Source organism: Paenibacillus sp. FSL H3-0457, from assembly GCF_037981725.1.
Lineage (GTDB): Bacteria > Bacillota > Bacilli > Paenibacillales > Paenibacillaceae > Paenibacillus > Paenibacillus amylolyticus.
Window position 1 is genome coordinate 3,690,977 of the sequence record NZ_CP150283.1, and the last position, 461,373, is coordinate 4,152,349.

The 461,373-nt window shown below is 44.3% G+C and carries 389 protein-coding genes, 9 pseudogenes, 3 riboswitches and 1 other annotated feature (1 of these 402 running past the window's edge); of the genes and pseudogenes, 146 read left to right on the forward strand and 252 right to left on the reverse strand.

The window, feature by feature from the left end; translation table 11 throughout:
- From MHH25_RS16305 to MHH25_RS16330, 6 genes are all read left to right on the forward strand, one after another.
- A protein-coding gene (locus MHH25_RS16305) for an NADP-dependent oxidoreductase (RefSeq protein ID WP_076327475.1) crosses the window boundary here: on the forward strand, positions 1-174 show its 3' end. It extends 762 nt beyond the left edge of the window; only the last 174 of its 936 coding nucleotides appear in the window; the start codon falls outside the window, past its left edge; its stop codon occupies positions 172-174.
- A 525-nt stretch (positions 175-699) separates the two neighbouring features.
- Positions 700-1,179, forward strand: a complete 480-nt coding sequence (locus MHH25_RS16310) for a HAMP domain-containing sensor histidine kinase (protein WP_340017527.1) — start codon at positions 700-702, stop codon at positions 1,177-1,179.
- 242 nt (positions 1,180-1,421) lie between these two features.
- Positions 1,422-3,872: a collagen-like protein gene (locus MHH25_RS16315; protein WP_340017528.1), complete on the forward strand. Its 2,451-nt coding sequence runs from the start codon at positions 1,422-1,424 to the stop codon at positions 3,870-3,872.
- A gap of 108 nt (positions 3,873-3,980) precedes the next feature.
- A complete protein-coding gene (locus tag MHH25_RS16320; protein ID WP_340017529.1) occupies positions 3,981-5,675 on the forward strand; it encodes a hypothetical protein in 1,695 nt (564 codons plus the stop codon).
- A 57-nt stretch (positions 5,676-5,732) separates the two neighbouring features.
- The gene (locus MHH25_RS16325; RefSeq protein ID WP_076250593.1) at positions 5,733-6,941 is read left to right on the forward strand and encodes a hypothetical protein; all 1,209 of its coding nucleotides are present in this window, start codon (positions 5,733-5,735) and stop codon (positions 6,939-6,941) included.
- A gap of 51 nt (positions 6,942-6,992) precedes the next feature.
- Complete coding sequence (locus MHH25_RS16330; RefSeq protein WP_076250592.1) at positions 6,993-7,346, forward strand: hypothetical protein; 354 nt, start codon at positions 6,993-6,995, stop codon at positions 7,344-7,346.
- 291 nt (positions 7,347-7,637) lie between these two features.
- Here the strand turns inward: MHH25_RS16330 and MHH25_RS16335 are convergent.
- Positions 7,638-7,748: pseudogene (locus MHH25_RS16335) on the reverse strand (GlsB/YeaQ/YmgE family stress response membrane protein); the annotation flags it as partial.
- Between the two features lie 157 nt (positions 7,749-7,905).
- On the opposite strand from MHH25_RS16335, the gene MHH25_RS16340 reads away from it, so the two are divergent.
- The 3 genes from MHH25_RS16340 to MHH25_RS16350 all read left to right on the forward strand — a co-directional run bounded on the left by MHH25_RS16340 (position 7,906) and on the right by MHH25_RS16350 (position 10,855).
- A complete protein-coding gene (locus MHH25_RS16340; RefSeq protein WP_340017530.1) occupies positions 7,906-8,613 on the forward strand; it encodes a response regulator transcription factor in 708 nt (235 codons plus the stop codon).
- 71 nt (positions 8,614-8,684) lie between these two features.
- Positions 8,685-10,049 carry a HAMP domain-containing sensor histidine kinase gene (locus tag MHH25_RS16345; RefSeq protein WP_340017531.1) on the forward strand — a complete coding sequence of 455 codons (1,365 nt, stop codon included), beginning with the start codon at positions 8,685-8,687 and terminating at the stop codon, positions 10,047-10,049.
- Between the two features lie 101 nt (positions 10,050-10,150).
- Positions 10,151-10,855: a hypothetical protein gene (locus MHH25_RS16350; protein WP_340017532.1), complete on the forward strand. Its 705-nt coding sequence runs from the start codon at positions 10,151-10,153 to the stop codon at positions 10,853-10,855.
- A gap of 122 nt (positions 10,856-10,977) precedes the next feature.
- Here MHH25_RS16350 and MHH25_RS16355 read toward each other — a convergent pair whose 3' ends face one another.
- From MHH25_RS16355 to MHH25_RS16365, 3 genes are read right to left on the reverse strand one after another with little or no spacing between them, the layout of a single operon-like run.
- Positions 10,978-12,285, reverse strand: a complete 1,308-nt coding sequence (locus MHH25_RS16355) for a HAMP domain-containing sensor histidine kinase (protein WP_340017533.1) — start codon at positions 12,283-12,285, stop codon at positions 10,978-10,980.
- Positions 12,260-12,958 carry a response regulator transcription factor gene (locus tag MHH25_RS16360; RefSeq protein ID WP_076317761.1) on the reverse strand — a complete coding sequence of 233 codons (699 nt, stop codon included), beginning with the start codon at positions 12,956-12,958 and terminating at the stop codon, positions 12,260-12,262. Before MHH25_RS16360 ends, MHH25_RS16355 begins: the two co-directional genes overlap by 26 nt.
- Positions 12,945-13,907, reverse strand: coding sequence for a phosphatidylinositol-specific phospholipase C/glycerophosphodiester phosphodiesterase family protein (locus MHH25_RS16365; protein WP_340017534.1), 963 nt, complete (start codon positions 13,905-13,907; stop codon positions 12,945-12,947). The genes MHH25_RS16360 and MHH25_RS16365 overlap by 14 nt, the downstream gene beginning before the upstream one ends.
- A gap of 347 nt (positions 13,908-14,254) precedes the next feature.
- On the opposite strand from MHH25_RS16365, the gene MHH25_RS16370 reads away from it, so the two are divergent.
- The gene (locus tag MHH25_RS16370; protein ID WP_340017535.1) at positions 14,255-14,620 is read left to right on the forward strand and encodes a nuclear transport factor 2 family protein; all 366 of its coding nucleotides are present in this window, start codon (positions 14,255-14,257) and stop codon (positions 14,618-14,620) included.
- 302 nt (positions 14,621-14,922) lie between these two features.
- Here MHH25_RS16370 and MHH25_RS16375 read toward each other — a convergent pair whose 3' ends face one another.
- A complete protein-coding gene (locus MHH25_RS16375; protein WP_340017536.1) occupies positions 14,923-15,492 on the reverse strand; it encodes a TetR/AcrR family transcriptional regulator in 570 nt (189 codons plus the stop codon).
- A gap of 166 nt (positions 15,493-15,658) precedes the next feature.
- On the opposite strand from MHH25_RS16375, the gene MHH25_RS16380 reads away from it, so the two are divergent.
- The 3 genes from MHH25_RS16380 (at position 15,659) to MHH25_RS16390 (ending at position 20,318) form a co-directional block, all read left to right on the forward strand.
- Positions 15,659-17,164, forward strand: coding sequence for an FAD-dependent monooxygenase (locus MHH25_RS16380; protein ID WP_340017537.1), 1,506 nt, complete (start codon positions 15,659-15,661; stop codon positions 17,162-17,164).
- Between the two features lie 423 nt (positions 17,165-17,587).
- Positions 17,588-19,012: a 6-phospho-beta-glucosidase gene (gene ascB, locus MHH25_RS16385; protein ID WP_036673607.1), complete on the forward strand. Its 1,425-nt coding sequence runs from the start codon at positions 17,588-17,590 to the stop codon at positions 19,010-19,012.
- Positions 19,013-19,145: 133 nt separating this feature from the next.
- Positions 19,146-20,318, forward strand: a complete 1,173-nt coding sequence (locus MHH25_RS16390) for an MFS transporter (protein WP_340017538.1) — start codon at positions 19,146-19,148, stop codon at positions 20,316-20,318.
- 92 nt (positions 20,319-20,410) lie between these two features.
- Here MHH25_RS16390 and MHH25_RS16395 read toward each other — a convergent pair whose 3' ends face one another.
- Positions 20,411-21,163: a MurR/RpiR family transcriptional regulator gene (locus MHH25_RS16395; RefSeq protein ID WP_076250570.1), complete on the reverse strand. Its 753-nt coding sequence runs from the start codon at positions 21,161-21,163 to the stop codon at positions 20,411-20,413.
- Between the two features lie 415 nt (positions 21,164-21,578).
- Between MHH25_RS16395 and MHH25_RS16400 the strand changes: the two genes are divergently transcribed.
- From MHH25_RS16400 to MHH25_RS16425, 6 genes are all read left to right on the forward strand, one after another.
- Positions 21,579-23,441: a beta-glucoside-specific PTS transporter subunit IIABC gene (locus MHH25_RS16400; RefSeq protein WP_340017539.1), complete on the forward strand. Its 1,863-nt coding sequence runs from the start codon at positions 21,579-21,581 to the stop codon at positions 23,439-23,441.
- 501 nt (positions 23,442-23,942) lie between these two features.
- Entirely contained in the window at positions 23,943-25,106 is a 1,164-nt protein-coding gene (locus tag MHH25_RS16405; RefSeq protein WP_338708964.1) for an MFS transporter, read from the forward strand.
- Between the two features lie 582 nt (positions 25,107-25,688).
- The gene (locus MHH25_RS16410) at positions 25,689-25,934 is read left to right on the forward strand and encodes a hypothetical protein (RefSeq protein ID WP_340017540.1); all 246 of its coding nucleotides are present in this window, start codon (positions 25,689-25,691) and stop codon (positions 25,932-25,934) included.
- A gap of 303 nt (positions 25,935-26,237) precedes the next feature.
- The gene (locus tag MHH25_RS16415) at positions 26,238-26,801 is read left to right on the forward strand and encodes a GNAT family N-acetyltransferase (RefSeq protein ID WP_340017541.1); all 564 of its coding nucleotides are present in this window, start codon (positions 26,238-26,240) and stop codon (positions 26,799-26,801) included.
- Between the two features lie 96 nt (positions 26,802-26,897).
- Complete coding sequence (locus tag MHH25_RS16420) at positions 26,898-27,473, forward strand: TetR/AcrR family transcriptional regulator (RefSeq protein WP_036673614.1); 576 nt, start codon at positions 26,898-26,900, stop codon at positions 27,471-27,473.
- Between the two features lie 204 nt (positions 27,474-27,677).
- Positions 27,678-28,718 carry an NADH:flavin oxidoreductase gene (locus tag MHH25_RS16425; protein ID WP_307412365.1) on the forward strand — a complete coding sequence of 347 codons (1,041 nt, stop codon included), beginning with the start codon at positions 27,678-27,680 and terminating at the stop codon, positions 28,716-28,718.
- A gap of 290 nt (positions 28,719-29,008) precedes the next feature.
- Here the strand turns inward: MHH25_RS16425 and MHH25_RS16430 are convergent, their stop codons facing one another.
- A complete protein-coding gene (locus tag MHH25_RS16430; RefSeq protein WP_340017542.1) occupies positions 29,009-30,028 on the reverse strand; it encodes an alpha/beta fold hydrolase in 1,020 nt (339 codons plus the stop codon).
- 145 nt (positions 30,029-30,173) lie between these two features.
- On the opposite strand from MHH25_RS16430, the gene MHH25_RS16435 reads away from it, so the two are divergent.
- From MHH25_RS16435 to MHH25_RS16475, 9 genes are all read left to right on the forward strand, one after another.
- Positions 30,174-31,082, forward strand: a complete 909-nt coding sequence (locus MHH25_RS16435) for a LysR family transcriptional regulator (protein ID WP_340017543.1) — start codon at positions 30,174-30,176, stop codon at positions 31,080-31,082.
- A gap of 66 nt (positions 31,083-31,148) precedes the next feature.
- A complete protein-coding gene (locus MHH25_RS16440; protein ID WP_340017544.1) occupies positions 31,149-31,865 on the forward strand; it encodes a class I SAM-dependent methyltransferase in 717 nt (238 codons plus the stop codon).
- 261 nt (positions 31,866-32,126) lie between these two features.
- Positions 32,127-34,058 (forward strand): fructose-1,6-bisphosphatase, encoded by a 1,932-nt coding sequence (locus MHH25_RS16445; protein ID WP_340017545.1) that lies wholly within the window; start codon positions 32,127-32,129, stop codon positions 34,056-34,058.
- A 190-nt stretch (positions 34,059-34,248) separates the two neighbouring features.
- The gene (locus MHH25_RS16450) at positions 34,249-35,136 is read left to right on the forward strand and encodes a chromosome condensation regulator (RefSeq protein ID WP_340017546.1); all 888 of its coding nucleotides are present in this window, start codon (positions 34,249-34,251) and stop codon (positions 35,134-35,136) included.
- Between the two features lie 455 nt (positions 35,137-35,591).
- Positions 35,592-36,830, forward strand: coding sequence for a DNA polymerase IV (locus tag MHH25_RS16455; protein WP_340017547.1), 1,239 nt, complete (start codon positions 35,592-35,594; stop codon positions 36,828-36,830).
- A complete protein-coding gene (locus tag MHH25_RS16460) occupies positions 36,827-37,174 on the forward strand; it encodes a YolD-like family protein (RefSeq protein ID WP_036673624.1) in 348 nt (115 codons plus the stop codon). The genes MHH25_RS16455 and MHH25_RS16460 overlap by 4 nt, the downstream gene beginning before the upstream one ends.
- 1 nt (position 37,175) lies before the next feature.
- Positions 37,176-37,544, forward strand: a complete 369-nt coding sequence (locus MHH25_RS16465; RefSeq protein WP_340017548.1) for a hypothetical protein — start codon at positions 37,176-37,178, stop codon at positions 37,542-37,544.
- Positions 37,545-37,654: 110 nt separating this feature from the next.
- Positions 37,655-38,047: a hypothetical protein gene (locus MHH25_RS16470; protein ID WP_340017549.1), complete on the forward strand. Its 393-nt coding sequence runs from the start codon at positions 37,655-37,657 to the stop codon at positions 38,045-38,047.
- Positions 38,048-38,143: 96 nt separating this feature from the next.
- A complete protein-coding gene (locus MHH25_RS16475; protein ID WP_340017550.1) occupies positions 38,144-38,977 on the forward strand; it encodes a radical SAM protein in 834 nt (277 codons plus the stop codon).
- Positions 38,978-39,173: 196 nt separating this feature from the next.
- On the opposite strand, the gene MHH25_RS16480 is transcribed toward MHH25_RS16475, so the two are convergent.
- Positions 39,174-39,530: a helix-turn-helix domain-containing protein gene (locus tag MHH25_RS16480; RefSeq protein ID WP_340017551.1), complete on the reverse strand. Its 357-nt coding sequence runs from the start codon at positions 39,528-39,530 to the stop codon at positions 39,174-39,176.
- 137 nt (positions 39,531-39,667) lie between these two features.
- Between MHH25_RS16480 and MHH25_RS16485 the strand changes: the two genes are divergently transcribed.
- The 6 genes from MHH25_RS16485 to MHH25_RS16510 all read left to right on the forward strand — a co-directional run bounded on the left by MHH25_RS16485 (position 39,668) and on the right by MHH25_RS16510 (position 44,194).
- Positions 39,668-40,324, forward strand: coding sequence for an ABC transporter permease (locus MHH25_RS16485; RefSeq protein ID WP_156946166.1), 657 nt, complete (start codon positions 39,668-39,670; stop codon positions 40,322-40,324).
- An 11-nt stretch (positions 40,325-40,335) separates the two neighbouring features.
- Positions 40,336-41,241, forward strand: coding sequence for a glycine betaine ABC transporter substrate-binding protein (locus MHH25_RS16490; RefSeq protein ID WP_340017552.1), 906 nt, complete (start codon positions 40,336-40,338; stop codon positions 41,239-41,241).
- Between the two features lie 13 nt (positions 41,242-41,254).
- On the forward strand, positions 41,255-42,025 hold the full coding sequence (locus MHH25_RS16495; RefSeq protein ID WP_339193545.1) for an ABC transporter ATP-binding protein: 771 nt from the start codon (positions 41,255-41,257) through the stop codon (positions 42,023-42,025).
- Positions 42,022-42,648 (forward strand): ABC transporter permease, encoded by a 627-nt coding sequence (locus MHH25_RS16500; protein WP_036673634.1) that lies wholly within the window; start codon positions 42,022-42,024, stop codon positions 42,646-42,648. The genes MHH25_RS16495 and MHH25_RS16500 overlap by 4 nt, the downstream gene beginning before the upstream one ends.
- 3 nt (positions 42,649-42,651) lie before the next feature.
- Complete coding sequence (locus MHH25_RS16505) at positions 42,652-43,650, forward strand: zinc-binding alcohol dehydrogenase family protein (RefSeq protein WP_340017553.1); 999 nt, start codon at positions 42,652-42,654, stop codon at positions 43,648-43,650.
- A gap of 124 nt (positions 43,651-43,774) precedes the next feature.
- On the forward strand, positions 43,775-44,194 hold the full coding sequence (locus tag MHH25_RS16510) for an ester cyclase (RefSeq protein ID WP_340017554.1): 420 nt from the start codon (positions 43,775-43,777) through the stop codon (positions 44,192-44,194).
- Positions 44,195-44,326: 132 nt separating this feature from the next.
- Here MHH25_RS16510 and MHH25_RS16515 read toward each other — a convergent pair whose 3' ends face one another.
- Positions 44,327-45,637 (reverse strand): amidohydrolase family protein, encoded by a 1,311-nt coding sequence (locus tag MHH25_RS16515; RefSeq protein ID WP_340020516.1) that lies wholly within the window; start codon positions 45,635-45,637, stop codon positions 44,327-44,329.
- Positions 45,638-45,803: 166 nt separating this feature from the next.
- Here MHH25_RS16515 and MHH25_RS16520 point away from each other — a divergent pair, with 166 nt between their 5' ends.
- The 3 genes from MHH25_RS16520 to MHH25_RS16530 all read left to right on the forward strand — a co-directional run bounded on the left by MHH25_RS16520 (position 45,804) and on the right by MHH25_RS16530 (position 48,054).
- A complete protein-coding gene (locus MHH25_RS16520; protein ID WP_036613915.1) occupies positions 45,804-46,232 on the forward strand; it encodes a MarR family transcriptional regulator in 429 nt (142 codons plus the stop codon).
- 162 nt (positions 46,233-46,394) lie between these two features.
- Complete coding sequence (locus MHH25_RS16525) at positions 46,395-46,841, forward strand: GNAT family N-acetyltransferase (RefSeq protein ID WP_036613913.1); 447 nt, start codon at positions 46,395-46,397, stop codon at positions 46,839-46,841.
- A 421-nt stretch (positions 46,842-47,262) separates the two neighbouring features.
- Positions 47,263-48,054 (forward strand): SDR family oxidoreductase, encoded by a 792-nt coding sequence (locus tag MHH25_RS16530; protein ID WP_036613912.1) that lies wholly within the window; start codon positions 47,263-47,265, stop codon positions 48,052-48,054.
- A gap of 160 nt (positions 48,055-48,214) precedes the next feature.
- Here the strand turns inward: MHH25_RS16530 and MHH25_RS16535 are convergent, their stop codons facing one another.
- The gene (locus MHH25_RS16535) at positions 48,215-48,472 is read right to left on the reverse strand and encodes a GlsB/YeaQ/YmgE family stress response membrane protein (RefSeq protein WP_036613911.1); all 258 of its coding nucleotides are present in this window, start codon (positions 48,470-48,472) and stop codon (positions 48,215-48,217) included.
- 198 nt (positions 48,473-48,670) lie between these two features.
- Between MHH25_RS16535 and MHH25_RS16540 the strand changes: the two genes are divergently transcribed.
- The 9 genes from MHH25_RS16540 to MHH25_RS16580 all read left to right on the forward strand — a co-directional run bounded on the left by MHH25_RS16540 (position 48,671) and on the right by MHH25_RS16580 (position 58,942).
- Complete coding sequence (locus MHH25_RS16540; protein WP_036614016.1) at positions 48,671-50,323, forward strand: extracellular solute-binding protein; 1,653 nt, start codon at positions 48,671-48,673, stop codon at positions 50,321-50,323.
- A 73-nt stretch (positions 50,324-50,396) separates the two neighbouring features.
- The gene (locus tag MHH25_RS16545; protein ID WP_036613909.1) at positions 50,397-52,235 is read left to right on the forward strand and encodes a histidine kinase; all 1,839 of its coding nucleotides are present in this window, start codon (positions 50,397-50,399) and stop codon (positions 52,233-52,235) included.
- A gap of 3 nt (positions 52,236-52,238) precedes the next feature.
- Entirely contained in the window at positions 52,239-53,780 is a 1,542-nt protein-coding gene (locus MHH25_RS16550) for a response regulator (protein ID WP_036613907.1), read from the forward strand.
- Between the two features lie 153 nt (positions 53,781-53,933).
- Entirely contained in the window at positions 53,934-55,982 is a 2,049-nt protein-coding gene (locus MHH25_RS16555; RefSeq protein ID WP_340017555.1) for a glycoside hydrolase family 16 protein, read from the forward strand.
- 202 nt (positions 55,983-56,184) lie between these two features.
- Positions 56,185-56,559 carry a DUF2750 domain-containing protein gene (locus MHH25_RS16560; RefSeq protein ID WP_340017556.1) on the forward strand — a complete coding sequence of 125 codons (375 nt, stop codon included), beginning with the start codon at positions 56,185-56,187 and terminating at the stop codon, positions 56,557-56,559.
- A 32-nt stretch (positions 56,560-56,591) separates the two neighbouring features.
- Positions 56,592-57,029: an Imm26 family immunity protein gene (locus MHH25_RS16565; RefSeq protein WP_340017557.1), complete on the forward strand. Its 438-nt coding sequence runs from the start codon at positions 56,592-56,594 to the stop codon at positions 57,027-57,029.
- Between the two features lie 324 nt (positions 57,030-57,353).
- Positions 57,354-57,560 (forward strand): helix-turn-helix transcriptional regulator, encoded by a 207-nt coding sequence (locus MHH25_RS16570; protein ID WP_340017558.1) that lies wholly within the window; start codon positions 57,354-57,356, stop codon positions 57,558-57,560.
- Positions 57,561-58,001, forward strand: coding sequence for a hypothetical protein (locus MHH25_RS16575; protein WP_340017559.1), 441 nt, complete (start codon positions 57,561-57,563; stop codon positions 57,999-58,001). It abuts the gene before it with no gap.
- 182 nt (positions 58,002-58,183) lie between these two features.
- Positions 58,184-58,942 carry an AAA family ATPase gene (locus tag MHH25_RS16580; protein ID WP_340020517.1) on the forward strand — a complete coding sequence of 253 codons (759 nt, stop codon included), beginning with the start codon at positions 58,184-58,186 and terminating at the stop codon, positions 58,940-58,942.
- A gap of 748 nt (positions 58,943-59,690) precedes the next feature.
- On the opposite strand, the gene MHH25_RS16585 is transcribed toward MHH25_RS16580, so the two are convergent.
- Positions 59,691-59,891, reverse strand: a complete 201-nt coding sequence (locus MHH25_RS16585; protein WP_340017560.1) for a hypothetical protein — start codon at positions 59,889-59,891, stop codon at positions 59,691-59,693.
- 299 nt (positions 59,892-60,190) lie between these two features.
- On the opposite strand from MHH25_RS16585, the gene MHH25_RS16590 reads away from it, so the two are divergent.
- Together MHH25_RS16590 and MHH25_RS16595 are read left to right on the forward strand one after the other, a co-directional pair.
- Entirely contained in the window at positions 60,191-61,381 is a 1,191-nt protein-coding gene (locus MHH25_RS16590) for a glycine C-acetyltransferase (protein ID WP_340017561.1), read from the forward strand.
- Between the two features lie 37 nt (positions 61,382-61,418).
- On the forward strand, positions 61,419-62,378 hold the full coding sequence (locus MHH25_RS16595; protein WP_340017562.1) for an L-threonine 3-dehydrogenase: 960 nt from the start codon (positions 61,419-61,421) through the stop codon (positions 62,376-62,378).
- A gap of 762 nt (positions 62,379-63,140) precedes the next feature.
- Here the strand turns inward: MHH25_RS16595 and MHH25_RS16600 are convergent.
- Complete coding sequence (locus tag MHH25_RS16600) at positions 63,141-63,725, reverse strand: TetR/AcrR family transcriptional regulator (protein WP_051447337.1); 585 nt, start codon at positions 63,723-63,725, stop codon at positions 63,141-63,143.
- A gap of 157 nt (positions 63,726-63,882) precedes the next feature.
- Between MHH25_RS16600 and MHH25_RS16605 the strand changes: the two genes are divergently transcribed.
- The 4 genes and pseudogenes from MHH25_RS16605 (at position 63,883) to MHH25_RS16620 (ending at position 68,154) form a co-directional block, all read left to right on the forward strand.
- On the forward strand, positions 63,883-64,572 hold the full coding sequence (locus MHH25_RS16605; RefSeq protein ID WP_036673652.1) for an SDR family NAD(P)-dependent oxidoreductase: 690 nt from the start codon (positions 63,883-63,885) through the stop codon (positions 64,570-64,572).
- A gap of 424 nt (positions 64,573-64,996) precedes the next feature.
- Positions 64,997-65,992, forward strand: a complete 996-nt coding sequence (locus MHH25_RS16610) for a glycoside hydrolase family 43 protein (RefSeq protein ID WP_340017563.1) — start codon at positions 64,997-64,999, stop codon at positions 65,990-65,992.
- Positions 65,993-66,626: 634 nt separating this feature from the next.
- Positions 66,627-66,728, forward strand: a pseudogene (locus MHH25_RS16615) (paeninodin family lasso peptide); the annotation flags it as partial.
- A 589-nt stretch (positions 66,729-67,317) separates the two neighbouring features.
- Positions 67,318-68,154: a class I SAM-dependent methyltransferase gene (locus tag MHH25_RS16620; protein WP_340017564.1), complete on the forward strand. Its 837-nt coding sequence runs from the start codon at positions 67,318-67,320 to the stop codon at positions 68,152-68,154.
- A 187-nt stretch (positions 68,155-68,341) separates the two neighbouring features.
- On the opposite strand, the gene MHH25_RS16625 is transcribed toward MHH25_RS16620, so the two are convergent.
- On the reverse strand, positions 68,342-69,406 hold the full coding sequence (locus MHH25_RS16625) for a GntR family transcriptional regulator (protein WP_340017565.1): 1,065 nt from the start codon (positions 69,404-69,406) through the stop codon (positions 68,342-68,344).
- A 262-nt stretch (positions 69,407-69,668) separates the two neighbouring features.
- Between MHH25_RS16625 and MHH25_RS16630 the strand changes: the two genes are divergently transcribed.
- From MHH25_RS16630 to ilvD, 20 genes are all read left to right on the forward strand, one after another.
- Positions 69,669-71,006 (forward strand): extracellular solute-binding protein, encoded by a 1,338-nt coding sequence (locus MHH25_RS16630; protein WP_340017566.1) that lies wholly within the window; start codon positions 69,669-69,671, stop codon positions 71,004-71,006.
- An 84-nt stretch (positions 71,007-71,090) separates the two neighbouring features.
- A complete protein-coding gene (locus tag MHH25_RS16635; protein WP_105408707.1) occupies positions 71,091-71,987 on the forward strand; it encodes a sugar ABC transporter permease in 897 nt (298 codons plus the stop codon).
- A 1-nt stretch (position 71,988) separates the two neighbouring features.
- Positions 71,989-72,837, forward strand: coding sequence for a carbohydrate ABC transporter permease (locus tag MHH25_RS16640; protein WP_017688246.1), 849 nt, complete (start codon positions 71,989-71,991; stop codon positions 72,835-72,837).
- 28 nt (positions 72,838-72,865) lie between these two features.
- Positions 72,866-73,849: a family 43 glycosylhydrolase gene (locus MHH25_RS16645; RefSeq protein ID WP_340017567.1), complete on the forward strand. Its 984-nt coding sequence runs from the start codon at positions 72,866-72,868 to the stop codon at positions 73,847-73,849.
- A 1,480-nt stretch (positions 73,850-75,329) separates the two neighbouring features.
- Entirely contained in the window at positions 75,330-77,873 is a 2,544-nt protein-coding gene (locus MHH25_RS16650; RefSeq protein WP_340017568.1) for a Spaf_1101 family AAA-like ATPase, read from the forward strand.
- Between the two features lie 961 nt (positions 77,874-78,834).
- Positions 78,835-79,539, forward strand: coding sequence for a hypothetical protein (locus MHH25_RS16655; RefSeq protein ID WP_211083621.1), 705 nt, complete (start codon positions 78,835-78,837; stop codon positions 79,537-79,539).
- Between the two features lie 9 nt (positions 79,540-79,548).
- The gene (locus tag MHH25_RS16660) at positions 79,549-79,749 is read left to right on the forward strand and encodes a hypothetical protein (protein WP_105408717.1); all 201 of its coding nucleotides are present in this window, start codon (positions 79,549-79,551) and stop codon (positions 79,747-79,749) included.
- A 322-nt stretch (positions 79,750-80,071) separates the two neighbouring features.
- Positions 80,072-80,368, forward strand: coding sequence for an AbrB/MazE/SpoVT family DNA-binding domain-containing protein (locus tag MHH25_RS16665; protein WP_340017569.1), 297 nt, complete (start codon positions 80,072-80,074; stop codon positions 80,366-80,368).
- 276 nt (positions 80,369-80,644) lie between these two features.
- Positions 80,645-81,259 (forward strand): DUF2239 family protein, encoded by a 615-nt coding sequence (locus tag MHH25_RS16670; RefSeq protein ID WP_340017570.1) that lies wholly within the window; start codon positions 80,645-80,647, stop codon positions 81,257-81,259.
- A 141-nt stretch (positions 81,260-81,400) separates the two neighbouring features.
- Positions 81,401-82,294, forward strand: coding sequence for an alpha/beta hydrolase (locus MHH25_RS16675; RefSeq protein ID WP_340017571.1), 894 nt, complete (start codon positions 81,401-81,403; stop codon positions 82,292-82,294).
- Positions 82,295-82,718: 424 nt separating this feature from the next.
- Positions 82,719-84,695, forward strand: coding sequence for a sigma-70 family RNA polymerase sigma factor (locus MHH25_RS16680; protein WP_340017572.1), 1,977 nt, complete (start codon positions 82,719-82,721; stop codon positions 84,693-84,695).
- Positions 84,696-85,216: 521 nt separating this feature from the next.
- Positions 85,217-85,450, forward strand: a complete 234-nt coding sequence (locus tag MHH25_RS16685; protein WP_340017573.1) for a histidine phosphatase family protein — start codon at positions 85,217-85,219, stop codon at positions 85,448-85,450.
- The gene (locus MHH25_RS16690) at positions 85,392-85,631 is read left to right on the forward strand and encodes a histidine phosphatase family protein (protein WP_340017574.1); all 240 of its coding nucleotides are present in this window, start codon (positions 85,392-85,394) and stop codon (positions 85,629-85,631) included. Before MHH25_RS16685 ends, MHH25_RS16690 begins: the two co-directional genes overlap by 59 nt.
- Before the next feature lie 232 nt (positions 85,632-85,863).
- Entirely contained in the window at positions 85,864-86,115 is a 252-nt protein-coding gene (locus MHH25_RS16695; protein WP_340017575.1) for a hypothetical protein, read from the forward strand.
- A gap of 12 nt (positions 86,116-86,127) precedes the next feature.
- Positions 86,128-86,622, forward strand: a complete 495-nt coding sequence (locus MHH25_RS16700; RefSeq protein ID WP_340017576.1) for an SUMF1/EgtB/PvdO family nonheme iron enzyme — start codon at positions 86,128-86,130, stop codon at positions 86,620-86,622.
- A gap of 476 nt (positions 86,623-87,098) precedes the next feature.
- Complete coding sequence (locus MHH25_RS16705; RefSeq protein WP_340017577.1) at positions 87,099-87,713, forward strand: DUF2239 family protein; 615 nt, start codon at positions 87,099-87,101, stop codon at positions 87,711-87,713.
- A gap of 57 nt (positions 87,714-87,770) precedes the next feature.
- Positions 87,771-87,971 carry a hypothetical protein gene (locus MHH25_RS16710; RefSeq protein ID WP_051447336.1) on the forward strand — a complete coding sequence of 67 codons (201 nt, stop codon included), beginning with the start codon at positions 87,771-87,773 and terminating at the stop codon, positions 87,969-87,971.
- Between the two features lie 166 nt (positions 87,972-88,137).
- Complete coding sequence (locus MHH25_RS16715) at positions 88,138-89,031, forward strand: alpha/beta hydrolase (protein ID WP_340017578.1); 894 nt, start codon at positions 88,138-88,140, stop codon at positions 89,029-89,031.
- Positions 89,032-89,432: 401 nt separating this feature from the next.
- Entirely contained in the window at positions 89,433-90,098 is a 666-nt protein-coding gene (locus MHH25_RS16720) for a GntR family transcriptional regulator (RefSeq protein WP_340017579.1), read from the forward strand.
- Positions 90,099-90,113: 15 nt separating this feature from the next.
- Entirely contained in the window at positions 90,114-91,805 is a 1,692-nt protein-coding gene (gene ilvD, locus MHH25_RS16725) for a dihydroxy-acid dehydratase (protein ID WP_340017580.1), read from the forward strand.
- A gap of 1,547 nt (positions 91,806-93,352) precedes the next feature.
- Here the strand turns inward: ilvD and MHH25_RS16730 are convergent.
- On the reverse strand, positions 93,353-94,261 hold the full coding sequence (locus MHH25_RS16730; protein ID WP_036613873.1) for a DMT family transporter: 909 nt from the start codon (positions 94,259-94,261) through the stop codon (positions 93,353-93,355).
- A 668-nt stretch (positions 94,262-94,929) separates the two neighbouring features.
- On the opposite strand from MHH25_RS16730, the gene MHH25_RS16735 reads away from it, so the two are divergent.
- The 4 genes and pseudogenes from MHH25_RS16735 (at position 94,930) to MHH25_RS16750 (ending at position 101,227) form a co-directional block, all read left to right on the forward strand.
- Positions 94,930-96,870 (forward strand): beta-glucoside-specific PTS transporter subunit IIABC, encoded by a 1,941-nt coding sequence (locus tag MHH25_RS16735; protein WP_340017581.1) that lies wholly within the window; start codon positions 94,930-94,932, stop codon positions 96,868-96,870.
- 14 nt (positions 96,871-96,884) lie between these two features.
- Complete coding sequence (locus MHH25_RS16740) at positions 96,885-98,333, forward strand: 6-phospho-beta-glucosidase (protein WP_340017582.1); 1,449 nt, start codon at positions 96,885-96,887, stop codon at positions 98,331-98,333.
- A gap of 877 nt (positions 98,334-99,210) precedes the next feature.
- Positions 99,211-99,787: pseudogene (locus MHH25_RS16745) on the forward strand (helix-turn-helix transcriptional regulator); the annotation flags it as partial.
- Between the two features lie 458 nt (positions 99,788-100,245).
- Positions 100,246-101,227: pseudogene (locus tag MHH25_RS16750) on the forward strand (patatin-like phospholipase family protein).
- 93 nt (positions 101,228-101,320) lie between these two features.
- Here the strand turns inward: MHH25_RS16750 and MHH25_RS16755 are convergent.
- Positions 101,321-101,614, reverse strand: coding sequence for a hypothetical protein (locus tag MHH25_RS16755; RefSeq protein WP_162158985.1), 294 nt, complete (start codon positions 101,612-101,614; stop codon positions 101,321-101,323).
- Positions 101,615-101,708: 94 nt separating this feature from the next.
- Between MHH25_RS16755 and MHH25_RS16760 the strand changes: the two genes are divergently transcribed.
- Positions 101,709-102,917, forward strand: coding sequence for a hypothetical protein (locus MHH25_RS16760; protein ID WP_340017583.1), 1,209 nt, complete (start codon positions 101,709-101,711; stop codon positions 102,915-102,917).
- Positions 102,877-103,155, forward strand: coding sequence for a hypothetical protein (locus MHH25_RS16765; protein WP_036613867.1), 279 nt, complete (start codon positions 102,877-102,879; stop codon positions 103,153-103,155). The genes MHH25_RS16760 and MHH25_RS16765 overlap by 41 nt, the downstream gene beginning before the upstream one ends.
- A gap of 112 nt (positions 103,156-103,267) precedes the next feature.
- Here MHH25_RS16765 and MHH25_RS16770 read toward each other — a convergent pair whose 3' ends face one another.
- The 5 genes from MHH25_RS16770 to MHH25_RS16790 all read right to left on the reverse strand — a co-directional run bounded on the left by MHH25_RS16770 (position 103,268) and on the right by MHH25_RS16790 (position 109,170).
- Positions 103,268-103,666 (reverse strand): RDD family protein, encoded by a 399-nt coding sequence (locus MHH25_RS16770; protein ID WP_081746009.1) that lies wholly within the window; start codon positions 103,664-103,666, stop codon positions 103,268-103,270.
- Positions 103,667-103,963: 297 nt separating this feature from the next.
- Positions 103,964-104,428, reverse strand: coding sequence for a hypothetical protein (locus MHH25_RS16775; RefSeq protein ID WP_340017584.1), 465 nt, complete (start codon positions 104,426-104,428; stop codon positions 103,964-103,966).
- Positions 104,429-104,576: 148 nt separating this feature from the next.
- Entirely contained in the window at positions 104,577-105,539 is a 963-nt protein-coding gene (locus MHH25_RS16780) for an ABC transporter substrate-binding protein (protein WP_340017585.1), read from the reverse strand.
- 86 nt (positions 105,540-105,625) lie between these two features.
- Positions 105,626-107,374 carry an ABC transporter ATP-binding protein gene (locus MHH25_RS16785; protein WP_340017586.1) on the reverse strand — a complete coding sequence of 583 codons (1,749 nt, stop codon included), beginning with the start codon at positions 107,372-107,374 and terminating at the stop codon, positions 105,626-105,628.
- Complete coding sequence (locus MHH25_RS16790; RefSeq protein ID WP_340017587.1) at positions 107,371-109,170, reverse strand: ABC transporter ATP-binding protein; 1,800 nt, start codon at positions 109,168-109,170, stop codon at positions 107,371-107,373. The genes MHH25_RS16785 and MHH25_RS16790 overlap by 4 nt, the downstream gene beginning before the upstream one ends.
- 424 nt (positions 109,171-109,594) lie before the next feature.
- Between MHH25_RS16790 and MHH25_RS16795 the strand changes: the two genes are divergently transcribed.
- Positions 109,595-110,152, forward strand: coding sequence for an XRE family transcriptional regulator (locus tag MHH25_RS16795; RefSeq protein WP_253508903.1), 558 nt, complete (start codon positions 109,595-109,597; stop codon positions 110,150-110,152).
- A 54-nt stretch (positions 110,153-110,206) separates the two neighbouring features.
- Entirely contained in the window at positions 110,207-110,680 is a 474-nt protein-coding gene (locus MHH25_RS16800; protein WP_339282817.1) for a YbaK/EbsC family protein, read from the forward strand.
- A gap of 154 nt (positions 110,681-110,834) precedes the next feature.
- Here MHH25_RS16800 and MHH25_RS16805 read toward each other — a convergent pair whose 3' ends face one another.
- The 10 genes from MHH25_RS16805 to MHH25_RS16850 form a co-directional block, all read right to left on the reverse strand.
- Entirely contained in the window at positions 110,835-113,342 is a 2,508-nt protein-coding gene (locus MHH25_RS16805) for a WG repeat-containing protein (protein ID WP_340017588.1), read from the reverse strand.
- Between the two features lie 174 nt (positions 113,343-113,516).
- Complete coding sequence (locus MHH25_RS16810) at positions 113,517-114,932, reverse strand: hypothetical protein (RefSeq protein ID WP_340017589.1); 1,416 nt, start codon at positions 114,930-114,932, stop codon at positions 113,517-113,519.
- A gap of 13 nt (positions 114,933-114,945) precedes the next feature.
- A complete protein-coding gene (locus MHH25_RS16815) occupies positions 114,946-115,488 on the reverse strand; it encodes a sigma-70 family RNA polymerase sigma factor (RefSeq protein ID WP_340017590.1) in 543 nt (180 codons plus the stop codon).
- Between the two features lie 236 nt (positions 115,489-115,724).
- Positions 115,725-116,003, reverse strand: coding sequence for a hypothetical protein (locus MHH25_RS16820; RefSeq protein WP_340017591.1), 279 nt, complete (start codon positions 116,001-116,003; stop codon positions 115,725-115,727).
- The gene (locus MHH25_RS16825) at positions 115,990-117,822 is read right to left on the reverse strand and encodes a hypothetical protein (RefSeq protein ID WP_340017592.1); all 1,833 of its coding nucleotides are present in this window, start codon (positions 117,820-117,822) and stop codon (positions 115,990-115,992) included. The genes MHH25_RS16820 and MHH25_RS16825 overlap by 14 nt, the downstream gene beginning before the upstream one ends.
- 4 nt (positions 117,823-117,826) lie before the next feature.
- Complete coding sequence (locus MHH25_RS16830; RefSeq protein WP_036673703.1) at positions 117,827-121,384, reverse strand: DUF4132 domain-containing protein; 3,558 nt, start codon at positions 121,382-121,384, stop codon at positions 117,827-117,829.
- 19 nt (positions 121,385-121,403) lie between these two features.
- Complete coding sequence (locus MHH25_RS16835) at positions 121,404-122,627, reverse strand: VWA domain-containing protein (RefSeq protein WP_235193938.1); 1,224 nt, start codon at positions 122,625-122,627, stop codon at positions 121,404-121,406.
- On the reverse strand, positions 122,612-125,080 hold the full coding sequence (locus tag MHH25_RS16840) for a DUF5682 family protein (RefSeq protein ID WP_036673704.1): 2,469 nt from the start codon (positions 125,078-125,080) through the stop codon (positions 122,612-122,614). The genes MHH25_RS16835 and MHH25_RS16840 overlap by 16 nt, the downstream gene beginning before the upstream one ends.
- Positions 125,068-126,168, reverse strand: coding sequence for an AAA family ATPase (locus MHH25_RS16845; RefSeq protein ID WP_017688223.1), 1,101 nt, complete (start codon positions 126,166-126,168; stop codon positions 125,068-125,070). The genes MHH25_RS16840 and MHH25_RS16845 overlap by 13 nt, the downstream gene beginning before the upstream one ends.
- 421 nt (positions 126,169-126,589) lie before the next feature.
- On the reverse strand, positions 126,590-127,567 hold the full coding sequence (locus MHH25_RS16850; protein ID WP_340017593.1) for an aldo/keto reductase: 978 nt from the start codon (positions 127,565-127,567) through the stop codon (positions 126,590-126,592).
- A 189-nt stretch (positions 127,568-127,756) separates the two neighbouring features.
- Between MHH25_RS16850 and MHH25_RS16855 the strand changes: the two genes are divergently transcribed.
- The 4 genes from MHH25_RS16855 (at position 127,757) to MHH25_RS16870 (ending at position 131,210) form a co-directional block, all read left to right on the forward strand.
- Positions 127,757-128,956, forward strand: coding sequence for a cytochrome P450 (locus MHH25_RS16855; protein ID WP_340017594.1), 1,200 nt, complete (start codon positions 127,757-127,759; stop codon positions 128,954-128,956).
- A gap of 40 nt (positions 128,957-128,996) precedes the next feature.
- Positions 128,997-129,338, forward strand: coding sequence for a ribosomal protein L7/L12 (locus MHH25_RS16860; RefSeq protein WP_076328616.1), 342 nt, complete (start codon positions 128,997-128,999; stop codon positions 129,336-129,338).
- Between the two features lie 170 nt (positions 129,339-129,508).
- Positions 129,509-129,793, forward strand: coding sequence for a metalloregulator ArsR/SmtB family transcription factor (locus MHH25_RS16865; protein WP_036613842.1), 285 nt, complete (start codon positions 129,509-129,511; stop codon positions 129,791-129,793).
- 232 nt (positions 129,794-130,025) lie between these two features.
- The gene (locus MHH25_RS16870; protein ID WP_340017595.1) at positions 130,026-131,210 is read left to right on the forward strand and encodes an MFS transporter; all 1,185 of its coding nucleotides are present in this window, start codon (positions 130,026-130,028) and stop codon (positions 131,208-131,210) included.
- A gap of 108 nt (positions 131,211-131,318) precedes the next feature.
- Here MHH25_RS16870 and MHH25_RS16875 read toward each other — a convergent pair whose 3' ends face one another.
- The 9 genes from MHH25_RS16875 to MHH25_RS16915 form a co-directional block, all read right to left on the reverse strand.
- Positions 131,319-132,074: an SDR family NAD(P)-dependent oxidoreductase gene (locus MHH25_RS16875; RefSeq protein ID WP_340017596.1), complete on the reverse strand. Its 756-nt coding sequence runs from the start codon at positions 132,072-132,074 to the stop codon at positions 131,319-131,321.
- 323 nt (positions 132,075-132,397) lie between these two features.
- A complete protein-coding gene (gene poxB / locus MHH25_RS16880; protein WP_340017597.1) occupies positions 132,398-134,125 on the reverse strand; it encodes a ubiquinone-dependent pyruvate dehydrogenase in 1,728 nt (575 codons plus the stop codon).
- 255 nt (positions 134,126-134,380) lie between these two features.
- Complete coding sequence (locus tag MHH25_RS16885) at positions 134,381-135,142, reverse strand: SDR family oxidoreductase (protein ID WP_340017598.1); 762 nt, start codon at positions 135,140-135,142, stop codon at positions 134,381-134,383.
- 151 nt (positions 135,143-135,293) lie between these two features.
- Positions 135,294-135,599: a Dabb family protein gene (locus tag MHH25_RS16890; protein WP_076317704.1), complete on the reverse strand. Its 306-nt coding sequence runs from the start codon at positions 135,597-135,599 to the stop codon at positions 135,294-135,296.
- A gap of 149 nt (positions 135,600-135,748) precedes the next feature.
- Entirely contained in the window at positions 135,749-136,000 is a 252-nt protein-coding gene (locus MHH25_RS16895; protein ID WP_036613829.1) for a type B 50S ribosomal protein L31, read from the reverse strand.
- Between the two features lie 144 nt (positions 136,001-136,144).
- Positions 136,145-136,411, reverse strand: a complete 267-nt coding sequence (locus MHH25_RS16900) for an HPr family phosphocarrier protein (RefSeq protein WP_026081056.1) — start codon at positions 136,409-136,411, stop codon at positions 136,145-136,147.
- A 165-nt stretch (positions 136,412-136,576) separates the two neighbouring features.
- Positions 136,577-137,644 (reverse strand): NAD(P)-dependent alcohol dehydrogenase, encoded by a 1,068-nt coding sequence (locus MHH25_RS16905; protein ID WP_340017599.1) that lies wholly within the window; start codon positions 137,642-137,644, stop codon positions 136,577-136,579.
- A gap of 86 nt (positions 137,645-137,730) precedes the next feature.
- Positions 137,731-139,878: an alpha-glucuronidase family glycosyl hydrolase gene (locus tag MHH25_RS16910; protein ID WP_340017600.1), complete on the reverse strand. Its 2,148-nt coding sequence runs from the start codon at positions 139,876-139,878 to the stop codon at positions 137,731-137,733.
- Entirely contained in the window at positions 139,875-142,064 is a 2,190-nt protein-coding gene (locus MHH25_RS16915) for a glycoside hydrolase family 52 protein (protein WP_340017601.1), read from the reverse strand. The genes MHH25_RS16910 and MHH25_RS16915 overlap by 4 nt, the downstream gene beginning before the upstream one ends.
- A gap of 220 nt (positions 142,065-142,284) precedes the next feature.
- Between MHH25_RS16915 and MHH25_RS16920 the strand changes: the two genes are divergently transcribed.
- Positions 142,285-143,196 carry an AraC family transcriptional regulator gene (locus MHH25_RS16920; protein ID WP_340017602.1) on the forward strand — a complete coding sequence of 304 codons (912 nt, stop codon included), beginning with the start codon at positions 142,285-142,287 and terminating at the stop codon, positions 143,194-143,196.
- A gap of 80 nt (positions 143,197-143,276) precedes the next feature.
- Here the strand turns inward: MHH25_RS16920 and MHH25_RS16925 are convergent, their stop codons facing one another.
- Together MHH25_RS16925 and MHH25_RS16930 are read right to left on the reverse strand one after the other, a co-directional pair.
- Entirely contained in the window at positions 143,277-144,680 is a 1,404-nt protein-coding gene (locus MHH25_RS16925) for an aldehyde dehydrogenase (protein WP_340017603.1), read from the reverse strand.
- Positions 144,681-144,770: 90 nt separating this feature from the next.
- Complete coding sequence (locus tag MHH25_RS16930; RefSeq protein ID WP_017688208.1) at positions 144,771-145,073, reverse strand: metalloregulator ArsR/SmtB family transcription factor; 303 nt, start codon at positions 145,071-145,073, stop codon at positions 144,771-144,773.
- Positions 145,074-145,344: 271 nt separating this feature from the next.
- Between MHH25_RS16930 and MHH25_RS16935 the strand changes: the two genes are divergently transcribed.
- The 5 genes from MHH25_RS16935 to MHH25_RS16955 all read left to right on the forward strand — a co-directional run bounded on the left by MHH25_RS16935 (position 145,345) and on the right by MHH25_RS16955 (position 149,355).
- On the forward strand, positions 145,345-146,022 hold the full coding sequence (locus MHH25_RS16935; protein ID WP_340020518.1) for a GntR family transcriptional regulator: 678 nt from the start codon (positions 145,345-145,347) through the stop codon (positions 146,020-146,022).
- 40 nt (positions 146,023-146,062) lie between these two features.
- A complete protein-coding gene (uxuA, locus tag MHH25_RS16940) occupies positions 146,063-147,130 on the forward strand; it encodes a mannonate dehydratase (protein WP_017688206.1) in 1,068 nt (355 codons plus the stop codon).
- Positions 147,127-147,990 (forward strand): SDR family oxidoreductase, encoded by an 864-nt coding sequence (locus tag MHH25_RS16945; protein WP_340017604.1) that lies wholly within the window; start codon positions 147,127-147,129, stop codon positions 147,988-147,990. Before uxuA ends, MHH25_RS16945 begins: the two co-directional genes overlap by 4 nt.
- Before the next feature lie 238 nt (positions 147,991-148,228).
- Positions 148,229-148,957 carry a DUF421 domain-containing protein gene (locus tag MHH25_RS16950; RefSeq protein ID WP_340017605.1) on the forward strand — a complete coding sequence of 243 codons (729 nt, stop codon included), beginning with the start codon at positions 148,229-148,231 and terminating at the stop codon, positions 148,955-148,957.
- Positions 148,958-148,983: 26 nt separating this feature from the next.
- Positions 148,984-149,355 carry a DUF4363 family protein gene (locus MHH25_RS16955; RefSeq protein WP_282321175.1) on the forward strand — a complete coding sequence of 124 codons (372 nt, stop codon included), beginning with the start codon at positions 148,984-148,986 and terminating at the stop codon, positions 149,353-149,355.
- Between the two features lie 115 nt (positions 149,356-149,470).
- Here the strand turns inward: MHH25_RS16955 and MHH25_RS16960 are convergent, their stop codons facing one another.
- From MHH25_RS16960 to rpmG, 6 genes are all read right to left on the reverse strand, one after another.
- Complete coding sequence (locus tag MHH25_RS16960) at positions 149,471-150,172, reverse strand: M50 family metallopeptidase (RefSeq protein WP_340017606.1); 702 nt, start codon at positions 150,170-150,172, stop codon at positions 149,471-149,473.
- Positions 150,173-150,226: 54 nt separating this feature from the next.
- Positions 150,227-150,709: a hypothetical protein gene (locus MHH25_RS16965; RefSeq protein WP_036673725.1), complete on the reverse strand. Its 483-nt coding sequence runs from the start codon at positions 150,707-150,709 to the stop codon at positions 150,227-150,229.
- A gap of 165 nt (positions 150,710-150,874) precedes the next feature.
- Positions 150,875-151,975 (reverse strand): metal ABC transporter substrate-binding protein, encoded by a 1,101-nt coding sequence (locus tag MHH25_RS16970; RefSeq protein ID WP_340017607.1) that lies wholly within the window; start codon positions 151,973-151,975, stop codon positions 150,875-150,877.
- On the reverse strand, positions 151,962-152,855 hold the full coding sequence (locus MHH25_RS16975) for a metal ABC transporter permease (protein WP_340017608.1): 894 nt from the start codon (positions 152,853-152,855) through the stop codon (positions 151,962-151,964). Before MHH25_RS16975 ends, MHH25_RS16970 begins: the two co-directional genes overlap by 14 nt.
- Positions 152,801-153,508, reverse strand: coding sequence for a metal ABC transporter ATP-binding protein (locus tag MHH25_RS16980; RefSeq protein WP_340017609.1), 708 nt, complete (start codon positions 153,506-153,508; stop codon positions 152,801-152,803). Before MHH25_RS16980 ends, MHH25_RS16975 begins: the two co-directional genes overlap by 55 nt.
- Before the next feature lie 50 nt (positions 153,509-153,558).
- Entirely contained in the window at positions 153,559-153,708 is a 150-nt protein-coding gene (rpmG, locus tag MHH25_RS16985) for a 50S ribosomal protein L33 (RefSeq protein WP_036613813.1), read from the reverse strand.
- Positions 153,709-153,877: 169 nt separating this feature from the next.
- Between rpmG and MHH25_RS16990 the strand changes: the two genes are divergently transcribed.
- Positions 153,878-154,735 (forward strand): hypothetical protein, encoded by an 858-nt coding sequence (locus MHH25_RS16990; protein WP_340017610.1) that lies wholly within the window; start codon positions 153,878-153,880, stop codon positions 154,733-154,735.
- Positions 154,736-154,804: 69 nt separating this feature from the next.
- Here the strand turns inward: MHH25_RS16990 and MHH25_RS16995 are convergent.
- A pseudogene (locus tag MHH25_RS16995) lies at positions 154,805-155,356 on the reverse strand (GTP-binding protein); the annotation flags it as partial.
- A 130-nt stretch (positions 155,357-155,486) separates the two neighbouring features.
- Here MHH25_RS16995 and MHH25_RS17000 point away from each other — a divergent pair.
- Together MHH25_RS17000 and MHH25_RS17005 are read left to right on the forward strand one after the other, a co-directional pair.
- Positions 155,487-156,521: a permease gene (locus tag MHH25_RS17000; RefSeq protein WP_340017611.1), complete on the forward strand. Its 1,035-nt coding sequence runs from the start codon at positions 155,487-155,489 to the stop codon at positions 156,519-156,521.
- An 82-nt stretch (positions 156,522-156,603) separates the two neighbouring features.
- On the forward strand, positions 156,604-157,587 hold the full coding sequence (locus MHH25_RS17005; RefSeq protein ID WP_340017612.1) for a TIGR03943 family protein: 984 nt from the start codon (positions 156,604-156,606) through the stop codon (positions 157,585-157,587).
- 81 nt (positions 157,588-157,668) lie between these two features.
- Here MHH25_RS17005 and MHH25_RS17010 read toward each other — a convergent pair whose 3' ends face one another.
- The 7 genes from MHH25_RS17010 to MHH25_RS17040 all read right to left on the reverse strand — a co-directional run bounded on the left by MHH25_RS17010 (position 157,669) and on the right by MHH25_RS17040 (position 165,917).
- Positions 157,669-158,889: a hypothetical protein gene (locus MHH25_RS17010; protein ID WP_340017613.1), complete on the reverse strand. Its 1,221-nt coding sequence runs from the start codon at positions 158,887-158,889 to the stop codon at positions 157,669-157,671.
- Between the two features lie 313 nt (positions 158,890-159,202).
- Positions 159,203-160,504: a pyrimidine-nucleoside phosphorylase gene (locus tag MHH25_RS17015; RefSeq protein WP_340017614.1), complete on the reverse strand. Its 1,302-nt coding sequence runs from the start codon at positions 160,502-160,504 to the stop codon at positions 159,203-159,205.
- 179 nt (positions 160,505-160,683) lie between these two features.
- Positions 160,684-161,391: a purine-nucleoside phosphorylase gene (deoD, locus tag MHH25_RS17020; RefSeq protein WP_017688193.1), complete on the reverse strand. Its 708-nt coding sequence runs from the start codon at positions 161,389-161,391 to the stop codon at positions 160,684-160,686.
- A gap of 96 nt (positions 161,392-161,487) precedes the next feature.
- Positions 161,488-162,666, reverse strand: coding sequence for a phosphopentomutase (gene deoB / locus MHH25_RS17025; RefSeq protein WP_047843308.1), 1,179 nt, complete (start codon positions 162,664-162,666; stop codon positions 161,488-161,490).
- Between the two features lie 29 nt (positions 162,667-162,695).
- Positions 162,696-163,883, reverse strand: coding sequence for a NupC/NupG family nucleoside CNT transporter (locus MHH25_RS17030; RefSeq protein WP_036613804.1), 1,188 nt, complete (start codon positions 163,881-163,883; stop codon positions 162,696-162,698).
- Between the two features lie 231 nt (positions 163,884-164,114).
- Positions 164,115-164,765, reverse strand: a complete 651-nt coding sequence (deoC, locus tag MHH25_RS17035) for a deoxyribose-phosphate aldolase (RefSeq protein ID WP_076250397.1) — start codon at positions 164,763-164,765, stop codon at positions 164,115-164,117.
- Between the two features lie 213 nt (positions 164,766-164,978).
- Positions 164,979-165,917: a sugar-binding transcriptional regulator gene (locus MHH25_RS17040; protein ID WP_062836066.1), complete on the reverse strand. Its 939-nt coding sequence runs from the start codon at positions 165,915-165,917 to the stop codon at positions 164,979-164,981.
- A 236-nt stretch (positions 165,918-166,153) separates the two neighbouring features.
- Here MHH25_RS17040 and MHH25_RS17045 point away from each other — a divergent pair, with 236 nt between their 5' ends.
- Positions 166,154-166,780, forward strand: a complete 627-nt coding sequence (locus tag MHH25_RS17045) for an FMN-dependent NADH-azoreductase (protein ID WP_036613802.1) — start codon at positions 166,154-166,156, stop codon at positions 166,778-166,780.
- A gap of 112 nt (positions 166,781-166,892) precedes the next feature.
- Here the strand turns inward: MHH25_RS17045 and MHH25_RS17050 are convergent, their stop codons facing one another.
- The 13 genes from MHH25_RS17050 to MHH25_RS17110 all read right to left on the reverse strand — a co-directional run bounded on the left by MHH25_RS17050 (position 166,893) and on the right by MHH25_RS17110 (position 183,183).
- Positions 166,893-167,243 (reverse strand): hypothetical protein, encoded by a 351-nt coding sequence (locus MHH25_RS17050; protein WP_340017615.1) that lies wholly within the window; start codon positions 167,241-167,243, stop codon positions 166,893-166,895.
- A gap of 85 nt (positions 167,244-167,328) precedes the next feature.
- Positions 167,329-168,516, reverse strand: a complete 1,188-nt coding sequence (locus MHH25_RS17055; RefSeq protein ID WP_076317690.1) for an MFS transporter — start codon at positions 168,514-168,516, stop codon at positions 167,329-167,331.
- Between the two features lie 82 nt (positions 168,517-168,598).
- Positions 168,599-169,816 carry a Xaa-Pro peptidase family protein gene (locus MHH25_RS17060; RefSeq protein ID WP_340017616.1) on the reverse strand — a complete coding sequence of 406 codons (1,218 nt, stop codon included), beginning with the start codon at positions 169,814-169,816 and terminating at the stop codon, positions 168,599-168,601.
- Positions 169,809-170,654 (reverse strand): ABC transporter permease, encoded by an 846-nt coding sequence (locus tag MHH25_RS17065; protein ID WP_076317688.1) that lies wholly within the window; start codon positions 170,652-170,654, stop codon positions 169,809-169,811. Before MHH25_RS17065 ends, MHH25_RS17060 begins: the two co-directional genes overlap by 8 nt.
- Positions 170,647-171,564: an ABC transporter permease gene (locus MHH25_RS17070; protein ID WP_340017617.1), complete on the reverse strand. Its 918-nt coding sequence runs from the start codon at positions 171,562-171,564 to the stop codon at positions 170,647-170,649. Before MHH25_RS17070 ends, MHH25_RS17065 begins: the two co-directional genes overlap by 8 nt.
- Positions 171,561-172,691: an ABC transporter ATP-binding protein gene (locus tag MHH25_RS17075; protein WP_340017618.1), complete on the reverse strand. Its 1,131-nt coding sequence runs from the start codon at positions 172,689-172,691 to the stop codon at positions 171,561-171,563. The genes MHH25_RS17070 and MHH25_RS17075 overlap by 4 nt, the downstream gene beginning before the upstream one ends.
- Before the next feature lie 72 nt (positions 172,692-172,763).
- Positions 172,764-173,900 carry an extracellular solute-binding protein gene (locus MHH25_RS17080; protein ID WP_076317685.1) on the reverse strand — a complete coding sequence of 379 codons (1,137 nt, stop codon included), beginning with the start codon at positions 173,898-173,900 and terminating at the stop codon, positions 172,764-172,766.
- Between the two features lie 68 nt (positions 173,901-173,968).
- Positions 173,969-175,942 (reverse strand): hydantoinase B/oxoprolinase family protein, encoded by a 1,974-nt coding sequence (locus MHH25_RS17085; RefSeq protein WP_340017619.1) that lies wholly within the window; start codon positions 175,940-175,942, stop codon positions 173,969-173,971.
- Positions 175,939-177,987 (reverse strand): hydantoinase/oxoprolinase family protein, encoded by a 2,049-nt coding sequence (locus MHH25_RS17090; RefSeq protein ID WP_340017620.1) that lies wholly within the window; start codon positions 177,985-177,987, stop codon positions 175,939-175,941. Before MHH25_RS17090 ends, MHH25_RS17085 begins: the two co-directional genes overlap by 4 nt.
- A gap of 41 nt (positions 177,988-178,028) precedes the next feature.
- Positions 178,029-178,757 (reverse strand): FCD domain-containing protein, encoded by a 729-nt coding sequence (locus MHH25_RS17095; protein WP_245838229.1) that lies wholly within the window; start codon positions 178,755-178,757, stop codon positions 178,029-178,031.
- A gap of 290 nt (positions 178,758-179,047) precedes the next feature.
- Positions 179,048-179,710, reverse strand: coding sequence for a class II aldolase/adducin family protein (locus tag MHH25_RS17100; RefSeq protein WP_339193623.1), 663 nt, complete (start codon positions 179,708-179,710; stop codon positions 179,048-179,050).
- Positions 179,711-179,779: 69 nt separating this feature from the next.
- Positions 179,780-181,270 (reverse strand): rhamnulokinase family protein, encoded by a 1,491-nt coding sequence (locus tag MHH25_RS17105; RefSeq protein WP_340017621.1) that lies wholly within the window; start codon positions 181,268-181,270, stop codon positions 179,780-179,782.
- A 122-nt stretch (positions 181,271-181,392) separates the two neighbouring features.
- Positions 181,393-183,183, reverse strand: coding sequence for an L-fucose isomerase (locus MHH25_RS17110; protein WP_340017622.1), 1,791 nt, complete (start codon positions 183,181-183,183; stop codon positions 181,393-181,395).
- Positions 183,184-183,595: 412 nt separating this feature from the next.
- On the opposite strand from MHH25_RS17110, the gene MHH25_RS17115 reads away from it, so the two are divergent.
- Positions 183,596-184,612, forward strand: coding sequence for a LacI family DNA-binding transcriptional regulator (locus MHH25_RS17115; protein ID WP_340017623.1), 1,017 nt, complete (start codon positions 183,596-183,598; stop codon positions 184,610-184,612).
- A gap of 236 nt (positions 184,613-184,848) precedes the next feature.
- On the opposite strand, the gene MHH25_RS17120 is transcribed toward MHH25_RS17115, so the two are convergent.
- Genes MHH25_RS17120 through MHH25_RS17130 form a run of 3 tightly spaced genes read right to left on the reverse strand, consistent with a single transcriptional unit; the run spans position 184,849 to position 187,536 of the window.
- Entirely contained in the window at positions 184,849-185,742 is an 894-nt protein-coding gene (locus MHH25_RS17120) for an NAD-dependent epimerase/dehydratase family protein (protein ID WP_340017624.1), read from the reverse strand.
- Between the two features lie 21 nt (positions 185,743-185,763).
- Entirely contained in the window at positions 185,764-186,525 is a 762-nt protein-coding gene (locus MHH25_RS17125) for an SAM-dependent methyltransferase (protein WP_081746007.1), read from the reverse strand.
- Between the two features lie 30 nt (positions 186,526-186,555).
- Positions 186,556-187,536, reverse strand: coding sequence for a Gfo/Idh/MocA family oxidoreductase (locus MHH25_RS17130; protein WP_100527457.1), 981 nt, complete (start codon positions 187,534-187,536; stop codon positions 186,556-186,558).
- A gap of 190 nt (positions 187,537-187,726) precedes the next feature.
- Between MHH25_RS17130 and MHH25_RS17135 the strand changes: the two genes are divergently transcribed.
- Both MHH25_RS17135 and MHH25_RS17140 read left to right on the forward strand, forming a co-directional pair.
- Positions 187,727-188,311, forward strand: a complete 585-nt coding sequence (locus tag MHH25_RS17135) for a bifunctional transcriptional activator/DNA repair enzyme AdaA (protein WP_124115169.1) — start codon at positions 187,727-187,729, stop codon at positions 188,309-188,311.
- Positions 188,308-189,126 carry a radical SAM protein gene (locus tag MHH25_RS17140; RefSeq protein ID WP_340017625.1) on the forward strand — a complete coding sequence of 273 codons (819 nt, stop codon included), beginning with the start codon at positions 188,308-188,310 and terminating at the stop codon, positions 189,124-189,126. The genes MHH25_RS17135 and MHH25_RS17140 overlap by 4 nt, the downstream gene beginning before the upstream one ends.
- Before the next feature lie 168 nt (positions 189,127-189,294).
- On the opposite strand, the gene MHH25_RS17145 is transcribed toward MHH25_RS17140, so the two are convergent.
- From MHH25_RS17145 to MHH25_RS17170, 6 genes are all read right to left on the reverse strand, one after another.
- The gene (locus MHH25_RS17145; protein ID WP_340017626.1) at positions 189,295-190,401 is read right to left on the reverse strand and encodes a Gfo/Idh/MocA family oxidoreductase; all 1,107 of its coding nucleotides are present in this window, start codon (positions 190,399-190,401) and stop codon (positions 189,295-189,297) included.
- Between the two features lie 96 nt (positions 190,402-190,497).
- Entirely contained in the window at positions 190,498-191,223 is a 726-nt protein-coding gene (locus MHH25_RS17150) for a ThuA domain-containing protein (protein WP_047843313.1), read from the reverse strand.
- Positions 191,224-191,292: 69 nt separating this feature from the next.
- Positions 191,293-192,465 (reverse strand): Gfo/Idh/MocA family oxidoreductase, encoded by a 1,173-nt coding sequence (locus MHH25_RS17155; RefSeq protein WP_036613779.1) that lies wholly within the window; start codon positions 192,463-192,465, stop codon positions 191,293-191,295.
- A gap of 54 nt (positions 192,466-192,519) precedes the next feature.
- Positions 192,520-193,569 (reverse strand): LacI family DNA-binding transcriptional regulator, encoded by a 1,050-nt coding sequence (locus MHH25_RS17160; RefSeq protein WP_340017627.1) that lies wholly within the window; start codon positions 193,567-193,569, stop codon positions 192,520-192,522.
- A 279-nt stretch (positions 193,570-193,848) separates the two neighbouring features.
- Positions 193,849-194,931 (reverse strand): class II fructose-bisphosphatase, encoded by a 1,083-nt coding sequence (glpX, locus tag MHH25_RS17165; protein WP_340017628.1) that lies wholly within the window; start codon positions 194,929-194,931, stop codon positions 193,849-193,851.
- A 690-nt stretch (positions 194,932-195,621) separates the two neighbouring features.
- Positions 195,622-196,140: a GNAT family N-acetyltransferase gene (locus tag MHH25_RS17170; RefSeq protein WP_340017630.1), complete on the reverse strand. Its 519-nt coding sequence runs from the start codon at positions 196,138-196,140 to the stop codon at positions 195,622-195,624.
- A gap of 123 nt (positions 196,141-196,263) precedes the next feature.
- Here MHH25_RS17170 and MHH25_RS17175 point away from each other — a divergent pair, with 123 nt between their 5' ends.
- Positions 196,264-196,908, forward strand: a complete 645-nt coding sequence (locus MHH25_RS17175; protein ID WP_340020519.1) for a YitT family protein — start codon at positions 196,264-196,266, stop codon at positions 196,906-196,908.
- Positions 196,909-196,990: 82 nt separating this feature from the next.
- Here MHH25_RS17175 and MHH25_RS17180 read toward each other — a convergent pair whose 3' ends face one another.
- The 19 genes from MHH25_RS17180 to MHH25_RS17270 all read right to left on the reverse strand — a co-directional run bounded on the left by MHH25_RS17180 (position 196,991) and on the right by MHH25_RS17270 (position 224,062).
- Positions 196,991-199,570: a X2-like carbohydrate binding domain-containing protein gene (locus MHH25_RS17180; RefSeq protein WP_340017631.1), complete on the reverse strand. Its 2,580-nt coding sequence runs from the start codon at positions 199,568-199,570 to the stop codon at positions 196,991-196,993.
- A 363-nt stretch (positions 199,571-199,933) separates the two neighbouring features.
- A complete protein-coding gene (locus MHH25_RS17185) occupies positions 199,934-200,452 on the reverse strand; it encodes a (2Fe-2S)-binding protein (protein ID WP_340017632.1) in 519 nt (172 codons plus the stop codon).
- On the reverse strand, positions 200,413-202,890 hold the full coding sequence (locus MHH25_RS17190; protein WP_340017633.1) for a molybdopterin cofactor-binding domain-containing protein: 2,478 nt from the start codon (positions 202,888-202,890) through the stop codon (positions 200,413-200,415). The genes MHH25_RS17185 and MHH25_RS17190 overlap by 40 nt, the downstream gene beginning before the upstream one ends.
- Before the next feature lie 33 nt (positions 202,891-202,923).
- Entirely contained in the window at positions 202,924-203,838 is a 915-nt protein-coding gene (locus tag MHH25_RS17195) for an FAD binding domain-containing protein (protein ID WP_340017634.1), read from the reverse strand.
- Between the two features lie 290 nt (positions 203,839-204,128).
- Entirely contained in the window at positions 204,129-204,776 is a 648-nt protein-coding gene (locus MHH25_RS17200; RefSeq protein ID WP_340017635.1) for a nucleotidyltransferase family protein, read from the reverse strand.
- Positions 204,742-206,022 (reverse strand): XdhC family protein, encoded by a 1,281-nt coding sequence (locus MHH25_RS17205; protein ID WP_340017636.1) that lies wholly within the window; start codon positions 206,020-206,022, stop codon positions 204,742-204,744. Before MHH25_RS17205 ends, MHH25_RS17200 begins: the two co-directional genes overlap by 35 nt.
- A 42-nt stretch (positions 206,023-206,064) precedes the next feature.
- On the reverse strand, positions 206,065-207,387 hold the full coding sequence (locus tag MHH25_RS17210) for a 5'-deoxyadenosine deaminase (RefSeq protein ID WP_036613764.1): 1,323 nt from the start codon (positions 207,385-207,387) through the stop codon (positions 206,065-206,067).
- 232 nt (positions 207,388-207,619) lie between these two features.
- A complete protein-coding gene (gene ggt / locus MHH25_RS17215; protein ID WP_340017637.1) occupies positions 207,620-209,215 on the reverse strand; it encodes a gamma-glutamyltransferase in 1,596 nt (531 codons plus the stop codon).
- Entirely contained in the window at positions 209,209-210,450 is a 1,242-nt protein-coding gene (locus MHH25_RS17220; RefSeq protein ID WP_340017638.1) for an alanine--glyoxylate aminotransferase family protein, read from the reverse strand. Before MHH25_RS17220 ends, ggt begins: the two co-directional genes overlap by 7 nt.
- A 6-nt stretch (positions 210,451-210,456) precedes the next feature.
- Positions 210,457-211,764, reverse strand: a complete 1,308-nt coding sequence (locus MHH25_RS17225) for a Zn-dependent hydrolase (protein WP_340017639.1) — start codon at positions 211,762-211,764, stop codon at positions 210,457-210,459.
- On the reverse strand, positions 211,761-213,164 hold the full coding sequence (gene allB, locus MHH25_RS17230) for an allantoinase AllB (RefSeq protein ID WP_340017640.1): 1,404 nt from the start codon (positions 213,162-213,164) through the stop codon (positions 211,761-211,763). The genes MHH25_RS17225 and allB overlap by 4 nt, the downstream gene beginning before the upstream one ends.
- Before the next feature lie 43 nt (positions 213,165-213,207).
- Positions 213,208-213,585 carry a hydroxyisourate hydrolase gene (gene uraH, locus MHH25_RS17235; protein ID WP_340017641.1) on the reverse strand — a complete coding sequence of 126 codons (378 nt, stop codon included), beginning with the start codon at positions 213,583-213,585 and terminating at the stop codon, positions 213,208-213,210.
- Positions 213,585-215,090, reverse strand: a complete 1,506-nt coding sequence (pucL, locus tag MHH25_RS17240) for a factor-independent urate hydroxylase (RefSeq protein ID WP_340017642.1) — start codon at positions 215,088-215,090, stop codon at positions 213,585-213,587. The genes uraH and pucL overlap by 1 nt, the downstream gene beginning before the upstream one ends.
- 239 nt (positions 215,091-215,329) lie before the next feature.
- Positions 215,330-216,952, reverse strand: coding sequence for a PucR family transcriptional regulator (locus tag MHH25_RS17245; RefSeq protein ID WP_127550701.1), 1,623 nt, complete (start codon positions 216,950-216,952; stop codon positions 215,330-215,332).
- A gap of 221 nt (positions 216,953-217,173) precedes the next feature.
- Positions 217,174-219,918 (reverse strand): CHASE3 domain-containing protein, encoded by a 2,745-nt coding sequence (locus MHH25_RS17250; protein ID WP_340017643.1) that lies wholly within the window; start codon positions 219,916-219,918, stop codon positions 217,174-217,176.
- A 176-nt stretch (positions 219,919-220,094) separates the two neighbouring features.
- Positions 220,095-221,483: a class II fumarate hydratase gene (gene fumC, locus MHH25_RS17255; RefSeq protein ID WP_076250332.1), complete on the reverse strand. Its 1,389-nt coding sequence runs from the start codon at positions 221,481-221,483 to the stop codon at positions 220,095-220,097.
- Positions 221,484-221,615: 132 nt separating this feature from the next.
- Positions 221,616-222,626, reverse strand: coding sequence for an aldose 1-epimerase (locus MHH25_RS17260; protein ID WP_340017644.1), 1,011 nt, complete (start codon positions 222,624-222,626; stop codon positions 221,616-221,618).
- A 179-nt stretch (positions 222,627-222,805) separates the two neighbouring features.
- Positions 222,806-223,615: an MBL fold metallo-hydrolase gene (locus tag MHH25_RS17265; protein WP_036673769.1), complete on the reverse strand. Its 810-nt coding sequence runs from the start codon at positions 223,613-223,615 to the stop codon at positions 222,806-222,808.
- A gap of 180 nt (positions 223,616-223,795) precedes the next feature.
- Complete coding sequence (locus MHH25_RS17270; RefSeq protein ID WP_340017645.1) at positions 223,796-224,062, reverse strand: hypothetical protein; 267 nt, start codon at positions 224,060-224,062, stop codon at positions 223,796-223,798.
- A 216-nt stretch (positions 224,063-224,278) separates the two neighbouring features.
- Between MHH25_RS17270 and MHH25_RS17275 the strand changes: the two genes are divergently transcribed.
- From MHH25_RS17275 to MHH25_RS17290, 4 genes are all read left to right on the forward strand, one after another.
- Positions 224,279-225,511 carry an aminopeptidase gene (locus MHH25_RS17275; protein ID WP_036613753.1) on the forward strand — a complete coding sequence of 411 codons (1,233 nt, stop codon included), beginning with the start codon at positions 224,279-224,281 and terminating at the stop codon, positions 225,509-225,511.
- Between the two features lie 90 nt (positions 225,512-225,601).
- On the forward strand, positions 225,602-226,834 hold the full coding sequence (locus tag MHH25_RS17280) for an aminopeptidase (RefSeq protein WP_340017646.1): 1,233 nt from the start codon (positions 225,602-225,604) through the stop codon (positions 226,832-226,834).
- Positions 226,835-227,081: 247 nt separating this feature from the next.
- Positions 227,082-227,672, forward strand: coding sequence for a sigma-70 family RNA polymerase sigma factor (locus tag MHH25_RS17285; protein WP_017688141.1), 591 nt, complete (start codon positions 227,082-227,084; stop codon positions 227,670-227,672).
- Positions 227,650-228,603, forward strand: a complete 954-nt coding sequence (locus MHH25_RS17290) for a hypothetical protein (RefSeq protein ID WP_339193667.1) — start codon at positions 227,650-227,652, stop codon at positions 228,601-228,603. Before MHH25_RS17285 ends, MHH25_RS17290 begins: the two co-directional genes overlap by 23 nt.
- Positions 228,604-228,605: 2 nt before the next feature.
- Here MHH25_RS17290 and MHH25_RS17295 read toward each other — a convergent pair whose 3' ends face one another.
- A complete protein-coding gene (locus tag MHH25_RS17295; RefSeq protein ID WP_339193668.1) occupies positions 228,606-229,118 on the reverse strand; it encodes a hypothetical protein in 513 nt (170 codons plus the stop codon).
- Positions 229,119-229,347: 229 nt separating this feature from the next.
- Between MHH25_RS17295 and MHH25_RS17300 the strand changes: the two genes are divergently transcribed.
- Positions 229,348-229,998 (forward strand): hypothetical protein, encoded by a 651-nt coding sequence (locus tag MHH25_RS17300; RefSeq protein WP_339193669.1) that lies wholly within the window; start codon positions 229,348-229,350, stop codon positions 229,996-229,998.
- A gap of 70 nt (positions 229,999-230,068) precedes the next feature.
- Here the strand turns inward: MHH25_RS17300 and MHH25_RS17305 are convergent, their stop codons facing one another.
- The 22 genes and pseudogenes from MHH25_RS17305 to MHH25_RS17410 all read right to left on the reverse strand — a co-directional run bounded on the left by MHH25_RS17305 (position 230,069) and on the right by MHH25_RS17410 (position 250,456).
- Positions 230,069-231,385 carry a hemolysin family protein gene (locus tag MHH25_RS17305; protein WP_340017647.1) on the reverse strand — a complete coding sequence of 439 codons (1,317 nt, stop codon included), beginning with the start codon at positions 231,383-231,385 and terminating at the stop codon, positions 230,069-230,071.
- A 377-nt stretch (positions 231,386-231,762) separates the two neighbouring features.
- Entirely contained in the window at positions 231,763-233,346 is a 1,584-nt protein-coding gene (locus tag MHH25_RS17310; RefSeq protein ID WP_340017648.1) for a sigma-70 family RNA polymerase sigma factor, read from the reverse strand.
- A 233-nt stretch (positions 233,347-233,579) separates the two neighbouring features.
- Positions 233,580-233,978, reverse strand: a complete 399-nt coding sequence (gerQ, locus tag MHH25_RS17315; RefSeq protein WP_235193948.1) for a spore coat protein GerQ — start codon at positions 233,976-233,978, stop codon at positions 233,580-233,582.
- A gap of 135 nt (positions 233,979-234,113) precedes the next feature.
- On the reverse strand, positions 234,114-234,536 hold the full coding sequence (locus MHH25_RS17320; RefSeq protein WP_076217086.1) for a cell wall hydrolase: 423 nt from the start codon (positions 234,534-234,536) through the stop codon (positions 234,114-234,116).
- A gap of 160 nt (positions 234,537-234,696) precedes the next feature.
- Entirely contained in the window at positions 234,697-236,382 is a 1,686-nt protein-coding gene (locus MHH25_RS17325; RefSeq protein ID WP_340017649.1) for a hypothetical protein, read from the reverse strand.
- Between the two features lie 204 nt (positions 236,383-236,586).
- Positions 236,587-237,336 carry a glucose 1-dehydrogenase gene (locus MHH25_RS17330; protein WP_339193677.1) on the reverse strand — a complete coding sequence of 250 codons (750 nt, stop codon included), beginning with the start codon at positions 237,334-237,336 and terminating at the stop codon, positions 236,587-236,589.
- A gap of 147 nt (positions 237,337-237,483) precedes the next feature.
- Positions 237,484-237,876 (reverse strand): DUF2500 domain-containing protein, encoded by a 393-nt coding sequence (locus MHH25_RS17335; RefSeq protein ID WP_017688132.1) that lies wholly within the window; start codon positions 237,874-237,876, stop codon positions 237,484-237,486.
- A 210-nt stretch (positions 237,877-238,086) separates the two neighbouring features.
- Entirely contained in the window at positions 238,087-238,656 is a 570-nt protein-coding gene (locus tag MHH25_RS17340; protein WP_340017650.1) for a hypothetical protein, read from the reverse strand.
- Positions 238,657-238,908: 252 nt separating this feature from the next.
- Positions 238,909-240,012 carry a collagen-like protein gene (locus MHH25_RS17345; protein ID WP_340017651.1) on the reverse strand — a complete coding sequence of 368 codons (1,104 nt, stop codon included), beginning with the start codon at positions 240,010-240,012 and terminating at the stop codon, positions 238,909-238,911.
- 315 nt (positions 240,013-240,327) lie between these two features.
- Positions 240,328-240,921 (reverse strand): C39 family peptidase, encoded by a 594-nt coding sequence (locus tag MHH25_RS17350; RefSeq protein WP_340017652.1) that lies wholly within the window; start codon positions 240,919-240,921, stop codon positions 240,328-240,330.
- Between the two features lie 42 nt (positions 240,922-240,963).
- On the reverse strand, positions 240,964-241,506 hold the full coding sequence (locus tag MHH25_RS17355; RefSeq protein WP_340017653.1) for a GNAT family protein: 543 nt from the start codon (positions 241,504-241,506) through the stop codon (positions 240,964-240,966).
- 44 nt (positions 241,507-241,550) lie between these two features.
- On the reverse strand, positions 241,551-242,045 hold the full coding sequence (locus MHH25_RS17360) for an AAA family ATPase (RefSeq protein ID WP_340017654.1): 495 nt from the start codon (positions 242,043-242,045) through the stop codon (positions 241,551-241,553).
- 143 nt (positions 242,046-242,188) lie between these two features.
- On the reverse strand, positions 242,189-242,935 hold the full coding sequence (locus tag MHH25_RS17365; protein WP_340017655.1) for a class I SAM-dependent methyltransferase: 747 nt from the start codon (positions 242,933-242,935) through the stop codon (positions 242,189-242,191).
- Positions 242,936-243,176: 241 nt separating this feature from the next.
- The gene (locus MHH25_RS17370; protein WP_340017656.1) at positions 243,177-243,602 is read right to left on the reverse strand and encodes an NUDIX hydrolase; all 426 of its coding nucleotides are present in this window, start codon (positions 243,600-243,602) and stop codon (positions 243,177-243,179) included.
- Entirely contained in the window at positions 243,599-244,243 is a 645-nt protein-coding gene (locus MHH25_RS17375; RefSeq protein ID WP_340017657.1) for an SMI1/KNR4 family protein, read from the reverse strand. The genes MHH25_RS17370 and MHH25_RS17375 overlap by 4 nt, the downstream gene beginning before the upstream one ends.
- Before the next feature lie 207 nt (positions 244,244-244,450).
- Entirely contained in the window at positions 244,451-245,230 is a 780-nt protein-coding gene (locus MHH25_RS17380; protein ID WP_340017658.1) for a phosphotransferase, read from the reverse strand.
- Between the two features lie 61 nt (positions 245,231-245,291).
- Complete coding sequence (locus MHH25_RS17385) at positions 245,292-247,085, reverse strand: serine hydrolase domain-containing protein (protein ID WP_340017659.1); 1,794 nt, start codon at positions 247,083-247,085, stop codon at positions 245,292-245,294.
- Between the two features lie 22 nt (positions 247,086-247,107).
- Positions 247,108-247,569: pseudogene (locus tag MHH25_RS17390) on the reverse strand (class I SAM-dependent methyltransferase).
- Between the two features lie 9 nt (positions 247,570-247,578).
- On the reverse strand, positions 247,579-248,046 hold the full coding sequence (locus MHH25_RS17395) for a hypothetical protein (RefSeq protein WP_245838228.1): 468 nt from the start codon (positions 248,044-248,046) through the stop codon (positions 247,579-247,581).
- A gap of 68 nt (positions 248,047-248,114) precedes the next feature.
- Positions 248,115-248,594 carry a DUF1643 domain-containing protein gene (locus tag MHH25_RS17400; RefSeq protein WP_076328559.1) on the reverse strand — a complete coding sequence of 160 codons (480 nt, stop codon included), beginning with the start codon at positions 248,592-248,594 and terminating at the stop codon, positions 248,115-248,117.
- Between the two features lie 228 nt (positions 248,595-248,822).
- The gene (locus tag MHH25_RS17405; protein WP_076328558.1) at positions 248,823-249,032 is read right to left on the reverse strand and encodes a hypothetical protein; all 210 of its coding nucleotides are present in this window, start codon (positions 249,030-249,032) and stop codon (positions 248,823-248,825) included.
- A 146-nt stretch (positions 249,033-249,178) separates the two neighbouring features.
- Positions 249,179-250,456, reverse strand: a complete 1,278-nt coding sequence (locus MHH25_RS17410) for a YCF48-related protein (RefSeq protein WP_340017660.1) — start codon at positions 250,454-250,456, stop codon at positions 249,179-249,181.
- 337 nt (positions 250,457-250,793) lie between these two features.
- On the opposite strand from MHH25_RS17410, the gene MHH25_RS17415 reads away from it, so the two are divergent.
- Complete coding sequence (locus tag MHH25_RS17415) at positions 250,794-251,723, forward strand: L-lactate dehydrogenase (RefSeq protein ID WP_036613729.1); 930 nt, start codon at positions 250,794-250,796, stop codon at positions 251,721-251,723.
- Positions 251,724-251,995: 272 nt separating this feature from the next.
- Here the strand turns inward: MHH25_RS17415 and MHH25_RS17420 are convergent, their stop codons facing one another.
- The 5 genes from MHH25_RS17420 to MHH25_RS17440 all read right to left on the reverse strand — a co-directional run bounded on the left by MHH25_RS17420 (position 251,996) and on the right by MHH25_RS17440 (position 258,302).
- The gene (locus MHH25_RS17420) at positions 251,996-252,916 is read right to left on the reverse strand and encodes a tyrosine-type recombinase/integrase (protein WP_340017661.1); all 921 of its coding nucleotides are present in this window, start codon (positions 252,914-252,916) and stop codon (positions 251,996-251,998) included.
- Between the two features lie 46 nt (positions 252,917-252,962).
- On the reverse strand, positions 252,963-254,042 hold the full coding sequence (locus tag MHH25_RS17425; protein WP_340017662.1) for a hypothetical protein: 1,080 nt from the start codon (positions 254,040-254,042) through the stop codon (positions 252,963-252,965).
- Between the two features lie 259 nt (positions 254,043-254,301).
- Positions 254,302-255,738 (reverse strand): amino acid permease, encoded by a 1,437-nt coding sequence (locus MHH25_RS17430; protein WP_340017663.1) that lies wholly within the window; start codon positions 255,736-255,738, stop codon positions 254,302-254,304.
- A gap of 521 nt (positions 255,739-256,259) precedes the next feature.
- Positions 256,260-257,639, reverse strand: coding sequence for an amidohydrolase family protein (locus MHH25_RS17435; RefSeq protein ID WP_340017664.1), 1,380 nt, complete (start codon positions 257,637-257,639; stop codon positions 256,260-256,262).
- A 111-nt stretch (positions 257,640-257,750) separates the two neighbouring features.
- Positions 257,751-258,302 (reverse strand): CGNR zinc finger domain-containing protein, encoded by a 552-nt coding sequence (locus tag MHH25_RS17440; protein ID WP_340017665.1) that lies wholly within the window; start codon positions 258,300-258,302, stop codon positions 257,751-257,753.
- Positions 258,303-258,444: 142 nt separating this feature from the next.
- Here MHH25_RS17440 and MHH25_RS17445 point away from each other — a divergent pair, with 142 nt between their 5' ends.
- The 6 genes from MHH25_RS17445 to MHH25_RS17470 all read left to right on the forward strand — a co-directional run bounded on the left by MHH25_RS17445 (position 258,445) and on the right by MHH25_RS17470 (position 264,479).
- Complete coding sequence (locus MHH25_RS17445) at positions 258,445-258,945, forward strand: DinB family protein (RefSeq protein WP_100527414.1); 501 nt, start codon at positions 258,445-258,447, stop codon at positions 258,943-258,945.
- Between the two features lie 84 nt (positions 258,946-259,029).
- A riboswitch (FMN riboswitch) is annotated at positions 259,030-259,183 on the forward strand.
- Between the two features lie 144 nt (positions 259,184-259,327).
- Positions 259,328-260,308: a DMT family transporter gene (locus MHH25_RS17450; RefSeq protein WP_047843351.1), complete on the forward strand. Its 981-nt coding sequence runs from the start codon at positions 259,328-259,330 to the stop codon at positions 260,306-260,308.
- A 320-nt stretch (positions 260,309-260,628) separates the two neighbouring features.
- A complete protein-coding gene (locus tag MHH25_RS17455; protein ID WP_047843352.1) occupies positions 260,629-262,125 on the forward strand; it encodes an amidase in 1,497 nt (498 codons plus the stop codon).
- Between the two features lie 135 nt (positions 262,126-262,260).
- Complete coding sequence (locus tag MHH25_RS17460; RefSeq protein WP_340017666.1) at positions 262,261-262,869, forward strand: urea carboxylase-associated family protein; 609 nt, start codon at positions 262,261-262,263, stop codon at positions 262,867-262,869.
- A gap of 139 nt (positions 262,870-263,008) precedes the next feature.
- Complete coding sequence (locus MHH25_RS17465) at positions 263,009-263,635, forward strand: LysE family translocator (protein WP_017688112.1); 627 nt, start codon at positions 263,009-263,011, stop codon at positions 263,633-263,635.
- An 82-nt stretch (positions 263,636-263,717) separates the two neighbouring features.
- Positions 263,718-264,479, forward strand: coding sequence for a YqcI/YcgG family protein (locus MHH25_RS17470; protein ID WP_047843355.1), 762 nt, complete (start codon positions 263,718-263,720; stop codon positions 264,477-264,479).
- 56 nt (positions 264,480-264,535) lie between these two features.
- On the opposite strand, the gene MHH25_RS17475 is transcribed toward MHH25_RS17470, so the two are convergent.
- From MHH25_RS17475 to MHH25_RS17495, 5 genes are all read right to left on the reverse strand, one after another.
- Positions 264,536-265,882 carry an amino acid permease gene (locus MHH25_RS17475; protein ID WP_340017667.1) on the reverse strand — a complete coding sequence of 449 codons (1,347 nt, stop codon included), beginning with the start codon at positions 265,880-265,882 and terminating at the stop codon, positions 264,536-264,538.
- Between the two features lie 255 nt (positions 265,883-266,137).
- Entirely contained in the window at positions 266,138-266,905 is a 768-nt protein-coding gene (locus MHH25_RS17480) for an S-layer homology domain-containing protein (RefSeq protein ID WP_036613706.1), read from the reverse strand.
- A gap of 552 nt (positions 266,906-267,457) precedes the next feature.
- On the reverse strand, positions 267,458-268,351 hold the full coding sequence (locus MHH25_RS17485; RefSeq protein ID WP_340017668.1) for an aldo/keto reductase: 894 nt from the start codon (positions 268,349-268,351) through the stop codon (positions 267,458-267,460).
- A gap of 128 nt (positions 268,352-268,479) precedes the next feature.
- Positions 268,480-269,253 (reverse strand): glucose 1-dehydrogenase, encoded by a 774-nt coding sequence (locus MHH25_RS17490; RefSeq protein ID WP_076328548.1) that lies wholly within the window; start codon positions 269,251-269,253, stop codon positions 268,480-268,482.
- Between the two features lie 78 nt (positions 269,254-269,331).
- Complete coding sequence (locus tag MHH25_RS17495; RefSeq protein ID WP_076328547.1) at positions 269,332-269,820, reverse strand: GNAT family N-acetyltransferase; 489 nt, start codon at positions 269,818-269,820, stop codon at positions 269,332-269,334.
- Between the two features lie 178 nt (positions 269,821-269,998).
- Here MHH25_RS17495 and xerS point away from each other — a divergent pair, with 178 nt between their 5' ends.
- The gene (gene xerS, locus MHH25_RS17500) at positions 269,999-271,105 is read left to right on the forward strand and encodes a tyrosine recombinase XerS (RefSeq protein ID WP_076250271.1); all 1,107 of its coding nucleotides are present in this window, start codon (positions 269,999-270,001) and stop codon (positions 271,103-271,105) included.
- Positions 271,106-271,330: 225 nt separating this feature from the next.
- On the opposite strand, the gene mobB is transcribed toward xerS, so the two are convergent.
- Positions 271,331-271,876 carry a molybdopterin-guanine dinucleotide biosynthesis protein B gene (mobB, locus tag MHH25_RS17505; protein ID WP_076317636.1) on the reverse strand — a complete coding sequence of 182 codons (546 nt, stop codon included), beginning with the start codon at positions 271,874-271,876 and terminating at the stop codon, positions 271,331-271,333.
- A 15-nt stretch (positions 271,877-271,891) separates the two neighbouring features.
- The gene (glp, locus tag MHH25_RS17510; RefSeq protein WP_076250628.1) at positions 271,892-273,181 is read right to left on the reverse strand and encodes a gephyrin-like molybdotransferase Glp; all 1,290 of its coding nucleotides are present in this window, start codon (positions 273,179-273,181) and stop codon (positions 271,892-271,894) included.
- Between the two features lie 200 nt (positions 273,182-273,381).
- Here glp and MHH25_RS17515 point away from each other — a divergent pair, with 200 nt between their 5' ends.
- Positions 273,382-273,672: an HNH endonuclease gene (locus tag MHH25_RS17515; protein WP_101313674.1), complete on the forward strand. Its 291-nt coding sequence runs from the start codon at positions 273,382-273,384 to the stop codon at positions 273,670-273,672.
- A 114-nt stretch (positions 273,673-273,786) separates the two neighbouring features.
- Here the strand turns inward: MHH25_RS17515 and MHH25_RS17520 are convergent, their stop codons facing one another.
- The 5 genes from MHH25_RS17520 to MHH25_RS17540 form a co-directional block, all read right to left on the reverse strand.
- Positions 273,787-274,527: a DUF4247 domain-containing protein gene (locus MHH25_RS17520; RefSeq protein WP_076317634.1), complete on the reverse strand. Its 741-nt coding sequence runs from the start codon at positions 274,525-274,527 to the stop codon at positions 273,787-273,789.
- 11 nt (positions 274,528-274,538) lie between these two features.
- The gene (locus tag MHH25_RS17525; RefSeq protein WP_076317633.1) at positions 274,539-275,045 is read right to left on the reverse strand and encodes a DUF4178 domain-containing protein; all 507 of its coding nucleotides are present in this window, start codon (positions 275,043-275,045) and stop codon (positions 274,539-274,541) included.
- 23 nt (positions 275,046-275,068) lie between these two features.
- The gene (locus MHH25_RS17530; protein ID WP_036613690.1) at positions 275,069-275,470 is read right to left on the reverse strand and encodes a DUF350 domain-containing protein; all 402 of its coding nucleotides are present in this window, start codon (positions 275,468-275,470) and stop codon (positions 275,069-275,071) included.
- Between the two features lie 95 nt (positions 275,471-275,565).
- Positions 275,566-276,237: a PspA/IM30 family protein gene (locus MHH25_RS17535; protein ID WP_076210133.1), complete on the reverse strand. Its 672-nt coding sequence runs from the start codon at positions 276,235-276,237 to the stop codon at positions 275,566-275,568.
- A 111-nt stretch (positions 276,238-276,348) separates the two neighbouring features.
- Complete coding sequence (locus MHH25_RS17540) at positions 276,349-276,690, reverse strand: hypothetical protein (RefSeq protein ID WP_051447323.1); 342 nt, start codon at positions 276,688-276,690, stop codon at positions 276,349-276,351.
- A 153-nt stretch (positions 276,691-276,843) separates the two neighbouring features.
- On the opposite strand from MHH25_RS17540, the gene MHH25_RS17545 reads away from it, so the two are divergent.
- Positions 276,844-277,635, forward strand: a complete 792-nt coding sequence (locus tag MHH25_RS17545) for a polysaccharide deacetylase family protein (RefSeq protein WP_076317632.1) — start codon at positions 276,844-276,846, stop codon at positions 277,633-277,635.
- Positions 277,636-277,742: 107 nt separating this feature from the next.
- On the opposite strand, the gene MHH25_RS17550 is transcribed toward MHH25_RS17545, so the two are convergent.
- The 3 genes from MHH25_RS17550 to MHH25_RS17560 form a co-directional block, all read right to left on the reverse strand.
- Positions 277,743-278,417, reverse strand: coding sequence for a 3D domain-containing protein (locus tag MHH25_RS17550; RefSeq protein WP_076317631.1), 675 nt, complete (start codon positions 278,415-278,417; stop codon positions 277,743-277,745).
- A gap of 2 nt (positions 278,418-278,419) precedes the next feature.
- Positions 278,420-278,615, reverse strand: a riboswitch (cyclic di-AMP (ydaO/yuaA leader).
- A gap of 218 nt (positions 278,616-278,833) precedes the next feature.
- Positions 278,834-279,556, reverse strand: a complete 723-nt coding sequence (locus tag MHH25_RS17555) for an amino acid ABC transporter ATP-binding protein (protein ID WP_036613682.1) — start codon at positions 279,554-279,556, stop codon at positions 278,834-278,836.
- A complete protein-coding gene (locus MHH25_RS17560; RefSeq protein ID WP_083669604.1) occupies positions 279,543-281,006 on the reverse strand; it encodes an ABC transporter substrate-binding protein/permease in 1,464 nt (487 codons plus the stop codon). The genes MHH25_RS17555 and MHH25_RS17560 overlap by 14 nt, the downstream gene beginning before the upstream one ends.
- 183 nt (positions 281,007-281,189) lie before the next feature.
- Between MHH25_RS17560 and MHH25_RS17565 the strand changes: the two genes are divergently transcribed.
- Both MHH25_RS17565 and MHH25_RS17570 read left to right on the forward strand, forming a co-directional pair.
- The gene (locus tag MHH25_RS17565; RefSeq protein ID WP_076317630.1) at positions 281,190-282,365 is read left to right on the forward strand and encodes a M20 family metallopeptidase; all 1,176 of its coding nucleotides are present in this window, start codon (positions 281,190-281,192) and stop codon (positions 282,363-282,365) included.
- A gap of 310 nt (positions 282,366-282,675) precedes the next feature.
- Positions 282,676-284,442 carry an alpha-glycosidase gene (locus tag MHH25_RS17570; RefSeq protein ID WP_340017669.1) on the forward strand — a complete coding sequence of 589 codons (1,767 nt, stop codon included), beginning with the start codon at positions 282,676-282,678 and terminating at the stop codon, positions 284,440-284,442.
- Between the two features lie 144 nt (positions 284,443-284,586).
- On the opposite strand, the gene glgA is transcribed toward MHH25_RS17570, so the two are convergent.
- Both glgA and glgB read right to left on the reverse strand, forming a co-directional pair.
- The gene (gene glgA / locus MHH25_RS17575; RefSeq protein WP_340017670.1) at positions 284,587-286,029 is read right to left on the reverse strand and encodes a glycogen synthase GlgA; all 1,443 of its coding nucleotides are present in this window, start codon (positions 286,027-286,029) and stop codon (positions 284,587-284,589) included.
- Positions 286,026-288,032: a 1,4-alpha-glucan branching protein GlgB gene (gene glgB / locus MHH25_RS17580; RefSeq protein WP_340017671.1), complete on the reverse strand. Its 2,007-nt coding sequence runs from the start codon at positions 288,030-288,032 to the stop codon at positions 286,026-286,028. Before glgB ends, glgA begins: the two co-directional genes overlap by 4 nt.
- 193 nt (positions 288,033-288,225) lie before the next feature.
- Here glgB and MHH25_RS17585 point away from each other — a divergent pair, with 193 nt between their 5' ends.
- Positions 288,226-289,452, forward strand: coding sequence for a glucose-1-phosphate adenylyltransferase (locus MHH25_RS17585; protein WP_340017672.1), 1,227 nt, complete (start codon positions 288,226-288,228; stop codon positions 289,450-289,452).
- Positions 289,453-289,582: 130 nt separating this feature from the next.
- On the opposite strand, the gene MHH25_RS17590 is transcribed toward MHH25_RS17585, so the two are convergent.
- From MHH25_RS17590 to MHH25_RS17610, 5 genes are all read right to left on the reverse strand, one after another.
- Positions 289,583-291,091: a HAMP domain-containing sensor histidine kinase gene (locus MHH25_RS17590; RefSeq protein ID WP_036673821.1), complete on the reverse strand. Its 1,509-nt coding sequence runs from the start codon at positions 291,089-291,091 to the stop codon at positions 289,583-289,585.
- Positions 291,088-291,786, reverse strand: coding sequence for a response regulator transcription factor (locus MHH25_RS17595; RefSeq protein WP_017688086.1), 699 nt, complete (start codon positions 291,784-291,786; stop codon positions 291,088-291,090). Before MHH25_RS17595 ends, MHH25_RS17590 begins: the two co-directional genes overlap by 4 nt.
- The gene (locus tag MHH25_RS17600) at positions 291,779-293,098 is read right to left on the reverse strand and encodes a hypothetical protein (protein WP_143781232.1); all 1,320 of its coding nucleotides are present in this window, start codon (positions 293,096-293,098) and stop codon (positions 291,779-291,781) included. Before MHH25_RS17600 ends, MHH25_RS17595 begins: the two co-directional genes overlap by 8 nt.
- A gap of 22 nt (positions 293,099-293,120) precedes the next feature.
- A complete protein-coding gene (locus MHH25_RS17605) occupies positions 293,121-293,846 on the reverse strand; it encodes an ATP-binding cassette domain-containing protein (RefSeq protein WP_036613671.1) in 726 nt (241 codons plus the stop codon).
- An 83-nt stretch (positions 293,847-293,929) separates the two neighbouring features.
- Positions 293,930-295,120, reverse strand: coding sequence for an MFS transporter (locus MHH25_RS17610; RefSeq protein ID WP_340017673.1), 1,191 nt, complete (start codon positions 295,118-295,120; stop codon positions 293,930-293,932).
- A 380-nt stretch (positions 295,121-295,500) separates the two neighbouring features.
- On the opposite strand from MHH25_RS17610, the gene MHH25_RS17615 reads away from it, so the two are divergent.
- Together MHH25_RS17615 and MHH25_RS17620 are read left to right on the forward strand one after the other, a co-directional pair.
- Positions 295,501-296,421 carry a helix-turn-helix domain-containing protein gene (locus tag MHH25_RS17615; RefSeq protein ID WP_340017674.1) on the forward strand — a complete coding sequence of 307 codons (921 nt, stop codon included), beginning with the start codon at positions 295,501-295,503 and terminating at the stop codon, positions 296,419-296,421.
- 49 nt (positions 296,422-296,470) lie between these two features.
- A complete protein-coding gene (locus MHH25_RS17620; RefSeq protein ID WP_036613669.1) occupies positions 296,471-297,235 on the forward strand; it encodes an HAD family hydrolase in 765 nt (254 codons plus the stop codon).
- A gap of 35 nt (positions 297,236-297,270) precedes the next feature.
- Here the strand turns inward: MHH25_RS17620 and MHH25_RS17625 are convergent, their stop codons facing one another.
- From MHH25_RS17625 to pdhA, 9 genes are all read right to left on the reverse strand, one after another.
- A complete protein-coding gene (locus tag MHH25_RS17625) occupies positions 297,271-299,610 on the reverse strand; it encodes a DNA topoisomerase 3 (RefSeq protein WP_340017675.1) in 2,340 nt (779 codons plus the stop codon).
- Between the two features lie 125 nt (positions 299,611-299,735).
- Positions 299,736-300,227, reverse strand: a complete 492-nt coding sequence (locus MHH25_RS17630) for a Fur family transcriptional regulator (protein ID WP_036613667.1) — start codon at positions 300,225-300,227, stop codon at positions 299,736-299,738.
- Positions 300,228-300,458: 231 nt separating this feature from the next.
- Positions 300,459-301,946, reverse strand: a complete 1,488-nt coding sequence (locus MHH25_RS17635) for a glutamate synthase subunit beta (RefSeq protein ID WP_036673826.1) — start codon at positions 301,944-301,946, stop codon at positions 300,459-300,461.
- Between the two features lie 616 nt (positions 301,947-302,562).
- Entirely contained in the window at positions 302,563-303,051 is a 489-nt protein-coding gene (locus MHH25_RS17640) for a dihydrofolate reductase (RefSeq protein ID WP_036613663.1), read from the reverse strand.
- Positions 303,052-303,101: 50 nt separating this feature from the next.
- Positions 303,102-303,896, reverse strand: coding sequence for a thymidylate synthase (gene thyA, locus MHH25_RS17645; RefSeq protein WP_036613661.1), 795 nt, complete (start codon positions 303,894-303,896; stop codon positions 303,102-303,104).
- A 276-nt stretch (positions 303,897-304,172) separates the two neighbouring features.
- Complete coding sequence (gene lpdA, locus MHH25_RS17650; protein ID WP_036613658.1) at positions 304,173-305,588, reverse strand: dihydrolipoyl dehydrogenase; 1,416 nt, start codon at positions 305,586-305,588, stop codon at positions 304,173-304,175.
- 3 nt (positions 305,589-305,591) lie between these two features.
- Positions 305,592-306,911: a dihydrolipoamide acetyltransferase family protein gene (locus tag MHH25_RS17655; RefSeq protein WP_036673829.1), complete on the reverse strand. Its 1,320-nt coding sequence runs from the start codon at positions 306,909-306,911 to the stop codon at positions 305,592-305,594.
- A 176-nt stretch (positions 306,912-307,087) separates the two neighbouring features.
- Positions 307,088-308,065, reverse strand: coding sequence for an alpha-ketoacid dehydrogenase subunit beta (locus tag MHH25_RS17660; RefSeq protein WP_036613653.1), 978 nt, complete (start codon positions 308,063-308,065; stop codon positions 307,088-307,090).
- Between the two features lie 101 nt (positions 308,066-308,166).
- Positions 308,167-309,234 carry a pyruvate dehydrogenase (acetyl-transferring) E1 component subunit alpha gene (gene pdhA, locus MHH25_RS17665; protein ID WP_017688072.1) on the reverse strand — a complete coding sequence of 356 codons (1,068 nt, stop codon included), beginning with the start codon at positions 309,232-309,234 and terminating at the stop codon, positions 308,167-308,169.
- Between the two features lie 256 nt (positions 309,235-309,490).
- On the opposite strand from pdhA, the gene MHH25_RS17670 reads away from it, so the two are divergent.
- On the forward strand, positions 309,491-310,225 hold the full coding sequence (locus tag MHH25_RS17670) for an alpha/beta hydrolase-fold protein (RefSeq protein ID WP_307411434.1): 735 nt from the start codon (positions 309,491-309,493) through the stop codon (positions 310,223-310,225).
- A gap of 165 nt (positions 310,226-310,390) precedes the next feature.
- Here the strand turns inward: MHH25_RS17670 and MHH25_RS17675 are convergent, their stop codons facing one another.
- The gene (locus MHH25_RS17675; RefSeq protein WP_340017676.1) at positions 310,391-310,861 is read right to left on the reverse strand and encodes a low molecular weight protein-tyrosine-phosphatase; all 471 of its coding nucleotides are present in this window, start codon (positions 310,859-310,861) and stop codon (positions 310,391-310,393) included.
- A 1-nt stretch (position 310,862) separates the two neighbouring features.
- Positions 310,863-311,564, reverse strand: coding sequence for a trimeric intracellular cation channel family protein (locus MHH25_RS17680; RefSeq protein ID WP_340017677.1), 702 nt, complete (start codon positions 311,562-311,564; stop codon positions 310,863-310,865).
- Positions 311,565-311,746: 182 nt separating this feature from the next.
- Between MHH25_RS17680 and MHH25_RS17685 the strand changes: the two genes are divergently transcribed.
- Together MHH25_RS17685 and MHH25_RS17690 are read left to right on the forward strand one after the other, a co-directional pair.
- Positions 311,747-312,388: a thiamine diphosphokinase gene (locus tag MHH25_RS17685; RefSeq protein ID WP_340017679.1), complete on the forward strand. Its 642-nt coding sequence runs from the start codon at positions 311,747-311,749 to the stop codon at positions 312,386-312,388.
- A 296-nt stretch (positions 312,389-312,684) separates the two neighbouring features.
- Positions 312,685-313,185 (forward strand): C40 family peptidase, encoded by a 501-nt coding sequence (locus MHH25_RS17690; protein ID WP_253509110.1) that lies wholly within the window; start codon positions 312,685-312,687, stop codon positions 313,183-313,185.
- A 109-nt stretch (positions 313,186-313,294) separates the two neighbouring features.
- Here MHH25_RS17690 and MHH25_RS17695 read toward each other — a convergent pair whose 3' ends face one another.
- From MHH25_RS17695 to metH, 26 genes are all read right to left on the reverse strand, one after another.
- Entirely contained in the window at positions 313,295-313,999 is a 705-nt protein-coding gene (locus MHH25_RS17695) for a response regulator transcription factor (protein WP_340017680.1), read from the reverse strand.
- A gap of 119 nt (positions 314,000-314,118) precedes the next feature.
- On the reverse strand, positions 314,119-315,168 hold the full coding sequence (locus MHH25_RS17700; RefSeq protein WP_253509114.1) for a ThiF family adenylyltransferase: 1,050 nt from the start codon (positions 315,166-315,168) through the stop codon (positions 314,119-314,121).
- Positions 315,165-315,932, reverse strand: a complete 768-nt coding sequence (locus MHH25_RS17705) for a thiazole synthase (protein WP_340020520.1) — start codon at positions 315,930-315,932, stop codon at positions 315,165-315,167. Before MHH25_RS17705 ends, MHH25_RS17700 begins: the two co-directional genes overlap by 4 nt.
- A gap of 2 nt (positions 315,933-315,934) precedes the next feature.
- A complete protein-coding gene (gene thiS / locus MHH25_RS17710; protein WP_340017681.1) occupies positions 315,935-316,138 on the reverse strand; it encodes a sulfur carrier protein ThiS in 204 nt (67 codons plus the stop codon).
- Positions 316,135-317,301: a glycine oxidase ThiO gene (thiO, locus tag MHH25_RS17715; protein WP_340017682.1), complete on the reverse strand. Its 1,167-nt coding sequence runs from the start codon at positions 317,299-317,301 to the stop codon at positions 316,135-316,137. Before thiO ends, thiS begins: the two co-directional genes overlap by 4 nt.
- Positions 317,302-317,318: 17 nt before the next feature.
- Positions 317,319-317,981, reverse strand: coding sequence for a thiamine phosphate synthase (locus tag MHH25_RS17720; RefSeq protein WP_340017683.1), 663 nt, complete (start codon positions 317,979-317,981; stop codon positions 317,319-317,321).
- Positions 317,982-318,207: 226 nt separating this feature from the next.
- A riboswitch (TPP riboswitch) is annotated at positions 318,208-318,317 on the reverse strand.
- A 74-nt stretch (positions 318,318-318,391) separates the two neighbouring features.
- Entirely contained in the window at positions 318,392-319,942 is a 1,551-nt protein-coding gene (locus MHH25_RS17725; RefSeq protein ID WP_036613631.1) for an ABC-F family ATP-binding cassette domain-containing protein, read from the reverse strand.
- A gap of 138 nt (positions 319,943-320,080) precedes the next feature.
- A complete protein-coding gene (locus MHH25_RS17730; protein WP_340017684.1) occupies positions 320,081-321,064 on the reverse strand; it encodes a hypothetical protein in 984 nt (327 codons plus the stop codon).
- Entirely contained in the window at positions 321,051-321,602 is a 552-nt protein-coding gene (locus MHH25_RS17735; RefSeq protein ID WP_340017685.1) for a hypothetical protein, read from the reverse strand. Before MHH25_RS17735 ends, MHH25_RS17730 begins: the two co-directional genes overlap by 14 nt.
- Entirely contained in the window at positions 321,599-321,997 is a 399-nt protein-coding gene (locus MHH25_RS17740; RefSeq protein WP_047843388.1) for a hypothetical protein, read from the reverse strand. Before MHH25_RS17740 ends, MHH25_RS17735 begins: the two co-directional genes overlap by 4 nt.
- A 16-nt stretch (positions 321,998-322,013) precedes the next feature.
- Positions 322,014-322,499 carry a hypothetical protein gene (locus MHH25_RS17745; protein WP_036673846.1) on the reverse strand — a complete coding sequence of 162 codons (486 nt, stop codon included), beginning with the start codon at positions 322,497-322,499 and terminating at the stop codon, positions 322,014-322,016.
- Between the two features lie 62 nt (positions 322,500-322,561).
- Positions 322,562-324,628 (reverse strand): hypothetical protein, encoded by a 2,067-nt coding sequence (locus MHH25_RS17750; protein WP_100527383.1) that lies wholly within the window; start codon positions 324,626-324,628, stop codon positions 322,562-322,564.
- Complete coding sequence (locus MHH25_RS17755) at positions 324,618-326,444, reverse strand: ATPase, T2SS/T4P/T4SS family (RefSeq protein WP_340017686.1); 1,827 nt, start codon at positions 326,442-326,444, stop codon at positions 324,618-324,620. The genes MHH25_RS17750 and MHH25_RS17755 overlap by 11 nt, the downstream gene beginning before the upstream one ends.
- 7 nt (positions 326,445-326,451) lie before the next feature.
- A complete protein-coding gene (locus MHH25_RS17760; RefSeq protein WP_340017687.1) occupies positions 326,452-327,282 on the reverse strand; it encodes a hypothetical protein in 831 nt (276 codons plus the stop codon).
- Positions 327,279-327,992: a hypothetical protein gene (locus MHH25_RS17765; protein WP_017688052.1), complete on the reverse strand. Its 714-nt coding sequence runs from the start codon at positions 327,990-327,992 to the stop codon at positions 327,279-327,281. Before MHH25_RS17765 ends, MHH25_RS17760 begins: the two co-directional genes overlap by 4 nt.
- Before the next feature lie 75 nt (positions 327,993-328,067).
- Positions 328,068-329,087, reverse strand: coding sequence for an SAF domain-containing protein (locus MHH25_RS17770; RefSeq protein ID WP_100527380.1), 1,020 nt, complete (start codon positions 329,085-329,087; stop codon positions 328,068-328,070).
- Positions 329,088-329,111: 24 nt separating this feature from the next.
- On the reverse strand, positions 329,112-330,590 hold the full coding sequence (locus MHH25_RS17775) for a serine/threonine protein kinase (RefSeq protein ID WP_100527379.1): 1,479 nt from the start codon (positions 330,588-330,590) through the stop codon (positions 329,112-329,114).
- A gap of 227 nt (positions 330,591-330,817) precedes the next feature.
- Entirely contained in the window at positions 330,818-331,867 is a 1,050-nt protein-coding gene (locus tag MHH25_RS17780) for an SAM-dependent methyltransferase (protein WP_340017688.1), read from the reverse strand.
- A gap of 6 nt (positions 331,868-331,873) precedes the next feature.
- Positions 331,874-332,647, reverse strand: coding sequence for an ATP-binding cassette domain-containing protein (locus tag MHH25_RS17785; protein ID WP_340020521.1), 774 nt, complete (start codon positions 332,645-332,647; stop codon positions 331,874-331,876).
- Between the two features lie 2 nt (positions 332,648-332,649).
- The gene (locus MHH25_RS17790) at positions 332,650-332,967 is read right to left on the reverse strand and encodes a thioredoxin family protein (protein WP_340017689.1); all 318 of its coding nucleotides are present in this window, start codon (positions 332,965-332,967) and stop codon (positions 332,650-332,652) included.
- Positions 332,967-333,305: a cyclic-phosphate processing receiver domain-containing protein gene (locus MHH25_RS17795; RefSeq protein WP_017688046.1), complete on the reverse strand. Its 339-nt coding sequence runs from the start codon at positions 333,303-333,305 to the stop codon at positions 332,967-332,969. The genes MHH25_RS17790 and MHH25_RS17795 overlap by 1 nt, the downstream gene beginning before the upstream one ends.
- Positions 333,306-333,324: 19 nt before the next feature.
- Positions 333,325-334,173, reverse strand: a complete 849-nt coding sequence (locus tag MHH25_RS17800; RefSeq protein WP_340020522.1) for a deoxyribonuclease IV — start codon at positions 334,171-334,173, stop codon at positions 333,325-333,327.
- On the reverse strand, positions 334,163-334,984 hold the full coding sequence (locus MHH25_RS17805; RefSeq protein WP_340017690.1) for a DNA-formamidopyrimidine glycosylase family protein: 822 nt from the start codon (positions 334,982-334,984) through the stop codon (positions 334,163-334,165). The genes MHH25_RS17800 and MHH25_RS17805 overlap by 11 nt, the downstream gene beginning before the upstream one ends.
- Before the next feature lie 6 nt (positions 334,985-334,990).
- Positions 334,991-335,800: a TIGR01457 family HAD-type hydrolase gene (locus MHH25_RS17810; RefSeq protein WP_340017691.1), complete on the reverse strand. Its 810-nt coding sequence runs from the start codon at positions 335,798-335,800 to the stop codon at positions 334,991-334,993.
- Between the two features lie 357 nt (positions 335,801-336,157).
- Positions 336,158-337,096, reverse strand: a complete 939-nt coding sequence (rnz, locus tag MHH25_RS17815; protein WP_100527373.1) for a ribonuclease Z — start codon at positions 337,094-337,096, stop codon at positions 336,158-336,160.
- 77 nt (positions 337,097-337,173) lie between these two features.
- On the reverse strand, positions 337,174-340,614 hold the full coding sequence (gene metH, locus MHH25_RS17820; RefSeq protein WP_253509140.1) for a methionine synthase: 3,441 nt from the start codon (positions 340,612-340,614) through the stop codon (positions 337,174-337,176).
- A gap of 179 nt (positions 340,615-340,793) precedes the next feature.
- Here metH and MHH25_RS17825 point away from each other — a divergent pair, with 179 nt between their 5' ends.
- Positions 340,794-341,339, forward strand: coding sequence for a cupin domain-containing protein (locus MHH25_RS17825; protein WP_047843398.1), 546 nt, complete (start codon positions 340,794-340,796; stop codon positions 341,337-341,339).
- Between the two features lie 96 nt (positions 341,340-341,435).
- Here the strand turns inward: MHH25_RS17825 and MHH25_RS17830 are convergent, their stop codons facing one another.
- The 8 genes from MHH25_RS17830 to MHH25_RS17865 form a co-directional block, all read right to left on the reverse strand.
- Positions 341,436-342,110 carry a GntR family transcriptional regulator gene (locus MHH25_RS17830; protein WP_340017692.1) on the reverse strand — a complete coding sequence of 225 codons (675 nt, stop codon included), beginning with the start codon at positions 342,108-342,110 and terminating at the stop codon, positions 341,436-341,438.
- A 102-nt stretch (positions 342,111-342,212) separates the two neighbouring features.
- Complete coding sequence (locus tag MHH25_RS17835; protein ID WP_340017693.1) at positions 342,213-343,847, reverse strand: extracellular solute-binding protein; 1,635 nt, start codon at positions 343,845-343,847, stop codon at positions 342,213-342,215.
- A 56-nt stretch (positions 343,848-343,903) separates the two neighbouring features.
- Positions 343,904-344,776: a carbohydrate ABC transporter permease gene (locus MHH25_RS17840; RefSeq protein ID WP_036613592.1), complete on the reverse strand. Its 873-nt coding sequence runs from the start codon at positions 344,774-344,776 to the stop codon at positions 343,904-343,906.
- 12 nt (positions 344,777-344,788) lie between these two features.
- Complete coding sequence (locus MHH25_RS17845; protein WP_340017694.1) at positions 344,789-345,751, reverse strand: ABC transporter permease subunit; 963 nt, start codon at positions 345,749-345,751, stop codon at positions 344,789-344,791.
- Between the two features lie 556 nt (positions 345,752-346,307).
- The gene (locus MHH25_RS17850; RefSeq protein ID WP_340017695.1) at positions 346,308-347,099 is read right to left on the reverse strand and encodes an HAD family hydrolase; all 792 of its coding nucleotides are present in this window, start codon (positions 347,097-347,099) and stop codon (positions 346,308-346,310) included.
- A gap of 28 nt (positions 347,100-347,127) precedes the next feature.
- Positions 347,128-347,637, reverse strand: coding sequence for a hypothetical protein (locus tag MHH25_RS17855; RefSeq protein ID WP_017688037.1), 510 nt, complete (start codon positions 347,635-347,637; stop codon positions 347,128-347,130).
- 125 nt (positions 347,638-347,762) lie between these two features.
- Complete coding sequence (locus MHH25_RS17860) at positions 347,763-347,972, reverse strand: DUF896 domain-containing protein (RefSeq protein WP_017688036.1); 210 nt, start codon at positions 347,970-347,972, stop codon at positions 347,763-347,765.
- Between the two features lie 95 nt (positions 347,973-348,067).
- On the reverse strand, positions 348,068-348,445 hold the full coding sequence (locus MHH25_RS17865) for a LysM peptidoglycan-binding domain-containing protein (protein WP_076210088.1): 378 nt from the start codon (positions 348,443-348,445) through the stop codon (positions 348,068-348,070).
- Positions 348,446-348,742: 297 nt separating this feature from the next.
- Here MHH25_RS17865 and lexA point away from each other — a divergent pair, with 297 nt between their 5' ends.
- On the forward strand, positions 348,743-349,369 hold the full coding sequence (gene lexA / locus MHH25_RS17870) for a transcriptional repressor LexA (RefSeq protein WP_017688034.1): 627 nt from the start codon (positions 348,743-348,745) through the stop codon (positions 349,367-349,369).
- 105 nt (positions 349,370-349,474) lie between these two features.
- Here lexA and MHH25_RS17875 read toward each other — a convergent pair whose 3' ends face one another.
- The gene (locus tag MHH25_RS17875) at positions 349,475-350,776 is read right to left on the reverse strand and encodes an aldehyde dehydrogenase (protein WP_340017696.1); all 1,302 of its coding nucleotides are present in this window, start codon (positions 350,774-350,776) and stop codon (positions 349,475-349,477) included.
- A 1,432-nt stretch (positions 350,777-352,208) separates the two neighbouring features.
- On the opposite strand from MHH25_RS17875, the gene MHH25_RS17880 reads away from it, so the two are divergent.
- Together MHH25_RS17880 and MHH25_RS17885 are read left to right on the forward strand one after the other, a co-directional pair.
- Complete coding sequence (locus tag MHH25_RS17880) at positions 352,209-352,847, forward strand: bZIP transcription factor (RefSeq protein ID WP_340017697.1); 639 nt, start codon at positions 352,209-352,211, stop codon at positions 352,845-352,847.
- Positions 352,848-353,176: 329 nt separating this feature from the next.
- On the forward strand, positions 353,177-353,488 hold the full coding sequence (locus MHH25_RS17885) for a hypothetical protein (protein ID WP_036673874.1): 312 nt from the start codon (positions 353,177-353,179) through the stop codon (positions 353,486-353,488).
- Positions 353,489-353,671: 183 nt separating this feature from the next.
- On the opposite strand, the pseudogene MHH25_RS17890 reads toward MHH25_RS17885, so the two are convergent.
- The 3 genes and pseudogenes from MHH25_RS17890 to MHH25_RS17900 form a co-directional block, all read right to left on the reverse strand.
- Positions 353,672-354,027: pseudogene (locus MHH25_RS17890) on the reverse strand (fibronectin type III domain-containing protein); the annotation flags it as partial.
- Positions 354,028-355,148: 1,121 nt separating this feature from the next.
- Positions 355,149-355,398: pseudogene (locus MHH25_RS17895) on the reverse strand (fibronectin type III domain-containing protein); the annotation flags it as partial.
- Positions 355,399-355,463: 65 nt separating this feature from the next.
- Positions 355,464-355,724: a kelch repeat-containing protein gene (locus tag MHH25_RS17900; protein ID WP_340017698.1), complete on the reverse strand. Its 261-nt coding sequence runs from the start codon at positions 355,722-355,724 to the stop codon at positions 355,464-355,466.
- Between the two features lie 153 nt (positions 355,725-355,877).
- On the opposite strand from MHH25_RS17900, the gene MHH25_RS17905 reads away from it, so the two are divergent.
- From MHH25_RS17905 to MHH25_RS17920, 4 genes and pseudogenes are all read left to right on the forward strand, one after another.
- Positions 355,878-356,192: a hypothetical protein gene (locus tag MHH25_RS17905; RefSeq protein ID WP_340017699.1), complete on the forward strand. Its 315-nt coding sequence runs from the start codon at positions 355,878-355,880 to the stop codon at positions 356,190-356,192.
- Between the two features lie 158 nt (positions 356,193-356,350).
- A pseudogene (locus MHH25_RS17910) lies at positions 356,351-356,470 on the forward strand (fibronectin type III domain-containing protein); the annotation flags it as partial.
- Positions 356,471-356,649: 179 nt separating this feature from the next.
- Positions 356,650-356,898, forward strand: a complete 249-nt coding sequence (locus MHH25_RS17915) for a tyrosine-type recombinase/integrase (protein ID WP_256720001.1) — start codon at positions 356,650-356,652, stop codon at positions 356,896-356,898.
- A gap of 595 nt (positions 356,899-357,493) precedes the next feature.
- Positions 357,494-357,835: a hypothetical protein gene (locus tag MHH25_RS17920; RefSeq protein WP_076210085.1), complete on the forward strand. Its 342-nt coding sequence runs from the start codon at positions 357,494-357,496 to the stop codon at positions 357,833-357,835.
- Positions 357,836-357,885: 50 nt separating this feature from the next.
- Here the strand turns inward: MHH25_RS17920 and MHH25_RS17925 are convergent, their stop codons facing one another.
- Positions 357,886-358,158 carry a hypothetical protein gene (locus MHH25_RS17925; RefSeq protein WP_340017700.1) on the reverse strand — a complete coding sequence of 91 codons (273 nt, stop codon included), beginning with the start codon at positions 358,156-358,158 and terminating at the stop codon, positions 357,886-357,888.
- Between the two features lie 97 nt (positions 358,159-358,255).
- Here MHH25_RS17925 and MHH25_RS17930 point away from each other — a divergent pair, with 97 nt between their 5' ends.
- Positions 358,256-358,915: a site-specific integrase gene (locus tag MHH25_RS17930; RefSeq protein ID WP_340017701.1), complete on the forward strand. Its 660-nt coding sequence runs from the start codon at positions 358,256-358,258 to the stop codon at positions 358,913-358,915.
- A 110-nt stretch (positions 358,916-359,025) separates the two neighbouring features.
- Here MHH25_RS17930 and glnA read toward each other — a convergent pair whose 3' ends face one another.
- From glnA to MHH25_RS18030, 20 genes are all read right to left on the reverse strand, one after another.
- Entirely contained in the window at positions 359,026-360,354 is a 1,329-nt protein-coding gene (glnA, locus tag MHH25_RS17935; RefSeq protein WP_036613569.1) for a type I glutamate--ammonia ligase, read from the reverse strand.
- Between the two features lie 129 nt (positions 360,355-360,483).
- A complete protein-coding gene (locus tag MHH25_RS17940) occupies positions 360,484-360,897 on the reverse strand; it encodes a MerR family transcriptional regulator (RefSeq protein WP_017687924.1) in 414 nt (137 codons plus the stop codon).
- A gap of 82 nt (positions 360,898-360,979) precedes the next feature.
- A complete protein-coding gene (locus MHH25_RS17945) occupies positions 360,980-362,233 on the reverse strand; it encodes a methionine gamma-lyase family protein (RefSeq protein ID WP_340017702.1) in 1,254 nt (417 codons plus the stop codon).
- A gap of 83 nt (positions 362,234-362,316) precedes the next feature.
- The gene (gene hflX, locus MHH25_RS17950) at positions 362,317-363,603 is read right to left on the reverse strand and encodes a GTPase HflX (RefSeq protein WP_340017703.1); all 1,287 of its coding nucleotides are present in this window, start codon (positions 363,601-363,603) and stop codon (positions 362,317-362,319) included.
- 124 nt (positions 363,604-363,727) lie between these two features.
- Entirely contained in the window at positions 363,728-364,699 is a 972-nt protein-coding gene (locus MHH25_RS17955) for an AAA family ATPase (protein ID WP_036613563.1), read from the reverse strand.
- Between the two features lie 110 nt (positions 364,700-364,809).
- On the reverse strand, positions 364,810-365,373 hold the full coding sequence (locus MHH25_RS17960; protein ID WP_036672757.1) for a DUF402 domain-containing protein: 564 nt from the start codon (positions 365,371-365,373) through the stop codon (positions 364,810-364,812).
- Positions 365,374-365,661: 288 nt separating this feature from the next.
- A complete protein-coding gene (locus MHH25_RS17965) occupies positions 365,662-368,322 on the reverse strand; it encodes a PBP1A family penicillin-binding protein (protein WP_340017704.1) in 2,661 nt (886 codons plus the stop codon).
- A gap of 170 nt (positions 368,323-368,492) precedes the next feature.
- Positions 368,493-368,735: an RNA chaperone Hfq gene (gene hfq, locus MHH25_RS17970; RefSeq protein WP_017687918.1), complete on the reverse strand. Its 243-nt coding sequence runs from the start codon at positions 368,733-368,735 to the stop codon at positions 368,493-368,495.
- A 373-nt stretch (positions 368,736-369,108) separates the two neighbouring features.
- The gene (gene miaA, locus MHH25_RS17975) at positions 369,109-370,065 is read right to left on the reverse strand and encodes a tRNA (adenosine(37)-N6)-dimethylallyltransferase MiaA (RefSeq protein WP_036613558.1); all 957 of its coding nucleotides are present in this window, start codon (positions 370,063-370,065) and stop codon (positions 369,109-369,111) included.
- On the reverse strand, positions 370,046-370,831 hold the full coding sequence (locus MHH25_RS17980) for a class I SAM-dependent methyltransferase (RefSeq protein ID WP_047843423.1): 786 nt from the start codon (positions 370,829-370,831) through the stop codon (positions 370,046-370,048). The genes miaA and MHH25_RS17980 overlap by 20 nt, the downstream gene beginning before the upstream one ends.
- A gap of 17 nt (positions 370,832-370,848) precedes the next feature.
- On the reverse strand, positions 370,849-373,083 hold the full coding sequence (gene mutL / locus MHH25_RS17985; protein WP_340017705.1) for a DNA mismatch repair endonuclease MutL: 2,235 nt from the start codon (positions 373,081-373,083) through the stop codon (positions 370,849-370,851).
- Positions 373,084-373,104: 21 nt separating this feature from the next.
- Positions 373,105-375,906 carry a DNA mismatch repair protein MutS gene (gene mutS, locus MHH25_RS17990; protein ID WP_340017706.1) on the reverse strand — a complete coding sequence of 934 codons (2,802 nt, stop codon included), beginning with the start codon at positions 375,904-375,906 and terminating at the stop codon, positions 373,105-373,107.
- 207 nt (positions 375,907-376,113) lie between these two features.
- Entirely contained in the window at positions 376,114-377,364 is a 1,251-nt protein-coding gene (locus tag MHH25_RS17995) for a hypothetical protein (RefSeq protein WP_340017707.1), read from the reverse strand.
- A 201-nt stretch (positions 377,365-377,565) separates the two neighbouring features.
- A complete protein-coding gene (locus MHH25_RS18000) occupies positions 377,566-378,126 on the reverse strand; it encodes an outer spore coat protein CotE (RefSeq protein ID WP_017687912.1) in 561 nt (186 codons plus the stop codon).
- A gap of 75 nt (positions 378,127-378,201) precedes the next feature.
- Complete coding sequence (locus MHH25_RS18005) at positions 378,202-379,179, reverse strand: aromatic acid exporter family protein (RefSeq protein WP_036613548.1); 978 nt, start codon at positions 379,177-379,179, stop codon at positions 378,202-378,204.
- 131 nt (positions 379,180-379,310) lie between these two features.
- Positions 379,311-379,460 (reverse strand): hypothetical protein, encoded by a 150-nt coding sequence (locus tag MHH25_RS18010; RefSeq protein WP_167544411.1) that lies wholly within the window; start codon positions 379,458-379,460, stop codon positions 379,311-379,313.
- Between the two features lie 67 nt (positions 379,461-379,527).
- Complete coding sequence (locus MHH25_RS18015) at positions 379,528-380,352, reverse strand: ABC transporter permease (protein ID WP_074096946.1); 825 nt, start codon at positions 380,350-380,352, stop codon at positions 379,528-379,530.
- Between the two features lie 5 nt (positions 380,353-380,357).
- The gene (locus MHH25_RS18020) at positions 380,358-381,152 is read right to left on the reverse strand and encodes an ABC transporter ATP-binding protein (protein ID WP_340017708.1); all 795 of its coding nucleotides are present in this window, start codon (positions 381,150-381,152) and stop codon (positions 380,358-380,360) included.
- 29 nt (positions 381,153-381,181) lie between these two features.
- Positions 381,182-382,186, reverse strand: coding sequence for an ABC transporter substrate-binding protein (locus MHH25_RS18025; RefSeq protein ID WP_340017709.1), 1,005 nt, complete (start codon positions 382,184-382,186; stop codon positions 381,182-381,184).
- 159 nt (positions 382,187-382,345) lie between these two features.
- The gene (locus MHH25_RS18030) at positions 382,346-383,860 is read right to left on the reverse strand and encodes a carboxypeptidase M32 (protein ID WP_340017710.1); all 1,515 of its coding nucleotides are present in this window, start codon (positions 383,858-383,860) and stop codon (positions 382,346-382,348) included.
- 349 nt (positions 383,861-384,209) lie between these two features.
- Between MHH25_RS18030 and MHH25_RS18035 the strand changes: the two genes are divergently transcribed.
- From MHH25_RS18035 to MHH25_RS18050, 4 genes are all read left to right on the forward strand, one after another.
- Positions 384,210-384,785: a carbonic anhydrase gene (locus MHH25_RS18035; protein WP_036613541.1), complete on the forward strand. Its 576-nt coding sequence runs from the start codon at positions 384,210-384,212 to the stop codon at positions 384,783-384,785.
- A gap of 173 nt (positions 384,786-384,958) precedes the next feature.
- Positions 384,959-385,525 carry a PadR family transcriptional regulator gene (locus MHH25_RS18040; RefSeq protein ID WP_036613540.1) on the forward strand — a complete coding sequence of 189 codons (567 nt, stop codon included), beginning with the start codon at positions 384,959-384,961 and terminating at the stop codon, positions 385,523-385,525.
- A 98-nt stretch (positions 385,526-385,623) separates the two neighbouring features.
- Entirely contained in the window at positions 385,624-386,121 is a 498-nt protein-coding gene (locus MHH25_RS18045) for a hypothetical protein (protein ID WP_036613538.1), read from the forward strand.
- Between the two features lie 5 nt (positions 386,122-386,126).
- Entirely contained in the window at positions 386,127-386,405 is a 279-nt protein-coding gene (locus MHH25_RS18050; RefSeq protein ID WP_017687903.1) for a YxcD family protein, read from the forward strand.
- Between the two features lie 156 nt (positions 386,406-386,561).
- On the opposite strand, the gene tyrS is transcribed toward MHH25_RS18050, so the two are convergent.
- The 8 genes from tyrS to MHH25_RS18090 form a co-directional block, all read right to left on the reverse strand.
- The gene (gene tyrS, locus MHH25_RS18055; RefSeq protein ID WP_340017711.1) at positions 386,562-387,824 is read right to left on the reverse strand and encodes a tyrosine--tRNA ligase; all 1,263 of its coding nucleotides are present in this window, start codon (positions 387,822-387,824) and stop codon (positions 386,562-386,564) included.
- A 116-nt stretch (positions 387,825-387,940) separates the two neighbouring features.
- Positions 387,941-388,168: a binding site (T-box leader), on the reverse strand.
- A gap of 98 nt (positions 388,169-388,266) precedes the next feature.
- A complete protein-coding gene (locus tag MHH25_RS18060) occupies positions 388,267-388,716 on the reverse strand; it encodes a DUF4375 domain-containing protein (RefSeq protein WP_339186873.1) in 450 nt (149 codons plus the stop codon).
- A 19-nt stretch (positions 388,717-388,735) separates the two neighbouring features.
- On the reverse strand, positions 388,736-389,179 hold the full coding sequence (locus MHH25_RS18065) for an Imm63 family immunity protein (RefSeq protein WP_340017712.1): 444 nt from the start codon (positions 389,177-389,179) through the stop codon (positions 388,736-388,738).
- A gap of 96 nt (positions 389,180-389,275) precedes the next feature.
- Complete coding sequence (locus MHH25_RS18070; RefSeq protein WP_340017713.1) at positions 389,276-390,745, reverse strand: YdiU family protein; 1,470 nt, start codon at positions 390,743-390,745, stop codon at positions 389,276-389,278.
- Between the two features lie 315 nt (positions 390,746-391,060).
- Complete coding sequence (locus tag MHH25_RS18075) at positions 391,061-392,377, reverse strand: nucleobase:cation symporter-2 family protein (protein WP_340017714.1); 1,317 nt, start codon at positions 392,375-392,377, stop codon at positions 391,061-391,063.
- Between the two features lie 324 nt (positions 392,378-392,701).
- Positions 392,702-393,481, reverse strand: a complete 780-nt coding sequence (locus tag MHH25_RS18080; protein WP_340017715.1) for an NRDE family protein — start codon at positions 393,479-393,481, stop codon at positions 392,702-392,704.
- 46 nt (positions 393,482-393,527) lie between these two features.
- Positions 393,528-393,827: a Dabb family protein gene (locus tag MHH25_RS18085; RefSeq protein ID WP_076328506.1), complete on the reverse strand. Its 300-nt coding sequence runs from the start codon at positions 393,825-393,827 to the stop codon at positions 393,528-393,530.
- A gap of 54 nt (positions 393,828-393,881) precedes the next feature.
- Entirely contained in the window at positions 393,882-394,463 is a 582-nt protein-coding gene (locus tag MHH25_RS18090) for a TetR/AcrR family transcriptional regulator (protein ID WP_076328505.1), read from the reverse strand.
- Between the two features lie 223 nt (positions 394,464-394,686).
- Here MHH25_RS18090 and MHH25_RS18095 point away from each other — a divergent pair, with 223 nt between their 5' ends.
- The 3 genes from MHH25_RS18095 to MHH25_RS18105 all read left to right on the forward strand — a co-directional run bounded on the left by MHH25_RS18095 (position 394,687) and on the right by MHH25_RS18105 (position 397,814).
- A complete protein-coding gene (locus MHH25_RS18095; RefSeq protein ID WP_340017716.1) occupies positions 394,687-395,802 on the forward strand; it encodes an NADH:flavin oxidoreductase in 1,116 nt (371 codons plus the stop codon).
- 225 nt (positions 395,803-396,027) lie between these two features.
- Positions 396,028-396,879, forward strand: coding sequence for an AraC family transcriptional regulator (locus tag MHH25_RS18100; protein WP_340017717.1), 852 nt, complete (start codon positions 396,028-396,030; stop codon positions 396,877-396,879).
- Complete coding sequence (locus MHH25_RS18105; protein WP_340017718.1) at positions 396,876-397,814, forward strand: DMT family transporter; 939 nt, start codon at positions 396,876-396,878, stop codon at positions 397,812-397,814. The genes MHH25_RS18100 and MHH25_RS18105 overlap by 4 nt, the downstream gene beginning before the upstream one ends.
- Before the next feature lie 71 nt (positions 397,815-397,885).
- Here the strand turns inward: MHH25_RS18105 and MHH25_RS18110 are convergent, their stop codons facing one another.
- Positions 397,886-398,587 carry a pseudouridine synthase gene (locus MHH25_RS18110; RefSeq protein ID WP_340017719.1) on the reverse strand — a complete coding sequence of 234 codons (702 nt, stop codon included), beginning with the start codon at positions 398,585-398,587 and terminating at the stop codon, positions 397,886-397,888.
- A gap of 204 nt (positions 398,588-398,791) precedes the next feature.
- On the opposite strand from MHH25_RS18110, the gene MHH25_RS18115 reads away from it, so the two are divergent.
- From MHH25_RS18115 to MHH25_RS18135, 5 genes are all read left to right on the forward strand, one after another.
- Positions 398,792-399,424, forward strand: coding sequence for a DUF1963 domain-containing protein (locus tag MHH25_RS18115; RefSeq protein WP_340017720.1), 633 nt, complete (start codon positions 398,792-398,794; stop codon positions 399,422-399,424).
- Positions 399,425-399,767: 343 nt separating this feature from the next.
- Positions 399,768-400,976 carry an MFS transporter gene (locus MHH25_RS18120; protein ID WP_340017721.1) on the forward strand — a complete coding sequence of 403 codons (1,209 nt, stop codon included), beginning with the start codon at positions 399,768-399,770 and terminating at the stop codon, positions 400,974-400,976.
- Positions 400,977-401,066: 90 nt separating this feature from the next.
- Positions 401,067-402,305 (forward strand): aspartate aminotransferase family protein, encoded by a 1,239-nt coding sequence (locus tag MHH25_RS18125; RefSeq protein WP_100527344.1) that lies wholly within the window; start codon positions 401,067-401,069, stop codon positions 402,303-402,305.
- Between the two features lie 276 nt (positions 402,306-402,581).
- Complete coding sequence (locus MHH25_RS18130; protein ID WP_339177221.1) at positions 402,582-403,631, forward strand: alcohol dehydrogenase catalytic domain-containing protein; 1,050 nt, start codon at positions 402,582-402,584, stop codon at positions 403,629-403,631.
- A gap of 71 nt (positions 403,632-403,702) precedes the next feature.
- Positions 403,703-404,440 (forward strand): HAD family hydrolase, encoded by a 738-nt coding sequence (locus MHH25_RS18135; RefSeq protein ID WP_315371415.1) that lies wholly within the window; start codon positions 403,703-403,705, stop codon positions 404,438-404,440.
- A gap of 131 nt (positions 404,441-404,571) precedes the next feature.
- Here MHH25_RS18135 and MHH25_RS18140 read toward each other — a convergent pair whose 3' ends face one another.
- The 8 genes from MHH25_RS18140 to MHH25_RS18175 form a co-directional block, all read right to left on the reverse strand.
- A complete protein-coding gene (locus MHH25_RS18140) occupies positions 404,572-404,754 on the reverse strand; it encodes a YjfB family protein (protein WP_036613510.1) in 183 nt (60 codons plus the stop codon).
- A 472-nt stretch (positions 404,755-405,226) separates the two neighbouring features.
- Positions 405,227-415,048, reverse strand: coding sequence for an amino acid adenylation domain-containing protein (locus MHH25_RS18145; protein ID WP_340017722.1), 9,822 nt, complete (start codon positions 415,046-415,048; stop codon positions 405,227-405,229).
- Between the two features lie 34 nt (positions 415,049-415,082).
- Positions 415,083-426,974 carry an amino acid adenylation domain-containing protein gene (locus MHH25_RS18150; protein WP_340017723.1) on the reverse strand — a complete coding sequence of 3,964 codons (11,892 nt, stop codon included), beginning with the start codon at positions 426,972-426,974 and terminating at the stop codon, positions 415,083-415,085.
- Between the two features lie 273 nt (positions 426,975-427,247).
- Entirely contained in the window at positions 427,248-428,453 is a 1,206-nt protein-coding gene (gene fabD / locus MHH25_RS18155) for an ACP S-malonyltransferase (RefSeq protein ID WP_340017724.1), read from the reverse strand.
- A 363-nt stretch (positions 428,454-428,816) separates the two neighbouring features.
- Positions 428,817-430,082 (reverse strand): YncE family protein, encoded by a 1,266-nt coding sequence (locus MHH25_RS18160; RefSeq protein ID WP_036672794.1) that lies wholly within the window; start codon positions 430,080-430,082, stop codon positions 428,817-428,819.
- A gap of 176 nt (positions 430,083-430,258) precedes the next feature.
- Positions 430,259-431,116, reverse strand: a complete 858-nt coding sequence (locus MHH25_RS18165; protein ID WP_036613500.1) for a Cof-type HAD-IIB family hydrolase — start codon at positions 431,114-431,116, stop codon at positions 430,259-430,261.
- A 103-nt stretch (positions 431,117-431,219) separates the two neighbouring features.
- Complete coding sequence (locus tag MHH25_RS18170) at positions 431,220-431,651, reverse strand: SMI1/KNR4 family protein (protein WP_340017725.1); 432 nt, start codon at positions 431,649-431,651, stop codon at positions 431,220-431,222.
- A 57-nt stretch (positions 431,652-431,708) separates the two neighbouring features.
- The gene (locus MHH25_RS18175; protein ID WP_036672937.1) at positions 431,709-432,230 is read right to left on the reverse strand and encodes a GNAT family N-acetyltransferase; all 522 of its coding nucleotides are present in this window, start codon (positions 432,228-432,230) and stop codon (positions 431,709-431,711) included.
- A gap of 220 nt (positions 432,231-432,450) precedes the next feature.
- Here MHH25_RS18175 and MHH25_RS18180 point away from each other — a divergent pair, with 220 nt between their 5' ends.
- Positions 432,451-433,608 (forward strand): S8 family peptidase, encoded by a 1,158-nt coding sequence (locus MHH25_RS18180; protein WP_340017726.1) that lies wholly within the window; start codon positions 432,451-432,453, stop codon positions 433,606-433,608.
- 123 nt (positions 433,609-433,731) lie between these two features.
- On the opposite strand, the gene MHH25_RS18185 is transcribed toward MHH25_RS18180, so the two are convergent.
- The 11 genes from MHH25_RS18185 to MHH25_RS18235 form a co-directional block, all read right to left on the reverse strand.
- The gene (locus tag MHH25_RS18185; RefSeq protein ID WP_127547577.1) at positions 433,732-434,130 is read right to left on the reverse strand and encodes a RidA family protein; all 399 of its coding nucleotides are present in this window, start codon (positions 434,128-434,130) and stop codon (positions 433,732-433,734) included.
- 314 nt (positions 434,131-434,444) lie between these two features.
- Positions 434,445-435,887: a 6-phospho-beta-glucosidase gene (locus MHH25_RS18190; protein ID WP_036672799.1), complete on the reverse strand. Its 1,443-nt coding sequence runs from the start codon at positions 435,885-435,887 to the stop codon at positions 434,445-434,447.
- 34 nt (positions 435,888-435,921) lie between these two features.
- Entirely contained in the window at positions 435,922-437,835 is a 1,914-nt protein-coding gene (locus MHH25_RS18195; protein WP_047843452.1) for a beta-glucoside-specific PTS transporter subunit IIABC, read from the reverse strand.
- Positions 437,836-438,279: 444 nt separating this feature from the next.
- Positions 438,280-440,217 carry a beta-glucoside-specific PTS transporter subunit IIABC gene (locus MHH25_RS18200; RefSeq protein ID WP_340017727.1) on the reverse strand — a complete coding sequence of 646 codons (1,938 nt, stop codon included), beginning with the start codon at positions 440,215-440,217 and terminating at the stop codon, positions 438,280-438,282.
- A 167-nt stretch (positions 440,218-440,384) separates the two neighbouring features.
- Positions 440,385-441,224 (reverse strand): PRD domain-containing protein, encoded by an 840-nt coding sequence (locus MHH25_RS18205; RefSeq protein ID WP_036613486.1) that lies wholly within the window; start codon positions 441,222-441,224, stop codon positions 440,385-440,387.
- 224 nt (positions 441,225-441,448) lie between these two features.
- Positions 441,449-441,754, reverse strand: a complete 306-nt coding sequence (locus MHH25_RS18210; RefSeq protein ID WP_340017728.1) for a hypothetical protein — start codon at positions 441,752-441,754, stop codon at positions 441,449-441,451.
- A gap of 57 nt (positions 441,755-441,811) precedes the next feature.
- A complete protein-coding gene (locus MHH25_RS18215; RefSeq protein WP_339304702.1) occupies positions 441,812-442,372 on the reverse strand; it encodes an AAA family ATPase in 561 nt (186 codons plus the stop codon).
- Between the two features lie 165 nt (positions 442,373-442,537).
- Entirely contained in the window at positions 442,538-443,626 is a 1,089-nt protein-coding gene (locus MHH25_RS18220) for an acyltransferase (protein WP_340017729.1), read from the reverse strand.
- A 140-nt stretch (positions 443,627-443,766) separates the two neighbouring features.
- On the reverse strand, positions 443,767-444,306 hold the full coding sequence (locus tag MHH25_RS18225) for a GNAT family N-acetyltransferase (protein ID WP_340017730.1): 540 nt from the start codon (positions 444,304-444,306) through the stop codon (positions 443,767-443,769).
- Positions 444,272-444,754, reverse strand: coding sequence for a putative immunity protein (locus MHH25_RS18230; RefSeq protein WP_340017731.1), 483 nt, complete (start codon positions 444,752-444,754; stop codon positions 444,272-444,274). The genes MHH25_RS18225 and MHH25_RS18230 overlap by 35 nt, the downstream gene beginning before the upstream one ends.
- Positions 444,755-444,868: 114 nt before the next feature.
- Positions 444,869-447,598 carry a family 78 glycoside hydrolase catalytic domain gene (locus tag MHH25_RS18235; RefSeq protein WP_340017732.1) on the reverse strand — a complete coding sequence of 910 codons (2,730 nt, stop codon included), beginning with the start codon at positions 447,596-447,598 and terminating at the stop codon, positions 444,869-444,871.
- 134 nt (positions 447,599-447,732) lie between these two features.
- On the opposite strand from MHH25_RS18235, the gene MHH25_RS18240 reads away from it, so the two are divergent.
- The gene (locus MHH25_RS18240; protein WP_340017733.1) at positions 447,733-448,617 is read left to right on the forward strand and encodes an AraC family transcriptional regulator; all 885 of its coding nucleotides are present in this window, start codon (positions 447,733-447,735) and stop codon (positions 448,615-448,617) included.
- A gap of 9 nt (positions 448,618-448,626) precedes the next feature.
- Here MHH25_RS18240 and MHH25_RS18245 read toward each other — a convergent pair whose 3' ends face one another.
- From MHH25_RS18245 to MHH25_RS18260, 4 genes are all read right to left on the reverse strand, one after another.
- The gene (locus tag MHH25_RS18245) at positions 448,627-449,193 is read right to left on the reverse strand and encodes a 5'-nucleotidase (protein WP_047843459.1); all 567 of its coding nucleotides are present in this window, start codon (positions 449,191-449,193) and stop codon (positions 448,627-448,629) included.
- Between the two features lie 167 nt (positions 449,194-449,360).
- Positions 449,361-450,824: a 6-phospho-beta-glucosidase gene (gene ascB, locus MHH25_RS18250; protein WP_076328481.1), complete on the reverse strand. Its 1,464-nt coding sequence runs from the start codon at positions 450,822-450,824 to the stop codon at positions 449,361-449,363.
- 49 nt (positions 450,825-450,873) lie between these two features.
- On the reverse strand, positions 450,874-452,793 hold the full coding sequence (locus MHH25_RS18255; protein WP_340017734.1) for a beta-glucoside-specific PTS transporter subunit IIABC: 1,920 nt from the start codon (positions 452,791-452,793) through the stop codon (positions 450,874-450,876).
- A 132-nt stretch (positions 452,794-452,925) separates the two neighbouring features.
- Positions 452,926-453,780: a PRD domain-containing protein gene (locus MHH25_RS18260; RefSeq protein ID WP_340017735.1), complete on the reverse strand. Its 855-nt coding sequence runs from the start codon at positions 453,778-453,780 to the stop codon at positions 452,926-452,928.
- A 272-nt stretch (positions 453,781-454,052) separates the two neighbouring features.
- Between MHH25_RS18260 and MHH25_RS18265 the strand changes: the two genes are divergently transcribed.
- Complete coding sequence (locus tag MHH25_RS18265; RefSeq protein ID WP_340017736.1) at positions 454,053-455,075, forward strand: hypothetical protein; 1,023 nt, start codon at positions 454,053-454,055, stop codon at positions 455,073-455,075.
- Positions 455,076-455,292: 217 nt separating this feature from the next.
- Here MHH25_RS18265 and MHH25_RS18270 read toward each other — a convergent pair whose 3' ends face one another.
- The 4 genes from MHH25_RS18270 to zwf all read right to left on the reverse strand — a co-directional run bounded on the left by MHH25_RS18270 (position 455,293) and on the right by zwf (position 460,355).
- Complete coding sequence (locus MHH25_RS18270) at positions 455,293-456,396, reverse strand: metallophosphoesterase (protein WP_340017737.1); 1,104 nt, start codon at positions 456,394-456,396, stop codon at positions 455,293-455,295.
- 246 nt (positions 456,397-456,642) lie between these two features.
- Positions 456,643-458,061, reverse strand: a complete 1,419-nt coding sequence (gene gndA, locus MHH25_RS18275; RefSeq protein ID WP_340017738.1) for an NADP-dependent phosphogluconate dehydrogenase — start codon at positions 458,059-458,061, stop codon at positions 456,643-456,645.
- Between the two features lie 68 nt (positions 458,062-458,129).
- Positions 458,130-458,795 carry a fructose-6-phosphate aldolase gene (gene fsa / locus MHH25_RS18280; RefSeq protein ID WP_036613461.1) on the reverse strand — a complete coding sequence of 222 codons (666 nt, stop codon included), beginning with the start codon at positions 458,793-458,795 and terminating at the stop codon, positions 458,130-458,132.
- Positions 458,796-458,831: 36 nt separating this feature from the next.
- Positions 458,832-460,355, reverse strand: a complete 1,524-nt coding sequence (zwf, locus tag MHH25_RS18285; RefSeq protein ID WP_036613459.1) for a glucose-6-phosphate dehydrogenase — start codon at positions 460,353-460,355, stop codon at positions 458,832-458,834.
- A gap of 112 nt (positions 460,356-460,467) precedes the next feature.
- On the opposite strand from zwf, the gene MHH25_RS18290 reads away from it, so the two are divergent.
- Positions 460,468-461,352 carry a LysR family transcriptional regulator gene (locus MHH25_RS18290; protein WP_036613457.1) on the forward strand — a complete coding sequence of 295 codons (885 nt, stop codon included), beginning with the start codon at positions 460,468-460,470 and terminating at the stop codon, positions 461,350-461,352.
- Positions 461,353-461,373: the final 21 nt, after the last annotated feature.

A 461,373-nucleotide genomic window follows, 5' to 3' on the forward strand; every position in this document is an offset into this window, starting at 1 on the left:
ATTTGGCTACAGCCAGATGGTGATCAATTGCAGAGAATGGCAGATCTGATGGAAGAGAAAAAGATAAAGTCGATTGTAGGGGCAACATTCCCGTTTAGTAGACAGGGGATTTATGATGCACATGCTTTGAGTGAAACTCACCACGCTGTAGGTAAAATCGTCATTACATTTTAAAAAAGGACCGTAAGTGTTCATCTTCCATCGATGAATGCTTTCGGTCCTTTTATGTTTATCCTGTACTAATGAACGACGGGATCGGTTTCCGCCTCTCTATGTTAACGTCTTCGGAAGGCTCCGCAAAACCCGCAATAATGTTCCCGAGTACACCTAAATCCACCAACAATGAGTACCCAGAGCAGATCCATGGATTGTTCTCCTTTCTTCGAGTATTACAAGTTATGTTGGGCTGAGTGGAATATAAGATGAAATCGCAATCAGAGATTTAATTGAGCTTGTACTGAGAAGAGAAAACTAAGTCGTTCAAACGGCTGAGAACGGTAAAATAGCCTTGCAGCTGCTGGATACTTTTGGGCCGGATCTGGTGGTGCTTGATTTGATGCTTTCATAGAGACTGCTCTAATCAGCCCTGCAGAAAAATTACTGAACATGTATTTCCGATTTGATATCATTTTGACTTAAAAATTTCATTAAATCATTACGCAGCTGCACAATCTCATTGTTAGCATTATTCGCATAATCGTGCAGGAATCGGATCGGCTGACACGTTTGATTAATGAACTGTTGTTGCTATCCCGATTCGACAAGGCTGGTTCTAACGAACTGGAAGTCGAGAAGACAGAAATGAACGAACTGATTCAGCAAGTCGCAACGAGTATGGGTGCCAAGGCCAAAGATAAAGGAATCGAGATTATGTTCAGGGAGGATGAAGCGAAATCGGAGGACAAGCTTCTGACGAAAGTCCACGCCAACGTGAATCCAATGCTGATGTCTCATGCGATCGCCAACCTTGTGGACAATGCCATCAAATATTCAGGCAGTCCATCGCTAATCGAATTGAAGTTGGAACATACGACAAGCGAGATAGTTATACGGATACGTGATCAAGGTATCGGTATCGCGGGCGATGATCTGGAGAGAGTGCAGGAACGTTTTTACCGGGCGAAAAATGCAAGCACAGCGAACGGTTCAGGTCGATGTAAAAGAACGAATACCCTTTAAAGTCGCTATTTTAGCGGCTCTTTTTGTTGTAAATAAAAGGTACAAGTGCTTTCCAGAGTCAAGTAGTTCACTTTAATGAAAAAATAAAAGTACACCATGAATGGATACAAATATGTGGCATAGAGAAGGAGGATGACCAAGCCGCTGAAATTGTCGGTCTATAGGAGTTAGAAAAGGATTAGGATATAAGGAATGCAGATTTCTCACCTGTTCCTGAAAACGTAAAGAAAGGGGGGGAATAATTGGCCATTTTATCAACTGGACCGATCGAGAATAATCCCGTTAGCGGTGTAAGACCAACACAACAGTTGACCATTAATATTGATAATAGAAATGCCGTTACGAATGCAATTGTTTTAATTCAGGGTTATTACCTAAACGGGACTAGAACGGAATATATACTCGAATTAATTAGCGTAAATCCAAATCAAGCCATCAAAAAAGATTATTTTGCAAACCTAGACGTATTTGAATTTGTCTTTACAACGAGCGGTTTAGCAGAACAACAAGTAGAAATTTCAGTTTGGGGAAAAAACTCCACGGGACAGCTCGTAACGCCTCACCGTATCGTATCTTCAGAATTGTTAGAAGCCAATGGAGCCACAGGCGTAACCGGTGAGACTGGGGCAACTGGCGTAACTGGAGCCACGGGGAACACAGGCACAACCGGTGAAACAGGTGCAACTGGCGTAACTGGAGCCACAGGGATTACTGGCCCCGCTGGAGGAGCCACGGGCGTAACTGGAGCTACGGGCACCACAGGCACAACGGGTGTAACTGGAGCAACTGGCGTAACTGGAGCTATGGGGACCACAGGTGCAACCGGGGAGACAGGGACAACAGGTCCAACGGGTGCAAGTGGAGCCACAGGCATCACAGGTACAACTGGAGAGACAGGTGCAACTGGCGTAACTGGAGCTACGGGTACCACAGGTACAACCGGTGAAACAGGAGCCACGGGCGTAACTGGAGCTACGGGTACCACAGGCACAACCGGTGAAACAGGTGCAACTGGCGTAACTGGAGCAACTGGGATTACTGGCCCCGCTGGAGGAGCCACGGGTGAAACAGGCACAACGGGCGTAACTGGGGCCACGGGGAACACAGGTGCAACCGGCGTAACCGGAGCTACGGGCATCACTGGCGTAACCGGCGAGACTGGTACAACCGGCGTAACGGGAGCCACAGGCATCACGGGTGCAACCGGCGAGACTGGGGCAACTGGGGCAACCGGAGCCACGGGCATCACTGGCGTAACCGGCGAGACTGGTACAACCGGCGTAACGGGAGCCACAGGCATCACGGGTGCAACCGGCGAGACTGGGGCAACGGGCGTAACCGGAGCCACAGGCATCACGGGCGTAACCGGCGAGACTGGTGCTACCGGCGTAACTGGAGCCACGGGCATCACTGGCGTAACCGGCGAGACTGGTGCTACCGGTGTAACGGGAGCCACGGGCATCACTGGCGTAACCGGCGTAACCGGCGAGACCGGTGCAACCGGCGTAACCGGCGAGACCGGTGCAACCGGCGTAACCGGAGCCACAGGCATCACGGGTGCAACCGGGGAGACTGGTGCAACGGGGGTAACGGGAGCGACAGGCATCACGGGTGCAACGGGCGAGACTGGGGCCACGGGTGTAACCGGAGCCACAGGCATCACGGGTGCAACCGGGGAGACCGGTGCAACGGGGGTAACGGGAGCCACAGGCATCACGGGTGCAACCGGGGAGACTGGTGCAACGGGCGTAACGGGAGCCACAGGCATCACGGGTGCAACCGGGGAGACTGGTACAACGGGGGTAACTGGTGCAACGGGAATCACGGGTGCAACCGGGGAGACTGGTGCAACGGGGGTAACGGGAGCCACGGGCATCACGGGTGCAACCGGGGAGACTGGTGCAACGGGGGTAACTGGAGCCACGGGCATCACGGGTGCAACCGGGGAGACTGGTGCAACGGGCGTAACGGGAGCCACGGGCATCACGGGTGCAACCGGGGAGACAGGCGCAACCGGCGAGACTGGGGCAACCGGTGTAACCGGAGCCACAGGCATCTCAGGCGCAACCGGGGAGACTGGGGCAACGGGCGTAACCGGAGCCACGGGCATCTCAGGCGCAACCGGAGGGACAGGTGCAACGGGGGTAACCGGAGCCACAGGCATCTCAGGCACAACGGGCATAACTGGGGCAACGGGGATCTCAGGTGCGACTGGGCAAACAGGCACAAGTGGGGCAACAGGTGCAACGGGCTCAACTGGAGCCACAGGGAGCACAGGTGCAACCGGGGCAAATGCCACAATACAAAATGGGTTATTTAATGTTAGTGTACCTTCTGTTGTAAATGCGACAGCTATTTCGTATACGACCGTATTTATTAATGGCACTAACATATTGCATCCTACAAGTACAACCTTTGTACTGGCAATAGGCCACATTTATTTGGTTTCGTATACGTTTAGAGCAACGAGTTCTGTAGTTGGGAACGTTACGGTCACACCAAGAACTAACCTCGTATTTCAAAGTCGGTTTTCAGGGAGAGCAGTTACAGGAACTTTAGATGCGAATGTAAGTGTATCGGGTACGTTTTTAGCTGATGCTACTTCAACTGCGCTTACAATCGATTTTCTTTATAATGGATCGGCAACAGCTACACTTACAGATGGTTCTGTTTCGATTATTCAGGTTCAGTAACGGAGTGGAAGATTAGATCCTAAATTTTGTTAGTTTAAAACCAAAGGGGTGGAGGTGGATGAATATTTCTGCCTCTAATCATTTGGAAAAAAAGGAGAATAAAATTTTATGGCTATTTTATCAACCGGACCGATTGAGAATAATCCGGTCAGTGGTGTAAGGCCAACGCAGCAACTGACAATTAAAATGGATAATCGAGATTTAATCAATAGTGCCGATATCTTGATTCAAGGATATTATCTAGACGGAGCCCGAATGTTGTACGTACACGAACTCATTAATGTGAATCCAAATGAAGTGATAACGAAGAATTATGATGGGGACTTTAATGCTTTTGAATTTGTCTTTACAACGAGCGGTTTAGCAGAAGATCAGATGGGAATCTCGGTTTGGGGAAAAAATGTAGAGGGGCAACTTGTAATTCCCCATCGCATTGTATCTTCAGAATTGCTAGGCGCAAATGAAGTAACAGGACCCACAGGAACAACGGGAGCTACAGGAGCCATAGGAGCCACTGGGGCTACAGGGGCTACAGGAGTTACAGGAGTTACAGGAGTTACAGGAGTTACAGGAGCGACGGGAGCCCCAGGTACGATTGAGCCTAATGCGACCATCGTGGGAGTAGGACCAAATGTCAGCTCTCAATTTAACGAATTAAGAACCAGTGAAAAAACGCCGATTATTGAGTTGACTTCTGTATATGGCTTATCCAACCTAAGAGACATTGTTTTAACATTGGGCGATGCTACAGTTGGAAGTAATAATACGGAATTTCAATTAACTACAACTATATCCGGATCTGACATTGCTATTCTTCAAAGCTCGGAGAGAGGAAGGTATGAATCAGGTTTAGCGGGAGAAATAGGAATAGGTGTTCGATTGCCGGCTCCACCGACAGGGGCCCAAGTGGTCAGATGGGGCGCTTTTGACGATCAGAACGGCTTATTCTTTGGGCAGAGCGTAGTGAATGGAATATTTGTAGCGATCAGAAGAGCAGGTGTTGACACTATTATTCCTCAAGCATCTTGGAATGTGGATAAATTAGATGGAACAGGTCCGAGTGGCGCAACGCTTAGTTTATCTACAGGGAATATATTTCAAATCGTATTTACATGGTACGGGTATGGAGTAATCGAATTTAGAGTCGTCATCCCTGATCCTTCAACTTTAGCACAAGAAGTAATTATCGTTCATCGCTTTTCCCCCAATGGGCAAACCAGTCTGGCCGATCCTAATCTTCCGCTACGTGCGGAAATCTTTAATAATGGCACAGAATCAGAACTCAATTTATTCGTTGGAGGAAGACAATACAGTATATTGGGTAAATATAATCCCGTTTTCAGGGTTACTTCCGAAAGGAGAACTGTAACAGCAACAGGGTCACTCACACCAATTTTGTCTTTCCAAAGAAAGACATCCTTCCCGCCAGGTTCAGGTAGGGCAAATTCAGTGAGTGTCAAATTAGAAAGTATTGATCTTATAACTACAGATGATATTTATTATCAGATCATATTAGGCGGAACGATTAATGGAGGCTTCGTAAACTTTCCAACAGCAACGACTAATATTCCAACTTCGGAAACAGCTCTTCTAATTAACAACACACTAACGACAATTGCGGATGGTCAAGTCCTATTACAAGGCTTAGTAGCCGGAGTTGCGGGAAGTGTCAGAATATCAGCTTCAGCTTCATTATTGGATTTCCAATTACCTGACTCTGAAATTGTGACTTTAGCCGTAGCGAATTTAAGCGGGGGGACTAATCCTGTTACGGCCACCTTCAGTCTTACTGAAGAATGGTAAAAAGTAATAGGAGAAGGAGGGAATTCACTTTTCCCTTCCTGCGAAGGAGGAACTAACTTGTCGGATATTATAATCTCAAATGTGGGTCCCAATATAAGTTCGCAATTCGATGAGCTAATTGTATCGGAAAAAACCCCAATTGTGGAGTTAACATCTGCATATGGTCTATCCATTCTAAGAGATTCCGTTACAACCATTGGGGATGGTACGGTTACTAATGATGCAACGGAATTTAATCTAAGCAATACCACTAACGGAATAGATTCAGCCATTCTAGAAAGTGTATTACGAGGTAGATACGAGCCAGGATTCGCAGGAGAAGCCGGAATCGGCGTTCGAATACCTATGCTGCCGATAGGTAATCAGATTGGAAGATGGGGATTCTTTGACGATCAGAACGGGGCTTTTTTTGGAGTGGATAGCACAAATGTATTCGTGGCCATACGGCGAGGAGGCTCCGATACAACTTTTCCTCAAAGTTCATGGAATGTGGACCGATTGGATGGTACTGGATTAAGCGGAGCGACACTAAATCTATCTAAAGGGAATATATTTCAAATCGTATTTACTTGGTATGGGTATGGAGTAATCGAATTTAGAGTGGTCATTCCTAATCCGTCGACTTTAGCGCAAGAGGTAATTACCGTCCACCGATTCTCCCCAACAGGTCAAACGAGTTTTATTGACCCCAATCTTCCCATAAGAGCACAAATTGATAATAACGGAACTGCCGAAACCTATACCCTTTTTGTTGGAGGAAGACAATATAGTATTATCGGAAAATATAATCCCACCTTTAGAGTCACTTCGGAAAGGAGGAGGGTTACCAATCTCACATCAGCACTAACACCCGTACTATCATTTACAAGAAAAGCAATCTTCCCTTCGGGATCAGCTAGAACGAACTCTGTTCAGGTGGATCTAGAAGAAATAAACATTATCTCATCCGTAGATCTTAGTTATCAAGTACTTGTGGGTGGAATTCTCGATGGAGCATTTATTAATTATCCAACAGCTACAACGATCATTCCCGATAGTGAAACAGCTTTGTTGGTAAACAATTCGTCTACAACAATTACCGGAGGAGAAGTAGTGTTTCAAGGTGTTACAGGAGGCGGAACAGGTGTTGCCAGAATATTAGCTTCATCAGAACTATTGGACTTCACGCTTCCTGAAAATCAGGTCGTAACATTAGCTGTATCAAATATTGGTGGGGCAGGCTCAAATATAGTTGATGTGGTATTTAGAGTTGCTGAGAGCTGGTAAAACCTCAGGTCATAATGATGCACAATAGATGTTGGGAAGGGGTAAGAGAGAATGATTTTATCCACCGGACCGATAGAAAATAATCCTGTAGATAATGTAAGACCGACACAACAGTTGACGATCAAAATAGATAATCGCAACTTAGTCGATGGCTCGAATATCCTGATTCAAGGTTATTATTTGAATGGAACAAGAACACTATATGTACTTGAGTTAGTTTCTATAAATCCTAATCAAGTCCTAACCAAAAATTATTATGCAGATTTTAATTCTTTTGAATTTGTCTTTACAACGAGCGGTTTAGCAGAACAACAAGTTCAAATTTCAGTTTGGGGTAAGGATGCCGCCGGACAACTTGTCTCAGCTCATCGCTTAGTATCTTCTGAACAACATGACGAAACATAAGAAGCAAGATAAACGGCGGGCTTGAATTAGATAAAACAAACTAGTCAAAGCACTTTAGAAAAGAAATGAAGAGGATGGTGGATGTGTCTTTTGGCTCAGGGGATGATAACCGCCAAAAACCAATCTTCCGAAAACACGACAATGGATGAAATCAGTACAAAAATAAAAAAAGGACCGTAAGTGTTCATCTTCCATCGATGAATGCTTTAGGTCCTTTTATGTTTATCCCATACTAATGAACGACGGGATCGGTTTCCGCCTCTCTATGTTAACGTCTTCGGAAGGCTCCGCAAAACCCGCAATAATGTTCCCAAGTACACCGCCCGGTACGTCCCGCCCAATCAAGTTGCCGCTTAACCAGCCAATAAGTCCACCAACAATGAGTACCCAAAGCAGATCCATGGATTGTTCTCCTTTCTTCGAGTTTATTACAAGTTATGTTGGGCTGAGTGGAATATACCTCACCTTCCAGTTGGTGGAGGAATCTAAAGTGTCTGTGCTAAGATGGGTTAATAGTTGATTGAAGCTGGTGAAAACAAGGCTAGATAGGGGTGTACAGTTGAAGAAAATCCTAGTCATTGATGATGAAATCGCAATTCGAGATTTATTTGAGCTGGTGCTAAGGCGAGAAAACTACGATGTGCAGACCGCAGAGGACGGCAAAACGGGCTTGCAGCTGCTCGACTCTTTTCAACCCGATATAGTGGTGCTTGATTTAATGCTGCCTGACTGCTCCGGATATGACCTGTGCAAGGAAATCACCGGGAAACGTGCCGTTCCTGTGATCATGCTCTCTGCCAAGAACGAGGTAATCGACAAGGTGTTGGGACTAGAGCTAGGGGCGGAAGATTACATGACCAAACCCTTTGACAACCGTGAATTGCTCGCACGGATCAAGGTCATTCTGAGAAGAAACGAGAGCAAGGAGGAATCAAGTGAAGGAACAGAAGTGAAATCTACACGCATCATTCATGAAGAGCTGACATTTGATCTGGAAAGCCGCAGGGTGCTAAAAAACGATGTACCCGTGTCTTTAACGGCCAAAGAGTTTAAAATTCTGGAAACGTTACTCAGAAGGCCAGACAAAATCTTTACCCGGGATGAACTGCTGCAGATCGGATGGGGATATGATTTTATGGGAGACAGTCGCAGTGTAGATATGACCATCATGCGATTACGGAAGAAGCTGGAGGATAACGCCGACGAACCGAAGTATGTCAGGACGATCTATGGATTTGGCTATCAACTTGGAGGTGGCGAGGCCTGAAGTATGCAACCCGGTTACTGCTGAATTATTTATTTTTCTCCGTGCTGTCCTTTGGCATCATCATTTTTGCGGTGAATAAAGCCATCGATTACTACAGCTTCATTACCATTGAGAAACAGATGATGGAGAAAGCGGATCTGTCCGAGTTGTCCTTCCGTGAGGTGTTATCACAGCATAGGTCATCTTCAGGAGACCCCCAGACCAAGGAAATTGTCAGACTTGCTCTAGAGAAGCTGAAAGCTTCGGGCAAGGAAGTACGTATCTATGACAGCTCCAAGCAGTTGCTGGGCTTGGCTGCGGATGGCATCATCATTAATGATGGCAAACCTCTTATTTTTGAAAAGAATATTGAGAAAGCACTGAGCGGCAGTTATGCCTACACCGTAACGGAAGATCATCTGCTTTATTTTGCGACTCCCATTCAGGATCAATTCTACGAAAACGCTTATGTGTATGAGTTCGTGGAGGACATTTCCTACTTTTATGCGATTATGGATCAAATCCGTTATATTCTGTTTGCGGGTGCAGGCGGATTTATTGTGCTGATTACCTTATCCAGCCTGTGGATTGCCCGCAACACAACCAAGCCGATTAAACTGTTGCTTAGCGCTGCGCAAAGTTTCTCTAGACAGGAGTTTCGGAGAGTTCATCTCAACCGGAAGGATGAACTGGGCATGCTGGCAGATGGACTGGATTCCATGGGGCGGCAGCTTCATGATTACATTCAGTACCAGAAACAATTTGTCTCCAACGTATCTCACGAGTTAAAAACACCCTTGGCAGCCATTCGTGGTTTCTCTCAGTACTTGGTTGAAGGGGAGAACGAGGACAAGGAGTTGCAAAAAATCTATGCTCATCTGCTGCAGGAATCAGATCGGCTGACACGTTTGATTAATGAACTGTTGTTGTTATCCCGATTCGACAAGGCTGGTTCTAACGAACTGGAAGTTGAGAAAACGGAAATGAATGAACTGATTCAGCAAGTCGCAATGAGTATGGGTGCCAAGGCCAAGGATAAAGGAATCGAGATTATGGTTAGTAAAGTGGAGGGAGGATCAACAGATGGAGGTCTGACAAGAGTCTACGCCGATGTCAATCCAATGTTGATGTCCCATGCCATCGCCAATCTTGTGGACAATGCCATCAAATACTCAGGCAATCACTCGCAGATTAAAGTAGAGATGGAACATACGCCAAGTGAGGTGGTTATACGGATACGTGATCAAGGTATTGGTATCGCGGGCGATGAGCTGGAGAGAGTGCAGGAACGTTTTTACCGGGCGAAAAATGCAAGCACAGCGAACGGTTCAGGTCTTGGACTTTCCATTTGCAAAGAGATTGTAGAGCGGTTTAATGGATATATTGACATGGAAAGTCAGATCGGGGAAGGAACAACCGTTACGATTGTTTTGCCTCGTGCGGAAACACGCGGGTAAATAATTAACGTTACAAGATTGGTACATTTCTGTTATGAGACTAACAAATGTTTTATTTATAATCACTTCATAAGAACAAATCACACATTTATGGAGGGATCATGATGAAATTGATAAACAAAGCAACAGGTGTTATCGTACTAGGTGCTCTACTAACGGTGGCATTAGCGGGCTGTCAGTCCAATGATGCTACGCCCCCAGCAACCGGACAGAACACAGCGAATGAACAGAGCAAAGGCGAAGGAGCAACAAATGCTAATGCGCCTGCTTCCGAAAGTTCTGAAGAAAAGGGTACTGAAGCTATTAAGGAAGGTTCCATGGAGAAGGAAGGCAATGTGGTGCTAAAGGAGCTTGCTTTTGTCTATAATGAGCACACCATTGCGATTTCGGATACAGCGAATGAAGATCAGATGGAACAGATGCTGGGCAAACCGGAGAACCTGAAATCTCATACTTATAGTGCTGATGATGGAACAAACATGGATACGTTAATCGGTTTTACAGAAAAGGTCTATACGTATCCTGGTCTGGAGATTAAAACAATCAGTATACCAGAGGGAAAACAAGACTCCATCTTTCATATCGAAATCACAGATCCTAAGTACACGACAGCACGAAACATTAAAGCAGGAGATAGCCTGGATACACTCAAAAACGCCTACCCTGAAGGGAAACTGCTTGGTGATGGAGCTCCAGATGAAGAGGATGACTTCCGTTACGAGCCATCCAATTATGTGGATGTGATGTCGTTCCATATCAAGGATGCCAAGGTGGAGAGCATTCAGATCTACAGCCTTCTGGACTAATATTTAGGAATCGATGTTGGTAAGCCATTCATACGATTCACCTTTAGTACCTGATAAAAATGAAAAGTTAACCCTCATACTCCTGAAAAGGAGCATTGAGGGTTAACGTAGTTTTAGGACTTTTAAATTAAGCGCTGCTTGGGCAAATGCAGAATAACGTTGAATTGATCACCATGAATTTCAATTTTGATCTCCCCGCCGTGCAGCTCAACGATACTTTTCACAATGGACAGCCCTAGGCCGGAGCCTTCTGTCTGGCGGGATTCATCTGCTCTTTTGAAACGTTCGAACAACTCTTCCGCAGCAAAATCAATCTCATAAGCAGCAGTATTTTGAATTTTGAATAGCACCAGATCATCAGACTCGTTCAAATAAATATAGATTCTGGTTCCCGGAAGCGAATATTTCTGCGCGTTGCCAATTAAATTTTCGAATACACGCCAAATTTTATTGCCGTCCAAATGTGCATGGATCGGGAATTTCGCAATCCTCTCCCGAATCACAGGCGACGCTTGTCCTATACTGGTGTTGGACTCGGCAATCGCCTGTGTCAACAATGTCGCGACATCGACGTACTCAATATCCAGCTCTACTGTACCGCTGGCCATCTTTGAGATTTCGAACAGGTCTTCAATCAACAGCTTCATCCGTAGCGCCTTCCGGTCCAGGGTTTCAATATAGGATCGGGTGGTCTCTGTAGACAGATTTTCTTTTTTTAATAAATCAACATAGTTGATAATAGAAGTAAGTGGGGTCTTCAAATCATGCGATACGTTGGTAATCAGCTCTGTTTTTAACCGTTCGCTCTTCATCTGATTCTCCAGCGCGCTTTGATACCCGGCTTTCATATTGTTAATATAACCAGCAAGCTTGGATAGATCATCCTTGCCGGTATCCTGAATTGTGTTCTGAATGTTCCCTTCGGCAATCTCTTTGCTCCCGTTGATAATGGCGATGAATCTTCTAAGCTTGGAAAGTATATATGGAACCAAGAACAGCACGTAGAGCAACAAATAAAGTAGAAGCCACCCCTGTCCGTAATATGTGACTGCCTGCCAAATACAAATGCCGGCCATCGCGGTTAGCAAAAGCATCATGATGAGGCCAAACGTTAGTCTCCAGTTTTGTAAACTGGCTCTAAGACCGGTTCTCCAAATATGAAAGTAATCCATCAGCAGACTGCCATGCCAGAAGGAACGACTATTATGGGGTGCCTTAAAATAAAGAAACAGTCTGCTTGCCAGCAGGCAAAGAATAATAATGGCAAGCAGTGCCTGGATGTAACTTGAAGTTGAATAGCTCAGACTCAACCCCGTGTATGAATACCTGTTTATGAGCACGAGGCTCCATAAAATCGCGGCGACAATGATGACAATAAGGTCAATTGGAACCTTCCGATCGGCTTTATTTTTTCTCGATTTTGTATCCAATTCCCCATACCACCTTTAAATATTTTGGGTCTTTGGGATTGATTTCAATTTTTTCACGAATGTTTCTCACATGTACGGCAACCGTATTCTCTGAAGTGAAGATCAGTTCATTCCACACGCGCTCATAAATCTCTTCGATTGAGAAAACTCTGCCCTTGTTCTCCATCAGCAGCTCCAAAATTTTGTATTCTTTCGGGGTCAATCTGACGTCCTCTCCATCTATCTCAACAGTCTTCGAGCTTTTGTTCAGCACGAGTCCTCTTACTTGAATGAGCTCATCCCCGTTTGACTGGAAGGAACCTAAATTCGTAAACCGGCGCAGCTGAGATCGGACTCTAGCGATCAGCTCTAGAGGATTGAACGGTTTCGTAATATAGTCATCAGCCCCAACGTTGAGTCCCAAAATCTTGTCGCTATCTTCTGACTTGGCGGAAAGCATAATGATCGGTATATTTTTGTTTTCACGAATTTTAAATGTCGTTTTAATTCCATCGAGCTGTGGCATCATGTTGTCCATGATAATAAGATGAATGGTTTTTTGTTCAAGAATTTCCAGCGCCTCCAATCCGTTAGAGGCAGTTAATACATCCACATCTTCGCTTTTCAAATAAATAACGAGCGCTTCTCGAATTTCCGGTTCATCGTCTACAACAAGAATGTTATTTATAGCCATTATTTCTCACCTTCATCACGATATTTCTTATATTTACTAATCCGGAACTCATGTATTCCGAAAATTCAACATGGCCTGGGGGAGCGTCTGCAAGCATCAGCTCCTCTGGTGATTTTTCCTGATCCGTGTAAAATCCATGCACCCCGAACCTGGACAGAATCTGCATAACCGGTCTGCTGTTGACGGTGTGAACATAGCTTTTTACCCCAAACTTATGTAGTGTTGGAACTAAATTGGGGTTTAGATACACACGGTATACAGGCATGGCGACCGCTGTCAGTTGTTTGTCCCTTACGAATTCTACAATACTTTCGGCGGAGGCGCCAGTTTTGTAAAGTGAATATATTTTGTTTGGAAAGGGGTGGATCCCCATAACCGTGTCATACATTTCCGGGCTGAAAATTTCAGGTATAATCCGGTTGAGCAGTGCAGGATCCGTACGTCGAACCTCATTGACTAGATGCGCAAACTGCTGCTGAATTTGCTCTTTGCTGCCTGCTTTCGTATCCACAATTAAGTCAAAATCAGGATATTGCTTCATCATCTGCAGTATGTCCGGCAGGGTAAGAGGGCGGAATCTTCCCATAATAAGCGAGTTTGCAAACTGAAGCTTTGTTACGTTTCGTCCGCGATGAGTGGACAAATCCGGCTGTAGCTTCTGCGACCAATCATGTCTGGCTACAAGTTTCCCGTCCGTCGTCTGCACCAGATCAACCTCGAACAAACGGTACCCTCTATTGTAATTGGTTATAAACGCCTCATAAGAATTGGTGTAGCTAGCCCCGTTAACTCCACCAAATGCATGTGCAATAAGCCTATTCTCCTGCCAGCCGCTGGTGCCAAATGTAGAGTCCGGCTGATTCTGACCTGTCCTAACAAGCCCCCAGTTGAACCAGATCATTCCTGCCGTAATGACTATGAGTAAGGTTAACATCATCGTTTTCTTCATTCGTTGTGCTCCTTCGTTATCCCGATGTAAGACATACTACAGGACGCAAATGAAGAAGGAGTCGTATAAAAACGAAGGAATTTATGAAGTTTTTACATTTCACTACCAAACGAGATTTCTTCACTGAAGAGAAGACATTCACAGTCACAACTTTCCGCCTAGTCACGCCCACCGTATGCACTGTTCAATGACCCCGAATGAAATGAAATTGGTACTTCAGAGTTTAAGAAGAGTTTTGGTAATCAACAAGTATTAACAGATCTGAATTTTCAATTTGAAAAGGATAAATTTATGGCCTTACCGCTGGCAATACTACCAACTCTCTGAACACCGATGCAAACATCACGATGTTAAATAATTATTATCGCTTGTTTGATGCATCTCGCACTGACGATCGGGCTATGAAGGACTTGTTATCCCTGTTCACGCAGAATGCTGAAATTGTTTCAAACGGTAGCAGTCGTACAGGATTCGAGGTGGTTATTAAGACTTTTTATGAATACAATAAAGACATTAAACATATGTCGGATGCATGGGTTCTTCAGCCCGACGGCAGTTATCGAACTAACTGGGCAGTATGCGGGCAAGCAGTAGATGGCACGGTGTATGCGAAGGCGGGTATAGATATTATGCGTGTGAACGAGTCAGGGCAGATCGTGTATCTGAAGAACGTGCAGACGACTGAAGATGCTTACAATGAATATAACTCGTAAGATGAATATAGGTGGTTGTTACTTCATAGGCCTCTGGTAAGCAACCATTGCTAGTTTGCTACATAGTAACCCATTTTTTTGATCAGTAGACATAATTTTATCGACTTATATTTTAGATTCACAGCATCTGTGGCCTTCAACCGAACTATCCTAAAACTAAAGAAACCGATGGGACTTTACATAAGTAAAATGCCCATCGGTTTTTATTTTATCTCAACAATAAGATACCTTCTTATTCTGGTGGTGAAAATAGGTCAGGCTGGATAACTTGGCTAGGTACGTCGCGTAGAGTGAGCTTCATGCTAATCTAACATGATTTTCTCGTTAACCATTTGATAGTAATACTCATCCATCTGTTCTGCCGTAACATCTTCTTCAAGATGATATATCCACCACGTCACAAGTAAACTAATGACCCCTGAATGATATTCGGCTAAGAGTTCTATGGGAGGTGAAAATGGTTTACCTCTTCTTTTTAATTCCAGAAAATCTCTTCTGGATATATTTCCGATATAGTTTTTGAAAAAGTCAGTAAATCCCTTGTCATTCTTCTGGTTTTGAACAATCGGCTCCAGTAAATTCTCCAACATGAATCTAGATAGGCTTTGCAAGGGCTGCCGAAGCCGATCTTCTATACTCATTTGTAAATAATCCTGGAGAACCCACGTGAGGGTAGCGGACAACAGCGCAAATTTATCCTCAAAATGTTTGTAAAACGTTGTACGGTGAACCATCGCTTTGTCACATATCTCATTAATCGTGATATTGCTGAATAGTTTGCCTTGCTCAGATAACAGATCTTTAAAGGCCGTAATTAACAATTTATGAGTCCGGGCAACTCTTAAATCAAGTTTTTTTTCAATGATTTTCATCTACACCACTTCCATATCGTAGTTTAACTATATACCAACGCTATATTGATTCTTACTATAAAAGAAATTTTAATTATATATTGGTATTATAAGTAATATTTTGATTGATCTACAAGTGTAGAATAAAATCTAATTTCTTAGAAAGGATGAATCTTCGGTGTCTGACATGAAAAAAGCTGTGGTGATCGGAGCAGGGATTGCTGGATTAATTACTGCAAGAATGTTAGCCGATTATTATGAGGAAGTATGTGTGATTGAGAGGGATGAATTCCCTTCGGAGCCAAATAACCGGCAGGGGGTACCTCAATCTTTTCATCCACACCGTGTACAACCACGCGGCGCGCTGATTATGGAACATTATTTCCCAGGTTACAATGACGAATTGATAGAATTGGGGGCCATCTCTTCACATGATGAGAAGCTTATAGTTACTAATCGATACGGTACATTAGTTAACAAGGAGGATCCTTCTTCATTCAAAATTGCATCGTGCAGCAGAGCTTTGCTGGAATGGGTGCTGCGCAAGCGAATCCAAAATATCCCTCATATAAGCTTTTTAACAAGTATGGAAGTTACCGGACTCATCGTATCTGAAGACCAGCATGCTGTTACAGGCATTTATACCAGAGAAAGAAGCGGTGAAAAAAGGGAAGACCAACTTCCAGCGGATATGGTTATTGATGCCTCAGGACGTTCTTCCAAATTGATTAGGTGGCTTGATAAAATAAGGTTGAATGTGCCAGAACCAGAAGTGCTAAAGGTATCTCTTGGTTATAGCACTCGTTATTACAAAATAAAATCCTCTATTCCAAATGAATTCGTGATGTCTGATTCAGATCCTGAGCAAGGTATTCGTGCAGGCATATTTACGCGCATTGAAGATGATATCGCTGGACTCATTCTTTTCAATGCTGGAGGGGAGGAGTATCCTTCAACTCAGCCAGAGGAGTTTCAAGAACAACTCAAACATTTGTTTGCTTCAGATAAAATTGTGGAGTTGATGGAGCAGTTAGAGCCATTGCAAGGGCCTAGGGGGTACCGTATTTCCGAGTCTGTTCGCCAGCATTTTGAACTCATGGAAGATTGGCCCTCTGGTTTACTCGTCCTTGGTGATGCATTTTGTAGCTTTGATCCTATTCATGGACAAGGTATCACCGTTGCTGCGATCGAAGCTGAGACTATAGGAAAATGTTTGGAAGCACAGCGCTTGCATCCCGATCCGCAGTTTGAACGGAACGTATTGCTGCGTATGCAGCAGGCCATCGATCCGGCTTGGTGGCTTAGTTCCGTGGCTGACCTGCGTTGGAGAGGGGTAGAACATGGTGGGCCTTATGAACTGAAAGGAGTGGATTTTGCTCAGAAATATATCAACTTATTTACGAAGAAAGCGATGAAAGAAGCGGATCAGGAAAAAGATAACCATCTCTTTTTTATGCAATTCCTGATGAATGCTTTGATCCTTCCTCCAAGTGAATATTTCAAAGCGGATGTCCTGGACATGATTTTGAACGACAATGGTTCAGAAGAAGAAATGGAATTAAGAGCAGCGCTTCGTATCCAGGATCCGGAATTGTACCAGCAAAAATTAGATGAGGTATTTCCATTATTCCAACTGGACTATGATGAAGAGATTAAGAAACTGCTGGAAACTCTTCAGCCTGCGATGAGCTAATAAAACAACTTAAAAGCTGTGTGTAGGGGTGAGTACAACCACCACAACTAATAGTCGAGAAACCCAGGTGATTCATAGACCTTGGGTTTCTTTCATGTTTGAATGAGGACGTACAATTGAATAACGAGGTGACGGTGCTCGCAAGTGAGGAGGCTGCACCCTGTTTGACCGGAGCCATTCCGCTTATTAAAAGTAAAGTTACCCTCGAGCTAGCATGCAGCAACCCTTTGAAACACTGTGTTACTTTTATGTTACAAATGTGAATCTGTGATACCTTGAACTAAATACGAAATAACATATATTTTATGAATTAATCTATGTAACATAAGTTGTGCAAACAAATACATGATAAAAAAACCGATAAAGCGGGATTCGTTTTTATCCAGATCAGCTGAAGGTTTAAAAGAAAGGTGGGCTTACTAAATGAGTCAAACATTTCAATTTCCTAATGGTTTTTTGTGGGGCGGTTCCGTCTCTGCGAACCAAATTGAGGGTGCATATCTAGAGGACGGGAAAGGACTATCCATTTCGGATATCATGCCGCACGGCATTCAGACACCTCCAACAACAGAACCAACAGAGGAGAATATGAAGTTAATCGCAATTGACTTCTATCATCGATACAAGGAGGACATTAAACTCCTTGCCGAAATGGGTTTCAAAGTTTTCCGCACGTCTATCGCCTGGTCCAGAATCTTCCCCAAAGGGGATGAACTTGAGCCAAACGAAAAAGGCCTCCAATTTTACGACAACCTTTTTGACGAGTGCCGGAAATACGGAATTGAACCTCTAGTTACGATCTCTCATTATGAGACTCCTCTACATCTCGTTAGGGAATATGATGGCTGGGCGAATCGAAAAATGATCGGTTTCTATGAACGGTATGTGCGAGCCATTTTCGACAGATATAAAGACAAAGTGAAGTATTGGCTTACATTTAACGAGATTAATTCTATTCTGGAACACCCGTTTGTGGGCGGCGGGATTAACACGCATGCGGATCAACTTAGCAAACAGGATCTGTACCAAGCGGTTCACCACGAGTTTGTTGCAAGTGCTCTGGCGGTTAAAATAGGGCATGAAATTAACCCTGATTTCAAAATTGGTTGTATGGTCATTGCTATGCCGATTTACCCATTGACTCCTGACCCTAATGATATGATCAAAGTGATGGAAGCTGATCATAAGAATACAGGTTTCACGGATGTCCATGTGCGTGGTTACTACCCAGGCTACATGAAACGTTATTTGAAAGATAACGGAATTACCATTCATTTTGAACCTGGCGATGAAGAAATTCTGAAAAATACCGTTGACTTTATTTCCTTTAGCTACTACCAAAGTAGTTGCGAAACGGCTGATCCAGCCAAGCAAATTAAAGGAGAAGGAAACCTGATTGGTGGTGTTCCTAATCCACTCTTGACCGCGAGTGATTGGGGCTGGCAGATCGACCCTCAAGGCTTAAGGTACATCATGAATGCGATGTATGATCGTTATCAGAAGCCATTATTCATCGTTGAAAATGGATTAGGAGCCGTAGATGAACTGATTACGGACGGAAATGGTAATAAAACCGTTATTGATGATTATCGCATTAAATATTTGAAGGAGCACTTGCTTCAAGTTGCTGAAGCCATTCAAGATGGTGTTGAATTGATGGGATATGCATCATGGGGTTGTATTGACTTGGTTAGTGCAACAACTGCAGAGATGAAAAAACGGTACGGATTCATCTATGTGGATCGTCATGATGATGGTTCAGGAACATTGGAACGCTATCGTAAGAAATCCTTCCACTGGTATAAAGATATCATTCAGAGCAACGGGAGCAGCTTGTTTCGTGAATAGCAACAGGTGCTGATGTTGGAATACGTATATTACAGATTAGCGTACAGGCCTACAGAATAAATTAAGAAAGGGCCGCCAGTCAGCGGCTCTTTCTTAATTTAATATTGATATTTGAACGATTAGGGAGCAAAATATGAGAAAAAAAATGTTTTTAATAATTGCATTATTTGTTGCTACATTGAATTTGCGCCCAGCTATTAATTCTATATCTCCGCTGCTAGATACGATTCGGGAAGATCTGGGGATGAGCGCTGCACTAGCCAGTTTGCTAACTTCTATACCTGTACTGTGTATGGGCGTATTTTCACCTTTTGCCGTCAAAGCAAGTGGGAAATGGGGAATAGAACGAATTATTGGATATTCCCTGATTGTGGTGGGAATCGGAATAGGCACTCGGCTATTTACACAGTCTACGTTCGTTTTACTTTTATCTGCATTGATCGTAGGTATCGGGATCGCTTCGATTGGCCCGTTAACTTCAGGTTTTATTAAAAAGTATTTTCCCGATCATGTGCCATCCATGATTGCACTCTATAGTATTGCGATCACTGTAGGGGCTGCAGTTAGTTCAATGGTATCCATTCCCTTAGAGGCATACTTCAATTCTTGGCAGACAGCGGTAGGAGGGTGGGCATTAATTGCCTTTGTGGCAGCGATCGTTTGGTGGATCATGGTGAAGCCGCGGTCTGAATCTGTTCATGTGAGTGAAATAAAAGAACGTCCGCAAATTAAACTTCCTTGGGGAAATAGAAGCGCATGGACGCTTACGCTTTCATTTGGATTAATGGCTATGTTGTTTTATTCTTTTACAGCGTGGCTCCCGTTAATGATTCAGGAAATGGGGTATAGCAAATCCTATGCAACGCTTTGTCTGACCATATTTGTTGTAATCCAAATCCCGATTAGCTTTATACTTCCTGTATTATTGAAGAACTTTCCCTCAAGAAGAGTATGGATGGTTGGTGAATCTCTGTTCATGATTGTTGGTTTGATTTTATTGATGATGAATTTCATACCGATGGTTTCCGTTGTACTCTTTGGGGTTGGAGCAGGGGGCTTGTTCACTTTAAACCTGATGTTACCGATTGATTCTACAACCAATGTGAACGATGCAACTTCCTGGTCAGCGATGCAGCAATCTGCCGGGTATGTTATTGGAGCGATGGGTCCAATATTGCTAGGTTGGATTCATGATGCTTCCAATAGTTTCACACCTGCTATGATTGGAATGATTGTGATCATCATTCTAATGATTATGACGCAAATTGCAGCAACACGAGGAAAAAAAGTAATGGAAAGCGTCTAACGTAGTCATCCCATAGAGAGTCATTAAGACTGAAAAGAGAGCCTAGAGGGCTCTCTTTCTGGTGCGTGTTTATAAAAAGATCGGGTTCTCTCTCATAGCTCTAATTCTGTATTTACCATTTCTTTGAAAACCTCTCGTCCCAGCCATTCTAAAAGGAACGCAACTGGAACCTGAGTGGTGATGTTAGTGGATTCATAATACTCTTCTTTTACATAATAAGGGATATTCACATCTGATATTTTAGCCATGGTGGATTGGCGATTGTTTGTTATCGCCACAATTTTATTTTGCTCCTGCTTGATCCGTTGGAGATAAGGTAGAACATATGGGTTTTCACCTCGCGTAGATAATGCAATCGTAACGCTGTCTTTTTGCATTTTGATATGAACAGGATAATGAGGATCTTTTATGTACACGGAGCATATCCCTAGATTTGAGAAAAATCGGGCTCCATACTCACCCATTATTCCGGAGCTCCCGATACCAATAAAAATGACGCTACTGGCTTTAGCAATTAATTTTGCTGCCGTTTGAATTTTTTCCTCCAATTCAGGAGATTGAGAACGTTCAAAAAACTCATACACAGCATGATGTGGACTTTTTAACTCCTGCTTCGTTAGTTTACCCTTTTGGGAAATGAGCATCTTAAGTTTTACTTTAAATTCCGAAAATCCCTCACATTGATTCTTTCTGCAAAATCGCATAATGGTGGCTGTAGATACATGAGTTTCATCGGCCAGCTCTCTAATCCGCATGTACGCCACTTTTTCCATGTTCTGAGAAATATAGTTATATAAAGATAATTCCAATTCATTATAGGATGAGATTTGTTCACTGGTGAACATGGATATGCACTCCCTTAGACCATAATAAAAATAATAGGTAACCTGCTTAGGCAGTATACATTACCTGTATTCAAAAAACAACACGTTACATTTTTGTTACAAAAATCATTTCGTGTCAAAGGAAACTAAACACTTAAACAATATATATTTTCTTCTCTGTTCTGAGTAACATGACGTTATAACATATGTTTCGCACTTCCATTATAACTGGCTAACGCGTCCATGGTCAGAGAACGAAGGTGGCAACGAATAAACCAACCTACCCTTAACTAGTTCCAGTTTCAAGCTTGTTGAGCTTCCTTAGTCTGCTTAAGAATGTCACAATAGCTGTCATATGAAAACATAATGAGTTTGTTTTGCCATCCTCAAAATTTTAGCTTTACTACCTTAATATACGTCGAAGGAGCCTTACATCATGGATAAACAACAATTGTCCAAAGATATTCTCAAACTGGTTGGTGGGGAAGAGAATATCGATCAAGTTACGCACTGTATGACTCGACTCAGATTCAATCTAAACGATAACAATCTAGCAGACAGAACGACGTTAAAAAACACACCTGGCGTTATGGGTGTAACGGAAAACGGTGGACAGTTTCAGGTGATTATTGGCAATGAAGTTTCCGAAGTGTACAAAGCACTAGTGAACAATATGAGCATGAAGCCTAACGGAGAGAGTGCTCCAAAAGGTGGAAAGAAACAAAGAAATCCGATCAGCTCATTATTTGATTTCATCTCGGGCATGTTCACGCCAATCCTGCCAGCAATTGCTGGCGCAGGTATGATCAAAGGGATCGTGTCCATTCTGGTGGCTCTTGGTTGGATGACGAATACAAGTTCAACCTATATCATTTTGTCTGCGGTTGGCGATGGCGCATTCTACTTCCTGCCCATTATTCTGGCCATTAGTGCTGCGAAGAAAATGGGGAGCAATGTTTATGTAGGTGCTGCACTAGCGGCTGGTCTCATGCATCCAACCATTACAGCGTTGCTTCAAGAGGGTAATACTTCGTTTGCAGGCATTACGGTTATTGCCACATCCTATGCATCATCGGTTATTCCCATCGTCATTGCAATCTGGATCGCTGCTTACGTGGAGAGAGCGATTGACCGCATCACTCATTCTTCACTGAAACTGATTGTTGTACCAACTGTTACGTTACTCATCATGGTACCACTAACCTTGATCGCGATCGGGCCACTGGGTGGCATTATTGGAAACGGTTTATCTGGGGGTATCAGATGGTTATTTGATAACGTATCCATTTTGGCAAGTATCTTGATTGGTGGCACAATGTCTGTGCTGATTATTACAGGCATGCATTATGCACTGTTGCCGCTTGCAGTTGGTTCGATTGCAACACTTGGTTACGATTTTATCGTTCCGTTAATGTTCGCAGCTAATATGGCCCAGGGTGGTGCTGCATTTGGTGTGGGCTTCAAGTCTAAAAACACCCAAACCAAATCACTTTCATATTCTACAGGACTGACCGCTCTTATGGGAATTACGGAGCCTGCCATGTACGGAATTAACATGAAATTAAAAAAACCATTTATTGCAGCGCTCATTGGGGGCGCAGTCGCTGGGGCGTTTCTGGGAACCTTTTCTGTTAAAGCCTATTTCATTAGCACTGTAGGTCTTCCGGGAGCTGCCTCATATGTCGGTCCAGACATTAGCAACCTGCTCTTTGCACTGATTGCTGCTTTAATTGCATTCGTTGTAGCTAGCGTAATTACTTATTTTCTGGGCTTCCAGGAAGAGGCAGCTGCACCATCAGCAATATCCACAACTACACCTGTAGTAACTGAAGACACTACATTACAGGATCAACAAATATTCAGCCCCATGAATGGGGAAGTTAAGCCACTTAGCCTAGTGCCAGATCCTGCTTTTTCAGAAGAAATGATGGGTAAAGGATTTGCCATTCAACCTGCTGAAGGACGTGCAGTATCTCCGGTTAACGGCACAGTAATATCTGTGTCCAAGAGTGGACATGCTATTGGTCTCGTAAGTGATCTTGGCGCAGAGATGCTGATTCACATCGGTATTGATACTGTAAAGCTGAAAGGCCAATATTTCTCACCAAAGGTACAGACAGGAGCTAAAGTATCCGTAGGCGATCTATTGATGGAATTTGACCGTGAAGAGATCGAAAAAGCGGGTTACAATATGATTACCCCGGTCATTATTACGAACATGGTTCAATATACCGATGTCCAATCGGCTGGGCGTACCACAATTAATAAAAAAGAATTGATGTACACAGTCAAAGCCTAATTTGGTGTTATTAATAGCGGCAGTGATTCCAAGTTATTTCTGGAACGCTGCCGTTTTTGTCATGGTGCTGCATAGTAAAACCAAAAAAATTGTTCTTTCTACATAATATTAAAAAACACTGCGTTACTTTTGAGTAACAAATGTGATCTCATGTTAATTCAAACTAAAATGCCAAAATGTATATATTTATTTGAATAATAAAAGTAACATAAGTTTTGCAAAACAAAATTTATTACAGACGGATAGGTAGGATTACTCTGAATATGGAGAAATCTCTTATGGAGTTAACACTGAAAGGTGGAACACACAAATGAGTCTAACCATTCAATTAGCGGCTGTTTTAATGTGGGAAGGTCTTTAGCTACTAATTCAATAGAAGGGGCATATATAGAAAATGGTTTTGTCCCAGATGAGTGAATGTAGAATATTTATTTTAGTGAATAGTTAATTAATCTATTTTTCTAGAAATACAGAAATAAGAAGGTGCAATTGTTGAAAAATATGTGGAAAATATATTTATTAGCTGTAATTAGTTTTCTTAATGGCGCATCAGAATATGTTATTGCCGGGATCCTAGACAAAATTGCTGAATCTAGCAACATTTCAGTTTCTTCTGCTGGACAGCTAATTACAGTGTTCTCTATAGCATTTGGCGTAGGTACTCCTTTTTTAATTGCTTTCACATCTAAATTAGATCGAAAAAAACTCTTAGTTTATGCATTAACTGTATTCTCTGTTATTAACATTTTAATTGCAACGATAACAGGATATGAGATGCTTATCGTAGCTAGAATTATTTCAGCACTTAGTGCCGGTGTTATTCAGGTTACGCTCCTTACTCTTGCTGCGGTTTTGGCTGCTCCAGGAAAGCAAGGCAGTTCAATTGCTACTGTTATTATGGGAAATAGTACGGCATTAGTTATCGGTGTACCCATAGGCAGGGTTGTAGCTTCCCATTATGATTGGAACATCATATTTATTGGTCTTGGAGTAATAGGACTTATTCTCTTATTCCTAGCGCTGCTGATCATACCCAAAGTAGTTGCTGAAGAAGTTGTTCCTTTGCGTGATCAGTTTAAATTCATCATGCAACCGCGTATCGCAGCAGCGTTACTGATTACGTTCGTGTGGTTAGGCTCATATTCCATTTTATTTACGTACATTTCACCGTATCTCCTTGATATATTTAGCATGAGTGATCAAGGTGTAACGGTAGCCCTGTTTATATTTGGTATCGCTAGTGCTATTGGTTCCAAAATAGGAGGACTCAGTACAGATAAATGGGGTACATTCCGTACCCTAGCTGGTGGAATGATACTCCACGCCACTGCATTACTGTTGTTCCCGTTTATAGGCCAATCCATATTTCTTCTATATATATTACTTATTTTCTGGGCAATAGCAGCCTGGTCCTCAGGTACGCCGATCCAATTTCAGCTTATAAGTCTCGCTCCCGCTGCTTCAGGCATTGTACTTAGTTTGCATAGCGCGATTGGACAAGTTGGAATGGCTGCCGGAGCTGGTATCGGGGGTATTGCTGTCAACCACAGTTTGTTGAACTACATCCCATGGATCGGTGCGCTTGCCCTTGTGATTGGCATCGTAACAACGTTGCTTGATAACTCTCTATCTAAAAGAAAACAAACGAAAAAATCTTTGCAATAAATAAACACTTGTATCATCTTCGTTTGTTACATGCCTCTTAACGATGTATAAAACCTTCTATAACAATAAGAAAGCAGCTGACCCAAGTGATCAGCTGCTTTCTTTGTTTTATAATTCATAACTCATTAACCCAATGATAGTAGGTCCAACTGCACCAAAGCTTGATGTGATGGGATTAAGTTCACAGCGAATGAAGTCAAGCTTATCGACGGTTTCCGCATACATTTATGTTCCGATTGAGGCGAGTACTAACCTCCAAGCCTTGTTACACCACAACTAACAATTCTCAAATTTGCATCTTTCATCTGATAATAGGAAAGTATTTATTTCATCGTATAGCAAAGTAAATCAACTGGAAGAGAATTATGTCGAGTTATTAGAAGAATTTTTTATTTGGTCGATATGAACAACAATCCTTAGCGGCAAATTTTCCATCAGTTATTGAAAACTATTTTAGGAAATATCTTAAAGGAGAAAAATTTTTGTTAAACTAAGGAGTAGGTTAGTGTAATTTCCCGTTTTAGATAACGTTATAATATAAACAGAGTTCAAGACATGAATACAATAAATGGAGGGGTAGGATTGAACAAGTATGTGTTACATATAGTTGTAAGTGTAATTTGCATATTGTTACCTGCTGTTGGTCTCTTATATGTTTTGTGGGATAGCCACCAACCCAAAATAGGACCTGTAGGAGACGGAAAACCGAATTATCCTTCAATATCTCAATGGATATCTATTGGCTCTTCTTTTATTCTTGGAGTAGTTAATTTACCTCTTTCCATAATTCGATATAAACAAAAGGCTAAAGAAGATATTAAAAGTTAATGCTTATTACGCTAACGGGCAGGATAGATGAATTTTGTGAATATACGCCAGGTATGCGAACGATAAAAATATAAACTTTTAAGATTAAAGACATGCTACAGTCTTCAGAATCGCAGAATTCGTCAAAGGAAGTACGATCGCAGAAAAAAGAGGTCGAACCCGTCCGAATTTTATGGCTATCAGCCCTTCGATGGTGAAGTGCCTTCATGCACAAGATACGATCATAATCCATTAAACCGGAAGGAATATCTCTTACATGTCTTGAATCACGATAAATCTGAATTAAAGCTGGAGGCGAATGAGATGCTGGAATTAGAGTTTACGACTATAGAGGAGTGGGATGAAGCATTCTGGGCGCGGATGGAGCGAATCTATCATGAGGCTTTTCAAAGCGGCGCTAAGACAAAAGCGATTCTGCGCAGTATGCTGGACCGGAAGATTGGTTATTTACACACAGGCGTGCATCATGGAGAAGTGGTTGCGATGGCTGTTACTGGACTGGAGGGGAAGGTTGCGGACCGCATCTTGATCATCGATTACCTCGCGGTTGAACAGAAGATGCGTGGGTGGGGCATAGGGACCTGGATGCTGGAGCAGCTCAGAGCCTGGGCGTTAAGGGAACACCGGATCAAAGGTATGATTATCGAGGCGGAGTTCGGGACAACGGAGGCTCATCAGAAACGCATTCAGTTCTGGCAACGCAACGGGTTCATCCTAACCTCCTATGTCCATCAATATAGAATGGTACCAGAGCCATATCAGGCAATGATGCTGCCACTGGATACAAGTACGCATGTGCCTGATGATGGTGAAGCACTGTTTCGTTATATTAATGCTTTTCACAAGGTTGCTTACCGGAAGAGTTAGACCGCATTCAATGGACCTGCAGGAAATTACCGTAGAGATTAGGATGTAAAATGATCAATTCTTGACTGCGTGGTCAATAACTGATACATTAATCCCATGAGCAGACCAAGAGAATTTGATGTCGATCGTGTATTACACCAGTCTATGGAAGTGTTCTGGAATCAAGGCTTCAAAGCAACTTCTTATGAGGACCTTACGCGTACTACAGGAGTCAAAAAGCAAAGTTTGTACTGTGTTTTTAAAGACAAGCGATCGTTGTTCCTGAAGGCGCTGGCAATTTACCGTGAACAGGTTATAGCGAAACTGAAAGAGATTGAAGCCCTGGATTCGTCTCCCGTTGATAAACTGGATACCTTACGATATTCCCTTTTAGACGATGAAACTAGCTGCCAAGGGTGTCTAATTGTGAATGCATCACTCGAATTCGGAACAGATGACGAGCAGGTCACACGCGAAGCTGAGCTCATGGCAGAAGAGATTCAACTGGTATTAGAGAAGATCATAAGTAGTGGCCAGAAACAACAGTTAATTTCCAACCGATATACGAGTATAGAGCTTGCTTCTTATCTAAATAACACCATTCTTGGTGTGAGAGTTATGGAGAAATCAGGTTCATCCCGTGAACAGATCGAGACGGTTCTGCGTACTTCATTTGGCATGATCATGTCTTGATCTTTTTTTTGTGAAATTCTTGACTACGAAGTCAAAAATAATTGAAGGCGGATTAATACACCACGAAACCTTGAAGGAGGTGGGGCTTTTCGATAAAATCGTGTATTGATTCATTTGGAAATAACGTCTAGCTGTTAACCAGGCTGGTTGCTGTTTAACATCTCCTAGGTCAATTTATATAAAACGAAATATGTGGAGGTTATTATGAATTATTCTCAATCCGTAGAAGCATTGTTCCAACCTATAGAGTTAGGTCACTTGAAGTTATCCAATCGGATCGTGATGGCGCCGATGACGCGTCAATTTTCTCCGGACGGTATCCCGGGTTCGAATGTTGCGGGCTATTACCGCCGCAGAGCAGAGAACGCAGTGGGGCTTATAGTGACGGAAGGGACAATAATTAATCATCCTGATGCATCCAATCAAGCCAATGTGCCGCACTTTTATGGTGAAGCTGCAATGAATGGTTGGGCACATGTTGTATCTGAAGTACATGAAGCTGGCGGTCGAATTATTCCACAGATCTGGCATATGGGAGCCAAAGGTCATGTTAATGATTATTCGGAAGCTGAGATTGCTACAATCGTTCAGGAATTCGCACAAGCAGCCTCAGAAGCGAAACGCGTTGGGTTCGATGGTGTTGAAATCCATGGAGCACACGGCTATCTGATCGACCAATTCCTGTATGAGAAAACCAACTCTCGTACGGATCGTTACGGTGGAGATATGATGGCTCGCACACGTTTTGCAGTTGAAGTGATTGAGGCTTGCCGTAAAGTAGTGGGATCGGAATTCCCGATTGTACTGCGTTTATCTCAGTGGAAGACAGATGATTATCAGGCTAAATTGGCTGAAACACCTGAATTACTGGAGCAGCTTCTCGCACCGTTGGTTCAAGCTGGAGTCGATATCTTCCACTGTTCCACACGTCGTTTCTGGGAGCCGGAATTCGAAGGGTCTGATCTGAATTTTGCTGGATGGACCAAAAAACTGACTGGTAAACCGACAATCACTGTTGGATCGATTGGTCTTGATGGTGACTTTACAAGTCTGTTCACAGAAGGTAAAGGCGCAAGTAACGCCGGTATCGAGGGATTGGTACAACGACTTCAGAATGATGAGTTTGATCTGGTTGCTGTAGGCCGTGCTCTTCTAGTCGACCCTGAATGGGTTAAGAAAATTCAAGAAGGACGTACTGATGATCTGGTTCCATTCACAAGAGAGGCGATGACTGTACTTACTTAATTGCAGTTATAATCCTTAGGAATATGTATTAATCAAACACACCTTCAAGATCATCTTGGAGGTGTGTTTGTAATGGCAACCAGAGTGAGTTATCCGGTGGAATTAAAGATGAAAGACATAGAAATGAGACTGGCAGAGGATGCAAAGAAACATCGGAATAAGATCCTCAACTTCATTATTGCTGGTTCCTTAATTTCTACATCATCACTCAACAACACCACTGCTTGGGGGAGCTCTCCCTCCGAAAGATCAATGCTTCTCTTCACTGAGTTCCCAACGCAAGTGACGATCTATTCATTAATGCTAAGTGACAACAAGTGTTTTAGATTGTCATCAATAAATTGATTATCGGCACTGTTGATTCCACGACCGGCAAAATGGCCCCAGATCGATTGGATTGGTTTCAAGACAGCATTAGGTATACGCTTAGCTTCGTATTCGTTATCGGCCGCTGTGCAGAAGAGATCCGTGCTTCCCGGCATGATACAGGCATAAGCTTTTATGCTCTGAAGTGCTTTATCAAAGTCTCCGTTATAGGAGGGGTTTGCACTGATATCTGCATGTTGTCCTGTCCATAACATGGCCAGAACATTATGCGGATCCATATTCATAAAGCTATTTTCCCAAACACCAGCTACAAAATCCTCCAATGTGTCAAATCCCATCTCACGGTAAAGCTCTTCTCTATAAAATGCATGTGATAGTCCCCATCCCGCATACACCCGACCAACGGCACGCATGTCTGTAGAACTTAGATGGTTTAATTTACTTGAGTCGAAGCCGACTGCAGATAGCAGTGAAGCTTTCACGCCTTCCAGGACCACAAATGTGTGAGGCCAAGGTTTGGCGATGCCTCCGAAAGGTGCAATTCGTTCAACCATCTCCGGGTAACTTGCCCCCCATTGAAATGCCTGAATGCCGCCCATTGACCACCCGACGACGAGAGCAATCTTTTGAATACCGAATTTTTCGGTCAGCAGTTGGTGCTGGAATCGTACGTTATCATAGATGGTTACCTGTGGAAAGTTAGCCCGATCGAATGGAGGAGGCGTGTTACTGGGAGAGGAAGAGAGTCCATTGCCCATCAAATTCGGAACGATAATAAAATATTTCTCTGGATCCAGTGCCATCCCGCTGCCAATGAGCCATTCATTCTGAATATGCTGATCTCCAAAAGCCGTTGGATAGACAATGACATTGTCTTTCTGTTCATTTAATTTTCCGTAAGTTTGATAAGCGAGATAAGCGTTTGGTAACGTCACTCCTGATTGTAAGAGTACATCACCCAAATTAAAAATTTCATAATCCATCGTATAATTGCTCCCTTCAAAATGAAAAACCACATGTTCACTGTGATCTCTTGTACTCAGTATAGAGCTGTGATACTCTCAATAAAAGTGAATAGAATTCATAATAGTATTCAATAAAATTGAAAGATGAAGGGGGGATCATCGGATGGAATTGCGTCAACTGAATACGTTTTGTACGGTTGCAAAAACATTGAATTTCACGCGGGCAGCAGAAGTGCTGAGCTACGTTCCTTCCAACGTCACGATGCAAATTAAAGCATTGGAAGATGAACTTGGTGTTCGCCTCTTTGATCGGTTGGGCAAGCAACTCGCGCTCACAACTGCGGGTAAACGCTTTTTAACACACGCCCAAGGCGTTCTCGAAAAAATGGACGAAGCTCGTAGTGCTGTCCATGATAATGAAAAACTAAGTGGAACCTTAACGATAAGTGCGAATGAGGTTATTTGCTCCTATCGGCTCCCACCTGTCTTCCAACGGTTTCGTTCGCAGCATCCGGGAGTTCGCTTAATTTTCCGCTCAGTTCCGAATCAAGAGCTCAAGCAAACGCTCTTTGAGGGAACCACGGATATTGTTTATATGTTGGATGAACCCATTCGCTCGAGTGGACTTTCCGTGGAACCTTTGCTGGAAGAACATTTCCGATTGTTAGCTGCTCCAGATCACCCACTCGCCAAACGAACTGTGCTGCAATTGGAAGATTTTCATGATGAAGTGTTCCTGACAAATGAGAAGGGTTGTCCCTATCGAACGATGTTTGATCGGTCATTTGAGAAAGAGGGCATTGATAACATTACATATTTAGAGTTTCAAAGTGCTGAAGCCATTAAACAATGTGCAATTTCAGGAATCGGTATTGCCTTTCTTCCTGAGATCGTCGCGGAATCTGAAGTTGAACGTGGAGAACTTGTTGTCCTCCCCTGGCAAATTCCGGACTTGCAGGTATATACACAGATGTTGTGGCATAAAGACAAGTGGCTTTCACCAATGATGTTATCTTTTATAGAAGCAACCAGGGAAGTTTTTGGTTCACAGAGTAAGAATAAAACCGTATAGCTTATGTACGAGACATCAAACTGTTGAGCACAGTAAAATGCTGTTGAAAGTGAGGAGACATTATTTATGATTCCATTAGTATATGACCAGATTAACCATTGGGGAAAAGACGATGAATTTTTCCTTTCATTGTTAAAGAGATTACAAGTAGAATCTATAGCTGACCTGGGCTGTGGAACAGGAAGATGGACTACTCATCTTGTTCAGTACGGTTATAAAATTACCGCTATAGATCCCAATGAAGAAGCGATTGAAATAGCGAGAAGTAAAGATAATTCTGAAAGTGTGGAATGGATTATAGGTGATAGTGCAGATTTACAAACCAATACCTATGATGCGGTAATTATGACAGCGAATGTTGCACAGGTATTTCTTACAGATGACAGCTGGAAACGAGTAATCTCAGACGTATTCCGATCCCTAAAAATCGGGGGTCACTTTATTTTTGATACAAGAAACCCTTTGGTAAAAATATGGGAAGAATGGGAGAAGGACAAAACTCCTGACTTAGCTAAAGATAGACTAAGCGGAGATCCTTTAGAAATTTATACAGAATATGAAGGGTTTGAGGGAGATATTTACACTTTCTATGAAATTGTAAAAAATACCAAAACAGACAAAGTATTAGTTCATGAAAAAATGCAGCTGAGGTTTCGAAATCAAGAAGAATTCAATGAATCGCTGAAACAAATCGGTTTTTCAAAAATTAAAACATATGGTGATTGGGAATTCAAACAAGCAAATTCTCAGAATAGATCGTTTATTTTTCATTGTGTAAAATAGCATTTAGTAAAAAAATGTCGAGGGACCAGAACATTATCCCATTGAACACAATTCTAATTCCTAAAATAACTACAAACATTGTTTATTCAAATCCATTCAATGAAATTTGTTCATATATGATGAACTGGAGTATGATGGGGAAAGGCGATGCTGATAATTACCATGTAATCAATGCCAAGTATAGAGTGTAATTTGATATAGGTCTAAAGCTTTTGGACCCGGCTATACAACACCATACTTCCTTGAAGGGGGACATCTGTTTTGGATGAGCAGTTTCTAGATTTATTGGCCGAGAAATATGATACGGAAGAAAAAATCATAACAGAGATCATCAACCTTGAAGCGATCTCCAATCTCCCTAAGGGAACCGAGCATTTTGTCAGTGATTTGCATGGGGAGTTTCAGGCTTTTCAGCATGTACTACGAAACGGTTCAGGTACCGTCAAAGAGAAAATCAAAGAATTATTCCGGGAGGTTTGGACGGACCAAGAAATCAATGATTTTGCGGCGTTAGTTTATTACCCGGAAGAAAAAATTCAGCTGGTTATAGGGGAACTGAGCAATAAACAGGCTTTGAACCAGTGGTATAGACTGACAATTGAACACATGCTTAAGCTTATTTCTTATGCCTCTTCCAAGTATACACGCTCAAAATTGCGTAAAGCTCTGCCAGAGCAATATGTATATATTGTAGAAGAGCTTCTATACAAGACGGATTCGACCAACAATAAGGATCCTTATTACGAGGAAATATATCGGCAAATTATATCTTTGGGCCAGGCGGACAATCTCATTATCGGCCTTGCCTATACGACACAGCGCCTGGTGGTTGACCATCTTCATGTGGTTGGAGATATCTATGACCGGGGGCCGTACCCCGATAAAATTATGGATACGCTGATCAACTACCATTCTGTAGACATACAGTGGGGGAACCATGATGTCCTCTGGATCGGAGCCTACGCAGGTTCTCTAGTCTGCCTTGCGAATATTATTCGGATCTGCGCCAGATACGATAATCTGGACATCATTGAAGATGTATACGGAATCAATCTGCGCCCACTGCTAAACCTGGCGGAGAAATATTACGAAGACAATCCGTCCTTCAGACCTAAGTTACAGGCTGGACATAATGTATCGGAGCAGGAAATTCTGCAGATCACCAAAATTCACCAAGCCATTGCCATGATTCAGTTTAAACTTGAAAGCCCGATTATCAAGAGACGCCCATACTTTAATATGTCTGAAAGACTTTTGCTGGAGCAGATTGATTACGACAACAATGAAATCAACATCTGCGGTAAAACGTACCACCTGGAAAACACCTGTTTCGCAACCGTAAATCCGCAGAAGCCCGAACAATTGCTTGAGGAAGAACGCCAGGTGATGGAAAAGCTGTTGTTTTCCGTTCAGCATTCCGAAAAGATGGCCAGACATATGAATTTTCTCATGAAAAAGGGCAGCCTTTATTTAAAATACAACGGGAATTTGTTAATCCACGGCTGTATTCCTTTGGATGAAGAAGGAAATATGGAAGAAATGCAGATTGAAGACAAGACATATGCGGGCCGTCAATTGCTTGATGTTTTTGAAGATTATTTACGTTACGCCTTTGCGCATCCGGAAGAGACAGAAGATCTGGCGACGGATATGGTATGGTACATCTGGACAGGAGAATGTTCCTCGCTCTTTGGAAAGAGAGAAATGACCACTTTTGAACGGTATTTTATCCAAGATAAAGAAGCACATAAAGAGAGAAAGAATCCTTACTACCATTTACGTGAAAATGAAGAGATCTGTCGAATAATCTTGCAGGAGTTTGATTTGAATCCAGATCATGGACATGTCATTAACGGGCACACGCCAGTCAAAGAAATTAGTGGAGAGAGCCCTGTTAAAGCAAACGGAAAAATGATCGTGATTGACGGCGGTTTTTCCAAAGCCTATCAATCCACAACGGGCATTGCCGGATATACCTTGTTGTACAATTCCTTTGGCATGCAGCTCGTCGCCCACAAGAAATTTAATTCAAAAGAAGATGTGTTATGTAACGGAACGGACGTGTTATCTCTAAAAAGATTGGTGGACAAAGAACTGGCGCGGAAGCTGGTGAGGGAAACCAATGTCGGAGAAAAGCTGTTGCAGAAAATTTCAAATTTGAAGGATCTATTAGACTATCGCTACATGAAATGAAACGATTGCTAAAGTACACATTCGGATCAACCGTTTGAGTGCAATATGACATAGACGCTCGTATTGGGCAGGGAACTAATAATACCCTGCCTGTGCGAGCCTTTCTTTTGTAACATGCGATTTAACAACAAACTTTATGACTTACAGTTGAACTATCGGCGGATTTTCAATTGGTGGAGGGGAGAAAGATATGGACTACAATTCACGGAATGAAGCGGTTTTTGAGACGAAACGGTTCCGTAACTGTACCATAGCGGCGGGTCGTCGTCATACCGTTGCTCTTATATCTGACGGAACAGTAACAGCTGTGGGTGATAATAAATATGATCAATGTAAGGTAAGCGATTGGTGCCATATTGTCGCAGTTGCGGCTGGTAATGTTCATATGGCTACGAACACCGGTAATGCCCATACCGTTGGTCTTAAATCTGATGGTACGGTAACTGCTATAGGTTGGAATAAGCATGACCAATGCAATGTAAGTGAATGGCGCGATATAGTAACCGTTTCGGCAGGTTGGTGCCGTACGGTTGGGGTTAAATCAGATGGCACCGTGGTTGCGGTGGGGCGAAATAATGAAGGGGAATGCAACGTGAGCAGCTGGCGCGACATTGTATCGGTCACGACGGGTGACTGGCATACAGTTGGTCTAAAATTAGACGGAACGGTAACAGCAGTTGGTAACAATAAATATAACCAATGTAGCGTAAATGACTGGGACGACATATTGGCTGTTGCGGCAGGGTATCTTCATACGGTGGGGCTCAAATCGGATGGCACGGTAGTGGCTGTGGGAAGAAATAATGATGGTGAATGCGACGTAAGCGGTTGGCGCGATATTGTAGCAGTTGCAGCGGGGAGTTATCATTCCGTTGGTCTTAAGTCCGACGGTACAATGGTTGCTGTGGGTTCGAATAAACATCACCAATGTGATGTACGTGGCTGGTACGAAATTCGAGCTATTTCTGCGGGGTGTGCCTATACAATTGGACTGAAATCGGATGGTACGATGGTTGCTGTAGGTGATAATGATTATGGACAATGTGATGTAAGCGGATGGAGTAACATTCAACCATAAAATACTACGAAAGCAGCAGCTGATGTCGGCTGCTTTTGTTATTTGTCGTGGGACAAGAACATGGTTTTATTGCCCATTTGATGGATGTATATCATAGAGGAGTAGTAGAGTGTGAGCACTGTAATGTGCTGGAAGAGGCATTGTTTGACTTCTGGAATGTGAAACCGGGGGTAGATCCGGGTGAAAGTAAATATACCAATGAGACGATAGCTCAAACAACAAGGAGGCAACCGATCAACGTGATCGGCTGTTTTTGTTTAACTAACTTTGTGAATGAAAACTGTGTTTACAGGTGGGAGTTCAAATGCTGGAGAAGCTGGTGTGACTTAGTATGATTTGAATCCATCACTTCGTCGTGGTCTACTATAAATATTTACCTCTTGCATAAGGAACATGTGTTCTGTTTATAATATATACAAACATACGTTCTTAAAAGTACAGGAGTGATTACAGTGTTGACTAAGCAACGAACCATTATGCTCATTGATATGCAGAGCTTTTATGCTTCAGTCGAAAAGGCAAAATTGCCTCAATACAAAAATAGACCATTAGCTGTCGCGGGAGACCCCGCAAGACGTTCTGGAATTATCCTTGCCGCTTGTCCACTAGCCAAAGCGAAGGGTGTATCTACCGCGGAACCACTCTGGCAGTCTCTTCAGAAGTGCCCTGAACTGATCATTGTGAGACCACACATGCAAGAATACATCGAAGTATCCACTCAAATCATGTCCATTATTGAGGAGTTCACTGATCTGGTCGAACCGTACAGTATAGACGAATTATTCGCTGATTTTACAGGGTCTATGCATCTATTCGGTAATGATCCAATCGATTTGGCCAAGCAAATTCAAGACAAAATCTATAATGAAACAGGCGTTTACGCGAGAGCTGGCATTGGTGAAAACAAAATCATCAGTAAATTATGCTGCGATATGATCGCTAAAAAAGCAGAGGGGGGCATTTTCCACTTAAAAAAAGAGGAGTTACACCTCCATATTGGAGATAAGCCCATCCGCGATATGTGGGGGATAGGCTCCAGAATGGAAAAACATCTGTGGAAGATGGGCATCCGAACCATTAGAGACCTGGCAAATACACCTCTTTCTAAACTAAGAAATAAGTGGGGGGTTAATGGAGAAGTCATCTGGCGAGTCGCAAATGGACTCGACAATTCGCCGGTAACCGTCAACACGCACAGTACACAAAAAGATATTGGAAACGGAATGACCCTGCCTAGAGATTTCACAGAGGCTTGGGAGATCGAAGTGGTTATTCTCGATATCTGCACTGAAGTATGCAGAAGAGCCCGCAAAAAGGGACTGATGAGTAGTGTCGTATCTGTGAGTGTGTCTGGAGCGGATTTTGACCACCCCACTGGTTTTCACAGGCAGGTTAAACTGTCTGATCCTACAAACATAACCGTTGATGTATGCAAGATAGCCAAACGCATATTCCATCAACACTGGGATGGGCAACCTGTGCGCCGTGTAGGCGTATCCCTATCTCAATTATCCAACGCGGATACATATCAACTATCTTTTTTTGATGATCAAGAGCAGAAACGGGCCATTGATCAGGTGATGGACGACATTAAGGATCGATTTGGCGACATTGCCATTTTACGAGCGAGCTCCATTACGGCTGCGGGTCAAGCGATCGATCGAGCATCTAAAATTGGGGGGCATTATAAATGAGCAAAAAACTGGAGGCCAATGGATTATGGGAATCGAGCCGCATGATGCTTCCTCAACATAAAGAACGAATTATACAGCATCGTACTCAAGTTCATTATCTAACGAAACCGCTGATCCATGAAGATGAGTGGGAGATTATTACACAAAATATAGATATGTCGCTCAATTATACATTGCAAGCCACCTTTGCAATATTTACTGAGTCAGGCAATCGGTATATACACGGGATCGTCACTTCAGTCAGTACCTTTGGAAAGAAAATCAAAATTGAAATGGAGAATGGATTTGAATGGGTCGATTTTGATCAATTGGTCGCTGTGAAACTTGAAGAAGGAGGCGTATAAAGTGCGACAGACTTGCGAGGAACTTTCACTCGTGAAGAGGGTGGTAGAGCTCCCTTATCTTTTAGGTGCTCTGGAGGTAGATAAGCATAAAATATACGCTTCAAACTTCAAAATGAAATCTGTGTATGTTGACTACTTGGACGGTACCCAAAAGAAAATTGCTTTAGAAATGTACAAATCAAAACAAAGGCTAAAGGAACATCATATTAAAATCATAGATGAAGTGAGATCTGAGCTGAGTTTAACGGTAGATTATTCGGTGAGAGGTTACATTCATAAAATGACATTATTATGGAGCAAAGTGAAAGTGGATGTAACCTTAATGCTTACCGAACATATGAACGTTGATATTACTGATTTGCTCAAATGAACATAGAAAATAAGAATCTAACTCATGGATGCAACAAGTACGAGCAGATCTTTTGGCAAACCGGGAATCACAAAAAAGATAAATAAAAAGGCAGAGTAAACTATGTTTGGATGTCAAAGATAAAAAAACTCCATTATTATAAATCTGCCCCTGTATTCAGTAAGGACATTCAAAAGAAAAGCCGCGAAGGGGGAGGAATAGCAGAAGGTTTAAGACAGTCTAAAAATCAGCAGGATGCCCAATTTCCGGGTTCGCTTGCGGGACGTAATTATCAAGTCATCATTGTAGGGAAACAATTGCTTCAATGTAAGGATTGGTTTAAAGTACTTGATGTCATGTTCCGCGATCCTCGCAATACGATTACCGACCGCATCATTGCTTTTGACGGTCCTATTGCGGATATTTTCAATTTTCAAGCCAAAGATAAGCCGCCGTTACCTTTATTTATAAAAACGGTTGTTTTGTTGTTAACACCCAATAGTTACATTCTGGTTCCTATCTAATAAAAAGGTGCCTACTTTTCAAGTAGCATGAGAAATTTTAAGATAAAACGCAAGAGGAGAAGTGGGCATAAAAGTAATTGAGGGGATGGTAGCGTCATGCCAATTGAAATCAAAGACATTGTGTCTAAGAAAATATTAAGTGAAGTAAAAGGTTATCTAGATATTGGTTTTACTCATTCACTAAATCCCTATACGGGTTGTGCATTTGCTTGCGAATACTGTTACGTCAGAGAAATGCCTATTCAAAAGTTTAAGGATATTCCTTGGGGATCGTGGGTCGATGTTAAGAAAAATGCAGCAGAAAACTATCTAAGGGAAGTCTCTCTTCTAAGACGTAAAAATAAACCCATAAGTATATTCATGTCATCAGCCACAGATCCTTATCAACCTGTAGAGCAGAAGGCAAACATTACAAGAAGCCTATTGGAAGAAATGGATAAAAACCCACCAGATTCGCTTCAAATTCAAACTAGAAGCCCGCTGGTTGCCAGAGACCTTGATATACTGCTGAAATTAAAGGAAAAATGTAGAATTATGGTTTCAATGACAATCGAGACAGATCGCGAAGACGTGAAACGAATTTTTTCGCCCTATGCTCCTGGAATAGATTTACGAGTTAAAGCCTTGAAAAAGATAAATGATGCAGGGATACATACACAAGTATCTATTTCCCCTGTGCTACCTTTTTCACCTAATTTCGCTAACATGTTACAAGGCATAACTGATCGAATTTGGATTGATACGCTATTGATTGGTGATGGTCAAATGGGGATGAGATCTAAGCGGTTAGGGATGCCACAATTATTTGGGGCGAACGGCTGGGAGAAATGGTACGAGAAAAGAATTCATCTGAAAGTCGAAAAATATTTTAAGGCAAGGTTTCCATCTGAAATTATTCATGTATCCAAAAACAGTGCATATCCATTTTGATTTTAAATAGCCATTCATTTAATGAGGATCTTGCCCGTTTTTTCTTCATGCAATAGAAATATTGCAGAAACTGGTGTTCGAAGATCAACTCTCTCATACGAGTCAATGGAGGACGTATGAGTCCTCCATTGATTTAACTTAAAGATGTAGAGGGATTCATTCTATTTTGAAATGACCGTGGAGTAACAATTTGACATCATTCACTCTGATGAATATCGTTTGGAAGCTCATCATTGAGTTTCTGGTACCCGAGCCCCCATGTTTCCATAGAGAATATAATTGGCTTCAGTGAATTTCCTAAATCACTTAAGCTGTATTCGACTCTCGGAGGGACTTCTGCAAAAACAGTACGAATGACAATTCCATCCTCTTCCATTGAACGTAAATTTTCAGTGAGTACCTTCTGACTGATCTCCGGGATACTTTTACGAAGTTCTCCGAATCGATGAGTTCCCTTCAAAAGATCCCTCATAACCAATAACTTCCACTTGTTACCTATCAATCCAACTGTCGTTGCGACGGGACACAACGGCAAATCTTTTTTTGGAATCACTACATTATCGCCTCCAATAGTTACTATTAGGTTCCTATACAACAAAAAGGTGCCTACTTTCAAAACCACTACATTGCTTATATTATAGTTCTGTCGATAGAAAAAGCAAATGAAAATGAATGAAAGGAGGAGGGGGTTTGCAAGAAAGTTTATGGATGCAACTGAGTGACTATTTTTCGAATCATATGTTAACGTTCTTGAATTCTTGGAGACAGCATTTAGAGATCAGTTTATTGGCATTGATGGGTTCTACACTTATCGGAATTACATTAGGTACCTTATCAACTAAATACGGTCGTTCCGAAAAATGGATCCTTTCGTTATTTCAAACATTACGAATCGTTCCCAGCCTAGCGATCTTACTTCTGTTGCTTCCTATCATGGGTACTGGAATTAAGCCGGCCCTTGTCGCTCTCATTATTTTAGGAATCCCTCCTATCTTAATGAATACAGTATCCGGGTTACAAAGTGTGTCCATGTCTTTACTTGAATCTGCACAAGGTGTAGGGATGTCTGAACGACAAATTAGATGGAAAATCCAATTTCCAGTGGCTGGACCATTGATTTTGACAGGGATTAAAACCGCTGCGATTGAAATTATCGCCAGCGCTACTTTGGCTGCCAAAATTGGAGCTGGCGGATTAGGAGAGATCATTTTTACCGGTTTAGGGCTCAATCGAACGGATTTACTTTTAATTGGTGGTATTTCAGTAGCGATTCTGGCTATTGGTATAGGGTTTATTTTAGATCTGTCTGAACGTGTATTGTTTAGATATAAATTCTTGCAAAGGTAGGGTCCACACAAATGAAAAAGAACATAAAGAAAAAATTAGTTTTAGCCATTTCAATCACGCTTGTTTTGTCCATAATTTTGAGTTCATGTGGTAATAAAACGAATAATAATGGATCGACAATACGAATTGGTTCAAAAGACTTCACTGAGAATTTAATTGTCGGGGAGCTATATGCGTTGGCTTTGGAGAGCGCGGGGTATCAAGTTGAGCGGTTTCCCAATATTGCGGGTTCCATCATTCATTCATCGATTGTTAATAACGATATCGATATGTACCCAGAGTACACAGGTACGGGTTTGTTGGCCGTTTTGAAGATGGATTTGATGACAGATCCGGATGAAGTGTATACAACAGTCAAAGAAGAGTACAAAAAGCAATTTAATATCTCATGGCTCGATTATTCAAAAGCAAATGATGGAGCAGGTCTCGTTATTCGAACGGAAGTATCACAAAAATTAGGGATCAAGACCATTACTGACTTGCAAAAACATGCCGGTGAGATTCGATTTGCTTCCCAAGGAGAGGTTGACCAGCGCGCTGACGGTATTCCAGCATTAGAGAAAGTGTATGGCAAGTTCAATTGGAAATCATCCAAAGTATATGATAACAGTTTGAAATATGAAGTGCTTAGAAACAACGAGGCTGATGTCGCGCCCGCATATACCACTGAAGGTCAGTTGGTGAACAAAGACGAGTTCACTCTATTGGAAGATGACAAACAAGTATGGCCACCTTATAACTTGGCGCCTGTTATCCGTGATAATGTGCTCTCAACGGACCCCGGCATCGCTGAAGTGATCAACAAGGTTAGTTCGGTATTGGATACAGACACCGTAACCGCACTAAACGCAAAAGTGGACGTAGACAAAGAAGAATATGAAGATGTAGCAAAAGAATTTTATGATTCCATTAAATAAGGATGGCGTTAACATGAATCCAACAGCAATCGAATTCCATGATGTGAGCAAAACATATTCAGATTCCAATGAATTTGCAGTTGATCATGTGAACTTGTCGATAAGTGAAGGAGAGTTTATTACAATCCTCGGCTCCTCTGGATCAGGAAAAACAACTTTATTGAAGATGGTGAATCGGCTTAATGATCCTTCCCACGGGATTATTAAAATATTTGGGGAGGATATCGCTGGAGTTGATCCTGTAAAACTTAGAAGGAAAATTGGCTATGTTATTCAGCAAGTAGGCTTGTTCCCCCACATCAATATTGAACAAAATATATCTACTGTTCCTCGTCTTTTGAAATGGGACAAAAAGAAAATCGAAGAACGGGTACAAGAATTGTTAGCTTTGGTTGGGTTAGATTCAGAGAACTTCAAACGACGTTATCCTTCACAATTGTCCGGAGGACAGCAACAGAGAATTGGTCTTGCGCGAGCATTAGCAACCGATCCCAATATTATGCTACTGGATGAACCCTTTGGGGCCTTGGATGCCATTACGCGCTTAAATCTCCAGGATGAACTCTTGAAAATTCATGGTGGAATGAAAAAAACCTTTTTGTTCGTGACTCATGATATTAATGAAGCATTCAAGATGGGAACCAGGGTTATGATTATGAATCAGGGGAAGGTTTGCCAGTTCGATACCCCGAGAGAAATTGTAACTCATCCTGCAGATGATTTTGTGCACTCACTCATTCAATCTTCGAAGGAGCAAGAACGCTTCTGGGGGAACTTAAAATGATCGACTATGCCATTAAACATCCGGATAAGTTGGTACAAGCATTATTGGAGCATGTGGAGATCCTCATTCTGACCATGCTGCTCTCTGTGATCATTGCAATCGTTTTAACCATCTTAGCTCTGGCCTCTGATAAGGTATCTAGATCACTCATTTACATGTTTTCAATCTTGTATTCTATTCCGAGCTTGGCTTTGTTTGCAATAATGATCCCTGTGACCGGATTGGGGAAAACGACAGCCATTACCGTGCTCATTGCCTATAACCAATATATCCTTCTACGTCAGTTCATTGCAGCTTTGAATCATGTTGAACCATCTGTTATTGAAGCTGCTACAGGGGTCGGTATGAGCCGATTTCAGATCTTACTTCAGGTCCAGGTACCCTTGGCAATCAAGCCTCTGTTTACAGGCCTTCGACTTGCTTCGGTAACAACCATTGGCATGGCAACCATCGCTGCCTTCATTAATGCAGGAGGGCTAGGTACGATATTAAATGATGGATTACGGACCATGAATATCGATAAAATTTTGTGGGGGGGCTTATTGTCAGCAGGACTTGCCATTGTGACGAACGCAATATTCATGCTGTTTGAGAAACAAATACATTTGAGATCGGGGAGATAAATAATGAAGGCAGTTATATTGGAAAGGGTCTGTACCCCACAAGAACTACAGATAACAGAAGTACCTATTCCTCCAGTCAAACCTGGGTGGGTACTTGTAAAAATCAGGGCGTTTGGAATAAATCGCTCCGAAATGTTTACTAGACAGGGGCATTCACCATCCGTTCAATTCCCGCGTATTATTGGGATCGAATGCGTAGGGGAGATTGAAGACCCTTCAGATAGCACATTTATAAAGGGAACTACCGTCGCTTCATTAATGGGAGGGTTAGGCCGTGCATTTGACGGAAGTTATGCTGAATATGCACTTATACCTTCGGACCAAGTGTATCCTATTCCTAGCGATATGAAATGGACTGAACTTGCAGCGATACCGGAAATGTATTATACCGCGTATGCATCCTTATTTGAATGTCTTCAATTGACTTCAAGAGAGATGCTGCTTATTCGTGGTGGGACAAGTTCCGTAGGCTTAGCAGCACTTCAGCTAGCTAAGAGTGTAGGAGCAACAGTTATATCAACGACTCGAGACAAAGAGAAATTTGCACTTCTCCAACAAGCTGGAGCAGACTATGCACTGCTCGATAATGAGCATTTGAGAGAACAGGTGTATGCTATTGCTCCAAATGGGGTAAACAAGGTTCTAGAGTTGGTTGGTACAACGACAGTAAAGGAGTCCTTGCAATTCATCTCAGAACGAGGGATATGTTGCATGTCAGGAATATTAGGAAATGAATGGACTCTTGATGCCTTTGAACCTTTAGTGGATATACCCACAGGTGTGTATTTTACAGCGTTCACCAGTGAAGTTATCAAAGAAAGTACACTGATCTCTTTATTTGAGCATATCCAAAAACATGGTATAGTCCCACCTATTGCTCGAGTCTTTACACTCGAGGAGATTGGAAAGGCACATCTTTTAATGGAAAGTAACACCGCAAACGGTAAGATCGTTATATCCAATGATATTGTAGAGACGAATGATAACTTCTCTGCAACCTAGAGATAAAATAATAGTTACAAAAAGGTGCCTATATAACAAAAAGGTGCCTACTTACCAATTATCTAAAGTAGCGATAAAATTTAAGTGAAGGCATATGCTCACGAAAATAGAAAGGGGTTTAAATATGACGATTACAGAAAACAAACAATTAATGCACCGTTTCACGAACTTCATTAATACGGCAAGCAAGGAACTTGCTGAAGAATTGATTTCTCCAGATGCTGTTTTTTATGTACCTATGCAAAAAGAACCAATGAATGGTCCAAGTGGTTATCTCTCCATAATTCATATGATGAGATCTGGTTTTTCCGATATACAATGGACTGTTAAGGAGCTGGTAGCAGAAGAGGATCTAATAGCAGCTCATTTTGTCATGAAGGGCACACAAGACGGAGAGTTTCTCGGGTTTCCACCAACGAGCAAAAAAATCGAAGTAAATGCAATGAATATTTATCGGATCTCTAATGGCCAAATTATTGAAGAGTATGGTCAACCCGATATGCTTGGCTTGCTTCAACAAATAGGGGCAATTCCAAAAGCATAATTACCTCTCATTGATCTGGGCATCGTTCCAAAAAATTAAGATTTGGGAAAATAGATTAAAGTCGAAGAGGGACTGCATTTTGCACTCCCTCTTCTTAGTGATTTTACAATTAGGAAATATAAACTACTAGTTTTAGCCTAGTTTTTGCGAACCATTGGACCACACGGATTTGATTGACAAGGTATCTGAAATATTAGTGATCGGATCACCGTTTATAAGAATAAGATCAGCACGTGCACCTTCGGTAATCCGGCCACGATCATGTAGACCAAAGCAACGGGCCGGTTTGGAAGTAGCCGACTGAAGAGCTTCGATCGGAGTGAACCCAGCCTTCACCAGCAGCTGCATTTCGTGGTGAACACTGGCCCCATGAGCAAGGCCACCAAGGTTCGGAACGGGTACCGGTGCGACATCCGTCCCTACAAGAATATCAACTCCGGCACGGTGAAGATCCATCACATTTTTAAAGCTGTTCTCCATATTGCCTTGTGGGAATGTATTGAAGCTTGAGTTCAAAATATCGATCCAATCCGGACTTAATTTTGAATGAACTCTTGGATCACTAGCCAATTCCGATGCCGGATTACCAATAATCGATGAATTTAACACCAAGCACGGTGTAACAAAAGCTCCAGAATCAGCTATGGATTTGACCAATTCGGACGTGTACTCGGGTCTGTCGATAAACAAGTGGCCCAAACCGTCGACTCCAAAATCGATGGCAGCTTTCGATGAAAGAGCCGTCAAAACGTGGGCAATGACCAACTTATCGAACTTGTGGGCTTCAGTAACGGCTGTTTTTAGAATCTCATCACTTAGAACAGGCAGGCCGGGTGCACCCATAACCGTTCCCTCTTCAATCATGATCTTAATATAGTCGGATCCATTCTCCACTTGGGTATGCACATGTTTGATCGCTTCATCAACCGTCGTCACTTGAGGTATTTCGTCGTGATCGTGAGCGTAGGCGGCTAACATTGCTTCCCGGTCTTCCTCCGATAGCTTCTCTAGTTCCTTTAATACGAATTCAGGTATTTCATCTCCATCAGGCAGCAATTCATCTGGGTGCCCACCAGGAGCGGTAATCGCCGTACCAGCAGATCGGACGTCTGCAATGTCATCCACATTTTTTAGCTGAATTTCGCGCCCTCTTTTAGTAAAATCGCCGTTCATTTCGAGTTCTGTTGTAACACCGAATTTTAAGGCATCTCGTAATCCGCCAATTGAGGTATGGACATGTGCATCAATCAGACCAGGTATTAATGTCGCATTTTCTCCATCGATAATTGTTGCGTCGCTTGGGATGTCTCCGCCCACTGAAATAATGGACACCCCTTTAATGACAATATGTCTGGGAGCAATGATTTGATATCCATCAAAGATTCGTACATTTGTAATCGCCGTAATTTCTTCTAACCCAGCATTTTGATTTAATTTCTCCATCATAAATCCTCCTAATGTGTTTGTTACCGAACACTTCGCAGTATAACTGTTAGATACCTAACAGTCAATAGTCTAACAATTGTTTGACAAGCCTACTGGGATCACTGTATATTTTAGCTACTTACAATTAGATTCCTAACAATTACAGAGGGGACGATGGACGGTCATGCCTTCCCGAGAAGATACGCCTTATATGGAGTTGTTTCAAATTATCGGTCTTAAGTTAAAGAAAAGAGCGGATGAGAGTATAAAAGAGCTAGGATTAAGTTCTCAACAAGGAAAAGTAATCGATTATATTTATGAGAATCAAGATAATCATATTATTCAAAAGGATCTTGCAGATCGGTTTCATCTGCGTGGGGCAAGCGTTACAAGCATGCTTCAAGGTCTAGAGCAAAAAGGTTTCATCGAACGTAAAATCCCGGCCAATAATGAACGGCAAAAAAATATTTATGTATTACCAAAAGCGGTTGACTTGATTGAAGACTTCAATAACTCATTTCAAAAAGTGGAGGATGAAATCGTTCAAGCCCTAAATGACGAGGAGAAGCAAATCTTAAAGAAATTACTGATCAGAATTAATGAACGCATATAATAGACGGGCAGGAGAAGTAAATGGTGGCCATAGAACACTGATGACATTGATTTCTCATCAGGAATTATTACTTACAATAGAACGGAAATCTTGGATCAAGAAGATATTTTTCAAGTCATTACTGCATCGTTTGAAAATCTTTCTATTTAAGGCGGTATATTAATGAACAAACTTGAAATTAAAATATCTAACTATAATCCCAAGTATGCTGAACATACAGTGAAAATGTGGAGAGATAGTAAGGAACGGGCAATTGGTCAGGCTGAAACCCATAGCTTCGAAAACCATCTATATTTTTTAAATCATATACTATCTAAACAGTATCAAATAGATTTAGCGTTAATTGATGAAAAAGTAGTTGGAATGATTGCCTATAGTGAAACTGAGATAAGCCAACTTTATATTCATATTGATTATCAAGGGAATGGAATAGGGCGAACCTTGCTTAATAAAGCAAAAGCACAAGCAAATGGAAAATTAACTTTATATACATTTGAAGTGAATAAAGATGCCCAAAAATTTTATGAGAATAATGGGTTTGAAATTACTGGTAGAGGACAAGAAAATGAAGAGAATTTACCTGATATACGATATGAATTGAAGTTGTAAGAATTGAAGTTGTAAAAATCGAACATAAAGTTACATTCAAAAAAGTGAACAGTCTGCAGGTTAGCAGGATGCTTGACCACCCAACCATTTTCACTGGAAATGTAATCCCATGTATTTGTCTTGACAGTAATTGAGTCTGACTCGTAATATTTGAAGTGGAGATGTAGGAAAGGGGACTCGCCGGACCATGTGGACTTCCTTGTAATGATTATCTAAACTGGATCGCTCGACTTGGTGTTTTGGTTATAACCACACGCCTGGTTTGTGATGCCGATCCGCAATCATTCAAGGGACGCGAGGAACCGTTTGAATCAAACCCGGGCGCGGATACTTGATGTATCCGCTTTTTGTTATACCTAGGATAATTCCATCTCCAATGAAAAATGGTTTTCTCCCTCCCTTATTAAACGGAGGTAATAAAATGACCAAACTATACGGAAAAACCGCTATTGTGACAGGCACAAGCCGCCCCGGAGGTATTGGAACCGCTGTCTGCCGCACGTTGGCACAAGAAGGCGCTAATGTGTTCTATACCCATCTGTACGATTACGATAAAACAGAGAATCCGGGGGATGCCGACAAAAACTGGCCGGATTTCTTTGCCGAAGAACTTCGCTCCTATGGCGTTAAGGTAGCGCATATGGAGGTCGATCTTACCGATCCCAATTCTCCAGCGCAACTGCTTGATGCATGCCGATCGGCTCTCGGGCTGCCGACCATTCTCGTCAACAACGCTACCTACAGTGTAGCAGCTGATTTCCGTCAATTAAATGCATCATTGATCGATGCGCACTGTGCAATGAACATTCGAGGTACATTCATGCTATCGGCCGAATTTGCGCGTATGCTGGAGGTTGAACTGGCCGTCCATCAGGACCTTTGCGGCGGCCGGATCATCAACCTCACGTCCGGTCAAGGTAAGGGGCCGATGCCTGGCAATCTCGCTTATGCCGCAACAAAAGGCGCTGTCTCCACCTTTACCGAATGTCTATCTGCTGAACTGGCTCCGTTTCACATTACTGTGAATGCGGTTGATCCCGGTCCTACCGATACGGGTTGGATGTCGGAAGAAGTGAAAAAATCTTTGCTACCGGGATTTCCGATGGGCAGGATCGGTCTTCCTGAAGATGTATCCCGTCTGATTGCTTTTCTCGCAAGCGACGATTCTCAATGGATCACCGGACAAATCATTCATTCTAGAGGTGGTTTCTAATTTCCATAAAACCAAAGGAGGCCGCCGATCAACAGGATCGGCGGCTTTATTCGACTACCGGGTGGAAACTACGCTTTGTGAAGAAGATGATGCAACGGTGGCGAAAGAAGCTTTACGTCAATACCCAATCAATTGGGTAAAACTTGTCGTCTCCGCCTTTTTAACGTCTTCGAAACGCTCCAGCGCGCGCCAGAGCATAGAAAATCAAGAGAGCAATGATTGACCCGACGATCGCGGGTATGATATGAAATCCACCCACCACAGGCCCCCTCGGTCCCAACAGTTCATACCCTAACCACGATCCAACAAAGCCAGCAATGATATTTCCAAGTACGCCTCCCGGCACGTCCCGTCCAATCAGATTTCCACTTAACCAGCCAATTAGCCCACCGACAATAAGTATCCAGATTAAATACACGAATTGGTCTCCCTTCCATTGATTTATTACAAGTTATGTTTCGTTAGGGGGAATGTTGCGGATCATCTGCGAATCGTCCACTAAACCATTTCCATTTTAATCCAAGGGTAGTAAAATCGGTTGTACCACCACTAGTATGAATGCTGGTGCAGATGGGGATGGAGATGGCCAGTATAGAAAGGAGGCGCTCAGGTGTTTATGTTTCGAAGTCCTTTTATTTTAGCCTTGTTGATGATGAGTCTGATGTCAGGCTTGTCTGCTTGTTCTGAGTCAGAGCAATCGGAAGATAAGGGTGCTTCGACAAAGGCTGACTTCACGGAGCAGATACAGAGCCTTAATCTGAATCTGGAAGAACCGTCATGGAAGCTGGATACCACCCCCGTGAATCTAACGTGGTTCGTTGGAGCCGAATGGTACGGGCATACTTGGGGTGAGAGCCTGACTTCCAAATATGTCACCCAAAAAACAGGGGTCAATATCGAATTTGAAGTATCAACTGGTGAACCAAGCGAGATGTTATCACGAATGTTGACGACCGGTAGTCTGCCGGATCTGATAACCATCGGCTCCTGGGAGAGTGCGGTTAACAAACTTCGGGAGAGTAATCTCGTCTATGCCCTGGATGAGCTAGCCGACCAGTATGATCCTTACTTTTACAAGGTAGCAGGTGATGGTGCTCTACAATGGTATCGGCAGGAAGACGGCCATACCTATATCATTCCCAATGATGCGTACAGTCCCGAACAGATGCGTTCAACCGGCTTGACGGGAGCGAACCAAACCTTTCTCGTACGTAAAGATCTGTATGAGTCGATGGACAAACCGGACCTTACCACACCAAAAGGTTTTTTAAATGCATTGCAACTGCTGAAGAATCAATATTCTGTTTATAAAGGTCAGCTGATCAGTCCGTTTTGGGCACAGGGGAATGCATCCTATGGGTTGACCGAATATTTGCAAAATCTGCTTGCGATCCCCCATGAACAGAACGGTAAAGTATACGACCGAATGACAGATCCCGATTATATGGAGTGGCTGAAAACATTTCGTACCGCTTACGAGCAGGGCCTGATTAATGTTGATTTTCTGGTCGACTCCAGTGCGCAGGTGCAGGAAAAAACCAACCATGCCCAATATTTTATGATGATTCGGGAATGGACAGACATATCGGACCTCAATTCGAAATTGGAAGTCCTTACGAATCAGAGTTCATACTATATCGCTGTAGATGGACCCCGGAGCAGCAGGGGGGAATCCGCCAAACTGTTTCCCGGCAGCATGGATGGCTGGATGGTTACGATGATTAGCAGATCCACGGAAAACCCTGAACGGGCCATTCGATTTTTGACCTATCTGGCCAGCGAAGAAGGCCAAAAGGATTTATTTTTGGGCAAAGAAGGTGAAACCTGGGAGATGAAGAACGGCAAACCGCAGTTGACAGCGGCAATGGTTCAGTTGCATGACACGGATAGGGAGCGGCTGGAAAAGGAATATGGCATTATGGATACCTACTGGATGCTGCGAAACCCTGCTTTCGTTAACAAGTGGAGACCAGAGAATGCCCCATCCATTAAGCAAATGGAGGAGTTCGCCAACCAACAGGCCGACCTGGACAGCGGCATCTATAAGGGACTAGATCCTATAGGGGATTCCGATATCGCGTTAGCCTGGTCACGTATTTCTCAGAATTGGGAAGAAGTACTGCCAGAACTGATTACAGCGAAGGATGAAGCTGCCTTTGACAAAATTTTTGAGAATTTTCTGATACGTCGTGTGAACTACGGCTTTAACCAGGTGATGGAATATCGCCAAGCTGAACTGGAACTGCGGAAAGCCAAGATAGCCAGATAACCATTCCTACTACATTGTTAATTATCAGCTAACTAGTAATATATGGTATAACAAAGGTGGTGAATACATTAGAATGAAATACCTACTAACGAGATTGAGGAAGCTATATCGCAATGCCCGTATATCCCAAAAGCTGTTTCTGGCATTTAGCCTGATGATTGCCATACCTGTTATTTTGATATCCTTTGTGTATATCCGCATGCAAGAAACCCAGCTATATAAGGATGCTATGGCAACGGGCAACAGCCACGTTTCATGGCTGAATGAACAATTGCGCAGAAGAATGGACATGATTGAGAACGCTTCTAATACAGCCCTTACTCAAAAGTCATTTGTGGATTTTATTCATTCCAATATGCTTGTGGATGGACTGCGTCTGGTGAAGTTTAAGCAGAACCAGTTTGAGCAAATGCTTAATATCATTCAAAGCAATGCGATGATCAGTGAGCTTAGCTTTTACGTTGATAACCCAAACTTGTATGAAATCTGGCCTGAAATCTATCATTATAAGAAATTTTGGCCGCAGGATTATTGGATAAAGCTACGGGACGAAGGTGGTGCGGCTTACCGTTTATTTTCTTTTAGGGATGGTGAACACACTTTATCCTACTATCGTCTGGTTCGCCTTCAAGGGCAGGAACAAAAGCGCCCTAGTATTATGGAAGTGCGAGTCCCGCACAGCATGTTTTTCAGCGACCTGCTCCAGGAGAGCAAGGGGGACTTCTTTTCGGTATTGATGAACGCAAGTGATCCTCCCCAGTATGTTTACAATCCCCAGCATGAGTTTTCTGAGAAGTACGGGCAGGGGATGGAGGAGATCCTTGGCAGTATTTATCACCAGCTGGATATAGTGCCGCAGGAAAACCCACTTCTGGTTAAGGTGGGTGGTCAGAGCTTCTATGCATTGTATCGATACATCGCTCCGTTGAACACTTATGTGGTCGAGATTGCTTCCCATCAGGCATTGATGAAGGGGCCGCGCAGTTGGTATGCATTTGTGGTAACGATTACATTATGTGTATTGCTGCTGATTATGCTACTCGTATCCCAAACGACGCGGCGTATTTTCCGGCGGTTGGACAGCGTACTGGTATCCATGCGTCAGGTACGGAAAGGCGAGCTGGATTCAATGATTGATACAGGCCTTGATGAGAACGAAAGAGGGGATGAAATCGATGAGGTGGCGGTGAATTACAATAAAATGTTACATGAGGTCAAACGTCTAATGACACAGGTCGTGGATAAACAGTTAATTGCCAAAAACGCACAGTTGCATTCCCTGCATTCGCAGATTAATTCTCATTTTTTATATAACGCCCTGGAATCGATCCGTATGGTGGCAGAGGTACAGAGGCAGCCTGCTATAGCCAATTCATTGGTGTCGTTGGGCTCCCAGCTACGTTACAGCATGCAGTGGCGCAGCGATACTGTTGCTTTTCGTGAGGAGCTTGCCAATATCCAAAATTATATTGAATTTATCAACTTTATGGAGGGCGGCAGTATCGTTATGACGGCGGATCTTCCTCAGGAGATACTTCGCTACGCCATTCCCAAGATGTGTATGCAGCCTATCGTTGAAAATGTAGTTCATCACGGGGCACCTTCAGGCGGCAGGGTAACTATAGAGATTACCTTTTCTGTGGAGAATGACGGTCTGCTTTTCATTAACATAAGAGATGACGGAAAGGGGTTAGAGCCTGAGATGTTACACCGTCTTCAGGCATTACTGAGGAGCGAATCGGATACACCGATGGTTACAAGCAGGAGCGGACTTGGTTTGGAAAACGTGAATAAGCGATTGCAGCTTCATTATGGCAAGAATTGCGGTCTTTGGATTGATAGTGTGCAAGGTGCATATACCTGCGTAACGATACGCTTGCCTTGGGAAAATGTAAATCTTGGAGGGTGGTAGAGCATGATTAATATCCTGATTGTGGACGATCAAAAACACATTCGTGACGGCCTGCAGGCCATGCTGCATCAATTTCCTCTGGAGCTGAACAACATATACTGTGCCGCGAGTGGGATTGAGGCGCTGTGCCTATTGCGGCAGCATTGCATTCACATCGTTATTACCGATATTAGGATGCCCGATATGGATGGGTTGACGCTCATGGCTCAAACCACAGAGGAATACATGGATGTGGAATACCTCATTATCAGCGGTTATAGTGATTTTACATATGCCCAAAAAGCGATCGGGCTTGGTGCAAAGGGTTACTTGCTCAAACCTTTGAAGCGAGAGGATCTGCAACATTCCCTGGAGCATGTATGGCAAGAGATCCAGACACGGCAGGCACTTACGCATAATATGCAGCGTGTATCCCGCCTCGCCCAAGAGACCGATCGTAAAGAATTAAGAATGTTTATGCAAGGTGCGTTAAGTGATGACGCATGGATCCTTCAGATTGAGGAACAAAATGATGCGTTATGGCGTAATTATCGTCTAGCCCTGCTGCGGGAAGAAGTTTACATTAACCAGCCCGGAGCCAGCAGCGCCCATAGCATGGAAGTCATTGCTTATCGTGTGTTTGGTAGACAAGGTTGTATTTGCCTGCAACATCGCCCCTACCTGATCCTTGCGGTGGATGCGTCCATAGATTCAAGTGTTTTGCCTGCAGCGCTCAAGGAAGGAAAGATCAATGCCATAACGGCCATGACTAACCCGATTCAGGGGTTAAAAGAACTACCCGACAGCTATACCCAAGTGCTTGAGCTCTATCGCCACAGTTATCTGTTTCCTGATCAGTACAGTATCTTCCCAGCACATATTGAGCATATGGAACAGCAGTGGCAACTTCCCTATGAAGACTTATATGAACTGTTCCAGTCGATTGGAACAGATAACAGCGGAACAATTACTCAGGGTATTTCTGCAATATTTCACAAAAAGGTGCTGCAACGCTATCCTATTCGCTATACCCAACAGCTCTGCGCCGCCACCGTTCAGATGATGGAGGAATACGAACGAGTTATCCACCCTTATATGGGGGAAGAAGTGCTGGACCTTGAATCATTGCGTAATCTCTTTGATTATCAAGGGATGCGTGAGTATATACAAGCACTGCAACAGCAGCTGCTTCGGTTGAATCAGTTATATTATGACTATAAGTGCAGCTATCGCCATTCGCAGGATCTAAATGAAGCCATTCGTTTTATACACGAGAGTTACCACAAACCGCTGGACCTCGCGATGGTATCCAATCATGTATCGCTTAATTATGCTTATTTTTCAAATCTGTTTAAGAAGAATATTGGTAAAGGTTTTGCTGAATACCTACGAGATGTGCGTCTGGATAAAGCGCGGCGGCTTCTCGCCGAAACCGATCATAAAATTGTGGAGGTGGCTGCTATGGTTGGCTATGAAAGCTATAAAAGCTTTACACGCGCGTTCCGACTTGTGATGCAGATCCAACCCACAGAGTACCGACAGATGATGCGGCAGAAGGCAGATTGAATCAAAAGCCAAAAAAATGGGATACCACAAAAACAATTGTACCTTTTCAGCGAATTAATCTATTCGATAGAATAAAGATACCCCTTCATGTAAGCGATTTCCTTAATGCGCATGGATTGGGAGAAGCTAATATTTTATTAAAGGAGGACTATCATGAAACCATCTCACTTTGCGGCGAAACGGTTTATGAAAAAGGTACTCGGTATGTTCCTTGTGGTTGTGATGCTGGCTAGTATTGGCATACTGCCACCTTCAAAGGTTCAGGCAGCGGGAACTACCGTAACCTCAATGGAGTACTTCTCACCAGTAGACGGGCCTGTTATTTCAAAATCGGGGGTTGGCAAGGCCAGCTACGGATTTGTTATGCCTAAGTTCAATGGAGGCTCCGCGACATGGAATGATGTTTACAGTGATGTAGGCGTTAATGTAAAAGTGGGCAACAACTGGGTTGATATCGACCAGGCAGGCGGTTATATCTATAACCAAAACTGGGGGCACTGGAGCGATGGCGGCTTCAATGGTTATTGGTTCACCCTCTCCGCAACAACGGAGATCCAACTGTACTCCAAAGCGAATGGTGTTAAGCTGGAGTATCAACTTGTATTCCAAAACATCAACAAAACAACCATCACAGCGATGAATCCGACACAAGGTCCACAAATCACAGCAAGTTTCACAGGCGGTGCAGGCTTTACATATCCAACGTTCAACAATAATCCTGCGGTCACTTATGAAGCTGTTGCGGATGATTTGAAGGTGTATGTCAAACCTGTAAACAGCAGCAGCTGGATTGATATTGACAATAACGCAGCCAGCGGCTGGATCTACGATCAAAATTTTGGCCAATTCACGGATGGCGGCGGTGGGTACTGGTTTAACGTAACGGAGTCGATCAATGTCAAATTAGAATCAAAGACTTCTTCGGCTAATCTTGTTTATACCATTACGTTTAATGAACCTACAAGAAATTCATATGTCATTACGCCATACGAAGGAACAACCTTCACAGCAGATGCGAATGGTTCCATTGGGGTTCCGCTTCCCAAAATTGATGGGGGGGCGCCAATCGCCAAGGAACTGGGCAATTTTGTATACCAAATTAACATGAATGGGCAATGGGTTGATTTGAGTAACTCCAGCCAGAGCAAATTTGTATACTCCGGTAATGGGTATAACAATATGTCCGATGCCAACCAGTGGGGTTACTGGGCCGATTATGTCTATGGTCTTTGGTTCCAGCCAATCCAGGAAAATATGCAGATCCGTATTGGATATCCGCTGAATGGACAGACGGGTGGAAATATTGGCAACAACTTCGTCAACTATACCTTCATCGGCAATCCAAATGCCCCGCGTCCTGATGTATCCGATCAAGAGGATATCTCAATCGGAACGCCAACCGACCCGGCAATCGCGGGCATGAACCTCATTTGGCAGGATGAGTTCAACGGAACTACGCTGGATACAAGTAAATGGAACTATGAAACAGGATATTATCTCAATAACGATCCCGGTACTTGGGGATGGGGAAATGCAGAACTGCAGCACTACACAAACAGCACTCAAAATGTTTATGTACAGGACGGGAAGCTGAATATCAAAGCCATGAACGACAGCAAATCTTTCCCACAAGACCCAAATCGGTATGCACAGTATTCTTCAGGAAAGATTAACACCAAGGATAAACTGTCCTTGAAGTACGGCAGAGTAGATTTTCGTGCCAAGCTTCCTACAGGTGATGGTGTATGGCCAGCACTGTGGATGCTTCCACAAGATTCGGTATATGGCACTTGGGCTGCATCAGGTGAAATTGATGTTATGGAAGCGAGAGGCCGTCTGCCTGGATCAGTAAGCGGTACCATACACTTTGGTGGACAATGGCCCGGGAACCAGTATTCGGGCGGCGATTATCACTTCCCGGCGGGGCAAACTTTTGCCAATGATTATCATGTATACTCGGTAGTCTGGGAAGAGGACAACATTAAATGGTATGTAGACGGCAAGTTTTACTATAAAGTCACTAACGAGCAGTGGTATTCCGCAGCTGCACCGAATAATCCGAATGCACCTTTTGATGAGCCGTTCTACCTCATTATGAATTTGGCAGTCGGCGGAAACTTTGACGGCGGCCGTACTCCAAACGCCTCCGATATCCCGGCGACGATGCAAGTGGATTATGTGCGCGTCTATAAAGAACAGTAATTTGCGATTTCGGATAGAGCGAATGAAGATCAGATGGAACAGATGCTGGGCAAACCGGAGATCCTGAAATCTCATACTCTATAATTGGCTTACGACCGATTCCCAATATTTTTACCTGGGAATCGGTCGTTTAATTTTAGACTTGATACTGTAGTTCATCGGCTGCAACTCTTGTCGAAGGACAACATCATTAGGAGGAAATATGAATCAGAAAGAATTTGAATCAGTCATCAATCTCCCTGCAAATATTCGTTATGAATACTTCATCAAAAAAGTAGTGGATTCAGAAGAAGTGTGGGGGCTTTATGAGAATGGTTGGTCAGTTACTGAAGATGATAGAGGTAATAAATTACTTCCATTTTGGCCTAAAAAAGAATTCGCGGAATACTGTGCAACTGATGGTTGGGAAATTTACTCAAGTAAAAGTATGGATTTGTACGAGTTCATAGACGATTTTCTACCCAATTTAAAAAAAGAGGGTTTTAAACCTTCAATATTCTTAAATAATGCTGATTCTGCTGTATTAGAAGTCGATATACTAATTGAGGATTTAAAGACAGAACTTGAAAAATACTAACTTAAAACCTCAACGAAGGAGTTTGGAAAACCGTGAAAAATACGAGACGTAAACGAATACAATTGGGTGATATCTACGCTATCCCTTTGCCTAACGGTAAGTTTGCCTTTGGGAGAAGGCTTAAAGATGCCAGCATTGCAATCTATAATCTTATAAGTGACTCTATAGAAGAGATACCTCAAGAAGAAGAATACCAATTTATCGTGGGTGTATATGATGATGTATTGAAATCAGGCGATTGGCCGGTCATTAAGAATCGTCCATTCCCAGATGAAGATGAGGCTTGGCCCCCACCTGCCTGTATCATTGATAAGATATCAGGAGAATATTTGATTTATCATATGGGAGAGATTAGACCTTCTAATAGCGAAGAATGCAAAGGATTAGAGATTGCGGCTGTTTGGGAAGCCCATCATATTGTTGATAGAATAATGGGAGATGATAAGTGGCACCGAGACCCGAATAAATAGTGTACGAGTATACCATCTATGGTTCCAGAGCATCAGGTGTAGCGGTTTGAACCGCTTTTTCACTTTCCAATACAAACATTAAGTCACGGCCTACATACGTTTCTATAGGGGTAACACCAAGCGCTTCAACCATTTGCTCTGTTAAAGTACACTCTTCTGGCATCTTATATAAACAAAATCAACCGAGCCAAGCCCTCCTTTTACAAAGAGGGGCTTGGCTTGTTTTGCATTCAGATGTAAGTAATAATGCAAAGTGAACTTGACACATAATGCAAAGTGAACTATGCTAAAAATGCAAAGTAAACATTGCAAGGACGTGATCACTTGAAGACAAGAATTGCAGAACTACGTAAGCAGCATAAGCTGTCACAGGAAGAGCTGGGACGAATTGTTGGTGTTACCCGGCAAACCATCACCTCTCTTGAAAGGGGAAAATATACGGCCTCCCTTATTCTTGCTTACAAAATTGCCAATTTTTTCGGACTCGCCATTGAAGATGTTTTTGATTTCAGCAAAGTGGAGGAAATGTAAATGGACAAATACAAGATTAAAGTAAAAACTCGCAAAAACGTACTGTCACTGGTAGCCGCTGCTACCCTATTGATCTATGTAGGACTTATATTTTACCGAGGTGGACTACCCGATTTACCTAGTTTTATAAAGGGATTTCACACAGGCGCTTTTATCGGGGTTGAAGTGGCCATCGCTTTTTTCCTAGTCAGGTATATAAAAGCCAGTAAAAATGAAGCCGAGCTGAAGAAGCAGTATATTGAGGAGAACGACGAGCGGAGTGTAATGATACTCCAGAGTGCCGGCACACTCAGCACAGCAATCATTCTCATTGGTCTGGGCATTGCCTCCGTGGTCGCCGGTTTCTTTAATTCCTTGATATTCTACACCTTACTAACTTGCTTATTATTTGTTTTAATCGTATTTTTTGCACTGTGGATGTTTTATGCGAGAAAAATTTAAGGGTTAAATCAAAGCAGTGGAGAGAGGTGAATGTTTACCGGATATTGATTTACGGACAGGTTATTTTCGGTATATGGTATTATTTGTTTGATGGAGTAAAATAAAGGGTGAGACTAACATGAGTCAGCGTTTCCCAATAAAGGTAAGCATAACGATCAAAGGCTTAAAAGGGAGTGAACTATATTAAAATACAGCATCCCTATTTACGACAAATTCAGCTTAAGAGGCAACAAGTACCCACCTATAATCGTTACCCCTTTGATTTGGCGGTCATTCGAAACCTAAATACTCTTGATTTCCACCCCAAGGTAACCTATATCGTAGGTGAAAATGGAATGGGCAAATCAACACTGATGGAGTCCATTGCTGTCGCATGGGGATTTAACCCGGAGGGTGGGACGATCAACTTTTCCTTCTCAACCCAGGCTACTCACTCGAGTTTATATGAATATATACAATTGATCAGAGGTCCGCGACGCCCGAGGGATGGCTTCTTCTTCCGGGCAGAGAGTTATTATAATTTAGCCACGACGATCGATGAGTTGGATAGCCAGCCTTCATTCGGTCGCCCTATTCGCCCTATTAAAGATTCCTACGGTGGTAAGTCCTTGCATGAGCAATCGCACGGAGAGTCGTTCTTTTCCACTTTCATTCATCGGTTCGGGGAGAATGGATTATATATACTCGATGAGCCTGAGGCTGCATTGTCTCCCCTTCGCCAAATGGCGATGCTGACACGAATCCATGAACTTGTTTTGCAAAACTCTCAATTTATAATTGCGACCCATTCCCCAATCCTTATGGCATATCCAGATTCGATTATTTACAATCTAAAGCCGGATGGTATCGAAGTCCAAGTATTGGAAGAAACCGACCATTATATGATTATGAAAGAGTTTGTGAATAACAAGGATAGGATGCTCAGAGAGTTATTCGAGTAAGCTAAAGATTAATTCCCTAGCTATCCTATAGAATCTAAAATCTTAAGAGAGATTGTTATAAAGAAAGCGATCTATTGTCGAGATTAACTAACGGGAAACGTTAGCTTAATCAAACTTAATAAGGCATCAAATTGATCATCTGCTGATTTCAACTAGCGGACTGACAACAGGGATCGTTGCAAAAATGCTAACGATCCTTTTTTGTTCATGTTTACGTATGAGTATTCAAATCACGAAAAAGGGCTCCTCCGTAGTCTAGGACGCCCCAAGTGCAGGTCAGCGATCACGTACCTGGATATAAAGGGAAAACAGTGGGTGTTGCCCGGCAAAGTGACGTTTTTATTTTTCACAGTCCGATCGATAATTTTGGTGATGCTGAGTATCTTACATGCTGTAAGCTTAGTAGAAGTGACTTTGTAGAACCATTCAAACGCTCTACACAGAGAAACAACGGATCGAACAGGAAGAACGGTACGGTATACTTCAACTATTTGAAGAACGGTTTATGCCCATTATATAAGCCCGTTGGCAAGAAGATGGGGAGATGTATAACTATATTGGACTGTTATGGAAAAACAAGGTATAGAAAACCGCTGCCTCTATATATTTTAAAACAGAAGATTCTATTTTCTGGCATGGGTGCTTGTAGGGGGGAATACATGTTTCATTATTTTCTGAAGATAAGCAGAAACATTGTTAGGATTGCAACTGCGAAGCATTCGTCCTAAATCGAGGAAGTATAAATATACTATTCTCTATTTTCATCATCTAATCGCCGACGAAATATCAAAGCCGAAACAGCAAATATAATAAAAGATAATGTTGAAGCAACAGTAACCATCTTCAACACACTTCCTATTGGGGGGTTAAACAACAGAGCAATTGAGATGATTAAAACAGCACCTGTTAAACCCATTCCCAAAATCGAGATCGCTAAAATCTTGTTCATCAAATCACCTCACAGGTTGAAATAGAGTTTCTCATTGCATAATAATAGTTTAATACATGATGAATTAGTATAGAATGTAACAAAAAGTATAGCAAAGATTTAGTAGCGATTGCTTCCGAGAATGGGGAAGAAATCGCTATGTTTTTTTGCGGATTTTTTTATTTTTTGTCCGCCACATGTGTACAAAAAAATAAAAAGATGATACATTAAAATCAATATAACCCTTTTTATAACAGGTTTTTCCCGGAGAATTATGTGTCTCCTGTACGAGGACATACGTATATCGAGGAGGGAATGGAATGTCAAGTCAAGCATTGGACCAATTTTTAAGTTCGAACATCGAAGATCTAAAGACTAAAGGTCTATATAACGTCATCGATACGCTGCAGGGTGCAAATGGTCCTGTTATTCGTATCGACGGAAAGTCCTTAATCAATTTGTCTTCCAATAACTATTTGGGACTGGCAACAGATCACCGCCTGATTGATGCTTCAGTTAAGGCGTCGCAGACATACGGTGCAGGCGCAGGGGCTGTGAGAACAATTAATGGTACGATGGATCTTCATATTGAGCTTGAAGAAAAACTGGCCCGTTTCAAAAAAACGGAAGCCGTTATCGTGTATCAATCGGGATTTAACTGCAATATGGCTGCTATATCCGCGGTAATGGACCAGCATGATGCGATTTTATCAGATGAGCTGAACCACGCTTCGATTATTGATGGCTGCCGCCTGTCGAGAGCCAAGGTGATTCGCTTTAAGCATTCGGATATGAATGATTTAAGACAGCAGGCGAAAGATGCCAAGGAATCCGGTCAGTACCATAAAATTATGGTCATCACCGACGGGGTTTTCTCCATGGATGGTGATATAGCAAAGCTGCCTGAAATCGTGAAAATAGCAGAAGAATTCGATCTGATTACTTATGTGGATGATGCCCACGGTTCGGGCGTTCTCGGAGCAGGTGCGGGAACCGTGAAGCATTTTGGATTGTCCGACCGCATTGACTTTCAAATTGGTACTCTTTCCAAGGCGATTGGCGTTGTCGGCGGTTATGTGGCGGGTAAAAAACAACTGATCGAATGGTTGAAGCTGAGAAGCCGTCCGTTTCTGTTCTCGACATCGCTACCTCCGGCTGCAATCGCTTCTTGTAGCGCTTCTGTCGACATTTTGATGAATGACAAAGAGCTGATCGAGAAGCTGTGGGAGAACGGCGATGATTTGAAAAATGGCTTGAGCCGGCTTGGATATGATGTAGGCCAAAGCGAAACGCCGATCACACCGTGTATCATTGGTGATGAAGTAACCACCCAACAGTTCAGCAAACGGCTTTATGAAGAAGGCGTATACGCCAAGGCAATCCTGTTTCCGACGGTTCCGAAAGGAACCGGAAGAATACGCAACATGCCGACAGCTGCCCATACCAAGGAGATGCTCGACCAGGTGATCTCCGTTTATGAGAAAGTTGGCAAGGAAATGAAGCTGATTTAGCTACATTCGCGGGAGTACATTTCGGGAGGAATGTCTTATGAACAAGATTTTGGTGACCGGAGCACTGGGCCAAATCGGTTCTGAGTTAGTTGTTAAATTACGTGAAATTTATGGTACGGATCACGTCATTGCTACGGATCTCAGGTCATCAGCCCACGAAATTACCCGATCCGGGCCATTCGAGCTGCTGGACGTTACGAATGATAAGGCGATGTTCGAAATCGCCAAGCGGTACGAAGTTGATACCTTCATCCATTTGGCTGCACTGCTGTCGGCTACCGCAGAGGAGAAACCGCTGCTTGCCTGGAATTTGAATATGGGTGGATTGATGAATGCACTTGAAATATCCAGGGAGCTCGGCTGCCAATTTTTCACTCCAAGCTCCATTGGATCTTTTGGTCCTTTGACTCCGAAAGACAATACCCCTCAGGATACGATCCAGAGGCCCAATACGATGTACGGCGTGAACAAAGTGTCCGGCGAACTGCTTTGTGATTATTATTTTCACAAATACGGCCTGGATACTAGGGGACTGCGATTCCCGGGTTTGATATCTTATATGACGCCTCCCGGCGGAGGAACGACGGATTACGCAGTGGAAATTTATTACGCAGCCGTGACGGCTGGCCGGTATACATCTTATATCGCCAAGGACTCAAACATGGACATGATGTATATGCCGGATGCCCTGAACGCTATCATCGATTTGATGGAAGCGGATTCTTCCCGGTTGATGCACCGAAATTCATTTAATGTCACCGCAATGAGCGTGGATCCAGAGGCGATCGCTGCAGCGATTCGGGATGAGCTTCCCGGCTTTATCCTCGATTATGACGTTGATCCGAAGAGACAGGCGATTGCCGATAGCTGGCCGCATTCCATTGATGCAACGGCAGCTAAAACAGAATGGGGATTTCATGCACGCTACGACCTGAAGGCCATGACGAAGGATATGCTTTCACATCTAAGCGAGAGACAAATGCTTCGCAAGGCTTAAAGTTATTATGAATTCGATCGAAGAGTGACATCGCTAAAAAAAGCAAGAAAGGGGAACTTATAAAAACAAAAACAGAACGAAATTGTCGAGGGACAAGAACATTGTTCCATTAAAGTCGCTATTACAGCGGCTTTTTTTGTTTTAAGGACAAGAACATTGTGTCATTTCGGATTAGGTATCTATCTAAATAGCATCATGATGAAGATCATGTGGCAAGAAAAAAGCACATGAATTTAAGAATTCGCGTGAATAACGATTTTTTTATTAGAAATAACGTTTTTCCGGTAAAGACCAATCAATCTGCGCCAACCATCGGGACGCGTATATGTGCTTACGAACTCGTCGATGTCGGTTTCGTAGATTGCTCTTGGTATCTCACGCTCATGCTTAGGAACACAAATTGTGGCTTCTTGGCAGAGGTAGTAATTCAAATGTTCGTGTCCAAATATGAAGATGTATGAGGATTTATACTTAACGGGGGATATTCTGCTTTGTAGTGGTGGAAATTACCCATTAAGCAAGTTGATTCAAAGTATATCGGACTCGCATTATAGCCACGTAGCTTTTGTCATGTGGATTCATGACAGGCTCATGGTACTTGGAAGCGTTGAGAACGCCGGAGTTAGGACAGTACCGTTATCTTCGTATCTGACTGCAAACATTATTCTATGCCTGCCTAGTTCTGACAGATCTAAGCAGGGAGTCGAGCCAGATCAGATTCGGCAAGAATAGCCTTTCTGTTCAGATCATACTAGTTTATTATCAAGTATCCTTCAGCAAGTCAACCATGTTAGAATAGTGAATTTCACTCAGTTGCTCGATAAAGTTATCTACCCTGTAGTTCTCCGGTTCAACTATCCAGAGACAAATTACTCCTACCAATCCAGATATCATGTATTCGATGCCAATTTTTATCTTCTCATCGTGGCGATGATCGCCGATTCCCGAAAAAATGATCGTTTTAAAAGCCTCTTTCAAGTAAACGGAGAAGTTTGGATAAATATTTTGAGTGATCATTGTCTTAAAGAATATCATATTGGCTTCAATATCGTCGAAAATCGTTTTTAACATGGTCGCAAACATATCTTTATCCATCTCATGAATTGAACTCACTTCCAGGCTTAAGCAAGCATTTAAACTCTCCACGTTTTCCTGAAATAACTTCTCCATGAATTGAGGTTTATCTACATAGTGCAAATAAAATGTGTTGCGATTTATCATCGCTTCTTTGGCAATGTCCTGCACAGTAATTCGTTCATAGCCTTTGGTTTGTACTAATCTCAGAAACGCTTCTTTAATGGCTTTCCGCGTTTTGAGAATGCGCAGATCCACTTTATCTTTACCCAATTCGTGCTTCCCCTCCATAAATAATAGTCAGATTTATCAAAAGTGATGTTTATTTAACACATTGAATTATATCGACCATTGAGTCTTTTAATTGTACGTTTTACAATTACAACTGTCAATTGAACTCACTAACTCATTCATAAAAGGAGAATCATAAATGAAAACACTGGCGATTGTTGGTGCAGGTAAGGGATTAGGATTATCTATTGCGAAGAGCTTTGGCAAGCGCGGCTTCCAAGTGGCATTAGTTGCAAGAAATGCTGCAAAACTGCAAGATATGGTGGAGGAACTGAAAGCGGATGGTATCGAGGCATCTTATTTCGTAGCAGATATTTTTAACAAGGAACAGATTGAACAGGCTATGACCAACATGAAAGAAAAGTATGGTCAGATTGATGTGTTGGAATTCAGTCCAACAGCAGGCAATTATCCTCCCACTTCTGTATTGGAGTTAACGGCGGAGAACGCCAGGGATGCATTTGAGGCGAATGTGGTTAGTGCCATCCATGTCGTCAATGCTGTTCTCCCTGATATGCTCGCTAGGAAAGAGGGAGCCTTGCTCTTTACCTCAGGATTATCCGCCATGTACCCTGTGTCCATGATGGGGAATATCGGTATTGCTCTTGCAGGGTTACGCAATTATGTTGCTAATCTTCATACTTCATTGTCTGCTCAAGGGATTTTTGTGGGCCACCGCTCATTAGGTTTATTGATCAAGGAGTCAGGTACCGGCGCAATTAATGATCCGGATGTAATTGCAGAGATGTGGTACCAGGCCTATGTAGAGAAAAACGTATGGGAAGAAGAGTATCCTGAGGGGGTTACCCCCGATACCATTCTGTTTTAACATTGGTGATGATTTCAGCAGGTCATAACATACAGTTGTAACCAAGTAGATGAGCTTGAGAACTAGGCATATATTTTGTGCTAAGAAACGCTTGAAAGAGATGAAGAAGCCGCTAATTTAGCGGCTTTTTTGTTTTTCGGTACAATTTCTTGTCCCGAGCCAAAGACAAGAAATTGTACCGATGACAAGACAACGCAAAAAACATCACTTCATTGTAGAATATAAGAATTATGAGATGGGCGGGAATTGTACATTTTTTCGGGGGAAGATCTTTATTATGTGTACTAGGAAAGAATAAGCAGGGCTTATACAATAACATTAGAGGTTGTAAACGCTTGCTTTTAATTCTGAGGGTGCAATCAATGAATTACCGTAATCCCGTACATGAAGTATTTTATTATTCCAATACCAAAGGAGATGCCTTATGAATCAACAACAACTACCTAAGCCCCACCAACCGCTCGTAACCCACATCTTCACTGCTGACCCGTCCGCCCATGTCTACGAGGGCAAAATCTACATCTATCCTTCCCATGACCTCGATCATGACGAGCCGAGCAACGATAACGGCGACCAGTATAAAATGGAAGACTATCATGTCCTCTCGATGAACAACTTCGATTCCCCGGTGGTTGATCACGGCGAAGCGTTGCATCTGAGAGATATTCCGTGGGCCTCCAAGCAGCTCTGGGCACCGGATGCCGCTTATAAGAACAATACCTATTACCTGTTTTTCCCGGCACGGGATCATGACGACATCTTCCGTCTGGGTGTGGCAACATCAGAGTCTCCGGCAGGCCCATTCATGCCGCAACCGAATTATATGGAAGGCAGCTTCAGTATCGATCCGGCCGTACTGGTGGATGACGACAATCAGTCATACATCTATTTCGGCGGACTCTGGGGTGGCCAGTTGGAGAAATGGCAGACCGGCAGCTTCGTGCCAGATGCAGAAGGACCTGCTCCTGACCAGCCGGCGCTTGGACCGCAAGTTGCACTGCTTAGCGACGACATGCTGTCCTTCCAAGGCAAGCCTGCCGAGATATCGATTGTCGATGAAGACGGGAATCCGATTCTGGCTGGGGATGAGGAACGGAGATATTTTGAAGGCCCATGGGTGCATAAATATAACGGCTATTACTACCTGTCCTACTCTACAGGAACCACGCATAAGCTCGTATATGCGATCGGCAAGAACCCGATGGGACCATTCACGTTCAAGGGCGAGATTCTCTCTCCGGTTATCGGCTGGACAACCCATCACTCCATAGTGCAAGTTGAAGACAAGTGGTATCTGTTCTATCACGACAGCTCCCTGTCGGAAGGCGTCAACCACAAGCGCTGCGTTAAATATTCCGAGCTGAAATACAACGAAGACGGAACGATCCAGAAGATCAATCCTTATCCGGGTGCGGAGTAAGTTAGCTGGTTAGCGGAAACAGATAAGATTACAATATAAGGCATAATACATGAGGCAGCTCCTGACGGGGCTGCTTTTTTGATAGGAGGAGGATCAGTTGTTTCACTCAAACTTGGAGAAAATCTCTGCTGAACAAAGAATACTTCAGCAGTATACTGATTGAATTAATAAATTTATCTTAATAAACATAAAGCCTTCTTTCCTTCGGAGAGAAGGCTTTATGTTTAATTAGAATTTTGTTGACACACATATATCCTAATGGCTTTATCCAGTTGAGTGCGTGAAGCGCGTGTCGACGAGTTTTAGTAGGGAACTTCTTTTCCTGTCGAGGGACAAGAAAATAGTCCGATTAACGATTAGATGAGTATCAAAATAAAAAAGCTATCTAGAGGAGAGTGGGCTTTAACTTGGGTCAGTAGCGCTACAGGGAAATACTTAACCCATAGAAAGGGATGAAATAGTTGTTTACTTAGATACATATTGTGTCTTATAATTTTTACAAAGATACATATCGTATCTTAAAAAAGTTTGTATCGCACAAGTAATGTAAGGGTGCTCGCATCTTGGTTCCAGTTTTTGCAGAAAGAGGGGACGACCGATGGAAACGAAAAAAACGCCTTGGTAGGCACCGGAATTAGAGGTGCTGGATGTGCAGCAAACGATGGCCGGCTATGGATTCAGGCAAATTGATTGGATCGAAGAACATGTTGCATACCTATATGATCCATCGTCCTGATGATCATACTTCAAATTGAAAATCGTATTCTTGCTCAAAAGGTCGCCTGTGGGCGGCTTTTTCGATGCTCAGATGAGGGACAAGAACATTGTACCATTCCAAACCAAGACGACTATGATTGATATTGAGCAGCAGCTAAATAAGGCGTAGCATCAGCCTCCTGTTGATGTAACATTTGTTAAAATACGTTGCGAAATTCGTTACGCCGCTCGACAAACATTGTCCAATTGAGGCCTCCACGAAAAAATGATTTCTCCAAAAACGGCTTATACAGACAGTTCATAATATATAACGGAACCTGTTCTTTCAAATCCAGTGGTTGAAACACATGTGATGTATCATCGTAAACGGCTCTTCTTTTGTCAGCTTCAAATGGACGGGGGTGAAGGAGTCAAAAAATACTCTTCTCTAAATACGATTGAATTGTGCATGATCAGATTCCCTTCGCTTCTTAAGTCATTTGGAAGGAAGCATTGCTTACGGATAGTATGTCTGTATTTTTCGGCGCATTCAACCATATATTGGATTCGTTTATCATGTTAAAGAGGTTCTACACCATTTATAGCGTTGTGAGAGGGGAGTGATCATTTTGAATACTTCTAAACAAATGATGTCTCATAATTCCAATGATCGTTTTAGTAAACTTGGAATTTATAGCGTCCAAAGTGTCTTTATTATTCTGTTCTTGCTGTTAACCCCTATCTACTATTTGAACAAATGGGACTTTAAACGTCACAAAAAGCGGAATCCTTTCTACACCAGTAAATTGGTTCGATTGCAAGAGCGTTATCCGCTTTTCTACGAATTGGCCATGTACGTTCAAAATTTTCCTATTCCTCGTAATGTTTATAAAGTTTTACCCCCTTTAAAGGGCGATGTTCTTCAGGTGGGCTGTGGTACAGGTTTATTGAACAAGTATCTTCGCAAGCAGAAGGATGTTCGTTTTCTCAACATGGATCCGAATATAAATGCTCTAAAACTTGGAAAGAAGTGGGGAAGGTTTAATTCTTATATCCATGCTTTCATTGATAAACCGACTTCTTTACCTGATCATAGTTGCGATATGATTTTGTTTGCAAGAAGCTTTCATCACATTCGCTATCACAAAAAAGCCTTCATAGAGAGCTGCAGACTGTTACGTGACGGTGGATCTATCATTATTGCGGACCCGGTTGTTCTCAAGTCTCTTTCAGGTTCTGTAACGGACGGTGGTTATATGGCGAACTCTTCGATTGATGGTGTAATTTGGAGATTTACCAAAGAAACATTAATTACTCACATAGAGCGCTGTCTTCCTCCTGAATTAAAGATAGAATCAGTAACCGAAACGAGACAAGTGCATGTAACGAATTATAATTTATTTGTACCTCAGACAGATATCGTAGTGGTACTGCGAAAAAGGGAGGCTGTATACAATGACAACTAAATTTATTTATGGTGTTTGAAATCTGCAGCATTATTCAATGTTTATCCGTTGCTCAGCCAGAAACATGTCTTGCGGATAATATAGGTAAAGGTATCTCTCCACAGAGGTGCCTTTTTTTGTTTTTAGGAACCAAGTCTTGTCCCAAGCTGAAGACAAGATCATTGTGTAGGCTGCAACGTTTGTCGTGTCAAGGGAAGATGAGTTGCACGGGAATAACGGCGTTCTTAGGAGAATAGATATCATCCATTTGTTCACGTAACAGCTTTACGGCTGTTCGTGCCATTTCCTGTTCATCCTGCTGCACATAAGCTACGCCTGAAAGATGTGGATTATCAAAAGATAGCAAGTCGATATTTGAGTGAACGTTCAGAAGACTGATCGCGGCGGATGTAAGGCGTGCTGTTTCTTCAGTCAAGGAAAAGGCTGCCGAAATTTCACTGTGGTTCTGCAAGAAGTTGCTTACATAGTCCAATGCTTGCTCGCTGCGTAGAATGTCGAGAGGGATGTGACACCACAAGCTCTTGTCAATCGAGATGCCTTGATCTGTGTACGCCTGCTCAAAGCCGAGCGTGCGATCCTCGACGGCTGTATTGGCATTTTCAGGTGAGATGAGCGCAATCTGCTGATGACTCTTGGATAACAAATGGGATACAGCTTTATACGCACCGCCGTAATTGTCGGATGTAATGGTGTACGTCTCAATGTTGCGCAGATAGCGGTCGATGAACACACACGGGAATTTATCGAGCGACAGACGCAGTAATGATTCGTTATACTTCTCATCTTCTGTTGGAAAAACGATCAACCCCTTCACACCGAGCTCCGTTAGTGTACGAATGACGTTTGATTCGATAGAGGAGGACTCGCGCGTGATGCTTAGTACCATGCTGAGGCAGGCTTCTTGTAGGAAGTGTTCCGTGTAGTCAACGAGCTTCTGAATGACACGGGTTCTCATCGTCGGAATGATGAAGCCGATGAGCGGCATGGAGCAAGCGCTGCTTGGGGATGGCGAGAAATTGATGCTAGAAACAACAAGACTAGAAGAGACGAATGAGCCTTTGCCTTGTACGCGTATAATTAATCCTTCGTCAGCTAGTAGGGTTAGGGCGTTCCTGACGGTTATTTTACTTACTCTGAATTCGTCCATTAGTTCTTGTTCAGAAGGAATGCGGTCCGTTGGCCGAAGCTGCCCTGATTTAATTTTCTGTATAATATTTTCTCGAATTTGTTTGTAGAGCGCCAGCTTTTTCAAAGAGTAGCATCTCCCCATAAACTTTATGATTTTATAATCAATTGGTTATATAAAGCTTATTTCATATATATTATAATACGGCTTGTAAAGCGCTTACAATATGGAATCTGAGAAATTGTTGCGAAGGGGTCTTTTCTTTGAAAGGTTAAAATTATGTTAAGGATGGTGGTGCCAAGATGGATTGTAACCGCTTAAATTAACAGAACTAACCAGTCAGCCGACTTTTCAAATGCATAACAAAAAAAGAGAGGATGACGAACAAATGAAAAAACGTAGTGCTTTAATCTCCATCGTTACACTCCTTATTATGTCACTTGTTTTTACTGCATGTGGTAATCCTTCTGGTTCAAAAACGGAAACACAGCAATTAGGCGCTAATGCCGGTGAGAATGCAACAGAATTATCATTTTGGACATTCGCAGATTTGCACGGCAAGCATTTGGATAAAATGCTGGGGTTATGGAACCAACAGAACCCAAACAAGCAGATTAAGTTAAATGTAACGGTTATGCCTTACGATGATATGCACAACAAGCTCTTATTGGCAGTTACAAGCGGAAAAGGTGCTCCTGATATCGCGGATATTGAGCTTGGTCAATTCCCTAAATTCTTGGAAGGTGACAACGTTCCCCTGGAATCTTTGAATGATGTATTTGCACCATACAAAAACGTTGTTGTTCCTTCACGTGTCGAGATTTACTCCAAAGCTGATCAGGTTTATGGCTTTGATTATCACGTAGGTGCTACGCTTGCTTTCTACAACACTGAAATTCTCGAACAAGCAGGTGTTGACTACAAGACAATCAAAACGTGGGAAGATTACAAACAAGCAGGTATCAAGGTTTACGAAAAGACTGGCAAGTACTTAGGTACTGCTGATACATCAGCTTCGTGGCAAGCATCGCTGCTACTAGCTCAGCAAAATGCCGATTTTACAGATGAAAATGGTAATCCAAAAGTGAACTCGCCTGAAATGATTAAAGCGTATGAAATGTTAGTCGATCTGCAGAAGAACAATGTTATTCATACGATCCCTGGCGGACAACCCGACACAGAAGAAGCAAAAGGTGAATATAACAAAGGCAACTACGCAAGTGCATTGATGCCTGAGTGGTACATGTCCCGCTTTGTAAACGAAATGAAAGACCTTAAAGGTAAGTATGCAATAGCTCCATTGCCTGTATTCGAAGAAGGTAATCCTCGTTCCGTTGGCTTAGGCGGTACTGGCACAGTTGTTACTAAGAATGGTAAAGACGTTCAGTTGGCAAAAGAATTTGTAGCCTTTGCTAAGCTTTCGAAAGAAGCTACTACAGAAATCTGGAATACACTTGGATTTGACCCAATCAACATGGAAGTATGGAAAGATGATGCAGTTACGAAAAACCCTGAAAATGAATACGTCCAATACTTTAAAACAAATGCATTTGATACTTTGAATGAAATCAAAGACGAAATTAGAGCGATTAAGTCCGTTAAAGCTTCACCAACCATCGGCAATATATTCAATACGGTTACTTTGAATGCTATCTTTGAAGATGGCCAAGACGTGAAGGAAGCGTTGGATGAAGCACAAGCAGCAATTGAACAAGAATTGAAATAAATATAATAAGTAAATGATTTGATTAAACCTGTCGGCAGGTACAGAGGTCGGCAGGTTTAACCATAGTCAAGGGAGATTGAGAATATGATAAAGAAATTTGTATACTCTCAAAAAGTTGCACCTTATGTTTTTGTATTGCCATTTATACTCATATTTTTGATATTCTGGTTTTTTCCGCTTGTAAATTCATTCGTAATGAGCTTTCAAGATAGGATGCTGGGACAGGATCCTAAATGGATTGGTGAAGCAAATTATTCGAAATTACTTACTGATAAAGTGTTTTTGACATCTATTAAAAATAGCATTGTGTACATGTTAGGAACCTTAGTGCTGTTGATTCCTTTTCCCATGTTATTCGCCGTTATGATCAACAGTAAGTTAATGATGGGAAGAGAGTTTTTTAAATCTTCTTTCTTTCTCCCTGCATTGACATCTGTCGCAGTTGCGGGTACCATTTTCCGCCTTACATTCGGTGAGATGGAAGGTTCATTAATGAACAGTTTTCTAGGTCTATTTGGTGTAGAGCCTATCAAATTTTTGAAAGACGGAAATTGGAGTATGGCAGCACTGTTAATCCTCGCATGTTGGAGATGGACAGGCGTTAATATGCTTTACTATCTATCGGGTTTGAAAAGCATTGACAATGAATATTATGAGGCTGCTTCAATTGACGGTGCATCTGCTTGGCAGAAGTTTAGAACGATCACAATGCCATTATTGAAGCCGACCACGGTATATGTTACCACAATTAGTGTTTATGCAGGTTTAGCAATGTTTACTGAGAGCCTGATGATGTTCAACGGTAACAAATCACCCCAAAATATTGGCTTAACCATTGTTGGATACCTGTATAGACAAGGGATTGAGCAGAATAAGCTGGGTTACGCAGCTGCAGTTGGTATCGTTCTGTTAGTCATTGCTATGGTTATCAATTTAACGCAGTTGAAATTTAGTGGAATGTTCAAAAAGGAGGAGGATTAAAGTGGGCAGAAGTCAGACGAGGAGTGATTTCATCTCTAGAATAGTAATTATTTGTTTATTCATTATACTATTCGTTATAATTATGATCCCATTCTACGCAGTGGCCCTATCTTCCTTTAAACCAGGTGAGTCATTAGTTAGATATGGTCTTAACCTAAGTTTGGATTTTGAAATCATGAGTTTTGATAATTTCATCTTTCTGTTTACTGGAGAACATGATTATTTTGTGTGGTTTTGGAACAGTATGATTTTAACAATCGTTCAAGTGGTTTTAACACTTTTTGTAAGCGCATTTGTTGCATATGGTTTTGCAGCATATCATTTTAAAGGTAAGAACTTCCTCTTTATATGTGTTTTGCTCATTATGATGGTGCCTTTCGAAATACTGCTGGTTCCTTTGTACAGCCTAATTAATGATTTGGGAATGGTGAATAGCTATTCGGCAATCATTCTGCCCGGTATAGCCAATGCCGCGACAATATTTTTCTTCAGGCAATATCTACGAAGCATACCCAAAGAGATTATTCAATCTGGACGGGTTGATGGCGCAAACGAGTATGCGATTTATTTCAGACTAATTATGCCGATTATGAAGCCATCGTTTGCAGCAATGGCCATATTGAATGGTATGAATAGCTGGAATAATCTATTGTGGCCATTCATGGTGTTGGGAGATCAGAGTAAATATACACTTCCAATCGGTTTGAAAACGTTGTTAACTCCTTATGGCAATAACTATGACTTATTGATCGTGGGCTCCTTCTTCTCCATCATTCCAATTTTCATACTATTCATTGCTTTTCAGAAATATTTCATAGACGGTATGACTGCAGGCGCTGTTAAAGGGTAATCTATATTATGATGAAACAGGTGATAAGATGGAAATCCAACAACGAGCGTCACACGACATTCAACCATTAATTGAACAGAGAGCTGATCCTTTTATTTACAGACATTCGGATGGTTATTATTACTTCGTAGCATCCGTACCGGAGTATGATCGGATTGAAATCCGTAGAGCCCAGAACCTTGAGAAGCTTGTTACATCAACTCCTGTAGTGATCTGGAGAAAGCGCGAGACTGGTATCCTTAGTGCTAATATTTGGGCACCAGAACTGCATTTTATTGATAACAAATGGTACGTGTATTTTGCTGCCGCACACACGACGGAAACGAATGAAGGCTTGTTCGACCATCGGATGTACGTGCTAGAGAATGAGAATGCCAATCCGCTCGAAGGCATTTGGACGGAAAGAGGGCAGGTTCGTACCGAGTGGGAAAGCTTCGCCCTCGATGCCACTACCTTTGAGCATAATGGAAGCCGTTATTACGTATGGGCACAAAAGGATCCGAATATTGAAGGTAACTCTAATCTGTATATATCTAAAATGAGCAATCCGTGGACGTTGACTGGGTCGCAAACGATGATTTCGATGCCGGAATATGACTGGGAGATCATTGGTTATAAAGTGAACGAAGGCGCGGCATTTCTTCGCAAGGGTAATCGGGTATTCCTCTCTTACTCGGCTAGCGCCACCGATTTCAATTATTGCATGGGCTTACTTGAAGCCGATGCGGATGCTGATTTGCTCGATGCCACCTCATGGCGCAAGTCTCAAGCAGCGGTTTTCTCTACAGATGAGAGTATCTCAATGTATGGTCCCGGTCATAATTCCTTCACGGTGTCAGAGGACGACGAAGATACGCTATTTGTGTTTCACGCAAGAACGTACAAGAACATTATAGGAGATCCGCTGTACGATCCGAATCGCCATACATTTGTGACGGAGCTTTTGTGGACGGCTGACGGCAAACCCGATTTCCGCGGCTCTGTTGCAGCACTTGCACGTTCTGTACAGTGAACGAGTGTCCCAACAAGGTTGATTGATGGATTTGAGTTCGTTTATCCAACTTGTTAAAGAGAGACAGTTAGAACATCGAAGGCACCCTACTGGGTGCCTTCGATTTCGCTCTACAGATAATACGCCGAACCGTATCATAAGGGCAGGATAGTTTAACAAATAAGTCGAAGAGTTGAGTGGGACTAACCTTGCTTAAAGAGGAAAGAGATAACGTTAAATTATAAAAATGTTGTTCACACTTAAATTAACCATGAATTAACCAAAAGTGAGGAAAAAATACTTGTGATAATTTTGGGTTTTATCGAACAAATAGCTTAAGTAATGATGTTGATGTTCGAAATGTTGTAAGTGTATCAGTTATGGCTCGGTTAGGCGACGATACAACAGTTCTGACTAACGACTTGAAATATCTAGGGGAACAAACAAATGTATTGTCTAAAGAAATTGAGGCGAGTTATGGAAGAAGTTGCAATCTAAAGATTCGGGAAACGATAGCTCAATAAAACCGAGGATAGGGAAGGTTATCATCAAACTGCTTAGCGACTTTTTTTATTGTCGAGGGACAAGAACATATTCCCATTGAAGTCGCTATTTTAGCGGCTTTTTTATTTTATCGGTACAAGTTCTTGTCCCAAGCTAAGGACAAGAACTTGTACCGATTGCCGGAATGACTTGTAGTAGATACACTGGTTAATGAAGCACCCTCTCTTTATGTATATAATAGGAAGAACACAGATTTTAATACTTCGACAATATACTCAGGAAAATAAAATTATATTTCTCTCAGGTTCTAGATCCCTTTAATTAGTAAGTTTATTATATCAAAGGAATTACTTATAGTGCATCGTAACGTAGTAACGTATGATATAGTTATTGTTGGAACAATAAGGTTGTAAAAGGTCGCACATAGTATTAATTTTGTAAACAAACCATTGCTTTTCCGAAGAGATAATTAAGGTGTTGAGGAGACGATGAGAATATGATTACTCAGAAGCAATTTGTTGATTTTTTAAGCGAAATTGAACCAAGTTCCACCAAAGATTATCACTTAGATACATTTCTATCAGGTTCCTATAAACGAAATACTGCAATTCGTCTAAGAAAAGTGAATGGTGTTTTTTAACGTCATGATGCAGATATTATTGTGGTTACTAATCATATGCTAACTTTATTGGGCTTGTTGCAATTTTTTGGGTTACGATGGAGTAAATATCTAGAAAATCTCGTTTAACAAGGTTTAAATTTTACTTATTTCCGTAGGTATCTCAAGAGGGTGCGATCTTTAGCTGAATATATCCTGCCTATTTGATATACAAAAAACGCCATTAGGCTGCTGCAATTAGGATAATATTAAATTCGAACCTTTTACTTGAAAGTTATGTAGTTCTTACTACTGAAAATCTTTGTTTTCTAGAAATACTAGAATATCCTATGCTTATTTCCTGTTAATAAAACTATTTGATCAACTGGGTGGTGTATTATGACAATTGCATTACAAAAAGCTTATCATATGCTGACAGAGTCTCGACAAAATTACGGTGATTTAAAGAAATGTGAATTTCACATTCACACGCCTGCTTCACACGACTACAGGCTAGTAGCTAATAGATCATATAAACATCTAACTGAGAAAGAAATTGTTGAAATTGCATATGAGCATGGTATGTTTTCTCAGGAGCTTAGGGATTTTATGATGACTGAACTAGCGTTAGGTAAATATGAAGGTGCTGAATATCACCACAGTATACGGAAAACTCCATTTAGTAGTTTCAAAGAATATCTTTCGTATCAATTAATTGCTTATACACTTTATGAGAATGATATTGAAGTAGCTGTAATTACAGATCACAATACTATTGAAGGATATAAAAAATTAATCTTTGCTTTAAATGAATATTTCAGAAGAAAAATTAAGTACTCTAATGAAGGAAAAAGCCAAATTAAACTTTTGTTAGGAATAGAAATATCATGCTCAGAGCAAATACATTTAGTTGGAATTTTTGAGGAATGTATGTTTAAAAAGGTAGAGAAATTAATTGAAGAGCACATACCTTCCAAAGAATCAGGAACATACGAGACAAGTCTGTCGATGATTGATAAGATTGAAAAAATCGGAGGCATAAGTTACATAGCGCATATTAACTCTAGTAACTTAAGGAACACAACAAGTTTGTATAAAAAAACTTTGTTTAATAACATTGCTCTAAACGTTATTGGACTAACTTCAAGTGACAAAGAAAATCAATTAAGGATAATAAGCTCATATGGGGTTACAAAACAATTAGATAAATTCTGTTTTATATATGAAGGTGATTCTCATCAGATAAACGAAATTGGTAAAAAAAATACGTGGATCAAAATGAGCATAGCCAGTTTTGGATCATTAAAGAAAGCTTTTATAAATCATAAACTCTCTGTTTTCATAGATAAACCTACGAGTACTAATAAATTTATAAAGGGTTTGTTAATTGATTCAGGTAAACATGGATACTTAAAGAAAAAAAACGGAGATGAACCTTTTGTTATCGATTTTTCTAGCGACCTCAATTGTATTATAGGGGGAAGAGGAACTGGAAAAAGTACGATTCTCAATGTTCTTGAGGTAGTTTTCACACTTGAGGCTAATTCGAAATCGGTTTTGAAATTTATAAGTAGAAATGATCTTATTATCATTCATTTTGTATACTTAGAGAAAGAATATCTCCTGAAGTTTCTACCACAATTAAAAAAGGATCATATTTATAGTGATTATAGACCATTCGAAGAAAAAGCTATTATTGAAGAAGTAAATAGTCAGAGAATTGTTCTAAGCCATCATTGGATTGAGTTATACCAGATAATTAAGATAGGTGAATCAGTCAATTTTAAAATTATTGATGATGTTGACGAAAAAAAAGAAGTTTTAAATGGAGTTTACAGAAAAAGCTATTCAATCAATAACATTATTGAGCAAATTAACAAAGGGAAGATTGGTGAGTTTGTAAAAGAAGTTGTATTCAATGGCCTTCCGTTTAAAGAGAGAGATACCTTTCTAAAAATTTTCGAAAAGTTATCCAGAACAAGAATGAGAACATTTTTAGAAGCAGAGCTGCCTTTGATCGATAAAAGTATGGATGCACGGAAAGGTAATATTGAAGCCAGCTTAAAGGAATTTAACTCCATTCATAAAAACCATTTTAGTATTATTTATTCTCCAAAACTCAATAATTCATTAAAATATATAGACATATTAGTCGGTGATTTCAATAATCGTCAGTTTCTCTCAGGATATAGAATAACATGGGGGGGAATAGAACGCTTCATAGTGGATGTATGTAATAAAATGGACTTCATGAAATTCTTAACATTGCTCTTCCAAAATAAGTTTAAAGAAATTGAAAGACAGGTTTCAGTACTTTCTTACCAAGTTGATAGAAATCTTACTTTTTCTGATGTTGATCAAAATCGAAAACATGTAGAGCTTAAGGATATAACAGATATATATCGAACAATACGTAATAAGTTGTTATCTGACAGAGAAAGACTAATAAAGTGTTTTCAACTCTACTTTGAAGTTATTGATGATTTTTCAATTATGTTCAATACCAGTTCTAAAGAAATCGTAACAACCATTGCCCCGATAATGAAGGATATTAATGAGATATCTTTAGGTCAGAAGGTTGTAGCTATTCTAACTTTCATTTTTGAATATGGAAAACATTTTAACGATAATACACCTTTGATTATTGATCAGCCTGAGGATAATTTAGATAATCAATATATTTATAAAAATTTAGTGAATAGTCTAAAACAAATTAAAAATAATCGCCAAATTATAATTGTGACACATAGTTCTACAATTGTAACTAATGCAGATGCTGAACAAGTTGTCATATTAGACTCTGATAGTAAAAATGGATGGATTGAGAAAAAGGGATACCCTGACAATGATGTTGTCACTAAGCACATTATCAATTATCTAGAAGGGGGAGAAGAGTCCTTTAAACATAAAATTGGAATGTATGAAAAGGTTCTGCAGAAATGATGTCAGTAAAATAGCTCAGTGAGTATTATCTCCTCTTAGTAGACAAGAGAAAAAAGACATCAGTTATGATGGACTTAGTCTTGTTGAGCGGAGGAGTTTTTTTGCATGTACCAAAACACAGGATGATTGTCGAGGGACAAGAATATGGTCCCATTAAAGTCGCTATTTTAGCGGCTTTTTTTGTTTTATCGGTACAAGTTCTTGTCCCGAGCCAAGGACAAGAACTTGTACCGATTACCGAAATGGACAAGAACACCGTCCTATTACCGATTAGGTGTATATCTAAGTAAAAAGTACATTCAGGTAAGGCTTTATTGGCACAAATACACATTATACAATCCGATCAGAATTATACAATCAAATAATCATCTCTCATTTTTCCGAGAGAGCAGGGGTTAATTCAGGAACTCTCAGTAGAATTATGAACGGGGTTATTCAGGTTCCTGTTCGGACCTTAGATCAGATTACTGAAGCTATACCTTTAGAGACGGATTTTCTTACTTAGTATGTGGATTTTGTTTCTGCGGTGTGTCGTCCATATAGGGCGCTTATTCTAACTTTTTTTGGACTATGTTACAAAATAATGAATAAAAAGGAAACTATTTTCCTTTTTGGGTGTCTATATATGTGAGGCAAATCCTCAAAACTGGTTATAAGGAGCGTGAATGTTATTGAAATATAAGAAGACTTGGTTAATTGCGGGTACGTTTGGCCTAAGCTTCAGCTTAATGGGCAACGTGTCAGGAGACCAACTCGGGGCAGGAAAAGCAATCCAAATCCAGGCCTAGCAGCATTCAGTTCTATAATACACTCCCAGGTACGTCGGACAACGAGAAAGAAAAAGCCCTCATTGAACATGCAGATGCTATCGAACTGGTATCTAAGCAATTGCATACAGATGGTATCAATCTTGAAGAGGAAATGTTATGACGAAATAATAAAAAATAGGAGGTTTTTTATTATGTTAAAGGCGAAAAAAATCTTTTTGCCAGTATTAATGATTTTGTCTATTTTCTGTTTAAGTTTATCTCCAAATTTGAGTGTTACAGCACAAGCGGATAACAGCCAAGATTTTGCTGTAGTTATAGGTAATGAAGCCAAGGAATTGATCGATGCAACGCTACATGGAGTAGAAGCAGGTGAAATTGAGAATATCGCCCCTGTCTCTGCTTTTGATTTGGAAAAATCGAGTGTGTACACGGTTGGCGGTGGAGTTACGGTTGTTACAGTTCCTTTGCATGGGGATTACAGCCTTCCTAGTAACGTAACAGTATTCTTCGATGAGGATAATACCGTATTGCAGACAAATGAAATGCTGGTGACCAAGAATGAGGCAGGAAACTTCCGAGTTGAGACGTATTTGAATGGATCAGTTGTTAAATCCGTGGACACTGACAGACCTTATATCACAGATGAAGAAATGCTTGCAGAAGAGCCAGTTAACTCTGGAGTGCAACCAAATAGTGTAGGCGCAGTAGCAACTTGTCTTGGAGCAGTACTTGGAATTGGTGGTACGGCGGCTTATATTATTGCGGTCGCGTGTGGGGGTTCGTGTGCAGTACCGACACCAGTGACTGCTCCGATATGTGCTGCATGTATTGGTGCATATGCACTTCTTGGTGGTGGTGCTATCGCTGGGGCAGTAGCTTGTTTCAATTACCTGTGAGGTGATTTGATGAACAAGATTTTAGCGATCTCGGTTTTGGGGATGGGTTTAACTGGTGCTGTTTTAATCATCTCAGTTGCTCTGTTGTTTAACTCTCCAATAGGCAATGTGTTGAAGATGGTTACCGCTGCTTCAGCAGCATCATTTATTGTATTTGCTGTCTCGGCTTTGGTATTTCGTCGGCGATTAGATGCTGAAAAAAGAGAGTAATATATTTATACTTCCTCACTTTAGGACGAATGATTCCCAGTAGCAATCCTAACAAATGTTTCTACTCAAGAAAAAAAGCATCTCCTCCAGGAGATGTTTTTTTCTGCTTTTTGATCCAAGCGAATTACATAGACATTTAGGATGGGAACTGTAATGTTCGGTTTTTAAGACACTTTAGACTCATGGCCAGCTCCTGCATCTGGCCTTTTTTTCTTCAAAACCCGAATGTTTAAAGTGTGGCCAATTGAAAAAAACGACTCTGAGCTGAATAAAGGGGAATATCCCATATGGGATATTAAGGAAAAAAGAAGAGGGAGTTGTTATGAGGAAAGATAGAAATACCGGAATGTTACGTAACGTGGATGCCTTGGGGCGTATTATATTACCGATGGAATTGTGGCGTACACTTGGGATTGATATTGGCAATCCTTTTGAATACTTTGTAGAAGAAGATGAACGTCTGATATTCAGGAAATATCGAACCCAGGAATGTATGTTTTGCTCTTCCACGGAAGGGCTGTCCTATTTCAAAGAATATTTCATGCTTTTTATTTTATTGTCGCGGGACACAAACATTGTTCCTTTCAAAGTCGCTATTATAGCGGCTTTTTTGTTTTAAGGAACCAAGTTCTTGTCCCATGTTGTGGACAAGAACATTGTGTCATTCCCGATTAGATTATTATCTAAATAGTATCACGAAGGAGATCATGTGACTAGATAAAAGCATACGAATATCAGTTGTGGTAAATAGCGTTGACCGACGCAATACTCACCCCCGCGACGGCCGTGGTCGTTCTTTTTGTCTATCTACGGGAATGAAAACTCCCCGTAATATTGATTTTTTATTTTTACCCGGGTAATATTATTGATAAGGGAACGAAAGAGGAGGAATTACATGCAGGTTTCACCTAATAATTCAATAAGCTGCACTGCCTTTGTAGAAAGAGATTGTTTCGCCAAAGGTACATTACAGCATGTTGTTATCACCGTGAAAGAGAATTTGGAGGACAGTAAATTTGTACAATTGCTTATTTTTAATGATTTGACGGGTAAACCAATAGATATTGATTTCCGTGGAAACACAGCTGAGGTGCTTGAGCGGTTAAACAGCCAAGCTGGACATATACCGGATACGAAAGAACATGAACAACCTGCTCGCAGGGTTGGCCGTCCCAAGCTAGGAGTGGTGTCTGGTGAAGTTACTTTGCTTCCTCGACATTGGGACTGGCTTAAAGCTCAACCCGGAGGAGCCTCCGTAACGCTGCGAAGATTGATAGATGAAGCTCGCCGCTCGGGGGAAAACGAAAGTAAATTTCGCACAGCACAGGAAGCAAGTTATCATTTTATGACTGCAATGGCGGGCGATTTCCCTCAATATGAGGAGGTTTTGAGAGCACTGTATGCCGGGAATAAAGATCACTTTTACGGATTAATAGATGATTGGACAACCGATATCAGAGACTATATTAAGACTTTAGCCAAGTGTGCATTCATACAGGAAGAGAGTTAATAGCCACGTAAACGATGTGCACAACTTCAAATCATGTATCTTACTTGGAAGGGACTGGACATCGAACTGCCGCCGTTGAAGAATCTCGACTATTGCCCATAACAGAGTTACCATAAAATTAAGTTTAAGGAGAACATAACAATGAATCTGTTAAAAGTTAACGGCATAAAACTCGCCTATGACAGTTATGGCAGCGAAACGGATGAAACCATTCTGTTGATCGCGGGGCTCGGTACCCAGATGATCCGTTGGACCGTTCCATTTTGTGAAATACTCGCGGCTCGGGGATATAGAGTTATTCGTTTTGACAATCGGGACACAGGTCTATCCACACACTTTAACCATCACGACACATTGGATTTTGAAGCACTTGCTAAAGCACTCATGTCGGGACAACTCCCGGTTATTCCATACACACTTGATGACATGTCTGATGATACCATTGGATTGCTAGATGCCCTGGGGATAAAAAATGCACATGTCGTTGGACGTTCGATGGGCGGCATGATTGCCCAGCTTGTTGCCAGCCGATATCCGGAGCGTGTTCTCTCTCTTACTTCCATCATGTCAACAACAGGAAATCCCGAACTTCCACCAACATGGCCTGATGTAATGGCGTTAATGACTCGGCCAGCACCGAACCCAATGGAGGATGAAGCAGGATACTTAGCTCATAGTGTAGCTTTTGCCAGACGTATTGCCGGTACAGGTTATCCATTTGAAGAGAACGAATATCATTCAATTATTCGAGAAGAGGTTCAGCGAGCTTATGATCCGGGGAGTATTGGGCGGCAAATTGCAGCTATTGCAGTTTCTGGAGACCGTCGTCCACAACTGGAAAAAGTGAAGGTTCCATCCTTAGTAATCCACGGGGTGGAAGACCCTATGTTTGTGCCAGCATGCGGACAAGATACGGCTCAATCCATCTCTGGTGCAGAATTCATGTTACTTGAAGGCATGGGACATGATCTGCCGGCACAGTTGTTTGAAACTGTTGTTGATGGAATCGTACGGACATCCCGACGCAAAGGATAGCATGGTGAAATGTCCAGGGACAAGAACATATTCCCATTGAAGCCGCTATTTTAGCGGCTTTTTTGTTTTATCGGTACAAGTTCGTGTCCCGAGCCAAGGACAAGAACTTGTACCGATTGCCGATTAGATGCATATCTAAACAATGCACGCATGGACCTAAAACCTTTTTAGCACTATAATACATGAAAATGTTCACATTGTTATGGACAACTAACAAATTAAGAGGGGAGAAATACGCGTGGCTAGATATTCAAATTGGACTGAAACTAGCTGCTGAGGACAAGAACATAGACCGATTGCCGATTAGGTGTATATCTAAATAATCAGCATATGCACTTATTTGGGAACAACTATAAGAATAATGTTACATTAATTGAATCCAAACCCCCGAGTTAACTGTCTATATAACAGGAGGTGAACGACAATGATCGATGCACAGCAACAAATCAACGCCGCACAAAACGGAGATCACGATGCCTTCGTATCTCTTATAAAGGATCGAACGGATAAGCTGCACCGAGTGGCTCGCCATTATGTACGGGAGTCCAAAGATGCGGAGGATATCGTTCAGGATGCCCTGGTTAAGGCTTATGAGTCACTGCAAACGCTGCAGCAAGCCGAAGCGTTTGAGAGCTGGCTTACCAGAATTGTGGTGAACCGGGCGCTCAATCATTTGAAGAAATCCAAGCGTGTTCACCTGAGCGAAGACCCGCAGGCGCAAGAGCCATTGGTCGTTAATGATATCGATCAAACCCTGGATCTGGAGCGTGCATTGGCCAGTCTGAATCCGAAGCTGCGTCAGCTCCTGTTCTTAAAATATAAGAAGGACCTGACCCAGCAGCAAATCGCCCATCTCCTGGATATGCCATTAGGTACTGTAAAAACACAATTACGGAAGGGGCTGGAACATTTGCGCAACGAAATGGCTCAAGATTTTCTCGAACGAGACCTGGATACATTACGCCTGCAGTTAAGACAACAGGCAGAGCACCAGTTTGCCGTTTCACCGGATTATGATCTGATCGTCAATGACTATCAAGAGAACACCAGGAGGGGAACAGGGAAGGGAGAAGCGGGATTCTTATGGGTTAAAACGGGGAGTGATGACGCCGTTTCTGCCACGCTCTCCAGGGGCGGCAACTTGCTAGACTATGCCATTTCCTGGGCCTCATTGGACAACGAGACACGGATATCTGAGGAGGAGCTCAAACAGCAGGCAGAGCAATTCCTGGAAGATCATTATCCCGGCGCACTGCGTGATTTTCCGTATTGTGAGATGGAGTGGATGGAAGGGATGTTTGTGTACACACGACAGCAGAAGGCGATGGGGCTGCCGCTTCCTGAGACGGGATGCCTGATTATGGTTCATCCCAGCGGTCGCGTGGTCGGATTTAGGTACTATGGAACCGTTCCAGGGCCAGCACTCCCAACCATGATCACACCAGAAGAGGAACAGATGGCGTGTATGAAGGCGAATTTTTTGCTACATGTGGAATATTGCGTATTGGACAAAGCCGTGTACACGGATGGTGACGATCAGGTCCATCTTGTTTACGCCCCCCGAAGTAGAGGGCTAATCTATACTGCATCATCACAGGAGGAAGTTCCGACAGCCTATAGGGCAGAAGCTGTCCCCTCTGACCCAAGAACTCTGGACGAGTGGCCAGGTGAGTTCCCGCCCGCACGAAGCCTAGAAGAGTGGATTGGCGTAAACAACGACCAATTTCAGTTAGTACAAGACGACAATATTGGCTCGAACACCAAGTTGATGGTATGGAAGCAACAGAATGAAGAGCGTCCAGCCAAGAATGACCGGTCTTGGAAGGCCTATTGGGCTGATCAGATGGAGGGAGCAGTCAAGGCGCGAGTAGACAGCCAATCCGGACAACTGATTGACTTTGTTTCGCATGGTAAGCCAGATCAACTAGCTCCATTAACCTGGGATCGAGACGCATGTATAGAAGTAGCTATGGACTATGTCCGAGGACTAGCAGCTGAAATGTTGCCGTATCTCAAGCTTCTAACTGAAGAGACCGACGACGAAGATCGTTTGGAAATCATTCGCTTTGGTGTATATGTTCAAGACATATCTGTCAGGGATGAATGCTATCAACTAGCTGTTGACCGCTCTAATGGGAGGGTCAAAAGTTTGATGTCCCCCTCCATAAGGCCAGAACAGTTAAAGAAGCTGGAGACCGTGCCTTCATTTGATTACCAGACAGCCATCCTCCGATGGACGGCACAGGCCAAGCTGCGTCTGCAATGGGAACGGATGCACAATACTAGGGCGGAAGAGGCCCCGTACGAACTAGTGTATCGAATGATTGGTAGCGAGCACGAGCGGACGCCCGAAGTGCTTGATGCGCATACGGGGAAGTTATACGAAAATACTTTTTACTGACAAACAAAAACATCTAGCCCGAAACTAAGGGTTGGAAGGCATTCAAGAGCCTGCGGACGTAGAACAGCATTGGAAGGAGGTTGGTGTCCATTCCAGAATGCCCATCGATGGTTCCTTATGGAAGGACGATCCCATCCTTTCTTCCTATCCACCGTCCCGTGTATACAAGGTCATCGAGCGAGATCATGCAGGAAGAGCGATGGAGTTTTTGAGAAAGCCAGAGAAGCGGTCTTAGCGTTCAACCGTAATATTGCTGTCGAGGGACAAGAACATGGTCTCATTGAAGTCGCTATTTTAGCAGCTTTTTATTTTATCGGTACAAGTTCTTGTCCCGAGCCAAGGACAAGAACTTGTACCGATTGTCGGAAAGGACAAGAATATAGTCCGATTACCGATTAGGCCTGTATCTAATCGTCATCTTGCCCTTCAATTCATTAAACTAACGGGCAGTATAGTTCCAATATGTGGTACTATTTTTTTAGGCAATGATGGGGAAATTGTAGCCATTAAGGGGGGGGGGTATGGCGACCACAATAGGTCTTATTAGACATGGGGTTACTGAATGGAATACTCTTAGCAAGGCTCAAGGAATATCTGATATACCGCTAAACGAAGAAGGAATAGAGCAAGCAACTGCACTGGCAAAAAGACTTTCAAGCGAAGAGTGGGATGTTATATTCTCCAGTAATTCTTGGTATGGAAGATTTCAAAGTGGTCGCAAAGCGAGGTCTAACTTTTCTCGAGAAACTGATTAAAGAATACGTTGATAAAAGAATATTAGTTATAAGTCATGGAGCATGGATTGGGCTGTCATTACAACATCTTTTGCCGCAACATTTCCAAAAAACGTATATAGATAATACTTCTATAACCATTCTTACACACACTAACAACAAGTGGGCATGCCAATTATATAACTGTACCAAACACCTTTAGCTATTGTGGACTAAGCTAACGGGAAACGTTAGCTCAATAAAACAAAAAAAAGCAGCCGATCATTGTGATTGGTTGCTTTATTCAACTAACGGATAGGATACTTTCAAGATTAGACGCGGTGAACCACACTAAAAGTATCGACGAGTTTATCGTCGTTAGCAACTATTAACCAGGATAATACAGTTTCTGGGTCGAATTTGGTTGGCGGTAAGTTAGAATGGGGGGATAAGATATGGAAAAGTACGGAAGTGACAAGGCACGTTTTCTAAAAGAAATAATGGATTTGATGGTACCCATAGAAGGCGGATCAATTGAACTACGCGATTTTCTTAATACAGATAAATGGCTTAGCACTGATTACACTTTATCTAACCCAGGAAGTTGTAAAAAGACTATAACGTGGACTGAAGCTATAGAGCCATTCCATGTAATGAAGTATCCAGTAACACAGCAGTTATATCATTTTGTCATGCATGAAGAATAAATAGAGCCGATTGTGAGTAAGCTGCCAATTACGAAAGTTTCGTGGATGGATGCTATTACTTTCTGTAATGAGTTATCGAGAAAGCTTGGCAGGATGGAATGTTACACAGTTACAAACGAAAGTGAGAACACAATATTTAACAAAATAGCGAATGGATTTCGATTACTGTCAGACGCTGAATGGCAGTATGCGTGTAAAGCAGGATCAACGGGATATCGGTATGCAAGAATTGATCATATTGCATGGTATCAAGGAAATTCCAATGGATCTGTTCATAAAGTAGGACAGTTGCTTCCTAATCCATGGGGACTTTATGACTTGATCGGTAACGTCTGGGAATGGTGCTGGGATCTATATGATGCTGAACGATATGGGAACTATAGAGTTTTCAGGGGAGGCAGTTGGGCTGAAGTGGAGAACAATTGTGGTTCTACGAGTAGAAGGAAAAGCATGCCCAATTTTAAAATAGATGATCTTGGTTTTAGAATAGCACTTACAAATCCTTGAGAAAACGACACATCGAGTATGCTCAAGTCGTTGAGCTGACGGTAGGTGTTCAACTATCCGAAAATATAACTTACTGATGACCAGAAGGCAAGATTATAGAATCACCAAATGTAGCGGGACACAAACATTGTTCCATTCAAAGTCGCTATTATAGCGGCTTTTTTGATTTAAGGAACCAAGTTATTGTCCCATGTTGTGGACAAGAACTTGGTTCCTTTGCCGAAAAGGACAAGAACATTGTGTCATTACCGATTAGATTATTATCTAAATAGTATCACGAAGGAGATCATGTGACTAGATAAAAGCATACGAATATCAGTTGTGGTAAATAGCGTTGACCGACGCAATACTCACCCCCGCGACGACCGTGGTCGTTCTTTTTGTCTATCTACGGGAATGAAAACTCCCCGTAATATTGATTTTTTATTTTTACCCGGGTAATATTATTGATAAGGGAACGAAAGAGGAGGAATTACATGCAGGTTTCACCTAATAATTCAATAAGCTGCACTGCCTTTGTAGAAAGAGATTGTTTCGCCAAAGGTACATTACAGCATGTTGTTATCACCGTGAAAGAGAATTTGGAGGACAGTAAATTTGTACAATTGCTTATTTTTAATGATTTGACGGGTAAACCAATAGATATTGATTTCCGTGGAAACACAGCTGAGGTGCTTGAGCGGTTAAACAGCCAAGCTGGACATATACCGGATACAAAAGAACACGAACAACCTGCTCGCAGGGTTGGCCGTCCCAAGCTAGGAGTGGTGTCTGGTGAAGTTACTTTGCTTCCTCGACATTGGGATTGGCTTAAAGCTCAACCCGGAGGAGCCTCCGTAACGCTGCGAAGATTGATAGATGAAGCTCGCCGCTCGGGGGAAAACGAAAATAAAGTTCGCACAGCACAGGAAGCAAGTTATCATTTTATGACTGCAATGGCGGGCGATTTCCCTCAATATGAGGAGGTTTTGAGAGCACTGTATGCCGGGAATAAAGATCACTTTTACGGATTAATAGATGATTGGACAACCGATATCAGAGACTATATTAAGACTTTAGCCAAGTGTGCATTCATACAGGAAGAGAGTTAATAGCCATGTAAACGATGTGCACAACAGCAGATAAAGAAGGAAAGTGGGGTATGGAACGTGACTGAATCATCTGGTTACATTGAACCGACTCAAAACAGTGGCATGAAACTTGTGTGGCGAAAGATCACCATTAGCGGAGAAGAAGCTTTCCAGCGTTATATTCAACACACGCTCCCGTTCCTACAAGAAAGTGGGGGCGAGATTGTTTTTATGGGCAAAGACGGAGAATACCTGATTGGTCCAGAAGCTGAACATTGAGATTTTGTCATGTTAGTTCGTCAGAGCAGCATAGAGTCGTTCCTGGCCTTTTCGAATCATGTATCTTACTTGGAAGGGACTGGACACCCAACTGCCGCCATTGAAGATTCTCGACTATTGCCCATAACAGAGTTACCATAAAATTAAGTTTAAGGAGAACATAACAATGAATATGTTAAAAGTTAACGGCATAGAACTCATCTATGACAGTTATGGCAGTGAAACGGATGAAACCATTCTGTTGATCGCGGGGCTTGGTACCCAGATGATCCGTTGGACCGTTCCATTTTGTGAAATACTGGCGGCTCGGGGATATAGAGTTATTCGTTTTGACAATCGGGACACAGGTCTATCCACACACTTTAACCATCACAACACATTGGATTTTGAAGCAATTGCTAAAACACTCGTGTCGGGACAACTCCCGGTTATTCCATACACACTTGATGATATGACTGATGATACCATTGGATTGCTAGATGCCCTGGGGATAAAAAATGCACATGTCGTTGGACGTTCGATGGGCGGCATGATTGCCCAGCTTGTTGCCAGCCGATATCCGGAGCGTGTTCTCTCTCTTACTTCCATCATGTCAACAACAGGAAATCCCGAACTTCCACCAACATCGCCTGATGTAATGGCGTTAATGACTCGGCCAGCACCGAACCCAATGGAGGATGAAGCAGGATACTTAGCTCATAGTGTAGCTTTTGCCAGACGTATTGCCGGTACAGGTTATCCATTTGAAGAGAACGAATATCATTCAATTATTCGAGAAGAGGTTCAGCGAGCTTATGATCCGGGGAGTATTGGGCGGCAAATTGCAGCTATTGCAGTTTCTGGAGACCGTCGTCCACAACTGGAAAAAGTGAAGGTTCCATCCTTAGTAATCCACGGGGTGGAAGACCCTATGTTTGTGCCAGCATGCGGAAAAGACACGGCTCATGCCATCTCTGGTGCAGAATTCATGTTACTTGAAGGCATGGGACATGATCTGCCGGCACAGTTGTTTGAAACTGTTGTTGATGGAATCGTACGGACAGCCCGACGCAAAGGATAGCATGGTGAAAAGAAAGCTTTGAGTTACGACAGATACCTCATTGAAAGTAGGGTACTTTTTGGTAGGGAACTTTGTGTCAATGTATTACAGGAGATATGTTGTCGAGGGACAAGAACATCGTCCGATTGCCGATTAGATGTGTACTTAAGTAAAAAGTACATAAGCCCTCATTAGTACCAAATATTTTATATAAGAACATTCACATTAAAATATATTACTTATGTAACATTTCTCAAAGAAAGACTCTTAAATTATAGTTCTCTTTTTTGTCTCAGACTCTCAATAAAAACAGGTAGTTATCTGGATAAAATTAATTGAGCGCGTAAATGAAATAATAATTGCTTCTCGATTATGTATGCGATATATTGCATATAAGAATAATTGCAATGAGGATGAAAACAATGCCAATTCCTAAAGATTTTTCCTTACCAGTCCGTATGTCCGCAAAAGAAAGAGCGTTTTCTCAGATTCAACGATGGATTATTGATGGAACACTGCAACCAGGTGAAAAGCTTATTGATGCGGAAATGGCTGAATCGCTTGGAGTCAGCCGGACACCGATTCGGGAGGCATTTCAGTTACTCGAAGTTCAAGGCCTCGTGTCCATGCATCCAGGAAAAGAAACAAAAGTAACGAATATTGAGAAAAACGATATTTTTAAGATGTATTCAACCATGGCTGCTCTTCAGGCTTTGGCTGCTGAAATTACCGCCAAAATTATTGTTCCAGAACAGATTGAGAAACTAAGATCACTAAATTTGGAATTTGCAAGTTCCATTAAGAATGGCCAAGTTTATCAGGCTATGGAGGTGGATGAGCAATTTCATAATTATATTGTGGAGCTCTCAGATAATCCTTATGTAGCTACATTTAATACATCTCTTCAGATTCACATTAGGCGATTTAAATACGTATTTTTAAAACAACCTATTACGGCTACACTAGCTTCAGTTGAAGAACATGATCAGATTATTAAAGCTTTTGAAGGCAAAAATAGCAACGATGCCCATAATTTAATGAAACAAAATTTTATTAGACCGATGCAGGAACTGAACGAAATACTTTGAAATGAGGGAAGAAACATGGAAAATAAAAAAGATCTTCGCATTCGAAGCAAGGTAATCAGTGAAGGTGCTAACCGGGTACCGAACAGAGCGATGCTGCGTGCAGTTGGATTTCAAGATGAGGATTTTAAAAAGCCAATGATCGGAATAGCAAGTACGTGGAGTGAAGTAACACCGTGTAATATGCACATCAATGATTTAGCGGTGCAAGCTAAGCTGGGCGCACGTAATAACGGCGGTGCTCCACTAATTTTTAATACGATTACCGTTTCTGATGGGATCTCGATGGGGCATGGCGGGATGTTGTTCTCGCTACCAAGTCGGGAAGCTATAGCTGATTCGATTGAAATTGTGACCGGAGCCGAGCGTTTTGACGGCGTTGTTGCAATCGGTGGGTGTGACAAGAATACGCCTGCATGTTTGATGGCTATTGGACGGATGAATATTCCTTCTGTTTATGTATATGGAGGAACCATTCAACCTGGTAATCTCGACGGTAAAAAAGTGGATATCGTTTCAGCTTTTGAAGCCGTTGGGCAATATCAAGATGGAAAAATAACAGACGAACAATTGCATAAGGTCGAATGCAGTGTTTGTCCAGGTCCAGGGGCTTGTGGGGGGATGTATACCGCTAATACGATGGCCGCAGCTGCAGAAGCAATGGGTATGTGTTTGCCTGGTTCTTCTTCGACATCAGCTATCTCAGCGGATAAAGCATTGGAATGCGAAGCAGCCGGTAAGCAGGTCATCTCACTTCTTGAACAGGAAATCTACCCAAGAGACATTATGACGAAGAAAGCATTTGAGAATGCGATCACCGTTGTTATGGCTCTAGGGGGATCAACCAACGCATTTCTCCATCTGCTAGCTATTGCGCACTCCGTAGAAGTGGATTTAACCTTGGATGATTTTGAACGAATTCGCTTGCGTGTTCCTCATTTGGCAGATCTGAAGCCAAGTGGTCAGTATGTCATGCAGGATTTGAATGATATTGGTGGTGTTTCCGGGGTAATGAAGCTATTGCTCGCTGAGGGATTACTTCATGGGGATTGCCTCACCGTAACTGGTAAAACGTTGGCGGAGAATTTAGCAGAAGCTGCTCCACTTCAGAATGATCAAGAGATTATACGTCCACTCAATAATCCGCTTAAACCAAATGGACCACTGGTTGTGCTTCGAGGAAACCTAGCTCCTGAAGGCGCTGTTGCCAAAATGTCAGGCATGAAGATACAACAGTTTTCCGGACCGACAAAGGTGTACGATAGCGAAGATGAAGCGACAGAAGCGATCATGAATGATGAAATTCAAGAAGGGGACGTATTGGTCATACGCTATTGTGGACCGAAGGGTGGACCAGGTATGCCTGAGATGCTTTCCGTTACAGCACTCATTGTAGGGAAAGGTCTCGGTGGGAAAGTTGCTCTCATAACAGATGGTAGGTTCTCGGGTGGCTCGCATGGATTTGTAGTCGGCCATGTATCCCCTGAGGCACAAGTAGGTGGACCGATCTCTTTGCTAAAGAATGGGGACATTATCACCATTGACAGCGATATTCAGGAAATTAAGGTTGAAGTGCCAGAAGAAGAGTTGGCCGCTCGAGCGCAAGCTTGGGTACAACCGCCACTGAAAGTGAAATCCGGTGTACTTGCCAAATATGCTAAATTAGTTTCCTCTGCTTCAAGAGGTGCAGTAACAGATTTGATGGAATAGACAATTAAACATTGATGCTACATATAAAATGGGAGGGGAGAAGCTACTACAACGAATGCATGAAGCGCGCTAAACAAAAACGCCAGCTTTAGAGATCAAGAATGTCGCAAGAAAAAGATGAAGAATTTAGTTTCATCATTTGAGAATGAAGTGCACCCCCTAGAATAGACATTGGAAAAACCCCTGAGTTTAGCCGATGAAATTCTAGGGGGTGTATTTTTGCTTGTACCGTTTCTCGACTTTCATTAATTGGGGGTTCGCTACGAATAGCAGGCAGGTTCCGGCTAGTGCAGGAATGTTTGGAGGATGGTCTAAATCTCGAATGAGTAAATATTGCCAATGCAAGTCGCTAGACCGTTAGGCAATCCAAACTAGCTGCTTTCAATATTAAATTAAACTCTCGAAGAAAGGGAAACAGAAAAATGTCGAGGGACAAGAACATAGTCCGATTGCTGATTAGATGAATATCTAAATAGTATCATGACAGAACTTATGGCGAGACAAAAGCACAATTCGCTTTCTGAAACCAAGAACTCAGTTCCATTGCTGAAAAAAATGACGCTGTCAAAGGTGAGTATAGTTATAAAGTTCTTGTCAAAAGAAACTTGGAGCCATGAAATTTACAAGGGTTACGGGTATACGAGCTCCTAAAACGAAACCCTTTTACTTATGTTCAAAATCTAATCTGAAATAACCCTGTATTCTGGTCCCAAAATGGAACAAGAGTTGTCGAGGGATAAGAATATGGCACGATTAGGAAAATAGCTAATCGGTTTTCCCTAGCTAATTCATGCATCTATCGCTCAGGATAGTGTAGCTATGGCGATACGAAAAACTGGAACCGCAATCAATATATATTCGCAGATAAGGTTTCTTTTAAAACATCTTCAAATATAAAAAGAAAGTTATCTATTCTAAATAAGAATTAGTACTTTTTTGCAAACAATTTAATGACCATTCTTTATAAAGAATGATGCAAACATCAGTGATTGTTGGACAAGATTCAAATTTTTTTCTTCTATTATAGATCTACTCTCATTTGTTCGTTAGTGCAGTTCAACATGTAGTGTTTTGATTCGGTCAGATAACAGGTACAGGAACATCAATTTGTACATTGCGATTGATCTCCTTAATGTACAAATTGTAGATAGGCGCTGGGGCACGTTTAATCTGTCAGCCATTAAACTATTTGAGCAGAAGAACTCGCATATACAAAACAAACATGAGGAGTTGCAACCGGGCAAAGTTCCTTAGAAGTATATAAAATGTTAGTGCGCGCTCCTCTGGTATCCTATACTTAGCAGCTATCATAACAAATTCTCGATGTTGGGTAGGATCACCCCCAGAAACAAGATTAAATTATTCTTCCACATATTACCTTGTTGATCGCTAGAAGGGAACCAAACGGTTCATTTTCGTTTACTAGTACAACTGGGCAAGTTCCAAACAGTCTTGTAATGCTCCAAGTCTTGTTCTGAAATTTTTGGATTATTGCTATATGTGTAACGATAGAATTCACAAATAGCTTTCTCTTTACATCTCTAAGTCTAAAGAGATGTATATTCCTTCATAGAAGATTGTGGTCTTAATCCTCTTTGTCTTATGCTACTAAATGAGATACCGCATAAAATAATAATCACTCCAAGCCATTGAGACCAACCTACAAATTCTCCTAGTACAAGAGAAGACATTATAACGGCCATGGGTAATTCAGATGCGGTCATAATTGTACCCATTCCTGAACCGATATGGGGCATACCTATGGAGTACAGAAGTGGAGGCAATACAACGCCAAAAACTCCGAGAACTAATCCATATGGACTCAATCCTGCCAGCACATCCAGGTTGAATAAGAAGGTTGGAGGGAAAACCACAAAGACAGTAATAACAGCTCCAGTTGAAAGAAGGGCGCTTTTCAATACGGGCGAAGTATCTTTCGCAACAGAACCACTGAGGAAAATAAATAAAGCGAAAGTTGAAGCAGCCAGTAGTCCCCAAATTGTTCCTTGCCACGATAACGAGAGATTTCCTTGAGAAAAGACGTTAGCCGCTAGTACGGAACCGAAAAGCAGTACACCAATCGAGATTAGTTTGCCCCCGGTAGGTTTTTTCTTCTGAAGGACCCATTCGTATAATGTTCCAATCCAAACAAACTGAAATAGTAAGACAATAGCTAGAGAAGCATTTATGCTCTGTAGTGATTGATAATAAAACATACCTGTCAGTCCAAAGGGGATTCCGGATAATAGAAGTTTTGTAATTTGCTTGAGAGTAAGGCTTCTCTTTTTGACAAAGATCACAAATATCCAACTTAAAACTGCACCAAAGAAATATTGTGCGCCAGTGACTTCTGGTGTTGAAAAGCCAGCGTTATAAGCCAGTTTAACAAATGTGGAAAGTATGCCGTAACAACAGCCTCCCAAAAATACAATAAGTGCATAATGCCATAATTTCATAAATATTCCTCCTTTTTTGCATACAAAAAAACCACACAAATGCGCATAGGCATTCGTGTGGCGAAAATAGAGATCACTCTCTAGAAAAATCCACATCCATCGGGTTTTAGTATTTCGTTCATTTCGGTATCAGTATAAAAGCAAAGGTTTGTTCTTGTCAATAACCTGTGACAGAGAATGAGGATAAAAGTCAAAAGGAAACCTACACCTTCAGTAACAGTTGAGTACATAGTAATGTGCTTGTATAGCAAATATTCTAAAATTCATATGGAATATGTGAACTAAATTTTCTTTCATATATGAAATGTAAGTATGGTCATGTGAATACCTTTTTATAAGTCAAGTCCTAGTAAAAAAACACTTGCATTTTTTGAAAAAAGTGTTTTATTATTGTCCGCAAAGAGAGCTTGTACATCAACTGGGTTGTGACTGTTCAATCAGGCAATACCATTTCTGGCCAGAAAAGACGTACTTTTTGCTAACTTTTCACAAAATTTGAAGGCTGTTGACAAATTTGAAATTACTAAAATAACCTTGCAGAATTGAGCGTCGTTGTGCAAAAAAACAGAACGCTGAACTTCAGCATGGAAATGATGTTTAGAGTCTATCCACTGGACAGCCATACAGTTTTTTTGATGCAAAGTCACAGCCAGAGAGGAAGAGCACTCATGAATTATGATCAGTTGGCCAAGGAGATTTTGTCTCGAGTTGGCGGTGTTGAAAACGTTAACAGCGTTGTTCATTGTATAACACGATTGCGATTTCAATTAAGGGACGAAGGAATGGCCCAAACAGAAGAATTAAAGAAACTGTCTGGGGTCATTACGGTCATGCAAAGTGGCGGTCAATACCAAGTTGTGATAGGGAATGAAGTTCCGGATGTATATAAGGCCATCACTAAACTTGGAAATTGGTCTGTAGAGGGTGAAGAGACTTTAAGTTCCGATGAAAATAAAACAGCCAAAGGAAATATATTCAATCGTTTTATTGATATGATTTCAGGTGTTTTTCAGCCATTACTTGGTTTGTTGGCTGCGACAGGAATGATTAAAGGGTTCAACGAACTGTTTTTATCTTTTGGATGGATTACGGAAACATCTGGAACATATCAATTGTTAAAAGCAACTGGAGATTGCCTGTTTTACTTCTTCCCCGTATTTTTAGGGTACACTGCAATGAAAAAATTCGGTGGGTCGTCCTTTATAGGAATGGCTATAGGGGCATCACTCGTATACCCAACGTTATCTAGTTTAAGTGAAGGAGATCCTCAATTCATTTTGTTTGGAGGGACAATTTTTGAATCTCCAATTCATATTACGTTTTTGGGTCTGCCAGTAATTTTAATGACGTATTCCTCCTCAGTCATACCCATCATTTTAGCTTCGTTCTCTGCATCTAAATTAGAAAAAGTTCTAAAAAGAGTTACACCACAAGTGGTACGAACGTTCTTGGTTCCCTTTTTTACGATGCTTATCATCGTCCCAGCTACTTTTTTGGTAATAGGGCCTATATCTACATGGGCAGGAAATTTAATTGGAGCGGGCGCTACTGAAATTTACGGATTTAGCCCTATTTTAACGGGTATAATAATAGGCTCCATGTGGCAGGTTTTGGTTCTTTTTGGACTTCATTGGGGAATCATCCCCATCGCGCTGCTGAATATTGGAACACTTGGATCAGATCCAATTATGGCGCTTTCTTTTGGGGCTTCATTTGCGCAAATCGGTGCGGTTCTAGCAGTTCTGATCAAAACTAAAAATCGAAAAATAAAAGCGTTGAGTGTACCGGCATTCATTTCTGGGATTTTTGGTGTCACGGAGCCTGCTATATATGGTTTAACTTTACCCTTAAGAAGACCATTCATTATGAGTTGTATTGCCGGAGGTATCGGTGGAGGTCTTTTGGGGTATGCTGGGTCAAAATTTTACATTCTTGGAGGCCTCGGTGTGTTCGGCTATCCTAACTTTGTAAATAAGGTAGCCGGTATTGATTTCAGTTTTTATATGTCACTCATTGCAACTGCCGTCGCCTTTATTTTTGGGTTTGTCTTAACCTACTTTATTGGTTTTAAAGATCCAACAGAGACGATATCAACCAATATTGCTGAAAAACAAGAATTCGTTCCTAATACAAGTCTATTAAATGACCAACCCTTTGAAGTCGTTAGTCCGATGACAGGTACTGTAGTTAGACTCCAAGATATTAAGGACGAAACTTTCGCAGGAGAGTATATGGGCAAAGGGATAGCCATCCTCCCTACAACGGGACGTGTTGTATCTCCAGTAAACGGCATTGTACAAACGATTTACCGTACGAAACATGCTATTGGCCTTATCAGTGATGATGGAGTAGAAATACTCATTCATATTGGACAAGATACCGTTCAGTTAAAAGGTCAGCACTTCAATTCATTCGTGAAAGATGGGGATCGGGTTAAGGTTGGGGATGTCATTGTAGAGTTCGACTTGCTGGCGATCCAGGATGCCGGTTATGAAATGGTAACCCCCATTGTTATTACAAATACGTCCATGTATCACGACATTGTAGGAATTGCAAATGACAGGGTAGATGAAAAAGAACCGTTACTCAAAGTATATGCACAAAAATAGGGAGGTAATTTGATATGTTTAATATAAACAATAAATTTCCGGATGGTTTTCTGTGGGGTGGTGCTACGGCTGCCAATCAAATTGAGGGGGCATACCTAGCTAATGGTAAGGGACTAACGACCATTGATCTGATGCCGAAGGGGCCTAAACGTGATCAGGTTTCGATGGGTAACTTAAATTCGTTTGAACCCGAGGAAGGCGAGATTTATCCTTCACACGAAGCTATCGATTTTTATCATCGTTATAAAGAGGATATCGCTCTTTTTGCGGAACTGGGCTTCAAATCGTTTCGAATGTCGATTTCATGGGCTCGCATCTTTCCCAATGGTGACGATGTAACCCCGAATGAAGCAGGATTGCAATTCTATGATGACGTGTTTGATGAACTTCTGAAGTATAATATTGAGCCTGTCGTTACTATATGTCATTTTGATTTACCTGTGAACTTGGCGAAAACGTATGGCGGTTGGAAAAACCGAATTATGATTGAGCTATTTGAAAAATACTCCAAAACATTGTTTGAACGCTATAAAACCAAAGTGAAATACTGGATGACATTTAACGAGATTAATATGTTATTGCATCTGCCTTATACAGGAGCTGGCATTATTTTTGAAGAAGGAGAGAATAAACAACAAGTTCTGTATCAAGCAGCGCATCATGAACTGGTTGCAAGTGCTCTGGCGGTTAAGGCTTGTCATGAAATTATTCCTAACGCCATGATCGGATGTATGTTGGCAGCTGGAAATGTGTATCCATACAGTAGTAATCCAGAAGATTACTGGGAAGTTATGGAAATTGAACGAGAGTCCTACCTCTTGATTGATGTACAATCTAAAGGGGAGTATCCCGGATATGCAAAACGCTTTTTCATCGAGAATGGAATTCAACTTCAGTTTGAGCCTGGAGATTTGGAAATTTTGAAGAAATATACAGTGGATTACATTGGTTTTAGCTATTATTCGAGCCGTTGTACCAGCGCTGATCCTGAAATATTGAAGAATTACACAGATGGGAATGTGTTTGGTTCTGTAATAAACCCTTATTTGGAAACCTCAGAATGGGGATGGACAATTGATCCAAAAGGTATGCGGATTACTTGTAACCAGTTGCATGAGAGGTACAATAAACCATTATTTATCGTAGAGAACGGACTTGGTGCGCAAGATACTCTTCTGGATAATGATACCGTTGAAGATGATTACCGCATTAAGTATTTAGATCTTCACTTTGCAGAGATTGCTGAAGCAATAAAAGACGGAGTTGATATTATAGGGTATACAAGTTGGGGACCGATCGATCTTGTGAGTAACGGTACCGGCGAGATGAAAAAACGGTATGGGTTCATTTATGTCGACAAAAACAACGATGGCTCTGGCACGCTTCGAAGAATCAGAAAGAAAAGTTTTCATTGGTACAAAGACATTATTGCTAATAATGGGGCAGGGTATTTCCTTGATTAATTGATCGGTAGTATTCGCGTGTTAATTTAATGAAGCAGTATGACAAAAACATTTCAAGTATGTGTGCTAAATAAATACTTGAGGGGAAACAAGGCAGGCCACATAAGAGAATCTCTATATGTGGTCTTCTTTTAACTCCAAAAGACTTTGAGATGTATAATTCAATGTCCTCAGATCAATGTCGGAGGACAAAAACATTGTTCCATTCAAAGTCGCTATTATAGCAGCTTTTTTGATTTAAGGAACCCAAGTTCTTGTTCCAAGCTGAGGAAACGAGCATTGTGTCATTTTGGATTAGACAGTCACCTAAATAGTATTATGATGGATCTTCTATTGCGAGATAAAAGCCACATTAATATAAGACCTCGCTTGATTAACTATTTGTATCCGGAACTCATCAAGTTCCATCGAATATCACTATTTAGAAAATGAAGAAGTGTTGGCTGACAAATACGTTTGCCCATATTAACATGAAAGCCCAAACGTAATATTTTATACACCTCAATCTGTTGCGATGCTGATCAGAAGAAGCATCCAGGATGATTAAAAGAAAGTATTACAAAAATCAGTTGAAGCATATGTGAAGAGATTAAATTTACAGAGCCGTTAATCAGTGCAATGATGATTAACGGCTCTTGGTTGTCGCAAAAAGATAAGAAGAGGAAGGCAATGGAACATTGTTCTTGTCCCGAGCCAAGGACAAGAACTTGTACCGATTGCCGTATTGGACAAGAACATGTTCTTAGGAGAAATTAATTAGACAAGATTTGTTGGGATTGGTCTTCAGGGGATGCGAACGATGCTGACAATTTGGTGCAGGAAATGCAAGGAAAGTTTTTTATTTACGATAGTATTTAACTCGAAGGGAGGGAGAACGATGGATTGGTTGGAGAGGATGAAAAGTTCAATCGATAATATCGAAACAAATTTGGAGAACAATATCTCATATGATGAAATAGCGCAGATAGCTTGTTGCTCTACCTATCATTTTCAACGAATGTTCCCTTTCATTAAAGGAATCACGTTATCCGAGCACATCCGACGTCGTCGTTTGACATTAGCGGCTTTTGAACTGCAGGCAAACGATGCGAGGGTAATCGATGTTGCTATGAAATATGGATACCAATCGCCGGAAGCGTTCGCACCGGCGTTTAAGAATCTCCTTGGGACTATGCCGATATCTGCGCGCGATAAAGGCGTTTCCTTAAAAGCCTATCCTCGAATGTCCTTTCATATCTCAATAAGAGGAGATGTCGAGATAAATTACTGGATAGAACAAAGAGGAGCTTTCGAGATGTTCGGCGTTTTGTCTTGTGAGTCAGGATTTACAAATGTCATTTACTGATGTTCCTCAGTTCCGTAAGAAATGTGATGAGGACGGCAGTATGGATCTAATGAACGAGTTACTATGGCGGTTTGGTAATACCGTGCTGCATGCTGCCTTATATGACCATATGTTAAACGTTAACGGTATTGATCTTGCTTATGACAGTTATAGCGATGAAAAGCATGAAACCATGCTCCTGATTGCCGGGCTGGGAACGCAAATGATCCGATGGACTGTTCCATTTTGTGAGATGCTGGCGGCAAAAGGATACAGGGTGATTCGTTTTGATAATCGGGACACAAACTTATCTACCTATTTTAGCCATCACACTGCACTGGATTTTGAAGCCCTCTCCAGAACACTTATGTCAGGACAACGCCCGAAAATTCCTTATACGCTTGAGGATATGTCTGCCATTACAGCTGTTTGAAGCCGTTGGGGAGGAATTGAACGGATCGCTCGGCACAAGGGTTAAACGATTGAAGGGGGAAGCAAGCATAACAAACATATCCTCAACGTGAATAGTTTAATTTACAAAGCTAATAATAACCAGGAAATATTTCATTTTGTAAGGAGGAAATTCAGGTGAAGGCAGATGCAGTCTTTGAAGGCGGGGGGGGTCAAGGGAATTGCTTTTGTGGGAGCCATAGAGGCGATGGAGGCTAAAGGCTATACTTGGAACAAAATTGCAGGGACTTCAGCTGGAGCGATTGTTGCGACATTGTTAGCTTGCGGTTACAACAGTGCTGAAATTCGGAATTTGATGAGCTCGCTAGATTATACGAAGCTGCTCGGACGGACAGGAATAAGCAGATTGCCTCTGTTTAACAAGACCCTTCCATTCATATTTGATTCTGGAATCTATAGCAATCACATTTTAGAGCAAGTGATGACAGATTGGCTGAAACGTAAGAACATTGTAACGTTTGGAGATCTTCCAGAAGGAAAGCTTTCCATTATCGCCTCGAATATAAGCAATGGTAAGATCGTCGTTTTTCCTAATGATTTGCCTCATTACGGACTGAAAGCATCTGAATTTCCAATTGCTGCAGCGGTGCGAATGAGCACAACATTGCCTTTCTTTTTTAAACCTTATCTATGGCATACGCCATTACAGAAGAAACCTTATTATATGCTGGATGGGGGCATGCTCAGTAACTTTCCGATCTGGCTCTTTGATGTGGAGGCGATTCCACAGTGGCCGACCTTTGGCTTCCGGCTGTCAGAAAAGCGTACGTATGCCCAATCTTTGGATATCAACGGTCCGGTTTCTTTACTCAAAGGAATATTTAAAACGATGTTACAGGCCCATGATCAAAGACATGTAGATGAACATACAGAAGAACGAACGATGTTTATCCCTACTGGAAAAGTAACAACGACGAAGTTCAATTTGACGGAAGAAGACCAGCGTTTCTTACTATCATCAGGACATGTTACAGCAACGAAATTTCTGGAAAGTTGGGATTTTGAAACGTACAAGAATAAATTCAGACAAAATCATGCAATCACACCGATGGAACTTTACTTTGCAGAACAGCAGGAGGGACATAAAATTTACCAATAACTATGATTTTCCCATGATGTATAACATAAAGAAACCATCATGACCACTCGGTGAACGGGTGGTCATGATGACTTAACATTGCCTATATCCTGCCTATTTAGAATAACGGATAGGGGGGTCATCCAATATCATAGATCCCTTTTTGCTTAACCAACAGCCTTCTTTATTACCCAGTGTACATTGATCCCCTTTAGTTTGCTTCGCAATAACTGTACTAGCTAGACCCTCTTCAAGTTCCTCTATATTCATCGTCGCGCCTAATGAAATAAACTCATTTCCATCACGGAGAAGAAGTGTCGGGTAGCTGTTTACTCCAAGGCGGTGTACTTGGGCAAACTCTGCGTGTGCCTCGGCAATTGCCGCTGGATCATTCAGTATTTTCATCACTTCATCAGCATCAAGGTTTTGCTACAGCGCAATTTTAAAGTAGTCTGTGGATTGCTAAGGCTTAAGCCATCTTTGAGGAAAGGAAGCATTTTATATGGTTCTTGCTAGCTTTGATCCGCCAGGTAATTTGGATGACTATAACAATATTTTAAATCAGCTTGAGGCATGGAGTGAATACATCAATGAAGTATTCACTTCTGCTGTTCAAGAAAATGAAGATGTACTTAGCCAAGGCAAAAGTCAGTTCTATAATCCTTTGGGGGCAAGTATGTTTGATGCGTCAGAAGATGCGACCATTGCATGGCCAGCTTTCCCCAAAATCCTATCTGAAGATTCAATGTTAACATGGAGGCAGGCAATGGCAACTGCCGACAAACGTCCTGCACCAGGAGAGTCTCGAATTCATGACGAGTATTTGGAATGGTTTGTGGAATACGACGAAGAAAGTAATAAAATTAAAAGAGTGACATTTACGTGCGAGGGTCCAGAATATTGGCAGGCAATGGCGCATGGACACCCATTTTCATCTATGAATTGGAGAATTAACGCTCTTGGTGATAAACAGAAAGTTCTTGAATTATACCGCCAATATGTTTCTCCTAATGTACAGCACGATGATCTGTTCCCAGAAGGCCAATATGATCCTTTGAATAAATGGAATACGAGTCATGGAGCAATGACGCACCCTGCTAATACATTAAGTGCTGAGATTAACTTGGCAGCTGATGCGACCAAACTTCGGAAAAATGGTGAAGGAGCGATAATTGGCGATCAGAATGAACTAATACGTTGTGCTAAATATGGAATTGAGAAGCGGGCAAGTGACCCCCTGATCGGTGGCGAAGTTAATGCACTGGCACGACAGGGTGCACTGATTACTCTGAAGAATCCTGTCGGGCTCTACATGTCTGAGCCGAACACAAGTGGTTGGACTTCACCTGACAACAGCGATCCACTAGATTATTGGAAGGTAGTGCGTGGTGGTCCAGGGTTTGCGGTAAGAGCTGTGTATGAGGTGCCTTTGAACAAAGAGTTCCTTGTAGGTGATATTGAGATTGGAGGCAGACCTATTGAATTCGGTGGGCAAATTGCTGAGCACCTTTTTGTCAGATTGATCGGCTCATATTCCCGCCTGGGTGGAGAAGCCAGTGAGGCCCAAACGTGTACTAATCAGGGTATGACTTCCCAAATGATAGCTGAGTCGGATATGGGAGATGAAACACTAGGAATACTGAGAAACCGTAGGAGGGAGGTTGGTATAAATGGTAGACGGGCTGGAAGAACCATTACTGGATATCAATGAGATACAAGGTAATTCGGTACCTGGTTTTAATAAGGACTACCAGAGATTTCTATTCTTCGATATTTTTGAACCCGTATTGGCAAAGCGGTGGCTTAGTTATTGGACTCCATATGTCTCGACGGCACAAGGAGTAATTCAGTTCAACCGGCTTTATCAATTAATGCGGGAAAGACGTGGCGAAGAGCCTGACGGGATCATGGCAACGTGGTTGAAAAAAAGTAAAACTACTTATATATAAGAAAGGCCTATATACATATGTACAAAATACGAGTTTTGTGAAACAGTACTAATGATTTAAAAGCTGTACAGTGATTTTTACCCCTGTACAGCAATTCTTTATATTTTTCGAGTTAATCCCAAACTACTTCTGTTCCTGCTACAAAGTCATGAATCGCACGTCGATCCTCACGCAGACCGACCATAAACGCACTCACGATAACTCCGATACCCAAAGTTAATACATACACAAGTCCAGCTACAACAACTCGCATCAGCATTGTACCAATTTTTGGCGGTTCGTGTGTATCGTATTGGCGGATTCGAATTCCACATATACGTTTGCCTATGGTTCGACCATACCAGTAAACTGGTAATAAAATTGAGTATAACGCACTAAGCAGTTTGGCAATCGGCTCATCCGTATCAAAGTTACCCGTCAGCACACCTGCAATAATCACTAACGGAATTGAAATAATAAGACTATCCAATACACCTGCTCCTAATCTAATCCAAAAACCTGCTTTATACAAAATGCTTTCCTCCAAACTACAATTTTAAACTAAACGGCTAATTTACTTCATGAACTCCCTTCATTAAAATATCTAACTTTATGTACACAACCCAAATAGTATAACAGAAAATTTTACCTTTTTACGATAATATTTCATTTTAATTGCATCCTTTGTGAAATTTATAACAAACTATCGAATTAACTTAACCGCTGTTCATGTTCACTAACTACTTACTCTTACATAATCCTTTCTAACTGAGCCCCCAATGAAAACACCATAATAATTATGTAAACCAAGAAGGCTACTCAACATTTGTTAAGTAGCCTTCTGTTCGTTCTGCATCTGCCCTCTTCGCCAAATCTTATTCTCCACATTGGCATAAACTAACCCCGCGATGGCAAATATCCATATCGATGTCATTCGGTTCAGATAGTATCCTTTCACGAAATATGGACTGTACATGAGATCAAAAACCCACAGCCCGCCCCATCCAAACCCAATCATATAGATGAAAGTTCTCACCATAGGAAAGCATACATATTTCCGCAGCAGCCATGAGATCGGGCTAATAATAACAACATAAAAAGCGACTAAATATTGACCGAATCCCAGGATGAGCGACAAAATATATATCAAGCTCCCTAGATTACGTAAGCCGTAATACTCTGTCGTTGTAATATGGTACCCTTCAATCCTCTCAAGCACGATGAGTGCTGTAAAGAAGATCCCGATAAATATAAGTCCTAATACCATGTACCGTTGAACCGCGTTCACCAACATCAGATCACCCCAATGTCTAAACGCAGCCAGAACCACTCAAGTTACATGATTTCGAACAAATTACACAATTACACAATTAACATAGGCGTCATTAGGTTCTGTTAAATGTTAAATTTAATCTATCGTTTCAATTCCTCTAATCCAACGTCTACTTCTTACCTTCCAGAATCATCGTACCCAAACGGTCCATAAGCTCCATTCTCCCCATCGCTGTGTACGAATAATTATAATTATCGACATTAGAGATTTTATAGATCTTGCCATTCTTCACTGCGTTCATGTTATTCCACACCTTGCTGTCTACCATCTTATTCTCGCTATTCTCCATCAGCAGCAGACGATCCGGATTAACGGTAGCCAGAGCCTCCAGTGCGATCTGTTTACCTCCCCAGCCCTCTGGATCAGGGATACCCTCTGTGCGCTTCAGGCCCCATTCACCGTATAACATCTCAGCTGCCCCTTTATTGGAATAGATGACCAGGTTGTTTGGATATGTCTCAATTACGGCAAAGGATTCACCATGTACAGCCGCCTCCAGCTTTTGTTTCCACTCTGCAGATTTCGCATCATACTTGGCCAGATATTCATCTTTCTTGCTTTCTTCTCCAAACGTATCTGCCAAGAATGTCAGGCGTTCTCTCCAATCATAGTAAGAGTAAGGCAATGCAATTGTAGGTGCAATTTTGGATAAAGTTTCATATTGATCCGTGTTAAAATCCTTTCCCAAGATGATCAGATCCGGATTGGCACCCGCTATAGCTTCAATACTGAACGGGAAACCATACCAGCCCAGATTAACGGTATCTGCACTCAGCTGATCCTTAATGGTTGGAGTGATTTCCTCCGGGTTACCGTAATCCGCACTCATCGTTGCAACAGGTGTTTTCCCAATAATCAGTAACTCTTCTGTAGAGCCGGATAGATCAACAATGCGCTCTGGATTCAAAGGGATCGTAATCTCTTCTCCATTTGGGTTGGTAATCAATTTGGTCGTTGCTTGTGCAGTCCCCTCTGGGGAGCTGGCCACTTCACTGGTGGTCTGGGTCGTTCCACAGGCCGCCAAGGTGAGCATACAGCATAGTGCAATCCATACAGGAATTCGTTTAAACATCGTTGTCATTCTCCTTTTATGTCAGTTCATTAGCCACATTAGGCTTATTTGCTTCAGTTACTTTATCTATCTCATCGAACTCATTATTATACGTTTACTTTTACCTGCCAGCCTTCTGCATCCTGTTGTAATTGCCACAACCGAGCGTAGATGCCTGAGTGATCTAATAAATGCGCATGAGTTCCTTGCTCTACGAGCTGACCTTGGTCCAATACAAGGATCTGATCGGCATTCTGAATGGTCTTTAGTCGGTGTGCAATCAAAATAACCGTCTTGTCCGCGACTAGCTCATTAATCGCTTGCTGCACGGCGGCTTCGTTCTCCGGATCAAGTGAAGCTGTAGCTTCATCGAGCAATACGATTGATGCATTTTTCAACAAGGCACGTGCAATGGAAATCCGTTGCTTCTCCCCACCAGATAAAGTCGATCCACCCTCGCCAACGAGCGTATCGTACCCTTGAGGCAGACTGGAGATAAACTCATGACAACAAGCTCTGCGTGCTGCTTCCTCAATCTCGAATTGCGAAGCGTCTTTCTTTCCTACACGAATGTTGTTGCCGATCGTATCCTGGAACAGATACACGTCCTGGAAGACCACAGAGATATCCTGCAACAGCTTCTCGGGGTCCATCTGATCAACGGGGCTGCCACCAATGCGAATAGTTCCTTGCTGTACATCCCAGAAGCGCGCAATAAGACGTGTGACTGTACTCTTACCACTACCGGATGGGCCAACCAAGGCAGTAATGGTATGCGGCTCAATCGTAAAGGACAAGTCTTTCAACACAGGCTGCTGGTCATCATATCCAAAGGTCACCCGGTCGAATGAAATCGCCTGATTGGGCTGTACATCTCCCGTTCCTGCCATCGGGGCCTCCTGCTGCACATCCATAATGCGTCTTGCACTATATGCAGAGTACCGCATCTCCCCATAACTCATCAGTACAACCGTTAACGGTTCGAATACCTTTGTACCTACCAGCAAAAATAACAGAAATACCGGTAGGGACAACTCACCACCAGCAAGCAAATAACTGCCCACTAGAATCATCCATGTCATCCCTGATCGTGCAAGCAACATCGCGCCCATGATCATCGGTCCCATAATACCTTCTAACCGAATGGAAGCTGATTTCAATTCGTCAAAAGAACGACGCAGCCGTTCAAAACGTTTGCCCCCCATATTGTGGGCCTTAATCTCACGAATACCGCTCAGATACTCCTGAAGTCGACTGGCGGCTTCGTTTTTGGCTCGAACATGGTTCTCACTCAGTCGTGCCTGAATGGAATCCGTAAGCCATAACAGAGCCACACCTAAGGGAACCGCAACAAACATGGCTACGGCCATTCTCCAATCCACCAACAGAAGTCCGCCAAAAGCAAGTACCGGAAGCACAATCGCGCTGATCAGCTGTGACAGATTGTGAGAGATCGTATGCTCAACCTGACCATAATCACTCAGGATCAGATTTGTCAGATCTCCAGGATCACGTTTTCCGAAAAATCCTAGTGACAGATGGCGAATGTGTTCGGCCAGTTTCAACCGTCCTGAAGCCGCAAGGCTGTATGCTGCCCGATAGGTCTTGTCATAGAGTGAAGCGTACGCTGCATATTCCACCAGAAGCCAGGCAAACAGGATGCAGCATACAATCCACATACGATTAATATCCAGTCCTTTGTCTGGTTCAGCGAAAGATTTATATATCGTATTGAATATGTCTACAAGCAGCGCCGCAGGAACAATCTTTGCAATCCCGTCCAGAATCGCTGCCATCACCGAAGGAAGCAGACTACGCGGGTTACCGCCAGATATATTGTATAAATAATTCTTCATCGTCCTGCACCTCCAAGCTTCCAGGAAGCTGCACTGATATGGGCCTGCCACATGTGCTCATATACTCCGCCTAATGCACGCAATTGATCATGTGTCCCACGCTCAGCAATTGTCCCTTGCCGGATCACAAGAATTTGCTCTGCTGCACGAATCGTTGTTAGACGATGCGCAATAATCAGTACCGTTTTGCCTTGAACCAATTGGGCCAGACCTTGCTGTATCTTGTGCTCATTCTCTGCATCCGCGTAGGCCGTCGCTTCATCCAAGACCAGAATGGGAGCATTTTTGAGCAACGCCCGTGCAATCGCAATTCGCTGTGCTTCGCCGCCGGACAGGTACGTGCCGCCTTCTCCGATTTTGGTGTCATATCCGGCATCCAGTTTCTCAATGAATTCATGACAGCAAGCAGTTTGAGCCGCAGCTATAACGTCCTGTCGTGAAGCTGATGTATTGCCCATCCGAATATTTTCTTCAATCGTATCGTAGAACAGATGTACATCCTGAAATACAAAGGACACGGTATCCATCAGTTTCTCCGTACCCATCTCCTGAATCGGAATTCCACCAATCGTAATCTCACCTTCCTGCACATCCCAGAAACGAAGTAATAGATTGGCAATGGTCGACTTTCCTCCACCAGAAGGTCCGACAAGTGCGGTCATCTCTCCTGCTTTGGCTACAAAATCAATCTGTTCAAGTACGGGTTTATATGCTTCGCTCTCCTTACGTTCATAAGCAAAAGATACCTGCCGAAAAGCAACCTCATATGTATCCGGAACTTTAGGCAACTCAGGTTCTTGTACAACCGGCTCGGCAAACACCGATTCTATCCGTTTCTGTCCTTCCACAATCTCTCGCATCCCACTACCCAGATACATTAACTTCAATAACGGTGCAGATAGACTCGGGGTAATGATCAGAAACAGAATAAACGTGATCGCAAACGACTGATTTCCCGCATTTCCACTCGACAGCAGAATACCCACTGGAACAATGAAGGTAAATAACGAAATCATGATTACAAAAAACAGCCCGTACGATGTTTTACATAAATCTGTTATTTTCAACGAAATATCCCGATACCGTGTTACCGCCTGTTTAAACGTCAGAAATGAATCAGCTGTAATGCCAAATACTTTGACCGCAGGCATACCTCTCACGTATTCAACACCTGTCGAATTCATCTCTTCAATAGCAAGCTGAAAATCACGATAAGCCTGACGGCCGCGTTCGCTGCGGAAGATACGACTTTGCAGCCAGAACCCGATTCCGATCGGAACCAACAGCGCCAGCGCCATCCGATAATCGAGCCAGAACAAGTAACCCAGCAGCATTAACGGAATAACGATCGCACTCACCAGATCCGGCAACTGATGGGCGATAAATTTCTCGATTTTCTCCACACTGACTTCGATGATCTTCTTCAGCTCACCAGTTGCCGTCCGGGTGTGATACCCCATGGGTACTTTGGCAACATGTTCCGCAAGCCTTACTCTGAGCTGGTACAAAATGTTGAACGCAGCGATGTGTGAGCACATCCCCCCGATATAGAGCGCAATAAGCCCTGCAATCAGGGCTACGAATGCGACGATCCCCCAATAGATCAACAGATCTCTGTCCATGGCAGATGGTTGGCCCGCATGAGTTAGCAGTTCCTCGACGATCTTGTACACTCCGATAAAAGGAACAATCTGCAACAGACTCGATAGGGTCGAGAAGATACTTGCTGTAATCAGCAGGCCTTTGCGCTCCTTCGTTACTTGCATTAGTCCGGACACTTCAGATGTGTTGTTCATCTCACCCCTCCTGATATTAATAATCATTCTCAATATAGCGCAGTGTTATATACGCACATTAATATCTCATAGAGCCCTGAATGATCACTACCTCTTCACGGAGCAATAATACCTCATCACGGATTATTGTTGTCTCACAGCATCTTATAAGCCCTATTGGACATATGACCTCGTCGCGTAGAATGACTGGTGAAGTATTTACATTCTTGCCAAACAAAAAAATTGTTGTTGGAGAAAGTTTTTGTTTTTTGCTTGTATAGATAAATGTGACTTCTTTGATCTGTAACCCTCGTAATATTTTCCATTTAGTATGGATAAATATGTGAAGAGTTACTTACATCATTAAACTGTCGCCTATTGAATCCAACTGTTAGTATGTTATATTATATTTTAACATGTTATAACATACAAAAGGAGTGATGCAATGCAATCGCCAGTATTAACTATTGGAGAACGGTTAAAAGAAATACGAGCAACGAGAAATCTTACACTTGAAGATGTTTCTAAACTTACTGATGTAAGTAAGCCTATGCTTGGACAGATTGAAAGAGGACAGTCTTCACCAACGATTACAACTCTTTGGAAAATCGCAGTCGGCTTAAAAGTTCCTTTATCTTTATTATTGGAAGAGCTAGAAGATGAGTGCAATGTGGTTGATACACGGTCCAAAGACGCTATCATTGAAAATGATGGAAAAATGAGAGCATTTCCTGTTTTTCCTTTTGACCCTACCCGTAACGTTGAAATATTTTATATCGAATTTGATCCTGGATGTCACCATCCATCTGAAAGGCACCTTGAAGGTGTGGAAGAATATGTTTTTGTGGTACAAGGTATGTTAGAAATGGTAGTCAACACAAAAAAAATTGTTCTAAAAGAAAATCAAGCACTCCGCTTTCGTGCTAATGTTTTTCATTCCTATAATAATCCCTATCAAGAACCATGTGTCATTTACAACATGATTTTTTACCCAAGAACATAGGCAAGTTTCATCTATAATCTTCTAGAAAATACTTAAAAATGAGGTGTGATGATTATGGCAATTGAAAAAGTAAAAGATTTTTTTAAACAATATGGTATGGATTCTGAAATTATCGAATTTGAAGTATCTAGTGCAACCGTGGATTTGGCTGCAACTGCATTAGGTTGTGAGCCAGAGAGAATCGCAAAAACACTTTCTTTTATGGTGAATGGACAAGCGGTTTTAGTAGTTGCTGCCGGGGATGCAAAAGTGGATAACAAAAAATTCAAAGAGTATTTCAAAACAAAAGCAAAAATGCTTTCTCCTGATGAAGCCATGGATATGGTTGGTCATGCCATTGGAGGTGTTTGCCCATTTGCTATTAAAAATGATGTTTCTGTTTATCTAGACATATCTTTAAAACGTTTTGAGACAATCTATCCAGCTTGCGGGAGTAGCAATAGTGCTATTGAACTTACAATAGAACAATTAGAAAAATACTCTAGTTATTCAGAGTGGATTGATGTATGTAAAGGATGGAATGATTGATTTATAGTAGTTCTATATGGGGTAGCGCCAACATTTTGACTGTTATATAAGCTAAGCATCAGCGGACATTTGCTTAAAGCAGGAAAAATCCGCTGTCTTTGTGCCTTAACGTCCCTAGCGTATATTTTCGTTAAAATGTTGGCTGTACCCTCAATCACTCATGGAAAGCTTTCCAGAACGAACCTTCTGTATTAATGATATCCTTGATCTGGACAAAAGGAATCGTAAACGTTGGAAACCCTGCCGCATAGGGTGCGATATCATACGGGTTGAAGTAGAGATGCAGAGCATCCGCTGTGACAAAAAACGGCTGCTCCCCACTAATCCCCGTATAGGTGTCCGGAAACACATACGAGTATTGAGGATCATTTTTGATCTGATCCCCCACAATCTGGCTCAACACTTTTACATAGTCACTATTTGGTTTAAATAAATCCTTCAACTCATACAACTGACCATTCGTCAGATTAATGATCGCATAGATCATCGTAGGCATACCATGCGCTGCACCCGCCGGGTAGTTATAACCTGTGAGTTGCAGTTGCAGCAATTGTTGCTGATAAAACGTAATATCAAAATCCCCTGTATACGTATAATCCAGCTGCTGATCGGCAGGGATCGGTTTAACTTGGGAGAGTTGCTTCAACTTGGCATTCAGCGCAAGCTGCTCCGCTTGGTTCGTTAATCCCTCCACCTGCGGATAATATACGAGATAGTCCCTGTTCGGCTTATATTTCTCTTCGCGTACACGGTACGGCGGATGAAGTGGAACGATTGTATTTTGCCGCCAGATGATCTGTCCGGCCCGGTTCACATACGATAAACGCTGGTCTACATAGGCCTTAATCAGATCTGGTGCCACGACCTCCAGCGTACCCGAACCTTCTACATGTGGATACCCAGCGGCAGGTCTTCCACTCAGATCCAGCAGATAGGTTTGTCTGCCATCCGATGCGGAAGCAAGGCCATTTTTGTAATTACCCACTTCGCGATATAGGAACTCCGTAAGCCTTCTACCGTTGGTATCTGCAATCGCATACACTGAGCCGATATAAGGTTGCTCCGGGTTAATCGCTTGCCCCAGCGCATAACGATGCTCGCCTAGTTCGCGGATGTCATTATAGGCGGGTTGAATGATAAACGATCCTTGCGTATTAATAACACCGTAGATCGATTTGTAGTCCTCTGCTGTATTAACGATCGCTTGCCCGTTGTTAAAAGGAAATGCCGATGAAAATTTGGGCTGAATACGAATATTACCCCGTTCGTCGATGTACCCATATTTGCCCGAGGTTTCTTTTTGAAAAGCAAGCAGTCCATCCCCTAGTGGTCCCACATAGGCATATGGATACGTTGCGAGCCGATGACCATTGCGATTAATGAGTGCATATTCATTGTCCTTAATCTGCACAACCGCTTTACCATCTTGAAAATCATTCGCAGAAGCGAACTGTGCAGGTATCACCTCATTGCCCGACGCATCCAAATAACCATACCGACTCACCGATCCATCTGCCTGACCAGGATTAGAATCGTAAAATAATGCTCGACCGTCGTTCATATTCGAGATATACGGGTACGCCCGTTTGGTCAGGACTGTACCTTGTTCATTAATCATCTTAAATCCTTGAGAATCAATTGTTATCGCCCGTTCTTCGGAAAAGGAATTGATGGAATCGTATACAGGTTGAACGACATACTGCCCCTGAAGATTAATAACGCCGGCACGACCGTCCTTCACAACCACAGCCAATCCATTCGGCTGAAACGCTTGCGCGTCATCCAGAACCGGCTCAAGCCGAATGTGGCCTTGGGAATCCATATACCCCGAACGCGTCCCACTTGTGGTTCGAACGGAGACTGGATATAACCATGTCGTTACCCGGGCATGGCTTATAGGGACCATCGCCTGCTTAATTTTCTTTTCCAGCTCTTGTAGTACCTCTCTGGAAGGATACGCTTCCGGGAAGCTGAGTGCCTTCTGAACTGAAGCGAGAGCTGCCGGATACTGGCCCGCGTGGTACTGAGCATCCGCAAGGTAATACCAGTAAAAGATATAATCAGGATATTGCTGGGTTAGTTTCTCGTAATATTGCACCACTTTTGGATAATAGGTTGCATATACGTCCGGTGCAGGAACCCATTTCCCATTCTGCCATCGGATAATCTCCACACGATAGGCTTCACCTGTGTCATGTATCCAGAGTGAAATCTCCACTTTCCCATCTCGACCATGCGGACCAGGCATATCTATAATCTCTGCATAGCTATAGTATAGATCGTCAGGCGCCAGATCTTTGAGCCCTGATTCGGTCCACTCATATACGGCAAGCTTAGACCAAATAGAACCAATCCGCCAACCGATAATGAGATTGTTCCTTGCCGTTGAAGTTACAGGGACTGCAGTCATTAAAGTCACCCCATACCCCAATCCCTTAATTAGTGCCATCTTGATCCAATGTCCTTGAACAAATTTCAGAATGAGCAAATACAGCTCACCATTCAACTGATAGACTGCAGCAATCTCCGGCATACCGTCACCGGTAAGATCTGCCGCATAGATCGCTGGATGTTGAACAGGTTTATCAATAGTGACGACCGTTGCGCCAGCCGGAATATGTTGATTCACAATTTGCGTTAACAGCGGTTCGCTCATGGACATCTCAGTTTCCTCCCTTATGACCGCATTCGCCTAATGGTATGCGTCATAAATCGGGATATGACATGTAATTCATTTTATAAAAGTTGAACTAAAGAATATTCTCACTTACCACTCCGATAACAGAACAGCCTTCTGATTGCACTTATTCCCCGATTCTTTGATTCACTTTTTATATTATCTATCTTGCAAAGTTACTTTCTCTCCATTGATTAGCAGGTAGCTCACATCATTCACCGGAATGGTCTTAGGGGAAATCCACTTAATGAGATCCTGATCCAGCTGGAGGAAACCGGATTCGCCAGTCAACTTTGTACCATCCTTCAGGTGCACTTCAATACTCAGACCCCCCATCCGAATCATACTCAGTGCCTCACCTGTAAGTGTGACACCAACCGGGGAAAGAGTAACATTTGCCTGTAAGCCTCCATTTGCATCAAGCTGAATGTTTCCTGTTTTACTCAAAGCATTTTGACTCAAGTTAAAGGTCGTTTTCCAATTTCCCTGCACAACTTCACTTATGCTCGTAAAGCTGCCTTGAATTCTCAGCTTATCTAAATTGTCAACAGCAGACAGATCATACACAAACTCCTCATAATCTCCTCCATACCCGACCCCATCTTTCATATAATGTCCATAGCTAACGGAATATTCAGGTATATCGAGTTTTTGACCTTGCTCATCCGTGAAGTAGAAATATCCATGATTATACTCGCCAATCTCATTATTCGGATTAATCTGAATGTGTAACTTGCCCTCCACAAAACCTATATTGGAAATATGCATCCAATCAATACCGGAAACGGGGATATTCGTTACATCCTGATGCAGTACCGGAATAGGATCAGTTTCCAGTTGAATATCGGTTGTACCTCCCAAGCCACTTATACGATCTCGCTCCAGGATTTGATAACTATTGTTTTGCTTTTCTTGTAACAACTGCTTCCAGTCCACTTGTACGTTGTAACCATCTTGTCGAGATGTACCCGACATCAGCGTATTGATCTGAACGGTAATCCGATTTTTGCTGACTTTTCCTTGAATGAGGAATCTGATAATAGCCGTTTGATTCGCATCATCATAATGAATAATCTGAGCGTTGTTTGCATTACCTCCGGTTACTCTGTAATCATATACATCCAGTGTATCGTCAATGCGATGACCCGTCAGATCCGATAATGAGACATAGATTTCCGTTGTATCTCCGTCCCTGACAGCACCTATAACCTCCATTCGAATCCCTTGATCTTCACTCACCTGATGAACAGGCTGAAGAATGCCAATCCGATCTGCACCTAGAAAATGAAGAACAGTAGACAGATCAATGATGCCCACCGATGCAGCTGCCCCTGTAACAAGACATAACGATAACGCAGCGGTTACAGGAATATAGATGGCTTTGCGATACCTTTTTCTTTTATTCATGGACTTCTTTGTCTGTGCGGATGGAGCGGATGGATATAATATAGGTGGATAAAATGATGAATCTGATCTCGTAACGGTTGGTGGTTCATTCATCGCCAATTTATCATAGAACAACTTTTTAATATTAAAGAGGTTCTGCTCAGTGAATTCTTTCTCGGATTTTCGCATTTGATCGCCTCCTTTATTTCCTGTTCATCCACCATGTCCTCAATCGTTGCCTGGAGCGATAAAGCTTGTTATGGACTTGCCTAACGTGTAGGGACAATGCTTCCGATATCTCATGGGGTCTCTGTCCTTCATAAAACCGACGTTTCATAATCTCCCGTTCCGGTTCTGGAAAAGATTCAATCATTTGATTAAGTTCCGTATATGTCTCTTTACTGATCATCTGAACCAACAAATCATCCGTTTGCACCGAATGAATCTCCTCTTCATATGTAAGCTCAGTTCTTCGATTAAGTTTCCGGTAGCGATCAATCGCTTTATGTTTTGTGATTGTTGCAAGGTAATTTTTCAGGCTACTTCGCCCAGACTGGAATGCAGCCGGATTCTGCCAAAAAGCAAAAAATGTATCTGCTACGCATTCTTCAATCTCTTCTGTCGATGCATGATGTAGGATGGAATGAGCAATCTTCCATAACAAACCTGCGTAGTGGTTCATCACCCATTCCATGGCTTCAGGATCACGATTCGCTACTGCCTTCCGTATCTGTTCTTCTTCCACGATTAGATGTCCCCTCCCTTCCATGCTCATATGATCACGAGTGCTCGTGTTGATCCGTGCTTCCTACCTATATTCGTTTGGCAAATGACTTTTACTTACTCCACGATAAAAAAAGATTTGCAGTGACCTTGTGGTCTTCTACAAATCTTTTTTTATCCTATAATACATCTTGTAATACATCTTGTTTATTACATCATATCGCTCTCATGGGTCTTCGCTTGGAATACTAACCAATATTACGCCTCTTCTTGCACACTCAATTGTACATATTGGGTGAGACGACAATACTGAAATAACAGCAACTCTTCATTACCTTGTCCAAGAGCCACGCTACGCCCTTCCTTGATGAGGTGATTCAACAACTCATACAGGAAACTCATCTGCAACCGCAAGGATTCCGCTGTGAGCTGCTCAAGTACCTCAATATCTCGGATCGTAAACTGAGATAACCCGCGCAGCAGCAACTCTTCTGACCAGCCGTTAATTTTCTGCATAAACTGATTATATTCTTCCAAGTCTGCCCATCCTCCCATTACCGATATCCAGTTTCAGACTGAGCACCGTTTTGCCCTTCAGGAAACTGATTGGGCTAATCCGTTTTGGTTCCACACGCACAAAGGCATAGAACTGTTCAAGCGATTGGGAACCATATCCTGACTCCAGTCTTTGGATCATCGCCTGCCAGTCAGATGAATACGGGAGAGTGAGTGCCAGTCTTTCCCCTTCGGTATTCTCAACCGTCAGGACAAGCTCCTGCGTTTGTTTGACAAAGTTATGGTCCACGATTCGAGCAACTTTGATTACAGCCAATCGTTCTTTGGGAGCAGCAAACAAGTCGAACGACCGCGATTCCTCTTGAAGTACAGTCGTTACATCTTGCATGGTTTTGCCCAGATCCAACGTTTCCACACCCGTTCGTGGCAAAATCGCAAGCTTGGCACCTTCCCCGGAAGAGATCCGGCGTTCTTCATTCACTTTAACTGAATGGAATTGAACTTCTTCACCCACGAACTGGCGAAAGGTCAGATTAGGCAACCATGGTGTGAATGCACCATAATGCTCTGTATACGAGAACTGCTGATCATCATAATATACAGCACGTACATCGCTATAAGTGTAGATTTCCTCATCATCGAAACAATAGAAATAATAGGTGATTCCACGGAAACCGGATCGTGTCTCCCACGCGTCAGCTCCCAGTCCATACAGATGAAGTGAAGGCACCGTATAGTATTTACTTCGAAAACTGCCAATGAGCTGACTCTGCTGAATGGCAGACACCTTTTCTTCTTCAAGAACCTGGAGTGCAAGATACAGCTTGCTTACCCGATCCAACATGGATTGCATGGAGAAACGTATATGTCTGTTGAAAAACAACTGTAGTTCTCCTTGAATCCCTCGTAAACTGCGTTCTATGTCAGGCAGGTTGCCACTATGAGCTGCAATTGCCAATGTCTCCAGTTGTGCCATATAGGACTGAGGAAGGCGGGCCAGTCCCGTCTTCAACAATCCTGCCAGCATAACCCGACATTCCTGCACTGTCTGAAGAGAGAACTTGGCCTCGTACACCCGTCCACTTAATGCATCCCTATCATCCAGACCTTTAAAGTTCCGGTACTGTAACAAAGCTTCAAGCTTGGCCATTTTCCCGGCTGTCTGCTTCACCTTACATAGTGCTTTTGCAAGATTCGGTTCCTCCGTAAAAGACACCTCGATATTCTGGGTGGTCAGATGAACCGTAAGAAGTGAATCTTCAATGATCTTAATTTCCTCTGGGTATCTCAGTCGGAAAACAACTTCCTCAATCATGGAAGAACTATACGATTTAATTAACACGGGAAGTTCAGACTCCGTCATCCAGCGGAAGCGAGACTCGATCTCACGTGACACCGTATGCGGAATTTCGCTTGGATCGTCCACATTTGATAATAAGTTTGATGCTGATTCTGTTACTGATACGTTTTTTGGTACGTCCAACGGATCATTATCCGATATCCCTGAGTCCTTATCCAGCGCATGCTTCTCGTCTGCATTCATTGAATCCTCTGCCGTATATTCCCGTTGATCATACAGAATTGCAATAAGCACATGCTTGCAGATATGATCGGCCGGGCAGGAGCATTCCCAATGATCCAGCGTATTTTCAAGCGTACATTGTGTCCCGTCACTGAGCTGACAACTCACAGATGATGCATTCCATGTGTACGTTACACTTACACCATTGTCCAACTCTTTCAAAGACCTTTTGTACAACCCCTTGTTGGCATACCGAATCAAATAATCCTCCGTACACAGCTTCGAAAAAATCCGGAATTTTTCCTTGAATCCTTTCACGTCATCAACGCCCCGTTGCTCTCAGAATATCGTAGATCGTTTCACTGAACACGCGACCTGGAACGTTGCCTAGAGCAATGGGTTTGTTGTCACCATAGTAATAATATTGCTTGTTATTCGGTTTGAAGAAATGAAGGGATTCCAGGGTAATGTCATCCAATCCCTCGTAATACGTGATGCTCGTACCGCTGAATTGCAATTCTGCAACAAGATCTCCGTACTCTTTATAAAATTCATGATACCAGCCGCCGTCCTGTGCCGGTCCTTTGATCCAACCGTATTTCTCCAGTGCTTTGGGGAAAGCCGTTGGTGAAAAATCAGACTCGGGCAGATGATCGTATTCATTCTTCGTTTTATCCTCATCTTCTGGCTGGTGAATCTCACGATTCAATTGCTCGAATGGCTGCTTGATCTCGTAATCCTCCAACTGCGTTGTCCAACCTTCAAGCGTTGCCTGATCCAGTTCCAACGGGTGTATAAGTCCCACTTGCGCATCCGAAGGCAGATCGACCTCATCTTCATCCACAGAATTGAAGGTGCCGTCCTCCATATAACGGAAGGTGCTGATCAGAGCGCCATCCTCATACGTTCCCCAGATCAGACCAACAGCAAATTTTTGCATGATTACATTTTGTACAAACAATGCTTTCCACTCATCGGCAGACCACAGACGTTGCTTGGACAATGACTCTTCCAGACGCTGCGCCTGAATGTTAACCATGGATTTGAGATCTTTTTTCAGCTGTGTGAAACGTGCCTTGGACTGCGCTGCCAATTCAGGATCATCTTTCTGTGCAGGAGCAGGCAAACTCTTCACGGATTTGCCCGTTTCTTCATTTAAGACAACGACTTGTAAGTCTCCATTGACCTTAACCAGGAAGGAACGCTCTCCGTAACTCAGCTGCATGGTTCCTTTTTCATCAAAACCAAGTGTGGTGACCAGCCGATCCTCCAGTTGTTCCGAGGTGAGTCCCATATTATCGGCTGCAAGTTGCAATGCTTCTTCTGCTGCACCTTTCACCTGACGGTTCTTCACGCCACGTTTGATCTTGTCAATCGCCATAAGAGCGGATGGATCTTTCAGATAAGCGAGCACTTTTACAGCATCTGCTGCAATCGCGCCACGACTGTTTTCTGTCCATTCCTTAATTTGCGGAGCCAGAATATTCACAATGTGAATATCGCCAAAGAGTGCTGATACATACATCACCCATTTCTCTTTTGCAGGAGCACCTTCCTGAATCCAGACCTGGAGCAGTTCACTTGCAAAACGAGCGAGCGATGCCTCACTTACGTAATCTCGTAATTCATTCAACCGTTCATTAGGACCGGATGTATGATCCAATGATTGGACCAAAGCATACTGTTTAATCCGGTCATCTAAAGGCTGATTGTCTTCAATACGTATCAGTGAAGGGAGATCTTTCAAGGACAACCAGCTCAGTCTCGACAACTTTTTGGCATCCGCCTGATCAGCGAGTGCAGCATGGGCATACTCTGGACTTAGATCTGCGGTATCTAGCAGAATTTGGATCAAGCTCTTCCAATCGTCGGACTTCTCTTTCTTCAAAAGTTCACCGTACAGTTCCTTGCTGTTTTCCAGACTGCGGATTGCAGTCAGAGCCATTTCTTTGATCGCCACTTTTTTCTCCGAGAGGTATATGAGCGTATACAAGTCCTGATCAGGAATTCGGTTGAATTCCGCTAACGCCACGCCGTTGGCCTTTTTGGAAGAATCCTGCAATCCGGCACGAATCGCTTCGGCCAATATTTTCTTCGATAACTCATCACGCTGTTCAAAGGTAATCTCCAGAATTAAAATGCGTGTATCTGTTGGCAGTTTCTTGTACTGTGTCAGTGCATAGTCCAGATTCTGCTGAATGATTCGGCGGTATTCGTCATGCGGCATCGATTTGTATCTGTAGTCGGTCATGCCATTAAGTGAGATCAGGCTGGTTAGCAATTTCTCACGTTGCACCTCAGGGTCTTGCCCGTAACGTTGAAGCAGCTGCTCTCCACTAAAAGCGTATGAATTGTACATGTCCGAGATAATATCCAGTGTCCAATCGGGATGAGTAGTCAGGATTGCAAACCTGCGCATCGCCTCCGAATCCAAGGGCAGAAAACTAATACTAATGAGGTTGTGAACACGCTTCTTATCCCGATTCAGTTGATTAAACAACCCGCGACTATTTGGGTCCTCCCAATATTCCTCCAGGGTGTTTTCCCCACTTAAGTATCTTGCAATCGCAAGTCCTTGACGTCCCCCGTCCAAAGGATGCCGAAGAGCGTTAAATACCGCTTGCTCCAGTGACCCCTCCGCATTAGGCAATGTCAATCCTTGATCCTCCATGAATTTCTGAATGCAGAGTTTGAGGAATGGCGGTTTGATAATCTCGTATGCTCGAATCGCTTGTTCAGGACGATTCGCGATCGCGGATTGTAACATGTTCCAAGATACCGTGTACGAATTAAGCTCGTCCCGCAACATTTCAATCAACTGATAAGGTTCATCCAGAGGCACAAGTCCAGCAAGCAGATCATTTGGACTCTTGGCTCTAGGGTCCATACTCAGCAAGTAACGGCGAACTTCAAGTGGATAAATCTCATGTAATTGATGTACTGTGTGAAGCAAAACATGCCCAATCTCACTATTTGTATCAAGGAACCGTTGTTTACCTCCACTAATGTTAATCAGGTACAACAAGGCACCACTCACAAGTACCATAGTTTGATGGAATACTGTGTTTGAACATTGCTCTTTTGAAGAGAAAGACGTATTGGGATACAGTTCAGCTATGAGCTGACTACGCTTCTCCTTGAGGAATTCATCCTTCAATTCTTGGGAAGATCCGTTATGCTTTCCTTGAATATTACTGACCACTACAGGTTCAATCAACGTATGTAACTCGTCCCGCAACTTATCTGCATCATTAGCCATTACATGTTGAAACAACACTGGTAACGATTGAACAGAAGATTGAACCTCTGCAAGATGAGAAGCCGTGTCACTGAGTCTTGAATATAATTGCAGCAGCATTAATGCATTAATTACATCCCGGTAATCCCCTTGACTGTCCGCTTTTTTGGAATCAAAAAGCCACTGGGCACGCTTTAATTTACTCTTTAATTCAGTCAAAATTTCGTTCTCGCCTGCAAACTGTTTGATCTTCTCCAACCGAGACAACAATCCATCCATGCGATCAGCGCTTTTGCTCTTCCCGCTTAATCCATAAGCTTCGGAGTCATTTCCCATACAGACAGTAAAGGCATCCGTTCTCCATGAATTTCTTTTGGAATAATTGGATTCCAGATATATCACAATAGCCCCGGCACGGTAAAAGATATCTCCGTCGTCTTTTTTGGCAAGCTTCATGAGCAGATCAATCGTTTGATACACATAATGACTCGAATTTCCCAACATATCCGGGAACTTGTCTGTCGTTCCCAAGACGTAATCAATAATTTCGGAGCTTCGATCTGTTTTTAATGAATACTCGTTTGAACAAGTTACTGCGAATTTCTCCACCAAAGTTTCAACTGCGCGGTCTGCGGTAAGCATTACACATTCCTCCTTGAATTTAAGTGATGATCTCGCCAATCCAATCCGCGAGTTCGTTAGGCGTAATTGCTGCTACATGTGCCCCCATATTGGTTAATGTCTGTGCTGCGTGTTTGTTATAGACTGAATCCCCGTTAAAATCGAGTGCAGTGAGAACCAGTAGCTTGCATCCTGTATCGATGATATCTTTACAGGCTTTGTACATTTGCGCGATCGGGTACCCTTCCTCCAGATCACTGACCAGAATAAAGATGGTTTTGCCTGGATTATCGATTAACGTCTCGCCATATCGCAACGCTTTCGTAATATGTGTCCCCCCGCCGAGCTGTACATTCATGAGCACGTCTACAGGGTCTTCCAGCCTGTCGCTAAGATCAACAACCTGCGTATCAAATATGAATAATTGGGTGCGCAGCGCATTCAAGCGGTAGAAGATGCTGGCCATCACCGAACTGTAGATGACTGAATCCAGCATACTGCCACTCTCGTCCACACCAATGATGATGTTCCACTTGTTATGGGGCTGGATATTCCCGTCGAAATATAGACGATCAATCACAAACCTGCGCTTGTTTTTATCGTAATTCTTCAAATTCTTGGTGATGGTTCGCTTGAAATTCAGATTGCGCAAGGATCGCACTGAACTGGTGGTATAGCGACTGCGCTTGCCCATGATACTGGCTCGGGTCTGCGATTCCAGCTTGCTGCGGAGCTCTTCAACCACAGTTCGCACGATATCCTTGGCGCTCTTTAATACCTCACCTTTCATCCGTCCTTTGAACTGCATAATGTTCTTGAGCAGATTCATGTTGGGTTCAAGGGATTCAAGCAGCTTTTTGTCCGTTAACAATTCTGTCAGCCCATAACGATCAAGCGCCTGTTTTTCCAATATTTCTACCGTTGGTTTGGGGAATAGATCCCTTACTTTGTGCAGCCATTTTGGTACAGTCAGATTAGATGCACCGCGTCCTCCCTCTTTTCGATAACCTTGTTCTTCACCGTATTCACGGTTATAGAGATACCCCAGAATCTCATCGATTTCCGTATATTGAAATTCAACAGAAGTGTATTGGTCTGTATTACACAACCCTTCTTCCGCCGATTCACCGAGAATCAGACGCCATCGATTTAAGGTTTCAGCAGAATGTTGATCCCCTCGGTTGCTTCCATCCGGATTGGAACTTTCATTGATTTCTCCGGTTCCTTCCGCTGTCCGATTCGCTTCATTCATATTAGCTTCCATGCGGCAAACTCCTTTCGAAGCGCTTCATCCCACGTCTTGGACTGAATCAGCATCTGTTCATCCACCGCAGGCCTCAACATCTCCTCTGGTTCAACCTGATGCAGACTCGCCACCCGCTCCGCAATCAAGCCCGTCTCCATTGGTGTAAAGTAGGTGAATGCCAACCGCAATTCCGGTACCATACTGATGAAGTCGTCGTATGACAGCTGTTCAATCAGATAATTCAACTCAGACAACAGCTGATCTTCATATAAAAAAGCGTCACGTGCTACAGTGAATACTCCCTGTAAAAAAAGTGCCGTTTGACGGGTCTGATCCGGTGTACCATGGATATACCCGCGAGCACGATCAACAATCTCATCCCTGGGCCTGTCACCGAGCCCTGAGGAAATAGCCACACACACACCCTCCAGCTGAGCCGGAAGCTGGTGATCAGACAGAAGCTCATTCAGGTGAATTCGGAATGTCTCATCCTGAAAATTCTCCTCTGATGACTCCGCGAGCATAGCTAACAGCTTCAATCCCTGAATAATGGCTTCATGTTCATCCGGATTGGCTCTGGAGAGCTGTAACAACTTGTCCACGGCGTTTCTATAAGCTTCGGATACCAGATCAGGGAGATGTTGCTCGTCAGATAATCCCAGCAACCTGCGGTGTTGATGAATTCGGTTCAAGATATGCAGACTGTTACATAAGGATAGAAAATTCCCGTCGGTTCTCAGCGCCGAGCGCACCTGTTCATAGAGTTTCATCGCTGTGTCTTGAAGCCCCATGAGCAACGCTTGAAGCATGAGTCGGGCAAGTTCACCGCTATGATGATCCGGTATTTCTTGCATCTGTTCTTCCATTTTGCGTGTGGCTGCTCCAGCAAGTGTTCCGCCATAGAGAGAGTTTTCTATCAATCTGGCTTCAATACGGGATGAGTACATATAAACCCAGGTTTCGCGAACAAGATTCATATCACGCTCTGCGATCCAGTCCGGCCCCGATTGCCGTTTCGCAAATTCCGGAACCAGATAGGTGATGCATTGAATCAATTGGCTTATCTGACGATGCTCCGGTTTCGCATACAGATCCAGCACTTTCTTGTGTTGACCTGTTGTACGAATCTGCAGTTTGTACTCTGTACAACGCGCCTTGAAGTCCTCCACGATGGGAATACTGAATGAATTGGGAGCCACGCTTCCAATGACGTCTCCAGTCAATAACTGCTGCAGCTCTTGCAGCGGTTTATCGGTCGCCAAGGTAAGCTCCCCCTTCACAAAGGAAGAGAGTGCTGCATCCATCAACTCATAGACGCCGCCTTCCCTTTTACCCCGAAGCCCGGCAAGACCTTGAATCATGCTGTACGCCTCAATCGCATCACTCGTTGATACATGTTCGTGACCATCCCGTAATTGGCGCATCAGCCGGGATAACAAGTCCAGAGCCGTTAGATTATACGGTGTACTCTTTTTGCGAAGCAGCTGGTTCCAGATCTGATCGTAATAATTTACATAAGGCATGCCGCTCGCATATCCATTAAGCCGATCCGCTTCAGCAAAGGTATAGACCATTGGGTACATTTGTTGGTGAACCGTATCTGGATTAACCGCACTTTGTTGAGACGTTCCTGGTTTACCTTGTCCATCCAAACGATGGTCTGTATGCCGTTTATCCATTTCTGGCCGTTCCAATTGGGATTCATGTTGCTCTGACATCAACAGTCCATACGTATGAAACCCACCGGTAATGACAAGCACACGGTCATGCTCCTGCACCGCTTGTTGAATATGTTGTTTCATATGTGCTTCTCTTGCCAGATCACCTGAAGACTGTAATCGTTCCGTGGAATAGCACATTCGGGATAAAGTACAATACGTGAATACATCCTGCACGAATGCCTGAGTGGATTTTTCCAGACCACCAATTTCAAACACCTTTTCCCACAATTCATCAAAACTGCGGCAGTTTGTTTTTTGGCATAATCGGTTAATGAAATCAGACCCCGCAAGCAAGGTTTCGTCCTGAATGGAGATCTCCTTTTGTTCTGTCTGGCCGGATTTGGATGCACGAGTGGAGAAGTGTTGATAGTCTAGGTCAATAAACTTCGCCGGAATATCCAGCCGTTTTGCTTCTTTCAAAGCTACATATTCAGGCGAATAACGAAGCATCGGATAATAGCAAGCTTCTCTCTCCAATTCACTCTCATAGGTATAGTACAGACTGACAGGAGGTATCGTTGCCTCATCACTCAGCACCGAAATTAATGGATTACCGCTCTCCGGTCCTTCGATCAGAATAATATCCGGTTTGTAGTCCCCGATTAATCGTAACAAGTGATATGAACATGCAGGGCTATGGTGTCGTATTGGATAATAAACCGTATGATTACTCAGGTCATATACCTGGGACTCGAACAAGGATTGTAACTGATCAACATCAGGGTCCAGTACTGCTCTTAACCGATCCATTTTCTCTCCTCATAATAGTCCTTCCACATTCCCTCTTCTCTGGAACGCTCTTTTACGACCTTGGAGAAATAGGTTTTGAGAATGGACAGATCCTTGTCGTTTTCCTTTGCAATGGTCCCCAGCATGTTCTGCACCAACCGATCCAGCCCAATAGCTTTATCTTCGTAATAATAGGAAGTCATCGCACTCTGGACATAGACAGACACCGCTTCCGCCGTACTCATGGATGCTTGAGGGGTGTCAAGCTTGTACCCTTCCCGTGTCATGCCGGTGCGCAGTTCCATAAATGTTGTAGCCAGTAATTCAACCACGTCCGGGTTAATATCAATATCAATTCCACTATGTAATAACAGGCTTCGTGCCTGGGATTCAATGATTTTGGCTTCCATTTTTACGTTATGAATTGGCTTGATTGTTTCAAAATTGAAGCGACGTTTCAATGCACCACTCATTTCGTTAACACCTTTATCACGAATATTAGCTGTAGCAATGACGTTAAATCCTGGTTGGGCAAACAGTACACCGCCATCCAGTTCAGGAATGCTCATGACCTTGTCACTGAGAATACTGATCAGACTATCCTGCGCTTCAGCCGGACAACGTGTAATCTCTTCAAAACGGGTAAGAATACCTTTCTTCATGCCGTTATATAACGGTGATGGCACAAGTGCAGCTTCCGAAGGGCCTTTATCAAGCAGCATGGCGTAATTCCAGGAATACTTGATCATATCCTCTGTTGTGCCTGCTGTACCTTGAATCGTGTTTAGACTGGTACCGGAGATCGCTGCGGTCAGCAGTTCGCTAAGCATGGTCTTGGCTGTCCCGGGTTCTCCCACGAGCATTAATCCTCGATTGCCTGCCAGAGTAACCACTGCACGTTCAATTAACACGTCATTGCCATAGAATTTGCGGGTAATCGTGATCTCTTCTCCATTTAATAACGCAGGCTTATCCCTGCCAATAATAAAATCGCGCACATAGGCGGGAGATAACAGCCAGTTCGGGGGACGTTTCCCCTGATCTTCCTCTCGCAGCGCACGTAATTCAACCTCGTATAATGTCTCGGCGGGTGGTTTAAGCATCTCCATCGTCAAGGTGTCTCCTCTCACGTAAACAGATCGTATGTTCTTATTCCTATCATTTTATCACAGCACTCCAGCAACTACCCGGTAAAACGATAAAAATGGTTGAAACGTCCTTCTTATCAGCACTTCTTCTAAGTCCATGGACATAGCCTCTAGCGCAAATATGAAGGTGAAATATCCTTACAGCCGTGCCAACACACTGGTTTCGGATCAGAATCAGCATGCTTATTACCCATTTAAAAGCATTGTAGGCCATATGACCTTAGGAATCATTACACTTTCGATCATGTGTTTCAACCAAATGAAGCTGAATATCACAAAGAAAACACAGGCCATTAGCAGCCTGTGTCTTCTTATATGTTCAAATTTCACCCAACATCTATGAATTTTAATCGAAACGAACCAATCTCTCAGAAGTCTCTACTTACATTCTACGCCCACACGAAGACGAATACAGCTCGTACCAATCATAACGGGTAAGTTCAATATTCGTTGCATCACGACAGGCCAGAATACGTTTTGGTCGAATCGAACCAATGACAGGTTGAATCCCTGCTGGATGCTTCATTAACCAAGCCAGTACAATAGACTCCGGTGTCACCCCACGCTCCTTGGCCATTCGATTAACCAGTTGAGCCGTATGCTCAATCTCCCCGCGCTGTCCCTCAACTATCCTGCCAGTAAATCGCCCTTGAGCAAGTGGACCCCAAGCCTGCAGTTGAATATGCTCTGCCTGACAATATTCCATCGTGCCATAGGGAAACACGTTGTCTCTGGCTTGGCGCCGATTAACTGTCACACCGGCTTCTACGAATCCGATTTTGTCCAGACTCATCTCCAGTTGGTTCACAATCAGAGGTACTTTACTATGAAGCTGAAGAAGACGAATCTGTTCAGAACCCATGTTAGACACACCAAAATGGCGCACTTTACCGGAATGATGCAGCTCAGCCAGTGCTTCTCCAATCTCTTGCGGATGGGCAAGTGGATCAGGACGATGTAACAGCAAAATATCCAGATAATCGATTCCGAGCCGTTCCAGGATACCGTCCACACTCGCCAGAATATGTGCACCTGAGGTGTCATAACGCTGCGGTCCTTCATCATCACCCACAAGACGTATACCACATTTCGACTGTATAATGATCTGTTCACGCAAGCCGGGAGTTTCGGATAAAACTCGCCCCAAGACATGCTCTGCCTTACCACGTGTGTAAATATCCGCCAGATCAAAGTGATTAATGCCTATTTCGAGAGCTGCTTCTACCGCTCGATGACCTTCCACAACAAGATCTGAAGTAATGGGAAGACCATCCCATTCACCACCAAACCGCATACAGCCAAGAACAATTCGACTTGCCGGAATCTGGTGATGATGTAAAGGAAGTTGTGCGTAAGACATGTCAGCGTTCACCTCATTTTCATTTTTACCAAGCATAATAACCGATTCTCTCTACCATGTCTTCTTCCATCTTCCTCTATTTTCCTGCTCTATCATCCATATGAAGAAATAACAAGGTTTCAAAAGCTTGTGTATTGAATATATAGATGGTGCAGGTATTATGCAGGAATATGAGAGGAGATTTTGCATTTGAATCCGAATGAACCCAAAGAGTCCTCAAAGCCAGCGTTTTTCACGAAAGAATTCACACACAACCCTTACCCGGTATATGAAATGTTAAGAAAAGAGGAGCCTGTTTTCAGACTCATGTTTCCTCACGGGGAATTCGGCTGGATTATTACGCGATACGAGGATGCGGTCCAGATCCTGAAAGATCCTCGCTTCAGCAAAGATATGGTCCGACGTTACGGAGCTGATAATCAAAGCATCTTCTCCAATAATATGTTGTTCTCCGATCCGCCGGATCATAAACGTCTTCGGGGACTTGTGCAGAAAGCATTCACACCCAAACTGGTCGCAGACATGCGGAGCCATATTCAGGACATTGCTGATGAACTGCTGGACAACCTCCCGTCACAGGAAAAAATGAATCTGATCGATGACTTTGCCTTTACACTGCCCATCATTGTCATTAGTGAAATTCTGGGAGTCCCTCTTGAGGATCGTGACAAATTCCGCATCTGGTCCAATACGATAATTGATGCTTCCATAGCCGAGAGCGCCGAGCTGTTTGAGCAGCATGCCAGGGAGTTTACGGATTACCTGACGGCCTGGTTTGCGAAAGTTCGCCAAGATCCCGGCACTGATCTGATCAGCCAGCTCGTCATTGCGGAAGAATCTGGGCAGCAGTTAACTGAACGAGAACTGCTTGGCGTTGTCTCCTTATTAATTATTGCCGGTCATGAAACAACCGTGAATCTGATCGGAAATGGGATTCTCGCCCTGCTGGAGCATCCGGAGCAACGCGAACTGCTCATCAACCAGCCCGAGCTTATTCACAATGCCATTGAAGAGATGCTTCGCTATAACGGACCGGTGGAGTTCAGCACATCCCGCTGGGCTTTGGAAGATATTGAATTCCGTGGACAACGTATCGCTCAAGGTGATCTTGTCATTGTTGCGCTTGATTCCGCCAACCGGGACGAACAGCAGTTTAAGGATGCTGATATTTTCGATATCACACGCGAGAAGAGTTCGCATCTGGCTTTTGGCAAAGGCATTCATCTCTGCCTGGGAGCACCGCTTGCTCGTCTGGAAGGTGAGATTGCAGTCAGCACACTTCTGAATCGTTTTCCAAATATACAACTTCAGGCAGATGTGAATGAACTGGAATGGAGACCTGGTATGAATGTTCGTGGTGTCAAGGAAATCCCGGTTCAACTAAAATAATGGCTAAATATGAATAAATGAAAGTGAGGCACATTACATCATGGAAATGAACACCTTGGTATGGATCGTTTTGTTGCTTCTGATCTTTGTGTTACTGGTCAGAGTCACCAGCCTGCAACGCCAATTGAATGAATTGAAAAGAGATGTCGAGCGTCTGGAGAATGGTTCAACCACAGGCACGCGCTCCGACTTCAATTACACCTTGTCGCCGAAGGAAGCATCTCCTTCCCACACAAGCCAACCAGCCCAAACGGATCTGGATCAGGAACTGCTTACACTTATACAACAAGGGAAAAAAATTATGGCGATCAAACGACTGCGTGAAGCCCGAGGTCTTTCGTTGAAGGAAGCCAAAGACTATGTTGATTCTCTGGATCGGTAATATACAACTCACATAACTCTCGGGGGAAGTTACTCCAGACTTTCGGCTGTTAACACAGACGCAGTAGAAAGTCTGGAATCTTCACCGAGAGTTTACTTTTCAAACGACATATGCTACTGTTATTTCTATATTACTAGAAATAAGAAATAAAGACGAAAGGACCGATCATTATGCAATCAAACTCGAATGAGATTGAACAAGTTGTCAAAATTCATAAAGCGCTGGGCGAACAAACACGCTACAAAATCATTCAGATTTTATCGGGCGAAAGCAACCTGTGTCCTGCCGATCTGGAGAGCCGCCTTGTTACGGTTGCCCTATCGACTCTGTCTCATCACCTGAAACAGCTGTCCGATTGTGGTCTGCTCACATCGCAGAAGAAAGGTACGTATATCTACTACAGCCTGAACACGGAGACTGCACAAAAGTTTGTTCCCTATCTGCTAAATAAATAAAAAAAATTGAGTTATATTTCTATATAATTAGAAATATTGAAACAATGTACAATATTTATTAGTAAAACTAGGTCACCTAAGTTTACGCTTATACCAATATTCATTATCTAGGTTGTAACATTACCATTCGCGCAGATGGGTTGCATTCCGAGCATTCATGTCTTGTTCTATCGTCTTTATTTCTATATTTCTAAAAATATAATAATTATAATCAGAAAGAGGTTATGTTCCCATGTCTTCTACGCTCAAAATCTATGTTCTTGCCTTGGTCAGTTTCCTTGTAGGAACGTCCGAATATGTCATTGCCGGCATTTTGGATCGAATTGCAGATACGATGAATATCTCTTTAATCGCTGCCGGACAGCTCATTACAATTTTTTCACTTGTATATGCGCTAGGTACACCTGTCATTATTGCATTGACTTCACGCTGGGACCGTCGCAAGCTGTTGCTATACTTCCTCGGTCTATTCGTTGTGGCTAATGTTCTTGCTTACCTGTTGCCGGGTTATGGACTGTTCGTCGTAGCACGAGTGTTGATGGCTTTAGGCGCGGGTGTTGTTGTTGTCACGGCATTAACGGTTGCTTCCCAAATAGCGGCGGAGGGCAAACAAGCTAGTGCAATCGCCACAGTAATCACTGGATTTACGGCTTCTTTGATCGTTGGCGTTCCGCTCGGAAGGCTTGTGGCTGCATCTTGGGATTGGAAGCTTGTTTTCGCCGGCATCGCCGTTCTTGGCATTCTTGCCATGCTGGTAATCGCGGCCGCCATTCCGCCTTCCAAAGCAGAAGCGCCTGTTCCGCTGAAGAAACAACTGTCTTTGCTCAAACAGCCACGAATTGTTTTGGCACTGCTGGTGACATTTTTCTGGTTAGGTGGTTATTCCATTGCCTACACGTACATTTCACCTTACCTTGTATCCGTTTCAGGAATGAGCGAAGCACTACTCAGTTCAGCTTTATTCGCATTTGGCATAGCAAGTCTGATCGGTTCAAAAGTTGGAGGATTCAGTGCTGACCGATTGGGTGTCAAACGAACGCTGATCACAGGCATGACATTGCATATCGTGAGTCTGGTCCTGTTGAATATAACGGCAAGCTCTTATCTCGCTGTCTTCCTTGTTCTGATTTTGTGGTCTTTTGCCGCATGGTCCTCAGGTCCAACTCAGCAATATAATCTTGTCACCATGGCTCCGGAATCCTCTGGCATTATGCTAAGCCTGAACAGTTCGGTGATGCAACTGGCGATGGCTGCCGGCGCAGGTATTGGCGGAATCGCGGTCAGCAGCATTTCATTATCATCCATTACCTGGATTGGCGCTGTCGGGGTTGCTGTTGCCGTCATCATCGTTATAGGCTCGTATCGTTCAGGATCTGCGAAAAGTACACACACCGATACATCTCATAACGCTGCCTGATATGAGTTCGTAGTACAAAAAACAAACCAAAAAGAGAGGCACTGTATGCATACAGTGGCCTCTCTTTAACCATTTTAACGGCTATTCTATTACCGATAAGCAGAACTCTTATTGAGCCGTAACTGCACCATCGATCGGATATACTGCACCATTGATATACGGCGCTTCATCTCCAAGCAGGAAGGAAACCAAGTTTGCGATCTCTTCCGGTCTGCCCAGACGTCCGGATGGAATGCTGTCAACCGTTGCCTTGAACACTTCAGGGTTGTCTTTACCGAACTGAACAACCATCGGTGTCTCAATTGTACCTGGTGCAATCGCATTTACACGAATGTTGTCCTTGCCATATTCAATCGCAGCTGTGCGAGTCAAGCCCACCACGCCATGTTTGGTTGCTGCGTAAGGTGCGACTGCGGGTACACCAACAATACCGGCTGTGGAGGCCGTGTTCACAATGGAACCCCCACCTGTTTTGAGCATTTCAGTAATTACATACTTCAACCCGTAGAATACACTTCTCAGGTTAATATCAATAATCTGGTCAAACTGCTCAATTGTATGTTCGATAAGCTTGATCCCAGGACCTGCAATACCTGCATTATTAAAGAACATGTCGATTCGTCCGAACTCTTCGACTGTTTTTTTCACATAATTCTCAACTTCAGGTGCTTTACTTACATCTGCTTGTACAAAAATAGCTTTACTTCCCAGCTTCTCAATCTGCTTAACCGTTTCAAGACCTGTCTCTTCGATAAGATCCACAACGACAATGGATGCACCCTTCTCAGCCAGCTTCAATGCTGCTGCTTGGCCCAATCCACTTCCTGCTCCAGTAATAATGGCTACTTTTCCTGCGTGACTCATGTTGATCTCCTCCATGTGTGTGTGTCATCTTGTGATTGGATCGATGAATACGATATGAAACGTACTTACATGCAATGATGCAATATGTAGGTCAAAAATGGCATAAAACCTTCCTGACTTTACCTATTCTAATAGACTTTCGACATAAAAACAAATCATATAATATGTATTCATACTATATCACCTGTCACATTTTCAGCATTTCAATTGAAGGAGCACACAACTATTACGTCTTGTTGCATGCTCCTCTTTTACATATACAATACTTTTTAAATCAGTATCTCTACAACTTCAAACGGTGCATATCCGCTTATCAAAACACTTTAACGCAGCAAATTCGTTTTTGCCAATTCAATAATTTCGTCCCCGCGTCCATTCAACACGGCTTTCATCATCCATAAGGTGAATCCTTCCGCCTGTTTGATATCAATCTTCGGTGGTAAGGACAATTCCTGTCGATTCACCACCACATCAATCAGCACAGGACCATCATGCTGAAGCGCACGCTGTACAGCTCCTTCGAGTTCACCCGGATCCTCAACCCGAATACCTTCCATGCCCATGGCCTGAGCAACCATTGCAAAGTTGGGATTTACAAGCTCTGTTCCCGATTCAAGGAACCCTGCAGCCTTCATCTCCAGCTCAACAAAACCGAGTGCTCCATTATTAAACACCACAACTTTGATCGGCAGATTATGCTGTTTCAGTGTCAACAGATCACCCATCAGCATCGTAATACCACCATCACCCGACAACGAGATGACTTGTCTGCCCGGATCAGCGACTTGAGCGCCAATGGCCTGTGGCAAAGCGTTTGCCATCGTACCATGACTGAATGAACCGAGCAACCTGCGATTACGAGACATCTCGATATAACGGGCCGCCCATACTGTCGGAGTACCGACATCACAGGTGAAGATGGCATTTTCAGCTGCGGCATCACTAATGACCTTGGTCAGGTACTGCGGATGGATGGGCTTTTTACCCGGTTTTCCAACGGCCAGCTCGTCCAGATCTTTGCGTACTTTCACATAACGATCCACACTTTTACGAAGATGTTTGTCACTGTGTTCTTCTGTCAGATAAGGAAGCAAAGTCTCAATGGTCGCTTTCACATCACCACATACGCCGTAATCCAACTTCGTACGCCGACCCAGATGGGAAGATTGAATGTCGACCTGAAGGACAGTAGCATCTTCGGGATAGAATTGACGATATGGGAAATCCGTTCCCAGCATCAATAGTACATCACAGTCCATCATCGCATGATAACCGGATGAATACCCAATTAGACCCGTAAGACCCACGGAATAAGGGTTGTCATACTCCAAATATTCCTTCCCTCTTAACGCAATAACCATGGGGGACTTCAAGCGATCACAGAGCTGCATAAGGGGTTCCCGAGCGCCCGCGCAGCCTGCACCGCACAATAACGTAATTTTTTTGCCTTGATTCAGATACTCCGCCAGTTTCACGAGTTCAGGCTCAGAAGGATGTACCACGGGGTTGGTCGCATGATACACATGCTCAGGCACTGGCAGATCTGCTGCTTCCAGTCCTGCTACATCGCCCGGCAATACAACGACGGACACACCTGAACGTGCAACTGCTGTCTGAATGGCCATCGTCAGAGAACGCGGCATCTGTTTTGCTGTTGTAATGACTTCACAATAGTCGCTACATTCCTGGAACAGATACTCCGGATGTGTCGCCTGAAAATATTCACTGCCAATCTCGTCACTTGGGATATGTGCTGCGATAGCGAGTACAGGAACACGATTGCGGTGACAGTCGTACAGACCATTAATCAGATGCATATTACCAGGACCACTGCTACCTGCGCAGACAGCGATACTTCCACTGACCTCAGCGTCCGCCCCAGCAGCAAATGCAGCTACTTCTTCATGTCGTACATGAATCCACTCGATCTTCCCAGAACGACGGATGGAGTCGAGTACCGCATTCAAGGAGTCTCCAACAATGCCATATACGCGTTTGATGCCAGCGTTCAATAAGGATTCAACCAGAACATCCGCGACTGTTTTTTTCATAATAGGTGAGTCTCCTTTAATTGCTCATTTTGATTATGTTTCCACTCGGTTAATATACCTATTCTTATACCCCAATCTTTCGAAAACCGAACCAACTCGATATGTATGTCTGGATATATGAAACAAAACCGGCCCCTTAAACCTTTATTCCAGCTATAGCAAAATGCCAAAAAATCCGCTTGTCGAATGACAAACGGATTACGGTTACACTCAGTTTATTCATTTTTATGTGAATTCCCTAATCCAAATCAGACACTAGATAGCAGGCATCACATTGCCACCACTTACCGGGATATAGGCACCCGTGATAAATGAGGACAGATCCGACGCAAGAAAAGCTACCGCATTGGCGATTTCCTGATCTTCACCCCTGCGCTTCAGCGGCACGGTACGCGTATATGCCTCATCATGTCCAGGCTCACTGGACCGATCACGTTCGCTAATTGTCCATCCAGGTGCAACCTGGTTTACGGTAATCTGATACTCACCAACCTCCTTGGCAAGCACGCGATATACACCATCCATTCCACGCTTACCAGCGGTGTAGGCCGATTGATGAGCGAAATTTTGCATCGCACATTCCGTATTGATACCAATGAACCGACCGGCTCTGATATCTTGCATATGTGGAATGAAAGCTTTGGCAAGATACACACTCTGCATGACACAGGATTCAAACTGGCTCAAGTAATCTTCAGGCGACTGCTCCAACACCGTTGTCCATTCATATTGAATGACTGCATTGGCAACAACGATATCCACTCCGCCGAGGACAGACTGAATCTCATCACGCATCCGAAATGCTGTATCCTGCTTTGTAATATCTCCCTGTACAATAACAGCCTGACGATCGAGTGCTTCAATCTCACCTTGAAGCTCCCGAGCCTTGGTATCATTATTTATGTAATGTAGAGCCAGATTGGCGCCACAGGCTGCCAACGTGCGGGCGATGACTCTCCCCAGCTGTCCGGTTGCGCCTGTAACCAGAGCCGTTTTTCCTGAGAGATCCAATTGCATAACAGCGAAAACCTCCTTAAATTCACTTGCCCGAAAACGATTTCGGAAATATGGTATTTTTGTTCATCAATTACGCGTTATTCAGAGAGATATACAGCATTGTTCAATGCTGTATATGTTAGTTCAACTTTTTTCCTATATGTGGAGACTATTAATTATGATGTTGAATAAGATCAATTTCCTGGAAGCGACTGACTTCCTTTTCCCAACGCTCTTCTACATATTGACGGTGAACCGGGTGATTGTTGTATGCATCATACGCAGCCTGATCCGCAAAGACCATCGAGAAGCTGTAATCGAACTCATTCTTCTCACTTACCTGTTTCAGAACCTGAAATTGCTCTACGCCAGGAATGACAGCCAGTGCATCCGAACTTTCCTTCAAAAAGGCTTCGGCCTCCGGTGTATCTTTACCCGCGTAAAGTGTAAACGTTACCATATGTGTGATGCTACTCATCTCTATTTCCTCCTCCAATATGTTCGTACTCGTTTTCTAGTGTACATCCGAATGTGTTGTAAGCGCAATAATTGGTTGAATTAATTTTTAATGTACACAAAAAAACCTCAGGACAAATCCCGAGGTTTTTTTGTAATGTATGGACAAACTTATTTGGTGATGTTGTATTTACGGTTAAATTTATCAACACGGCCACCGATATCCACGTTTCTTTGTTTACCAGTGAAGAATGGGTGGGATGCGGAACTAGTGTCCACACGGATTACTGGGTAAGAGTTACCGTCTTCCCATTCCATAGTTTCGTTAGAGAACTTCGTGGAAGAACTCAGGAATTTGAAATCAGCACTTGCATCGTAAAAAATTACGAGTTGTGTCTTTGGATGGATGTCAACTTTTGGCATAATCTATTTACACTCCTTTAATATGGGTACTTCTTTAGAATCAAACTACATTTTATTATACTCTTTTTTTGGACAAAGTACCAGCAGGTTTTGAGGAATAGCTAAAAAAAATATGATATCTGTGATTTTGCACCTAATCAGGTGTCAAGCCGTCCCTTTCTCCAGTACATTCAACATGTACTCCAAAGCCTCCAGTTCATCCCTGCCTCTTGTCTGTAATCTGACAACACTACCATATCGAATGGGTAGTAACGCCATTCCAAGCAGGCTTTTGACATCTACACGATGCTCATGCTCAGACTCCATATACGACAAAATAATATCCGAGGAAAAACGCGACGCTTGAGAAGATACCGACATCAGATCATCCCGATGAAAATCAGCGTGTATCATAAATTCATGTACTCTCACAACCTTCAGTTCCTTTCGCTAAGTATTCATTCACCAATATGGTGTGTATCCATTTATATATTAAAATCTTCATGAATTATACCATGTTATGGGAGCTTGACCCATACTTTTTTGCAAAAAAACAAAAAAAAGAGTCCTGAACCCTAGGACTCTTCCAGGTTGTTCTTACATACCATTCGGATAAACCATGACCTTCAGACTGCCGCTTTTATTGTGTAATGCACGCTCCATCGCTTGCTGTGTCTCTTCGAGTGAATAACGATCTGTAATCAGGGACATCACGTCATGCTGGCCGGAGCTCAGAAATTCAATTCCTGCCGGATAAGTATTGGCATAACGGAATATGCCATAGATATCAACTTCATTGTCCGCAATAAATGGAACATTGAGTGCGATCTCGTCCTGTGCAGGCAGGCCCACAATCGCAAGTTTTCCTCCACGTCGAAGTGAATACAGAGCAGATTGTAGCGCCTTCGGATTCCCCGCTGTTTCCCATGCAGTATCAACACCCACACCATTTGTTAACTCGCGAATCACAGCCAGCGCATCTTCATTCCGCACATTAATGGTATGAGTGGCACCCATGCGGCGAGCTGCTTCCAGCCTAACTTCCTCCAGATCCGTTACTATGATCTTCTCTACACCGAAAGATTTGGCAGCAGCCACAGCCATGAGTCCAACGGGACCCATGCCCATAATCGCCAGGGTTGTACCCGGAGCCAGTTTGCTGCGGCGTGCAGCGTGAATACCAACAGAGAATGGCTCGTTCATAGCTGCTTCCTCATAAGACAGATGATCCGGGATCGGGAATACCATATCTTCACGCATCACCATGTATTGTACAAATGCCCCATCCACCGGAGGGGTCGCTAGAAATTGTACATCCGGACACAGGTTATAGCGACCTTCCTTGCATGCCGTGCAGCGTCCGCAAGTCACCCCAGGCTCAATAGCAACTCGATCCCCTGTTTTCAGACGGGATACGTTCGAGCCAACAGCAGCAATGATCCCCGCACACTCATGACCCAGAATGATCGGTTTCTCCACCACAAATCTGCCAATGCGCCCATGTTCAAAATAATGCACATCCGAGCCACATACCCCGACAGCCAATACCTGGATTAACACCTCATCCGCTGCCGGTTGCGGGACGGGTTGTTCCTCAATAATAATGTGTCCTGGCTCTGTCATGATAGCAGCTTTCATGGTCTCGGGCAGTTGATGTTGTCCCATACGGTTCTCCTCCTCATGTATGTCCATGCTGTCTATTGTACATCAAAGAAAACAAGGTATCTTCTTTCTTCCTTCCTAATTACCAATCAATAGATTGTTCGACCTTGTTCATCCGCTATGCCGCTCTTGCGATAGAAGTACGTATTGATCATGTCCCGCCATTCCTTGGCATGTTCGGCCTGGTTGTCCTGTAATGAAGCAACTTTGCTGAAAATAACTGGGTCGATTTTGCCCTCCAGCCCTCTCCATGTCTCGGCTAACGTCTCCGCCTGCACAACACCTTCAAAGTGTGTATCATAAATATGCTGAATGACCGTTTTACCCGAATGCAGAACATGGGTGTATGGCACGTGATGGAAAAATAAGATCAGCTCATCCGGACAGGTGTCTACGGACTCATAACGATCAGCATTCTCAGGGTGATACTGTGATGTGTATCCTGTACCACTGTTCACGGTTCGATCTACACCAATGCCATGACAATCGGCAAAGTGATACGTTCCCCATTTGGAATACTCATACCCATCTACATTCGGCCCATAATGATGCTCCGGATTAACCATCCAGCCTACACCGAGAGGCGCAGTATAATTCTCATAGATATCTAGTGAAGTCAAAAGCATGCCCGTAACCTGCCGCACAACTTCGTCTTCATGTCCAAATGTGAGTCTCACCCACTCATCAGCAATCTCTTCCGCGGACAGTTCCGGGTTCCACGCAAGTCTTCCATATCCATATAGATTCGCCTGCGCGAGTGGATGTCCTGTCCAACAGGCATCTGCACCAATATTGGATACTGCGGCGAAGCCACTGTATGGTCGTTTATACAGAGAACCGTCCGCGATTCGCTTGATCTCTGAACCTTCGCCTTTGGCGTATGTGTCAAAGTCCAATACTTCTTTCCACTGGGGAACCAGATAACAGAGATGACGTTGTTGCCCGGTATACTCCTGTGTAATCTGAAATTCAATCACCTGATTTGTATTTTCCATGGCGCCGAACAGCGGGGATACCGCCTCTCTCACCTGAAAGTCCATCGGCCCGTTTTTGATCTGCAAAATGACATTTTCGGCAAAACGCCCGTCCAGCGGCGTAAAGTGGTCATAGGCTGCACGTGCACGGTCAGTGGAACGATCCCGCCAGTCCTGCTTGCAGTTATAGACAAAGCAACGCCAGATGACCAATCCACCGAATGGCCGAAGGGCTTCAGCCAGCATGTTCGCACCATCGGCATGATCACGGTTATACGTGAACGGTCCCGGACGATTCTCGGAGTCTGCCTTGATCAGGTAACCGCCAAAATCCGGAATCGCTGCGTACACCTTGGCCGTTTGAATGTTCCACCATTCCCGTACCTGCGCATCCAGCGGATCAGCCGTACGTAATCCACCAATCTCAATTGGACTTGCGTAGTTGGCGCTCAGGAACAATCGAATACCATACGCTCTGAATTCAGCGGCAACCTTCGCCACATCACTAAGATAACGTTCCGTCAGAAACAGACTCTCACGGCGGTGTACATTGACGTTATTGATCGATATGGCATTGATTCCCGTGGAAGCGAGCAAACGTGCGTAATCCCGGATGCGTCCCAAGTCCAGCGTGAATTCCCCGTTATCATAGAAAATGGATTCTCCTGCGTAACCACGCTCAATGCTACCGTCCACGTTATCCCACTGATTAATCATTCGTAGCGCATTGGTTGGTTGCTCTGTAATGAAGCTCCACTTATTCACAGCGTCATCCGCCTCATGTGCACTTCCTTGATCCATTGTCAGCTCACGAAGCAGATGGAATGCACCATAGAGCACACCTTGGGGGGTCTCTGATCCAATGACCAGCACACCTTCTGTCTCGTTCTCACGAATGATGTACCCTTCTCCTTGAACAGTTGAACGCTCTGTCTCACTGAACGACCCAGCCACGGAATCGCTCCCTGTCCAAGTGCCGATTTGTATTGCGGGAGCGGAGGCATGCTTGTCCCGTTCACTTTCCTGAGCATCAGACAGATGACTGACCGACGGTTTCACGCCATATAACCTCTCTAGTCCCCGTGAAAGTTCGGTCAGAGCTGTTGTAATTACTCCATGGTTCTCTTCCACCAATATCAGCTTGCTCCACGCAGGAGCCGTCTTTTGGGCAAGTCCATTCGCTTCTGGCAATTCGGAGTGATACCCCAGCCACGCATCGTACTGTGGACCTGACAAGGCAGATTGAATGACGGATTGGCTCATTGTACCGCCTCCTTGCTGGCATAGATCTGCCCAAGGTGATTCCCTTTTCCTTCGAGTAGCCATAGAATCGACGTTACACCACGCGGATAGTACTTGCTGCCAACCGCTACACCAGACAGGATCTGGTCACTCCAGCACCAGTAGGATTCCTCCGGATGCAGCAGCCAGTTGACATGAGCCGCGTCTGCTGCCTTGCCTGTCTCATTCCATTCCACACCCAGCAGCTCTCTAGCGATAAACTGGGACAAATAGATTTTGCTCAGCCACGAGTTATTGCTTGTTGAGGACAGTTTCCAGCCTCCATCTTCGAACAGACATGTTCCCGGTACAAGAACCGTCTTCAGATGAGTTTGGAGTGCTTTCAGATAAGGTCCAAAACGACCATTGACATCCAGTGCTGCTTCACAGCCTGTAAAGTACGGGAACACCAAACCTTCAATCGCCGGAATGATTCGAGAATCATTATTTTCTGCAATAACAGCTGGAATGTAGCCGCCATCAGTCAACTGTGCAGCAATACTGGCAGCGCAGCGATCCGCTTGAAGTCCAGCTTGATGGGACAGATCCGCCAACTTCTCAGTTGCGAACAGCTTCTCCAATGCAACATAGACCGCCCAACATTTACCTGCCAGATAGATATTATTGCGAGACTGTCCAAGTGACACATCCAGGCTGTCATAGGTTGTAATCTCCGCTCCACCTTGGGTACGGCTGCTATCCAGACCCATTAGACCGTTACGCTGCTCAGCGTCGGGATGGTCCCGATTAAGCATACTTTCGAAGCAATCCTGGATAACAGGCAACATATTTTTCACAAAAGCTTGATCCTGTGTCTGTTCAATGTATACTGTCGCGCAGCAGAGCCAGTTCACCAGTTCCTCGTGGCTCATCTGTGAGAAACAGTCGTCAATGCCAACCAGCTCATATGCCGAGTGTCCAGGGCGTGAGAACACATTGGCAACACCAATATCATGTGTAAAGGTAATTCCGCCCGGATATAACTTCTCTTCCCCCGGGAAACGAACCTGATCCGTATAACTGTATCGTTTCACAAACCACTCCAGCTCATTACGCACCGTCCATGGATTCAAGGCAAGCTCGAAGTACAACTGATCAGCCGTCAGATCAAGTGTGTTCATCATCCGATACTCCCCTTCGTTCACCACCCAGAGTGGCTCACCATCGGCATCCAGCAGTTGAGTACTCGCATAATAGCTGTGAATGGAATGAGCAAGCATGAATGATTGATCTTCGGTCAAAGCAGCCGATCCGAGGCGCTGTTCAACCTCTCCACAGGATGCAGTCAACTCACTAAAGCGTTGTAGTGCATACTCTCCTGCTGCCTGAATATCGGAGAAATAGCGCGTATACCAATACGTTGTGTCCATGCCGGTCGTCACAATGCCCCCGCGATAGAAACATACTGCAAATTGATACGTACGTTTCTCTCCAGCCGGCACCTCCATCAGTAGTGCAGCGGTTGAGCCAAGTCCAAATGCCAGATTCTCCCGATGTTTCTCCTGCAACAGTTTCTCCAGCGTAAATCCGCGTGCGGGCCACAGTCCATCATCTGCTGACATAATTGCTGTAAGTCGACCTTGTCCCACACCTGTGATGGAGCCACCTTCCGGTCCTCCAATCAGACGCATCGCAGAGTACGGATCATTGCCCTGATAGCCAAAGTAGGCTTTGCGGGATTGTTGACCTTCCGTATTGTCAATCGTCATCTCAACCAATACGGCAGGTACGAGTGCATCCATTAATTCTTCACGATCCCCATTCGTTGGATCAGGTACTGGACGTACAGGCGAGTAGATACGGAACGTCAGATCTCCAGCAGTCCACGTATCCGTACCTGAGGTAAATTCACGGGTAATATCTTCATCGCGAAAAGCCGTAATAAGAGGTTGTGGAACTTTGGTCGCTGTTGTCGACGCAGTGTCCCCATTCTCCAACTTCTCTACATCATAGCGGCTGCTCTCATCCTCGGAAGCTTCATAAAAAGGAAGCGCCTGATAATTGTCGCCATCGCGAGATTGTAATCCAATATATACATTCTGGTCTGCCGGCTTGCCGAGTTCAAGACCCAGCCCGCCTTTGGCTCCTTTGTATCCCAGTGTAAAACTGGCAAAAGCACCAATCGGTGCATGATGTGCATTATAAAAGATGGATTTGAATGTGCTCATGAATCATAACCCCTCTCAGAATGGTATGCATACGTTTTCATTAGCCCCATCCTAACATGTGGTTCCACCTTCGACCATGATCAAATCAATCGGATATTTACCCAAATCAAGCTGATAGACTATAATAGATTAAAGCGGTTACAAAAAAACATTCCATTTGATATACGTGCGTAATCAAAATCACATTTTTTTGAACAACCTCTATGAAGGGGGATCTTCCATGTCTTCAACGTATTTGCCTCCTACTTTGGGAGAAAGTGTCCATGAAGTTTTTTATCCAGATGTGCAAACAACGGTCAATCTGTTCGCCATTCATTTACGAAGTGTGGGTATGGACTGGGATTATCCGGCGCATGAGCACCCTCAATATGAATTGAATTATGTCACGGAAGGCGAGCAACGCATGATGGTGAACGGTACCTTATATATTCAAAAGGCTGGCGAACTGCTCCTGATTCCTCCGGGAAGCATTCATTCCAGCCAGAGCCATAACGGCAAGGGATTCACTTATTTTTGCATGCATTTTGACATTGATGATCAGTTGTTCCTATCGTTGCTTGCACGTATCAAACAAGTACGATTCAGTGCGGATAGTCCAGTTACACAGCAGATTGAGCCTGTTTTGCGCAAATTGATGTCATCTGCGGATGATGAAACAGCAAATACGATGGTTCAGCGTATGCAGCTGCAATCTGCGGTATTTGAACTATTTGGCCATCTGTGGGAGGCGGTCTCGCAAGAGGCAGCGCAATGGTTTACCGACGGACACGAAAAGATCGAACTCGCCCACCAAATTCGTAATCGATTGCAAGGCCTGATGAGTCAGCAATTCAAACAGGGACACGAGTCCAACGGTCACTATGGCATTGATGATATTGCAGCAGAGCTGGGCATCAGTTCTTCTCACTGTAATCGCGTGTTCAAGGAGGTGTTCGGTCAGTCTCCTCGTGCTGTATTGTCCCAGTTGGTTTTGCATGAAGCGAAGCTTCTTCTGGGCAATCCGAAGCTGTCCGTTCAAAATATTGCTGTCATGCTTGGTTATAAGGATATTGCCCATTTCAGTCGTCAATTCAAGCGCTGGTCCGGCATGTCACCCTCCCGTTACCGACAGGAACAGCCTGCTCTGGAATGAAGTTCAGTAGCAGGCTGTCGGGTTTGATTCAACTTTTTCATAATTCGATTCAAGATGTTCTCTGTATTTAATATGAAGTGTTATTTCAACAAACGCTTAATCAGCTTCAGCTTGTTATCATACGGTGGATACAGAATCGGCAGATTCAATTTGGTGCTTTTTTTCAGTACACTTTTGAGATGAGAGAAGGTTTCGAAGCTGTACTGCCCATGATACGAGCCAACACCGGAATGACCAACACCGCCAAACGGCAGACGTGGATTCGCTACATGTGTGATGGTATCGTTAATGCAGCCGCCTCCAAAAGAAACTTCGCGCAGCACTTTGTCCTGAACCCGGGTGTCGGAAGTAAACAGATATAAGGCGAGCGGTTTCGGCCGCTTTACGATTTCTACAATGGCTTCATCCAGGTTACGATAACTAATGATCGGCAGAATCGGTCCAAAAATCTCATCTTCCATCGTTGCTGCATCCCAGGACTCCGCATCAATCAGTGTAGGTTCAATGAAACGATCTTCCTCATCCGAAGCTCCCCCATATATCACTTTGGCCTGATCCCGCTCAATCAAAGTCGTCAGCCGTTTAAAATGTCCCTTGTTCACGATTCGCCCATAATCCTTATTGTGCTGAATATCCGATCCGAAGAAGGACACGATCGCTGCTTTCATCTCCGTAATTAACGGTTCCTTCACGCGCTCATGCACAAGTAAATAATCGGGTGCGATACAGGTCTGTCCTGTATTGAGCAGTTTGCCCCATATAATGCGCTCAGCTGCTACTTTGATATCCGCCTGTTCATCCACGATGACAGGGCTCTTGCCTCCAAGTTCTAACGTAACGGGAACGAGATTTTTGGCAGCTGCCTCCATCACAATCTTGCCTACCGGTACACTGCCTGTAAAAAAGATATAGTCGAATGGCGCGTTAATCAGCGCTGTTGTTGTGTCTCTAGCACCGTCAAGTACCTGTACGTATGCCGGTTCGAACACGCTCGCAATCATTTCACGTACAACAGCCGACACCGCAGGTGTATTCTCTGACGCTTTGAGCACGGCTGTATTACCTGCTGCAATCGCACCTACCAATGGTTCGATTAAGAGTTGAAAAGGATAATTAAACGGTCCGATAATCAGAACCGCCCCGTAGGGTTCGGGTATGATATAGCTTTTCGAACCCAGGAGCGCCATTTGCGTTTTCACTTTAACGGGTTTCACCCATTTATTCACTTTACGAATGGTGTGTGTGATGCTATCCATCATAAATCCGATCTCGGTTGTGTAGGATTCGAACTCACTTTTGCCCAAATCCTGATAGAGAGCTTCTGTCAGTCTGGATTCGTACTTTTGAATGGCCTGCTTCAGTTGGGTCAGACGGGCAATTCGAGCTTCTGCCGATCGTGTTGCCCCGGAACGAAAGAACTGGCGTTGCTGCTCCAAAATCTGTTCAACTTCCTGACTGGTTACTTCCTGTATAGTCGTTGTCATATATACATACTCCTCTATTCATTATTGATCAAGCGTTTAAACTTACGAACCTATAAGACACATGCAAAAGCATGTTTTATCACTATTAATCTACAGACACTCTTCTTCCAAAGCAGCTACCAGTTCCTTCAGCAGTTCCACCGATGCATTCAATGAAGCCGAATAATAACGCTGCGTCCCCTTCTGTTCCACAGATATAAGCCCCTTCTCTAACAACAGCTTGAGATGATGAGATATGGCTGGCCGGGATAGGCTGGATTGTTCGGTAATTTCATTCACCGTCATTCTGCCCTTCTCGGTAAGTGTCAGCAAAATGGATTGACGATGGTTGTCACTTAAGACCTGAAATAACGGAATACAGGTTTGAAAAACGCTAATTGCTTTTTGTCCCATGGTTTCACCTCTATACTATTTCTTCTTCATTATTTCTACGTATATTTCTCTGTTTGATGTCTGTTGGTTTAAACATTCGAACCTAATGACTGAATTGTACTCTTTAATCACTTGAACTGCAAGTGAACCATCAACTAAATTTAATATAATGCTTATAAAGCGCTTCCACACTACCATACAAGTATGGTAGTATGTCATTAAAGGAGTTGAAGTTGTGGAATATACCCCAAAGTTATCATCCAAAGCCGGTTTGTTGCCTGTTGCGAGCAATATGTCTTCCATGAATAATAAGCAATCTTACTCATCGCGAGATGTCGTTTACTTCACGCTGAAACAACTCATTTTGAGTTTGAAATTGCCTCCGGGAACAGCTATTTCTGAGAAGGAAATTTCGCTGGAGTTCCAGGTAAGCCGGACACCTGTTCGAGAAAGTTTTGTAAGGCTTGCACAGGAAGGTCTGCTGGAAGTGTATCCACAGCGTGGCACATACGTCTCTCTGATTCAGGTCGATCTCGTTGAGGAAGCACGGTTCATGCGTGAACAGCTCGAACGAGCCGTAATCAGGCTCGCCTGCGAGAACTTTCCGAACGAACAGATGGTCGCTCTTGAACAGAACCTTGCTTGGCAACAGGAATGCAGGGTCAAACCGGATGATGAACGAATGTTCCAATTGGATGAGGAATTCCATAGCACTCTTTTTGCAGGCTGCAACAAAAGCAACACCTGGACTGTTATCCAGCAGATGAATGTACATTTGAATCGAAGTCGCATGTTACGCCTGTCCTCGGACCACCAGTGGGATCACCTGATTGAACAGCACCGGTCTATGGTCAAGGCCATTCAGCAGCATGATGCCGACACAGCAGAGCGACTGATGCAGGAACACTTGCATTTAACTGTCACCGATTTGGCTGTCCTGCAGGATACATATCCGTCCTATTTTCAATGACTGAATTTTTCTTCCTACTATTCATGATGAGGTGAACGTGATGAGAATGGTTTTTCGCTGGTTCGGCGAAGGCAATGATACGGTAACGCTGGATCATATCCGGCAGATTCCGGGTGTTGAAGGTATTGTGTGGGCACTGCACGATGTTCCTGCTGGCGAGGAATGGCCAATGGACAAAATACTCGCTGTCAAAACAGCAGCAGACAAGGCCGGGTTACATCTGGATGTCGTTGAGAGTGTGAACATCCATGAGGATATCAAGTTGGGCCTGCCATCAAGGGATAAATACATTGCGAACTATATTAAAACAATGGAGAAACTGGCTCAAGTTGGTGTTAAGGTCATCTGTTACAACTTTATGCCGATCTTCGACTGGCTTCGCACGGATATGCACAAGGAAATGGAGGATGGCTCAACTGCCCTCTTCTATGAGCACAGTAAACTCGCAGATATAGAACCTCTAGAACTCGTTCGACGCATTACGGAAAACTCCGCACTCACCATGCCAGGTTGGGAACCGGAACGATTGCAGTATTTAACAGGTCTGTTCGAAGCCTACAAGGATGTAACCGAGGATCATATGTGGGAGCACGCACGTTATTTCCTGCAAGAGATTATGCCTACAGCCGAACGGCTGGGGATTCGAATGGCCATCCATCCGGATGACCCGCCATGGCCAATCTTTGGATTACCAAAGATTATTACAAGTCAGGAGAATGTTCGGAAATATTTGAATCTTTATGATAGCCCTTACAACAGCGTGACACTATGCAGTGGCTCTTTGGGAGCGAATGCTGATAATGACATTATCGGGATGATACACGAGTTCAAGGATCGGATTCCATTTGCCCACATTCGTAATGTCAAAATCTACGAAAACGGCGACTTTATTGAAACGTCACATCGCAGTCAAGATGGAAGCGTCGATATTGCGGGGGTTGTTGAGGCTTATCACGATATCGGTTATGAAGGTTATGCAAGACCCGACCATGGTCGTCACCTCTGGGGAGAACAGTGCCGACCTGGTTATGGACTCTATGACCGGGCTTTGGGGATCATGTATCTCTGGGGCGTCTGGGATTCCCTGCAAAGGAGGGCAAAAGCATGAGTGAACACCACTATGAACGCTCATCTCGTCTCGAAGGCAGAACGGCTGTAATCACCGGAGGTGCTGGAGTATTATGCCGCTCCATGGCGGAAGAACTCGCTCGGCACGGTGCAAGTGTAGCCATCCTGAACCGCACGGTGTCCAAAGGACAGGAAGTTGTATCTGCGATAGAAGCTGCTGGTGGCAAAGCGATTGCTATTGCCTGTGACGTAACCCAGGCCGATAGTGTACAAGCGGCGGCAGATGCTGTACTGGAACAGCTTGGACCATGCGACATTCTTATTAATGGTGCCGGTGGCAATAACGCCAGTGCCAACACCACGAATGAAATTTTTAGATTGGAAGATCTGGAAAAGAGCGATGTCACTACATTTTTCGATGTAAGTGTAGAGGGATTTCGTCAGGTGATGGATCTGAATTTTGTCGGTTCTCTCATCCCCACTCAGATCTTTGCAAAACATATGATAGAGCGCGATGTTCCCGCTACTGTCATAAACATTTCTTCCATGAGCGCCCCATCTCCCATGACGAAAGTTCCAGCTTACAGCGCTGCGAAGGCAGCCATTAACAACTTCACGCAATGGCTCGCCGTTCATCTGGCCGAATCCGGTATTCGTGTCAACGCTATTGCACCCGGATTTTTCCTGACCGAGCAAAACCGTAATCTATTACTGCAACCAGATGGCTCACCAACGGAACGTTCCAGTAAAATTATTGCGCATACACCCATGCGCCGCTTTGGCAAACCGGAAGACCTGCTTGGCACATTAATGTGGCTTGCGGATGAAAGACAGTCCGGCTTTGTCACTGGCACAGTCATTCCGGTAGATGGCGGATTTATGGCATATTCCGGTGTTTAACGATTTCTTACACAGACACTCCGATGAAAGACCTCCGTTACGTGCAAATGAATCAGTTCAACTAATATAGAGAATTATAGAGACCGAAGCTTGGGATACATACCCAGGTTTCGGTTTTTGCGTTTAAGCATAAGATCCTCCAGCGTAGGAAAAGCTTGTTATAGTACATGTTCAAAAGCAAACGTTTTAAACAACCTCTTAATACAGCTACGGTGAACTAAAGGAAGGTGATACATATATGATGGAAGAAACATGGGTTGTTGCCGTACGGTCTATTATTGCCTTTCTGACCCTGATCATCTATACAAGGGTGCTGGGCAAACAGCAGATGGGTAACTTGACGTATTTTGATTACATTAACGGTATCACAATCGGTTCCATTGCGGGGACTTTTGCAACCGATCTTTCCTCCAAGGCGTGGATTCATTTTGTGGCCTTGACCATTTTCACAATCATTACGATCATCTTTCAGTATATTACGCTGAAAAATCGCACCATCTCCAAACTAATGGACTCTGATCCTACATTGATCATCCAGAACGGTAAAATTCTCGAACAGAACCTGAGTAAAATGCGAGTCAAATTTGACGAATTGACCATGATGCTGCGGCAAAAGGATGTATTTGATATTACAACGCTGGATTATGCGATTCTGGAACCGGATGGTAGCCTCTCGGTTGTTTTGAAACCTGAGAATCAACCGGTAACCGCCAAAGATATAAATATGCACCCGCCCAAGAGCAAGCTGATGACCGAGATTATCATTGATGGCCTGCTGATTAAGCAAAATCTGGAGGAAAGACACAAAGATATTAATTGGCTCAGTGAACAGCTTAAGAAACAAAAGATCACGATACAGGATATTGCTTTTGCCGCCATATTGCCTAATGACAAATTGTATGTTGATCTGTTCAAGGATAAGATCACCGAAAAAATCGATATGGGCGATTATGAGGGGCCTTTCTAAATTCTTTACATGAAGGAGGCGGTTGAATGAAAACGCGTTTCTGGCTGTTATATGTGCTTCCGATCTTCCTCATTCTTGTGTTCGTTGCGATTATGGCTAGCGGAGCCTTTCTCAAAAAGCCCTTTGGTACCGATGATCGCTTGCTTGAATCTGTACAGATGTTGGAGAAACAAGTCGAGGGAAAACAATGGACTGAAGCCAAGTCCCAAATTAATTATGCAATGCAAGCTTGGGATAAAGTCGTCAACCGCATTCAGTTCAGTGTGGAGCGTGAATCAATTTATGATATTCTGGGGACCCTCGCTCGGATGAAGGGCGGCGTTGCAGCAGAGGATGATAAGGCGATTATGGAAGAGATTTATTACTTTTATGTGTTATGGGATAATCTTGGAGATTAGGTTCAATATCTTTAATATCAGACTTAATATCAGATTGTAAGTCTAAAAACAAAAGGCACTATCCTTTTATGAAGAAAGGAAGTGCCTTCTTTGCTTTGATATAACTTTATATCCGTTACGCTCTTCGTAATCCCCGAGGCCTTGACGATCGCGAAGTGCCTTCTTTGCGGAAAAAGAGACCGAGTGCTCCCTTGGCACACCACAGTGCAAACAAAGCGAACAGCGTGCCCCAGAACAGCGCGGGAAGGAATGTCTGTTGAGCGAGATTCGCTGCATCCCCTGCCCGTGAGGGCTGAGTCCAGGACATAAATCCAACGTATACAGCACTAACAACCGACTCTTCCAGCGTAAGAAACGCCAGTAACAGATAATAGTACTTCACGATCTTGGCACCAAAAATCATAATGACAACGTTCAGTACGATGAACCCGGTCAGCCATAACATGCCGAACTCCCCTCTTACATATAACAGGAGCGACACCAGAGCGACAGCCGTCATAATACCAAGTCCCCACATGTGCAAGCCTTTGCGGTATAAGTAAAACAACAGCAAGGCGAACAGTGATGCACTGATATATCCCGCCAGAGAAACCAGGATCGATCTGCCTGGCGTCAGCATGGAAGAGTAAGTTACACCACTATGATCAGCGTACAATTCAATGCGCAACACTTTACCGGACAATACCAGTGTCATTAGTGCATGACCGAATTCATGGATCATCGTATCCAGGTTACGGAACAAGGACGAAAATGGGATGAATCGTGTAAGAAAGACGGAGCCTAGTAGGAACAGTATCGTTTTGACCCACTTATTCAATCGTGTGTACCTCCTTTACCTTCAAGTAAACAATCAAGTAAACAAGCTTATCCTTTATACTACGCTTTTTTCACTCGATTCGTTTCGGCTTCCGAACTGTAAGGCACAGTGCTCCATCCACCAGCAGAAGCTCCGATTGTGTCCAATGAAAAAAGAAGATAGATCATAGCGGCCCTTTTCGGCCTCTAGCGTAACGAGCAGTCGATTCCGCATCCGACGGAGGGCATAGTGCACGAATTGATCTGCTACCTCACTTTGTATCAGGGTAACATAAGCATAAAGGGAATGATCGACAGGTTCATCAAGCGGACTCACCCCTGCACATGAAAATTCCGTCCTCACGCCCGCACTCTGAAGTATGGACAATGCCTTCACGAGTTCGGCATCAACTTCAACACCGTTCCAAATCTCTGTTTTCTTCGCGGATACTGTATGTTTATCACGTTCCGTCCAGTGCATCAGCTCCAGCTTACGCCGTCTCCACAGATGGGCAGGCTGTTCACTTAACAGCACTTCATGTTCCTCATTTAAATTCATGCAATGCGTCCTCCTGTTCTGCTTGATCCGGTCACCTTATTCAACAAAGAGAGAGCACATCACTGTGCTCTCTGCTTTGCAAAAAGGCAAAGGAATGGCGATCCATTCCTCAGCATGTTGTATTATTGTACCTTTTTCGGTGACAGGCATCAAACTGATTTTAAATTATTCGTTTAGTGCCAGTTTCAGAGCCTCCAGATTCTGTCTCATCACGCTAATGTAGTCCATTCCCGCCGCAATTTCTTCCTCGGTGAGTCCCTCAATCGGATTCAATACAGCCGTCTTGGCCCCCACTTCACTTGCGATTGTCTCAGACACTTTGGATGAAACCAGTGTTTCGAAGAAAATCGTTTTCACCTGATGCTCTTTTGCAAAATCAATGACAGATGCCATCTGTGCTGCCGAAGGTTCTTGCTCAGGAGACAAACCTGCGATGGGCACCTGTTGCAATCCATATTCCTTGGCAAGATAACCAAATGCAGCGTGTTGTGTGATGAAATCCTTGCGTTTGCTATCCGTCACAGCCGCCTTGAAGTCCTGATCCAGTGACTCCAGTTGAGCAATGTAGGCATCTGCATTCTGCTGGAACTGTTCAGCATGTTCCGGGGCAGCCTGCGCCAAACCTGCTTCAATATTGCGCACTTCTTTTACAGCCAATGCAGGTGACAGCCATACGTGGGGATCGAGTCCACCGTGATCATGTCCTGCTTCTGCCTCTGCGTCATGATCATGGTCGTGTTGTTCAGTAGTCGCTTCATCCGCTTGATCGTGATCATGTGCTTCCCCAGCGGATTCATTGGCATGGTCATGCGTATCCGTTCCATCGGAATCTTCATGATGGTGATCATGCTCTCCACCTTCAAGCAGGTTAATTCCTTTGCTCGCTTCCACTTGAATGAGTGAAGCATTGCTCAGACTTCCGGTGACCTGATCAATCCAAGATTCCATGCCCGCACCATTGTATACAAGCACATCCGCTTTTTCAATGCTGGCAATATCTTGTGGTGTGGGCTCCCAATCATGAGGCTCCATTCCTGCTGGAACGAGTGTATGCACATTGGCCAGATCACCTGCCACATTTTTGGTGAACTCGTACATCGGGTAGAAGCTGACCTGCACGTTTAATTTTGCGGTTTCCGTCTTGACTGGAACGGAAGTGCCTGTCGAAGCTGTATTTGCATCAGAAGCGGATTTTTGTCCGCAGCCTGCGACGATAAGTGTGAGACTGAACAACAATCCGAGCGTTGCTTTTTTACTGAATTTCATGTGATGTATTCCTCCTAGAATGGTTGACCAGAATGACGTGCTGTGATTTCGTTTCTTTGCGGTGACGCTTGCGGTTATATCGTGCAATCAGCTTTTGCGCTGATATTCCAGTCAATAGAATGACCAACAGGATGAGTGCAATTGTTCCTCCCGGTGGTGTATTTAGATGGTAAGATGTTGTGAGCCCGCTAAAAATACCGATTAATCCTGTAATTACCGCGACAATAATCGCTGCTGTGAAACTGCGAGACACTCTCAGTGCCAAGGCAGCAGGTAATACAATGAGAGCAGACACCAGCAACACACCGACGATCGGCATGGCTGAAGCTACAGTCATTCCTGTCAGAATGGCAAATGCAAACGATAAACCTCTTACCTGAACGCCTCCAATGGAAGCAGTCTCTTCATCAAACGTAAAGTTATACAACGGTCTTCGGAGCAGGATGAAAAAAAGTAAACCTATGACACATACTCCTGCCATCATCCACAACTGCATATCGCTAACCGCGACAATAGATCCGAATAAGTATGAGCTGAAGGTCTTGGACAGATTGGTTTTGAGACTCATCAAAACCACAGCAAGAGCCAGTCCCGAAGTCATGATGATCGCCACAGGTACCTCGCTGTAGGTTCGGTAACTTCGCCGCAGTTGTTCAACCAGTAATGCACCGATAATTGCAATCGCGAACCCGCAGATCACCGGGTTAAGATTCATGACTGAACCGAGCGCCACCCCTGCGAGTGAGACATGGGATAACGTGTCTGCCATAAGGACCTGCCGCCTGAGCATCAGATAAACCCCGAGAATTGGAGCGATGACTCCAATCAGTCCACCTGCCCAGAAGGCACGTTGCATGAATTCGTACTCAAACACTGCCATTCCTCACTTTCTTGCCGCTCCAGAGTAATCGTTCGGTCCAATCGATCTCCCATCTCTTCCAGTCCATGAGTAACCATAATAATCGTTATCCCATGAGCATCAACATAGTGGCGCATCAGATTGTAAAATCCTTCACGGCTGTGGCGGTCCATTCCAGTTGTTGGCTCATCCAGTACCAGAACCTGCGGTTGCCCAGCCATAGCTCTGGCAATACAGATCCGCTGCTTCTGTCCGCCAGACAGCTCACCGACGCGTGTATTCCGATAATCCCACATACCAACTTCCCGCAGACTGCGTTCAACGATGGCATCCTGCTCTGCTGTGAATCTGCGGAATAATCCCAGCTTGGTGTAACACCCGGACCGGACCAGTTCTTTCACCGTACTGGGAAATCCACTATTAAACGATGCCACCTGCTGGGGCACATAACCGATATTGGACTTGTTCCCACGTTTCAACTGCGGATTCATATGTATCGTGCCGCTCCAGGGCTTCAATAGCCCTAGCAGCAGCTTTAACAGGGTCGTTTTGGCAGAACCATTGGGACCTGTGATGCCTATGAACTCTCCCACATGGATATCCAGCGACAGTTGATCAATGACCGGCTCTTTGCCATATCCAAATACAACATCACGCATGGAGGATAGTATCATGCCTCTCCCTCTTTTCGTAAATATTACGATTTAAAAATAACAAAAAAATTTTATCTGGTTTCCCGGTGGATCGTCATTTTCTTCAAACGTGGGGAGTACTTCTTCATCTCAAGTCTCTCTGGATGGTTACGTTTGTTCTTGGTTGTTGTATAGTTGCGGTCCCCGCACTCGGTGCAGGCTAAAGTTACAATGACTCTCATGGTGGTTGCCTCCTATTATTTAATAGTAATAATTACTATTAAATAATATTAGTCTATAGCTTTTCTTTTGTCAACTCCATATCTGTTACAGTAAAATTTTGTATGCACAATATAATTTCATATGATATACTGCTTTGGTATCATTATACTTTACCTACGGAGGAACTAGATGAAGATCAAGAAATCAACTTTCATTGGGTCATTGGTAGCATGCAGTTTGGCTTTCGGTGCCCTGGGTGTAGCAGCTTCAAACGGAATTCAAGATATTGAAGCAGCACTCGACAGCAACATTAGCTTTAAAGTAAACGGTTTGTCTTGGACACCCAAGAATGAAGCTGGAGACAAACTGAATGCACTGGTATATGACGGTGATGTATACTTGCCTGTAAGTACCACAGCAGAAGCACTCGGAGCCAACGTATCTCTGAATGTTAGCAACAAAGTTGTAAGTATCACTAATTCAGGTAGCGGTAAGTCAAGCAGTTCGAGTAGTAATAACAGCAGTACAGGTACCAAAGGTTCTGAAGATTCAAGTAAACCAAGTAGTTCAAGTAACTCAAGCACTTCTGGTTCAATCAAGATGACTGGAACTGACGCTCAGATGATAGTCAAATTGCAGAAAGAATCTTTAACATTGATCAAAATGTATGGTAAAGCACTTAAAACAGGTAGCACTAGTGAATTTGATAAATACATAGATGCTAAAGTTATTGAAAATCCTGAGATCGACATTTTTGATCTGGGTAAGCAATCCCAGAAAGATAAATTTAAGACTACAGTCAAAGGTATCATTGCAGCAAATGATAAAAAAACGCTGACTAAATATGCAGATCAGTTGATTAATGTGAAATCAGCTGATTTTAAAGTGATTGCAATGGATGATAAAACCAAAACAAGACACAGCTACAAAGCCATTTATTATCCACAAGGATGGACGGGTTCCTATGGAGTGTACCTTACCTTTGTGTTTAGTCCGCAAAAAAGTGGCAACGGTGATTTTTATCTTGGCGATTTGTACTTTAGCTAAAGTCATTAATGCAATATAATCATTGATCTTCAGGGGCACTATTGCACTTGAAGATCTTTTCTTTTCACTTCAACTCCACGCTGGAAAAGGATCTTTCAGTTCACGCCAGTTCATCAACATCTCCTCCTCCGTAAGAAGGGTCTCATCCAATGTACGTTCAATCTCCGCCCAGTCCATGTCACTGCCGATGAATACTAATTTGGTTACCCGGTCACCCCACTCATCATCCCAGTCCGGTATGCTTGGCAGCGTGTCGCCAAAATGAAGTTGCCTTTCCTCCTCACTCATCGCACCTACCCATATTCCTGCTGGCGCAAGCTGCTTCGATGTGCCTGCATGACTGAAAGAGATTGCCATATGGTTCCTTGTTGCCAACCACATCAGACCTTTGGATCGCACGATGTTATCTGGCCAATTCGCAATCCAACGCAGTAAGCGTTCCGGGTGGAATGGACGTCTACGATGATAGACAAATGAATGAATTCCATATTCTTCAGTCTCCGGCGTATGTTCCTCTTTCATTAATTCGCGGATCCAACCCGCGGACTGGCTTGCTTTTTCAAAATCAAAACGTCCCGTATTCAATATCTCTCTCGGATCAATCTGACCATGTGTCGTGCGATGTCAACATCTAATATGATGAAAAATCTTGATTAATCGTAAAAATGTTGATTAGAACATAGGAATGATGTATGTTGCCGCACGTACAAGCATATATTTTAGCAAAGTCCTAGTTGTGGAGGTCTGTTTCATGAAAATGGCAGCCAATCTGAAGCTCCTGTCCTTCCTGGTCCCTTGTGCATTTCTTGTTCCCGTGTTGATCACAATGGCTCCAGACTTGAAGGAAGCATGGAACAGTGAAGCTTTGCAAAATATGAAAACCGTATTCATAGGTATTTTCCTTGAAGCCGCACCTTTTCTGCTCATGGGTGTGCTATTGTCCTCGCTCATGCAGTGGTTCGTATCTGAAGAAATGGTCCGTAAACTCACGCCAAAAAATCCGATCGGTGGTGTGCTGGTCGCAGGGCTACTCGGTATTATTTTCCCCATCTGTGAATGTGGCATGATCCCGGTCGTGAGAAGGTTGATGCACAAAGGCATGCCAGCCTATATTGCAGTTACGTTCATCTTGAGTGGTCCCGTAGTCAATCCCATCGTATTTACCGCAACTTTGCTCGCCTTTCCCTCCCATCCTGAGATTACCATTGCCCGCATGGGACTGGCCTTTGCTGTAGCGGCTTCCATAGGCATGCTTGTGTATGTGTTTGTTCGTCGAAATCCCCTTCGGATGCCAAAAGTCGCAGTGACAGAGGTTAAGACACATACTGGTTTTAAAATGGCGCAACTTCACCCGCACGCAAATGCACATGATCATAACCATGTAAAAAACTGGCGCAGCTTCTTCATTCATGCCGGAGACGAATTTGTCGATATGAGCAAATATTTGGTGATCGGTGCCTTGATTACAGCCTGCATCCAGACATTCATTAGCCGCAGTGATCTGATCTCACTTGGTAATGGTCCTGTTGCCTCCTATGTGTTCATGATGGGATTTGCTTATGTATTGTCTCTCTGCTCCACTTCTGATGCTTTTGTGGCTTCTGCGTTCTCACATACGTTTGCACTGGGGCCGCTGGTATCCTTCCTTGTGCTTGGTCCAATGCTGGATTTCAAAAGCACCCTGATGCTGCTCTCCACCTTCCGTACCCGATTTGTTATTGGTCTAAGTCTAGCGATTATTACGCTCGTTTTTGCCGGCTCGTGGTTGATTAATCTACTGGTATAAAGGTTGAGCAACATACTTCATGGCCTGAATGGTTAATCCCATGAACTTTCATCCTGACGATGAATAGAAATGAGGCGATGTTATGAACCACACTATCTACACCATGACCAAACCTCCTGTTCCAAGGTCACACGTCATCCAATGGCATAACTTGATCCGTGCGGTCTGGATCGGCGGGCTTGCGGTATACATTATTCACTTGAATTCAAGTGACTCACTTCATTATTATTTGGCTCCTACCATGCAAAAACTGCTGTTATGCTGTCCTGTTCCCTTATTGTTTATTGCCGTTATCATGGCTTGGCATGGACTTTTCGGTAGAAACGAGGTTCATTGTGACTGTGAGCATCCACCACCCTCGGGGTTCCTTCGTAGTTCAATGGTATATGGTCTGATTGCCATACCCTTGTTGCTGGGATTTCTGTTACCTGATCGGGCTCTCGGCAGTTCCATGGCCAGTCAGAAAGGCATGTCTCTCACCTATGCCCCTCCCGAGATTCGTCGAGAAGAGCCTTTACCTGATCCGGCAACGCAATTGTATGTACAAGATCTCACACAAAAACCAACGACCGTTCAGCCTGCATCAGCCACCAAAGTACAGTTCATTCCCCCAGACGAGTATAGCCGCGAATTAGCTGAACTGGCGGAGAAGTTGTATGCAGAACAGGTCATCCGAGTCTATCCCGAGATCTTCTCTGAAACCCTCGGCACGATTGATATGTTCCAGCGACAATTTGCAGGCAAAGATATCTCCTTAACCGGGTTCGTTTATCGGGACAAAAGCATGGATCATGAATCACATTTTGCGCTGGGACGATTTCTCGTCATGTGTTGCCCCGCGGATGCTGCTCCCTTTGGCGTGATGATTCACATCCCCGAAGCGGATAGCTTTCCTACAGATAGCTGGGTGCAAATCGATGGCAGCATCGGCTCAGCACAGGTGAACGGTAAGGACACAATTGAGATTCGGGCCACAAAGGTGACACCTGTGGCTGAGCCATCCACACCTTATATTTACACCAATGCGGACTCGGTGATGGCGTATGAGAAGCTTAGTAACAATTAAGGAGAACCGATAGACTATAAGAAACCTAAAATAACGTATATAAAAAAACACACTATACATTCATAGTGTGTTTTTAAGTCTTTATTTGGTGAAGCTTCCCAACCACTCATTCCAAACTTGCTTGTTATCCGGCTTGCCGGAATCATTTAATTTCATATACTCTAGTAGCTGATCCAAATTATTCGAATGATTAAGTCGGTATTCTTGTATGAATTGAACCATGGCTTTATATACAATAAGATCAAGCGGTGAATAAGTAGGCGTGTCATTGGAGCTTCCATCTCCATTACCAGTCCCACTTCCACCACCATTAACCGGCTCTTCTGGAGGTACCTGAGTTACGGAATCCGCCTTTGTAAACGTGCCTGTGTCTCCAATATAGGTAGGATAACTAATAGCGATTTCTCCTGTTAAACTGTTTCCGACCCGTCCGATGTTTGGTTTTTCGAGAGTTGTAATTACACCTTGGTTATTAACAATTCCTTTAAGGGCGGGAAGGGTTAGTCTAGTTGGGAATTCTTCAGGGAAGGCTAAAGGTTCATAACGAGTGTAAGGATGCTGATGCAATCCAAAACGAGGCTGTACCGTTTGATATGTAGGCTTGATCCCTAACTCCTTCACCGCTTCGCGATAAGCCACAAGCGCGTTGGGAAACTTCTTTTTTAATAATGGGCTGTCACCCGGAATTGTATAAGGTTCATTAAAATTTATATTTATTGCTCCATGATAATCTATCTGAACTCCTCTAAGGAAAATATCTTTACCAAACGCATTTTTTATGAATCCTAAGTCTCGATAAAACCCTGTATCAGCCATTCTGGCATCAGCAATTGAATTCATAATAACCGAATTAATAGTAGCAACTGTATCTATTTTATTGTTTGAAGCATTAATCAGGGCTCCTGCACCGAAGTATTCATTCCATTTTTTCACCAAATAAATATGCGCATCTGAGGACCATTGTAGACTGTACTTTCTATTGGTACCCCATAAATCGTCGTACCCCTGAATGGAGGACGTAATTTCTAATTTTGTAGATGTATCTGCATCTTGCCATGCCTGTTGTCCAAATTGATGAACTTGCTCCATAATAACGGGATCAATACTTGTTGCATTTCCCGCTGCTGCTAAGAGTGCCGTCCCCCCCCATTGCATGATTGCTCCTGCTTCCAGTTCACCAGAAGCAAAGTCTGAATTAGCTGCCTCTGCTTGAAATTGAACTGTCGCTACAAACAATAAAATGAAAACGCTCAACACAATAAATGTTCTTCTAAATAATGTTTTCTGAAATTTCCCAAACAACTTGAATTCCTCCTAAAGTATGTACTTGCTAAGAAATCTAACTTACCAGCTTGAACGAATTGAATTTTAGCTTTCTTTAGATACCTCGGACCTCAAAAGAGCTATTTCGATCCTTATATTAACCTAATTTCTACCCTCCTCAAAAGGAAAAATATAACTTTAATATTATCTCAAATATTGAAGTAAGAGTAAATATAATCTCACAAAATATAATTTAAATAACAATAAAAAGCCCCAAAGCTATGGATTACATAGCTTCGGGGCTTTCATGTTCAGTCAGGCATGAGATTACATCTCGTCTGCTCTGATTGTATTATTCCGTTACGATATCATGAACCAATACAGGCGCATCGGCATGATCCGCAATCGTAATGTTTTCTTGGATCTTCGCGATGACGTCTGCTACGTCTTCACGATTGGCATGGATCGTTACGAGGGACTCACCAGCTTTGACTGCATCCCCGACTTTTTTGTTCAGCATCAGACCAACCGCGAGATCAATCTCGGACTCTTTTGTTGCACGGCCTGCGCCGAGCAGCATTGCTGCAGTTCCGATTTCGTCAGCGACGATTCCGGCAACATAGCCATCTTTGTCTGCTGGAACTTCAACCAGATACTGTGCTTGAGGTAAGCGCTCTGGATGATCCACAACCGAAGCGTCTCCGCCTTGGTTTGCCAGGAAATCTTTGAATTTCTCCAGGGCTTTACCGTTCTGGATCACTTCTTTTAATTTCTCCTCAGCGTGCTCCAAGGAATCTGCCTTGCCAGCAAGGAATACCATCTGACGTCCAAGTGCCAGACACAGTTCTTCCAGATCTTTTGGACCTTTACCTTGCAGTGTGAGGATGGCTTCTTTCACTTCAAGTGCGTTACCAATCGCCAGACCCAGTGGTTGGGACATATCGGAGATAACAGCCATCGTTTTACGTCCAACATTGTTACCGATGCTTACCATGGCATGCGCCAATTCTTTTGCATCTTCTGTTGTTTTCATGAATGCACCAGCACCCGTTTTAACATCCAACACGATTGCATCAGCACCTGCTGCAATTTTCTTACTCATGATGGAGCTGGCGATCAGTGGAATGGAGTTAACGGTAGCTGTTACGTCACGCAGTGCATAGAGCTTTTTGTCTGCAGGCGTTAGGTTACCACTTTGTCCGATAACTGCAACCTTATGTTCGTTTACGAGACGAATGAACTCTTCTTTTTCAAGCTCTACGTGGAAACCAGCAACGGATTCCAGCTTGTCTGTTGTACCACCCGTGTGACCAAGTCCACGGCCGGACATTTTGGCAACAGGTACATCCAGCGCAGCAACAAGCGGAGCCAGTACCAGTGTTGTTGTATCGCCCACTCCTCCCGTGGAGTGCTTGTCTACTTTGATGCCTTCGATAGCGGACAGGTCGATCGTCTCACCGGAATTCACCATCGACATCGTCAGATCGGCGCGTTCCTTGTCTGTCATATCTTTGAAGAAAACTGCCATCGCCCAAGCGCTGACTTGATAGTCGGGGATTTCTCCTTGTGTGTATCCTTGAACAACAAAATCAATCTCAGCTGTTGTCAGTTCTTTTCCGTCGCGTTTCTTAGCAATAATGTCTACCATTCTCATGATGATCTCTCCTCGGGTAAATGATTTGTATAGAACACTTTGTACTGGGACCGTTCCGGCTCCGGATCGATTCCTCCGAACGCTAACGCTTCTTCAGAATCGGTTCCGGTTCCCTTCACTTCGTGCTAAAACAAAAGTTTCGATCCAAATCAAATGATTATGAATATAAAATGCAACAATTACAGTGTGATTGCTGTGTCCAGGGCAACTACCATCATGTCGTTGAACGTTTTTTGACGCTCCTCGGCAGATGTTTCTTCGCCTGTCAGCAAGTGGTCACTTACCGTCAGGATCGTCAGTGCGTTAACACCAAACTTGGCAGCAATAGTGTACAATGCTGTTGTTTCCATCTCTACGCCGAGTACGCCGTGTTTCATCAACTTCTCGGTTACGGAACGGTCATCGCGGTAGAAAGAATCGGAGCTGAATACGTTACCAACGTGAATCTTCATACCTTTAGCTGTTGCACGGTCATAGGCTTCTTTCAGCAGGGAGAACGTAGCGATTGGTGAGAAGTCATAACCACCAAATACGTGTTTGTTCATGCTGGAATCTGTACATGCTGCTTGTGCAAGGATGACGTCACGTACACGTACATGCTCCTGCATACCGCCACAAGTACCCACACGAATCAGGTTTTTTACGCCATATTCGCTGATCAATTCGTTAGCATAGATTGCAAAGGACGGAATACCCATCCCTGAACCTTGCACCGAAATCCGGTGTCCTTGATATGTACCTGTGTAACCGAGCATTCCACGAACTTCGTTGTAACATACAACATCTTCGAGATACGTATCTGCGATATATTTCGCGCGCAAAGGGTCTCCTGGCAATAGAATCGTTTCTGCGATATCCCCGGGTTTTGCTCCAATATGTGTACTCATGAATGAATCTCCTCCAGTTATACAATTAGTCTATTATGATGGCAGGACCGGAGCAGCCCAAGCTACTCCGACCTCCCCTATCCAGTTTTGAAAAACTTATTTCAAATCTTTCAGGAAGCTGGTGCCGTATTCCGGCATTTTCACTCCAAAGTTCTCGGCTACGGTTGCGCCAAGGTCAGCAAATGTGCTGCGCAGATCAAGCTTTTTGCCCTCGCTGAAGCGCGGAGAGTAGGCAAGCAGTGGTACATATTCACGTGTATGGTCTGTACCGCGGTATGTTGGATCGTTACCATGGTCAGCTGTGATCAGCAGCAGATCATCATTGGTCATTTTGGCAAAAATCTCTGGCAGCCGTGCATCATAGTCTTCAAGTGCCTGAGCATAACCTTGCGGATCACGACGGTGACCGTACAGGGCATCAAAATCAACCAGGTTCAGGAAGCTGAGTCCAGTGAACTCTTCATCCATCGTTTCAGACAACTTGTCCATGCCATCCATGTTAGAGACGGTACGAACAGCCTTGGTTACACCTTCGCCATCATAGATATCTGCGATTTTACCCAAAGCAATCACATCAAATCCGCTATCTTGCAGTTCATTCATAACAGTACGACCAAAAGGTTTAAGCGCATAGTCATGACGATTTGCAGTACGTTTCCAGTTACCCGCTTCACCTACAAATGGACGTGCAATAATGCGGCCGAGCATATACGGATCTTCAAGTGTAATTTCACGGCAGAACTCACAGATCTCATACAGCTCTTTCAGTGGAACAACGTCCTCATGTGCTGCAATTTGCAGAACCGAATCGGCGGATGTATAAACGATGAGCGCGCCAGTTTCAACATGCTCTGCACCCAGCTCATCCAGAATTTCCGTGCCGCTGGCCGGTTTGTTACCGATCACCTTGCGGCCCGTTTTCTCTTCAATGCGTTGAATCAACTCATCAGGAAAACCATTCTCGAACACACGGAAAGGTGTATCAATGTAAAGACCCATCAGCTCCCAGTGACCTGTCATTGTGTCTTTGCCTCTGGATGCTTCCTGCATCTTGGTGTAATACGCTTTAGGTGCATCCGCTACAGGGACACCCTCAATTTCTTTGATGTTGGACAGTCCGAGACTGGCCATGTGAGGCATTTTCAGACCTCCGCGTTCACGTGCAATGTGACCAAAGGTATCTACATCAAAATCATCAAATTCTGCTGCATCCGGCGCTTCGCCGATCCCTACAGAATCCATAACGATCAGATGTACTCTTTTGAATGTTGACATAACCTAAGCACTCCTTCCAATAATCCGGTTTACAAGAACAGTCCAGTAATGATCGCTGACAGCACGCTGACAAGCGAAGCACCGTAAAGCAGTTTCAGACCGAAGCGGGCGACCACATTACCTTGCTTCTCATGGAGTCCCTTCACCGCACCAGCAATGATACCGATGGAGGAGAAGTTGGCGAACGACACGAGGAAGACAGATACGATACCCGTTGTTCTGGCAGACATTGCAGTCTCTTTCAAATTAAGCATAGCTACGAATTCGTTGGATACCATTTTGGTTGCCATAATACTTCCTGCCTGAATCGCTTCTTTCCATGGAACACCCATGATGAAGGCAAATGGTGCAAACACATAACCAAGTAGCTCCTGGAACGAAATGCCAAGCACCGCGCTGAAAATTCCGTTAACAAGTGCGATCAAAGCAACAAAACCGATCAACATCGCAGCTACGATGATAGCAACTTTGAATCCATCCAGGATGTATTCGCCGAGCATTTCGAAGAAGGACTGTTTCTCCTCTTCCTGTACTTCCAATATATCTTCTTCCTCTGTAACCTCATAAGGATTCACAATCGAAGCAATGATAAAACCGCCAAACAGGTTCAGTACAAGAGCTGTAACCACATATTTCGGCTCGATCATGGTCATATAAGCACCAACAATCGACATCGATACCGTGGACATCGCCGAAGCACACAAGGTGTACAGCCGATGTTTTGGCAACAACCCAATTTGTTTTTTCACAGAAATGAACACTTCAGATTGCCCCAATACAGCCGAAGCAACCGCGTTATATGATTCCAGTCTGCCCATTCCGTTGATTTTGCTTAATACCAGACCAATATATTTTATAACAAAAGGCAAGATTCGGATATACTGCAATATACCGATAAGGGCGGAGATGACAACAATCGGCATCAATACGCTGAGGAAGAACGGTGCCCCCCCACTTTCGGCACCTACAGTAGTCAAACCCCCAAATACAAATGCGATACCTTCATTCGCATAGTCGAGTAAACTTTTAAATACGGTCGCGAAACCGCCAATTAAAAAAGTACCCACTCCTGTATTCAACAGAGCATAAGCTAGTATAACTTGCAAAACAATCATGATAGCCAGCGGCCGGTAACGAATCTGCTTTTTGCCGTTGCTTGCGATATAAGCCAGTCCAAAAACAACGAGTAAGCCGATAATGGCAATTAGAAATTTCATTTGATTTCTCCTTTGAAGGTAGTTAAGCCGGATGTGAAAATTCAGCTCAAAGGGCTCTTAAGCATTCTTATCAGTAATCTTTCAGAAAACTTATGAAGCGCTTACAATTAGTTCCGTTATTTAAAATACAAGTGTAAGTTGTATTCCCTGTACCTGAGTCGACTGCCCAAGTACAGAGAATATAACATTACTTTTATTTATTAAGCTTTTTTCTTGATAAGATGCTTTTGCTTAGTAAGACGATGAAGACTGTTCGCCCTGCATAATCTTCACGCCAGAACTAGCACCGATACGAGTTGCACCCGCTTCGATCATTTTTTGCATATCTTCCAGGCTACGTACGCCACCGGAAGCTTTAACGCCAACATCAGGACCTACAGTACGACGCATCAAAGCGATATCTTCTGGCGTTGCTCCACCTGTGGAGAAACCTGTAGAAGTTTTAACAAAATCAGCTCCAGCTCGCACAGCTGCCTGACAAGCACGTACTTTCTCTTCATCCGTCAACAGACAAGTTTCAATAATAACTTTCACCAAAGCTTTACCCGCAGCCGCTTCAACAACAGCACGAATATCTTGTTCAACGAAATCATCTTTGCCATCTTTCAAAGCACTGATGTTGATGACCATATCGACTTCAGTTGCACCTTTAGCAATCGCATCTTTCGTTTCGAAAGCTTTTGTCTCCGATGTAGATGCTCCCAGAGGGAAACCAATAACGGTGCAGATATCTACGCCAGAACCCTGCAACTGCTCAGCAGCATAAGCAACCCAGCCTGGGTTAACACATACGGAAGCAAACTGATATTGCTTTGCTTCTTCGGTTAACTTGGCCATTTCACTTTGCGTTGCGTCCGCACGAAGCAACGTATGGTCGATCATTTTAGCTAATTGTGGTGTAGTCAATTGAATCTCTCCCTTATCTGAACTAGTTATTTTCTATACCCTTACACTAACATGAACATATGTAAAAATCAACTTGAACTTTTGTTCACAGTTACACTTACATTTCTTCTTCGTTATATTTTCTTCCTAAAAAAGCAAAACATCCGCCCTGTTTGCATGGCAGATGTTGTCATCCATATCCATTTGAAATTAAAATCGAAGTAATGCCTGCGCTGTGTACTGATCCGTGACCAGAATATTTGCGTAATGACCTTTGAGCGCGGCGTGTATGGCTTCAATTTTGCGTTGTCCCCCAGCGACAAGGATTGATTTTTCCTTATTTCTCAACTCCGCTAGATCAATTCCAACGGTTCTGCTGTTAATCTCTTCACTGATCAACTGACCTTCCGCGTCGAAAAAGCGTGAACAAATGTCACCTGCACCGGAGTTCATCAGCAATTGTTGCTCTTCTTCATTGAAGTAACCGAGCCTGAACAATAATGCATCTTCCTTCACAGTACCCACGGTAAACAAAGCAATGTTGGCCTGTCTGCCAAGTTCCACGATTCTGCCGATATGTCGATCCGCTTCCACCATGTTTTTTACTTCAATGTTGTCGAAAATCACAGGCAGCGGCAGATACCTTGGTACCGTATGGAATGCCTCAGCGAACAAATGAACAATCTCAGCGGCATAGGTATTGACATGGGAGTGGCTTACGCCCCCCTTCAATTGTACGACTTCGACACCTTTAACCTGCTTGGGACGAAGTTGGCGTGCTACAGCATGCATGGTTGTTCCCCAAGTCACCCCGATAATATCTGCATCCTGAACCGTCTCTTGAAGATAATCCGCTGCTCGTTTACTGATATGCTTCTGTATTTCCTCATCACTCTTCAACGGGGCAAAACACACAAGTGCCGTATCCAGATCATATTTCGACTTAAGTTCTCCGGCAATGATGTCGATATCCTCCAGCGGGTCCATAATTTCAATCCGGACGTATCCACGATCTTTGGCGTACTGAAGTAATCTTGACACCGTTGGACGCGACACGCCCAACCTTGCGGCAATATCCTGCTGGCTATAATCGGACTGATAATACAATTTCGCTGCTTCAATGCTTAATCGTTGCTTCTCCAGGTCCATTCCCATGTGCGCTCATCTCACTCATCCTATTGTCTTTGGAAAATAAATACTCGTCCTATATATTATACATGGATTGAGTATCCGGTCACCATATAGCATCCAATTCAGTATCATGATCGATCCATTCATATCCCTTTCTGACGTATAAAACGGGGGAAACGATGCATACTACTGCGGTCGCTTCATCATTGCCAAGATCGCTTCACCCCATTAATCGCACAGAGAGGAAGAACTACATGTCTACCTTATTGTATATTACTGCCCATCCTCATGATCATGAAACCTCCTTCAGCATGGCTACAGGCAAAGCATTTATTGATGCGTATCGTGAAAGTCACCCTTCTGATGAGGTTGTTCACCTCGATCTGTATCGTTCGGATATTCCGCATATCGATGCGGATGTCTTCAGTGGTTGGGGCAAACTGCAATCGGGTAGTGATCTGACTGCCGAAGAGCAGACCAAAGTAAGCCGTTTGAATGAACTTTCGGATCAATTTGCCTCAGCAGATAAATATGTTTTTGTAACCCCGATGTGGAACTTCTCGTTCCCCCCTATTCTGAAGGCTTATGTGGACTCGATCTGCGTAGCTGGCAAAACATTTCGTTATACCGAACAAGGTCCTGTTGGACTGCTGTCTGATAAAAAAGCACTGCATATTCAGGCGCGCGGTGGCATTTATTCCGAAGGCCCGGCGGCTCAGATGGAATCCGGTCATCGTTACTTAAGCATTATCATGTCATTCCTCGGTGTGCCGAAGCTTGATGGCATTTTTGTTGAGGGGCACAATCAATATAAAGACCGTGCAGATGAGATCAAGCAACAAGCTATAGAGCAAGCACGCACTTTCGCAAAACAATTTTAAATAGGTTGTTCAAAAAGTAGTATAACACTCAAAACATAAACAAAACCCGCGTGCGACCTAGGGGATAATCCCAGGAAACACGCGGGTTTTCAATGTATAATCAACCTAGAGCTTACTGATGTCCAGCACTGGCACGGCTCATGGTTTCAAGTTTACGTGTGATCGCATGACGGTCTACTTTCAATCCCCAGATCATTTCAATAATCTGTTCTTTCTCCTCAGGACTGTCGGCATGCTTCAATTGCATTAACAGATCATGCATTTGTTCATTAATGCCTTCAAATTGAATCCATAAATCCTGTCTTACCTCTTTGGAATCCAGATGATGATTCGCATCGACTTCTTCCTTCAATGCTTGCAGAATAGCATCTTTCCACTCGTTATCACCTAGCTGTTTCGCAATGTTCAGGAGATCCAGATAATCGTCAACAAGAAGTGAGTTCAATTCAGCATGTGTTTTCATCGTTTATTGCATCCCCTTTTCGTCTATTTACCAAGTATTATACTCGGTATTTCAGGATATGCAATAGCTGTCGGAAAAAGTTGATTTATGTAGCCTGTCCCTTCAACCTGTGAACAAGCAAATTACACAAGACAAAACCGATCAAAACGTACACACCGATCATCCCCACAATGCCTATCCATCCAAGATGACTGTAAAGCAGTCCACCTCCTGTTCCACTTACGCTTGAACCAAGATAGTAGAAAAATAAATACAAAGCATTGGCTTGGGATTTGTGCTGATTAGCCACGAGTCCAACCCAACTGCTTGTGATGGAATGACCGCCAAAGAATCCAAAGGCAAACAGGGCGAGTCCGATAATCTTGACCCAAAGCGCTGGATGAACGGTACAGACTGCACCAGCCAGAATAATTCCCAGCGCGATTCCAAGCACATGTGACCTGCCGTACCGATCTGCCAGCCTGCCCATCCAGGTGCTGCTTACCGTGCCCATCAGATATACCACAAAAAGACTTCCAACGATAGACTGGCTAAGATGATAGGGTCCACCCGTTAATTCAAAACCGATATAGTTGAACAGGGTCACGAATCCCCCCATCAAGAGAAAACCGAGTCCATACAGGCATAACAGCCTTGGATTGCGACATTGTGACCACAAAAGAGGTATTGGATTTTTGAATCCGGGTGCAGCTTTGACAAAATGACGGGATGGCGGGATGACAAGCCAAAAAATAACGGCTGCACACAGTCCAAGAATACCAATGAACCCCACAGCAGCGCGCCAACTGAACCAATCTGTCACCACACCGCTGATGAAACGGCCGGCCATGCCTCCTATCGAATTGCCGCTGATATATAGGCCCATAGCATAACCAAGACTTCTAGGTTCAATTTCTTCTGACAAATATGTCATGGCTATCGCTGGCAACCCCGCGAGTGCCACACCCTGGAGAATACGAAGCAGAAGAAGCTCCGTATATCCCGGGCTGAATGCGCTGAGCAAAGCAATAACAGAAGATATCACCAGTGCAGCTGTCATTATAAAGCGTCGGCCCACAGAATCAGACAAGGACCCGATGAACAGCATCGTCAGTGCCATGGCGATCGTTGTAACGGATAACGTAAGACTGGCGTGTGCCGGCGTAATGGAGAATGCGTTGCTAATCTCAGGCATCAGGGGCTGGAGGCTGTAGAGCAAAGCAAAAGTGACAAAACCTCCGGCGAACAGTGCAAGGCTAATGTTACGAAACGTCTTAGTTCCCTGCTGAATCATGGATGTTCCAACTTTCCCAGTAAGAAAGCTTCTTGGATCGACTGTGGTCTGATCGCCGGTCAGTGAAGCCTTCCATCTATCGTTATTTAGTGAACAATTTCCGCTCCATATGGGTTAGAAACTCATAACCATCTGGCGTTACAACAATTGTATCCTCGATTTGGAACCCACCAGCACCTAGCTCGTAATATGGCACCTCAACACATAACACCATACCGGGCTCCAGTATCCGCTGGTCACCCGGGGAGAGGGTTATATCATCGTACAGTTCCAACCCGATGGCATGTCCGACATGCTGACGTCGGTAATGCGGAATCCCCTCACGCTGTACGCGAGACACTGCCGCATGGAATACTTCCGACGCCTTGACGCCAGGGCGCACGGTCTCAAGTGCCGTCTCCCATCCACTTTTGACCGCAGCAAAATGTTTTTTCATACAAGCGGTAGGTTCCCCTGCAACAACCGTGCGGCCCGTATCTCCCCAGTATCCTTCCAGCTGCAGGCAAAGATCGAAACGGATCTGATCTCCGGTCTCAATCGTATGAAAATAATTTTCGATGAGTGGTAATGCGCTGCGTGGCCCTGCCCCTACCGCTGTCATTGCCGGAGTTCCACCTGCTCGCATCACAGCCAGACGATAATGATCCGCAAGTTGCTTCTCATGAACACCTGCGGCAATCAGGTCAATCAGCTCCTGCTCAATCCGTTCGTTTAATTGAGCAGCCTGGCGCAGTTGCTCGATTTCGAAAGGTGTCTTAACCAGGCGGATTTGTCGGAACAGTTTATATGCGGAAACCACCGGCCTTTCAGGAAGCTCCTCCCTGATTCTAGCCAGAATATCGGGAGCGATCCGCATCTCATCGATGCCAATCGGCTGATCTTCGATCTCAAGCTGTTTTAATGCTGCCTTGAGTGCTTCAACAGGACCTGGATGAATAACCGTCGTTTGCAGGAGAGAATAAAAGAGATCAATGTCGTCAGTGGAAGGTTTGCCTTCAATTGAACCTTCCACAAAGAAATCACTGTAGGCAAATATATCTACCCCCGTAATACCGAACTGAGCTACAACGCCTAACCGATTCGTTGGAATGACGATACAAGGCTTTGCAGATCTGTCGGCAGGTAAAACAGCATAAATCTGCATGGTCCAGTTGCTTGCGCGTAGCTGGGACCCGATGACATAGTGAATATTCTCCGGAGTTGTTGCGATCAGGGCGCTTAGCCCTTGAGTTTTCATCACTTCTTCCACCCGGTCCCAGTTCAGACCTGAGCTATGGTATAGATGCTGTGAATTATTCATTTTGATCCAGACCTCCTTTTGTTTTCCTGCGACCAAACAAACTTTCAAGTCCTGGTACAGAGCGCAACACTAGTTTAATCGTCATAAACAGAGCCAGCGCAAACGCGATCAATACAACAGACACCACGGCTATCGTTGGGTCTTGCCATTTCTCCATATACAGGAATAGCTGTATTGGCAACGTGTAGCTGTCCTGACGGAGCAGCAACAGTGCAGCCTCGACCTGATCGAAAGTGAAGACAAAAGCGATTGACCCTGACAGAAGCATGGATAGTCGGAGCTGTGGAAGTGTAATCGTGAAAAAAATACGCATCGGCCCTGCACCAAGGTCCGCGGCAGCTTCCCGATGAGCCGGGTGCAGATTGGCTAACGCACTGCCCACAATAGTGAGCACAAATGGAAGCACAATGACCGCTTCACCCAAAATAAGTGCAAACAGTCCGCCTGCAATATGCATTTTTGAGAATAAAATCAAATATGCGATACCCAGCGTAATTTTCGGCATAACCATCGGAGATACAAAAAATGCCCTTAAGATACCCGAGCCCGGGAAAGGGTATTGCACGATAGCTAGCGCAGCAAGCGTACCTGTAATCAAAGCCAGCAGAACCGCCCCTGTAGAAGCAATAAGGCTGTTCTTGAATGCATCGAGAAACTGGGTCTGCTCACTCAGATTGGCATACCACTTTAAGGTGAGACCTTCCGGGGGAAATTTGCTGGCTGAACCTGAGCCTACAGATGTCAACATAATCATCAGCAGTGGCAGCAGCAAATAAATCGCTACGGCACCCACAAAGATGTAGAGTAACAGCTTGGTGCCCCTGTTCGACTTAACCATACGCCTGACCTCCCTTACGGGAACGACGGAACATCAACGTTTCTGCTCCTTTATTAACAAGTAACGAGACAACAATGGAAGACACAAGTAAAAACAGGCTAGCAACCGCAGCCATCGGCCAGTTCGTGTCCAAGGTTCGCTGATATATAAACACCGGAAGTGTCATGACTCTTCCCCCACCGATCAATTGAGGTGTGGTGAATGCGGTGAGGCATAACGTGAACACAATCTGTACCCCGCTTGCAATACCTCTTGCCGATAAAGGCAGGGTAATGGTCAGGAACGTTCTCCAGCTGCCCGCCCCCAGATCCTGAGCAGCTGCCTTTAAGGAAGCGTCACTTTGGGACAGTACATTCAGGATCGGAAAGACCATAAATGGCAGAAAAATATGGACAAGGGCCACAACAACACCTGTCTCGTTGTATATCATGCTGAACCCTTCCTCGGTAAGCCTCAACCGGATGAACAGCCAGTTCATGAAACCCTGTTTGGACAGTAACAGCTGCCATCCGTAAGAACGCACAACCGCGCTGACCAGTAGCGGAAGAAACGTGAGCAGCAGCAACAATTGCTTCATGCCAGGCTTCTTAAGACCCGCTATGCAATACGCCAGTGGATAGGCAAGCAGAAGACTCCATAGCGTAACCTTGAAGGCAATGCGAAACGTTGTGCCAATCAGCTTCCAATAGTAAGGATCAGACAGAAACGCACGATAGGCCCCCCAATCCCAGCCCCTAATAAGCTTTCCATTCTCATACATATCAAAGCTATATCTGCCAAAGATCAGCAACCCGCCCAGATACACGATGCCCATCAGAGCAAGCGCAGGCAACAGAAGCAGCAACCGGGTTACCCATGTGCGGTTTCCAAAGGAATACAGATTCACGATCCGTTCCGCGATCCGGTTCATATTCTTGCCCCCTGTACACGGTCATCAATGGGTTCGGTTAACAAGAGCGTGTCCTCTGGGTCAAAGCCAATTTGTATTGGCTCACCTGGACTATAACGTGAAGCTCCCCGCTGATGCAGCACACTGGCCTGAACCAGAAAACCTTCAGCAATCTGCACACTGTATCGAATATTTGCTCCGCCATACACCGCTTCAATCACGTGTCCATCTAGCTTGTTCAGGCAATGAGTTGCATCTTCTCCAAGTCGAATATACTCATTGCGGATCGATAAGGAATGTCGTGCTCCCGCTTTCGGTACAGCATTGCCATCACTGACCTTCACCCATAATGGCTTGCCGAAGCATTCCACCCGAATTCCATTCACATCATGTCCCAGTACTTCCGTCTCAAAGATATTGGTATCTCCAATAAACTTGGCCACGAAGCTATCGGCCGGTCTTTCATAGATTTCATCAGGGGTTGCGTATTGCAGCAGCTTTCCGGCGCGCATGACGCCAATTCGGTCAGACATATTCATGGCTTCACTCTGATCATGCGTTACAAAGATAAACGTTCCGCCGAACTCACGCTGTATCCGTTTCAGTTCACGCTGCATATCGAGACGCAGCTGCATGTCCAATGCGGAGAGAGGTTCGTCAAGTAGCAACACTTCAGGTCTGTTAATCAGTGCGCGAGCAATGGCGACGCGTTGGGCCTGCCCCCCAGACAATTCGGATACAGCACGCCTGCCATAGTCTCCGAGCTGGACCAGATCAAGCATTTCACCTACCTGCCGTTGGATATCGACTTTTGGTAACTTCTTCACCTTTAGCCCATAGGCAATGTTGTTGAATACATCCATATGAGGGAACAGCGCAAGCTGCTGAAAAATCATATTGCTATTGCGTCCATAAGCCGGGATGCCAGTAACATCCCGACCTCCCAGCATAATGGTGCCCTGATCCGGCTGCTCAAGTCCGCCAAGCATGCGCAGCAGTGTTGTTTTGCCACAGCCACTCGGACCAAGCAAGGAAACGAATTCACCCTTTTTCACTTGGAGTGTTACTTGATCAACGGCGGCTCGCTTACCATAAGTCTTCGTGACTTCCCTTGTTTCAATGGATATGGTCTCTTGTCCGCTGCTCATCTCTGATTCCCTCCCATCCATTCCGGGTTCATAACAGAACCCGGAATCGTTGTGTGCCTGGCAACAATCCTTTTATTGAAGCTTTGTTTTCACGAGGCGGTCCCATAGTTCCTTCCAGGAAGAACTGTTCTGTGCAAGTACATCCCAGTCTGGATTAATGCCGTTACTTTGCGTTTCCACGGAGAAGGAAGGATCATCCTTGTACTTGTCCGGAACTGCAGCTGTCGTACTGGTTACTGGCGTACCCGTTGCTTCTGCATATTGTGACAGCGCCTCGGCGCTCAACAACTCGTTAATAATTTCATTTGCAACACGTGTCTGCTCAGGTGTTGAGCCCTTCACTACCTGAAGTGTGTACGGGAAGGAGATGGCACCTTCACTCGGATACGCTACGGCAAGTGGAGAACCGCCATCAATCCATGTCTGTGCAACCTGTGCACTGAATGGGGCAATGAGCGCATCACCTGACTCCAGCAGTGCCTTCAGCTGATCATTGGATGAAACCAATGTGCCAATCTGGTCACTGCGATCTGCCCAGAACTGGAAGGCTGGCTCGGGATTTTCATAGGATGCGCCAATCTCTTGACCTTTGGTAGCAATAAGTGGGGAGATATAGGAATAGAACATGTAGTCCCAGAGTGCAGTTTTTCCTTTGAACTCCTCGTTATCCCATAGATCGTTCCAGCTGGTAGGTGGCGTTTTCACCAGATCTTTGTTATATACCAGGGCGAAGCTCGAAACGCCCCAGACCACACCTTTATTGTCTGGCTTGTGGAAGGACTCGGGAATATCCTTAATATTGGTCACGATGCTGGTATCCAGTGACTCCCACATGTCATCATTCAATCCTTTTGCCGTCGCATCTGCATTGAAGTAACCGAAGTTAACAATCGGATTGTTGGCATCAGCCTGCTTGCCTGCGACCATCTTGGGGTACATTACCGAATTGGAGGATTCCTCAAAGGTGACTTCAACGTTGGGATGTTCTTTCACATACTCGGCAACCACTTCTTTCGGAACGACATCCTGATTGGAGCCAGCCCAGATAAACATCGTCAGCTTAACTTTGTCTCCGCTTGCTCCTGATGAGTCGCTCTCTCCGGCAGTATTACTTGAGTTGCCTGCCCCACCGCAGGCGGAAAGCACCAATGTACTGGCCAGTGTTAGAGAGGCGAGGCTGAGAAAACGTTTTTTATTGGATTTGAACATGCAAATTCCCCCATTCATGTAGTTGGTTTTACCGATTTGACAGAACTAGATAGTCTCCATACACTTGATCAATGCAACCCTATTTTCTGGCGTAACACTTCCATAATGTCGGATATGTCCTTTGGATCTACAGATAGGGAATTCTTATACTTCTCCTCTACAACGCCCATGGTCTGACGCTTCAGGTAGTCTCTCAATGCAAGCGGAGCACGCAGCAATGCCTGATTCAGTGATACCTGCATCTCATCGCTCCATATGGTTTCAAATTGCTCCCGTGCCTTGCCATAAGCGAATTCCTCCTGCTGCCGTGGTCGCTTGGCGCGCAGTTGTTCGGTATCTCTCTCGTTCAGCTCCAGGCCGTCAATCACAACACCGTATAACTCAAGGGCTTTCTCCGGGGATACTAGCCCACTTCTTACATCCTCCAGAACTAGACATGGGTCACGTTCAAGTGGATCACCATATCCGCCTCCGCCTTGCGACAAGAACGTAACCGTTTCTCCAGGTTGAAGTAGCAACTCATCAATTCTTCCCAGATGATCCTCACTTGCACGTCCAGCATTGAGAACCGCTTCTCCATGTGAACCTACGCCGCCACCAAGCCTACCCCAGGGCTGAAACTCCATACGCTCCATGTTTCTGGCCGTCATCACCGTATCAGGTGTTAGAATTCTGACGCACAGGTCAATTCCGCTTCCACCACGGAAGTTTCCTGCACCCGCCGAGTCAGTACGAAGACCGTAATGCTCAATCAACACAGGCATCTCGGATTCCACCGTTTCCGCAGGGATATTCCGAAGATGACCGACCGCAAAATCCATGCCATCAATGCCGTCTTTCATCGGCCTAGCTCCCGAACCTCCGCAGATCGGCTGAATTACGCCCACCTTTTTCTTCCCATCGGATGCATCTGTCATCGCCATCATGACAATGCAGGCTTGTCCAGCTCCTGCCGCGGGAACCATACTGCCCTGAGCTTTCCCAAGTGCTCCCGTGATAACGTCCATCAGCCGAATAAAGGTCGCAGCACGTGCCCCAACTGCTGCCATCGGCTCTGGGTTAAGTACGGAAGCAGGCGGCGCGTAATTTCGCACCATGCGAATCATGCCCGAATTCCACGGAATTGTCGGATCGAGCGTACGGAAATAACGAATGAGTGCGGGCACCAGCATGTAATGCCCCTGTTGGTTGTGGGTAGGAATGTTGAATGAAGCCCTGACCTGAGGATCGGTGCCGCTAAAGTCCAGATGAATGTCACTGCCTGCAATCGTCATTTTGCAGCGTAACCGGATAGGATATCCCCCTGGTCCTTTCTCCAGATAGTCCCAGAAGTCATAGGAACCGTCCGGGATATCCTGCACGATAACACGTGCCTTCAGCTCGGCATATTCCAGCAATTGTTCGATGCCCTGTTGAATTTTTTCCACGCCATAACGTTGTATGAGATCCTCGAGCCGCTGCTCTCCCCGATTCAATGCAGCCATAAGCGCTTTGAGATCACCGAGATTTTGCTCCGGAATTCGGCTGTTGTCCAGAAACATGCGCAGGATCTGCTTGTTCAGAACACCAGCTTCATACAGCTTGACTGGTGCAATTCGAATGCCTTCCATATGAATATCGTAGGCGCTGGGAGATACGCTCCCTGGTACCTTGCCGCCTACATCGGATGAATGGACAAAGCACATGCCGTAAGCGATGATTCGCCCTTCGTGAAAATAAGGCTTGATGAGATGAATGTCTGGAAGGTGTGTGACCATGCCTTTAGTGGAATAAGGATCATTACATATGACGAGATCCCCTTCTTTCCAGTCTTCTATGCTGTTAATGGTCGCAGCAGCAGGGATGCCCAGAGAAAGATTGTAACCCGTCTCCAGCGGCGATCCGAACGTTTCCCCGGATGGAGATAAGAGGTAGGTTCCAAAATCGCCTGTTTCTTTGACAAAAGCGGTGAATCCTGTGCGCAGAACAACATTTGCCATTTCTTCCACGGCGGCTTGAATCCGGTTGTTGAAAATCTCAAGAAAGACTTTGTCGCCGATCATGCTTCCACCTCCCCAATCACGTTCCCGTGCACATCCCGGTATACCTTATATCCAGGCGGGATAAAGATCGTTGTATCATATTCCTCCACAATAATGGGCCCGGGGATGGGAGCATCCACCGATGGAATCTGTCCCCTTTTCAGTACCTTGGCTGTCTGCTGTACATGGTCAAAGGTAATGATCCTTTCTTCCGCTGCACTCTCATCGAATGGAAAATCTGCCGGAGCTACCGTGTTATGTGTAGGTAAAACACCAACAATGGTTGCTCTGAGACTTACAAACATAACCTCTGCCTCTGGCTGACTGATGCCAAACACGTTTTGGTAAGACGTATGGAATTTAATCCCTGCCTTCTTGGGATCTTCAATTTCTTCCAATGTCAGCGTGACCTCTATATCAAAGGCCTGTCCCTCATATCGCATATCTGCACTGTATAGGCAATAAATAATGTCCAGCTTGACACCACCACGGGCTTCCTCATCAACCCAGCTACGTCCCTGGTTTTCCAATTCAGTGAAAAGAGAGCTTAATTCGCCAGACTCCAGAGTCTGGGTACTTTTGTGTAACGTATGAACGAAATCATTGCGAAGATTGGCAACCGTGCAGCCCATGGCACACAGTGTTCCCGGAGATGGCGGGATCAGCACTTTGCCGATACCTACCTCGCGTGCCATTAGAAAAGCATGCATCGGGCCGGCTCCACCATATGCGAGCAACGTAAAATCGCGGGGATCAACACCCTTGCGAGCCATGAGGGGAGAAAACTGGGCGTACATATTGGCAGTTGCCACATCAAGAATGGCTTGTGCAGTCTGTTCGGCATTCAGTCCAAGCTTTTCTCCCAGATTGCCCAGAGTACGCTCTGCAAGTTCGGGATACAGACGCATTTGTCCGCCAAGGAAACGGTCAGCATGCAGGATACCGAGCTGTAGATAGGCATCTGTGGTTGTCGGCTCTTCTCCCCCGCGCTGATAACATGCCGGACCGGGGTTGGCTCCCGCGCTGCGTGGCCCCACCTTGAGTACGTCTACGGAATCAAGCCAGGCAATTGAACCACCACCAGCTCCTATAGCCGTTACATCAACAGCAGGAATGATGACAGGAAAATCTCCAACCTTGTTCTCAGAAGAATAGCTCGGTTCTTTGTCAATGAGGGCAACGTCAACACTTGTCCCACCCATGTCAAATGTGATGACCTGATGAATGCCAGCTCGTTCAGCAATATGGGTCGCGGCGATTACACCAGAAGCAGGCCCAGACAAGAGTGTACGTACCGGCTCATTAGCCGCTCTGGCAGCCGTCATAATTCCACCGTTGGACATGGTCGACAGCAAGCTGGCTTTGAGGCCGTATGCCTGGATCCCTTCTTGCAGACGCAGGAAGTAAGACCCCATCCGGTCACCTACATACGCGTTCATGGCCGTTGCGAGTGTTCGTTCGAACTCACGCTGTTGTGGCCAGATGGCGCTGCTTCGGCAGATGAACAGTTGCGGATAACGTTCCCTGATCAGATCTTCCGCAAGCTGCTCATGAGCGGGATTCACATAAGCATGTAAAAAGCTAATCGCCAAAGCGGTAACGCCATCCTCCACCAACTCATCCACCGCTTGCAACAGTTGTTCCTCATTCAGTGGCTGGAGTACGCCCCCACTCGCAATGACCCGTTCATCGACTTCCTTAACGCGATGTCTCGGTACCAGCGCATCGGTCTTGTCACCATACAGATTGGTTGTATCCTCAAGTCGCAACCGGCGGATTTCAAGAATGTCACGGAATCCTTTAGTGACCAGCAGACCTGTAACTGCGCCATTTCGCTCGATCAACGTGTTGACACCAAGTGTTGTTCCATGCACAAACAGATCAATCTCATGAATATTCACGCCACTCGCCTTCAACTGATCAAGTGCATTAAAAATCGCCTGTTCCGGAGCTACTGTAATCGATGGCGTCTTCAGCGCCGCAATCACCCTGCCCTGATGATCCATCACCAGCGCATCCGTGAAAGTACCTCCGATATCTATGCCTAGACGGTAGATTGTGTCCACAAGCTCAACTCCTTTATCACCGGGTCTGTTTCTAAGGAATGTTATTGGTTTTGCATGGCGAAATAACGTTTGACATCATCGATCATTTGGTTGATATGATTCACCATTGCCGCTTCAGCCTGCTCCGGAGAGCCCGCTACTATAGCATCCAGAATCTGCTGATGATCTACAACTAATTCACTTCCTACTCTCCTGCGAATATACGCTGTTTCCAGAAAATCGCGGCTTGTCTCCCATACCAGTTCAACCGCATGCAGAAGAATTTGGTTTTGCGCAGCATAAGCCAGCAATCTGTGAAACTCCCGGTCCTCCTCATATGGTATAATATTCTTGGAAAGCAATTCATGCTGGTTGGCAATCGATGCTTGCAACAGTACTATGTATTCTTTCGAGGCACGTTGTGCTGCCAAGGAAGCGATCTCCCGCTCAAGTGCCCTTCTGGCAACGAGAACATCCAGCAGAGCCTTTTCCCCGGAATGGTTCAGCATCTGAATTAACTGTGAGTTCACGCTTTGTTGCTGCAAATCTTTTTCCAACGTCTTCATTCGATCCAGACCCTGTTCGGTCAAAGTTCTTCCCTTGCGACCTTCCAGAACTGTAAAACCTTCAACATCCATCTCCATAAGTCTTCTTCCGATGGTTGCCTGACTCAGACCATACGTTTTGCCCAAAGTATGAACCAACGTACTGGCCCCGATGGGAGCATTAGCGTCTCGAAGCTGCTTTAACAGTTCGTATTCCAACTCCATTTCGTTTAGCTCAGGACCCACTGATCTCACCCCTCTTAGATACTTAATTGTTTTTTTAATCTTCTTCGTAGTTGTTACTCACTGATGATTAACGTTAGTATACCTTGCAGACATCACAATTTCAATAATTCTCATCAAAATAGTGCGAATTATTCCCTCAGCTATACTGTGCGCCTTTTCAATTCAAATTCAAAATTAAAAAAGAGCAGTTTACATCCTTTATTCCAGCGTTTATCTGGAGAATGCAATCTGCCCTTAACGTAGCAATCTTTTAACATCACGAATGTAATCATTAATACTCAAATCAGGTATCAGGACTTGAGTTGTTGCAATAACTGCACACGGTAGGCTTCACTTTCAAGGGATTGAATTTCCTTATATTCTTCAGCAGTTAACACTTTGGGTTCACCGGCTGCCTTGGCGATCATATATACCTTCGCGCTTTCTTCCACCACCTGAGTGCGGTAATAGGCTTCGCGGAGGTTTTTACCGGTCGTAACCAATCCGTGATTGACGAGAATGAGTGCCGTATGTTCTTCTACCTTGGCTGAGACTGCATCGGCAAGTTGCTTCGTTGTTGGCAGAACATATGGAACGAACCCGATATCGCCCACCAATGCAGACTGATCAGGGAACAAGTGTGGCAATTCATCGAAAACAAGACTGAGTGCGATCGTATATGCCGGATGCGTATGCACAATGGCTTGGATATCAGGATTCACACGATAACTATACAGATGCATTAATACTTCGGAAGATGGACGTGTTGATCCTGCGCTAGTTTCCCCTGTCTCGATATCAATGGCGATCCATTCGTCAGGCTCCAGATCCTCAAGTGCATAACCACTCGGAGACAACAACATCGTTCCCCCAGAGCGAGCGCTCAGATTCCCACCGGGTCCTACCACCAACCCTTGGGCAACTGCTCTGCGAGCATATTTCGTCAACTCTTCCCTTACTTGCTGTTCAGACATGTTTTCTCCACTCCTCATCCTTTTCTTTTTAGCATTTTGCATCCATGCTCATTGCATTGAATCTGTTTATTACCTTTTGATTTGATTCAGACTTTGGTAGTTTTCATAAGCTTCCTGCCACAGCTCTGTATCCTCAGGCTCATAGATCTCGGGGGAAAAGGAAGCAGCCATGACCTCCCGTACCTCGGCCAAGCTACTCACTTCTCCATGCGCAAGGAATTGCAGCATGCAATTCCCGGCTGAAGTCGCCTCTGCCGGGCCTGCCACCACCGGGACACCGGCTGCATTGGCTGTAAACTGGCATAATAGTCGATTGTGTACACCACCACCAACCATATGAATGACACGAGGTCTTGTACCTGTAATCAACTGCAATTCATCCAGCGTTTGTCTGAATTCCAGTGCAAGACTTTCCAGAATGCAGCGCACAATCGCTCCAGTCGTTTCGGGCACTGTCTGTCCGGTGAGACTGCATTGTTGCCGTATTCGTTCAGACATATTTCCTGGTGCCAAATACACGCCATCTCCAGGCGATACATAACTTTGATGCGGCGTTGCCAAGGTAGCCAGTTGAATGAGTTCTTCATGTGTAAAAAGTTGATTCTCCCGCTCCCATTGCCGTTTACATTCCTGTAGCAGCCACAGGCCTGAACGATTTTTCAGGGTACGTACTTTGCCGTTCACGGTCCCTTCATTGGTGAATCCCAATGCACGACTTCTGTTATTCAATACAGGTGTATCACGCTCCACACCCATAAGAGACCAAGTTCCACAGCTGATAAAAGCGAAGTCCGAATCCATCGCTGGAATCGCTGCCAAGGCAGATGCCGTATCATGTGATCCCACAGAGACTACCTGCATCGGTCCAGTCCGTAACTCGGCGCACAACTCATTTGTTAGATCGCCCAGAACGGTACCCGGTTGAACGAGCTTTGGAAATAATGTTTCCGGTATACCGAGACGCCCGATCAGATGTTCATTCCAACGCGCCTCGCCTGCATGCAACAGCCCGCTGGTACTTGCAATCGTATACTCACAAGCCTGCTGACCGGATAGATAATAGTGAAATAAATCCGGCATAAATAACATGCGCACATCCGTACGCAAACCTTCGGCCTGCTCTCGTACACTGCCTAGTAGTTGAAATACTGTATTGATCTGCTGCGGCAAAACGCCGGACATGGCATACAGTTCTTCATCTTTCACCATGTGCAGAACTTCTTCCATCCACTGTGCGTTGCGTGCTTCCCGATAGTGACGTGGGTTCGAGCACAACCTTCCCGCACCATCCACCAGTCCATAGTCCACTCCCCACGTATCCACTGCTATAGAACGGACCGATGGAGAGACGCCTTGCGTCCCTTTCACAATGCCTTGTTTTAATTCATGAAAAAGTCGCAAGAAATCCCAATACAGTCCATCCCCCAGTTGCACGGGTTCGTTGTTGAATCGATGCACTTCTTGTAACGAGAGTCTGTTTCCATCAAAAGAACCCCGGACTACGCGTCCACTACCGGCACCGTAATCGGCAGCAAGCACATGTGTTGCTTGATTGCCCATTCTTTCAAGCCTCCTTAACTCTTCGCGATAAGCCGTATTCGAGTTCTGAGCACAGCTTTCAAGAGAACGCCATGTTACCTCATTTCACAAGGAACATGGCGTTTGACAGGAATGGAACTATTTTAACGATATAACGGGCCAAACACACTGCAAGCACGATAGTCTGCACTCTCCGGCTCACTTGTGCCGAATAATCCCCATGCACGCGGACGGAAAATTTCCGTTTCAGGTACATTATGCATATTTACCGGAATGCGAAGCATGGAAGCGAGCGTAATCAGATCTGCACCGATGTGTCCATACGAGATGGAGCCATGATTGGCGCCCCATTGATTCATGACTTCGTATACGGAAGTAAACGCTCCCGATCCGGTTAGAACAGGTGCAAACCAGGTGGATGGCCAAGTTGGGTCTGTCCGCTGATCCAGCGTATCATGCACATCTTCAGGCAGATCGACCGTGTAACCCTGAGCGATTTGCAGCACTGGTCCCAGTCCTTTAACCAGATTCAGACGTGTCATCGTTACAGGCATGCCACCTTTGGTCAGGAAATCCGCTGAATAGCCGCCCCCGCGGAAATACTCTACGGATGCCGGTCTCCACGATGTTGCTTTCAGGCAGTCCTGAACTTCCTTATCTGTAATTTCCCAGAATGGCTTAAGTACAGGCTTACCATCACTGGACTGTTGCCCAGTGCCGTCCAAGGCTGCCGAACCAGAGTTGATCAGATGCAGGATGCCATCCTTTGCGTTTCCTTCCAACTGGTGTCCCGTCACACGCTGTACTGAATCTGGACTCCAATACGTACGCACATCAGCAAAGATCTGTGCCGTATGTGTCAGCAGCGAACCGAATAACATCGATACCCCGTTCAGGCTGTCATTCTCCGTTGCAACCAGATAAGGCGCACGTTTGCCATTCCAGTCAAAGGAAGAGTTTAATATCGACTCTAGAAAATCTCCGTTAGGTGAATGATCCGTCCACTGCCGTTGTCCTTGGAAGCCGGATACAATCGCGTGGTGACCCATCGATTCCTCTGTAAACCCAAGCTCTGCCAATCTTGGGTTGCCCGCCATCAAGTCACGCACGATTTGGGTCATTTTCACAACGTTTTCCCATTCGTACTCTTTGCGTTTGCGATCCGTTTGCAGATGGGCAGCGTTGTTGTCCGGACCTTCGCTACAATTCTCCTTCACCCAGGCCAGTGCGAGCTTATACTCCTCGGGGTCGTAGATTTCTTCTTCGATACGACGAGTGAGTTCACTCATATCCACGTATTCATTACGCATGCCCAGATACTCTTGGAAAAATGAATCGTTCACAATCGAACCTGCAATCCCCATGGATACTGATCCAATAGACAGATAGGCTTGCCCTTTCAAGGTCGCAGCTGCAAGACCCGCACGGCTGAACCGGAGCAATTTCTCACGCACGTCCTCGGGAATCGTTGTATCTCCGCCGTCCTGCACATCCTCTCCATAGATCCCAAAGGCCGGAATCCCCTTCTGTGCATGGGCAGAGAGAACTGCCGCCAGGTATACAGCACCCGGACGTTCAGTTCCGTTAAAACCCCAGATAGCAGTAGGAATGGATGGTGACATATCCATCGTTTCCGTACCATAACACCAGCACGGTGTCACGGTGATCGTTACACCCACGTTGGAACGGCTGAATAGTTCTGATGCTGCGGCTGCTTCGGCCACTCCGCCAATACAGGTCTCGGCCACAACACATTCCACCGCGGACCCGTCAGGATAACGCAGTTCGGCTGCAAGCAGTTCCGCAACAGATGTCGCCATCCGCATCGTTTGTTCTTCAAGTGACTCCCGAACACCCTTGCGTCTTCCATCAATCGTGGGACGAATACCAATCTTGGGGAAAGCCTGTTTATAACGATAATCCTGATGTGTCATACTGGAATGTCCTCCTTCAATTCGTTTCATAGAATTTGGGTTGAATTGAGAAACCTTCTGTCTGATCCATGTGCAGTGATTGGAATAAGATAATGACGGAGATATAACCGATACCCGAGTTGCACGCAAGAACTACATACACAGATTACCAAGAGCCTTACTTGAGATTGAATGCGTTTACATGTTTTAAAAAATAACAATAAACCACTTCATTAATTAGCTATGTATGTAGTTCCTCTATTCAAGAAAATGGAACGTGCATGAGCGAATTCAACAAAATGGTTTATGTAGTAAAGAAGTTCAGAACCCTTTAGGGTTATCGGTAACCCTAACATAGCATGAGCCTATCTTGCTGTCAATTGGCATTATCCTATAGAATGGTAAGACTATGTTGCGGAAAGGTTAGATTCTAATGATTACCATTTACGATATTGCCAAAAAAGCCAACGTCTCCGCCATGACGGTCTCCAAGGTCATTAATCATACAGGCCGCATAAGTTCCGCGACACGTGAACGTGTGCAACAGGTGATCGAAGAACTGGGCTACATCCCGAACTCTAATGCGCGCAGCCTTGTGCTTCAACGAACTCAAATGCTTTCATTGCTCATTACGGATATTACCAACCCTTTTTATACAACCCTGGCCCGTGGTGCTGAAGATGCAGCCCATCTTCGTGGGTACCGTCTTTTATTTGGCAATAGTGACGAGGATTACAATAAGGAAAAGGATTACGTGGATGCAATTCTGTCTACTCGTGTGGATGGTGTACTCTTTGCCCCAGCGGGAGATCGTTCTCTCCAACATCTGAAACAGCTGCAGGAACGTCACATTCCGTTTGTCTTTCTGGACCGCACCGTACCTGGTATTACGTCAGATATCATTGCTGGAGATAGCCGGGAAGGCGCGATTGCTCTGATCCGCTATCTGGTGCAATTGGGGCACCGGCGCATTGCACTGGTCAATGGTTCTTCGGAGGTTTCTACCGCCAGACTGCGGGAGGAAGGTTATATAGCGGGTTTACGAGAGGCCGGAGCTGATATTGATCCCGAGCTTGTGCTTCGAACCGGGTACCGGGATTTCAGTGATGTAGAGGGACTCGATCGACTACTCTCTCAACCAAATCAACCAACAGCCATTTTTGCAGCCAACAACATGCTGGCGATTGGGGTCATTCGGCTTTTGCGCAAACGGGGACTACGTGTACCAGAAGACATTTCTGTTGTGTGTTTCGACGATCTGGATCTGGCTTCTGCCTTCGATCCTTTCCTGACTGTAGCTGCACAGCCAGCATATGAATTTGGGTTTCAGGGTGTACAGATGCTGATTGACCGAATTGAGGGTAAGTCCCCTTCCGAAGCCCAAACCCTCATTCTACCGTCAGAACTGCGCATACGGGCTTCAGCTACTGCTCCACGTGAGCAAAAATAGAGTTAAGCGCGTGAGTTGACTAAATATTATCGTGTAATGATTAGTCCCACTTATCTGGATTAGGTCCCGTTCAAATTCGAAAAATGTACAACATAAACAGGGTGCACCGGAGATTACCCTCTGGTTGCACCCTGTTTGATGTTCATTCGTTAGAATGACCCGTTTGTCCGGTCCGATTGGTTTGTCAGGTTCATTCAGGTTCGTCGTTTCCTTCAGTTCCATCCATGCCGATATTTCTACCGCTCCGACTGTAATGCAAGAGCGACCTCACGAACGAGTCCCGGGAACCATTCCATCAGAGGTTCGAACGTATATCCCGCTTGCTCAGCTTTTGTCGTCTCCATCGTCCATGATTGCTCAATTCCGAAGGGTGACATGTCCTCTTTCACCGTTTCCGTGAGGATCTGGGACTGCATGCCCGTGACCGTCTCGATCAGATGAATCATGGCTGACAGCGTAATTGAACCCTTGGAAGCTGCATTCACCGGGCCAGTAATGGACGAATGTCCAAGCCAAGCGAGAAATCTTGCCGCTTCGGTGGAATTGATAAATCCAATCTCCGCTTCCGGATTTGGCATGCCGATCGGTTTTCCTTTTTGCACATGTTCAATATGAAAATGGAGTCTTCTCGTATAATCATCAATCCCGAGTACAATTGGGATGCGCATCGCCACTACCGGGAAATCTGCTTCCTGGAAAAATACAGCCTCCGCAAGCCGTTTGCCTTCTCCATACGAAAAATCCTCTGCACTTCCATACTGCAATGGATATGTATACGGGTCAAAATCCGTTTCCTTAAATCCAGGTCTGGGATCACCGTACACCGAGAGTGTGGATGTCAGAACGTATCTTTTGGTGCGCCCTGCAAAAGATTCACATGCCGCTTTCGCCGCATCTGGGGAATAACAGATATTATCGTACACAACATCCCACATGTCTGTCTGCGCAACCTCTGCCAGAGATTCCGGGTCTTCACGATCCATCTTGATTCGGTTTACTTCGGGTCCGAAGTCAACATCCGTTTTACCACGAGTTGCGACTGTGATCTGAGACTTCCCTTCCCACAGCAAGTGATCCACAAGACGTTTGCCAAAAAAACGTGTACCCCCAAGTATAAGTACTTTATTCATCCAAAAAACCTCCTATCATGTTCAATTATGTTTAACAATTTGAAGCATGGTGTGAGCATTCCGTTGAAACTCATATGAAGTTGGTTCTTCGGATACCGTGCACCCACGCTCTTCGAGTATTAATTTTAAAGCATCCATGTGTTTGTAACGTTCACCAGACAGATCCACTGTTGGAAAAATGCGAACCTCTTGTTTGGTCACACGCAGCAACTCCATTATGGTTGCAACATGAAAATCAACATCCAATCGATCCGCATAAGTAAACAGGAAATGGGCGGATAACGTCAGATCGAATTGTTCATCTGCAAAGGGTAGATCCGGGAGCACAGACGCCACATAACTGTCAGGAAACATTCTCATATCTGCGATGCAATCTGTGATGGCACGAGTTCGTTCTTCCTTTAACCCCTGGATTGATCCAAATTGATCCCACACATATATCCCTTGCACGGGTTCCATCTGTTTCATCGTATGCTCAATGTCCTGAAATCCCTTTACTTCAAGCTCGTCGATCTCGTATTCGTAGGCAATATCCACGGCCACGGGATCAGCACCCAACTTGCGCGCCTGGCTACTGAACGAACATGCTCCACCTGGACAATCCAGAATAGACTTGCCATTAATCTCGTCCACCGTCAGGTTGAACATCTTCATATATTCTTCGAAGGTTCTTCCTATGAAAACGATCTGTTTCAGTTCCAAACCTCCAGAATCATTGGACTGCTGATCTTCTCTACTGTTCTTCTGCACTTCTTTACTGTTGCTCTGCTCATCTCTGCTCATCTCGTCTCAGCTTCCTTTCCTGCGCTTGAATCAATCGTTAGGGAACACAAGCCCAATCTGCTTCCGAATCTGATCCATAACCTGCATCGTCACATAAGAGCGTTCATACGTGTTCATGTCAGACTCCTTTTGGCCCTGCTCAACCAGATTCACGAACTCCTCCACTTCATAATACATCGCCGGATGGTTTTGTTCGACTGTGAGCTGCTCCACCGTACCGTCATTGTAACGTATCTCTGCATGTTCCGGTGAGCCAATCTTGTCAATAATGATGCTGCCCAGCTCACCCATGATTTCGCTTGGTAGATGAGAGTTGGAGATTTTGGAGTATGTAACGACCGCATCCATCCCATCATAGTCCAGCAGCACACTGCCTTGTCCATCCACGCCAGATTCCAGCATCATCGCTTGGGATTGAACCCGGTTAGGTTCACCGAACAACGTAATCAATGGATAGAGACAATACACACCGAGATCCATTAACGCCCCATTAGCGAGTTCAGGCTTGAACGCGTTCAGGACAATCCCCTCTTTGTACTTGTCGTAACGCGAAGAATACTGAGAGTATCCTGCTACGTATTTGCGGACAGGACCGATTTTATGCAGGCTCTTCTGCACCATTTTGAACTGGGGAACAAGAGTCGATTTCATCGCTTCCATGAGCAGAACCTCGTGTTCTCGTGCAGTATCGATCATACTCCGAACTTCGGCGCTATTTGCAGCCAGAGGTTTCTCGCACAATACATGTTTACCGTTTCTCAGAAAAAGCTCAGCCTGCTCCGCATGAACCGTATTCGGTGTTGCGATGTAGACTGCATCAATCACATCACTTGCCGCCAACTCTTCCAGATCGGTGAATCGGTGTTCAACATCATATTTATCTGCGAATGCATTAGCCTTATCTTCAGTTCTTGAATACACGGCGGTTAATTTGAATCCTTCAACCTGTGCTGCGGCTTCAAGAAGCCTTTCTGTAATCCAGTTGGTACCCACTACTCCAAAACGAACCATGCTTACCTACCTCTTTCATCTATAAATTTCATTTGAGATATAAACCACTTCCATCCTGTATATTGTAGCTCATATTTCGTTCAGATTGAAGGAAGGAGCCATATCCCCAAATATTGATATCTTGCTTTTTAAGTTAAAACTTCGTCAATCCCTTGGAATCAGGGGTATAATTAGAGATGAGGTGATCACCGTGGAAAGTCCAGATCAAGATCGCATACTGCCCGAATCTATAGATGAAAAATATTGGCATGCCATCATCAACAACGATAATTCTTATGATGGAACGTTCTTTTACGGTGTGCAGACAACGGGTATCTTTTGCCGACCTTCCTGTAAGTCCAGAGCACCCAAAGCTGAAAATGTGCTGATATTTCAACATGTTGAAGAAGCATTGGCACGAAAGTTCAGACCCTGCAAACGTTGTAAACCTACAGGCGAGCGGGTACCTGATCAGGAGTGGATATACGGGATCACGGATTACATCGAACATCATTACGCCGAACCTCTAACCTTGGATGTCCTTGCCACTGTAAGTCATGGCAGTCCTTATCATCTGCATCGTGTGTTCAAGCGGATTACAGGCCGTACACCGGTTCAATATATTCAGGATAAACGAATTACCGAAGCCCGGAAGTTGCTTGAACATACCGGACTTACCGTCACCGATATTGGCCGCCATGTCGGTATACCTAACTCAGCTTATTTCATTACTGTATTTCGCAAACACACAGGTCTCACACCTGCACACTACCGCGAAAGGCATGAGAACTTATGAAGACGAATCTTACTTACAAAGTCCCCAAAACGTTACTCAACAAGGGGACAGGGTTCCTTAATGGCTATACACATACGCTGAATCCTTACACAGGCTGCGCCTTCGGTTGTTCTTATTGTTATGTCAGACAGATGCCTGTCTCCCTATTTCGTAAAGAGGATTGGGGGAGCTGGGTGGATGTAAAACAAGAGGCCTCCCGGGTGTTCGCCAAAGAGTTGCAGCGTGCCCTGACCAAAGGGAAAGTCACTCTGTTCATGTCATCCAGTACCGACCCGTATCAACCCGCCGAATACAAGGAGTGTATCACGCGTTCATTACTTGAAACGATGGTACAGTATCCTCCAGATTTCGTATTAGTCCAGACCCGCAGTCCACTCGTTACCCGAGATATAGATATGCTACAGCAGTTAGGTGACCGGGTTCGGGTCAGCATGACGGTAGAGACGGATCTGGACGATATACGCAAGCATTTCAGTCCTTCCGCTCCCCCGATTGCAGGCCGATTACGTGCACTGGAACAGTTGCGGGATGCCGGAATACCCACGCAGGTTGCGATTGCTCCCGTATTACCCAGCAGTGAACAGTTTGTAGCCATCTTGAGACCTCTGGTTCAGCGTGTATGCATTGACGATTATTTCATGGGTGATGGCAGTGAGGGCAAGCGCACCCGCCGACTCGGTATGGAGTCGCTCTATCAACAAGTGGGGATGGAGCATTGGTATCATCCAGATGCGTATCAGACTGTTGTTCAGCGGATGAAAGACTATTTTGCCGAGGATGAAATCTGGATCAGTCAGGCGGGATTTGAGCCCTAAATGGCTATATAAGTTGGACTAAAGATTAGTTACACTCGACACTCCAATGACAGAACAACCTTCCGATCGCTGTTATTCCCAGATTTTTTTGATTTAATAAAAAACAGCCCCTTTCCTTGTTCGAAGGAAAAGGGGCTGTTTATCATGATATAAGTCATAATGGCTATCTTATTTATCCAATGTATACAATGGCAGATCCACTGGCAATACAGCCGGGCGCTGACACGAGCTTTTCATCTGGTAGAACGTCTGTTCATCTGATGAATCGTGGAATGCCCACATGGCCTCAAGTACGTGGTATGCCAGTTCCCCACTCGCACGGTGTGCACGTCCACTATGTGCTGCATAGGCCATATCTGCCACACCGATGCCGCGTGTATTTTCCTGATATCCTGGGAGAAGCGGAACTTCCGTCCATTCATGTTCACCCAGCAAGCGGTAACGAACCGGACCGCCGAAGGTATTGGGATCAGGTACCTGCAATGTACCGTGCGTGCCATATATCTCAATCGGTGGCAATGCACTTCCGCCAAATACGTCAAAACTTGTAATCAGTGTGCCAATGGCTCCCTGTTCAAACTTTAACAGACCGGTAACGTGAGTTGGAATTTCGACGGGAACCGTCTGACCTCTCTTTTTCTCACTCGTAATCGTCCGTTCTTCCATGGCCTTACCTGTCATGCCTGCAATTGACTTGATCGGTCCCATCAGTTGGACCAATGCCGTGAGGTAGTACGGACCCATGTCAAACATTGGCCCACCGCCTGACGCGTAATAAAACTCCGGATCTGGGTGCCAGTGCTCATGACCACGGCTCATCATAAATGCGGTCGCCGCCACCGGCTTGCCGATTACCCCTTCTTCCACCAATTGAAGTGAAGTCTGGATACCTGAACCAAAGAACGTTTCTGGTGCACAGCCCACAAGCAATCCTTTACGCTTCGCTGTTTCGAGCACGGCCTGCCCTTCTTCACGGGTAACCGCGAGCGGTTTTTCTACATAAACATGTTTGCCAGATTCAAGTGCCCGCAAGCATACATCCGCATGAACGGAAGGAATCGTCAGGTTGATGATCAGCTCAATCTCGGGATCAGCCAAGATTTCGTCGACGCTGTATACGTTAGGCACGTTATAGGCTGCTGCCTGCTCCTCGGCACGTTTCCGGTCGAGATCCGCAACAGCAACAAGTTCCAGCACCTCGAACCGGTGACAGTTTTCCATATAAATACCGCTGATTTTACCGCAGCCAATAATGCCTACTTTCATTGTTTTCATACCTGGGGCTCCCTTCGCCGTGGATCAGAAATGGTTTATCCATTAATGATGGATGGTTAACACTGAAGTTACGTTTGCAATCAAACTATAATCTCATTAGTTCTGGTTGTCCGCCATACCTGTGTACACTTCGGTTGCTGAACTTACTCGACTCTTGGCAAGCTCTTTGCCTGCTGCTGTCCATTTAAAACCACTGCGCATCATTTCAGTCACGGGTTTCATGTCTACAATGTCTGCATGGTGTCCCAGGGAGTTGTAGAATACCCGCCCTGCGCCCCAGCGTTTCGTCCAGACAACAGGCATATCTACAGGACCATTCGCCGCATGCGGACCAGCCACCACTGGGAAACGAGTTGTTGCCAGCACTTCCACTGCCGGGTCTACGTGCAGGTAGTACTGTTCACTTTTTACCTGAAAATCTTCAATATGATCCAATAACGGGCTAGAGCCGCGCTTCATGTTCACCATATACTCCACACCATCGTTACCTGGATGGGCAACCCATTGTCCACCCGTCATAAACTGCCAGTCTACGTTATTTCGGAAGGCATCACACATCCCGCCATGAAGACCAGCCAAGCCCACACCGCTCTGGACAGCCGCTGATACGTTATTGACGAGTTCTTGCTCAATCTGTCCCATTGTCCACAAAGGCACAATCAGATCCAGACCCAGCAGCTTCTCTGCATCCGCATAAGACTCCAACGTATTTGAGACCTCAACCTCAAACTGTTCTTCCTTCAAAATACGCTCAAAAATCGCTGCTACCTGCTCCGGTTCATGTCCATCCCAGCCGCCCCATACAATCAGTGCTTTACTCATCGTTTATTCACTCGCTTTCGCCTAGTTTTATGTGTTCAACCTTATTTCTGACGTCACTGTCTTGCTTGCTCACATCTCTTCAAGCGTCACCCATCGCCGTTCTGTTACCGAACGTTCTACCGCTTCCAGTACAGCCTGACAAGCGACCCCATCGTGGAAACTCGGTGATGGTTGGCGTCCTTCAGAGATCGCTGTCACCAGCTCCAGCATTTCATGGGTGAACGTGTGCTCAAATCCAATCGTATGTCCAGCAGGCCACCAAGCTTCAGCATATTTATGTGCCGGATCGGTTGCCAGTACACGGCGGAATCCCTGTACGTCCTCTTCATCCTTTGTGAAATACACTTCCAGTTCGTTCATCCGCTCAAAATCAAATCGTACACTGCCGAGACTGCCGTTAATCTCAAACGAGTTCGTACTGCGATGCCCCGCTGCAAAACGTGTAGCCTCGAAGCTGCCCAGCGCACCTCCTGCGAATCTTGCCAGGAACAACGTAGCGTCGTCGACGGTCACTTCTCCTTTCGGTGCATCCGCATTCGAACTGCCCTTTGCACTCAGCCCGGTCATCTCTGCTGCAAGTGGTCTTTCTTTGATGAAGGTTTCGCTCATGCCGATGACTTCCTGAAATTCACCAACAAGGAAACGAGCCAGATCGATTAAGTGCGCGCCCAGATCCCCATGGGAACCGGAGCCAGCCACTTCTTTTTGTAAACGCCATACCAGCGGGAACGAAGGATCCATGATCCAGTCCTGCAAGAAAAAAGCACGGAAATGATAGATCTTACCCAGTCGTCCGCTCTCCACCAGATCCTTCGCTAATTGCACCGCTGGTGAGAAACGGTAGTTGAACCCGACCATATGTGCGACTCCAGCATCCTCTGCTGCCTGAAGCATCTCGCGCGAATCTGCAAGCGACAGGGCCAGTGGTTTCTCACAAAACAGATGTTTGCCCTGACGAGCTGCTTCCAACGCAATTTCCTTATGGGCATCACTTGGCGCGTTAATATCAATCAGATCGATATCATCCCGCTTCACTAGTTCACGCCAATCAGTCACACTTTCGGACCAGCCGAACTGATTCGCCGCCTCTTGAACTCCTTGCTCGTTACGTCCACAGATCACAGACATCTCAGGCTGCAACGGAGCAGACGGGAAAAACATCGGCAGACTGCGATAGGCGTTACTGTGGGCCTTCCCCATAAACTTGTATCCAACCATTCCGACACGAAGACGATTTGACATGATCATTTCCTCCTTTGGAATAATAAAAAGTCTTTCAATATGTGTACCAATTAACTATTGACGGATAGAAGAAGCACGGATGATCAGTTCGGTTGGCAACAACGCTCTCGCAGATTCGGTTACCGCTACAACAGAGTTATTCGCTTTATGTGTATCACCCACAGACCCATGCATAAGCTTCGATACTGCAAGTTCACCCATCTCAAAAAATGGAACCCTGACGCTGCTCAGCGGCGGAACCGCCATCTCGGCGGCATCGGAGTCGTCATAACCCACAAATGCCGGGAAATCCGCAGGCCCTATTCCCCGCTCACGCAAACCATGCATGACACCAATGGCCATCCGGTCATTGGCCGCAAATACAGCATCAATCTCATGTAGGCGATCTGCTACAGTCGCTGCCGCCTCAATGCCACTTCTTCTACTATAATTCCCTTTAAGCAATAGACTCGGGTCCAGCTCCATACCTGCTTCTTGCAGGCCAAGACAAACGCCTTCCATTCGCTCCTGGCTGTTGGAATAGCTGTCTGGGCCATTGAGAAAAGCGATTTTGCGATACCCCTGATCCGTAAGATGACGTATGGCAAGTCTGCTTCCTTCCACATGATCCGCATCCACTTCCGTGAACGATTGGCCCTCAAAATGCTGATTCATAACACAGAATGGGTGTCCTTCCTGATGAAGTTGCTGCATGGCCGCCAGTTCTTCATGATCATCTCTGGCACCAAGGATAATGCAGGCGTCCACTTTCTGACGCCGGAACAGATCCGTATAATTCATCACTTCACCGGGTGTCCGGAACATAACCAACAGGTCCATACTATTGTCTCTGGCTTTGCTTCCAATCCCACTCAGCATTTCCGAGAAAAAATACGCCGAGAACAGATGCGCCTTCGGAACATAAGGTAATACCACGCCAAGATTCCCGCTTTTACTTCTGGCAAAACTGCGAGCAAGAGCGCTGGGCACATAGCCTAACTGTTCGGAAGCTTCAAGAACCTTGCGGCGTGTCTCTTCTTTTATAGGACCTACCCCATTAAGCACCCGGGAGACCGTCGCCTCGGAAACACCCGCAAGATCAGCCACTTCTTTACGAGATGCCATGAATTTCACCCCCTTCTAGCTCACCTATTAATGATGTAATAATTAAAAATCGATATTTATGTACGCGCGTACATTTTCTCATGCCATGTAACCGTTGTCAATGCTTTTAACACAAAAAAATAATGAGGGTTTGGGTTAATCCAAGCCCTCATTATTATCTTGCCAGAGATGGTACTTTCATTGAATCCGTGCTCTGTAATTTTAGGGGTTCAAGTTACTTATCAAACTCACTACAACGATTTCAGTTGATCCTGTTTGTTCAATTATGGGGAGTGCAGCTCACAACGTCGTTGTAACGCCAAGATCAACGGAGGATTGACTAAACTCAGCCTGCTCCATTGTTTTCGCATGACTCGGAATGCGATCCGAGGGTTCTGGCGTGGATTGGAGCTGTCTTACTTTGTGCAGCACTTCTTTGTTCGGCAGAAAGTGTTGGGAACGAATAAACCGAATTGTTTTGGTTTTGGCACGCATAACTATCGAATCGGTCTCGGCACGATCATCCGCAAGATATCGTACCCCTCCCAAGATCTCACCTGGCGTCACACCCGTTGCGGCAAAAATGACATCCTCCGTGCCGATCATATCCTGCATCGTTAACACTTTGTAGGGATTATCGATCCCCATCTGCAAGCAGCGCTGGAATTCGTCTGCGTTGGCAGGCATCAGACGACCTTGGATCTCACCCCCAAGGCAAGATAGCGCTGCGGCAGCCAGCACACCTTCTGGCGCTCCTCCAGATCCGACATACAGATCAATGCCTGCCTCCGGGAAGGCCGGTGCCATCGCACCCGCAACATCACCGTCACTGAGAAACTTGATCCGTACGCCAACCTTGCGTAGCGTCTTGATGGTACTGTCGTGTCGCACACGATCCAGAATCATCACAGTGAGGTCCGAGATGTTTTTGTTCAATGCGGCAGCGGCTTTCTCCAGTGTGACTTCAACCGGGTCTTCAATGCTGACCTTGCCTACAAGCGCAGGCCCTACCGCCAGTTTCTCCATATACATGTCCGGTGCGTGGAGCAGGTTACCTTTTCCGGCCACTGCAATAACCGATAGAGCGTTGTTTAGTCCTTTGGCCACGATTTCTGTACCTTCGAGCGGGTCTACAGCTACGTCAACCTCAGGCCCTTCAGCGTTGCCCACTTCCTCGCCGATGTACAACATGGGTGCTTCATCCATTTCTCCTTCACCGATTACCACCGTGCCGCGAATGGACACGGAATCGAACATGGCGCGCATGGCCAAAGTAGCCGCTTCATCTGCACTGTTCTTGTCACCTCGTCCCATCCAGGGTGCTGAAGCTAACGCAGCCAATTCTGTTACTCTGACAATTTCCAACGCCAGTTCGCGTTCCATTTTTCCCACTTCCTTTCCAATTTCCAAAAGCATAACGTGAAAGCGGTACTAAATCCATCGCAAATCCATATGAAATTGATCTATAATCGGCGTAGTAGCGCCTTTTTAACGATTTATACCTTATTTATCCAATTAATATGTTGATCGATTTCGCTCCTTTTTTCGGCTGGTTTTAAGAGTCCAATCCTCCTGATTTGTTACTTGAAATATTAATTTATTTTCCATTTTCCGCTCAAAAAACTAAACAATCAACATGGTGGATTAACACACATGTTTCATGCGCAAAAAGTTCTTTTAACATGAGGTATATACAACTTATATACTGATTATTAAGAACGTAACGCTATCTAACAGACTACAAACGAAAACGATTTTCGGCTGACTCTCCAAACGTAGAAATAAACTAATAAATTGTAATGACTATCCTTGAGATCAGCCTAGTACCTTCAAGATTATTGAGCAAAATTATACTGCCAGTTATATATTAATCAGGCCTTTAACTTTTGCTAAAGCCATAGATGCAGCTTATGAAGGTCATCGAAAATAATAAGTATACATAATATTTATTATGTATTAAACTTCGTCAATTTCTTCATTTTATTATTCAACGGTTCTGGCAAAACATAAAAAAGCTCAAAAGAATTCTGCTCAATAGCATTTTTCTCCCAAGCTTTTCCCTCGATGATCCCGTTACAGTATCGTTTTGGTCATTATAAAATCAATCTGTTCCTCATCTCCCATGTAAAAAGCATGAGCTCCTGTCTGTACAAACCCCATCTTTTCATAAAATGCGATGGCATTTTCATTTTTCTCCCACACGCCTAACCAAATATTCGTTTTGTGTTGTTCTTTTGCCATCTCTATGGCTTTATGGAGCAGCACTTTACCCAGGCCATGTTTTTGGAACTCTTTTTTGATGTATACCCGCTCGATCTCAAAGGATTCCAAGCCCATCTTCTCAGACTGAGCATCATTGATATTCACTTTCATGTACCCTGCCACTTTATGGTTGACATAAATAAAAAGAAATTGTGAATCCGCCACGGACAGTTCCGTTTCTAATTGCTCCCGATTAAACGCCTTTTCCAGATAAGCTTTCATATTTTCGGGTGAATTTTGCCCTTTAAACGTTTCATTAAACGTCTCATAACTAATCTCCTGCAGTTCACATACATGTTCAATGGTACATCTCTCTATACGAATCGTCATCTATATTCACATTCCTTTAACAAGTTAATCGTTTGTTGCAAATGCACTAAAAAAGAGTTACATTGAATTTAGCTCAATTTTGTTGTATTTGCAACATAATATTGAAAAAGAGGTTGAATGAATTTGAAATATGTACTTTTTGTCGCAGGTATTCTCATCTTAACACTTGGCATCTCCCTTACCATCCAATCTGAACTGGGCACCTCACCGTTTGATGCACTTCTGGTAGGGCTGTCACATCATGTAGGGCTTAGTGTAGGAAGCTGGGAGGTCATCATTGCTTTCCTATTAATTGGATGTAATTCGCTTTTGAAGCAGCAAAAACCCGAGTTCCTGGGTCTCGTCACTGCATTCATTACTGGTGTGGGGATTGATATCTGGCTTTATGTATCTGATTCCTTGATCACACCCGAAGTTTGGTACAGCAAATTAATGACTTTTGTCATTGGTTTAGTGATCATAAGTATCGGCACGGCGATTTATTTACAGACCCATTTTGCACCCATTCCGATTGACCGCTTAACATTAATCTTGCATGAAATCACTCAAACGCCCTTATTTGTATCGAGAACATTCATTTACCTTGTATTTTTAATTCTGGCGTTTCTGTTCAGTGGGCCAATCGGGCTTGGAACGTTGATAACCGTATGTTGTGCAGGTGTACTTCTTCAATTCATCATGGGCCATACGAAAAAGATAATAGATCGCATATTAACAGACATGGATACATCGTCACATACTACAAGTGAAAAAGAACATTCCGTTTAATCGGTGTACACCGTCTACACCATAAAAAGGCTGAATCAGAGGTTCAACCCCTGATCCAGCCCATTAAACGTGCTATCTACCTTTACGGCTCAATTCCCCATACCAGCTGACCGTTCACATACCCGGTAACCTTATCATGGTTTGCGAACTGACTACCGGTTGCCTTGAACGAGTAATCGTTAGTCTGAGTGTAATTCGACCAATTGTTTTTGGAAAAGCGTGTTTGAATCTCTGCGCTCTGGCCCGCATTCAGTGATCCCGCCGCACTTGTAAAACCCACTTCAAGATAATGATCCGCTCCGGCAACTGGAGTCGCCAGTTTAACGAAATTGCTCGTTACATTTGCACTGCCCATACTGGCCCAGTCGGACCAGAAACTCTGAGCTTCCTCCCCGTCAATTGTATAGTAATACCGAAGTTTTACATCACTCAACGGAATAGTCGAATTGCCTGAGTTGACCAATTTGAACTTGGGTGAAACGCCGTTGGTGGATGCACTTGTATTGCCGTTAAAAGCTTGAATCGTCAAATCCCCTGCTGGCACATTAACCGTGCTGTCTACCACATTCACCGTTAACACAGCGTTATTTCCTCCATTGAAGTGAAAGGTCAACACGTTCTGGCCCAGGGGAAGCGTCGCAAGATAGGATTTGTTCAGAACAACAGCAGAGCTGGACGCTGTATAATTCTGACCTGATACAAGAGTAGCATTCCCCTTCGTGATGCTTGTAAGCTGACGGCCGTTTAAGGTGAGAGATACGGTAATATCCTGTGCTGAATTCGTCGCTTTATCAAATGTTGCATTCACAGGAGAAATCACAGCATTTGTACCCGGTGTTGAATCCACAATTTTAACTTTTAACACAGGGTCCTGACCTTGATTAAAATCCAGAACAATCGAATGCTCACCAACTGGCAGGGTTGCCAGATAAGCTTTTTTCAACAGCAATGTGCTTCCGTTCAAGGTATAGTCTGTCGTTGCGGTCAACGCATTGTTACCTGCCCGGAGAGCAGTTAGCGTATTGCCGTTTGCATTCACGGTTACGGTTTTATCACTTTGATTGGGTGTGTATTTGTCAAATTCGACGTTTCCAGGTGTGATGGATGCACTGGGATTGGGATTGTTAACCTTTAGATTTGGCAGCTCATCCAGCGTAATGACATAATCACTTTGATAAAGCGTTTTCAATGTTGCCGGGTAATTAAAAGCAGAACTCATCAGATGTTCGCCATACCAAGGACAGAAGTACAGCCATCCTGATTTCTCCTCTGTAAGATTTTTCACACTTGGAATCGTGTCGTTCTCCGTCATGGCTACCATTTTCGTACCGTTCGTCAACTCAACAAGCTTATAGAAAATCGAGGTAATCGCATCCTCATTCGGTACGCCGGACAAACCGTCATAACGGTTGTAGATTGTATTGTATTTATCATATCCGACAAGATCTACCTGATCATCGCCCGGATACCAGGCAGGAGAAGTGCTGTATACGTAGCTGTTGTAGGTCCAGATCAGATTGTGCAAGCCATACGTCTCGGTCAGTTCGGTATATAGCAGATCCCATAGCTCTTTGTACACTTCTGCGCCTGCCGAAGCCCACCAGAACCATGCACCTTCCCCGTTCAGTCCGCCGTTGCCTTCTGCTTCATGATACGGACGGAAAAGCACTGGCACATCGTTATCTTGCAAAATCAGCAATTGTTCTGCCAGATCCTCGATGGTCATCATCACGTATTGATACTCTTTGGTACCGGGAATTACCGCATTGGCTGTATTAAAATTCGTTTCGGTTGGCTTGTAGGTAGCCTCTTTCCAATCCACAAATTCCCCGAGCTCATACGTATTGAAATTACGAGGCACATTGATATGCCAGGAAGCGGTTGCAATACCTTCACGGTTATTCACCCAATCAATCATACGATCGGTTGTACCGTCCTCCCAACCATACAACGGATTATAGTTCATCAGATCAAAGCCACGGATTGCCGGATACTTTCCAGTAAGATCATGAATCCACTCGAATTCAAGCTCTGTATCTCCGTCATTCCCTCCTCCGTAGATCTCTTGCTGACCAGAAATAATGTTGTTTCCGTATACCTCCGTTAAATAATTCATCAAAATTTGAGTTTCCGGTGTAGCTTCAGGATCAGTGAGAACTGGCTGCACATTCAGGGGATCCAGATCAGCATGATCCACTGTAAAAGTATCAAAATACGCGAAGCCCCAGCCAGCCTTCAGTTCAATCGTGTTGGCACCCTGATTCAGCTTGTGAAAGCCAAAATCGAAGTCTGACCATGTTGTCGTGTAAGGCAGCATGTACGCCCCTTTCGTAACACCATTTACGATTAAATTTTGTGACCTGCCATCTGCACTGAGCTCCTGCATATATCGTGTGGAGATCGCGTACATGCCGGTTTCCGGGACAGTTACTGTGAAGGTTAATGTGCCAGAGTTCTGCATCCAGACAAATCCGGCCCCTGAGAATCCGGGCTTGGGTTGCCCATAGATTGAAGTAACCACTTGAAGATCCGGGGTGAGCTGCGCATCTTCGCTTTCGATGGTGAACAATGGTGTGTCTGCATGAACGGGCGCTGTCATTAATCCAAGCAGTAGGACCAATGCCAGCATCATTGCGGTTGCCTTTTTGAGCAAATTTTTCATCAATTCCATCTTCCTTCCCAAGTGAAATATGATAATGAAATGTCAATGAACCCATTCATGATGGCGCTTTCATTTTAAACATAGCATGCGCATCGATTTTTGTAAATATATGGTTTATTTAAATGTTTAAACTTCTTTTGTACCAGTACTTTGAACATTATATCTCCTTTCTCTCTTCCGACTTGATAATTGACGAAAACGGTTCATAATCCAATCAATTTAGCGTATGAAACTTCATCTCACATTAGATGTGTACTTGAAAGAAAAACTGATAAACAACAAAAAAAAGCATTCCTATTCGGATGCTTTTTCACGTATGTTTCTTCAATTGTCCTTGCTTATATCTTCGGCCTAGATCCCGCCTCAACTTACGGTTTCCTCGGCAGACGTTTCTTTTACCACACAGCGTTCCCCTGCCTTGCGTACCGCCCGAATAATGCCACCGTAGCCGGTACAACGACACAGATTTCCACATAATCCTGTTTCAATCTGTTCTTGAGAAGGCTCAGGATGTGCATCCAGTAATGCCTTGGTTGAGATCACCATGCCTGGAGTACAGTAGCCGCACTGAAAACCACCTTCCTCTACAAAAGCCTGTTGAATTGGATGCAGAGTGCCTTTCTCCTCGCCGTGCAGACCTTCAATCGTCATAATGTCACTTCCTTCACATTGATAAGCCATGACAAGACAGGAATTCACGGGTTCTCCATCCATCAGAACCATACATGCGCCGCAGCGACCAACTTCGCAGGATACTTTGGTACCCGTTAGTTGCAAATGAGTCCGAAGCACATCGACAAGTCGGGTCGTTTGCGCGATCTCCAGATGTTTCTGTTCGCCATTCACAACGGCTGTCCAGTGATTCTCAAGTGGTTTAAACATGATGGACTCACTCCTTCCTGCAAAGGTACATTTAAAGGTCTGACCAGTTGTTCCCTCGGTACAGGAAGACGGTTAACCCATACGCCTGTCGCCTGGTGAATTGCAGCTGTTATGGCCGGCGCAAGCGCAACGGAGCCTATCTCACCGATCCCCCTAGGGCCAAATGAATCCCCTTCGGGCAAGTCTTCAATAGCCTCAACCTCCAGATTGGTATGAATATCCTGAATGGTTGGGATCAGATACGTGTCGAGGTTCGTGGTTACATAACGGCTGTCCTGCATGACCGCATCCTCCGTTAACGTGAATCCAAGCGCCATGACACTGCCACCTTCAATCTGTCCGATATAACCCATAGGGTTGATAACTGGACCTGCCGCAACAACATGGCGCGTATCAAGAAGCTTGGTTTCTCCGGTCAAAGTATTTACTTCCACCTCTGCCGCAACCGCCGCATACGTATACAAATAATGCCCGCCTACCACGTTGTCTGGCGTAGTTGGGTAATCAAACTTTGTATCAAAAATCCATTCATCGGCTTCGCCCTGCGTCGCGAGTTCGGCATACGAGATCACTAAGCCTGATGAAACTCCCTCTTTCGCCTGGTATGCAGATGCGCCTAAATAACTTTCAGCAGTTTGATCAATTCCAGTCCCTACCGCAACGATATCAGCCACTTTAGTTCTTTCATCCTTTTCTAGTTTTCCTGCTTCTGAAGTTTCGGCAGGAAGCTGGCCTTTGCGCCATATACCACCAGGTCCTGTTAACAGTTCATCTGCCGGAACGCCTGACATTTCAGACGCGACAGCGAGAACACGGGAACGAAATGGAGTCTGCAAGCGTTGAAGAGCCATCCATGCCATCGTTGTTGAACGTGAAGCTGTACTTGATCCGCTGTGGGGCACACGATCCGTATCGCCGATGATAATACTGAGATCCGATGTACTGCATTGGAACAGATCACATAACATAATTTCCAGCGTTGCAATGAGCCCCTGACCAAATTCCTCGTAGCTGAACGCCACCTCAATCTTGCCTTCGTTGTTCAGGGACAGGCGGCCTCCGGCAGGGTCCGGAATGCCGTAACCCAGCCCTGCACCATGCATGGCGATGGCTGCTCCGACTCCGCGTTTGATCCACGGCGGTAGAGTAGGATCTGCCGGGGGACTCTGATGTTTTTGCCACAGTTCGGAGCGATCCAATGCCTCCCATACTTGGGACAGTCCATCCGTAACCAGAATGCGTTGATTCAGTGGTCCAGGATCATTCTTTTCCCTCATATTACGTCTGCGGAACTCCCAAGGGTCCATGTTCATGATTGCTGCAAGTCGATCCATCTGGCCTTCCATGGCAAAAATCGCCTGATTCCCGCCAAATCCGCGAAACTCACCTGACAGCCCGTTATTCGTATATACAGATACACCTTCCACATCCACATTTGGAATGGCGTAGGGTCCAAGGCAATGCTCGGTACAGAAGTTCAGTACGGGTGCGCCAAGCGTGGCGTACGCTCCGGTATCTGCTGTAATGCGGACACGGTGCGCCTGTATGATGCCTTCTCGACTCATGCCAGTTTGCATTTCAATCTTCATTGGGTGCCGTTTCAGCCCTGCACGTACGGATTCTTTACGAGAATTATGCATTTTCACAGGACGTCCGCATCTCAAGGCCAGCAATGCACCATAGGGCTGTACGTTTAGTTCATCTTTTCCGCCAAACGAACCACCAATCGGTGAAGACACCACCCGGATATCTTCTTCAGAGCAACCAATAATGCGCGCAAGTTGCATCCGGTCTTTATAACCGTGTTGCGTTGCCGCGTATACATTCAGCCTTCCCTCTTCATCCGGGACAAGCAGGCCACCTTCTGTCTCCATGTACGCATGCATCTGACGAGGCGTATAATACGTCTCAGTCACGATATGATCACACGTGGCAAAGGCTTGCTCAGCATCTCCACGTTTAATCTCCGTCCGATGAAGCACATTACCTGGTCCATGCTCATGCAGCTCTGGTGCGCCTGGAGCCAAGGCAGCGTCTGTACTATTCAGAGGTGTGAGTTCCTCATACACTACACGGATCGCATCCAGTGCAAGCGCCGCACGTTCCGGGGAATCCGCAGCAACCGCTGCAATGGCGTCACCGACATAACGTACAATATCCTCGCAGAACACAGGCTGATCCGGGGTCGCTATGCCAAAACGATTCAGACCAGGCACATCTTTGGAGGTCAAAACCGCATAGACACCTTCCAACGCCTCAGCTTCCGAAGTATCTATAGACAGTATACGAGCATAAGGATATTCGCTTCGCAATACTCTGCCATGAATCATGTCAGGTAGCGTCATATCCGTCAGATATTGAAGCTGGCCTGTTACTTTGGGTGCCCCATCTGGCCTCAGGTGCCAACGTTTCCCGCTCTGTTTCCGATTCAGCAGCATGATCCCTCTCCCCCTTCGTTTGATCCCATTCATCTATTCGTGAAGTGCCTCCCATAGCCCGGCACCAAGCATATTGCCTGCGGTCTGTTTGCGATAATGTTCCGTTGCAAATGCATCGCCATAAGTCGTAAATTCGCTAGCCACGGCAGCTGCAAGAGTCGCCGCTTGCATAACAGTAGCTTCGCTACCAAGAAGCTGTCGTTCCGAATCCAGAAGTCGCATCGCCATGCCTGAGCCTCCACCAGCCGCAATCGCAATCTTGGTCCAGCGGTTATCCAAATCAATTTCACCGTATAACGCAACCGTCACCAGCGAAGCACTGAACGTCTCCCGTCGACCCAGCTTGCGGTAAAAGGAAACTTCTCGTGCTGCATGTCTCTGCTCACTGTCCACATCAAGCAGAGATGACGGTCTCATCGGGATATGAATGGAAATCAACACATCACCTGGATTCCGACTTCCATCCCGTCCACCCTGAAGCCAAGAAGACACGCTACGGGTCTCGATTCCGCTATCCGTCAACCAGTGCAGCTTCGCATCATATACAAGCAAAGCAGGCAGCGTATCCCCTACTCCGGACACAATATTCCCGCCAATGGTTGCCACATTTCGAATGGAAGGAGCCGCAATTGCATTCACCGCTTCTTGCAGAATCGGCAGTTGATGCAGCAACGCTTGTGCAGCACATTCCTTTAATCGGGTCATTGCTCCAATGACTATCTCATCTCCACGAATAGATATACCGCTCATTTCAGGAATACGAGCCAGACTAATCATGTGTTCAGGCGCTGGAACCAAGCCCCCCTCCCACTGGGTTCGTAGCAATGTTCCACCTGCCGTGAAACAACATATTCCTTTGAGTCTTCTTCTTAACGTTTGCAGTTCTTGCAGGTTCTCAGGTTGCCATACCGATGGCAATGCTCCAGAACCGTATGCCGGTGTTACCATCGCTGCATCCCCTTTCTCTCTCTTCCTTGGGCAGGAAATTCAACCGTCTAATCCAAATAATTCTTCAAATCATATGAGAGTTCAGCAGCAACGTCAATTACCTTTACATCGTTTTGGATAAATGTATAAAACCTGCGTTTTATTTGTGCCTGATGCATCACGATCTATTGAAAGCTAACACAGACTCTCTTTCATAACATGATAAAAGAAGACAAACAGGCCAACCAGACTGCCTGGCTGACCTAATCATGTCATTAAATTATACATAGTCATTAATCTTCTCCTGTTATTTAGTCTGTCTGCTGTGATTCATATACATGACTCAGAATGCGTTCCAATTCCGGTTCTGTATCCGCATCCCAGAAACTAGTCTCAGACAGTGGCACATGTACACCTGAATAGTTAGCGCTGCGCATAATCTTACGTGCCCCCTCATCTCCATGCAAGGATAACAGAGGGCCGAACATATGGGAGCGAAAAGCAACGGGCGGCTTGCCTCCCTCACCGTCGGTAGCTGCGACATAGTCACTTAGCTTGTGGATAGCCAGTGCTGTGGTCACCTGATTAATATCCTGTGCTTGTAATAAAGGCTGATCACCCAGTAACATGAGAATGCCCTCCGGTTTGTACTCCATGGCCGACAATACGCCAGAATGAAGAGAATTGGCCATGCCGCAGGCATAGTCAGCACAGACCACAATTCGAAGTCTTGCTGTGGGATGATAGGCATACGTGGCAGAATCAAACCATTTTACAGGTAGCCATGCCAACGAATCTTCCGGTTTGACCACACAGATCACTTGCTCCAACTCGGAATTCAGCGCAGCTTCAAGTGACCATGCAGCCAGTGACCTACCGTCTGGCATGACAACCGAGAGTTTATCTCGACCAAGGCGACGACTCTTACCTGCTGCCAGAACTATGCCCGTCATTCGCATGTGCAACGCTTCCCTTCTGCAACTCAGAACTCAAGGAAGAAACCTTATGTTTACATGCGATCAATTCCGCTGCAATGCTGATGGCAATCTGTTCGGGACCGTCTGCTCCGATGCTCAAACCAACGGGAGAATGCACATATTTCAACGATGGTAAGCCATCCAGCAGACGGGCTGTTCGTGTTTTGGAACCCATGATGCCAAGATACGCGTACTCACAGTCCTCTAACATCTCCAACAGTTCACGTTCGCGGGGAAAATTGTGACTCATTAAAATCAGATAGTCTCCGTTGTGCACGTTTAACTGAGGCATGATCTCACATGGGAAACCAAGTACAAGTTCAGTTTCTGGGAACCTTTCCGAGGTGCACAAGGACTCTCGCCAATCGGCTACCACAACACGGAATCCTGCGGATTGGGCGAGTCTTGCCACAGGAATACCATCATTCCCGGCTCCGATGATAATCAGGCGAGGTTTAGGCGTGTACAGCGAAGTAAGTTGCTGCGGAAGCTCCCAGGGATTCGTTGAAATCCCGTCGTTTGTGGGTATTTCAGCATCAGACTCAGAGATATGTTGTGAATCACCGGATAGATGGGATGAGTGAGATTCGTTTGAAGTAGCAATTACCACTTCAGGCACAAGCGTAAGGCGAGGTATGTCGGGAGAATGTTGTTTTGATAACGAATGTTCATGCTTGATATTACCACTGCTGTGCTGTACCTCAATTTGCAATGAAGCTGGATTATGATTCGCCACGCGATCATGAGGAAGGACGAGCGAAGGACGCAAGATTGGCTGGCGCCGAGTACCCGTTGGTTCAATCCGTTTCCAGCCATATTGAACCTTCGTATAATCATCTTGGAACGTTCGGGTTAACGCTGTTGCAGCGCCGGATTGAAAACAATCATACATCTTCTGCAACGTATCTCGGAGTTCACCACACACAGGTTCAAGCAACACAACAACGAGTCCGCCGCAGCCAATCGTCTCACCCCAGGACAGATCATCCTCGGGACGCATGTCGTATTCCGCGAATTCCATCTGCTTCGTATCCAGCACATGGCTCACCCGGGCCTGAAGATCACTCTCCAGACATCCCGGACTGATACTGCCAACCATTTTGCCATCGTCAGTCAGCAGCATAGAGACTCCCTGCTTACGGTAAGCATGACCCTCTACCTTAATCGCTGTTGCGAGCACGCAGCGCGTTTCACGGGCTGCAATTGCACACAGATCATGCATTTCCATATCGGTCTCCATCCTTTCTGGAATTGCATAAACTTCCTTCAGTCAGATACGTTTCATCAATCTCGCAATACTCTTATCCGACTCACGCAGCACAATGCCACGATCAATCGTCTGAATCTTACGATTCTTGAGGACAATGCTGCCATCGATAATCACGGTGTCCACACAGCTACGTGTTGCGGAATACACTACGCGGGAATAGACATCCGTCTCATAGGAAGGGTACGTGTGGAAATCATCCAGATCTAGCAACAGCATATCTGCCTTTTTGCCCACTTCGAGACTGCCGATTTCCTTCGACAAGCCAAGCACCTCTGCACCACCCATGGTAGCCATGCGTAATACCGTCCGTGCATCCATCACCGTTGGGCCATGAGGGATCTTCTGCATCAGGGCCGTGAGACGCATCTCCTGAAACATATCCAGATTGTTGTTGCATGCGGCACCATCTGCCCCAATCCCAACCGCGATCTGACGATTAAGCAGATCTGGAATATCCGCTACCCCGGAGGAAAGTTTCATATTTGATCCAGGACAGTGAGTGACTTTGACACCACGTTTGCGGATGATCTCCTTCTCTTCCTCACTCAGCCATACACAGTGTGCCAGTACCAATCTGGGGGTCGCCAGACCGATATGATCGAGGTATACGATGTTACGCATTCCGCGTTCGTGTTCTACCAGTTCAATCTCTCCGCGATTCTCGGAGGCATGGGTGTGGACTTTGACATGATATTTATTCGACAGGTCGCGCACCTCTACCAGCAATTCTTCGGTACACGATACAACGAAGCGTGGACAGAAAGCATACTGAATGCGACCTCCGCCAAACCCGTTCCATTTCTCTAGCAGATCCACACTCTGTTGCAGCGAAGTTGCTGTATCCTCACGCAGGGGTTCCGGAACTTCGTCCCCATGATCCATCATCACCTTGCCAGAGATGACCCGGATGCCGCTCTGTGCCATCGCCTGAAACGCCGAGTCCGTGTGATGTACCGTCTCCATATCCAAAATGGTCGTGGTTCCGCTGGAGATCAATTCGCCCAAACCGAGCATTGCCGAATAATACACGGACTCCTCATCATGTGCTGCTTCCAGCGGCCAGATTCGTTGACGGAGCCAATCCATCAGTTCCAGATCATCCGCACGTCCACGGAACAAGGTCTGACACAGATGAATATGCGTCTGGATGAAACCTGGCAACAGCACTTTGCCACGAGCATCAATGACCTGGTCAGCCTGAACGTCAATGTGAGCTGCAATCTCCTTGATTTTGTTATCCTCGATCAACAGATCTCCAATGAACACTTCCTCTTCTGCATTCATCGTCACAAGCTGTGCACCTTTCAGCAGGATCGTTCCCATGCCAATCTCCCCTATCTGTGTCTGTCTATATATTACAACTCATACATATTTACACTTGTACTCCGATGACAGATTAACCTTCCGATCGCTGTTATCCCCAGATTTCTTTATCTACTTTAGTAAAGGGGAAAATCCAGGGATAAAGGCGAACACTTCGCTTCTTCAGGTTACTTCTGTCCTCTCCGCTAACGTGTAAATATCTAGTTGAACTTATAAGTTTTCCTGTAGCCGTTTACCATCCAATAGCCATTCCATCGCCCCTAGGGTCTGCCGCGCCGCTAATCATGCCGTCCTCACGAATGACAATGCCTTGCGACTGTCCCATAATGCCGTCCCACGGCGCTCTCGCTTCAACGTTATGTCCCCATTGGGCAAGGGTTGCACATACGTCATCATGATATCGGTTCTCCACACGCATCGTATCGCCTTCTTCGCCCCAGGTACGTCCATACACCCAACGCGGCAGGCTGATTGCTTCCTGGATGTTCAGCCCGTAATCAAGCACTCCGGTAAGCACCGATAATTGTGTCTGCGGCTGGCCTTCTCCTCCCTGCGTACCTACGAGCATATAAGGTTTTCCATCTCGTGTAACGAGGCCCGGCATGAGGGTATGGAATGAGCGTTTGTTCGGTTCCAGTACGTTGGCATCTCTCGGATCTAAGGAGAAAAACGACCCCCGGTTCTGCATGATAACCCCCGTATCCCCCGGAACATACGCTGCACCAAAGTCAAAATACAGGCTTTGGATGAATGAAACGGCATTGCCTTCGCTATCAACAACCGCTGCATACGCCGTGTCCTGACCTATCGTTTTGGACAAAAACGGCTGTGCCACAGGTGCAGCAGACTGAATCTCATTCCACAGTTGGTCTCCATAACCCTTGGATAACAGATGATCCAGCGGAATATCCCTGAAATCCGGGTCAGTCAGATAACGATCACGATCACGAAACGCCTTTTTCACCACTTCCGCCATCAGATGATAGAATTCCGGTGAGGTACGTGCTACAGAGGACAGATCCGTATGCTCCAGCATATTTAACATCATCAGCATCGAGAATCCCTGCGAGTTGGGCGGCATCTGATGAACTTCATAGCCACGATACTCCGTGCTAACGGGTTTCACCCACTCGCCACGATGCCCTGCAAAGTCTGCTGGAGCAAGCATGCCCCCATCCTCACGAATAGCCGAAGTCAGACGATCCGCAAGCTCTCCTGTATAAAAAGCATCTCTTCCACCCGTCTGAATCAGACGAATGGAGGCAGCAAGATCAGGCTGGATCAGCAGCTCACCTTCCTGCAAAAGTGTACCCAAAGGCGCAAATACCGCTCGCAGCGGTGTATGGCCCATAATGAAATCTTCATCCCTTTCCATCCACAGGCGGAGATTCCGGGATACAGGGCATCCTTTTTCCGCATACTGTGCGGCAGGTTCAAGCAACTGCTCCCACGGTAACTTACCGTACCGAGACCAGACTTCCCACCAGGCATCCACCATTCCCGGAACCGTGATGGCACTAAGCACACCGCGTTGAGGGATGGCATTCATGCCCATCGCTTTGAACGTATCGGCATGAATGCCTGCGGCTGAGCGGCCACTTCCGTTATAGGCGGTAATCTCACCGCTGGCTCCGTCATGAATCAGGAAGAAGGCATCCCCTCCAAGTCCGGTCATATGCGGATATACCACACCCAGAGCTGCACTGACCGCAACAGCAGCATCATAAGCATTCCCGCCCTGCTGGAGGATGGAGCTTCCCACTGCACTCGCCAGATAATGAGGAGTAGTAACCATGACCTCCCTGGAGATTGGCATCTGGTTTAACATAAGGCACCCTCCTTCCCTGCATACACATCCAATGCGGCCTGCACCGCTTCACCGGCTGGTAATACGTGACGATGACGGAGAAGAACAGCTTCCAGCGCTCCCAGCACATGAAGTACGTTCTTGCGTTGGCAGCTGAATCCCATTGTACCGATCCGCCAGATCTGCCCTTTCAACGGTCCAAATGAACTGGCAATCTCAATGCTGAAATCGTTCAGCAACATCCTGCGCACCGACTCACCATCAATCCCCTCCGGAATGGTGATACAGGTAACTACCGGAAGTTTGCTTGACATATCCCCATACAACTGTAGTCCCATTCCTTGAATTCCAGCGACCAACGCACGTTCATTCACCAGATGTCTCTGGAACCTTGCCTCCAATCCTTCTTGCAGCAGAATACGTAATCCTTCGTGAAGACCGTAGAGCATAGAGGTAGCTTCTGTATGGTGGTTCAACCGTGCTGAACTCCAGTAATCCTGCAATTGGCTCAGGTCAAAATAATTGCTGGCAATCGTGCGGCCTTCTGCCCTCGCACTGGTTGCATCTCGCAGTCCGCGTTCAACTGTTTTGCGGCTCATCAGTTTCTGCTCCACTCGACTGTTGTATGTGAGAGGTGCCATCCCTGAAGGAACAGACAGGCATTTCTGCGTACCACCCATTACCGCATCCAGATGCCACGCATCCGTCTCCACCGGAGTCCCACCAATGGTAGCCACAGCATCCACAACGAGTAAAATATCAAGATCACGACAGGCTTTGCCAATCTCGGCAAGGGGCTGCATCTGTCCGGTGGAAGTCTCACCGTGAACCATCGCAACCAGACTTGGTTTATGGGTATGGATCGCCTTGATCACCTCTTCCGGATCAAATACCGTTCCCCATTCCGTTTCAAAAAAGACAACCTCTGCACCGCAACGTTCCGAGATTTCAACCAGCAGATGTCCGAATCGCCCGTAGATCGGAACGAGAACTTTGTCACCGGGCTGAATTAGGCTGACCAACACAGCTTCTATCCCTGAACGGGATGTACCATCGACTGGATAACACCACTCGTTATCTGTCATATATAACTCCCGCAGCATCGCCATTGTCTCGTTCATCAAAGATGTGAATTCCGGGTCAAACTGTCCCAGGATCGGAAAGGATAATGCTCTTAGCACACGCGGATCAACCTCAACGGGTCCCGGGGTCATAATGGTCCGCAAGGACGGAGATAACTCTTTATAGTTGGACATCTGCATTCAACTCCCGTAACCGTATTTATAGAGTAGCCGGACCAGAACCTGAAAACCGTGCATCAGGTCTGCTTCAGCTGTATATTCAAGTGGATTATGACTAATACCGTCCTGACTCGGCACAAAGATCATGGCCGTCGGACAAGCCGGCTGAAAAATCTGCGAATCATGTCCCGCGCCGCTTGGCATTAACCAGTAGGACAACTGCTCCTGCTCACAGGTATCCTGAATGTCTGAGATCATCAGTGCGTTCATGGGAATAGGTGTGACGGATAGATGCTCTTCCCAGTCCAGTACAAGCTGCTGCTCGGCTGAGATACGACTAAATGCCTGGAGCATATCCTGCCAGCAGCGATCAATACTCTCCTGCCGGATATGGCGGATATCGAGTGAAAACACCGCCCGTGCTGCAACTACATTCCCAACACCCGGATCGGCCGTGATTCGCCCAACCGTGGCTACAAGCGGTTCTCCTGCATCCAATGCGACACTCCTTACCACAGTAATCATCTCGGCTGCTCCGGCAAGTGCGTCTTTGCGCCAGGACATCGGCGTCGTTCCTGCGTGATTCGCTTCTCCGCTAACGGTAATACTAAACCGTTTCTGACCTACGATATCGGATACAACTCCAATCGAATGTCCAAGACGTTCCAGAACCTGACCTTGCTCAATGTGAAGCTCAATAAAGGCACCGTAATTTTTCGCGGCAGGTCTATATGCACTATCGGGTCCAAAACCCGCATCCCGGATCGCTTGTGCAAAGGTAACGCCATCTTGATCCTTCAAATGCTTTACATCTTCCAGAGTCGTCATTCCTGTTATACTGCGTGAACCCCAATACGCAAAAGGAAAGCGACTTCCCTCTTCTTCGCATAACGATACCACTTGAAGTGTGCGTTTCGGTGCTCCGAAATGCTTCTGCAAATACTCCAAAGCAAGGACACCCGCCACCACACCGTAAGCACCATCATATTTGCCGCCATACACCACCGTATCAATATGTGATCCGGTCACAATCGGTAATTCTTCAGCACCAGTCGCTGATTCCTTACCCTCACTCTTGAGTGTGCCATACAGATTACCGGACTGGTCAAATTCGGGAGACAATCCTTTCTCCTGCATTTTGGATGCAAGGGCACCTTGTGCTTCACACCAAGCCGAGTCATACAACAGTCTTGTAACGCCGCCCTGTGCATCCGCGCCATATGTCGACAGCCAGTCAAGCATGGCTTGCAGCTCCACCTGTTCCACATCCGGCAAAGGAAGAGGTGCATTATTTGTACCGGATGACCGGTATACTCCAGATTCTGTCATGGCGTCTCCTCCATTCCCGCTTCGCCGGGACTAGAAGAGTAAGCCACAATGTGTTGCCCGAGAGGCACAGGAGATAATCCGGATTCCGAGTTATATACCCGTTGCCCACGGCAAAATACGTCTGCAATCTGACAGTTAAATGTACGTCCCACATAAGGGCTCTGTTTATGCGTATAGAGCAGATCCTCTGTGTTCAGGCTTGTGCTTCTCTCCCAATCAATCAGGACCAGATCTGCATCCTTGTCAACTGCAATCTCTCCTTTGCTCTCCAGACCAAGCCTTCTGGCAGGTTGCAGGGAGAGCACTCTTCCGAGTAACGGGAGGTCGATATTGCGCTGAAGATGTCCGTCCTCCAGCATGATCAGCAGTGTGCTTTGCGCTCCAGATATACCGCCCCAGATTTCAAAAAAGTTATCGGATTGTTTCATGGATGGCGGACATGGAGAATGGTCTGAGGCAATAACATCAATTAATCCTGACGTCAGTGCATCCCATAACAGCTCCTGTTCGGAAGAGCTGCGAAGCGGTGGAGCGCATTTCGCTACGGCACCCAATCGGACCACATCCTGATCAATCAGCGTCAGATAATGAGGGCATGTCTCCGAAGTGACATCCTGCCCACGCCGTTTAGCCGCTGCAATCAAGTCCAGTGCTTCCCGGGTGCTAATATGCACAAAATGCAGCGCACACCCAGTCTGTTTACCATATTGCAACGCCCGGGCAACGGCAATGACTTCAGCTTCCACAGGTCGGGACCGGACATAATCCATCGCTTCAGTCCTTCCTTCTGCAATGCTTTTTGCACCGAGTTGGGCAACCATGCTTTCGTCCTCTGCATGAAGTGCCAGCACACGGTTTAATGTTGCAATTTCATGCATCCCATCCAATAGCGTGTGGTCATCGGCTCTGGCAAAGATGTCTTCCCCATCTCCACCTGGCTCGGACATAAATGCCTTGAATCCGGCAGCACCCAACCCTGCCAGTGGAGCAAGTTCCTCACGATTGCCGGGAACCAAACCTCCCCAGAAGGCATAATCAACATAGGATTGGTCGGCAGCTGCTTTCTTTTTCATCTCCCATGCTTCCGGCCTTGTGGTTGGTGGTACACCGTTAAGCGGCATATCGACATAGGTCGTGATTCCCCCTGCGGCAAGAGCTGCCGAACCCGATCGAAATCCCTCCCAACTGGCGAGTCCGGGTTCATTGAAGTGTACATGAATGTCCACGACACCCGGCATCACTGTAAGCCCCTCAGCTTCTATGATGCAAGTTGCTTCACCAGCGGTCAGCCGCGTGGATAGTTCCGTTATTTTTTCACCAGTTATACCAATATCCAGTTGTTCTACCCGATCTCTCAGCACCACCCGGGCCCCCCGGATGATGGTATCAAATGTTGTCATGTGGATGACCCTCCTCCTGAATCAGAACCGGATGTGTGCATGTTCAGCTTCCCCGGTATGTACTGTAACCCCCTGGAGCAATCAATAACGGAATATGATAATGGCTTGAGGCATCAGATACGGCAAAACGAATCGGAACAATCGTCCATAATGCCTGGCCTAGCTCCTCCAACGAACGCTGTGCGTAATAACTCTCGACATGGAATTGAAGCTCATATATGGCTGGCTCCAACTTGCCTCCATCCATCAGCGGTGCATCCAAACGTCCATCCGCATTGGTAACCGATTCAGCCACTTTTGTCTTGCTTTCCTGCTCCCCATCCCTCTTCAGGGTATACAGCTCGATCCGAACACCCGAAGCAGGCACGCCTTTGGATGTATCCAGCACATGAGTTGTAATTCGTCCATCAGACAGCGCCATTAGACGTCACCTGCTTTCCCGGAGTCACGGCCGTCTGTTCCCAGATCATCCCTTGTCATCGAGAAACCCTGGAATCCATATGGCGGTCTCGGCTCGGTAAACACTTTGCCTTCCCCCTCTTTTACTTCCTCCAGCACTGTCTCCCATGTCCGATTGTTAGACTCAAATGAAACCTCACTCAGTTGCTCAAATCGACTTAACAACCTTCGTCCAATCTGGTAGATCAGATGTTGAATGGAAGCGGATCGACACTCATGAAATACCGCAGCAGCCAAATCTCTGACCTGTTCCGCCGCTACATACCGTCCACGCTGATCGTCCATGCCATCTCTCGGATCTTCATAACGCCAATTGATGTTCAGAAAAATAAATAACGGTCGATCCCATGTCTCTGGAAGAGTGGTATATTCATCCTGCATGAATCCGGCAAATTCACTGCCTTTGACCTTGATCAGTCTCAGATCGGCTACACCACTGAAATGGTTGCTGAATTCAATTGAGTCTCCTGATCGTTCTGCTTCCACGGCAGCTGTCGCCCGATCATTCTGCGAATAACGAAATACGAGCGCACTCGGTCGATAACTTCCTTCTAATCCAATGGGTATATCTTCAAACGGAATCTGGTCCGCTGTCATCTGAACCTTGCTCATCTGCGGATACGTCTCCAGGAAACGCCGACTTACCAGCGCAAGAAATCCTTCCACCGTCGCTCCTGTGTAATCCGCTGCATGTTTGAGAATGAAATTTTTCATCGAATCGGTTGCGACCACCAGCGAATTATCCCCTTCTGCAAAAGAAGGCAAGAATTCATCCCCCTGCACAGCCACCTTGATGTTCAATCCAAACAGAATATTGCTGCGTCCCATAAAAGGAGATTCCGGAATGGACTGGATACCCGTCAACGGTTTGGCGTAGGAACGGTACATCCACACATCCCCTTTGCCGTAATACATCGTCCGCTGCTGCACTGTGGCTGGCTTGCTCACGAACTCATGTTCATGACCGATCTGTGCAAGCCACTGCTCCAAACGAATGCCCGCAATTTTGAATACTTCCTTCATTGCAGTCTCGAATTCTTCTTCCCTGCCTCGGCGATGACGTTGCCGCATGGATTCGAGGACGGAACTTGCGGTATGGCCTTTAACGGCCAATATGAATGGAAAGCCAAATTGGCTTGTATATACTTTGTTTAATTGTTGAATTTCGTTGAATTGTTCCTGTGAAAGTGAATCCAGCCCTGCACCAGCCTGCTCCTGAACGGAGTTGCTGCTCATGCTGATTCGCGCTCCAAGATCCGGGTGATTTCGAAGCAACTGCAACTTCACCTGGTCATCCGATGCCTGAACCACGTTTTTCATCACTTTCATCATCTGTTCAAATGAATCAAAAGGTCGTGAAAGCCCGGCATGCTCAGCCACCCATGGTGATTCCTCAAATAAGCCGCCAAACGTATGCACAAACTGTGTAATAGACCAGTTGTTAACAAGTTTAATTAAGTCGCTCATGTTAGAACCTCCGGTCTGTTGTGGATTATTGTTCTTCATTCTAAGTGCCGTTCAATGTCGCGACAACAATATTTACGCAATTTTGTAATATAACATAACATCAGAGTTGTGATTTGTTTGCTGTGCACGGGAAGAGCAGCTTTTGTTACCCTTAAACATGAAAAAACCGCACTCCATCAACGGAATGCGGTTCTTGGGGGTCTAACCCGGTAGCATTGTCATGTTGCACAATGTGCGGTCTAGAGTTGGACATTGTGCGGTCTTGCAACTGCTTTGTCCCGCACGAACTTGCGGAAGGTAAATACCAGCTTTAATTTAAGCAGATCATTCGTTTTCTTAAAGTCCATTTGCAGCAAGCTGCCAACTTTCTCCATACGATAAGTGACCGTGTTGCGATGCACAAACAGTTGCTTGGCAGCTTCATTGATCAGTCCGTCATTCTCGATAAAGGACTCCAATGTATTCATCAGCACCTGATTGGGGTCACCGTCCCTGGCAAGTAACGGTTCAAGTACTTTATTGCAGTAGTTCTCCATGATGTTATCCGGTACGTGTTGGAACACGTAGGCAAATTCGAGCATTTCAAATTGCAACGCACGGTCTTTCATGCCGAATCGACGAGCCAGTTGTCGAGTATCCAGACACTCCTGGTATGCTTCACGGAGCGATTTGGGCTCATGTTTCATTTTGCTGATCCAGAAACGCGGAGCCGGTGCTCCTTTTGCTTCTTGCGCTGCCAGAACATCACCGAAACGGCTCAAGAGAAAACTTGACAGCTCCTCTCCATAATCTCGCCCTGTTGGACAGGTGTAGATGGACAGAATGCCATCCTCAATCTGAAAATGCTGTGAGGCCGTGAATTGCATCAGCGGATTGTATTGCAACTCGCGATGAATCTGTTTAAGCAACTTTCCCTCGGCAAACAGAGTCGGCTCAAGTGTAATCAATACGCACTGATAAGTTCCCTGGAATAGATGTACACCTTTGTTCTCACTCAAGGTGGTCAATTCCTGAACAGTCATTTTGTTATCCAGATACTGTGAAAGCAGTGTACGCATCTCATCTTGCACGGTCGGATTAATATGCTCGCGATAAGTCATATCCATATAAAATGCCAGCACATCGGCAGCCTGTTGAAACAGCTCCTCCTCTGCTCGAAGCGATAGGGCTGAATCCGTAAACACAAGCAACGACCCGTACTCTTCATCATTTTGCTTAATCGGTACGCGATGACAGCTCCCTTGATTCCATTTCACTCGGTGCATGACGGATTTCCAAGGCCAGCCTTGGGTTACAGCATCCCCTGCAATGCCTTCACTACCATACAGCACATGCCCACGTGAACCAATGACGGCAAGCGGATAGTTCAGTACCGTGGCAAGTTCGGCAAACACATTCCGATGTGGCTGCTGTTGCAGCGCAAACTGCATTAATTTTTTCTGCTTTTGCACAACCTCATGCAGCAAACGGTTGCTACGTTCATGTTCAGCCTTGAACAAGGCATTCATCTGGTCGGAGAAGGTGAATTGAAAGGGGAGCTCAAGGAGTGGCAAACGAAGCCGATCAGCTTCCTCAACGATACCTTGGGGAATGGACTGCCAGAAACGTCCCAGCTTGATGCCGAGTCCTGCACAGCCGCGTTCATTCAAACGTCGCATCAAACGTAGTGCATCCGTCTCACTGTCTTTCATAATAAAAGCGGTGGTGAACAACATTTCTCCGGATTTGATCCAATCCGCGATATCAGGAGCGTCCATGACGTTAACGGATTTCATCATCCGTGAAGTCCCTTCTCCACCCGCAACCAGTTTGGCCTCTGACAACGGGTACACCTGTAAAGCCTCTTTAACCGTAAGTTGCATGGACAATACCTCCCATATATATAACACAATGTTATGTCATTCTGGTTAACGAAACTAAATTTCGTATTGTTTTTCTAATTAAATCCATATTTATGCGTTCAACTTTTATTTGTTGTTAAGTATTATAACATCAATTTTCTGAATAAAGCTTACACGGCAAAAAAATAAAACCTATGACCTAATTACAGCGCACTTTCCTGTAATCGGCATAGGTTTTTAGATCAGATTTCCATGGTTTCGTGATTCATCCATAATTTCATACGGGATAATACATCTTTGATATTCAATGGCTTGCTGAGATAGTCCGAAGCACCTGCTGCAATACATTTCTCCCGATCCTCTTTCATGGCCTTGGCTGTCAGCGCAATAATCGGAAGCTGAGTCAGACCAAGTCGTTCACGGATCTGGCGAGTTGTCTCATAACCATCCAGTTCCGGCATCATAATATCCATCATGATGATATCAGGCTTGACTCCTCCACGCTCCAGCAATTCCAGACACTCGTACCCGTTCTGCGCTGAAATGACATTCATACCGTATTGCTCAAGGGCGTTAGCCAGGGCATATACATTACGTATATCATCATCAACGACAAGTACTTGGCGTCCGCTGAGCAACGCTTCTTCCAGAGGTGTCAATAAAACATCCGATTGTCCGGAAGTGATTGAAGGAAGCTTATTGATCTCAGGTGTAGTGGTAGCCACCTCATCCAGGAACAACCGCGATGCATTCATAGTCTCAGGTTCATCTCTTCGCAGTGGCAGGAATAGCGTGAACACGCTGCCCTGCCCCTCACGACTTGTTGCCGAGATTGAACCCCCCAGCAAATTCGCAAGCGATTGAGAGATAGACAGGCCAAGTCCGGTTCCCCCGTATTTACGTGCTGTAGCTCCATCCGCCTGTTTGAAAGCATCGAAGATCTGCACGAGTTTGTTATCCGCAATTCCGATCCCTGTATCACTGACGGAAAAAGCAATCACGTCGGTCTCTTGATCTTTCAATTCAGGATGAGCCAGACTCATTTTGGAGATGGTTAAGGCAACTTCACCCTCACTGGTGAACTTGAATGCGTTTGAGAGCAGGTTTCGGAGAATCTGATGCAATCTCATCTCATCCGTCACGATCGTTTCCGGTAAAGGACTTTGGAGCTGAATTCGGAAATCTATTTTTTTCTGTTCCGCTGTTTTCAGGAAATACTGGTTCATAACTTCAGGAACACTGCCCAGATAGACATCATCGAAATCCACTTCCATCTGTCCGGCTTCCACCTTGGATAGATCCAGAATATCATTGATCAGATTCAGCAGGTCTTTTCCTGATTTGTGAATGACTGAAGCATAGTTCTGCTCTTCACTATTCAAGTGTTGATTTTTATTTTCAGACAATATCTCAGATAAAATCAACATGCTGTTGAGCGGTGTCCGCAGTTCATGGGACATGTTCGCCAAAAATTCGGATTTGTACCCCGAGCTCGTTCGTAACTGATCTGCCACAACCGAAAGTTCATTGGCTGATGTCTCTGCAGCACTCTTCTGTACTTCCAGACGATCGTTAAGCATATGAAGCTCTTCGGTCTGCATCTGCAGTTCCTCCGTCTGAGACAACATCTCTTCGGTCTGAGCCTGAAGTTTCTCCGATTGTGCCTGTAATTCTTCATTTAGAACTTGTGACTCATCATATAATTGCTGTAATTCCATGCGAGTGACGGTAGAGTGTAGGGAAACACTAAAAATATCCGTCAGTTCTTGCATCAGCTTCATATCATTCTCTTGCAACGGCTTCATTGAAGCAAGCTCGATTACCGCAATCGTTCTGCCTTCGAAGAGGACCGGTACTACAGTAAGTGATGTGGCAGATGTATACCCAAGACCCGAAGAGATTCGGATATAGTTCTGGGGCAGATCATTCATGCGTAAAACTCTCTTCTCCACAGCACTTTGACCTACAAGCCCCTCACCCGGAGCAAGCGACACTTTACCGAGCGAACGTTCTTTCTCTCCATCCCCAGCATATGCAGCCAAGCGCAGCAGTCGATTGTCTTTCCAGTAATATAAGACGCTATAGGGAACTTCAAACAACACGGCAAGCTCGTTCAGGAACAAGCGGGACAATCCTTCCAGATTGGTCGGGTTCTGTAAGAGTGTGGCAATGCCTGTAATCTGGTCCTTGACCCGATTCTGTTCCTGTACTTCATCCAGTAATTTGTTGGTTTCGTGGCCCAGGTCTCCCACTTCATCATGTGTGCGCACCTGAATTCGCTGCTTCAGGTTTCCACCTTTGGAGATATCACTGATGGTTTGCATAACATCTCGCAACGTTTTGACGATATTTCCGGATATCACAATCGCAGCTGCAATGGATAATGCTGCAATAATACCCCACAGCGTGTACATAATCGTCAGCAGTGTGGAGCTGCGTCTGGCAAGTTCAGTAACCCTCGCCTCGGTCAGAGCGATCTCTGTATTACGGAAGGTTGTAAGTTGAGAGCGCAGCAGATCAATTTCAGTTTTACCCGGATCAGATTGAAAGAATGCAACAACTTTCGCTTGATCCCCTTGCTTTTTCAAGTCCACCGACGGCTCCCCAGCGATCTCAATCCAGCGTGTAATATGAGCTTTGATGCTTTGCAGACTCTGCTGCTGTGAAGGATTATCGCTAATGAGAGCATTCAACTGATCATAGTTGGAACTCCACTGGGATAGGCCTTGGGAATAAGGCTCCAAGTAACTTTCATTACCTGTAATCATGAATCCACGCTGTCCTGTCTCCATGTTCAAGACATTTTTTTCAATCGCGTTGGTCAGATTATGTACTTCCAGATCATGATGGGAGATAAAATCATTTTCCTTCTGTAACACATTAATTTGGGCCGTAAGCACTAACAGAACAGCTCCAAACAAAAGCACAACCACAAGATAGCCCAATAAAATTTTGGAGCGTATCGTAAATCTTCTCGTTTTTGACAACGCGGAAACCTCCAAATATATACGAATCCCATAATTAAATTAAAACTGGTGCATATGTAGTTTATATGTATACGTATAGTCTGACAAGCTTTAAGTTCATCGGTAATCATAAGAAAAACGACCTGCTTGTGCAGGTCGTCCTCTTCAGTGATCTATATTGCTCATTTTGGCTGATTTTAGGCCTTTGGAGCGATCATTTTGGCTGGATCGACATATTGATCAAATTGCTCTTCGGTAAGCAGGCCCGTTTGTAACGTCGCCTGTTTCAAAGACAAGCCTTCTTTATGTGCAAGTTTCGCGATTTTGGCTGCATTCTCATAACCAATATGCGGGTTAAGCGCTGTAACCAGCATAAGCGAATTGTTCAGATTATGTTCAATCTGATCCAGATTAGGCTCAATGCCCACGGCACACTTGTCATTAAACGCAATAATGGAGTCCGCCAGGAGTTGCACGGATTGCAAGAAGTTATAGATGATAACAGGTTTGAATACATTCAGTTCAAAATTACCCTGACTTGCCGCGAAACCAATCGCTGCATCATTACCCATGACCTGCGTAACCACCATAGTAATGGCCTCGCTCTGAGTTGGATTGACTTTACCCGGCATAATGGAGCTGCCTGGCTCATTCTCAGGAATACGGATTTCGCCCAATCCACTACGAGGGCCACTGGCCAACCAGCGGACATCATTGGCAATTTTCATCAAATCAGCTGCAAGCGCTTTAACCGCACCGTGCGCATACACAACTTCATCATGACTTGTAAGTGCGTGGAATTTGTTTGGTGCAGATACAAAATCTTTCCCCGTATGTTTGCCAATCTCCTTGGCAGTGAAGTCCCCAAAGTCCGGATGTGCATTAATGCCCGTTCCGACAGCTGTACCGCCGATCGCAAGCTCCTTCAGATACTGTACGCTTTCACGGATCATACGCTCACTCTTGCCCAGCATGGCTTCCCAACCACTGATCTCCTGACCAAGCGTAATTGGTGTTGCATCCTGGAGGTGGGTACGTCCAATCTTGATAATATCCTTGAATGCATCCGACTTGTCTGCAAAAGTGGCTTTTAATACCGCGATTGCTGGCAAAAGTTGATCCTCAACAGCCAGAACACCTGCGACATGCAGAGCCGTTGGGAATGTATCGTTGGAGCTCTGGGACATGTTCACGTCATCATTTGGATGCAGACGCTCTTCCTTGCCCTTTTGCTCCAGCAGTTGGTTCCCCAGATTGGCAATCACTTCGTTCACGTTCATATTGGATTGTGTTCCGCTTCCCGTCTGCCATACTACCAGTGGGAAATGGTCATCAATTCGGCCTGCAATAATCTCGTCTGCTGCATAAGCAATAGCATCGGACTTAGCCGCAGATAATTTACCTAATTTATGGTTACTGGCCGCAGCACTTTTTTTCAAAATGGCAAGGGCACGGATAACTTCCATCGGCATATGTTCACTGCCAATCGGGAAGTTCTCCTTGCTGCGCTGCGTCTGAGCTCCCCACAGCCTGTCGGCTGGTACTTTCATTTCGCCTAACGTATCTCTCTCAATGCGGTATTCCACTTGCTTGTCCTCCTCCAAAAAGATGGTTTGGGTCTCTACAAAGCTTGTGTATCTCGTCATATTATACATGATTTGCGAGCAGGTTTTCACCTTTTCGACAAAATTGTAAGCGTAGCGCAAAATGAGCGTGAATTATTTTTGTGACGCAATTGGATACAATCGGCTGCTCTGTTCGAATAGTTCACCTGGTTCCAAACCGATCAATCCGATTTCTTCTGCAGGTACGCCTTCAACATTAGGAGCGTTAACCAGGTTCATCTGTGGTTCAGGACAGAAGAATTCGCCACCCATGTTATTGTTCCAGATCATCCAGTGCTTGTAGGAGGTACCCACATCGTATACCAGTTTGTCTCCAGTACGGTTGTCCGTAAGTTCCATATAGTTACGTCCATTCTGCGGTTCCGCAGTGTAATGATTATCCATGGCAGCAAAGAACGGACTAACCCCGTCTGTCTTCAATTGTTCTTCCTCAGGTGTAAGCGGTTGAAATTGTCCTGTTGGCAGAGAACGCTCATTCAATTCACGACGTTGTCCAATCGTAACTTTAGCCGTGTAATCCGAGGCTTGACTGTCCGGTGCAAAAGGTACAGCAATCGCCGTGTGGAATGCAAACAAATTCGGCATATATTCAGTCCCGTTGTTGCGGACGATCAATTGTTGCTGAAGTCCTTGGCTGCTCAAAGAGTAACGAAGCGTCACCGTAAACGTAAACGGCAGGTACTGATGGAATGTATGTCCTTCTTTCACGTCCTGGCTAAGCAACACATAACTCTCCAGCTGATCAGAACCGTATCCCTCAACCTTCCACTCGGCATCATGCAAAAATCCATGCAAATGGTTACCTGTAGCCGGTTCGTTCACAGGCAACTGATAGACTTTACCATTCCAGGGGAAGCGTCCATCCTCATAACGGTTCGGTGGAGAAAGAATCGGAATTCCATAGACCGCAGGTGCAGCCATAAACTCATCCATCTGGTCCTGATTCGGTTCTCTCAAGTAACGAAAACCCTTTTCTGTATCACGAAAAGCAACGAGGTTGGCACCCACGCTAGGAATAACTGCCGCTTCAAACTGATTAAAACGAAGCCAAACGGCCGGAATCCCTCCAAATTGTTCTTCAAATGCTGCATTTTGCTGTGTCATCGTTATATGTACCTCCTGCATACTAAGGTTATATTATACGGCTCGACTATATCATGCCCGAGCGCAAAATACCAATCTATGATAGAGAACAAATTCATAATAGAAAAACAAAAAAGACAGGAAAAAGACAGCTGCAATACGTTACGGCTGTCTCTGCTGTCTTTCATATGATGGTTCAATTAATCCACATATTTGCCATGATCCGGCACAGTGCTCTCTTCAAAGTCCAGATCAAGCCGCTTCAAGGATTCACTCAGCATATCTCCGCTCAAGGCATGCCCGTGCCCGGTAATCGCAAGTTTCGGCTCCAGATGCCTGATATGCTGGACAGATTGATGAGCAGCCTGCCAATCGGTTGTGAAATAGGAAGGCGGGCCATGCAACTGTTTGTCCTGAAGCAACACACTCCACAGCGACTCCTGCTTCACTGTGATGATTGCATCTCCCGCAATTAACAAACGGTCTGCTTCCCGAAACAGCGACACATGTCCAGGCGTATGACCTGGCGTGTGCACCCACTCCCATCCTGATAGACCTGGAACGGAATGATCTTTGGGTAGACTGAATATCCGATCATCCAGATTGATTGCCTCATTAGGATAAGCGAATGACAACCTGGACATTAGACCTCCACCTACAGAAGGGTCCGCTGGCGGGTAATCTTTTAATCCCGTTAAATACGGAATTTCAAGCGGATGAGCATACACTGGCACACCCCAGAATTGTTCCAGTTCAATAACGGTTCCTACATGGTCGAAGTGACCATGCGTCAATATGATCGCAGACGGCGGACCTTGAAATCGTTCTGTTGCAACCTGAACAATATGATCTGTGAACCTCGCCATTCCGGTGTCCACGAGGACCCAGTTCCTGCTTCCTGGCTCTCCGATGAACACGACATTAACGAATAGTGTACGTAGACTGAGAATATCGGGCGCGACTTCTTCAAGTCCCGTCAATCCTTCTGTAATCAGATTGTCAGATGCCATTCACGGTTACCTCCCATTAGGCGGATTGTCTCTCTGGTTCCATTCATCTCGTAGACTTCCCTTTTCTGGATCATCTATTCAACATTTCCAATAAAATAGACGGTATACACCCTGTTTTGGGCATACACCGTCTAGTATAGTCATCGACACAACACAATAGAACAAGAACATCTCGGCCAGTTATGCCGGAAATGCCTCCAAAGCAGCATCGAGCAATTGATTGTACAGATCGTCATCATTCTCAAGCAACTCGTCCATACGCAGTAACTCTTCTTCATCACCGGATTGCTCCGTGAAATGCAAGCTATAGTCCCAGTCTTTTCCGTTCTTGCTCATGAAGGTAATCTCATATACTGACTTTTCGCCTTCTGTACGGTAAATGGTATTTCCCACGTATCCTTTTTCACCTTCACGGCGCATTTCAGCACTTATAATTTCAATATTCACAATCATTCTCTCCTTTAATCTTTCATCTACAGTCGGTCTCCAACATTTCTGGTAAACCTAGTTTGGTAATTATTATTGGTTAATTGTACAATATATAACGTAGCAACGTATACCTTATTCAATGAAGGAACCATTCTGAGTCCTTACATAGTTGTAATGAGGACTATAATAGCCAACAAGCTACGATATTATTATCACATTGGAGGAAAAAATAGCATGAATACTTTTGAAACGAATCTGCAGCAATATGCTGAACTGGCTGTACAAGTCGGTGTCAATGTCCATCCTGGACAGACACTCGTGGTTAACGCTCCAATCTCGGCAGCACACTTTGTACGACTGATTGTCAAAGCAGCCTACGGTAAAGGTGCGAAATTGGTCAAAGTTAACTGGAGTGATGAAACCGTTACACGTCTTCATTACGATCTTGCACCTGATGAAGCCTTCTCCATTGAACCGAAATGGTTTGCAGCTGAAATGACTGAACTGGTTGAAGAAGGTGCCGCTATTCTGCACGTCATCGCTGAAAATCCAGATTTGCTGAACGGTGTAGCGCAGGAACGCATTATTACCAGCCAAAAAGTGCGCGGCAAAGCGCTCGAAAAATATCGTTCTTATCAGATGGCTGACAAATTCAGCTGGTCTATCGTGGCCGTTCCTTCTCCGGAATGGGCAGCTAAAGTGTTCCCGGATCTGCCAGAAGCGCAACAAGTGGACCGCCTGTGGGATGTCATTTTCAAAACGGTACGGATCGGTGAGCAGGATGCTGTTGCCGAATGGAAAACCCATTTGCAAAACCTGGATTCCCGCGCTGATCTGTTGAACAACAAAAAATACAAGAAGCTTCACTATACAGCTCCAGGCACAGACTTGACCATTGAACTTCCAGAAGGCCATATCTGGGTATCCGGTGGAAGTGTGAATGAGCAAGGACATGTCTTTATTGCCAATATGCCTACGGAAGAAGTATTCACGGCTCCGCTGAAAACGGGTGTTAACGGTACAGTGCGAAGCACGAAACCACTGAGCTACGGCGGCAACCTGATTGACGGTTTCTCACTAACATTCGAGAACGGCCGAATTGTTGACTATACCGCCGATCAAGGTCTCGATGCACTCAAAAACCTGATCGAGATAGATGATGGCGCACACTATCTGGGTGAAGTAGCCCTCGTTCCACATCAGTCCCCAATTTCCGATACCAATATTTTGTTCTACAATACTTTGTTTGATGAAAATGCCTCCAACCATTTGGCGATTGGTAATGCCTATGCCTTCTGTCTGGAAGGTGGTAAAACGATGTCCAAAGAAGAGCTGATTGAACGTGGTATGAACTCCAGCCTCACTCATGTAGACTTCATGATTGGATCCGGAGAAATGAACATCCACGGTGTGACCTCCGAAGGCGCGGAAGAGCCGATCTTCCTGCAAGGAAACTGGGCATTCTAATCCCGTTTGATGTGATTTAGGAGAGAGGAGATTACTCCTCTCTTTTCCTGCGTCAACAGGTCAAAAATTCAACAATTGGAGGGAACTCATATGTTAAGTTTTGAACAAAAACTGGATCGTTACGCTGAACTTGCTGTAAGAGTAGGTGCTAATGTGCAACCAGGGCAAGTATTTGTCATCTCTGCGATGATTGATACCGCTGAATTTGTACGTTTGCTGGTAAGTAAGGGATATGAAGCTGGAGCCAAGCAGGTGATTGTAAAATACGGAGATGAAACCGTCAATCGATTGCGGTTTGAAATGGCCCCTGAGGAATCCTTCCAAGAGCCGCCGAAATGGCATGCAGCGGAGCTTGAAGAACTGGCGGCCAATAATGCAGCCTTCCTGACCGTATTGTCATCCAGCCCAGACCTGATGAAAGGTATTGACCCGGAGCGGATTTCCACCCATCAGCGTACATATGGTCAGGCGATGGCCAAGTACCGTCATTATCAACAGGCGGATAAAATGAGCTGGACGGGTGTGGCATGTCCTTCGCCCGATTGGGCAGCCAAAGTATTCCCGGATCTCCCGGCAGCTGAGCAGGTTAGCCAGTTGTGGGAAGCCATTTTTGCTGCGGTGAGAGCCGATCTGGAGGACCCTGTAGCGGCTTGGGAACAGCATATTGAACGACTGGAGACCAAAGCCGTTGCCCTGAACAACAAGAAGTATCAAGCATTACACTTCCTCTCCCCAGGGACGGATCTTACTGTCGAGCTTCCAGAAGGTCATATCTGGGCGCAGGCAGGTAGCGTGAATGAGCAAGGCACCCCTTTTGTCGCGAATATCCCGACAGAGGAAGTATTCACCGCTCCAGCCAAACATGGCGTTAATGGCAAAGTGTCCAGCACCAAACCACTCAGCTATGGCGGCAGTATCATTGATCATTTTTCGCTCACATTTGAGAACGGACGTATCATTGATTTTCATGCTGAAGAAGGTCAGGATACGCTGGAAAGACTCATTTCCATGGATGAAGGATCTCATTACCTCGGCGAAGTCGCTTTGGTTCCCTTCCATTCACCGATCTCTGAGAGTGGCATCCTGTATTACACTACATTGTATGATGAGAATGCGTCGTGCCATCTTGCGATTGGCAGTTCCTATGCATTTAATATCGAAGGTGGCAAAACGATGTCTCCTGAAGAGCTTGCAGCCCGTGGCATGAACACCAGCATCACCCATGTGGACTTCATGATGGGCTCTCCCGAGACGGACATTTACGGTATCACGGCAAACGGCGAACGCGAAGCCATCTTCCTTAAGGGAGACTGGGCATTCTAACTGATCACGGAGAGTTATCTCCTGTAAGGTATTTTCAATGAACGGTCGAATAGGCTGTCTTGCAACCATGTATTCATGGTTGGTGAGACGGCCTTTTATTAATTTTCAGCAAACTTTCCCGCATGTTATACACACTTCTCTCATCTGGTTTTTCCCGGACCAACCTCCCATTGTACCGTTTCCATATTATGTTGTAAAATGTAATGATACCAATGTTTGTGGACTGTTCACCAGAAAGGAGAACATCATGGCCAATCGGCTCCAGTTATTACTAGCCTCAGATTTCCATAATTTAGGCTCTGCACTTCAAGAAGAAGTGTATTATGAATATTATAATATGGTACATGGTCTTATCGTTTATATCATCAAGGAGCGTGCTGCAGCAGAAGATATTATTCAGGAAGCTTTTATCAAAATCATTAAAAACAAACCCATCTTTGAAGACGAGGTCAAACTGAAAGCCTGGCTCAAGGTTGTCACACGGAACACAGCTATTAATTATCTGAGAAAAAATAAAAATAACCGTAACCAATTGGATACGGATAGTGTTTTTATAGATATGGAGACAATGAATCAGACGGCAGCTTCCGTGGAAAGCATGGTAGAAACGCAGATGATGGAAGAGTCCATTGAATATTATCTCAGACAGCTCAAACCGGAATATCGTGTATTGGTGGAGTTACGGTGGAAAAAAGGTCTCTCCTACCGAGAGATGGCCGAACTGCTGGATACCTCCGAAGACATTGTGAAGCAACGTTTGTTCAGAGCTCGTGGCAGTATCAAGAAGAAATTACATAAGGAATGGGGTGGAAGCATTGAGCAAAGGCAAGTCCGATAAAAACGTGGAGCAATTCGATTCAGAGCTGGAAGACGAATATTTCGACGCTGCGTTTGACCTGGCTTTTGATGAAGCTTTCCATCAGGCCGTCTCTGCCCCTTCCGCCTCCCATACCGAAGCCATGCAGCAATCCTGGCAGAAGGTAAACAGGGAAATTAACAGAATCGGTTTACGTAAAAAAAGAATACGTACCTTGCGACTTTCAGTCGTCGTAGCTGCGTCCGTGACCATCGGAGCCGTTATTTTCAGCCTGCCGTCCGGTACGCAAGCGGTATCCCCTTTTGTGCAATCCATCAAGGATTGGGGCAATGGCATGAAATCCATTATCATTGAGGATCGTACGACCCAACTGGGGGCTGATCCGTCAACAGCCAAAACGCCTCCACCACCAGAAACTAGCTTGGACGACATTCTTAAAGTACAAGAAGAAGAAGCTCTTAATACACCTTCGTATGAGTTATCGAGCCATCTGTTTCGTCCAGTACTTGTTACGGAAGAGATCGCACGCGAAGGGTTCATGGGTGACTTTCTGTTATCCAATGCCATTCCCGAGCGATTCAACAAGGTCAAATTCGAACTTGTGCTTGATACTGAAAACCCTGTGAATCCAGACGATTATTATGAGTCCACACAAATGAGAGTTCAATATACGAGTGAAGGCAAGAGCATAGAGGATGAGATTATCCAGTTTGATTATGTCCATGTCATGCCTGGGGAGAAAATTGAAGGGGCCATGCTTCGTGATATGAGCACCGTAAAGCTGGCGGATGGCTCGGAAGCACTGATGTATATCGGCCCACCCTATAACTCCTTTCAGTGGATGATGGGTTCCAACAATATGAGTCTGTTTGGCACCCTTTCGGAAGAAGAAATGACTGCTATTGCCAACGATTTTCAAGAGCAGAAGTTTCCAGGCAGCACCCGTCGATAAGATCAAAATAACACGGTGCCAGAGACATGTTTGCTTGTATCCGTGGTACTTCCATCATACGCTGTATGAATACTGGTAACGCGATAATAATATCCTGGCATAACGGTCCAATCCGATGCGGCATTCAGTAAGTTTGTATTCGTTGCATTGTTGGAACTGGTTTTAAAAGTTACCCATGCTGTTCCTGTCCAGCGCTCAAGTCGATAATCTACGGAAAGTGTCTTCATTGCTGTATATGTCATGGTCTTGGTATTGACGATAGCCGATAGTCCACCCCCAGGAATGACTGCACCGACCGCTTGATAGATATGTCCAAGTTCTCGAGTGTTAGCAAGCGAATGGATGGATGGTTCCGGCGGCGGTGGGGGTGTAAGGGCACCAGAGGACACGTTGATCATCGGGCTTGCAACGGCTGGTTCGGACGTAGGTATAGCCAGGATTGTTGGCACCATTAACCAGGCAACAAGGGTTATTTTTAGCATAGATGCTGCACTCTTTGTTTTCATTTTCCGCATATTGATCCATCCTCCGCTTCCATACTTGATTTTGTGTAAGGGTATAAACGGACGGATCGGGTGACAGGTTTCAAAAAAAATTAGACGCTCCGATGTTTCTGTCGGCAGCGTCTTTTATTGCATGCATCTCCAGCATGGTTGAAACCTAAATTATTCCAGCTCGTATGTATTGGGTAATGGATACACGAAACCATATGAACCAACAAGATTTGCAAATGAGGTGTAAAACTTGAGTAAATTTCAATTCAAATCCAGAAGGCATCGTCACAGCTCCAATCCGAATCAACTACATATCGAAGTTTCCGGCTCGTTCAAACGTTGGCTTGTTATCTTGGTGAGTGCGCTTACCGCAGGGACCTTAATATATTTCTTGGCTACAGCTCGAGAAAGCTGGATAAGCATGGGGATTGACCGCTATGTATTGCCCTTTATGATCTGGGGACTTGTACTGTCCCCCGTCCTTGCATTTCTTTTACTCAAGCAGAGCGGACGAACCCTTTCCCATGTCAAATTTTTACGTGTTTTCGGGATTGCTTTCTCCCTTCTGCCTCTGGTACTTCTGTTTTATGTGTTACCCGTAACACTTGGCATGGTGAATGATCACCTGACCCAGTATAAGCAAAATCCGGTATTATCCACCACTAAGGTGGGGGACTACAATTCTTACGAGGTTACTTTTGTCGATACGCCTATGTACGCCATCATCACCATTAAGACACCAACAACAACCCAATCCACTCGAAAAAAGCTAAATATCCAGTATGATCTGGCTCCGGGAGAGAATGTTTACGTCACTTATAAGCGAATTTCTATCGAGAACAGCTTGGTCACGGAGAATCATTACGCCGATATTGTCATTCATGCACCCAAAGAATCATGAGCATGCAAAAAAAGCTGTACGATGACCATTACGTCACCATACAGCTTCATTTGTTACAATTTCGATCTGGCTACGCGCCTTCTTCTTCAACCAATAGTTCCAGCTTAATCACATTTACTCGGGAAATCCGCTTATGCTCTGTCTCTTGAATGACAAATACATAACCCCCATACTCAACCGATTGACCAACCTCAGGTGGAATGGCATCTACTCTGGAGTATAACCAGCCCCCGATGGTATCGTAATCGGCACGATCCATCTCCAGTCCGAATCGTTCGCTGACTTCTTCAATCAGCATCAATCCATCAATAGAGTATTCCATCTCATCCACTTGTTCAATGACAGGACGTTCATGGTCGAATTCATCCTGAATCTCGCCTACGATCTCTTCCATGATATCTTCAAGTGTGACAAGCCCGGAGGTTCCCCCGTATTCATCAATCAGAATCGCAATCTGTGTCTTGCTACGCTGCATACGTTTGAGCAGATCACTGATTAGCGTGGTATCTGGCACAGCCAGGATGGGCCGGATTACGGAGATGGTATCCGTAAGTTGGGATCGCATCAGATCCTTAATGTGAATAAAGCCGATAATATGATCCTTGTCTCCGTTATATACCGGATACCTTGTTCGCATACTCTCACTGGCAATCTCCAGATTCTCCAGCATGGACTCATTGGCATTCAGACAGATCATTTCCGTCCGCGGAATCATAATTTCACGGGCGGTTGTATCCGTAAAATCAAATATATTATCAACAAGTGCTAATTCAGTGTTATCAATTAAACCGCTCTTATTGCTTTCTTTCATCAGAATACGTATTTCATCTTCGCTATGTGCCGAGTCAATCTCCGAAGCTGGTGCTATTCGGAACAGTCTCAACAAACCGTTAGCCATACCGTTCAGTGCCCATATGAATGGATACATTAACTTGTAGAAAAACGTTAGCAAAGCCGCAGACCACAACGTGATCGTCTCAGACTTTCGAATCGCCATCGTTTTGGGGGCAAGTTCTCCCAGTACAATGTGCAAGATCGTAATAATCACAAATGCAATGGCAATAGAGATTCCATGAACGTAGACTGGTCCCAGTCCAAGTGCGGTAAACATGGGCTCTAACAGATGTGCAATTGCCGGTTCTCCCAGCCACCCGAGTCCCAGTGAAGCCAAAGTTATACCTAGTTGGCAAGCGGATAGATATGCATCCAGATTACGTACGATATTGGAAGCATAGATGGCATTTTTGTTGCCTGTTTCCACCAAAGCCTCAATCCGGCTTCCACGAACTTTCACCATCGCAAATTCCGCCGACACAAAGAAACCATTCATTAATACAAGTAAACCAATGATTACTAAATTTAAAATACTCGGTAAGGGGTCACTCAAATTTTCATCCTATTTGCCGTCATTCTTCGGCAAATAGGTCCACCTCCTTCGAAAATGTAGGATATTTGCCATTCTGCCGCTCATATGCAATTTCAACTTCCCAATGCTTCCACCTCCACCTTGTTCTGTCGAATAAAAAAGATATGCTTCTTTTATTATATAATTCTAAACTACACAGTCAATCCGTGTCCTATGACAACGAAATGGCACAAACGCCTTTTTTCTTGAACAAAAGTCTCGATTACGCTGTTTTTTTAACATTTCACAAACAATGATCTACCATAACCAAACCAAAAAGAGCATCCTCGCTCATGCTTCGACATGGCTGGATACTCTCTTTTTTGTAATACGTTATTTTCTTAAATTCTATCCGCTGATTACGATGTCGACTCAATCTCCACTACGGTTTCCGAAGCGGGGTTCCAACGCCATCTGGCTAGTTTCCCGCTTTCGTTATGCAATCCACCGATCCAGAATTCATCCTGCTTCAGCAATGCCCAATCGACTTCTCCATTTAACACCTGAATTCCGAGTTCCGTTAGCGACAGGATTCCGTCACGGAATTTTTCATCATGCTGCTTGAAATTAGGGAAAGTGGTTGCACCGCTCATCTGAAGAAGAGCATGAGGTCCTTCTGTCATCCGCTTCAGATGTGCCCAGTATTCAAGATCACCCATCCCAAGAATATGCAGCTTGTCCCCTACCTCACGAAATAATGGATACGGATGCTCCACACCTGCTCTTATGGTCTCCAGTGTTGTCTGCTCAATGAGTCCCAGACCGTTCGATACAGATGGCAGACGGGACAAATGTGCCTTAAAGGCAGCTTTCGCAAAGGGTAGCGCAGAATTGTCTGCCTGCAAGTAATCCAGATGATGCCGGAAATCAGTCGACGTATAGGCTTCCCAGAACTGCGCACCGGCTTGTAACTCGTTTTTCTCAATCACATGCCAACTGCCAGACAGACGTTCAATCTGTGTGGAGGTAAGCTGTCCCAGTCCTCTAAAGTGCTCAATCTCTGGATACGAGTCAATACAGAGCAGATTCAGTTTCGTATTCTGGAGTGCTTGTCCTTTGAAATAATGCAATAGATACGATAACATCGTTTGATCATAGAGATCGTATTCGAACCATAAAACAATTTCTTTGTATTGTTGAAACGAATGCAACTTGCGTTCAAGCTCTTCAATCTTCAAGTATTCCGCCTGTGGAATGCCCAACTGCTGCTCTAACACGGTTGCCCGATTCTGCCGCTCCTTCGTATCTCCCATCTCTTTGGCTACCGGGCCGAACGTGTACAACTCTCTCCATACCAAGATGTCTCCCTGAATTCCACTTTCTCTTAAACGATTGGCAGCGTGATCCCCATTCATAATGTGTAACAATCCTTTTCCCCCTTCATACAAGTCACTGAATACAGAGACCAGATCCCTTACTGGCATAGAGCGCTTGAGTTTGGATCGGGCATCGAACAGTCTTTTCTTTAATGCAGGTACCTTCACCCCGAGGAAATCCGATATTTCCTTGAGCGAGTATCCTTCCAAATAAAACAGTTCAACAGCAATCCGCATCGATGATGGCAGTATTGCAATGGAATCACGCAGCGTACGATACATTTCATTTTGCACCGCTTGTTTTTCCGGATTATGCGACTGATCCTCTTCATGGAATACATGCTCCAGCTCCTGAACTGGGATCATGGTATGTTGCTTGCGTCTTAGCCAGCGATAACACTGCCTCTCCACGATTACTTTAAACCACCCGGGAAAAGCCTCAGGAGCTTCCAGCTTGGACAGATTGCTAAAGGCTTCAGTAAATGCTTCCTGTACGACATCTTCAGCCCAAAATGTATCTCCTAAACGATTGTAGGCAACAGCAAGAGCCATCCCGCGATATTGAGACATCAGTTGTGCGTAAGCTTCGGTTTCGCCCTTCATCGCTCCTTCAATCCATGAATTCAATGCTATGGACTCCCTTCATATAAGCATGTTGCTTGTTCTATTCATGTATAAGTGCCATGTTATCGCCAAAAGGTTACGTATAACTCTAAACCTATAGTAACCTTCGTATATATGTTTATGTAAAAAGCTGTCCTGTCTGCGGATTACCTCCACATTCAGGACAGCGAAGTAAATCAGTATGTGTTAGACATGTGACATGTCAGTTATCAATCAACATGATGAGGTGAAAATGATTATCTGCTTGGAGCTTGCGGGTAATTGCCTACCACGCCCGGATATTGATACAACAACGGCTCATCAAATGTAGCATAGTCGAAGTTGACCATCAACAGCATGATTCTTCTACCTGTCTTCGGGTCACTGATGATAATATGATCACGGCCCGCTGCTTCAATAATACCTTGGAATATGCGAGCGTTCCATTCTTTGTTGCCTTCATATGTCATGTAGAATGTACCGAATTTACCAAGGTTCAGACGTAAAATATTCTCAATGTATGACTGCTCAAACTGTGGAGCCGTTGTTGTAATCACTGCACCTGTTGGTGTCATTGGGCTACCACTGGATACGAGTGGGGGTACACTTGTGGAGCTTGGGGACACCATCCCTGGCGTTGGTGACATGGCAGGCATTCCGTTACCGATTTTGTAAGACGTACCTTGAACCTGAGAATTGGCTTGTTGACCCAACACGGAATTCGCTTGCTGACCCATTGTTTGAGTTGTTGGTTGATAAGGCTGATTAATCATGATGATTCCTCCCAAAATTTAATATACTTCCGGACAGTCTTCGCCTGAAGGACTGAAGAAACAATGCGCTTTGAAACGTCCTGTATTTTGCTGGTCATACCACGTTGCCGGACACTCGGCCACAGGTCGGAAGAACCACAATGAATTGCTGGCAGGCCAGAAGCGCTCTCCATTAATCACCCGTTGTGCGAGACGAATCTCGGACTGTCTTGCCCGTTGGTAAAAGTACCCCTTCTGTGTTGACTCGTAGCCTCCTGGATTCTGGAATACCATACGATTGATATCGCGAATATCCTTGAAATCCAGACAATCCACCAGCACCCGGTTCACACTTACATTGCCTACAAGCAACATACCCTGTTCGCCGTCACCTTCAGCCTCTGCCCTCATGAGCCTAGCCAGCAGCTTGACGTCCTCTGAGTTGGCTTTAATAACAGCCATAGTCTGTTTCCTCCCTTGTTTCAGCTGTTCATCACCGTACATCGTATTGTGCAGGAGCCCATTCGGTGACACGATTCCATCTTTTTTCCATAAAAAAAAGCCCGGAACCTCACCCAAGGTGAAGTCCCGAAGCAACTCGTTTCTTATAATACTCGCCTGTTTAAGGCTTGGCTTCAATCCAATAATCATAGGCATGAACAATGTTGCCTTGGTAAGCCTGATATTCGGCCAGCAGATCCGGAAGCTTGGCAAGCTGAAGTTCCATCTCCTTTGCCCCTTTTTCATAAAAAGAAATATGAGGACCTTCATGGTTCTGCTTCATTTCGACCGAAATCATCAACCGTTTACCGAAACGATCGGCGATCTCCATCTCCTGACTCACAACAGCAGCAATCCCATTGGAACCTTCGGCGTTGTTACGAAAAGCCATCAGCGACACATGATCGAGTGTACGGATCATAAATTCAGTCACAGATGTATCCTTTCCTGGCAACGCGAAGCTATCCAACCATACAGCAAGGTCTGCGCTTGTTTCGAGATCACTATCCTTCTTTGTTTCTTCCTGGAAAAATGTAATGTTGGCAGCCCATTCGGTCAATAAGGTGTCCCGACTATTCTCCCACTCTGGCAATGTGTAAGGCTCAATATCCAGATGGATGCCTTCAAATCGTTCATCCGGCTCGGATTCGGCATTATAGTTTTTCACATAATCAATCAAGCGCTTAATGCGTGGACGATTCTCCTTCTTACCCCAGATCGGATGTCCACCCATCGCATGGATCTCAATGCCCTGCGCTTTTGCCCGTTTCACAAAACTGCGATAGCTGGAATAGGGTTGATCCAGGTCCAACCTGACATACAACCAGTTAATATTCTGCTCTCTAGCAAATGCTAGTATGTGCTCTCCCCCGTCATTCGTCACCTGAGAGGCCTCCCAGATATACGTTCCCCGAATCTCTGGCTGATTGGATGGAGTCTCCGGTGATGGCAGTTCCGACGGCTCCAGTTGTCCCCAGTATACGATGTCATGTACAGCAGAACCTGCGTAGGAACTATGCTCGCCGAATGCGGAGGCAACTTCTTCAATAACACTTTCCAGTTGTGCTGCACCTTTCCCGGCAAATGACGTGAACTCCTCGCCAGGCATGGGCTTGGTGTTCAACCCAACCGTCACGCTCACATTGCTGGCATCTGCCCAGTTCATTTCCTGTTCAATCAAACGTATGATACCATTGTTCCCTTGCGCGTTATCACGGTAAGCGAGTAAAGTGACATGCTCCACTTGTTCAATGAACCAACGTGACAATGGTTCGTTATCTGCATCCTCAGAAACTCTATTTCCTGTAACGGTATAGGAATCCAGCCAAAATGGCAGGTCAATATTCACTGCAACTGCGCCATCCTGTCTCACTTGCTCAAATAACAGATTCATATTGGCTACCCAGGATTGTACCAGTGGCTTAGCATCTTCTTTCCAGGCTGGTAACACATAGGGCTTGATATCCAGATGTATGGCATCAAATTGTTCGTTGGGCTCAGCAGCTTGATTGTAATCACTTACCCAAGACGCTAATCTGAGCATGGGGCCTTCACGGCCACTGAGTGCCCAGGATGGATCGCCTCCCAGCGCTTCAACCGCAATACCTGCACGGCTTGCTTGGGCTATAAACGTCTGGTATACCTCTTTGGACAGCGCCATGTCTACATTCACGTACAGCCTGTTTATCTTATGTTTAGCTGCATTGGCCAACAGCTCATCTCCGTTGCTAACAGACTGTGCCTGCCATACCCAGGCCGCCCGTATATCTGCGCCGTCAGCTTCAGCAGGTGACTCATTCCCTATCATTATCATCCCTCCGATCAGCAGTAACAGCCAAAATACCTTCCGGGATTGTTTCCCGAACATATACTCCCTCCATTCCTCTACTGTTGTAAAATCACATTTATTATAGCAACCGAGTTATTAAAAACAAATAAGCCCAAGTGCTTAACTTGGGCTTATTACTCTTATGTTGGAAAATCTTAGGGCTCGCCCGGCTTAATCCCGGTTCTAGTCCTCATATATCATTTTTCGGGTCATGCCTCCATCAATAACGAGATTGGTCCCTGTGACAAAGGTATTGCTTGGATCAGACAAATATAAACAAGCACGGGAGATATCTGAAGGAACACCCACACGACCGGAGGGATGCTGTTCATGATCCTCCTTTTTCAATTTCTCCACGTCTCCTGTCTCAATCCATCCCGGACTGATACAATTGACCCGAATTTGGTCCTTGCCCAGTGAGACCGCCAGCGCATGCGTCAGAGCTACAATCGCTCCTTTGGATGCTGCATAAGCTTCTGTATCCGGCTCAGACATAAGCGCACGGGTAGAAGCCATGTTGATAATGGCACCCCCGTGTTCATTGCTTTTCATATGTTTGGCTGCTTCCCGACTCGCCAAAAAGCAACTTCTCACATTGGTATTGAGTACATCGTCCCATTCTTCCAGCTTCAGCTCATAGGGTGATTTCCATTTGGCGAGTCCTGCATTATTCACCAGAACATCGATTTGCTTGAATTCTTCCACGGTTGTACGAAAAAGATTCGTAATATCCTGCTCGCTCCGAACATCACATTGGACAAAGATGGCTTCTCCGCCTTCATTACGAATGGAAGCTGCCGCGGCCGCCCCTTCTGCTTCCTTGTAGTCGGCAAGTACAACTTTGGCTCCAGCGACTGCATAAGCCTCAGCCACACTTCGTCCTATTCCCTGAGCGGCCCCGGTTACAACAACGACCTGATCTGTAAATGACATATTGATTGCCTCCTCTATGGTAATGATCTTTTGATCATAATCTCATTAAGCCTCTTCTTATATAAAAACACGTTAGGCCCATTAAGAAACGCTTGTCCAGTAAATAATCAAAAAAAGCTCACGCCATTCTGGCGCAAGCTGCTCAGTTTAACCCCGTAGGCGTTCAGAATATACGCGATTATATCGCTCGAAGCCTACATAACGCGTTCCTTTGAACGAGAGCCGTCCTTCATCCCCCTCAGCACACAAACCATACTCTTCGCCATTGACTTTGAATTCGAGCCGATCTCCACTTTCTACTTCAAAGGTGACATAGTATAACGTTCGTGCTGTACTGCCCGGTTCAGATTGCGACTGACTCATCTTCATCCGTCTGCTGGTGATTCGTGAAGGCACGGTCAATAGCGGCTCCGAGTTGTTGCGTCCCCACCTCCATACCTCCTTTCCCATCGACAGAAGGACTATACCTATAATCAGAACAAATACAACCGGAAAGACGGTTCCAAACAAATCAAACATCCAGGATGATTCAATGCCCATGTCTCTCCCTCCGTTCATACAACTTAGGACAGCCGGAGTCTTGACCCGTCTCCTGTAATGTATATGCACGTAAACAAGGAACTTGTTATCTGGATTGAAATCGAACGGTGTGAAGGGAAAAACCCTCCGGCAGAATACCGAAGGGTTGCTTCATACGAAAAATAAGTACTAATTCATTATCTAATACATTGCTTAACTAACAGCCCTATTTTACTTAAAGGTTGTTGCAAATCGATGATCCGACAATATAATCTGATTAACCTGTCCCTCTTTTGTCAGCATAAACGATGCACGATAGATAGCCAGCTCATCTTTTTCCGCTTGCAGCGACTTCTCATCCAGGAATGTTTCCTTCTGAATATGATAGGCATAATCGATATTACGTTCAGATTCGACCAAAACATGTTCCTTGCCATACAGATCGAGAATCTCTTGATGTGTCATCCCCGCCTCTGCCCCGCGAGCCGTCTTAAAGTACCCTTTCGAGTCCTTATTCAAGATGATACTAACGACTTTGGCATCCCTATAACCAATCGTGATTCCGTTATTGTATTGATAGGATTGACCCACACCGGTTGATGTTCCCTCACCGAGGATTTTCTCCGTCTCTTCCTGACTCATTCCATACGTAATCTTATCCTCACTGTCGGTCTTCGTCACAGCCAGATCCTGTTCTGAAAATTCGTTTGGATTGAATTTGCTATTGCTGCAAGCCGTGATCATGATTAATAATAATGCCGATACAACCCATGTAATTTTTCTCCAGTGTCCATTCTTCATGTACTCACCTCTGATGTTTTTCCAATATTTTATCATATTATCAACTGAAAAAATAATTAGTAGTGACGTTTTCACCATTCCTCGCAAACAAAAAGGGTATCCGATATGTAGTTACTCCTGTACCATTATCCGCTCCAACTGAGATAACAGCCTCAGATAAAGCACCGCTATCTCAGTTCAAGCAAACCCATGTTACCGTTGTGGATGCATATTTAATAAAGTTGAGGAGAGTTTGTTAGCCTGTTAACGGATTCACGCTAATTGTGTGATCACAAGATGTGCGGATACAGGTCTAGTTCCGCCCGCAAGTGGCGTGATTGTTAATGCTGTAGCATTACCAGCCGGGTTCCGCACGGTCAGAATAGAATTAATCACGGTTGTCTGCACCAAAGCCATACCAACAATCTGAGACGTTCCCGTTGCTCGCCCAACTACAGTAGGAGCCAAATCTGCCCCATTGAGAGTTAAAATTAATTGACCGGCTTCATTGATGCTCACCTGGAACAAAATCTGATACGTACCAATGGCTGCTAAATTGAATGCACTAGGCCCTGTGCGGGCGATAGTTGTTCCACTTGTTGGCCCATCCTGAGGAAAGCTTACATCTGTACCGGGAGCAACCGTTGCTGCATTATCAGGTGGCATCAGTGCAAAAAAGTCAGCAAACCCCAGTACGCCTCCAGCTGCTCCTGTTGCACCTGTACCTCCCGTGGCTCCAGCTGGACCAGCTACTCCTGTAGCACCAGTCGGGCCTACTGCTCCTGCTGCACCGGCTGGCCCTGCCGGACCTACTGCTCCTGCTGCACCGGCTGGCCCAGCAGGGCCTACCGCTCCTGCTGCACCGGCTGGGCCTGCCGGGCCTATTGCTCCTGCAGCTCCTGTCGCACCCGTCGGCCCAACAGCTCCAGCAACACCTTGAGGCCCAATTGCCCCGGCAGGTCCAGGATTACCCTGCGGACCTTGTGGCCCTACGGCCCCTGCTTCTCCCGGAATCCCCTGTGCTCCCATAGGTCCAGCAGGCCCGACCGGACCTTGAGAACCTACCGCTCCAGCAGGACCAGGCTGTCCCTGAGGCCCTTGTGGTCCAGGTGGCCCCCCTGCTGGTCCTTGAGCTCCAGTTGGCCCTTCAACCCCTTGTTTACCTGGAATACCTTGTACGCCCTGTACGCCTTGTATACCTTGTGGTCCTGTTGGGCCAACGACAGTAGGGGTAGATATATTCACTTCTGGAGGCGGACATTTTACTTGAACGAACTTTTTGACCACTTTCAATCGGCGTTCTTTTCTTTTAACTTTACACGGATGGAATGTTGCCTTTTTTCTCTTCATACGTTTCTTCACTTCTGAATGACTCACAGTGTGGACACCTCCCTATAGACATGGTTTAACGTACGTATGTAGATGAAAAGATGCGTGGACGAACAACCATTTTAACTAAAAAACTCCGCTAATTATCAGGTAAAACAATAAAATCAGTAGCAACTGCCTATACGTTTGATCTATTTTGTTCAAAACCATTAATTGAGTCGAGCTGGTTTACGTGAGGAGATTTGTTCAAAAAAACTCATGCCATTTGGGCATGAGTTGCTTGGTTTAACTAAGCAGACGTTCCGAATAAAGCAGATTAGTTCGTTTAAAGAAATATATCTTGTCCCTTGAAAGAGAGCCGTCTTAAATCTGCATCGGGTGTACGACGATATAGGAGTTTTGAGAAAAAGGTAACCACGACCTCCATAACATGTTGAGTTCATTTATGCTGATTTTTCGATTGTAATATTCTTCATCACAATTAATCTTGTGGTCTAACGATTCTGCCAAGTAAAAATGCGTTTCATCATAACCAACGACGGGAACAAAATGCAAATAACGTTGTTTGGGATGTACTCTAATAAATAAAATAACAGGTACCCCTTGGCTGATCTGTTTCTTTAACGTATTCACATTTCCTCGTAAGTACATTGCCTGATATCCTAGTTTTTTAAAAAAAACAACGACCGCTTTGGGATATACCGTCCCATCCAGTAATTTGCGAGGATAGGTTTCATAAAGCTTTGTTCCGTTGGACTCCAAACCGAAATGTCTCAATACAAACGCACTGGAAAATGCAGCGCATTCGTAGTTTTTCTGAATATCTAACCGATTTGAAGATTGAATGTAATATGTGCTTGGCACATTGACTGTATACATGCGATCTTTCTTAGGAAAACTGAAATAAAGGGAGATCACCCAGAGAATAATCAACCAAAGTAATACATTGAGAAACAATACGTGACCTCCTTCGTCTCATCAGACGATGTACTCTACCGTTTAAGTATGCCATTCACTAGACAGCAGACTATACGTCACAATATTCTCATAATGATCGTAGACCCATTGTGCTTCTCTGGATGTACCTTCATTTGTAAATCCGATTTTCTCAGGTATAGCCCTGCTTTTAAAGTTGCTTTCTGCACATTGAATGATTACACGATTTAACTTCAACTCGTTAAAAAGGTGTTTAAGCAATTGTTCTATTGATTTGGTAATGATCCCTTTGCCCTGTGCTGACTCAGCTAAAAAATATCCAATGCTCGTTGCTCGATTATTCCAATCAATATAATGCAATCCTAACATCCCGACCAATTGTTCATTCAACCATATTCCGGAATCAAAACCGTTCCTCTCTTCATAATTATGTGTCCATACTTCTATTACAGAATCTAAATCGCTGGGCGATTGTCGTTTATCAACCCAGAGTAACCACGCTCTCAAGTACTTTCTATTCTCATCAATTAATGCATATAACTCATCTCTATCTCGAGATTGGATCAGCTTTAATACAATAGATTCATTCACTTGAAAAGGCAGCATCCTGTTCCTCCCACTCAATCTAACTATTAGGTTATTTTAAATGTTCATTCAACACACAAGTTCTTTAAAACCCATTCTTTAATTTGTTCAGCTACTTCCACTGCTGTAAGTTCTGTCGTATCAACTGTTTGCATTGGCGGGTCAAACGCAGTTTCCGAATTCTGGAGTAACCAATTGGCAAAATTCTTGTGATCTTCAACCAGGTTCTCGTCCCACCCACGGGCTCTTAAACGCGTCTCGCGAGTAACATCGTCACAATGCAAGTTCATATATAAAATTCGATCAAATCGATCTATGTAATCCGACGATGCAATGTTTTCCGGAACCATCGTTCCACATAAAACAGTCCCTCGTCCACTTAGCGATATGTTATACGCAATCCTCAACCAATTCTCTTTGGCAATCTGCCAATCCACGTTATCGATGATATCCATATCAAAGACGTCAAATTCGGGAAGTTTCTTGCGAACAAGCGAAGAGATCGTTGTTTTTCCTGTCCCACTTGCGCCTGTCACTATAAAAAGCGGTAATCTTCTCATAACTCGCTCCTTTAGTTAAAATAAAATTTGATTTATTACGTTCTCCATTGATCTGCTTTCAACCCATAAATAATAGCGATACATAGGTAGCAGTATCCATTTGATATTTAAACATAGCCCACTTTCCGATTCATTTCAGTTAATCACCGTTTTCTTGCTTTAATCACAAAGGATACAGGTAACATCTTTGCTCTTTTAAGGAGACTATCGCTATTATTATGTAATTGCATGATATCCTCATCGGATTCTTCTATCATTTGTTCAATGACAAATCCCGCTTTCGCTAACGCATTGACATAGGTTGATAGTTGACGATCAGCCAAGGTTAATTCACCCTGACAATAATCAGGAGATACCGCATACCAAGATTCATCAGAATATGGCTTATTGAAGACAAATCTATCATTTTCTTCAACAACACATCTGTTTATTGGATGAGACCAGCTGAAAATAAAAATGCCATCTTTCTTTAAATAAGAAGCGATTCGGCTGAAAGTACCTTCAAGATCGGTTGTCCAACCTATGGCATAAATCGAATACACAGCGTCAAAATAATTAATAGGAATCCCACATTCCTCTTCCATGGGTGAACATATCAATGTTGCAGGAATTCCGTATGTTCTCAAGTGTTGTTGTGTCTTTTCTATCTGTTTCTGGGATATATCCATACCCCACAGTTCACCTGCTTTGCGGTCTCCATGATACTGCAAGGATTGACCATTTCCACAGCCCACCTCTAACATCTTTAATCCTGAGACATCACCAAAAAGTTGGTGTTTTTCTTCTGTGATAAATGCTCCATAATGTGGAAGCACGATTGCACTCAAAAAGTCATTCCCTTTTGTATCCCAATAAAAGCTGTTTGTTTCATAAACACTGTACTTGTTCATCTGATAGCCTCCTTTATACACTACATTCAGAACATTACTTGTTACCTTCGTTGAAATTTGTAATCTCATTGCCATTAAGTAAGCTTTTAAAGCCATTCTTGTAGTAAGGCATAAGCTCATCTGCCTGTGTTATATCCAACCATGCAATCTCAGAGATTTCGTCTGGTCTTGATATCTATTCTCTCCCTCCAACGATTTACATCGACTCGTTTCAATGATTGAACTTCCTTCTCAGAAACTTTTAAATATTATTCTTATCGCTGAACTCAATGCAAAAAGGTTGCATCTCAGGGTTTAAGCAATACTCTATTCTTTCTCTGAAGTTTTTCCATTCGACTTTTAAAATGGCTTCTTCGATCGGAAAGAAACCAGACTCTAAACTCTCCGTTGATGTGATTAATTCTCCTCCTATTGGTTTGGCTAGAAATAATGTGTTACATATTGAATTCTCGATATTTTGAAATATTCCACAGAATTTGATAATTTCAATGTCGATTCCGGACTCCTCTTTCGTTTCTCTGATCGCAGCTTGACTTAGAGATTCTCCTTCTTCCACTTGACCACCTGGCATTTCCCATCCTCTTCGTGGTCCTCTAATAAGTAATAATTCATTTTGTTCGTTGATCACGATTGCAGCGGCAGATAAGATATGTTTTGGAGGGCTCATTTATTCGACTCCTTCTTTGACAAAGCGAGCGTATAGTTCTTGCCATCATAGTTATTCACATTTTCAATGTGTCCTTGTAAATGCCTATAATAACGTTCAGAATTTTCATTATTCCAATTCCAGAAATGCACGCCATTACATATAATCAGTCTTTCAAACCATCTCTCAAAATTCATATTCACCTTAATTGCGCTATCAACGAACAACATTTCAGTCCAATACAAATAGCTAGAAAATCTATCAATGCATTCATTCGTATTTATAAAAAGCATATCTCCATTATCCGAACCTATTGGAATCCAACCCTGCGGTATCATGCTAACATAATCATAATCAATGTATACCTGTCGAATCATGTTTAAGCTATACAATTGGATCCCCCCTCCATAAAAGGGATGCACGAATAGATCTGCTCCATTATGATTTAGTAAAAAAGCTTTATAGTCCCAAGGAATAACTAAATTTAACTCTTCAAATAAAGAATCGATCTCCTGATTTGATGAACCCGGATAAAACGTAAATCTTGCAGGCTCACTATAACCAGTTGAACCTTGTATTAATAATGAATTATTACTATCTAATCTTTTCTTCAAACCCTCTAGAGTTAACTCAACTATATTGAAGATTTCCGAAGATTCCATAAGATTTCATCCCTTTGCTTAAAGTTATCGTATGCCGGTCTTGAGTTCACGACTTCCTCCAAATTAAGCCCAATCGCTAGTTGCAATGCGGATAGTCCGTGCGGTTGTGTTCGTGTGAACTTACTTCTCTAATGCATTCAACAGATCAAGAGTCAATGACTGAAACGGAACATTTTTTAATCTGAAAGAACATGACTTTTAGCCAGACTAAAAGAAGTTATATATCCCGTCTTCAAAATAATTATATTCTTCATCCGTTATTCTTAACTTTCCATACCCGTTATAAAAGATTTCTCTATCTCTTTCATTATCAAACGCATTATGTTTCGGTCTAATGGCTAACGCTACATCATATCTTGGATCGCCATAAGCTGCTCCTGCCCAGTCAATAACTCCAACAATATTACAATCATTAACTAGCACATTATCTATAGTGAAATCTCCATGAATGAAAGTGTTCTCTATTGGTTTTGGTCTTGCTTCTTTCAACTGTTGAAGTAGTTCTGCTGATCCGTCTACAGCAAAGTGAGTTAGATTATATTCTGCTTTACTAAGCATTGTATCTAACCAAGGACTATCATTGTTCAATAATTCAACTGGACAAGTGCATTCATGTATTTTCTTTAAACAAAGCCCAAAGTTGAAAATCGCTTTTTCTTTACTTTGGAGGTCAGGCATCTTAGAGAGAAATTCTCTTAAACTTATTCCATCAATATAATCCATCAGAAGCCATCTCGATGTGTCCTCAGTATGAAATGAATACACCTTTGGAACAGGGAGTCCCGTATGGTAAAGGTATTGGAGTACCTTATATTCATCGGATAACCATTCATTATAAAGATCGTTTTCTGTCTTCTTGATGATGTACTTTTGATCAAACGTATCCAGTATAGCCACAGTAGAAGTATGACCTTGCTTAGGAAAAGTGATTTTCTGGACTTCCCCTATATGTTCTTTTATTTCAATTGGGAGATCCTGAATGTTCATAGTTTTATCCTTTCTACTATCTCATGCTCTTTCTGATCATGTTCTCGTCGATAATTCCGCTCTAAAAGTATAAATCCCATCCCATAATAAAAGCAGCAAATAGGAAAGCCGACATGCCAGACATGATGTATACCGCCTTTTGCTTTTTACTATAGCTTCTTTTCAGCAGTTTGTAGAACGACAAGACAAGATACGACACAGCTAGAATCACATAAACCAGGTTCAAAATGAGATGTATGCGCAATGAAGAATAGGGGGAGAAGCCTAAGGCGCGCATGAACAATAGGATCGTATTCAAAATGAATACCATACTGGCAATATTAATAACCATATGATATTTATCAAATCCCCTACCGGGCCTTTCCCAGTTTTTTAATTTGTATTTGGATAACCGAATAAAATAGCCAATTATCGCTCTCAAACTGAGCAGAATCGCTATTGCAAGAGCGATAAAAGATGCTTTGATCAAGGTTATCGTTAAGTTGGATACGGGCAAAAAGTCATTATAAGGGATGGAGACCTTCTCAATAGCACCGTTACTCTCAACAACATTTGCAAAGTTACTAAGGTCAAATGTTGTATACTTCTGCAGACTTAACATTGAATACGCCTTCGTAAAACCGGAAACGACCCGTCGCGCAGGCAGATAATATCCTCCACTCTCAGATTCAACTGAATTCGTGCTGAAACTACTTCCAAACACCTTCTGGACAAGACCAACGTTATAAGCCATTTCATTTGACTGGTTTGTCATGACTACTAACCCAAAATTAGACTCCGGGTCAAAAACAAATTTACTTGAAAATCCCGCCGTACTTCCAGCGTGTTCTAATGCAGGCACCCAGTAATCTACTTCAAAGAAGCCATGTGCAATTCGTGGAGTAGAAGTCCCATCGTAATATAGACTTGTTGACAGCATCTCGTCTAACGTGTCCTTGTTCTCAAATAATAAATTGCTACGATCCACAGGCATCAAGGCTGCGAGAAATTTAGCTGCATCCTCTGCTGTTCCAATGGCGCCCCCCGCAGGGTATAAGCTTATGTATGTTCTGTTCTTAGGAATTAGTTTCAGATTCGTAGTGTATCCTTGAATCTCATTTCTTCGTTTCAAGACGTTTAGATTATCATACTGTGACGGGTGAATCGATGTGTCTTTCATGTTCAGTGGTTTAAATATATGTTCGTTGATATATTTGTAAAAGTGTTGTCCGCTTTGTAATTCAACGATGTAAGCAGCCATAGCCGTACCATAGTTTGAATAAGCAACAACACTCCCAGGTTTATTGATCTGCCTTGGTTCAAATTTTTGTAAAGCTTCACCTAATTCCACAATATCACTCTCGGATGAATACCATAAATCGATCAATCTATCCTCCCATCCTGCGTTATGATGCATAAGGTTCATTAGGGTAATGGGAGCATCGTATTCAAGCTTCTTTAGAAATCCTTCCGGCAAATAGTCCTGAATATCAGTATCCAAATCAAGCTTTCCCTGTTCTACAAGCTGCATAACACTCGTCCAGACCAATAGTTTAGAAGTTGAACCCCATTCAAATACAGTAGAGGTGTCTGCCTTTCTCTGTTGCTCAAGATCTGCGTATCCATAGGCCTTATTCACAATAGTCTCACCGTTCTTGATAGCTACAACCGAAACGGCAGCGGTATTCTTCTGATTCGAGGCCACATATGAATCAATCGTTTCCTCTAACGACGACAACGCAATTCTGGAGGGCGTAGTCTCTACATTCTCTACCTCAGCGTTTACAGGTACCGCACATGTCGTAATGATGAATGCAAGTATCAGAACACAAGCAATTACTTTATTAACATAGTAATATTTTCGATTAATCTTCATTAGCTATCCCCTTATTGTTCTACTATAGTTTTCGTGCCTTTATCACATAGGTTGCAGGGAGCATCTTTGCTTTATTGGCAAAATCATCATTTTGCAGTCGCATCAATTATCAAAGTAACATTTTTTAAAAACAATTCTATCCTTTTCTGCAGCAACACATTTGTGGATAGGATGAGACCAACTGAAGATAAATAGACCGTCCTTCTTGAGGTAGGAAGCAATCTGGAGAAAAGCTGAAAGGCCATAGGATGACAGAAGCTGTTGTTTCTTTTCAATTTGATTTCTGATAAATCTGTCCCCCATAGTACACTCGCTTGACGTTCTTCCAAATACCGTAAGGATTGGCCGCTCCCACAGCCTATTTCTAATATCTTCTTTTCCGAAATATCTCTAAAAGATGGTGCTTTTCTTCGGAGACAAACGCTCCATAGGGCGGAAGTGCTATCGCTCCTAAAACATCATTTCCTTCAGTACCCCAAAACAAGCCATTGGTTTAATGAATACTACGTTTATCCATGTCGGCCGAGGTCGCAGTGACCTGATTACCGCCAATCATATTGGTTCTATCTACAGAATTCTTTTCCATGTTTTGGTCCTTCATAATAACTAGATTCATTTCATTTATTATATTTTGAAGACCTGAAAGATTCCCTTTACGTAATGTTGAATAATAATTCACATGCAATTGAGATGCGTTTAAAGCGTGTATAAAATACTTTTTTCCAAAATCTCTTTTTATACTTTCAAATAAAAATCTATTGGTTTCATTATTAAAGGCCCTCTTGTATACTTCTCCGTTCATCATCGCAAAAAATATCGTTATAAATGCTTGTGCTGATCCTTCATTCATTCCTGTTTTTCTATTAATTTGTATTTTCCCTTCATTTCTTGTAAGTTGTTCTGAATATACCTTTTTTGCTATTTGATAAGCCATTTTACTCATTTCTAAAGTGATTTTCATACATTCTCCCTCTACTAATTTATTCAAAGTTCATATACTTATACACAAAGGCTACATATAATAATCCCTTAAAATAAAATTAAATCTTCTATATCATGTGCAAGCCTTGAAGGATGTCTCGGATGACCAGACTTAGCCATTTTCAAACAGTACAAATTAATGTCTTTGCTTCTTAACATTTCTATCACTTGTTTATCTCTTTGATTAAAAAAGTGTTTTTCACCCCACGCTATAATCACTCTGTTAGCTCTCAGTGATGCTTCAATAATATATTGATCAGTTTTATGTCCTATAGGATCTACTAATGATTGTTTCAGTCCTTTAGGATCAGTTGATATCAGACTATAAAGATTAACTACTTCAAATGAACCATATTGAAATTTGTTTGCAAAATATAGACACTGTCTTGAAGTTTGATCCTCAGAAACTTCATCTGCAGTACTAGGATTCAACATTATGTACAATAGTTTAGGTAGAGTAACATCCCACTCTCTAGTTAGCAGATATCTGTATTTTTTTTCTGGGTCAAATGTAGCACTGAGCTGCATTAATTTCACCTTCCTTTGTTTTTTTGAAATATATTTCGAACTCTTTACAGCAACAATTTCTAGCGCGCTTCTTTAATTCCACATTTTGAGTAATTCACCTTAATTATTTCTATAATAACCCATGCTGCAATATTTGCGAAGTGAATTTGAAGCGTATACATTTCTCTCCAAATCAAAAAGAACCCTCCCGCAGGAGCGTTCTCCGTGATTGATCCGTGTATCATTAGCCTAAGCGTACATTTGATCCATAAACCCGCGAGTTACTTCTCCGCCTTCGGCTGGTTCGGGCTGGTCTGCCTGTGCGTGTTCTGCCATGCAAGCCTTCACTGCTTCCTCTGTCGTACAACGATTCGCATCGTCACATGTGTAGCATAATTGAAGCATATATCTGGTTAATTCATCCGCCTGCGTGAATTGAGTTTGACCGTTGGTTCTCATCTTCATCACTCCTTCTCTTGTTGAGTTAAATATATCACCTTCTAGTGGATTTATTTGTGATTTATTTCACAAACTAAGCAAAAAAAGAAAGGAACCCTTAGGCTCCTCTCCATTCTCCTATCTATTCACATCGATAACACTCTACTTTAGAGTACTTTCCAATGTACACCGCCATCTACCGTTTGCAATAACAACGATCTTTTGGCATCTGTATTTTCAACCAATATCCAGCCAAGCTTGGGGGTAACCATCTGCATCTTCACAATCTCCGGATAATCTTCGAGAATTTTCTCCAGTACACTGCTTGCAGGAAGAGCACTCCACGTTTTGCCCGCATCCTTGGTGTGGTAGGTTATGCCCTTTTGCATCGCCCAACCTTCCAACGCGTTCAAAAATACCGGTGAAAGGTTACGATTCGGACCCGTTTGTTTGTTTAAAGTGAAATTGGACAGCTTCCAGCTCTTACCGCCATCGGTGGTAAAGAATCCATTGAATGTTGTGCTCTCTCCTTGAGAACAGGACATTGACATCCAGGCTGACTGCGCTTCACGTCCAAAAAATTGTGGTGAACTAACACTGAAATTACCACACCCGTTGAATTTGTTTCGATCAAAGAAGGATGGTCCAGTATTCCAGTTTTCTCCGCCGTCTGATGTTACATACAACTTCGGTGTGCCGAACTCCAGCGCTGTTAAGAAACCATGTTTTGGATCCGAGAAAGTCATGCCCGTGGTGTATCCACGTTTGGAAATCTCTTCTGCTTCCTGTTTGCCCTCTTCATCACTGGATGACATCCGATTCCAGGTGATTCCACCGTCCTCGGTGAAGTAAAGTTTCTTGTCCTGTTTACCAATAGCGGTATCGACCGTAGTGAGAATCCAGCCTTTTTCAGGAGATACAAATGAGATCGCAGTCACTTTATCCGTCTTGGAAAGAGAAGACAGACTCCAAGTTACGCCCCCATTATTGGTGCGAAGCACCATAGTATCTGTTCCACCCATACCTTCACGAACAATCCAACCGTGCGCACGATCTACAAAATAAATGCTTTGTCCATATTTAGGGTTAGCCGGAAACTGTACATTTTCCGAAGGTGAAATATTGGTCCAGGTCTTTCCCTGATCCTGAGTGTAGTACAGGCGCAGCGCATTCCGCGTCACACCCCACGCCAATCCTCCGTTGTCATTGAGCAACTGAAAATCGGTCAAACGGGTCTGTATTTGGTACTTGGCCATATCTGCAGATTCTGTACTGTTCACAGGGGGAACGACAGTTAATGTCTGCCCTGTATTCCCGGCGTCCTCCTGCTGCTGCGGAGGTTCTGCTACCGGAGGTTGATCTGAGTCGGTGCATGCAGCCAATACAGCTGCTATACCTATAGACAGCAATGCTGTCTGCGCGATTTTAATCCATTGCAAACGCAAGTGGGTTCCACCTCTCTCATCCAATATACAGGCGCGCATGCCTGTCCTATGGCGTTTTATTTACGATTCATCAGAATCCACTGCTCCTATTCTACCACAAACCTTATGTAAAAGGCTCATTGCCCACTCTTGGTTGGCCCGTTCCCTTTTTCCAACTCATACTCTGGGCTATAGGTCGCACATTTATTACCATTAATTTCATTCTAAACTGTTTTTCGACGGAATACTTGGTAAAAAGACATGAAATGTGAACTATTTTATAGACAACACTCGCTTTATATTCTCTAATCCCTTAATATGGATGGGAGTATAACCCAAAAAGGAGAGGATATTGAACATGACAAATAGTGCAGCTCTGAAACCAAGTCGTGTCGTGATTGTAGGCATGGGTGCGGTGGGAACAACAACGGGATACACGCTAATGTTGAGACAGCGTTCGTCCGAGTTGGTATTTGTGGATGTGAATCATGATAAAGCAACCGGCGAAATGCTGGATATGAACCACGGTCTTCCATTTACGGGAGGCGTGAAAGTATGGGCTGGCGATTATTCCGACTGCAAAGATGCAGATATCATTATTATTACAGCCGGCGCTTCCCAGAAGCCGGGCGAAACCCGGATTGATCTGCTGAAGAAAAATGCAAGCATTTTCAAAGATATTATCGAGCGTATTACTGAAGTGAATTCTCATGGTATTTTGCTGATTGCAACCAATCCTGTAGATATTTTGTCCTATACTTCATGGAAACAAAGCGGATGGCCTGCTTCCCGTGTCATCGGTTCAGGTACATTGCTCGATAGCGCACGTTTCCGTTACCTGATTGGTAAAAATAAAGGGATCGACCCGCGTAGTATTCACGCACACATTATTGGTGAGCATGGAGATTCCGAAGTACCAGTATGGAGCCTGGCTAACGTTGCAGGAACAGATCTGGAATTGGATGAAGAAACACAACAGGATATCTTCGACCGTACCAAAAATGCAGCGTATGAGATTATTAATGCCAAAGGAGCGACTTCCTATGCAATCGCCCTTGCTCTGGACCGCATTGTAGCTGCAATTCTCGGCAACGAAGGCTCCGTTCTGAACGTATCCACTTACCTTGAAGACTACAATGGTGTATCGGATGTTTATCTGGGTGTTCCATGTGTTGTCGATCGTAACGGTGTGCGCGAAATTCTGCCTCTTCCGTTGAATGAAACCGAAAAAGTGGCTTTCCAGGCTTCTGCTAACAAATTAAAAGAACAGATCGCTGGACTCGAGTAATTCAATCGCGCAATCATTCATATCGTGAACGATTCAGCACGTTAAAAGTTGTAAATTAAGATATCTGTCTTAGCCAAAAGGGCCATTTGTTTCTTCTAAAGAGAAGAGGCGAATGGTTCTTTTGTTTAATTTCTATTATAGGCCTATTTAGATTTCAGATATTAGTTTACATAATATTAATTATGTTTAAATATCCGCCATCCAAATCAATAACAAAAAAAGCCTGTCACTTGGACAGACTCCTTTTCGGGTTAAATATTAGCTTTTCACTTCTAATATGACGGAAGTTTAACGTCCAGCAAAGCCATAGCCTCTTCTTTCTCCCTACTGGTGACGTGTGTGTACACGGTTGTTGTTTGAATCGATGCATGACCAAGTAGCTCCTGCACGGTACGCAGATCGGCTCCACGCCGTAACATCATGGTCGCGAACGAGTGACGCAGCTTATGACTGGAGTAGTTTTGACGTTGATTGGCTGGTGATTCCTGCTGGAAGCGTTCAAAGGTTTCCGTAGATATGAGCTGGATGCTGCGAATCGACAGTCGCTTCCCTTTCTGCGAGACAAATAGTGCTTCCTCTTTTGGCCGCCAAGGATCGAGACGCTCAGCCATCGCTTGAGATAATACTTTTGCCACAGTCTCCGGTACAGGGAGTGAGCGCCATTTACGACCTTTACCAAATACATCTAATGTACGCCGCTCCGCATTATAGTCTTTGCAATCCAACGCATGCACTTCTCCAACCCGTAATCCCATATACCCCATCAGTAGAAAAACAGCCAGATTACGTGTACGATACTTGCCTTCTACCGACTCCAGAAAACGTGTCAGCCCACTTTCATCAAGGAAAACGGGCGCACGGTTTTTCTCGGTTTTGGATTTTTTGATCCCAAACGCCGGATTATTCGTTAACAATTCGAGTTCAATGAGGGACTTGTAAAAACAGTTCACCGCCGCATGTTTGCGATTTCTCGTGGCATCACTAACCCCACGCTCCCGCGCGCGGGACAGAAAAGACAACACATGCAGCTTTTTGACCTGCTCCAGTGACTTCCCTTGAATGGAGATCAGAAATTCCACCACGTCACCCGTGTATGATTTTACCGTATGGCCTGTATATCCGGCGTCCTTCATCCATATGTGAAAAGCTTCTAGCTCGTCCGCATATTGCTCCTGAATCTCCTCGGTCATCATCTGTCTACGTCACCTCAATTCGGTTCTTTATAAGTTGAATAGTGCTCTATGCTTCATCCACAATGACAACGTCAATTAGCGGAATGATCGCTTCGGGTTTGCCTTGACTGCGAGTAAGTACAAACGATGGCAATGGATTCTCGTGCAACCCATTCACGGATTCACAGATCTGAGTATACAAATTCATGTGCAACGTCTCGCCTTCACCCGCCACATCAATGACAGGCCAATCGTTCTGAACACAGGCAGGCCAATAAGCCAGCTCATTCGCAGGTACGATACTTAACTGCTGAATGGACGGATCAATACGGTAGATCCCTTGCCGTTCAGGTTCATCGCCCAGCTTGTCCACGGCGAGTATTCGAGCAGACTGCTCATCTGGTGCAGAATAGAGTGAATAACACCACGGAGTCACGCCCCAGGCAATTGCCATCAGCCCCTCTTCCAGCAACGTATCTGACAGATTCCCTTCGGCAAATTGCTCGATCAGATTATGGTTACCCGGTCCCATCAGTGCCTCTACGCGTTCAGCGAGTCGAGGCAGGTCAGCGAGAATAAATCCTCCTCTCCCGTAGGAGTCAAACACATGATGGTTTCTGCTCCACACAGCTTGAGATGGTGAACTCAACGACGCTGCTTCTGCCGGGAAAAGCGATATATATACGGTGATAACTTGCGCATACTTAACCATTGCAAGTTGTTCAGGTTCGAGTGTACCTTCAGCAATACGAGGTGTTTTCATATGCAGGGAGATTCGAAGTTCGTATTCCCCCTCTGTAAATGCTGCCCAACCAAGATTAACAGAATGTTCAACGCCTTCAATAGATACAATGGAGATTGAACTATCCGGTTTCAGGTTAACAGCATACTGCACGTATGCCAGCTCCTGACCATAGATGATATTGGCATCCTGACGATTGACCGGTGAATCCAACTGTTGTGCAATGACAGATACCTTACGTCCATCCTTCAGAAGACGCTGCGGATCAATATCTAACTGTAGGTCACCTGCACCTCCTAATTGTGAAACAATTAATTGCGCCTCTGCAAGTACGGATGAGTCAGCTAATGCAAATCCAAAAGCTGCATTTTGATGATCTGAATTCGTATGTAATGGTGTGTTCATGATACATCCCCTCTCTTATGTCTGATGGCATGTCACATCCCCAAATATATTTCATATTTGGCTTAGCCGCAACCCCGCCCCCGTGATTAAGTTCGTCACGTCCCTTATTACTTACCCATATATGAAGAAAATCCCAACCTTCCCCTGCTGTTATCATCCTTTATCTTTCTATATAAAAAAATCCCCATCCCGCTTCGCCTAAGCGATACGAAATGAGGAAAAATGAAGATATTCTCGGTTAAAGATGTTCTCGACTAATCTATTTATCCTTTGCTCTGAAAGCACTCGAGATCCCGCGTGCCGGATTCAGATGACTGTAATGCCTTCCATACGCAAAGTAGATAATTAATCCGATGATCAACCAAGCAAAAAACGTAATCCATGTCAGCGCTGCAAGGCGTGTCATTAAGTATACACAACCCAATGCACTCAGAATCGGAATCAGTGGCACAAGTGGAACGCGAAATCCGCGTTTGAGATCCGGGTTATTTTTACGCAATACGATAATGCCCAGACTTACAACTGCAAAAGCAAACAACGTTCCGATGTTCGTAAGCTCCGCCAAATGTCCCAACGAGATGAACCCGGAGAACAGAGCCACGATAATGCCTGCAACCCATGTCCCTACCGCAGGTGTCTGACTCTTGCCACTAACTTTGGAAAAGACCGGAGACAGCAATCCGTCACGAGACATGGAATAGAGCAGACGTGTCTGACCATACATCATGACCAGCAATACGGTCGTAATGCCGGCAATCGCTCCAAGAGATACAATCCAGGACAATCCCTTCAATTGAACAAATTCAAATGCAAACGCAACCGGATCACTTACATTCAACATGTTATAAGGCACAATCCCTGTGAGGATCAATGATACAACAATGTAGAGAACGGTACAGATTGCCAGTGACGCAATAATTCCAATCGGCAAATCCCGTTGTGGCTGCTTAACTTCTTCTGCCGCTGTGGAGACCGCATCAAATCCGATGTAAGCAAAAAATACGGTTGCTGCTCCAGCTGTTACACCTGAGATACCAAAAGGCAAAAATGGCTGCCAGTTAGTTGGCTCTACATAGAAAACACCTACACCAATGAAGATCAGCACCACGATAATTTTAATCGCTACCATGATGCCATTCGCACGAGCCGCCTCCTTCACCCCTCGGGTAAGTAGGAAAGTGATAATTAACGTAATGACAGCAGCCGTGAGGTCAAAATAAGTTCCCTTTTCCGGGCTGAACGCACTCGTCAGTGCATGTGGTAACTCCAGCCCGAATCCGGACAACAACGTTTGAAAGTATCCAGACCACCCACTGGCTACCGCCGCACTTGCGAATCCATACTCTAATATCAAATCCCATCCCAGAATCCAGGCAATCACTTCGCCAAAAGCCGTATAGCTATACGTGTACGCACTACCCGAGGCCGGTATGCTTGATGCGAATTCCGAGTAACATAATGCCGCGAATGCACATATGATACCTGCCAGCAAAAATGACAGTACAAGGCCCGGGCCGGCATACGTTGCGGCAGCTACACCAGTCAACACAAAAATCCCTGTGCCGATAATGGCACCCACCCCAAGTGTGGTTAAGTCCAACGGACCGAGCGCCCTTTTCAATGCACTGCTGTTATCGCCGTCCGAGGCAATTGGTTTTTTGCGAAATAATGAAGATCGTTGTTTGTTCTCACGCATAGTCATGTTCCTCTCGTCATGAATCTTGAATGTGCTATGGATGTAGCAGCAATTGGATGGCTTCCCATCTGTTCTATGAAAAAGTCATTTGTTCTATCTTATCGATCACCTATAAAAACCTATCGAATTCTACACGTTATCGCGTTGCTTGGTTAAATTTATTTTTGAAGATCACTTATTTTGTTCTTTTTCCGCGAAATTTATCATGATCTGTTGCACGTGGATGAATATGAAAATGGATTTAAAACAAAACTGCGTATAATTTATATTATGCGCAGTTTTTATGAGCATAATTTTCTGCGAAAAACATCTTTGGTACACTGTTATCTGAAGTTAAGAAAAAGAGAGCTCTTTTCGTCTTTTTTCGCTGTCCCTTCCTCCCTTATCCTGTCTAATTCGACGATATGAAGGGCATGTCAAAGAGCCACATATCATTATGCGGCCCTTTATTTCTTACTATAGGTAGAGGTGTATATAAAAATACGAACTGACTTCATTTCAGGTTTTTATGAAAAAGTAAATTATGAGAAAGCAATTCTCTCTGTATCTGACATCCTGTATTGGGTTAACAAATAATCTTTGCTCTGCATCGCCGCATGACGAATCGCATCCAGATCAACATTCAACAGCTTACCCTCTCGCTTCACGAGTCTACCTGCCACAAAGACCGTATCCACGTTGGATGGATTGGCAAATTGCACAACAGCGCCGATTGGATCATGAACGGGGAACATATTCAGATCGGTGGTGCGAATCATGATCAGATCCGCTTCCTTCCCTGGGGTCAACGTACCCACCTTCTGCTCCAATCCCAACGCTTGGGCACCAGCTGAAGTTGCAAATCTCAGCACTTGGCTGGACTGCAAGTTCAACTCACCAGGCATCTCACCCTGCTGCAAAAGTTGTTCATTGGCTCTGGATCGTTCAGCTTGAAGTGCAAACTTCATCTGCGAGAACATATCTCCGCCTGTAGACGTCACTACATCTACACCAAGTGTAGGTGTTCCCCCATGTTCAAGAAAATAGCCGGTGGCCGGATATCCATGACCCATCATCATTTCAACCTCAGGTGTGACCGACAAGGAAGCGCCGCTATCTGCCAGCATTTTGTATTCATCCATGCCCATGGTGTTACCATGAACGATATTCACCCGTGGACTTAACAGTCCCGCTTCGTACAAGTGACTGATCGAGCGATCCACAGATCCCCAACTGCCAAATCCGGCATGCATGGAACAGATCGCATCCAGTTCTTGTGCTAGCTCGATCTCTTTCACGGTTGTATCCCAATGACTGAACTCCGGACCACGAATGGCAAGCCCATAAGTAAGCAATTGATCCCGTGATGAAAAATAACGTTCTTTGACTCTTCTCACATCATTATTCGAATACGTGAGTTGACTATCCCGATTCCAGTAGTCCGTCTCACCAGGTACTCCTTGAGCAAATACCGCCCGAATGCCAGCATCCTGAAGTCCACGAATCAGTTCATCCGTATGGTCAGGGGAATATGGCATGCTCCAATCCATTACTGTCGTCACTCCTGCGTTAAGCGCTTCCAAGGAACCGAGCAGATTGGCAATATAACTATCTTGTGGGCGGAGCTTGCTTCCCATCGCACCATAATAGAGATTTTGCAAATAAACTGGTAACGACCAGTTGGTTCCCGCTGTTTTGACAAGTGATTCCCACATATGCCGATGTGTGTCCACCAGCCCAGGCATAATAATCATCGATGAAGCATCAATGATCTCCGCATCCGGAATATCCAGGTCGGGCTGAATAGCCATGATCAGTGAATCCTGAATCAGAACGTCCGCCCTCTTATACTGTCCAATTTTAGCATCCATCGACAACACACAGCCATTTTTCAACAGATAACTTGTCCGCACAAGAAACATCTCCCATCTATTTTGGTTTGAAAGACGATCACATCCTGCTTACGAATCTGTACTGCTTCTGACTATTTTTTCGCTAGTATATATACATTATATAGTTATTGTTAGTATTTATCAATTTTGGGATTTGCGTTTCGCCCGAAATCTTCTAACCTTCATCAGATTGCCACACATCTTATCATCACAGTACTTCTGTGTTCTGCTTCGGGTATCATCATAGAACATCCAGCGACAATCCGAATTATCACAGATCCGAATCCTGCCCCCTTCTCCCTCCACCAAAGTCAAAGCAAAATCAGCAGCTACTTCAGCCATAACCTGATTCCAATGAGCTTCTACTGCTACCAGTTGGAGTTTCAGTTCCTGATCAATTGTATTCAATTTTCTTCTCACATGCCCTGCTTCCATAAAGCCATTCAACCATTGTTTTTCTATATCCGTTAATGATGCTCCAGAAGACACGCGGGCTCCAAGAGCCAACAATTCATTTCTGAAATTTCTCATCGACAACTCATCTTCTGGAGATGCAGGGACAGGAGCGTTAAGTTGCCATCGTTCCAGAAAATCTTGCTGCCAGCTCGCCTTCCCGAGCCTGTCCTCCGATCTATCTCCCCCACGCCAGTCATGATAATCGCTGTTTACAAAATCGGTCCATAATCTGTCCATATATACCTCCGTTTATGTAACCATCTAAGTAAATAAAGAAGGTTACAACTCATCTTTGATGTGTTATATTAAGTGTAACCTCATTAATCAGTTTTAGCTAGTTACATCACAAATCACAATTATACGCAAGGAGGAAAAGGCAATGACAAAAACAACAGCACTAGATGTGTTACTTATTCAAAAGGATGATACTTGGGATCAATGTAATTGGATTGTACCTTTGTCGAAATCCTTGGAGGGTCTTACAGCAGAACAAGCAGCCTGGATTCCACCTTCAGGGGGATTAAGCATCTGGCAGTTGGTTAACCATATGTATTATTACAACCATCGCTTATTATGTCGCATGCAGGGTAAGGAGCCTACCCTTCCTGCTGTAGACTCCAATGAATACACGTTTGGGAATCCGGGAGATGCAACGGATGCAGCTGGTTGGAATACACTGATGCAGGGTACAACTCGATTAGCCCAGCAGTTGCGAGATCAATTGGCTGCACTACAAGAGTCAGATCTTGAAGCCGCATATATGGATTCCGAAGAGAAATGGGCACACGAACTAGCTCGCTGGGTACTCCATGATGCGTATCACGCAGGTCAGATCGTGCTTCTTCGCAGACAGCAAGGAAGCTGGAAAATCGTTTTCTAAAAAAAATGCTTGAACTGCTAGCGCTTACAGGAATAAGATGAACTTATTAATGTTACAGCTTGTTCAACACACTATATAATTGAATAGGATCTTCGGGGTAGGGTGCAATTCCCAACCGGCGGTGATGTTCTTCGGAACCAGCCCGCGACTCGCTAATTGTTCTTAACGAAGGACATTCAGCGACTGACTTGGTGTGAATCCAAGGCCGACGGTACAGTCCGGATGAGAGAAGATCAACACATTGACATGCCGTTCACGGGAAGGCCTCTTTCCTGACGCATGTCCTTGGATGAGCCCCCGTTTATTTGGTATATACCAAAACGGGGGCTTTTGTCGATTTTGCCAACTGAAGATTCCGTGTTCTGACGAAGGAGTCCTGAATATGGAAAAGACATCAGCAGCATCACCTGTTTACCGCAAGGAACGAAGTAATACCGGATTCTGGCTTGTAGTTCTCGGCGCCGCCTTATGGGGTGTCGACCCACTCTTCCGCATTATTTTGCTAAACACGATGACATCCACGCAGATTGTACTGGTGGAACATATCATCGTCAGTCTTATTGCCATTCCCGTACTGTGGAAATTTCGGGCTGATCTGAAAAACCTGCGTGCTCGCCACTGGATTGCCGTGATTTTTATCTCATGGGGAGGATCAGCACTTGCAACGGTATTGTTCACCATGGCGCTTACACATAACGATCCGAATACGGTACTTTTATTGCAAAAAATGCAACCACTCTTCGCTATCGTGCTGGCTAAACTGTTACTAAAAGAAACGTTACCACGTCGCTTCGGTGGATTGTTCTTCATTGCATTAGCAGGAACGTACCTGCTTACATTTGGCTTCACATTGCCATTAGGTAACTGGGACAACTGGATTCATGCTGGAAGCTTGTTATCCCTTGGGGCCGCTGCCTTATGGGGAGGTTCAACCGTTATGGGCCGATTAATGCTGGGGCAGGCGCGTTATGAAACGGTCACCTCCCTGCGCTTTGTCGTTGCTCTCCCGCTCCTGATCTTTATGACGTGGAACGAAGGTGCTGCATGGACGTTTCCGTCCGGAACGGGTGAACAGACTGCTGTCATCCTCAACATTCTCGGTCAGGCATTGTTACCTGGTTTGCTCAGTCTTCTGTTGTATTACAAAGGTCTGTCGTCAACCAAAGCATCTGTTGCAACACTCGCGGAACTTAGCTTCCCGATGGCGGGTGTGTTGGTGAACTGGATCGCTTTCCGTACACTGATTACCTGGGAGCAGCTGCTTGGTTTTATCCTGATCTGGGTGGCCCTCTTCGCCATTTCCAGACAGCAGGAAAGATCATCCACTGCGGCTGATGCGGCACCGAAGCTGCGTACAGAGTAAGTGGATATATCTGAGGTTCGCATATAAACAAATAGTCAAATACAAAATAAAACCATTGCACATCAATTAGATGAGCAGTGGTTTTTTATTTCCATGACTCGATATTACTCGTTCATTTTCTCAATTAGCAATATGAGCTATTAACCCTTTGCTTTATCTCTATTTCGCAAATGCAAATCCCCCTCTTTTCCCTCCAACCTCATAACGAGTATGCATATCATCGCACTACGTCTCTTCTATCTTTTGTCTTTTGTCTAATCCGGTGGTACGATGACATATGGAATAAACAGATGAAATATATTCAGAGAGGAACGATCATAATGTCTTCATTCTCATATACCTCCTACGACGCCGTAGGTTTGGCTGAACTGATCCGATCCCGGGAAGTATCCCCGGTTGAAATGCTTGAAGCGGCGTTTGCACGCCTTGAAGAAGTGAATCCGCAACTTAATGCGGTTATTCGTACATATGAATCTCGTGCACGGGAGGAAGCCGGTTTGGTTCGACCTGGAGAACAACCTTTTGCCGGTGTTCCCCTGCTCCTGAAAGATATCTCGCAATCCTTGGAAGGTGAATTTCTGACTTCAGGCTCCCGTTTGTTCAGCGAGCATCGTGCATTACGCAATTCCAATTTTGTCACTCGACTCCGTGATGCAGGCTTTATCTTCATAGGACATACCAATACGCCTGAATTTGGTTTGAAAAATATTACCGAGCCCCGTCTTCATGGTCCCACTCGCAATCCATGGAATATCAACCACTCCCCAGGTGGTTCAAGTGGGGGTGCCGCTGCCGCTGTAGCTTCAGGTATTGTTCCTCTTGCCGGAGCCAGTGACGGAGGAGGTTCGATTCGTATCCCGGCTTCCTTTAGCGGATTGTTTGGATTAAAGCCAACCCGCGGGCGCACACCTGTAGGACCGGGAGTTGGTCGTCAATGGCAAGGCGCATCGATTGATTTTGCCCTCTCTCGCTCGGTTCGGGACAGTGCTGCATTGCTTGATACGTTACAAGTCATTCAGCCCGAAGCTGCGTTCCATGCTCCACTCTTTCCAGGCAGTTACTTGGCTGATATGAGCTATCCACATCAACGCAAACTGAAAATTGCATACACAACGGATTCGCCCGTGGGAACACCTGTCAGCGCAGAAGCCAAAGAGTCTGTATACAAGCTCGTTCGCTGGTTGGAAGATCAAGGTCATCATGTTGAAGAAAAACTGAGTCCAGTCAATGGAGTTCGGTTGATGGAGAACTATTACATGATGAACAGCGGTGAGATGGCTGCGATGATCTCTTCCATGGAACGATCCATGGGCCGGGCTCTGACCTCCGATGATATGGAGATTGAATCCTGGGTTCTGGCTGAAGCAGGCAAAAAGGTGTCCGCTGCGGAATTTGTACATAGCTTAGCTGAATGGGATGTAGCTGCAGCCCAGATGTCCACTTTGTTCGAGCGTTATGACTTCTACGTCACACCTGTTAATGCTTTTCCTGCGCCTAAGATTGGTGAATTAACGCCTCATGACGAACAGATCCGTAATCTGATGCGAATTAGTGAATTGGACAAGACCCAGCAGCAGCAACTCATCTATGAAATGTTTGAGCCAAGTCTTACGTATACACCGTTCACCCAGCTTGCAAATCTGACAGGCCAGCCTGCGATAAGTGTACCTCTGCATATGACACCTGAAGGTTTGCCAATGGGCGTTCAAGTGATGGCAACCAAGGGACGCGAAGATTGGTTGCTGCATCTCGCTGGTCAGCTTGAACAATCAGACCTCTGGATCGGAATGAGAGGTAATCCACTGTTCCCAGCATAAAGGCATATAATGTGGTTTGTGTTTAAATTCACCATTGGATGTTCCTGCCTGAGTAGAGTACGGCGCCATAACAGTGCATGAAAGCTTCATCTGCTCCGCATACTGAAAGCAAAAAGTAGCGGAGGAATGTGACGGATGAATACGAATCAGCGCCATAAACAGTCTTATCGTATCCCAGCCAAAACGGGATATGCCCTGAAAGTAAGCAAGGGTTCTTTACTACGCATAACGGATCTGGAGGGACAGCAAGTCATTGATTTTGTGGCATACGATGCTATGGATGCTAACCATCGCTTGGACCCCGGCGTGACAATGGACGTATTGCGTACTTATCGCATTAAACCAGGACAATTTGTGTATTCCAATCAATATCAACCCTTATTCAAGATTGTCCGTGACACCGTTGGGGTACATGATTTCTTTAACTCCGCTTGTCGACCAGAGATGTATGAGGTGTTATACGACAAAAAGGATCATGCCAGTTGTTATCACAACTTGAACACGGCACTAGAACCCTTCGGAATCTTACCGCCGGATCAACACTATCCATTTAACCTGTTTATGAAGTCCGTTGTAGACAGTGAAGGCAAGATTGATGTTGTAGCTCCCGACTCTCGTGCAGGTGATTATATCGAGATGGAGGCATTAATGGATCTCACGATTGGGCTCTCCGCCTGTCCTTGTGAAGAAAGCTCATGCAACGGGTACAACTGCACCCCAATTCAATTGGATGTGGAACTTTAACAGAATAACAAGGCCTTGACGCAGTATGAGATAAAAGTAGTTTGTTCTAATTCACTCCTTGCGGGAATACGATGACTTGTACCCATTTTCTCTGACAACTGGTACAATTCATCGAACCCGTTAAGGAGTGAACGTGTTTATGTCTGTACTGTTCAGTTATATCATTCTGGGAATATCATTGTCCGCTCCAATCGGTCCGATTAACGCCGCCCAACTCGACCGTGGAGCCCGCCACGGATTCATGCATGCTTGGATTCTAGGACTCGGAGCTATGTTTGCAGATTTGGTGTATATGCTGCTGATTTATTTTGGAGTTGCCCATTTTCTGGACACGCCGTTCATGCGCTCTTTTCTCTGGTCATTTGGCAGTTTTATTCTGATTTACACGGGAGTGGAAACGCTCTCGAAGCTAAAGCAAGGCATTCAAGGTACATCTACTGCGGAAGCAACTGTTCGAAAATCTTTTATTTCCGGATTTTTGATGGCCCTGTCCAATCCACTGAATATATTATTTTGGCTGGGGATCTACGGCTCTATTCTCGCGACAACTGTGAAACATACGGATACTGCTCATTTGCTGCTCTACAGTTCAGGCATATTCATTGGTATCCTGGTATGGGATGTCATTATGGCTGGAATGGCCAGTCGATTCCACAAACATAGCAGTGAGAATGTATTGCGCTGGATCTCTATCATTTCGGGAATCTGCCTGATCGGATTTGGTTTGTATTTTGGGTACGAAGCTGTACGTTCCATTTTTTTCTGACAACAAAATCAGGCTGGACAGTCACCCAACTTCCCCCACATTAATACTGTAACGGTATCATGTGGAATGGAGTTGGGAATCAATGGCGGAGCTGTATAGTGCCGACGAAATAAACACCTTGTTTGAGCGTCTTCCATCTTGGCAGCAGGACGCTTATTCGCAATTTGCAGATATGATCGCCGATGAAAATAATACGTATCCGTGTGTACCTGGACGAATGGGATTTCTGTCAGGGCATTTGAGGTACGGCTTTACGTGTGACCCCCGATCTGAACATGCTGCCGAAGATATGGCCGATCTGCTTAGACAATATGGTCCTGTCTCCAGAGACACTGGTCATTACGCTTCGATGGTCGTGATCTGTGAGACGCCAAGTGATCTGAAAGATCATACAACGGTAGAGCAATATCAGACGTTATTCTGGCAAATGCTTAATCGAGTAAGTTCACACGATACCGAGCCGTGGCCGGAACATATTTCAACCGATCCTCATGATTCATCATGGGAGTTTTGCTTTGGTGGAGAGCCTTACTTTTGTTTCTGTGCAACTCCTGCACATGAACTCCGAGCCAGCCGGCATTTTCCTTATCTCATGTTTGCTTTTCAACCACGGTGGGTATTCGAATCCATTAATGACAACACCCCTCTTGGCCGCAAAATGAAAACCTTAATTCGCAAACGTCTCGCTGCGTATGATGCTGTACCTGCTCACCCTTCGCTGATGTGGTATGGTCAGCAGGATAATCTGGAATGGAAACAGTATTTCCTGCCTGATGATGAGCAGACACCTTCCAAATGTCCATTCATGCGGATGAAGCAAGCCCTAGGCAAGTTGACGAAATAATCTTAAAGCACTCATTAATCCGTTGTGCGACCTCCACGAAAGTTGCTGGGAGTTGCTTATGGTTTGGATGGTGCTGACTGCGGTGGTTTCGAGCCACGTACCTTATGAACAACATACGTGATGATGCCAAGGAACACCAGAAGTCCCACACTTGCCAGCAGACCCGTTCTGCTGGCTTTTTCCATCGCTGTCCCAGCCACAGCAGCTACAATTAATACTATGGCAATCCATACTTTGATGCGATTCCACTTCACGGGCTTCATTTTTTTAATGTACGTGATGCAGATGAGCAGCCATGTATACATTAATACCAGACTACCTGCTGTCGTCACATATTCAAACAAACTCTTGGGCATCCATAATGCCATCAACGTAGACAGGACTAATCCAGCCGCTGTGCAACACAATGCCTGAAGTGGCATGTCCTTTTTCCCCCAGGTCTTTGTGAACAGCTTTGGTGCATCTCCATCTTCCGCGAGTTTCACCAACATAGACGTAATGGCATATAACGAAGCCACCATCGTCGAGAATCCGGCTATAATCAGAATTCCGTTGAGTATGTGGACCACAACGGTTAATCCAATGGTGGACATGGCTTTGACAAGCGGACTTTCATCTGGAGTTAACTGAACTGAAGGCACAAGCAACAGGATCAACGCAATTGAAATCACATAGAGTGTACTCACCGTCAATAGCATTACTCGACCTGATTTCACTGCATCTTTTGGTTCTTTCAGGTTAGCTGCCATCAAACCCATAACCTCGATCCCGGCAAAAGCAAAGAATGCATAGATGAAACCGGTCCATACGCCTTTACCTCCATGCGGGAACCATTCATTCTTCAATTGCTCGGGTGTGACTTTTACAGGTAACCAACCCAGACAAGCCGCTCCTGCTATAGCTATAAATGCAACCGTTGCAGCAAGTTTGATTACAGCAAGAATATTCTCCGTTTTGGTTAATCCCTTCGCTCCCAGTGCAGCAATGAACAGACCTATAGCGGCATAGATCGCAACAAATGCCCATAGCGGAAACTTGGGAAACCAGAATTGAGAGAACAGCCCAAGTGCCGTTAATGAGCTGCCCATGATGAGCATTTCAGAGAACCAGTACATCCATCCACTACCAAAACCAGCCCAAGGTCCGAATGCTTCGCCCGCATACGTTCGAAAAGCGCCTTCCTTTGGATCATCTGCCGTCATCTGTGCCAGCGCACCAAATACAAAGTAAGTACCTGCCGCCGCCAGCACCAACAATATAAGTACGGATATGCCGGCCCAATGAATCGCTAGACTGGTTCCCAGAAAAAATCCCGTTCCCAGTGTGCAACCCGCGCCAAACAAGGATAGGCTGACCCAACTTAGTTTTTCGTCGTCGTTTTTACGGTGTTGCTGACTTTTCATGAAGTTCCTCCTTCTGCCTTATCCCCTTACGATTTACAGGTCATGGAGGTTTTATGTCTGTATTACCAAAAAGAATTATTATTAGTTTACATAATAATTAATATGTTTTTCGGATGTATTGACTTGTAATTATTTGTTGTCTCCGTTATATGGAAAACTTCTTATTATACAAATCAAAAAAAGAAAAACCTTCCACATGTAAATATTGTGAGAGGTTTTTCCATTGGGTATATCTAATCAAACTCGCATCAATAATTAATTTTGTGTTGCTTCGTACAGACGATGTAAAATGGTTGCTGCTTCAGCACGTGTCACAAAATCTTTCGGACGAAGGTATCCGTTATTCGCAGTAATAATGTCCATATTAGTCAGTGTGTAAAACGCTTCTGCCTTAAAATCTTGAGAATCACCATCATAATAGTATTCTCCTTCATCCTGATCAATGTAAATCACCGGATAGTTAACCGAGAAATTATCATAGTAACTTGCAGGACGAACTTTAATATCCTTATAGTTTGAAGCTGCAGAAACTACATCTTCAATTTCTGGGTGAAGGGTCTGATCGGTGAAATTAGTTCTAATAGAAGAGATCATCATAATATCCCAGCGAGTTAAAGGTTTATCAGGTTTAATAGAAAATTTATAGTCTGGGTATTGCCCATCTAAACCTTCAAAAAAACTCCACACGTAATCTCCATTGAATATAGCTGCAAAATCTTTGTTTGCCCAATGTTTACGTGCATCTACAAACTCTGAGGATTTTCCATCTGAATAATTAATTTCTGGGAAAAGCTTATGAAACATATGTACAAACTCTGCTTTGGTTATCGTGTTGCCTGGCTTGAAACTTCCATCCTTATAACCGCTAATAACGCCTTTTTTGACCATCAAATCAATAGATTCAGCAGCCCATTCATATTTTTTGCCCTGCACATCAGAAAATGTATTTGCCGCAAATGAGGATTGGGAAAAAAACAATGATACAACGATCAGTGGCATTATTAGCCACTTCTTTTTTAACATTAATCTTCACTCTCCTGTCTTATGTAGATCAATCTACTCATATTTATATCGGCCTTTCAAGAGCACATCATTAGAACACGACCAGATTATTCCGATAATCCACTGCATCTTTATCCCTAAAAAAAGTGGTTGACTTCAATCGCTTAGAATGGTTTCCCTTTTAAACTTGGGGTGTGTCAATGTGGCTGTATGAGCGATAGTAACTAAGGTGAGAAAATGATCTTTCTATTGTGAATTTTTCATATGTTGAAATATTATAAATTAAGTCTTTATTTCTATTATCTCGAACGCGGACTGCCCATTTTTCGTATTTTCTCAATATCTTCGTCGTTTTTTATAAATTTAGTCGCTTATAAGAAGGGATATTTCCTGGGATTTTTCCTCTTTCATCCTTTGTCACCCGTTTTGAACTAAGCTGACGTATAGACATTATTCCCTAAATTTTTTTGCAGCCCCTGATCCGAAAGTTGTTGTGAATTTTTCATATGTTGAAAATATTTTATGTTGGTCATAAAAAAGCCGCCATATGGCGGCTTCGCTAATATTTCTGATTTAAGTCCGGCCAGTCCAATCTGCTCCGGCGATTTCTTTCCATCGTGCTCTAATTTCATCATACAATTCCTGTGGGAGTTGCCCTTTAGCCACAAGATCAGCATTTTGCTGCCAGCGATTGGGCTTGGCTGTTCCTACAATAGCTGTGTCTACACCTTCGGTACTTAGTGTAAAACGCAGTGCTGTTTCCACCGCTACCTGGGCATCTTCACCCAGAAAACCATAGTTCAGTTCACTTAAGCGCTTCCAGTATATAAATGGATAAGCCTCTTCTGAAAGTGTATCATACGTCCAGGCCGCATTGGCAATTGGTCTTTTGGCGATGACACCCATGTTTCTTTTTCTTGCCTCAGGCAACGTAAGATCAATTGCTTCCTGATCTGCGATATTTAATGAAGTCTCCAGGCTGTCAAATACTCCGGTCTGAATCGCATATAGCGCATCTGTTGTATCCCCACTGTATCCGATAAATCTGGTTTTTCCTGCTTCCTTGGTACGCTGTAGTACTTCGATCACTGCTCCTTGTCGGAGTACTTCTTCGGAGCAGCTATGCAAATGGATAACATCCACATAGTCCGTTTTCAGCCGTTTCAGACTACGGTCAATCGTTTGCTCCAGTACTTTGGCATCCCAATCCGGGCCTTCGATCCCGGCAGCATGTCCACATTTGGTGAACAAATAGTAGTCATCACGCCGATATGACAACACCTCGCCGATTAATTCCTCGCTGTCACCGTAACATTCAGCCGTGTCTATCACGTTTAATCCAGCATCCAGGGCACTATTCAGCAATGTCGCTACATCCGTTTTGGATACATTTTTGCCTATTTCCGCTCCGCCAAATCCAAGTGTACTTACGTTCATGCCAGTATTACCGTACTTGCGCGTTTCCATGGTTATCTTCCTCCAAGTTCAGTGAATTGGGTACAGATAAATAGAAATACTGATTAACTTTCCCTATGTTATTACCCATGAGTGGGTTATGCCACCCACTTTTCCAAAATGTAACCAACTTCATTTATTTAAAATCCATAAATGGACATTCCACCGTCAACCAATAACGTCTGACCCGTTATGTATCCCGCTGCATCTGATGCCAGGAATACAACCGGCCCTACCACTTCTTCCAGTTCTCCCACTCGCTGAAGCGGTGTACGGCTTACAATTTCCTGCAAATACTGCGGATCATCCAGCAGTTTTTCAGTCAGAGGTGTTCGGAAATACCATGGCCCTACTGAATTGACACGGATTCCATACTTGCCCCATTCCAGTGCGAGCACTTTGGTCATATGAATTAAAGCAGCTTTGGTTGCACCATATACAACCCCTGTCCGTAAAGCCGTGTGACCGCCTACCGAAGAGATGTTAATGATCTTCCCAGTCCCACGTTCTTTCATATGCAGACCCGCCAATTGCGAAGCGAAGAAAGCCGATTTTAAGTTTGTCTGCATGATGGTCTCCCACTGTTCGTCCGTTACTTCAAGTGCTGGTGTCCGTATGTTCATACCTGCGTTATTCACCAGAATGTCCAGACTACCCATCTCCGAGATTGCCTCTTGAAACGTCTCTTCCATTTGTTCTTTTGATGTCACATCCGCAGTCAGAGCGAGCGCTTTACGCCCTGTCTGTTCATAGATGTAGGCTGCTGTCTCCTCAATTTCTTTCATCGTTCGGGATACAAGTACAACGTCACTGCCTGACTGGGCAAGTCCAATCGCAATTGCTTTTCCGATCCCTCTCCCTGCACCTGTCACCAGTGCTGTCTGTCCATCGAGATGGAATGTGGGTACGTTCATGTCACTCACTCCTTCATCAGATTCTTTATTTCAGCATTCAAGCAGAATGCTGTATATGTAGGTAAACCCCGATAGGAATCAGGTTACAAAATACTGGCTTGGATTACCCAGTTCCGGATGGAACTTCTCTCGAAAGCGTCCTCCCGTATATTCCCCTATAATTTTTCGCCAGAACGCCTGCGCAATAACATTGTTCCGAACCTGAGTTACTTTCCATCTGCCAGGAAAACGTTTAAACAATTCATAGGCTGCCCGAGTGCCCACCCCACTGCGCCGATATTTTTGCATCACAAAAAACTCAGTCAAATAGTAGTCATTATCCTTACTACCAGGCTCCAATTTCTCCACCAGAGCAAACCCTGCAGGTGCCCCATCACTTGTAATCAAAAAAGGAAACTTGCGGTCCTCTTCTGCCCAGAATGCCTCCAGACCGGGATATTCCGGAAAAATGCCGTTACTGTCCACATCAATATTCAGGTATTTGGTAAAATCATATAGATAAAATTGCATTAAATGCCGAATCACCTGACTGCGGTCCCGGGGAACCAGTTCTATTTTCATATTCATCCGGTTCACCTCCTCTGCTCTACGTATACTAATTACTTTAAAGGTTTACGCGCCGAAGGGCAAGGAAGCATACCCTACTTACTGCCTGCTTTGGTGAACAAGCTGTGAGCATGTAAATTATGGTACACTAGAGCATAGAATACTATTAAATTGAATATTAATCTTATATGTTTTTCACATGGAGGTGTCGAACTTGACCAACGTGCAAAAAGAGATTGATCGACGCAAGCTGGATGACAAACTACCTTCCATGCCTTGGTTCGTTCAGCAATTCATGGACTACAAGCTGCCTGACCTGTCCCCCTCTACCCTGCTCGAATATCTGAGAGATTACGAAGCTTTCTTCGGATGGTTGCGAGCAGAGGGGCTATCCGAGGCAAGCTCTAATAAAGAAGTTACCTTGACTGAACTGGAAGTCCTTCGCATGGATTCGGTTACCGCCTATCGGTTATTTCTTACAACCAAACGGGAAGGAACCAATTCCAGAATTACCGTATCTCGCAAGCTCTCTTCCCTTCGCTCCCTTTTTCATTACCTGAGCCAGATTGCGGAAGATGAAGACTTTTATCCTTTGCTGAAGCGGAACATTATGGCCAAAATCGAGATCAAGCGTACCCATAAACCCAAGGACACCGCTGCCAAACTCAAAGGTAAAATTCTGGAGGAAGAGGAGCTGCTGGAATTCATCGGCTATATTCTTGAAGGTTACGCTGTCGATATGGAGAAGAATAAGCAGGCCCTATACTCCCATGAAATCAACAAAGAACGGGACGCCTGTATTGCCAGCCTGATTCTGAATTCCGGCTTACGGGTGTCGGAGGTCGTGAACCTGAACGTCGATGACCTTGATCTGAACAACAAACTCCTGTATGTCTATCGCAAAGGTAACAATGATGAGACGTACAAAACTCCCGTTTATTTCAGGGAACAGGCCAAGGACGAACTCGCAACTTATATGAACCTGCGGCAATCACGTTACCGCACGCCCAAGCGGGAGAAAGGTCTGTTCATTGCTTTGCGTAACGGAGATTCTGAAGGCAGTCGAATGACCAAAAGAGCGATCCAGGCTATGATCATGAAATACGCCAAACGTTTTGGCAAACCTTATCTAACCGTGCACAAATTACGCCACTCATTCGCAACCGACTATTATTTGCAAAATGATATTTACAAAACGAAGGAGCAGCTTGGACACGCTTCTACGGAAACGACCGAGATCTATGCTCACCTTACCGACAAAACGATGTCCGAAGCCATCGAACGCCGTACTGACGACGGGATGTAACATCCCGAACATAATAAAAGCAGCAAACCACATCAAGGATTTCGATCCGAGAAAGGTCTGCTGCATTTTTTTGTTTTTTTGCATCATTCAAGGAGAAGAGCACAAGCAGAAATAATTTGGTTTACATAATAAAAATTACGTTATATTCAAAGGGGATCAATCACGCTCTCTGTACATTCAATCATATCCAGCGATCATAATATCCCACTTTTGACGTTTCTACCATTAGACTTCACCATTCTGCCTACACTCGCTCTCAACCATCGCTAGCAACGCTTTGGCTATATCCTCCGTTTCATGAACCGAGTACCATGTTATATCTCTGCTTACGGTACTCCGCTCTATAAACTGCTCTGAAGGTAACCATGAGATTATACCCACTACCCCTTTAAGTTGATTAACCAAGGTCAGATCTTTCTCTTCTCGAACCATCACAAATTTGGGATAAGAAGCATCCTTGAATCCTTCAACAACAATCCAATCATAATCCGATAGATAGCTCAGCATATCCTCCAGCTTGGTTGCCTGTCGCTCCATAATCGCAGTACGTTTCTCTGACATGATAACCACCGCCGAAGCCCCAGACTCTCCAAATCGATAAGAATCCGTTCCTTCTTGATCCATCTCAAAATGATCATGACCATCATGCTTAATTGCTGCTACTTTAAGTCCCATAGAAGAAAAGTGCCCGATCAGCGCGGCTGTCAGGGTTGTCTTGCCTGTGTTTTTGTATCCAACAATCTGTATGATATGTGGCTTTGTATCACTCATTGTAGTCATCCACCACTACCTCACATGACCTGAGGGCAGTTTGAGAATACGTACCTGCTCACCCGCAGGAATGCCTTTTTTCTCAGGTGGAACAACAATCAGGCAATCACTGTCCTTAATGGTGATCATCACGCTGGATTCATCTACACGGGCGGCAGCCGGTATTGCGTACACCATGCCGTTGCGGATCTCCGTGCGTCCACGGACGAACCGTGTGAAATTATTAACTTTGGTGTACTCTTCTTCCAAGATCGCAGTCCATTCTTCCATATAAGGATGAGCATCCGCCTGCATGGAACGTATGGTTGGACGAACAAACAAACCAAAACCTACAAAACAGGCCCCCGGGTTACCCGAAAGTGCAAAAAGCAATTTATCTTTATATATAGCAGCTGTGGTCACACTGCCTGGTCGCATCGTCACTTTGTTAAACAACATCTCCACATGTTCTTCCAGCACAAGTTCGCCCATAATATCATAATCCCCGACGGATACACCGCCTGTGGTCACCACGATATCATTATCTTGAATGGCTTCTTCCAGTTTGGCCCTTGCCGTATTCACATCGTCTGCAATAGAACCGTACATCACAGGCTCTCCACCTGCTTCAACAACCAGAGAGCGCAGCATGTAACTGTTGCTGTTCCGAATCCGACCTGGTTGTAATGGCTCATCTACATCAAGCAATTCCGTGCCGGTTGCGAATATCGCCACCTTTGGACGTTGAAATACAGGAACTTCTGCTATGCCAAAAGTAGCTAACACGGACTGCTCTCCTGCCCTGATGATCGTTCCTGCTTCGAGCAGTTGCTGTCCCTCTTGGACTTCCAGTCCGATTGGGGTGATATTAGCACCCGACAATATGTGCCGTTTCAATGCAATCCACTGTTCTCCATTCTCTACCTTGCTCTCGGTCATCTCCATCATAACTACCGCATCCGCACCTTCCGGAACCTGTGCACCCGTCATGATGCGAGCCGTCGTACCTGAAACAATGGTGTGATCCGAGGTGTAGCCGCAAGGAATTTCATCAATGACTCGAAACCAAACTTGATGATCACTCGATGCATCTATGGTATCTGTACTGATAATCGCGAATCCATCCATACCCGATCTCCTGAAGAATGGATACGGATGGGGGGCCTGAATCGTCTCTGCAAGTGTGCGGCCATGAGCAGATTCAAGGTGAACTTTCTCTATGGAGCCTACAGTAACTCTTGCAGCTATTTTGGCCTGGGCATCCGGTACCTGTACAGCTGTACGATTGAATTTGGCAGTTGTCATATCATGTGAATGTGAGTTCATTTTCAAAAGTATTCTTACCTCCTAAAGACTATCATCTTTTAAGAAAGTGTAGCCCGAATACTGTAAGATAACAAGTACATCACTTATTGAATGCTGTGACAAAATCTTATTTCTTACAGGTGTAACATTCCTTGACCTATGTTCAACATGAAAGGCATCTTGTCTGCCCATAATATAAGTGACAAAGGGAGGCGATGATCATGAGTAATCGATGTGAATTATGCGGAAGAGAACCTGTGAATACGACCGTTCATCATCTGACACCGAAAGAAATGGGCGGAACATTTCTGCCAACGGCCAACCTGTGTATCCCCTGTCACAAACAGATTCATTCGCTATACACCAATCGCGACATTGTAACCCTTGGTCTCACTGATCTGCAATCCTTGAGACAGGATGAACGAATGATTCCATTTATCCGCTGGATTCGCAAACAGCCTGCTACAACGATTCCCCGTGTACGTAAATCCAATCATGTTCGCAAATTGTAAACCAAAAAGAACAGCTCCAAGGTAAATGCGCGGATAGAGATAAATCCGTCATACCTTTTCCTGTTCTTTTTGGATTGAACTATATGTTGGGCAGCCAAGCTTATAATTAAATCATTATCTTCGCCTCTTAATTCGGCCGCCGCCCACTCTGGTTTTTGGTTTTTTGTAGGATTTCTTAGGTGAATCAAACAACCCACCACTACTCTTGTTGCGATCAATGGTTCCCTTGCTCTGATCCTTGTTACGGTTGAATAATCCTCCGCCAGATCCCACGCTTGAATCTTTATCGCTTCCGCGCCTTGTAATCGTACCTTTCCGATCAACAGTAATAGGTGGAGCAAGCTTCTTGTCATTACTTGTTGGTGCACGATAAGATCCTGCACTCGGTTTATACGTATCTTTATTGGTATATCCTCGATAGTTGCCATAACCTCGCCCGCCAAAAGAATCGAACAGATTACCAATTAATGTAGCGGTGAGGTAACCTTGTAAAAAAGATGAATCGTAGTTCTGACGAACATATTCCTTGGAGTCCACCTCAACCAAAGTATCCTCCGGTTTGTTCGGGTCTTGTTGCAGGTGATAATACTCGTCCTGATACACGAGAAACATACGCTCTGTGTTCTCTGCCGAGATCTGATCCGGTTGCCTTTGGTCAGACAATTCCTGAGCCACTTCCGGAACGGTACGGTCCGAGGCCCGGTACACATAGGACGTTGAGTTACCACTGCCACTAACCGATTCAAGCGGATATGTGTCCTGAACAGAAGGTGCTGCTCCGCACGCGGACAACAGAGACATGACAAGGCTGAGGACCAGCATTAATTTTAATCCATGTGCCAAGCGTTTTTTCATTGGAACCTCTCCTAGCTCGAACGAATCACTTTGATATCCGCAGGAAGAATGGACTCACCCTCATACAGTGTAAATCTTCTGTCTTGCCACTCCACGCGAAGAAGCATATTATCATCCGACTGATACTGCCATACCAATTGTTCTCCAGCCTGGCCATATGGAGTTCTACCTGCCGTTGATACCATGCCTCCATACTCTTCCTCCAGATGATATGCGCGTCCATCCAGGTCCAGCAATGTAGGCACCTCATCAGGCGCATCAAGCCTGCCATCAATTGGTGTATATAGGGCGTAACGTGTGAGTTCCCGTTCTTCGATATGCAAATATCGAAATGCGGTACCATCCTGCAGCGTGAGCACAACTGCATTTCGAGCGCGATTTTGTACCCGACCAACAACTTCATAAGTGACCAGAGAAACCTCACAGATATCACCAGGTGCAAGCTGAAGCATCGTTTTCTCTGCCTGCGGTGGTTCAGGTTTCGTTAGTATTCCTTTAATTCGTTTCCATACACTCATGAGAATTACTCCTGTTCCTTATCTTATAAACAAGCTGCAATAATCAGTGCGCCCACGATATGTAAAGCGCCAGAGAACAAACCGTATCCTGTCTTCCCTTGCTGAATTCCCGTATCCAGATCCAGATTGGCCCATTTGCGAATCATAAAGTGTACAACACTCTCCAGAATCAACAAAATGATAAAGGATACAACGGAGACCAGCAGTGCTTCTCCCAGGTGACCGGCCGTAGAAATGGACGTAGCGAGTACATACCCTTGTGCAAATAATTTCATAACCATACGTGTAGTAACGGCCATATTGCCAGCCTTAACTTCAGCAAAATCCTTATATTTCGTGAACAGTGAATCAACATACATCAGGACAAACAGCAAAACCGAACCAGATCCGGTCCAGACCAGCATCGCCAAAATGTTCAAATCCATTTACACAGCCCCCACTTATCAACATGAACCGCATTTAAAAGCGAAGGAGAAATACTCTTCTCCTCCGCTGGTTAACCTTGCTGACAACCAAGGTATTAGTTCTTATTATCGTACTGTTTCATCAATGCTGCGAGTTCGTCTTCAACAGCCTGATCTTTACCCAACTTCTCGAACTCTTCATCCAAAGATTTTCCTTTGGAAGACATTTCGTTACTTGCTTCAGCCTGTGCTTCCATCTGCATCATTTTCTCTTCCATACGCTTCATACCAGCACTTGCAGTATCAGAGCCAAACCCATTCAACGCTTTGTTGATTTCCGTTTGGGCTTTTGCTGCATTGTAACGGGCTACCAGTGTTTCACGTTTGTTCTTCATTTGAGTCAACTGCTTACGCATTTCGTCAAGCTTGCCACGCAGGTTATCTGCAGAAGCCTTGTTTTGGTCATAGCTGGTTTTGTACTCAGCCATCTTCTCTTCAGCAGCCTTTTTCTCTTCCAGGGCACGTCGAGCCAGATCCAGATTCTGAGCACGTGCCGCCGTATGCGCCTGCTCTTCACGTTTCTTCACAAGAGCTTCCTGCTCTTCGAATAACTGCTTGAATTTCTTCTCAATGGCGATCTGTTGAGCTACTGCTTTCTCCGCATCTTCCAGATCCTCTTGCATGTCACGGATATATTGGTCCGTCATCTTGATTGGATCTTCCGCCTTGTCAATAATGGCGTTGATGTTAGACATGGTTAGATCACGCAAACGTTTGAAAATGGACATTATGTTATTCCTCCTAGTCGATATTACATCGTATATAAACATACATACGTAACAATCTACAACTCGTTTCAATTTTAGCAAATAAAATCAAAACATTGAATGGTTCTTATGTCAGGAAGATCGTTTATCTTTGTTCAGATGATCCTCCATCAACCTCTCTGCAGTCTGCACGATTTCGTCGATCTGCATCCGCGTGATGGAATCAAAATGGATACCCATGATCACCGTAACGGTTACTTTCAGCTGCAAGGCAGCCTTTCGGGCAAGCCGCTCACACAGCTCTTGTTCTTTATGCCCAGGAATATGTACTGTCGTCCCGCTTACGCGCTCATGATCCACGTAGAACGTGGCTACGGCGCCAATATGCGCCTTTCCTCCGGTAACGAGAAAAACCTTATCTTCTCCTGCTTCAATCACCTGTAAACGTATGGATTTCAAATCATATGTACTCATACCCATCCACCTATCCTTTTCTATATGTTATATATGGAGGAATTATGGCTGTCATGAGCTAAATCGGCAATGAAACTTCTCACACTGCGCATATTTTATGGAGCCCCCGGGCATACCAAGGAGAACGTCATTTTGGAAAAGGAGGCCGTTATTATGCGCGTACGCCTCATTATGCTAATGGTTATCGTTATTTTTCTCGGAGGATATCATGCTCCAGTTTCATCGCGGGATGTTTCAAGCCCGCCAAGTGAATCCGTATCAGGTTTGGATTCTGCGGAAGAAGAACAACTGACATTGGGACAATTACGTCAAAAATATGCCGATACGTTTAAAACCAATGGTCCTTCAACCAAGAAGGTTGCACTGACTTTTGATGATGTACCTGATCCACGGTTTACTCCACAAGTACTGGATGTATTGAAGAAGTACAATGTCAGAGCTACATTCTTCATCGTGGGTAGTCGTGCTGAGAAACATCCGGATCTGGTGAAACGCATTGTTAAGGAAGGGCATATGGTTGGTAATCACAGCTACAATCATCCTGAATTCAGTAAGCTGTCGATGAATGCCTTTCGCAAACAAATTTTACATACCGGGGATATTATTCAACGTTTGGCGGGTTATACGCCCAAGATGATTCGGCCACCTTATGGAGACATTAATGAAGAACAGCTGAGATGGGCTGCCAAACAACACTATAGCATTGTGAACTGGAACGTAGACTCCCTGGACTGGAAAGGCCTTTCAAAGGAACAGGTGAAAGATAACATCCTGTCTGCCGTGAAACCTGGCTCCATCGTTCTGCAACATGCTGGAGGCGGTGTAGGGTCAAACCTGAACGGCACGATTAAGGCTTTGCCTGAAATTATTGAGGAACTACGTAATCGGGGATATGAACTGGTCACCTTGGACGAAATGCTGGGATTGCCAAAGGCCAAAGATTAGGATGACCGTGATAACAAATAATGAGAATATTAAAAGGGTGCTGTTCAATCGCGAATTAGCGACTGGCAGACACCCTGTTTGAATTCATTTTAAATGTTATTTTCTCTCTACTTCAGAATGTACAGCTCGATATCCTGAAATCCAAATGTGCTTACGGACTGTTTGCTACCCGGGATGAAGATATCAATCCGGTGACCCTTGATTGCACCGCCCACATCACGTGCTGTGGCTACAAAAGCTTGTTTTGGCAATCCTGGATGGCTGTGACCAGTTACCAGTACTTTGGTTCCGAGTGGAATTACACTTGGATCAACTGCAATTGTGCCCAGTTCAAGGTCATTTCCGAAATAATCGACTGCACCCCATCCTCCATTTTCAGACGGATCTGCAGAGTATGCCGTTGCTTTTACGTTCACAGCTTTGCTGTAATCGAATGTCTTACCCCAGGCTTGAACCACTTTGTTATCTGCGTTAACGTCCAAACTTGCTGTGGTAACCGTTTTGGCTGGGGTCTTGCTCTCCGTTGCCGCAGCGGCTGCAACATTGTTTGCCTTACCGGGAATCGTAATTTTCAAACCACCATAAATGTTGTAAGCCGAAATGTCGTTGTTTGCTTTAACCAACGTGTTGAGTGCTACTCCATATTGTTTTGATAAGGTGTAGAAGGTATCCCCTTCTTTGGCCACATGAACTGAATCGGCGTGAGCCGGAACGGCTTGAATGAGCATTGCTGTTGTCATTAATGCTACTGCTGTTTTGGCTATACGTTTCTTGTTAATCATGGTCTTCCTCCCTCATTATGCCTGCGAAGTTAGTTGTCGGATTCGGATGAGGAGCCACCCTATAGGTTCTTCGTTACATTTGAAACGTTATGTACCCCTAATTCACCCCAAGCAGTGTGCTGTAGATCTTCCCCCTGCACAATCTGCATCGTTACATCCCCCGCACTCCCTGTCCGGAAGTTTCGGCAGAGTTCAATATATCACAATTTTGTAACCTGAACTTGTAGTAATTCTTACCAAATGGTTTTTAGCATGTAAGCATTTGTAAGAATACTGGTTAATTCAGAAAATTTTGTTGACCCGATTCCTTTATATTTGGTAACAGAATAGTTACTTTTCCGAATGCTTACGCGATTATTATCCATAAAAAATAGCGTTACCGACTCGAAGTCAGTAACGCTATTTAATCACATCGTTTAGAGTACTTTGGCAAGAAAATCACGTGTACGTGAATTTTTTGGAGCTCCAAACACCTCATCAGGTGTTCCCTCTTCCACAATAACCCCGCCATCCATGAACAGGATTCGGTCTCCCACTTCACGTGCAAAACCCATCTCATGGGTTACGATGACCATTGTCATCCCGCCTTCTGCAAGACGTTTCATGACATCCAACACTTCACCGACCATTTCGGGGTCCAGTGCCGACGTAGGCTCGTCAAACAGCATCACATGCGGCTGCATGGCCAATGCTCTAGCAATGGCGATCCGCTGCTTCTGTCCACCAGACAGCTGATTCGGGAATGTATCTTTTTTATCGTACAAGCCCACGGTGTTAAGCAGATCAGCGGCGATTTTCTCCGCTTCCTGAGTGGATTGTTTCTTCACTTTAATTGGAGCAATCGTAATGTTTTGCTCTACCGTTTTGTGTGGGAACAGGTTGAAGTGCTGGAACACCATGCCCATTTTCTCACGAGTTGCGTTAATGTTATGCTTGGGGTCCGTGATTGACACGCCTTCAAAATCAATCTCTCCTGAGGTAGGCTGTTCCAGCAGATTCAGACAACGCAAGAAAGTACTTTTACCTGAACCGGAAGGACCGATGACCACGACAACCTCACCTTTGCCAATCGTCACGTTAATGCCCTTAAGCACATCGTTATTTCCATAAGATTTGTGTAATTGTCTAACGTCTATCACTTGCACTCAACTTCCTTTCCAGTCGTCCCAGCAGCTTGGACAAAATGAACGTCATTACAAAGTAGATGGCTGCTGCAATCAAAAATGGACTCAAGCCTTGGTACGTAATGTTCTTGACTACACTTGCCTGATACATAATATCCACCATACCGATAACTGAGATAATGGAGGATTCTTTGATGATAGTTATGAATTCATTACCGATCGCTGGTAATACAGCTTTGAAGGCTTGTGGCAATATGATATAACGCATCGCGGCGCCTCTTCCCATACCTAATGAACGCGCTGCCTCCAACTGACCACGATCCACACCTTGGATACCTGCACGGAAAATCTCCGCCAGATAGGCACCACTATTGATTGAAAGTGTAATGATACCTGCCTGAAGTGCAGTGAAGTTAATGCCAAAGCTCAGGGAAAAACCATAGTAAATAATCATCAACTGTACCAACATCGGTGTGCCACGGATCACTTCAACGTAAGCCGTACCGATCCAGCGCAAGATTGCAGCGTCATGCAAACGGAACAAACAGATGATCAATCCAATAATTACCCCGAAGATAACCCCAAGTGCAGACAACAGAAGTGTGTATCCTACACCTGTAGCATAGAAACTTTTGTACTCCCAGAATACTTGGAAAATATTTTGTGATTTGTTCGCTTTATCCGCCATCAAGAGGCTGGCGTCCGTCACCATCTGATTGATTTTATCTTCACTTTTCAGTCGCTCCAGTGTTCCATTTACTGCAGCTAGCAGCTCGGTATTACCTTTACGAATCCCGATTGCCGCTTCTGCTTGCTCTTCGTCTGGAACAGCAGCAGCAAGCCCAATGATATCGTCCAGATAACCTGCAGCAACGGTATCTTCAACGATTGCCGCGTCAATGCGTTTTGTTTGCAGTTGAAGCACGATATCCGAGATTTTATCCAGCGCAGTAAGCTTCGCTCCTGGAATACTCTGTCCGATCGTTTCCTGAATGGAGCCTTTCTGCACGCCAATCTTCGCATTTTCAAGTTCTGCCATGTTTGGATATTTGTCTTTATCCACATTGCGAACCATAATCACTTGTTTTGATTTATAATAAGTGTCGGAAAAATCGATACTTTTCTTCCGTTCATCCGTCGGCGTCATACCTGAAACCACCAGATCAACACGCCCGCTCTGCAATGAAGGCAGAAGACCGTCGAAGCCCATATCCTCAATCACAAGCTCAGCGCCAAGATCTTTGGCAATCTCTTTGGCGATCTCAATATCGAAGCCAACGATTTCATCTTTGCCATTAATCACTTTATGGAATTCATATGGTGCAAAATCGGCACTTGTACCGAGCACCAGCTTTTTACTGCTTGAATTATCTGTAGTTCCACTTGCAAGTGCCACAGGAACGGCAGTCGTCAGCAGAATAACAAAGGTCAACAGCATCATGGTGTAACGACTTATTAATTTCAACCTTTTTCTCTCCCCTTACAATACTTTGTATGCTTCTCATGTTGATGACTGAGTCATTATAAAGTACAATGCATGATTATGCAATGCATTTTGACATTACAAATCTTGACTTGTTTCTGAAAAAATGAAGCAAACATGATATAATCAATGAATTATTTTCATTTTTGCATAAGGAGTTTACTAATGACAGCTAACAAATCACAAATTCTGACGGTTATTGATCAATATGCTTCCCGTTTTAAAGCCATTTCATCATATATCGGTGCCAACCCCGAACTGGGAAATGAAGAGTATCTCGCTTCTGCCCGTTTGAAAGAAGAACTGCTCTTCCACGGTTTCACTGTAGAGGCTCCAATCCTAAGTCTGGAGACAGCCTTTATCGGAACCTATTCAGCCGCCAAACCCGGCCCTACCATTGCTTTATTGTGCGAATATGACGCCTTGCCGGAGATCGGTCACGCTTGTGGTCACCATCTGATCTGTATGATGAGTCTTGGGGCCGCTGTTGGGCTAAAATCTATTCTGGATGAAGTAGGTGGAACCATTAAAGTGTTTGGTACCCCCGCTGAAGAGACACGTGGTGCCAAAGTTCCGATGGCTGAAGCAGGTTTGTTCGATGACTGTGACGTCGCTCTCATGGCGCATCCATATTATGCCTACGAAAAGTCAGGCAGCTCGCTGGCTATTGATGCTGTGCAATTTGAATTCCATGGCCGATCTTCACATGCTGCTGCAAGTCCGCACGAAGGCATTAATGCTCTTGATGCCGTCATTCAAACGTTCAACGGAATCAATGCATTCCGGCAACAAGTGAAAAGCACCGTTCGGATTCATGGTGTGATCAACAACGGAGGTCAGGCAGCCAATATCATTCCTGACTATGCTTCTGCGCAATTTTATGTACGGGCAGCAACTCGTAAAGAACTGAATATCCTCACAGAACGTGTGATTCAGATCGCTGAAGGTTCTGCTCTCCAGACAGGATGCAAGCTGGTGACATCCAACTATGAAACGTCCTATGACGAGATGGTTACCAATGAAGCATTCTCAGCTGCGTTTAGTCAAAATCTGATGGAACTTGGGATCCCGCAAGAAGAGATTGTGAGTGGTAATGATCACGGCTCTATGGACATCGGTAACGTTTCCCTGAAATGTCCTGCAATTCATCCCTACATTCGTGTTGTAGACGAGGTGCATACACTGCACTCCATAGCCTTCCGTGACCTTGCACTTCAGGAGCGTGCGCTGGATGGCATGATTCTGGGAGCCAAGGCACTTGCAACAACAGCCTATGACGTACTGAGCCAGCCAGAGCTGCTTCAAACCATCCGCACGGAGTTCGAGCAAGCTATTCGCTAAAATTTACTTTCAACATGTTATATAGGGGTGCCCTGAACAATCTTGAATTCCAAGTTGTTCAGGGCACCCTTTTTTCTAAATTAGCTGTAAGTATATTCAGCACAAAGCTGGAAATGCTGTGAAAGAAACCTTTGAAAACGATGAAAATAATACATTTTATTACAGTAAATGTGATTCGTTTGCTGGCTAACTTGGTTAATTATAACTATAAGTGCGTGTTCAAAAGACCGGTTTTCAGTACCGAGAAGATGGGATGAAGCGGTCTTTTGAACAACCTCTATAACTCATCCTATATTCAGGAGGTGCTGTCATGCTGCTCGAAGCCATGTATCATGTTCCTCGTGACAAATGGGCTTATGCTTATAATTCGTCTACCATACATCTGCGCGTACGAACCAAACGTAATGATGTGCACTACGTGACTGCACTGACCGGAGATAAGTACGATTGGAACGGAACATACAAGGAAATTCAATTGGAGAAGGCTGCTTCTGATAACATGTTTGATTATTGGGAGGCTGCCGTCAAGCCACAATTCAAACGTCTCACTTATATATTTCGGATAACTGCCGGTTCAGAAGATGTTTTTCTTGCGGATAACGGAATTCATTATGAGACCCCCTATCCAACTGGAGGATATTATGAGTTCTCGTATATACATGAAATTGATGTGTTTAAGGTGCCCGAGTGGGCCAAAGAAGCCGTCTTTTATCAGATCATGACGGAACGGTTTGCTAATGGAGATCCTAAGCTGAATCCAAAAGAAACGCATGACTGGGGTGGCAAACCTGAGTTGGACAATTATTTTGGTGGAGATCTGCAAGGTGTGCTGGATCATCTGTATGACTTAACTGAACTTGGCGTGAACGCCATTTACTTTACCCCGTTATTCCAGGCCAATTCCTACCACAAATACGACACGATTGATTATAAAAAAGTCGACCCCCATTTCGGTGATAATGCCTTGCTTAAACAATTGACAGAAGAATGTCATCGCCTGGGTATACGTGTCATGCTTGACGCGGTGTTTAACCATTGCAGCGAAGACTTCCCTCCTTTTCAAGACGTTCTCCAGAATGGAAAAAACTCTAAGTATGCCGATTGGTTCCACATCAATGAATATCCGGTTCAGATCAAGGATGGTATACCAACCTACGATACATTTGGGTTCTATGGCAACATGCCCAAGTTCAATACAGCCAACCCTGAGGTTAAGGCATATCTACTTGATGTAGCTGAGTACTGGATCAAGGAAATTAAGCTGGATGGGTGGCGTCTGGATGTAGCAAATGAGGTGGACAACCACTTCTGGCGTGATTTTCGCAAGGTCGTTAAGGCAGCGAACCCTGAAGCCTATATTGTTGGTGAAGTATGGAGCGACTCCTTGACCTGGCTTATGGGAGATCAATTCGATTCCGTCATGAATTATCCATTTGCCGACAAAGTGCTTCAGTTCTTCTGTGGTTCAATGGATGGTTATAACTTTGCCAACGAGATGGGTTCACTGATTATGCGCTATCCGCAACAAACCAACGAAGTGATCTTTAATATGCTGTGCAGCCACGATACCCCACGACTGCTCACCCGGTTAGGAGAAGACAAACGCCGTTTAAAGTTGTCGGTTGTATTTCTTTTCACCTATATCGGTACACCTTGTATCTTCTACGGCGACGAAGTTGGGATTAGTGGTGATGCTGACCCGGATTGTCGAAAATGTATGGAATGGGACCCGGCCAAGCAAGACAGAGAATTGTATGATTTCTATCGTCTGATGATTGATTTACGCAAAAGCAATGAAGCCCTGCGCAAAGGACGCTTCCGATTCCTCAAGGCTGATCACAATGATCCCTGTATCGTCTACGAGCGTGTGGATGACAACCTTCACTTTACCGTGTGGATGAACAATACACCTCAAGATCGAACGCTCTCTCATCCTATGGAAACAAAAGACTGGAAAGACGCATTAACTGAAGAGCCTGTGTTTCCAACCGATGGAATGATGAATATTAAGCTTGACCCCTATGGGTACCGCATTTTGTATAGACAGCTTGATCCGACAACCATCCAACACTGCTGAGGTTTAAATTCTGAACAGTCATATAAAAGAAAAGAAAAACACTTCCACCGTCTCAGATGATACTTCATTCTGAACTTTGGAAGTGTTTTGTTTATTTGATTAAAAAAGCCACAGCAAAAATGCTGTGACTCATTCAGGATTGCATCAGTTTACAGGGTCAAGTTTGATCCGACGATAAATGTCCATATATTCTTCAGCTGAGACGTTCCAGCTGTATTCTCCGCCCATTGCATTTTTCACAATTTTCTTCCAGTGTTCTGGCTGTTTGTAGATCTCCTCAGCACGCCGAATGGTACTCATCATGTCATGAGCGTTAAAGCTTGTGAATGAGAAACCATTCCCTTCTCCAGTAAACTCATTGTATGCCTGCACAGTGTCGTTCAGACCGCCTGTTTCCCTTACGAGAGGCACACTGCCATATCGCAGAGCCAGTAGCTGACTAATACCACATGGTTCGAACCTTGATGGCATCAGGAAGATATCACTGCCTGCATAGAAACGGCGGGATAACCCATCGTTAAACGTGATCTGGGCAGACATTTTGAGCGGATAACGATTAGCGGCTTCACGGAACCAGTGTTCATACATAGGCTCTCCTGTTCCCAGTACCGCGAATTGAATGTCATCATAGTACAGCAATTCATCCAGGATACGGCACACAAGATCAAGCCCCTTAGAGTCCACGAGCCTTGTCACCATCACCATGAGTGGTACATCAGGACGAACAGGAAGTCCAAGTTCCTTTTGCAGCTCAATTTTGTTCTCCGTTTTCTTGGACAGACTTGTTCTGTATTTCACTGGAATTTTGGTGTCCGTTGCCGGGTTGTAACTCTTGGTATCAATTCCGTTTACAATCCCGCTGAAACGATCTCCAAGTGAACTGAGCAGTCCGTCCAGGCCATATCCATAATAAGACGTTTGCACTTCCTGTGCGTATGTTGGGCTTACGGTTGTCACATGGTCAGCATACACAATTCCTGCTTTCAAGAAGTTGACGTTACCGTAATATTCGGCTCCATCCACGGTGAAATATCGATCGTCCAGCTCGAGAATATCACTGAATAACTCATGCGGGAATACCCCTTGATACAACAAGTTATGTATGGTGAATACCGTACGAATATCACTGTAGAATGGATCGTGTCTGTAGTGTGCTTCAAGCACCAAAGGAATCATTCCTGCATGCCAGTCATGACTGTGCAACACGTCAGGCTTGAACTCAATCTGTGGCAACACTTCGAGCACTGCACGGTTGAAGAAGGCGAAACGTTCGCCATCATCCATATAACCGTACACTCCATCACGCCCAAAATAATACTCATTATCCACAAAATAGACTGGAATCCCATCATGAACCAGCATTTCTATTCCACAATAGGGTCTGCGCCAGCCAAGAGGTACATCCGTTGTAATTACGGGCTGTAACGCGTCTTTATACTCATCGGGAATCCCCTTGTACTTAGGCATAATCACCCGCACATCTGCCCCGCTCTTCTTCAAAGCAAACGGGAGAGCACCGATTACGTCAGCAAGGCCTCCTGTTTTGATAAATGGATGTACTTCAGCAGCAGCAAATAGAATATTCATGCCTTTGTCCTCCTCTTCGGTTTGAGCGTGTTGCTTTCATTGTTATTCTTCGTTTTTGAACTGACGGAAGTTATACTCGCAGGTGATTCATCCGTTTTCCGACGTGTGTTCTTTTTTAGTATCACGATGCTAAGCGGAGGCAATACCAATTCGAGACTATGCGGATGCCCATGAAAAGGAATCTTTTCGGTAGGCAGTTGCATATGATTAGTAATGCCTGAACCGCCGTAAACGGAATGGTCACTGTTAAGTACTTCGGTATACATACCGGGACGCATGACACCAATCCGGTAACGCTCCCGCTTGACCGGCTGAAAGTTAATGAGCACAAGGAGTGTATCCGCAGGTTTTTTTCCTTTGCGTACGTATGAAATGACACTCTGGTCCTGATCATCCGGAGTGATCCATTCATAACCGTCCAAGGAATGATCAAGCTCCCACAAAGCTTTTTCGCTCAAGTACAGGTTAGACAGCTCACGCTCAAACTTATGCAAATTGCGGTGACTGTCATAATCCAGCAAGAACCAATCCAGTTGATCCTCATCTTTCCATTCGATGAACTGGCCAAAGTCTCCACCCATAAACAACAGCTTTTTCCCTGGGAAAGTCATAAAATAGCCCAGAAAAGCACGCATGCCGGCAAATTTCTGCTCATAGGTTCCTGGCATCTTGTCGAGGAGCGACTTTTTGCCATGAACAACTTCGTCATGTGACAGAGGTAGCACATAATTTTCAGCAAAGGAGTATACGACCGGGAAAGTCAGCAAATGATGTTTGGAAGGACGCTCATGAAAATCAGATTCCATGTAATCAAGCGTATCGTTCATCCAGCCCATGTTCCATTTGTAGTTGAAACCCAGACCACCTTCATCTACAGGTAAAGTCACCATTGGCCATGCACTGGATTCTTCAGCCATCATCAATGCATAAGGGAAATACTTGAACACCGTCTCATTCAGCTGCTGCAAAAAGGCTACAGCTTCCTTGTTCTCAAGACCACCTTCATCATTGGTACGATATTGTCCTGGCTGCTTCTCAAAATCAAGCCGTAGCATACTCGTAACCGCATCAACACGGAGTCCGTCAAAATGATACATCTCCATCCAATATAATGCATTGGAGATCAGAAATGAACGAATCTCAGGTTTCGAGTAGTCAAAGCTAAGTGTGCCCCAGCCCGGCTTCTCTGCTAACATCGGATCTGCATACTCATACAAAGGCGTACCATCAAACATACGCAACCCATGAGCGTCTTTGGCAAAATGTGCAGGTACCCAATCCAGCAATACGCCAATCCCGGCCTGATGTAGTGTATCCACTAGATACATCAGATCTTTTGGATGCCCATAACGACTGGTTGGCGCATAAAACCCTGTGTTTTGGTAGCCCCACGAAAGGTCATATGGATGCTCACTGAGGGGCATCATTTCAACATGTGTATATTTCATTTCTAATAAGTAAGGAACAAGCAAATCAGCCATCTCGCGATAACTATAGAGGCTTCCGTCTTCTTTGCGCTTCCAGGTTCCCATGTGCATTTCGTAAATATGTAGAGGTTTGTTATACATGGCACGTTGTTTGCGTCTCCAGGCTCCATCATTCCATTTGTACCCTTCGATTGAACTGGTGACAGAGGCTGTCTGAGGTCGAACCTCTGCTTGAAACGCATATGGGTCCGCTTTGAGCAATTCTGTTCCATCTTCCGTTAATATACGGAACTTGTATAAAGTTCCTTCGCTGATTTCCGGAAAAAAACGACTCCAAAATCCTGATTCGGGTATCTTATATAAAGGTTCCTTTTCGCCTTTCCATTCATTGCGGTCCAGAGCCAGTCCTACTTCTACGGCATTTGGTGCCCATACGGTAAAGCGATACCCCCGAAGGCCATCGCAAGTCTCAGGCTGCGCGCCCAACATTCGATAACTGTGATGAAGGTTACCTTCATGAAATAAATAAATATGCTCCGGCAATATGTCCGGGTGTGCTAACGGTTGAATGGCCAAGAGATCACCTTCTTCTCAAGAAAATAGATATAACAGTAACCATTACCCCAGTCTAGCCAAGTTGAAAAGAAAAATGCGGTGGTTTAGAAAATGTTGTCTTTTTTCTGAATTTTTACAGTAACAATCGTTTCATCTGCTCTACTTTGCGTTAATGATGTACTACAATGCACAATATTTTGGGAGGGAAACGATTATGTTTAATAAAGATTGCATCGCTATGCTGTTGGCGGGAGGAGAAGGGAAGCGATTAGCCCCTTTAACCTCGAGTATCGCAAAACCCGCTGTACCGTTTGGCGGGCACTACCGGATCATCGATTTTCCTCTCAGTAACTGCGTAAACTCAGGGATCGATACTGTAGGAGTATTGACGCAGTACCAAGCGGAATCTTTACACGATCACATCGGTGGAGGAGAACCATGGGGACATGGCAACTCAAGTGAGGCAGGAATATCCTTGCTTCCATCTTATCATACAGGAAATGACGAATACTTGGGAACGGCGGATGCTATTTATAAAAATATCGACTATATTGATCAACAAAACCCCGAAAATGTTCTAATTTTGTCGGGTGACCATATTTATCATATGAATTATCGCGATATGTTGGAGGCTCATCAAGCCAATAATGCCGCAGCAACGATTTCAGTTATGGAAGTTCCATGGGATGAAGCACATCGCTTTGGGATCATGGCTGCCGATGCTGATTTGCGTGTAACCGAGTTTGCCGAGAAACCGGCTGAACCAAAAAGTAATCTGGCTTCAATGGGCATTTACATGTTCAAATGGGATTATCTGAAACGCCATCTGTTGGAAGATGCCGTTAATCCTGAATCCAGCCATGACTTCGGTAAAGATGTGATTCCTCAAATGTTGAACGAAAATAATCCCCTCTTTGTCTATAACTTTAATGGTTATTGGAAAGATGTAGGTACGGTTAAGAGCCTATGGGATGCACATATGGATCTGTTACACAACGAGGAAGACTGGAGTCTGCAAAAAGAAAACTGGCCGATGTTTACTCGCGACTGGCGCTCCAAGCCAAGTGCTTACAAAGCAAGACATACAAAGATCGAACATGTTACTTCCATGATTCACGACTCTTGTGCAATCGAAGGTCGTTCAGAACGTTCCGTTATCTTCTGCGGTGCAGAAGTGGGTAAAGGCTCTGAGGTTAAAGACAGTGTTGTTATGCCTAACGCACGCATAGGCCGTGGGGTTCACATCGAACGCGCCATCATCGGTGAAGGTGCAATAATCAAGGACGGTGCAATCGTTAAAGGTACAGCAGATGAAATTGTGGTCGTTGGACCTAACGAGATCGTCTCTGCCAAACCGGCTGTCCGTACGCAACCTGTTCGTATGTTGAAAGAAGTATATGAGAAAAGTGGACGCCTGCGCACTGGCGAACTTTCTTCATAATGAAGTAAACATAATATGTAAAAGGCGAGCCTCAGATGGCTCGCCTTTTTTTGGTGTTGATGTTGATATGGATATTATAAAGCGTACATGCTCGATCATCAGGTAGAAAAATCGCTTATCTTTTAAAACCTTAAGACTTTTCTAGATCTGATTTTGTATCGCTTGCATCACTAGCTGTTCGCTCATCTGTGACTTCAGCATCACCAGACGCGGTTACAGACTCTTCTGGACCCATCTCCTCAGCCACAGCCGGTAATGTAACCGTAACGGTTGTACCCGATCCGAGTTCACTTTGCATCGTGATCGTTCCCTCATGCAGTTCTACCAATTCTTGCGTAATCGCAAGACCTAGTCCCGTTCCCCCATTTTGATGATTCACTTGGAAGAAACGGTCCCGTACTTTAATTAAATGTTCTTCACTAATTCCGATACCGGTGTCCTGAACAGCTGCAATGATCTGACCATTCTCCTCTTTGACCGACAAGAAGATCCAGGAATTCTCATGTGAAAATTTGATCGCATTATCCACAACATTCAGGAAGACTTGTTTCAGTCTGTTACCGTCTCCATGGACATTATAAGCACGAGTCTCGTCCGTTTCCAACTTGAGATGGACCTGTTTTTGTTCCGCTTTGGCCCAGACATTCAACATCGTTTCCTGTACAATTTCACGAATGTTGACGGTTCCTTTGACCAGCTTCATCTGATTCTGCTGCAATTTGGAGAAATCCAGCATCTCTTCAACAAGTCCAATCAGTCGTTCGGTTTCCTTGGAGATAATACCCATACCGATACGGGTTTCTTCCGGATCATAACCGCCTGAATCCAGTGTCTCGCTCCAGCCTTTGATACTGGTCAAAGGAGTTCTTAATTCATGTGAGATCGAGGAGATAAAATCATCCTTGATCTGATTACTCCGCACAATCTCATGTGCCATGAAGTTAAGTGTTGATGCCAATTCGCCCAGTTCGTGCTTATAATTCCCTTTAACCCTGACATCCAGCCGTCCTCTAGCCATTTGGGCAGATACTGCGGTGATGTTGTTAATTGGACGTACGATGGAATTTGCCATACCAATACTGATGATCAACACTATAGCAAGCACGCCAACCCCGACGGCAGCGGCGAGTAGTCCCATATTCAACAGCTTTGAATTCACATCTTCAAGTGATGTCAGATATCGAATAACATAAGTATTTTCGCCGCCCAGATCAAACTTGTGTGAAACGGCCATGACAGATTCTCCAGTACCTGGTTGTCTTCCAATCCAGCGTCCCATATCCCCATTCAGAGCCTGCATAATATCACTGGTTTGCAGCACAGCACGGTCAGATTCAAAAGCAGTCGAACTCGCCAATACGCGCCCGTTCAGATCCAAAATTTCCAATTCAGTATTGGACAATGCCAAGTTCACAAGGAGTCTAGACAGATTATTGCCATCCTCCGTAGTATTCTCACGAGCGATCGGCTCGAAAAAGTCCTTTGAATTAGAAATGTGGGTACTAATCGTATTGTAGATACTCTCATAATAATACCTTTGAACTGCCAACATAAATACGAATTCGACCAACAGCAGAGCGAGAAAAACTACAAAGAAATAATGTAGTACGATCTGCCGAGTAATGCCTTTTTTAATCATTGCTCCCGGCCCTTCCATTTGTACCCGTGACCCCATACAGTCTGCAGGTATTCGGGCTCGGAAGGATTGTTCTCAATTTTCTGACGCAGACGACGAATGTTGACATCCACAATTTTGGGATCACCCATGTACTCTTTTCCCCATACGTGATCTAACAATACATCGCGGCTGAGCGGTGTATTTTCTTTTTCCAGGAAAAACTGAATCAAGGAAAACTCCGTTGGAGTCAATTCAATCGCTTCATTCTGTTTCTTGAATTGCTTCGAGATCAGGTCCAGTGAAAATGGCCCGGACTGGAACGTAACCTTTGCCGCAGTTTCCCGATGCACGTTCACCCGGCGTAACAATGACTGAATACGTGCAATCAACTCTGTTGGGCTGAAAGGCTTGCTGACGTGATCATCTGCACCAACGGAGAGTGCGTACACTTTATCCTGTTCCTGCACTTTCGCTGTCAGAAAGATGATGCCCAGACGTTCATTGGTTTCACGGATGCGTCGACACACCTCAAATCCATCAATACCTGGTACCATAACATCCAGCAGAGCCAGATCAATATCCGGTACTGTCTGCAGTATGCGAAGCGCTTCATGACCGTCACCCGCTTCAAGCACTTCGAATCCGTTTCTCTTTAAATTAATCACTATAAAACTGCGGATGGATTCTTCATCCTCAAGAATAAGTACTTTACTCATTAAGTTCTCCCTTTCTATTCAGCTGAGAAGTATTGCTCAGTGCATCTTTACCCGCCTCTGATTGTGCTACCCGTGAAGCAATAACCCGATCTTTGGTACGCGTAATTTCCTTCCAGCTTTTACCCTTCTCCTGTTCCCACTTGGAAAGGGTGAAATATTTGATCTCTGCTACGGTTTCGTCCGTATCAATCATTTTAAATCGAATATATTTTTCCTTCTCCGATTTGGTGTCAATAGTGATCTTACCGTACCACTCTGGCTTGAGATTTAGATGGAATAAATCAGCATCATCTCGGAATTGGAATGAGACAAATTTCTTGCTATCTTTGCCATCCCACTGATAATAGGTGTAAAACCACAACCGAGAGTCAAATACGTAATGCTCCCAACCTTTTGGAGTCTCTTTGAGCCCAAACTCAATAATACCATCATTATCAACATCACCGCTTAAAATTTTGTCATCTCTATACGTTTGATCCGGTGATTTGAAAGCATTGACTAACTTGTTATCTTTAACATACATAATTTGCGAGAAGGAACTCCGATCATCCAGCTCGGCATCCAGTACAATGCCCATCTGTCCTTTGGCAATCTCTCCGCCCAGAGCATTATAAACTTCTTTAACGGTATAATCGGTCTGCACCCGATCAACTTCCTTGAAGCTGCCATCTTCGTACTGGTATAACGCAATCGTTGCAAAACCGCTGTTGTTCAGCGAAATGATAACAAAATCACTTTTACCATCTCCGCTCAAATCCAGCGTGTTCCCCTGCGCATCATCAATGATATATTGATTATACGGAACTCCACCCAAGACCTGCTCCAGTGCCCCGCCCTTGTAGGAATATGCAGTCAGGGCTTTCTGCTCCTGCAGGCTTACACCAAGAATAATATCCGGATTTCCGTCATTCGTAATATCCAATACTTTAAAGGATTGCAACTCATTTCCCGGCACATCAAATGTAAGTTTTTTAACCCATGTGCCTCCCTGCTCTTCCAAAATCATGCCATGGATTCGCACATTCTCATTTGGTGTCTCATAAAAAACAATCGCTTCCCGAGTTCCATCCCCATTCAGGTCTTCCACCCGAATCATGCTGGTATTATTCATATCCTTGGGACGAATCAATGTACTCTCTGGCGGCAGTTTAACCTGAACCACGTTGTACAGTTTCTCCTTATCGGTGGACATCATTGGTTTTCTCATCAAACCCTTGGGGTCACTTATGACTGTGCATCCGCTTAGAACAGAACCAAGCATAATCGCCATAGTTCCTGCTGCTACAAAGCGTCCCCACCGTGAATTAAACAATCTCATCACTCTTTTCAATAGTTTAAATCTGGTTTTTTTCTTGCTGTGTCAGTCTTCGTCCACGAATATCAAAAGCAATCTTGCCTTCTGCCAATCCCCAGATCCGTGTGGCATGTTTCTCAGCAAGCTCAATAGGCAGCACTGCAATGACTGTTGCACGTTCTTCTTCACATAATTTGCGCAGCGTTTCCAGCACCGAATCTGCTGTGTGAGGGTCAAGACCAATCACTGGTTCATCGGCCAAAACGACTTTGGCACCATGAGCAAGTGCTCTTGCAATAGCAACACGCTGCTTCTCACCACCACTGAGCTTCTCTGCTATTTGATGTGCTTTATCAAGTAATCCCAATCCTTCGAGATAATCCATAGCACCCATATAATCATCGGAACGTACCATACCGGTTACCATTCTCCATACGGGAGTCTGACCCGATCGTCCGATTAATACATTTTTAAGAGCCGTACGTCTAGGAAATAATTCTGGATTTTGTTCCAAGTATGCCCATTCCCGTTTGATTTTCCGTTTTCCGGACCAGCCTTCTTTCAAAATCTCGGCGCCATCCACCGTAAATCGGCCTGAATCCCATTTCTCCATCATAGCCAGACATTTGAGCAGCATGCTTTTTCCGCTACCGCTTGAACCAACTACAGCTATCATTTCACCCTGTTGCATATCAAATCGAATATCCCGCAGAACGGGAACGCGGTCCACGCCAACGGATTTACTCAAGTTCTCTACTCTGATCATCGCGATGTCTCCTCTTGTCCATGTTTTTCCCTACCACTAGTGTACTCGGAAATGGACATCAATTTCCATGCGAACACCAGCTTCTATTTTAACACAGATTCGAACTCAGGTTTACGACGAAATAATATACCTGCCAAGCCGAAAAGAAGGTACAGGATTCCGAGCAAGGTGAACATGCTTCCGGGTGAAATCCAGTTGATCATCTGACCACCCAGATTCGGTCCAATAATACTTCCAATCGTGAAATGAAAGGATGCCACAACGTTGGCTGCAGGCAGCAAAACCTTAGGCAAAATGTCTGCGGCATAGGCCAGGCCCAGTGAGAAAAAGGAGCCGACCAGGCCGCCTGCGATTGTTAACAATACAAGCGTCCACCAGAAATGCGTACCTGCGACTGGAACCAGCATGAAGATGATTCCCCCGCTGATGCCCGCAAACATCAATATCTTCTTACGCCCATATCGGTCACTCAACATTCCGAGAGGTAATTGAAGGAACAAACCTCCAATCCCGATAAAAGGAAGCAACGACGAAATCTGATTGGTATCGAATCCAATACGTAGCCCATACACGGGGAAGTTACTATTCATACCCGCTTCCATATATCCGTATAAGAGTGCCGGTAAAAGTGCATACCAGGCCCATGTCAGACTACGACGGAAGCGACGTTCCGGCAGTTGGCCATGCTCTGCTTTTTCCGGTTTCGTATCTGGAAGCTTCATTAATACCAGTATAAGCACTGCTGCAATACAGATGAACAAGACCCAGAAAGGGACAGCATCACCGAAGCCAAGCAGCTTAATTCCCAGCGGACCAATACTGAATCCCAGACCGTAGGACATGCCATAGAGTGATATGTAGCGTCCACGTTTTTCAGGTGCAGTAACAAGCAGTACCCATAGTTGAGCCGCATAATGAAGTGCGCTGTCTCCTATTCCAACGATCAGACGCAATATGAACCATATTTTAATATCTGGTAAATACGGAAATAGTATTAAAGGGACCATGACTAATATCAGGCCACCTACAATCAGCTTTTTGAACCCTAATGCTCCCAATAACCGTTCCGCAACGAGAGTCATGGCAAAAGAGCCAATGTACAACGCGGCGGCGTTTAATCCGTTTAAACCTGGTGAAACCCCTTTTTGCTCCAAAAAAATCGAAAGCACAGGCAGCAAAAGCCCCTGACTTATTCCCGCCACCACAATAACCGTAATCAAAATGAGATAGTTGGCTGTCGAGTGTGATAGTTTGGGACGAGTAATCGATGACACGAATTCATTCCTCCTGCGAGCACACAAAGAAAAATCGCCATCGCTGACGACTTTTGTATGGTATACATATGGTTTTAAACTGCTATTCTTGAATCAGGGCTTTGCCCCGGACTTGAACATTATAGTGGACAACGCCCTGCAAAACAAGCCATAATAGAGGTTGTTCAAAAAGTTCACTTTTGATTACGAATCATGCCTAGTGGCATCATCAGCTTCGAAGATGAATTTCAGCCGAAATGTCCGTTGCTCACGTAGTTTTCCTACGCTCCGCTACTCCATTTCCATCTTCTTGGTACTGAAAACCAGACTTTTTGAACACGCACTAATCGTACTTAAGTCGCTGCGTACATTTAGATGTGACGGGAGGATTCTGCAACATTATGGCTTATCATGTGAAAATTGATGTTTCACCGATATATGAAATGCTTAACAGCTTTCTAGTTTATGTCACGAAAAAATGGATTCAGCATCTGGATATTGGTCCTGAATGGATTCTGGAAGTGGAAGGCAAACTAAGTTCCAATGTACGAGCTGCGCTCGCACCTGCTGCCACTTGGCCTTTTGATGATTTTGATGTTTTGTTTGCATGGGCAGCCTATCAAAATGATACATCGGAGAATCGTGATTTCCTGGACATGCTTGCCGGAATGGCAGCGGAAGACCTGTTTGCACGTGTGTCTCCTCTTCTGCCGGCTCTTACAATAGAAGAATCTACGCGCATTCGGAACAGCTATGTCCCATTATTGCGACTATGGGATGAACACTACTGTCAGAATATGAGCGAAGATCAGCGTGTGTGGCTGGAAGAAGATGCCGAAGAAAAACGCATTTTGCTTGATAAAATGGGACCTGAACTTCTTATTGAATATGCTACAGCCGGTGTTCTTGTTGAACCGATGCCTGGACTGAACGAAGTCATCCTCTTCCCAACGGTGCACAATCGTCCTATTAATATGTACTGCTTCTATGAGGGTATGATGATCATGCAGTATCCCGTAGATGCACCTGAAGAGAACGAAGACCAGCCGCCAACATGCCTTTTACGTTTCACCCATGCGCTGGCTGATCCCGAAAGACTTCGCCTGCTTCGTTACGTATCAGATGAACCCAAATCCCTCGCTGAGATGTGTGAAGAATTGGGTAAAGACGAAGACACGGTCAAAGACCAGGTAATGGCGCTACGCATCGCAGGTCTGCTACGGACCCATCTGCTCGGAAGTAACCGTAAAGAGAAATACAGTATTCGGCCGGATGGCGTATCTGAATTGAATATGTTCCTGGAATCCTATATTCGCATTTAATTTAGTTGAATCATTGTGGATTTACTGGCTACAAGGAGTGAGTTAGATCATGAAAATAATGAAACAACATATTTTGTTTGACCTTGATGATACACTCGTATATTGCAACAAGTACTTCAACCTGATTTTGGGAGAATTCTTTGAGAATATGCAAGAGTGGTTTGATGGACATTCTCTGACAACACAAGAGATTCGGGAAAAACAGCTGGAGATCGATGTAACCGGAGTGAACAAGCTTGGTTTTGCGAGTCATCATTTCCCGCAATCCCTGATTGATACCTATCGTTATTTCTCCGGCAAGTTCGCCAGATTAACCTCTCCCAGAGAAGAATCTTATCTGAGCAAGTTGGGTATGAGTGTGTACGATCAGGAGGTTGAACCCTACCCTCATATGGTTGAAACGCTTGAGAACCTCAAAGGTGCTGGACACTCCCTCTACTTATATACCGGCGGCGAAACCGTGATTCAGCAGCGCAAGATTGATCAGATGAAACTCTCGGCTTATTTTGATGATCGGATCTATATCCGACAACACAAAAACGTCGAGGCACTGGAAGGCATTCTGTCTAATGGTCCGTTTGATCGTCGTGCAACCTGGATGATTGGCAACTCACTACGCACAGATATTATGCCTGCTGTAAAAGCCGGAATTCACAGCATATATATCAAACAACCGAATGAATGGCAATACAACATCGTAGAACTTCAGCCTAATCCGGAAACGTCGATGTATACCATCACTGCACTGGAAGAGGTACCAAAAGTCATACACGAAAATATACAACAGCAGCAACAGAAAAGGACCCTTGGATAAGGGTCCTTTTGCTGTATGTTAACTGTTAACTAAGATCAAGCATCCTGCTTCTCGCCAGATAATTTGCCTGTTACTACGTCCTGCAAAATAATACGCGCTTTCACCGTACTCCCGTCTTTTCGTTTGAAAGACAGCACTTGTGTACTGCCCTTCTCAATCAGCGATTTTAACATCGTACTGGTGATTTTTTTGCCTGCATACTCTTTCCAGACCACAAATGAACAGCCTTCCTTGAAACGTGAGCATCCATAACCCTTCTTGCCCTCTATAATCTGACCCGAGCAGCCAGGAGAAGGGCAAGGTGCCAGTAACTCTCTCACTCCAGATGAGCTCGCACTTGAGGACGGCGCCTTGGTGGTCGTGCTTTTCCCACTGCCAACTCTCGATGAAGATGCCGAAGTCTGACGGGACGTTTTTACAGTTGAACCGCCACTAGCCGTCTTGGCTGATGTCCTTGTATTGCCTGCCTGGGTTCTGGCTCCCTTGCCTTTCCCCCTGCCTGCCCGTGAATCTTCTCCAAAAGCATCTGCTGGTGCTGGGGCTTGTACACGCACTTTCTCAATGATGGACAAGGTGAATTTCTTAACGTTCTCCATGAACTTGTCCTGACCCGCCTCACCTTTGGAAATCTGATATAACCTTCTTTCCCATTGCCCGGTCATCTCAGGTGAAGTTAACAGATCTACACCCGCGCGACGAATCAACTCAATAGCTGTTCTGCCTTTGAGCGTTAACTGCATTTTCTTCCCTTGCAGCGTAATGTAACCTACGTTTTTGAGGCGTTCAATTGTAGCCGCACGTGTAGCCGGAGTACCCAGACCACTATCTTTCATCGCATCTCGCAGCTCTTCATTCTCGATCTGCTTGCCTGCACTCTCCATCGCTTTCAGCAATGTTCCCTCGGTATAACTTTTGGGAGGCTGGGTCGCCTTCTCCTTAAACTCACTCTTCGTACATTGAACAGGCAATTCAGGTTGTACAGCAAAAGCCTTGTCCGTCCACTCTTCAGCTTCCTCTTCCTCATTGCCGTTTTTCTTACTCTTCTTCTTGCCTGCACCGCCCTGTTCCTGATCTCCAGAACCGAGAACCACTTTCCATCCGAGGGACAACAGCTCTTTGACAGATGTCTTAAACTGATGTTTCTCCACTTCGGTGAGCACGGTATGTTGCTTATACTCTGCCGGAGGATAAAAATGAGACAAGAAACGTCTGACAATCAAATCATAGATGTTCTGCTCATCCTTGGATAAGGTACCTGGTCGCTTCAAAGTAGGTAGGATCGCATGGTGATCCTCAACCCTGCTCGGATTACATACCCCTTTATTATTCTTATGAACAAGCTCCGGCTTGGCCCCCTGCGCAAGCTCACTATAGGTACCATTTTTAAGCAGGTTTAGTGTTTTGTGCATACCTTCAATATTCTGTTCTGTAACATAGTTGGAGTTTGTCCGCGGATACGAAATCACCTTGTGTTTTTCATACAAGGCCTGTGCGATATCCAGTGTTTTTTTGGCACCATATCCAAACTTGGCATTGGCTTCACGCTGTAAAAGGGTCAGGTCATACAAACGATACGGATACTCCTTCGTCTGCTTCGCTTCGTATTTAGTAATCTGCCCTGTCTTGCCCTTCACACTGGCTGCAATGGCCTCTGCTGCCTCCGCATCGGTCAACTTATCTCCCTGACGCAGTCCCCGGTACTCGACACCTTCCTGCCGAAACCAGGCGGCTACTTCATAAAAGGTCTGTGACTGGAACGCTTCAATCTCGATTTCACGATCGTAGATTAGCGCGAGTACCGGCGTCTGCACACGGCCTACAGACAACAATGCATTATGGCGGGTTGTAAACGCCCGTGAGGCATTCATCCCGATCAGCCAATCGGCTTCACTTCTGGCGCGAGCAGCATGGGTCAGATTTTCAAATTCAGAGGCATCCTTCAGACCATCAAAACCACGTCTAATGCTCTCTGCCGTCAAATCCGATATCCATAAACGCTTTACAGGCTGACGCAGCTTCAATTGCTGTTGTATGAGGGCGAAAATGTACTGACCTTCTCTCCCTGCATCGCAAGCATTAACGATCGCTGAAGCCCGTTTTGCCAGTTCTCCAATCATTTTAAGCTGATCTTTAGTCCTCGGATTGGGTACAATCTTGAACTGATCGGGTATGATCGGGAGGTCCGCTATATTCCAGCGTTTGTACTTTGTATCATAGGCATCCGGTTCAGCCAGTCCAAGCAAATGCCCTATCGCCCAAGTGATGATGTAATGTTCACCCTCCAGATACGTGCGATTGTTCTTGGCCTTTGGTTCTATGACGGCGGCAATGGTTCGACCCATGTCGGGTTTTTCCGCTATAACCAGTGTCTTCATCCGTCCATCTCTCCTCCTTCACCGTCCGCATGACGGCAAAAAGGGGCATTCCGCCGACGGAAGCCCCTTGCTTCTGAAACTCATTATATCAGATTTTGGATTCGGGAGCACCTTCCCGAAATGAATTATCCTGCTGCCTGTTCCTTTAATACATGCTTTTGTCTGCACTCTTTGCATACACCCTGGAAATCCAGACGATGATCCGTAACAGCAAAGCCATACTGACGCTCGATTTGTTGTTCCAAACGAAGCAGACCATCTTCCATAATCTCTTCCACTTTACCACATTCTGTACAGATCAAATGATGGTGGTGATGGGAACCGTCTGTACTTCGCAGATCAAAGCGCGCAGCGCCGTCACCAAAGTTGATCTTTTCAACGACCTGAAGGTCACTCAGCAGTTCGAGAGTGCGGTATACGGTAGCCAATCCAATCTCAGGGAACTGCTCCTTAACCAGCAGAAATACTTCCTCTGCGCTAAAATGATCCTTTTCATGTTCAAGCAATACACGTACAGTAACTTCCCGTTGTTGTGTTAACTTATATCCTTTTTCAACCAATTGATTTTTAATGTGAAAGATCTGTTCTGAAATGGACTTGTCCCGGTTACTTGCCATAGCAGGTCGCACCTCCGATTTATATTCATTGAAATTTACTTTTATCGTACGGATTCATGGTTTCAGTTAATCCTTATTTATAATAATTATAATATAATAATAAATCTTTATCACTTAAAAAGCAATGATATTGCTCACACTTACATGAAATATGTAGTCAATTTGGTTAAAATAACAGCAAACAACCCTCGCTGATCGCGAAGGTTGTCATTGATATCTTGTTCTATACTTTTACACCAGAACCGAAGCACCCATCAAGTATTTGTCCACTTCACGAGCAGCCTCACGGCCTTCATTAATTGCCCATACAACCAAGCTTTGACCACGACGCATGTCACCTGCTGCAAATACTTTATCCACATTGGTGTTGTATTTGCCGTAACGTGCCTTAACGTTTGTGCGACGATCTGTTGCAAGTCCCAGTTGCTCTACCAACGTTTGTTCCGGTCCATCAAAACCAATGGCAATCATGGCCATCTGAGCCGGGAATACACGCTCTGTACCTGGAATCGGCTGATAAATCTTGCGACCAGTCTCATCCACAATACGCTCGATCTGTACTGTATGCAATTCTTTGAGGTTCCCCTCATCGTCTCCGACAAATTTCGTTGTCATGATGGAGAACTCACGCGGATCTTGACCAAACAACGCTTTGGCTTCCTCTTGCGCATAATCAAGTGTGTATACGTTCGGGAATTGTGGCCAAGGATTATTAATGCGATCACGCTCCATAGGCGCTTGTGTATGCGTACCGAATTGAGTGATCGTACGACAACCATGGCGCAGCGATGTAGCCACACAGTCAGATCCTGTATCACCGCCACCAATGACGATAATATCTTTATCTTTAGCGGACAGATATTGACCATCTTCCAGATTGGAGTCCAGATAACTCTTAATACTGCCATTCAGGAAATCCATTGCGTAATGAACGCCTTTCAAGTCGCTGCCTTCAATATTGAATTCACGCGGCTTCGTTGCACCACCGCACAATACAACAGCGTCATATTCATCCACCAGTTGTTGTGCTGCAATATCTTTACCAATCTCGGTGTTCGTAATGAATTGAATGCCTTCTGCTTCGAGCAGATCAACACGACGTTGAACTACGTTTTTATCCAATTTCATCGTTGGGATACCGTACATCAGCAATCCGCCGACACGGTCCGAACGCTCATATACGGTTACCGAGTGTCCTGCTTTATTCAACTGAGCCGCAGTAGCTAATCCCGCTGGACCTGAGCCTACCACAGCTACACGTTTACCCGTACGTTTTTCAGGAGGTTGGGGAACGACCCATCCTTCTTCGAAACCTTTTTCAATAATTGCTTCTTCAATCGTTTTGATGGTTACAGGCTGACCGATTAAGCCAACTGTACATGATCCTTCACAAGGAGCTGGACAGACGCGACCTGTAAACTCTGGGAAATTATTCGTTTTGTGAAGGCGCTCAAGTGCTTCTCTCCACAGTCCGCGATATACAAGATTATTCCATTCTGGAATCAGGTTATGCACGGGGCAACCTGACGTGCCGCCAATCATATCTATACCTGTATGGCAATACGGGGTACCACAATCCATGCATCGTGCACCTTGTGTTCTGAGCTCTTCTTCAGCCATGTGTTTATGAAACTCTTCCCAATCCTTAATCCGCTCCGCTGGCTCACGATCTGTTGGCAGTTGACGTTTGTATTCCATAAATCCAGTAGGTGTAGACATCTTACGTTTTCCCCCATCCGTTCTTGTCTTAATCCCTTCATGTGCATGGTTCTATATGAAATGGATTACTCATTACTTGAGTTTTTGTCTATTGTATCACAAAATCTTCTCGAAGATATTTCAATTATAGTAGCATTTACTGTGCTGAATATTAAATGGATTATCCGCATAATTATTTGTATTTTATACATCATATCTTTCAAGTCTACCCATGGTCAATACCCTTATTTTGGTGTTAAATGTGGTTTTGAACTGCGAAATCTGGTGTGTGTTAAAGAAATAAAAGGTCGAAACGTTAAGTGAATGTCAGATAATTTGTCATCAAATTCAACATATTTTGCTATAAATCGTTCTCAATTTCGACTATTAGACCTGTTTTAGGGCTTCACAACGTTAAAACCTCAAAACTTTTACACTTTTTTACTGTTTAATGCTTGGCCGTATGTATAATATACATAAATACCAATTACTTATGTTATATTAATGTTATGTGTATTCCAGTTTAAACAAGTGACTCATTTTTTTTATAAAGAAAAGACGCTGTTCACGAATATTTCGCAATCAGCGCCTCTCATCATACAAATACGACCGAAGTCAGGAATTTCTTATGCCACATTTACCGTTTACGTTCGTAAAATTCAAATGTATACGCATGAACATTTTTTTCATCCTGTTCGCCTTCAATCTGTTCAATCAGTTCCCATTCGGACCAATCCACTTCAGGGAAAAACGTATCTCCCTCAAAATTCTCATGAATTTTGGTCACCACAAGACGATCTGCAAGTGGCAGGAACTCACGATACACTTGGGAACCCCCAATTACGCACAGTTCCTCACCTTTGGTTACACTCAGCCCCTCTTCAATCGTATGTACGATTTCAGCCTGTTCCACCTTGTAGTTCAGATCTCTTGTCACTACGATATTACGACGCTGAGGAAGCGGCTTACCACCAAAAGATTCCCACGTATTACGTCCCATGATAATTGTTTTGTTCAGCGTACGTTGTTTGAAAAAGGCCATATCCTTGGGTAATCGCCATGGAATCGAATTATTTAATCCAATCACACCGTTCTCCCCCATTGCCCATACCAATTCAATACTCAAGGGTAATACACTCCTTCAATCCAAGTTTCTTGTCGAGATTGAACACATAATTAGACTGCAATTGGAGCTTTAATGCCCGGATGATGCTGATAGTTCTCAAACTCAAAATCTTCAAACTTATAATCAAAAATAGAATCCGGCTTACGCTTGATTACCAGCTTAGGTAAAGCATAAGGTTCACGCTCCAACTGCGTTTTGACCTGGTCAACATGGTTAGAGTAGATATGAACATCCCCTCCAGACCAGATGAAATCACCTACCTCAAGATCACATTGCTGGGCGATCATATGAGTCAAGAGCGCATAACTCGCGATGTTAAACGGCAATCCGAGGAACGTATCTACGGAACGCATCGTAAGCATACAAGATAATTTACCCTCTGCAACGTAAAACTGAAACGCAAAATGACAAGGTGGAAGCTTCATATTATTGATCTCAGCCACATTCCATGCGCTGACAAGGTGACGCCGTGAATCCGGATTATTTTTGATCGAATCAATGACTGCGGCGATCTGATCAATTTTTTCTCCGTTTGGTGCTTCCCATGTACGCCACTGCGAGCCGTATACCGGACCGAGATCCCCATTTTCGTCCGCCCAGTCGTCCCAGATCTTCACACCGTTTTCTTTCAAATAAGATATATTGGTATCGCCACTCAAAAACCATAACAGTTCATGAATAACCGATTTGAGATGAATTCGTTTGGTTGTTACCAGCGGAAATCCTTCGGAGAGATCATAACGGAGTTGTCTGCCAAATACAGATTGTGTTCCTGTTCCTGTACGGTCTCCTTTATGCACGCCGTTGTTCAGAATATCCTGCAATAAATCGAGATAGTTTTTCATGTTGTTATCCCCTCGCACTTCTTATTTGTTACCTATTCAGACTAAGACTGGCATACACCACATCACGTCCGATCATTTTAATATTGTATCATTTGAGCCTCTAGATAAAAAGGGCTTCCTCAAACATTATGCTATGTGTGACATTATAGTATAACATGTAAACCTTCACATGATCTCTCCCATTTTAAAACAAAAAAAGAGACGAATAACGCGTTAACGTCATTCGTCTCTTCTGATATACGTATAATGCCGGACGGATCCGAAGCTTAGTTGATCTTAACGGGAGATGATGTGGATCGGGTGACCCATAACCAATTCCGCAGCTTCCATCACGATTTCGCCCAAAGTTGGGTGAGCGTGAATTGTGAGAGCCAGATCTTCCAAAGTTGCGCCCATCTCAATTGCCAAACCAAGCTCAGCAATCAAGTTGGAAGCTTCCAGACCTACGATTTGGCAACCCAATACAAGGCCGCTTTCTTCGTCAGCTACGATTTTCACGAAGCCTTCAGCGTGGTTCAAAGATACAGCACGGCCGTTACCCGCATAAGGGAACTTGCCAGCTTTTACTTTGTAACCTTTTTCTTTAGCTTCTTTTTCAGTGTAACCTACGCTGGAACACTCTGGATCTGTGAACACAACAGCTGGCATACATTTGTAGTCAACTACAGATGGTTGTCCTGCGATTGCTTCAGCAGCCACTTTACCTTCATAAGAAGCTTTGTGTGCCAGAGCCAAGCCAGATACGATATCACCGATTGCGAAGATGTGAGGAATGCTAGTGCGACCTTGGTGGTCAACTTTGACAAATCCACGCTCGTCAACGTCAACACCAATCATGTCGAGACCAAGTTCTCCATCTGTGTTTGGACGACGTCCAACAGTTACCAGCAGGTAATCTGCAGTTACTTCTTTGGACTCACCATTTACAGAGTACTTAACAGTTACATCTTTATCCGTTTGCTCAGCACTTTCAGCTTTTGCACCCGTTACGATTTCGATGCCTGTTTTCTTCATGTTTTTAGCCACGAGGCTAGTCATGTCTTTATCGAAACCTGGCAGTACTGTATCCAAACCTTCGATGATTGTTACTTTTGCACCGAATTTGGAGTACATTTGACCAAGCTCAGCACCGATATATCCGCCACCGATAACGATCATGCTTTTTGGTACTTCAGGCAAGTTCAGAGCTTCTGTCGAAGACAGAATGCGTCCACCAAATGGGAAAGGTTTCAGTTCGATTGGACGGGAACCTGTTGCAATAATTGCATTTTTAAATTTGTAACGTGGAGACTCGTGGTCATTGAATACACGAGCTTCGTTTTCGTTGATGAACATGCACTCACCGTTGAAAACTTCAACTTTGTTGCCTTTGAGCAAACCAGCTACGCCGCCAGTCATTTTCTTAACAACGCCGTTTTTGAACTCTTGAGTTTTGCTGAAGTCCACTTTTACGTTCTCAGCAGAGATACCAAAAGCTTCACCGTGAAGTGCAGACTCATATTGGTGTGCAGCAGAGATCAGGGCTTTGGATGGAATACATCCACGGTTCAAACAAACACCGCCCAGTTCGGATTTGTCTACGATCAATACGCTTTGGCCCAGTTGAGCAGCGCGGATGGCAGCTACATAGCCGCCAGGACCCGCACCAATTACTAATGTGTCGATATTGAGAGAAGCGTCGCCTACTACCATATCTTACACCTCCATAACAAGCAGCTCAGGGTTAGCGAGCAGCTGTTTAATGTAATTCATAAAGTTTTGTGCTGTTGCGCCATCGATGATACGGTGGTCAAAGCTCAGGGAAAGAGCCATTACAGGTGCTGCAACTACTTCGCCGTTTTTGATCACTGCTTTTTCGCTGATGCGTCCTGTTCCGAGAATAGCAACTTCAGGGAAGTTGATGATTGGAGTGAAGAACATACCGCCAGCAGAACCGATGTTACTGATGGAGATTGTGCTTCCTCTCATTTCATTCGCGCTCAATTTGCCCTCACGACCACGAGCAGCCAGATCACGGATAGAATCAGCAATCATCCAGATGGATTTACGATCAGCATCTTTGATAACAGGAACGATCAAGCCGTTGTCTGTATCTGTAGCGATACCGATGTTGTAGTATTTTTTGTAAACAATTTCGTTAGCTTCTTCATCAATCATAGCGTTCAGAGCCGGGAATTGGCGGGAAGCCGCAACCAGTGCTTTAACGATGAATGGCAGATAAGTAACTTTTGTTCCTTTTTTCTCTGCAATTGGTTTCATGCGAGTACGGAAAGCAACCAATTCAGTTACGTCCACTTCGTCCATGATTGTAACGTGAGGTGCTGTGTAAGCCGATTTAACCATTGCATTAGAGATCGCTTTACGGATACCTTTGAATGGTACGCGCTCTTCTTCAACGTGTTGATCAGCTGCAGCTGCTGGTGCTGCGGATTTTTTCTCTTCTTGAGCCGGAGCTTCGGAAGATACCGCTGCGGAAGAACCGCCACCGTTTTTGAAGGATTCAACATCTTCTTTGGTTACTTTACCGTTGTTGCCAGTGCCGTTAACCTGAGCGATGTCTACACCTTGTTCGCGAGCAAATTTACGCACGCTTGGTGTTGCCAGAACGTCTTTGGCAGGTACTGCCGGAACGCTGTTGTTGCCGCCTTCTTTAGCTGCATCCGAGCTGGAAGCTGCTGCAGAAGAACCGCTTGTGTCAGCTCCGCCTTGAGCTGCGTCTTTCTCTTGCTCACCTTGATCGCCAGCAGGAGCGTCGTCTTGCTCAGGAAGTTCGCCTTCTGCATCGATGATCGCTACAACTTCACCAACGTGGCAGACTTGACCGTCTTTAGCGAATACTTCTGTAACTGTTCCGTTAACCGGACAAGGTACTTCTACAACCGCTTTGTCGTTCTGTACTTCCATGATGATGTCGTCGTCAGTTACTTTGTCACCGACTTTGATGTGCATCTTGATGATTTCGCCTTCGTGCAGGCCTTCGCCCAATTCAGGGAATTTATATTCAAATTTAGCCAACTGAAAAACCTCCTTGATTATGTGCTCAATCCTGAAAACAACCCTTAACTCCAAGAAACAACTGTTACTGCTAATGCAAATAACTGTTACTCAAGGGGCTAATGGCTGTTTACAGTGCAGCTTGCGCTGCGGTGTGAATCACCATACTGCGCCTTGCGGCATGTCAGATGATTAAATTAGAAATTTACGACTTTGTTAACCGCAGCAATGATACGCGCCGGGTTAGGCAGCCATGTATCTTCGATTTGTGCAAATGGATATACAGTGTCCGGACCAGCTACACGCAGAACCGGAGCTTCCAAGTGCAGGATTGCTTTTTCATTGATTTGGGCAATGACTTCAGCTGCAACACCTGCGCTCTTTTGAGCTTCCTGTACAACAATTGCACGGTTTGTTTTCTTAACGGAAGCAACGATAGTATCGATGTCGATCGGGCTAACCGTACGAAGGTCGATAACTTCAACTTTGATTCCTTGTTTTTCGAGTTCATCTGCTGCTTTCACAGAAGTGTGAACCATCATACCGTAAGTAATGATCGTTACATCAGAACCTTCACGAACAACGTTCGCTTTGCCCAATTCAACAACGTAATCTTCTTCAGGCACTTCTGCACGGAAAGCATGGTACAAGTTCAAGTGCTCCATGAAGAATACAGGATCGTTATCGCGAATAGAAGCGATCATCAGACCTTTTGCATCGTAAGGGTTAGAAGGAATTACGACTTTGATACCTGGTGTTTGCGTGAGCAGACCTTCCAGGGAATCTGTATGCAATTCTGCCGCTTTTACGCCGCCACCGAATGGTGTACGGAATACGATTGGAGAATTGTATTTTCCACCGGAGCGGAAACGCATACGAGCAGCTTGCACTACCATTTGGTCAAGGGCTTCGAAGATAAAACCAACGAATTGGATCTCAGCAACCGGGCGGAAGCCTTGTACACCCAGACCTACAGCCAGACCACCAATAGCGGACTCAGCCAGTGGTGTATCAAATACACGCTCTTCGCCAAACTCTTTTTGCAGACCTTCCGTTACACGGAAAACGCCGCCTACATTACCTACGTCTTCACCGAAAAGCAGAACGTTAGGATCACGTTTCAACTCCACGCGAAGCGCATCACGGATTGCTTCTTTCATGTTCATTTGTGCCATTTGCTTCATTTCCTCCTTAAACATTGACAGTTCACATTTGAATTCGTACATGTATACCGGGACATTAAAGTCGCGGATGTTTATGCTTTATCGGAAAAAACTTATTGGAAATCAGCTTTTTGCTCTTCCAAGTGCTTAGGCGTTTGTTCGAACATGCTGTCGATCAAGCCTGAAATCGTCATTTTCTCGGTTTTTTCCGCTTTTTTGATCTCTTCATTTACTTTAGCTTTTGCTTCTTCTTTCACACGTGCTGTATCTTCTTCAGTCCAAAGACCTTTTTTCTCCAGATATTTAGCGAAACGTGCGATAGGATCTTTAGCAGACCATTCTGCCTCTTCTTCTTTTGTACGATACTTGGAAGCATCATCCGAAAGGGAGTGAGGACGGAAACGGTAAGTTACTGCTTCGATCAATGTTGCGCCTTCTCCGTTACGTCCACGCTCAGCAGCTTCCTGAACAGCTTTGATAACAGCGAAGATGTCCATACCGTCAACTTTAACACCTTTGATACCTGCTGCTACCGCTTTGTGAGCGATGGAAAGAGCTGCAGTTTGTTTAGCAAAAGGAGTAGTGATGGCATAACCATTGTTTTGTACAAAGAAGATAACAGGCAGTTTGTATACACCAGCGTAGTTCAGACCTTCATAGAAGTCACCTTCAGAAGAACCGCCATCACCTGTGTACGTGATAACAACTTGTTTTTGTTTCTTCAATTTGTAACCCATAGCGATACCCATTGCATGCAGAATTTGTGCACCAATGATGATTTGTGGCATCAATACATTAACGCCATCTGGAATTTGTCCACCATGTTGGTGTCCACGGGAGTACAAGAATGCTTGATAAAGAGGAAGTCCGTGCCATACGAGTTGCGGAATGTCACGATAGCCAGGACATACAAAGTCTTCTTTTTCAATTGCAAATTCACTACCAACCATTGTCGCTTCTTGACCAGATACTGGAGCATAGAAACCAAGACGACCTTGACGGCCCAAGTTTACTGCACGGTCATCCCAAGTACGGGTAAATACCATGCGGTACATAATTTCTTTTAATTGATCATCGGAAAGTGTAGGCATCATGTCTTTGTTAACAATTTCGCCGTCAGGAGACAGCACGGACAGAGCTTCTACATCCTCTGTATACACTTCATAAGGAACCTTGCTCATTTTTTTCTTCACCTCAACAAAAAATTTGAATATCAAGTTCCGCTGTTATAATATTATTATACACCTGTTTCACTCCATACGTCAAAGAAATCCGTAATTTTTTTATGTTTCCTACCGGATTGTATGTATAACAGGGGCTTAATATTGGTATAACAGCATAATACATGATTGCGTGTTTGACCTAACCCCGCACAAGGGTAATCTTACCGTATTGCGCGGTCGAATGCAAAAAATTAACCGAGAAAGGTGACGTTTTATGACGGATTCCCGCTATTTGAAACGCACGATTGTGAAGGAAGAGATTGAAAGTCGCTATCTCGGAGAGAAGCGAACGCTCCGTATTTACCTTCCTCCGGGCTATAACGAATTGCTTAGCTACCCTGTCGTTTATTGTCAGGATGGCGAAGAATTTTTTAATTTCGGACGAATTGCTACAACAGCAAACCAAATTATTCTGGACGAAGGAGCCGAACCTTTCATTATTGTAGGGGTTCAGGTCGATGTGTCCGTGAGAACGAAGGAATATGCTCCATTTGGAGATCGGTTCAAGGCATATACCGCTTGCTTCGCTGAAGAGATTATTCCCTATATAGAAGAGAAATATCCTGTGCGTCCATCTCCGCAGGAACGCATTCTTGCCGGAGACTCGCTCGGTGGCAGTGTTTCGCTTCATCTTGCTCTGTTATATCCGGATCTGTTCACACGTGTGATCAGCATGTCTGGCGCCTTCTACTCTGCTTCACAGGAAATCTATGCCGCAGCTGAAGATCTGTCTTGGCTCTCGATCTGGATGATCGTTGGTTTGCAGGAGACTGATTTCGAAGCAGACACAGGTACGTATGATTTTGTTCAATTAAACCGGGATACTCGAGAATTGCTGGAAAAACGTGGTGCCCTCGTCTCCTACCAGGAGAAAGACGGAAAACACCAATGGGGTTTTTGGCAGAAGGAATTGCCCGAAGCATTACTTTATTTTCTTCAGGAAAGATAAAAGGACCACTTTAACAGGCGGCTGAAATGCCGCTATTGTTTTTTATTTTAATGATACCGCTTACAATTGTAACCTGAAAAAGAAGCAGGATATCCTGCTTGCTTTAAGTGCTCTACTCCTGCTTCTTTGTCGAATTACAAATTAAGCATGAATTTCGTTTACCTTTTAGGCTAAGGAATGTTCCGCTTCAATCTTTCTCAACAGAACATCGCAGCCTGCGTTAACCAGCTCGTACACCTCTTCAAAATTGCCTGTGTAATATGGGTCAGGTACTTCTCTGAGTTTTTCCTCGGGAAGCATGTCCATGAACTTGATGATGTCCGCCTCAGCTCCGCCTGGAACGTTGCGCACATTATCTGCATTGGAATTATCCATACACACAATGTAATCAAATTGAGTAAAGTCTTCGCTGGCGAACTGTCTTGCTGCCATGTTGGTATAAGAAATCTGGTACGAATCCAGCAATTTTCGAGTCCCTTCATGCGGAGGTTTACCAACATGCCAGTCCCCTGTACCCGCTGAGTCCACACGAATCTGGTGTTCAAGCCGCTTCTCCAGGACTTTGTGACGCAAAACGGCTTCAGCCATTGGTGATCTACATATATTACCCAGACATACAAACAAAACATTAATCATATTAATCCCCCTTGCTTAACGTACGTTGAAGTACCGACGATGTTGGCTGTGTCACAATGTTCTCCGGCTGAGGACTGACGTTTCCGGTCTCAGATCGTACGAGCGAACGACGTGGCAGTTTCCATTTATAATGTACAGAGCACATCCGGAAGAACACAACGGCCGCAAAACAAAATAATAATCCAGCATTCGTTGTTAACCAACCCATACCTATAACAAAACCGGCTGTCATTGCCCATACAGCATAGATTTCGTCACGCAATACAAGCGGTTTACGTCCAGCAAGCACATCACGAATAACGCCTCCGCCAATGCCGGTCATTACTGCTGCAACGATAACTGCGCTAATGGGATGTCCCATGTTCGCCGCGTACAGCGCCCCTTGAATTGCAAATGCTGCGAGTCCGATTGCATCAAACAACGCCTCTGTTCGCTTCCAGTGACTAATCCACTTGAGAGGTAATATAAACGCAATTGCTACAGATACTAAGGCTAACATAATAAGTGATCCCTGACTCCATAGTGTCGTTACAGGTATACCTATAAGTACATTCCGGATAATCCCGCCTCCGAATGCCGTGACAAGTCCAAGCACTAGTACACCCAGAATGTCATACTCCTCTTCCATTGCCACGAAAGCGCCGGACATTGCAAACGCGATAGTGCCTATAATGCTGAATACTTCAAAAATGTGTAAGTCCAACCTGTTCAAACCTCACTTTTCAAGTCATCTCCATGTCGCTCTACCCATTGTATCCGCGAGCACTGAAATTGTGCAACCACATTTTGTGGATTATACTGGTTTGGTGAATATATTTGTACAGGTTCCAACATTATATTTGGACTATGAACTATTTTTCTCTGAATTAGGAAGGATGAAATAAAATGACGGCGAAACGGATTATTATTTTTACAGGCGGAAACTTATCTGTAGAATTACTTCAGGAAATACGAGAAGATGATATGATCATCGCGGCCGATCGCGGTGCATTATTTTTAATTGAACATGGCATTCAGCCACACATTTCAGTTGGTGACTTCGACTCCATTAATGAAGACGAACGTATTATTGTAAGTAACAATAGCATTCGATTCATTACATGTGACCCTGTTCATAAAGATCTTACTGATACAGAAATGGCTTTTGAGACAGCGCTAGATTACGAACCATCTCACATCTTAATGTTAGGTGCTACAGGTACACGTATGGATCACACACTCGCCAATGTACATATCATGGTTCGCGCGATGCAGCATCATATCTCCTGTGCCATTCAGGACAAGCACAACTACATGACACTGACCACATCCAAAGCTGAAGTTGAGCACCGTGACTATAAATATGTTTCTCTGCTCCCCTTGACTCATGAAGTTACAGGAATAACTCTAGATGGTTTTATGTATCCACTAGATCAAGCCACCATACGCATGGGACAATCCTTGGGTGTAAGCAATCAGCTCTTAGGCTCCTCCGGTACAGTCACTATCGATAGCGGCTTATTACTGATTATTCAGAGCAAAGATTGAATCTACTCGTATGCTTTATAGTTATTTATTACGTTTTTGTAACCAGTGATTCAATGAAGTAAATAGGTTCACACATAATAAAGACCCTTGATATTCAAGGGTCTTTGTTGATTCATCTTTATTCTTCATTCGTCAATGATTAATTTTTTGACATTTTTAATCATATTTTAATAAACATACCCAAACCAATGTGGCGCAAGGGATTACACTCCCCTATCCAATTTCTAGGCTGTTACAAAGCTGTTATACTCGCTCTAGCAACTTAACGAAAACGAATTTTGGAGGTACTAACTAACATGAAAACAAACATCTTTGTCCAAAAGGCCGTAACCGTCGGGTTGTGCGCTACACTAGGTTTTGGAGCTGTACTAATGACTAACGCACCTGTTGCACAGGCAGCAACTGCTTCTGTATCCACAGGTCAACAGATTGTTAACTATGGCAAAAAATTCACTGGAACTCCATATAAATTTGGTGCTTCAACTTCAACAACCAAGGTTTTTGACTGCTCTTCTTTTATGAAATATATTTTCAAAAAGTATGGTGTAGATTTGCCGCGCACTTCCGTGAAACAATCCAAAGAAGGTAAAGCTGTGTCTAAAGCTAATCTGCGTGTCGGAGATCTGGTATTCTTCTCCAGTGGTAGCCGTTCTACCGGTTCCAATGTCACTCACGTAGGCGTTTATGCGGGAAATGGTAAGATTCTGCATACGTATGGATCTCCAGGCGTAACCCTCTCTGATCTGGACTCTGGTACTTGGAAGAGAACGTATGTTAAAGCTCGTCGTGTACTTTAGAATCACATCATAGCTAATGAGTAAGGACCGGAGGTTACTATCCGGTCTTTTATTTTTACCCTCTTTTTGCCACACTCTAACTGGTGATTCATGGAACTAACTTCGTAATCTAATTTTTATCATGCAACATATAACCGATCCCACGCACAGTATGAATCAGTTTCACACTTCTTCCCTTATCCACCTTAACCCTCAGATGTTTGATATACACATCCACAACGTTGGTATCCATCGCATATTCATATCCCCATACTTCTCGCAAAATATCACTCCGGGTACATACTTCATTCACATGCAGGGCCAGGAATTCCAGCAATTCGTATTCTTTTGGCGTTAATGTCAGGTATTCACCCGCACGATTTACCCGCCTCGAACGCAAATTAACTTTAAGATCATGGACTACAATTACTTCTTCACCCTCTGGTGTTGCATTCGCAAAAACACGCAATAAATTTCGTATTCTGGCAAGCATCACGGTTAAGTGGATAGGTTCCTCCATCACGTCATTAGCTCCATAATCCAGCCATTCCACGATGAACTGAGGAGATGCATTTGAAGTAATAACCAGTAGAGGTATAACCTGACCTTTATCTAACCATCGTTTTAATTCTAATTTCTGATCCTGGCCACAATGTTTCGTCCCCTCTTCCGGGTCTACCAGGATGATCAGGTTAATATGCAACAACGAAGGCTCGACGGATTGGTTTAGTTCGGACCACTCCATTCGTTGCACCTCATACCCTTCGCTACATAAAACATCCTGAATAAGGCTGACCTGCTCTCCTGCTCCAATCAGCAAAATGGCTGTTTTCACTCTTTTTCACCCGGCCTGTCTCTATCCCCACTGCTCGCAGCAATGGTTGGTACAGATAGCATGCCGTAAAATGAAAAAGTCCATTCCCTCAAGGGAACAGACTTTGCATCTTTCATGCTTTAACCAAAGTAGCGATGGACGAGCGTACGTGCTTCAGCTGTGTCTTTTGTTCCATGTACGAGGACACGTCCATCTTGGAAAATAACCATTCTATGGACTCCTGTTGTAAAAGAAACCAGAAACGGATTGGATTCCACTTTTCCTTCTTGAAGTCTATCCAGACGTTCCGCTGTATGTTGAAGATCCAGATTCATGCGCCGTGCAGGTCGGATCTGAACGGTGTCCCTGCCACACAACACATCGGTTTTCTCCAGATTGGACGCAGAAAGATATGGATACGTTGCCGAAGTACCGCAGGAAGGACAGTCTTTCTTTTTCGCACCATCCACATTGATGGATATGTATTCGTTCCTCCACACGTCAAATGACAATAACTTACGTCTCAATGCATTTGCATTGCCACTAAGTAACTTCATCGCTTCTGCGGTCTGATTCGCCGTTACCATCTGTACCGCTTGAGGTATGATGCCAGACGTATCACAGGTATCTCCACCCAGAGGGACTTCACCCAGCAAACAATTTAAACATGGCGTATCTCCGGGCATAAACGTATAGGTAATACCATAACTACCTACGCATCCACCATAAATCCAGGGAATACGGTGTTTCTGTGCCATATCGTTAATGAGTAGTCGGGTATCAAAGTTATCCGTTGCATCCATGATCAAGTCTGTATGCTGAACGAGTTCTTCCAACTCATCTACTCTGACGTCCAACACTTTCCCTTCCACATGAACCGTGGAATTAATGGCAGATAAACGTTTTTCCGCCGCCATTGCCTTCGGTATCCGCTCAAGCGCGTCCTGTTCTACATATAATTGCTGCCGCTGCAGGTTACTCCACTCCACATAATCACGATCCACAATCGTTAAGTGTCCGACTCCTGAACGAACTAACGTTTCTGCAATTCCTGTTCCGAGTGCACCAGCGCCTACAATTAAAACTCTGCTGCCCTTTAATCTGGCCTGGCCTTCCTTGCCAAGTGGCGCGTACCGTTCCTGTCTGGAATAACGATCGGCCTGCTCGGAAGATGTTATTTGATCTGTCATGTATGAACCATTCCTTCCACCGGACTACTGGCTGCTGCATAACGCTTTACGGGAATCATGCCTGCCTCATATGCCAATCTACCCGCTTCTACCCCCAATCGCATAGCTTTAGCCATGCTCACTGGATCCCCTGATCCGGATACGGCTGTATTTAACAATACGCCATCGGCACCAAGTTCCATCGCATAAGCAGCATCTTTTGGGGAGCGCAATCCTGCATCCACAATTACAGCTACAACGGCCTGCTCAATGATGATCTCAAGGTTATAGGGATTGATGATACCTCTACCAGCTCCGATGGGAGAAGCGCCAGGCATTACAGCATGTACGCCAAGCAATTGTAGCCTTTTGGCCAGAATGACATCATCCGAAATATAAGGCAATACCGTGAAGCCCTTTTCCAGCAAAATTTCGCAAGCCTTGTACGTTTCAATCGGATCTGGGAGTAACGTCATTCCATCTCCGATGACTTCGACTTTTATCATATCACAAAGTCCTGAAGCCCGCGCAAGCTCGGCAATCCGCACCGCCTCTTCCGCAGTGGAAGCCCCTGCCGTATTCGGAAGAAGTGTGTATTTATCCAGATCCAACGTATCCAGGAAATGCTTCTGGTTACGCTCTTCCAGATTCAGACGACGAACAGCAAAGGTTAAAACTTCCGTTTCAGATGCTTCCACAGCCTGACTTTGCACTTCCAGATCCGAAAACTTACCTGTTCCAAGCAACAATCTGGACTCAAACGTATATTTACCAATGTTCAACATCATCAACCGCCTCCTACAAAATGTACAATCTCAATTCGATCGCCTTCTCTTAATGCTGTCGTTTCATGATACTCACGGGTTAAAATATGCTTGTTCAGCTCTACAACTACAGTCTTGACATGCAGGTCAAAAGATTGGAGCAATTTATCCACACGATTCAATCTGTCTTCAATCTCCATCCGTTGACCATTAACGATGATATTCACTGCACCACTCCCTTTCTATTCAATCGCTCAGGGGTCAGCGCCTCAATTCCGAGTTCTTCTGAGCTTTTGCCAGCGAGCAACTCAGCGATAAGCCTGCCTGTTATCGCACTAAGTAAGATACCGTTGCGGTAATGCCCAAAGGCGGCGAACAGCCCGGGTATACTCTTGCATGCACCTATATAAGGCAGTCCATCGGGAGTTGCCGGTCTCACGCCTGCCCACGCTCGTATAAATTGCGCTTCTTTCATCCCAGGCACCCAGTGGGTAGCCGCTGTGATCAGCTTCTGAACACCCTGTACAGAAACGTTCAGATCCGTTCTGCCTGGCAGACTGGTTGCCCCGAGCCAAACTTCGCCATTGGCTTTGGGAACAATATAGATATCCTCTGCATACACCGTTCTGTCAGGTCTGTACCCTGCATGTTCATCTGCGAACTGAACGGCGGCTATTTCACCTTTTACCGACCACACAGGCAAGCTCAGATTCACATGTCTCATCAACTCTTCACTCTGTAATCCAGCCGCTATAATGACATGTTTGCATCTCATCTCGCCGATCGATGTGTTGATCCCCTGCACGCCGTGTTCGTTTGCTTGCACACGTATATCCTGTATGTCCTCCATAACCTGTGCTCCCAATACTTGAGCGGATTCAGCATATGCCTTTGTTAGATGGACTGGAAGAATCTCACTCTCGTAAGGTCTGTAGTAGGCTCCATACGTATCTCTGTTAAGCCATGGTGCCTCCTGTTGCACAACGGAACGATCCCACCACACCTCATCAGCAGACAACGCAGACTTCCGATTATTCTTATAGCTGCTTAATTCACTGTATGAACGAAAAGGAGTTAGGAATCCATGGCGTTGCAGACCAACCTCTACATCACTGAGGGTAGCCATTAGTACCTTTTGCTCATGAAGTAACTGCCTGCTCTGCCTGGCAAGCTTAGCCATCAAAGGATGAGCAAAATCCTCACTGTCTGCCGCCAGCATTCCAGCAGCTGCGCAAGAAGTGCCTCCTGCAATCGCCGAACGATCTACCAGCAGTACATCCTGTCCACGGGAAGCAAGCTCATACGCAATGGCACAACCAACAACGCCTCCGCCTACAATAATCGTTTCTGCATGAATCTTATCCAATTTATCAGTAATGATCTTTTTCATCCTCTCATCTCCTTGATTCAGCGGCTCAAACTTTCTGTAGCAACGATAGCCTGCCTTAATGATTCAGCGGCCCGATCCGGGGAATCGCTCGCCCATACATTCGAAATCACAGCGACTCCCTGTGCGCCTGCAGAGCGAATAGCGTGAATGTTTCCCGGTTCGATGCCCCCAATCGCCATGACAGGAATGGAGACACCAGAGCACACTTCAGCCAGAGCATATAATCCTCTTGGTTCAAGATCAGGCTTACTGTTGGTTGAGTAGACATGCCCGAAGAAAAGGTAATCGGCTCCCCGTTCTTCAGCGATTTTTGCCTCATCGATTGAATGAACAGATACACCCAGACGAATTCGCTGGACATTACTTATAACAGCAGGGTTGTAGTTACGTATAGCCTCTTGCCCCCAATGCACACCGCCATAGATGTCATTCTGTGGTGGCAGTTCTGAACCATTGATAACGATGCGACAAGACGGAACGCCAACACCACGCAGACTTTCAGCCCAACCGATCTTTTGTTGCCACGAGAGTTGTTTCTCTCGTATATGGATGTAGTCCACCCATGGCCAAACGTCCTTTGCAGCTTTTACAAAAGATGCTTGAGTCCCTACACCCGTAGATACAACATGCAGTTCAAATGATCCGTGTACACGTTCATGAGAAATTACCGTACTGTTCATCTCCTTCCATGCGTGAATGCTATGAAAACACAAAAAAGCCACTCCCGTAGGGGAGTGGCTGCGTATTAATTATAGGACCAGATGACTGACTGATACATACAGTTCATTTCGTGCAATAAAGCTATAGACCTTATAGCCATAACGTTATACACGCAACTGCATGTTTCAATTTACTAAGCAAGACGGTTGAATTCTTTCGAATTGCCGTTTGCTCACGTCATTCACTGAAACGCGCTCGCCACTTCCCTACGCTGGTATGATCCAGATCAGGTGCAAAGGGTCCGGAATCGCATTCTTCCATCTCAGCCACATCGTGCGGCCCCCCTAGTGTTCATATGAAGTTGTAGCCTATGTTACCATAGAAGGATTTTTTTGTCACCGTTCATTTCTATTAGCGTTGCTTGAATTGTCTAATTTTTCTCAGACCATTCTTCAACATTCCATGTTTTGGTAACCCAACCCTCGTAGAAATCAGGTTCATGAGATACCAGCAACACCGTTCCCTTGAATTCTTGCAAGGCACGCTGTAACTCAGCTTTAGCTGTGACATCCAAATGGTTCGTCGGCTCATCGAATAGAATCCAGTTGCTTTCACGCATCAAGAGTTTGCATAGACGAACCTTGGCTTGCTCTCCACCACTCAGCATGTTAAGCGGACGGGTAATGTGCTCATTTTTCAACCCGCAGCGAGCGAGATGACCCCGGACCTCATTCTGGGTCAAATGTGAAAACTCATTCCAGACATCCTCAATCGGCGTGATATTTCCAGCACGAACTTCCTGCTCAAAATAGGCCGTTTCGAGATAATCTCCCAAAAAGGTCTTTCCACTGAGTGGAGATATTTTGCCCAAGATGGTTTTCAGCAGCGTCGATTTACCCACACCATTACAACCTACGATGGCAATTTTCTCACCACGTTCAATTGTCATTGTCATCTTAGGCAGCAAAGGATACGTATATCCAATTTCAAAATCAATGCCCTCAAAGACCGTTTTGCTACTCGCACGGGCATCCTTGAATTTGAACGTTGGTTTGGCCGCTTCATCTGGACGATCAATACGTTCAATTCTGTCCAGCTGTTTCTCCCGGCTCTTCGCTCGACCTGAAGTTGAAGCACGTGCCTTGTTACGCTGAATGAAATCTTCCTGCTTCTTGATGTACTCTTGCTGCTTCTCGTACGCATCAATATGCTGGGCTTTATTCATATCAGCCATCTCAAGGAACTTGTTATAGTTCGCTGCATATCTCGTTAATTTGGCAAATTCCAAATGATAAATGACATTTACTACTTCATTCATGAATTCCGTGTCATGGGAGATTAAGAGGAACGCATGAGGGTAGTCCTTCAGGTAACGTGACAACCATTCAATGTGCTCTACATCCAGATAGTTGGTCGGCTCATCCAGCAAAAGGGCTGTAGGTTTCTCAAGCAGAAGCTTGGCAAGAAGCACCTTGGTACGTTGCCCACCACTTAGAGCTGCGACATCCCGATCAAGACCAATTGCGGACAAACCAAGTCCATTGGCCATCTCTTCCACTTTTACGTCAATCAGATAAAAGTCGCCCTGTTCCAGTTGTTCCTGAATATCGCCCATCTCTTCCAGCAACTGCTCCAGCTTATCTGGATCTGCATCTGCCATCTGGTCCGTTATATTCATCATTTCTTTTTCTAATTCAAGCAACGGAAGGAATGCATCTTTAAGAACGTCACGAATGGTTTTGCCTGGGGTAAGCTTCGTGTGCTGATCCAGATATCCATAACGGACCTTAGGTGTCCATTCCACTTTTCCACTATCTTTAAGCAATTTACCGGTAAGGATGTTCATTAATGTGGATTTACCCACACCATTGGCACCAACAAGTCCTACGCGCTCTCCGGCAAGTAAACGAAACGATACATTTTTAAATAACGTGCGATCTCCAAAATTGTGACTTACGTTCTCTACTGACAATAAACTCATAAGATGAGGTTGCTCCTATCTATTAGACATTACTTTTGTTATTGTTCCGAAACCCTATTCTAGCACAGGTCCCGTCTTTTCTGAAAGTAATGTAAACAGTTCAGGAACCTCTTACATGATTTTATCATACAGGCTACCCTAACGATTAGAGCATTTATATTCGAAATAGCCTTGTGCAGCTGCTTGTCTTGCGTCTGTAAACACCTCTTCAGCACGGTAACCATTACCACATGTGGAGGGATAGTAGTACTTGATACCCGTTAAAGGATCTACCCCACCTACGATGGCCGTTTTCTTCACAAGTCTGCCTCCACCGATCGCATAATTGTTGATCTTTTGGTCACCCACACCTATACCTTGGATAAAGGCCATAATCCCTGTATCGTTAATGGAGTTGTACCAATCTTCCTGCGCAATCAGGGGCATCGTAAACGTATAGGAAATACCGTTCTTTCTGGCAAACTCATTATGGCGGTTAATCACATCAGCCAGATCATCCTGCACAGTAGTCACAATCCGGCTTTGTCTAACTTGCTCAAATACGCTGGTATTCTGAAGTAAAGGAATCTGAGAGCTAGCAGCGAGTTCTTTTTGGAATCCCTCAATCCATTTCCCTGCATTTGCGTCGTAGGCATATACGTAGTCGTCCAGTGTAAAGTTAATACTGTTACCATTAGAATCTGAATATGTATAAGGTTTCTTGGGACTCCATACTCGCTTGAAAGAATCTTCAAGGTTACCTGTCAACTCTGTTTCTGTGGACAACATATAAAAGCCGTCATAATCCAGAATAAGTACGGCAGGAATGTAATTAAACATGTTCCGAATAGCTGCGGGATCATCCTGAATCCCCATATTCAAAGCCATCGTCTGCGTAAATGTCAACAAGGCAAGTTCCTTATCGGCTTTAACAAACTTGGTTGAATCATAACCTGCTTCATCATTTTGTTTCTCATTCTGATGCATCACTGCACCTGCATCCATGACTGCAGTTTGAAGTACAGATCTGTATCGTTGGCCAAGATATTGAGCCTCCTCGGCATCTTGGGTATGGAGTGAGATGATCCAGAAGAGCGGGAAAAAGATCAGCACAAATACAATGGATAGCTCAGTAATCTTCATTGAGGACCATACCTCCGTATGTTACAAATACTGCTGAAGCCTGAGCCGTACCACTCAACCATTCACGAATGAGCATGGAAGGTGTACGATTTGTATTTTGGAGTGTCACGGTGAAAAAATCCCCTGTCGTCAACGTATATCTTCGGCCAGGATCATCAACCGGTATCACACCTGAGGATGGGAATAGTCTTTCTCGAATCTGAGCCGAATAATATCCATCCTGCACTACTTCATAGGTCCCGTTAAAACTGTTATTGTCCATCGGGTCTATATAGTGAGGTACATATTTCTTATGTAAATGTTCCATCGACACCTCATACACATTGCCCGTCTGGGCCAGTTGCCCCTCAAACTCAGCCAACATTCGAGGTGAAATATACCCTTTTGTTCGGACAGCATCAACAAAACGTGTTACATTCTGAACAGCCGTCATACGTGTTATATCATCCTGCCGATCGGCTGTTTCAGCAGCTGGGTACACATAGAGCAGAAGGACTGCGAGCAATACGGCAAGCAGCTTGGATGCGGCATTAATCAATTCACACTCGCCTCCTTCCAAAAAACAATCTTGAGCAGTTCTCCAGTTTCATTTCTTATAAACTCTGGTCTGTAGGTGGCATCGAGCTGGACAGGAATCGTCGCTGTTTTGCTGACAAGTGGATCGATCACATACGAAGTTCCATCTACCTCCACAGTAATGCCTGTGCCTGTCATCTGTCTCACGGTATGCAACACTTCCGCACCACTATACTGATACGGATTGGTGGTATGCAGTGTTGTTGTCAGCCGACCTTCCATGCCTGCTGTTGTCTGTACTCTGTCGTTCAAGGCCGCTGATAAAATCTTAACATTCTGTTGCCCGTACAGGCAGGCTGTCACAAACAGGACAACCGCCGTACAAAACAACATGAGATGCTGTGTATTCCGGGACATGTTAAACCAACTCCTGTCAGGATTGCTGGAAGATCAGCCCTCTTACCACGTTCGAACGGTCTTTTACGATAATGGCTTTGAATTTACCACTTGGATTGACATATTGATTTTCTTTTTCACTCATGGTCTGGTTAATAATCCCCACTTTATCGTCGGGTGCAATAACCGAGCCGTAGTCCGCATTATTGAGATCCTGTGAAATGTTTAATTGATTGCCGTACCATTGACCCGCTTTATTTTTACCTGTAATAACTTGAATACCGAACTGATCCTTGTCCGCATATTTACGCAGCGCATTCGTTACCTGTGATCCACTGATGGTTGTTCCGTCATATACCGTAAATGCAGCCTGGGACAACTCGGTTTGGATATCAGCAAAATTGTTCTGGGCCGTCTTGGTTGCCTCCTGAGCCGAAATAAACAACAGAACTACAATTGTGATCAAAGCGATTGTTAAGAATATCCCTGCTGCCACCTTTAAAGCGCTTGATGCATTGTTCATGATAAATCCTCCCAAGTTATAAGTTATTAAACTATTTCAGACTGTCACACAGATGAATTGTGCTACAGTTTCTGAATTTGCTCATAATAAATGCTCATCTGTAAGAAGCTCATACCGACTAATGGAATAACCAGATACAAAAAGATAAGGGCGTACATAGGTGTAAATCCGATGGTTCTGCCCCATGATGCTTTGACATCTATCATTTTGCTGTATTCCTGCTTGCGTTGTTCAAAATAAAATGCCATCATGCTCTCGAGATCATCGAAGGCTTCACGTATTGAGATTTTGCCAAGGGCAAGCTGTAATTTATCAACCAGTCGCTGGAACTCGGGCAAGCCCGCCTCTTCCTTTAATTGTTCAAGTGCAAGCTCTGGTCCATGTTCAAAATGCAACAAACATTTTTGCAGCGGGCGCTTGAAAATGACGGCAAATCGATTTAGCCACTCCAATATCTCCTCGACTGACATCCGGTCCATCTCACGTAAAATGGAAATCACTGTCTGGAATTGATAGATTTCATGTCGCATATCCAACCTTCGCATTTTCCGCTGAAATAACATGAGCCATACGGGCATGTAGTACCCCGCTGCACCCATGAGAATGGCTATAATCATTTCCCACCAGCGTACATATTGTTTGTTATATACCTCAAGTTTCTGCATAATGCGCGTGATGGTCTCATTCTGGGTATCATGGTCTAACTGAACTGGAGATAACTGCTGTAACGCTTTGGAGACTTCTTCGTATGTAGCTCCTCGGTTCATTTCTACACTTTCCAGCACGGATTGATCCAACGCTGTTTTTTCCTCAGCTTTCCTGAGATCCGCTTCAGCCATTGCACCAAACATTCGATCATCGCGGATTGGATCATACAAGATGTGGTTACGTTCAACCTGGTGCAACAGCAAGATGCAACCCATTGTAAGGACCAAACAACCTGCGAATAACAACACTCGTCGAATGGCAAGCCATTCGTATTTCAACTCTGAACTGCTCTCCCTCATGAGCCGTATCGTTTGACTGTACTGTGTACTGCCAGGTTTCGCCGCAAACAACATCGCCAATTTCCGTATGAAGATTTGCTTGTACAGAAACTGATCCAACCATGAATGCTTATGCCCTGACCGATAACGGGTCTCATCGTATTGCTGGAGTCTTTGCAGAAGCAAATAAGCAAGGATGATGATCACATAGATCGATATTTTGGTAACAAAGCCGATTTTGCTGCGATAAAATTCATCCATCGTTGGGAAACTGACTCTAGCCCAGCGTTCGATCGGAGCGGTGAATAATACCGGAGCGAGCGCGATGATATTAAGTCCTTTGAGCAGGTAATCCAATTTATCACGCCGCAAAATCTCCAGATGAATCTCCTGAGTCAGATTACCAAGTCCCTTGAGATAGATAGACCCTTGTGCTCTGTCCTTATCCCCGAACTCCATGACCATATAGGAAACGCCTGCGAATCCTTTGAGAAAACGGTTGGGAGCCACTTCATAATAACGCTCAAGTGCTTCATTTGGATCTGGAGAAGTCAGAGCTTCGTAGATCAGTCTTACTTGTTCTGCTGCTTCTCCTGTACCTGCTTCAGCGGCTTCATAGAGCGCTTCCTCAACCATGCCATGCTGATGATACCGATGCCTTACATCTGCAAAGAGATCCAACATCTGCACCAGCAACCTTTTCTCCATACGACTAAGGCACATATCCAATACCAGGCTGTTTAGTACCACAGCACAGAGCACGGACAGTATTACAAAAGCGATACCCGGCTGCAGAAGAAACAGAATGACACTTATGCCGCCATAACCTCCAAGAATAATTAGAACCACTGTCATCGTCAGCCTGCGAAGTGAGGGCTCATCCCCAACATGGCGGAATGAAATACGTTTCTGCACCTGTAGAATATAAGCTGATAGCAATGGCACTTTCATTCCAAGACGGTAGGACTGCAACAAGATTGATCCCAGTCCTTTGAATCCCTTCCCGCTAGGAACAAAAATCACGCCGGATTGACTTGTTGAACCACCTCCTCTGTGACGTAACATACTTAAAACCAGAAGTGTAATCAGCAAACCCCCTGCACAAATACTTAATACGAGGAGCAAAATCCATTTAATTGTCATGCTGATCACCCCAGTGTTGCTTCATAAACTGTTCGAACTTCTCAGCATCCTGTAATGTCATTTGTTCTCGCATATCCACCATGCTTCCAGAAGAGATTGGAGCTGTTGCAACATACGCTCCATCTCTGTACTCCACAACATTATGAAATGTAAAACCTGCCCTCTCTTCCACGCTATCACCTTGATTCGCACGAGGAAGACACTCCGTAATTCGTTCGATATATCTTCGTCCCTCAGCATCTTTCTTCATATGAACATCGAAATTGATGACACTCACAACCTGCTCCTCAGCAATATGCTCATGCTGGAACATACCTGTCTTGAGCAAGGAATTACGGAGGGAGAAGACCAGATCACGAAACGTTTTGGCATGGTGGGTAAACAGGGTGAACAGACTGGCAACTTGAGACATTTGAATCATCCATGCGGCCACCTCATCACTCGCCACCTCACCGAGAATATTGACGGTACCATCCGTTTTTTTCTGCAAATCAAGCCCTTGTTGACCTGAAATGTGTTCAGTCTCTCGGAAACTCAAAATATTACGCCGACTATAGATCCGTCTTAATTGAAGTTCAAACGCCATCTCCTGCACCCGAAGGGTGTACGATGCATAGATGTGTTTGACCATAGCCATAAGCAACGTTGTTTTACCAGAACCCTGCGCCCCGGTTACAGCTGTGATCCGGCTTCCTTTCATCAGGTATTGAAGCAATGTAATTGGCAGATCTGCGTTGTTACCCGTAATCAATTGTTCAAGTGCAGCATTCGGAATATCGAACTTCCGCACGAAGAACGCCCATGATTCTGCAAAAGGAGGTCTAACAACAACGACACGGGAGCCGTCTTTCATCTCGTTCACCTTGTATCCACTTGCTTCCGACAACTGTCCGGGGTAATTGTATTTGTATATATTCTGGCATACCCTTTTCAGTTCACGAATACTGCCGAAGGACAGAAAGGATAGATGAATGGACTTACCTTTATAGAAAATCCAGACACTTTCCATGCCGCTAAGTGGTTCTTCATGTGCATTATCCTCCAGTCCTTGATCCAGCAAATCATTCCATGATGCCGGTTTTCGAAGTCCCATATTATGAACAGCATCAAGCATACCGCTGACACCACCACTAACACCGTCAATACGTTGGTCCCTTATCTCATCAACAACCGAGAATCCTTTATAATGTTGGTAGATACGTTGAACGATGATATCCGTCTTTTCTCTGAATCCAAGCTCTCGATATTCGCACTCGAACACATACTGAATATCCTCCTCAGAGATATAATAACTTCCTCCATCGTCCGTACCTTCCTCCATTCTCAGTCTGCCAAGATCGTAGGTATCAATCATTCGGGAGAGTGCATCCACACCGAATTGCTGTCGGTACAGATAAAATACAATTTCGAATCGGTCCTGGATCGTCAGCAAATCTGGTTCTGCAAACAAAATAACTTCATCCACATTTGATTTGTTCAGCCCTATGCTTCGGGTCAGGAGATCCCCTATCAGATTTTTGACATACGTTTTGTCGCTGATACTGCCTGAGACACAGCCCTTCAGTGCTTTTCTCATCTCGGCACGCTGATTAATTCTTCGACGATATTCTTCTTCATGGAGACCCGCATCCGCGAGCTGACTATGACTAAGCTCATGAAGTGAGTTCTTCACCTTCTCAATCAACATGTCAATCGTGAATGATTCCTGTTCAGGCACACGAGCATTCTTTTCACGAAGAAACGTTCTATACTTGAACCAGATATAAGTCAGGCACAGAATCAAAATCAAACTTATCCATATGGTATTCCAGAGCATCGGAGGTTCAGGCTCCCCTTTCCAGCCTCTTCAGAACTGTGCGCATACCTGCACCGTCCATAATCAGGCGAGCGAGTTCGCTCATGCTTGCAGCAAAACTCCCTTTACGAATATCCTTATCCTCAGTCAAACTTTCCAACTGCAAGTATCTAGCGACATCTCGCCGATTCATTGCATCCAGGTATCCGGTTGTGTACGGTATCGCAGATATCGTGCCTTTATATCTGAACTGTCGCTTAATATTGGAAAGCGTTGCACGGGAATGCAAATCGTATTTGTTAATGACGACATGTATATTCTTATTGTTCATTCGTTCTGGTAGGATCTCTTCAAAGAACAACTCCAGATTTCGCATATTTTGATCGAGATTAATTACAACATAGTCCGCCTGTTGCAGCTTGAGCTGTGAATCAACACCAGCATGATCTGCATCCAGAAGAACCAGATCATAATACTCGTTAGCTACATTTAGCAGCTTTTTCACTGTCTCACCATGTTCCTGCGGGGAACGTTCCATCTCATCAATTCTTCCGGTTAGGAAATCAAGTCTTTCCTTCAGAAGTGGCTTGGTATAATCCCTGAGATTATGCTTATTCAGACTGCCACTCGAATGCAGCCGTTCAATCGCATCCCAGCCGCCCTCTTCAAAGGAGAACATAAAATCTGCTGAATCCGTATCTTTGGATGGTAGAGCAGCTTCTGTACCAGTTCCTGCAAAGCCTGCATTAACAAGTAACACTCTTGTCCTGTAGTGAAGTGCCATCGCATAAGCACTAATTAATGTGCTTGAAGTGCAACCTGTTCCTGCAAAAGGGCTCCAAAAGGTAATGGTGCTCATGCTCTCATCCTCTCTGCTTCTTTCATCGCACGGCGACTGCGAACACTTTCCCAACCTGTTAACTGCTCGACCACGCGACACAACGATTTTTTGTAATTTCGTGACAGAGGTCCAAGATGAACTCGGCGATGATGCTCATTCTCAAGCTTAACCGCAGCTGTTAACTCATCCCACGGAAGCACTAAGGATTCTCCTGTCCACACAAATGGACTGCCTTCCAGATACGCCCATAGATAACGAGCTTCAAGCTTGCAGTCAACCCCGTTAATTAAGAGCCGCTGAAATGACAGCTCACCAGGTAATGACTGTTCTTCAAGCAACCGCTTCAACCAGCCCTTGCCACGTTCCAGATTGTAACGCTCATAATCACTCACCCAGACTCTTACATCAGCGGTTAGCCAGAGATTACGTGAAGCAAAATGTGAGGTCTCCATGTCATATAACACATAGTCATAACTATCCAATCGCTCTCCATTTACTTCAAGATGATTCTCTACAGCTGCTGAAGTAACAAAATGACAAGCGATATCAAATCCTTCAAATTCCGTAATTCGCAAAGACTGCTGACTGTCACCTACACCGTACCCATACTTCTGCTGTAAGGTTCCATCTACGAGCAAGACCTTGTTGCCTGTAGAAGCCAGTATCTTGCAAAGATACAGCATCAGATCATTCTTCTCACATAAACCCGCAAAGATCCATGTATGCATAGATGTTACAACTCCTTTCTTTTTCTAAAACTCCTTGTTATCTGAATTATTTTAAAGAGAACCTCGGAGTTCGCTCTATTCTCCACCCGTTAGCAAGCTCTGCTGTTCTGTTTGTAAAGCATCAGCAGGATCATTTACGCTTCCAGAATTAGCTCCTGCTCCGTTTCCTGAACCATCATTCCACATCACTCCATCCGACGTTGCCGGATTATTGGCTGATGGACGACTGTTATATGTAACTGAGGATTGTGCCACATCCTGTTCAACCCCTTTTGATGGTGCTGTCATGGAAGCGGCCAGTGAACTTTCAAGCGAACTTCGCACCTGTCTGGATAATTCCTGTTCGGCTCGTCGAACAATATTCGGATCACTCTCCAGCAGTTTTAACACTTCTGAATTGGCAGGATACGTCGCGATTGCAGGTGTCTGAAACTGTGGTTCTACATAGGTTAAGGCATAGATTGAAGCTTTATGTAAATAGGCATCTACAATTGCACTTGAGAGTGACAGAATCTCTTCCTCCGTCATCGTAATCCATAAGGTAGCTGCATTGAGTCGTTCCACTTTCTTCTTCGATAAGAGAACATAGTCTTGTCCCGTAGGGAATTGGATACGAACATCAATAATATCTCCCTTAACAAGTGAGGACGGCAGTAATACAACTTGCAACTCTCGATTTCTTAAATCAGGCGGAGCCGGTACATCCTCATACACCATCTCGGTGGTAATGGCTGTTCCTTTTTTTAACTCTATTTTGGCCACTTGGCCTTCCATCTGCTTGGTACTGGACCAGAGGTTTCGCGGTGCTTGTGCATCCGGAACAGCAATGAGCTTCAGATCCTCCGGTAATATCGGTTCACCTGCTTCAATATCCCGAATCGTAACCCATCCTTGTGCTCCCGAATCCCATTGTTGCTTTAATTCAGCTTCCTTTTCCTCATATGCCGATAAATAACGGGCTTCTACAGCTGACCTGACCTCCCCCATCGTTTTGACATTGTAAATAACATATCCTCCGAACACCAACCCTACAGCTCCTGCTCCGATAAGTCCGGCATAGATCAGTTGACGGCTTTGTTTTCTTAATTTAGACAAAAGAGGCTCTCCTTTCGTAATCTTCTAATCATGTACTTTCCTTCTTGAAAAGAATGAACGTTTCTTGGGCTGCTGTGCCATCATATGCATTAAAATATGTGAAAACACTTTATCCATCTGTGCGTCCTTGTCAAAAGGATCAATATGTAACGGCAGACCATATACACTCGATGTATCCAGAGCTTTACGAATGCGCTGAACAGCTTCACTTGCTGCCAGGGGCAGACAGTAGATCCATTTCTCTCTTGGATACCGATGATGTGATCGAACAAAAGCGCCAATCTCCGCCTGTCTCCATTCGGCACCTGAGCCTATAACAATAGGCAGATCTGCACGCAGGAATTCTTCCAGCCGGTTCTGGTCCTGACCACTACCGAGATCCATCACGATGAACTGATAACTCCCCCCAAGCAAAGACAAAATATCCGCTCGCCCGGATTGTTTCCAATAATGCACACCATCCACTGCAAACTGTCTGCCTGCTGGCACCGGTTTACCCGCTTGAGCGATTTGTTGAATCCTTGCAAAGGATTGAGAGCGAGGTGACATTTCAATCACAGCTACTTTGAAGTTTTGCCTTTCGAGATAATGACTGATAGCTATAGCCGTGTGGGTAACCCCTACACCAGATGAAGCACCAGTCAGGGCAATAACTCTTGTTCCCCCATTCAAGGTCATCGTTGTATCTCCACCGGGCATTGTTCCGCCGGGTATTCGGAGCAGTTCCTTCCTTACCTCATCGGCAGATTGGAATCGCTCTTCGGCATTATACCTTAACAGTCTTCTCGCCACAGGGATGTATGTCCGCGGAACATCACTCCGGATAGAGCTTTCCACACCCTGAATCCATTCCGTATACGCACCACTTGTCATAAGATACAGCAGCAATGCTCCGAGTCCATAAAGATCTGAACGCGCATCGGTCTGACCCAAGCCATATTGTTCTGGAGCGGCGAAACCAGCGGTTCCCAACTTAACGGTATCTTCAGCACTTTGCGGTTTGTAACTTCTGGCGATGCCAAAATCAATTAATCTTACTTCATGTTCCGGCGTGATCATAATGTTTGATGGTTTCAGATCCCTATAGATCACAGGTGGATTCAGATTATGCAAATAACTCAACACATCCAGCAATTGAAGTACAAGCTCCGTCAACTGCTCCATCGGGATCTTCCCACGACACTGCTTGAAATACTCACTGAGCGTTAACCCGTCGATGTATTCCATCACCAAGTATGTGTACCCGTCTTCATCCGGGACAAAAAAATCAACAATTTGCGGCAATCTTGGATGACGAAGTGATGTCAGAAGAGCGGCTTCCGTCTCCATACTGCCTTCATATGGCATAATCGTTACGCTTTCTTTAATTGCCCATATCTTGCCCGGCAACTTCAGATCTTCCGCCTCGTATACATGGCTCATTCCGCCTGCTCCCAGAATGGATACGATACGATATCTACCTCCCAGCAGGCTTCCGCGTTCCAGCCTGGCCGGATGTCTCATACCAATTCCTCCTTCAATACACAACAAAAAAGGGAAAGCTTCACCGAAGAAGAACAGACCGGATATCCGGTTTTGTTCACTTCGGGATGCTTTCCCTCAGGTTTGTTATGGTTAATATTGGTATCATTATAGTACAGGCAGGAATAGATTGTAAAGCACAAAATAAAATGAGCTTAATCGAATCAATTTCATAATGCCTTTAGCTACTTTAATCAAAGCTAGATCTCTTAATATTTGACCATATAAAGTGTAATCTCTTCCCGGTTATGGAACAACTGCTTGGACCGTTGAATCTGCATCCGCGAACGCTCAAACGTATCAATCACATCTTTAATGAGTGCGAGCGGTTTTTTATGCAATAATTTCACGGTAACAATTGCTGTTCCCCCAGGCTGAAGGCTATATAGAAGATCCGATACAAGTCGGCTCATCAGCTTCGGACTCCAACTCATATCACATACGAGCAGATCGAATTCTCCTTCGCGGAAGCGTACATCCCCTGCATTTTTCTTCAAGAAAGTCAGTTTTGGTGATGCCAGCAGCGTTGCATCCATCTTCGCCGGATCTACCGCCGTTACTTCAAGCCCACGTTCAAGCAGGAAGGAGGTCCATCCACCTGGTGCTGCCCCGATATCAAGTGCTTTATGAAATGAAGTAAAGTCAATGCCAAACGTTTGCTCGGCTTCAAGCAATTTGAATTTGGCCCGCGAGATCTGCCCATCTTCTTTTTGAAAACGTACGGCTCCCCCGCTCCAGTCTGACAAGTTCTGTTCAGGTCTGGATATGCCAGCATACAACATATCATTCGTTGCAAATATAGAAATGACATATTCAGCATCACGTACAACCCATTCACAGCCTAACTCATCCAGCTTTTCAGTTAGCAGTTGCTTCAATGAGGCTGCATTTTCTTGCCAAAAGGCCCCTTCTGTCTTCCGTACCTGCAGCACGACAGGAGTACCGGTCAGTTCCTTATGATTCAACACAAATGCAATCAATTTCTCAATAGACTGCTCCGAATCTTCAGTATTCTCCTGAAACTGAACAGGTTGAATATGACGTAAAAACGTTGGATACTCTGCCCACAGCTTATCTGCAACTTCTTCCTCAGCTACAGGCAGACCCGCAAGCAATATTTCTCCTGGTACGAGTACCGTGCTCTTCACCGCACCAAACGTACGGCGCAACTCTTCCTGAGCATAAGGGGCAAAGCCATGATTGGCTGTGCAGATAAAACGGGAGAAGTTGCCTTCTTCCCAAGACGATTGTGTACTCAAATTGTGTTACCCTCCAGAACGTACGCGTATCCACGGACGAGCATTATCCCACTGGATATCGACCGGAACATCGTACGTATGCTTAATTGTATCTTGTGTCAAAACTTCATGTTTGGGGCCAGCTGCCGCAATACGTCCATCGCGGATCAAGGCCACATGTGTAAATAAAGGTACGATCTCTTCAACATGATGTGTTACATACACAACTGTAATGTTACGCTGGCGCAGACGATCAATTTCAGCCAGCATTTTCTCACGTTCATATAAATCTAGGCCGGCACAAGGCTCGTCCATAATCAGCAATTTTGGCTCGGCCATTAATGAACGAGCGAGCATGACTTTTTTGCGCTCCCCTTGGGATAACGTTCCAAGCGGGTTGTTAGCCAGGTTGGCAAAACCCATGTCATCCAGCAAACTCATTGCCTTTGCTTTTACTTCATCCGGAATTGTCTGATAAAAACGCAAAAAAGCATAAGCTCCTGTAGCGACGACCTCCCATACCGGATCTCTGGGTGTGAGTTTCTCAATCAACGTTTGGCTGATATAACCGATTTCCTTACGTACTTCCCTGACGTCACATTGTCCATACAAATTACCGAGTACTTCAATACGTCCCTGGCTTGGAAACATATATCCGTTCATCATTTCCAACAACGTTGTTTTGCCAGAACCATTTCGACCAAGAATAACCCAATGTTCGTCTTGTTCAATGCGCAAATGCACGTTATCCAAGATTTGATTCTCTTCTCGTCTAAGTGAGACATGTTCCATCGAAATTATACTCATTTCAGCACCACCTTCCGGATCTCCGAGAGCAAATGCTCCACAGAGCTCATCCGATAAACCATTTTTGGAACATCTAACTGGCCATCAAACAGCATCACTGCTGGAACGCTTGAAATTTGAAATTGTTGTACAAGTTCAGGAATGTCATGAATGTTCATTTCCAATAAAATACCTTCTGGCAGCATATGCTCTACTACCTCTAACATACGGCGGGCTGCCGCACATGTCCCACATAAAGGGGTATATATAAATACAGCCTGTGGCATGCCTTCCCATACACTGCGCATTAACATTTTGGATGTAATTGGCTTCATTAACTTTCTTCTCCCGCGGCAACACGCAGCATGACCTCACCCGTCATTGGCCCATTATGAATGGTTACCGAATCCGGTTTATTGCTATATAACATCTCGTACATCTGGCGTTTCCCAAACATACTGGACGTATGCAAATAGATCTCACGCGGAAATAAACCTTCTCGTACAATGGATGCCGCGACCTCACCACCATTAGGCGAATCCGGACCAAGCTCATAATCCAGAGACAAAATGTCCACGTCACCTTCTCTTAGCAGCATCAGGCACTCTTCTGCATTCGTTGCCAGAACAAATCCTTTCGGACATGCCCGATAGTCATCCAAAAAAACATGCATACAATCGCTCCTCTCCCCATTATAACCAGGAACGCATGAGCGCTATATCATCACGGTGCGTTCCATCTTCGCCCGTTTCTGTCTCGAGCACAACAACCGCTTTTTGGAACTCAGGCGCATTTAACAATGCTTTCATTGATTCATTTCCGATATATCCCTGTCCGATCCTCGCATGTCTATCCTTACAGGAACCAGACGCATATTTGGAATCATTAAAATGTACAGCAGCAACATTATCCCAATATCCGAGCATCCTGCCCTTATCGAGCATCGCCGCTTCGTTGCCTGACGACCACAAACCTGAAGCAAAAGCATGGCATGTGTCAAAACAAAATGCAATATGCTCCGGATATCGGCTCAATTTGCGAATCTGTATCATCTCTTCCATTGTCGTGCCCATCGGGCCATGATCACCTGCCTGATTCTCAATCAGTACCTTTGAATGTCCATTCCAATTCTCCAAGGCGGTATCCAGACAATGAATGAGGTTCTGATAACCCTCCAGCGGATTGTTTGTTTTGATATGTCCAAAATGGACCACCGTCCCAACAGAACCGCAAGCATTCGAAATTTCAAGATCATTGCGAATAGAAGCTATTGTAGCATGAAACCCCGCCTCTCCACGGGTCATGCCCAACGCCGGATTCGTGGGATAGGGTGAATGTGCAATCGAAGCAAGTCCCTGCTGTTCACACCAATCCCTGCACTGCTCAGCATCCTTGAGATCCAGACTTTTCAGACCAAGACTACGCGGGTTCTTCGGAAAATACTGAAACGCCGTTGCCCCCATCTCATACGCTCTCTTGGCAGCCTGAAGAAATCCGCCTCTGGTGCTGACATGTGCCCCGATTCCGGTTTTAGGCTTCATGCTGGCATTTCGGACAGAAGAATGCCTTCTTGCCCGTAATTTCCACTCGTTCAATTGTTCCCCCGCAGCGCGGACAAGTCTCGCCTTCCCGATCGTATACACGACATTGCTCGTCAAAACTTCCTGTCTTCATATCCCCTTGCATCAGCGGCATTTCCATATAACCGCCCTCAGAAGCTGCTTCGCGCAACACGGACTGCATCGAATGGAACAAACGCTCCGTCAACTCTGGTGAAGTCGCGATGTTCTGCGTTTTGGAGCTTGGTCTCAGACCAGCAGCAAAAGCAATCTCATCCGAATAACAGTTGCCAATCCCTGCAATGATATGCTGGTTTACCAATGTTGTCTTGAGCGTACCCCGCCGACCTTTCAAAAGAGAAGCAAAACGTTCCACATTCATCCGTCGATCCAAGGGTTCAGGTCCAAGATCGGACATCGCCTCTTCGGTTTCTTTCGAAGTAAGCAGATGTAGATAACCCAAGCGCAGTCCAATGAAGAATAAAATGTGATCGCCAAACTGAATTTCCACTTGCGTGGAACGATCAGGACGTTCTTGTTCCGTGCCCCAGAAAATCATACCGCCCAACATGAGGTGCAGCACCAGGCGTTTACCATTAGCCAAGTGGAAAATCAGATGCTTCGCTCGGCGCTCAACAAATATGATGCGATTACCTGTAAGTTCATTGATAAACAGATCAGGCTCCGTATTTATCGTTTTATCGCGGTTAATTACAACACCTGTAATCAGTAGATCAAGTATTTCCTCGGACAGCAAGGTCCGGTAATTTTCCATTTCCGGCAGTTCCGGCATCGTACATTACCCCTTTTTGGAAGCTTGGTCTGCCTCTTGCGACAGCCACTCCATCAATTTATGCAAATCTTCAAACACATGATCAGGTCGAGCCTTCGCTGCTTGAATGTGTCCATCCATATTATCCCGTGTTGTCACACCGGTAAGTACCAACAGCGTCTCACACCCTGCTGCCACTCCAGCTGCAATATCGGTTCGCATATTATCTCCGATCACTGCCACTTCATGAGACGCCAGGTTTAGCCGGCTAATGGCCGACTTCATTATAACACTCGATGGCTTGCCTATGACTGTAGGATGAACTCCGGTTGCTGCTTCAATTGCTGCTCCAATAGTCCCCGCCCCAGGTGTCAGTCCATCATCGGAAGGAAGCTGCAGATCCGGGTTGGTCATGATGAATTTTGATCCCGCATTAATCCACCTTAGCGCCTTGGTCAGTTTATGATAGGAAAATTCACGATCAATCCCCTGTATCACGTAATCTGGTGCATCTTCCGTCAGCTGTAGTCCTGCTTTTTCTATGGCTTCCAGCAGTCCTGCTTCTCCAATACATGCCACTTCTGCACCCGGGGACTCTTCAGCAACATATTCAGCAGCTGCCACAGCAGAAGTACATACTTGAGACGCGTCGGCAGGTATGCCCATCCCGTTCAGATGATCTGCCACACCTTGTGGTGTACGGGAAGAATTATTTGTTACGAATAAATACGGCTTTCCTAGCTCTTGCAGTGTTCGAATAAGCTGATCGGCTCCTTCGATACGATGTCTGCCATGATAGAGCGTACCATCCAAGTCAATCAGATAGGCCTTAATCACACACAGCACTTCCTTTCTTCATTCCATTAACGTTTCATGTCCTTAATCATTCACCTCGAACTTGACCGCGAACCTATGTATTCAGGCAAAAAATAATGGCTTGCTGGCATATGCACGCAACAAGTCGAACCGGATCGAACACCGACGGTTTAACTCGCGCGTCTTCTGTACAAGCTTGTCATTTCCTGCGCTTTCCCGGAAAATAATTTGAATCATTTCCCTCTTCATATTGCCCATCCTACACGCTTTTTGACCAGATTGCAAAAGGGACCGCGGGAGTTCCTCTCCCTCAGTCCCGTGCAATTACCCGGATCTTTATATGACGTGTTTAAGCCGTGCGCTGGTTCGGAATCAGGGTTAAGATTCTTGCTTGCGATGCACGACAGGAATAAGCTGGTGTTCGTTTGCAAGTCTGGTATTAGGGAATACGGACTGCGCCTCTTCCAAAAGTGGCTGAAGTTGATCCTCATCCTTATAGCGTGAACTGAAGTGAGTCATGATTAGTTGCCCTACATTGGCTGCTCTAGCCGCTTCTGCCGCTTGTTTAGAAGTACTATGATAGTACTCATGCGCTGTATGGGCCAGATCATGCATGAATGTAGCTTCATGTACAAGTACATCTGCATTGATGGAAAGTGGCTGTACGTTGTCACATGGACGTGTATCACCCAATATGGTGATCACCATGCCTCGTTTTGGCGCTCCCAATACATCTTCTGGACGAAGCGAATCACCGTTATCCAGCGTAATGGTTTCTCCACGTTTCAGTCGGCCGAACAATGGGCCTGGTTTCAAACCGTATTCCGCCAGTTTGGCTGGGTCCAGGCTTCCTGGACGATCTTTTTCTGTGATCCGGTATCCATAACTGTCAATCCGATGCTCAAGCAATGCAGCTTCCACGATAAAACTGTCATCCTCGAACAGGACGCCGCCCGTATGTTCCACGATATTCAAATCATAGTTAACCCGAGATTGGCTCAGCTCCATTGTTGTACTGATCATTCGTTCCGTACCTGGCGGACCATATACGGTTAATGGTGTGGTGCCACCTTGATAGGCTCTGCTCGAAAGCAGTCCTGGAAGTCCAAATACATGATCACCATGCAGATGTGTAATGAATATTTTCTCCAATTTGCTCAGTTTAAGCGGAGAACTTAAAATCTGGTGCTGCGTCCCTTCCCCGCAGTCAAACAACCACAAAGCTCTGCGCTCATCCAACATGCGTAGCCCAATGGAAGTTACATTCCGTTGAAGCGTAGGTACACCAGCATTAGTTCCCAGGAAATATAGTTCCATTCTGGATCGCACCTCTTTCTGTTGCCAGCAAAAAACCTCCGACAATGCGGAGGGCTTTGCCTGACACTCTACTGAATTTATGCCTTCTCTACATTAAAATACTTAGCTTGCGGGTGGCTGAATACCATCGCTGATACGGAAGCTTCAGGTTCCATCATGAAACCTTCCGTCAATTCCACACCGATATCCTCAGGCTGTAGCAACTTGAATAGCGGTCCTTGGTCTTCCAGATCCGGACAAGCCGGATATCCAAAAGATACCCTGATGCCTTGATAGCGTGCACCATGACGTTGCTTCATGGTCATCTGTGCAGAATCCGGGAATCCCCAGATATCTCTCATCATATGATGCACACGCTCAGCTAATCCCTCTGCTACTTCAAGCGCTACGGATTGCAAAGCATGCGAGCGAAGGTAATCCCCTTGATCTTTCCACGCCGTGGATAGTTCACGCACACCGTGTCCGGCCGTAACTACCATGAAACCAACGTAATCCATCTGACCGGATTCAACAGGTTTCAGGAAGTCGGACAGGCACAGGAACGGCTCGACTTTTTGACGTGGGAACGTAAATGTATGCAAAATATTACTGGTGTCCTTTGGATCATAGATGATGACGCTGTTACCGCTGGACTGAGCCGGGAAGAAACGATACATGGCATGCGCCTGAATAATCCCGTCACGAACAGCCTCTTGCATGATATCATCCACGACTGCTTTCAGGTCGGTAGCCTTCTTATCACCTGAAGCAAGCAGTTGTTCTACTGAACCGCGCAACCCCAGATGATGTCCAAGCAACATCTGCATGTTCACGTATGGCAGGATATGTGATAAAGGATAGTTACGCATCGTATGCCGATCCAGATCAGGCGGGACAAGAACCGGATGATCTACAGCAATATCCGAACGCTCCACTCGCGTAAGCTCTGGAAGAGCCTGAACAGCTACAGCACCTGAAGCATCAGCCTCTTTCTCAGCTTCCATCTCCAGTTGCATCACTTCACGTGAAACAGGATTCATCAATTTGTTCGCCAGATCCAGACCATCCATCGCATCTTTGGCATATACAACCATTCCGTTATATTCAGGACGGATACGATTTTTGGTGAATTTGCGTGTTAGCGCCGCGCCGCCAACCATAATAGGTACATCAATACCTGCTGTTCGCAAATCCTGAGCGGTAAGAATCATCTGTTGCGCTGATTTTACCAGTAGACCCGAGAGGCCGATCGCATCGACTTTTTCTTCTCGGTATGCCTCAATGATACGTTCTGGTGGTACTTTTATACCCAAATTAATGATCCGGTAACCGTTATTGGACAGGATGATCTCAACCAGGTTCTTACCGATGTCATGCACATCGCCCTTGACCGTGGCCAGAATGATCTTGCCTTTAACCGAAGTTTCGTTCTTCTCCATGAATTGCTCCAAATATGCTACAGAAGCCTTCATAACCTCTGCACTCTGCAACACCTCAGCTACAATCAACTCATTGTTGTTAAAGAGACGACCTACTTCCTCCATCCCTCGCATCAGTGGACCGTTAATTACTTGAAGTGCTGTATATTTGGCAAGTGCCTGTTCGAGATCTGGTAGCAATCCTTCTTTACTTCCTTCGACTACATATGAAGCGAGACGCTCTTCTAATGAAAGGTTCGAGATTTTTTCCTTCTTCTCAACCTTCTTGTTACGGAACGCCGCTACGAACGCCGCCAGAGTGTCATCATTCGTGTTATATAAAAGCTCTTCGGAGAGTCTGCGTTCTTCTTCAGGAATGGAGGCATAACGCTCCAGTTTCTCTGTGTTCACGATCGCATAGTCAAGACCTGCTTTGGTACATTCATATAAGAATACTGAGTTCAGCACCTCACGGCCCGCTTCAGGCAGTCCGAATGAAATGTTACTGATCCCGAGGATCGTATGACATTCTGGCATCGCTTCCTTAATCACTCTTATACCTTCAATAGTTTCTTTGGCTGAACCGATGTACTGTTCATCTCCGGTACCAACTGGGAACACCAACGTATCAAAAATCAGGTCTTCTGGTTTGAGGCCATATTTGTTCACCAGCAAATCGTAAGAGCGTTTGGCTACGTCAAGCTTGTCTTCCCGACTAATCGCCTGACCCCGTTCGTCAATCGTTCCGACAACTACTGCACCACCATATTTATGAAGCAACGGTGTGATCAGCTCAAATTTCTCTTCGCCATCCTCAAGGTTAATGGAGTTAATTATCGCTTTACCTTGCGAGTACTGGAGGGCCAGATCAATTACTGAAGCATCTGTCGTATCAATCATGAGAGGAACCTTCACTTTTTTTACAACCAATTCAAGGAACTTCACCATGTCTTCAGACTCTTCGCGGTCCGGATCTTGTACACACACGTCAACAATGTGCGCTCCATTTTTCACTTGAGCACGAGCAATTTCCGAGGCTTCTTCATATTTACCTTCTACAATGAGTCGTTTGAATTTACGTGATCCCAGCACATTCGTACGCTCACCAACCATGTATGGACGATTGTCCTGTTCGATGTAGATCGGTTCTATACCAGATAAAGCCGGTGGATGTGTTCCGTTCATTTCTCTTGGGGGGTACTGGGCAAGTGTGTCGCGCATCGCTCGAATATGTGCAGGGGTTGTCCCGCAACATCCACCAGCAATATTCAACCAGCCCTGTTCGGCAAAAGCACCAATCTTCTGAGCAAGCGAGTCTGGTGACTCATGGTAATTACCATTCTCATCCGGAAGACCCGCGTTCGGGTAACAACTAACGGCAACCGATGCCATTCCGGAAAGCGAGCGAATGTGATCACGCATGAACTCAGGACCTGTAGCACAGTTTAGTCCTACCGAAATTGGGTTAAGGTGTTCTAAGGATATATAAAAGGATTCGATGTTCTGACCTGCAAGGGTCGTTCCCATCGGTTCAATCGTTCCTGATATCATCAGGGGCAGTGTAACACCACTCTGTTCGAAGGCCTGCTGAATTCCAATGCTGCCTGCTTTTACATTGAGGGTATCCTGTGAGGTTTCGAGTAGTAGCGCATCAACGCCTCCCTCTATTAAAGCAAGCGCTTGCTCCAAATAACTGTCGATAAGTTCCTGGAACGTTACTCCCCCAGTTACAGACAGTGTTTTGGTTGTTGGTCCCATCGCACCTACCACATAACGTGGAGATTCAGGTGTAGAGAAACGATCAACCGCAGCTTTCGCAATTCTGGCTGCTTCCAGGTTGATCTCGCGTGCCCGATCCTGAATATCGTACTCAGCAAGCACAACGGATGTGGCACCAAATGTATTGGTTTCAATTAAATCGGCGCCCGCCTCCAGATATTCTTCATGAATGCGCTGGATCAGTTCTGGACGAGTAAGCACTAACATTTCATTACATCCATCCAGATCTTCGCCGCCAAAATCTTCGCCAGTCAGATCAACTTGTTGAATCATGGTCCCCATTGCACCGTCGAGGATTAATATTCGTTGTTTTAATGCATCGTGTAGACTAATCTTATCCAATATCTTCACCCCCGCAAAACGTTAGATCTTAGTTTAACAGAAACTAACTTAATGTGAAAGATCGGGTTTGGTCCCGAAAGATGGCGGGTTTGCACGACTATGAACGGAATTTGAGAATCGACAAAAACAAAGCAATCCGATATAATTCAATTAAACCAAGTGGAAAAGAGGGAAAGAACATGGCTGAAATTGTTATCCGAAATACGAACGAACGCATCACTGGTGACGAAAATGTTCGAAATTTCTTAAACAAATACGAAGTATTATATGAGAAGTGGGACGCTTCCAAACTGAACACTGATCTGCAAAATAACTTTGGATTAACTGATGAACAGAAAACCGAGGTTTTGGAAACTTACGATTATGAAATCAGAGATTTGGCTGCACGTCGCGGATACCAGATCTGGGATGTCATCACGCTGTCCGAACAAACACCAGATATCGAAGAAAAGCTCGCCAAGTTCGAAGAAATTCACACCCACGCTGAAGATGAGATTCGTGCAATTGTTGCTGGTAAAGGAATCTTTGTTATCAAAGCTACAGATGATGTGGGCTACTTTAATGTAGAACTGTCTCCAGGAGACGTTATCTCTGTACCTGAGAATACACCGCACTTCTTCACATTAATGGAGAACAAACAAATTATTGCTGTACGTCTGTTCATCGAAAAAGATGGCTGGATTGCAGATCCATACCCTGATCCTACATTTATCAAACAAGCCTAACACTCTCGTGTTACAACTTGCTTAACCAAAACCCCTGTTCAATTGAACAGGGGTTTTCGCATATGCATATGGAGAGTAGTATACAACATCGGTGCATTATACAAAATAATGCGGGTATTTCTCCCTTATCGATTCCTGTTCAATAACAACGAGTCTAAGATGAGCTTCCATCACCTGAACAGCTTGCTCGGTCTGACGCTCTGTGATAAGACGATAAATCTCTTTGTGCTGGGAGATAATGACCTCCAGGTTGGAGTCCTCCGCTAGACGTAATAAACGCAACCGATTAAACGGAATATTCAGTTGTTGCAACATTTTCCATGTTCTTAGCTTACCCGTGCCCTGGAACAAAATCTGATGAAACTCTTCATCCAGTTCAAAAAGTCGATAGAAATTGTTTTTCCCTATACAGACTTCCTGCATTGCAATGTTGGTTTCAAGTCGAAATCTGAACTCTTCTGGAAAAGAAACACAAGCCAAAGTCACGATTTCCTTCTCCATCTTCTCCCGCATAAACCTGCCTTCTTCCACATGCTCCAAATTAATATGAGAGACGATCGTTCCACTCTGGGGAATAATGTCCAGCAGTTCTTCTTCAGCAAGCTTCATGAATGCTTCTCTCACGGGTGTTCTGCTCACCTGCAGTTCATCTGCAATCTCTTTCTCTGAAATCTTGGTACCCGGCTTAAGTTCCAGGTGAAGAATTCGTTCTTTTAACAGGTTATATGAATATGCCCGGGTCGAGCCTCTAATTTTTTGATTAAGTGACATGCCTAGACCTCTTTCTATCAGCCGTATTCAATCATCTTAGCACAAATTACCGTTCCACTTATATATCGGTGTGAAACGGTAATCTGGCCAACATCAAATATATTATTGCTTGTTTTCTTTGTAGGCTTTGTACGTGTCATTTGCCAGCTTCAGATAATTAGATAATCCTTGACTATCCAGCTCTTTGGCAAACGTATCGAATTCAGACAAGTCCCGCTCACCCAAGATAAATTTAAGTGTATTTTGATCCGAATAATCTTTCAGTGGTGTACTCAGAAGTGTCACCCGTTCACGGTCCTCTGAAGAGTAAGGAATTGGTGGTTCTGCCGGGATCACTTCCTTGGTATCCTTCATGTCTTGCTGGAATTTCAACTCTTCTTCACTAAACATCGATTGCAGCAGATCTGTCGTACCACCGTAGGCAAATACTCCACCAGAGAAACCAAAGTCAATACGTAGATCCTTCGTGCCTTTAGGATTCAAGCCATTGTAGTTCACATCTTCTACCAATTTACGTTTTCCACCCTCTTTGGTAAATGTTTCGCCTTCAACGCCCCATTTGGCAAACTCTTGACCCTCATCACTGTAGTATAACCAATCCACAAATTGCATAATGGATTTGAAGTTTTCGCTTTTTTGAATTTTCCCGGATATCATGACACCGTTTTCAAGTCTTGAGCCAGACATTAATTGCCCTTTTGGCCCACCAGGTACTGTAATCTTTGCAACAGAGTATTTACCTTCTCCCAGCGTTTTGTTCATATCATTTCGGTGCAGCACCACCGTTTGGGAATTACCATTAATCATGAATGATTTGCCGGATACAAATTTCTGTACAGCCTGATCATCATCCTGTGTGAAACTTTCTTTGTCCAGCAATCCTTCGGATACCAACTTGTTAAAGTACGTTAGCATTTCCTTATACTCCGGCGTAGTAGCCGTGTACACAAATTCATCCTGATCTTCCTTATACGTCAATCCGTTACCAAAACCCCATCCAGCCTTGGTACCAAAGCCGGTAGCCGCAATACCTAATGTGCTATTAAATTGGAATCGGTCCGAGAACGGAACGGAATCCGGGTACAGCTCTTTGAGTTTCTTTGCAGCGTCATACAGTTCATCCCATGTGGTTGGGATAGCAATGTTATTTTCTTCAAAAACATCTGTTCTTACGATTAATGTATAATCTGGCCATACTTCTTCATGCAGACCCGGGAGTACATAATACTTGCCATCTTCCTGTCGAAGTCCTTCGATTTCTTCTTCCAATCCCCATTTTTCCACTTTATCCTTGAAGTTGGGCATCAAATCAATATAATCACTAACGGGCAGAATCGCACCGGAAGATACAAAAGCAGATTCTTCACCAGGATAGGTCTTTGGAATAACCAGCGGTGCATCACCAGAACTGATTAGAAGAGATCTCTTCTGAGAATAGTCACTCATAGGAACAATCGTTGGCTCAAGTGTAACACCAGTCATTTCAGTCATCTTTTTGAAAAGCAACCAGTCTTTTTTGTACGGATAGGTAGGTTGATCACTATACAGTATCGATAGATTAAACGGCTCAGTCGCCTTGAATGTATCCCCTACATTGTACGTCTCCATCGCTGCCTTGGTTTGAACTTCTGTGACGTCACCTCCTGCTCCATTACCGCTGCTACATGCTGCCAGAACAACGGTCATCATTGATGCCAACACCATTTTACCAACAAACTTACGTGGCTTTTGATTCATTTAGGTTATCCCCCTGAATTTGGTTTAGGTTGACTTTGCCATAGAACTGCTACGTATTACTGTTTAACAGACCCTAACATGATCCCGGTTACAAAGTATCTTTGGACAAATGGATAGATGGTGAGTATCGGCAAGATGGTTAATACCATCGTTACTGACTTAATATTGGCAGCAATCTGTGTCAGGTTATCAGCTGAGGTTGCACCGGCAGATGCCCCACTTGTCGCTCCTGCAATCATATTGCGCAAATAAATGGTGACCGGGAACAGTTCTTTTTTGTCCAAATACAGAAAGGCTGGGAACCAGGAATTCCAATGACCTACTGCGTAGAACAGCACCATCGTTGCCATAACGGCTTTACTAAGCGGCAATATAATGCGTAACAAGATCCCGTAGGTGTTCAAACCGTCAATGGAGGCAGCTTCCTCCAGTTCTTCAGGCATATTTTCAAAAAATGACTTCATGATCAGCATGTTGTATATGCTAATTGCGCCAGGAACAACAAGTGCCCACATAGTGTTATTGAACCCAAGAGAATTAATCAACACATAGTTTGGAATCAATCCACCACTGAAGAACATCGTGAATACGGCGAACATCGTCAGAAACTTGCGACCCATCAATCTCTTTTTGGACAGTGCATATGCGAAAATAGTCGTCATAAACATGGAGATTAACGTACCTACTACAGTGTAGATAATCGTATTTTTATAATTCGTCCAGAACATGCTGTCACGTGAGATGGTCTTGTATGTCTCCACATTGAATCCTCTTGGGAACAAACTAACCTTACCCGAATTAATATAGGACTCACTACTGAAGGATTGTGCCACGACATTTAAGAATGGATAGAGCGTAATAAATACCACGAACAGCAGAAAGATGACATTGAATACTTTAAATACCTTGTAAGATCTGGATTCCTGCATGGTGCTCCTCCTTTACCATAAGCTTCTTTGTGTCAGTCTGCGTGAAATGGCATTTACGGAGAACACCAGAATCAGACCGATCAGCGATTCGAACAAGCCAATTGCGGTAGCATAACTGAAGTTACTGGATTCCAGTCCCACCCGATACAGGTAAGTGGAGATCACATCAGATGTCTCGTAGATCAGCGGATTGTACAAGAGTAAGATTTTTTCAAATCCAACAGCCAAGAAATTACCCATGTTCAAAATCAATAACGTCACAATCGTTGGCAAGATCCCTGGTAACGTTACATGAATCGTTTGCTTCCACCGATTGGCACCATCGATACGCGCAGCTTCATACAAAGAATCATCAATGGTTGTCAGTGCAGCCAGATACAGAATCGCTCCCCAACCCATACCCTGCCATACCTCGGAAGTGATATAGATTGTTCTGAACCACTCAGCCCGCTGCATAAAAGGAATATTGTCTCCGGTGAAGAAAGCCACCAGTCCATTAATGGAACCATTCACTGCTGTCAGCTGCAGGATCATACCTGCAACGATAACGATGGACAGAAAATGAGGCAGATAAGACGCGGTCTGTACAAACTTTTTGAATCGTTTACTCTTCACTTCGTTAAGCATCAAAGCAAAAATGATTGGAACCGGGAATGTAAAGAGCAATGCAAGTCCGCCCAACATCAGCGTATTACCGAATACTCTCCAGAAGGTAGGGTCTTCAATAAACATTTTGAAGTATCTTAATCCAACCCACGTTTCTCCAAATATACTTCCCCCGGGAACAAAACGTCTGAACGCAATCACATTACCAATCATCGGCCCATATTTGAAAATAAGGAGATAAATGATGGGAAGGATTAATAGTGAATACAGCTGCCAGTCTTTGCGGAACAAAGTTGCTGCCGTTCGTAATCTGCTCTCTTTACGTAAAGATGTCATGGTTAACATTGTTTTAGCGGTTTCCGACTCCATGTGTTTTCACTCCGATCCAGGACTTGATAAGTAAGAGTAATTCATGTACATTTCCCATCGTTTCTCCTCTTGTAGAGGGCAACAATTCCTTCAACTTCACCCCCACTACCAAATAGATAATTGCTAAATGTAAGCGATATCAATTCGGTGTATTATGTTGAATCACACAATCCAAGGTGCTTCACCTCATTCATTAGCACTTACTAAGTGGTGTGATTTCCAAATCGGAAGAAGATACTCTAAAATATTAAGCGCTTACAATCAATCGAAAATAATAAGCAATAACTCCCTGCCTCCATTTAATGAAGTAAGTCAAAAAGATATTGCTTTATGACAATCTAAATACTAGTCATACTAGTATGTTAGTTACATTCTAATCCAGCTTCCCTCTAATTTCAATAACTTTTAGCAAAAAAAATGGAGATCTCTTTTAACAAGGTAATTTACTCAACAAGCTCAAATAAAAAAACATTGGTAACTTCAAGAACGACATCATCGTTCATTGAAGCTTCCAATGTTTCAGGGTGCTGAGGAAAGATGTTATAACTGATTCCGCTTAGAAATTAGCAATAAGCTGATTTAATTCCGATAAATGTGTTATTTCATGGTCTGGCGCATACGCTTCATTGTTGGTCTTATGCTCACGGTTAATCCATACGGATTGGATGCCAGATGATAAAGCACCACGAATATCAGTCGTTAACTTGTCTCCAACCATCATGCTCTCTTCGGGTTTAACACCCAGTTTACTCAAAGCATGTTCAAATATCGACGGATCTGGTTTTCCTTTTCCGAAGTTACCCGAGATAATAATCTCATCAAAGAAAGGAGTCAATTCAGGTACACCATCCAACTTTTCTTGTTGCAAAGCAGGACAACCGTTTGTTAACAACAACAGTTTGTACTTGCCTTGTAACTGACGCAAGGTATCCATCGTTTCTTCGTACACATGAGGTCTGGATCTCCGTTCTACTCCAAACTGCGCAGCAAGTTGTTCAGCAAGATCTTCCCGATCTATACCCAACTTCAACAAGCCACGACGCCAGGATTCTTTACGGTAAACTGGAGCAAGCTGTTCCAACTGACGGAACTCAGGTTGATCCCCACCAGTAAAGTTAGCCCATAGGCCTTCAAACGGATTGATTCCAATCATTTTGGTAAAAGGAAAGGTTTCATATGATTCATACAGTCCACGTGCCTCATTACGAACAGCTTCTTCAAGTTCTTCTGGTTTGACCCCAGTCTCTTGCGCTGCGATTAGACAAGTCTCATGAAAAGCTTCTCGAACACTACGCTCATCCCATAATAAAGTATCATCTAGGTCGAACAAAATCGCTTTTAACGCCATTCCGATCATCTACCCCTTTATGCAATAATTACTTTTCGACGGTTTCCACGGTGATCTGGTGTGCTTTTGCAAACTTCAGCAAACGTTCTGCAATCGCATCTGTATCGTAACGGTTCAATAACTTGGTGAACACCCATCTTTTCCCGCGACTGTTATGTTCGATAACAACTGTACCTGGTTCAATTCTGAATTTGACGATATCGTCAACCCCAATTGAACGTTCACGATTACCCTTCGTCGTTATAATCCGATTACTGCTAATCTTGATGTATGGACGTCGAAGCATGAAGATGACTGCCAAAAATACGTAAAGCAGCATGGTCACCCAGTCCCAAGTTGTCATTGGAGCTTGCACAAGGAACGTGCTCATAAACAGATACAAAAAGGCGAGACCAATCAAAAATATAGGGAACAAAAGACTGCGTCCCTTAAAGACTTCTTCACCTGGTGTACCTGTGATTGGTTGACCACTTTTTTTGCGTTGCTGATTTAACTGCTTGGAATTTTTCTTAACCGTTCTCTCGAACGAACGCGACATGAGAATCCCCCTTATGTGTCTTTGTATCGGCTTACATAATTGCAAACCAACATTTCCCCCTATAAATTGCACACTCAAAATAACAGGAAGAAACCTAAATATCATAATGATATCATTAGGTTTCGTTAGTGTTTGAGTTTGCCTTGGTGGCCTTTGTCATTCTCATCATCAACAATCTCAATGGTATCCAGTTGTTGTCTGAAATTGCTGCGAATATTACTCAAATAAATCTCTCTTAGTTCGGCACGTTCAGCAAGTTCTTCCTCCGACAATCCAGTGGACTTTTGCTTACGAGCCAATTCGTTAATGCGTGCTACCAGACTATCTATATCCAAGCTTGTCCCCTCCAAAAATACAAAGTCATATTAACTTTGCCATTATAAAGGCTGCTTGTCAAGTTGACACGCGCTAACACTCATTGATGTGCATTTTATTCTGCAAATTGCGGTAGAGCTAGTACTTGTCCCACTTGGATGGATGTTGTATGAAGTTGATTCACTTTCTTAATCGCTTCTATATAAATACGTGTATCCATATTCGTCGGTTTATGTTCCAAAGAAATACTCCATAATGTTTCCCCTTGTGAAACAGCTATCTTTCCTCCTGGCAGAACATCATTCTCATTGCCGGCAAATACAGTTAAAACGGTGCTGCATCCAATAAATATAATCATAGAAGTAATGGCTACCTTTAACATCCATGAAGAAATCTTGAAACGCGCTAAAACCTTCTTGTAGTTCCCTATGTTAGACTTCACCAGTTCCGAATTCATTGGTTCATAAATGCTTTGATAAGTAGAATATCTCATTAAATCCCCGCCTCCAAACGTTTGTTCCTATCTGTTGAAATCAATATAACACGAACACTTGTTTTGTTCAATAGATTTTCAGAACAATTGTTCGCTTCTTTTTTAGAAGGAACAATATCTTATTTCAAGTACTTGTGCAAAACATTTGCAGTATTATGCTCTGACTTTTGGACAATTTCTGTTCTATAAGCTAAAAAACACTGATTTAATGCTATTTTATTTAGAACTTATGTTTGTACGAACGGAGGTTCTATGTTATAATTTTCCCAAACGTTACTAAAATGGGGTTGATACGGTATGTCGAAGATATCCAGCAGGCAGCAGGCTATTCTGGAGTTTATACGAAATGAAGTCCGGTTGAAGGGGTATCCTCCTTCCGTACGGGAAATTGGTGAAGCGGTTGGACTGGCTTCCAGCTCAACAGTACATGGACATTTGGATCGTTTGGAGAAAAAAGGTTTGATCCGACGCGACCCTACCAAGCCAAGAGCCATTGAGCTTTTGAGCCAGGAAGAATCTGAGCATTCTCATCAATTTGCTCATAGCGTTGCACGTATTCCTGTCGTTGGTAAGGTTACAGCCGGGGTTCCAATCACTGCAACCGAGAACATTGAAGACTACTTCCCTCTTCCTACACATTATGTAGGCGAACAGAAAGTGTTTATGCTTTCAGTAGTCGGAGATAGTATGGTGGAAGCTGGAATCGTTAATGGAGATTATGTTATTGTCCGTCAACAGCAAACTGCTGATAACGGTGATATCGTCGTTGCAATGACTGAAGACGATGAAGCTACAGTGAAAACGTTCTATAAAGAGAAAGATCATATTCGCCTTCAACCGGAGAATGCGACCTTCGAACCTTTACGTTTGAAACATGTTAGTATTCTGGGTAAAGTCATTGGCCTTTTCCGAGATATTCATTAATATTTAACTTGAGTAACAAAACTAGATGTAATGAAATACGAAAGAGGTTATCCTGATCAACAGGACAACCTCTTTTTTTCATGTTTATGTTATTTTAGCGGCTAATTATTCACTGCGTTTCAGAACACTTTTGTGATGCGAGAACACATCAAAGCTCTGTTGTCCGTGATATGAGCCCATGCCGCTCTCTCCTACACCACCAAACGGAAGGTAGTGTGATGTCATATGAGAAAGTGTGTCATTAATACATCCCCCACCGAAGGATACTTGATTCAGAACCTGATTCTGCAGTTGCTCATCCTGTGTGAAGAGATATAGTGCCAATGGTTTTGGCCGGCGAACAATCTCATCTAGCATAGGATTCAGGTCACTGTACGTAAATACAGGAAGAATCGGACCAAAGATCTCTTCTTGCATGACAGCTGATTCCCAGTTCACATCTCCAAGTACAGTCGGCTCAATGAGCAACTGCTCTCGTACAGAACGTCCACCAATCAGCGTTTTGCCATCTGTTAGGAATTTCGACAACCGATCAAAGTTACGCGAGTTAACAATATGCGGGAAATCAGCGTTCTGTAACACATCGTCCCCAAATTTATCTTTGATCTCTGCGCCAATCAGATTTATCAATTCGTCATGAACTTGTTCATGTACAAGCAAATAATCCGGAGCAACGCAAGTTTGGCCTGCATTCAGGAACTTACCACGAACAATACGCTGGGCCACCAGCTTCAGTTCTGCATCGTTATGGACAATAGCAGGACTCTTGCCCCCTAGCTCCAGGGTTACAGGAGTCAAATGCTCCGCAGCTGCCTTCATAACAATGCGACCAACACCTGTGCTTCCTGTGAAGAAAATATAATCAAACTTCTCTTTCAACAATGCTGTACTGGCTTCAACTTCCCCTTCCATAACGGCGATATACTCCTGAGGGAAGATCTCCTGAATCAGATCATATGTCAGACGAGATACCGCTGGTGTTAATTCAGAAGGCTTGATAACTGCACAGTTACCGGCTGCAATTGCTCCAATCAGTGGACCAAAGGCCAGTTGGAAAGGATAGTTCCAAGGTGCAATAATAAGAGCCACTCCGTATGGTTCAGGGTAAATGGTGCTCACCCCATCCGGCATAGCCGAATTGGTTGGGACTTGTTTTGGTACAGCCCATTCCTGCAGGTGTTCTAATGCAAAATCCAGTTCACCCAGAACAATGCGAATCTCGGAACCGTAAGCTTCCGCCTCTGATTTGTTCAAATCTGCCCGAAGTGCATCTTGAATCCGTTGCTGATACTTTTCAATTCCTTTTCTAAGCTGTTGAAGTGAATTAATCCGATACTCAATATTTTTAGTTTGTCCTGTATAAAAAAATGTACGTTGATCTGTCACCAGTTGTTTTGCCTGATCCATATTAACATCTCCAATTAATTATTTAAAATTAAATTGTTAAAAATTTAATTAAAGTATACCTCTTCTATATGAAACTTTCAACATACAAATGAAACATTTATTTGTATGTATTTGAACGATGGTTGGAATTTTTATAGAGTGAAAGCTAGTACTTGCTACTATGTAGTGGCTATTAGAATTTCTAAGGAAGCTTAATTTAGATTTTTTGCTTCCGACAGTTTGATGCACTGTAAGAAAGAATTCTAATCTCAGTTTCTCTTTAATAAGTTAGTAGATAAATGACAATCGTTTTGCGCTAAAACAAGCATGAAGTGATACAATTCATCAGATGGAGAGGTTTAGTTACCAAATATAAAAAAACTCCCCTTTCATTAATGAAAAGAGAGTTTTGCGGTTTACCATTATCTAAATCGACGAAAGAATGTGTTTTGTTATATAAATGTAAGCCTTGGTTACAAATAAACACAGAAATGTGGGCTGGTGAAGAAGAATTCAGGGGACATTTTTGGGCATTTTGTGGGCGCCTTTTTTTCTTATTATAATGAAGAAACTCATTTCAAATACTCATTTTGATTGCATTACTACTCTGACATTAAAAGCAATAAATTATAGCGCTGGTTAAATTAAAAATCTCCTAAACAAAATATTAAACTTATACAAATATTGTAAATTATAAGCTCGCAATTCATAAGCGATACAATCCCTTTAATTAACCGAGATAATTTCGGCTAAAGAAATCGAGCGGAACTCACCCTCTAACATCAACTTTATTTCACACCGTACAAAGTCTAATCCCACAACTACTCCTGAAATCGGCTCTTCAAAGAAAGAGTTAAATAATTTCAAATAAACCGTCTACTACTATTATAAGAGCCAACTAGTACCTAACTGGTCCGCTGTGTTTCCTGATCGTCCAAATCAGGGTTGCCGCGGCTCTCTGTGTTCAGCCATAATCAACCTGGATGTCTCACAATCCGTTATCTATCAGTCTGCTACGCATGAAAGCCCCATAATATTAGCCCAAAAATCGATGTTCCCAGAAGTTCGTGTGCGGCCTACCTTAGGACGTTCTCCCCACCCAGCCTTCTAAGATCACTTTGTAGGACATTTCAGACCATCTTCCAAATGTATAGTTTTCCGCTCCCACAAGAGCGTCAAGAGCAGCCATGACGTTCGTCTTATGTTTACCCGTTTCGGCTATAATCTCATGTATAGTAGGAAACCTACGCCGTCCACCTTTGTACTTATCTAAGATCCGGAGGACCTTTCTTTAACAATCCTTTAACATATCAATCACCTCACCAATACTATGTGAGAAAATAAGTTCGTTTTTAACATTAAATTCAGAGATATCTGCAATTATATATAGAAACATTTACCTAGGTCTGATAGACTATGTAATAAGAATATTAATAGGAGGATTATTAGTAATATGAAAATAGTACCAGGAATTTTGCTTATTTCCGCATTTTTAACACTTGCAGCTTGCTCACCTCAACCTAATGCCGATTTAAAAAGTGATGGGGTCGTCGCAAATGAAGTGGAGTCCACTGTGTCGCAAACAGAACCAACAGAAGAGTCAAAAGATGAAATAACAACAGATTCTGTCAATGAGGAACAAGAAATTACTGCAACTACAATTAAAAAAAATGATACAGTAACGATAGACGGGTATGCGGAGCTTTCAGTCTCTAAACAAAAGTTTTCTAAAAAGATTGAACCTTCAAAACCAGGTAATTTCTACACGTACTACGAATCAAAGGAAGAAGATTCTACATATTTTGCACTCACTGTAAAAGCTAAAAATTTATATACTACTGGCATTGATGCAGATGAAATAGCAAATGTCACCTTGATATATGATAATCAGTATGACTACCCTACATTCAGCACTGTTGAGGAAAAAGGAGGAGAAGACTTTACTTATAGCAACATCACTAGTGTCAATCCTCTAAAAACTACAACGTTATATTATCTAGCCGAGATACCGAACGAAGTCGCTGATAGTGATAAACCGTTAAAAGCTCTGATTAAGGTAAAAGACAATACTTTTGAATATACCATTAGATAATTAAAGGCCCTCCCACATATTTGATGGCAGGGCCATTTTTTCACATAAATTAGAACGTTCGTTCTTTAATATACAACAAAATTTCCTAGTCATTTGGACCAGTACATTTATAGTAGCATTCATGGTAGAGAGTAGTAACATCATCCCCAGTTTACTATGAAAATATTCTTAATCAGTTGGAGGAATTTTTGGAAGTTACGTTAGTAGATCTGTAGGGTGTGAAATACAAATCACAACGTGATATATGTCATAATTTTACATTGAATTATATGGTATTTTTAGAAAGTAAAGTTTTATAATTCATTCACAAAAATTTAGGAGGTATTTACATGAAAAAGAAACTAGCCACAATTGGAGCGCTCACTGCTATTGTAGCAAGTATTGCTGTTCCAGCATCACTTGCTTCTGCCTCATCTTCTGTTCAAGGTTCTGTAACTGCACAAAGTGTTACGATTCAGGCGACGCAAAAATATGTGAGATATTCAGATGCTAACAATAAGTATGGAGATGCGAAGTATGTTCCAAAGACATATACTTATGCTGATGGAGTTTGGTATGGAGTACTCAATCTAGCATCTACTACCTACTCAAACGGATTATATTACGGAAACTATGAAGGTTACGTAACGAAAATGGAGTAATTTTGTCATCATAATAAAATTCACGTATATTAAATATAACAATAATAAAAGAAGGCTTCTGAATTCAATCAGAAGCCTTCTTTTATTACAGGGACATCTAAATGACCCATCAGAATAACCGTTGGAGAATAACTACCTTTATTATTCACTTACCTCAAACGTCAGAACCCGATCATATAAGATCTAGTCCTTATTGCTCTTGAAAGGCCCTTTCTTATTTTCATGCTTGTCAATTGCATAAGATGTTTTTCTGCTTCCAGCTTGTTTTGCTTCGTACCAATCGATAAAGCTGTTAACTTCTTGCATAATCAGATCGAACTCTTTTTCTAAGCCGGTAGTCATGGTCCCACAAGGATAGCACGGTTCAGGTTCAACTGCAGGCCCTTGAGGAGTGGCAGATGCCTCATTGGAAATTCAGATTCAACACTATTAACAATAGCACTCACTCCAAAATAGTATGTAGTTCCATTAGTTAGTCCCGGAATAACGAAATTCCCAAATTGATCTTTTGTAGCTTTTACTGTTTCTGTAACTTGCCCGATTCGATTCAATAATAAATTATGTATTTTTCAACGTTCTGAGGAGCCATGTATGGCCTCCGTTTTTGTGTCCTGAATTCGTACTATTTCGGAAGTATCTACCGCCCATAATCTTAATGGATAACAGGTTATATCCTTTTAATGGAGCGCCATAATCAATGAGTTGCTCAGGATCCACTTGGATTCCTGCAGATGGATACGCGTACCTGAGTCAAGGCTGCTGTGAGGAAGTCTTGAAACTCGTTTCAAATACTCACTTTGATTATATTACTACTCTGACATTGACCGCAAGATATCTAGTCTATATGACGCTGGTTAACTCGAAAATCTCCTAATTAAAATAACATGCTTATACAGATATTATAAAGGTATAAGATCGCAATTCTAAAGCGATACAATCTCATTAATTAACAGAGAACAATTTCGGCTAAAGAACCCAGCGGAACTCATCCTCTAACATCAGCTTTATTTCACACCGTGCAGAATTTAATCCCACAACTACTCCTGAGATCGGCTCTTAGAAGAATGGGTTAAATAATATCAAATCAACCGTACTACTTCTATTATAAGAGTCAACAAGTACTTCACTGATCCGTTGCATTTCCCAATCGTCAAGTTCCGGCTTACCACGTCTCTTCTGTTGCTCACACTGAGCCAATCATGCCTCTCTGTGTTCAGGCATAATCATTCTAGATGTCTCATACAATCCGTTATCCTTCCGCCTGCTACGCATGACAAGCCCCCTTAATATTGAGTCCAATAGTCAATGTTCCCAGAGGATGGTGTGTGGTCTACCTTAGGACGTTCACCCTCACGTTCCCAACCCTCAAGGATAACAATATTGGCCGTATCCGACCTGTTATCCCAGTGTATGTATCCCGCAACCACTAGAGCGTCCATAGCAACCATGACGTCTGGTTTATGCTTGCCCGTTTTGACTGTAAGTTCATGGATAGTAGGAAATCTACGCCGTCCACCTTTGTAGTTATATAAGATCCTAAGGACCTTTCTTTGATAATCCGTTAACAAGTAAATCACTTCGTGAACACTATATGCGAAGATAAGTTCTTAACGAAACAAGAAAAAAGCCCCATCAGCATAAGTGGACGGAGCATTCCTCATTAGTATTCACTTACCTCACACGTAAGTACACGATCGAATATGATGTTAGTCCTTGCCGCTCTTGAACGGGCATTTGTTATTATCTTGCTTGTCAATCGCGTATGATGCATTTCTGCTTACTGCTTATTTTGTTTCATTCCAATCGATGAAACTATTTACTTCTTGCATGCTCAAGTCAAATTCTTTTTCCAGGCCGGTAGTCATAGTTACAACGAGGATCGCACGATTTCCTGTAGGTTGTCCAGGTTCTGGATCAGAAATCGTTGCTGGATTTGTGGGTTCATTTTTATAAATGTAAATTTTCAGGGCTGTCTTCAAAGTACTACTTCCATTAGTACCACCAATAATAAAATATCTCCATTGACAGTTACTGCTACGCTTTGATTTCTTGGGGTAGTTAAATCTTTGAATGATCTAACTTCGTTGATTTCAGGATTATATACTTCTACTCTTGATTGTGAGTTAGTATTGTTAAGCCCACCTAATACATAAATTTCCCCATTATAAACAGTTGAAGGTGCAGAAATAGTAGCTGTTTTAAAGCTATTTATTTTTGTCCATGTGTCATTAGCCACAATATACTCGTATATTGCCCTAGACATCCCACTAGTGAAACTGGTTCCTCCGCCATAAGTATACATTTTTCAAATGTATAGAAAAATTTGACATTTATAATGTAAATATATACTATTAAATAGAAACATATTCCAATTAGAAGGGTGATACAAATGAAGAAAAAGTTTATGATTGGTCTTTTAACCATCGTTACATGCTTTACTCTTGGCTCTACATCTTTTGCAGCTAGTGATATGACCAAAACTTCAAACAATACCACAACGGAAAATGTGAAAGTAGCCCCTTATGCTTCGATGGATATTTATAGAGGAATAATCTACAAAAAATCAGATTACCCTGATGGTAACGACATACCAAATAAAATTTATTATTCTGAAGGAGCCTTATCTGGTTGGATAACGCTAGTTGAGATCAAAAGCCTTACAGGTGTAACTTGGATTGCCTACTATCAAGGAACCATTAGTTAACCATAATAAATTCCAGAACTCCCTCCTATATTTGTGAAATTTAGGAGGGAGTTCTGATTCTAGTAATTGTGCTTTATCGACTAATGTACGTCGATTATATTATCAACTCTGCCAATGCATTTGAAGGAGAATACATATGAACGCCAGTGGAACCTAATCCCGATCCATTACCGTCAGGTGACCGTGCTATACTTGTAATTACAATGACAACAGGCTTGGAGAAAGAATACGATCTTCCAATGATTGATGTAAATGCATTCCTCAATTGGTATGATGCTCATGATGTAGGAGTTGGTCCGGCCAAAGGATATGTCCATTTACAAATAAATGCGCCATAGGTTTAATATGAACAATCTGGTTTATCGCTTCAAGATTATCTGGATTTTTGGATCAACGATTATAAATAAGGAAGTGTTCGGAAGAATACATTGGGGAAAGATACCACCATGACCTTGATCTGGTTCTATGTAGGGAAGATGGAAACTTCATGCCTAAATCATCATTGTTCAATGCCTTCTCCCGCATCTTACAACGTTGTGATCTCCCATCCCTCCCCATTCACTCTCTCCGACATACCTGCGCTGTTCTTTTACTTGAGTCCGGGGCAGATATGAAATTCGTTCAAGAACAATTAGGTCACGGAAGTATTCAGATCACATCAGATGTATATGCCACATCTCAGGCAAGATCCAGAAAAGCAATATAGATAGATTTGAGAAATTCACTGAGGAAATTTTCGAATAGAAAAATATTTTGTGGGCATTTTGGATTCTCTTTAAATATGTAGGTGCTTGCCCACAAAAAGAAAAATCCCTCAACGATAGAGCGCCAAGGGATTGAGCTATTGTACAACCTGATATATTGATCGCGTTCCCGTTGATGGACTGGTGTGCAGTTTATGTACGATCGCTTCATATTATTGTTTCTTTCAATATTTATGCGCTATTTACGAAATAGAATAGGAACTAAAGTTCGTAGTTGATCATAGCTTTTCACGACATTAGGGACATTTAGGAGACAATTTGGGGGATGTCCCACGAACTTTAAATGAACCTTCAGTACAGCTCCAATGGATTATAATCATATATCAGAAACACCCCTTTATAATAGTACAACAGCGGTTTGGCGATACCGTTTGCCACACTCAAAAGCATCGACCAAAAGGTTAGCGAGTTTTTTTATTTATCAAAACCAAAATAGTAGTGTAAAAACTTAAATTTTTAATTATTGTATATATTTTACATATAAGGTATGATAAATTTACCGATCGGGATAATATAACTAAAGGGAGAGTAGATTAAATGAAAAAGAAATTACTTGCTGGATTATTAGCTGTATCTGCATGTTTTTCAATTGGATCCACGTCCTTCGCTGCTGATGCCACTATTTCAACACCTAATTCTTCACCATCGGAAATGTCCCAGGTGATAGCACCTCATGCTTTTTTTGAGCGCGATATTTACCTAAAAGTAGGCCAACCTGGACAATGGTATAGCGGCTACACTTATGATGTGATCTATAGCGATGGCGCTTGTGATATTGGCCCTGACTTTTTAGTTACTCCTATTCAACCTGGGCTTACAGTTGTAAGTGCAAACCACGGTACTTATACGATACTTTTCAAATTCCATGTTAGCTATTAGTATTAACGAACAATGACAAACTTTTGTGCACCCATGCCAGGTGTACTAAATTAACAGGCGCTGTCAGGAGTCCCTCCGACAGTTCCTGTTTTAAATCGAACTGGTTTTCCTATTCTTTCATTACGATAGTTAATAACTAACAACCTCCAAAAATCATAGCTACCTATATTATCATCTATGCAGTCCTTGTAAAACTCATAACCTTCTTCTGTCCATTTAGGATATTCCATGTTCTCCTTTGCCTTATGAAGTGTAATCCACTTGGCCTGCGATTTAACAATGGCCTTCAGCTCCTCCAACTGTTTCATCACTTCTATCGTCATAGGCTTCTCCCCCTTCACGGATTTAGTCTTCAGTCCCAGGTATGCCACAACACCATGAACATGACCGTCAATAATCGCATCAATCACCGAAGCCTGCTTGAGACGATCCAAAAAGGAAGTCCACTTTATTGATTCCGATGATATACCATTGTTTATGCAAAACTCTCGTCATTATGGTTATGTATACTGGATATTTTTCCGAGTGTTAATTGAAACTGGTATGCGAAAAGGCGAAGCAGCTGCTCTAAAATGGATCGATATTGATTTGGATAATCATTTCATTACAATTGATGAAACTCTAGATTTTACAGCGAAAAACAAAGAAGAATTATTCGGTGACACCAAGACAGAAAAATCAGAAAGAAAAATAAAAATTACTACAAATCTAGTTAATGACATCAAATTTCACAGAGAGTGGCAGGAACATAACAAAGGGATACTTGGGGATAGATACCACCATGACCTTGATCTGGTTCTATGTAGGGAAGATGGAAACTTCATGCCTAAATCATCATTGTTCAATGCCTTCTCCCGCATCTTACAACGTTGTGATCTCCCATCCCTCCCCATTCACTCTCTCCGACATACCTGCGCTGTTCTTTTACTTGAGTCCGGGGCAGATATGAAATTCGTTCAAGAACAACTAGGTCACGGAAGTATTCAGATCACATCAGATGTATATGCCCACATCTCAGGCAAGATCCAGAAAAGCAATATAGATAGATTTGAGAAATTCACTGAAGAAATTTTCGAATAGAAAAATATTTTGTGGGCATTTTGTGGGCACTCTCTTAATATTTGAATTTATAATGTTTTGCCCACAAGCAGAAAAACCCCTCAGCGCTAGAGCGCCAAGGGATTGAGCTATTAGTACAAAGTAATATATTGATCGCGTTCCCATTGGTGGACTTGTGTTCTATACATATCCCACTCAATTTCTTTCAGCTCATAGAAGTGAGCCAAGGCGTGGTCGCCGAGAGCATCACAGATGACTTCGCTACGGATCAATTCATTCAATGCTTCTTTCAGGTCAGCTGGCAAGCTTGGAATGCCTTCTTCCACACGCTCTTCTTCTGACATGATGTAGATGTTACGGTCAATTGGAGTTGGTAAGGAAAGCTCACGTTTGATTCCGTCCAGACCTGCTTTTAACAGAACAGACAAAGCCAGGTAAGGGTTAGCAGCCGGATCCGGGTTACGAACCTCAACACGTGTACTCAGACCACGGGAAGCTGGAATACGAATCATTGGGCTACGGTTACTAGCAGACCATGCTACATAACAAGGTGCTTCATAACCTGGTACAAGACGTTTGTATGAGTTCACGGTTGGGTTAGTAATTGCTGCAAACGCACGTGCGTGCTTCAGAGTTCCAGCCATGAAGTGACGAGCAGTTTTGCTCAGACCCAACTCGTCCGACTCATCAACAAATGCGTTCTCATTGCCTTTGAACAAGGATTGGTTACAGTGCATACCGGATCCGTTCATACCAAACAGTGGTTTCGGCATGAATGTAGCATGTAAACCATGCTGACGTGCAATCGTTTTAACAACGAGTTTGAACGTTTGGATCTGGTCAGCAGCTTTCAGAGCATCAGCATATTTGAAGTCGATCTCATGCTGACCTGGAGCTACCTCATGGTGGGAAGCTTCGATCTCAAAGCCCATTTCTTCAAGTGTGATAACGATGTCACGACGACAGTTTTCACCAAGATCCGTAGGCGCAAGGTCGAAATAACCACCTTGGTCATTCAGTTCGTTAGTCGGGTTTCCTTTTTCGTCTGTTTTGAACAAGAAGAACTCGGGTTCAGGACCAACGTTGAAGGAAGTGAATCCCATATCTTGGGCTTCCTTCAGGTTACGTTTCAAGATACCACGTGGATCTCCTGGGAATGGATTACCATCCGGAAGATATACGTCGCAAATCAGACGTGCAACACGGTTCTCTGCAACCCATGGGAAAATAAGCCAAGAATCTAGATCTGGATAGAGGTACATGTCGGACTCTTCAATACGTACATAACCTTCAATGGAAGATCCATCGAACATCATCTTGTTATCCAGAGCCTTAGTCAACTGACTCACAGGAATCTCAACGTTTTTGATAGCTCCAAGCAAATCAGTAAATTGCAATCGAATGAATCGTACGTTTTCTTCTTTCGAAATGCGGAGAATGTCTTCTTTTGTATAACTCACTATAACCTCTCCCTTTCTTATCTGCGTATTTGGCTTGCCTGTTATATTTGTACATTAGAAAGTTCCACGGGTCAAGGAGTCTCACACCAAAAGTGCATGTTTTCCCCTCACTCGCCAAGTTATGCGAATTTAGTTTTTATTAAAGAATCGGGAAAGCTCTCCCTGAATGAGAGATACTTGTCCTGGTCTCTTACCTGATACAAGCTGCTGCTTCAGCAAGCGGTGCAACTGCGTATCGGACAGCTCTCTGCGTTTAACTTCAGTATCTGGCGTGATAACTGTAGCTTCCTCGGATTCTTTTGAAACAGGATTCATCACTTGTTTGATGCCCGCGATGTTAACTCCTTTTTCAATCAAAGCCTTGATCTCTAGCAATCTCTCTACGTCATTAAAAGAGAATAACCGTTGATTACCTGACGTTCTCGCAGGAACGATCAAGCTGTGCTGCTCATAGTAACGAATCTGACGTGCAGACAGATCCGTAAGTTTCATTACAATACCAATTGGGAATAAGGCCATATTTCTGCGGATTTCATCACCCATGTTCATCAACCTTCCAGTCATCTATTCTTCACCCTATTGTACATTTAGTTATTACCAAGTGTCAATGACGTGTTAGATAAACTCACAATAATTTACGATTTTTCATTGTCTGTAACGCCATCAAAACGCCATATTTGACATGAGAGTACGTTAATCCGCCTTGCATATACCCGATATACGGCTCCCGAATAGGCGCGTCGGCTGATAATTCCAGACTTCCACCCTGAATGAACGTACCTGCCGCCATAATGACAGGGTGCTCATAACCAGGCATATCCCACGGTTCAGGAACCACATGGCTATCCACAGCTGCTGCACGCTGAATCCCCTGCACGAAGGCGATCAGATGCTCGGCAGAGCTAAACTTAACAGCCTGGATCAGATCTGTGCGAACTTCATTCCAGGCGGGTTTGGTTACAAATCCGGATTCAGCAAACATCGCGGCAGCAAACGTACTTCCTTTGATAGCTTGTCCTACAATTGTCGGTGCCATGTAAAGTCCTTGGTAGATGCCACGTGTTGTCCCCAGCATTGCCCCAACCTCTCCCCCAATTCCAGGGGCTGTTAGACGATAAGCTGCCAGCTGTACGTATTGTTCCTTCCCACATATGTATCCACCGGTTTCCGCAATGCCTCCACCAGGATTCTTGATCAGTGATCCGGCCATCAGATCAACTCCGACTTCTGTCGGTTCACGTTCCTCCGTGAATTCACCGTAACAATTGTCTACGAATACGATGACATCTTCCTTAAGCTCTTTAACACGCGTAACCATGTCAGCAATCTCAGCAACACAGAAGGATGAGCGCCAGTCATAACCACGTGAACGTTGAATCCCAATGACTTTTGTAGCCGGTGTAATGCTTTTTTCAACTGCTGCCCAGTCCACTCCACCTTCATCAGTTAAGGCCGTCTCACGGTAACCGATGCCAAAATCGCCTAATGAACCTGTGCCATCACCGGGTTTGCCAATAACTTTATGCAATGTGTCGTAAGGCTTACCCGTGATGTACAATAATTCGTCACCCGGACGCAAAACTCCAAAGAGAGCTGTACTAATCGTATGAGTACCTGAAGCAAAATGAGGGCGCACCAACGCGGCTTCCGCGCCGAATACATCAGCATATACTTCATCAAGTACTTCACGCCCACGATCGTTATAGGCATAACCTGTTGAACCTGCAAAGTGAAAATCACTTACTTTTCGCTGTTGGAAAGCATTAATCACCTTCCATTGATTGTGATCTGTGATCCGATCAATCTGTTGCAGTTGTCCTTCAATCTGACGCTCCACTTGACGTTGAAGTTCAGATATTTCTGAATCAAAGCTTACCATCTTACTTCATTCCCCTTCATAGCACGAATCTGACGTCGAATATCCATTATCGTGTAACTTATCACATCAATATGTCATGAATATTACAATTCAATGAATTCTTCAAGCATATAACCAAATTTCTCATATTCACCTTTTTGCAATTCAACTTCATAAATGACATCATTCTCTTCAAAGCTGGTATCCACTACATCACCAATTTTATAGAGTACTGACGTAAGATCACCACGTTCTGCCGGAATACGGAAGCGCTTTGTATCACCTGTCAGCTCTGTCTGAATGAATTCACGGATTTTAAGCAGATCCTCCGAGTCTAATGCGCTTACTTTAATATGGTCTTTATCCAATGGAAGCATCTCAAGCTGCTCTGGTGTGCACGCATCTTTTTTGTTATACAGGACTAACTGCGGCTTGTCCCCTGAACCAAGTTCTTGCAGAATCGTATTAACCGTCCGCATCTGATCTTCACGCATAGCTGATGAGGCGTCCACAACATGCAGGATCAGGTCTGCCTCATTCACTTCCTCCAACGTTGCCCGGAATGCTGCAATCAGATCATGCGGTAGATTTTGAATAAATCCAACCGTGTCGGTAAGTACGATTTCTTTTCCACTTGGAAGTTCCATCGTACGTGAAGTGGGATCCAATGTAGCGAATAGCTGATCTTGAATATACACATCTGCAGCCGTCAACTGCTTGAGCAAGGTTGATTTGCCAGCATTGGTATAACCAACAAGGGCTACCTGGACAATACCTGTTTTTTTACGGCGTTCACGATGCAATTTGCGATGACGAGTCAATTCATCCAGATGACGCTTCAGATCATCGATACGACCACGAATGTGACGGCGGTCTGTCTCCAGTTTGCTTTCACCCGGGCCTCTTGTTCCGATTCCGCCCCCGAGTCTGGACAGGTTCTTGCCATGACCCGACAACCGTGGCAGCAAATAGCTATGTTGAGCCAATTCCACTTGAATAATACCTTCTCTAGTGTTTGCCCGTTGTGCAAAGATGTCCAAAATCAATTGGGTACGGTCAATAATTTTGAGATCGAGGGTTTCTTCCAGATTACGAACCTGTGCACCTGACAATTCCTGATCAAATATAGCTGTAGTTGCTCCCAGTTCCTCTGCAATCGCACGGAGCTCTTCCACCTTACCTTTACCAATGAACCATTTGGTATCACGTTTTTCCCTGTTCTGAGAAAGTACACTTAGCACTTCCACTCCAGCTGTCTCGGCAAGTTTCACCAGTTCTTCTAAAGAGTACTCAGGGTTGATACCTGTACGTTTTACATCATCCGTAACAAGACTCACCAAGACGGCGCGATCTTTTTTGACCATATCTGTATCATGCGTGCCATTTGTCATATATATGTTCACTCCCTCTAATTACTAAATTAATCCGTTGATATACATTGCCACGAATATGCCATGGCATGCCTTAAGCCGAACCGGTTGGCCCGGCCGGCTGGTGTAAAAACTATATTATCGCTTACTTTCGCTCAAAGTTCAAATCCTCTGTACGGATTGTCATCAACTCCAGTTTTCCTGGACTGCCTTCCGAGTATTGTTCCAACAAACGAACCGCCTGATGCCTGATCGAACGCTCAATGGCATTACGAACGTATCTGGCGTTACTGAACGCATGCAGCGAATCATTTTTTTCCTGAAGCAAATGCTGCTTTAGCTTGAGTATGGTCTGTGGCATTAGAATATAATCGCGCTCTTTGGCCATAATCTCAGAGATTTGAATCAACTGATCAATGCTATAGTCTGGAAACTCCACTTGAATGGGGAAGCGGGAAGGTAATCCAGGGTTCGTCTGGAGAAAAAAATCAATCTCATCCGAATAACCAGCCAATATAAGGATAAATTGGTTTTTATTATCTTCCATTGATTTTACAAGCGTATCAATAGCTTCCTTTCCAAAATCTTTCTCTCCCCCACGGGCCAAACTGTAAGCTTCGTCAATGAACAATATCCCACCGAGAGCCTTCTTAACCAGATCTCTTGTTTTCTGCGCCGTGTGACCGATATATTCTCCAACCAGATCTGCACGCTCTACTTCAATAAGATGCCCTTTACTCAACACACCCATCTTCTGAAAGAGTTTGGCAACAATCCTCGCCACGGTGGTCTTACCGGTTCCCGGATTACCTTTGAAGATCATATGATACACGTGCGCACCACTAAGTAAGCCTGCTTCGGTACGCATCTGAGCAATCTGTAGGAAAGCATAGATCTCAAACACCAAGTCTTTGATATTTTCAAGTCCAACCAGTTGCTCCAACTCACCCTGTATCTCCTGGAAGTGTGCATGTTTGGTTATACTCTTGGCTGCCTGTACTGCCGCTGCTTCATCTTTGACCAACATCTGAGGTTCCTGGTTACGCAACACAATATTAATTTGTCTGGATGGTCTGCCTCCTGGTTGCTCTCCTGCAGCCATGACCCGTCCGTTCATTCGCCATCACCTCTATTTTATCGGGCTGAACTCTCCTGATTATTAATGTATTCTATCAGGTGCTCCAATATTAGAAGGATCATGAAGAATTCTACGGATAATTAGATGACTCAAATCTGAATGTTTTTTCGAAACTCTCCGTTCTCAAACAAACTCGGCCTATGCTTCAGTGATAACTGAAAGTATGGGAATACATGTGCATCAATGGCATGCAGCAGTTCCTTAGCCGTCTTGTTCGCCAGGTCATAATCACCCGTTGTAATATGTTTCCGTGACAGTGCATCTTCAAGCTCATCTTCATCCAGCAAAAATACTTCTCCATCTTTCAGTACAACGACATCCAGATACAGGTCATCAAACCAAGGAACACCCTGATCGGTTATCCCCTGACTACGACATGTATCAATGTACCACTCTACAATCCGTTCCTGATCGTCAAACATCGCCGTAACAACAAAGTGCTCTCCCTTCGGATAGTATTGCAGCCAGGAATAACCTTTATCTGCGATACAGAAGGTACTGCCTCCATATGTTTTCCACAGAGGTTCTTTCAAATCCTGTATGGTGTACAACGTAATATAACCTGTGAAAATTTTGGATTGAACGAACCGGCATGTGAATTGTCGGTTCGTAATCCGGCGCCAGTTCGCGCGATCCCCGAATTTCCGTTTCATACGAACCCCTCTTTGCCGATTACAGGTCCGTGACCTGCTCTGATGTTATTGGTGAACAATGTAATAACGTCCGCCTGATGGATTCCAGCGCTCTGGGTCCGCCCTTGCACAACGTATTACGAATAGTTACAGCTTACCATATTTAAGGTTTACACTCAAAATCAAGCTTTGTCCCACCTATTCATCAAATCAGCTTCCATTACAGTTGGTTCTGTATAACACAAAAAACTGCTTCACCGGTTTCCCGGGGAGCAGTTTTTCAATGTAGCTATTTAGTGATTCATTGGCTTAGCCGCCGGTGCCAGCTTGGGAATCTGCAGGTGCATCTGTCCCTCCAGTATCCCCACTTGTTCCGCTGTCCGGAGTTACAACTTCGCCCGGCGTAGTTACGCCCCCATCATCGGAACCTTCACCATTTCCGCCAGGATCTGTTGTGCCCTGACCAGGTGGGGTCGTATTGCCTTCCCCAGGTTGACCGTTTCCGCCGTTATTACCACCGTTGCCATTGTTTCCGTTATTACCATTACCATTTCCGTTATTGCCATTTTCATTTCCATTACCGTTATTACCGTTCGAGTTGCCATTATCCGGTGTACCATTGTCCGGATTCTCCGTACCTGGCTGCTCAGGATCTATCTCTGTTCCAGGGTCTATACCAGGATCAGGTTCCTCCGGCGGCACTTCCTGCGCTTCAATCATCAGGGAAATGGTATTGGAAGGATCCGTCTCCAGTCCTGATGCCGAGTCGTAAGCTGTCACATAGTACTCATAGGTTAGACCAGGCAACGCACTTAAATCTTGTGCATTGGTCGCTCCTATTGCATCAATGAGATGAGTGAACTGGGCTTCAGATGTTTCTTTCCGATAAATTCGATATTGCGTACTCGCGTCACCCGTTCCAGTCCAACTCAGGGAGACGGTTTGTGCATTTGGATCGTATGATCCACTCAGCCCACTAACGGACAGAGCCGGCTTTTCTGGTTCTTCTACTGGCGGAGGTGCCTGCCCTCCAGCTGGTGCTTTGAATTGCTTCACTGGAATGCCTTTTAAAGCATCTCCCATGACTTTGGCAAAGAAAGCTGCCGACAGCTTACTGCTGTTCTTAAGCATATGATTGGCATCCGGATTGTCATAGCCCATCCAGACTGCGGCAGTCCATTCCGGGGTGTATCCAACAAACCATACATCACGGTTGGCACTGTTGCCAGAGATACCACTTTGAACTGTTCCTGTTTTACCCGCTACCGGACGATCCAGACGTGCTGAACGTCCCGTACCGTCATTAACGACGTTCTGCAGCATCTGTGTAAGCTGATACGCATTTTGCTCACTCATGACACGCGTTGTGTCCGAGTTATCATGTTTATAAGTGGTTTTGCCTGCGCTATCCTTGATTTCTTTAATCGCATAGGCTTGTCGGTATTCTCCGAGGTTGGCAAATGCACTATAGGCTTGCGCCATTTCCAGTGTATTTGTACCTTTACTTAGACCACCGAGGGCAATCGCCAAGTTTTTGTCTTCATCTGTCAGCTGTATGCCTACACTCTTGGCAAAATTAATGCCTGTGTTAACACCTATTTTATCAAGCAGCCAAACCGCAGGGATATTTTCCGACTTCGTAATTGCATCCGTCATACTGATCGTTGAAGAATATCCATGCAAGTTACCAGGACAGTAGTTACCAAAACATTGCTTCGCATTACTCAGCGACGAGTTGGCACTGTAATTTCCTGATTCAAGCGCAGGTGCATAAGACACAATCGGTTTAAAAGCTGAACCTGGTTGTCTTCGACTTTGCGTTACACGGCTATAACCTTTAGTCTGATAATCCCGTCCTCCCAGGAGGGCAACGAGGCTACCATTCTCATGGTTCATGATAACCATGGAGCCTTGAACCTGTTGATCGTCTTTACTTGCCTCGAACAGATTATCATCTGTGAAGGCAGTTTCCATGGCTGTTTGAGCCTGAGCATCCATAGTTGTATAGATTTTGTACCCGCCGATATTCAGATCATCTTCCGTTTTACCTGTTACTCGTTCAGCTTCACGGAGCACATAATCTATAAAACCTTGATACTTCCTGTCTTTCTCTGGTCGCTTGTAGTTATAGTTAATCTCTTTTGCTTCGTCCATCTCCGCCTTGGTAATGTAGCCTTGTTCATACATCAGCTGCAATACCACACCTCGGCGTGCTTTTGAGTCGTTTGGATTGCTCACCGGATTATAGGCAGAAGGCCCTTTCGGCATAGCTGCTAATGTAGCAATTTGCCACAACTTCAACCTCTTGAGATCAGTAACTCCAAAGTAAAATTCAGATGCCGCTTTAATCCCGTAACGCTGATGACCGAAGAAAATACGGTTCAGATACATCGTCAGGATTTCGTCTTTTGTGTACTTGCGCTCTAATGCCATGGCAATCGATACTTCCGTTGCTTTACGGAAGAACGTCTTGTCACGGGACAAGAACATGTTCTTGGCAAGCTGTTGGGTTAGTGTACTACCACCTTCCACCATGGAACGAGCCATGACATCCTTAACCGCTGCACGCCCAATGGACCAGATATCCACGCCCTGATGATCGTAGAATCGCTTATCCTCCGTTGCAACAAAGGCTTGCTTCACAAGCTCAGGAATATCATCTTCTTTGACAGGTTCCAGCTTCTGAATGGATAGTTCCCCCATTAATTGGCCATTGCGATCATATACTTTTGAAGTTTCATTAATTGTGGTTTTGTCCTTATTGGCTTTGAGCAGATTTTCACCACTCACCATAATAAATAAATATCCGCCAAGTGCACAGAATATGGCGATTGCCATTGTGAAAAACAGTGTCCATCCAACGCGTTTACCCGTAATTTTTTTCTTTTTAGAGGTCTTTGGCTTCGCTTTTTTGGGTGACTTGTTATTGTTGTTGCGATTGTTAGACCTCGACAACGGATCGTTTGGCATGTTACCTCCTGACTCCCTTTCGGTTGCATAATTTCTAATCGTCTGTAGGCTCAGGCATATATTAAACATATTTTGCCCGGAATGAAAAGAACAACCCTTTATTCAGGTTGCTCTGTTTCAATACCTATACTTGTAGACGAAATGTTTGGTGAAAAGGTTTCGTAATTTTTTTAAGCTTCGCCGCTGTTATCTTGCTGCATCAGCGATACGCTGCGTTGCGGCGTGAACGTGGAGATGGCATGCTTGTAGACCATTTGCTGGCGTCCGTCGCTGTCAATGACGATCGTAAAATTGTCAAATGCCTTGATCGTCCCGCGGATTTGGAAGCCGTTGGTCAGATAGACCGTAGCAGGAATATTTTCTTTCCGCAGTTGGTTCAAGAACGTATCTTGGATGTTGATGGACTTGTTCATTAGCCGTACCCCCATTGGTTCATTTGAATTCGTGTTCAAGTAATATTCAATATCGCTGAGTAGCTTTCGTGCTATTATATCATGAACAGTTTCATATAATCCACAAAAACCCCTTGTCTGCTATTTTACCCCCATTCTTAGCGAGGTGAACAAATAGAAGACTTATCCATTATACACCGCTTGTCTGTTTTGCAAAAGAGGGACAAATTCTTCATTTTAAAGCACATTTATTCGTTGTTTGCCGAATACTTAATCTCTACCATCTGTTCTAGTGATAAATAAAAACCTCTACCCTTTTGATGACTAAAAGGTAGAGGTTTACATATCTTGATCTAATCGATGCCTGTCAGAAGAATACTAATAATCGCTCAAATCAATCAAATTTTTGTGTAATCAATTCACTTATCTGCTTGTATTTCCCTTCAAAATCTTGGGTATCCGTCATGTCCACCCATTCAATATCCTTCATATGGCGGAACCAGGAAAGCTGCCGTTTGGCAAACCGACGCGTATCCCTCTTCAACCACTCAACCGCAGCTTCCCAACTCACTTCCCCTTGCAGGAACGCTGCAATCTCCTTATACCCCAGCCCTTGCATGGAAATATGACCTCTGGCTACTCCGCGTTCCAACAGGGACTTCACTTCATCCACAAGACCTTGTTCGATCATCAGATCAATCCGCTCTTCTACCCGGGCGTACAACTTCTGCCGATCCATTGTCAAACCAACAATAAGAAGGTCATAAGGTGACTCTTTCTTCTGTACTGCCAGCTGATCAGACCACTTCTCTCCTGTGAGATGATGGATCTCAAGCGCACGTACAATTCGCCGTTGGTCATTCGGATGCAGACGATCCGCACTAACGGGATCAACTTCCCTCAGTCGATCATGAAGGGCCTGAGCTCCATTTAGCTCAGCATAGCTGAATTGTTCCTCTCTGAACGCTTCATCCGAACCGCTATCCGAAAATTGAAAGCCGTAACATACCGATTCCACATACAGACCGGTGCCCCCTACAATAAAAGGCATTTTACCGCGTTCATGGATTTCACTAATCAATCGTGTGCAACTCTCCTGAAACTCGGCCACAGAATACGGATACTCCGGTTCATGGATATCAATGAGATGATGGGGTACACCCTTCATTTCTTCAGAGGTAATCTTGGCAGTTCCGATATCCATTTCTCGATATACCTGCATCGAATCTCCTGAGATAATCTCACAATTGAAAGCTTGGGCAAGCTCGATGCTCATTCTTGTTTTGCCTACTGCTGTTGGTCCAACCAACACAAGCAGTTTAGGTTTTGGTTTAACTTCCACTTTCAACATTAATCACTCCGTACAGGGTTTTTGCATTCGCCCGATCAAGTATTTCAAATCCGAGCCTGTCAAACTCCGCGCTGCCGCGCTTTTCTTTCATGACTACCCGTTTACGGGCAACCCGTTTTGCTTCCATAATGCTCTGTTCATCCAGCGCGTGAGCATTTGCATAATCTCGCAAGGGCTGTATAGCACTTGAATCCATCATTGGCTCACGAAACATGGGGTCAAAATATACGGTGTCACAGCTTTGATCTGGCAACGATCGAAGCAAATCGAGATGATTCGCATGATGCAGCTCAATACGCCGGAAAGCTTCATTTACCGCTGGCTTGATCGTCTCATATTGAGACATCCCCTCCACTAATAGTGTATATAGCGGAAGAGAGCTCTCACATGCAATCACCCGTCCACTTTTACCCACTGCAACCGAGAACACCAGTGCATCCGTGCCCAGTCCGGCTGTACAATCGATGATGGTATCCCCTTCATTCACCGCCCCCGCCTCCAGCAGTGGATCAGGTTCTCCTCGCAATATACGTTTGGCACGAACAAATCCCATGCTGGGGTGGAACTCCAGCAACGGTGAATCCTTCCGAAATAGACGCACTTTACCCTGGAGTACAACCAGAACCTCCTCCGCCTCATAGTGTTCAATCATCATGGGCAGAGACATTTTATTACGGCGCACGTAAGTACCCCCTGTTGTTTCAGCAAGGTTTTGGGCCCGCTCCACAAGTAAAGCCGCTTCCTTTTCACCGGTTGTAATATACATAGATTCCTCCTAAATAGCTACATAACACGTTTGAACAATTTTTCCAGATCATATGTTGAAAATGAAATCACAATCGGCCGCCCATGTGGACAAGTGTAGGGCTGACGACATGAACCCAATCGCTGAATTAGCACTTCTGCTTCCTGATCCGTCAGCTTTTGGTTCGCTTTGATGGACGCCTTGCAGGAGCACATGATCGATGCAGCTTCTCGCATCTTGGCGACATCTATGCTGCGTTCACTCAACACCCACTCGGACATTTCTTCGATAATGTCTTTCTCGTCCCCTTTGGGGAACCAGAACGGATGGGAGCGCACACGGAACGTCTGTCCACCGAAATGCTCCAAATATACACCCGCCTGTTCGAACCAAGCCAGCCTTGTTTTCAGCTTTTCCGTCTCCGAAGGTGTAAACTCCAGCGTAATAGGCAGCAGTAACTCTTGTGAGGCCTGGGCAGGGTTACCAAACTTCTCGTAATAGTACTCATAATTTACGCGTTCATGAGCGGCATGCTGATCAATCAAATATAAACCTTGGTCATTTTGCGCGATCAAATACGTACCATGATGCTGTCCGATCAGACTCAGCTCCGGAAATTCAGGCATGGATGCATCCGATTTAATGGCAGCAGCAAGTTTAGTGGCATCAGGTAGACCTGAAGTTTTCCACGTCCGTTCACTTCTCGGAACTGAAGACGGATTATACGATGAACGTGCTTCCCTAACCGGTGAATATACGGAATCGGAGCGATACGTAGCTGGTTTGCCTTCAGCCAGCGGTTTCTCTGTTGCTCCACGATCCCCACCATCTTGAGAAGAGAGGTCAGATTTGGGAACAGTTTCGGTTGAACTTGTACTTGAACTTAAACTTGTACTTACATCCTTAGTGCCTTCTTGCACGTTAACGGATGTCTGCCCCCCGTCATAACTAGCAATCTTCTGCAAAATATCCCCGTTCCAACTTTCTAACTGAACAGGGGGGTGTGTAATCTCAGGTGGAGCTTCGGGCAACGGCACTGAGTGACCCTGTTCAGATACCGGCTGTGGTGTGGACACATCCGCCGGAGCATCCAGATCCAGATCATCATCTTCCGTAGTTAACTTCAGCGGTGCAGCAGTAGGTTTCCCGAGTGGACCCTGTTGACCATATCCTTCTGCATCAGATGCATCTTTCAGCGGACCACGCGGAAAGAGGAATTGCTCCTGAATAAAGGAGTTATCGTCCCCACGTCGAATCTGCTGTTTTTTGACCTGTGGAATCAGTACCTCCTGCCGGAGTATCCCCCGCAACGTCGTCTCTATGAATTCATACAGTTCTGGTTCCTTGCTAAAGCGAACCTCCAACTTCGCCGGATGCACGTTCACATCCACAAGAGAGGGGTGCATCTCCAACTGCACCACGACAAGCGGGAAGCGATTGATCGGCAGCAAGGTATGGTAGGCTTTGAGAATCGCCTGATTGAGACCGTAATTGCGAACAAATCTCCCATTAACAATCGTTGACATACCATTACGATTCGCTCGTGTCCATTCTGGCAGGCTGATCAGCCCGCTCACCCGGTAATCCAGACTTTCTCCCTGGATGGGAAGCATCGCTTTGGCAGCACTTGTCCCATAGATCGCTGCAACCACTTGTAGCAGATCGCCGTTGCCCAACGTCTGAAGTAGCACATTCTCATTATGGCGCAGTCGGAACGAAATGTTTGGATGAGACATCGCCATCCGGTAAAGGACATCTGATATATGTCCCAGTTCCGTCTGGATCGTTTTCATATATTTGAGTCTGGCAGGTGTATTGTAAAATAGTTCTCTCACTGCAAAATCTGTACCTTGGGGTGAGGTTGCGTCTTCATGAGTGCGAAGGTTCCCGCCTTCAATTACGATGCGGCGCCCCCGCCCATCATTGTCACTTGCCGACAATACCTCTACCTTGGACACGGCGGCAATACTCGCCAAGGCTTCGCCGCGGAATCCAAGACTTGTGATCTGGAACAGATCTCGGCCATGGGCTATTTTGCTGGTCGCATGACGATAAAAGGCGGTTTCCATGTCCTCTGGCTCAATACCTGTACCATTGTCTTTGACACGAATACTGAGGAGTCCGCCCTCTTCCACCGTCACTTCAATCTTGGTGGCGCCTGCATCCACCGAGTTTTCGAGCAACTCTTTGACAACTGAAGCAGGCCGTTCGACCACTTCACCCGCCGCGATCTGGTTGGCAATATGTTCATCAAGCACATGTATTTTCGCCACAGGTTTTCCCCTCCCTTATACTCAGGATAATTGCTGTGCCTTCAATTTGAGTTCATTCAATATCTGCATCGCCTGAAGAGGCGTCATATTCATGACATCGATATCTTTCATCGTACGGATGAATTCTCGCGCTGGTTTATCCACCGCAACTACATCCGGTTTCGTTGCCACACTCGGCTCATCATCCCCAAAGATAGACAGTTGAACCACATCCGAATGGTTTGCGCTGGACTGTCCTTTGCTGTTTGATTTCTTGGCATGTTGCTTCCCAACCGAATTTTCAATGGAAGGTGTGTACTCTGCACTCTCCTCAATCTCGTGTTCCCGGATCAATGGTGCTGAATCCGTGTGCTGGAATTTTCCACCTTTTAATTTCAAGCCTTCTTCCTGCTTCTCGTTTCCGATATATTCACTGCCCACAGCTACTTGCGCGGCCGCATGTTCGAACCCATGCAATAGTCCATTCGCCCGCTCAATAATGCTATCAGGCAGACCTGCAAGGCGTGCACAATAGATACCATAACTGCTGCTGGCTGCCCCGGCAATCAATTTGCGCAGGAAATTAACTTTGTCTCCACTCTCCTGTACCGCCATCGAGTAGTTGGCCAGCTTGTCCAGACTCTCCTCCAGATGAGCAAGTTCATGGAAATGAGTTGATACAAGAGCTTTACAGCCGATGATATCATGTACATATTCAATAACAGACTGTGCGATAGCCATACCTTCGCTGGTTGACGTTCCCCGTCCCAATTCATCGATAATAATCAGACTGCGTGGTGTGGCTTTGTCCGTCATGACCTGAATGTCGGCCATCTCCACCATGAATGTGCTTTGTCCGCCAATGAGATCATCCGCGGCACCAATCCGTGTGAAAATGCGATCCATGATCGGCACCTCTGCCTGACCGGCAGGTACAAAACAACCCACTTGCGCCAAAATGGAGATTAAAGCAACCTGTCGCATATACGTACTCTTACCAGCCATATTTGGTCCGGTAATCAGCAGAATACGTGCCTCTTCCTTGGTCATTGCCGTGTGATTGGCAATAAATGCGCCATCTCGCATGACCGCCTCGACGACCGGATGGCGTCCTTCTTCCAAAACCAGGTCATAACCGTCGGTCAGCGTAGGCCGTACAAAGTTACGCTCAGCGCTAATCACCGCAAAAGATTGATATACATCAATCTCTGCAACCTGTTCGGCCAGCTTCTGCAATCTTGCAATCTCTTTGTTCAGCCGCTCGCGCAGCTCTGCGAACAGCCCATACTCAATATCAACCATTTTGTCCTGAGCTTCGAGAATCAGCGTCTCTTTTTCCTTCAACTCCGGCGTAATGTAACGTTCTGCATTGGCAAGTGTCTGTTTACGTTCATAACGTCCCTCTGGCAACGCGGACAGATTGGACTTGGTGATCTCGATATAATAACCAAACACTTTGTTATATCCAATCTTCAGCGATCGAATGCCTGTCGCCTCACGCTCTCGCGCTTCCAGCTCCGCAATCCACTGCTTCCCGTTAACCGAAGCCTCACGCAATTCATCCAGACGTTCATGATACCCTTCACGAATCAGACCTCCGTCCCTTACCGATACCGGCGGCTCGTCCACAATGGCTTGCCCGATAGCTTCACGCAGATCATTGCAATCATCCATCGTTTCGGCAATATGCTGCAATGTTGCGGAAGAAGATCCTGCGCAATGCTGACGAAGTCCTGGAATTTTCTCCAGCGATGACTTGAGCGCATTCAGGTCACGACCATTGGCATTACCAAACGCAATCCGGCCTACCAAACGCTCCAGATCATAGATGTCTTTGAGTTCTGCCCGCAGGTCCTCACGCAATATAAACTGGTTGTACAACGTATCCACTGCTTCAAGACGCTCATTAATCTTCCCTTTTTGCAACAATGGCTTATCGACCCAGCGACGCAGCATTCTTGCACCCATGGACGTCTCGGTCCGATCAAGCAACCAGAGTAATGAACCTTTTTTGGAGCGTTCACGCACAGTTTCCACCAATTCCAGGTTCCGGCGGGTAAACGGGTCCAAGATCATGTAATGATCGGGCTCATACGTTGAGATTTGAGTTAACTGCCCCAGAGAACGTTTCTGTGTCTCACTCAGATAGGAGAAAAGACGTGCAATGCACGCTTGACGTTCAGGCTCTAATCTTGCCCAGACAGCCTCGCCAAACTGCTGACGGACCAGATCTTCCTTATTTTTTGTCCACGACGTGTAGACCACAGGGCGACCGATTGGAGACGCCTCGGCTTCTACCGTTTCAAGTAGCGCTGCATCCCCCACCAGCTCCGATGGTTCGTAGATGCCGATTTCATCCTTGAGCCATTCCTTGGAATAGGGTACGGATGTCACATACAACTCACCCGTTGACAGATCACAGGCCGCGAGCGCCAGCGTATTTTGATTACCTGTAAGACACACCATGTAGTTGTTGGACTTGTCACCCAGCGTCTTTCCTTCCATCACCGTTCCGGGTGTAACCACACGTACAATTTCGCGTCGTACCATGCCTTTGGTTACACTTGCATCTTCCATCTGCTCACAAATTGCAACTTTATATCCTTTTTCAATCAGACGCTGTATGTAATTGTCAGCCGAATGATAAGGTACACCGCACATCGGAATTTTGTCATCCGTGCCTCCGTTGCGTGCGGTCAGCGTGATCTCAAGTTCACGGGAAGCATTAATCGCATCCTCGAAGAACAATTCATAGAAGTCACCCAGTCTAAAAAATAGAAAAGCATCTTGTGCTTCGGCCTTCACTTGCAAATATTGTTGAATCATTGGCGTATACTGAGCCATGATGAATATCCTCCATCCCGTTCCTATAATGTCAGGAAGAAACGCGTCCTGGAAGGACAATAAGACGGTCAGGCACTGTGTTTGCGCCTCCGCCTTATGTGTTGGCTAATCGCCACTTCCTTCAAAGGTTGCTGCTCCATATCTTCCGTAGTAGCTTATTACTCATAAAAGACTTGTTTATTATTATATCAAAAAAACGTCCGTACTTCATGAACCTGCCCGAATATTCCAGAGTTTGCGAATATCGCGGCTCTCATCCCAAGTTCTTCCCAGTTTTAATTGAAGGATTAACGGAGACGCATATCTTTCATAACGTGCATATCCATCCAACCTCTTCAGATCATCTACGAGTGCTGGGATGTGTTCCTTAATCACTTCGCGCTTTCCCTCATAAAAAGCAGCATGAACCTCAGCTTTCACCAACGGACGCTGCCGTAATTGAGTATACCCGCTCGCGATCAGACCTGCCAAGGCCACAACACCTTTTGCAACAAGGGGCGATACAAGAAAGCTGGGTAACGTACGATACTCAAACCCACCATAGGATTTCAGGCGAAAATCACCAAGTGCTCCATAACGGGGTCGTCTTCCCGATCCTCGTGGGTCTTGCAGAAATGCCAGTGGCAATGCCAGATAATTGTCCAGTGCACGAAGCAGTTCCCCGGTAAGATTCACCCCGCTAAAATGAATATGACCGCCTAGAGGTAACCCACGCTGTGGCATCCCGCCTGCCTGCCAGATGAGTGAGTGATCACTAATGCTGCGGGAAGCGGCTGCGAATGCCCTCATCAGATGAGCCAGCAGTTCTCGTGGTTCGGAGCTGGGAGCCGGTCGCAGTTCGGCAACCGGATATATGCGCCGTCCACCAATTGTGACGGAATCACAGCCTGCCATTCCTGTACGTTCAAGAAATCTGGAGGCGGGTACGATTTTGGATTCCGGCATCTGCACCAGAAGAAACTCCGGGTCCATGCCGAGTATTGGAATGGGTCTGTGACTCAGTTCCTCATCCAGCAGTTCCTGATGCTGCTTCCAGCTTTCCCTATAGGTAGCAGCAAGGTTGGTCATCCCTTTCCAGGGACACGGGTCGATCGAAATCACTGCACAGCCGCCGTTCCCTGAGGATTCCATTCGAACAGCTCCATGATCCAGCCCTAGCGTATACAGCGTTTTGATCGCAAGTCGTTCTATGCGCTTGAATAAGGTTGAACTCGCTTCACGCTCCAACAGAGTTTCCTGTGCCCCTCCCATGCCACTAGTATCCTTGCGCTTGATCCGGATCGCCTGCAGACAACTTACCTCTACGTCATAGCGTACACGTAAGCCTGGTTCACGTTTGCGCCGATCGTGCAGTGACAACACTTCAATGCCTGCCTGTTTCAACCGTTCTGCACGTTCTCCAGATGTCATCCTTTCATATCGGCGCAGCGCTTCCTCCGCTTGTTCCATCACATTCATTACGTCCCCCCTCCCGGATCATGCAACTAAAATAAAAATAACCCCGCAATGCGGAGCCTTCCCGTGAAAGGTATTCCAGGCACATTGCGAGGCTCGTTACCACCCATTTTTTAATATTTAAGAAGAAAGAGGGCTTACGCCCTCTTCACCGCGCCTTCTGGCGCATATGATACCTTAGGTTATCAAATACAGGCGTCAAACTCACAGCTCATCGTCGAGCAGATCGGGATCGAGATCGTCATAATCTCCATCGGCACTGCCAAAGTCATAGTCCTTGTCTTCGTAGTCACCGCAACCATCTGTGCAGACCTTCACACAAACTTTAGTCTCGGCAACGAGTTCCACAGCGAATTCCCGTTCTACCCGGATAATTACACTGCTTCCACCTGCTGATACTGTGGCTTCCACACAGCTAGGTTCCTGCGTTGCATCCGCAGATACCTCCACTGTGGAAGTCCGGTGTTTCGGGTCCAGATAGGACAAAGGCACATGTTCTACATACGAGACCGTTTCTTTGGCTACATCCGTCTGAGAGTTCTTGTCGTAGGAATACCAAATGTTGATATCGTAAGTACCAATAACTTCAATTCCGTCACCCGCTGATACGGCTTCATATTGGTGGTTGATAATCCAAGCCCCCAAAATACTTGTCGGACCATTTGGCGGAGTCACGGTATGTGTTACGGTAGAGAACTTACGACCTTTGCCGCAGATCGCCTTCGTGATAATCTCTCTACATTGATGTTTATGACTCAATGACATCTTTAAACCTCCTCCATACAATCATTCACTACAAGTGTATGCAGGGCATTCGTCTAGGGTGACAACTATTTTCTATTATTCGTTTGTAGATTGGGACCGGTCCGAGATTGGGGACGGTGCTTTGTCCTTCTTCGCGACTTTCAGATACAGCGCGAGTTCGCGGCACAGCTGGAGAATTGCAGAACGAATCTCGAATTCTTCCCTTGTATCCGGCAGCTCCATACGTTTGAATTCTTCTTGCACATCTGCAAGAAGTTTTTCAGTTCGTCCCGTGTAGGATTCAGTGAGTACGTCCTGACTAAGCTGATCGAACAGCTCCGAAACCATCTCCGCATGTGGCATCTTCTGATAGATCTGGGACACGAGATGCATCATGTGCTGGATGGAGTCCAACTGCGTTTTGCGCATATAGAAGTAGACGCTCCATTCCTCATTCGGATGAATCACCTGATTCTCCAGAGAACGTTTGGCAGCATCAATACCGCCAAGTATCGCTTTATCTGCTTCAATCAGCTCTCTCCCTGCCCATGCTTCATTGGGATTACGCAGCGTGGCCGCAAATTCTTTGAAAATCTTCGAGAAGAGTTCATCGATTCGTTTGCGAATGCGCAGCATCTGTGGATCTGCTGCCGGCATATAGGCCAGGTTAACCGCCATTGCGGAACCAAGACCAATTAACAACAAAGCAATTTGTACGAGGACGACATGCACGTCCATCTCCCCGCCGCCGAACACCCGAAACACCACAACAGAACCTGTAACAATGCCTTCTTTAAATCCTACCCGGACAATAGCCGGGAATGCGATCAATATGTATACCGCCAGCACCCAATAATGGAAGCCTAGAAAGTGAAAAAGTACACTTGCAAATAAAAGTCCAACTACGGAAGCAAAGAACCGCGCCGATATGGTGCGAATACTTCGTTTTCTCGTTACATCCACACCAAGAATGGCAAGCAATCCCGCTGATGTTGGTCCCGGCAAGCGACACCAGTCTGCAATCAATACAGCCATTAATGCGGCGATTGCAGTTTTAATTACCCTAAAACCCATTTAACATTCCATCTCCTCTAAGCTGCAAAAAAATTCTTAGCCAGCTCGTCGCCTCATTCATTTATCATGACTAGTATGTCTCATCCAAAAGTAAACTAGACGACATCAACCGACATGCGCATGCATGCCGGTCACAGCAACACGCCCCGAATGAGGGACGCTGGCAAGTTAGATCGTTGCGACAGAACCTCAAGGCCCTCTTCTCCAATCATCGCATTCATTCCGGATCTGCGCGGAATAATCATACTAAATATGGTACTTGATTTTACGGTATCGGGCAACGTGACACCCCTTGTGAAATTGTATACATATCATACCCGGTCACATTACGAGTAAAACACTTCAGAATCACCTGCGGCCAGCCAGCATTTTGCGTTCTGCATAGACAACAAGTTGGTACATGGCTGTTGCAACTGCGGCAATAATTAACAGACTTGATAATACAAGTGTGAAGTTGAATACTTGGAATCCGTAGATAATGAGATAACCGAGCCCTTGTTTGGCGACTAGAAACTCACCCACAATTACACCCACCCAAGCCATGCCAACGTTCACTTTCAAAGTGGAGACAATCGCCGGAAAAGAAGCAGGTAATACAACTTTTGTAAAAATCTCGGAACGGTCTCCACCAAACGTACGAATGACTTTAATATAATTGGGATCCACTTCATTGAAGCTGTTATACACCACCAGTGTCGTGATAATGACCGTGATGGACAATGTGGTCATAACAATCGCTGTAAAACCCGCGCCGAACATCACAATAAAGATCGGGCCAAGTGCTACCTTTGGCATACTGTTGAACACAACCATATAGGGGTCCAACACTTTTGACAAAAAAGGAGACCACCAAATTAAAACCGCAAGCAAGGTTCCCACCAGTGTTCCCAGTAAAAAACCAACTGCCGTTTCCCCCACGGTCACCCCAACATGTGCCCACAACTCGCCACTAGCGATGTCCTTGCCAATCTGGGCAAAAACTTTACTCGGATAACTGAATAACAGTACATCAATCCAACGGAGTCTGCCTGCCACTTCCCATAGCAAAAACATACATACTAACATAGATAACTGTACGGCAAGCACTTGATGTCGCCATCTGGCCACCTGCTGAATATGATTCCGATGCAGCTGCCCCATCCATTCGTCACGCTTTTCCTGCTTCGGATTCATTGGATTCACGCGTCTTCCTCACCTCCCCCGGACTGATCCAGTTCACTCCACAATGCCTGAAACAACGCATTAAATCCTTCTTGCTCCCTGGCATGAAACGGCTGAGATTTACGAATTCCATCGGGAATGATAAATTCACGACGGATGCGGCCCGGATTGCGATCCAGTACAATGACGCGGTCACTGACCGCAATGGCTTCAGACAAATCATGGGTGACGAGAACAGATGTTTTGCCAAACTGTTTTAACGTGTCCGAGACCAGATCCTCCAATTGCAGCTTGGTTTGATAATCAAGTGCTGAGAATGGTTCATCCAACAATAAAATCCCCGGATCGGTTGCCAGCGTGCGCACCAGGGCTACTCGCTGTCTCATGCCTCCTGAAAGCTCTGAAGGGTACTGATTCTCCGTTCCGGCCAACCCCATACTTACCAGCAGTTCCCGTACACGCTCACGGCTCCGTTCATCCAGTCTGCCTGTCAGTTCAAGACCGATTAATGCATTATCCAGAATGGTCCGCCACGGAAACAGATAGTCCTGTTGAAGCATATAACCAATCTGTGCTGAGGGGCCGCCAACGAGTTTGCCTTTAACCTTAACCTCTCCTCGGGTGGGTGTGAGCAGCCCGGCGATGATCGACAACAATGTCGTTTTACCGCATCCACTCGGTCCAACCAGACTGACGAACTCTCCTTTTTGGATCTCCAGACTCAAGTCCTCAAGCACCAAGGAAGCTTCCCGCTCGCTGACGTATACTTGAGAGATCCCCTCCAGTCGGATCACACTATCGGATTCAGGCATTCTGCTCACTTCCTTTCCTGAATACCCCATTACTTTGATTTCGTAGCTTCTTCCGCATGGGCATTATCCACAATGGCATTCAAATCCACACGTTCTTTCAACTCTCCGGAGGCACTCATGACATCAAGCAGATTGTTCCACTCTTCCTCATCAATGATTGGATCCGTTGCATAGCTGCCCTGTTCCTTATAACGATTAACACTGCTGACTAGAATGGCTGGATCAATGTCTTTGAAAAAAGGAGAAATGACTTCGGCAATCTCTTCAGCCGTATGGGAATCTACCCATGCCTGCGCTTTGTGTAGACCATTCGTAAACTTCTGTACGATATCCTTATTGTCGTTAAGATAACTCTGTTTCGTCATGAAGACGGTGTAAGGCAGAAGACCACCTTCTGTGCCAAACGATGCAACAACCTTACCCCGACCTTCTTGTTCAAAGATGGATGCCTGGGGTTCAAACAGTTGAACATAATCTCCCGTACCTGAAGCGAAAGCAGACGCAATGTTGGCAAAGTCCACATTTTGAATGAGCTCCAGATCACTTTGTGGATCAATGCCATGTTTGTTCAGTGAGAACTCCCCTGCCATTTGCGGCATGCCGCCTTTGCGTTGACCGAGAAATGTGGAATCCCTCAGTTGCCCCCAATCGAAGCTACCTTCTGTGTTACGAGCGAACAGAAATGTACCATCCGTTTGGGTGAGCTGGGCAAAGTTAATGACCGGATCTTCCGCTCCCTGCTGATAGACATATATGGACGTCTCCGCCCCTACCAGTGCGATATCCACCGAACCTGCGAGTAATGCCGCCATCGTTTTGTCACCACCAGCAGTCGTTTGAATATCCACCTCAAGTCCCTGCTCTTCAAAAAAACCTTGAGCCACAGCCACATACTCCGGTGCGTAAAATACCGAACGAGTCACTTCGCCAATCGTAATCTTGGCTTCATTCTCTTCCTTATTACAGCTGGTGAGCGCCACAATGATAATCAGCAGAATAACGATGCCCCGGACGAACCATGGCGTGTATTTCATGTTGTTTCCCTCCTTCACTGGTTTCAGCAGTTTCTCTCTATTATGGATATGCCGATGCCCAACAAAAGGTTAAGAACTTAAATGCAAAAAAGAGCCGGGCAATGTTGCCCGGCTCTTCAGCTCTTCGATATGTTATTTAATATGTTATATATGGGATATCTACAGCTTGTAAATCTCGGCATATTTGGCTTCCAGATAATCGGCCAGATAATCCGGGTTCAATTCTTCACCCGTTACGGCAACAATCAATTCGGAAGGTGTGCGACTTCTACCATACTGGTAGATCTTGTCTGTAAGCCATTCCTTAATTGGAATCAGATTTCCTTCGCCAATGAGGGTATCAAATTCCGGCATTTCCTTGCGCAATGTATGTAGAATTTGAGCTGCATACATATTACCCAGAGAATACGAAGCAAAGTAACCAAAGTCACCACCGGACCAGTGAACATCCTGAAGAACACCGTCTCCATCATTCGTTGGCATAATACCGAGGTATTCCTTGTATTTTGCATTCCAGGTCTCCGGCAGGTCCTTCACTTCCAGACCATCGTTGAATAACATTTTCTCGATCTCATATCGGATAATAATATGCAGGTTATAGGTCAGTTCATCCGCTTCAATCCGAATGAGTGAACTCTCTACCCGGTTGATTGCACGATAGAAATCTTCCAGTTCAACCTCGCTCAGTTGCGGGAAATGCTGCTGCAAATCTTTGTAATAGCGTGTCCAGAATGGCAGGCTGCGACCAATCATGTTTTCCCAAAGACGGGACTGGGACTCATGAATCCCCATGGACGTTCCTTCGGCAAGAAGGGTACCCGCCAGACTGTCATCAATATTTTGCTCGTACAGGGCATGTCCACCCTCATGCAGTGAACTGAAGACTGCGCTTGCTACATCATCTTGCAGATAATGTGTTGTGATCCGCACATCACCCGGGTTAAGACCCGTTGCAAAAGGATGAACACTCTCGTCCAATCGTCCAGCTTCAAAGTCATAGCCCATTTGTTCCAGGATGAACAGACTGAATTTTTCCTGTTGTTTGGTGTCAAACAACTGATTCAGGAACTCTGTATTTGGCTTGTTTTCTGAAGCATTAATCTTCTCTTGTAGAGGCACCAAACGTGCTTTGAGGCGGGCGAACACAGCGTCCACTTTCTCAACCGTCAGATCCGGTTCATACATATCAAGCAGCGTATCATAACGTGTATCCTTCACACCCCAATAATCAATAAACTCCTGTTTGAGCTTAACGATATCTGTGAGATAAGGTGAGAATCCAGCAAAATCACTGTTATGCTTGGCATCTTCCCATGCCGTTTCGGACTTGGCCGTGAGCACCGTATATGCTTGTACTTTCTCAGGTGGTACGGATTGACTGCGATCATATTCTTTCTTGCAATCTTCAACCAGACGACGATCTATATCTTCGAGCTGTTCCGATACTGCTGGAGTCGTTAATGCATCCAGGTAAGTCTTCATGTCAGCCGAGGTTTGCAGCTTGAATGCTTCGGTGGACAACATACCCAGCGTCTCCGAACGAGTCGGAACGCCTTTTTTCGGCGCACCTGTGCGCAGATCCCAGTGAAGCAAACCAATGGCTTCATGATAGCTCTTAATTTTACGAGCCAGATTACGGAAGGATTCCAAATGTTCCTGTGTTTGTTTATCCATTGTTATCGTTCACCTCTTCAAAAAAAATGTTATACCCTATTGATGATACTTTTTGCATTGCGTATAATCAACTTTTAACAGATGAAAATTGCATTGTTCTCCTAAAGATACGTGTTCAAAAAGTCTGGTTTTCATTACCGAGAAGATAGAAATGGCGTTCAACTTCGATGCTGATGATGCCCTCAGGCATGATTCGTAATCAAAAGTGGACTTTTTGAACAACCTCTAAAGGGTTGGAGTAATGCCATCTGCTGACCGTGAAATACTATTAAAGCAAAGGCGTGTAGGACAAGCTGCATCATATGCAAGTGGCCGTGCTCGTCGTATTGGATAACAGGAGGCAATGGACATGAACAACATTCAAGAGATTTTGACTTACAACAAATCATTTGTCGAGACTAAAGAATACGAAAAGTATACGGCTGGCAAGTTTCCAACCAAAAAGATGGTTATCATCACTTGTATGGATACACGTCTGGTGGAATTGCTGCCCAAGGCCATGAACCTGAAAAACGGTGATGTGAAAATCATTAAAAACGCAGGCGCAATTATCTCTCAGCCTTTCGGAAGCGTAATGCGTAGTGTACTTGTCGCCATCTATGAACTGGGTGCAGATGAAGTCCTGGTAGTGGGGCATACCGAATGTGGTATGGCTTCCCTTCACGCTGAGACCATGATTGGACATATGGTTGAGCGTGGCGTATCGGAAGAAGTCATGACTACTCTGGAGAACTCTGGCATCCGTTTGCAAAAATGGTTGCGCGGGTTTGACAGCGTCGAAGAAGGGGTAAAACATACTGTGGAAGTGATCAAGAAGCATCCTTTACTTCCTCCCAATGTACCCGTCCACGGCATGGTTATCGATTCTGCCACAGGTGAGCTTGATCTTGTCGCTGAGGGGTATGGACAACAGGCATCTCTCTAAATGGTTTGGAGTGCGGACCTTATGGTTCGCACTTTTTTTGTCTAAATTAAGGCAGTTGTTCTGTCAGGTTGTCAAACCATACAGTTTCAGTGTACACTTTTTATGAAAGCGGTCAAAGAAAGTAAAAACGATTGTTCTCTCTGACCTAGCCCTAATATTAAGGAGACATGTGCATGAACATACTTTCCTACGGATTACTCGGGCTGCTTACCCGCGAGGAGTCATCGGGCTATGATCTGATGCTGAAAATCCAGCCTCATTGGCAGGCGAAACACAGCCAGATCTATCCACTCCTGTCCAAGATGGAAAACGATGAGTTATTGGCCTCCCGCTGGGTACAACAGTCTGACAAACCGGACAAGAAAATGTACGCAGTTACGGAAAAAGGCATTGAAAAGCTCTTGGAATGGATGATTACTCCTGTTACCGCACCGGTTACACGCGATGAATTTAATTTGCGTATTTTGTGTGTTGGCATAGCGGAAGACGGAAGCATGAGACGCATTCTTAACGAGCGTAAAAGCTGGTTTATGGAACGCATACGTTATTTCGAGGATCTGAAGTCACGTATACCTCAGGATAATCTTCGTGTAGGCAACCGAGATTTTGGAAGCTACATCCTGGTACAAAAAGGGTTAATGCACGCACAAACAGGCCTGGAATGGTGTCATTGGGTTACCCAATTGCTTGATGGCCAAGCTGCAATTCAAGACCCAAGTCCTAGCGTTTCAGAAATTTAATAAAATTTGAAACGTTCCTGCAAGTTGACCGTATTACATGAGTAAGGCCCATTTTTGGGCGATTCAAACAAATTAATCGGGGGGTTACGATCTTTACAATGAAGAAAAAATTCGGAGTTAAACATCTAATGATGGTATTTATGGCCTTTACATTATTGTTCGCAACAGTGGGAGTAACGAATCCGGATTCTGCGGATGCAAGACGTGGTGGCGGATTCAAATCCGGTACGAAAAGTTATAGCAATACACCTAAGAAATCCGACAGCAATGTAAGCAAATCGAATACGAATAACAATTCCAGCAATGGAGCAGCTACAACGAACCGTGGCGGATTCTTCGGCGGTGGCGGCGGATTCATGAAAGGCATGATGCTTGGTGGTCTTGCTGGTATGATGTTTGGCGGATTGTTCGGTGGCATGGGCGCTCTGGGTAACATCCTTGGATTGCTCGTGAACGTTGCAGCAATTATGTTGATTGTTATGCTGGCTATGGCACTCTTCAGAGCCATCTCCAATCGTCGCAAACCTGCAGCGGATGGTCGTTATGACCGTCGCAATGATCGTGATGATGACCGTAACAGAAACGGACGGTACTAGTCTCTATGGTTCTGAGCATGGATGAAATTGTGAATGCAATCTGTATTCATATGGCAGAACGTAAGGGTGTACGTCCAACCGATGTGAATGTAGAACTGAGTTGGGAAGAAGATACAGGTTATTCCGCTGAAGTTTGGATTCAAGGCCGTAGTCAATATCTGGTGGAGTCCAATATGATTGAAGCGATTCTTCGTTACCTGCACAGTGAATACAACATCCGGGCGTACCGTGAGAATGTACGACTTGATCTGGATGAAGAAATCACAGCGATCGTTAATCAATAAGATAGGTCACTCACTGGCCTGATATACGAAAGACCGCCTCCCCTCTGTCGCCTGACAGAGATGGAAGGCGGTCTTTTTGTTTCTGTATTTGTAGCTTTATTTGTGTGTCTATTGTAGTCTCTATACGTTTCTGTGTTACGTTCTAATACTCAGACACTACGCTTGGAGTTTAACCAGGCTGTAGTTCTTCTTACCTTTACGGATAATGATGAATTTACCGCCAATGGCATGCTCTGCCGACACTGTGAATTCAAGCTCCGTGATTTTCTCACCGTTCATGGAGATAGCGCCTTTAGTGACATCCTCACGGGCCTGGCGTTTGGATGGCTCCAACCCCAGATCTACGAGCCAGTCGACGATATTTTTCGCTTCGCCGTCCGTTTCGAATGTTGGCATTTCCTTGAAACCCTGCTCGATTTCATCTGCTGTCAGGGAACGGATATCACCACTGAACAGCGCCGCTGTAATACGTTTAGCCTGTTCTAGCATTTCTTCGCCGTGAACGAATTTTGTCATTTCTTCCGCGAGTGCTTTCTGTGCTTCACGTCTGTGCGGCTCTGTCTCTACCTTTTCAGACAAAGCTTCAATTTCTTCTTTGCTCAGGAAGGTAAAGTATTTCAAGTATTTGATCACATCACGGTCATCTGTATTCGCCCAGAACTGGTAGAACTCAAATGGTGTTGTTTTGTTCGGGTCAAGCCAGATTGCGCCGCCAGCTGTTTTACCGAATTTCGTACCGTCGGATTTGAGCATGAGCGGAATGGTCAGACCATACGCCTTCGCTTCAGATCCTTCTTTTTTACGAATCAGATCAAGACCACTCGTGATATTCCCCCATTGATCCGAACCGCCGATTTGAAGCTGTACATCTTCGTTTTGGAACAGGTGCAGGTAGTCGAGTGATTGAAGGATCTGGTATGAAAACTCGGTAAACGAGATTCCGCCTTCCAGTCTGCTCGCAACTACATCCTTAGCCAGCATTGTGTTGAGGTTAAAGTTTTTGCCGTAGTCACGCAAGAATTCAATCACATTGATTTTGTGTGTCCAATCGTAGTTGTTCACCATGCGAACCTGATTATCACCGTCTGTTACAAACAACTTCTTCATCTGCGCTGTCAGTGCATCCACATTCTCCTGCACTTGCTCCATCGTTTGCAAAGAACGTTCTGCCTGCCGGCCACTTGGATCACCAATCGTACCTGTAGCTCCACCTATCAGAATGACTGGACGATGTCCTGCCAGTTGAAAACGTTTCAGCATCATGAATGGAATTAGATGTCCGATATGCATGCTGTCCCCCGTAGGGTCAACGCCGCAGTACAACGAGATCGATTTGGTTTCAGTCAACTCACGCAGTCCCTCTGCATCTGTCTGCTGGTTAATGGCGTCACGCCACTGTAGTTCATCAATAATATTCATGTGTATAACCCCTTTTCTATCCTCAAGATTCAGTCATGATCTACGTTAAATTACGAAATTACACGCTGGAACGGCTTTTTTGGACACAAAAAAATCGCCTCCTTGTCTTCATTAGACACAGGGACGATTATTATAACCGTGGTACCACCCAAATTGCATGGACAACACATGACCTTAACACGTTATCCATACCACTTTTGGCAATATATCGTTTGCCCATCCGCTTGACATTACCCAAGTACTCCAGAGTGTAATTCGCAGCCCTTGTATGTATCAGGTTCCATCAACCCCTGACTTTCTGTAACAGGGACAAAGCCGCTACTGCGCTCTATCAACGTGATTCATGTATTCAATTTATAGCAAGTATAGCCGAACGTTTCAGTCATTGCAAGACCAAGTATTAATCTTCGAACAGAACAACGGTTGCATAGTTGAAACCAGATTATATGATCATCATGTTCAATTTTCCGTGATAATAACCATAGGCTTTCTCCGCGATCTGATCCTCATTGTTCCAAAACTGCTGATCCAGCGCATCTAAATGCTGCTCTTGTTCCTTTGTCAGGAATTTAGGAATATCCCACAGTTCGGTAAGCCTTTCATCCTCTTTCAGATGCTCAATACAGCCGTATGCTGACGTTATAATCTCCACGACTTGAGTCGCACCAATGATATGTAATGCCCGCAACGCGTAACGGTATACCTCTTCCCCCCAGTTGCAGAAAAACTGTATAAAACCGCCATTAAAGACATCCGCCTCTAATAGCCATAAAGCAGCAATGTCCTGCTCGTTCGAAGTCAACGATGCCCAGCCCTGTTCAGATTCATTCTTTTTTTCGACAAATAACACAGCATAGTCATACCATACATCATTAATATCATGCTCGCTCATGTAACACACCTCACTTTTTTTATGTCATGCCCTCTAACTCCTGACGTTTACTCGTCTGATACCAATGTAAATACGGATCACCGATCTGCTGGAAAGCTTCCTGAACACCCCTGTTCAGTTCCTTCATCACTTCATTTGTGTAGTTCAAATGCGTTTCTTTATTATCCACGCCATGTCTTTCCAACAACCCTACATGCGTCGCGGTGAAAATAATATCTTCCAGCAACCAATAGATGACTTCATCAGGCTGTTTCACCCGTTTCTCCAATGAGACGAGGCCACGTTCGTATATTCGAACAGTATAAGTATCTTTTCTACTCTCTACATAGGGCACCCCATCCCATTTAAAGGTCTCAAACAAGCGGTTAACATAGTTCTGCATCTGTTCCCTAGGAAAAGATGTACGCTCTAAAAGCTGTAAAAGGATTTCTGCCAATTGTTGTTTGCTTAACATGTTGGACATGAACGCACCTGCCTCTATAAAGTAACTTCGATGACAGAATGAAAAAATGAAAAAGCTGCCCAAGGCAGCCTCTTCATATTCGTTCCTACTGTTCAATCAGGTTCCACAAAAAGTCTGATACGAAGTATTGCACTGTGCTGGCAGTTCGGCATATTCAGCCTGCTCAGGTGAGTGCGCGAACGGGTCTGAAAGAACTGCCAAAAGCTTCAGCATCACGCTAAGATCTCCGTGGTTCTCCGCTTGCTCAAGGGCTTCCTCGACCCGATGATTTCGGGGAATGACGGCTGGATTGCTTGTTCTCATCAACTGTCGAGAGACTTCCTTCTCCTCTTGCTGTCTGTCCAATCTTGCTTGCCACCGCTCATGCCATTCAGCAAATTCTGTCGTGCCAAACAAAGCTGTCCCTTCCAACTTATCAAAGGTCAAAGCCAGGAACGTATTCGTGTAATCTGCACTATGCTTCTCCATAAGTTCAAGAAGCTCCTTGATCAGCGCTTCATCTTCGGCCTCTTCATCCAACAAGCCCAGTTTGGCACGCATTCCCTTGAGCCAATGATGATGGTACAATTCAGAAAATTGTGCAATAGCATCCTGAGCGAGCTGCACGGCCTGTTCTTCATCTTCATGCAACAACGGCAGAAGCGTCTCGGCAAAGCGAGCCAAATTCCACCCGGCAATATACGGTTGATTGCCATAAGCATAGCGACCTTGCCTGTCAATGGAGCTGAACACGGTTGAAGGATTGTAAGCATCCATAAAGGCGCACGGACCATAATCGATGGTCTCACCACTGATTGCCATGTTATCTGTGTTCATCACGCCATGAATGAAACCAACACGCTGCCACTGGGCAATGAGAGCCGCCTGCCGCTTAATCACTTCCTGAAGGAGCAGAAGATAGCGATTCTCAGCTTGAGCAACCTCAGGAAAATGTCGATGCAACGTATAATCAGCCAATGCCCGAAGATCTTCAATAGACCCCCATCTTGCTGCGTACTGAAAGGTTGCTACCCGGATATGACTGGAAGCCACACGCGTTAAAATGGCACCTGGCCGCTCTGTTTCGCGGATAATGTTTTCTCCTGTAGACACCACAGCCAGACTGCGTGTCGTTGGGATACCCAGTGCATACATCGCTTCACTAATAATATACTCTCGCAACATGGGCCCTACAGCAGCACGTCCATCTCCTCCACGAGAGTACGGTGTTCTCCCTGAACCTTTCAGCTGGATATCCACTCGCTCGCCCTGTGGCGTAATCTGTTCACCCAGCAGCAAAGCACGTCCATCACCAAGCATGTTAAAATTGCCAAATTGATGTCCTGCATAGGCCTGAGCCAAAGGCTCGGCTCCTTCCGGAATCATATTACCTGCAAAAATTTGCGCTCCTTCATCACTGTCAAGAGACTCCACATCCAGACCCAAGGTGGATGCAAGCAGTCTATTAAAAATGATCAGCTTTGGTGATTCAACAGGCACTGCGCCCTGACTTGTAAAAAAGGGTTGCGGTAACTTCGCATAACTATTCTCCAAGTTCCACCCTTTGTTCAACGTTTCTTGTTGCATGGTGATCACAACTCCTTTTCTGCACCAGGGATATCCCTTGGTTATATTGTAGCCTTGTGAACCAATGCTCATTTATGTAGTCGCATGGAAATTCAATTCAAGAGGTTGTTGACTTAAACGAACATATTAAATGTTCTTGATGAAACTTTAGCATATTTGCATGTCTTTTGCATTCCTCATGAATCGTAAGCACAAAAAAATCCAAGAGGTTTCTTTGACAAGTGGGGTCATTCCCTTTCACTCCACTTCCCAGAAAACCATCTTGGATCTATTCCGCTTACTTACTACTAGATGACACGTCTGTTATTACAAGGATTATGTGTGTGCTTCTTGAGCCTGTACAGGCTGTACTGGCAAGCTCTCTTTTTTCAGAGCAAGGTTAAAGAAGACATTAAGCAGGATCGCTGACAGGCTTCCCGTAATGATACCATCGCTAACAATAATCCGAATACTTTGAGGAAGCTGGGCAAACAGATCGGGTACAGCAGTAACACCGAGCCCAAGTGAAACGGAGCAAGCCACGATCAATAGATTGGATTGTTTGCCAAAGTCGACGTTTTGCAGCATTTTGATCCCGGATGAGACAACCATTCCAAACAGGACAACAGTCGCTCCACCGAGGACAGCACTTGGAATAATGGTTGCAAAAGCAGCTACCTTCGGAATGAGTCCCAGAAAGACCAGAATACCTCCAGCTGCAACAACAACATTGGTCGTTTTTACTTTGGAGAGCTGAACCAAACCGACATTCTGTGCAAATGTATTGTATGGAAAAGCATTAAAGATGCCGCCCAGAACAAACGCAAGACCTTCCGCGCGATATCCCCGTGCCAGATCTTTTTCGTTGATCGGTTGATCACAGATTTTGCTCAAAGCCATAAATACACCTGTTGATTCGATGATAACCACCGTACCTACAATAATCATTGTAATAATGGGGCCGATTTCAAAGGTAGGCCATCCAAAGTAAAAGGGTTGAGGTAAATGGAACCAGGAGGCTTCCTGTACAGAGGCAAAATTCACTTTTCCCATGATGGCTGCGATGAGGGTTCCCACGATAATACCAAGGAGAACAGCCAGGGATTTTACAAAACCGCGAGCATATCGATTCAGGATTAGAATGAACAGTAATACACCAAAGGAAAGCGCCAAATTGTCCAAACTTCCGAAATTCTCGCTGTTAGCTCCACCCGCCATGTTTTTAATGCCGGTTGGGATTAGCGCAAGACCGATAATGGTTACCACTGTACCGATCACAACTGGCGGAAACAATTTGACGATTTTGCTGAAAAATACGGCAAAGATGACGATAAATAACCCGGCTGCGATGATCGACCCATATATGGCAGGAATTCCGTATTGCGATCCAATCGCAATCATGGGTGTCACCGCTACAAAAGAGCTTCCGAGCACCGCTGGCAAACCTATACCCAAGTACTTCCCTTTCCGAGCCTGAAGCCATGTTGCAATCCCACACGTTAACAGGTCAATGGATACCAGATATGCCAACTGCTCTGCAGTCAGATTTAGTGCTCTGCCCAGAAGCAAAGGCACCAGAATTGCTCCCGCATACATCGCGAGTACGTGCTGAATCCCCAGTGAAAAAACTCTCATCTTTTTGGTTTCTTTCATCCCACGTTGCCCCCCTGAGTTTTAGAATCAACCGAACCGCTGCAAAATCATGTTATGTTGATTCACATTATATAAACTATTCAGGGAAGTTCCATGATTCATAACATAGAATTGTGATAAGAGATAAAGAGCCCAACTAAAATTGGGCGTGTTATACAAAAGGTCCTTTCAAACCGTTTATTTTGCGTTATATTAGTTGACATAGAAAAACAAAAATACTCTTTACACTCAGAAGCAATGAAACATGAACTTTGGATTTAACTTCAGTGATTCATGTAAATTCATGTTAATGCATAATGTTAGAACATCATTTCTTTCATATTCTCAGCTTGTCGAGTTAAGAGGCTTGATGTTAAAACGTTGCTCCATTACCTCTCCGTTCTGGTGAACCCTCTCCGTAAAAAACACTTCTTCTCTGTTCATCAGAACAACGGATGAAGCTCTGGTTCCATAGTCGAATTTCTCACTTCTAACGAAGATCGGAGAAAGCAAACGTTCCCATTCCAATGGAACACCTGTATGGGGTAAAAGCTCATCCACTGAAGGGTCTGCCATTTGCAACAAACCTAATATTTCTTCTGTCAGGGTAGCTTCGTCCTCCCCTTGGATGATTTTCTCCAGCCCTTCTTTCCCACGTTTCACCTTAGGCCAATCTGTATTAATCAAGTGATTACTAATCCCGTATATTCCCGGTTTCAACTTCAGCACAACATTACCCACATTAGAATAATAATAGAGGTCGTCAGGATCACCCACTAACAAATTGTAGCCAGGATAATCATTTCGGCTTTGCTCCGCATGTTGCATATACTGCTCAGGTGTGTACGTTCCCTTTAAAAAATCAGCAACCAGATCTCCTCTTGAGCCCTTGGCATGTACATCTTCATTCGGATCACGATAATTCGTGATAGCAGCCAGACGCCCCTCTGTGGTTACGCCCATCCAGGTTCCCATTTTCGACAAATCCCGGCCAGCCAATATATGAGGATGATCTTCCCAATAGTGTGCTTGAGCCGTAGGTCTATGATAGAATTCATCCCTATTGGATCCCAATATAAGCGGATACTTTGGATGCATGTTGTAAGCAAATAAAATTAAACACATGGGAATCTTCAACTCCTATATTCGTTAAACCTCTGATTTCGCGCCTTTAAATAGCATAATCAACTACAATTACATCTTCCACCCAACCATCGAGGGAAGCTACAAATGCCTGATGAGCAGGATGTGGACCATAGGCGCGCAATGCCTCCTGATCTTCAAACGTCACTCTCAATCCAATCGTGTAACCTTGAATACGATCCGTTTCTTCCGTTGCATTGATCCCTGCGGTCAGCCCGACAATCCCCGGTATTTGTTCCTGTAACGCGAGCAATTGATTCACCCATTCCTGCTGTTTGGCTAGTGTGGTATTATCGTTAAATTTAAAAACAACCAAATGTTCAAACATCTTGTTATTCCTCCCATATCCATCCGAATATTAATGCAATTTCGTTAAAGAAAGTTAATTCAACAATTCCAATCCACCCATCATATAAGGGACCACTCTGTTGGCTAATTCAGCCGGAGATTCCTGCCCGCCTTCAATATTCCATCGATACGTCATTCCATAGATCGACCAACTTAGCGTGGTTGCCGTAATTTTCAGCGTTTTGGGATCTACATCACCCGCTACTTTGCTCAATAATTCAAGAAGGAATTGCTCCAGTTGAGTCTTGATATTCTCTTCAATAATTGGTGCAACTGTCTCATATTTTTTGATGCAACCATTACTTGAGACGTGATAATCACATAATGAAAATATAAGCTGCTGTATGGTTTCGGCTGATAACCGGGCATCCGGGTCCACTCTTTTCGTCACATATTCCATAAAAGCATCCGCTAAAAAGGCTTCAAGCAGTGCATATTTATCCTGAAAATGGGCGTAGAATGTAGCCCTGTTAATTGTGGCTTGTTCCGTAATGTTTTGAATCGTAATGCTGTTGAAATTTTTAATATTCAATTGGTTTAAAAACGCATCAAGAATTAATTGACGCGTGCGGATTACACGCGGATCATTCGAGTTTGGAGACAATACACCAGACATGTCCCAATCCTCCTTTGTACACAAAATATTTGGTTAGACTCCTTCATTATAGATAAGTGTTAATTGTTCAACAAGTGAAAGCAAGTGCAAAGACACCATACAATAATCTGTGTCTTTCGCTTAAGCAACAAAATGCTTCGATTGTTGGTTGAGCATGCCTATACACCTTGTTAAGATTGCACTTGTACCCGCTTGAAGGTGCATAATAATGGAGGTGCTTAGTTTGAGTAATCAACAACATAACGTTATTTCTACGGAGCTTCTGTTCCAACCATACACTGTTCAAAAGTTAACCCTATCCTCGCGCATCGTCATGTCCCCCATGGCTCGTGCCTTCTCCCCGGATGGTGTGCCAGGTCCCGATGTAGCTGCATATTATCGCCGTCGTGCCGAGCATGGTGTTGGACTCATTATTACAGAGGGTGCAACGATTGAGCATCCGTCCGCATCAAGTGAGCCTAGGCTCCCTCATATGTATGGAGAAGCAGCTCTTCACGGCTGGGCTGAAGTAGTCAAACAAGTCCATGAAGCTGGCGGCAAGATTTTCCCGCAAATTCTGCACTTGGGTATTACCCGCCCTTCTGGATCTCAACCTCACCCAGAAGCTGAATCTCTTAGTCCATCGGGAGTTGATATGGAAGGTACTCAAGTAGGTGCGCCCATGACGGAGGCAGAGATCGCAACTGTGATTCAAGCTTATGCAGATGCAGCAGCCAATGCACAAAGCATTGGTTTTGACGGAATTGAGCTTCACGGTGCACACGGTTTTCTGATCGATCAATTTTTCTGGAAAACAACGAATAGGAGAACAGACCGCTATGGCGGTGACCTACAGAAACGAACTCAATTCGCGGTTGAAGTTGTAATGGCAGTTCGTGCTGCGGTAGGTCCTGATTTCCCTATCGCGATGCGGATTTCCCAATGGAAGATGAATGATTATCAAGCCAGACTGTTCGACACCCAAGAACAACTGGAACAATTCCTTCATTTGCTGGTTGACGCAGGTGTAGATATCTTCCACTGCTCGACACGACGCTTCTGGGAGCCCGAGTTTGAAGGATCTGAGCTTGGATTTGCAGGTTGGGTGCGAAAGCTAAGTGGTCAAACCACCATTACCGTCGGTTCTGTGGGTATGCCAGATGAGCCTGAAGCAGGAGCAGATAAAACAACACATCCAGGTATGAGCGAGCTTATGAAGCGTTTCGATCAACAGGAATTTGATCTGGTGGCTGTGGGACGTGCACTCCTTGGCGATCCGGCATGGGCTGCCAAAATACGTGAAGGACGCGTATCCGAGATTCAAGCTTTTACACCTGAAGTACTCGCTACGTTACACTAAGAACAATACCTTATTGTTCCAGAGATTTTTTCTCCCCTATATATAGGTTTGAACTCATGAATCAACTATACTTAGCAAAGGGCTCGCTTTCCCTCCGGGATTGCGGGTATTTTGTTTTTAGAGATATCTGTCCGATCAAACACTTCGAGCAATAGCAATATTGTTCAAGAAAATTCCTTCTTTGCAACCTATAATGATCTTAACTTACCAGAAAGAAGGTGCATCATGACACGGGAAATCCGGACTGTAGTATTTGATACCGACTTACAGCTAGAAGCTTATCAATTTGAAGGCATTATGCAGAAGTTTCCCAATCATTTTCATGACTATTACGTCATTGGATTCATTGAACAAGGCAAGCGACACCTCGTCTGCAACAACGAAGAATACATGCTGAATAGCGGAGATATGATTGTCTTTAATCCACATGATCCTCATGCCTGCGAACAGGTCGATGGAAGAACCCTCGATTATCGCTGTATCAATGTCCAGCCTGAGGTTATGCGAGAGTATGCGAGTGAGATTACTGGACAAGCTTACTTGCCACGGTTTACATCCCCCGTTCTCTACCAAAGTGAACTTGTGGGTTCCCTGCACGAGCTGCATCAGATGATTCTGGAAGAGCAATCCGATTTTTGCAAAGAAGAATTGTTACTCTTACTACTGGATCAATTGCTGCGAGATTATTCGGATGCTGAACCACCTGTTTCCACACAGGATGTGACCTTGGAGATCAGACGCATATGTGATTACATAGAAGCTCATTACATGGAGAGCATCTCGCTGAACGAGTTAGCCGATTTGACGGAGATGAGCAAGTACCACCTGCTGCGTTTATTCACCCGCCAGAAAGGAATATCACCTTACCGTTATCTGGAGACGATTCGCATTAATCAAGCCAAACGTCTGCTGGAACAAGGTCTGCTTCCGATTGAAGTAGCCGCACAGACAGGATTCAGTGACCAGAGCCATTTCACGAATTTTTTCAAAAAACTGATCGGCCTGACACCTAAGCAATATAGACGTATCTTCAATCATGATTCGGAGTTGAAACGAACCTCCACTAACATCGTATGACAAGTCATCTTGATCATCAAAACACTAGAGCCTCTACCGGACATTTACTCGCTTTGTTTACTATACTGATCTGGGGAACTACCTTTGTCTCGACCAAAGTTCTGCTGATTGACTTTACTCCAGTGGAGATTCTATTTTTCCGTTTCCTGATCGGGTATTTGGTACTGTTATTGATCTATCCACGTTCACTGCGGATCGCCTCATTCAGAGAAGAATGGTTATTTATTGGAGCAGGACTATGTGGGGTGACGTTATATTTTCTTATTGAAAATATTGCTCTGGTGTACACAACAGCTTCCAACGTGGGTGTTATTGTCTCCATTGCCCCGTTCTTCACTGCCGTGCTCGCACACTTCTTCTTAGATGGCGAGAAGTTAACTCGCCGCTTTATCATCGGATTCGGGATTGCCTTGAGCGGCATCCTACTCATCGCACTAAATGGTAGTTTCATTCTGCAACTGAATCCGATAGGTGATCTGCTTGCTTTCATAGCACCTGCGGTATGGGCAATTTATTCTGTGTTAATGCGGAAAATTGGCCAGCTTCGTTATCACACCATTGGCGCGACTCGCAAGGTATTCTTCTATGGCCTGATCTTCATGCTGCCAGCTCTATTCGTGTTTGAATTCCACTTGGAACTCGGACGCTTCACAAACATGACCAATCTCTCCAATATTCTCTACCTCGGTCTGGGTGCCTCCGCGTTGTGTTTCGTGACCTGGAACCGGGCCGTGAATCTTCTCGGAGCTATCCAAACGAGCGTATATATCTATCTGGTGCCTGTCATTACTGTTGTGTCATCTGCACTGATTCTTCAAGAGCAGATAACCTGGGTGATTGTACTCGGTGCGTTCTTAACCCTATTTGGCTCTTACATTTCAGAACAAAAAGGACACAAGCTTAACAACAAAAACACTAATCCACATAGGGGTTAGTGTTTGCTTCATTTTTTACTGATATAACTGGACATCATGGTTGACCACCGTTGACATGCAGCAGAAGTCATTCATTTTATCTCATTCAATTGAGACAGCAGAATCTCCAGTTCCTCTTGCTCCAGATGACGCCATTGCCCCCGCTCCAGTTGATCCAGCGTAATATTCATAATTCGCACGCGCTCCAGCTTCAGGACTCGGTACCCCAAGGCTTTGCACATTCTGCGGATCTGCAGGTTGAGACCCTGTGTCAGAATAATACGAAATACATTGTCACTTTGCCTATACACTTCGCAGGGCTTGGTCACCACGTCCAGAATTTCAACGCCATCAGACATGGACTTTACGAATTCGTCAGTTATGGGTTTGTCTACAGTCACTACATATTCTTTATCATGATTATGCTCCGAACGCATCATCTTGTTCACAATGCCTCCGTCATTCGTAAGCAAAATCAACCCCTCAGATGCCTTATCCAGCCTGCCTATCGCAAATATGCGAGAAGGATAATTCATATATTGAATGATGTTCCCCTCCACATGTTCTGCTGCTGTGCAGACAATACCGATGGGCTTGTTCAGAGCAATGTAGACAGGTTCGCTGTCATTACGAGGAATCTTCTTCCCATCAATAAGTACCACATCGTGAGGTTCAACTTCCGCCCCTTTTTCACATACCCTCCCATTGATCGTTATTCGTCCAGCCGCAATTAAACGGTTCGTTTCCCTGCGGGAGCAGAATCCCGTTTCACTTATGTATTTGTTAATTAACATGTGTCACCACTTCTCATCTATAGTATTGCCACTGGTGCTTAGAGTGCTGGTATGTTCATTCGCATCGTGCAATGAGTTAGTACCTTGTACTGATTTTCATTCCACATCATCTCATTTATACTGAAACGAAGCAATAAATTGTTATATAAAAACACATACAACGCTATATATGAATGCCAAAATACACTCTGAAAGGAGCCTCTCATGTACAAAGTTACTCGATTTACAGTTGACCCCAATGATCCAAACCAAGACTCTGGCATGTGGATTGGTGGAGAAACTGCATACGTTTCCGACTGGCCGCTCAACCCTGAGGGTCAGCCTTTATTACATCTGTTCTCCATCAATTGCAATACACTTTCACAGCAGGTCCATATCCCTTCCTTACCAAAAGATAAATATATCTCGGTCTTCTCGACCTACTCCGCCTCCGAATACTTTCTGGATCTGGTAACCTATACGGGAGATGAGCTGGAATGGAACGAGAATATTCTTGCCGGGTGCACTTATGTCACAGTATCTTCGCATCCACTTACTTCCGTATGTCCCGTTCCACCCATTCCGCTAAGTGGCGTACGTTTGATTGAGATGGAATTAGACGATCAGGAGTTCCCTGCATTTTCATTTTTCTCTCCCACTTTACCAAACGGTGTGAAAGGAATTGACCATTTGCTAGAGGAACATCAACTGGTGTGTCAAATATATTCCGGAGATTTTCCTGAGCCTTATCGGGATATATTGGGTCTTCCCGATGCAAACGGTTATTTATTTTTGCGAAGTGGTCCCGCGTCTGCGCACGCACCATTCGATGGGATTTTCTTTGTGCAAACTGCTTAATGGCGATACGTTGAGGTCAGGTATCATCATATAAAACGGTTAATCAGAACGTTTCCCGTCTACTCAGACAGGGAACGTTTTTTTATATATGCACGTTTTACTATTCTCGATCAATATAGATGCCAAACCTTGTTAAAAGGTCATATGGATTGGCTCATATTTATCCTTTCGACACGAAATCGTTTTAGAAAAAATTTAGTACGAGAAATATTTCTCTTCATCAAAATTTAACATTATTTTACAACAAAAAGCATGTACATTTGGACAATTATGGTATACGTTATATATGAAATAAACATAAATTACATAATATAAAATTTATATCCAACTAGGAGGCGGACTTTTGAAAAGAATATTCGCTCTAAGCTGCGGTTTTTATCTGTTAATCGGCATAACCAGCGTTGTGCTCGGTGCACTTCTTCCTGTTTTATTGTCACATTATGAGCGCAGTTACAGTGATGGCGGATTTTTGTTATTTCTGCAGTTTCTTGGATTTCTTGTCGGTGTAATCGCAGCTCCTGCCCTGACAGCCCGTATCGGAAGAAAAGCGATGCTGACCCTTGCCCTGATCTGTATTGTAGCCGCCTATATATTACTCGGTTTTCTGCCATCCTGGTCTGTAGTTCTTCTTCTCACGATTATCGTAGGTTTCGGTTCAGGTATCATCGAACCCTCTGTAGGTGCATTCACGATCGAATTCACTGAGAATCAAAAGGCGGTCGCCATGTCCAAGCTGGATGTCTTCTTTGCTCTTGGAGCACTTCTCATCCCGGCTGTCGCTGCTTTATTCATCTGGATGGATCTGTGGCATCTTACGTTTTATACGGTGGCCGTGTTGTCACTGATTCTCATGTTGCTGTGGATCACTATGCCGCGGCCAGCCGCACTGTATCTGGAACAGGCTGGCGAGAATACAGTGGCACATGCAGCAGGTAAAGCCCAATATTCGAGAAAACATCTGGGTCTGCTGACGATCTTCGTCATCTTCTTTTTCATCTACATGGGATTGGAATTGGGATTGATGAACTTCCTGCCTTCCATTCTCGTAGAACGATTGCAGCTTCAGGAATCCGTCGCATCGCTGAGTGTCTCCATCCTATGGATTGCGATGATCATCGGTCGTCTTTTCTCCGGGAAAATAGCGGAAGCCGTCAACTATATGCCTTTCCTGATCTGGAGTACAGTCGGTACGTTTTTGTTCACAACCGCTATGGTATTTGTAACTGGACAGTGGGCAACGTATGTACTCATCTTCGGAACCGGTCTATTCATGTCAGGGCTGTTCTGTATCGCACTGGTCTATGCAAATGTTTTGATTCCCGGTATGACCGAGCGGACAACCAGTATCCTGATCGCATCGGGGGGTATTGGGGGTGCCATCTTGCAGTATGTGACTGGATGGAGTATGAGTACAGGGCCTGTCGTTAATACAATCTGGATTTTGGCCGGATTCTGTCTGATTCTGCTGCTCACATTGATGGTCTCTCATCTATGGACTGTAAAAAATAATGCAGTACGTGCTGCTCTCGCACAACATAGCAAGGAAATGTAAACATCGTTTCTTAAGGGAGGTGATGCCTGCATCATCCGGGATTGTTGAGCTTCGTTCGAGCTAGTACACCATTATATTGGAGGAAATCGTATGCAAACTTTAACCAACAACCGCTTCATAGCCGGAAAAGGGATTAAGTTGATTGACGATTCAGGTGTTGAATACCTGGATGGCGTGTCGGGAACATTCAATCTGTCACTGGGCTATAATCACCCACATGTAGTCAGCAAAATTCAGGAACAAGTCGGCAATCTGACGCATATGTCTTCCTCCTTCACCGAACCGTACGTAAATGAAGTACTTGATCACTTAATCGAATATGCTCCAAACGACATTAATGCCGGATGGATGCGGGATATCACTGGTTCAACTGCCAACGAATGTGCAACCAAAATTGCACAGAAGTATACCGAATCAACAGACATCATCAGCCTGTATCTATCCCATCATGGGCAGACCCAATTTGCCACCGGAATTTCGGGAAATGCCTTCCGGCGGAAACGGTTCCCCAATTCGGCTGTGGCTAACGCTGTCCATGTACCTGCCCCATACTGTTATCGCTGCCCCTTCAAATCTTCAAGCGGAGACTGCGCCTATCAATGTGTTGAAGCCATCTCTGATGCCATAGAATATGCCAGTTCCGGCTCAGTCGCCTGCATGATTATTGAACCTATTCTCGGGAATGGCGGCAATATCATTCCTCCTGCCGGATATTTCAAACGACTGCGTAAACTGTGTGATGAGTACAATATTATTCTTATTGCCGACGAAGTACAGACAGGCATCGGTCGTACCGGAACCATGTTCGCCAGCGAACTGTTTGATATCCAGCCTGATATGATTACCCTTGCAAAAGGTCTTGGCGGGATCGGCGTACCTGTTGCTGCGGTGTTAATGCAATCCCGGCTGAATGTGCTCGAAAAGCACGAACATTCCTTCACCTCAGGAAGCAATCTGATCTCCGTAACTGCTGCCAAATCTACCTTGGAAGTGGTATCCGAACCCGGGTTTCTGGATGCCGTGAAACGCAAAGGTGAAATTTTGGGTGAATTGCTACAAGAATTGGCAATGAAGTACCCAAGTATCGGTGAAGCTCGTGGTGTCGGGTTAATGTGGGGGTTGGAGATTGTAGGTGACGGTAATGAACCGGATACGCTCAAAACCAATGCCATTGTTGACCGTGCTTTTACAGATGAGCATCTAATCTTGAGAAGTTCAAGATATGGATTTGGCAACGTTGTTAAGGTCCGGCCTTCCCTCACCACAACTGAAGACGAACTGGTTGAGATTGTAGAGCGGCTGGATTCAGTGCTCGCCAGCGTTAATTAAAACATTTCAATGCAACTGTTCGAAGTGGTCGTTTCGGTTACGAATCGTTCTTATGATCGCTGTTATCCACGGATTTTCTTGATTTCCCTTTCCCAAGGGAAAAATCCATTGATAACATATGCTTCCGAAGTAGCTTTCTTTCAGAAAGCTTTGAGGCGAACGCTTCGCTTCTCCAGAATCGATTTCGTCCCCTTCACTACTTTCGTATCTTGTCTGAAACTGTTTTAAGATGAATCGCTATATTTATATTTTATATAATTACAAGGAGGTTATATCATGCTTGCATTGGTATATAAATCGGCTTGGGATGTGGCGCTTGAGGAACGGCCTGTCCCGGAAATTACAAGAGATAATCAGGTGTTGGTTCGTATTCGAGCAACTGGTGTATGCGGTACCGATCTCGGTATTGTCAGCGGCAAATATCATGCGGTTCCTTCTGTCATTCTCGGTCATGAGTCTGCCGGGGAAGTCATTGATGTTGGCTCTGCGGTAACGACATTACAACCGGGCGACCGTGTTGTGATCGATCCTACCTACTATTGCGGACAGTGTGACATGTGCAGAACAGGCAGACAAAATCATTGCACACATAAGTCTGTTACCGAGACAGGTGTGAGTGCTGACGGGACATTTACAGATTATTATGTGACCGAGGATCGTTTTTTGTACAAATTGAAGGACCATGTGAGCTATGAAGAAGCAACTTTGACGGAACCACTCAGCTGTATGCTGACGGGGATTAATCAGATTCATCTACTGCCGAATTTCAGAACAATCATCCTCGGTGCAGGCCCGATTGGCATTCTGTACAGCTACGCGCTCGCTTCCAAAGGGGTTACCGGCTGTCTGGTCGACATCTCCGAAGAACGCTTAGCCATTGCCGGTTCCATTGCACCTGATCGTTGGGAAGTTCATTCATCCTTCGAAAATGCCATAGAATCACTGTCACCCGCAACCCAGCAGGTCGATATGATCGTTGATACAACGGGCGTTGTGGGCACACAAGTACTTTCCCAACTCGCCAGCGGCGGTTACCTGATGCTGGTTGGTCTGAGAGATGGAAACACATCCTTCAATCCCAAGGAAGTTGTGGACCGCAGTCTGAAAATTATTGGTTCCATCGATTCTCTGGGGACATTTGCTACCGCACATTATATGATTGAACAAGGGATTATTCCGGCAAAAAAAATCATCACCCACTCCTTCCCGTTGGAGGATTACGAAGAGGCATTCCGTACACTTGGCTGCGATATTCAGGGACGCACACTTCAAGCCTCTTCACATGCCATTAAAGTTGTGCTGCAATCCAGCGGTTCCAGTTTCTAAAGTGGAAGGTTAACCATGAATGGATTACATTAGAGACATATGTTTACACAATCCTGGAGGAGGAATACAACATGGCAGCAAACAAAGAATCTAACGGACTGGGAGCACCCAATGATGACATCATTCAAGCGGTCATTTTTGACATGGATGGTGTACTAATTGACAGCGAACCGATTTATTTTGAGATTGAGCGCAGCTCTTTTACCCATTTTGGAGCAAGGGTGACTGATGAAGAACATCATACCTATGTTGGAGTTACGCTGGAATCCATGTGGCAGCAAGTACTGGACAAACATCAGCTGACAGCTACGCTGGAAGAAATATTTGCTTATCATCAGCATAATGTGATGCAAACCATGCTTGCCCATCCGAACTTGACGGCGATGCCTTCCGTGGAACGCTGGTTAAGTTGGCTGCACGAGCAGCACATCCCCATAGCGGTAGCTTCTTCCTCTCCACGTGCACTGATTGATTTGATCATGGACAAGACCGGTCTCGGACAATACTTTGAGGTGCGAATGACAGGTGAAGAAGTTACAAACGGCAAGCCGGCACCAGATATTTTCCTGACCACCGCTGAGATGATTGGTGCATCCCCTTCGAATTGTCTGGTGATCGAGGACTCGCGCAATGGTGTTCAGGCCGCCAAAAGTGCAGGCATGCGCTGTATCGGATATCGCAATCCGGGATCAGGCAATCAGGACTTGTCCAAAGCCGATCTTCAGATTTCCAGTTACGATGAGTTATGGACATTGAAGGACACACTGGCCTTTGAAGGCAGATTGCCAAGTTTGTCAAAGTTTCGCTGAGAAGATCGTAATTTCGGAATGAGGATTTAGAAAAAAAACAACCCAAACGGCTTCAATTCATTTGAATTGGAGCTGTTTGGGTTTTGCTTGCTGCAATGGGTGTTACATAAGAACACATGCTGTAATTTCAACTAAACCGAAAGATCGAGACTTCTACCCAGATTGGGATGAGGAGCAGGCATTGACTTCAACATTTCCGCCATCTGCTGGCCTTGCTGCTGTGCCATGTCTTTTGTAATCGACATCACTTGCAGGCTTGCCGACTGCACTACTGAAGCTTGGCTCATCGCCATTGATAATGCTGCAATATCCATGTTCTGCACTCCTTTCACTTTCTGATTACATAGATGTACTTATTATATATCGGTCAGAAGGGAGGAATTGTTAAAAGGTCGATCACAATGTTGATCCGACCACATAAGAGACTTCATTTCTCCATCTACAGTAATTTTCCAGCTATCATCATTAACGGAGCATAAAAAGGGGATGCCATAAGTCATGAGCATGACTGAGGACATCCCTTATTAAAGTTATTTTATTCTAATGAACCTGGCACACGCTATTCGCTCTGATTTGCACAGGTCTGTGGTGTAACGAATCACAGAGACGTTATTTCGTCGATTGGGTCGATTTTTAGGTTCTGACACCCTGATATGATGAAATAACATTACTGAGGTTCGTTGAAGTTTGCCATTCACATCGAATCTACCTCTTAAGACGCGTCAGATTCGTTAGCGCTTTGAGTGAGGAGGAAACTCACTTTTGGATCGGCCCATTACTTGTGCATTAATAACTGTTCGACATACTCAACGCAAGTTCGTTTATTTTAACTTCCGGGTTACTTACCACCTGTTGAATCATGGAAATAAAGTGTTTTTGAATCTGTTCAACGGTAGATGGGTCATACACATTGGCATTGTACATCAAAATGATTTTCATATTTTCATGGGGTTTGACAATCAAGGTAAAATCAAAACTGTTATGTTCTGTACCCCCAACATTCATAATCTCAAGCGGTGTTTCACCTTTCTGACCCAGACTCTCCATTCGGTTCTCTACCGGGAAGTTCTGATACACAACAACATGGTTAATCAGAGATTGTTTTTGCTTGGTCAGATTTTGAATATCATATAACGAATACGTATCATATGCATGTGACTCCACAGCTTGTGCCTGATTCCTTTTCATTAGAGATATAAATGACTCATCGGCCTGAGCCTGGATCCGAACAGGAATCGCATTAATAAATAATCCAATCATGCTTTCGATCCCAGAAATGACAGGCGGTCTGCCCGATACAACACTTCCGAATACAACATCGTTGCTCTCATTGTATTGTTGCAACAATACACCCCAGACCGTCTGCATTAACGTATGGAGAGTTACATGCTGCTGTTCCGCAATCTGTTTCATTTGCTCGATTAGTAGATCATCCAAATAACAGTTTAACGTTCTGGAATCCTGTCTTTCATGTTTCGGTTTGATTTTTTCTCCAGGCAGTTTCGTTTGTCCTTCATAACCATCCAGGTAATGACTCCAATACGTTATTGCACCTTGATGATCTTGCTGTTCCAGCCATTCAATGAATTGACTATATGGGGTTAATAGAGTCACTTGAGGCTTTCTATTTTCCCGAATCGCAAAATAATTTTCAAATATCTCTTTGCTTACAAGAGACATACACCAGCCGTCCATCAAAATATGGTGAAAACTCCATATGACGCGGTATTCCTCAGGCTCTATTCTCAAAACAGACATACGGATTAGCGAATCTCGTTGTAAGTCAAATCCTCTTGCCTTGTCCTGCTCGATATACTCGTCAACATACGTTTTACGTTGTAGCTCACTTGTGCCAGCTACAACTTCATAGTTAAATTCAAATTTCTTCTCTTGATACACGATTTGAAGAGGGATATCCACGAAATCACTGTAAAAATTAGTTCTTAATATCGCATGCCTTTGCATTAATTGATCTAAACTTTGCGCAAAAGAGATAACATCCAAATCTCCACGCATATCAAACATGATTTGTACAAAGTAAGCGCCCGAAATTGGATTCCGTTCATTTTCGTACAACATTTCCTTCTGTAATGGTGTAAGTGGGTACACATTTTCGATTCGACCGATGTGCCCAGTGTGTTCCACGATTTGATCCAATTGATCAATGGTTAATGACTTGCATGAAATATCACTTGGCGTAAGCTCGGTTTGTTCCTTCCTTACACAATGTTCAACGACTCTATCAAGACCTTCCTTATAGAGACAAGCCAATTGCTCCATCGTTTCCCGGCGATATTGTTTTGAACTATAGTTAATGGACAGCGACAACCGACCCTCTGTAACAATGCCATTGATATTAAGCACAAATGGTCTCTTGTTGTTTTCACTTACGGATGGTCCGCTGGAATAATGCGAGAATTTAATGCCATCTTGGCCCGAATCCTGATTCACCTGTCCCATATAGTTGAAACTAATTTCGGGATTTTTCTCTAACTTGAATCCTTCATTTCCACGTGACAAATACCTCGAAATCCCGTAACCAATGCCTTTGGTTGGGATCTGGCGCAGTCCTTCCTTGACGGTCTTAATCTTCCTTGATAAGTCAGCCCCGGACTCCATTGTAATCATAACGGGGTACATACTCGTAAACCATCCCACTGTACGCGTAATGTCCAGCTCTGGCAGGATGTCTTCTCTACCATGCCCTTCCAGATTTACGAGGATTTCTCCCATGCCTGTCCAATCATGAACAGCCATTCCTAATGCCGTTAGCAATATATCATTAATTTCCGTATGGTACGCATGATGTGTTTGCTTTAATAATTGCTCGGTTTCCGCTGCTGTCCAATGAATAGTGATCGTTTCACTATCTTTGCCAATCGTCTCATCACAATCCATATCTTTTGGCAGCGGGCTTAGCTGGGCCTGCTCCACACGACTCCAGTATGGATTCTCTTGCTTCATCGCCGGGCTGTCTGCAAACGTCGACAATTGTTCTGCCCATTGTTTAAACGAGGTCGTTTTTTGAGGAAGCCTAATTTCTTCACCTCTCAAGAACTGGTCTTGCCCTGTTTGAATATCTTCATATAAAATACGCCATGATACCCCGTCTACCAACAAATGATGAATGGCAATAAGCAGGTGATCCCCTTCAGCACATTGGAACAACCCAAGTTTGATCAAAGGTCCGTGAGACAGATCCATACCACTCTGAATTTCTTTTGCTTTATTTTCAATGAACGATGCGGGATCTGCATCTGTTTTGAGGTCAACGATTTCAAGGCTGTATAATCCTTCTTCGTCTGCCCCTCGATTCCACGCTTCATATCCGCCCTCAGGCGCTTGTCGATAAAGGATGCGGAGAGCATCATGCTGTTTAACGATCTTATCCATGATGCTGTGAATAAAGTGAACATCAAACCCTTTTTCACGAAAGAACATCATTTCCTGATTGTAATGATGTGCGTCTACCATATTTTGATCAAAGAACCAGCGCTGAACAGGTGTCAGCATCACTTGTCCCGTAACTTCCCCTTGGTCAGAAATAGTGCTCACGGATGTAACGTGTTCACTCAACTCCGCTACTGTCGGATAGGTGAAGAAATGCTTCATTTCCACTTTATACCCTGCTTGAAGCAGTCGTGAGGAAACTTGAATACATTTAATCGAATCGCCCCCGAGTTCAAAGAAATGATCTGATGTGCTAACCTTTTGAACACCAAGCACAGCTTCCCAGGCAGCGACGATCGCTTGTTCTACAGCGTTCTGCGGCGCCATATACTCGGTCCCTTTTTGCATATGTTCTTGTGGAGATGGTAATGCCTTACGGTCAACCTTCCCATTGGAAGTTAACGGTATATGCTCTAATTGAACAAAATAAGACGGGATCATATAATCCGGAATTTCATGAGATAATGCCATTCTGATTTTCTTCGCTGTCAGTGAGTTGTCGCCTTTCCAATACGCACACAACTGCTTCGAACCATCCTCATGCTCACGGGCAATAACGACCGCTTCCTGAATGGAGTCTATTTGCAAAAGCGCAGTTTCCACTTCGCCCAGCTCAATTCGGTAACCTCGAATTTTCACTTGATGATCGATTCGTCCCAGATATTCAATATTTCCATCCGGCAGCCATCTTGCAGCATCTCCTGTGCGATACATTTTCCCTTCTGTAATCCAGGGGTGATCAACAAATTTCTCTGCGGTTAAATCAGGCCGGTTCAGATAACCTCTGGCAAGGCCCTCACCTGCTACAACTAATTCTCCCTGAACACCGATCGGTTGAATGCGTTGATGTTTATCCAAAATATAGGTCTGCAACGTTGGGATTGGTTTTCCAATATTGCTCTTTCCAGCATGTATTTCAATGTTGGTTATTTCCTTATAAGTTACATGAACCGTTGTTTCGGTTATCCCATACATATTAATTAACTGGATAAATGGATATTTCAGCTTCCATTCCTTCAATAACACGGGATTGAGGGCTTCTCCTCCAAAAATCACTTTTCTTAATTTCAGATCTGCTGTATAACCTGCCAGTTCTTCCTGAAGAAGATGATAGAAATACGTTGGCGTTTGATTTAATATCGTCACTTGCTCGTTTTTTAACAATTGTAGAAATTGTTCCGGACTTTTTGCCGTCATTTGAGGTACGATAACCAGTTTTCCGCCATAGAGCAATGCTCCGTACATTTCCCATACCGAAAAATCAAAACAAAAGGAATGGAATAATGTCCATGTATCTGATGCATTAAAATCAAACAAATTTTTACTATTGAACAACAATCGCACCACATTTTTATGTTCAATACATGTCCCTTTTGGTTTACCTGTCGTTCCTGAGGTATAAATTACATATGCCAGGCCTGTTGGTGCAGCAGTCATTCCCAAATCGGAATGATCTTCATGATAGGACTCAGGTAGATCCAGGCAAACGACCTCTCCTGCAAAAGAGATGCGTTCTTGCAAATGACTTTGCATTAATAATACATGTACACCCGAATCCTCAAGCATGTAGTTTATACGATCCTCCGGATATTCAGGATCAATCGGCACGTATGCGCCACCCGCTTTCAAAATCGCAAGGATTCCTACAACCATGTCTAGCGAACGATCAGCGATGATCCCGATTAACTGATCATTTTGAATGCCTTTAGCCTTCAACGTTCTTGCCAATTGGTTGGCTTTCTTGTTCAGCCCTTGATAGGTCACATGTTGATCCTCATATACAACCGCAACGTTTTCGGGAGTTCTTGCTGCTTGTTCCTCAAACAGTCCATGAATTGTCTTGTCCATTGGATATTCAGCCATGGAATCATTAAACTGTTCCAAAATTTGTGTTTTCTCCTGTGTTGTCGTCAAGTCAATGTCATGGATCGCAATATTCGGATTGTTGGCCACTTGCTCCAACATCTGAATCAAGTGACCTTGAATGCGTTCTACGCTTGCCCGGTCATAGACATTAGCATTGTAATAGAACATACATTTCATGGATTGGCCTGGTTTGATAATCAGGTTAAAGTCATAATTTGTTTGTTCATCTGCTTCTACATTCGTAATCCGAAGAGCTGTCTCTTCCTCATCCCCAAACTGTTCCATAATGCCCTGTACAGGATAATTTTCGAATATCAGGATATGATCAATCAAATTTTGCTTTTGCGATGTTTCCCCTTGAATCTCGTATAACGGATACGTGTCATGTGGATGCGAAGCGACAGCTTGTTCCTGATTCCGCTTCATAACCGCTGCAAATGTCTCGTTACCTTGAGTCTGAACGCGTACAGGAATGGTATTGATGAATAAACCAATGATTCGCTCAACTCCAACAATCGCCGCAGGTCTGCCCGACACCACGCTTCCGAATACAACATCCTCACTGCCGTTATATATCTGTAGCAACATTCCCCAGGCTGTTTGCATAAACGTATTCAGCGTCACCTGATTCTGACTGGCCACTTGTGCGATTTGTCCGGTTAATTCCTGACTTAATGTACAAATCATATGCTCTGAATGATATTCATCACTCTTCGTAATCGAATGTTCTTTTGGCAAAGTGGTCTGCTCATCATAACCTTGCAGATAGTCACGCCAGTATTTCAGGGATTCTTCATGATCTTGGTTGTCCAGCCATTCAATATAGTGTTTGTATGGAATCGTACTCTTTGCCTCCAGTTTTCGTTGTTCCTGAATAGCAAAGTATCCATCAAACAACTCCTGGATTACAAGAGACAGGCACCAGCCATCCATCAAAATATGATGATAATTCCAAATGAAACGATAGGTTTGGTCATGCGTTTGCAAGATCGAAATACGCATTAACACATCCTGAGACAGGTCGAAACCTTTTATTTTATCTGCTCTTGTATATTCTGCCACGTATGCTTCACGATCTTTTTCATTCATCTCACGCAAATCTTCGTATGTTAGCCCATTCCGTTTATGACGGTATACCACTTGCAGAGGTCCATTATTCCATTTGCTATGAAAATTTGTTCTGAGAATCGAATTACGCTGCATCAACTGATCCAGACTCTTCGTAAATGCTTCCACGTCTAACGGACCATGAAGATCCAGCGTAGTTTGAAGGAAATACGCTTCCGATTTTGAATGAAGCAAATGATGAAAGAACATTCCATTTTGCATCGGTGACAAAGCATATATATCTTCGATTTCACCAATGTGTTCCGATTCTTGAACAAATCCTTCTAATTCTTCAATGGTAATTCCTTTTAACGTTAGATCACTTGGTGTACATTCCGGCTTCTCTTTTGTCACACAATGCATCACGATTTCTTGCAGATGATCTCTAAAATATGTTACCACTCGCTCCATCGTTTCTTTTTGATATTGGGTGCGACTATACCGAAGGGACAACGTCAATTTGCCTTCCACAATTAAGGCATTCATATCGATAAGAACATTTCTTCTGTGATTGTCGCTTGCTGTTGCTCCGCCTGGATAGGGAGAGATCTGCATCCCGCTATTCTGAAGATCCTGATCAAATTGACCCAAATAGTTAAAGCTAATTTCAGGATTCAAGGTAAAGGGCGTTTCTTGCTGATCTGCACTTAAATATCGTAAAATACCATAACCAATCCCTTTTTTAGGGATTTGACGAATCATTTCTTTGTTTGTTTTGATGAAAAGAGACATATTTGAACTTGCTTCCATATCAAGTACAACCGGATACTGGCTCGTAAACCATCCGATCGTTCGTGTAATATCGAGATCCGGTAAAATTTGTTCTCTTCCATGTCCCTCCAGATTGACCAGCACTTTATCCATGCCCGTCCATTGGTGAATAGACATGCCTAATGCATGGAGCAGCAAATCGCTAATCTCCGTTTTATACGCACGATTCGCTTGTTTTAATAATTGTTCCGTTTCTGCCGCTGACCATTCCATCGTGATTTCTTCGCTGTCTTTTTCCAGTGCATGATCCGCTTTAAAATCTGTAGGTAACGGCTTATAGGTTGCTTGTTCAATTTCATTCCAATATGCAATTTCTTTCGTTATCGCATCACTGTTCGCATACAACTGAAGCTGTTCTGCCCATAATTGGAAGGAGGCCGTTTTTTGCGGTAGTTGAATCGATTCTCCATCACTTAATTGTTCATATCCCCTTGATAGGTCTTCAATCAAAATTCGCCATGAAACCCCGTCGATGACGAGGTGATGAATAACGATTAATAGATGATCTCCATCTGCACATTGAAATACGCCCAGCTTCATCAAGGGTCCACGTTCCAATGTAAACTTGCTTTGCATTTCATTTGCCTTCTTCTCGATTTCTTGAGACGGATCTGCTAATGACTTGAAGTCCATCACTTCAAGTGTATATAAGGATTCCCTTGCCAACCCTTCATTCCACGCTTCATAACCCTGTTCTGTAAGACGATATACTGTACGAAGTGCATCATGATGCTCACTCAATTTATCGAATACACGGCGAAGTGTGACTTCATGAAAACCTTCTTTCCGATACAACATCACGGACTGATTATAATGATGGGCATCTACCTTGTATTGCTCAAAAAACCAATGCTGGATTGGAGTCAGCATCACTTTTCCAGTGATGATTCCCTGTTCTGACAGGGTACTTATGGGTTGAACATAGGGAATCAAGCTTGCTATGGTTGGATTTTTAAACAGATGATCCATCTGCACCTGGTAACCTGCTTGATATAATCTTGAAGAGACTTGAATGGATTTAATCGAATCTCCTCCAAGCTCGAAGAAATTATCCAAAATCCCAATGTTTTCTACCCCAAGTACCTCTTCCCAGATCGATACAAGTTGTTGTTCCACCATCGTTCGGGGTGCTTCGTACTCCATGCCCTTCAACATATGTTCTTGGGGAGCAGGCAAAGCTTTGCGATCGATTTTCCCGTTGGACGTGAGCGGCATCTGATCCAACTGTACAAAATAGGAAGGAATCATGTAGTTTGGCAACTGCTGGGACAGCGCCTCCCGCAGTTCCCCGATCGTGATTGCATCCTCTCCTACCAGGTACGCACATAATTGTTTGGTTCCCGTTTCATCTTCTCTGGCTATGACGATGGCCTCTTTTATCTGGGTACTATTTAGAAGAGCCGTCTCCACTTCACCAAGTTCAATCCGATGTCCACGAATTTTCTCTTGATGATCTACCCTTCCTATATACTCTATGTTCCCATCGGGCAGCCATCTTGCGAAGTCACCTGTCTTGTACATTTTTGCTCCCGAAACAAATGGATCATCCACGAATTTCTCCGCCGTCAGATCTGGACGGTTCAAGTAACCTTTGGAGAGCCCTGCTCCGGCTACACACAATTCTCCCTGAACTCCAATAGGCTGCAATTCATTCCGCTCTCCTAAAATGTAGACTCTATTGTTCGCAATAGGCTTCCCGATTGAGATAATTTGATCTGCCGACTTGATCGACAGAACTGTGGATACAACACTATTTTCAGTTGGACCGTATTCATTACACACTTCGATGCGTGGATTGATGCGCTGCAATTTGTGTATTAAGGCAGGAACAATCTTCTCTCCCGCAGCCACCACATTTTTCATGGATGCCCAATCTTCCGCGCTTACTTGTTCCAATAGCGTCATCAAGAAACTGGGTGGACTTTGGATGTGCGTGATTTGCTGTTTTTTGACCATCGTATTGATGGCCACAGCATCTTTACACTGTTGCTGGTTTAACAAGTACACTGTCGAGCCAGATATCATCGGACCAAAGAAATGAGTAATAAATGAATCAAAAACGAAAGGATTCAGCATTAATACCCGATCATCTCCGGTAAAATGATAAAAATCCGATTTCCATTGCAGGGAATTCACAATGCTGGCATGTTCAATCATTACGCCTTTGGGATGACCTGTTGTTCCAGACGTGTAGATCATATATGCCAAATCACTGGAGATCGCTCCATCGTCCAAATTTAAATGATCCTCATAGTGATTTATTTCAGAATCCAGAATGACACATGTCCCCGCATAATGTTCCGGTTTCTGTATATGACTTTGATGCAGCAACCAAGCCACTTTTGAATCCTCAAGGATATAGTGAATACGATCTGCCGGATATTCCGGATCGATTGGGACATATGCCCCGCCAGCTTTTAGAATACCGAATAAACCTATGATCATCTCAAGTGAGCGCTCTGCCATAATGCCAACGAACTGACCCGCCTGCACCCCCTTAGCTTGAAGCAATCGGGCCAATTGGTTGGATTTTTGATTTAACTCTCTGTACGTTAACTGTCTATTCTCAAATACGACTGCCGGATGGTCCGGTGTTCGTTCCACCTGTTCTTCAAATAATTGATGCATCGTCTTGTTCTGTGGATACCCAACCCTTGTATCGTTAAAGTCATATAACAGCTTGTTTCGATGAAACTCTGATAACATATCAACTTGACTTAACTCCAGATCAGGTTGGTTCAGCACAACGGAAAACAATTGGTCAAGATGTTCTACAATTTGAACCATATAATCGCGATCATAACGATCTTCATCATAAACTAATCTTAACTGAATGGAGTCGTTCTCCAGATCAAAGTGGAACATTGTCGCCGCTTTTACGTGATTTTCATCAAGGGCAGGATGAATTTCATTCAACGAAACCAAGGTATGAATTAGTGGTACATGGTTCGAATCATACTGAACATTTAAACGTTCAACCATTTTTCTGAAAGGAATTCGTTGATGCTGAATGGCTTCGGTTAAACTGATCTTCACTTGATTAAATAAGGATTTGAATGACATCGCTTGATTGATATTATTTTTCAAGACAAGAACCTTATTCGAGAGCGATAGATCAGTGTTCTTTTCTTCCATCGTTGGTATACCAATAATCATCTTGGTTTCATTCGTGTATTTATATAACAGACACTGAACTCCCGTTAATAAGATCGTATATATCGCCATAGGAGCATTTCGCGACATGGACTTGATTTTATATGAAACATCGGCTGACAAAGACTTATATATATCATTCTGGTGCTGCGTATCGTCTGGGTGTTTGGAGGTTGTCTTGCAATAAGGCAAATGAACAAGGTGATCATCATCTTCAAATCGGCTTGCCCAATACGATTCCTGTTTCTTAAAAATAGACATACGGCACCCCGATCACTTTTATTTTTAGGTTAGCTTAGAAGAAATCTACTTCAATTAGATCAGCCAGCGTATCCCCATCTATTAATTCTTCAACCAATTGAATCTTCTTGATTTCAATATAAGGGTCGTTGGCAATGGTTGTTAATATGACCAATAGATTTTGTGACATCGCTTCAATCGTTGTTTTCTCAAATAAAATCGTACTGTATTCAAAGGCCACTTCTAACTTGTGTTGCAATTCGGTAACATACAACGTTAAATCGAATTTGGATACTCTCGTATTTGGAGCATAAGGCTTACAGGTTACTCCATCCATCTGAATCTCTGAAGCATCTGTATTCTGCAATACAAACATGGTGTCAAACAACGGATTCCGCCGAGCATCTTTGGTTACATTTACTTTCTCAATCAATTCTTCAAACGGATAATCCTGATTCTCATAAGCGTTCAACATATTTTCTTTCACTTCCAGCAGATACTCCGTGAATGTTTTATCCGCAGCAGGATTATTTCGAATAGCCAGTGTATTCACAAACATCCCCATGACCGGCTCCAGCTCAGCATGTGTCCTGCCTGCAATCGGTGCGCCTACAATGATATCTTCTTGTCCGCTGTATTTGGACAACAGAATGGTATAGGCGGCTAATAGAATCATATATAACGTTGTTCCTGTCCGTACTTCCATGTTCCTTAAGCCTGGAAGGATGTCTTCCTCCATAACAATGTCCAATACATCTCCAGCATAGCTTAGCGTTTCAGGTCTCTCATAGTCTGTTGGCAGATCCAATAGCGGGATACTCTCACCAAACACAGTAAGCCAATACTTCTCCTGCTTTTTCATCCGCTCACTATGAAGCTGTATTTGCTGCCATTCAGCATAGTCCTTATATTGAATTCGAAGAGGAGATAGCTCCCCTCCCTTATAGAACTGGCTAAGTTCAGTCATGAGAAGATGTACAGATAGTCCGTCTGCAATGATATGGTGGAGATCTACCAGCAATACATGACGCTCCTGCTGAAGTTCAATAAGTCCCACCCTCATAAGAGGTGCTTGCCCGAGATCAAATGTGCGAACAAACTGTTCAATTCGATCTTCTATCTCTTCTTCCGTTGACTCGATCAATTCAATTCCAAAGTTAACTTTAGGGTATACGATCTGTTTCGGTTCCCCGTGTATGACTTTGAATCCAGTCCGAAGCGATTCATGCCGATGAATCAATTGTTGGAATGCTTCTTCCAATCTGATCCGATCAAGCGATCCTTCCAACATAAACATACCTGACATGTTGTACATGAGTTCCTTGCCGGCTTTGATGCTCATAATGTACATTCTCATTTGCGCTGAAGAAATAGGATAATATTCTTTTTCCTCCACTTGAGGAATGGACACTGATACTTCCTGTTCCATTTGTTCAATAGATTGAGCCATCTGTTCAATGGTCTGCCATTCAAAGACGTTTCTTACCGATATGTGGATATTCAGCTTTTGATTGATTTTGGCGGCCAGCTTGGTCGCACGTAAAGAGTTGCCTCCTACATCAAAAAAATGGTCTTTTACACTGATTTTTTTCACGGCAAGCACATCCTGCCAAATAGGCAGCAACTGTTTTTCCACCCCAGTTTGGGGTTCTATATATTCACTTCCCGTTTGTATGTTTTCTTCTGGACTCGGAAGCGATTTGCGATCGATTTTCCCGTTCGCTGTGAGAGGCATGTGATCCAATTGTATAAAGTAGGCTGGAACCATGTAATTCGGCAACACCTTAGAGAGGCTTTGTTTTAACTCTCCCACCGTCAGCGTGGAATTCGCTGTAAAGTATGCACATAACGATTTGTCCCCGTGATCATCCTCATGTGCAATGACGATAACTTCTTTCACACACTCTAGATCTAACAGCGCTGCTTCGACTTCTCCTACTTCGATCCGATATCCGCGAATCTTAATTTGGTGATCCATTCTTCCCAGATACTCGATATGGCCATCGGGAAGCCATCTCACCAAATCTCCCGTTTTGTACATTGTCGCTCCCTGGACAAACGGATCACGTACAAATTTTTCTGCTGTCAGCTCAGGTAAATTCAAGTATCCTCTACCAACCCCATCGCCAGAGATACATAATTCCCCTACGACGCCTACAGGCTGAACTTTGCCATGTTTGTTCAATACATACAGGAGATTATTTCCTAATGTTCGACCAATCGGTAGGTGAGCTCGTTGATTCGCTGTATCCAGGTGTTCTGGAAGTACACGGTATGTCGCAACATCCACACAACATTCTGTTGGACCGTACACATTAATTATGGCTGGCGGCGTTATATGATTGAGAGCAAATAATGATGTGATTTCATTTACACTTTGCTGAGAGAGAGCTTCACCGCCAATGAGCATATATTTTAGCGATATGCCTTGAACGTTTTTTGCCTTCGAAAGCAATTTCAGGTGCGCAGGTGTTCCGTCCGTCAAATCAATTTGGTGGTGCTGATAATAATTCATTAAATCTTGTCCATCCAGTACCGTGTCCTTATCTACAATAAACAAAGCATGTCCTGACAGTAGTGCGCCAAAAATCTGCTTCACAGATGCATCGAAATAGTAAGGCGCAAGTAGAGCGACATGCAAACCGCTATGCTGATCATCTATAACTTGACTGTACAACGCTTTAACCAAGTGATGAACCTGACGATGTTCGATCATTACACCTTTTGGCATGCCTGTTGTGCCTGAAGTATAGATCACATAAGCCAACTGCTCGGAATTCCCTGCGGGTTCCAGATTCGACAGATTAGCTGCATAGGTTTCTTTATCGTTCAAATCCATGATTTGGCCATTGAATGATACCAACTGCTTCAAATGATTTTGCGTGACTAACAACGTTGCCCCCGAATCATGCAGGATGTACCGGATACGCTCTTCAGGAGAATCCGGATCAATCGGTACATACGCCCCGCCTGCTTTTAGAATGCCAAAGATGCCAACGATCATATCAATCGAACGATCTGTCAGAATGCCTACAAATTGATCCTGCTGCACTCCCTCAGCTCTAAGCGTATATGCCAATTGATTCGCCCGTTCATTCAATTGACGATACGTCCATCGCTCATTTCCAAAACTAACAGCCAATTGATCAGGTGTCCGTTCCACCTGTGCTTCGAATAACTCCTGAATGGTCTGTTCCCGGGAATATTCTATGTTGGTATCATTAAAGTCATATAAAAGAACGTTCTGCTCATGTTCAGACAGCATTTGAATATCGGACAAGGCAATATCAGGTTCGATCACAATGTCTCTGAGGATGTTGAACAGATGTGTTTTCATTCTGTCGATGGTATCCCGTTCAAACAGCTCCGTCTTGTAATTAAAGTGCATTTCCAGACACTCGTTATCATCCTCAACGATGAACATCAGATCATACAACGATACACCGACATTTAATTCTCTAACTTTAAAGCTGCAATCCTGTTCTTGCCGTTGATTCAACGCGGTATTTAAAAAGATATACATTGTATTAAAAAGTGCTGTCCCAGTGGTATCCCGATGTGTGTTTAATTTCTCTACAAGATTGTCAAAAAGATAGTCCTGGTTATCCAATGCATCCAGGGATTGTTTTTTAATTTCCTCGAGATAGGATCGAAACGACTTATTCCCCACCGGCTGTGATCGAATCGCTACCGTCTGGATAAAGACACCTATCATATTCTCGACATCCGGATGGTTTCTTCCTGATGTTGGCGTGCCTACAATCATATCTTCTTGATCCGTATATTGATGAAGCAGCACATTATACGCTGCCAATAACACCATAAACATCGTAGTTCCCGTTTGTTTCGCAAGCTTCTCCAGCGACTGCTTCAAGTGTGCGTCCAACACAAATGACAATCTAGAACCTGCCGAAGTCAACTGAGGTGTCCGAACAAAATCAGTAGGCAGATTAAGGTTCGGGAGTTCTCCTTTGAATTGATCTAGCCAATATTTTTCTTGCTGCTTATAAGACTCACCCGCCAGAAATTCTTTCTGCCAAGCTGCAAAGTCTTTGTATTCAACCTCAATGTCCGACATGCTTCTTCCGTCATACGCATCAATCAATTCATTCGCAAGAATACCAACGGAATATCCGTCCGATATAATATGATGCATCTCAATGAGGATCTCTGCATGATCATCGTCTATACGAATGAATTCGGCACGTATTAACGGCGCTTTGGAGCAATCAAATGGTTTGGCAAACGTCTTAACATGTTGTTCGAATGAAGCAGAGCTTTCCTGAGATCGTTTCACTTCAAAATCAATCGTTGGCGCGATACGCTGGTAAAGCTCTCCATCCATCAGATGAAAACTGGTGCGAAAAGCTTCGTGACGTTGCACGATTTGTTCCAATGACGAAATTAGTTTAGCTTCATCGATTTTTCCTGTGACCGTGATATGACCGCACATGTTCTGAAACACACTATTCGGCTCAAATTGATCCAGAAAGTAGATTCGCTGTTGTGCAGCTGACGTCTCATAGAACTCCTTCACGTCCAATGCCTTGATTGGAATGAATGTTTCCTCGTTCTCGCCTGTAATCAGACTGGCAAGCTGCTTCAGACGTTGGTTTTGGAAGAATTGAACGATTGAAATTTTGTGTTGAAACTGCTCATGTACCTTGGATAGCATTACAGTCGCCTTGAGCGAGTTACCTCCGAGATCAAAAAAGTGATCATGTCTCCCCACTTGATCAAGGGATAATACGTCCTCCCAGATCAAAGCCAGCTTTTTCTCCACGTCATTGACTGGAGGTTCGAATATGGCTGCATGATTAACGTGAGGAAGACGCTCCGTATCAAACCGATTATACATTCCCTGTAATTGGTCCTGTTGCTCGGATGAGAACAACGTCAAAGACGAAATTTCAGCCTCTGGATGACTCACCATATGTTGCAGCAAACCTTTAAATCCTTCAGACCACAGCTTCATCATCTCAGGTCCTATGAGATCGGTATTGTAATCAAAATCCAGGTACAATTCATGGCTAACATCCGTAATATTAAGAAATAAATCGTAAGAAATATGTTTGATCGGATACGACATGAATTCAGTCTTGATATTTTCAAATTGGAGATGATGAATCGTTCTGTCCATATTAAATAAAATCCGGGTATCCGGTGCAGTCATATGAGCAAGCTGTTCGGATACGAGGGTCAATGGAACATGCTGATGTTTCATGACAAGAGCCAGCGTTTCCTTGAGCTGAAGAACATGGTCTACAACGGATTGCTTCGTTAACAAGGCATGATGAACAGGTACAATGTTGACACAGTTGCCAATCAGCGCATTTTTTCGCATATGAGACTGACCCGCTGTAGGCACGCCGATGACAAGGTGAGACTGCCCTGTTAGTTGATGCAAATATAAATGAAACGCTGCAAACATTGTTACAAACAAACTGCTCTTATTATTGATGCTTAACGTTCGCAATGACTCTGTTAATTGATGATCTAGCTTGATGGAATATCTTTCACCGTCATATCCCTTGGGCACATCATCGGACGGTGCCGTTGGAAGTGTAATGTTGGGATAGGATAAGGAAAATTGTTCTTTCCAGAACTGGACTCCTTCGGTAAATGACCCTTTTTCATGTTCAAGTCGTTGCCATCTTAAATACGCTCGGAATGGAGTGGCTTCAGGTAATTGAACCGGAACTCCTCGGACCAGAGCAGAATAGGTATGTTCCAACTCTTGAATGAATACAGCAATAGACCAGCCATCTACAACAATATGATGAAATGTCAGCACCATAAGGTATTGATCAGTTGCCTTTTTAAGCAAGGTGATTCTAAATAGAGGTTCCCCAGACTGTAAATTGAAGGCTTCATTTGCATCGGCAGATAACCAATTGGAAATTTCCCGTTCTTGATCCTCACCCGCATATGCCGAGAAATCCAACCATGTACATTGAAATTCCATTACGGATCTGATTTGTTGTGTTTCACGATCGGCATGAATGACTGTTCTCAGGGCTTCATGACGCTGTGCGATCTGATTCACGGCCTGATCCAGTGTGGAAGGCTTGATTCCACCTGTCATTTTTAAAATAACACTCTGATTTAATGCAGCATTCGCATCTTCCCCATGTAATGAAGTTAACAATAATTGTTTTTGCTCTAAAGAGAGCGGATATTCCGAAACAGGCGATTCACCAGGGATAAACCCCCACTCGCGTAGTTCATGGATCGTCTCTTTTACGATTCTGATTATCGTATCCATGTCACCCATGGAATGCACAGTTGATATAAAACAGTTACGGCCTTCCCAAATATATAAACCTTTATAAATTAAATGGTAGAAGAATAATTCCATATCTCCAAATGATATAAATCGAAATAAAGATCCATAGTTCACCATTTGCATCGGTACATTCGCTGTTTTGAAAAACGCATTTAATTCTTTTACAAGATAATCTGTTTTTTCATTTAATTCCTTATATAAGGTTTCTGCTTCAGATTGAAGATACTGTAATACCGTTAACATCACTCTCATCGTAAGAGGGTGTGTACAGAAGGTTCCACCGACAAACGTTTTTTTATCTGCATCGGAAGGGTAAGAATCATCACCAAAGTTCCAGGTTCCACCATCTACCGGATTCATAAATTCAGCTTTACCCGCGACTATACCAATAGGCAGCCCACCACCGACCACTTTTCCATACGTAACCAGATCTGCTTGAACCCCAAACCAATCCTGTGCTCCACCCAGACCAATTCTGAATCCAGTGATGACTTCATCGAAAATAAGTGCAGTCCCAGTTTGATTTGTTATTTCTCTAAGTTCCCGTAAGAATTGTGTTGGCTGCATATCAGGTCTTCGACTTTGCACCGGCTCTACAAGCACAGCAGCCAATTCATCACCCAGGTTCTGAATCATATCCAGTGATTGCGGATGGTTATAATTAAGAATAATCAAATCATCTATAGCGCTATTTACAATACCAGGAGCCATAGGCAGCGCAGACGATAAAGCATCCCCAGGATTCGCTACACCCAACACGCCGTCATGTGTACCGTGGTAAGATCCTGAAAATAATACAACTTTGGAACGCCCCGTTGCTGCCCGCGCTAAACGAAGTGCAACCATGACTGCTTCTGTTCCTGAATTATAAAATGCGACACGCTCTACACCTGTCAACTCGGAAATTTTTGCTGCGACATCTCCTGCCAAGTCTGACATAGGGCCCAATGGAGGCAATTGTTCCTGGAGGCTGTCTGCTATTACATTTTGAATAAATGCTGGATTATGACCAAATAGATTTACTCCAAATCCCATCGTCAGATCCAAATACTCATTCCCATCCATATCCCATAGCTTAGATCCCTCTGCACGCGTTGAAATGATGGGATACACCATTTCCTTCCAATACGAGCGAAATCCGGATACATTTCGATTATTCGCATGAACCAAACGTGTTTGGCCTGTTTTTAATTTGGAGCCTTTGGTTCTTGCGGTATACTTGGCTATAAATTGTTCAACATACTGGTTCTGAAGCGGTGATAATCCGCTCTCTTCATGAATCTTCAACGATTGATACGGTATAAAAGGTTTTTTTTCTTCCTTCGATTCCGAATCCGGTTGGATCTTTTTGGTTGGTTTGGTTTCATGATGTTTCATTTCCAAAAGAGGCGATTGAACAGCATTCATTTGCTCGCCTAACAGCACATTCAAACTTTTTAATTGAGATTCCATGAGCTGAATGGCAGACATTACAATTTGCTCCGACACATTCCCTGAGGATTTTGCCGTGTTTATATTGTTCACAGATGCCATATTTCGTTGTTCAGTATGCTCCTGAACTGTTTGATTGTTTATATTTTCAGATACATCATGATGCTTTATATTCTCTGACACATATTTAACTAAGGAATTAATATTTGTAAGGGTTTCAAAAAACATTTCCATCGGGATATTCAAACGGAACAGCTCTGAGATTTCCTTCTGAATTTGCACAAGAATAATGGAATCCAATCCCATTTGGAGAAAATGAGCTTGATGATCCAGCTCTTCCAACTTCAAACCAGATGCACGACAGATGCTTGTTTTAATCTTTAATTCAATATCGTTTGTATTCATCTCCATTTGAACCTCATTCCTCTCTGACCTATGTCCCGCTGGTATCGTATGTTTGACTTCAATCCAACAGCGCTTCTGCTCAAATGGATATAGAGGCAATGGAATTTTCCGAATGACTTCATGATTATAAAACCTTTCCCAATCAATCACTGCCCCCAGTATATATAACTGACCGAGTTCATTTAAAGATTCTGCCTTTCCCCGAGCATAGAGATGATCGCTAACAAGCGTTTTGTCTTTTTTGGCATAACCAAAATAAACATATGGCAGTTTACCCTCTCCGCTTGCAATTCGTTTCAATTTTTCATGTAATTCTTGTGTACTCGTGACTATGATGGCAAGCCGATAATCCAGATTGGCCCTTCCCGTACTGGCTGTATAACAGATTTGTTGAATGAAAACATCCGTGTGATCGGTTAGATATTCATGATACGTTCTGACCAATTCATCCAGCGCCCGTTCCGTGGCAGCAGACAGAACAAATAAATGAGGATCTTGGGACATTCTTTTATCTACGGTTGGGGAAGGAACATATTCTTCGAGAACCACATGTGCATTGGTACCACTGAAACCAAAAGAACTAACCCCGCATCGTAATGGACCCTCTTTTTCACCAAAAGCCATTAATTCCTGATTCACATAAAAAGGTGAAGCTTCAAACTTAAGCAGGGGATTAGGCTTGTCAAAGTGAACCAATGGTGGAATCTTTCTATGTTGAAACATAAGAATAGATTTAATTAATCCAGCGATCCCCGCCGCTTCAAAACCATGTCCAATGTTAGCTTTGGCAGATCCGATCGCACAAAATTGTTTCCGATCCGTATACTTCTCAAAAGCTTTACGCAAAGCATTGAACTCAACCGGATCACCTAATTTTGTCCCTGTTCCATGTGCTTCAATAAAGTTAAGCGTATCAGGAGAAATGCCGGCTTCTTTCCATGCCTGTTCGATCACATTGGTCTGAGACTCCGGGTTAGGTGCTGTGATTCCTACCGTCTTGCCATCCTGATTAATCGCACTTCCCTTAATCACACCATGGATATGATCCCCGTCCTTAATCGCTTGCTGCATTGGCTTCAACATGACCGACCCAACACCTTCGCCAAATCCCGTGCCGTTGGCATCTTCGCTAAACGTTCTCGTCAATGCATCTGGAGATTCCATATCCAGTCCGATACTTATCGGTAATAATGCCGTTCGAATGCCTCCTGCGATTGCCATTTCACAGTCTCCTGCGAGCAATCCTTTACATGCCATGTGAACAGCAACAAGTGAGGAGGAACAAGCGGTATCAATCGTTAAGGCCGGGCCTTTTAAATTCAAGAAATATGCAATTCTGCTCGCCAGTACAGATGGTAAATTTCCAATGATATAATTTTTGAGTTCTGCGGGGTAACTCGCCGTCACGAGCCGTTCGTAATCATACCCAACTTTGGAATACCCCACGTACACGCCCACATTTCTTCCATTGATTCCTTCCCCTGCATACCCAGCGTCTTCAATCGTATGCCATGCCGTTTGCAAGAACATCCTTTGATTCGGGTCCATAAATTGTGCAGTTTTTGGGGTTATGCCAAAGAAAGAATAGTCGAATTGATCAATCTGATCCAAGTAACCACCCTTGATCCATTGAACTTCGCTCATTTCACTTCGCATGGATTGTATATAATCCGCTGCGTCTTTTATCCGACTTTCCGGGTAGTCCCGAATGTTATGCGTTCCATTTTCCAAAACACGCCAAAAATCGCTTGCATTTGATGCACCAGGGAGATTCAAAGACATACCGATAATAGCAATATCTTTGGATGGCGTATGATCCTCTTGAGTTTTGTTGACTTGCATGGTCTCGCTGTAGCCTCTAGCCAGATATGCTGCCAATTCAGTTATCGAGGGATAGGTAAAGAGGTCCGTAACAGCAAGCTCTTCTCCGTATTTTTGTTCTATACGTTCAGCGATTTGGGCCAGCTGTAATGAAGTTGCACCCATATCAAAATAGCTATCCTCAAGTTCAACCTTTTTCCCAACCAGCACTTCAGAAAATAGTGAAGTTAATTCACGTTCTATGACTCGAACCGAAACAGCAGCCTTTCCCTTTGCCTTGTCATTGTCATTCTTGATCCAGTCATGGATGAATGCAGATTCTGTTGAGAATTTGCCTGCTTCATACTGCTTGGCTAACTGATACCGCTGGATTTTCCCACTTGTTGTTTTGGGTAATTTCTTGATGGGCAGTACCTCTTTGACACTCCATCCCCCATGTTTATATAGATGTCTTTTGATTTCTTTAACAAGCGGCAGGAAGTGTTCGATCTTTTTTTTGTACACGACAAACACAATTATTTCTTCACTTTGACTATTCGAATCATACACACCACAAGCAGCAACTCTTCCGAGTTCAATATCATCTAATTGTATGGCGACACGTTCAATGTCATGGGGATATACATTTTTACCATTGATAAAGATAATGTCTTTTTCCCGCCCTGTTACAACCAGTTTTCCGTTCATGATAAAACCCAGATCTCCTGTATTCACCCATCCGTCGTGCGTTAATAACTTCTCCGTTGCTAGTGAATTATTATAATAACCTTGGGTGACGTTATCCCCCTTGATTTGAATTTTTCCAATAACCAAATCGGGAACACTGTTCATTTCCTCATCGCAAATTCTAACATGGCAATAATCAATTGCTTCGCCAACGGCAACAAATGATGCTACATGTTCAGCATGTTTCTCGACTTCGATGACACGCTCCCCCAAGTTCAGATGATCCCGGTGAACGTACACCGCAGTAAATTCTTCTTCTACCTTGGGAAAGGAGACGGCAACAGAGGCCTCTGCTAATCCATATACGGTAAACATGGCTGTTTTCTTTAAGTGATATGCTGACAATACATTTAGGAATTCATCACACACTTCGGGTAATATAGGTTCCGCCCCATTATAAATGACTCTGACAGATGACAGATCCCATCCCTCCGCTTTGTCTTCGCGAAAGAAATTCAGGAAGTATTTATAACCAAAGTTAGGAGAAGACAGTATGGTTGCTTTGTGTTCATTTACTTTTTTCATCCATAGAATCGGTTTGCGAATAAATAATTCCGTTGGGAGCAAGTACTGATGAATTCCTGCCACGAGGGGTACGAGATGAAATCCAATCAAACCCATATCATGGGTAAGGGGCATCCAGGAGAGAAAACTATCGTTTGAACTAATTTGTGTGCCATTAATAGCAGCACAAGTATTATAAATCAGGTTTCGATGGGTGAGCATAACGCCTTTGGGATCACCGGTTGATCCAGAAGAAAATTGAATAAATGCCAAGTCATCAGACTGAGGTTCAACTATATTATTAATAGATTCATAATGATATATGGTATCTTGGATCAGATCCGTTCTGACTTCTAATTGATGATGGAAATCAAGCATGTCATGTTCCAAAACAAATCTCTTCATTTTATCCAGCACCTTCTCAGATGCAATCATGAAAGGGTTATTTAGCAAATTCCAAATACGGCATACTTTCAAGTTTTGTTCTTCATCTTCACCAATACTTACAGGGATAGGGATCATTCCACCGAGTATACAAGCCCAGAATGCGACTAAAAACCGTTTGTTTTCTTGAATCTGAAAAATAATCTCTTGTTTAGGTTTAATTCCGATGGCTTGTAGATAACCTAAATACCCTTGTGCCTCAGTAAATAATTGATGATAAGATATAAAAGTTTCTCGTTTGTCCGCATCGATAAAACGAATACCGCGATCCGTTATTTTACCTCTGTCGCGGATAACATCCACTAGTGTTTGAAACTGATTAGTATACATATCTCTCCTCCAAATGAATCATCTCTAACATGCTTATCTAATTATTTACACATATTTTCAAGCAAAATTTTACCATAGAAATATATGTAAAATCAATCAGTTTATTGTTACTATATGGTAAAAAATAGAGATTGATTTGTGAGTTATTGACATATTTATTAACAAATATCTGAAACTTCAACAAGTTCAGATGCATTAAAAGACAAAAAGACTACCTTACAAAAAGGCAGTCTGTCGCTGTAATATAGATCTTGCAAAAGAACAGATCGGGTACTAGATTGCATCGATGAACGCGGTTCCATCCAATGGAATTTTTTTTGCTATAATAATGGAATGACATACCTGTAGAGCATCATTTATCTCTTCTTCACTAAGTTCACATTCATTGTTGTTTACTTGTTCCTTTGCCCGTTGTAATTGGTGAAATAATGGCTCAACCGTTTGGGTGTATGATATCGAATCTGGGTTATAATTCCGTGAAATGAGTGCCGTTACTATTAGTTCTGATAACAACTTTTTAAGAATCGTTAACCGTTTATTTTTCCTTTCTTGTGTATTTGTAAGCATTAGTAAATCGGAAGGTTGACTTAGCGAGTAAGGTACAATACGCTTCGTTATTTTACTCATAAGACTAACTAACACATGTTTAGAGCCCAACTCTACAACTTCAGTGACTCCCTGTTTAATCAAATAGTTCATCGACTCTAACCATCTTACAGGCATCGTCATCTGCATGGTTAAATAATCCACGACAGATCGATCAGACTCATAGGGTGCTGCTGTAACGTTGGAAATAACCGGGTATTTTGCATGAGCATATTGATATTGATCCAATTCAACTTTGAATTGTTCTGCTGCGGTTTGCATCATGGGAGAATGATAGGGACCACTTACATTGATATACGAATGTTTCGTTCTCAGGGCTTCTGTCCTTTTAATAATTTCTTGTATAGAGTGCCGATGTCCCGAAATGACAAACTGCTGGTCAGCGTTCACACAAGCCACACAAGCAGGACGCTCGATCGTGGAAACTTGTTCGCATATGTTTTGAAGTGTATCTAAATGAATACCTGAAATGGCGGCCATGGTACCTTTCTGATCCGGGTCTGCATTGTGCATAATGATACCTCGTTGTCTTACCAGTTTAATGGCATCATGAAATGATAGAACACCTGCGCAGACCAGAGCCGAATATTCTCCTAAACTATGCCCAGCCAAATAAGCGGGTTCCATCCCTATTTCTTGCATATACACCTGATATGCTATGACACTAACAGTCAAAAGTGCAGGCTGAGCATTCATCGTCATTGTCAAATCAGCCATGCTACCTTCAAAACATAACTTTCTCAAATCGAAAGAAATGGCGTCACTGGCTTCTTCAAATAACTTCTTAGCCACATCAAAGTTATTCCAAAAGTCTCTACCCATCCCAACCATCTGAGAACCTTGCCCAGGAAACAACAGAGCTACATTACTCATCCAGCATCCTCCATGTATCTACTTTATATTTCATGCACTTCGACAAACATAAACCAATAAATTCCTTGTTTGCAAATTTATAATAAACTTTCATTAGGAGTTATGCAATAACAAAGTCAAAAGGAGGGGCATCTATTTCTATTAACGGAAAAAAAATCGTCATTCTTTTTTGGCTCCTTAATGCAAATAGACACCCCCATTGAGGAGATGCCTGTTCCATTCTGATCTGATCATTCAAGACTCACGATTCTCCTTACCTGGAATCCTAACTTGGCATACAGAATTTTCTTTGTTCATGGTGATCAGCTGCTCCATTAAGTCTGATGCCGTTATAACTTCTTTCATCCAAATCCCCTCACCTTTCTACGGATTTACACCTACTGCGAACGGACGTGCCCCCACCGGAATAGTAGCAATCACCGTATTTGTTTCGCCATCGATCACAGAAATGGTATTGTCATCTTGATTGCTTATATAAACTCGATTAGTTAACGGATTGGCGCCCGCTCCGTTTGGATTATTCCCGACCGGAACAGTAGTAATCACGGTATTTGTTAATCCACTAATTACTGAAACATTATCCGTGTCTCGATTGGGTACGTAAATGGCGTTTGTGGAGGTATTAACCGCTACTTCAGCTGGCGTAACGCCGACCGGAATGGTATCAATGACGGTATTCGTCAATCCATCAATAACGGAAACCGTATTACTGGTTAAATTCGATACATAAATACGGTTGGTGGCTAGATTGACACCTACACGGAATGGATTGACCTGAACGGGGATTGTAGCAATCACCGTATTCGTTTCTCCATCGACCACAGACACCGTATCAGAATTAAAATTAGCTGCATAGATGCGATTGGTTAAGGAATTGACACCTACTCCAGTTAAAAAATTGAGCCCCGGAATAGTGATCGCATCAATCACCGTGTTAGTTAATCCATCAATGACGGTTATATCTTCAGTTGTGTCCAATGAATTAAAATTTGCCGTATAAATAGCATTGGTCGCTATATCGACCCCTACGTCACTTGGCTCGCTCCCAACCGGAACAGAAGCAATCACTGCGTTGGTTATACTATTAATGACGGAAATGGTATTACTGCTTCTGTTCGCAACATAAATACGACTCGTTAATGGATTGACATCAATCCCTGCAGGATTCGTCCCCACAGGAATGGTAGCAATCACCGTATTCGTAGCGCCATTAATGACGGAAACATCGTTACTATTAAAATTGGCTACATATATGCGGTTGACTGACGTATTATCCCCCTCTATTTCAAGTTCGGAAGAAACTAATCGATGTGCAGCAACAAGCTGGCCGGTTTCATTTTTGCCCCACACGGAAATCTCTGTCTGCTCTATAGCTACACCTTCAACTGTAAAGACAAATTCAAATGCATCAAGATTGGCAAAATAAGTTCTTGTCACTACCTGATCCGGATCAATTGAAATCTGCTCGCTGACATATAAAGTCCTCGTAGAGGTCAGATTATACCCTTGTATCAAAACAACGGATCCATCCAGAGAATTCCTGTTATCAATTTTAACGGTAACTTGTTGTGTTGGCCGTACATCACTGACGGCATTATTCTCGATAGGTCCGGTTGATAGAATGGCCATTTCGATTCTCTCCTTCACTTAGATGTTATGGTTTGATTAGAACCCTTTTGTAAAAATATAAATTGATCTGTTTTAAACCAAAAAAAGACCCTGCAATAATATATGCAGGGTCTAAAATAAGGTTTGGGACAAAGGGTGTACGTATTAACTGTTTTCCAGATTGCCTCATTTCTTTATCAAGTGATCAATCCATACTTCACAAAACTATGATACAATCCATCTTCCTCAACTGTTCCAGTAATATCATCTGCAATGGCTTTCAGTCCAGGCTTCGCATTACCCATGGCAATTCCGATGTTACAAAATTCCAACATCTCGGCATCATTCATGCCATCACCGATGGCAAATGTATCTTCTTGGGACATGCCCAGATGCTTCAGCAGATCGGCGATCGCAATGGCTTTGTGAATGCCAGGGATCATCAGTTCACCACTTCCTTCACCAAAGATCGGCACAGTGCACTGAATGACTTCGAATTTCCCTTCAAACTCTTGCTTGATCCGCTCAAACGGGATGGCTGAGCTCTCCAAGAAACATACTTTGTTGACATCATCCTTGTACAGGTCGGCCTCTCCATACGTTAATCCGGCAATAAACGGGTGCGGTTTCAGCTCCTTCTTCTCTCTGGCTACAGGGTCATTCTCCACATCGCCATAGATACGGCGTTCCAGGTGAGGTTGAAGATTGCTACTCGCATACAATGCCGAATTGGATTCAAGGTAGAAGTCAATGCCATTTTCATTAAAGAAATCGACCATATGTCGAACATCTTCCGCTGTTACCCTTTTGTGATATAACACGTCCTTGCCAAACTCCACATAACCCCCACCTGCACCAATCAGACCATCGAATCCGACATCCCAGATGGAATCATAAATTTCTGCTTTGGATCGGCCAGTACATAAATAGAGCAGATGTCCGTTCTCTCTGGCCTGTTTACAAGCCTTCTGTGCTGACAACGGAATGTTTCCATCATCGTCGACCAATGTGCCATCAATATCAATAAAAACAATTTTTCGCTTCGTTTCGTTCATCTGCCTAGCCCCCATCATGTATGTTGTCTATGTCTAACCGAGCGAGTGCCGACAGGCATTTTCCTTTTACAAAATTACCTATTCCGTGGTGTTCGCTGATCGATCAACTTCTCCAAAAATTCGGCAAAAGAATCCGCGTATACTTCAGGTTCCCCATTAAAGAGTAATCCAAACGCATCACTTTGTACTCTCCAAGGTGATCTGCCGTCCGCGTGTCAAAATAGTAATATTCATCTTCGTCCGGTACAAACAGTTCCAGCTTCCCTTCCTTCTTCGCGTCTTCGTCGGCAAGTCGGTATCTATACAAAATATCAGTGTCCGCATACTCTCGGTGTTCTGGAGGCGATATGGTCAGAATTCCGGTTCCACTTAACATCGCTATACCATAATTCAGAAGCCACCAGCGATAGGACGGAGGTAACGGAAAGCCCAACTCCTGTTCAATTTCGGTAATCCAGCTCTCTTGAACTTGATGATTCGGGAACCAGCGTATAACCTCGGTATGCTCCAGTTTCTCAATCAGACTTGAATACATGGATAGATATCCCTCATTACCATCATAATGTCATTTTCATTCAATAAATTCCAATGGTTACTTACATGCCAACTTGTCCATATGTACGGTTTGCCAATCATCATCCTGCTCAGCAATAACCGTAAACCCTTGGCGTTTCCAGAAATCTACGGCTCCTGCCAAGAAGCGATGTGTATGCAAATACAGCGTCGTATAGTGCATATCCTTTACCACGTTCTCCAGTTCGTTCATCAACATCGAACCAATGCCAAACCTACGATACGCGGGATCTACATAACATTTTACTATTTCTGCAGCCGATCGAGCTGCATATCGACCTTCCACAGCTTCGATACGTCCATCATATGGTAATATCCCAATAGAACCGACGATCCCCGCATCCTCCATCATTGCAACAAGAAAGATCGAACCATCGGAGTCCAGATAATGTTCTCTGAACTGCTCGAAGTCTACAGGCAATTTCGTATGATCCATCATCGGAAACACTTCTCTGCGTACACGCATGGCAAAATCAATGGCATCATGAATCTGGTGTGACTGAACTGGTGTGACTGTCGGTATACTCTGAAGTTGTGTCAATAAAACCACATTCCTTATCCTCTGTATTAGGAGCTACCTCTCGGCCCTGCCTTAAATCTTGTTCATGCCAAAGCGGCTCTCTTCCTACCATCTTACCGAATTTATCCCTTCCTATCAATCTATCTACACTACTATCCAAATTGCAAGAGTGCCCGCGCAGTCTGATAGAGTTCGCATACGATAAGGCGTGTCACAAATCATATTGGAGGGATAAACGCTCATGTGGTTATGGTTAGGTGTTTTTGCTTTCATTTTGCTAGTAATCGGGTTCGTGTATCGTTATCTGGACCAACTTGCCGAGAGCAAGTTTCATCCTCACGCTCCCAAGCAGCTCTTCGTTAAATTCAAGGAAGGTACAACCGAGGATGAGATGCACACCCTTCACAAAAAAGGGAGATGTAAGGTCGCTGAGACCTATGAAGATTTAGGATGGTACCGTGTGGAATCCCGCAAAAAAATGCACAGAATTCTGAAACATTACAAAGATCATGAGCTTATTGAACATGCAGAGCCGAATTACCTCGTTGAGGCATCCTTCACTCCCAATGACCCTTTCTTTCCTTATCAGTATAACCTGTCCAAAATCAATGCACCCGCTGCATGGGATATTTCGCAGAGTAACAGCTCTGTCAAAATCGCCATTATCGATACCGGCGTACAGCTGAATCATCCAGAATTGGCCTCCAAGCTCCTCCCCGGTTATGATTATGTTGATTATGATAACATTCCTGAGGACGGGAACGGCCACGGCACCCATGTAGCTGGGATCGCTGCCTCCGTTACCAACAATGGTGTGGGCATCGCAGGCGCTGCACCACTCGCATCCATCGTTCCGCTCCGGGTGCTGGATAACAACGGGCAAGGAACGATAGGTAATGTCGGTAACGGGCTTGTCTTTGCTGCCAATAACGGTGTACAGGTTGTTAACCTGAGCCTTGGTGGGCCGATGGGAAATGCTTTCCTTCAAGCTGCCGTACAGTATGCTTGGAATCGAGGAGCTGTGATTATTGCTGCAGCCGGTAACGACAACACTTCATTCCCAATCGTACCCGCCTCGTATCCCAACGTGATTGCTGTCGCTTCAACCAATCCCTCCGATCTCAAATCCAATTTCTCCAACTATGGTTCCTGGGTGGATATGGCTGCACCGGGTGATACCATTCTATCCACATACCTGGGTGGTTCCTATGCCTACCTTAGCGGGACATCCATGGCTGCCCCTCATGTGGCTGGAGTGGCTGCACTTCTCGCTGCACAAGGGAAAACAAATGCTCAAATTCGGGATGCGCTGTGTTTCGCTTCTGATCCGGTATCAGGCTCCGGGATCTACTGGACATATGGTCGACTGAATGCTTATCAGAGCTTGCAGGTGACATAATACATCCACCTACTATCGCTCATGATTGCACACAGGGCATATCCTTTCCATTTTTCACAAATAAAAAACGAAGGGGCATCTGTAAGTAAGATGCTCCTTCGTTTGGTTAGAAAGTATTCGATGTTACACTTTTGCTGCCCAAAGCTCTATTTCAATTTTAATCTCTGGTAGACCTAACGCCGTAATATATCCAATCGTCATTGCAGGATAATCCGTACTAAATAATTGTCCCCACTCGGCATATAAGAAATCCCAATCGATTTCCTCGGTTGCCCATACGTTCACTTTGATAATATGTTCAGCATCTAAGCGCTCAGATTCGAGCACTGTTTTAATATTATTAAATGTATTCGTGACTTGCTCATTCAGACTCTCTGGAAAGAGTCCATTATGATCTGCTCCAATTTGACCCGAAGTCACAAATAATTCTGCATTCCTCGGGATTCTTGTAATATGCGTGTACTGACCTACAGGAGCTGGCATATTTTCTGGATTTGTTCTAGTAATTTTGTCAATATTCATCTGGATTACCTCATCATTCTTAAGATTTTTCTGCGTTATTTCCTAGTTTCCCTCCGATTTTGGGCAGACTTCACCCTTGGAATAGATTCTAGAAAAAGACAGCAGTGGAGTATCCATATCCCGAAGATATAAACGCAAGTGATTTTTTCTTCATGAGTGGATGCTCCTCCCTTCTTAAGTGACAAGATTCTCTTAATCTCTTTATTATATCTGAAAGCCACATCATGGGTCAAATTCATCCCCTCATAAACAAAGAGCAATCCCGTAATAACGAGACTGCTCTTTGTCTATTCTATAGCGCCGGAGACCTTGTATCAGAAATATTGTGCGCCATTACTCGCAATGACATCTTGGTACCAGTGAAAACTCTTCTTTTTCACTCTGCGAAGTGTACCCGTACCATCATTATTTCGGTCTACATAGATATAGCCATAACGTTTCTTCATCTCTCCGGTACCCGCACTGACCAGGTCAATCGGTCCCCAGCTTGTGTAACCTATGAGCTCTACACCGTCTTGAATCGCTTCAGCCATCTCGGCAAAATGACTATTCAAATATTCGATGCGATAGTCATCTTCTACGGAGTCATTGTCTAACAACACATCGGTTGCTCCAAGTCCATTTTCTACGATAAACAAAGGTTTGCCATAGCGGTCATGCAGTTGATTAAGCGTAATTCGAAGCCCCTTAGGATCAATGGTCCACCCCCACTCGGAAGCTTGCAGATAAGGGTTCTTCACCGAACCAAATACATTGCCTTCTGTCGAATCTTTCAAAATCTCAGGGTCTGTACTGGTGCACCGGCTTGCATAATAGCTAAAACCGATATAATCGACCGTGTTCTGCATCAAGATATCTGCGTCTTCCGGTTGCATGTCAATCCGAATGTCATTTTCCCTGAAAAATCTTTTTGTATAACCTGGATATGCTCCCTTCGACTGCACGTCGATGAAGAAGAATGACTCGCGATCTTTCTCCATGGCTTTCCATACATCATCCGGATTAGAGCTGTATGGATACACCATTCCAGCGGCTAACATACATCCAATCTGTGCATCCGGAATGATCTCATGACAAGCCTTAACAGCAAGTGCACTCGCTACCAATTCATGATGTGCTGCCTGATACAGAACCTGATCTTTGTTTTCACCATCCTGAAGGACAATTCCCGCTCCAATATACGGAAGATGCAGCAACATGTTGATCTCGTTAAACGTCATCCAGTATTTCACTTTATTCTTATATCGATTGAATAGCGTCGTCGCATATTTCTCAAAGAAACCGATCATCTTGCGGTTCTTCCACCCGCCGTAAGTTTCGACCAGATGTACAGGTACATCGAAATGGCAGATCGTCACGACAGGTTCAATGTTGTATTTTAATAACTCATCAAAGACATCATCATAAAATTGCAAGCCTGCTTCGTTTGGCTCCGCTTCATCGCCATTAGGGAAAATCCGTGCCCAGGCTATGGAAAGCCTGAGGCACTTAAATCCCATTTCTGCAAATAACGCAATATCTTCCTTATATCGATGATAGAAGTCAATGGCTTCATGTGAAGGATAGAATTCCCCTGTTTTTGGTTCATATGAATCCAGATTACCCAGAGCAATATTCCATCGATTAGCACCAATCGGAATCAGATCTACCGTTGTTAAACCTTTGCCACCTTCCAGATAAGCACCTTCCAATTGATTCGCTGCGGTTGCTCCTCCCCAGAGAAAATTCTCCGGGAAGGCTGTAAACTTTTCATTCATTGAGGAGTTCCTCCTTAACTATCCTTAGTTTGAATTAGCTTAATACCGTGATCAATTTATCTTTCTCATGAACGGATGCATCTTTTGTTCCTACAACGTCCAGATAATTTGAAGTATTAGTGACAATGATCGGTGTAACCGTCTCATATCCTGCATCCTTAATCGCTTGCAGATCAAACTCAACAATCAGGTCACCTGCGTTAACACGGTCTCCATCTTTCACATGGGTTGTAAAATGTTGACCTTTCAGTTTGACCGTATCCTGTCCAATATGGATCAGCATCTCTACACCATCATCGCTTACAAGACCAATGGCGTGTTTGGTACGATATACGGTTTGAACAACACCTGTGATTGGAGATACCACTCTACCACTGGTTGGACGAATTGCAATCCCTTTACCCATGTGCTCTCCTGCAAACGTTACGTCATTAATTTCGTTCAGTGCAACAACTTCACCAGCCATTGGGCTGACGATTTCGTATCTGCTGTTCGGATTTGGATCAAGTACTGGTGCAGGTGCAGCTACTTTTTCCACCGGATCTTTGAATCCAACCACGTATGTCAGAATAAAACCAAGGATGAATGCAATAATGGTTGCTGCAACCGTCCAGAAGAATACGGAATTCATTCCCTCTGTAGGACTTACATAGCTCGGATAACCGAAGATTCCAAGACCACCAATTATATAACCTTTAGTTCCAGCAAAACCAAGGATACCACCACCAATACCACCAGCAATACAGCTCATAATAAATGGTTTTTTCAATGGCAATGTTACACCGTAAATCGCTGGCTCAGTGACACCGAAAATACCGGATATAAACGCTGGTGCACCGAGTGTTTTTATTTTTTGACTTTTCGTTTTCAGAGTAACCGCAAGCACTGCACCAATTTGAGCAAAGGAAGCTGCAAAAGACAATGCCAGAATCGAATCATAGCCAAGCGTTGCAAGGTTAACGAATACCAATGGAACGAGTCCCCAGTGGAGTCCGAACAATACGAATACTTGCCACAAACCGCCGATTACAAGTCCTGTAAGTAAAGGGCTCAGTCCGTAAATTGAAGATGTGAATGCACCTAACAGTTGACCCGCCCATGTCGCAACCGGCCCAATTACTAGGAACGTAACTGGTACAATAACTAACAAAGTACAAAATGGAACTAGGAAATTGCTGACTACTTTAGGCATAACCTTTTTGAAGAAACGTTCGATTTTGACCGCGAAGAACGTTGCTACGATAATCGGAATAACGGATGAAGCATAATCCATTAAAATAACCGGTATACCTAGAAACTCGATCCGAATCGGTGATTCGAACAAAGTGCCTGCAAACAAAGTGTATAACGGTTCTCCAGCACGAATTCCCGCAAGTGTTGGGTAGACTAACGATGCACCGATAGCCATGCCTAGGAATGGACTTCCACCGAATTTTTTTATAGCTGTGTAGCCAAGGAAGATAGGGAAGAAGTAGAATAAGCAATCCCCTATGGCATTCAATAAGGCGTACGTACCAGCAGTATTGTCGATCCAACCCAGGGACACGAACATAGCTGTGAAACCTTTAATCATCCCCGTCGCTGCAAGCAATCCAAGCACTGGAGTAAATACACCCGAAATCATATCTACAAAACGGTTAAACAAATTGCCTTTGGGACCTGAATCTGCATCTTTCTCATCTACTTGACCTTCAGTAGACAAATTCCCTGCTTTAACAACTGCTTTATATACATCCGGCACTTCGTTGCCGATAACGACCTGATATTGTCCACCACTTTGCATGACGGTAATAACACCTGGCAGATTTTTAAGTTCTTCAGTTTTGGCTACGCTTTCATTTTTGAGTTTAAACCGCAGTCTTGTTACGCAATGGAATACACTGTTTACGTTCTCGCGACCACCTACACGTGACAGAATGTCCTTAGCTAATTGATCGTAGTTGCTCATTGTAATTCTCCCTCTCTAAGTAGACTCCCCATGACTTTTGAAACAAATAAAACCTGAACCACTGAACATACACAACATACCGGATCGTCCGGAAATCAGTCGTGTTATTCAGCAATTCAGGTTTTGCCCTTAACGGTTGCAACCCTGTAAGGCTGTACACATTGGTATTTAGTTATTTAGATAACGAAAGTAAGTTACATTCCATACCCTCTGAACTGAGGATGGTCGGCATTGCCTGATTGAACAGTTACAACCCGATTAATGTATGCGCTTACTTCTTGAACTCATCATAGTACATCTGAACTACGTTTGCAACACTTATTTTTATTAATTTCACAAATACATTTTAGTGGCTGAAAATGAAAAAAAGAGACCACTTCAAAACATCAAAGTGGCCTCTATAAAGCTAATGTTCAGATTAATAAAATACGCACTAAAGCAGAATTAACCAATAACCGTAACCAATTTATCCTTTTCTTGCACTTCACGATTTGTTGTTGCAACCACGTCCAAATAATCAGCCGTATTAGTTACAATAATCGGTGTTACGGTCTCATAACCCGCCTCAATAATGGCCTGCAGATCAAATTCAACGATCAGATCGCCAACACTCACACGATCCCCATCTTTCACATGTGCAGTGAAATGTTGACCTTTGAGCTGTACTGTATCCTGACCGATATGGATCAGAATCTCTACACCTTGATCATCTACAAGTCCAATTGCATGTTTGGTACGATAAATCGTCTGTACCACACCATTAATCGGGGATACAACTCTCCCACTGGTTGGGCGAATAGCAATCCCTTTACCCATATGTTCACCAGCAAATGTAGCATCATTAATTTCTTGCAAAGGAACCACCTCACCCGTCATCGGGCTGGCAATTTCGTAGCGATTGTTTGGATTAGGCTCAAGTGCAGCCTTCTCTTCTTTTACTGGCTCTGGAGCCTGTTTGGCAGCCTCTGGATTAGCAGGATCTTTGAATCCTACAAAATAAACGAGAACAAAACCTAGTACAAAAGCAATGATAGTGGCAATCATGGCCATCCAGAATTCATAGTTGATCCCCTCTGTGGGACTAATCAGCGCTGGAACACCAAAGATTCCTGAAGCAAATACAAACATTTTGGAACCTGCAAATCCAATAATACCACCAGCGGTTGCAGAAGCAATACAACTCATAATAAATGGTTTTTTCAATGGCAAAGTAAGGCCATAAATAGCAGGCTCAGTTACACCAAAAATCCCGGACACAAAGGCAGGAACACCCAGTGTTTTGAGTTTGGTATTTTTCGTTTTAAGCATAACGCCAAGAACCGCACCAATCTGAGCAAACGAAGCAGCAAACATCATAGCCAGAATCGGGTCTGCTTTCAGTGTGGACAGATTCAGCAGCATAATTGGTACGATACCCCAGTGTAACCCGAAGATCACCAACACTTGCCACAATCCACCAACAACAATACCGGTTACCAACGGACTCAAGTCATAGATGCCCGATACCCCGGCACCAATCAGCTGACTTGCCCATGTCGCAATTGGACCAATCAAGAGGAATGTTACAGGGACAACAATCAGAATTGTAAAGAATGGCGTGAGGAACGTTCTCACAACAGATGGAATGATCTTTTTGAAGAACGCTTCTACCTTTGCTCCAAAATAAGCAGCAATAATAATCGGAATGACGGATGAGGAATAACTCATCAAGATAACGGGAATACCCAGGAACGTGATATGAATCGGTGATTCGAACAATGTGCCCGCAAACAGCGTATAGAGCGGTTCCCCACCACTAAGACCGGATAAGGTCGGATATACTAGTGATGCTCCGATGGCCATCCCGAGGAATGGAGATCCACCGAATTTTTTCATAGCTGTGTAACCCAGGAAGATCGGGAAGAAGTAGAATAGACAGTCTCCTGCAGCATTCAACAATTGATATGTTCCTGAAGCCGGGTCCAACCATTCGAGAGAAGTGAACATGGACAGGAAACCTTTGATCATCCCTGTTGCAGCAAGCAATCCGAGAATTGGTGTAAATACACCTGAGATCAAGTCGATAAACTGACCCAAGAGACTCTCTTTTTTACCAGAAGATTCTGAATCATCACTTGAGACCGGTTCATCCGCATTCATATTACCCACCTGTAACAAGGCTTTATAGACATCAGACACTTCGTTACCCACAACGACCTGGTATTGCCCCCCGCTTTGCATTACCGTAATGACTCCAGGCAGATTTTTGAGTTCGTCTGTTTTGGCATTATTGTCATTTTTTAATTTGAAACGAAGTCTGGTCGCGCAGTGCACCACGCTGTTAATGTTCTGTTTTCCACCAACGCCAGACAGAATGTCCTTGGCTAATTGCTCGTGTTTCATGAAGTCTTTTCTTCCTTTCTGGCTAGACACGGATTCGGAGCATATTGGAGAGAATAAAAAAACCTGAACATCTGAATGTATGGAACATCCGGTTAACGGTATGTTCGGTCATTCAAGCGTTCAGGTTTTGCCCTAGTGGTTGCAACCCTGCAAGCTGATCTATGGGATTATTCAGAAGTTGCATTCACAACTCTCTCAATATGAATCGTTAAGTACATCAATTCTTCGTCAGTTAGTTGATACGTGTAGTTGCTTTCAATGAATTTCTTGATTTTCTCCGAGCACTTGTGCGCTGCTGGATACTTTTTCTGAATCATCAGGAACAGTTCATCATCGTTGTTGCTCTTGTAATGTTTTCCCTTCACCAAACGTTGGGCGAAAAACTTCAAATGTGTCACAAAGCGATAAAATGTCAGTGAGTTCTCATCAAAATCAATCTTGAAATGATACTTGATGATTGTCAGGATTTCCTGCATGACCTGCGTCATACTCTTGATGTTGGGCATTTCCTCGTTCAAAGCTGCATTGACAAAGTGAAGTGCCATAAAACCGGCTTCGTCCTCGGGCAAGATCACACCAAACTGATCACAGATCATATTGAGCGCTTCCATTCCAACTTCATATTCCTCTTTGTATAACTGCTTTGTCTCCCAGATTAAACCGTTGCGTATGGGCAGATTCTTGCGATACCGCTCAATGGCAAAGTGAATATGGTCTGTAAGATGTAAGTAAATGCTCTCATTTAATTTCTTGCCAAGTTTTAATTTGGCGTAAGCGATGATTTCCTCGGATACTTTCATGTATTCCAGAGGAATACTTGAGATTAATGCCTTGAAGTTTTCCTGAATATCTTCATTCTGTAAAGTAAATATCTTGTCGATATGCTGCTCGGAAACCATATCACCCGCCCGCTTCTGATAAGCAATCCCCCGGCCAATGATAATAACTTCCTGCTCGTCATTCATTGCAACTACAGCATTATTGTTCAGCACCTTCTCGATTTTCACTTTATCACTCCAATATACAGAAAAAGACAAACCAATCCCTTTTCTCAAGGTATACGGCTTTGCCTGATTCAACAGTTACAACCCGATATGTTGTACGCGCTTCCCTCATAATATTACATATTTCTACACAGTGCAACAAAAAGTTAATATCGAATTAGCATGACTCCTGATCTAGGTAAATATACTCACAGGAGTGAGCAAATCAAGAATTATTTTACAGGAATTCACGGTTTATTGTTTTTGCTTTCTTTCTCCAGCTCTGCTTCGATTCTTCGATTAATCATGTTCATTTCTTCTGAACTCAAACGATCGACATCTTTAAATTGCTTATCCATCTCGTACTCTTTCGCCTCACCTTTGTTCATTAACCCCAGATGATTTTTGATATCCCGGACATCTTCACGCATATGCATCGTCTGACGGTAATGATCTATCACAAGTGCGAAAACAATGCCCCCAGCCAAAATCGGACCGAATGGGATCAGATAACATAGAACAAGTCCTATGAGCAAAAATATAACAAAGTACATGATGTAGTGCCCCTCTCATATAAAGTATCTACTTTGCTAAGTTAGACGTTTCTCAGATTACAAATTAAATCGTTCCTGAATTAACTTTGCCACTTCATCCGGGCTCTTGTGTGTGTTATCAATCCTTATGTAGTGCTCATGCTTGATTTCTCCCGGTTCCGAATTCAATCGATAATGCTTCATCGTATCTAGCAAATCTCGCTCAGACCACGCAATGTCACGCTTTGTTGGTTTATGTAACAGACGATGCGGACTTTTATTGCGCTCTAGTCTTTCTGATGCATCGGCCTCCAGTTCCACATAACAGACCTGACCCCCTTGAGATGTAAACAACTCACTGATCTTACGGATGTATTCACCATCTGACTCCGCGTCCAATGCCCACACAAATGTAAAAATCAGACCCGGCAAATCACTCTTTGCCACTTCTTCAAAAATCTCCTGCCGGAACAGACTCACCAGTCTTTTGCCTTGTGGTGTGCCATAGCTGAAGAAAGGAGACACCAATTCAATGGTCATGTGGTTATGAAACAATTTTAGCTTTGTTATCTTCTCCAGTTCTTGCCCCACCGTCATTTTGCCCACAGCCTGTGGGCCAAAAATAATCACTAATTTCATTTGATCACTCCTGACAAGGTAGTGTTCATTCCATTAATTCAATTTTATGGACATTAAACTCTATAATAACTTCTTTAGGGCAAATAAAAAAGAGGTTTCAAGTGATTCCCTCAACGCGTGAGGGCTTGAAATCTCTTATCTTAAATTACATATGTTTATTCTAACTTAACGTCCAATCAGTACCCATCCCCACTTCATCCGGCGCAATCCCATCGCGCAGATCCATGAGATCAGGAGCGCCACAATATAAGATAGAATGATGCCCACGCTGAAGTGCCGAGCCAGGTCATCTGTGAATTCACGTCTCCAGAAGAGCAATACGAGTGGATGCATTAAAAATACACCGAACGCAACTGTACCCAAGGAGTCCAGAATACGAGTAGCTTTACGAACCTCGGTATGTTTTCCTGTGCCGATTCGTTCACTAAAGATCAACAGGAGCAAGCAGGCTGACAAGGTAAACAGATTACGGAACAGGAACAGCACGGTATAGGTAATAACCGGGTATGCAGCAAAAGTGGTTTTGATATAAGCATTACCATATATAAAAATGGCACCTCCACCTATCAACGCAGCTATGAGCACATAACGGTGAGTATACAGTTTGTTCAATGCCCACTCAAAGTTCAACCCAACCCATGCGCCAAATCCAATCACGATCAGATAACTGGGTAACAAACTTCCTGTCCGTTCGAAGTGAAACTGCAAATGTAGTGCATAGAAGATCGCTTGGCCCGCAATAAAGAATAGTGGCAAATAACGATTAAACAAACGATGGCGTGTAAGGGACAGAAGCCACGGAAAAACGATATAGAATTGAAGAATAATCAGAAAAAAGTACAAGTGCGTATGAGCGGTTCCCATCACTAATTGTTTGGCAAATTGAACACTATGGGTCAAAGGTTCTTTGCCCGCAAGCAACTGTTTAATGGCAAAATAGATAAGGGACCACACCACATAGGGAACAAATACATTAAATAAACGCTTCTTATAAAAAGCGAGCATCCAACCTTTCTCATTCACCTTGGAGCTGTAGTTGTAGAACAAGACCAGGGATGACAGGAACAGAAACGCTGGAACGGCAAATTGCAAAAACGTGTTCCAGAAGTAATACACATCATGATCTAATGTATGCTTGGGGTAATGCGCAACTGCTGTTGAAGTTGCATGAATAGCTACCACTGCCATGATGGCAAAAGCACGAAAGAGATCCAGATACTCAATTCGCCGGGGCCGATTAACCGGTTGATTCATAAAGATAACCTCACTTGTGCCTGATATGGGATGATAGTTTCCGGCCGCAATCCAGATTCTATGCTTCATTTTAATCAGCACACGAGGGTAATACAATCATAATCCATATTATTTTCGTTTTATTTCATCATTATTCTGCATTATTCGACATTCTCTATCCAGAATCGTTCAACAACGTTGCCATTGGACTCCACATAGTCTTCATCCCGAATGCCACCATTTCGAAGGATAACCCTTCTGGAAGGCTCATTAACCGCATCACATACGACCAATACTTTGGAAATTCCAAGCTCTCTCGTTTTCTCCAAAGAAAGCCTGAGAATTTCGGAACCATAGCCATTGTGCCGCTCTCCTGGACGAATACCATATCCAATATGTCCTCCACTGTTGAACAATTTATCATTAAGCTCATGCCTTATATTCACAGCACCCACGATTTGTTGACTCTCCGTGACCAGCCAATATGTACTGTCTTTGACCCAGCCCTCCGGGATGTCGATCCCTTGTTCATTACGCTGCAAAAATGCCAACATCTCATCGAACGCATAAGGATCTTTGGAAATGATCCAAGGAACCATCAATTCTCCACTTCTGACCCAGTCTTCATAAAATGCCAAATACGCATCCTTATAGGCTTTTGATGGTTTAATTAATCTCACGTGTTCTTTCCCCATGATCATTACATCCTCCCAACAGATATTGATATTGCCACGTTCTCTCTTCCAAGACACGACGTTCTTGTTCTTCCATCAAAGAGTCATAAAAGATAGCTTTCACTGCATAGGTTGCGGCATGTACCGCATGGCCTTTGACATGTGCCGTTGCAGCTGCGTGTCCCGCCGCACGAGAGGCAGCAGAGGCAGCGACATGATCGGCTTCCCGTGCAGCAGCATGAGCTGCAAAAGCCGCCTTTCGTGCATCAACCATGGCAATCTCTCCACGGATCCAACCTCTTCCTGCATCAATGGCATCATGGGCGCGGAGATCCTCCGTCTTCTTCTCAAATATATACAAGACACGTGCCGCACACTCCGCAGCCCAACAAGCCAATGTATGGTGATCCTGTTGCTTAGCCAAATCCTCTATTTCACTACGTAAAGGTGCATCTTTGAATGCAGGTTTTGCCATGGTCATGCTCCTTTCATTGTTCAAATACTACAAATTTACTCTCAACAAGTTCGAAAAAGGACCTGCGTGTGTGCAGATCCTCTTCAAGTGTACATCTTACCACTTATTCTATCATTATACGGACTCTGTCAATGTAGCCTCCTGAACATCCCGATCCTTTTTCGCATCCGTGTCTTTGTACGTAAATCGGTAACTTCCAGATCCAAGTGTGACTTCAACATCGTCTCCAATGTTTTGAATATCCTGAACTCCACTTATCTGATCCAACTGATTCAACGGTTTCCCTTGTTCCAGAACGATCTGTGCACCTGCTCCAGGAAGACGTACCGTACCTCTCGTGTTGGCGGGAATATGCACCCGTATATCCATTTTACCATCCGCCAACCGGTGCCAGCTTGAAGCAACATGACCATACATCGTCTCCAGACTCGCTTCCACCCAATCCAGTCCAGGTCCGGGTTGCGGCTCGATATGCACCATTCGGAATCCTGGCTGATGTTCATCGGACCGAATGCCGGCAACGTAACGATACAACCATTCTCCAATCGCTCCGTACGCATAGTGGTTAAATGAGTTCATATCAGCACTCCAGAGACTGCCATCCTCTTTGATCCCATCCCAATGTTCCCAGACGGTCGTTGCGCCTTGAGTCACCTGATATAGCCAGGACGGATAATCCTCTTGAAAAAGTAATGTATATGCCAGGTAGTGAAGACCTGCATCACTCAATACCGGATTCAGATAAGGTGTACCCACAAAGCCTGTAGTAAGATGATTGCCCGCCTCTTTCACGAGTTTTGCCAATTGATCGACAGCACGAGTTCGGGCAGTGGCGTCCAGCAGGTCAAATTGGAGCGCAAGAACATGTGCTGTTTGCGTAGGAACAGCAATTTTGCCAGCTGGAGTCACGAATTCATTTCTAAACGCATGAACAATGTTTGTGTGCAACTCCTTGTAATATTCAGCATCATCTGTCTTTCCAAGGACCTCAGCCGCTTTTTGAGTTAACGAAACCGAATAGGCATAGAAGGCAGATGCCACATATTCCGTGTCCGTTGCGCCAACATAACTATCAGGCTTGGAGTCCAGTCCCAGCCAATCGCCAAAGTGGAATCCCGTGTTCCACAGATACGGATTGTCACCCTGCACATGAATATACTCGATCCACTGCTTCATACTCTCATATTGTTCGGCCAGTAATCTGGCATCCCCATACATCTCATAGATGGTCCAAGGACAAATAACTGCTGCATCCCCCCAAGCGGCGGAAGAATGACTGGTGTCTCCCCACCCTTCTGAGGTGGAACCTCTCAGATCCGGAACGAAGAATGGAATACCGCCATCTTCTCCCTGATCCGCTTCCAGATCCCGCAGCCATTTGGTAAAGAAGGGAGCCGTATTCATCAGGTAGGAGGACGTTCGGATAAACATCTGTGCATCCCCGGTCCATCCAAGCCGTTCATCCCTCTGTGGACAGTCTGTCGGCACATCAAGGAAATTTCCTTTTTGCCCCCACAATATATTGTGATGCAGTCGGTTCACCAGTGGACTGGAGCATGAGAACTGACCTGTTTGCTCCATATTAGAGTGCAGCACTACTCCGGTGAATTCATCCAGACGAATGTGTTCCGGGAAGCCAACCAGCTTCACATAGCGAAAGCCTTGGAATGTAAAATGCGGTTCAAATGATTCCACGCCATCCCCCTTGCACGTGTAGCGAATACACTGCTTGGCGGCACGAAGATTATCGGTGTAAAAGTTGCCTTCATGATCCAATATCTCAGCATGGTGCAGCTCAACCGTCTGACCCGCCTCACCTTGAATGCTGAATCTCACCCATCCCACCATATTCTGCCCTATGTCTACTACACGATCTCCCTTTGGGGTTGTTAACAAGGCGATTGGCTGTAGCTGTTCTACTTGGGTAACGGGTACGTTCTCCTGAGCAACGATGATATCTTTGGGATGATCCAGTACGTTCACGGGTGACCAATTCGTCTGAGATGAATCCGACCAGTCGGACTCCATACGTGCATCATACGTCTCCCCCATATAGATGTCCGACATACGAATGGCACTTGGAGCAGCGGTCCAATCCCCATTGGATATAATACATTCCTCTGATCCATCTGCGTATTTCATATGCAGTTCCAGCAGCAATGCGGACGTTGAACCAAATATCTCCCGTTCTTTGTTCCAGCCAAGATATCCTCGGTACCAGCCATCTCCCAGATTAGCACCTAAAGTATTCTGTCCATCCTGAAGCAGGTGGGTGACATCATAAGTTTGATATTGTAATCGCTTACGATAAGAGGTCCAACCAGGTGTAAAATAATCTTCTCCTACTCTTGTGTTGTTCATATGCAACTCGTATAATCCAAGTGCTGTAACATATATGCGGGCAGAAGTAACAGGTTGTTTCACATTAAACTGCTTGTGCATACGCGGGCATGACGTATCTCCATCATCTGATGGTTGAGCTGTGATCCATTCTGCTTGCCACTTGTTATGACTATCCATAAGTCCCATCTCGAAATAAGCCGATTCGGAACAGCCCGAATCATTTCCTGCATCATCCCATGCCTGAATCCGGTAATAGTATCGCGTTTGCGGGGAAGGCTGAAAATGGTTTAATTCCACATGTATGGATTGATCCGTGTTTATCTTGCCAGAATCCCATGCAATCTCATCAAAATCTTCTGACAGGGACAGCTGGATCTGGTATGCAGATTGCATGCAATTTCGACGATCAGACTGTAACTGCCAGCTTAATCTCGGTGATTTGACATCAAGGCCTATCGGATTGATTCTATACTCACAGCGAAGGTGACTAACGTTGAACATTAGCAGATCGTCCTTTCCATCTTGGCTTCCCATTCGGGGTTACGATATAATTATATCGATCCTGTTGCCCTAAATACCCGGTAATCAGGACTATTTCATCCGGTGATTCAGCCATCTGTGCGAGGAGGTTGCTTGTGAATTCATCTGTACAACTCATGAAAAGTGAATACTTTCTGCATAATCATTTGCAACTTTTTGTCAATCGTTGCTCTGAAGATTTTGTGCTTCCTTTTCACGCACATGATTTTATTGAATATAGCTACGTTGCCGAAGGAAAGGGCTTTCATCATATCGGTGAAGATGTCATTCCGGTGACAAAGGGGATGCTGTTTGTCATTCCTGTCGGCGTTCCTCATGTCTTTCGTCCTGTCAGCACCAACGTAACCGAGCATCCGTTAATTATATATAATTGCTTATTTAATGCTGAATTGATCCACACGCTGACAGCAATCATTCAGGAAAAAGAAATCATTCAACATCTGATGGATCTGGAACAAAATCAGGTTCCTTATATATCCGTTGTGGATCACAACGACCGGATTGAAGAACTAATGGTGAAGCTGTACCGTGAATCCTCCGTTCCGGGAATCGGTTCGTCTACCATGTTATACACCTTGGTAAGCCAGTTCGTATTGATGACCTACAGACAACTTTATCAAAAGGATCATGATGAAGAGCATCATTCCACCGGTTTTGATTACATTCTTCATTATCTCAAACAACACGTGAGCGACCGAATCCGAATGTCTGATCTGGTACGTGTATCGGGCTTTAGCGAAAAACAGATTGGGCGAATGTTTCTGCGACATACCGGACAGAACTTTAGCGGCCACCTGCAACACCTCCGTATACAAAAAAGCTGTGAACTGCTTAAGAGTTCACAGCACAAAGTCAGCCTGATTGCAGAGCTGGTTGGATATCGGGATTTGGATTCATTCTATGCTGCATTCAAAAAAATAACAGGCGAAACACCTCTCGCCTATCGCAAAAAATCCAGAGCACAGCACTCTGGACAATAAGATTTACTTTCAGACACCAACAACCTGTAACACTTCATCTATGTATGCCTTGGCCTCTTTCCATGAAGACATCAACGGAAAGTTGTATCGCTCACGCTCCTGTATGTTCCATGGATGTGGGATACAGATGACCTTTTTGCCGTCCTCATGCGCGGGAATCAGGTTATGTGCTCCATCATCAATGAGCAAATCAAAAGCGAGCAGGTTTTTTCTTTTGCATGTAATAAACTGTTCTGCGGTTATAAAAGGCATATGCTGCTGAAGCCAGTTCCACTTCTCAACGACTGTTCTTGGTTCTGCTGCCGTCACAACAATAACATCATAAGCATCGTTCAACTTTCGCATCTCATCTACAACATACTCGTCGTATAATTCCAATTCCTCGAACAGACCCGGCCGACCATAAAATACATCATGCGTGCTCTCTGGATGACGCAAATGGGATGTATCCCAATGAATCATATCCTCATAGCGCAACGGATGGGTCGGGAAGTTGAGGTTGTTGTGATATATAGCCCGCTTGACCAGATGACATATCGTGTCATCCATATCTACAGCAATAATAGGCTTCTTCATGGTTATCCCTCCCCCAATACGAACACAGTATACCATCCAGAATGTTATGTAGTCATCTTTTTTACCTTGAAATGCCAATAACGTTGATGAGAATTCTACCTGATTATATTAAAAAGGCGCCCCGGCGCCTAATACCAGCTACGCCCGGAGTGCCTTTATAGATTAATCTATTCCAAGTTCTCACCATTCGAGGCAATGACTTTTTGGTACCAGCCAAAGCTCTTTTTCTTATACCGATTCAATGTGCCTTGTCCGTTGTCATCCTGATCCACGTAGATCACGCCATAACGTTTGGACATTTCCGAAGTGGATGCACTGATGATATCAATCGCTCCCCAGTTGGTATATCCCATCAGGTCCACTCCGTCCATAACGGCTTCTTTCATTTGTGTAATATGTTTTCTCAGATAATCAATCCGGTAATCATCGTTGATGGAACCGTCTGCTTCAACGGTATCTTTGGCACCAAGGCCGTTCTCTACCACAAACAATGGCAATTGATAACGGTCATACAGCTCTTTCAGTGCAACACGCAGACCGATCGGATCAAGCTGCCAGCCCCATTCCGTACGCTCCAGGTTCGGGTTCTTGATCGTACTGTACAGGTTGCCTCCAGTTACTCCATATTCCTCTGGGTTCACTGCAGACACCAAGGATGTGTAATAACTGAACGAGATGAAATCAACCGTATGCTCACGCAGGATCTGCTCGTCCCCCGGTTCCATGGCAATGGTAATTTCGTTCTCTGCCCAGTACCGAGCCATAAACGTTGGATAACTACCACGAACTTGTACATCCGTATGCAGCAGGTTCAGCTGGTTATCGATCTGTGCTTGTAGCACATCCTCTGGCTTCGACGTCGCTGGGTAGTGAATCATGCGTGCAAGCATACATCCGATCTGGAAGTTCGGGTTAATCTGACGTGCTTTTTCTGTTACCAGGCTGCTGGCTACAAATTGATGATGAAGTGCCTGATAAGAAGCCTGCATCGTGTTTTCAACCCGGTCTTCAATAATACCGCCGCCTGTGAACGGTTCAATAATAGTTGTGTTAATCTCATTAAACGTCAACCAGTATTTAACCTTGTCCTTGTACCGGGTCATCACCGTTTCTGCATATCTTACAAAATGTCCAATCACTTCGCGGCCAGCCCAGCCGTTATATTTGAGGACAAGCGCCATAGGCATCTCATAATGCGAGAGTGTTACAAGTGGTTCAATATCGTATTTACGGAGTTCATCGAACACTTCGTCATAGAAACGCAGTCCCTCTTCATTGGGCTCGGCATCATAACCATTTGGGAAAATACGCGGCCAGTTGATGGACAGACGGAATGTCTTGAAGCCTAGCTCAGCGAACAGCGCAATATCCTCTTTGAAACGGTGGTAAAAATCAATCCCGTAACGCTTCGGATAACCTTCTGCACTGTGATGTGCCATTGCTTTCTCAACCGTTGCACTGGTAACATGCATCAGTTCTCTAAGGTTGGTGTAGTCCTTTTTCTCAAAATAAGGAACCATGTCTGCTGTCGACCATCCTTTGCCGCCAGCGTCGAATCCACCTTCAGCCTGGTTGGCGGCAATAGCGCCGCCCCATAGAAAACCTTCCGGAAACCCTTGTCGATTAATCATTCGTATCTCTCCTTCTTTAGTTGATATTGTTAGTCCTAAGACGGACAGTTTAAATCTCAGCTTTCAAGACGTCTTCACCCATCGTGATTTCGCCCAATTTCACAGGTAGAACCTGCTTGTAATCAGCCGTATTGGTAACAACCATAGCGGTTGTGATGTCGTATTCTTTTGCAATCTCGGCCAGTTCAAATGTAAGCAACTTGTCTCCAGCCTGTACACGTGCTCCTGTAGCAACATGTGCATCAAAATACTGTCCACGCAACTTCACCGTGTTAATTCCAACATGAATCAACAATTCCATTCCGTTATCACTGCGGACAACGATCGCATGTTTTGTTTTGAACACATTCATGATGGTACCTGTCACTGGAGAAACCAATTCGCCCACCGTTGGAACAAATGCTACACCTTTACCCATCAATTCATCACCAAATGTTGGATCGTTGACTTCTTTGAGCGGGATGGATTTACCTGTCATCGGTGCAACAGCTACTGCATCACTTGTTGGTGTTGGATCGCCCATGTCGTCCACATTTACGGTTGCAGCATCGTTGGAAACAACTTTCGCTGGTGCTGTAGAAGCACCCGGTGAGAATTGAGCTAACGCCTCTGCGTCTCCTTCTTCTTCCTTGATACCAAATATCGTAGACATGATTGCACCTACGATAAAGGCCAAAATCATACCCCCAAAGGAATACCAGAAGGTTTGTCCGATCAGGGAAGGAAGTCCTGGCAGACCACCGTTACCCGCAAGTACATACGCTTTCGCGCCAAAAGCAAGGGCGAATCCGCCACCCACTGCACTACCAATCATCGCTGCGGCAAATGGTTTTTTATACTTCATGTTAACCCCGTACATGGCTGGCTCCGTTACACCCATGAGTGCGGTGAAGCTCGTTGACAATGCCACGGTTTTGAGTTTTTTATCTTTTGCCCGGAAGAATACGCCGAGTGTTGCACCAGCCTGACCCATATTGGAGATAAAGGTTAATGGCAAGAATTTATCAAAGCCCAGTGTAGCGATATTACTCAGGATGATCGGCACAAGTGCATAGTGCATTCCTGTCATAATAATGAGCGCCATCGCGCCGCCAAGAACAATACCTGCAATCAATCCGCCTTCATTCAGCAGCCAGTTGATGCCACCAGACAATCCACTACCTACAAATGTACCCAATGGGCCGATCGCAATCAGCGTTACCGGAACCATAACAAGTAAGGTAATCAGCGGCACAAGCAGCAGCTTGAGTGCAGCAGGGATAACGCGGTCAACCCATTTCTCAACATAGGACATCAACCATACTGCAAGAAGAATCGGGATAACCGATGAAGCATAACTTACTGCTGTAACCGGGATTCCCAAAAATCCAACCGATTCACCGCTAGATAACAATGCTGTCATGTCTGGATACATGAGTGCCGTACCTAGTGCAATCGCAACAAACGGGTTACTGCCGAATTTACGAGCAGCGCTGACTGCAATCAGTAAAGGTAGGTAGTGGAATACGCCGTCACCAATGGCTGAAAGAATACGGTACGTATCCGTTCCAGCAGACATCCAACCTACAGACACGAATAGTGCAAGTAATCCCTTGAGCATACCTGCCGCAGTAATCGCTGGAAGCATCGGCGCAAAGACACCTGCAATTGTTTCGAAAATTTTCAGCACGACATTTTGTTTTTTATCCGACTTTGGCTCTTTCTTTTCTGTAGTTTGCTGGATTGCTGGATTTTCCTTCACCATGGCATCGAATACTTTTGCCACATCATTACCGATAATGACCTGGAATTGATCGCCGGAAATGTTAGTTCCCATGACCTTATCCAGTTTCTTGAGTGAGCCGTTATCAACTTTCTCGTTGTCTTTCAGATCAAAGCGCAAACGTGTGACGCAGTGATAAACTGAGTTAATATTGTTTGTTCCCCCAACGGCTTTAATGATTTCCTGCGCCGTATCCTGATGTTTCATGATGTTTTCCTCCTCATTTTTCCAATAAAAAATACCCGAACGAATCTAGCGCATATGGATGGCGCCATCTCATTCGGGTATTGCCTGATTGAACAGTAACAAGCCCATAGGATATCCAGTTGTAATTTGATTCTATTGCGTGGACTTTTCGTCCCGCTTGGTTTTCATCAAACGTTCCAGATGGAGCGTTAGATATAACTGCTCAGAGTGAGTCATGTCATACTGATAGTTCTTATGGATAAAAGTCTCGATCTTGCCAATACATTTGAATGTCTCCGGATAGTTTTTCCGAACCACTTCATATAAATACTCCTCGGCATCATCATGTAAAGAATGAGTAATGACACGCTGACAGAAATATTTCAAATGTGTGATGAAGCGGAAATAATTGACGCTATCTTCATCCAATTCGACGTTGAAGTGATATTTGATGATATTCATGATCTCCTGCAACAGCTGCATCAGATGGGTGACATCGTTCATGGAATCATTGACTTCCGCATTGATGAAATGTAAGGCAATATTACAGATTTCATCTTTGGGAAACTCAATATCCAGTCTTTCCTTCAGCAAGGTCAGTGCTTCTCTGGCCACATCGTACTCCGCCTTATAGAAGTGCTGAACTTCCCAAGAAAGTGGATTACGAGTAATCATTCCTTTTTCCAAGCGTTGAACAGCAAAATGAATGTGATCAGACAGCGAGACATAGATCCCGTCACTGATGGTTTTGTTCAATTGCGTTCGTGCCAGTGTCACAATATCATCTGTTGCCTGCAGAATCTCAATCGGCACTTCAGCTACGATGGATTTGAATTTCTCATAAATCGATGCATCCTGAAGACGAAATACCTTCTCAATCCGCTCTTCATCAATCTCATCGCCTGCTTTGAACTTAAATCCGATACCCCGGCCGAGGATCAGTAGTTCCTGATTTTTGTCATCCACGGTACTGACAATATTGTTATTAAATATCTGTTTAATAATCATTATGGACCCACCTGGTTTTTTTTGAGGAATAAAAAAGGGCAAAACCAAAACAGAAATAATAAAATCATTTCCATAGTGGTTTTGCCCGCATTACCGGTAACAAGCCTCGGATATAATTTATCATAACCTGAAAACGGTGTCAACCCAAAAATACTGCCGCTCTATTCCACTTTTTTAGATCATATGCAACATTTACCTTTTATGTTATTTTGAAATGAGATATAATTTTTGATATTTAATAATATGACCCAAACTAATCAGGAGGATTCACTTTGAAAAAAATCACTTCATTTACCGCCGTCATTGCTGTCATCTCGCTATTGTTATCAGCGCCGCCCACCTTGGCCGCAAAATCCAATGAACTCTCGTTAATAGAGAATTACATGTCCGCTGACCAGCTGGATCGGAAGACACAACAACTTCTGAGTGATGAACTAGTTAAACTCGTGGGGAAACAGAACATTCAATTCACCACAATAGACACATCATTTGATCCGTGGGTCATTAACGGAACTATTGATGGAACCGGGTTCGCCTATTTCACACAAACATACGATCCTGATACAAATCGTGTCGCGTCCACCCATATCATGTATGATAACGCTGATCTGAATAAAGTCATGGATAATGCGCTGCGCCTGAAGCTTGATGCCTTCCTAAAAACGTTTGAGGATGAAGATATCTTCATTAAAAGTGGTTTTTGGCGTTTCAAAGCCAATGATCAGGACCATGGACATTTACTCCAAAACTACTGGGTCATCTTTGGACCAAGTCAACAACTTTACATCGATGTGGACAAAGATAATCAAATGTCGGCAATTCTGCAATATAAAATCGATGATTCCTATGCCTGGATGACAAACATAGCACGAAATTCACTCAAAACACTTGGAATACCCTCAGTAAAAGCTTTTGATTACACCTTATTTACCGTAGAAGGAAAAGATATGTTATGGCAGTATAGGGATGACGACAATCTAAATTACGTACATATCGGCAGCAAGACCGGAAAGGTATGGAAAGTCACCAACGAATTAGGTATCAACTGGAAAAATGATGTTGATTTCAAAAAGTCTTTTGCCAAGCCCAAGCTCAGCAAAAACAAAGCGCTATCTATCGCTGTACCTACAGTCAGATCTATATTTGGTATTGAGCTAAAAGGTTATTCCGTTCGTATCCAAGAGAACGAGTACACCTTCACGAAAAAAGGAGCCACAACGCTTATCGGTAAAATCAATACAAAAGGCGCATTTTATTCGTTTGAAGCCATTCCTTCAAAAGGGGTAAGAAACTAACTTACATAATAAGAAACAGGCGGCTTGAAGCGCCGATTTCCGGGAGATCGAGCCGTTTTATTTTGATAATCAACCAGCGCCCATTGAAAATCGCATAAGAAATACTCCGCTTTATGACGACAGTAGATTTAATCTTGTCATCATAAAAGCGGAGCCGGTATCATCAATCTACGCTTGACGTGCTTATTAGGCAGCCCTTCTTTCGAAGGGCCTTTCATCATTGCTGGAACGTCACATTAATCTGTACAATCTCCGAACGACTACTTGTGCGAATTGGAGGTCCCCAGAAGCCAAATCCTGAGGTTACGATGGAGTGCATAGAGCCCTTTTGCAGATAACCCCAATCGTTCTCGTAGATCGCCTGTGTGATGAACTGAGCCGGGGCAATTTGTCCACGGTGGGTGTGACCGGATACCACCAGATCTATATTGTTTTGCTCCGCAATATCCAGATCATAAGGCTGGTGATCCATCATTAGTACCGGTTGGCTCAAGTCAGTACCTTGCATTAAAGTAGCTACTTCTGTCCGATCCTTCTCTGTTCGGTCTTTCCGTCCAATCAGAGTGATCTTGTCATCCAAAACGATTTTGTCATCGTACAGAACTTGCATGTTGCTCTTCTCCAGTGCAGCAATCAGATCTTCAATGGGACCATCAAACTTATCGTGATTCCCGAGTGAAGCATAGACGCCGTATGGGGCCTGAATATCACTGATAATATCGGCAATTCCGCTATTGAGGTACATATCCAGATTGTCATCAATAATATCTCCAGGATACAGCACCAGATCCGGCTTCAGTGCATTAATTTCCTCCACCATGCGTTTGGCATGTGCAGGGCCAGATAGAAGTCCAAAGTGCATATCGGCAGCCATGACAATGTTGAGCTTGTCTACACCTTCTACTTTTTTATCAATCTGGATATTATATGTTCTGACTACCGGGCTGTAGGCGTTGAAAATTCCATAACCCATTGTGGACACTAGTAACACGAGCGTAACGACACCTGCCCACTTGTTTGCATGATGTCTTGGAATTCGGGTTAATCTTAGTAACCACAGTGTCAAATGAACTACAGGCAGAATTAGCAATAATAACGAGAACATCGCAAGCCAGTAGGAACCGATGATACTGAGAAAAGAGATGCTGCTAAACAATCGTGCCAAAATGAAAGAAACAGCAAGAAATACAAGCGCTATAATATAAAACCACCGAAATCTGGCTGACACGACAGGTTTCATCCAACTCCAGCCACTCCTGCCTATGTAGAATACTAATAAACCATATACCACCACAAATAATAGTCCTGCTAATACGAACATGCCTGGCCTAACCTCCACGTCAATAAGTTGTATTCTGAATTTTCATTACGGACACAGGTCCGTCTGAACAAGTATAACGTAGTTGATGAGTCAGATCATCTGTTTGCCAAACCCAGATTCGTACATTTTATTACAATTTGATGATATTCAAATTCGAACCTTTAACGAGAAAAAGCATTCCCGCAGCAGCCCTGAATAATTAAATTCAAGGACCACTGCAGGAATGCTATATTTTCGGAATTAAAATTACTCGTTCGTGTCCATCCACTGGAAGTGGAATGAACCTTCTTTGTCCACACGTTGGAATGTGTGAGCACCGAAGTAGTCACGTTGAGCTTGCAGCAAGTTTGCTGGCAAACGCTCCGTACGGTAGCTATCGTAGTATGACAGAGCACTGGAGAAGCCAGGTACCGGCACACCTTGTTTTACAGCAGCCGCTACAACTTCACGCCATGCGCCTTGATAAGACTCAATGATGTTTTGGAAGTATGGATCAAGCAGCAGGTTTTTGAGTTCAGCATCTTTGTCATATGCTTCTTTAATGTTTTGCAAGAACTGCGAACGGATGATGCAACCACCACGGAAGATCATGGCAATGTTACCGTATTTCAGATCCCAGCCGTATTCATCGGAAGCTGCACGCATTTGTGCAAATCCTTGTGCATAGGATACGATTTTACTTGCAAACAATGCTTTACGCACGTTCTCGATGAATGCTTTTTTGTCGCCGGAGAACGCTTCAGTCGCTGGTCCATTCAGGATTTTGCTAGCTGCTACGCGCTCGTCCTTCATGGCAGACAGGAAACGGGAGAATACGGATTCCGTAATCATGGACAATGGAACGCCGAGATCCAGCGCACTTTGGCTTGTCCATTTACCTGTTCCTTTTTGTCCAGCCGCATCCAGAATAACGTCAACCATTGGTTTTCCTGTTTCTGGATCGTATTTGGAGAAGATATCTGCCGTGATTTCGATCAGGTAGCTGTCCAGCTCCCCTTGATTCCACTCGGTGAAGATCTCATGCAACTCTTCAACGGAAACGTTCAATACGGATTTGAGCAAGTGATAAGCTTCACCAATCAACTGCATATCTCCGTACTCGATACCGTTATGCACCATTTTCACATAGTGTCCGGCACCGTCTGGTCCGATATATGTGCTGCAAGCGTCATCGCCAACTTTGGCAGAGATCGCTGTAAGGATCGGTTCTACCAACTGATAAGCACTTTCCTGACCGCCTGGCATGATTGCCGGGCCTTTCAGTGCGCCTTCTTCACCACCGGATACACCTGCGCCGATGAAGCGGAAACCTTTTTCTTCCAGATCTTTGCTGCGACGTTGTGTGTCAGGGAAGTAAGCATTACCTCCATCGATAATAATGTCGCCTTGATCCAGATGAGGAAGCAGTTGCTCGATCGTTGCATCTGTTGCTTTACCTGCTTGCACCATGATCAGAATTTTACGCGGAGACTCCAGGGATTCCACGAATTCTTCAATAGTGAACGCACCTGTCAGGTTTTTACCTTCTGCTTCTTTCAGAAGATCGTTCGTTTTCTCTGGGGAACGGTTAAATACCGATACCGAGAAACCTTTGCTTTCAATATTCAAAGCCAGGTTTTTACCCATTACTGCCAATCCAATAACACCAATCTGTTGTTTACTCATTATGTCCTCCCAATGCTCCATGATTTATATAGTTTTATTGTAAGTTGAAACGAATATATGTTCAGTGATTATTGTACTGTTTTTTTCCAGTCCGCTGCAAATTTGTCCATACCTTGATCTGTCAGTGGGTGTTTGGAGATTTGTTCAATGACGGAGAATGGAACAGTAGCAATATGTGCTCCAGCCATCGCTACACGTGTAACGTGATCCGGATGTCTTACAGAAGCCGCAATAATCTGTGCATCCAGGTTATGTGTACGGAACAATTCAGCAATTTTGGTAACCAATTGTACGCCATCCTCGGAGATATCATCAAGACGTCCCAGGAATGGGGATACATATGTTGCACCAGCACGAGCAGCCAGAAGTGCCTGGTTCACAGTGAAGATCAACGTTACGTTGGTTTTCACACCTTTTTTGGTCAAGTAACGGCAAGCTTCAAGTCCTGCTAGTGTCATCGGCAATTTGATCGTGATGTTTTTGTCGCTGTTGTTAATTTTGATCAATTCGTCTGCTTGCGCGATCATTTCTTCAGCAGTAAGGGCATCTGGTGTCACTTCCGCAGAAACGGACTCCACTTCAGGTACCAAACGCAAGATTTCTTCAATACGATCTTCGAATTTCACGCCTTCTTTAGCTACCAAAGATGGGTTTGTTGTTACGCCAGACAATACGCCGATTTTGTATGCTTTTTGGATATCTTCCACGTTAGCTGTATCGATAAAAAATTTCATGATTAAATTACCTCCAGATATATTTTTTATTTTGGTTTAGAGATTTGCATTAACCGCCAAGGGTATGCTATTTGTAACTACAGACTCCTGATCCGCCGGCTCATCAAACCACCAGTGGTGACCTTCTTCTTCAAGCATAACATCTGATTCAACCGGTCCATAGCTACCCGCAGGATACAGGTGAAGTGGCAACAGATTTTCCTGGAATGCATCCAGAATTGGCTGCACCCATGCCCATGACAATTCTACTTCATCCCAGTGGGCAAAGAAGGTTGGATCACCCAGCAAAGCATCACGAATCAGATTCTCGTAAGCTTCCGCAAGGTCACCTTTGTCCGGAGAAAGATCAATATGAACCGGTTTGAATTCACCTTTATTCTCAGGATCACTTGCATTCAGTTGCAATGTCATGCTCTGATCCGGACTCATCTCAATGACAAGCAGGTTTGGCTTGGAACCCTTATTTTTCAGCACATTTGTCTGTCCTGAAGGTTCTTTGAATTCAATCACGATACGTGTTGATTTCTCCTTCATTCTTTTACCCGTGCGAATGTAAAACGGAACACCACGCCAGAAGAAATCATCAATTTGCAATTTGGCAGCAATGAATGTGTCATTCATCGTATTCTCGGCTACACCCGGTTCAGCAGTATACGCATTTACCGGTTTACCTTGAATGTTGCCTTCTGCATACTGTCCACGGATGATGTTTGCGCCCACAGTTTGTTTTTGTAACGGCTGGATCGATTCCATAATGTGTTTTTTCTTCAATCCAACTTTTTCGGAAGTACTGTTGTATGGAAGCTGGATCGCCATCATCATGAGCAATTGCAACATATGATTCTGGAACATGTCTCGCACTGCACCAACATGATCATAATAGGATGCACGTTCTTCGACACCTACAGTCTCATTCGCCGTAATTTGCACATTGGAGATGTAACGGTTGTTCCATAACGCCTTCATGATTGGGTTACTCTGATGCAACGTCTCCAGACGCTGTACCATCGGTTTGCCCAAATAGTGGTCAATCCGATAAATCTCTTCCTCCGTGAACGATTCGCTTAATTTGCGATTAAGGTCTCTGGCGGACTGTAGATCGTGACCAAATGGCTTCTCGATAACGAGGCGTTTCCATCCCTCTGTGGAACCCAGTCCACTTTCTTGAATGTTCTCGGCAATCGGTTCGAAAAATTCCGGACCAACCGAGAGATAAAACAAGCGATTGGACGGAATGCCAAGTTCAGCTTCTCTTTGTTCAACTAATCCCAACAGCTTTATATAATCTTCCTTATGGCTTATATTCAATACACTGTAGCGGAAAGCTTTCACAAATGACTTCACAACTTCAGGATCAGCTTGGCGTCTGGAAAATTCATTTAATGATTTTTCCACTTGTGCCTGAAAGAATTCATCAGACCAATCTCTACGCCCCAGACCAATCAATGAGAAGGTTTCAGGAAGCTTCTGCTCAAGATATAAGTTATATAAGGCAGGATATATTTTTCTTTTGGCTAAATCGCCAGTTGCACCAAATAAAACAATGGTAGTTGGTTCCATCTTACCGTTCTCCTTCCAAGTAACTCTGGTTTCTTTGTTGTAGTTACACTATAATACGTTTTATAGCCATACAAGTAATTAATATATTTCACAGGAGCTATAGACCACATCTATGACTACAAATTACGAACTATATAAAGTCTTTTATTGGGCCGCCAAAACGGGAAGTTTGACACAGGCTGCGAAAGCACTGTATATCACTCAACCCAGCGTCAGTCATGCCATTAAGCAATTGGAAGAGAGCTTTGGTCTTACCTTGTTTTATCGAAATTCCAAGGGTGTAGCGTTGACACAGGAAGGTGCCAGTCTATACTCCTATATTGAACAATCCCAGATTCTGATCTCCCTTGCGGAAGAAAAAATGGCCGCACTGAAGAATCTCGACAATGGTGAACTCCGGATTGGTGGCAGTGACTCCCTATTCAAGCATTACATGCTGGCGTATTTAGAGGAATTCCACACCTTGTACCCTAACATCAAGCTACATCTGAGTCATGGAACTACGCCGGAAGTCATCACCTTTCTGAAAGAAGGCAAGATCGATCTTGGTGTTGTTCGGATGCCCATTGTTGATCCACAGCTAGAAGTCAGGGAAAGTATTCAGTTGAAGGACTGTTTTGTAGCTGGGGAACGTTATGCTCAGTTGAAGGGTAAAATCATGACACTTGAGATGCTTCTGGAGCATCAACTGATCCTCTTCTCCCGGAACAGCCGTGTTCGGATGGCTATAACTGAGTTGTTTAACAGCTATAATTACACGTTGAAACCTGAGATTGAGGTTGGTAGTGTTGATCTGTTGATTGAGTTTGCGCGTCGAGGACTGGGTATTTCCTATGTCACACGTGAATTCATCTCCAAAGAGCTGGAGGAAGGCTCTCTCTTCGAAATTCAGCTTGATGTCCCGCTCCCCCCTTCCCATGTGGGGATTATGACCAAACGCAATATGCCGATCTCTCTGGCAGCCAACCGGTTTATGGATCTCATTTTCAAATCCTGAGTGGTCACAATGTCAAAAGGT

Bases quoted from the DNA above. Each gene is read 5' to 3' on its own strand.
- MHH25_RS16370 (WP_340017535.1), top strand. From the start codon at position 14,255: ATGTTAAATAATTATTATCGCTTGTTTGATGCATCTCGCACTGACGAT.
- MHH25_RS18005 (WP_036613548.1), bottom strand. From the start codon at position 379,179: ATGGGTTTTAGGGTAATTAAAACTGCAATCGCCGCATTAATGGCTGTA.
- MHH25_RS17670 (WP_307411434.1), top strand. From the start codon at position 309,491: ATGACGGATTCCCGCTATTTGAAACGCACGATTGTGAAGGAAGAGATT.
- MHH25_RS17275 (WP_036613753.1), top strand. From the start codon at position 224,279: ATGAATACTTTTGAAACGAATCTGCAGCAATATGCTGAACTGGCTGTA.
- MHH25_RS16705 (WP_340017577.1), top strand. From the start codon at position 87,099: ATGCAGGTTTCACCTAATAATTCAATAAGCTGCACTGCCTTTGTAGAA.
- MHH25_RS16425 (WP_307412365.1), top strand. From the start codon at position 27,678: ATGAATTATTCTCAATCCGTAGAAGCATTGTTCCAACCTATAGAGTTA.
- MHH25_RS18070 (WP_340017713.1), bottom strand. From the start codon at position 390,745: ATGCAACAAGAAACGTTGAACAAAGGGTGGAACTTGGAGAATAGTTAT.
- MHH25_RS18185 (WP_127547577.1), bottom strand. From the start codon at position 434,130: ATGAATATTGACAAAATTACTAGAACAAATCCAGAAAATATGCCAGCT.
- MHH25_RS16950 (WP_340017605.1), top strand. From the start codon at position 148,229: ATGATGGAAGAAACATGGGTTGTTGCCGTACGGTCTATTATTGCCTTT.
- MHH25_RS16930 (WP_017688208.1), bottom strand. From the start codon at position 145,073: ATGGGACAAAAAGCAATTAGCGTTTTTCAAACCTGTATTCCGTTATTT.
- pucL (WP_340017642.1), bottom strand. From the start codon at position 215,090: ATGAGCGACTTAATTAAACTTGTTAACAACTGGTCTATTACACAGTTT.
- MHH25_RS16955 (WP_282321175.1), top strand. From the start codon at position 148,984: ATGAAAACGCGTTTCTGGCTGTTATATGTGCTTCCGATCTTCCTCATT.
- MHH25_RS17405 (WP_076328558.1), bottom strand. From the start codon at position 249,032: ATGAGAACCAACGGTCAAACTCAATTCACGCAGGCGGATGAATTAACC.
- MHH25_RS17825 (WP_047843398.1), top strand. From the start codon at position 340,794: ATGGCTGAAATTGTTATCCGAAATACGAACGAACGCATCACTGGTGAC.
- MHH25_RS16550 (WP_036613907.1), top strand. From the start codon at position 52,239: ATGATTAATATCCTGATTGTGGACGATCAAAAACACATTCGTGACGGC.
- MHH25_RS17355 (WP_340017653.1), bottom strand. From the start codon at position 241,506: ATGCTGCCTTTTCAAGTGAATGAATCTATTGTATTAAAGCTGATCCAA.
- MHH25_RS17065 (WP_076317688.1), bottom strand. From the start codon at position 170,654: ATGGTTAAGTCGAACAGGGGCACCAAGCTGTTACTCTACATCTTTGTG.
- MHH25_RS17055 (WP_076317690.1), bottom strand. From the start codon at position 168,516: ATGATTCAGCAGGGAACTAAGACGTTTCGTAACATTAGCCTTGCACTG.
- MHH25_RS17525 (WP_076317633.1), bottom strand. From the start codon at position 275,045: ATGAGTGTATGGAAACGAATTAAAGGAATACTAACGAAACCTGAACCA.
- MHH25_RS17955 (WP_036613563.1), bottom strand. From the start codon at position 364,699: ATGAACGGACGGGTCATGGCTGCAGGAGAGCAACCAGGAGGCAGACCA.
- MHH25_RS16790 (WP_340017587.1), bottom strand. From the start codon at position 109,170: ATGAACAACACATCTGAAGTGTCCGGACTAATGCAAGTAACGAAGGAG.
- MHH25_RS16695 (WP_340017575.1), top strand. From the start codon at position 85,864: ATGGAAAAGTACGGAAGTGACAAGGCACGTTTTCTAAAAGAAATAATG.
- MHH25_RS17765 (WP_017688052.1), bottom strand. From the start codon at position 327,992: ATGCATACATGGATCTTTGCGGGTTTATGTGAGAAGAATGATCTGATG.
- MHH25_RS16740 (WP_340017582.1), top strand. From the start codon at position 96,885: ATGTTTAATATAAACAATAAATTTCCGGATGGTTTTCTGTGGGGTGGT.
- MHH25_RS16905 (WP_340017599.1), bottom strand. From the start codon at position 137,644: ATGGGACAACATCAACTGCCCGAGACCATGAAAGCTGCTATCATGACA.
- MHH25_RS16505 (WP_340017553.1), top strand. From the start codon at position 42,652: ATGAAGGCAGTTATATTGGAAAGGGTCTGTACCCCACAAGAACTACAG.
- MHH25_RS18045 (WP_036613538.1), top strand. From the start codon at position 385,624: ATGAAGAAAAAATTCGGAGTTAAACATCTAATGATGGTATTTATGGCC.
- MHH25_RS18165 (WP_036613500.1), bottom strand. From the start codon at position 431,116: ATGAACGAAACGAAGCGAAAAATTGTTTTTATTGATATTGATGGCACA.
- MHH25_RS18260 (WP_340017735.1), bottom strand. From the start codon at position 453,780: ATGATTATTAAACAGATATTTAATAACAATATTGTCAGTACCGTGGAT.
- MHH25_RS18020 (WP_340017708.1), bottom strand. From the start codon at position 381,152: ATGCCTGAATCCGATAGTGTGATCCGACTGGAGGGGATCTCTCAAGTA.
- MHH25_RS17885 (WP_036673874.1), top strand. From the start codon at position 353,177: ATGAAAAAGAAACTAGCCACAATTGGAGCGCTCACTGCTATTGTAGCA.
- MHH25_RS16525 (WP_036613913.1), top strand. From the start codon at position 46,395: ATGAACAAACTTGAAATTAAAATATCTAACTATAATCCCAAGTATGCT.
- MHH25_RS18290 (WP_036613457.1), top strand. From the start codon at position 460,468: ATGACTACAAATTACGAACTATATAAAGTCTTTTATTGGGCCGCCAAA.
- MHH25_RS18180 (WP_340017726.1), top strand. From the start codon at position 432,451: ATGTGGTTATGGTTAGGTGTTTTTGCTTTCATTTTGCTAGTAATCGGG.
- MHH25_RS17920 (WP_076210085.1), top strand. From the start codon at position 357,494: ATGAAAAAGAAATTACTTGCTGGATTATTAGCTGTATCTGCATGTTTT.
- MHH25_RS17485 (WP_340017668.1), bottom strand. From the start codon at position 268,351: ATGGAAACGCGCAAGTACGGTAATACTGGCATGAACGTAAGTACACTT.
- MHH25_RS16540 (WP_036614016.1), top strand. From the start codon at position 48,671: ATGTTTCGAAGTCCTTTTATTTTAGCCTTGTTGATGATGAGTCTGATG.
- MHH25_RS17905 (WP_340017699.1), top strand. From the start codon at position 355,878: ATGAAGAAAAAGTTTATGATTGGTCTTTTAACCATCGTTACATGCTTT.
- MHH25_RS16910 (WP_340017600.1), bottom strand. From the start codon at position 139,878: ATGAGCCAATCCGTCATTCAATCTGCCTTGTCAGGTCCACAGTACGAT.
- deoD (WP_017688193.1), bottom strand. From the start codon at position 161,391: ATGAGTACACATATTGGAGCAAAACCCGGGGATATCGCAGAAACGATT.
- MHH25_RS16635 (WP_105408707.1), top strand. From the start codon at position 71,091: ATGATAAAGAAATTTGTATACTCTCAAAAAGTTGCACCTTATGTTTTT.
- deoB (WP_047843308.1), bottom strand. From the start codon at position 162,666: ATGTCAACATTCAAAAGAGTACATCTGATCGTTATGGATTCTGTAGGG.
- MHH25_RS17320 (WP_076217086.1), bottom strand. From the start codon at position 234,536: ATGGCTGTTATTAAAGCCAACTCAGAGGACGTCAAGCTGCTGGCTAGG.
- MHH25_RS16400 (WP_340017539.1), top strand. From the start codon at position 21,579: ATGGATAAACAACAATTGTCCAAAGATATTCTCAAACTGGTTGGTGGG.
- thyA (WP_036613661.1), bottom strand. From the start codon at position 303,896: ATGAAAAACTATCTCGATTTATTGCAGGATATTCTGAACAACGGCGTG.
- MHH25_RS18190 (WP_036672799.1), bottom strand. From the start codon at position 435,887: ATGAATGAAAAGTTTACAGCCTTCCCGGAGAATTTTCTCTGGGGAGGA.
- MHH25_RS17140 (WP_340017625.1), top strand. From the start codon at position 188,308: ATGAAGACGAATCTTACTTACAAAGTCCCCAAAACGTTACTCAACAAG.
- MHH25_RS16860 (WP_076328616.1), top strand. From the start codon at position 128,997: ATGGAAATGAACACCTTGGTATGGATCGTTTTGTTGCTTCTGATCTTT.
- MHH25_RS17125 (WP_081746007.1), bottom strand. From the start codon at position 186,525: ATGAGCAGAGATGAGCAGAGCAACAGTAAAGAAGTGCAGAAGAACAGT.
- MHH25_RS16395 (WP_076250570.1), bottom strand. From the start codon at position 21,163: ATGTTCACCAGTGAACAAATCTCATCCTATAATGAATTGGAATTATCT.
- MHH25_RS16780 (WP_340017585.1), bottom strand. From the start codon at position 105,539: ATGTTTAAACGAATTCCTGTATGGATTGCACTATGCTGTATGCTCACC.
- MHH25_RS17835 (WP_340017693.1), bottom strand. From the start codon at position 343,847: ATGAATCAAAAGCCACGTAAGTTTGTTGGTAAAATGGTGTTGGCATCA.
- MHH25_RS16420 (WP_036673614.1), top strand. From the start codon at position 26,898: ATGAGCAGACCAAGAGAATTTGATGTCGATCGTGTATTACACCAGTCT.
- MHH25_RS17830 (WP_340017692.1), bottom strand. From the start codon at position 342,110: ATGTCACTTAATCAAAAAATTAGAGGCTCGACCCGGGCATATTCATAT.
- MHH25_RS17195 (WP_340017634.1), bottom strand. From the start codon at position 203,838: ATGGTAACACCGGCATACGGTTCTGGAGCATTGCCATCGGTATGGCAA.
- MHH25_RS17440 (WP_340017665.1), bottom strand. From the start codon at position 258,302: ATGGACAGATTATGGACCGATTTTGTAAACAGCGATTATCATGACTGG.
- MHH25_RS18245 (WP_047843459.1), bottom strand. From the start codon at position 449,193: ATGAAGAAGCCTATTATTGCTGTAGATATGGATGACACGATATGTCAT.
- MHH25_RS17120 (WP_340017624.1), bottom strand. From the start codon at position 185,742: ATGAATAAAGTACTTATACTTGGGGGTACACGTTTTTTTGGCAAACGT.
- MHH25_RS16875 (WP_340017596.1), bottom strand. From the start codon at position 132,074: ATGAGTCACGCAGGAAAAGTAGCCATTATTACTGGAGCAGGAAGTGGA.
- MHH25_RS17620 (WP_036613669.1), top strand. From the start codon at position 296,471: ATGAAAATAATGAAACAACATATTTTGTTTGACCTTGATGATACACTC.
- MHH25_RS16765 (WP_036613867.1), top strand. From the start codon at position 102,877: ATGGTAGACGGGCTGGAAGAACCATTACTGGATATCAATGAGATACAA.
- MHH25_RS17045 (WP_036613802.1), top strand. From the start codon at position 166,154: ATGTCTACCTTATTGTATATTACTGCCCATCCTCATGATCATGAAACC.
- MHH25_RS17375 (WP_340017657.1), bottom strand. From the start codon at position 244,243: ATGGAATCTTCGGAAATCTTCAATATAGTTGAGTTAACTCTAGAGGGT.
- MHH25_RS17545 (WP_076317632.1), top strand. From the start codon at position 276,844: ATGCGCGTACGCCTCATTATGCTAATGGTTATCGTTATTTTTCTCGGA.
- ascB (WP_036673607.1), top strand. From the start codon at position 17,588: ATGAGTCAAACATTTCAATTTCCTAATGGTTTTTTGTGGGGCGGTTCC.
- MHH25_RS16800 (WP_339282817.1), top strand. From the start codon at position 110,207: ATGGCAATTGAAAAAGTAAAAGATTTTTTTAAACAATATGGTATGGAT.
- MHH25_RS16330 (WP_076250592.1), top strand. From the start codon at position 6,993: ATGATTTTATCCACCGGACCGATAGAAAATAATCCTGTAGATAATGTA.
- MHH25_RS17615 (WP_340017674.1), top strand. From the start codon at position 295,501: ATGGCTTATCATGTGAAAATTGATGTTTCACCGATATATGAAATGCTT.
- MHH25_RS17340 (WP_340017650.1), bottom strand. From the start codon at position 238,656: ATGAAGAATGGACACTGGAGAAAAATTACATGGGTTGTATCGGCATTA.
- gndA (WP_340017738.1), bottom strand. From the start codon at position 458,061: ATGAGTAAACAACAGATTGGTGTTATTGGATTGGCAGTAATGGGTAAA.
- MHH25_RS16890 (WP_076317704.1), bottom strand. From the start codon at position 135,599: ATGAGTAGCATCACACATATGGTAACGTTTACACTTTACGCGGGTAAA.
- MHH25_RS16965 (WP_036673725.1), bottom strand. From the start codon at position 150,709: ATGAATTTAAATGAGGAACATGAAGTGCTGTTAAGTGAACAGCCTGCC.
- MHH25_RS16810 (WP_340017589.1), bottom strand. From the start codon at position 114,932: ATGCGAAAATCCGAGAAAGAATTCACTGAGCAGAACCTCTTTAATATT.
- poxB (WP_340017597.1), bottom strand. From the start codon at position 134,125: ATGAAAAAAACAGTCGCGGATGTTCTGGTTGAATCCTTATTGAACGCT.
- MHH25_RS18210 (WP_340017728.1), bottom strand. From the start codon at position 441,754: ATGTACTTTGTTATATTTTTGCTCATAGGACTTGTTCTATGTTATCTG.
- MHH25_RS17660 (WP_036613653.1), bottom strand. From the start codon at position 308,065: ATGGCACAAATGAACATGAAAGAAGCAATCCGTGATGCGCTTCGCGTG.
- MHH25_RS17550 (WP_076317631.1), bottom strand. From the start codon at position 278,417: ATGATTAACAAGAAACGTATAGCCAAAACAGCAGTAGCATTAATGACA.
- MHH25_RS17190 (WP_340017633.1), bottom strand. From the start codon at position 202,890: ATGCTGCTGAATCGGAAACAGAGCGGGAAACGTTGGCACCTGAGGCCA.
- MHH25_RS16530 (WP_036613912.1), top strand. From the start codon at position 47,263: ATGACCAAACTATACGGAAAAACCGCTATTGTGACAGGCACAAGCCGC.
- MHH25_RS17465 (WP_017688112.1), top strand. From the start codon at position 263,009: ATGTCTGTACTGTTCAGTTATATCATTCTGGGAATATCATTGTCCGCT.
- MHH25_RS17365 (WP_340017655.1), bottom strand. From the start codon at position 242,935: ATGAACAAGTACAGTGTTTATGAAACAAACAGCTTTTATTGGGATACA.
- MHH25_RS17685 (WP_340017679.1), top strand. From the start codon at position 311,747: ATGACGGCGAAACGGATTATTATTTTTACAGGCGGAAACTTATCTGTA.
- MHH25_RS16630 (WP_340017566.1), top strand. From the start codon at position 69,669: ATGAAAAAACGTAGTGCTTTAATCTCCATCGTTACACTCCTTATTATG.
- MHH25_RS17570 (WP_340017669.1), top strand. From the start codon at position 282,676: ATGCTGCTCGAAGCCATGTATCATGTTCCTCGTGACAAATGGGCTTAT.
- MHH25_RS16735 (WP_340017581.1), top strand. From the start codon at position 94,930: ATGAATTATGATCAGTTGGCCAAGGAGATTTTGTCTCGAGTTGGCGGT.
- MHH25_RS16470 (WP_340017549.1), top strand. From the start codon at position 37,655: ATGTCAAAGATAAAAAAACTCCATTATTATAAATCTGCCCCTGTATTC.
- MHH25_RS17220 (WP_340017638.1), bottom strand. From the start codon at position 210,450: ATGTCCAACTATAAAGAGTTATCTCCGTCCTTGCGGACCATTATGACC.
- MHH25_RS17415 (WP_036613729.1), top strand. From the start codon at position 250,794: ATGACAAATAGTGCAGCTCTGAAACCAAGTCGTGTCGTGATTGTAGGC.
- mobB (WP_076317636.1), bottom strand. From the start codon at position 271,876: ATGAGTGATACAAAGCCACATATCATACAGATTGTTGGATACAAAAAC.
- MHH25_RS17040 (WP_062836066.1), bottom strand. From the start codon at position 165,917: ATGGACCTGGAGAAGCAACGATTAAGCATTGAAGCAGCGAAATTGTAT.
- MHH25_RS16850 (WP_340017593.1), bottom strand. From the start codon at position 127,567: ATGTCTTACGCACAACTTCCTTTACATCATCACCAGATTCCGGCAAGT.
- ascB (WP_076328481.1), bottom strand. From the start codon at position 450,824: ATGATTAATCGACAAGGGTTTCCGGAAGGTTTTCTATGGGGCGGCGCT.
- lexA (WP_017688034.1), top strand. From the start codon at position 348,743: ATGTCGAAGATATCCAGCAGGCAGCAGGCTATTCTGGAGTTTATACGA.
- MHH25_RS17200 (WP_340017635.1), bottom strand. From the start codon at position 204,776: ATGCGAATGACGGGCATAGTTCTGGCAGCAGGTAAGAGTCGTCGCCTT.
- MHH25_RS16390 (WP_340017538.1), top strand. From the start codon at position 19,146: ATGAGAAAAAAAATGTTTTTAATAATTGCATTATTTGTTGCTACATTG.
- MHH25_RS17460 (WP_340017666.1), top strand. From the start codon at position 262,261: ATGAATACGAATCAGCGCCATAAACAGTCTTATCGTATCCCAGCCAAA.
- MHH25_RS17180 (WP_340017631.1), bottom strand. From the start codon at position 199,570: ATGAAAAATTTGCTCAAAAAGGCAACCGCAATGATGCTGGCATTGGTC.
- MHH25_RS17795 (WP_017688046.1), bottom strand. From the start codon at position 333,305: ATGCATGTTTTTTTGGATGACTATCGGGCATGTCCGAAAGGATTTGTT.
- MHH25_RS17540 (WP_051447323.1), bottom strand. From the start codon at position 276,690: ATGAGTACATATGATTTGAAATCCATACGTTTACAGGTGATTGAAGCA.
- MHH25_RS16865 (WP_036613842.1), top strand. From the start codon at position 129,509: ATGCAATCAAACTCGAATGAGATTGAACAAGTTGTCAAAATTCATAAA.
- MHH25_RS17205 (WP_340017636.1), bottom strand. From the start codon at position 206,022: ATGGAAATGCATGATCTGTGTGCAATTGCAGCCCGTGAAACGCGCTGC.
- MHH25_RS17185 (WP_340017632.1), bottom strand. From the start codon at position 200,452: ATGTTTAAACCACTTGAGAATCACTGGACAGCCGTTGTGAATGGCGAA.
- MHH25_RS17480 (WP_036613706.1), bottom strand. From the start codon at position 266,905: ATGTTAAAAAAGAAGTGGCTAATAATGCCACTGATCGTTGTATCATTG.
- MHH25_RS17430 (WP_340017663.1), bottom strand. From the start codon at position 255,738: ATGCGTGAGAACAAACAACGATCTTCATTATTTCGCAAAAAACCAATT.
- MHH25_RS17590 (WP_036673821.1), bottom strand. From the start codon at position 291,091: ATGATTAAAAAAGGCATTACTCGGCAGATCGTACTACATTATTTCTTT.
- MHH25_RS16375 (WP_340017536.1), bottom strand. From the start codon at position 15,492: ATGAAAATCATTGAAAAAAAACTTGATTTAAGAGTTGCCCGGACTCAT.
- MHH25_RS17060 (WP_340017616.1), bottom strand. From the start codon at position 169,816: ATGAATAATTCACAGCATCTATACCATAGCTCAGGTCTGAACTGGGAC.
- MHH25_RS17730 (WP_340017684.1), bottom strand. From the start codon at position 321,064: ATGAAGATTACTGAGCTATCCATTGTATTTGTGCTGATCTTTTTCCCG.
- MHH25_RS16775 (WP_340017584.1), bottom strand. From the start codon at position 104,428: ATGTTGGTGAACGCGGTTCAACGGTACATGGTATTAGGACTTATATTT.
- MHH25_RS17720 (WP_340017683.1), bottom strand. From the start codon at position 317,981: ATGAACAGTACGGTAATTTCTCATGAACGTGTACACGGATCATTTGAA.
- MHH25_RS17015 (WP_340017614.1), bottom strand. From the start codon at position 160,504: ATGAGAATGGTAGACATTATTGCTAAGAAACGCGACGGAAAAGAACTG.
- MHH25_RS16515 (WP_340020516.1), bottom strand. From the start codon at position 45,637: ATGGAGAAATTAAATCAAAATGCTGGGTTAGAAGAAATTACGGCGATT.
- uxuA (WP_017688206.1), top strand. From the start codon at position 146,063: ATGAGAATGGTTTTTCGCTGGTTCGGCGAAGGCAATGATACGGTAACG.
- MHH25_RS16690 (WP_340017574.1), top strand. From the start codon at position 85,392: ATGGAAGATTTCAAAGTGGTCGCAAAGCGAGGTCTAACTTTTCTCGAG.
- MHH25_RS16970 (WP_340017607.1), bottom strand. From the start codon at position 151,975: ATGAAATTCAGTAAAAAAGCAACGCTCGGATTGTTGTTCAGTCTCACA.
- MHH25_RS17875 (WP_340017696.1), bottom strand. From the start codon at position 350,776: ATGGATCAGGCAAAACAACTGGTGACAGATCAACGTACATTTTTTTAT.
- MHH25_RS17725 (WP_036613631.1), bottom strand. From the start codon at position 319,942: ATGAGTTTATTGTCAGTAGAGAACGTAAGTCACAATTTTGGAGATCGC.
- fsa (WP_036613461.1), bottom strand. From the start codon at position 458,795: ATGAAATTTTTTATCGATACAGCTAACGTGGAAGATATCCAAAAAGCA.
- MHH25_RS18140 (WP_036613510.1), bottom strand. From the start codon at position 404,754: ATGGATATTGCAGCATTATCAATGGCGATGAGCCAAGCTTCAGTAGTG.
- MHH25_RS18025 (WP_340017709.1), bottom strand. From the start codon at position 382,186: ATGAAATACACGCCATGGTTCGTCCGGGGCATCGTTATTCTGCTGATT.
- MHH25_RS18125 (WP_100527344.1), top strand. From the start codon at position 401,067: ATGCAAACTTTAACCAACAACCGCTTCATAGCCGGAAAAGGGATTAAG.
- MHH25_RS17495 (WP_076328547.1), bottom strand. From the start codon at position 269,820: ATGAATATGAAAATAGAACTGGTTCCCCGGGACCGCAGTCAGGTGATT.
- MHH25_RS17000 (WP_340017611.1), top strand. From the start codon at position 155,487: ATGAAAATGGCAGCCAATCTGAAGCTCCTGTCCTTCCTGGTCCCTTGT.
- miaA (WP_036613558.1), bottom strand. From the start codon at position 370,065: ATGTTGAAAGTGGAAGTTAAACCAAAACCTAAACTGCTTGTGTTGGTT.
- MHH25_RS16415 (WP_340017541.1), top strand. From the start codon at position 26,238: ATGCTGGAATTAGAGTTTACGACTATAGAGGAGTGGGATGAAGCATTC.
- MHH25_RS16645 (WP_340017567.1), top strand. From the start codon at position 72,866: ATGGAAATCCAACAACGAGCGTCACACGACATTCAACCATTAATTGAA.
- glpX (WP_340017628.1), bottom strand. From the start codon at position 194,931: ATGGAACGCGAACTGGCGTTGGAAATTGTCAGAGTAACAGAATTGGCT.
- MHH25_RS17630 (WP_036613667.1), bottom strand. From the start codon at position 300,227: ATGGCAAGTAACCGGGACAAGTCCATTTCAGAACAGATCTTTCACATT.
- MHH25_RS16610 (WP_340017563.1), top strand. From the start codon at position 64,997: ATGAATCAACAACAACTACCTAAGCCCCACCAACCGCTCGTAACCCAC.
- MHH25_RS17070 (WP_340017617.1), bottom strand. From the start codon at position 171,564: ATGAACCGGATCGCGGAACGGATCGTGAATCTGTATTCCTTTGGAAAC.
- MHH25_RS18130 (WP_339177221.1), top strand. From the start codon at position 402,582: ATGCTTGCATTGGTATATAAATCGGCTTGGGATGTGGCGCTTGAGGAA.
- MHH25_RS17705 (WP_340020520.1), bottom strand. From the start codon at position 315,932: ATGTTGAACATTGGTAAATATACGTTTGAGTCCAGATTGTTGCTTGGA.
- MHH25_RS17170 (WP_340017630.1), bottom strand. From the start codon at position 196,140: ATGACGATTCGTATAGAGAGATGTACCATTGAACATGTATGTGAACTG.
- MHH25_RS16945 (WP_340017604.1), top strand. From the start codon at position 147,127: ATGAGTGAACACCACTATGAACGCTCATCTCGTCTCGAAGGCAGAACG.
- MHH25_RS16915 (WP_340017601.1), bottom strand. From the start codon at position 142,064: ATGAGCACATTCAAATCCATCTTTTATAATGCACATCATGCACCGATT.
- MHH25_RS16730 (WP_036613873.1), bottom strand. From the start codon at position 94,261: ATGAAATTATGGCATTATGCACTTATTGTATTTTTGGGAGGCTGTTGT.
- MHH25_RS18230 (WP_340017731.1), bottom strand. From the start codon at position 444,754: ATGGCAAAACCTGCATTCAAAGATGCACCTTTACGTAGTGAAATAGAG.
- MHH25_RS16575 (WP_340017559.1), top strand. From the start codon at position 57,561: ATGGACAAATACAAGATTAAAGTAAAAACTCGCAAAAACGTACTGTCA.
- gerQ (WP_235193948.1), bottom strand. From the start codon at position 233,978: ATGCCTGCCATGTCACCAACGCCAGGGATGGTGTCCCCAAGCTCCACA.
- MHH25_RS18035 (WP_036613541.1), top strand. From the start codon at position 384,210: ATGAACAACATTCAAGAGATTTTGACTTACAACAAATCATTTGTCGAG.
- MHH25_RS18170 (WP_340017725.1), bottom strand. From the start codon at position 431,651: ATGTATTCAAGTCTGATTGAGAAACTGGAGCATACCGAGGTTATACGC.
- MHH25_RS16510 (WP_340017554.1), top strand. From the start codon at position 43,775: ATGACGATTACAGAAAACAAACAATTAATGCACCGTTTCACGAACTTC.
- MHH25_RS18145 (WP_340017722.1), bottom strand. From the start codon at position 415,048: ATGTCTATTTTTAAGAAACAGGAATCGTATTGGGCAAGCCGATTTGAA.
- MHH25_RS16845 (WP_017688223.1), bottom strand. From the start codon at position 126,168: ATGGAGATGCTTAAACCACCCGCCGAGACATTATACGAGGTTGAATTA.
- MHH25_RS17105 (WP_340017621.1), bottom strand. From the start codon at position 181,270: ATGGGCAATCAAGCAACACATGTGCTTGCTGCCGATTACGGTGCCGGT.
- MHH25_RS17995 (WP_340017707.1), bottom strand. From the start codon at position 377,364: ATGAATGTGATGGAACAAGCGGAGGAAGCGCTGCGCCGATATGAAAGG.
- MHH25_RS16560 (WP_340017556.1), top strand. From the start codon at position 56,185: ATGAATCAGAAAGAATTTGAATCAGTCATCAATCTCCCTGCAAATATT.
- MHH25_RS16650 (WP_340017568.1), top strand. From the start codon at position 75,330: ATGACAATTGCATTACAAAAAGCTTATCATATGCTGACAGAGTCTCGA.
- MHH25_RS16655 (WP_211083621.1), top strand. From the start codon at position 78,835: ATGTTAAAGGCGAAAAAAATCTTTTTGCCAGTATTAATGATTTTGTCT.
- fabD (WP_340017724.1), bottom strand. From the start codon at position 428,453: ATGAGTAATGTAGCTCTGTTGTTTCCTGGGCAAGGTTCTCAGATGGTT.
- MHH25_RS16360 (WP_076317761.1), bottom strand. From the start codon at position 12,958: ATGGCTATAAATAACATTCTTGTTGTAGACGATGAACCGGAAATTCGA.
- MHH25_RS17475 (WP_340017667.1), bottom strand. From the start codon at position 265,882: ATGAAAAGTCAGCAACACCGTAAAAACGACGACGAAAAACTAAGTTGG.
- ilvD (WP_340017580.1), top strand. From the start codon at position 90,114: ATGGAAAATAAAAAAGATCTTCGCATTCGAAGCAAGGTAATCAGTGAA.
- MHH25_RS16980 (WP_340017609.1), bottom strand. From the start codon at position 153,508: ATGATACTATCCTCCATGCGTGATGTTGTATTTGGATATGGCAAAGAG.
- MHH25_RS17005 (WP_340017612.1), top strand. From the start codon at position 156,604: ATGAACCACACTATCTACACCATGACCAAACCTCCTGTTCCAAGGTCA.
- MHH25_RS16935 (WP_340020518.1), top strand. From the start codon at position 145,345: ATGTCTTCCATGAATAATAAGCAATCTTACTCATCGCGAGATGTCGTT.
- MHH25_RS16920 (WP_340017602.1), top strand. From the start codon at position 142,285: ATGTCTTCAACGTATTTGCCTCCTACTTTGGGAGAAAGTGTCCATGAA.
- glgA (WP_340017670.1), bottom strand. From the start codon at position 286,029: ATGAATATTCTATTTGCTGCTGCTGAAGTACATCCATTTATCAAAACA.
- MHH25_RS18030 (WP_340017710.1), bottom strand. From the start codon at position 383,860: ATGGATAAACAAACACAGGAACATTTGGAATCCTTCCGTAATCTGGCT.
- MHH25_RS17325 (WP_340017649.1), bottom strand. From the start codon at position 236,382: ATGATAGGGAATGAGTCACCTGCTGAAGCTGACGGCGCAGATATACGG.
- MHH25_RS17400 (WP_076328559.1), bottom strand. From the start codon at position 248,594: ATGCAGCTCAGTGCTACATTTGACCCAGAAAAAAAATACAGATATCTG.
- MHH25_RS17150 (WP_047843313.1), bottom strand. From the start codon at position 191,223: ATGAGTAAAGCACTGATTGTATGGGGCGGCTGGGATGGACATGAACCG.
- MHH25_RS16430 (WP_340017542.1), bottom strand. From the start codon at position 30,028: ATGGATTATGAAATTTTTAATTTGGGTGATGTACTCTTACAATCAGGA.
- MHH25_RS16590 (WP_340017561.1), top strand. From the start codon at position 60,191: ATGTCAAGTCAAGCATTGGACCAATTTTTAAGTTCGAACATCGAAGAT.
- MHH25_RS17370 (WP_340017656.1), bottom strand. From the start codon at position 243,602: ATGAGCCCTCCAAAACATATCTTATCTGCCGCTGCAATCGTGATCAAC.
- MHH25_RS18105 (WP_340017718.1), top strand. From the start codon at position 396,876: ATGACAAGTCATCTTGATCATCAAAACACTAGAGCCTCTACCGGACAT.
- MHH25_RS16805 (WP_340017588.1), bottom strand. From the start codon at position 113,342: ATGTCCATGAGCGAACCGCTGTTAACGCAAATTGTGAATCAACATATT.
- MHH25_RS17455 (WP_047843352.1), top strand. From the start codon at position 260,629: ATGTCTTCATTCTCATATACCTCCTACGACGCCGTAGGTTTGGCTGAA.
- MHH25_RS18200 (WP_340017727.1), bottom strand. From the start codon at position 440,217: ATGAAACACGAGCAATTAGCCAAGGACATTCTGTCTGGCGTTGGTGGA.
- MHH25_RS17925 (WP_340017700.1), bottom strand. From the start codon at position 358,158: ATGACGATAGAAGTGATGAAACAGTTGGAGGAGCTGAAGGCCATTGTT.
- tyrS (WP_340017711.1), bottom strand. From the start codon at position 387,824: ATGAATATTATTGATGAACTACAGTGGCGTGACGCCATTAACCAGCAG.
- ggt (WP_340017637.1), bottom strand. From the start codon at position 209,215: ATGTTAAACCAGATGCCAATCTCCAGGGAGGTCATGGTTACTACTCCT.
- rnz (WP_100527373.1), bottom strand. From the start codon at position 337,096: ATGGAACTATATTTCCTGGGAACTAATGCTGGTGTACCTACGCTTCAA.
- MHH25_RS16785 (WP_340017586.1), bottom strand. From the start codon at position 107,374: ATGAAGAATTATTTATACAATATATCTGGCGGTAACCCGCGTAGTCTG.
- MHH25_RS16380 (WP_340017537.1), top strand. From the start codon at position 15,659: ATGAAAAAAGCTGTGGTGATCGGAGCAGGGATTGCTGGATTAATTACT.
- hfq (WP_017687918.1), bottom strand. From the start codon at position 368,735: ATGAACAAGTCCATCAACATCCAAGATACGTTCTTGAACCAACTGCGG.
- MHH25_RS17395 (WP_245838228.1), bottom strand. From the start codon at position 248,046: ATGAAAATCACTTTAGAAATGAGTAAAATGGCTTATCAAATAGCAAAA.
- MHH25_RS17330 (WP_339193677.1), bottom strand. From the start codon at position 237,336: ATGTCATTTACAGATCAGGTCGTTGTTGTAACCGGGGCCGCTCAGGGA.
- MHH25_RS18100 (WP_340017717.1), top strand. From the start codon at position 396,028: ATGACACGGGAAATCCGGACTGTAGTATTTGATACCGACTTACAGCTA.
- deoC (WP_076250397.1), bottom strand. From the start codon at position 164,765: ATGATCGACCATACGTTGCTTCGTGCGGACGCAACGCAAAGTGAAATG.
- MHH25_RS17865 (WP_076210088.1), bottom strand. From the start codon at position 348,445: ATGAGATATTCTACTTATCAAAGCATTTATGAACCAATGAATTCGGAA.
- MHH25_RS16545 (WP_036613909.1), top strand. From the start codon at position 50,397: ATGAAATACCTACTAACGAGATTGAGGAAGCTATATCGCAATGCCCGT.
- MHH25_RS17840 (WP_036613592.1), bottom strand. From the start codon at position 344,776: ATGCAGGAATCCAGATCTTACAAGGTATTTAAAGTATTCAATGTCATC.
- MHH25_RS17520 (WP_076317634.1), bottom strand. From the start codon at position 274,527: ATGAAAAAACGCTTGGCACATGGATTAAAATTAATGCTGGTCCTCAGC.
- MHH25_RS16405 (WP_338708964.1), top strand. From the start codon at position 23,943: ATGTGGAAAATATATTTATTAGCTGTAATTAGTTTTCTTAATGGCGCA.
- MHH25_RS17210 (WP_036613764.1), bottom strand. From the start codon at position 207,387: ATGGGAACGATCCTGCTGAAAGGTGCACAGCTTGTGACGATGAATGCA.
- MHH25_RS17130 (WP_100527457.1), bottom strand. From the start codon at position 187,536: ATGGTTCGTTTTGGAGTAGTGGGTACCAACTGGATTACAGAAAGGCTT.
- MHH25_RS17595 (WP_017688086.1), bottom strand. From the start codon at position 291,786: ATGAGTAAAGTACTTATTCTTGAGGATGAAGAATCCATCCGCAGTTTT.
- MHH25_RS17880 (WP_340017697.1), top strand. From the start codon at position 352,209: ATGAAAATAGTACCAGGAATTTTGCTTATTTCCGCATTTTTAACACTT.
- MHH25_RS16685 (WP_340017573.1), top strand. From the start codon at position 85,217: ATGGCGACCACAATAGGTCTTATTAGACATGGGGTTACTGAATGGAAT.
- MHH25_RS17635 (WP_036673826.1), bottom strand. From the start codon at position 301,946: ATGTCTACACCTACTGGATTTATGGAATACAAACGTCAACTGCCAACA.
- MHH25_RS17470 (WP_047843355.1), top strand. From the start codon at position 263,718: ATGGCGGAGCTGTATAGTGCCGACGAAATAAACACCTTGTTTGAGCGT.
- zwf (WP_036613459.1), bottom strand. From the start codon at position 460,355: ATGGAACCAACTACCATTGTTTTATTTGGTGCAACTGGCGATTTAGCC.
- MHH25_RS18090 (WP_076328505.1), bottom strand. From the start codon at position 394,463: ATGTCTGGTGTATTGTCTCCAAACTCGAATGATCCGCGTGTAATCCGC.
- MHH25_RS17335 (WP_017688132.1), bottom strand. From the start codon at position 237,876: ATGGGCATTGAATCATCCTGGATGTTTGATTTGTTTGGAACCGTCTTT.
- MHH25_RS18015 (WP_074096946.1), bottom strand. From the start codon at position 380,352: ATGAATCCGAAGCAGGAAAAGCGTGACGAATGGATGGGGCAGCTGCAT.
- MHH25_RS18075 (WP_340017714.1), bottom strand. From the start codon at position 392,377: ATGAAAGAAACCAAAAAGATGAGAGTTTTTTCACTGGGGATTCAGCAC.
- MHH25_RS16925 (WP_340017603.1), bottom strand. From the start codon at position 144,680: ATGACAACGACTATACAGGAAGTAACCAGTCAGGAAGTTGAACAGATT.
- MHH25_RS16440 (WP_340017544.1), top strand. From the start codon at position 31,149: ATGATTCCATTAGTATATGACCAGATTAACCATTGGGGAAAAGACGAT.
- MHH25_RS17565 (WP_076317630.1), top strand. From the start codon at position 281,190: ATGACAGCTAACAAATCACAAATTCTGACGGTTATTGATCAATATGCT.
- MHH25_RS17760 (WP_340017687.1), bottom strand. From the start codon at position 327,282: ATGAGCACCATTACCTTTTGGAGCCCTTTTGCAGGAACAGGTTGCACT.
- MHH25_RS17110 (WP_340017622.1), bottom strand. From the start codon at position 183,183: ATGACACATCAGGATTATCGTTATAAACAGGCTTTCCCCAAGATTGGT.
- MHH25_RS17745 (WP_036673846.1), bottom strand. From the start codon at position 322,499: ATGAACAATGCATCAAGCGCTTTAAAGGTGGCAGCAGGGATATTCTTA.
- MHH25_RS17155 (WP_036613779.1), bottom strand. From the start codon at position 192,465: ATGTCAAATCGTCTTCGTGTCGGAATGGTTGGATACAAGTTTATGGGG.
- thiO (WP_340017682.1), bottom strand. From the start codon at position 317,301: ATGAAAAAGATCATTACTGATAAATTGGATAAGATTCATGCAGAAACG.
- MHH25_RS17115 (WP_340017623.1), top strand. From the start codon at position 183,596: ATGATTACCATTTACGATATTGCCAAAAAAGCCAACGTCTCCGCCATG.
- glp (WP_076250628.1), bottom strand. From the start codon at position 273,181: ATGAACTCACATTCACATGATATGACAACTGCCAAATTCAATCGTACA.
- MHH25_RS17050 (WP_340017615.1), bottom strand. From the start codon at position 167,243: ATGAAAACACATGCTGAATTGAACTCACTTCTTGTTGACGATTATCTG.
- MHH25_RS16895 (WP_036613829.1), bottom strand. From the start codon at position 136,000: ATGCCAAAAGTTGACATCCATCCAAAGACACAACTCGTAATTTTTTAC.
- MHH25_RS17435 (WP_340017664.1), bottom strand. From the start codon at position 257,639: ATGTTTCTTGTGCGGACAAGTTATCTGTTGAAAAATGGCTGTGTGTTG.
- MHH25_RS16835 (WP_235193938.1), bottom strand. From the start codon at position 122,627: ATGGAAGCTAATATGAATGAAGCGAATCGGACAGCGGAAGGAACCGGA.
- MHH25_RS16720 (WP_340017579.1), top strand. From the start codon at position 89,433: ATGCCAATTCCTAAAGATTTTTCCTTACCAGTCCGTATGTCCGCAAAA.
- MHH25_RS17030 (WP_036613804.1), bottom strand. From the start codon at position 163,883: ATGAAATTTCTAATTGCCATTATCGGCTTACTCGTTGTTTTTGGACTG.
- MHH25_RS16680 (WP_340017572.1), top strand. From the start codon at position 82,719: ATGATCGATGCACAGCAACAAATCAACGCCGCACAAAACGGAGATCAC.
- MHH25_RS17790 (WP_340017689.1), bottom strand. From the start codon at position 332,967: ATGAAGCCAATTACATCCAAAATGTTAATGCGCAGTGTATGGGAAGGC.
- MHH25_RS17855 (WP_017688037.1), bottom strand. From the start codon at position 347,637: ATGTCGCGTTCGTTCGAGAGAACGGTTAAGAAAAATTCCAAGCAGTTA.
- MHH25_RS18135 (WP_315371415.1), top strand. From the start codon at position 403,703: ATGGCAGCAAACAAAGAATCTAACGGACTGGGAGCACCCAATGATGAC.
- MHH25_RS18110 (WP_340017719.1), bottom strand. From the start codon at position 398,587: ATGTTAATTAACAAATACATAAGTGAAACGGGATTCTGCTCCCGCAGG.
- lpdA (WP_036613658.1), bottom strand. From the start codon at position 305,588: ATGGTAGTAGGCGACGCTTCTCTCAATATCGACACATTAGTAATTGGT.
- MHH25_RS17490 (WP_076328548.1), bottom strand. From the start codon at position 269,253: ATGAACGTACCCACATTCCATCTCGATGGACAGACAGCACTGGTGACA.
- MHH25_RS18080 (WP_340017715.1), bottom strand. From the start codon at position 393,481: ATGTGTTTAATTTTATTTGCTTACAACATGCATCCAAAGTATCCGCTT.
- MHH25_RS17980 (WP_047843423.1), bottom strand. From the start codon at position 370,831: ATGTATATTACAACCGGTGAAAAGGAAGCGGCTTTACTTGTGGAGCGG.
- MHH25_RS16520 (WP_036613915.1), top strand. From the start codon at position 45,804: ATGCCTTCCCGAGAAGATACGCCTTATATGGAGTTGTTTCAAATTATC.
- MHH25_RS16665 (WP_340017569.1), top strand. From the start codon at position 80,072: ATGAGGAAAGATAGAAATACCGGAATGTTACGTAACGTGGATGCCTTG.
- MHH25_RS18255 (WP_340017734.1), bottom strand. From the start codon at position 452,793: ATGAAACATCAGGATACGGCGCAGGAAATCATTAAAGCCGTTGGGGGA.
- MHH25_RS17530 (WP_036613690.1), bottom strand. From the start codon at position 275,470: ATGGATTTGAACATTTTGGCGATGCTGGTCTGGACCGGATCTGGTTCG.
- MHH25_RS18000 (WP_017687912.1), bottom strand. From the start codon at position 378,126: ATGTCATTGAGTCATAAACATCAATGTAGAGAGATTATCACGAAGGCG.
- MHH25_RS17145 (WP_340017626.1), bottom strand. From the start codon at position 190,401: ATGAAAACAATGAAAGTAGGCATTATTGGCTGCGGTAAAATCAGCGGT.
- MHH25_RS18220 (WP_340017729.1), bottom strand. From the start codon at position 443,626: ATGAATCAACCGGTTAATCGGCCCCGGCGAATTGAGTATCTGGATCTC.
- MHH25_RS17960 (WP_036672757.1), bottom strand. From the start codon at position 365,373: ATGAAACGGAAATTCGGGGATCGCGCGAACTGGCGCCGGATTACGAAC.
- MHH25_RS16760 (WP_340017583.1), top strand. From the start codon at position 101,709: ATGGTTCTTGCTAGCTTTGATCCGCCAGGTAATTTGGATGACTATAAC.
- MHH25_RS18270 (WP_340017737.1), bottom strand. From the start codon at position 456,396: ATGTTCGTATTAGCAGGACTATTATTTGTGGTGGTATATGGTTTATTA.
- MHH25_RS16670 (WP_340017570.1), top strand. From the start codon at position 80,645: ATGCAGGTTTCACCTAATAATTCAATAAGCTGCACTGCCTTTGTAGAA.
- MHH25_RS17450 (WP_047843351.1), top strand. From the start codon at position 259,328: ATGGAAAAGACATCAGCAGCATCACCTGTTTACCGCAAGGAACGAAGT.
- MHH25_RS16715 (WP_340017578.1), top strand. From the start codon at position 88,138: ATGAATATGTTAAAAGTTAACGGCATAGAACTCATCTATGACAGTTAT.
- MHH25_RS17385 (WP_340017659.1), bottom strand. From the start codon at position 247,085: ATGAAGATTAATCGAAAATATTACTATGTTAATAAAGTAATTGCTTGT.
- MHH25_RS16605 (WP_036673652.1), top strand. From the start codon at position 63,883: ATGAAAACACTGGCGATTGTTGGTGCAGGTAAGGGATTAGGATTATCT.
- MHH25_RS17625 (WP_340017675.1), bottom strand. From the start codon at position 299,610: ATGAAGACACTGGTTATAGCGGAAAAACCCGACATGGGTCGAACCATT.
- MHH25_RS17850 (WP_340017695.1), bottom strand. From the start codon at position 347,099: ATGGCGTTAAAAGCGATTTTGTTCGACCTAGATGATACTTTATTATGG.
- pdhA (WP_017688072.1), bottom strand. From the start codon at position 309,234: ATGAGCAAGGTTCCTTATGAAGTGTATACAGAGGATGTAGAAGCTCTG.
- MHH25_RS17690 (WP_253509110.1), top strand. From the start codon at position 312,685: ATGAAAACAAACATCTTTGTCCAAAAGGCCGTAACCGTCGGGTTGTGC.
- MHH25_RS17945 (WP_340017702.1), bottom strand. From the start codon at position 362,233: ATGGTAAGCTTTGATTCAGAAATATCTGAACTTCAACGTCAAGTGGAG.
- MHH25_RS17740 (WP_047843388.1), bottom strand. From the start codon at position 321,997: ATGTCCCGGAATACACAGCATCTCATGTTGTTTTGTACGGCGGTTGTC.
- MHH25_RS18085 (WP_076328506.1), bottom strand. From the start codon at position 393,827: ATGTTTGAACATTTGGTTGTTTTTAAATTTAACGATAATACCACACTA.
- MHH25_RS17750 (WP_100527383.1), bottom strand. From the start codon at position 324,628: ATGACAATTAAATGGATTTTGCTCCTCGTATTAAGTATTTGTGCAGGG.
- MHH25_RS17535 (WP_076210133.1), bottom strand. From the start codon at position 276,237: ATGTCCATTTTCAAACGTTTGCGTGATCTAACCATGTCTAACATCAAC.
- MHH25_RS17605 (WP_036613671.1), bottom strand. From the start codon at position 293,846: ATGATCAGAGTAGAGAACTTGAGTAAATCCGTTGGCGTGGACCGCGTT.
- MHH25_RS16975 (WP_340017608.1), bottom strand. From the start codon at position 152,855: ATGGCAGTGTTTGAGTACGAATTCATGCAACGTGCCTTCTGGGCAGGT.
- MHH25_RS16870 (WP_340017595.1), top strand. From the start codon at position 130,026: ATGTCTTCTACGCTCAAAATCTATGTTCTTGCCTTGGTCAGTTTCCTT.
- MHH25_RS17295 (WP_339193668.1), bottom strand. From the start codon at position 229,118: ATGCGGAAAATGAAAACAAAGAGTGCAGCATCTATGCTAAAAATAACC.
- MHH25_RS16595 (WP_340017562.1), top strand. From the start codon at position 61,419: ATGAACAAGATTTTGGTGACCGGAGCACTGGGCCAAATCGGTTCTGAG.
- MHH25_RS18150 (WP_340017723.1), bottom strand. From the start codon at position 426,974: ATGTATACTAATCAGTTTCAAACACTAGTGGATGTTATCCGCGACAGA.
- allB (WP_340017640.1), bottom strand. From the start codon at position 213,164: ATGACAACATTTGATACCATCATCCGGGGGGCCCGGGTGGTGCTGAGA.
- MHH25_RS16885 (WP_340017598.1), bottom strand. From the start codon at position 135,142: ATGCAATTGGATCTCTCAGGAAAAACGGCTCTGGTTACAGGCGCAACC.
- MHH25_RS17585 (WP_340017672.1), top strand. From the start codon at position 288,226: ATGTTTAATAAAGATTGCATCGCTATGCTGTTGGCGGGAGGAGAAGGG.
- rpmG (WP_036613813.1), bottom strand. From the start codon at position 153,708: ATGAGAGTCATTGTAACTTTAGCCTGCACCGAGTGCGGGGACCGCAAC.
- MHH25_RS16450 (WP_340017546.1), top strand. From the start codon at position 34,249: ATGGACTACAATTCACGGAATGAAGCGGTTTTTGAGACGAAACGGTTC.
- MHH25_RS16490 (WP_340017552.1), top strand. From the start codon at position 40,336: ATGAAAAAGAACATAAAGAAAAAATTAGTTTTAGCCATTTCAATCACG.
- MHH25_RS18195 (WP_047843452.1), bottom strand. From the start codon at position 437,835: ATGAGCAACTACGATCAATTAGCTAAGGACATTCTGTCACGTGTAGGT.
- MHH25_RS17775 (WP_100527379.1), bottom strand. From the start codon at position 330,590: ATGAGACATCCGGCCAGGCTGGAACGCGGAAGCCTGCTGGGAGGTAGA.
- MHH25_RS17420 (WP_340017661.1), bottom strand. From the start codon at position 252,916: ATGATGACCGAGGAGATTCAGGAGCAATATGCGGACGAGCTAGAAGCT.
- MHH25_RS18040 (WP_036613540.1), top strand. From the start codon at position 384,959: ATGAACATACTTTCCTACGGATTACTCGGGCTGCTTACCCGCGAGGAG.
- MHH25_RS17075 (WP_340017618.1), bottom strand. From the start codon at position 172,691: ATGAGCAGCGGACAAGAGACCATATCCATTGAAACAAGGGAAGTCACG.
- MHH25_RS17100 (WP_339193623.1), bottom strand. From the start codon at position 179,710: ATGTCTGAACAGCAAGTAAGGGAAGAGTTGACGAAATATGCTCGCAGA.
- MHH25_RS17965 (WP_340017704.1), bottom strand. From the start codon at position 368,322: ATGCCAAACGATCCGTTGTCGAGGTCTAACAATCGCAACAACAATAAC.
- MHH25_RS17755 (WP_340017686.1), bottom strand. From the start codon at position 326,444: ATGCTCTGGAATACCATATGGATAAGTTTGATTTTGATTCTGTGCCTG.
- xerS (WP_076250271.1), top strand. From the start codon at position 269,999: ATGGAGGTGTCGAACTTGACCAACGTGCAAAAAGAGATTGATCGACGC.
- MHH25_RS18235 (WP_340017732.1), bottom strand. From the start codon at position 447,598: ATGTTCAACGTTAGTCACCTTCGCTGTGAGTATAGAATCAATCCGATA.
- MHH25_RS17800 (WP_340020522.1), bottom strand. From the start codon at position 334,173: ATGAAGCCTAAAACCGGAATCGGGGCACATGTCAGCACCAGAGGCGGA.
- MHH25_RS18115 (WP_340017720.1), top strand. From the start codon at position 398,792: ATGTACAAAGTTACTCGATTTACAGTTGACCCCAATGATCCAAACCAA.
- MHH25_RS16495 (WP_339193545.1), top strand. From the start codon at position 41,255: ATGAATCCAACAGCAATCGAATTCCATGATGTGAGCAAAACATATTCA.
- MHH25_RS18050 (WP_017687903.1), top strand. From the start codon at position 386,127: ATGGTTCTGAGCATGGATGAAATTGTGAATGCAATCTGTATTCATATG.
- MHH25_RS17360 (WP_340017654.1), bottom strand. From the start codon at position 242,045: ATGAGAAGATTACCGCTTTTTATAGTGACAGGCGCAAGTGGGACAGGA.
- MHH25_RS17160 (WP_340017627.1), bottom strand. From the start codon at position 193,569: ATGGCATCTCGTAAAGAAGTGGCTGATCTTGCGGGTGTTTCCGAGGCG.
- MHH25_RS17225 (WP_340017639.1), bottom strand. From the start codon at position 211,764: ATGACAGAATCTGGAGTATACCGGTCATCCGGTACAAATAATGCACCT.
- MHH25_RS16840 (WP_036673704.1), bottom strand. From the start codon at position 125,080: ATGGATCGGTTAAGAGCAGTACTGGACCCTGATGTTGATCAGTTACAA.
- MHH25_RS18065 (WP_340017712.1), bottom strand. From the start codon at position 389,179: ATGTCCAACATGTTAAGCAAACAACAATTGGCAGAAATCCTTTTACAG.
- MHH25_RS18225 (WP_340017730.1), bottom strand. From the start codon at position 444,306: ATGATCATGGGGAAAGAACACGTGAGATTAATTAAACCATCAAAAGCC.
- MHH25_RS16795 (WP_253508903.1), top strand. From the start codon at position 109,595: ATGCAATCGCCAGTATTAACTATTGGAGAACGGTTAAAAGAAATACGA.
- MHH25_RS17280 (WP_340017646.1), top strand. From the start codon at position 225,602: ATGTTAAGTTTTGAACAAAAACTGGATCGTTACGCTGAACTTGCTGTA.
- MHH25_RS16475 (WP_340017550.1), top strand. From the start codon at position 38,144: ATGCCAATTGAAATCAAAGACATTGTGTCTAAGAAAATATTAAGTGAA.
- MHH25_RS18215 (WP_339304702.1), bottom strand. From the start codon at position 442,372: ATGAAATTAGTGATTATTTTTGGCCCACAGGCTGTGGGCAAAATGACG.
- MHH25_RS17805 (WP_340017690.1), bottom strand. From the start codon at position 334,984: ATGCCGGAACTGCCGGAAATGGAAAATTACCGGACCTTGCTGTCCGAG.
- MHH25_RS16555 (WP_340017555.1), top strand. From the start codon at position 53,934: ATGAAACCATCTCACTTTGCGGCGAAACGGTTTATGAAAAAGGTACTC.
- MHH25_RS16350 (WP_340017532.1), top strand. From the start codon at position 10,151: ATGATGAAATTGATAAACAAAGCAACAGGTGTTATCGTACTAGGTGCT.
- MHH25_RS16675 (WP_340017571.1), top strand. From the start codon at position 81,401: ATGAATCTGTTAAAAGTTAACGGCATAAAACTCGCCTATGACAGTTAT.
- MHH25_RS17265 (WP_036673769.1), bottom strand. From the start codon at position 223,615: ATGGCATCTGACAATCTGATTACAGAAGGATTGACGGGACTTGAAGAA.
- uraH (WP_340017641.1), bottom strand. From the start codon at position 213,585: ATGGCGCTGTCTGATGGACGAATTACAACTCATGTGCTGGATACATCC.
- MHH25_RS17085 (WP_340017619.1), bottom strand. From the start codon at position 175,942: ATGATCGGCGACAAAGTCTTTCTTGAGATTTTCAACAACCGGATTCAA.
- MHH25_RS17445 (WP_100527414.1), top strand. From the start codon at position 258,445: ATGACAAAAACAACAGCACTAGATGTGTTACTTATTCAAAAGGATGAT.
- MHH25_RS17845 (WP_340017694.1), bottom strand. From the start codon at position 345,751: ATGGAGTCGGAAACCGCTAAAACAATGTTAACCATGACATCTTTACGT.
- MHH25_RS17675 (WP_340017676.1), bottom strand. From the start codon at position 310,861: ATGATTAATGTTTTGTTTGTATGTCTGGGTAATATATGTAGATCACCA.
- MHH25_RS16990 (WP_340017610.1), top strand. From the start codon at position 153,878: ATGAAGATCAAGAAATCAACTTTCATTGGGTCATTGGTAGCATGCAGT.
- MHH25_RS17940 (WP_017687924.1), bottom strand. From the start codon at position 360,897: ATGGGTGATGAAATCCGCAGAAATATGGCCTTATTCCCAATTGGTATT.
- MHH25_RS17080 (WP_076317685.1), bottom strand. From the start codon at position 173,900: ATGTTCAAATCCAATAAAAAACGTTTTCTCAGCCTCGCCTCTCTAACA.
- MHH25_RS17425 (WP_340017662.1), bottom strand. From the start codon at position 254,042: ATGAACACACCATTACATACGAATTCAGATCATCAAAATGCAGCTTTT.
- MHH25_RS18160 (WP_036672794.1), bottom strand. From the start codon at position 430,082: ATGGCCATTCTATCAACCGGACCTATCGAGAATAATGCCGTCAGTGAT.
- MHH25_RS18060 (WP_339186873.1), bottom strand. From the start codon at position 388,716: ATGAGCGAGCATGATATTAATGATGTATGGTATGACTATGCTGTGTTA.
- mutS (WP_340017706.1), bottom strand. From the start codon at position 375,906: ATGGCTCAGTATACGCCAATGATTCAACAATATTTGCAAGTGAAGGCC.
- MHH25_RS16320 (WP_340017529.1), top strand. From the start codon at position 3,981: ATGGCTATTTTATCAACCGGACCGATTGAGAATAATCCGGTCAGTGGT.
- MHH25_RS17260 (WP_340017644.1), bottom strand. From the start codon at position 222,626: ATGACACAGCAAAATGCAGCATTTGAAGAACAATTTGGAGGGATTCCG.
- MHH25_RS16435 (WP_340017543.1), top strand. From the start codon at position 30,174: ATGGAATTGCGTCAACTGAATACGTTTTGTACGGTTGCAAAAACATTG.
- MHH25_RS17380 (WP_340017658.1), bottom strand. From the start codon at position 245,230: ATGAACATTCAGGATCTCCCAATTGAAATAAAAGAACATATAGGGGAA.
- MHH25_RS17700 (WP_253509114.1), bottom strand. From the start codon at position 315,168: ATGACAGATCAAATAACATCTTCCGAGCAGGCCGATCGTTATTCCAGA.
- MHH25_RS16585 (WP_340017560.1), bottom strand. From the start codon at position 59,891: ATGAACAAGATTTTAGCGATCTCGATTTTGGGAATGGGTTTAACAGGT.
- MHH25_RS16365 (WP_340017534.1), bottom strand. From the start codon at position 13,907: ATGAAGAAAACGATGATGTTAACCTTACTCATAGTCATTACGGCAGGA.
- MHH25_RS16500 (WP_036673634.1), top strand. From the start codon at position 42,022: ATGATCGACTATGCCATTAAACATCCGGATAAGTTGGTACAAGCATTA.
- MHH25_RS16660 (WP_105408717.1), top strand. From the start codon at position 79,549: ATGAACAAGATTTTAGCGATCTCGGTTTTGGGGATGGGTTTAACTGGT.
- MHH25_RS17245 (WP_127550701.1), bottom strand. From the start codon at position 216,952: ATGCAACTTACGGTTAAAGAGGCTTTACAGGTGTACCCGTTGTCAGAG.
- MHH25_RS17285 (WP_017688141.1), top strand. From the start codon at position 227,082: ATGGCCAATCGGCTCCAGTTATTACTAGCCTCAGATTTCCATAATTTA.
- MHH25_RS17515 (WP_101313674.1), top strand. From the start codon at position 273,382: ATGAGTAATCGATGTGAATTATGCGGAAGAGAACCTGTGAATACGACC.
- hflX (WP_340017703.1), bottom strand. From the start codon at position 363,603: ATGACAAATGGCACGCATGATACAGATATGGTCAAAAAAGATCGCGCC.
- MHH25_RS16830 (WP_036673703.1), bottom strand. From the start codon at position 121,384: ATGCTTACCGCAGACCGCGCAGTTGAAACTTTGGTGGAGAAATTCGCA.
- MHH25_RS16460 (WP_036673624.1), top strand. From the start codon at position 36,827: ATGAGCAAAAAACTGGAGGCCAATGGATTATGGGAATCGAGCCGCATG.